We start from the raw sequence: 447,181 nt of genomic DNA, 5'->3' as shown, positions 1-447,181 counted from the left end.
CCCGCGCCATCACACGTATAGAGAACCGCACGCCGGGCTACCGCGACCTCGTCAGCGAACTGTACCAGCACACGGGGGACGCCGACGTCATCGGCGTCACCGGGTCGCCGGGCGCGGGGAAGTCGACGCTCGTCGACAAACTCGCGAAGCACTACCGCGACGAGGGTCTCACCGTCGGCGTCATCGCCATCGACCCCTCCTCGCCGTTCACCGGCGGCTCCGTCCTGGGTGACCGAATCCGGATGGCGAGCGTCTCGGGCGACATGGACGTGTTCTTCCGGTCGATGAGCGCTCGCGGCAGCCTCGGCGGCCTCTCGACGGCCACCGCGGACGCCGTCAAGGCCCTCGACGCGTTCGGCAAGGACAAGGTCATCGTCGAGACGGTCGGCGCGGGGCAGAACGAGATAGACATCGTGAAGACCGCCGACACGGTCGCCGTCCTCGTCCCGCCCGGCAGCGGCGACGACGTGCAGATGCTCAAAGCGGGCATCCTCGAAATCGGCGACGTGTTCGTCGTCAACAAGGCCGACCTGCCCGGCTCGGACCGCACCGTGATGGAACTCCGGGAGATGATCGACACCCGGAACGACTACACCGAGACCGCCGAGCACCACGGGGGCGACGCGGCGGCCGCGATGGAGCGCGTCACCCAGAGCGAGGCGGACGAGGAGGGCTGGGAGCCGGTCGTCCTGGAGACGGTCGCCGAGGAGGGAACCGGCGTCGAGGAACTCGTCGAGACGCTCGCGGACCACGCCCGATACCTGGAGGAGTCGGGGACCGGCGAGGAGCGGGCGCGCCAGCGCTACGCCGAGGAGATACGCACGCTCCTCCGCGAGGACGTCAACCAGCTCGTCGCGGGCGAACTCGCCGCCCGCGGCGGAATCGAGGAGTACGTCGAGCGCGTGCTGGCCCGCGAGACCGACCCGTACGCCGTCGCGGACGAACTCGTCACGCCCATCGAGGAGTGCGTCGACGCCGAACGCGACGGCTGAGGCGAGTACGGTCGAGGTGGCTTCGACTGAGAAGACTCGGCCGAGGCGACCTGGGTCGAGGCGACGTCGGAGCGAGCGAGACGGTCACGTGCGGCGAGGGAACTGACACCGCGTGGACAGGGATTAAGCGCCCGACCGTCCTACGGAGACCATGCGCATTCGTAAGCTTCTCGTCGGTGCGGTCGCCGGCCTCGGGGGGACAGCCGTCGCCAACCGACTGCTGTCGGACCGGGCGTCGACGCCGCACACGCCGCTGGGCCGAGCGACCCAGACGTACCGCTGGCGCGGGTTCGACGTCTCGTACACCGAGGCGGGCGACCCGGACGACCCGGACCTCGTCCTGTTCCACGGCGTCAACGCCGCCGCCTCGTCGGCCGAGTTCGTCCCGGTGTTCGACGCGCTGGCCGAGGAGTACCACGTCCTCGCACCCGACCTGCCGGGGTTCGGCCTCTCGGACCGGCCACCGCTGATGTACTCCGCGTCGCTGTACGAGACGTTCGTCGCCGACTTCCTGCGAGACACCAGCGAGGACGCCACCGTCGTCGGGTCGTCGCTTTCCTCGGCGTACGTCGCTCGTTCGGTGGCGGAGGGCGACCTCGACGTGCGCGAACTCGTCCTCGTCAGCCCCACGACGACGACGGTACCGGGGCGGCGCACGTGGCTCCGGTCGCTGCTGCGCGCACCGCTCGTCGGCGAGGGCCTGTTCAACCTGCTGGCGAGCAAGCGCTCGTTACAGTACTTCCAGGCCGACCACGGCTTCTACGACACCAGCCACGCCGACCCGGAGTGGACGGAGTACCGCTGGCAGTTGGCCCACCAGCCCGGCGCGCGGTTCGCGCCCGCGTCGTTCGTCGGCGGCTTCCTCGACTCGGACGCCGACCTGGAGGCGACGCTCGCCGACCTGGATATCCCCGTCACGCTCGTCTGGGGACGGAACGCCACCGACATGCTCCCGGTCGAACGCGGGCACGACCTGGCCGAGGCCGCGGACGCCCGACTCGTCGTGTTCGACGACGCTCTGCTCCTGCCTCACTACGAACACCCCGGCGAGTTCGTCGCCGTGGTCCGCGGCGAGGACGTGGACGACCTGGAGTACGTCGAGGCCTGAACGGCAGCGTCGAGGGTGAACAGCGTTCTCGGCTATCAGCAGTGAGTAACCGGTACTGATTAGCGGAGGGAATTTGCGTCAAGTGTATGGCACGTGATGTTGACGACTCGACACGGGTCGTAGAGTCTGAAATCGGTGAATCGATGGTTCGTGAATACGTGACCGTTCATGACTCCACGGTAGGAGACGACTGTGGCATCTACGAGCGGACATCGCTCAAGAAGTGCCACGTGGGCGATAGCGTTGACATCAACGCAGGCTGTTTCGTCGAAAACGCCGAGATCGGTGACGAAGTACAGGTCGGTCCAAACTGCAGTATCGTGGGGGTCACGCACGATCTCGGTGAAGACGGTATGGAACTCCGCGACGATGTGTTCGAGCGAATTATTCTCCACGACGGGGCGTTCGTCGGTGCAGGCGCTGTAATCGCTCCCGGTGTCGAAATCGGACCGAATGCAGTCGTGGCAGCTGGCTCCGTCGTCGACGAGGCGGCGGTACAGTTCGGGGAAGCGCAGGTCGTAACAGGTCGTCGTGGCGACGGTGAACCCGTCGAAGTCCACGGTGGGCAGCGACTCGCCCGCGACGAGCAGGTCGGACTCCGCGGAGTCGTAGCCGAACAGGTGGCGCTTGCGGTAGACGGCGCGGCGGTCGCCCGCCCGGTCGAGGAAGACGGAGGTGTTGGCGAGGCCCTCCTCGGCGGGGCCGCCGTCGGTCGTCGCGAGGTCCTCGACGATGCTCCCCGCGACGATGCCCACCTCGTGGTCGCGGGCGGCCTCCGCGAGGCGGGTGAGCGTCGGTCCGTCGAGGGACTCGGCGCTGCGGGCGTAGCTGTCGAACGCGAAGTAGCCGACGGTGAACAGTTCCGGGAGGACGACGAGGTCCGCGCCGCGGTCGCTCGCCCGGTCGACGGCGGCCACCGCGCGGTCGACGTTCTCCGTCACGTCGGTCGGTTCGACGTCGAGTTGCGCGAGGGCGAGTCGCATGGATACTCAGGCGGTCGCCAGGTCGCGGCGGAGCGCGTCCTCCAGGTTGTCGAGTTCGCCGTCGAGGTTGCGCTCGAAGTACTTCTCGACGCCGGGGAGCTTCCCGTCGACGGTGAAGCGGTTCGTGAGTCGCGTGCCGTCGCCGTGGGGCGTGAGTTCGTGTTCGCCGACGACGCGCATCACCTTCGAGCGCCCGACGAACCGGACGTACTCCGGCGGTCGGACGTCGGTCTCCTCCGTCTCGATGGACGCGGTCCGTTTGAGCAGCGGGATGGGGAGTTTCACGTGCCAGACGGCGGTCCCTTCCCCCGTCTCTTCGAACTCGTCGACGACGCTGATGGGTGCGGCGCGCTTGCGCGGGTCGGAGATGAACGCCCAGACCTCCTCGGGGGAGGCGTCGAGGTCGAACGTCCGTTCGACGCGTACGGTCATGGGGGTACTACGAACCGCAGCGGAAAATTACCGTGGGGTTCCGGTCAGGCACCGGGGGTTACTCGCCACGTGGTGGACTTGGCGCGACCCCACTTCTCGATGTCGACGTCGTCGGCGCTGTCGGCGAGTCGGGGCAGTCTGGCACCGACCTGCTTCGCGGTGAGACCGACTCCCTTCGCGATGCGTTTGGCGCGGAAGTACTGGTTACCGTTCGCGACGCTGTCGCGAAGGTACTCGAGGATCTGCTGGTCTTCCTCGCTCAACTCTGCCATAGCCATCGCTAGGCGATTGCGCGGATTAACGGTTACGGCCTGCGGTCGCTGGTCACCGGGGTTGCTCGGCGAGATGCAACGCGGCGATGAGGACGGTCCCGGCGACCATCGCGGCGGCGAACCCCATCCCCGCGAGCACCTGCATCTCGTCGAACGCGGCGACGAGCATCACGAGCGCGCCGCCGACGCCGAGCGCACCGAACAGCAGTCCGAGGCCGAGGCCCATATCGGACCCGACTGACGCTTCCATACGCATCGCTCGTGGAGCGACCGGATAAACCCCGCCGATTCGGGCGACGCTCGCCACCGGTCTCCGGACGAGTCGGTCGCTACGAGACCTCGCGCCGCTCGTCCGGATGGTTCCTCGTCGTGACCTGTTGAACACAAAGCATATCATCTACCTCCCGAGTGTCGGTGCATGGATAGGAATCTGGTCCTCGCTGCCGGCGTCGCGCTGGTGGTCCTCGTCTCGGCCGTCGGGATGGTGGCCGTCCCGGGCGTCCTCGCGGCCCCCCAGCAGGACCCCGAACCACCCAGCAGGCTCGCCGTGAGCGACCTCGCCATCGGCACCGGCGCGGTCACCGGCGAGACGGCGACCCTCCGCGTCGAGACCCGACTGAAACACCGCGGCGGCGCGGCCGACAACGTCACCCTCCGCGTCCGCGCCGTCGACGCCGCGTCCGGCCTCGTCGAGACCGAGCGCACCGTCGCGGTCGGCACGGTCGACGGCGACCGCGAACGGGCGGTCACCGCGAACATCACCGTCCCGCGCTCGGGCGACTACCGCGTCGAGTCCATCGTCTACCAGAACGAGCGCCGAATCGTCGAGACCCGCCGGTCGGTCTCGGGCGTCGGGTCGCTCCAGCCCGCGTTCGCCGAGAGCGACCTCCAGTTCCACCGGTTCGACGGGCCGATGCCCGCCGTCGAGTTCGAAATCGCCGCCAGCGACGACGACCGGACGACGCTCGCCGTCGACGCCCTCCTGACGAACACCGGCGACGACGTGGTCGGCGACGTCGAACTGCTGGTCAAGGCCCGGCAGGTCGACTCCGGCATCGTCGCCGACCGGTCGACCGTCGACGTCAGCGAGGTCCGCCCCGGCCGCACCGCCACCGCGTCGCTCGACCTGACGGTCCCGACGCAGTACAACTACTACCTCGACGCCGTGTTGCTGCGCGACGGCGTCGTGGTCGACACCGTCCGCGCCCCCGCAGCACTCGACCCCACGAAGACGATTCCCATGAACCAGACCACCACCGACACCGGCCTCCAGGTGAGCGACTTCGACTCCGACGAACCGACCGACGACCGCCCCGCCCGCACCCAATCCTACGAATCCGACGGTCAGGGTCCCGGCTTCGGCGTCGTCGTAGCGCTGGTCGCGGTGCTCGGCACGGCGCTGCTCGCCCGGAGGCGGTCGGCGTGAGCTCCGAGACGCGCGACGGCGAGGACGCCGTCGACCGACCCAACGCCGACTACGGCCCGAGCGCACGCACCCGGACCGCGCTCGACGCCGACCAGTTGCGGACGTACCTCCTCTATGGCGCGCTCGGTCTCTGCGTCCTGCTGGCGCTGGTGGCGACGGTGAACTTCTACGGCAGCGCCTCCCACGCCATCGACGTGTGGGTGAGCGAGCGCTACCAGCCGCTGTACCAGGCGGCGTTCAACCTCGGCGTCCTGCTCCTGGCGGCGGTCGGCATCTCGCTGGTCGTCCGTCGACTGTAGCCACGCTGACGACTCACTTTGCGACCGACGCCAGTCACACATCCTTTTGTGACGTGGCCGAGAAGGGCGGCCCATGAGTGACGACGACCCGACGGAGGAGACGCCGTCCGACGAATCGGCCGACGAAGAGCCAATCGTGAGCGGTGACGACGAGGCGGGCGACGACGCGGGCGAGGAGAAGTCGTTCCGCGAACGCGTCGAGGAGATCCGACAGCAGCGCGCCGAACAGCGCGAGGGCGAGGGCGGCCCCGACGACCGCTCGCCCGAGGAGCGTCTCGAAGAGGCGTTCGGCGGCGAGGAGGGTGGTCCCGGTGGGATGGGCGGTGGCGGCAACCCGTTCGCCCAGATGATGGGCGGTATGATGGGCGGCGGCGGCCCCGGCGGGATGGGCGGTGGCGGCATGGGCGGCGGCCCCGGTGGCATGGGCGGCGGTCCGCCCGGAATGGGCGGCGGCCCCGACCCCCGCGAACGCGGCGAGAACGACCGCGCCAACGAGGAACTCGTCCGCGAGGTCCGGAAGGTCCGCGACGAGGTCCACGACGTCCGCCGCGAACTCGAACGCATCGCCGACGCGCTCGAATCGCGTAACTGACGCGTCGTCGCGTTCTTTCAGTTTTCGCTCCAGTCGTCGTGAGCGACGGCGCTCGCGACCTCGTTCAGAAACTCCCGAGACTCGACTGGAGCGCGCGACCGTCCGCCTCCTCGTGCACCTCGTAGCCGAGCAGGTCCCGCAGGTCGACGGCGTACGTCGTGCCGCCGCGGTCGAGCAGGAGGATTCGGCCCTTCGTCGCGCGGACCGTCCCCGTCAGCAGCGTCTCGGCGACCGGTCGCGCGTCGAGGTCGACGCCGTAGTCGAAGTCGAAGCGCTCGACGACGCGGTGGTCGGCCAGCAGTGCCTCCCACGCCGTCTCGTCGACCTGTTCGTGGAGTCCGGCCACCTTCGTCGCCACGCGGACCTGGTCGCCGACGTCCCGGGCGATCTCGGCCTCCAGGTCGCGGGCGACGCGGCCGTCGCTGACGGTGTGGATGTGCGCGGCGCGGTCGGCCCCCTGCTCGCGGAGGCGCGTCTCCAGTCGCCACGAGCGAGTGACGCCGACCTTGAACACGTCGGGGGCGAACGCGGCGAGGTAGACGGCGTGTTCCTCCGTCGAGTCTGCGTTCGACTGGACCGACCAGGGGACGGTGTGCGTGGGACAGTAGGGTGCCGCCGGGTTCGCACAGAACTCGTGGCGCTCGGTTTCGTAGTCGATGCGGCCCGCACAGTGTCGTTCGCCGAGCGTGTACGCGAGGTCCGTACCGGGCGCGAGCACCTGCCGCGAGAGGTCGCCGTCGCTGGCGAGGCGGAGAGCGGGGTCGGAGCGGTCGTAGCCCACGACTTGCACGCCTCGACGTTCGGTTCCGGGGTGCAAAACGCTGTCTCGATGGCGGTGACCGTCCGGTGGTGGTCGTGCGATGGTGGTCGTGGACCGTGCGGTGGAGTGACACCGAACGTGCCAGTAACTCTAGAAGAAAAGATATTTAGCCTCATTAGCGATACGTGCACCTTGCAATGATGGTCCCCCTCCAACCGGAGACGCAGTACGTCGTGGGGATGACAGCGGCCGCGCTGGTCGCCTTCCTCGTCGGCGCACGCGTCTTCCTCCCCGACCTTCGCCCCGTGGCGTTCGTCCGGGAGTTCCTCCGAACTGACTGGCGGTACATCGGTCTCGCGTGGGTCGTGACGTTCTGCGTCAACGAACTCGCACACCGGTTCCACGCCGACCGAACGTTCACCAACTACGTCTACGAACTCGAAGGCCCGGCGGTCGCCACGTTCCAGTCGGTGACTGCTATCGTCCCCGAGTGGGCGGCGTACGCGCTGACGGCGTTCTTCACCGTCGCGTACCTCGTGGGCTTCCCGTTCATCGTGCTGTTCACGTACTTCAAGCTGAAGGCACACGACGAGGGACAGGCGCGTCGCTACGCGATGGCGTACATCGTCCTCGTGTTGCTGGCCGTGCCGTTCTTCCTGCTGTTCCCGGTCGGCATTCCGGGGCTGTACCTGCTGGAGGTGCGGCCGCTGATGCTGGACTTCAACCCCATCATCCGCGCCGGCGTGATGGCGACGGACACGCTGGTCAAGGCGTTCCCGAGCCTCCACACCGGGCTCTCGGTGCTCGCGGCGCTGTACGCGCGGAACGCGAGCGAGAAGTACTCGCGGCTGGTGAGCGCACTCGCGTTCATCATCGTGCTGTCGACGCTGTACCTCGGTATCCACTGGCTGACCGACGCGCTGGCCGCGGCCGTGCTCGCGGCGGGCGTCTACTGGTTCACCCAGCGCGTCGACCCCGACCGGTTCAACCCGGTGGCGCGCGGGAACTGACTGGACAGCCTCACCACTTCCTCTCGACCCGACTCACGACGACCACCAGCGTCGCCAGCGCCATCGCTCCGGCGAGCGTCGAGAGCGCGAGTCCCCACCCGGAGACGGTCACCGCCCCACCGACGACCAGCCCACAGAGCGCGGCGAACCCGATGTAGACGGTCCGGACGAGGCCGAACCCGTGACCAGACTCCTCCGCGTCGAGGTGGTCGAGGAACCGCGACTGCACCGCGGGGCTCCATCCCATCCCGACGCCGACGAGCCCCACGCCGAGGGTGACGACGGCCGTCCGGTCGCCCACGACGAGCAGACAGAACCCGGCGACGCCCGACAGCAGCGTCCCGACGACGACCGGGTCGCGACCGACCCGGTCCGAGAGCCACCCCGTCGGCACCTGGATGGCCGCCTGGACGGCGAAGTAGCCGGCGAACAGCGTCCCGGCGAGCGTCGGCGAGAGCCCGTGATACGTACGCAGGACGGCGGGGAGGTAGGAGAACGCGGCCGTGTCGGCGAACTGCGCGAGGGCGGCGACGGCCGTCGTCACCGCGATGGGTCGTCGCGAGAGCAGTTCCCGGAGCGTCCCGGCGTCGAGTCGTTCGCGGAGCGCGGTCGTCGACTCCGGAGGCACGCTCTGACCACGGGGTCGGACGAACAGCGCGAACCCGACGAACGCCGGGAGCGCGACGGCCGCCCCCGACGCGAGGGCGACCCGCCAGCCGTATCTCACGCCGACGAGCGCGACCAGCGGGCCGGTGAGGCCGACCACCTGCGCGCCGAGTCGGTGGACGCCGATGGCGCGGCCGGTGGCGTCGAACCGGTCTGCGAGGAGCGCCGTCGCCGGACTGTAGTACGCGCCGCCGACCGCACCGAGCAGTGCCATCGCGCCGACGAGCACGGCCCCCGAGGTGGCTCCCGCGAGGAGGAGGCTGGCGACGGCAGTCCCGAGGAGCGCCGCCAGCACGACCCGTCGTGCGCCGAACCGGTCACCGAGCGCGCCGCTGGGCAACTGGGCGAGCGCGTAGGTGACCGTGCTCGCGGTGAAGCCGACGCCGAGCGTGAGGTCGGAGACGCCGACGCCCGCCCGAACGTCCGGGTAGACGATTGTGAGGACGTACTCCGCGAACCGGACGCCGAAGTAGGCGACGACGCAGCAGGCGAGCACCGTCCGGCGGTGGGGCCACGAGCGGAGGGACACGTGATACCCGGACGATTCGACGCGTCGACAAGTGCGCTGTGGTCGGCTGCGGTGCCCTACTCACGTCCGAGTCCCCGACACCCCGGTGACCTCGCAATCAGCGAACGCTTTTGGCGAACTCGCGCGTCCCCCGTTCCATGACCTGCCCGTATCTGGAGTACCGCGACGCGGACGAGGAGCGGTCGTTCGACACCGACCGAGCGTACTGCACCGCCGTCGACGCGTTCGTCCAGCCGATGCGCGCCGACATCTGTAACGACCGCTGGAGCCTCGACCACGAGACGGACTGCGAGTTCTACCGTGCGGCGGAGGACCAGGAGTGAGCTACGACGACTACCTCGCGGGCGAGCCGGCCATCGTCACCGCCGCGCTCACCGGCGGCGTCCACGGCAAGGAGGCGAACCCGAACCTCCCCGAGACGCCCGCGGAGATCGGCGAGGCGGCCGCCGCCTGCCGGGAGGCCGGCGCGAGCGTCGTCCACGTCCACGCCCGCGCGGACAACGGCGAGCGAGCGTTCTCGACCGAGCGCTTCCAGGCCATCGACGACGAGATTCGCTCCCGCGCGCCGGACCTCGTCGTCCAGCACTCGACGGGGGCGACCGGCGCGTCCGACGAGGCGCGCCTCCAGCCCCTGCGCACGGACCCCGCCCCGGAGATGGCGAGCCTCGACATGGGGCCGCTCAACCGCTACCAGCACCTGACGAGCGAGAACACGCGCGCCACCATCGACAGACTGTACGACGAGATGCGCGAGCGGGGAATCAAGCCCGAACTCGAACTGTTCAACGGCGGGCAGGTGACCGAGACCTACGAGCTGCTGGAGCGCCGCGACCTCGACGACCCGGTGTACGCGACGCTCATCTTCGGGTCGGGGACGCTCACGCGGCCGACGCCCGAGAACCTCCTCGCCCTCGTCCACGACCTTCCCGACGGTGCGTCGTTCAACACGCTCGGGTTCGGCCCCCACCAGCTCCCGTTCGCGACGATGGGGCTGCTGTTCGGCGGCCACGTCCGCGTCGGCCTGGAGGACAACGTCTACTACCGCCGCGGCGAACTCGCCGAGAGCAACGCGCAACTCGTCGAGCGAGTGGTCTCCGTCGCCGAGACGCTCGGTCGACCCGTGGCGACCCCCGACGAGACCCGCGAGATACTGAACCTCGGGTAGCGGTTCGCTGCGGTGAACTCGTCCGCTCGTCACCATCCAGGTGACGCTCGTGCCACCCGCTAACCGCCGCGTCCACGGGAGGCTATACGCCGTCGGCTCGTAGCGCCCCCGTGAGCAGCGACCCCCCAGTCACCGCCGACCGCCCGGACAGCACCCTCCACGTCGAGGGGACCGACCACGTCACGCTCGTCGGGTCGACCGTCGAGGACACCGTCGCGTTCTACCGCGACACCCTCGGCATGCGCCTCGTGATGCGCCAGCCGAACCTCGACAGTACCGACGAGACTCACCTGTTCTTCGACGCGGGCGACGGCCGCCTCGTCACGTTCTTCTGCGACGAGGAGCGCGACTCCGTCGAACGGCAGGACCCCGACGTCGGCGCGGTCCACCACCTCGCGTTCCGCCTCGACCCCGAACAGTTCCGCGAGACCCGCGAGAACCTGCGGGAGACGGGGCGGCGCTTCTCGGAGTTCGACCGCGGCGCGTTCCACAGCCTCTACACCAGGGACCACAACGGCCTGACCATCGAACTCGTCGCCGACAAGTTCGCCATTCCGGACGACCGCCGCGCCGAGGTGCTCGCCCGCGCCCACGCAGCGCGCGTCGAAGCGGAAGCGGAGTACGTCCGCGGCGAGGACCTCCGGACCGCGCTGGAGGCGCTGGACCTCCCGGTCGAGGAGCACGACCTGCCCGACGCACCGACCGGGACGGACGTCTCCGAGGGGCGGGCCTGAATGGAGGGCGCACCCGAGGAGTTCGGGTCGGCGTACCGTCTGCTCGGCGGTGTCGTCGTCCCCCGACCAATCGCGTGGGTCGGAAGCTACGACGCCGAGGGCCGGGCGAACCTCGCGCCGTACTCGTTCTTCAACGTCGTCTCGCCCGACCCGCCGGTCGTCTACTTCGCCCCCGGCGGCACCGGCGAACACCGCAAGGACAGCGCGAACAACGCCATCGAGAGCGAGACGTTCACCGTCCACGTCGTCACCCGTGACTTCGCCGAAGCGATGAACGCGACGAGTGCGACGCTCGCGCCCGGCGAGGACGAGTTCGAGCACGCGCACCTCGAACGCGTCGACGCCACGCGCGTCGATGCACCACGAATCGCGGACGTGCCGGTCGTGCTGGAGTGCGAACTGTACGACACGCAGGAGATCGGCCGCCAGACGCTCGTGTTCGGCGAGGTGGTCCACGCCCACGTCGACGACGACCTGCTCACGGACGGGAAACCGGACGTCAGGAAACTCGACGCGGTCGGTCGCCTCGCGGGGAGCTACTACAGCACGACAGAGGACCGGTTCAGGCTCGAACGCCCGGACTGAGGGACGAACAGTACGTCAGTAGGGCCCCCCGACGTCACTCGGCGGGCGCGTCCGCCTCGGGTTCGGCGGGCGTCGTCTCCGGGTCCACGACGCTCTCGTCGAGCCAGTCGTTCGCCCAGCACTCTATCTCCTCGAACACGGGGCGGAGCGAACAGCCCTTCTCCGTCAGCGAGTAGTACGTCGCGACCGGCGCGTCCTCCTCCAGTCTGCGGTCGACGAAGCCCGTCTCCTGCAGGTCGCTGAGCACCCGCGAGAGCGTCCGCGAGGACGCTCCCGTCGAGCGCTTCAGTTCGTTGAACCGCTTCTCTCCCTCCTGCAGGTCGTGCAGGACGACCAGTCGCCACTGCGAGCCGATCTGCTCGATGGAGTCGATGACGACACAGGCCTCCTCGGTGTACTGCTCCCCTGACATCGATGTCACCTGGTGTCCCGTTCGTCCGCGAACGGTTAAAGTAGTTCGCCTCGTAACCAGGTTTATCGATGCAACTACGAAACCGGTCGACCGACGGGAGGGACGCCCGATGAGTTCGCTCGGTCCCGACGACCCGGTGGACGGACCACACCAGTCCCAGCCGCTCGTGACGGGCGGCGCGGACCCGGCGGAGGCCGAGGCCGCCGTCGTCGCCATCCACGGGCGCGGCGCGACGGCGCGGAGCATCCTCGACCTCGCTCGGCAGGTGAGCCAGGGGCGAGACGACGTGGCACTGCTCGCGCCGCAGGCCGCGCGGAACACCTGGTACCCGAACTCCTTCCTCGAACCCACCGAGTCGAACCAGCCCGGTCTCGACTCCGGGTTACAGGCTATCGCCGACGCCATCGCGACCGCAACGGACGCAGGCGTCCCCCCCGAGAAGGTGATGACGGTCGGCTTCTCGCAGGGGGCGTGCATCTCCAGCGAGTTCCTCGCGCGCAACGCGCAGCGTCGCGGCGGGCACGCCGCACTGTCGGGGGGCGTCGTCGGCCCGGACGACACGCCGCGGGACTACGACGGGTCGCTCGACGGCACGCCGGTCTTCCTCGGCTGTTCGGACCGGGACCCGCACATCCCGCTCGAACGGGTCCACGAGACGCGCGAGATATTCGAGGGGCTGGGCGGCGAGGTGGACGAGCGCATCTACGAGGCGATGGGCCACGGCGTCAACGAGGAGGAGCTACAGGTCGTGAGCGAGATGGTCGCCGACCTCTGACTGCGAACCACCGACTGCCGACCGTTTCGACGCGCGAACCAGAACCCGAAAGCCGGTCGAGCGGCTACGGTCGGTAGCAATGGGTGCAGGACACGGGTCGGGACTCGCGCTCTCGCTGGTCCTCGCGGGCGGCGGGTCGCTGCTGCTCGTCGGTCTCGCTGGCGTCGCGTACGTCCAGCGGCGCTCCCGGTCGTACCTGCTCGTCCTCCTCGCGCTCGCGACGCTGCTCGCTCGGACCGTCGCCGGACTGCTCATGCTCGACGGACTCCTCGCCGACGGCGTCCACCACACGCTCGAACACGTCCTCGACGTGGCGCTGGTCGGGTTCCTGCTGGTCGCCGTCTACTCCGTCCGGTCGGACCGCGCGCGAGCCACGGGTGAGCGCCGATGAGCGAGACGCGCGACCGGGTCGCCGCGCAGGTCCGCGAGACGCCGGGTATCCACTTCAACGGACTCGTCCGGGCGCTGGACCTCGCGCCGGGGCAGGTCCAGTACCACCTCGGCCGTCTGCGGTCGGCCGACTCCATCGCCGAACAGCGCCTCTACGGCCGGACGCACTACTACCCGCCGTCGTACGACGAGTGGGAGCGCCGGGCGCTGGCGCTGCTCTCCCGCGAGACGGCGTCGGACGTCGTCGCCGCCCTGCTGGACGAGGGTACCGCCCGCCCGAGCGCCGTCGCCGAGCGAGTCGGCATCGCCCGGAGCACGCTGGAGTGGCACCTCGACCGACTCGTCGAGCAGGACCTCGTCCGGAAGGAGCGCGACGCGCGCAACCGCGTCACGCTGGCACTCGCCCGCCCCGAGGAGACCGCCCGACTGCTCCGCCGGGCGACGCCGTCGCTCCCGGGCAGACTCGTCGACCGGTTCACCCGACTCATCGACCACCTGCTGGAGGAGTGAGTCGCTGTCCGGGACCCCCCGTCCGCTCGCCTTCCGACCACCCATCCGTCCCGGACCATCCGACCCCCCCATCGTTCACGAAGCCGTGTGTGGCCGCGACACACGTTCTCCGGTGCGGACACGAGCGTTCGACGGTCGGACCAGAACGCCCTTTCGTCGGACTCCCCGAGTACGTGTATGCGACGACGGAGGTTCCTCCGGGCGGGGCTGGGTCTCGCGGCTGCCGGCGCGACGACCGCTTCGGCCGGGTGTCTCGGCGTGTTCGAGACGCAGCCCGCCGGGATACCGCCGGTCCCCGAGAACCGTCCCGACGCCGTCTACGTCCCCAGCCACGAGGAGGGGATGGCGTCGGTCGGTATGGGGACGGCGGGCGACTACGAGTTCGGGCTGATGTACAGCTTCGCCCACCGGTTCTGGAACGTCAACGGTCGGGACGTGGAGAAGACCGGCGTCGAGTCGAGCGGCGACGACGCCGTCCACCTGATGGCGGTCGTCTGGGACCCGGAGACGAAGCTCGCACTGCCGGAGACCGGGATGGACGTCGACATCAGCAGGGACGGGGAGTTCGTCTCCCAGGAGACCATCTACCCGATGCTCAGCCAGGTGATGGGCTTCCACTACGGCGCGAACTTCACGCTGGAGGGCGACGGCACGTACGACGTGAACGTCAGCGTCGGCGGGATGTCGACGCGCCGGACGGGGTCGTTCGCCGAGAGGTTCGCCGACCCCGCGAGCACGACCATCGAGTTCGAGTACAGCAGCCAGCGCAAGGACGGCCTCTCGTTCGAGACCCGCGACGACGCGGGGGAGAAGGGGGCGCTCGAACCGAACTCGATGATGGACGCCGACTCCACCGCCCCCGCCGTCGAGGACCTGCCGGGTCGAGTGGTCGGGCAGGGGACGAGCAACGACGCGGTGCTCGTCACCACCGTCCTCGACGCGCCGCCGGAGGGCGTCGACGGTGACGGCCAGTACCTCGCCGTCTCTGCGCGGACGCCGTACAACCGGATGGTCGTCCCCGCGATGGGCCTCGACGGAGCGGTCACACGCGACGGCCAGTCGGTGTTCGAGGGCGAACTCGTCCGAACGTTCGACCCGGACCTCGGCTACCACTACGGCGCACCCGTCGAGAGCCTCCAGTCGGGCGACGACGTGACGCTCTCGGTGACGACGTGGCCACAGACCGCCCGCCACGAGGGCTACGAGACGGCGTTCGGCGGCCTGCTGGGCGACGGGATGCCCGACGTGACGTTCACCGCTAAGTGAGGCCGGTGGCCACGGTCCGAAACGAGTGGGGTCACGAGTTCGACCTACAGTCGTTCGCGGGCTGACGCGCTACTCGGCCGGTTCGTACAGCCGTCGAATCGCCGCCATCTCTGCCCCCTCGAAGCGCGCCTCGTAGACATCCGGCGTCGTCAACGCCTCGCGCCAGAACGTGCGGTCGAACCGGTCGTCGTAGTGGTGCAGCGTCGCCGTCAGCAGTTGGCCGTGCGTGCCGACGGCGACCGTCTCTCCCTCGTGTCGGTCCAGTATCCGCTCGACGGCGGCGACGCCACGGGCCTGCGCCTCGTCGCTGGACTCGCCACCCGGCCACGCGAACGACCAGTCGCTCCACACGGCGTCGACGGCGCTCTCGAACGTCTCGCCGACCGTCTCGACGGGGCCGTCGGCCAGCGCCCGTTCGCGGAACCCGTCGTCCGTTCGCACGTCGAGGTCACGACGCACGGCGAGCGGTTCGACCGTCTGCCGAGCGCGCTCGTACGGACTGGAGACGACGGCGTCGATACGCCGGTCGTCCAACTGGTCGGCGACTCGCTGGGCGGCGACCCGACCTGCCGTGGAGAGTGGCCGCTCGGCTTCGCGGTTCGGAACCCACGGCGAGTGCGCGTGACGGACGAACAGGAGGGTCGTCATCCGTGAGGGAACTTCCGCAGGGACGATACGTGGTCCGGTTCTCGTCGTCGTCTCGCCCGACTCGATCTCACGACCTCGTCGGTTCGACGTCGTACGCCGGGCCGACGCAGACCCGGAGCGCGAACGGTCTGGTGTGGAGGCGGAGTTCGTCGTGTCGCCGTGGCTCGCCGTCGAGGCTGAAGTCGATGGGGTCGCCGTCGGCCCCCCGGATGCTGAGCTGACTCGCCTGTGTGTGGAACACGTGGTCCGTCGTCCGGCCGAGTACCCGCTGGGCGAACGCCTCCGCGACGATGTCACCGGCGGGCATCCGCTCGATGACGACGACTTCGAGCAGGCCGTCTTCCAGTTCCGCCTGTCCGCCCTCCTCGACGAACCGCCGCGAGTTTCCGACGAGCGCCGCGAGCGCGTCGCCCGACCACGACACCGTCTCGCCGTCGGAGATGGCGGTGAGGTCGATGTGGAGGCCGTCGAAGGAGGCGGCCTGCTTCAGCCCGCTCGCGACGAACGCGAGCGACCCGAACCGCTCTTTCTGCTCGCTGCTCGTCGCGACGCTGGCGTCGGCCAGCAACCCCGCGATACAGGACATCACGAACGGTTCGCCGTCCGCGACGCCGATGTCCACCCGACGGCGTGCGCCCGTCTCGACCACCTCGAAGGCGTGCTCTGCGTCGCGGATGCCGATGTTCGTCGCGAAGATGTTCTCGGTTCCGACCGGCACGACGGCGACCGTCGTCGTGTCGAGCGCCTCCGCCTCCGCGAGGCCGACGACGACCTCGTGGAGCGTCCCGTCACCGCCGGCGACGGCGAGCAGGTGCACGTCGTTCGCGGCCGCGTCGCGGGCGAGTTCGGTCGCGTGGCCCTCACCCGTCGTCTCCTCGATTCGGTAGCCGCGTTCGGTCGCCAGCTCTCGCACCACCTCCGTGTGGTCTGCCGTCCCGCTCGTCGGGTTGAGGACGAGCCACCGCTCGCCGTCGGCCTGGGGCATCGCCCCGGCGACCGGTTCGTCCTCGATAGAAAACCCCTGCTGCTGCATGTACCCCTCCTAACCGGACGGGGCCTCAAAGGTACGTCGCCTGCCGAAGAGGGACGTCCCTTCGCCCTCGGCGAGTCGGTGGGTGACGAACGACGTCGAACGCTCGGTACGCCGAGCGGTTCTGCGGGCGTCGGCGCGGTTCGCTCACCGAGCGGTCGCGCGTACCCTCACGCGAGTGGCATGACCGTCGAGACGGCCAGCACCGTGAGGAGCCCCGCCACGGAGATGAGCGTCGTGAGCGCGGTCCAGGTCTTCAGCGTCTCTCCCAGGGTCAGCCCGCCGATCTCCTTCACGAGCCAGAACCCGGAGTCGTTGTACCACGAGCAGATGTTCCCGCCCGCTCCGATGGCCATCACGAGGTACGCCGGGTGGACAGCGAGCTGACCCGTCAGCGGGGCCATGATGCCCGCGGCGGTCAGCATCGCGGCGGTCGCCGACCCCTGGGCGATGCGGACGATGGCGGCGATGAGCCACGCCGTGACGATGAGCGGGATACCGAGCTCCTGTAACCCGCCGGCGATATAGTCGCCGATGCCCGACGCCGCGAGCAGCGCACCGAACGCACCACCGGCCGCGGTGATGGCGGCGATGTTGCCACCGCTCTTCAGCGCCTCGGTCAACTCGTCGTTCCACTCGCTACTGGTCAGCCCGGTGTACCGGTAGAACGTGTACGCGGCCGCGAGCGCCGCGATGGTCAGCGCCACGTTCTTGTCGCCGACGAAGTCGGTGTACGGTTGGGCGGTCGTCAGTATCTGCTCGACGGTCGCTTCCCCGAGGATGTCGGCGATGAATCCGAGCGCCGACGGAGCGTCGACGAACGTGTTGACGAACGTCGACGACGCGATGAGGACGACCGCGAGGAGGATGGGCAGCAGCGACTCGCCCATGCCCGGCAGCGCGCTCGTCGGTTTCTGGGCGACCGACTCCAGTTCCTCCGTCGTCGTCGACATCGTGTCCCGGAGCGGGATGTCGAGTCGGGCGTTGATCCACCGACCGTAGAGGAGACCGGAGACGAGCGCGGCCGGAATCGCCACGATGAGTCCGATCAGGATAGTGATACCGAGGTTGCTGCCGATCTCGTCGGCGACGGCGAGCGGCCCCGGCGTCGGCGGGACGAAGACGTGCGCGGCCGCAGCACCCGCCCCGACGACGACGATGAACAGCGTGTAGTCCCGGCCGAGTCGCGCCCGCGTCGAGCGCGCCAGCGGCGCCATCAGGTAGAACACGCTGTCGAAGAACACCGGCACCGCCAGCACGGTGCTACTGCTCAGCAGCGCGATGTCGGAGTTGTCCCTGCCCAGGAGGCTCTGGAACCCCCTGACGATCCGCTGGGCGGACCCGCTCTCGAGCATCGACTTGCCGATGACGGCCGCCATGAGGATCGGGATACCGATTCCCGCCATCCCGTTCCCGAACGCCGTGGCGACCTGGGTCGCCGCGTCGGCCGTCGTGAACTCCGGCAGGAACACCGAGTTGACGACGCCGACGAAGAACGCCGCGATGATGAGCCCTATGAACGCCGGGAGGTCGAGCCACACGAGCAGCGCGATGACTGCGAGCAACCCGACCACGAACGTGATCAGCGGACTGTACGACAGCTCCGTCAATTGAAGAACTGTAAACATTGTTCGGAGAGTGTCGCCAGAGCGAACTCGAAAAAGATACTAAAATTTTTCCGTATTTAATTGGTTGGATGTAAATGCATTCCGATACGAGTGCTAGAACGTCGGCATTCTCTCGGCTTCCGACTGACACCGGTTCGTCGGTCGCATTCCGACGACGGTCGGCGCTCACTCGGCATCGGGTATCGAGTCTGCCTTCTCCGCCTCCGGTGCTGGAACTGGAGAGTCGCTCGTCGACGGTCAACCTCGGAGTTTCCCCGAGAGTGGCCGTTCTCGAGCGTCTTGTCCCCGAGTCTTCTGACGCACGACCACTGATTTGCTATCGCGACATACGATTCACCGGCCGTAACGCTATCCCCCTCCGCACCCAACGACCGCCCATGCTCACAGGCGAGTTGGCGGTCGAGACGGACGGCACGGTCCGATTCGTCTTCGAGGTCGAGAACACAGGTGAGGACCCGGAAGAGGTGACGTTCCGCAACGGTGGCCACGCGGACTGCGCTGTCTACGACGGCGACGACGAGGTGTGGCGGTGGTCCGTCGGTCAGATGTTCACGCAGGCCATCGAACACGAGACGGTCGAACCCGGCGAGACGCTCCGCTACGGGTTCGAGTGGGAGCCACCGGAGCCGGGTGAGTACACCGCCCGCGCCGAGTTGCGACCGGAGGGCGACTGCACGGCCGAGACGACGTTCTCGGTCGAGTGAGCGGCCGCGCCGACGGAGCTGGGTTCCACCAGATCACACTCCCCCTTCCTCCACGTCGCTGGTAGGTCACGGTTCGACGGGTGGCACTCCTCTCTCGTCTCGACCAGTCAGTGCCCGGCGTCTCGCCGCTGGAGCGCAGTGGCCGCCGATTCGAAACCCCTTCACTGCGCGGCGCGAAGGTTCGTCATGGACGAACACGAGGTCGCGGTGCTCCGACTGGGCCACCGGCCGGGGCGAGACAACCGGATGACGACCCACGTCGGTCTCACCGCCCGGGCGCTGGGAGCCGACCGCGTGGTGCTGGCGGGCGACGCCACCCAGTCGCGAGCGACCATCGAGGACATCACCGACCGCTTCGGCGGGCCGTTCGCCGTCGAACAGACCGACGAACCGAAGCGCGTCGTCCGGGAGTTCCCCGGCCGCGTCGTCCACCTGACGATGTACGGGCTTCCCGTCCAGGAGGTAGCGGGAGAACTCCGAGACGCGCACGCGAACGAACCGCTGCTGGTGGTCGTCGGCGCGGAGAAGGTGTCGTTCGACGTCTACGAGGCCGCCGACTGGAACGTGGGCGTGACGAACCAGCCGCACTCGGAGGTAGCGGGGCTCGCCGTCCTCCTCGACAGACTGTTCGAGGGGCGGGAGCTCGACCGCTCCTGGGAGGGTGCCGACCGGCACGTCGTCCCGATGGCGACCGGGAAGAAGGTCGTCCCGGCCGATTCGGAGGAGTAACGCTTTCTACCGGTGGTTCTGTGGCTTCGAGCAGCGGTCTCTCGTCCTCGTGATACACTGCCATCTGCTATACCGATTCGTCGGTGTGCGGCGACCGTCCTCACCGACGAGTACGCCGCTGCGCTACAGTCTCGCCTCCAGAACGACGTGCTCGGCTCTCGTGCGGCGCTTCTCGACCGAACTGTAGTGGCGCAGGTGCTCGTGGAGGTCGAGTGCGCGGTGGTGGACGACGCTCAGTAGACCTTCTGGCGCGAGTACGTCGTGTGCGTCGGCGAACAACTCTGCGAGAACGCCGTCGCCGGCGTGCGTCGGCGGGTTACAGAGGACACGGTCGAACGCCCGGTCGGCGACACCGTCGAGACAGTCGGCGGTGACGACGGTGCCGTCGACCCCCGCTGCACGGAGGTTACCGGCGGCACAGGTCGTCGCGACCCGGTCGTCGTCGGTGAGCCAGAGGTCGCAGTCCGCGGTCCGCCCAGCGTAGAGACCGATCGCCCCGTACCCACAGCAGAGGTCGAGCACCCGGTCCCCGTCCTCGACGCTCGCCGCCTCGACGAGCAGTCGAGTTCCGTCGTCGAGCGACCCCACGGAGAACGTGCCGGGCACCGACACCAGCGGGAGTTCGACCCCGCTCACGGCCGGGCGGAGTCGTCGGGGAGTCACGTAGGACCGCGGCGGGACGGTGTCGGGGCGCTCCGCGCGGAGCAGTGCACACGCGCCGTCCGTTCGAACGCGTTCGACGCGTGCTCCGAGGTCCCTGAGGCAGTCGGCGTACCTCGGCAGGCCGGACTGGTCCGTCGCCGACAGATAGTAGACGCCGTGGGGGTGGAGTCTCGACAGGGCGTCGCGGAGTCGCTGCTTCGCGACCGGTATCGGTGTGGACGGCATCGGCGCGTGTGCGACGGCGTCGAACCGACGGTCGAGGCCTGCGAGGTCGGCGCGAACCTCGACCGTCGCCTCCGCGTCGTTCCGTCGCAGGTTCGTCTCGGAGAGGCGAGCGGCGCGGGCGCTCGTCTCGGTGAGGTGGACGGCGTCGGCCCGCCCGGACAGGACGGTGCCGACGACCCCGTAGTTCGCCTCGGGACAGAGGACGACGCCTGGGTCCGTCCCCCAGAGGTGGTCGAGCAGGAGGAGTTCGGTGGGTCGGAAGGACTCCTTCGACGGGACGCCGTCGGCCGTCTGGAACCGATAGGTCGCCGGACCGTCGGCGACGCGCGACTTCAGTGCGAGGCTGTAGGGCGCGCGGTTCATCGGCCCCCTCCTGCGTGGTCGCGGCCGAGGTGTTCGTGGTCGGGGGTATCGTGGTCGGTGGAGCTGTCGCTGTTCTGTGGACGACGGGTGTCGTCCGCGGGTCGTGTCGGACGTGGTTCGTGCATCGACGATGGGTCGGTGGCTCAGGTCGGTCGGAAACGAGACAGCCAGCACGCTCCGCGACCGTCGAGAACCACCGAGGACATCGGTCGACGCGACGCTACGCGGCGCGTGCGAACCGTGTACCGAACAGCGCGACGCTCCGACGTGAACCGTCACCGACCGCGCTCACGGTCGGGAATCGGAACGCCCACAGTCGGCGAGCCAGCCGAACCCACTCGCCACGAGCGTCACGCGACGAACGACGGGGTCGACTCGAAGCCGTTGTTCAACGTCTTTGGGGAGTCGGCCACCGACTACAAACCTGACGGTCGTCGGTTCACTCCCTCACTCCTGAAGATTCGCTTCGTCTCGTGAACGACAGCGTCGCCGGATTCCGGCGGGACCTTCGGTCCGCGCGGTTCGTCTTCCGTGCTCCCGTAGCGCTCGGGGGAACTCCGAAATCCCCCTTTCACCGCTCGCTGGCGCTCACCGTTCGACTCCCGAGGCCTCCGGTAGTCGGCCTCGCTACTCCTCGCGCCCGATGAGCGACCAGTGGTGGTGGACGCTGCCGTCGGGGTGGCGTTCCGTCGAGACGTGGTAGACGTACACGTCGCCGAAGTCGCCGGCCGCGTCACGCTGGCGCTTGTGGACCACGAGGTAGCCGTCGCGCTCCTCGACGCGGACGACCTCCTCGTCCGTCCGCGGCTCGACGGTCGGGAGCGGCTCGTGGCGGGCACGGAGCAGTTCCTGGGCGTAGACCACGGCCCCGCGCAGGTCGTGCCCGTCGAGGCTCTGGAGCGTGCTGGCGACCGCTTCGGGGAGGTCGTCGGGCGGTGTCGGGTCGTCCATGCAAGGTGTTGACGATGGACGACCCTAAACCGTCGGCTGGTCGTCACGGGTGTCGAGCCGGGTCGTCGACGGGTGGTGAGTGACTCCGTCCGGGTGTGACGCTACGCGCTGTTCCGGGCGGGTTCTGCCGCGAGAGCGCAACCTTTAGGCACGAGTCTAGCGCACAACTCCGTAATGGCTTTCGAGGAGCTACTGAACGACCCCGTCATCCAGAAGTATCTACACGAGCTGGTTGGACCGACGGGGATGCCCGTCGCCGCCGCCCCTCCCGACGGCGAGGTGACAGACGAGGAACTCGCCGAGGACCTCGGACTGGAACTCAACGACGTCCGGCGCGCGCTGTTCATCCTCTACGAGAACGACCTCGCGTCGTACCGCCGCGTCCGCGACGAGGACTCCGGGTGGCTGACGTACCTCTGGACGTTCGAGTACGACCAGGTCCCCGAGATTCTCGAAGAGGAGATGTACCACCTCCTGGAGGCGCTGGAGACCCGCAAGGACTACGAGGCGGACAACGAGTTCTACCTCTGTCCGGAGGAGTCCATCCGCTTCGAGTTCGGTGAGGCGATGGAGTTCACCTTCGAGTGTCCCTCCTGCGGTGCCGACCTGGAGTCGATGAGCAACGACCAGTTGATCCGGGCGATGGACGAGCGCATCGCGGCGCTCCGCGAGGAACTCAACGTCGAGTCGGCCGACGAGGCCCAGGCGTAGATGGTCGTCCTCGCGACGAAACTCTACGTCGAAGGCGACGCGCGCGAGCGTGCGGTCGACTCGCTGCGCTCGCTCGTCGCCAACGACCTGGCGGACCTGGACGTCGAGTGGACGCTCGGCGTCCGGGAGGACGGCTTCCCCTCGGTGACCGTCGAGGGTGACGACGAGGTGGTCGCCCGGAACCTGCTCCGCGAGGAGTGGGGTGCCATCACGCCGACCTTCGAGGCCGGCGAGGAGTACGTCGGCACCCTGGAGTCGTGGGACGACGAGGGGTTCGTACTCGACGCGGGCGAACGCGTCCGTATCCCCGCGAGCGAACTCGGCCTCGGGCAGGGGTCGCCCGCCCAGATTCGCAAACGGTTCGGCCTCGTCCAGCACGTCCCGCTCCGGTTCGTCTACGACGACGACGCGCCGCGACTCGCCGACAGCGAGCGGGACCGACTGTACGACTGGACCCGCGCCGACACCGGTCGGCTCAACGTCAACAGCGCGACCCGCGCGGAGGTGCGGGCGACGATGAACCGCGCCGGTCACGCACGGGACGTCGTCACCGTCGAGCGTCTCGGGTTGCTCGAACAGTCGGTCGTCTGCACGGAGGGGACGGACCCGCCCGGACTGCTCGCCAGCGTCGGGGAGTACCTCCCAGCCGAACTGCTCTGCGTGGTCCCATGAGGCGTGCGCTCGCGCTCTGTCTGCTCGTCCTGTTGACGGTGAGCGCGGGCTGTACCAGCCTCTTCGGCCCCGGCGAGGTGAGCGACGACCAGTTGAACGAGAACGCCACCTACGACGACGTCTGGCAGCAGGACGCCCAGGTCTACATCGACGTGCGGTCGAACGACTACCGCGCCGTCTACGACCTGGGCGAGAACCGCACGACGTTACAGGTGTTCGGCCGCAACGCGTTCGGCCTCGAACGGCCGCTCGACATCAGCGGCCTCCGGTATCGCTTCGACAACGGTACCGTCGTCAGCACCGACCAGCACGCCAACTTCACGGTCGACCAGGGGCGCGAGCAGTTGCGCATCACCGTCCCCGAGGCGAACGGCACGCTCGCGTTCACCGCGCCGAAGAGCGGCAAGTCGTTCGGCGTCCCGGCGTTCATCGAGGGCGTCTCCTACGAGGCGGCGCTGCCGCCGAAGACGGACGTGGCGGTGCCACTGCTCTCCAGCGTCGACCCGAGTCCCACGAGGACGACCGACGAGGACGGGCGCATCCACATCTACTGGGACTCCGTCTCCCGCGACGTCTCGGTGCGCTACTACCTCGACCGGGACCTGCTCATCTTCGGGGCGCTGGCGGGCATCCTCACCGTCGCGGGCATCGCCGGCGCGCTGTACTACCTCCGACAGATCCGCGAACTCGAACGTCGGCGCGAGGACGTCGCGCTCGACGTGAACCGCGAGGAGTGACGAGCCGTCTCGCACACGACGGCTGACACCTGTCCAACCCGGAACTCTTAGGCGCTGGACGGCCGGACCGGCCACATGGTCATCGTCGCCGAGGACGTCCGCAGGGAGTACGGCGACACCGTCGCGCTCGACGGCGTCTCGCTCTCCATCGACGACGGCGAGGTGTACGCGCTCATCGGGCCGAACGGCGCGGGGAAGACGACGCTCATCCGCGCGCTGACGGGCACCACCGACTACGAGGGGCGCGTCGAACTGTTCGGGACCGACCCGCAGACGGCCGACGCCGAGCGCCTCGGCCTGCTCCCGCAGTCGTTCTCGCCGCCGGAGCGACTCACCGCCCGCGAACTGGTCGACTACTACGGCGGCCTCTACGACCACGCCCGGCCGACCGACGAGGTGCTCGCCGACGTCGGGATGGCCGAGCACGCCGACACGTGGTACGAGAAGCTCTCGGGGGGCCAGCAGCGTCGCACCTGCGTCGCCGTCGCGCTGGTCAACGACCCGGACCTGCTGGTCCTCGACGAACCGACGACGGCCATCGACCCGGCGGGTCGCCGGTCGCTCTGGGACCTGCTCGACTCGCTCGTCGCGGGCGGGACGACGGTGCTCCTGACGACCCACTCGATGGCCGAGGCCGAACGCCTCGCCGACCGGGTCGGCCTGCTCGCCGACGGCGACCTCGTCGCCGAGGGGACGCCCCGCGAACTCGTCGAAGCGTACGGCGGCCAGTCGCGGCTGACCGTCGACACCGAGGGGGCGGTCGCCGACGCGGCCGCGAGCGCCGTCGAGGGAGCGGGCTACCGCGTCGCCACGACGGGTCGGGGTATCGTCGTCCGGGACGCGATGCCCGAGGACATCGCGCCCATCGTCGACGCCCTCGGAGCGGCCGACGTGTCGTACCACGCCCTGCGCTGGGAGCGTCCGGACCTCGAATCGGTCTACCTCGCGCTCACCGGGACGGGCGTGACGGAGACGGGTGAAGCGGTCGAACGCGAGGAGGCCGCGGCGTGACGTTCGTCAGTCGCGTCCGCGCCGAGACGACGGCGGCCGCGCTGGGGTTCCTCCGCCGTCGGACGGCCGTCTTCTTCACGTTCTTCTTCCCGGTCATCATCATCCTCATCTTCGGGGCGCTCGTCCAGACGAACCCGACCGGCGGCGGGCTGTTCTCCGAACCGCCCGTCTACTACCTGCCGGCCTACATCGGCGTCGTGGTGCTGTTCACGCCGCTCTCTCGCGTGGGCAGCGAGGTGGCCCGTCACCGCGACGACAACCGCTTCGAGAAGCTGGCGACGACGCCGCTGCGTCGCTGGGAGTGGCTGCTCGCCCAGACGGCCGTCAACGTGGCCATCATCGGCGCGGCGGCGCTCGTCATCTTCGCGCTGGTCGTGTTCGTCTCGGGCGCGCAAGTGGCCGTCGGGCCGGAACTGCTGGCGCTCGTCCCGTTCGTGGCGCTCGCGGTCACGCTGTTCTGCGGCGTGGGGGCCATCCTCGGCAGCGTCGCGGGGTCGCAGGACGGGGTCATCGCGGCGGCCAACGGCATCGCCATCCCGCTGCTGTTCCTCTCGGAGACGTTCGTGACGCCCGAGCAACTGCCAGACTGGTTCGTCCCCGTCCTCGACCTCTCGCCGCTGACGTACTTCTCGCGGGGGGTTCGCGAGGTCACGACGCCGCAGATGGCGGCGTACGCCGACGGCGGCATCCTCGTCCAGCACGGTCCCGCCGTCGCCCCGTGGCTGTTGAACCTCGTCGTGCTGACGGTGCTCGCCGTCGCCTTCTTCGCCGTCGGCGCGTTCGCGCTCCCGCGAACGGACTAGCTCGCGTTCCCGGAGACGGCCCAGAGAACTCTGTGTTACTGCTCGTCACCGACCGACGCCACGGACACCCTCAGCGAACCGGGACGTCCTGCCCGCTCGGCCGTCGCCCTCGCCCTCGCTGTCGGGGACGCCGCCCGCTACGGGCCTCCGGCATCGGCCGTTCGTCCAGTCGGACTCGCTCCTCGACGCGCTCGCCGTTCCGAATCAGTTCGAGCGTCACCTCGTCGCCGGGGCGGGTCTCGATGAGCAGGTGGCGCATCAGTTCCTCGTGGGCGTCGACGGGTTCGCCGTCGATGCTCACGACGACGTCGCCGCCCGCCGGCACGTCGTGGCCACGCACGCGGCGCGTTCCCCGACTGCCCCGGAGGACGCCTCGGGCCGGCCCGTCGTCCACGTCGACGACGAGGACGCCCCGCGGCCGGTCGAGGCGGTTGGCCTGCGCGACGCTCGGCGAGACGTCGAGCGTCCGCACCTTGAGGTACGGGTGGCGGTACTCACCGTCGCGGACGAGCGACGGCACGACGCGGGCGGCCACCTCCGCGCTCACGGCGAACCCGATGTTGTCGCCGCCGCGGGCGCGGTTGACGCCGACGACTCGTCCGTCGAGGTCGACCAGCGGCCCACCCGAGTTACCGGGGTTGATGGGGGCGTCCGTCTGGACCGTATCGGGGATGACGAACCCCGACCGCGTGACCATCGACCGCGACGCGCCGCTGACGACGCCGACCGACAGCGACCCTTCCAGACCCATCGGGTTGCCGAGGGCGGCGACGCGCGTCCCCGAAACGGGGTTCTCCGGCGCGAACGCGAGCGGTTCGGCGTCGTCGGGGAGGTCCGGGACGCGGACGACGGCGAGGTCGGTGTACGCGTCGCTGCCGACCACCTCGCCGACCCGCCACTGCCCGTCCGCGAATCGCACGTCGACCGCCGTCTCTCGGCCGACGACGTGCTGGTTCGTCACGACTACCGGGTCGCCGTCGGCCGTCTCGTGGACGAACCCGGACCCCGCACCGCCCGGTCTGCGCCCGTTGCCCGCGATGTAGATGGAGACGACCGAGGGGATGGTCGTCCGGTACAGCTCCTGATAGCGTGTCTCCTCGCTCATGGTGTGGCCGCCGCGACGCTTCGACGAGAATCGACCGCCCTCGGCGGACTAACCGGAGGTAAGCGAGAGCGAGTGATAACTGGCGTGCGAGTTGGTGTCACGCACGCACTGACGTGGGAGGCGACAGTTCGAGTGCCGAGACGCTACTCGTCGTCGCCACGGTTCGCGGCGAACGCCGGGACGGCCAGCAGGAGGAGCATCGCCTCGTGGCCCCGCGGCACCCACGAGTAGACGTGGTTGAGCATGACGTAGGTGACGACGCCGAGGAAGAGGCTCAGCGACCACGAGACGACGGCGATGCGGCCGACGCGCGCGTGGGCGGTGTCCCGGAGTTCGGCGGGTGTGTGGGTCAGTCCGAGGACGATGGCGTACAGCACCACGGGCACCGCGAGCACCGAGAGCAGGATGTGGATGGCGAGCATGGCGAGGTAGAGCGGTTCGACGATGCCCGCGTACTGCGAGAGGAACTGCCCGTCCTGGACGACGAACGACTTCTCGAACCCGCCGCCGACCTTCCAGAGGTAGAGGACGAGGAACAGGCAGATGAGCCCGAACGCGGTCAGCATCGCCGCGCGGTGCTTGCGGACGTCGCCGCGGCGGATGAACCGCCAGCCGACGAGGAGGGTGGTGAACGCGAGCGTGTTGACGACGGCGATGAGGTCCGAGAACAGGACGACCGTGTCCCGCGAGAGGTCGGGGAACAGCGGGATAACCCCGGCGAACGCGCCGAGGACGAGCGCGTAGCCGACGACGGAGAGCGCCGCGGTCACCGCACGCGGGTGCTCCTTGACGACGCTCCCGGAGGAGGCAGTTGCCATACTCGCAGTCGGGAGGCGAGGAGTATGGCCGCTTCGCTTCCGACCGAGTGCAGGGCGTCGAGGAATCGTGGACGCAGCGCGCTCGACGGCGACAACCGTGCGCCCGACCGCGATAACCGCGCGTCTGACGCACTGAATCGCCACCGTGTCGAACGTTGACTCGGGTTCTCGACCAGACAGCGTACTATCGGACAGTCCCCGCGCGCGAACTGGACATTCGAGTATAATACGGCGAATCGGTGTACGTCCTGACCCCGGCTAGCGATTCGACGTGAGATGAGAAACATCCACCCCTCGTGTCGTTGCGTCAGAGCGAACGAGTCGAAATACTATCTGGTCTGCATCCCGGAATAGACAATCAACTGACCATAATATCTAGATAGTCATTACTAGAGTAATAAAGCGAGTCGACTCTCTCTTACGACAGTTAGTCCGTGATTGCAGAACCGACGGTTGCCGGTTTTGGTGGTTGTCAACTATCCACAGGGTACTGTAACGAATCTGTCAATCGTGGCGGCGGGAGTTCCTGTTGGTTCAGAATAACTATCCGCCGAAATTCGAACCGTCTCGTCGCATGCAACCACCTGACGACGTGCGACGACGGACGATTGCAGTAACTTTCACGTTCCTCATGGTGCTCTCCACCGCGACGGCCGGACTCGCGTTCGGCGTCGCGGGCGTGTTCGCTCAGGAGGAGACGCCGGCGCTCTATCGAGTGAACGCCGGGTCCGGGACCGTCGCCGCCACCGACGGCGGCACCGACTGGACACCCCCGGGAAGTACGACAGGGGTGAGTCTCAGCGGGGGGACGACCTACTCGGCGAGCGCGTCGGTCTCTCTCGGTAGCTCCGTTCCGGCGGGGACACCGACCGACCTGTTCACCAGCGAGATATACGGCGACCAGCAGTGGACGTTCGACGACGGCATCCAGAGCGGGACGCCGTACGAGGTGCGCCTCTACTTCGCCGAGATATACCACGTCGACGGCCACGCCGACAACGACGACGGCGGCGACGGTCAGGTCGGCGACCGCGTCTTCGACGTGAGCGTCCAGGGCGAGACGGTCCTCGACGGCTACGACATCTACGCCGACATCGGTGCGGAGACCGCCGTGATGAAGTCGTTCACCGTGACGCCGACCGACGGGACGATAGCCGTCGGACTCACGACCGTCACGGACAACGCGAAGGTCTCGGCCATCGAGATCGTCCCGGCCGAGCCGGAGCCCGACACGCTCGGCGGCCCCTCGGCCGTCGACTTCGGGTCGGTGCTCACCGGCGACAGCGAGGCGAAGACCGTGACCGTCACCAACCTCGGTGGCAGCGGCGACCCGAGCATCGACGTCTCGGGCGTCTCGGTCACGGGACCCGACGCCGACGAGTTCGCGGCCGGCGGTCCCTCGCAGGGGTCGCTGGCCCCCGGCGAGTCCGCGACCATCCCGGTGACGTTCATTCCGGCCGACGCACAGGCCAAGAGCGCGACGCTCGAAGTGAGCCACTCCGGGAGCAACTCGCCGCTGACCGTCGCCCTCTCGGGTGAGGGCGCGAGTTCGGCGCAGGTCGGCTTCGGGAAGAGCGGCCTCCAGGGCTTCGGCCAGGGGTCGCTCACGGCGCTGGAGTTCGGCCCCGACGGTCGCCTCTACGTCGCCCAACAGGACGGCGACGTCTACGCGCTGGAGGTGACCCGCGACGGCGAGAACTCGTACGACGTGGTCTCTCAGGAGAGCGTCGACGCCATCAAGGACATCCCGAACCACGACGACAACGGGAACTACGTCTCCGGCGAGAACACGCGGCAGGTCACCGGCCTGACGGTCGGCGGCACCGCCGAGACGCCCGTCGTCTACGTCTCCTCGTCCGACCCGACCATCGACGTCGGGACGGACGACGACGACACGGACACGAACTCGGGGGCCATCTCCCGGCTCACGTTCGACTGGAACGGCGACGGGAGCCTGAACGGGGTCGACCACGAGGTGCTCGTCCTCGGCCTCCCCCGCTCCGAGGAGAACCACGCCACGAACGGGATGGACCTCAGCGACGACGGCACGACGCTGTTCGTCGCGCAGGGCGGCCACACGAACCAGGGTGCGCCCAGCAACAACTTCGGCCACACGTCCGAGTACGCGCTCTCGGCCGCGGTGCTCTCGGTCGACCTCCAGCAGATCGACCAGAACTACCAGCCGAAGAACCTGCAGGACTACGACAGCGCCTACCCGGACGTCGAGTTCCTGTACGCGATTCCGACCATCCAGACCGACGACGCCACCGACGGCGACGACCTGCCGTTCGGCGGCGACGACGGCGTCAACCAGGCGAAGTGGGTCGAGGACGGTCCCGTTCAGGTCCACTCCTCGGGCTACCGGAACCCGTACGACCTGGTCCTGACCGAGGACGACCGACTCTACACTATCGACAACGGCCCGAACGGTGGCTGGGGCGGCCAGCCCATCGGCGAGGGTTCGGGCGGGGTCTGTACGAACGAACCGAACGACCCCGGCTCCGGGGACGGTGACCAGCTCCACCTCGCCAGCGAGGGGAGCTACGGCGGTCACCCCGCTCCCATCCGGGGCAACCCGACCGGCGCGGACATCTACGACGCGGCGGGGAACCTCGTCTACGACATCACCGAGTCGAACAGCCCCGTTCCCGCCTCGAAGGTGAACCCCATCGAGTGCGACTACCAGGGCGCGAACGAGGACAACTCCCTCGGCGACGAGTTCGGCTGGACGGGCGGTATCGAGGAGTACACCGCCTCGAACTTCGGCGGCCAGATGCAGGGCGACCTGCTGGTCGTCGTGGGCTCCAGCTCCGTCACCCGCGTCGAACTGACCGCCGACGGCACCGGCGTCACCGAACAGAGCGGCAACTTCTTCAGCGACCTCAGCGCGCTCGGCATCGCCGCGCAGGGCGACGACGGCCCCTTCCCGGGGACCGTCTGGACCGCCCGCGGCGGCATCACGGTGTTCGAGCCGACCGACTACGAGGGTAGCGGCGGCGGTGGCAACCAGTGTACCGCGGCCGACGACGTGGCCCTCGACGAGGACGAGGACGGCTACGACAACGCCGACGAACTCGACGCGGGCACCGACCCGTGTTCGGCGGCCTCGACGCCCGCGGACTTCGACGGTGACGGCACCTCGAACGTCAACGACGCGGACGACGACGACGACGGCACGCCCGACACGGCCGACCCGTTCGCGCTCGACGCCGACGACGGCACCTCGACGTCCCTGCCGGTCACCATGGACCTCTCCGAGACCCAGCTGTTCGGTCCGAACGGCCAGGGCTGGACGGGCCTGATGACCAACGGGCAGGACGACTACCTGGACCTCTACGACCCCGACCAGATGACGGTCGGCGGCGCGGCGCAGGTCCTGACGGTCGAGAACGTCCCCTCGGGCGACGCGGTCAACGACCAGAACGCCCAGCAGTTCGCGTTCCAGCGCGGTGTCGACGCCCCCGACCAGCCGTTCACCGTCTCGACGACGGTCAACGGCTTCCCGGCCGACCCCCAGAACTACCAGGGGCTCGGTATCTACGTCGGGAACGGCGACCAGGACAACTACCTGAAGCTCATCCTCTCCGCGGAGGGCGGCGACGGTGGTATCCAGTTCGCCAAGGAGGTCGACGGCTCGTTCGGCGAGTACGACCAGCACGTCACCGACGGGAGCGTCACGGGGCCGAGCAGCAACACGGACCTCTCGCTGACCGTCTTCCCGAGCAACGAGACGGTGAAGGCGTACTACACGCCGCCCGGCGGCGAGAAGACGTACGTCGGCGAGACGACGGTGCCGTCGTCCTGGCTCGACAGCGCCGACGGCAGCGGTCTCGCGGTGGGCGTCGTCGCGACGTCCTACAACGCGGGGTCGACGTTCGACGCGACGTGGACCGACCTCGTCGTCGAGTACGTCACGCCGCCCGCCAACCAGCCGCCGGTGGCCGACGCCGGCGCGGACGTCACCGTCGAGGAGGGCCAGCAGGTCACCCTCGACGCGTCCGGCTCCAGCGACCCGAACGCGGACACGCTCGGGTTCACCTGGTCACAGCTCGACGGCCCCGACGCGGGCCTCGACTTCTTCGACTCGGAGTCGGTGTCGTTCACCGCTCCCGACGTCGACGGCGACCAGACGCTCACCTTCCAGGTCAGCGTCTCCGACGGCGAGTTCTCGGACACCGACACGGTGACCGTGACCGTCGAGGACGCCGACGGCGAACCCGCCGACGGCACGGTCGTCCACCGCGTGAACGTGGGCGGTCCCGAACTGGCCGCGACCGACGACGGGCCGGTCTGGAGTGCGGACACCAGCGGCAGTCCGTCGCCGTACCTCGTCGCCGGCGGGTCGATACCCGGCGGCCTCCCGTACGCGGTCGGCGGTGTCGACGCGTCGGTGTCCTCGGATACGCCGACCGCGGTGTTCGGGACCGAACGGTACGACCCCGACAGCGGCGACGAGATGCTCTGGAGCTTCTCGGCGCAGTCCGGGACGACCTACGAGGCCAGGCTGTACTTCCACGACGGCTACAGCGGGACGAGCGACCCCGGCGACCGGGTGTTCGACGTCTCGGTAGAGGGCCAGCAGGTCCTGACCGACTTCGACCCCATCGTCGCCTACGGCGACAACACCGGCGGCATGGAGTCGTTCACCGTCACGCCGACCGACGACAGCGTCGACGTGGAGCTGCTCCACGGTCTCGCCGAGAACCCGCAGATCAACGCCATCGAGATAGTGGCCGTCGGCGACGACGGCCCCGGACCGGTGGGCGAGTTCACCTCGCCGCCGACCGACACCGACGGCGACGGCGTCTACGAGGACGTCAACGGCGACGGCTCGTTCGACGTCGGCGACGTCCAGGCGTTCTTCCAGAACTACGAGGGTAGCACGGTCCAGGACAACGTCGACGCGTTCGACGTCAACGGCGACGGCTCGGTCAACGTCGGCGACGTCCAGGCCCTGTTCCAGGAGGCGACCAGTAGCTGAGCGACCGCAACCGGGAGCGGCCGATCACCGCTCTCGCAGTTCTCGCGGGTCGTCGGCGGCGACGGACGGACTCCAGAGGTCCGCCATCACCCGTCGCTCGCGGCGGCCACCTGCAGGAGAACGGTTCGCCGACTCGGGTCGGCGTGACAGCCAACACAGACACAACACAAAAATGACAAGAAACAGAGGGGCCGGAACGGCCCTCAGACCACTCGCGGCCATCGTCTTCGCGGCGATGCTCGTCGTCTCCGCGGGCGCGGCCGGGGTCGCCTTCGCGGCGACCAGCACCGAGGTCAGCGTCCTCGCGACCAGCCAGACGGTCGACGTCGGCCAGACGGCCACGTTCGAGGTCGTCGTCGAGAACACCGACGGCGACGTCGGGGCGGCGGAAGGGGAGGTGACGCTCACCGACTCCTCGGTCGCCCAGATAACCGACGTGAGCTACGCCGGTAGTCCGGCGAGCACGAACGTGGACGTCGCCTCGGACGGTGGCTCGGCCACCTTCGCGGCGTTCTACGGGTCGAACTCCCTCGCGGGTGACGGCCCGAGCGTCACGGTCCTGACCGTGACCGTCGAGGGGACCGCCGCCGGGCAGACCGGCGTCGACCTCGCCGAGTTCCTCGTCTTCGACGACGCGGGGTCGGGCTACGACGTCACGGCGACCAACGGCGCGACGCTGACCGTCGAGGGCAGCGACGATGCCACCAGCGCGACCGTCACCGCCAACGACGGCGAGGGCATCGCGGCGAGCACCTACGGCGGCGGCTCGTTCGCCATCACCAACGACGGCGAGACCGACGTCGAGTCGGTCACCATCGACCTCTCGGAGAGCGTCGTGCCCGACGTCGTGTTCGACCCCGACGGGACCGCCGGCGACGCGGTCGCCAAGGGGTTCAGCCCCGACGGCGGCGCGAGCGCGACCGGTCTCGTCGACGGCACGTTCTCGGCCCCCCACAACGGCGTGGACGGCGAGGACGGCTACGACGTGCTGACCATCGCGTTCGACGACTTCCAGCCCGGCGAGACGCTGACGTTCTCGGTCGACATCGACCCGACGAGCATCAAGGACGTCGACAGTTCGGGCGGGGCCGGGTCGGTCTCCGGCCTCGAACTCGCGGGCAGCACCGTCACCGTCACCTCGGCCGACGGGAGCGTCACGAACGACCTGTTCACCGACGGAAGCGCCGGCGGCGCCCAGGCGACCGCGAACGGCGACGTCGCCGCAGCGCCCACGCTCGGCGTTCAGGGCGTCACGCTGGGCGGGACCGACTTCCCGGCCCACGCGGCCGCGACGGTCGGCGACCAGAGCCAGACGCTCACCGTCGACGGACCGGCCGGCGAGAGCGTCACCCTGCTCCACGTCGTCGGGACGCCGGCACCCGCCGCCGGCTACGACGTCGACGACTACGAGGCGAACATGGCCGCGAGCGTCTCCACGCAGACGGTCGCGCTCGGCTCCGACGGGAGCGCGACGGTCGCGGTCTCCCTCTCGGAGGGCGACTACGACTACTTCCTCGCGGCGGTCGCGGGCGAGAACTCCGGTCGCACCTCCCAGACGGTGATTCTGGAGTACGACTCGGACGCTCCGTCGGGACCGTCCGACGGTGAGGTGGTGTTCGCGGTGAACGCCGGCGGGAACCAGTACACGGCCACCGACGGCACGGAGTACGCGGCGGACACGAACTTCGGCGGCGGGAGCACGTACAGCGTCTCCGGCGCGCCGGACGTCGCGAACACGGACGACGACGCGCTCTACCACACCGAGCGCTACGGCGACCCGTTCAGCTACGACGTGCCCGTCGAGAACGGCGTCTACGAGGTGACCCTGCAGTTCGCCGAGATCTACCAGGGCGTCTCGCCGAACGACGGCGACACGGACCAGATCGGCGACCGCGTGTTCAGCGCGAACGTCGAGGGCGGTGCGGTCGAACTGGTGGACTACGACATCTACGCGGACGTCGGTCCGCTCTCCGCGACCGAGCGGACGTACACCGTCGAGGTGACCGACGGCGAACTGAACGTCGAGTTCAGCGCCAGCGCGGACAACGCGAAGGTCAGCGCCATCGTCGTACGCTCCGTCGAGGACGGCAGCGGCGGCGGACCCGTCGCACCCAACGCGTCGGTGGCCGTCACCCCCGACTCGGGCGTCGACGCGACCACGTACACGGGTGGGTCGTTCCAGGTGACCAACACCGGCGAGTCGGCCATCGAGACGCTCACGCTCGACCTCGCGCCGACGATGCTGCCGGACATGGTGTTCGACCCGTACAACACCGCCGGCGACAACGTCGGGAAGGAGTTCAGCCTCGACGGCGGTGCGGTCACCGTCACGAACGTCGAGTACGCCGACTTCCACAACGGCGTCGACGACACGGCGGGCTACGACTCGCTGGTCGTCACGCTCGACGGGTTCGACCCCGGCGAGACGATGACGTTCTCGGTCGACAACGACCCGACCAGCATCAGCAGCACGCCGCTCGGCTCGCAGGCCGCCGGTCCGGTCTCCGGACTGGAGCTCTCGGGGGCGACCGTCACGGTCGCCAACGAGGCGGGCGCGACTACCGCCGACCTCGTCGGCGACGGGAGCGCCGGCGGGGCCGAGGCGTCCCTCGACGGTGACGTCGCCCCGGCGCCGACCATCGGCGTCGACGGCGTCTCCCTCGACGACTCGATACTCTCCGCGCGCCACGCCGGCGCGACGGTGAACGAACAGGCCCAGACCGTCACGGTCAGCGGTCCGGCGAACGCGCCGGTCACGCTCGTGCGCGTCGAGGGCGTCCTCGACCTGAGCGACGTCCCGACGCCGTACGACGTGGAGGACTACGAGGCCAACAAGGCGGTCGTCGTCGAGTACTACTCGACCACGACCGACGCGACCGGCCAGGCGACCGTCGCGGTCGACCTGACCAACTCCTCGGCCGACGGCGGCCTGAACTACTTCGTCGCGGCCGTCGAGGACGGCGACGGCGACCCCGGATTCGCCTCGAACTACGTCGTCCTCCGGTACGACCCGTCCAGCACGGGCGACGACGGTCCCGGACCGGTGGGCGAGTTCACCTCGCCGCCGACCGACCCCGACGGTGACGGCGTCTACGAGGACGTCAACGGCGACGGTTCGTTCACCGTCTCCGACGTGCAAGCGTTCTTCCAGAACTTCGAGGACGGCGTCGTCCAGGCCAACGAGGACGCCTTCGACGTCAACGGCGACGGCTCGGTGACCATCTCGGACGTGCAGGCGCTGTTCGTCGCACTCCAGGGAGGAAACTCGTGAGCCAGCGCCACAGCCACGGAGCGGCCGATCACCGCTCCGATGCGCGACCGGCGGCCGGACTCCAGAGGTCAACCTCTCCCCGCCACGTCGCCCCATCGACCCCGTTCGGCCGCCGAACGGACACGACTCGACCAGCAGCGCGAACGACCACGACAGAAGACGAATGAACCACGATACATCGACACTCAGGGCGGTCGCGGCCCTCGTACTCGCGACGATGCTCGTCGCCGCGGCGGGCGTCCCGGGCGTCGCCATGGGCGCGACGAGCACCGAAGTCAGCATCGCACCGAACAGCCAGACCGTCACCGTCGGCCAGACGACGACGTTCGACGTGGTCGTCGAGACCACCGACGGCGACGTCGGGGCGTCCGACGTCGACCTCGAACTGACGGATCCGTCAGTGGCGGAGATCACGGCCGTCAGCGTCGCCGGCAGCCCCGGCTTCGTGAACACCGACGTCGCCGCCGACGGGTCGTCGGCCGGCTTCCAGGCCGTCTACGGCAACAACCCCATCGCGGGGGCGAGTCCGACGATAGCGACCGTCACCGTCGAGGGTGTCGCCGAGGGGTCGACCGGCCTCAGCATCACCGACGCCGACCTCAGTGACCTGCCCGGCAACTCCTACGACGTGACCGGCACGAACGGCGCGACGCTGACCGTCGAACCGGTCGCGGTGGACCCGGCAGACTTCCAGGTCTCGAACCTGCAGGCACCGGGAAGCGCCGACGCGGGCGAGTCCATCTCCGTCTCGGCGACCGTCACGAACGACGGCGGCGAGAGCGGGACCCAGACCGTCGTCTACCAGTTCGACGGGCAGACGCTCGACTCCGAGCAGGTGACGCTCGACGCCGGGCAGTCCCAGGCCGTCACGTTCGACGTGACCGTCCCCGGCAGCGCCAGCGCGGGCAGCTACACCCACGGCGTGTACAGCGACGACGACAGCGCGACGGCCGCACTGAGCGTCGCCGCGTCCTCCGGCGGTGGCGGCGACGGGCCGGCGACGGCCGTGAGCCTCTCGCCGTCCGAGCAGACCGTCGGCGTCGGCGGCACGGCCACCTTCGACGTGGTCGTCGAGAACGCCGACGGCGGCGTCGGTGCCATCGACCTGGACGTGGCAATCGGCGACACCGCCACGGCGGAGATCGTCGGCATCGACTCGCCGGCGACCGGCTTCGAGGACGCGAGCGTGGCCGGCGACGGCTCCTCGGCGTCCATCGCCGCCGTCGGAATGGACACGGCCGACACCGGCGCGGTGACGGTGGCGACGGTGACCGTCGAAGGGGCGAGCGTCGACTCGACGACGCTCTCCGTCTCCTCGGCGGTCCTCGGGACCGAAGACGGCGTCGAGACCTACGACGTGACCGGCACGTCCGACGCGACGCTGTCCGTCGTCCCGGCGGAGTTCCTCGTCTCGAACCTCGACGGCCCCGACAGCGTCGTCCGCGGCGAGTCGCTCACCGTGACGGCCGACGTCACGAACGACGGGAGCCTGGAGACGACCAAGACCGTCTCGCTCCGCTTCGACCTGAACGGCGACGGGACGCTCGCGCCCGGCGAGACCGTCGCGTCCGCGCCCGTCACCCTCGGTGCCGGCGTGACCGACTCGGTCCCGCTCAGCGCCGCGATTCCCGACTCCCTCGCGCCAGGCGAGTACGACTACGGCGTGTTCACCGTCGACGACGAGGCGACCGGGACCGTCGCGGTCACTCTCGCGCTCATCGACGACAGCTACGCCGGACCGCCACAGGACCTCGACGGCGACGGCGTCTACGAGGACGTCAACGGTGACGGCGAACTGACCGCCAGCGACGTGCAGGCGCTGTTCGTCAACCGCGACTCCGGCGTCGTCACCGGCGACCCGCTCCTGTTCGACTACAACGGCGACGGCCAGTTCAACGTCGTCGACGTCCAGAACCTCTTCGCCCAGACCAGTGACTGAGACCACACCACAGCACAGCCGACGACCAGCACACAGCGATAGACGACACACCAACCGATGACACCGAAACACAGGACCCGACCGACGTACCGCACGCAGACACTGGCGATACTGGGAGTACTCCTGCTCCTCGTCGGGGCGATGACCCCCATCGCCCTCGCTCAGGAGGACGGAGTGACCGTCGCCGCGTCGCCCGCGAACCCGACGATAGCGAACGGCGAGAGCGTCACCTTCGACGTCGTCGTCGAGGGCGCGGACACCGTCGGAGCCATCGAGGGCGACGTCGCGCTGACGAACCCCTCGGTCGCCGAGATAACCGCCGTCTCGCTGGGCGGGTCGCCGGCACTGGAGAGTGCCCGCGTCGCGGCCGACGGTGACTCGGCCGCGTTCGAGGCCATCTACGGCAACGACCCGCTCACCGGGAGCAGCGTCGTCGTCGCGACGGTGACCGTCGTGGGCACCGCCGACGGCCAGACCGGCATCGACCTCTTCGACGTCGCCGCGGGCGACGCCGCGGGCGCGAGTCTCGCCGTCACCAGCGTGAGCGACTCGTCGCTCACCGTCGGGTCGTCGACGGACCAGCCCACGGAGGAGCCACCAGCGACCACGGACGAGCCGCCGGTGACCACCGACGAACCGACCGAACAGCCACCGGCGACGACCGACGAACCGCCGGCCACCACGGAAGAACCGCCAGCGACGACCGAACAGCCACCGGCGACCACGGAGCAACCGCCGACCACTACGGAGCAACCGCCAACGACCACGGAGGAGCCGCCAACGACCACGGAAGAACCCCCGGCGACGACCGACGAACCGCCGGCGACGACTGAGGAGCCACCGTCGACCACCGAGGAGCCGACGGAAGAACCCACCGAGCAGCCCACCGAACAGCCGACGGAGACACCCGATGACGGTACGGACGGCGACGATGGTGACGACGGCGAGTCGACCTACTTCCAGGTCGACTTCGTCGTCGGCGAACCGAAATCGCACGTCGGACCCGACGACGGGTTCTACAGCGACGAGCAGCGCCTCGTCCGGTACGCGCACGGCGTCGACGACCGGACGACCCGCAGCGGGTCGACACCGACGCTCGCCGACGACGCGGCGGCCTGCCTCGACGCGGGCTACGTCCAGGTCGAAGACGGCACGGCGACGATATCGTTCGCCGTCGACGACGGCTGTGAACTCACGCTGAGCCTCGTGAGCTACGAGAAGCCCGGCGCTGGCTTCGACCGGGGCGTCTCGCAGGAGATGGTCGACGCGTCCACCGGGACGTTCGGCCCCGGCGAGTACTCCCTCACCGTCGAGTTGCCCGACGGCGACGAGGTCGACGCGAGCGCGCCCGCGTAATCCGCAGAACCACGTGGTCGGGTCGGTCCCACCGGCCCCGCAGGCGTCACTTTTTCGACCGACTCGACGTCACACGACCGAGACGTCCGTACAGAGCAGTCGCAGTCCGACCGGTAGGTCCTAGTCGGTCCGGTCGCCCCGCTCCGGTCTCCTTAGACAGTTCGTTAGAGTCAATGTGCCACCCCGTGAAGCGGGGGTCATGAGCGCAGATACGGACCAGCGGACCATCCGCTGTCTGGTAGCGAAAGTCGGGCTGGACGGTCACGACCGGGGGGCACACGTCATCGCGCGGGCGTTCCGCGACGCCGGGTTCGAAGTCATCTACTCGGGGCTCCACCGGTCGCCCGACGAGGTCGTCCAGGCCGCCGTCCAGGAGGACGTCGACGTGCTGGGCATCTCCATCCTCTCGGGGGCGCACAACACGCTCGTCCCGAAGATTCTCGAGGGGCTCGAGGAGTACGACGCGCTGGACGACACGCTCGTCGTCGTCGGCGGCATCATCCCCGAAGACGACCGGCCCGAACTGAAGGAGGCGGGCGTCGGCGGTATCTTCGGCCCCGGCGCGTCGATGGAGGAGGCGGTCGAGTTCGTCCGCGAGAACGCTCCCCAGCGCGACTGATGGGCGACCTCATCGACGACCTGCTCGCGGGGAAGCACCGAGCGCTCGCCCGCGCCATCACACGTATAGAGAACCGCACGCCGGGCTACCGCGACCTCGTCAGCGAACTGTACCAGCACACGGGGGACGCCGACGTCATCGGCGTCACCGGGTCGCCGGGCGCGGGGAAGTCGACGCTCGTCGACAAACTCGCGAAGCACTACCGCGACGAGGGTCTCACCGTCGGCGTCATCGCCATCGACCCCTCCTCGCCGTTCACCGGCGGCTCCGTCCTGGGTGACCGAATCCGGATGGCGAGCGTCTCGGGCGACATGGACGTGTTCTTCCGGTCGATGAGCGCTCGCGGCAGCCTCGGCGGCCTCTCGACGGCCACCGCGGACGCCGTCAAGGCCCTCGACGCGTTCGGCAAGGACAAGGTCATCGTCGAGACGGTCGGCGCGGGGCAGAACGAGATAGACATCGTGAAGACCGCCGACACGGTCGCCGTCCTCGTCCCGCCCGGCAGCGGCGACGACGTGCAGATGCTCAAAGCGGGCATCCTCGAAATCGGCGACGTGTTCGTCGTCAACAAGGCCGACCTGCCCGGCTCGGACCGCACCGTGATGGAACTCCGGGAGATGATCGACACCCGGAACGACTACACCGAGACCGCCGAGCACCACGGGGGCGACGCGGCGGCCGCGATGGAGCGCGTCACCCAGAGCGAGGCGGACGAGGAGGGCTGGGAGCCGGTCGTCCTGGAGACGGTCGCCGAGGAGGGAACCGGCGTCGAGGAACTCGTCGAGACGCTCGCGGACCACGCCCGATACCTGGAGGAGTCGGGGACCGGCGAGGAGCGGGCGCGCCAGCGCTACGCCGAGGAGATACGCACGCTCCTCCGCGAGGACGTCAACCAGCTCGTCGCGGGCGAACTCGCCGCCCGCGGCGGAATCGAGGAGTACGTCGAGCGCGTGCTGGCCCGCGAGACCGACCCGTACGCCGTCGCGGACGAACTCGTCACGCCCATCGAGGAGTGCGTCGACGCCGAACGCGACGGCTGAGGCGAGTACGGTCGAGGTGGCTTCGACTGAGAAGACTCGGCCGAGGCGACCTGGGTCGAGGCGACGTCGGAGCGAGCGAGACGGTCACGTGCGGCGAGGGAACTGACACCGCGTGGACAGGGATTAAGCGCCCGACCGTCCTACGGAGACCATGCGCATTCGTAAGCTTCTCGTCGGTGCGGTCGCCGGCCTCGGGGGGACAGCCGTCGCCAACCGACTGCTGTCGGACCGGGCGTCGACGCCGCACACGCCGCTGGGCCGAGCGACCCAGACGTACCGCTGGCGCGGGTTCGACGTCTCGTACACCGAGGCGGGCGACCCGGACGACCCGGACCTCGTCCTGTTCCACGGCGTCAACGCCGCCGCCTCGTCGGCCGAGTTCGTCCCGGTGTTCGACGCGCTGGCCGAGGAGTACCACGTCCTCGCACCCGACCTGCCGGGGTTCGGCCTCTCGGACCGGCCACCGCTGATGTACTCCGCGTCGCTGTACGAGACGTTCGTCGCCGACTTCCTGCGAGACACCAGCGAGGACGCCACCGTCGTCGGGTCGTCGCTTTCCTCGGCGTACGTCGCTCGTTCGGTGGCGGAGGGCGACCTCGACGTGCGCGAACTCGTCCTCGTCAGCCCCACGACGACGACGGTACCGGGGCGGCGCACGTGGCTCCGGTCGCTGCTGCGCGCACCGCTCGTCGGCGAGGGCCTGTTCAACCTGCTGGCGAGCAAGCGCTCGTTACAGTACTTCCAGGCCGACCACGGCTTCTACGACACCAGCCACGCCGACCCGGAGTGGACGGAGTACCGCTGGCAGTTGGCCCACCAGCCCGGCGCGCGGTTCGCGCCCGCGTCGTTCGTCGGCGGCTTCCTCGACTCGGACGCCGACCTGGAGGCGACGCTCGCCGACCTGGATATCCCCGTCACGCTCGTCTGGGGACGGAACGCCACCGACATGCTCCCGGTCGAACGCGGGCACGACCTGGCCGAGGCCGCGGACGCCCGACTCGTCGTGTTCGACGACGCTCTGCTCCTGCCTCACTACGAACACCCCGGCGAGTTCGTCGCCGTGGTCCGCGGCGAGGACGTGGACGACCTGGAGTACGTCGAGGCCTGAACGGCAGCGTCGAGGGTGAACAGCGTTCTCGGCTATCAGCAGTGAGTAACCGGTACTGATTAGCGGAGGGAATTTGCGTCAAGTGTATGGCACGTGATGTTGACGACTCGACACGGGTCGTAGAGTCTGAAATCGGTGAATCGATGGTTCGTGAATACGTGACCGTTCATGACTCCACGGTAGGAGACGACTGTGGCATCTACGAGCGGACATCGCTCAAGAAGTGCCACGTGGGCGATAGCGTTGACATCAACGCAGGCTGTTTCGTCGAAAACGCCGAGATCGGTGACGAAGTACAGGTCGGTCCAAACTGCAGTATCGTGGGGGTCACGCACGATCTCGGTGAAGACGGTATGGAACTCCGCGACGATGTGTTCGAGCGAATTATTCTCCACGACGGGGCGTTCGTCGGTGCAGGCGCTGTAATCGCTCCCGGTGTCGAAATCGGACCGAATGCAGTCGTGGCAGCTGGCTCCGTCGTCTCCACGGACATCGACGAACGATGCATCGTCGTCGGGTCACCACCGGTCCAGGAAGTCACCCACCTTCGTGACTGGCTGTAAGTCGACTTCTATTCCTCCCCTCCGTCGGTCTCGACTCCCCTGCTGATTTACTCACGGCACAGGTCTATCGATAGGCTCAGAGCATGGGTCTATCAAAGGGCTGCACGGGTGGATGTCACTTCTCGAAGGGACCAAGGTCGTCAGTCGAGCGACTACCGAGACTGAGCGTATTAGACTCCGAGACACGCGCTCTGGCGATATACCCATAATCGTAGTTGGCCGGAGCAGGATTGAACAGGTGCGATTCCGGCTCTGCCCACGGAACCGAGTCGCTCAGCGTGCATTCGAGCACGTACGTCACCGGCTCGGTGAACGTGTTTGGGAACGCTCGTCGCTGGTCGGATTCTATCGTTTTTGTGACCACGAGCGTCCGCTGCTCGGGTGGGAATCGCGTCGGTACTTCTCCGGTGACGACGTGCTCCTCGCTGGTGATGGTAGAGTCTGTCCCGACGTCGACGACAGCCACCTCGATGGTGTAGGATCGGTCGCCGTCGTTGATGAACTGAAGCGTTCCTGCAGGGGGAGCGCCTCCGTCAATACCTCCCGTTGGGTCGTCGAGCAGTGACGAGCACCCAGCGAGGCTCGCTGTGGCACACACGCCAAGCGATGAGAGGAGAACGCGGCGATTCATACTACGACTCAGTCAACGATTAGTAAGTGTGTTCTGTGAAAGTGTTAGACTCGCGGCACGCGTCACTCGTCCGTTCGAGAGACGCAGAGCGTGGGTCTGTCAGAGTGAGGTGAGGAGGCCGATGCCGGTGTGCCGCCAGTGAGCAGGATGGCGGCATAGAAACCCCCGTGCCAACAACATCGTACAGCAGTCGGCCGAAGATGGGAGAGCGAGGGGGCTGGGACAGTCGGTTGGAGTCACGTACTGAAGTTCACCAGCTCCTGATTCAGTTTCTCTTTCTCCTCGTAGAAGAGTGCGTGGCTGCTCTCCTCGAAGCGGACGAGTTCCGTGTTCTCGATGCCCTCGTGGAGCTTCTCGGCCGTCAGCTCGAACGGGCAGGCCTCGTCGTGCACACCGTGACAGATGAGCGTCGGCACGGAGATGTCCGCGAGGTCGGACCGAAGGTCCATCTCGCCGACCGCTTCGATCGAATCAGCCATGGCCTGTGGTGAGGATTCCATGCTCATGTTCTGGAGCCACTCCTTCAACTCGGGACTCGGTGCGGAGTGAAACATCGAATCGGCAAAGTCACTGCTCACCTTCGCCCGGTCCTCGTAACAACCCTGTGCGAGGTCCACGAATGCGGTCTCGTCGACACCATCCGGAAAGTCGGGTTTCTTGGCCAGAACGGGGCTCGCAGCGCCAAGCAGCGCCAACTTCGCCACGTGCTCTTCGTCGTGGCGACTCATGTACCGGGTGACCACACCTCCACCCATCGAGAAGCCTGCGAGCGTGACATCCGCTACATCGAGCTCGTCGAGGACCGCTTTGAGGTCGTCGGCGAACAGGTCGAAGTCGTACTCACTCCATGGTTTGCTCGACTGGCCGTAGCCACGGAGGTCGATACCGATACACCGGACGCCCTCCCTCGGAAGCCGGATGTACTGATATTCGAACATCCGGTGGCTCAGTGGCCACCCATGAACGAACACGATGGGTGTTCCCGAGCCCCAGTCCTGAACGAACAGTTGTACTCCATCATCAACGTCTATTCGGGCCATAATGACAGCCAACCATCTGGTGCCTGTATGTATAAATACTTAGTCAAAATCCAAGCTATTCGCGTTATCATATTCTGCTGATGCGGATGAGTTTCTGGAAAGGGATGTAAAGTTGGACGTTCACAAACCCGACTACTACCTCGACCCTCGTTCGGTTTGATATACACGCGGCACAGGTCTATCGATAGACTCAGAGCGTGAGTCTTGCACCGAGCGGATGACTTTACAAGCCAGGTACACATCTAATATGTCTGCGTCTCCTTAGTGAATTGAAGGCCACGGGACAGCACTAAACGGGCTGTCAGAGGCACACGTCGGCTGTCACGTGGCTGGACCCGCTCACCCGGAGCGTGCCGGGAACCGCTTCCACCTTCGTTCTCGTCCCCATCCTCTTGCGAGCGGTGTGAGCGAGTCCACAATCGACTGACAGCGCAGGGATAATAAAAACTCGTGTAAGTTTCCAGTAATAGAAACGTCTGACAAATGTGTCGTTATTGATATCTCGTAGGCGCTCTCCCTCTGGCACCCTCGGTGTCGAGAGCAAGGGCCACGCGACAGCAGGTCGAGGTCGTCAGAGGCACACGGTCGCTGCCGCGTGGCCGGACTCACTCACCCGGAGCGTCCCGGGAACCGCTTCCACCGTCACTGTCGTCCCCATGCAGTTAGCAGCGGTGTGAGTAAGTCCACTATCCACTGGCGGATGGCTGCCATAAAGTATGTTGCTTGCCGTTGCTATCTGATACAAACGTCAGACACTCTGCCCATTCCGGATTCATTGTCGAACTGTCGGCTGAACGACTCGCGGCACGCGTCCCCCCTCGGGTCGTTCGACACACTCAGAGGGTGCCGCTTTTACTCGCACGTTGCTGCTCAGTACCTAGTCATCGTGTGGCGTCGATTCCTGCTCTGCTAGGAGGAATGCATTCGTCGTCAAGGCGACAATCGCTCGACGAAGTCGTTCGGTGACCGCTTGGTCGGATACACCCAACTGGGAGGCGAGTTCGACGAGGCTGATTTCCCGAGGAATGGCATAGTACCCTTGGTCAACGGCGCGAAGTAGCGTCTCTCGTTGGGTGGGTGTTAACCCGAGATCAGGAGGAACCTCCTGATTCGCAGCGCTTGATATTCTATCGAGGTGTACTGTCTGTTGGTACTTCTGAAGGAGGGTGAAGTCGAGGCCGAACTCTTCGCATATGTCTCGGAGTCGTGACAAGCCACCACTATCCGGAAACGCCACCCGATACTCCCACCCTGTGGCGGTGCCAATCACACTCTGAAGGTCGCCCCCAGATGTTGTGAGCGCCGAATAGAGGCTCTTGGCCCGTCCCTCCCCGACCTGCGTTGCCCGATACAGTCGCCGGTCGCTGAACGTCGTGAGACACTCGACGTCGGTCACCGTTGGGTCGTCGCTCATCGCGGTTTCAAATGCCGCGAAGTCGTCTGATTCGACCCAGAAGGTGAGTGTTCGCTCTCCAGAGTATTCGGTCTCCACTTGTTCGATGATGATTCGCGTGGAGGGGACATCTTGAAGCGCCTGACGTAGTGTCGGTTGTGTCACTGACGCGGTGACTATCAGCCGCATAATCTACCCATAGCTCGTAGAACGACGATATGGTCGGTCGTAAAAGGCTGACATTACTATGGAAGTTGTTCACGAAATTGACACTTTCTATCTAGTAACGTCTAATCCCGGTGACACACTCGCGGCACGAGTCTTTCGGCTGAGTCAGTGCGGTTCTGAACGAACTACCGTCGCGGCTTACCGCGGGTCCAGCGTCAGCATCCGGTCGCCGGTCGGCTTCGAGTGTCCCACGCCGACACCGACGGTCATCCCGACGGACACGCTGTCGATGGGGGCGTCGACGATACCGGTCAGTCGGACCTCGCCGAAGTCGACGACGGCGGTGACGTACGGCGCGTCGTCCGCGAACTGCGGCGTGGCGACGCGGACGACGGTGAACGTCTCTACGGTGCCCGATTCGGGGAGTGGCTTCTGGTCGAGGTCCTGCGACCCGCAGTGGGGGCAGACCCGCCGCGGCGGCAGCGACCCGTGGCCGTTCGGACACGAGAGGTAGTAGCCCGACCCGTCCTCGATGGCGTCGAGCAGGTCGTCGTAACCGTCCTCGCGCGGGGCCTCGGCCTCCTCACCGCTCATCGGTCGCTCACCTCCAGGACGTGGACCGTCGCGCTGGCGACGGTGCCGCCCGCGTTGTGCGCCAGTCCGACGCGCGGGTCGTCGAGGTCCGGCGAGCGCGGGTGTCTCCCTTCGAGGAGCTTCGTCAGCGAGGCGATCTGTGCGACGCCCGTCGCGCCGACGGGGTGACCCTTCGCCTTCAGGCCGCCCGAGACGTTCACCGGGAGAGGACCGTCGCGGGTCGTCTCGCCGTCGCGGGCGGCATCGATGCCCTCCCCGTACTCGTAGAACCCGAGCGCCTCGATGGCGAGCACCTCGGCGATGGTGAAGCAGTCGTGCACCTCCGCGAGTTCGACGTCGTCCGGACCGATTCCGGCGTCGTCGTAGGCCATCTCGGCCGCGCTCTCCGTCGCGGGCGAGCGAGCGAGCCACTCGCGGTCGTGGAGCGCGAGTTTGTCCCCGCCCTGCCCGCTGCCGGTGATGGAGACTGGCGCGTCGAGACCCTCGCGTTCGGCGTACTCGTCGCTGACGAGGACGGCCGCGCTCGCGCCATCGGAGATGGGACAGGAGTCGAACAGGCCGAGTGGGTCGGCGATACGCGGCGCGTCGAGCGCCTGTTCGACGGTGATGGCGTTGCGGTACTGGGCGTACTCGTTGGGCAAGGCGTTGTCGTGGTTCTTCACCGCGATATGTGCGAGGTCCTCGACGCCGCCGCCGTACTCGTCGAAGTACGCCTGCGCCATCAGGGCGTACGCGGCGGGGAAGGTCATCCCGGCCCGAATCTCGTAGAGGTCGTCCGCGGCGATGGAGAGGCCGTCGGTCGCCCCGGCGGTCCCCATGTTGGTCATGCGCTCCATCCCGCCGACGAGGACGACGTCGGCCTCGCCGTTGCGGACGGTCTTGACCGCCTCGCGGACGGCGACGCCCGAGGAGGCACAGGCCGTCTCGAAGCGCGTCGCGGGCGCGTTCACGCCCACGGCCTCGGCCATCAGCGGTCCCTGATGGCCCTGGTGTTCCGCCAGTTCCCCCATGAAGTTCCCGAAGAACAGGTGCTCGACGGTCGGCGGTGCGACGCCCGCGTCGTCGAGTGCGGCCAGGCCGGCCTCGGCGAAGAGGTCTCGGCCCGTGCGGTCGGGCGTCCGCCCGAACGGCGTCAGTCCGACGCCCGCGATACGTACCTCTGACATGTGTCCACGTAGTCGGTTGCGAGGTATATGTCTGCCGTGAGTGCCCGCGAGCGCGCACGACCGGCCGGTTTACGATGTTCTGCAGGAAACTGCAAAGTGTTAACAGACGACGTAGATGAACCGGTCGTGCGGGTACCGTCCGGAGCCGGACAGTTCTCCAGACGGTTCTCTCGCCTCCCGCGCGCGAACAACCACCTCGGCGTCGCCTGCTGGTCGCTCACCGGACTGTTCCTGCTGGTCCGGACGGGCGTGACTCGTCCGGGGCGAGCGACCGGTCAGACTCGCCCTACATCCCCATGTCGGCCGCCGCGTCGGGAACCGGCAGGTCGTCCACCGCGACGCCGAGCAGTTCCGCGGCGTGGTCGAGCGCCATGTCGAACCCGTAGTACCGCTCCAGTTCGTCGCCGTCCGGCGTCGGGCGCACTTTCAGCATAGCGTACCCCTCGACGTTCTGGGCGACGGCGGCGGTGCGACCCTCGAACTCGAACGACAGCACCCGCTCGCCGTCGGTCTCGCGGTAGCGAGCGGTGATGCCGTCGGACTCGGCGGTGTCGGCGTGGTCGGTCGTGTCGGATTCGTCGGACGCGTCGGCGTCGGTCATACCACCGGTTCGGGCGCCGTCCCGTCGTCTCTGTCGGTTCCGGCTCGCGGCCGACGGGAGTCGGGGCCGCGATGGACCTCGAACCACAACGGCCGAGTCCCCCGCGACACACCTCCGGGCATGCGCTGGCTGGAATCCGGCACCCGGCGGGACATGTGCGCGGCCCTCCTCGCTCTCGGCGAGGCGCGTGGTCCCGAACTGAAGCGACGGCTCGAACGCCACTACGACAGTCGCCTCGACTCGAAGCGGTTCTACGACCGGCTCTCGGCGCTCGAATCGTCGGGGCACGTCGAGCGCCGGGTCGACGGACTGGAGGACGTCTACTCGCTGAGCGAGGCTGGAAAGCGGGGGGTCCGAGAGCAACGGGCGTGGCTCGCCGAGTGCGTCGAGTCGAGCGACTCGGGCGACGAAAAACGGGAGTGAGGGGGGAACGAGCGGTCAGTCAGCGGTGGGGTCTGCGCCCTCGGTGAGGGCCGCCATCGCCTCCTCGTCCATCTCGTGAGGTTCGACGAGGTCGAACACGTTCCCGTAGCGGTCCGTGAACTGCGCCTCGACGCCCCACGGGTTGTCCTCGGGTTCGCCACCGAACTCGACGCCCGCCTCGGTCAGTCGCTCGTACTCCGCCCGGCAGTCGTCGGTGCCGAGAACGAACGCCACGTAGCCGGGGACCTGCGCGCCGACGCGCTCGCGCTGTTCGTCCGTCTCCGGTTCCATCAACGAGAACTGCGGGAGCTCCTGTTCGCCGGGCGAGACGGTCAGCCAGCGGCCCATCTCGCCCATATCGACATCGTCGCGCTTGACGAAGCCCAGTACGTCGGTGTAGTACGCGAGCGCCTCGTCGAGGTCCTCGACGAGCAGCGTCACGTGCGAAAGTTCGCCGATCATGGTGCAGTTTTCTGTTGATTGTTCGAGGACATGAATATGCGCCGAGAGGAGAGCGAAACTGAACGTGAACGGGAGTCCGGTGTCCGCCTCGGCGAATCCCGCCCGCGGATGGCCTCACCCCTCGGGTTCGACGACGTTGTAGACGTTCCCCCAGGGGTCCTCGAACGTGGCGTCGATACCCCACGGCACCTCGCGAATCTCGCCGTGGAACTCGACGCTGGCCTCCTGCAGGCGTTCGTAATCCGCGTAGAGGTCGCTCGATTCGAGGACGAGGAACACGTGGTCGGCGGCCTGCGAGCCGATACGCTCCCGTTTCCCGTCGCTGTCGGCCTCCACGAGGGTCAGTTCCGGTACCGACGCACCCGGCGGCGCGACGGTTACCCAGCGGCCCTCGTCGCCCATCGGACTGTCTACCCGGACCTCGAAACCCAGTACGTCGGCGTAGAAGGCAATCGCCTCGTCCTGGTCGTCGACGAACACGGTCACGTGGGTCACGTCGGTGAACATCGCTGACCGAACCTGCGGACGACCACGACTTGAACCTCCGCGAGAGGGCCAGTGAAAGTGAAAGAGAGCGAGTGCGCGGTGGAGCGCTCAGTTCAGCAACTGCGCGGCGATGGTGTTGCGGAGGACCTCGCTGGTCCCCTCGTATATCTCGTTGAGTTTCGCGTCGCGGTAGAACCGCTCGGCGGGGAAGTCCTTGGTGTAGCCGTACCCGCCGTGGATCTGGATCCCCTCGTTCGCCACCTCGCGGGACACTTCCGAGGCGTACAGTTTCGCCTGCGCGGCCTCCTTCACGAAGTCCTCGCCGCGTATCTTCTTGTCCGCGGCCTGGTGCATCAGGAGGCGGGCCGCGCTGGTCTTCGTGTCCATGTCCGCGAGTTTGTGCTGGATGCTCTGGAACTCGCTGATGGGCTGGTCGAACTGCTCGCGCTGCTGGGAGTACGCCAGCGCCTCGTCGAGGGCGGCCTGCGCGATGCCGACGCCGCGGGCGGCGATGGTGATACGCCCGCCGTTGAGCGTCTTCAGCGCGTGGACGAACCCGCGCCCCTCCTCGCCGAGTCGCCGGTCGGCGGGGATGCGCAGGTCGTCGAACCGGAGTTCCGCGGTCGGACAGCCCTTGTCGCCGAGTTTGTCCTCCGTCCCCTCGACGATGAAGCCGTCGTCCTCCTCGGGTCGCACGACGAACGAGGAGATGCCCTTGTTCCCGGCCTCTGGGTCGGTCTTCGCGAACAGCGTCACCGTGTCGGCGGCCGAGCCGTTCGATATCCACAGTTTGCCGCCGTTGACGACGTACTCGTCGCCCTCTCGTTCCGCCGTGGTGCCCATCGCGGGCACGTCGCTCCCGGCCTGTGCCTCCGAGAGCGCGAACGCGCCGATGTCCGTTCCTTCCGCCAGCGGTGTGAGGTACTCCTGTTTCTGCTCCTCGTCGCCGAACTCGTAGAGCATGTTGCCCGCCAGCGAGGTGTGAGCGGCGACGATGGTGCCGACGCCGCCCGACCCGCGGGATATCTCGGCGAGACCGAGCGCGTAGGAGTGGTAGTCGAGACCCGCGCCGCCGTACTCCTCGGGGAACGGCATCCCCATCAGGCCCAGGTCGCCCATCTCGCCGACGAGGTCGTGGGGGAACTCGTCGTCGTGGTCGATGTCCGCCGCGCGAGGGACGATCTCCTCGTCGACGAACTCCGTGACCATCTCCTCGATCTGCTTCTGCTCGGGCGAGAAGCTGAAGTCCATACCTCGCGTCCGGCCCATCCGGACTTCATTGTTGGCATCACTGCCGCTGGCGGGTGGTTGTAGCGGGCGCTCAGTCGAGCGACTTCCGGTAGACGAGGAGGTCGACGCCCCACTCGGGGAGCGGTCTCCTGTCGGTCAGTTCGTACCCGCTCGACTCGACCGCTCGGTTGCGCTCCGCGAGACGCTCGTTCGTGTCGAGGACGACGCTGTCGAAGCCACGGCCACGGGCCAGACTTTCGAGTTCCGCGAGGAGGTCGGCGACGACCTCGGTCTCCCGCCACTCCGGCAGGACGCGGACGCGCACCAGTCGCACGGTGTCGTCGGTCTCGGGGAGGAGCCCGCCCGTCGCGACGATGCCGTCGTCCGCTTCGACGACGAGGAAGTCGCCCGTCGGCAGGTACACCCGTTCGACGTCGTGGAGGTCCTCCACCCAGTCGGTCGAGAACACCGGCAACACCCCCGAGAGGTCCCGAACGTGGACGTCCCACACCTCGGCCGCGTCCGTCGGTCGGTAGCGCCTGACGGTCGGGTGAGACACGAGTTCGGATACGAGTCCCGACCTGTAACACGTTTGCGCTGCCCTGGAGACGCGGGCGACGGCTCAGAGCGACTTCTCGAAGTAGAGGACGTCACCGCCCCACTCCGGCCGATGGCTCCTGTCGACCTGCTCGTACCCCAGCGCGTCGACGAGTCGGTTCACGGTGTCGAAGTGCTCGCTCGTGTGGACGACCACCCGCTCGTAGCCGTGGAGGCGCGCCCGCCGTTCGAGTTCCGCGAGCAGTTCCCGGCCGACATCGCTCCCCTTCCAGGCGGGGAGCACCCGAACGCGTCGCAGCCAGGCCGTGTCGTCGGTCTCGGGGATGAACCCGCCCGTCGCGACGACGTCGCCGTCGTCCTCGGCGACCAGGAACGTTCCCCGACGGAGGTAGGTCCGCTCGACGTCGTGCAGGTCGGTCGCCCACGACGGCGAGAAGAACGGCATGGAGTCCTGCAGGTCCTGCACGTGCACCTCCCACACCGCTGCGGCGTCCGTCGGCCTGAACCCCCTCACCCTCCACGTCATCGACTGCGTTGTGAAGGGTAGGTCATAACACTGTTGCGCCAGCTAACCGACACGGCCCGAATCGGAGCGACGCCCGATGAACACCCGGTCGAACGGTACGTCCGGGTGAGGCTCCCGACGCTCCCTGTCGACCGGACCTCGCCGACTGCGACGATACGGTCGACGGGCGGCTCGTACCGTCGGCGGTCGAGTGAGGACATCGTGACTGCTCGTCGTCGTCCGCCCGCGGAGAAAGTCGTTCGGGGCTACGCCACCGGCTTCGAGGTCTTTGGGCGACCGTCGTCGCTACTCGTAGTCGTAGAAGCCGCGACCGGTCTTCTTCCCCAGGTCGCCTGCGTCGACCTTCCGCTTGAGCAGGTACGCGGGCTGGTAGCGGTCGCCCAGTTCCTCGTGGAGCGTCTCGGTCGCGTCCAGACAGATGTCGAGGCCGATGTGGTCGGCGAGTTCGAGCGGTCCCATCGGGACGTTCGTGCCGAGTTTCATCCCGCGGTCGATGTCCTCCTTCGTCGCGACGCCCTCGTCGAACGCGCGGACGCCCTCGTTGATCCACGGCATGAGGATGCGGTTCGAGACGAAGCCGGGCTTGTCGTCGGACTCCCAGGTCTCCTTACCGAGGGCCTCCGCGAGGCCGTGCGCCAGCGACGTCACCTCTTCGCTCGTGTGTTCGCCGGTGACGACTTCGACGCCCTTCATCACCGGAACGGGGTTCATGAAGTGCAGGCCGACGACGAGGTCCGGGCGCTCGGTGACGCTGGCGATGGTCGTGATGGAGAGCGTCGAGGTGTTCGTGGCGAGGACGACGTCCTCGGGCACCGCCTCGTCGAGGTCCGCGAAGATGTCCTGTTTGATGTCCATGTTCTCGACGGCCGCCTCGACGACGAAGTCGCAGTCCGCGAGGTCCGACAGTTCGGTCGTCCCCGTCAGTCGCTCGCGTGCGGCGTCGGCCTCCTCGCGCGTCAGCGTCTCCGAGTTCACCAGTCGGTCCAGCGAGTCCTCGATGTTCTCGAACCCGCGGTCGAGGAACTCCTGCTCGATGTCTCGAACGACCACGTCGTAGCCCTGCTGGGCGCACACCTGCGCGATGCCGCCGCCCATAGTGCCCGCGCCGACGACGCCGATACGGTCGATGGAGTCGAATCCACGCATACTCGTCGCTCTCCGTGCGGTGGGTAAAGCGTGCCGCTCCGTCGCGAGTACGCCTTTTTCATCGGCGCGGCGCGACCGACGAGACATGGAGACGCCGCTGTACGAATCACTGGACGGTCAGGTCGCACTCGTCACCGGGGCGACGAGGGGCATCGGAGCGGCGGTGGCCGCTGGACTCGTCGACCTGGGGGCGACCGTCTACGCCGGTGCCCGGAACGCGGACGACGTGACGGCAGTCGACCAGAGGCCGATACGACTCGACGTCACCGAGGACGCGACCGTCGAGGCTGCCGTCGACCGAGTCGACGACGAAGCGGGGCGACTCGACGTCCTCGTCAACAACGCCGGCGTCGCCCCGCCGAACGTTCCGCTCCACGAGACCACCACCGCCGACATCGACGCGACGCTCTCGGTGAACCTGCGCGGGCCGATGGTCGTCACGAGGGCGGCACTCCCCCTCCTGCTCGACGGCGTCGGCGGCCGAGTGGTCAACGTGTCGAGCGGCGACGGCGCGTTCGAGGACCCACAGGAGGGGTACCACGGCGTCGCCGGCCCCGGCTACCCGTCCTATCGGGTGTCGAAGGCGGGACTCAACGGGTTCACGCGCTACCTCGACGGCGAGTACGCGTCCGACGGACTCGTCGCGAACGCGGTCTGTCCGGGGGCGGTTCGGACGGACATGGGGAGCGACGACGCGCCGCGAACACCTGCCGAGGGAGCAGCGACGCCGCTCTGGTTGGCGAGGTTCACACCGGAGGGTCCGAGCGGGTCGTTCTGGCGTGACAGGGAACGGATTCCGTGGTAGTGGGTCAGAGCGTGAGAGACAGTGTGGCTCCCTCAGTGGAGCGACCGACCGCTGGGCGTCTCAGACCAGCGCCGACAGTTCGCCGAGCGACTCGATTCGGTGGGTCGGTTCGCAGTCGGGCGCGTCGTCGTCGCGGACGACGAGCGCCGAGTCGACGCCCGCGTTCGCGGCCGCCTCGACGTCGACCGCGGAGTCGCCGACGTAGAGTGCGTCGCGCGTGCCCAGGTCGTCGAGGGCCTCGTCGAGGTAGTGCGGGTCGGGTTTCATCCGGTGCAGGCCCTCGGGCGTGTACGGGTTGCCGTAGACGGCGTCGAAGCGCTCCTCGATGCCGAAGAAGCGGAGGATGAACCGAATGGTCTCGTGCTGGTTGTCGCTGACGAGGCCGAGCGGCGCGTCGAGGTTCCAGAGCGTGCTGGTGTCGTCGTACAGCGTCCGCAGACCGTCGCGGAGTTCGCGTTTCTGCTCGCGGACGGCGGCGGCGGCCGCCTCGTAGCAGAACGTGCTGGCGTCGATGCGGTGCTCCTGACAGAGCGAGCGGATGGCCTCGACGTTCCCGGCGACGAGCGCCCGGACCTGCTCGCCCGACGGCGCGGAGAGGTCGAAGCGCTGGAACGTCCGCTCGGCCGCCCGCCACATCGTCTCGCGGTTGGGGAGCTCCGTGAGCACCCCGTCGTTGTCGAGGACGACGGCGGCGTAGGTCACACGCGCACCTCGTCGTCGTTCCAAATCATGGACGGTCGGATGGGTTTCCCACATATGAATCTGTCCGAAATACCCTGAGCCTGTCAATACGTATCACGTGTCACGGCGCTGTCGGACCGGCGACGCGTTGCACCAACAGTAAAATACGCCGTCGGTGAACACCCACCCGTATGCTACCCATCGACGACTCGCCGCTCTGTCGGGACGGGAAGGCGCTCATCCTCGCGTACGACCACGGCCTCGAACACGGGCCGGTCGACTTCGGGGACCTCCCGGAGAGCGCGGACCCCGAACGCACGTTCGAGGCGGCGACCCACCCCGCCGTCACGTCCGTCGCCGTCCAGAAGGGCATCGCGGAGGCGTACTACCCGTCGTACGAGGACGACGTGAACCTCCTGTTGAAGCTCAACGGCACGTCGAACCTCTGGATGGGCGAACCCGATTCGGCAGTCAACTGCACGGTCGACTACGCCGCCGAACTCGGCGCGTCGTCGGTCGGCTTCACCGTCTACGGCGGGTCGAACAACGAGATCGAGATGGTCGAGGAGTTCCGCGACGCCCAGGAGGCCGCCCGCGACCACGACATGCCCGTCGTCATGTGGTCGTACCCGCGCGGTCAGGGCCTGAAGAACGATACGAGCGACACGACCATCGCGTACGCGGCCCGTCTCGCCCTCGAACTCGGTGCGGACATTGCCAAGGTGAAGTACCCTGGCAGCAAGGCGGGGATGGAGCAGGCGGTGCAGATGGCCGGTCCCACCAAGGTCGTCATGTCCGGCGGGTCGAAGACCAGCGACCGCGAGTTCCTCCAGTCGGTGAAAGCCGTGATGGACGCTGGCGGGAAGGGTCTCGCCGTCGGCCGGAACGTCTGGCAGCGCGAGGACCCGGAGGCGCTGCTCGACTCGCTGGAGAAGGTCATCTTCGAGGAGGCCTCTGTCGACGCGGCCCTCGAATGAGCACCGACCACGACCACGCGACGGCCGGTCACCCGGTCGTCGACGCGGTGTTCACCGAGGTGGCACGCATCGCCCCCGAGGTCCGCGAGAGCCTCCTCGGCCGCCGGACATACGAAGAGGGAGAGAACCCCTCGGGCGAGCAACAGCTGGAGGCGGACGTCTACGCCGACGAACTGTTCGAGGAGGCGCTGCTCGCACTCGACGGCGTCGGGAGCTACGCCAGCGAGGAGCGGGAGGGACTCGTCGAAGCGGACGACACCTCCGACGACGACTACCACTGCGCGCTCGACCCGCTCGACGGGTCGTCGAACGTCAAGCCGAACAACGTGATGGGGACCATCGTCGCCGTCTACGACGAACCGCTCCCCGCTGGCGGCGACGCGCTCGTCGCCGCCGGGTTCGTGCTGTACGGCCCGCTGACGACGATGGTCGCCACCTGCGACGGGCAGGTGTCGGAGTACACCGTCGTCGACGGTGAACGCCGGGTCAGTGACACTGACCTGTCGCTCCCGGACGACCCCGTCGTCTACGGGTTCGGCGGGCGCGTCCCCGAGTGGACCGACGACTTCGCGGGCTACGTCGGCCTCGTCGAGGACGAACTGAAACTCCGCTACGGCGGCGCGATGATCGGCGACGTGAGCCAAGTGCTCACCTACGGTGGTATCTTCGGCTACCCGATGCTCCGCCACCACCAGCAGGGGAAGCTTCGACTCCTCTTCGAGGGCCTCCCCGTCGCGGCCATCATCGAGGCGGCTGGCGGGCGCTCCAGCGACGGCGAGCGGTCACTGCTGGAGAAGACGCCCGCCGAACTCCACGAGCGGACGCCCGTCTTCGTCGGCAACGAGGAGTACGTCGAGCGACTGGAACTCGCGCTGGAGTAGTCGGCCGCTTCCCACAAGACAACGATTTTCACGTCGGTCCGCGCACCCAGAATCATGAAGGTGCGCATCGCCAGGGAGGCGAGCGAGGAGGAGGCCCGGGCCATCGCGGCCGCACTCGCGCGACACGCCGTCGAGGAGGTCGAGGTGTACGTCGGCGACGCCGACGAACCGGCCGTCGTCCACGACGCCCAGCACGTCGGCGACGCCGTCCCGAACGACGACATCGGGCCGACCGAGCGCGAGATCGCGCTGCTCGAAGAGATAGCCGCCATCGAGCAGGGCGGTCACGAGAAGTACAAGCAGCGCCTCGCAGACCAGGGCAAACTGTTCGTCCGCGACCGGATGGACCTCTGGTTCGGGGACGACGGACTCCTCTTCGAGGACGGCAAGTTCGCGGAGTTCGACGCCGAGGACCGCCTGCCCGCGGACGGGATGATCACGGGTGCGGCGGAGTTCGAGGGCCGAGACGTCCACTTCATGGCCAACGACTTCACCGTCAAGGCGGGGTCGATGGCCGCGAAGGGCGTCGAGAAGTTCCTCCGGATGCAACAGCGCGCGCTGAAGACCGGGAAGCCGGTGCTCTACCTGATGGACTCCTCCGGGGGTCGCATCGACCAGCAGACCGGCTTCTTCGCCAACCGCGAGGGCATCGGGAAGTACTACTACAACCACTCGATGCTCTCCGGACGCGTCCCGCAGATATGCGTCCTCTACGGTCCGTGTATCGCTGGCGCGGCGTACACGCCAGTGTTCGCCGACTTCACCGTCATGGTCGAGGGGATGAGCGCGATGGCCATCGCCTCGCCGCGGATGGTGAAGATGGTCACGGGCGAGGACATCGACATGCAGGACCTCGGCGGCCCGCAGATTCACGCCCGTCACTCCGGCAGCGCGGACCTCGTCGCCCGCGACGAGGAGCACGCCCGCGAACTGGTCAGCCAGCTCGTCACCTACCTCCCGGACAACGCCGACCAGGACCCGCCCCAGACCGAGGGGACGGCTCCCGCCGCCGCTCCGGCGGGTATCGACCGGGTAGTCCCCGAGGAGCCGAACAAGGGCTACGACATGCACGACCTCATCGAGCGGGTCGTCGACGCGGACTCGGTGCTCGAACTCCAGCCGAACTACGGCGGCGAGATAATCACCGCGTTCGCCCGCATCGACGGCCGACCCGTCGGTATCGTCGCCAACCAGCCCGCACAGCGCGCGGGCGCTATCTTCCCCGACGCCGCCGAGAAGGCCGCCGAGTTCATCTGGAAGTGCGACGCGTTCTCCATCCCGCTGCTCTACCTCTGTGACACGCCCGGCTTCATGGCCGGGTCGGACGTCGAGAAGGAGGGCATCCTGGAACAGGGCAAGAAGATGATCTACGCCACCTCCTCGGCGACGGTCCCCAAACAGTCCGTCGTCGTCCGGAAGGCGTACGGCGCGGGTATCTACGCGATGAGCGGCCCGGCCTACGACCCCGAGAGCGTCATCGGCCTGCCCGCTGGCGAGATCGGTATCATGGGTCCCGAGGCGGCCATCAACGCGGTGTACGCGAACAAGCTCAACGCCATCGACGACCCCGAGGAGCGCGCCGAGCGCGAGGCCGAACTCCGCGAGGAGTACCGCGAGGACATCGACATCCACCGGATGGCCAGCGAGGTCGTGGTGGACGAGATCGTCCCGCCCGCGTCGCTTCGAGAGGAACTCGCCAACCGGTTCGCGTTCTACGAGACCGTCGAGAAGGACCTCCCGAGCAAGAAACACGGGACGGTGCTGTAGCGGTCCGCTCGCTCGGCGACTCGGTGACTCGACGACCCGACGACCCGACGAACGATTCGCCTCCGCCGACGGGGCGATAGATACGCTTTTTCTGCCGTCGGACGCCCACTGGCTCGTGTCCTCACTCCGGCGTCTCGTGGGTCGGTTCTACGCCTACCGGGCGCTCTCCGCGAGCGGGTTCGTCATGCCCGTGCTCACGCTCTACCTCCTCGCACAGGACGTGAGCCTCGCGGGCGTCGGACTGGCCGGCGGGGCCTTCTTCGCGGGCACGCTCCTCGCGGAGATTCCGACGGGCTACGTCGGCGACCGCGTCGGGCGACGGAACAGCCTCCTGCTCGGGAGTCTGGTCGTCGCTACCGCTCACGCCGGGTTCGCGCTCTCGTCGTCACTGCCGGCGTTCGTCGCTAGCTGGGGACTCTGGGGCGTCGGCTCGACGTTCCGGACCGGGAGCGCCGACGCCTGGCTCTACGACTCGCTCGCGGAGGCCGACGCCACGGACGCCTTCACGCGCGTTCGCGGGCGCGGCTTCTCCGCGTATCTCGTCACCGCGGGCGTCACGGCGCTCGCCGGGGGCGTCCTCTACGAGGTGGGTCACTCGCTGCCGTTCGTCGCGGCGGCGGTGACGAGCCTCCTCTCCGGCCTCGTCGTGCTGACGCTCCCGGAGCCCGCCGTGACGGCCGAGAGCGACCGATTCACGCTCGCGGAAGCCCGCGACGCCCTCGGTACCATCGCCGGGTCGCGGTCGCTCCGCCGGTTCGTGCTGGTGGTCGCCGTCGTCCGCGCCGTCCCAGAGACCGCGGAGGTGTTCGTCCAGCCGGTCGCCACGGCCGCTGGACTCCGCCCCGCCGCGCTGGGGCCGCTCTACTGCGTCCTGATGCTGGTCGCCGCAGTCGGCTCGGCGGCCGCCGAGCGCACGGAACGACTGGGCGTCGCCCGGTGGTTCGCCGTCGGACCGCTGTTTCTCGCCGCGACGTTCGCGCTGGGGGCGGTCGTCCCGGCCGTCGCGCTCCCCGCGTTCGCCGTCTCGCGCGGCGTGGACGCGCTCACCTCGACGCTCGCCAGCTCGGAACTCAACGACCGCATCGTCTCGCGCGGCCGGGCGACGACGCTGAGCGCCGCGTCGCTGGTGTACTCGCTCGCGTTCATGACCGCGCGCTTCCTCGGCGGGAGCCTCGCCGACCGCACGACGCCGCTGGTCGCACTCACGCTGTTCGGGTTCGGGGCAGTCGCCGTCGTCGCCGTGGTGGGTGCGCTCGGCGACCCGTTTCGGACGGAGTCGGCCGAGACCGCGAGAGCCGATTGAACCCTACCTGCGTCGTCCACTCACTCGCGCAGCGCCTCGACGACCACCGCCCACGCCAGTCCCGCCAGCCCGACGTCTCGCGCCACCACGTCGCCGAACCGTCCCGACAGCACCCAGACGACGAGGAGGTACCCCACCGTCGCGGTCAGCGACACCGCCGCGACGAGGCTGGCGAACGCGGTGTAGCGGTCGGCGAGCAGCGCGAGTCCGAACCCGACTTCCAGCACCCCGTTGACGAGCACGAAGACGACCGGCGAGACGACGAGCCAGGGAGCGAGCCAGTCGACCACGTAGACGGCCCACGCCTCGGGGTCGAGCAGTTTGTGGACCCCGGCGAGGAGCACCATCGCGCCGAGTGCGAGGCGGGCGAGCGTCGCCGGGTCCGGCGACCGGCCCGCGAGTCGCCGTCCTCGTCGGTCGAGGTCGTGGAACGTACCCATCGCTCCCGATAAGGGTGCCGTACTGAAAGGTTCGTCCGCTGATAACGGTCGTTCGAGTGCTGGAGCGACCTGTCGACGCCACTCGCGTGTCACTCGTGCACGGTCACCAGAACTGCCGGTTATCCTCTCGCTTGCGGACACTCCTCGGAACAGTACGGTCTGTGTTCTCCTCGTAAGGCGCTGATAACAATGCGTGTCGGTGATGTCCGTCAGTGCAAGCCCGTCCGGGCATCTCGACCCATGTCACTTCAGACAGAGACCCCACCGACCACGCAGTCAGGGACGCTCCAGTTCGCCGCGCGACACGAGCGCGGACTCTGGGCGTTCGCCATCGCCGCACTCGTCGCCGACATCCTGCTCACCGCGTACGGCCTCGAACAGGGAGCGGTGGAACTCAACCCCGTCGCCCGGTGGGTCATCGCGGAGTACTACATCGTCGGCATGGTGGCGCTGAAACTCGTCGGCGTCGGCGTCGCCCTCGTCGGTCGACGCCTCGTCCCGGACGACTTCGGGGCGCTGGTCCCCGTCGCACTCGGGATGCCGTGGGCGCTCGCGGCCGGTCTCAACGTCCTGACCATCGCCTCGCTCTAGAACCCCCACCGTTTTACTCGTCGGGTGTCCTCGCGAGCGCTTCGCGCTCGCTGCGGGCACCACTCCTCGCAAAACCCTCTCCCAGCGAGTGAAGCTCCTGGGAGCCTGTGAGACGCGAAGCGTCTCACAATGGGACGAAAAAGGGCCGCTCGGCGCTTGCGCGCCTCACGGTGAACCGCGCTCGCTCCGCTCGCGCGGACGCTGGTGCTCGATTCGAACGCTCCCTCGGCTGCTACTCTTCGACGTTCTCCTTCTTGAGCGACAGCGCGGTCCGGTCGAACTCGCAGACGAGCAGTTCGTCGCCGTCGTCGTCCTCGCGATTGACCGCGAACGCCTCGACGTGCATCGTGACGACGCCGCGGTCGCCGTCGCTGGTCTCGCGCTTGTCGGTGACGGTGGACTGCGCGCGGATGGTGTCGCCGTGGAACACGGGATTCGGGTGGGAGACGTCGTCGTACGAGAGGTTGGCGACGATGGTGCCGTCGGTGGTCTCGGGGATGGAGACGCCGACGGCGAGGCTCATCGTGTAGAGCCCGTTGACGAGACGCTCGCCGAACTGCGTCTCCCCCGCGAACTGCTCGTCGAGGTGGAGCGGCTGCTGGTTCATCGTCATGTCGCAGAAGCGCTGGTTGTCGCTCTCGCTGACGGTGCGCCGTCGCTCGTGCTCGATGGTCTCGCCGACCTCGAACTCCTCGTAGTACAGCCCGGTCATGGGCGAGTCGTCGGTGGGTGGCGTGAAAAGTCCGCGCGTCCAGCGACGACCGGCCCGACCCCCGTGCCGGCTCAGCGTTCGAGACGACGCGCTCGCTCCGACTGGAGGTAACTATAACCAGCCCCCGCGAAAAGCGTCGTCTCGATGACGGCACGATTCACCGACGAGGACGAGGGCAAGCGTGTCGTCGACGACCAGGACAACGTCGTGGGCCGGGTCGTCGAGGTGGCTGGCGGGACCGCACACGTCGACCCCGACCCGGGGATGACGGACACGGTCCGGTCGAAACTCGGCCTGGGGGACGCCGACGGCGACACGTTCGCCATCGACGAGTCGTCGGTCGAGGCCATCACCGACGACGAGATACGCATCAGTCGCACCGTCTGAGTGCCGTGTTCGGGAGACGTCCGTGGAACGAGCGCCGGTCACCGAGCGCTACCGAGTCGCCTGACCAGCGCGTCGAGGTGACCCCACCCGACGACGGCGACGACCGTCTCGGCGTCGAGTGCGTCGAGTCGCTCCGCCATCCGTCGCTCGCGGGCGTCGGTCGTAATCTCGACGGCGGGCGGCCGTTCGGTTACCCCGCGGAACAGGCAACACCGGGAGACGTGCTCCGATTCGTGGTCTGCCTGCTCGTCGGGAGACGCGTCCTCACAGCCGTACGTCGTCGGGTCGTCGACCGTCGAGCGGTCGCGGAGTCCGGCCGCCGCGAGTCGGTGGTGAGCGATGCGCCGCGCGATGCCGACCGTCCGCTTCGCGAGACTCCACGCGGTTCTGCGGTCGTGACGCTCCCGAACGACCGTCGCGGCCATCGACCGGACGAACCGGGCGTCGAGCGGGTCGATACCGACCACGCGTGCGTCGGGGGCGGCGTCGACGGCCGCGCTCATCTCGCCGCCACGTCGCGAGTCGCCGTCACGCTCGGCGAACTGACGGTACAGCGGCAGCGACCCGTCGGGGAGTTCGAGTGCGAGGGCATCGGGCGTCGTCGCCGCGACGACGCGACGGACCCGAGCGACGCTGGCGGGGTGGTCGTGGACGACACCGACGAGGTGGAGGGTCGTCCCGCCCTCGCGGTCGATACGCCGGCAGAACGGCTCGTCGAGACGGGAATCGGCGTCTCGCTGGTCCGCTCCGTCGGCCGGGGACGCCCGCTGCTCTGCGTCGCCGGTCGGTACGGGCGGCGCTATCTCGGTCGACGGCGCAGGAGACGGGGCGAGCGGCGATGTCCGGTCGGTCGGGTCGCGGCGCTGTGACATGGGACTGTCCTCGTCTCGTGGTACGGCGACCCACACCTGCCTCCGTGGGCTACGATGGTGGCGCGACCGCGCGAGCGCGGCAACACATATAGGGGTTTGAAGCCGTCGACCGTCGAGGGGTTCGACATGGCTCGACGGAGCGTGCTGTTCTCACCCGGCGACAGACCGGAACTGATGCGGAAAGCCCCCGGCACGGGCGCCGACGTGGTCGTCTACGACCTCGAAGACGCCGTCGCACCGGGGAAGAAGGAGGAGGGTCGCGAGGCGGTCCACGGCGTGCTGACCGACCCCTCGTTCGACCCCGACTGCGAGGTGTGCGTCCGCGTCTCGACGGACGCGGCGAGCGCGGACCTGGCGGCAGTGCTCGACGACGAGGCGCGTCTGGACGCCGTGATGCTCCCGAAGGCGGAGTCCGCCGAGGACGTGGCGACGCTCGCGGCGATGCTGGAGGAACGCGACGCGTCGTTACCAGTGTTCGCGCTCTGCGAGACGGCCGCCGGGGTGCTCCACGCGGAGGCCATCGCCAGCGCCGACGCCACGACGGCGGTCGCCTTCGGCGCGGAGGACCTCTCGGCGGACATCGGCGCGAACCGAACCGAGGAGGGAACCGAGGTGCTGTACGCCCGCGAGCACGTCGTCCTCGCCGCCAGTGCGGCGGGCGTCGACGCCATCGACACGGTGTTCACCGACATCGACGACACCGACCGACTCGCCGAAGAGACCACCTTCGCCCGTGACCTCGGCTACGACGGGAAGATAGCCATCCACCCCGCGCAGGTCCCGGTGATAAACGAGGCGTTCACACCGAGCGAGGAGCAGGTCGCGTGGGCACGACGCGTCCTCGACGCCCGCGACGACCACGACGGCGAGGGCGTGTTCCGCGTCGACGGTGAGATGGTCGACGCCCCGCTCATCTCGCGTGCCGAGAACGTCCTCGACCGCGCGGGGGTGCGCTGAAGCGTCCGCTATCTGGCAGTAGGAACGTTCTGCACCCGAATATAAGGTCCTAGCACGGGTATTAATTCCGACATACTTAACCGCCGAGTGACCGACTCGAAAGCTATGTCTGGCGAGGCCAACCCGTTCGAGAGTCTGCAGGAACAGGTCGACGACGCGGCCGAGTTCCTCGACGTCCGGACGGATCTTCTGGAACGACTGAAGCACCCCGAGCGAATCCTCGAAACCAACCTCACCGTCGAGATGGACGACGGTGAACTACAGGTGTTCAAGGCGTTCCGTTCGCAGTTCAACGGCGACCGCGGTCCCTACAAGGGCGGCATCCGCTACCACCCCGGTGTCAGCCGCGACGAGGTGAAGGCGCTCTCGGGGTGGATGGTGTACAAGACGGCCGTCGTCGACATCCCCTACGGCGGCGGGAAGGGCGGCATCGTCGTCGACCCGCGCGACTACTCCGACGGCGAGATAGAGCGCCTCACCCGGGCGTTCGCCGACGAACTCCGGCCCCTCATCGGCGAGGACAAGGACATCCCCGCACCGGACGTCAACACCGGCCAGCGGGAGATGAACTGGATCAAGGACACGTACGAGACGCTGGAGAACACCACCGCACCGGGCGTCATCACCGGGAAGGCCCCCGACTCCGGCGGCTCCGCGGGTCGCGTCGAGGCGACGGGTCGGTCGGTGATGCTCACCGCCCGCGAGGCGTTCGACTACCTCGACAAGGACATCGAGGACGCCACCGTCGCGGTGCAGGGCTACGGGAACGCCGGCTCCATCGCCGCGCGACTCATCGAGGACGAACTCGGCGGCACCGTCGTCGCCGCCAGCGACTCCTCGGGGGCCATCTACAACGAGGACGGGTTCGCCGCCGCCGCCGCGAAGGACTACAAGGACGAGACGGGGAGCGTCACCGGGTTCTCGCAGGCCGCCGAGGAACTCACCAACGAGGAGCTGCTGACACTCGACGTCGACCTGCTCATCCCCGCGGCGCTCGAGAACGCCATCGACGCCGACCTGGCCGAGGACGTGCAGGCCGACGTCGTCGTCGAGGCGGCGAACGGCCCCATCACGCCCGACGCGGACGACATCCTCACCGAGCGTGACGTCGAGGTGCTGCCCGACATCCTCGCCAACGCGGGCGGCGTCACCGTCTCGTACTTCGAGTGGGTCCAGAACCGCCAGCGGTTCTACTGGACGGAGAAGCGCGTCAACGACGAACTCGAACGCGTCATCACCGAGGCGTTCGACGCGCTCACCGACGCCTACGAGGAGAAGGGCACGCCGAACTTCCGCACCGCCGCCTACGTCGTCGCCATCGAACGCGTCGTCCGCGCCTACCAGCAGAGCGGCACCTGGCCGTAATCTCCGGGTACCGCTTCTCCACCTACGGGCCTCGCTTCTCGAACCGCTTCGTCCCGACCACCAGCCACGCCGAGACGAGGAGCACCGCGCCCGTATAGACGCCGACCGTGAGCAGGTCCGGCGTCGTGAACAGCGTCAGGACGCCGAGCGCGGCCGTCAGCGCGGCGACGAGGAGCGTCCCGCGACCGACGAACCGCGTGAGTCCCGCCTCGTCTGTGACCCGTTCGGGGTCGTAGCCCGCGACGAGCGTCGGGTCGCCCCGGTAGACGACCCACCCGAACAGCGCCGTGACGGCCGCCGAGGACAGCAGGACGACCGGCAGGACCAGCGTCATGGTCGCCCTGACGAGCGGAGCGGTATGGCCGTTGTGGTCGTGAGGGCGCGTCTCCGGGGCGAGCCACCGGACAACGCAACTGCAAAGACCCGGCCCCCGGACCGTCGCGTATGAAAGCGACCGCACGTGCCCACCCGATTCAGGGGCTCGTGAAGTACCACGGGATGCGCGACCCGGAACTGCGACTCCCGTACCACGACTCCATCAGCGTCTGCACCGCACCCTCGAACACGACGACGACGGCCGAGTTTGACCCGTCGTTCGACGAGGACCGCGTCGTCATCGACGGCGAGAACGTGACGGGACGAGGCCGCGAACGCGTCGACCACGTCGTCGACCACGTCCGCGACCTGGCGGGCATCGACGACCGCGTCCGCTTCGAGAGCGAGTCGTCGTTCCCGACCAACATCGGCTTCGGCTCCTCCTCCTCGGGGTTCGCGGCCGCCGCCGTCGCGCTCTGTGAGGCCGCTGGCCTCGACCTGAGCCCCGAGGAACTGTCGACGGTCGCCCGACGCGGCTCCTCGTCGGCCGCCCGAGCGGTCACCGGCGGGGTCTCCATCCTCTACGACGGCCTGAACGACGAGGACTGCTACGCCGAGCGCATCGAGACGGACCTGGAGGAGGACCTCCGCATCGTCGCGTGTGAGGTCCCGGCGTTCAAACACACCGAGCAGGCCCACGAGGAGGCCGCCGACAGCCACATGTTCGAGGCCCGACTCGCGCACATCCACGACCAGATAGCGGAGATGCGCGACGCGCTCCACCGGGCGGACTTCGACGACGCGTTCGAACTCGCCGAACACGACTCGCTGTCGCTCGCGGCGACGACGATGACCGGCCCCTCCGCGTGGGTGTACTGGCAGCCCGAGACGCTCGAGATATTCAACGCGGTGCGCGACATGCGCGACGACGGCGTCCCGGTCTACTACTCGACTGACACCGGCGCGTCGGTGTACGTCAACACCACCGAGGAGTACGTCGACCGCGTGGAGTCCGAACTCTCCGAGTTGGTCCCGACGCGCGTCTGGGAGGTCGGTGGCCCGGCCCGCGTCCTCGACGAGAGCGAAGCGCTGTTCTGAACCGGCCGGCGGCGCTCACGCTCTCCGTTGCAGCCACGTCGTCGAGCGCATCTCCGGACCGGACTACTGCTCGCTCGGCCTGCTGAGGTTCCGCATCTCCCCGCCACACTCCGAGCACGCGACCGGTTGCTGGTCGGCCTCTTCTCGCTCCCCACAGTCGACACACTCGTAGATGTAGGGCGGGGCGTCCATTTCCGAGTCGCTATCTCTCGACATACATCGAGTGAGGCCGTGTGGCCGACTAAACGTGTTGCTTGTATAGCGACGAATGTTCGAGGGTCGGAAGTTCCTCGGCGGCCAGTGGGAGACGCCAGACGCCCGCTGGTGAACGAGTACCGAGTCAGGCGTGTTCGTAGCCGCACTCGCCACAGGTCATCTCGAACCGCCCGTCCTCTAACGCTAGGTCGTGGCCCGTCTCCTCGCCGCACTCCGGGCAGTAGACGATGGACTCGATGTCGTCCCAGTCGTGCATCGCACCGGGTGCGCCGAGAGCGAGGCCGACGACCTCTCCGTCACCCTCGTTGCTCCCCTGCTGGAACTCGCCGGGGGCGAATCGGATAGCCGCGTCGGGTCCGACCTCGACCTCGGTGGTCTCGTCGTCCACCTCGTCGCGGATCTCGAACGTCGCGGTCCCCTCCTGGATGTAGAACACCTCCTCCTGGTCGTGGTGGGTGTGCAGGCCCCCCGAGAACGACTCCCCCTCGTCGAGTTCGAAGTAGTTCATCGCGAAGTCTTCCGTCCCGAGCACCTTCGAGACGGGCTTGCGCACCTCGTGGACCTGCAGCGGGTTCGGCTCGTTGCGAATCTCGTCCAGCGCCACCTTCTTCATACGAGTCGTCATCACAGGGGACGAGTGTAAGGGTTCCTCATTCGGTAACGAGAGCGGGTCGGTTACCCGTCGGTGTGAGCAGGAGGCGTGGTTCGGTTCCGACTGACAGTCGAGCGCACTCGAGGACGGCTTCAGTTCACCGCGCCGTCGATGGCCTGCTCCAGGTCGTCACGCAGGTCGTCGACGCTCTCCAGGCCGACGCTGACCCGGATGAGGCCGTCGGTGAGCCCTGCTGCCTCGCGTTCCTCCTTCGGAATCGCGCCGTGGGTCATCGGCGCTGGCTGTTCGACGAGGCTCTCGACGCCGCCGAGGGACTCCGCGAGCGTGAACACCTCCGTGGAACTGACGAGGGCCGACGCCTCCTCCAGCGTGCCGTCGAGTTCGAACGAGAGCATCCCGCCGAAGTCGTCCATCTGCCGGGCCGCGACGTCGTGCTGTGGGTGCGACTCCAGACCGGGGTAGAACACCTCGTCGACGTCGGGGTGGCCGTCGAGCCACGAGGCGAGGTCGCGGGCGTTCTCGCAGTGGCGGTCCATCCGCACGGGGAGCGTCTTCGTGCCGCGGAGGACGAGGAAGCAGGCGAACGGGTCGGGCGTCGCCCCGACGGAGTTCTGGTAGAAGCCGATGCGCTCGTCGATGGTCCCGTCGTTCGTGACGAGCGCGCCGCCGACCACGTCCGAGTGGCCGCCGAGGTACTTCGTCAGCGAGTGGCTCACGATGTCGGCACCGTGTTCGAGCGGTCGCTGGAGGTACGGCGTGGCGAACGTGTTGTCGACCGCACAGAGCGCGTCGCCGTCGTGTGCGATATCGGCGATAGCCTCGATGTCGACGACGCGCATCAGCGGGTTCGTCGGCGTTTCCGTCCAGACGAGCGCCGTCTCGGGGCGTATCGCCTCGCTGACGGCGTCCGGGTCGGTCGTGTCGACGAACGAGAACTCGACGTCGTACTGGTCGTACACCTGCGTGAACAGGCGGTGCGTACCGCCGTAGACGTCGTCGCCCGTGACGACGTGGTCGCCCGCTTCGAGGAGGTTCATCACGGTGTTGATGGAGCCCATCCCGGAGGAGAACGCGCGGCCGTACTCGCCGCCCTCCAGCGCGGCGACGTTGGCTTCGAGCGCGGCCCGCGTCGGGTTGCCCGTCCGGGAGTACTCGTAGCCACGGTCCTCGCCGGGGGCGTCCTGCTCGAAGGTCGTGCTGGCGTAGATGGGCGTCATCACCGCACCGGTCCGCGGGTCCGGTTCCTGCCCGGCGTGGATGGCCTGCGTCTCGAACGCGAACTCCTGGTCCTCGGGAGCCTCGTGGTCGTCCATGCGGGTCGTCCGGCGTCCTGGGTGGAGTCTCTTGCCGTTCGACGACGGCAGGAAATACTTTAGGCGCGCCAAAAATTCGGAACTGGTTTGTACTATTAGGCCGCCCTAAACCACGATGAGAGAGAACGACGGTGACCGCGGACTGACACGGCGTGCGTACCTCGCGTCCGGCGGGGCGGTCGTCGCCAGCGGAGCGCTGGCCGGCTGTTCGACGGAGAGCGGCCCGGCTTCGGAGGGGAACGGGACGGACGACACCACCTCGGCTGCGGGTGAGTCTCAGACCAGCGAGTCCGGCGGGGCTGACGGTTCCGAGACGACGGACGGCGCGCGGAGCGAGACCGAGTCGTCGGCCGACGGCCCGTACACCGTGTCGATGGCACCGATGGGTGAGGTCGAGTTCGAGCGCGTCCCGACGAGCATCTTCACGCGACTGACCCACCACGCGGGGATGGCGTTCGCGCTGGGTCGCGGGAACGACGTGAACGCGATGCACGCGCCGGACTGGTACGACGCCATCTGGAACCTGTTCACGCCCCGTCTTCCGGGGGTCGAACTCGACTGGAGCGGCCTCTACTCCTCGTGGCAGGTCGACAAGGAGCACCTCTACGAACTCGACAGCGACGTCCACCTCGCCGACCCGGCGAGCGTCGACGCGCTGGAGAACTGGGACGAGTCCGACATCGACGAGATAGCCGAGAACGTGGGACCGTGGTTCGGCAACAGCCTCAGCGCTCGCCACCAGGACCCGCCCGAGGCGTGGGCGGACCGGTACGAGTACTACACGCTCTGGGAGCAGTTCGAGACGGTCGCCGAGGTGTTCCAGGAGCGGGAGCGCTACGAGGCGCTGGCGTCGATTCGCGACGACATGGTCGCGACCATCGAGGGGAACCTTCCGCCCGAGAGCGAGCGGCCGACGGTGACGATGGCGGGAACGAGCGACCTCGAGAGCATCTACGTCTACAAGGTGAACGTGCCGGGCTTCCTCGCGTCGCACACGCGGCCGTTCGGCCTCGTCGACGCGTTCGGCGACGACGTCGCCTCTGGGGCCGCGGTCGACATGGAGGCCATGGTGGCGGCCGACCCCGACGCCATCATCGTGATGGGCGGGATGCACCCGGAGCGACCGATGAGCGCGACGCGGCAGGCGATCGAGGACCACCCCGTCGGCGGCGACCTCTCCGCCGTGCAGAACGACCGGGTGTACGCGCAGGCCGCGCGCTACCAGGGACCGATTCTCAACCTGTTCCAGACCGAGATGACGGCGAAACAGCTCTTCCCCGAGCAGTTCGGGGAGTGGCCGCTGTACGACACGGGGCCGTATCCCGAGCTATCGAGCGAGGAACAGCTGTTCGACCACCAGCGCGTCGCGGACATCATCAACGGGGAGTTCTAGCCACAAGCGGAGCGACCGCCTGGTAGCGCACTTCTCCCGGTCACTCCTCGGGGAGCCACCCCGCGAACGCCGTCTCGGTCGGAATCGAGAGAGCGTCGAGGAACCGGGCGGTGAGGAGGTAGTGACTAGCGAGCAGCGTCAGACCGACGACCGTCTCGGTGTCCGTGACGGTCCGTGCAGCCTCGAACAGCGGTCCGGTGACGGTGCCCGCGGCGACCGCCTCCGCGTACCGTACGATGGCCTGCTCTCGCTCGGAGAACACCGAATCGTCGTCGCGGGCGAGGTGACGGAGCTCCTCGGTCGAGACGCCCGCTTCCCGACCGATGTCGACGTGCTGGTGCCACTCGTAGCGCGACCGCTGTGACCGGGCGACGGCGAGGATGGCGAGTTCCCGTTCGCGCGTCGAGAGGTCGCCGACGCTCCAGAGCGCCGCCCCGAACCGCATGTACGCCTGCATCGCTCGCGGGACGTGGCCCATCGCCCGGAACAGGTTCAACTCGCCGAGCACGTCGTCGTCGTAGAGGTAGCGGTACTCCTCGGGGACGTCGGTGGGGTCGAGCAGTGCGACGCGAGCGTCGTCGTCGGTGGTCGCCATACCGCCGCCTCGTCGCACGGTGGGATAAGCGCTGGCGCGGTAGCAATCAGTCGAGGAGACGAGTCGCGCGCTCAGCCCTGCCACTCCTCGAATGAGTCGTAGATGCCCTTCGAGAGGTAGCGCTCGGAGGAGTCTGGGAACACGGTCACGACGGAGTCGTAGGGGGCGTCGACCTCGCCGTCGCGAATCTGCTCGGCGACCTGTCGTGCGGCGACGCTCGCCGCGCCCGCCGACGAGGCGACCAGCTGACCCTCCTCGCGGGCGAGTCGCTTGAGTTCCTCCTGTGCCCGCTCGTCGGGGACGGTGACGAGTTCGTCGACCATCGCCGGGTCGAACAGTTCGTTCGTGGCGATGTCGCTCGTGCCGATGCCTTCGGTCTTGTACTCGCCGTGGGTCGGCCCGTCTGGATCGTCCTGGAAGAACCGCTCGTAGACGCTCCCTTCGGGTTCGACGGCCGCGACGTAGGTGTCGGGGTCGCGCTCGCGGAAGTACCGCGCGATGCCCATCAGCGTCCCGGCTGTGCCACAGCCGGCCACGACGGCTCCGACCTCGCCGTCGAGCGCCTCGTCTATCTCGGGGGCGGTTCGCTCGTAGTGCGTCTCGACGTTGAGCGGGTTCGAGAACTGCTGGGGGACGACGCCGTTGCGCTCGTCGGCGAGTTCACCGGCGCGCCGGATGGCTCCCTCCATCCCCTCCTCCGTCGGCGTGTTGACCACCTCGGCTCCGAGTGCGCGCATGAGTTGCTGCTTCTCCTCGCTGAACCGCTCGGGGACGACGAAGACCGCCTCGACGTCGAGCTGTCCGGCGGCGACGGCGAACCCGATACCGGTGTTTCCGGCGGTGGGTTCGACGACGGTGTCGCCCGGTTCGACGGTGCCGTCGTCGAGCATCCGTTCGAGCATGTACGTCCCGATGCGGTCCTTCACGCTCGCGCCGGGGTTGAACGACTCCAGTTTGGCGTAGACGGGCACCTCGTCGGGGGCGGCGTGGACGGCGACCAGCGGGGTCTCACCGACCGTCTCCAGCACCGACGACAGCGGCTCGCGGTGGGTGGTCATCTGGGCAAAACTTGCACCGATAGCCGTAATAAACCGGACGGTTTCGCCGGTCCGGTGGTCGGACCGCGTGCTCGGCGTACCTCAGACGTAGTCCTCGGGGTAACGGATGAACTCGTCGGCGTGGCCCACCGCCTCCTCCAGCGTCGCGGCCCACCGCTCGAACCGCGCGCTCGTCTCGTAGACCCGTTCCGGGCGGGCCTCGCGGCGGACGCCGACGACGTAGCTGTCCTCGTCGCGGACCGAGACGACGAACCGATCGTCGCCGGTCCGCCATCGCATCTCGACGTCGGAGTGCAGGTCGGCGAACCACGGCCGAGAGACGTCACTGACCATCTCACTGGCCAGCTCGTAGCTGAGTGCCATGGCTTTCGTTCTACTCCGACGACGATGTACGTTACCCCCGGTTCCCCGAGTTCGGCGGCGGTCACCGTCCTCGTCGACCGGTTCATCGGTCGTCGACCGCGTCCACCAGACGCCGTACCCGCGCCTCGTCGACTGGGTCGCCCGGTTCGTCGCCCGCCTTCAGCGCCGTCCCGACGATTGCGCCGTCGGCGACGGTGAGGATGCCCGGCGCGGTCTCCGGGGTGACGCCGCTCCCGACGAACGTCGGGACCCCGACCTCGCTCGCCGCGTCGGCGACTTTCGACAGCTGTCCGGCGTGAATCGCTCGCCCCGTTCCCGCCCCGGAGACGACGACGGCGTCCGCGAGGCCGCGTTCGGCCACGTCGCGGGTCGCCGCGACGACGTTCTCCTCGCCGAGCGGCGTGCTGTGTTTGACCGCCACGTCGGCGAGCAGAGCGACCTCGCAGTCGAGTCTGTCGCGCAGGCGCATCGTCTCGTGTGCCTTCCCCTCGACGATGCCCTGGTCGGTCACTCTCGCGCCGCTGTGGACGTTGACCCGGACGGCGGACGCGCCCGTCGCGGCGGCCACCGACAGCGCCGCCGCGGCGTCGTTCCGCAGGACGTTCACGCCGACCGGGAGCGGCGTCGCATCGCGGACCGCCCCGACGAGCGCGGTCATCTCGGCGACGACGTGTTTCGGGACGTCGTCGGGGTAGAACGGCGCGTCGCCGAAGTTCTCCACCATCACGGCGTCGACACCGCCCGCCGTCAGTGCCCGCGTGTCCGCCAGCGCACGGTCGCGGATAGCGGCCCGGTCGCCGCCGTAGCGCGGCGCACCCGGTAGCGGTGGCAGGTGGACCATCCCGACGACCGTCGCGTCGAGGAACGAGTCGCTCATACTCCGGTCGGCGCGTGGCCGGCAGAAGAGTACGTCGGTCGGTGAGAGTCGGACTGGTCGTCTACCGACTACTCACTCCCCGCCGCAACAGGAGCAGGTGCAGTTCGCCTCGCCACAGCAGTCACAGTTCGATTCGGTCGTGGTGGAGTCGTCGGACACCATATCCCATCGAACGCCCCGAACGACCGTGAATGGGGGTGAGCGTCCGCTCGAACGGTCAGTTTGGGTCAACAGTTCGCCCGGTGACACGTCGGTCGGTCACCGCCCGGCCGTACGGTTATGTCGGTGGCCCGCCGTCTCCCGGTATGACGATTCGCACGTTCGACGGGACCGAACCGACCGTCCACGAGAGCGCCCGCGTCGACCCCGCAGCCACCGTCATCGGGGACGTGACCATCGAGGCCGAGGCGAGCATCTGGCCCAACGCGGTGTTGCGCGGCGACTCGGGCCACATCCACGTCCACGACAGTGCGAACGTTCAGGACGGTGCGGTCGTCCACGAGGGCGCGACCGTCGGCCCGTCGGTGACGGTCGGCCACAACGCCATCGTCCACGCCTGCACCGTCGAGGAGAGCGCGCTGGTCGGCATGGGCGCTGTCGTCCTCGACGACTCGACCGTCGGCGAACGTGCGCTCGTCGCCGCGGGGAGCGTCGTCACCGAGGGGACAGACGTCCCCCCGGAGACGCTCGTCGCCGGGACGCCCGCCAGCGTCGTGAAGGAGGTCCCCGAGTCGCCGTGGACGGCCGCCGCGGACCACTACGTCGAACTGGCGAAGCGCTACGAGGAGACGAGCGAGGTCGTGGAGTAGGGACGCTGGCGGCCGATGGGCGCGTGCGAACGTCGGTGGTGGCTCGCTACGACTCGTCTCTGACCACTCGTATCGAGTCCACCTTCTCGCGGGGGAAGCGGAACGAGACCACCTCTTCGCTCTCCTTGTGGCTCTCCGAGTTCTCGTCGGTGTTCCGCACCTCGATGTGCCCCGCCGGGATGATGCGAACCCAGTCCCCGAAGCTCTCTATCTCGTCGACGACGAAGTCGTCGGTGCCCTCGGAGACGTTGATTCGGACGATGGTCTTCGTGTCTGTCTTGTCCACGAACCGGGGCAGTACGGCGTTATATTAAACGCACACATGAGCGACCATCGCTGCACGGGACCCGTTCGATTCGCGTGATTACTGCTCGCCAGCTCCTTCAGACTCGTTCGTAGCGTTCTATCGTCCGTGAGACCTCGCTCGCGTCGATGTGGTCGAGCCGTTGCACCTCCTTGCCCGCCTGGTCGAGATAGTAGCGGAGCGCCTGTGTGATCTCCGCAGGCTCCAGATGCCACCGGTCGTACTGGCGTTCGAGGTCCTGGCGACCGATGACGCTCACGACGTCGTAGACCGAGAGTAGCCGGTCTTTGATGAGTGGCTCGTTGTGTTCGAGGTCGAGGAGCGGATAATTCGTCACACCCTCATGGACGACCGTTGAGGTTAAGAATGGTTGGCTGGCCTACGAAACTCCGTCTTGGGTACCCGAGCAGCGGTCGACTGGACCGCCGGCAGCGAGTCCGAACCTCAGAGCCGCTCTCGGAGTTCGTCCATCCAGTGGGGGTCCTCGACGGTCGTCGAGCCGACGTCTCGGTAGGTGATGTCGAACGAGAGCTCCGACTCGTAGTCGCCGCCGTCCAGCGCCCGCACGATGTGGAGGCTGAGCGAACTGATCTGCCCCGACTCCGTCACGTGCATCGTCGAGGAGAACGTCTCGACGACGATCTCGTCGTCCCCCGCCAGCGGACTACCCGGGCGCACGCTCGCCTCCGAGTAGGTCACCGACCCGTTCTCGTGCGTCGTCACTGCATCGTACGAGGTACTGGAGACGACCGTCGCGAGTTCGTCGCTCGCGGCGGACTTCGAGGCGTTGAACGTCTCCCGCAGGACGTCGTAGGGCTCGTCGGACGAGTTCGTGTACACGAACGTCGCGTTCCGAGTGGCGTACTGTTCGGTCGTCTCTCCGGACCACTCTTCGGTGGTCAGCGCCCGCTGGTTGTGCACGTCGACGAGTCGCGTCGCGACCCGCTCTCCCCCCTGTTGGACCGAGCCGTCGACCACGACGGAGCTGTTCGCGCTGAGGACGACGGTGAACGTCCCCTGCTCGGTCAGTGACGCCAGGTGGTTCTCCAGCGCCGCGTCGACCTCCGCCGCACCGGATTCGTCGAAGCCGACCGGATACGCCCGAGCAGTCGTCTCCGTCCGAGCCGCAGTGCGTTCGTCGTCTCCGTCGCTCGTCTCCGTCTGGTCGGCGGCGAGTTCCTCCGCTCCGTCGGTGGTCTCCGTCTGAGTGGCGTCGGCCGAATCGCTCCCCGTGACGCTGGAACAACCGGCCGTCGTCACCAGCAGTACGAGTACGAGAACTGACGCTATCGTTCGTCTCATCTGTCCGATTCTTGTGAATATTCTGATTATATACCTTTCCATCCGAACCGTGTCGGTCGAGTATCGGAGATGGACACCCCAGAAGCGGGACGAACCCCTAAGTGACGAGGGACCAGAGCCGGCTTTCCATCACGGTTCGTCCGATTCGCAGCAGGACGAACGGTACCTTTGGATTCGAACTACGCCGAGACGTACTCGCTTCGCTGCGTGCGTCTCGTCTGATTCGAATCCAAAGGTACCGTTTCCACTGCTCACGTAGTTCGCAGGAAAACGGGCGCTGCGGGATTCGAACCACGGTCGCTCGCGATGCTCGCTCCCTGCTTCGAATCCCTCGACGGTGCGTTTGCGGTCGCTCACGTTCGTTCGCGACACGCAGAACGGGCGCTGAGGGATTCGAACTCCACTCGGACGTGCTCGCTTGGCTCCGCGCGTCCTCGCTATTCGAACCGCTCAGGTACCGTTTTCACTGCTCACGTCGTTCGTGGGAAAACGGGCGCTGAGGGATTCGAACCACGGTCGCTCACTGCGTTCGCTCTCTGCTTCGAATCCCTCGACGGTGCGTTTGCGGTCGCTCACGTTCGTTCGCGACACGCAGAACGGGCGCTGAGGGATTCGAACCCCCGACAAACTGGTCCGAAGCCAGTCACTCTGTCCAGGCTGAGCTAAGCGCCCTGTATCCGTATCGAGCGCCACGAGCGGTTTAACTCTATTCATCTTCCAGCACTCGGCGACAGAGACTACCACGCAACTCCCTCGCAAACACGGTTTCGCGTCCTTTATCGCCCGCCCCTCTCTGGAACGTCGTATGCGCGAGACGCTCCGGGGGCTGCTCGACCTCACCCGACCGGTCAACGCCGTGGCCGCGGGTGCGCTCACGCTCATCGGAGCCTTCATCGCCGGCGTCGAGGCCGGGGGCGTCTCCGAGTACCCGCTCGAAGCAGCGGCCGCGACGCTCGCCACGGTCTTCGCCGTCGGCGCGGGCAACGCCATCAACGACTACTTCGACCGGGACATCGACGCCATCAACGCCCCCGAGCGGGCCATCCCGCGCGGTGCCGTCTCCGCCCGTGGCGCGCTCTGGTTCAGCGTCGCGCTGTTCGTCGCCGCAATCGCGCTCGCCCTGACGCTCCCCCTGCTCGCCATCGCCATCGCGACGTTCAACCTCGTCGCGCTGGTCGTCTACACGGAGTGGTTCAAGGGACTGCCGGGCGTCGGCAACCTCGTCGTCGCCTACCTCGGCGGGAGCACGTTCCTCTTCGGCGGCGCGGCGGTCCACAGCGGCCAGGCGGGACTGACGACGGTGGGCGTCCTCGCCGCGCTGGCGGCGCTCTCGACGTTCACTCGCGAGGTGGTCAAGGACGTCGAGGACCTCGCAGGTGACCGCGAGGAGGGGTTGAACACGCTCCCCATCGCCATCGGCGAGCGGTCGGCGCTCGTCGTCGGCACCGTGGCGCTCGTCGTCGCCGTCCTCGCCAGTCCCGTGCCGTACGTTCGCGAGACGTTCGGCCTGGGCTACCTGCTGGTCGTCGTCCCGGCCGACCTCGTGATGCTCGGTGCGGCCGCGGAGAGCTACTCCGACCCGACAGCCGCCCAGGAGCACCTGAAGTACGGGATGTTCCTCGCGGCGGCCGCGTTCGTCGTCGGCAGGGTCGCCCCGCTCGGCCTCTGAACGGAGTGCTCGGGGTCGGACGCCCGCTCCCCAGCAGGTTCCGCTCGCCAGCACCGAGACCCGGAGCGCGCACACCCCCACGACGCTTTTCTCGCCAGCGGCGCTACGTAGGGTATGCCCATCCAGTCGAACGACGAACTCCGGGAGGTACTCGAGTCGACGACCACCATCGCCGTCGTCGGCTGTTCCGCCACGCCCGGCAAGGAGGCCCACGAGATCCCGAAGTACATGCAGGAGCGCGGGTACGAGGTGATTCCAGTGAACCCCTACGCCGACGAGGTGCTCGGCCGTGAGGCGTACGACTCGCTGGCCGACGTCGAGGAGGAGATAGACATGGTCGACGTGTTCCGGCCGAGCGACGAGGTGTCGGGCATCGTCGACGGGGTGCTCGAACGCGACGACGTCGACACCGTCTGGTGCCAGCTCGGCATCCGCGACGACGAGGCCGGCGAGCGCGTCGAGGAGTCGGGCCGCAACTTCGTCCAGGACCGGTGTCTGAAGGTCGAGCACGGCAAGCTCGTCGCCTGAGCGGCGGGGGACAGAAAGTGGGCGTCGCAGGGGAAGGCGCGATGCTCTGAGGAGCCGAACTCAGTCGCTCGGGTTCGTCGTCGTGTCGTCGCCGGCGTGCTGGTCGCTCGACGGCTGGTCGGTCGCATCGGTCCCGTCCGATGTGGTCGACGTGGACGTATCGGTCGTAGTCTCGCTCGTGGTGTCGTCTGTAGACTCGGCTCCGTTCGACGACTCTTCGGTCGTCGAGTCGACGTCCTCGGCCTCCTCGATGGCCGTCTCGGTGAGGACGCTGTCCACGTCGACGTCCTCCTCGGCGGCGATGGCTTCGAGCAGCGCGCGGTTCTCGGCGGTGCGGCGGTCGACCCGCTCGACCGTCTCTCGCATCGCCTGGATCTGGTCGCGGAGCTCGTTGAGCTTCGCGTAGACGTCCTCGGCCATGCTGGCGACCTTCTGGAGCTTCTGCGTGGTTCCTCCGAATCCCATGTACACGTCACGACGCTGGAGCCACGAGTGCGTTGCGTTCTGCACCCGACGAGGAGACGAGCGGCGATGGGGAGGCGTGGCGACGAGGAGAGCCACGACGCGAGAGCGGCGGCTTAATGCCCCGCCCGCTCACTCGTTCGAGACACATGGAGCGGACGCGCCTCGCCCCCACCGTCGGTATCGCCGCCTGCCTCGTCCTCCTCGTGGCGCTCGTCGTGCCGTACGTCCTCATCCAGACGCCGGGTATCGCGAGCACGTACTACGCCGCAGGACCCATCAACCCGCTGTTCGCTGGACTGTTCGCGATGGTCGCGCTGCTGGCGTTCGCGGCCGGGCGACAGGACCGGACGGACCCCGCCGTCGCCGCCGCCACCGCGCTCGTGTTCGGACTGTTCGGCGCGCTGTTCTGCCTGCTGTGGCTGGCGGGCGACCCCGGGTCGGTCATCCTCAACCTCGACCTCTCGCCGGGGTCGCAGGCGGGCGAGTCCGCGTTCGTCCAGAACCTCCAGTACCACCCGTACGTCGTCCTCGTCGTCTCGCTGGTCGTCCCGGCGAGCGCGGGGTGGTACGCCCACGAACTCGGATTCTTCTGAGACCGTGCTCCTGGCGGGACGGTTCGCTCGGACCCGAGTCGAGCGTGTCGCGACAGCGGACCGACGAGCGAGGACGAGCGGAACCGCCGGGCGTGAAACCGACCCACGGGAACCGGGCGACCGAAAGCGGTTTACGTGCAAGTGGACTACCCAGATGATGGACTAGGTCGGGCAGTTAGGCCCTGCCCCTTCCCGCGATATGGTCTTCAGCGGGAGCCGAAACACGGGTGCGTCCGGACCGACCGGTGCGGGCCCTGCAAGCCAACGTAGAAGCCTCGTCCTTCGGGGGCGGCGGTCCGGGTCGTGACGTCTGCAGGGACGTCTCGACCCGGTTAGTCGTGGACAGTTCGCCAGGCGCGGAAGCGAGCAGCGAATCCGCGAACATCCGTCGCTCGAAGGGTCGCGGGGTGGAGACGGTGCGCAGGATTCCCCGTATCGGAACGACCGGGCAACCCCGCCCGTCCGCCTTTCACTACACAGTACACCGCCTACTCGCGAGTCCGCGACACCGCTGCCGTTCGTGCGACGGTCCCGCGCCGCCCGGCAGAACCCTTATCGTACGGATTACACAACCGAACGCATGGACGAATCCCTCCACCGTCGGTCGCTCCTCGCCGGTCTCGGCGCTGGTGTCGCGACGGCACTCGCTGGCTGTGCCGCGCTCGGCGACGCGAGCGACTCGGGGCCGGAACCGTACCGTATCGGCGGCATCAGCATCATCAACCGAGACGATGCGGTCCACGCGCTCGGGCTCCGAATCGAGCGTGACGAGGAACTGGTTCTCGACGAGACGTTCGACCTACCAGCGAACAGCCCAGGGGACGTGACCGCTGTGACGGAGGTCGCTGCAGCGTCGTTCGACGGCTGTACCGCCGGGTCGTACGGAATCACCGCCGCACTCGACGACACGGACCGGAGACTGCTCGAAGCTCCTGACGAGTGCGAGGTACGAACGAACGCGTGGCGGACGCTCCTCGTCGAGGACGATGGAGCGCTACGGTGGGGGGTGACGACCGTGTCGGACGACGACGCGAACTGCAGGACTCCTACGCCGTCGGGTGGGTTAGAGTCGTAGCGGCGGCGGCGAGCCGAACGACCTCAGTCGCCGACTTCGTTCGCCACTGCCTGCCCGTTCGCGAGTTCGATGCCGCCCGAGAGGTCGACCTGCGGGAACGGGATGGAGATGCCCGCCTCGTCGAACCGCCCCTTCACGTTCGTCACGTAGTCGCCGCGGATGCGCATGAAGTCGGCGCGCGATGGGTTCGAGATCCAGATGCGCGACTGGAGGCCGACGGACGAGTCGGCGAGTTCCGTCAGTCGCACCGAGGGAGCCGGGTCGTCCATGATGTCCGGGTGGGCCTCGGCCTCCTCGACGATGATGTCGGTCGCCTGCTGGATGTCGTCGCTGTAGTCGATGCCGAAGGTGAACTTCAGCCGAAGCTTGTCCTTCGCGACGGGGTTCTTGATGACGCCGTCCGTGAGCTGACTGTTGGGGACGGTCAGCAGTTCGTTGTCGAACGTCCGGACGCGCGTGACGCGCAGCGAGATGTCCTCGACGATGCCCGAGTTACCGTCCCACTCTATCCAGTCGCCGATGCGGAACGGCTTGTCCGTGTAGATGAACACGCCCGCGACGAAGTTCTGGAGCACGTCCTGCATCGCCAGGCCGATGGCGAGCGTCGCCGCCGCGGCGATGGTGGCCAGCGAGGTGAGGAAGTTGCCGAACCCCGCCAGCCCGAACGCCACCGAGACGGCGACGAACAGCAGGCCGAGCGACGCGAGTCGGAGCAAGGGAGCCTTCGCGTGCTCGTCGAGGTCGCGGGAGTTCATCAGGCGGCGGACCAGCGGGAGCACGAACGCGCGCCCCACCGCCCACAGCAGGACGAACGAGAGGACGAAGACGATGGCTCCGCCGAGCGTCCCCGCCAGTTCCTGGGGGACGCCCATCTCCCGGAGGAACTGTGAGACGGCCTCCGACGCACCGGTCATCGTCTCCGCCGCGTCTCCCGTGTCACCCGCGTCGCTCCCCGACTGCAACAGGGGGAGCGACCTCATCGATGATAGACGGCGGTGTGCCCGCGGACGTCCACCACGTCCGCGTTCACCCGCTCCGCGAGGTCCTCGGCGAGGTCGTCGGTGGTCGTGCCGCCGCGCGACGCGCGCAGGAACTTCACCTTCACCACCGTTCGGTCACGGAGCTGGTCGTTCAGTTCCTCGGCCACCGACTCGATGCCGCTCTTGCCCACCCAGACGGTGACCTCCGCGTCGTGTGCGAGCGTCTTCAGGTCGTCTGCCATTGGCCGCGACTAGCGATGCGGCGCGGTTCAACGTTTCCACTCGGGGGCGTCAGCAGTTCGCCGTCGAACTCCACTCGGCGTGGTCAGCGGTTCGTCGTCGAACGTCCGACCGCGTGACGGTCACCCGCCCTCGCGGTACGGGTAGCGCTTGTGCGCTCCGCAGTCGCAGGAGACGACGACGTGGCCGTCCTGGGTCCGGACGCGGGCGTTCCGTCCGGGGCGGAGGTAGACGTCACAGCGGTCGCAGGTGAACCGCTTGAACGTGGTCGGGAGGCCACACCGGTTGCGCTCGGCGATACGGCGCGCGAGGCGGACGTACTCCCGCGAGCGCTCCTCGTCGCCCTCGGCGACGGCGCTCCGGGCGAGGGCGTGGAGTCGGTCGATGCGTTCCTCCGCGATGGTGGGCATGGGGACTTCGTTCGCGTGTGGGTTCCGGGCAGCGCCGTATAGCGGTTGTCGTTCTAGGATGTGGAGAGAGGGTGAGACGAGAGGCTACGAAGCTGTTCGCCAGAGTTGGAGCAGGAAACGGGAACACCTCGAAAGCCCTCACCGGGACGACTCGCGCGCCCCACACTGCGCTCCTCGCTCGCTGTCACTCGCTGTGGTGCTTGTGGGGCCGTGCTTCGTCCTCCCGGTTCGCCCTTTCAGTCCACCAGGAACCGGCCGCCCTGCCCTCCCCCGAGTCGAGCGGCCCTCACGCGGTTCGGGCACGCACTCCCGGCCACCGCAACCGCAACGGCTGGCCGCGCGCTCGTGCGCGGCCGACGGAGTCGGGTAGGCGCGGTGCGGACCTGATGGAATGGGAGGGCGAGCGTCCTCCACGAAGCATGACCCGATAAGCACCGCAGTGAGCGTCAGCGAGCGAGGAGCGCAGTCGTGGTCACGCGAGTGGAGCACGAGAGGGCTTTCGAGTTCGTAGTTGCTGGACCCATCCAGAGAGGACTTTCGAGATCGTAGTTGCTGGAACCACTCCAGAGAGGACGTTCGGAAACCACGTTCACATCGACACGTACGAACCACCGAAAATCACCACACAGCCAAATCCGGCAGTCCTAACACCCACACTCGACAGGATATCTTCAATGCGGGTCTGCAACTACCTCGAACTCGAAGGGCCGCTCCGACGCTCGGGGTGGGCCACCTCCGTCGCCGCCCAGCGGAAGGCGCTCGCCGACACCGACGTCGAACTCGTCACGTCGCCGTGGTACGGCGGCTCCCTCCCCAGCGCCGCCGGGCACGCGCTCTCCGGCGACGGCGCGTTCGTCGACTACGACGTCGCTCACACCAACGCCATCGGGCCGGGGTCGGTCGCTCTCGCGCGACACGCCAAGCGCCACGACCGGCCGCTGGTCTGTCACGCCCACATCACCCGCGAGGACTTCGCCGAGTCGTTCCGCGGCTCCGAGCAGGTCGGCCCGTTCCTCGAACGCTACCTGCGGTGGTTCTACTCGCAAGCAGACCTCGTGCTCTGCCCGAGCGAGTACACGAAGGGCGTCCTCGACGCCTACCCCGTCGACGCCCCCATCCGCCCCATCACGAACGGCGTCGACATCGAGTCGCTGGCGGGCTACGAAGAGTTCCGCGAGGAGTACCGAGAGAAGTACGACCTCGACGGGATGGTCGTGTTCGCCGTCGGCAACGTGTTCGAGCGCAAGGGCCTGACGACGTTCTGCGAGGTGGCCCAGGGGACGGAGTACGACTTCGCCTGGTTCGGCACCGTCGACGACGGTCCACAGGCCAGCGAGCCGGTGAGGCGCTGGACCGGGAACCCGCCGGAGAACGTCACGTTCACGGGCTGGATAGACGACAAACGCGGCGCGTTCGCGGCGGGCGACGTGTTCTGCTTCCCCGCGAAGGTCGAGAACCAGGGTATCGTCGTGCTGGAGGCGATGGCCTGCGGGAAGGCCGTCGTCCTCCGGGACATCCCGGTGTTCCGCGAGTTCTACACCGACGGCGAGGACTGCCTCCTCTGCGAGACGGCGGCGGAGTTCCGCGAGGCGCTGGACCGACTGGCGGAGGACCCCGACCTGCGCGAGCGGCTGGGGGAGAACGCCCGGGAGACCGCACGCGAGCACTCGCTCGAACGGGTCGGCGAGGGCCTCAAGGCGGCCTACGAGGACGTGCTGGCGGGACGAGTGTGAGCGAAACGCGCGAGCGAGCAACGACTCGTCGACACCACCGAGCGGACGGCGAAGTCACAACGGCTTAGGCGTCGGGCGCGACAGGATGGGAAAATGCGTCCCGACGTCGCCGTCTTCACCGACACGTACCTGCCGACGGTGAACGGCGTGACCTACACCATCCAGACGTGGCGCGACCGCTGGGTCCGCCGCGGCGGGTACATGGGCGTCGTCTACCCCGGCAGCGACCACGACCCGGACCCGTTCGAGTACCCCGTCGCGAGCCTCCCGTTCCCGTTCTACGACGGCTTCCGCATCGCCCCGCCGTGGATCCCGGAGGGCGTCGCCGACGTGGACCTCGTCCACTCCCACACCCCGTTCTGTCTCGGGCTGTCGGGCCTCGCGCACGCGCGCCGGAACGACCTGCCGTTCGTCGCCTCGTTCCACACGCCGACCTCCGAGTACGCCAACTACCTGTCGAACTCCTCGCTCGCGACGGTCATCTCCTCGGTCGCCGACCGCTACGAGAACGTCTACCTCCAGCAGGCCGACCGCATCGTGACGCCGTCGCCGAGCGCCCGCCGCCGCCTGCGCGACCGGGGCATCGAGGTCCCCGTCACCGTCGTCCCGAACGGCATCGACGTCGAGCGGTTCTCGCCGAGCGACGGCGAGGCGTTCCGCGAGCGCCACGGTCTCTCGGGGACGCTCGTCGGCTACATCGGTCGCCACGGCTACGAGAAGCGACTGGCGGACATCGTCGAGGCGTGCGAACGCGTCGACCGCGAGGTGACCGTCGTCATCGCGGGCGACGGCCCGGCCCGGTCGTCGCTGGAGGACCGCGCCGAGGAGTCGCCGCTCGACGTCCGGTTCCTCGGCTTCCTCGACCGCGACGAGATGCCCGCCTTCTACTCGGCGCTCGACGTCTTCGGCCACCCGAGTCCCGTCGAGACGGAGGGGCTGGTCGCCCTCGAAGCGAACGCGTGCGGGACGCCCGTCGTCGGCGTCGAGGCGGGCGGGCTCGCCGACACCGTCCGGGACGGCGAGACGGGCGTTCACTACCCGTTCGGCGACATGGACGCGTTCGCCGACGGCATCGAGCGAGCGCTCGACGACCGCGACCGCCTCCACGACGCCTGTCTCGCCCGCCGCGACGAGATGAGCGTCGAACACGCCGTCGACCGACTGGAGACGGTGTACACCGAGGTCATCGACGAGTATACCGCGGATGTCGAGACACCCAACTGATACGACAGCCGGCGGGAGGCTAGTATCGTGGAGAGAATGTCTTTTTAGCGATGCCACTAACGACGGTGCATGGGAGTTCGGCGGGCACTGTTCGGAACGAAGAAGCGAGTCGTCCTGACCGTCCTGCTGGTCCTCGTCACGAGCGTCGTGGGGGCGTACATGCTGGGCATCGTCGGCACGCCGGCGGTGACGGGCGTCGAGAACCGGTTCGGCGCGGTCGACGACAACGAGACCACCATCCACACGGACCTGGGGGTGTCGAACCCGAACCCCGTCGGCGTCCAGCTGGGCGGCGCGTCGGTGGCGTACACCGTCTGGATGAACGACGTCGAGATGGCCGAGGGCGGCCGTGACGGCCTCGACCTGCCGCGGGGCGACTCGACCATCGGGTTCACGACGCAGATGGACAACGAACGCATCCCGGCGTGGTGGGTGAGCCACATCCGCAACGACGAGCGGACCACCGTGAACATCGACGCCACGGCTCACTCCTCGACGCTCGGCCGCTCGTTCGACCTGCCCCAGGAGCGGACCATCCGGACGAACCTCATCGGGCAGTTCCGTTCGACGGAGGACCGCGAGGTGAACGCGAACCACCGCCTGATCTCTGACCCGGTCCTCGTCGTCCGGGAGACGGACGCCCGGTGGGGGAACGTCACCGAGCGCCGGACGCCCATCGACATGTCGATGACCGTCTACAACCCGAAGACCGTCCCCTACGTCGTCACCGAGATCGGCTACAACGTGACGATGAACGACGTGCGCGTCGGCAACGGGACGACCGACGAGGTGTACACCATCCCCGGCGGCACCGAGAAGACGCTCGACGCGACGACGGCCATCGAGAACGACCGCCTCGACGAGTGGTGGGTGAGCCACCTGCAGAACGACCAGCGCACGGACCTGCGCATCACGTTCCACGCGAAGGTCGAGTTGCCCAACGGCGACACCCTCCGAGTCCCGCTGGACGCGCTGACCTACACCCGCACCATCGAGACGGACATCTTCGGGACCAAGAACGCGAGTACGGCGGCCGGGAGCGCGGCGAACGGGTCCGGTAGCGACTCGACCGCGACGCCTGCCTCTGGAGCCACGACCACGGGGACGACGGCGACGGCGACGACAACCGACGACGGGGGACTGCTCGGTGACGGTTCCACCGACGCGACCGACACCGCGTCCACCCCCGAACCGACCGACCGCACCGCGACTGACTCGACTCCGACGACGACGGAGACGCTCCTCGGCGGGGGGTCCGGCACCGACGGCGACCCGACGACGACCGACGGTAGCGGTGGCAACGGTGGCACCGACGGCGGCGGCAACGGCACCGAGACGGACGACGGCGGGTTGCTCGGTGCGGTACGTGCGGCCGCATCTCACGGCATGCTTAACTCGCTCGTCACGTAGTGTACACTATGTCGCGGAGCCCTCACACTCCTGGTCGCGTTCTCCACCGGCAGTGACGACTCCTCCGTAACGGTCACCATCGACGGCGAGACGTACGTCCTCTCCCCGGTCGCCGCCCGCGAACTGGCCGACGGCATCGCCGACGCCCTGCGCGAGTCCCGCGCGTTCGTCCACACCCGCTCCGAACGACGGAGCGACGGGAGCGTCGTCGTCGCCCGGCGACGCGCCGAGTCGGCCGGCAACGAGGTGGTGTTCGACTCCTCCGACGACCTGCGGACGACGTTCGACGCGTTGCCCGACCGGTTCGCGGCGAGCGACGTCGGCCGCGTCTCGGGGTCGCGGCGGCATCTGCTGGTCCGGTTCTTCGCGGAGGCACCGGAGTTCGACTGCGTGCTGGTCTCGGAGAACCCGCTGTGTGCGGAGAAGGGCGTACCGGAGGAGTGAGGCCGCTGTACGAGCGCCGTCGTTCCTCCCGACGAACGCCCGGCGGGTCGGGGAGTGCCAGAGACCGAGTGGACTACGGGTGGTCCGGCAGTTCGGTGAACGTCTCCGAGTCACAGACCGAGCAGTGGTCGGGCGGCCGGTAGTGGTCCTCGCTCTCGCGGACGCCGACGTGGACGACGGAGCACTCGGCGCAGGCGAACAGCAGTGGTCGCTCCGGTACGTGTGACATAGGCACTCGATTGCTGTCAGAACAGTTAACGTTTCAGGCCGACAGCCGTCGGTGTCTGTCGAGGAGGACGGTCCGCTGCCGACGTCTTACTCGATGGTGACGTGTTCGCTCTCGTCGTTGAGCGCGAGGTTCGTCGCTATCTCGGCGTTCCGGACGGCGAACTGTGCGGTCTGAGCGAGACTGACGAGCACCTCTCGCACTTCGAGCAGGTCCTCGTTGGACATCTCGGGCAGGTCGTCGAGAATCTCGCGTTCGCGGTCGTTGATCTGGGCGAACAGGCGGCGGACCTCGATGGCGAGGTCGTAGTCGCGTTCGACCGCCGAGCGGACGCCCTTCTCCGTTATCTCGTTGACGCTGTCGGTGAACTCCCGTATCTTGCGCATCGTCGACTCGTCCACGTCGAGGGTGTGGCCCTCCGCCGAGAGCGCGATCTCGGCGATGTCCTCGGCGTTGTCGGCGGTGAGTTCGAGGTTCTTCGCGATGGAGCGGTAGCCGATGAGCGCGAACCCGTCGTCCAGTCCGAGCGCGCTCGTGAGGTTCGGGTTCTGGTAGGCAGTGAAGATGAGACGGAGCAGGAGGACGAATATCTTGTTCGCCTGTCGCTCGCGGTTGAGCGCCCGTTCGGCGAGATCCGGGTTGCTGTGGGCGAGCGCCCGGATGGCCTCGTTGCGCATCGTGCTGCCGGTCGATTCGAGGCGTTCGAGCAGGTTGTCGAGCGTGAAGTCCTCGGGGTCGACCGAGCACCGAATCGCGATGCTCTCGGGGCGTTCCTCGATGACGCCCAGCCCCATCAACTGCGTCTCGGCGTTGTAGACGGCGTTGATGGTCGCGCTGTCGAGCGTCTCCCCCTCGGCGGCCTCGATGTGGATGACGCGGCGGCCGAGGACGTACTGGGCGACGATGGCGCGTTCGATGGCGTCGGCGTCGAGGCTGGCGGCGTGGACCGTCGCCACCGACTCCTCCTGCTGGACGGACTCGGGCATCACCGTGAGCATCCCCTTCTCGCCGATGCGGATGGACACCTCGTCACCCTTCTCCACGTCGTACGCCTTCGCCCACTCCGCGGGCAGCGTCATCGCCAGCGTCGACGGACCCAGGCGCTGGACTTTCCGTGTTTCCATGGCTTGGGTAGCGTCACGATTGGCCTTAAGGATATCTCAAGACCGCGAGAATCCCCCATCAAATATCAGGGACAATCGTTCACACGCTCTCGGGGGCGGCGACTCACACCGTCTTCAGCAGGCGGTGCTCGAACCGCCCGACGCGGACCTTCTGCCAGCCCCGTAGCTTCTCGTCGAGGTCAGGGTCGCCGGTGTCGACGCGGAGTTCGCCGACGGTATCGAGTTTCGACGGCGAGGCGACGACGACGACCGAGCATCGACGAATCACGGCTGGGGAGAGTTGCTGGTTGCCACGCCCGAACACGAACCCCTGTCCGCCGATGGGCGAGACGACTATCACGTTCTCCTCGCCCAGTGCGTCGAGAATCTCGCGCTCGCTGCCGTCGCGCACGAGGAGTTCGCCGTCCTGGTCGGCCTCCCCGGCCCGCCAGACGTCGACGCCCAGCGGCGACCCCTCGACGCCGAGCTCGCGCTCGATAGCGCCGACCGTGCTCCCCGGTCCGAGGACGTAGGTGACGCCCGGTTCGACGTCCGCGGCGACGCCCGCCGCCAGCGCCTCGACGCTCCCGCCGCCGAGTTGCTTCGAGGACTGCACCTCGTTCGCGACGGGGACGCGGACGATGGCCCGGAGTTCGGACCGGACCTCGCCCTCCCGGTAGGCGGCCTCGTCGATGTCGTTGACCTCGCGCTCCTCGCTCCGGTCGAACGTCGCGGCGATACGCCCCGCCGACCGCGGCGTGACGCCGAACACGGAGGAGTATATCTTCACGCCCGCCGGAACGCCCAGTATCGGCGTCTCGCTCTCCGTCTCGGCGACGACCTCGGCCACGTCGACGGCGGTGCCGTCACCGCCGGCGAACAGGAGGAGGTCCACGCCCGCGTCGACCATCGCTCGAACGGCGGCGCGGGTGTCGTCGGCGCTCGTCTCTGGAGGGTCCCCGTTTCTACCTCCCTCTCGTTCCCCGGCTTCACCCGAGGGCGAGCCGAGCACCTCGTGGTCGAGTCCGGCCGCCTCGGCCGCCGACTCGCCCATCACGCCGCCCCACGTCAGCAGTTCGACGGACTCGCCCGACCCCTCGGCCGCGGTCCGGAGGGCGTCGAGCGCCTCGCGGGCGCGGTCGGGTGCGCGCGGCTCGGCACCGCGAGCGCGGGCCTCCCCGACCATCCCGTCCGTCCCCTTCAACCCGACACGCCCGCCCATCCCGGCGACGGGGTTGACGACGACTCCGATGCGTCTCACGCACGACGGTTCCGTCGGAACCCCCAAAGCGTCGCCGGTGTGTGGCGATGCCTCCGAGGTGTGTGAACCACGTCCGTGAACCGGATGCGTGAGATGGGGTACGGGCCACGGGGACGGGTATCAACGCTTATACGACCGCCAGCGGAACTCGACCACATGTACGTGCTGCTGCAGGAGAGCGTCGACACCGGTCTCATAGACGCCTCGGGCTGGGTGCTGGGTATCGGAGGACTGGTGTTACTCGTCGTCTGGTTCGTCTACCTCACCCGCTGAACCACCCTCCTCGACCGTCTCGGCGCGCTCGGCCAGCCACGCGGCCGCCCGCTCCACCTCGTCGCCGTCCTCGCCGCGGAGTCGGACGTGGACGCTCTCGCCGGGGTAGCTCCCGAGCGCCACGTCGAACCGTTCGCGTAGCTGCTCGAACCGCTCGACGAGCGCGCTCTCCGGTTCGGCGACGGTGACCGTCGCCACCTGGAGGGGCGTCCCCTCGAACTCCTCGCGGACCGTCTCGAACATCGCCTTCATCTCCGCCGGGACGCCCGGCAGGACGTACACCGACTCGACGACACAGCCGGGAGCGACGCCCACCTCGTTGTGCAGCGGGCGCGCTCCTTTCGGGAGGTCGGCCGTCCCCTCCGTCAGGTCCTCGCGGGTGTAGCCGCCTTCGGCCTCCAACCACTCTAGCACCGCCTCGCTCCGCTCCAGTGGGCGACCGAAGGCGGCGGCGACGCTCTCCATCGTCAGGTCGTCGTGGGTCGGGCCGAGACCACCGGTGACGACGACGGCGTCGTACTCCGCCCGGTACTCGTTGACGACGCGGGCGATGTCGCTCACCCGGTCGGGGAGCGTGACGACTCGCTCGACGGTCGCACCGCGAGCGGTCAGCTGCTCGCCGAGCCAGCTCGCGTTCGTGTTCACCGTCTCTCCCGCGAGCAGTTCGTCACCGACGGTCACCACCGCGACTCGCATGGCCTGGCCTTCGCGTGGCGCGACCAAAACGCCGTGGGTACCGGTCTGGAGTGGGGGAAGCTGTCGACGTGTCACACCTCACCGTCGCCACCATCGCGTGCGAACCGCTCTCACTCGCACCCAAGAGCTACTACCCATCGACAGTACATCCCGACAGAACCGCCATGGGTCAACGCCGCCGCGTCCGCGACGCCTACGACGACATCGCCGCCGACTACGACGACCAGCGCGGCGAGGACGGCGCGGGCGTCCTCCGGGTACTGCTCGACCGCCTCGGCCCGGACTCGCGGGTCCTCGACGCTGGCTGTGGCGGCGGCCGGGTCGGTCTCGACGGGCTCGACCCGCACCACCGCACGGTCGGACTGGACTTCTCGGGCGAGCAGCTCCGCGTCGCGGCCGAGGCGGGCCGGGGAGACGCCCTCGTCGCGGGCGACATGACGGGGCTCCCGTTCGCCGACGACGCGTTCGACGCGGTCGCGTCGCTATTCGCCGTCATCCACCTGCCGACCGACGACCACGGGACGGCCCTCTCGGAGTTCGCGCGGGTCCTCCGACCCGGCGGCTGGCTCCTGTTCAACACCGGCGACCACGAGTGGGAAGGCGCGAACGACGACTGGCTGGAGACGGGCACTCGGATGGAGTGGTCGTACCCCGACCCCGAGGAGACGCGGCGGCTGCTCGCCGACGCCGGATTCGAGGTCGAGTCTTTCTGGGACCCGGACGACGAACGCGGCGGTGACTTCCCGATGTTCCTCGCGCGACGCGCCGAGTGACCGCCGACAGCGGCTCGGCCGCTCACCTGCTCGGCCCCTCAGAACGTCTCGTCGCGCACCGCGCGGACGATGGCGTCCACGTCGAACTCGTCGCTCTCCTTCTCGAAGACAATGGTTCCGTCGACGCGTACCTCGAAGATGCCGTGGTCGCCGGTGACCAGCGCGACGCGGTCGAGCCGCTCTCCGAGGCTCGACAGCAGGGCGTGCTGAACGTTCTCGGCGCGTTCGAGGAAGCCACACGGGACGCAGTACTCGATTTCGACGGCTGTCATCGTCCGAGCCACGACCGGGCCCGTGAAACGTCTGCCGCCGTCGGTCGCCACACCAGGAGGACGACGGTGACGACGAAGATGGCAGTCGACAGGCCGTAGCTCTGGCCGTACGCGGCCGAGACGAGGAACGACGTTCCGCCGACGAACCCGCCGAGGACGCCCGCTATCACCGGGAGCGTACAGGAGACGCAGGAGAACAGTCCCAGCACCCCGGCCATCGCGCCGCCACCGCCACCAGCGGCGTCGAGGACGAGGCCGTAGACGAGGTACGCGAGGGCGGCGTAGCCGACCAGCTTGTACGGAATCAGCGCGAGCGTGAGCCACGACCCGGTGTAGAGGACGGCGGGCGACCACCCGGGCGGGAGCGACCAGAAGCGGACGTCGATACCCGTCGTGAACTGCGTCGGTCCGACGGCGTAGAGGCCGCCGACGTAGCCCAGCAGGAGGAGGTACCCCCCCGCGACGAGCGCGGCCATCGCCCGCTTGCTCGTGGGAGCCGACGGGACGCGCGCCCGCAGGACGCCCCAGACGGCGACGTTCACCCAGACGAACGGGTAGAGGTACAGCCCCGTCCGCTCGCCGGTCGGGGTGATGCCCGTCGTGTCGAAGTAGGCGGCGAGCAACAGCAGTTCCGCGGCGACGAGTATCGTCGCGCCTCGTACCGTGCTCCGTCGGGGCAGGAACCGTTCGAGGGTGGGTGCAGTACTCATGCGGACAGTCTGGGGTCGTAGGTCGCCGTCTCAGACGACGACGGCGTCGAGGACGACGGCGACGAGGAGCGCGCCGAGGTAGGCGTTCGAGGCGTGGAACGCGCGGAACGCCGCCGACTCGGTGCGTTCGCGGTGGAGCAGGACGACGGCCCAGAGGAACACCCCGCCGAAGACGACGGTGGCGGTGGCGTAGAGCCATCCCAGGCCTGTCAGCGCGGTCAGCAGCGTCGCTGCGACGAGCGTCGCCGCGAGGTACCAGACGATGTGTTTCCGCGTCACTGTCTCGCCGCGGACGACCGGCATCATCGGGAAGCCGCCGCGGGCGTAGTCGTCCTTGTAGGCTAGCGCGAGGTTGTAGAAGTGCGCCGGGGTCCAGAGGAAGATGACGGCGGCGAGCGCGAGCCCCGGCAGGGCGCCGTCCGTCGTGCCCGTGACGGCGACCCAGCCGATGAGCGCCGGGAGCGCGCCGGCCGCGCCGCCGATGACGGTGTTCTGGACGGTGTTCGGTTTCAGGATGAGCGTGTAGACGACGCTGTAGAACACGATGGCGACGAACCCGAGCGCGGCCGCCAGCGCGTTGACCTGCCAGAACAGCGCGACGCTCGCGACGGTGAGCACCGCCGCGAACGCGAGGGCGTTGCGGACGGGTACCTCGTGTTTCGCCAGGGGGCGGTCGCTCGTCCGTTCCATCTTCCGGTCGATGTCGCGTTCGAGGACGTGGTTGAACGTGCCGCTCGCGCCGATGGAGAGCACGCCGCCGAGCAGCGTGAGGACGATGGTGTCGACGCGCAGGTCCGGTCCCGCGGCGAGAGCCATCCCGGCGGAGGCGACGAGACAGAGCAGCCACATCAGCCGGGGCTTCATCAACTGGAAGTACGCCCAGACCACGCGCTTCACACGAGCGAGCGGCCCCGTCGGCTGGACCGACGCGGTCGGTGCGACTGGCCCGTCGTCCGCGTCGTGGTCTGGCGTCGGTTCCGTCGCGCGGTCCGTCTGCCCGGTCGGCGCGTCGGTCGGGTCGCCCGTCTCGGCTTCGAGTTGCCACGCGAGTGCGAGCGCGAGGGTGGTGAAGATGGCCGTCCCGGCGACGAGGTGCGTCCCGGTCAGCGTGCTGGGCGCGCCTTCGAGCGCGACGAACGCGCCGACGCCCGCCTGCAGCGGGTAGCCGACACCGGCGACGAGGAGGGCGACGCGGACGCGCGCGGTAGCGACCGACCAGCCGACGACCGTCGTCGCGAGACCGAGGAGGCCGACGACGACGGCGGCGATGCGGTGGCCGACCGCGACGGCGACCTGCGGGTCGGAGACCGGACCGGAGCAGGTCGGCCACGTCCCACACGCGGCGACGGCGTCGGCCAGCGAGGCGGTCGCACCGACCACTACCAGCAGGTAGACGCCGACGAGGGTCGCCGCGAGCAGGGTGGTGAACCGAGGACGAGTCACGGTTGGGGAAACGTCGGACGCGTCCGCACTTAGACCCCGCGCTTTCCGCCACCGGGTCGCAGTCAGCAGGTATTTACGTCGATGCGGCGAATCGGTTTTCATGAAACAGGCGCGGAGATTGCTGGGGGTTCTGACCGGGCTTTTCGCGCTGGTCATCCTCGCGGACCCGGTCGCCGCCCAGTCGTCAGTGAACGAGGAACTCATCTTCGGGCTCAACCGGAAACTGCTGTACGTCGCAGTGCCGATCACCGTGCTCGTCGAGGGCATCCTCATCTACACCGTCTATCGGTTCCGGGACAACGACGACCCGAAACCGACCCAGGAGAACCGCCGACTCGAGATCACGTGGACCGTCGCGACGGCCATCATCCTCCTGTTCGTCGGCCTCGCCTCCTACCAGGTGCTCGGGAGTCCGTTCATCGGTGGAGCGACGGCGACGGCGGGCGACGGCTCGCAGGCGAACCTGATGGAACTCTCCTACGACTACCCCGGTGCGAAGGGGCCGGCGGACCCCGACGAGGCGGTCCAGGTCGAGGTGGACGCGATGAAGTACCAGTGGCAGTTCAACCACCAGAACCCCGGTGGGCAGAACGTCGGTGAGACCGGAACCCTGGTGATACCGGAGGGGAGGACCGTCTACCTGCACGTCACGTCGCAGGACTGGCTCCACGCCGTCCACGTGCCCGGGCTGGGGCTCAAGCAGGACGCGTTCCCCGGACAGTACAACACCATCGTGACGAAGGCCACCGAACGTGGGTCCTACCAGCTCTACTGTGCGGAGTACTGTGGCGTCGGCCACTCCAACATGCTCGGTACGGTGGAGGTCGTCAGTCAGGAGGAGTACCAGCAGTACCTCCAGGAGAACAGCGGTTCGGGTGGCAACAGCTCGGGCGGTAACAGTTCGGGCAACGCGAGCGGTAACGCCTCCGGCAACGCCTCGCTCGTCGCCGCCTGAACGGTTCTCGTCGCTCCCTCTTCTCGTCGCTCCCTCTTCTCTGCGCGTTCTCGCTCGTCTTCACCAGCCGTCACTCACTCCCGACCAGCAGTCGCAGTCGGCTCCCCGTCTGCGGTCGCTCGCGACCCACCGAGCGTCGGCTCGGCGTCACGACGAGCGCGAAAACATTCACCGGCGCAACACTTTTATCCTTGTGTGTATTTCTCACGGTACGGTGGAACGCTAGCTCGGTCGGCTCGACGGACTTAGGTCGAGTCTTCTCGTCGACACAACCCGGCCGAGGGCGACACCACCCGTACACCCGTACCGCTTCACGCGGAGTCGGTGTCGCTGGCACCGGCACCCTCCGTCTGAACGTCGCGTGGCCGGTGCGTGCGTCGTCGCCCGCGACGCCCGCCCGCCCGTCGAGGGGTCCTTCGCGCCCACCCCTCGGCGGTGCCACGCAACGCGGTACACGGGTCCGTGACGGCGAGCGACTCTGGGGAGAACGAACGCCGGACGACGGGCGCATCGACCACTGACGACCGCTGACTGACGAGTCACGGCACTGTCCTGCGAACCGAACGAACTGACTCGACGGTCACCGCTCCGCGACAGACGGACGCTGCGTCGCCGCCTCCCGAGCGACCTCGGCGGAATCGCTGGCTTCACGCGAGGCGTCGGTGGCCGAATGCAGCGGCTGTCGGCCTATCGGTGAGGTGCTGCCGGTCTGTCGGTGGCGTCGCGTCGGCCCGTCGGTAGTGGGTGGCGAGTGTGAACGTCGCGACTGAGCGACGCCACACGACACGCTCGACGGTCCGGTCGTTCGGTCGGTCGTTCGGTCCGCCGACCACCCTCGTGGTCGCACGGTCCGTCGGAGACGTGTCTCGAATCACGGGTCGCTGTCGCTCGCAGCCGGAGAGAAGTGAGGAAGAGTGTCGCCCTACAGCGTGAGTTCCGCGCCGACGTACAGCACGACGACGAGGAAGATCCAGACAACGTCGACGAAGTGCCAGTACATCGAGACGGTCGAGACGGAGGTGTGACGGTCGTCGGAGTACTGACCGAACAGCGCCCGAACGAGGACGATGGTGATGAGCACCGCGCCGAGCGTGACGTGGAGGCCGTGCAGACCGGTCAGACCGTAGAACGCCGACCCGTAGATGCCCTCCGTGAGGGTGAAGTTCTCGTGGACGATAAACTCGTAGTACTCGTACACCTGCCCGCCGATGAAGACGACGCCGAGCACGAGCGTCGCGACGAGGAGGCCGATGAACCGCGAGCGGTTGTCGTTGAGCAGCGCCACGTGCGCGTAGTGGAGCGTGAACGAACTCGCGACCAGGAGCGCCGTGTTGATGAGCACGAGCGACCCCAGCAGGTGGGGGAGTTCCGCACCCGTCGGGGGCCAGGTGCCCGCGCGGATGAAGAAGTAGTAGACGAACCCGGCCCCGAACGTCGCCACCTCGGTCCCGAGGAACAGTATCATCGCCAACCTGAGACCGCTACTGCCGTGTTCTGTCGCCTCTCCCTCCCAGAAGCTCACGATGAACGCGTGGTAGAGCCAGCCGTACAACCCGACGAGGAAGACGACCGTCGCGGCGATGAACACGATCGGCCCGACCATCGAGCCGATCATGGGTTGGTCGCCGGTGCCGAGGAGGAACAGCGCAGCACCGATGTAGAACCCCGCTGCTCCGATGGCCGTGACGAACGGCCACCAGCTCGCCTCGCCGAAGCCGCGAGGCCAGTCCTCGACGGCGGGCAGGTGGTGACCGTGTCCGCCGTGGTCGTCCGATTCTTCAGTCGCCATAGGACTCGGTACCAAGCGGAGGGACAAAAGCCCTCCCAAAACGGTGGCGGCGCGAGACGAAAACGACTCCACGGGGCTGACCCTACCCGAACCCATGAACGGACCCGCCCCGCCGGGACGTCTCAGCCGCGCGGTCCGGACGCGCCGGGTCGCCCTCGCCGCCCTCGCCGCCCTCACCGCGCTGGTCGCCCTCGTCGGGACGGCCCTCGCCCACGGTGGCTCGCTCGGCGGGACGCGACAGAACCTCTCGGTCCCGCGGTGGCTCGTCCTCCTCACCGGCGGTGGTGCCGTCGGCGCGTCGTTCCTACTGGCGAGTTTCGTCACCGACCGCGACCTCATCCGGGCGATCCACGACGAGCGCCGGGGACTCGGCTCGCCGACGCGCGCGCTCGTCCTCGCCGGGCGTGTCGTCGGGGTGCTCGGGTTGCTCGCCGTCCTCGCCGTCGGCTACGTCGGCCCCCGCGACCCGCTGGCGAACCTCGGCGTGGTGCTGGTCTGGGCCGGCTGGTGGGCGGGCTACACGATGACGACGTACCTCGTCGGGAACACGTGGCCCGTCGTCAACCCGTGGCGCACGATAGCGAGCGTCCTGCCGTCGCTCGACCGGCCGTACCCCGAGCGACTGGGTGCGTGGCCGAGCGTCGGCTTCCTGCTCGTGTTCGTCTGGGTCGAGGTGGTCAGTCCGCTGGCCGACGACCCGACGCTGCTCGCGGACGTCGTCCTCGTCTACACCGTCGGCACGCTCGTCGGTGCGGTCGTGTTCGGCGCAGAGACGTGGTTCGAGACGGTCGACCCCATCTCGCGGGTGTTCGCGGCGTACGGGCAGGTCGCCCCGCTCTCCTCGGAGGCCGGTCGCATCCGCGCCCGGTGGCCGGGCGCGGCGCTCTCCGACGCCGACTGGCTCATCCACCGCGGCGACGTCGCGTTCGTCGTCGCACTGCTCTGGGTGACCACCTACGACGGGTTCGTCGCGACGCCCGCGTGGCGCACCCTCGCCACCCCGCTGTACGACGCGGGCGTCCCGGCACACCTGCTCTACCCGCTCGCGCTCGTCGTCGGGTTCGGCCTGTTCTACGGTGCCTACCGACTCGCCGCGCGCTACGGCAGGCGGTACGCGGACTCGTTGCTCACCACCGACGAACTCGCGCGACAGTTCGCACCGTCGCTGCTCGCCATCGCCGCCGGCTACCACGTCGCCCACTACCTCGGCTACTTCCTCTCGCTGTCGCCGTCGCTCGTCGGCGCGCTGACGAACCCGCTGTCCCCGCCACAGCCGCTGGTCGCCGTCCTCCCGACGTGGTTCGGCGGCGTGGGCCTGGCGTTCGTCCTGCTCGGACACGTGCTGGCCATCTGGGTCGCACACGCGACGGCGTTCGACCTGTTCCCGGGTCGCCTGCAGGCGATTCGAAGCCAGTACCCGCTCACGGCGGTGATGATAGCCTACACGATGACCAGCCTGCTCATCGTCTCCCAGCCGTCCATCGAGGTGCCGTTCCTGTGAGCGCCGACACGGCCGAGCCGTGGGAGACGGTGGTCACGGACACGGAGACGTTCGACTGCGAGTACTGCGGCCGACCGTTCGCCCGCGAGCAGTTCCTCGCGCTCCACTACGGCGTGGACCACCCCGAGTCGATTGACGACGAGCAGCGCGCCGCGTACGCGGCGGCGCTCGAGGAGGAGGACGCGGAACTGCGGAAGTTCCGGCTGAAGGCGCTGCTGGCGCTGGTGGTCGTCTACTTCGGGTTCCTGCTGCTCTGGGCCGTCGTCAACCTCGCGTTCTGAGCGACGCCCGGCCGACCCTCGGTCGTGGTCAGCCGTCGGTCGTGGGTCGGTCGTCGACAGTCAGCCCAGTTGCATGAAGACGATGTAGGGCACCACGAACAGGACGACGGTCATCGCCGCGAGGATGAGGCCGTAACTGAGCGCGGTGGCGACGGCGGTGAGCCACGTCGGGTGCTCGTAGGCGGCGAACCGCTCGGGAAGTTCCATGCGAACTCGTGTGCGCGTCGGTCGCAAAGGTCTATCGCTGTCGACGGTTCGATTCGTGTGGACGACGAGTACCGCCGACTCAGTTCACGATGTCGGCGATGCGTCGCGGTTCGCCGGTCGGGTTCGGGTCCTCCTCGACGATGTTCAGCACCTCGTGGTCGGTGACGTCGGGGTAGTCCTTTCCGATGGCGTCCTCGACGAGCGTCTTCTCCAGTCGGAACTCGGTCCCCTCGTAGACCACGTCGACGCCCGAGTCGTCGAACGACAGAACGGTCATGTCACCTCCTGAGCGCCCGGACGCCAAAGCTTCACCGCTCCAGTGACTTCGCTGCTCGCGCCGTCAGACGTGCGTCAGACGTTCGCCGTGAATTTATTACGGGGCAGGGTAACGGGTAGCCGTGCCGCTCCGTTCGGACCCGCTCGACCGACTCGCCATCCCCGACGGGACGACCGTCGAGGAACGCGACCTGGTGACGGCGGGAGACGTCGTCGTCGGGGGACAGTCCACCGTCGAGTTCGGGGTCCGCGGGCGAGGCGTCGTCGCTGGCGAACGCGTCACCTTCGGCGGCGACATCGAGGCCGAGGCCGACTGCCGTCTCGACATGTGGTGTGAGGTCGCCGGGAACGTCCTCGTCGGCGAGGACGCCTACATCGGCGAGCGAACCCACATCGGCGGGCAGTTGATGGTCTCGGGCGACCTCGACATCGGCGACGACGTCGACATCGACCGGGGCTTCGAGGCCAACGGCTGGATCGTCATCCGCAACCCGATGCCGACCATCACGTTCTTCTTCGTCTACCTCTCGCACCTCCTGCGCATCGGCGAGGAGGAGGCCGCCCAGGACGCCGCCAACGAACTGCTCCCCGACGACCCCGAAGAGGGGTCGGGCGAGGAGAGCGACGCCGGTGACGCCGAGAACGACGAGGATGGCGAGGCTACCGGCGACGTGGCGGACGATACAGACGACGCCGACGACGTGGTTCGACCGCTCGTCATCCCGCGGGGAGCGAGCGTCTCGGACGACGCGTGGCGGGTCTCGACGCCCGCCGTCGTCGGCGACGACTGTCGCATCCACGGCAACCTGCGCGCCGAGTCGCTCGAACTCGGCGAGGACAACAACGTGTTCGGCAGTCTCCGCGCGAAGGGGGACATCACCGTCGGCGAGGGGACGCGCATCCACGGCGACCTCACGACGCGTCGCGGGACGGTCCGCATCGCCCCCGGCGCGGAGGTGCTGGGCGACGTCGCCTGCGAGGACCTCTCGCTGCACGACGACGCCGCCGTCGACGGCGCGATTCGCGCCCGCGGCGAGATGTCCATCGTCCGCGAGTTCGCTCGCGAGATAGAGTGACGGGCTGGTTCTGCGACACGGCAGCTTCGAACTGCGTCCGAGGAGACCAACTGCTAGACTGAGAGCGTGCGTGTATCGGTGAGCCGTTCAGTTGGCGTCGCTGCCCGCCGACTCCTCGGCGTCGAGGATGGTCACCTGCTGACCACTGATGACGACCTCGTAGGACGAGATGGTCCATCGACCGTCGACACTCACGCCGCTGGCCCTAGCAGCACGAACGAGCGCGCTCAACCGACTCGCGAACGTGGCCCTATCGCCTACCGACGGACGTCGAGTCGTCGTATCTGCTGTCCCCACCCGCTGTTCCTCGACTGAACTCGCAGCGTCGTCGTCGTTCCCCGTCATGTCCTCTCACAACGCTGTTTCTCGCCGGGGTTCATGTACTCTTGGCATTGATCTCGAAGGGATCCTGACATTCTATCGCCACCCACGCCTCTCATCGGGGGTCGTCTGATTGCGTGAGTACTCACCGCCTGAAGTGGCATGCAATTACACACCATGCCGCGAACTTATGTACGTTCACCTTCCACTTCGAAGTGGACGATTGACTCACGGTTCCTGGCGACCGTGGCATTCCCCTTGGAGACCGACTCTGCTGTGAACTGCCCCTGAATCGCGGATTGCTCGTTCAGAGGCGTCCAATGTTCGACTCAACGAAGACCATCGACAGCGACGAGGCGTTCGCCGAGGCACTGACCCGACTGATAGACACCGCAGAATCGACCACCGTCGACGTCCGGGGTGGCTACGACATCGAAACGACCGACAGGAGACGGTACGACGTCGTGATAACCGACGTCGAGCCGACTCGAGACTGAGACACGCGCGGCTCTCGTTCGGCCAGGTCTATCGATTCGGCGCGTTAGCGTTGCACCGGATCGATGCACCGCTACCGATACACGGCTGAGATGCCGTTCTCGCCTCGATGAGTTGAGGGCTACGCGACAGCACGTCTGGGCTGTCAGAGGCACGCGATGGCTGTCGCGTAGCCGGACTCACTCGCCCGGCGCGTGCCGGGAACCGCTTCCACCTTCACTGTCGTCCCCACACAGTTCCGAGCGGTCTGGGTGAGCGAGTCCAACCGCAACCACTCCTGCGGTGGCTATATCCGCTGTTCATGGCATACCATGCCGGACCAGATATCAAATAGACGCTGTTGTTCTCGTGTTCCTGTATCCCAGCGTGAAAGGTTCGCGGTACGAGGTCATCGGGTCGGCACAGTACCGAGCGTGCTCTCGTAGTACGCGGTGCAGAGTGGCCGTTCGCCGGTACCATCGACAGCCAACGTGGCGCGCACAGAGTAGCGGACGGGGGACCAGCGATGCGGCGGCGAGCGATTACGTACTGTCGGAGGAGTCGTAGCCGAGCGAGGCGGCGACGTCGAGCAGTCCCGACCCGCTCTCGTTCTCGGCGAGGCCGACGTCCTCGGCGGTGTCCTTCAGTTGCGTGCGCGTTCCACTCGCGCTGGACCCGTCGGCGATGAGCTGTCCCGCCGCGCCGGCGACGTGCGGACAGGCCATCGAGGTGCCGGAGAACTCCGCGTAGCCGCCGGGGACGGTCGAGTTAATGTTGCTCCCCGGGGCCGCTATCTCGACTTCTGGACCGGTCGAGGAGAACTCCGAGAGGCCGTCGCTCTCGTTCGTCGACGAGACGGCCATCACGGTGTCGTAGGCCGCGGGGTAGCCGACGCAGTCCGAACACGGCCCGGAGTTGCCCGCCGCGGCGACGAGGAACACGCCCTCGTCGGCGGCGTACTGGCAGGCGTCCTTCACCGTCTGGGAGCCGGAGTCCGCGCCGAGGCTCATGCTGGCGACGTCCCAGCCGTTGTCGGCGACGGCTTCGATACCGGCCGCGATGTCCGAGAACGCGCCGGACCCCGCACAGTCGAGCACCTTGACCGCGTGGAGCGTCGCCTGCGTCGACACGCCGACGACGCCCTCCGAGTTGTTCACCGCGTTGGCGATGCCCGCGCAGTGCGTGCCGTGGTCGTTGTCGTCGTCCCACGCCTCGTTACAGGTGTTGTCGTTGCCGGAGAAGAAGCAGGTGAACCCGCCGTCGCCACAGCCGGTGACGGCGACGCCCTCGCCGAGGTTCGCCTGCAGGTCGGGGTGGTCCGAGTCGATGCCCGTGTCGACGATGGCGACGTCCGCGCCCTCGCCGGTCGACCCGTTGTCGTGGGCCACGTCCGCGTCCACCCGGTCGATGCCCCACGGCGTCGACTGAGCGATTGCGTGCATCTGTCCGTCCGGTTCGATGTACCGGACGTGCGGGTTGTTCAGGAGCCCGTTGATAGCCGCTTGCGCGAAGTTCCCCGCGACCGCCTTCCCCTGGCGGCCGAAGTGTAGCTCGCGCTTCACGCTGTTCGCCTGGTCACGGACGAACCCGAGGTTCTTCCCCTCCGTCACGCCGACCACGAAGTTCCCGCGGTCGGCCGCCTCGGCACTGGCCGTTCCGAGGAGTCCTGTCCCTGCCGCACCGGCACCGATGGTCTTGAGCACCGTCCGCCGTGTCGTGTGTTCTCTCGACATGGAACGTCCTGTTCCAACTCCCACACGTTAGTAAATCTAGGGTTCACAGCAAGATAATTAAATTAGTTCTATATCGAGAATAAGACGTGACGGCGTGCCAGTCGGTCCGCGTCGCGAAGAGGTCGGCGAGACGAACTGGTCGGGTTCCCGACCGAGTGACCGAAAGGCACAGGGGCCGCGGTAGCGGTGGTGGATGGTATATGCTCTCTGTCGCGCTGGCGGGCAAGCCCAACGCCGGCAAGTCCACGTTCTACCGGGCGGCGACGCTCGCGGACGTCGACGTGGGCAACTACCCGTTCACGACCATCGACCCGAACCGGGGGGTCAGCTACGTCCGGACGGACTGCCCCTGTCTCGCCCTCGACGAGCGCTGTGGCAACGAACACTGCCACGACGGGAAACGCTACGTCCCCATCGAGTTGCTCGACGTGGCGGGTCTCGTCCCCGGCGCACACGAGGGGCGCGGCCTGGGCAACCAGTTCCTCGACGCCCTGTCGAACGCCGACGTCATCCTCAACGTCGTCGACGCCTCCGGGGGGACGAACGCCGAGGGCGAACCGGTCGAGGTGGGGAGCTACGACCCCGTCGAGGACGTCGACTTCGTCGAGGAGGAGATGGACCTCTGGCTGGCGGGCATCGTCTCGCGCAACTGGGAGTCCGTCGAACGCCAGTCCCGTTCGCCGGAGTTCTCGCTGGAGGACGCGCTCACCGACCTGCTGACGGGCATCGGCGCGAGCGAGGGCGACGTCGCCGCCACCCTCCGGACGGTCGAGTACCCCGACGACCCCATCCAGTGGGACGACGCGGACCGCGAACGCCTCGCCCGCGACCTGCGCCAGCGCTCGAAGCCCATCATCGTCGTCGCCAACAAGGCCGACGTCGCACCCGCGGAGAACCTCGCCCGACTCCGGGAGGCCGCCGACGTCGTCGTCCCCGCCACCGCCGAGGGCGAACTGGCCCTCCGGCAGGCTGGCAAGTCCGGTCTCGTCGACTACGACCCCGGCGACGAGGACTTCGCCATCACGGGCGACCTCTCCGCCCAGCAGGAGCGCGGCCTCGAACAGATCCGCGAGGTGATGACAGAGTGGGGCGGCACGGGCGTTCAGACCGCCCTCGACACCGCCGTCTACGACTTCCTCGACCACTTCACCGCCTATCCCGTCCAGAACGAGTCGAAGTGGACCGACGGACAGGGCAACGTCCTCCCGGACGCCTTCCTCCTCCCGCGCGGGTCGACGCCGACGGACCTCGCGTTCGCCGTCCACACCGACATCGGTGACGGCTACCTCCACGCCGTCGACGCCCGCGAGAACCGTCGCATCGGCGAGGACCACGAACTGGAGGAGGGCGACGTGGTGAAGATCGTCTCGACGGCGTCGTAGCCGTCACGGCTCACACGGGCGGGTGACACTCGGGCCGGACGAACCCAATTCGGGTGAGCGTTGGGGGAGAGTTGGAAATACGCTTTTGACTGCTCTCGCGCTTTCTCCATACGTGTGCACCCGTTGCACACGGAGCCTCACCGATGTCGGAACTGACAGACGCCGAACGCTCGCTGCACGCCATGGTGGGAGACCTGCAGGCGTCCGAGAGAACCGGTAGCGACGACGCCGAGTCCCTCCACGACCGGACCGACCTCCCCGTAGCGGCGCTTCGGAGCCGTCGAGACAGCACGAGCGTCGGTGAGTCTTCCCGCTCCTCAGGCACACGAACACCTCCAGAACACCGCTGACGCTTCACCGGGGTCCCGGTTCGCTCCGAGCGTACTCGCCGATGTGGGGATGCGAGCACGCCTCCCGTGACCGCCGACTGCTCACTTTCCGACACACGACCCGACCGCTCAGCCGAGCGGCCGGAACCACACCGCGACGACGAGCGCCGCGAGGAACAGGTACGACCCGCGAATCAGTACGGCCGTCGTCGTCGCCGAGTCCATCCGTCGGGTCAGCGACGCCACCGCGGCGAACACGCCGACGGCGAGGACGCTGCTGGTCGGGAACACCGGCGTGAGGACGGCCAGCGCGGTGACGGCGAGCAGTCCCGTCGCCATCAGCGCGAAGGCGGCCGTTCGGGCTCGTTCCCGCCCGAGGACGACCGCGACGGTTCGCTTCGAGATGGAGCGGTCGTACTCGTAGTCCTTCGCGTCGTCGATGACCTTGATGCCCGAGAGGACGACGACGAACACGGCGGCGAACGCGACGACGGTCGCCGTCAGCGCCTCCGCCTGGACGTAGTAGCCCCCGAGGAGCGCGAACCCGATACCGGCGGGGTAGCCCGTCGTCGCCGTGACGGGGTTCGTGTCGAGCTGCGGAGCGTGGTGGTAGCCGATGAGCCACCCCGGCAGAGTGAGCGCGGCGGCGATCGGCCCCACGAGCGCGAAGACGGCCACCAGTCCCGTGAAGAACACCGTCGACGCACCCGCGATGGCGAGGCGACAGCCCCGAGCGGTCAGCGGGTGGTCGTCGTCCTCGCCGCGGACGTGGAAGTCCACGTAGCCGTCCTTGACGTGGGCGACGAACAGCGCACTGAACACGACGACGGCGTACAGGATCGCCACGCCGGGGTCGAACGAGCGAGCGAGCACGGCACCGAACGCGCTGGCGGCGACCGGCGGGAGCATGAACACCGGGTGGACCTGCGAGAGGAGTGCCCGGAGGTCGGCCGATGCACCGCTCCCGTGTCGTGCGATGCTCATACGACTGTCTGGTCGGGGGACACAATAAGCGTCAGTAGAGCTGCAGAACGTGGAGAGTGAGTCGTCGCCGAGAACTACCTCGCGGACGAGGTGTCCTCGTCTGCGAGGCCGAGTTCGAGTCGGAGGCCGAGACCGGGGAGCGGGAGGCTCGTCCGGCGGCCCTCGACCAGGGCGGCGACCCGCGGAGCGCCCCGACGGGCGAGCAGCACCGTCGGAACGAGGAGGGCCACGGTGAGGGAAGCGGCCAGCGGGTAGCTCAGGGCGAGCACGACCAGTGGCGGGAGCAGCGCGAAGACGGCCGTCGCCACCAGCGAGTGCGAGTGCGGGGGCGGTCTGTAGTCTGTGCGAGCCGGGGAGTGATGCTGTCGTGACATCTGTCGGTCGTGGTGGGCGTTCGACAGCGATACGAGGCTCGGCAGGACGGTGTGGTCGTGCCGAGAGCGGGTCGGGAGTCCCGGCACGGACGCGTGGAGGCGCAGTGCGGGACCAGTTACGGGATTTCGAAGTGATCCATCGTCGTCTACACCCAGGCCAGCGGGGTGCAAAAAGTTTCAGGGAGCTGTGAGGTCGGCTCCCACGGGTGAGAACGACACACTCGACACACGTCCGACGAGGTGAGCGACGAGTGCAAAGGGCTACGTCCCGCGGTACCAGTTCGACGAGTCGAGGACCGTCTCGGCGACGTGCGAGGCGAGGCGTCGGGCCGACCGCTCGGTCTCGTCGTGGAGTTCACCGGCTATCGGACCGGTCTCGCCGCCGAGGCGCTCGACCTGCGAGTCTCGGTCGACGCCCGGCGACCGCCTGCGGAAGGCGAGCACCTGCCTGCGCAGGCGCTGGAGGGCCGAGTCCGTGAGTCGGCTATCGACGGGAGCGAGGTCGTAGCGGACGACGAACCCGCGCTCGCCGACCCGCACGGCGACGACGGGGAGGCCACGTTCGGCACACCGGGTCCAGATGCGCTCTCGCTCCTCGTCTGTGGCGTACAGCGGGACGTTCGACGGGGCGAGTGAGTCCACAGTACCGACTAGCGGTCAGTGGGCTTGGGTTCGTCGCGTGTGTGCGCAGGGGCGGCGTCGAGTCGAGCCGAGGCGTTCGGTGCGCGGTCGCTATCGAACGCTCTCTGTCGCGTCGTGCATGATCTCCAGCGCCTCCTTCAGCGTCTCGACGTTGACCGCGTAGGAGATGCGGGCGTGGCCAGCACCGCCAGCGCCGAACGCGTCGCCGGGGACGACGACGACGCCGCGGTCGATGACCGCCTCGCACCAGCCGTCGGGGACGCGCGGCATCGCGTAGAACGCCCCGGCGGGGGTCGGCGTGTCGAGGCCCATGTCGTTGAGGCCGTCTCGGAGGACGTTCCGGCGCTCCTCGAACGCCTCGCGCATCTCGTCGACGACGCCCTGCGGTCCCGAGAGTGCGGCTTCGGCGGCGTACTGCGCCGGGGCGGAGGCGCAGGCCTGGACGTACTGGTGGACCCGGAGCATCCGCTCGATGCGGCGCTCGCTGGCGGTGACCCAGCCGAGTCGCCACCCGGTCATCGAGTACGTCTTCGAGCAGGCGTTGACGACGACGACGTTGTCCGTCTCGGCGAACGCCATCGGCGAGTGGTGTTCGCCCTCGAACACCAGTCGCTCGTACACCTCGTCGGTGAGACAGAGCACGTCGTGTTCGTCGGCGATGCGGGCGAATTCGCGCATGTCCGCTTCCGACTGGACCGCGCCGGTCGGGTTCGACGGCGAGTTGACGACGAAGACGGCCGTGTCGTCGGTGATGGCCTCCTCGACGGCCTCGGGGGCCATCGTCAGGTCCTCGCGAAGTTCGACCGGTTTCGGCGTGCCCCCCGCGATGCGCGTCAGCGCGTCGTAGGAGACGAAGCCGGGGTCCGGGAAGATGACCTCCTCTCCGGGGTCGACGTGGGCCTCCAGCGCGATGTGGAGCGCTTCGCTCCCGCCGGCGGTGGCGATGACGTCCCGCGGGTGGACGGAGAAGCCGTTGTCCCGGTCGTGTTTCGCGGCGATGGCCTCACGCAACTCGCGGGTCCCCTTGTTGGAGGTGTAGGCGTCGGCCGCCCCGGACTGGATGGCCTCGACGGCCGCGTCGCGGGCGTGTTCGGGCGTCGGGAAGTCGGGTTGGCCCAGCCCGAGGTTGATGGCGTCCTCGCCCGCCGCCTCGAACACCTTCCTGATGCCGCTGATGGAGACCTGTTCGACCCGTCCGGAGAATGCCGTCATACCAGTAGGCGAGTCGGCCCGCGACATAACGGTTGAGGACCGCGCCGGCGACGCGTAGTCGACGGCGGGTCCGACTGGTTACTCCACCTGCTCGCGCAGTTCGCCGACGTACAGTTCCATCGCGTCCATCGCCGCGTCCGCGTCCATGTAGCCCTGTTCGTACTCGTGGAACACGCCGTCCGCCTTCCGCAGGAACTCGCGCGCCGCGTCGTCGGATTCGCTCATGTCCCAGTGTTCGTCCGCCGAGGGCTTAATCTGGCGGTCCGACTGTCGGGTGGTAGCGAACAGGCGACACCTGCTCCGGTCCCCGGACGGGTGTGTCGCGCGGTGTGGGTCTCGGCCCCAGAACCGTCCGTGACGGGTCGTCAGTACATGGCGAGCGCTGGTCGCGTAATCACAGAAAAATGGTCGCACGATGGTGGGCAACTCCTCTTCAGTCGTCGTCGGACGACGTCTTGATGTCGGCAGAGAGACCCTGCGCCATCTGGATGTCCTTCGAGTTGTTGAGCGTCCAGGCGGTGCGCTCGGTGACGGCCTCGATGACCTCGCGGGCGCTCGGGTAGCCGTTCCCGGACTTCTTGACGCCGCCGAACGGCAGGTGGACCTCCGCGCCGATGCACGGCAGGTTGCCGTAGGCGAGACCGATCTCCGCCCGGTCGCGGAAGTAGTTGATCTGGCGGTAGTCCTCGCTGATGATGGCTCCGGCGAGGCCGTACGGCGTGTCGTTGTGGACGTCGACGGCGCGCTCGATGTCGCCGCTGTAGCTCATCAGGGCGACGTGCGGGCCGAACACCTCCTCGCGGATGGAGCGCTGCTCGCCCTCGTCGTCGTACTCGACCTCGTAGACGAACGGGCCGACCCAGTTGCCGTCCTCGTGGCCCTCGGGAATCTCGCTGTCGTCGAGGTCGGTGCGGTCGACGAGCACCTCGGTGGCCTCCTCGCGGGCGAGGTCGTTGTACTTCCGTATCTTCTCGACGTGCTCGGGTTCGATGGCCGGACCCATGAAGGTCCCCTCGTCGAGCGGGTCGCCGACGGAGACCTCCTTCGCCACCTCGACGAACCGTTCCTTGAACTCGTCGTAGACGTCCTCGTGGACGACGAGGCGCTCGGAGGAGACACAGCGCTGGCCGGTCGTCTTGAACGAGGACATGACGGCGGAGTGGACGGCGACGTCGAGGTCCGCCTTCTCCGTGACGACGATGCCGTTCTTCCCGCCCATCTCGCAGGCCGCCATCGTGCCGGGCTGTTCGGCGACCTTCTGGGCGACCTCGTGGCCGACCTCGGCGCTGCCGGTGAACAGCACGGCGTTGACGTCCTCGTGGTCGACGATGCGCGACCCTGCGTCACCGAACCCCTGGACCATGTTGAACACGCCTTCGGGGATGCCGCTCTCCTCGAACATCTCGGCGATGATCTGGCCGCACATCGGGGTCTGCTCGGCGGGCTTCCAGACGACCGTGTTGCCCTCGACCAGCGCGACGGCCATGTGCCAGAACGGGATGGCGACCGGGAAGTTCCACGGCGTGATACAGCCGACGACGCCCCGCGGCTTGCGGCGCATGTAGGCGTCCTTCGCGGGAATCTCGCTCGGGACCACGTCGCCCTTCGGGTGGCGGGCGTCGCCGGCGGCCCACTCGACCATGTGCCAGGCCTCGGTGACGTCGGCCTTCCCCTCCGAAATCTCCTTCCCGCACTCCTTGGTGACGATTTCGCCGAGTTCCTCGTGGCGCTCCTTCAGTTCGTGGTAGATGTCCCAGAGGTACTCCGCGCGGTCGATGTGCGACAGCGAGCGCCACTCCTCGAAGGCGTCGTTCGCCGACGCGACCGCGCGCTCGACGTCGCTCTCGGTGCCGCGTCGGAACGTCCCGATGGTCTCGCCGGTCGCGGGGTTGACGGAGTCGAACGTGTCGTCGCCGTCGCCCTCGTCGAACCCGCCGGCGATGTAGTGGTCGTGCGTCTCGGTGACCTGTTGGCTCATAACGGCCGGAGGTTTGCCCAGACGCAGTATAAAGCCCTGTCTTTCGAGGCAGAACTTCTCGGCGACGGTGACGGTCCGTCACCCCGACCACCGCCATCGCTTTGGGGTCGCCCCGAGACGACACCACATGGACGACTCATCCACCGACGCACCCGACGACCCCACCGACGACGGCGACGTGCTCAACGACATCGGGAACGACGACTTCGACGTCCCCGACTCCGTCGACGAGGCCGCCCTCGACCGGATGCGGGCCGTCGCGGACCTGCTCGACGAGGCGGTCACCATCCCCGGCACCGACGTGAAGGTCGGTCTCGACCCCATCGTGAGCGCGATTCCCGTCGTCGGCCCGGCGCTCTCGGCGGGCGTCTCGCTGTACATCGTCCTCGAAGCGGCGAACCTCGGCGTCCCGTTCACCACCGTCGTCCGGATGCTCGGGAACGTCACCGTCGACGTGGCGACGGGGTCGATTCCGGTCGTCGGGCCCATCTTCGACACGTTCTGGAAGACCAACGCGTGGAACGTCGACCTGGTCGAGGAGTTCCTCGAAGGGGAGCGCCGGAGCGACCGCGAGCGCCGGGCGTTCAGTCCGGGCCGAGCGGGTCGGCAGGGCAAGACCACCGACGACGAGGACGACTGTCCCATCCGCATCGAAGTCACGGACTGAGCGCCGTCGCACTGCCGTCGCGTCCGCGGGAGCGACGGTCGTGACCGCCCTCAGCCTTCGACGCCCTCGGCCGTCGCCTGCTTCTCTATCTCGCCTTTCACGCTCGCGGCGTCGAAGTCGTGGTCCGGGCGCATGTTGACGAAGTCGAGGAAGTCCTCGGCCGCCAGCAGGTCCGCCGTCGGGTAGTGTTCGCGCGCGGCGTCGAGGACGGTCCGCGGGCCGACGAGCGGTTCGAGGGCCGCGAGCGCACACGCGAGGTCGTACGCCCGCGCCTGCTCGATGGCTCCCTCGCGGACGCTCGTCGCGTCGATGAGGTAGAGGCGGTCGCGGGCGACGAGGACGTTCTCGGCCCGCAGGTCGCCGTGGGCGAGGCCGACGGCGTGCATCCGGGCCAGCGCCCGGAACAGGTCGGGAGCGAACCGGACGACCTCGCTCCGCGGCAGGTCGTCGAGCGTCACGAACTCCGGCAGGTACTCGACGACCAGCACGCCGAGTCCGTCGTGCTCGAACGCCTCGACCGGTTCGGGGACGTCGATGCCGATGTCGCGCATCCGGCGGGTCGCCTCCAGTTCCCGGTCGGCCATCTCGGCCGGGTCGGCGACGTGTTCGAAGAACCCCTCCTGCCCGCTGGAGAACGCGCCGAGGTTCCGGCCGGTCGTGAGGACGGCGTGGAGCAGCGAGTGCTGGGGCGAGATTATCTTCACGAACCAGCGGTCGTCGACGACGCAGGGCGTCGAGAGCCAGTTGTCGGCGTCGAGGAACTCGACGCGGAGGTGGTCCTGGTCGTAGCGGCGGGCCACTTCGAGCATCACGCCCTCGATCTGGTCCCACTCGACCTGTCCCCGCAGGAACCGCCGGAAGGCCATCGTCGTACACCACTTCACCCGTCGGTATGAGTGTGTTGCCCACGGCGCGCTGACGGTCCGGCCAGAAGGGTTACCAGTGCCCGACGACTTCCACCGGGCACCGAATGTACCCGGAGGATGGCGGTAACGGCAGTGTCGACGGAGCCCGCGAGAACGACGACGGCCGTGGTCGCGGCCGCCGGTGGTCGCGGCGGCGGGTGCTCGGCGCGACGGGAGCCCTCGCCGCCGGGGCGGCCGCCGGCTGCATCGCGACGAACGCCGAGGGACAGACCGGCGGCGACAGCGAGGGCGGGAGCGACCCGGCGCTGTTCGCCGACCGCGGGGAACTGGCGGCGGTCAAGCGCCGCGTCGACGCCGGCGACGAGCCGTGGGCGAGCGCCTACGAGTCGTTCATCGCGGACGCCGACGAGTCGCTCGACGCGACGCCGAAGAGCGTCACCGACGGCGACGGGAGCAACCTGTTCGAGTCGAGCGACCCCGACGACGACACCCGGGGCGACTACGTGCGGGCCATCGAGATGGGCGACCGCATCCGTGACCTCGGACTCGCCTACGAGTTCACGGGCGACGACGCGTACGCCGAGCGTGCGGTCGAGTTCGTCGACCACTGGTACTTCGGCGACACGCGCATGACGCCGGAGGAGACCGACACCATCGAACTGTACATCACGCTCCCGAAGATGTGGTACGGCGCGGAACTCGTCCGCGACCACCCGGCCTGGGACGACGTCGAGGGCTCCCAGGAGGGACTCGCCGACTGGATACGCACGTACTTCGAGACGGTCGGGACGGACGTCCCCGACTGGGTGCAGAACATCTTCGTCTGGCGCGAGACGGCCCACGCGGCCGGCGCGGCGTACCTCGGCGACGAGGAGGAGCTGACGGCCTGTTTCGACCGCCTCCGCGACGCCGCGTTCGTCCAGCTCGACGACGACGGGTTGCTGGAGGAGGAACTCGACCGCAGCGAGGGGCTGTCGTACTCGCTGTACGCGCTGAAGGCGTTCGTCACGGCCGCCGAACTCGGCCGCCACTACGGCGAGTCGTTCTACGACCACGAGCGGTTCGGCGGGAGCGCGTTGAAGCTCATGTTCGACGCCCACGCGCCGTTCTTCTTCGACCCCGAGTCGTTCGACGAGCGGTTCGGCGAGTCCGGCGGGTTCGCCGCGCGCGAGCGAGAGGAGGGCACCTCGGCGTACGAACTGGCGTACTCCTACTGGGGCGACGACCGGTATCTGGACGTCGTCGAGTCCGACGGCAGCGAGATTACGAACGAACCGACCTACGTCGAGCAGCACCAGGACGCCATCGACGCGAAGGGCCGGCCCGTCCGCGACGAGCGACTGCTCGGGTGGACGACGCTGACCCACGGCAACCGGTTCGACCTCGACCTCGACGAGGAGGGGGAGTCCGACGAGCGGTCCCGAGGGTCGGTCTCCGGTCGCGAGTGACGTCGTCGGTCGAGGGCCCGTCCCGCCGAATACGGACCGGTTAGCATCGTCGACCGACGGGCTGTCGGAGTGTTTATGACCGTCGCCCGGCCAATTTTGCCATGGACTTCGACCTACCGTCCGAACACCGGATGATTCGGGACACCGTCCGGGAGTTCTGCGACGAGGAGATCGAACCTATCGCCTGGGACATCGAGGAGGAGCGACGCTTCCCGGAGGAGGTGTTCGACGAACTCGCCGACCTCGACATGATGGGCGTCCCCATCTCCGAGGAGTACGGCGGCCTCGGCGGCGACCAGTTGATGTACGCGCTCGTCACCGAGGAACTCGGGCGAGTCTCCGGCTCTATCGGTCTCTCCTACGCCGCCCACACCAGCCTCGCCACGAAGCCAATCGAGCTGTTCGGCACCGAGGCCCAGAAGGAGCGGTGGCTCGAACCGCTCGCGACCGGCGAGTACGTCGGCGCGTGGGCGCTCACCGAACCGAGCTCCGGCTCGGACGCGAGCGACATGGACACGACCGCACGCAAGGAGGGCGACGAGTACGTCATCGACGGCACCAAGCAGTTCATCACGAACGCCTCCGTCGCCGGGTCCATCCTCGTCAAGGCGGTCACCGACTCCGAGGCGGGCTACGACGGCATCTCGACGTTCATCGTCGACCCGCGCGAGGACGACGGGTTCGAGGTCGTCACCGAGTGGGAGAAGATGGGGCTGAACGCCTCGCCCACGTGTGAAATCAAGTTCACGAACTGCCGCGTCCCCGAGGACCGACTGCTCGGCGAGGAGGGCGAGGGCTGGAAGCAGACGATGAAGACGCTCAACGGCGGACGCATCTCCATCGCGGCGCTCTCCGTGGGCCTCGGACAGGGCGCGTTCGAGGCGGCCCGCGACTACGCTACAGAGCGCGAACAGTTCGGGAAACCCATCTCGAAGTTCGACGCCGTCCGCGACATGGTCGTCGAGATGGACCGGAAGGTGGAGCGCTCGCGCCTGCTCACCCACAAGTCCGCGACGCAGTACGACGACGGCGAGGACGTCACCCACAGCTCAGCGCTGGCGAAGTACGACGCCAGCGAGACGGCCCGCGAGGTCGCGGAGGACGCGGTCCAGGTGCTCGGCGGCTACGGCTACACCACCGACTTCGCGCCCCAGCGCTTCTACCGCGACGCGAAGCTGATGGAGATCGGCGAGGGGACGAGCGAGATTCAGCGGATGATCATCGGCCGACAGCTCGGGCTGTAACGCCACCCTCGCAGTCTACGAACGTCCGACTCTCTCGGACATTTCTGTGGGATTTGACGGTAAGTGAGTTGCTACCACCGTCCTGTCACGCCTAACCGTGCTATAGGTTTATGTATGTCTTGGTGGTAGCGGGTCGCCGTACACGTTCGTCCTCTCATCATGAGCTCCACACGACTCCTCTCCGACGTATCCCTGCTCGACGACACGCTCGACCAGATCGACGTAGCGACGGTCTCCCTGGACGTCGACCCCGACGTTCGGTGCCTGCTCCAGAGCGTCGACCAGGTCCACAAGGTGAGCGTCCCGTTCCGGCGCGACGACGGGCGCGTCGAGGTGGTGACCGGCTACCGCGTCCAGCACAACGACGTCCTCGGCCCGTACAAGGGCGGCCTGCGGTACAGCCTCGACGTCGACGAGGACGAGTGCTCGGCGCTCGCCGTCCTGATGACGCTGAAGTGCTCGCTGCTGGACCTCCCGTTCGGCGGCGCGAAGGGCGGCGTCGCGGTCGACCCCGACGACCTGAGCGACGCCGAGCACGAACGGCTCACGCGCCGGTTCGCCGAGGAACTCCGGAAGGTCATCGGGCCGAACACGGACATCCCGGCTCCGGACATGGGCACGTCCGAGCGGACGATGGCGTGGTTCATGGACGCCTACTCGACGCAGGCCGGCGAGCCACGACCCGGCGTCGTCACCGGGAAGCCCCCCGCAGTCGGCGGGTCGCGTGGTCGCGCGGCGGCTCCCGGTCGGAGCGTCGCCATCGCGACGCGAGAGGCGTGTGACTACTACGACGTCGGCCTGGAGGGAGCCACCGTCGCCGTCCAGGGGTTCGGAGCCGTCGGACAGCACGCCGCCCGGACCCTCCACGAGTGGGGCGCTGACGTCGTCGCCGTCTCCGACGTCGACGGTGGCTGCTACGACCCGACCGGTCTCGACGTACCAGGGCTCTGCGAGGACGCCTCGTCCGGCCGCGTCAACACCGCCGGCCACCGCACGCGGATGCTCACGAACGACGAGTTGCTCGCGCTCGACGTCGACGTGCTGATTCCCGCCGCCGTCGGCGGGGTGCTGACCGAGGCGAACGCGCCGGACGTCAGAGCGTCGCTCGTCGTCGAGGGAGCGAACGGGCCGACGACGCCCGCCGCGGACCGCGTCCTCGCGGCGAACGGCGTCCCGGTCGTCCCCGACGTCTTCGCCAACGCGGGCGGCGTCACCGTCTCGTACTTCGAGTGGCTCCAGGACCGGTCGCGCCGTCGCTGGTCGCTCCCGGAGGTCCACGGGGAACTGGAGTCGAAACTGCTCGACGCGTGGGCGGAACTGGTCGCGGCGAGCGAGAGCCACGACGTCACCCTGCGCGAGGCGGCGCACGTCGTCGCCGTCGGCCGCATCGCCGACGCCATCGGCTACCGGGGCGTCTGACCGGGCAGGCGTCCCCTCTCCCCGCGGTCCGCACGTCTCAGTCGTCGAACTCGTCGACGAGCAGCCCCCAGTACAGCAGGTCGACGTGTTCCCCGCGTTCGAACGCCTCGTTGCGGTGGGTCCCCTCCTGGCTGAACCCGACCTTCTCCAGCACCCGGCCCGAGGCCTCGTTGAAGGCGAACGTGCGGGCGGCGACCTTGTTCAATCGTCGCTCGCGGAAGCCGTACCCACAGACGAGTTCGAGCGCCTCGGTGGCGTAGCCGTTCCCCCAGTGGTCGGGGTGGAAGAAGTAGCCCGTCTCGGCCAGCCCCCACCCCGGACGGAAGTCGTGGAGGCCGACGGTTCCGACGCGCTCGTCGTCCGCCCAGACGAGGAACTGTGCGTCGTCGTCGGCGCTCATCCGCTCGAACCACTCGCGTTCGGCGTGGCCGTTCGTGGGCGTGGAGGAACCGAGGTTCCGCCGGACGTCGGGGTGGTTCGTCGTCTCGCGGAGGAAGTCGAGGTCGTCCGCCTCGACGGTTCTGAGTTCGACGCGGTCGCCGCCGAGGAACGTCGCTCCGGACATGACGGAGACGAGCGCTGCCGGCGACTTAGGCGGGTCCATCCGACAGTTCGGGCTGTCGGGTCGGGCGACGGACGCGCTCGCCGCGCCCTGGCGTGGGCGGCAGTCGACCGCTCACTCGACAGTAGATTGATACGGCCGCGCGCTCCACGGGGAGGTATGTCAGGCCCTCCAGCCGACGCCGCGAACCGCGACGAGCCCGCGGCCGACCGAGTCGTCCGCGAACGCGCCGCCGAACACGACGGTCCCCTGCAGTACGACGACGTGCGCGACGCCGTCGAGGCCGAGCAGTGGGGTCGCCTCCTCGCCGACGGGACGCTCGTCCCCGACGGCGAGGGGTTCGTACTCGCCGACGAGGCAGCCGACCGGGGCTGGTCCAGCGCGGACAAGGCGGCGGGAATCGGCGCGCTCTGTCTCCTCGCGGGCTACCAGGTCGGCCCCCTGGGGTCGTTCGTCGGGTCGACGCTGAACGTCGCCCTCGGCCCCGTGCAGGCCGCCCTCCCGTTCGCGGTGGTCGTCCTCGGCCTCGCGGTCGCGACGGCCGGCGTATCCACGGCCGTCCGTCGTCGGATGGGCGGTGACGTCTCGCCACCGGACCGCGAGCGACTTCGCGACCTGGACGAGCGCCTCGACGCCGCCCGGGAACGTGGCGACGACGCCGTCGTCGAGCGACTCGAAGCGCGGAAGAAGGCGCTCGCCCGCGAGCAGTTCGCCGCGCTCAAGGCCCAGTTCCGGCCGCTCGTCTGGACGATGCTCGTCACGGTTCCCGTCTTCCTCTGGCTGTCGTGGCTGGTCGCGTCGCCCGCGGCGGCGGTGACGCCGGTCGCTCCGATGTACCCCCTCGTCGGGCGCGTCGTCTGGACGGCGCGAGTCCTCGGACCGATACAGGCGTGGATGGCGTGGTACTTCGTCTGCTCCGTCGTCGCCGGGACGACGCTCCGCCGGACGGTCGACCGCGTGGCGGCCTGAGCCGGACCGGCCCGAACCGAGCCGGCCCGAACCGAGTCGGCCGTCGACCTGGTTCGGTGCCCGCGCGAACGACAACACCGAAGTCCCGTCGCTCCCCCGTCTCGGTATGGGCGTCCCCCTCGACTCGCGGGAGGAACAGGCCGAAGCAGTCGTCGACCGGTTGCAGGAGGAGTACCCCGACTCGACCATCTCGCTCCGGTACTCGAACCGACTCGAACTGCTGATAGCGGTCGTCCTCTCCGCGCAGTGTACCGACGAACGCGTCAACGAGGTCACCGCGGACCTCTTCGAGACCTACCGAACGCCGGAGGACTACGCGAACGCGACCGAGGAGGAACTCGCCGACGCCATCTACGGCATCACGTTCCACAACAACAAGGGGAGCTACCTGCAGGGCATCGGCGAGCGCATCGTCGAGGACCACGACGGCGAGGTGCCGGACACCATGTCGGCGCTGACGGACCTCCCCGGTGTGGGGCGGAAGACGGCGAACGTCGTCCTCCAGCACGGCCACGACGTCGTCGAGGGAATCGTCGTCGACACGCACGTCCAGCGGCTCTCGCGGCGACTCGGCCTGACCGAGGAGGAGTCGCCCGAGCACATCGAGACGGACCTGCTGCCGGTCGTCCCCGAGGCGCACTGGCAGCAGTTCACCCACCTGCTCATCGACCACGGGCGAGCGGTCTGCGACGCTCGGAACCCGGACTGCTCGGCGTGCGTGCTGGCGGACATCTGCCCGTCGTCGAAGCTCGATTCGGAGGTAGACCTCGCCAGCGGCGAGCAGTGGTGAGTCGCTCGGTGACTGAGGACCGGTGACGGACGGACGGCGACTTTTCGACCCTCTGCTCAGAGAATATCGTACTGGAGGAGGAATCGTCCGATGCCGACGATGTAGGCGAGGAGCCAGAAGAGGACGTAGCCGAAGACGCCGACGCGGAGGCGTCGTCGCCAGAACCGCATGTTCTCGTCGCCGATCTCGTCGAGCAGCACTTCCTCGTCGTAGTCGTGGTAGAGGTCGTGTTCGTACTTCGCCCGGAAGATGCGGACGATTCCGGTCCCGCCGAACGCGAGCATCGCGTACGCCTGCAGGCCGAGGAAGGCGTGGACGACGGCGAGGCCGTCCCCGAACTGACTGGCCAGACGGGGCAGCATCCAGGTGACCAGCGGTACCGTCGTGAGCGCGAGTCCGGTGACGATGAACTTCAGGTGGTAGGTCAGCACGTCCCACGTCACCGCCTCGGCCTCTATCATTATCCACGCGCCGTAGAGCAGGAGGGGGAAGCTGAGCGAGACGGAGCACGCGACGAGCGTCGCGGTCTGGACCTCGCTGAGGCCGAACATACACGGGATTCGACTGGCGGGCGCTTCAGCGTGCCGGATTCCCCGTGTGGCTCGTCACGGTCCAGCCGACGGGGAGCACGCCGAGGGTGACGAACAGGGTCCGGAAACCCGCTGCGGGCGGCGTCGCAACGTCTTTAGGCCGGCCGACCCTACTCGCGCGTATGGCTGATGGGCCGTCTGCCGCCCGTTCCGACGACGAGAGCGACGCCGTCGACTCGACGGGCACCGCCGGTGACGGCGAGGCCGGACGCGAGGAGCGTCCCGCCGACAGCGCGGAGAACGCCGCAGACGACCCGCAACGCGACGAGGACGACCTCTCGGTGGAGGAACTCCGGGCGCAGGTCGAGGAGAAGTACGACTTCGACAACTTCGGCCCGCAGGACATGGAGCAGATGACCGCCCGCGAGTGGGACGCCGTCTTCGACCCGGAGTCGTGGATCACCGGGACGGAACTGCTCGACCGCCTCGAAGCCGACCTGAAGAACCGGGTGCTCGACCGGGACGTCTTCGCCCGTATCGAGCGGTTCGAGGACCCCGAGCGCCTCGTCGCGTACTCCGACGAGGGCTACGCGGTGGTCTACGGAGACGGCACCGTCGAGGGGATGGGAACCGTCCTCCGGGACGTGAAGCCCTCGGTAGCGCTCGCGTCGATGGAGGAGTACGAGGTGGCGGAGATGCCCGACGGCGAGGTGCTGCCCACGCCGCTGGAGGTGCCCGAGGGCGGCGGTGACCTGGGCCACCAGGTGCTGCAGGTCGTCGCGGCGGTACAGCTCCTGATGGGCGTCGGCCTCGTCTTCTCGCCGCTGGTCGTCGACCTGGGTCAGTCGTGGCTGGTCGCCCTCGTCGCCGGGCTGGGGTTCGTCGTCATCGGCGTCCTGCTGTTCTTCGTCGTCGCCAACGCGAGACTCTCCGACAAGTTCCGTGCGGAGGAGTACCGGAACCGCCTGCGGGCAATCGGTCTCGACTCCGACGAGCGCCCCGCGTTTCTCGACGAGCTGGAGGCCGAGGGCCGACTCGCGAACGCCGAAGACGATTCCACTGAAGACGCCGCTTGAGGCCGGTAGCGACCCTGTAGACGTGTTCGGTGGGTTTATACGAACCCGGACCGGAATTCAGATGTGCATGACTAGACGGGAATCTCTTCTGGTGGGCGGCGGCGCTGGGGCCGTCGCTGCCACCTGGTTCGCCGTCGCCCGGGCGGGTGACGACGCCGGTGGTATCGCCAGTGGCGGAGACGCCAGCGGCCGGGGCGATGGGGCCGGCCTCGTCGGCGACCGCCTGTCGAACGCGACGGACCAGACCGGTCCGACCCTCGCCGCGGGTGGTCTCCGATGAGTTCGAGCAGCAAGAGCTACGGGGACATCCACCGGTACGAACCGCCGCGCGAGTCGACCGCCGCGGCCATCGCCATCGTCCTGCTGACGCTCATCGAGATCGTCTTCGTCGGGATGTTCAGCTACGGACTGGCGACCGGGTGGGGGTTCGACGAGTTCGGGAACATGTTCCTCGGGAGCATCCTCGCGGTCATCTTCGTCGACCTCGCGTTCGTCCTCCTGCTGTACCGGAAGGAGTTCCTCCCCGACGTGATGATCGTCAAGAAGCGTCGGCGCAAGTGGGAGGACCTCTACATCCGCGAGGAGGACATGGAGGGTCGACAGATGGGCGGCAACGCGTGGGATAGCGTGAAACGAGCGGTCTACCCCTACTACAAACGATAACAATGGCAGACGACGACAAGTATCCGAGTCAGACCGGCCGCCGACGCTTCGTCAAGGGCGTCGTCGGTGCCGGAGCGCTCGCAGGCGTCGGGACTGGTGCGGCGGCGGCCCTCGGGTCCGCCACGAACCGCTCCGGGTCCGGCGGTGGTATCACGACGTTCAAAGGAATCGCCAACACCGATGGCCCCGCACCGCGCGGGATGCCCATCATCCCGGTCGACATCGCCGACGACGGCACTATCAGCGGTGTCTGGCCGGAGGTGAAGGAGGTCGAAGAGGGTGGTCAGACCATCGAGGTCGCCCAGATGGAGATGGGTGGGGTGACGTACTCCACGGAGTGGTTCCAGTACTGCGGCGTCCAGACCTACGCCGGCATCGAGCCGGGGGCCGACCAGGACAACACGTTCAAGGCGTCCGGGTCGCCGCCGCCCGCCTACGAGTGGCAGACCGAGGTGTACGAGGGCGGCGACCCGCTCAACATCGAGGACTTCTCGGACTACGAGTCCTACGCCAACAGCGTCGGTGCGGGCGGCCTCGGCAAGCCCGCGATGGCGACCTGGCGCTCCGACGGGACGGAGAACACCATCCCGGTGCAGGTGCTGCGTGCGCCACAGGTCGAGGAACTGGCCGCGAACGACCCGTTCATGGAGGCCGCGACGTCGCAGGGCGTGATGGCGTGGCTCGACAAGTGCACCCACTTCTGCTGTGTCCCCGCCTACAAGGGGTACGCGCAGTCGGCCAACTTCGGTGCCGAGAACTACGTCTACTGCCAGTGCCACCAGTCGGTGTACGACCCGTTCGAGATCGTCGAGAAGTCGTTCGTGGCGCTGCCCCGTCCGGAATAATCAAACCACTCCCACACTAGCAACACACAATGAGCCTGGAACGCAAGGACGACCACGACCACGGCGGCTGGATGAAAGGCCGCGACCTCTCGCCCGTCGAGCGGGGGTATCTCACGATGCTCATCTGGCTCGACAGGCGGCTTCGTATCGTCGACTACCTCGAGATTCTGGAGGACCTCTACTACAAGGCGAACCTCCAGATGCCGAAGAGCCACACCGAACAGTACAACCTCGACAACAAGTTCTGGTACTGGTACCCGCTGTACGCGCTCGGGTCGTTCAGTACCCTCGCGTACGTCGTCGCGGCGATAAGCGGGGCCTTACTGGGTTTCTACTACTCGCCGTCGACGGCAGCCGCCGGGTCGGAAGGGTCGGTGACGGTTGCCTACCAGTCCATCACCCTCATCATGACGGAGTTGAACTTCGGGTTCTTCCTCCGGTCGCTCCACAGATGGTCGGCGCAGGTGATGGTCGCCGCGGTGTTCCTGCACATGCTGCGGGTGTACTTCACCGGCGCGTACAAGGAACCGCGCGAACTGAACTGGATCCTCGGCATCGTCCTCATCTCGCTGACGATGGTGTTCGGGTACACGGGCTACCTGCTGCCGTGGGACCAGCTCGCGTTCTGGGCCGGGCAGATCGGCGTCGAGATGGCGCTCTCGATACCGCTGGCGGGCGAGTGGGTCGCCCAGTTGCTGTTCGGCGGGTTCTCGCTGAGCCAGTCGACGCTCCAGCGGATGTACATCATCCACGTCTTCCTGCTCCCGTTCATCGCGACGGCGCTCATCGCCGTCCACATCGGCATCGTCTGGATGCAGGGCATCGCCGAACCGCACTGATTCGGTCGCCCACTGCGTCCGGGCTACTCGGTGCTGCCGGTTCGTTTCACTCCCGTCTCGCGTCCACCACGTTCACTTCGGCCCACTGCTCTCGACTCACTACTCCGGAGTGTACGCTCCGCTCGCCCGAATCGTCGGTCCGGCCGTCATTCCGGTTCGACACCGAAGACGCGTTCGTGCCGCCACGACGGCGCGGTCCGGTCGGAACCCGACGAGAGCGGTCGACTCGTGGGGCGGCTAACACAACCTTGATACCCGGTCGGTGGCTAGCGTTTCGTAGTAATGGCGCCGAGTGACGAGACGGACGAGGAAGTCCGGGCGGACGGGACCGGTATCGTCCCACCGGACGACGAAACTCCGACGTGGAGCGACCGGAAGGCTCGCTCCCAGGGGTTGTCTCGTCTGACCTACGAGTACTTCGAACGTTCCCGTCGAGAGGACCAGGACCTTCGCACGGAGTCGAGCTACGTCGAGCGCGACGTCCTCGGCTTCCCCACGTGGCCCCACGAGATGATCCGGAATCTCGCCATCACCTCCTTCTTCACCGGGATGATGATCTTCCTCGCGGCGACGCTCCCGCCCCACATCGGGCCGCCCGCGAACCCGAGCCAGACGCCCGCAGTCATCCTGCCCGACTGGTATCTCTACTGGTCGTTCGGCCTGCTCAAGCTCGGCCCGCTCAACCCGGACCTCGCCATCCTCGGCGGGCAGAAGCTGATGGCCGACCGGACGTACGGTGTGCTGGCGAACCTCGTCGTCGTCGGCTTCATCTCCATCGTCCCGTTCCTCAACAAGGGGAGCGCTCGCCGTCCCGTCGAGCAGCCGTTCTGGGCGGCCGTCGGCGTCACGGGTGTCGTGTTCTCGTTCACCGTCGCGGCGCTGTCGGTGAAGAACCTCGCCCCGATGGACCCGCACCTGCTGTTCGACCTGACGTTCCTGCTCCCGCCGGTCGCGGGGTTCATCGCCTACGCCGCCCTCCGGACGATGCGCGAGGGCTACATGTTCGAACTCAACCGGCGGTACTACCGCCTGCGTCCGCCGAAGTGAAGTAACCGCGACTCCTCCCTCCTCCATGCCTTCCGACCCCGAACAGCCACGTCGAGACACCGACAGCGCCGACGGTGACTCGGCCGGCGGCCAGCCCACGCGAGCCGCCGATGGGGACGTCGTCGTCCCGGTCGACCTCTACAAGGTCGTCACGGTGTTCTCGACGCTCATCGCCGTCACGTTCGTCGTCCTCGGGTTCCTCTTCCTCGACGCGGCGACCGGCGCCGTTCGACGGGTCTCGCTGCTCGGCTGGGTGGTCGGCCTCGCCGTCTTCGCCGCCTGCTACCTCGGTTACATGAGCGTCCGCTCCGGCGCGCGGACCCTCGAACGACTGCTCGTCGGTGCGGTGCTGTTCTACCTCGTGGCTGCGGGCGTCCCGACGCTCGTTCCCGGCGTTCCCGTCCTGATTCGGGAGGCCCTCGCCGCGGCGTCGCTGTCGGACGTCCAGTTCCAGGCGCTGTTCGGCGTCGCGGGACTCGCACTCATCGGCGTCGGTGCGGGCGTCTACATCCTCGGGACGCGGTTCCGCACAGAGGGAATGGGAAACCCTAAAGACGACGCTGACCAACGGTCCGACAATGGCTGACGAGTTCATCAAGGGGTTCACGCTGTTCATCGTCTGCGGCCTCCTGTGGATGGTGCTGGCCGGGTGGTACAACACGGCGGGGTTCGAGGCGACCCAGCTGACGGCCGCTACGACCGGCTCCGGCTCGGTCTACGACCAGATCGGTTACATCCTCCGCGACGGCTTCATGTGGGCCGCTATCATCGGCCCGCTCACGTTCTGGCTGTTCATCCCGCTCGGTCGGGCGATGCGCGGCCGCGTCAACAACTGACCACACTCTCCTCACTCGTCTCGCTCGCTCGTCGAGCGACGGCTGTCGTCGCGGTGCGGTGACCGGGGTCGGCGCACGGGATCGAACCTCTGGCCGTCGACTTCTCCCACGTGGTCGGCCTCTGCATAGCTGTCTCTGCGTAGCTGGCGAGTGCTGCGTAGTAGCGGCAGTGAGTGCTACGTCGTGGTGACGGCGAGTGCGAGGTAGTGTTGGCGGCGAGTGCGGCGTAGAACCGGACCCGAGCAGTCGTCGGCACCGCGGCGCGAGGCCGTTCGTCCGTCGATGGCGCTCCGGGCTGAGGGTGTGGACGGCTCCGACAGAGCGTGCCGATGCGCCGGTGGCTCCGGGAGCGTGACGCGCAGAGAAACCGTGGAGGGCGGTGGTCGGCCGCGGTCGACTGGGTCGCGGCGCGCGCGGTCAGACGACCTGCGACCAGAACGGCTTGACGAACTGGAACAGCGTGAGGTAGCTGATGTACATGAGCACGAGCACCGACGCGGCGATGGCGGCGTTCGGTCGGTCGATACTGAACTCCTGGCGAATCTCGACCAGTCGCGACTCGAACTCGAACAGGTCCGTGATGACCATCCCGACGACGAGGATGGAGAGCACCGTCCCCGCGTGGAAGTGGACCGTCGCGTAGTAGAACGACAGCACCACGAGGAGGAAGTTCGTCGCGACGCGGAGACCGCTCCGCGAGACGGAGTCGATTCCACCGTCGCGTGCGTCACTGACGATGGAGCGGTACTCGAGCGCTCTGGCCACCATGTTGACGAGCACCAGCACGAGGATGAGGAGTGCGACGTACGGTCGGAGGACCGCGTCGACCACGCCGAACAGCGAAGCGAACCCTTCCATACTCTACACCCCGTGACACACCCATTAGAGCCTTTCCAAAATCAGCGCCACTCGGGACGGACGAAGCGCACGACGCCGTCCGGCCGGACGCGGACCGGTTCGCCCGGCGTCACCGCCCCGACGCGGTCGGTGTCGGCGAAGCAGTCGACGGGGGCGTCCTCGCGTTCGACGCGGAGCGTCGTCTCCGTGCTGGGGAGGACCCAGTGGTCGGCTCCGATGGCGAACGGGGCGATGGGGACGGCGACCAGCGAGTCGGCGTCGGCCGTGAGCACCGGGCCGCCCGCGGCGTGGGCGTAGCCGTGACTCCCCATCGCCGTCGCCAGTACCACCCCGTCGGCACGGAAGCGGTCTACCTCCTCGCCGCCGCTGTGGACCGAGTACTCCGAGATGCGGGCGGGGTCGGCGGTGACGAGCGTCACGTCGAACAGCGCCCGCGTCCGCTCCGCGCCGCACTCGACGGTGACGAGCGGCTGTGTCGTCGTCGAGAACTCGCCCGGCGTCAGCGCGCTAACGAGGTCGAGGGCGACCGAGCGTGGGACGGAGTGCGGTCCACCGACGTCGACGGCGAGGATGGGTGCGTCGGTGACGGGAGCGACGCGTGAGAGCGCCGCCTCGCCGACGGCGACGACCACGTCGGCGTCCGGGGTGTCGACGAGCGCGCCGGCGTCGTCGACGGCTGCCGAGAGCGACGGGACGTCGCTCCCGTCCGCGGACGAGCGACCGTCGGGGGTAGCCTCGTCGCCGACGACGGCGAAGCGAGCCTCGCCGCTCGGGCGGACCTCCGTCCCCTCGTCGTTCATGTCGTAGTCGTCGGGTGGGGTCGGCAAAAGCCTACGGTAAATCCCCGGTGATTCGCATCCCCTCGGCCTTGTCCTCGCGTTCCAGGGCGTCGACGATGTCGTCGCGCGACTGGCGAGCGACGGTGGTCTCAGCGTCGGCCAGTCGGACCGTCAGGTCGGTCAGCAGGATGGCCTGCTCGCGGAGGGTCCGCTGCTCCAGTTTGTCGAGCGTGTCGGCGCGCGTGTGGCCCCAGCCGCGGCCGCGCTCGCCGCTCTCGCTGGCGACGTGGTAGGCCGGGACCCCGCCCGCGACGACGTACGGCCAGTGGTCGCTGTGGGGTCCCTGCTGGGGGTTGGTCTCGATGGGGTGGTCGAAGTGCTCGGCGGTCTCTCCGAGCACCGTCTCCAGGTCGTCGAACCCGTGGGTGTGGGCGGTGAGCGTCCGTCCCTGGAGCACGCCGTCGCAGTTGACGATGGCCTTCACCGCGTCGAGGTCCGACTGCTCGGCGTCGTACTCCGACCCGACGAGACCGACCTCCTCGGCTCCGAACGCGACGAACCTGACCCTCGTATCGAGTTCGGATTCGCGCATCGCAAGCGCGTTCGCGAGTTCGACGACCATCGCCGTCCCCGCTCCGTTGTCCATCGCGCCCTCCGCGATGTCGTGAGCGTCGACGTGGCTGGTCACGAGCACCTCCTCCTCGGTGTCGGGGCCGAGGGTCGCGTGGACGTTCTGGCTCGTCGCCGTCTCGTACTCGCAGTCGACGCTCACCGTGACGGACTCGCCCTCGAACCGGCGGAGCAGTCGCGCGCCGAGTTCGCTGGAGACGCCGATGGCGGGGACCTCGCCGATGGGTGCGTCGGCCGTCCCGACGCTGCCGGTCGGCGCGAGACAGCCCTCGACGTGGTTCCGGAACACGAACGCCGCCGCCCCCGCCTGGGCCGCGCGGTAGTACTTCTCGCGACGGTGGATGAACCGCTCGTAGTGGTCCGGGACCGTCGAGGAGCAGACGACTATCCTCCCGTCGAGGTCCGCGTCGAAGTCCTCCGGCAGGCCGTAGCCGAGGTCGACGAGTTCGCCCGTCGCCTCGCCCGCGGGCGACCGCGGCAGCGCGAGACAGTCCCACGTCCGTTCGGGGGCGACCGTCTCGTCTCCCGCCGCGATACTGCTCGTCCCGCGCGTCCAGCCCTGAATCTCGAACTCGTCGAGGTGTGCGTCGCGTGCCCCCGCTGCGTCGAGGGCGTCGCGGGTGGCCTCGGCCGCCCGCCGCTCGCCGTCGCTCCCGGCCATCCGGTCGCCGATGTCGACGAGCGTCTCCAGGTGGTCCCACCCGCGCCGACTCGTGAACGTCGCGCCGATCCAGCTATCGTCGGTCATGGCCGGAGTCCGTCAGGACCGCACCTAACCGTTGTGTCCTGTGGTCGCTCGGCGCACACCTCGTCGAATGGCGAGACTTTTTGCTACGCGCCCGACAGTGTGGGACAGTATGCGGGACGTACTCGACGAGTGGCGACCTGTGGTCGACGAGGAGATAGCACGTCTCCTCCCTCCCGAGGTCGACGAGCCGTATCTCTCCGACTTCTTCGGCGACCCTACCTACGAGTACGACCCGGCGGCCATCCAGGAGGCGCTGGCCGACCCCATCTGGGACCTGCTCGAACGCGGCGGGAAGCGGTGGCGGGCGGTCCTGTTCCTCCTGTTCGTCGACGCCTTCGGCGAGGACCCCGAAGAACTCCTGCCGTACGCCTGCATCCCCGAGATTCTCCACAACGGTACCATCATCGTCGACGACGTTGAGGACGGCGCGGAGATGCGGCGCGGGGGCCGCGCGCTCCACCTCGACCACGGCGTCGACGTCGCACTCAACGCCGGGAACGCGATGTACTTCCTGCCGCTGAAGATCATCACGCGCAACCCCGGCGACCTCGACGCCGAGACGCGGCTGGCGGCCTACGAGATGCTGATGTACGAACTCAACCGGACGCATCTCGGCCAGGGGATGGACATCTGCTGGCACAACCACGAGCGCATCACCGTCGGCGAGACGCAGTACCTGGAGATGTGCGCGTGCAAGACCGGCTGTCTCGGGCGCATCGTCGCCCGTCTCGCCGCCATCGTCACGGGCCAGGACGAGGAGACCGAACTCGCCGTCGCCAACTACGCCGAGAAGATGAGCGTCGCCTTCCAGATAGCCGACGACGTGCTCGACATCGAGACCAGCATGGAGGCGGGCGGCGACTTCGGCAAGGCCGCGGGCAACGACATCCTGGAGGGGAAGAAGACGCTGGCGACCATCCACGCCGCCGAGCACGCCTCGGCCGAGCAGGTCGCCCGCATGGAGGAACTGCTGTGGGCCGACGACAACACGCCCGCCGAGATAGCGGAGGTCGTCGACATCCTCACCGAGACGGGGAGCGTCGACTACGCCCGTCGGCAGGCGCGGTCGCTCTCCGACAGCGCGCTCGACCACCTCTCGTCGGTCGACCTGCGACCGGAACCCGCCGACCAGTTGGCGAACTTCGCCCGGTTCGTCGTCGAGCGGGAGGTCTGAGTCGCCGGTTCGAGTCCGGAGACCCCCGCGGGCCGCCGGAGACGCACGACTCATAGGGGCGACGACCGACGACCGGGTATGGCTGCGACCGAGTTCGACTTCGACCTCCTGCGTGAACTGACCGAGGAGCGCGGCGTCCCCGGCTACGAGGACCGCGTCCGCGACATCGTTCGCCGCGAACTGACCGAGACGACCGACCGCGTCCGCACCGACGCGATGGGCAACGTCGTCGGGACGCTGGACGGCGACAGCGACTACTCGGTCGCCGTCGCCGCCCACATGGACGAGATCGGGTTCATGGTCCGCAACGTCCAGGAGGACGGCTTCCTCCAGCTCGACGCCCTCGGCGGCTGGGACCCCCGCGTGCTGCGCGCCCAGCGCGTCACCGTCCACACTGAGGGCGGCGACCTGACGGGCATCATCGGGTCGACGCCGCCCCACACCGGCGACGGCGAGGAGAGCGACCCCGAGGTCTCGGATATCTACGTCGACATGGGAATGGACGCGGACGCGGTGACCGAGCGCGTCAGCGTCGGCGACCTCGTGACGATGGACCAGACGACCGAGCGCGTCGGCGACCTCGTCACGGGGAAGTCGCTCGACGACCGCGTCTGCGTCCTCCAGCTGCTCGAAGCCGCCCGCCGAATCCAGGACCCCGCCGTCACTATCCACTTCTGTGCGACCGTCCAGGAGGAGATCGGTCTGCGCGGTGCGGAGGCGCTGGGCGTCGACGTCGACCCTGACCTCGCCATCGCGCTCGACGTCACCGTCGCCAACGACGTCCCCGACTACGAGGCGGGCGACGAGGTGACCGAACTCGGCGAGGGTGCTGCTATCAAACTGAAGGACTCCTCGGTCGTCACGAACCCGAAGGTCAACCGCCGGATGCGCGCGGTCGCCGACGAGGCCGACGTCCCGTACCAGCTAGAGGTCCTCCCCGCGGGCGGCACCGACACCGCCGGCTTCCAGAACTCCTTCGGCGCGAAACCCGTCGGGGCCATCTCCATCCCGACGCGCTACCTCCACACCGTCACCGAGAGCGCGCACGTCGACGACATCGCCGCCGCCATCGACCTGCTGACGGCGGTGCTGGAGAGCGAGACGGGCGAGGAAGACTACACGCTCTAGCACGTTTTTCTTCGTCGGGTGCGCTCGCTCACTCGCTTCGCTCGTTCGCTCGCACACCACTCCTCGAAAAACCTGCACTGAAAAAGTCGAGTTCGAGCGCGACGCGCTCGAACTCGGTGAACCGCGCTCGCATTGCTCGCGCGGACGCTGTGTTCGCTGCCTCTCGATGCGTCTCTACGACCCGCTGGCGTTCCCGGCCTGCAACTGCGACTGATTCACCTCGTAGACGGTGACGCCCTCGAACTGTTCGGCGACGGTCACCCCCGGAACGGTCTCGAAGGTGACGTCGTCGCCGTAGCGGTCACGCTCGGTCGGGCCGACGTAGACGTAGTCCACCTCGTACTCCGCGAGCAGTGCGGCGCGGCGTTCAGGGCCAGCCTGGAATATCGCGTCGGCGTCTGCGGCGCGGGCGCGGTAGGTCTCCTCCCCGCGGTAGCCGATCTCGTGCGCCCACCCGGCGACCGACATGTGGCCGGTGAGGCTGGATTCGGGGTTCGTCCAGCGGTAGAGGCCCCAGCCGGGGGCGGCGGCGATGGTGACCTGCCCCGGCTTCTCGTCGAGCCAGTCGATGGCGGCGGCCTCGTCTGCGTGGTAGTTCGCGACGAACTGCGTCGCGTCGAGCGTCGGGTCCTCTGGGACGTACAGCTCCTGTGAGTCGGCGTCGTAGTAGCCCGGTTCGGCGGTGAAGTGGTCGGTCATGGCGAGGCCGCCGTACAGCGACGTCGAGAGGACGACGAGGACCGCGAGCACCGTCCCCGGTCGAACGTGCTCGAACGAGGCGCGGTCCGCGCTGGCGAAGTCCGCGAGCGACGGGGCGGGCGTCGTCCGGGCGACGAGGGTCGCCAGTGCAGCGCCCGCCGCCGGTGCCCAGAGTACCCAGACCTGCATGTACGTCTTGAACACCGTGTTCATCCGGCCCGGCCCGGCCTCCTCCTGCAGGTACACCAGGTCGACGAGGACGACGACGCCCGTCGCCGCGAGGACGAGCACGGTGGCGAAACTCGTCTCCAGCCCGGAGCTGCGACGCGCGCGCAAGAGGAGCCACGCGGCGAGCGCGAGTGGGACGAACAGGCCCAGCACCGCCGCGCCCAGCAGCCAGGCGACGAGGCACACGCCCAGCCACGCGACGAGGAGCGCGGCGACGCGACCCGTCCCGAGGTCCAGCACCCCGCGTGCCCGGCCGACGAGGTACGGGACGAACACGAGGAGGAACGCGCCGTGGACGACGAGCAGGCCCCACAGCGAACTCCGGTTCTCGACGAGTTCGACCGACCGCCCGCTCGCCGCGCCCGACCAGAAGGAGATCGAGGCGACGACCGCGAGGAGGCCGAGGACGGCCGTGACGACGAGCGCACCGCCCGTCCACCGGAGTTCGGTCCGCGTCCACGCGGGGAGCGACCGGCGGACGCGCTGGAGTCGTCCCTGCGAGAGCGGCGACGGTTCGCGGCCGCCGAACCGCGCCGAGAGGAGCGTGAGCGGGTCGCTCGGGGCGAAGGCGACGGCGAGCCACGCCACGCCGAGGACCGTCGGGAACGACCACGTGTTGACGACGGCCAGCAGCGCCGCGTCGAGTGCGACGAGCGCCAGGAGGCCGCGTCGTCGCCACCGGTTCGCGTCGGGCGTCCGGTAGTAGGAGAGCGCGAGCGTCGCCCCGAGGAGCATGAACGGCGTGCTCATCATGTGGGCGTGCAGGTCGCCGTTGAGGAACGCGAACAGCGGGAACTCGTTGATGGTGCCGGGGATGACGCGGCTCGCGCCCCAGTAGGTGAACTCCGAGAGCGGCGCGGTGAGGCTACCGCCCCAGTTCTCGGGGGACGCACCGACGAGGCCCGCGAGCGAGGCGACGACGGAGTTCGGGAGCACGTCGAACAGCGCGCGGACCGGCGTGGCGAGGTTGCTGGCGACGGCGACGAAGAACGCACCGAACGCCGACGCGGTGGTCCGCGAGGCGGGCAGGTCGTCGGCGAGCGCGCCCGCCAGCCCGTACGCCGCGGTGACGAGCATGGCGTAGAACCCAGCGAGCGCGAGGTTGTAGGCGTAGCGCGGCGCGGTGAACGTCGCCTTCGTCAGCATCGCGGCGAGCATGTGCCCGCCGTAGTAGTACTGGACACGTTCGCCCGCGAACCACGGGTCGAGCGGCGGCAGGCGGTCGGCGCGGAGGAGCGCCTTCAGCAGCGAGAAGTCGAGGAACTTCTCGCCGGCGGTCGGGTGGACGGCCGGGTCGACGGCCCGGACGGCGACGAGGAAGAGGAACGCGAGCGCGAAGACGAGCGCCGTCTCGACTGCGACGCGGGTGTCGGGGCGAGCGCCCGAGCGGACCGCCAGCGCGGACGCACCGAGCAGGACGGCGAGGCCGGCGAGGATGGCGGGCCACCCGAAGGCGACGTAGCCGACGACCCAGCCGACGAACCCGACGAGGAGCAGCGCGGCCGGGATGGCGACGCCCGCGCCGCGGTCGGCCAGTGTCGGGCAGAGCGCGGCGACCAGCGGGAGGCCGACGGCGAAGAGGGCGAGGTACGCCGCGAGCCACAGGAGAACGAGGCCGACTTCCATGTTCCAGCGACGGGTGGGCGGGGCTAAACCTCTTGTGTACTCCTCGTAGCGGCGACGAGCCGTTCCAAACTGTTTTTACCCGCTGACCGATTCCGACTGCGTATGTCGTCCGTCGGTCTCGTCGTCCCCGCCTTCAGACCAACCGTCGAGCAGCTCTCGGCCTACGTCGAGGCGCTGGACGAGCGACTCTCGCCGGCGGCGATCCGTATCGAACTCGACGACCCCTCCGAGGCGACCCTCCACGCGCTCGACGCCCTCGACTCGCTGCCCGCGACGGTCAACGCCGTCCCGTACCGGCGCGGGAAGGGCGCGGCCATCACCAGCGGTTTCGAGCACCTCGACACCGACGTCCTCGCGTTCGCCGACGCCGACGGCGCGACCCCCGCAGCGAGCGTCGAGGCCGTCGTCGCGCCGTTGCTCGACGGCACGGCCGACATCGCGGTCGGGTCGCGGCGCCACCCCGACGCGACGGTCGTGAGCCACCAGACGCACGCTCGCCGACGGATGGGCGACGCGTTCGCGTGGCTGGCCCGCGGACTGCTCGACGTCGACCTCTACGACTTCCAGTGCGGTGCGAAGGCCATCACCGCCGAGGCGTGGGGCGAGGTTCGAAAACACCTCTACGAACCCGGATTCGCCTGGGACGTCGAGTTCATCGCGATGGGCGGCGCGCTCGGCTACCCGCTCGTCGAGGTGCCCGTGACGTGGCACGACCAGCCGAACTCGACGGTCGCACCGGTCCGCACGGCGACGGAGATGGCTCGTGCGCTGTTCGTCGCGCGCCACCGCGCGCTCCGACTGCAGGACCACCGCTTCCACCGGGCGTTCCCCGAGACCACGACGGCGCTCGTCGACCGGGACTCCAGATGAACCGCGACACGCTGTCGGCGCTGCTCTCGGGGGTCCGGTTCAGCAAGTTCGTCTCCGTCGGTGCCGTCGGTGCGGTCTTCGACCTCTCGGTGACGTTCCTCCTCACGCTCCAGTTCGGCGTCGCCGACGAGGTGGCGAAGGTGATCGGCGCGGAGGTAGCCATCGTCATCATGTTCTTCATCAACGAACACTGGACGTTCGCCACCGAGGGCGAGGACGGCGTCCTCCCGACGCTCGGCCGCCTGCTCAGGTCGAATCTGGTGCGGAGCGGCGGCGTCGCCGTCCAGTTCCTCGTCGTCTGGTCGCTCTCGCGGCTCCCCATCTCGATACCCGTCTTCGGCGTCGACCTCTGGACGTTCGTGCCGCCCCCGCTCGCCATCGGACTCTCGATGCTGCTCAACTACGTGCTGGAGAGCCTGGTCACGTGGCGGGTCACCGCGGAGGCCTGAACGACCGCTCGCTCTCCCGCGGTATCGCATGACGTGGCGGTCATCGAATCACAACCCTTACTAAGCAGCCTCGGGTATCAGAAGACAGCGGGATGGGATAGCCAGGAGATTCCGCCGGGCTCATAACCCGGAGATCGGTAGTTCAAATCTACCTCCCGCTATGTTCTGACGGCACACAACGTGAACGACGAGCGGAGCGAGTCGTGAGCCGTGTGCCGTCGAAATCGCCCGGAGTAGATTGGAAGCAGGGAGCGAGCGTCGCGAGCGACCGAGGTTCGAATCTACCTCCCGCTACTTCTACTGCGAACAACGACGAGGAGCGACGCGATGCGTCCTGTGGGCGAAGTCCCGCCGCCAACGGTTTGGCCCGACTTGTGGACTGTTCACCAACGCTGTCTGTGCTCGTTCGGGTACTGTCCCCGGAACGGCCACAATGCATACCTTGTATGGTGAAGTTCCGGACGGTCATGGGTGAGAGCGAGATTCTCGGCGGGGCCATCGCCGAACGACCGCGGGAGGTCAGCGAGCATCCCTTGCTCGCCGCCATCTACGACCGTCACGACGCGTTGATACAGCGCCACGCCCACCCCGACGGGCGGTCGCTCGAACTCGCGTTCGGTCGGCACTCTCACCCCGACGCGGACGTGGGGGTCGAGGTGTTCCACCAGAACTCAGTCGACGCGACGGGCGTCGAGGCGACGACGGCCGACGCGCGAGCGCTCCCGTTCGCCGACGACTCGTTCGACACAGTCATCGGCCGACGGTTCCTCCACCACGTTCCCGAGGGCGAGCGTGGGCGGATAATCGCCGAGGCTCGCCGCGTTCTCGCACCCGGCGGACGACTCATACTGCTGGAGGGGACACCGGGGCTCTACCGGCGGTTCGCGAAGCACCTCGCGTTCCGACTCGGCGCGCTCGGCGAGGACACGGACGAGTACGGCCACCTCTCGGTGGGGGAGATGCAGACGCTCCTCGACGAGAACGGGTTCGACACCGTCGAACTGCGTCGGCTCGGGTCGCCGCTGATGCCTCTCAGCATCTCGAAGCGGTCCTGGAGCGCCCGCGCCGCGCCGCTGTACGAGCGGACCCAGTTCGTCAGGTGGTGGTCGCTGGCGGTGGCGACGCCGACGCCGGAACCCGTGGCCGTGTCGCGCGTGGTGCCGGCAGAGGACGGCGAAGAGCGGCGTGAACCGCGGAAACAACGACACGTCTAAGTGACGGCGAGGCCGTTCTGAGAGTCGTGCGTACCGTCGCTGTCATCCCCGCGTACAACGAGGCCGCCACCATCGGGTCGGTCGTCGACGGCGCGATGGCCCACGTCGACCACGTGGTCGTCGTCGACGACGGGTCGAGCGACGACACCGCTCGCGTCGCGCGCGGCCACGGCGCGAGCGTGGTCGAACACGTCATCAACACCGGCGTCGGCGGGGCGGTCCGGACGGGTTACCGCTACGCCATCCGCAACGACTACGACTTCGTCGTCCAGATCGACGCCGACGGCCAACACGACCCCGCGTACATCCCGACCCTCCTCGAGGAGGCCGAGGACCACGACATGGTCATCGCCAGCCGATATCTCAACGACAGCCACGAGGAGTACTCGCAGGTCAGAAACACCGGCATCCGGTTCTTCACGGCGGTCGTGAACCGGCTGGGCGGTATCGACATCACCGACGTGACCAGCGGGTTCCGGGTGTACCGCGTCTCGAAGCTGGAGACCATCCTCCACCACTCCGACAGGCACTGGGCGGTCGAACAGACGCTCGACGCGGCGCGGTCGGGCCACCGCATCACCGAGGTGTCGGTGAAGATGCCCGTCCGCGACGAGGGCGACTCGCAGTTCACGTTCGACACGTTCGTCCTCTACCCGGCCCGGATGGCCGACGTCATCCTCCGCGTCCTCATCTTCCGATAATGGCAGAGTACACCCTCGTCAACCTGATGACGTTCGTCGTCGGTCTCGGCCTGCTGTTCAACGGCTACTACATCGTCCGCCGGGGCCGCGAGGACATCGCGCTGTTCGTCCTCTCGGCCATCGTCGGCCTCGGTCTGGTGTTCGTGGCGCTCGTCCCCAACGCGTTCCAGGGTATCGCCACCCTCCTCGGTCTGGAGTGGCAGGCCCGCGCGATTCTCGTCATCTCGAACCTCGTGCTGTTCGTCGTGGTCACCTACCTGTTCAACCGTATCGGGAAACTGTACGACCAGCAGTCCCGCCTCAACGAGGAGTTGAGCCTGCTGAAGAACGACCTCGAAGAGCAACGAGATGACTAGCGACCGGGCGACGACGGTGGACGACGACGGGACCCCCACGGCCGTCCTCTCGGTCGACTTCGAACTGTTCTCGCAGACGCCGGCGTACCGGAGCGCCGGGGGCACCGCCCCCGCAGACGAGGCGACCGCTGGCCTGGAGATGGGCCAGTTCCTCCGCGAGACGCTCGCGGACCACGACGCCGAGGCGACGTTCTTCACCGTCTCGTCGGTCGCCGAGGACCACCCCGACGAGGTCCGCGCCATCGCGGACGCGGGCCACGAGATAGCCTCCCACACCCACAGCCACCGGCTGCTGTCGGACCTGGACCCCGACGAACGTCGGGAGGAACTCGTCCACTCCCGAGACGTACTGGAGTCGGTCACCGGCGCGACGGTCGAGGGGTTCCGCGCGCCCGCGTTCGACGTACCCGAAGGGACGCTCGCGGCCCTCGCCGACGCGGGCTACCGCTACGACTCCAGCGTCGCCGCCTGCCGCAAGATTCCGGGCTGGTACGGCGGCGAGGACGACGCGGTTCGACCCTGCTCCGCGGTGGACGTGCAGGCAGACGCGCCCGACACGCTCGCCGAACTGCCAATCGCGGTGATGCCCGGCCTGCGCCTCCCCCTGACGGGGACGTGGCTCCGGTTCTTCGGCGTGCGCTACACCATCGCCGGGATGCACATGCTCGCGCGACGGGGCATCACGCCCGTGCTCTACGTCCACCCGTGGGAACTCGCGGACCTGCCCGACGTCGAGGGCGTCCCGAAGCGGGTGTACGTCCGCACCGGCGCGTGGATGCGCCGGGCCGTCGAGCGCATCCTGGCCGAACCGTTCGAGTTCGTCACCGCGCGGTCGGTCGTCGCCGACGCGGCGGGGACGCCACCGCTCGACGCACCCGCTCCCGGCGCGGGCGGGGCGGAGTAGCGTGGCCGATTCGTCCTCTCGCGCCCGCCGCGTACTGGGGTTCGTCCTCCGCTACGGCATCGGCCTGCTGGCAGTCGCGTGGCTGCTGGACCAGGTCGAGTTCGACCGCGTCGCGGCGGTCCTCGGCGACGTGCCACCCGCGTCCGTCGCGGCACTACTGGTCGTCACCGTCGTCGGCCTCCTCGGACGGTTCTACACGTGGCACGTCCTGATGAACCGCCTCGATAGCGCGACGTTCCGCGCCGCTGCCAGCACGGACCTCGTCGTGAACTTCGTCAACCAGATCCTCCCCTCGCGGCTGTCGGGGCGGGCGGCCGCACCCGTCGTCGTCCGCAGCGAGACCGGGATGGCCGGCGGGGACAGCGTCGCCGTCGCTGGCGTCCACACGGGACTGTACGCCGCCCTCTACGGGCTGGTCGCCACGCTCGGGGTCGTCCTCGGCGTCGGACAGTTCTCGCCGGGGCTGCTGCTCCTGCTCGCGCTGTCGACCCTGCTGTACTTCGTCGCGGGGGCGGCCGTGTTGCTCCTCGGGGCGAACCTGACGCTGGCCGACCGGTTCGTGGAGGGCTTCGCCCGACTGCTCGGGCGCGTGCCGCGCGTCGGCGGGCGACTCGCCGGACTCGTCCGGTCGCTCCCCGACTTCGCCGCGTCGTCGGCCGACTCGTTCCGGACGCTGACGACCGACCCGCGGAGCGTCGGTCTGTACACTGTCGGCTGGCTCGCGGCGATGGTCGCCGCGCCCGGCCTGCGCGTCTGGCTCCTGCTCGACGGGCTCGGGACCGGGTTCGAGCCGGCGCTCCTGTTGCCGTTCTACCTGCTCACCGCGTACAGCGTCACGCTGCTCCCGCTGACGCCGGGCGGCATCGGCGTCACGGAGGCGACGGCGACGGCGGTGTTCGTCGCCCTCGGCGTCCCCGCCGAGACCATCGTCCCGGTGGTGTTCATCGACCGGTTCGTGAGCGTCTACCTGCCGGCGCTCGCGGGCTGGTACCCGTCGCTCCGGCTCGACCTCTCGGGACTCGTCGCCGAGTAGAAGGGAAAGTATATCCGCCGACCTCGGGTTGGACGACACATGACGCGGACGTTCGTCGTCGGCCTCGACGGGGCGAGCTGGCGACTGCTCGACCCGTGGCTCGACGCAGGTGACCTCCCGAACCTCGCCGCCCTCCGAGAGTCCGGCGCGTGGGCGGCCCACCGGAGCTGCCTCCCGCCGGTGACGTTCCCGAACTGGAAGTGCTACTCCTCCGGGAAGGACCCCGGCGGCTTCGGCGTCTTCTGGTTCGAGCACGTCGACCTGGAGGCAGAGGAGATAACGGTCGCCAACGGCGGCGACTTCCAGACCGTGGAGCTGTGGGACTACCTCAACGACGGCGGCATGACGACCGGCGTCGTCAACATGCCGACGATGTACCCGCCACGCGACATCGACGGCCCCGTCGTCTGTGGCGGTCCCGACGCCGTCTCCGGGGAGTACCGCTCAATCGACTCGGGCTACACCTCGCCCGCGGACCTCGCCGCGTACCTCCAGCGCGAGTTCGACTACGAGGTCCACCCCGACCCGCTGCTCTCCTCGAACGAGGAGCGCGGGGCGGAGGTCGACGCCATCCTCGACGTGATGGACTCCCGGTTCGACGTGGCGCTGGACCTCTTCGAGCGCGACGAACTCGACTTCATGCACGTCACGCTGTTCTACCTCAACGTCCTGCACCACTTCTTCTGGGACGACGAACCCGTCTACCGCGCGTGGCAACTCGTCGACGAGCGACTGGGCGAACTCCGCGACCTGGAGGACACGACGCTCGTCCTGATGTCCGACCACGGCGCGGCCCCCACGACGACGGAGTTCTACGTCAACGAGTGGCTCGCCGAGAACGGCTACCAGGAGCGCACGCGGACCGTCGAGGACTACCTCAAACCGCTCGGGCTGACCCGCGAGAACGCCCTCGCCGTCGCCAAGCGCGCGGGCATCGTCGACACGCTCGCCCGCGTCGTTCCCGAGTCGCTCCAGCAACTCGTCCCCCAGCAGGCGGGGCTGAAGCGCGGCCGGAAGCTCGAAGCTATCGACCTCGACCGGACGAAGGCCGTCGCCAGCGGGCAGGGTCCGATCTACATCAACCCGCGCTTCGACGTGGAGGCGGTCCGGAAGGAGCTCATCGCGGACCTGCGCGAGGTGAGCGACGCCGAGGGACCGCTGTTCACGGCCGTCTACGCGGGTGACGAGGTGTACCACGGGCCGTTCGTCGACGACGGGCCGGAGGTGGTCGTCGACATGCGCCCCGGCGTCCACGTCAACGACGGCGTCGGCGGCGGGAACGTCACGACCGCCCCCGACCGCTGGGCCGCCGAGAACACGCCCCACGGCATCTTCGCCGCCGAGGGGCCGAACGTCGACTCGGTCGGCCAGCTCAACGACATCTCTATCCTCGACATCGCGCCGACCATCCTCGCCGGGATGGGCAGCGACGTGCCGACCGACATGCGCGGCAGCGTCCTGCCCATCTTCGACGAGGAGCCGGACTGGGCCGAGCGCGACCCCATCCGGTTCCAGCAGCGCGAGCGGGTCGGCGACGGCGACGAGGTGGCCGACCGGCTGAAACAGCTCGGGTACATGGAGTGATGCGGCCGCCGGTCCCCGACACCGCCGACGCCGAATCACGAGACTTTTGCCGCGGTTGGCTGAGTGAGTAGCTACATGCGGCGACTCTCCGCCCCGCTGACCCGGATTCGACAGCGGGTCCGCTCGGACCTCGACGAGGACCCGTACCTGAAGTACCTCCTCCTGCTCGCGTTCGTCCTCGGCGCGTTCTGGTTCTGGCACCTCGCGCCGAACTTCGCCACGCGCGACGAGATGGACCGTATCCTCGACCCGATGGTCGCGGTCGGCGTCACCCTCTCGGACCCGAGCATCGCGTCGCTGCAGGCCGGTATCGAGTGGGGGCGCGTCCCGTTCGGTGCGACGTTCTACCTCTTCGGGCTGGCGGTCCTGCCGGTCGTCGGTATCGCGGCCGTCACCGGCCAACTCGACATCTTCGACGCGTTCGTCTACCCGAACGGGACGTTCGGCACGTACGAGGCCTGGCACGCGACGCCCGAGTGGGTCTGGATGGTCGTCATCTCGCTGGTTCGCCTGTTCAACGTCCTGTTCGCGGTCGGCTGCGTCTACCTCACCTACCGCATCGCGACGACCATCCGCGACCGGGCGGCGGGCCGCCTCGCGGCCGTCCTGCTGACGTTCTCGTGGGGCTTCCTCACCATCGCCCACGAAGGCGGCGAGGACATGCCGGCGCTGTTCTTCGTCCTGCTCGCGCTCTACCTCCTGCTGGGCTACGTCCGGGATGGGACGGACTGGCGGTTCTACGGCGCGAGCGTCGCCGGTGGCGTGGCCATCGCGTTCAAACTCACCGCCGCACCCGTCATCGCCGTCATCGTCGCCGCCTTCCTCCTCCGGGCGCGGGAGGCCGACGACTGGCGGTCGGCGCTGTTCCGCCCCCGGATGGTCGTCGCCGGTGCGCTGTTCGGCTTCGGCACCATCGTGCTCGGGTTCCCGACGGTGCTGGCCGCGGGGTTCGACCCGTTCTTCGAGCGCTTCTTCGAGGGGTCGGCGTCGCGGGCCAACTGGGCGACCGGTCCCACTGCGCCCATCTGGTGGTGGTTCCTGCGGGGCTACTTCAGCGGCCTGAGCCTCCCGCTGTTCGGCGGGGCGGTCGCCGGCGTCGTCGCTGGCGTCTACCAGGTGTGGGACGAACCGGAGGAGTCGAGCGCCGTCGCACTCGTGCTGCTAGCACTCGGGACGTACGTCCTGCTGTTCTCCCAGTGGCACGACTTCCGGGTCCACCACCTGCTGCCGACGTTCCCGCTGTTGATGGTGCTCGTCGCGCTCATGCTCAACCGGCTACTGCGTGAGACACCACGCGTGGGCACCGCGCTCACCGTCTTCCTCCTCCTCACCAGCGGGACGTACGCCGTCACGGGCGACATCGGCTACGCGAGCATGCCGCGAGACGAGGCGGTCGACTGGTTCGACGCGAACGCCGACCGGAACGACACCGTCGAGCTGTACCGCGTCCACCTCCAGGACACCGCGACGCCCCACTGGATGGACGTCAAGCACCGCTGGACGGCCGAGAGCGAGACGGTCGCGTGTCCCCGGTTCATCGAACTGGGCTACCGCGACCTGCTGTACCTGAAAGACGGCACGTACTACCGCAACGGCGACGTCCAGAAGCGGTACGTGCGGGAACTGGTCAGCGAGGGCGGCGACTACCACATCGTCGCGGAGTTCGGTCCACGGCCGCCGAACTTCGTCCCGGAGCGGGCACGTCCGGGGAACCTCCTCGACCTCGTCCCGTACGGTATCGTCCCGCACACCGACCAGTACGCGGACGAGCAGGAACTCGAACCGAACCAGTACACGCTCATCCTCGAACGGAACCAGGGCGCGTCCTGTGACCCGAACAGACGCGCGCCGTTCTGAGCCGGGAGCAGCCTACTTCTGCACGAGAAACGGTGATTCGGTGAGCGAGCGGTTCAGGCCTGCGACGGCACGTCGAGTCCGAGCGCCTCGACGAGCGTCTCCGCGGCGGCCGACGACGACCCCGGCCCGCGTGCGGTGATCAGGTCGCCGTCCGTCCGCACGCTCGCGTCGGCGTCCAGTTCGGCGTCCCACTCTCCGCCTGCGGCCTTCACCTCGTCTTCGACCCAGTAGGGGAGTTTCCGGCCGTCGGGCATCCGGTCGTGCTCGTCGACGATGCCCTCCTCCCAGTCGTTCGGGAAGCCGGTGACCTGTCGCCCCTCGACCAGCAGGTCCCCGTCGGAGTCACGCGTGAACGCGAGGATGCCGACCGCGTGACAGACGACCAGCGCCGTCCCGTCGTCGCCCTCGACCGCGTCGCGCAGGAGCGTTCGGGCGTGCTTGTCCTGGTTGACGTCCCACTCGGTCCCGTGCCCGCCGGGGAAGACGACCGAATCGTAGCCGTCGGCCGAGACGGTCGCCAGCGGCTCCGGGTCGTCCAGCCGCTCGTCGCTCTCGATGACGTCCCGTACGTGTTCGGCGGTCTCCTCGCCGACGTTCTCCGGGTCCGTCGAGCGCTCGTCGACGACCGGTGGGTCCCCGCTCGGCGTCGCCACCGTCACGTCGACGCCCGCATCCGAGAGCGTCGTCAGCGGTTCGACACACTCCTCCGCCCAGTACCCCTCCTCGCTGACCACGAACAGCGCGTTCGTCATAGCGACTCCTCGTTCGGTCTCGCCGCAGAAAAACGCGGGCCTCCCCCTCGGCGTTGCTCCCTCTCGGAACGTCGACCAGTGAGCGTCGGTGACGACCGGCCGGTCGCCGTCGACGACTCGCTCGTCGGGCTACCCGTCGCCCTGTTCGTCGGTGATGACGACCTCGCCGTCGACGACGTCGACGTTGATGAGCGTCTTGACGGGGTACTCGTCCATCTCGTTCGAGCCGCCGTCCTTCTTGATGACGGCGACGATGTCCGCCACGTCCGCGCCCGTCTCGCCGAGGGCCTCGGTGATGGCCCGGAGCGTGCCACCCGTCGAGAGCACGTCGTCGAGCAGGAGGACGCGGTCGCCCTCGTAGACGTCGTTCATGTACATCTCGTTCTCGGAGTAGCCGGTCACCTGCGAGAGGTTCACCTCGCCGTCGAGGCCGTACTGGCGCTTGCGGATGACCACGAGCGGGATGTCGGTCATCAGCGAGACGGCCGTCGAGATGTGGATGCCCATCGCGGCGGGCGTGACGATCTTGTCGACGCCCTCCAGCTCCGCCTTCCTGATGATGCCGATGGTTATCTCGCGGAGGAGTTTCGGGTCGAGCATCGGAACGCCGTCGCTGATGGGGTGGACGAAGTAGTGGTAGTCTCCCTTCTCGATGATAGGGGCCTCACGCAGCGACCGAGCGAGCAGGTCCATGTCGCCCGTATTCGGCGTGATGGTATAACCCCGGTGGTCCGCACTGACCGTGCGGTAGCCTCCCACCCCGTGATGCGGGGGCCATCGCCGCCGGTCTGCCCCTGCTCAGGCGAGACTCATCGCCACGACGCCGACCAGCAGCAGGGTCGCCGTCACGCCGAACAGCATCGCGTAGGCGAGCGTCGCCGTGTTCGCTCTCGTGTCGGATAGCACACTTCGTCAGTCGACGTCGGGGGGCTTCGTTATACGCTGCTTCCCTCCTTCGGGCAGACGGTTGCAGGGGCTAAACGCGACGTTGAACGGTGCTAGGCGGTGATTAGCGCGGTCGCCTCGGGGCCGTTCGCCGGTCGTCTCGTTCTGTTGGGCCTCCCCCCGGTCACTGTTGCAACCGGACATCCTACCACTATCAGTCGAACTGTTGGCCGAATGGCCAGTTCACCACCGCGATAAAGCAGACGTTTGGATAATCGAAGAACTATCCGCGGGGATTTGAAAACTATTAAGCGCGCGTCGTCCCGCTGACTACGTGTGCAACCGGAACCGGCGGTTCTCCTCGCCGTGCTGGCGCTCCCGTTCGTCGGCGCGGCGGTGACCCCCCTCGTCTACCGGGTGCTCGGCGAGCGCACCGCCTACTTCGCGGCCGCAGTCGCGACGGCGTGTCTCGCCCTCGTACTCAGTCAGTACGGCACCCACGGCACGGTGAGCGTCGAGTGGATACCGCAACTCGGCGTCAACCTCGTGCTGTATCTGGACGGTCTGGCCTTCCTCGTCTCCCTGCTCGCCTCGGGTGTGGGCATCCTCGTGTTCACCTACTCGGGTGGCTACATGCACGGCGAGCCGGGACAGGCCAAGTACTACACCACGCTGCTGGTGTTCATGGGCGCGATGCTCGGGGTCGCGCTCGCGGCGGACCTCGTCGCGCTGTTCGTGTTCTGGGAACTGACGAGCGTCTCGTCGTTCGTCCTCATCGGTCACTACCAGCGCGAGAAATCGTCGCTGTACGCCTCGCGCAAGTCGATGCTCATCACCGTCAGCGGCGGCCTGTTCATGCTCGTCGGCTTCCTGTTCCTCCACGACGCGGCCGGGTCGTACGCGCTGTTCGACACCGCCGCCTCCCAGGGCATCATCTCGAACGCGGACGCGGTTCGGGGGACGCTAACCGAGGCGGGACTGCTCCTCCCGGTCGTCGTCCTCATCGGTATCGGCGCGGCGGCGAAGTCCGCCCAGGTCCCGTTCCACATCTGGCTTCCCAACGCGATGGAGGCACCCACGCCCGTCAGCGCGTTCCTCCACAGCGCGACGATGGTCAAGGCTGGGGTCTATCTCGTCGGGCGGTTCCGCCCGCTGTTCGTCCCACAGGGCGAGTCGGTGTACACCGCCGAGGTGTGGCTCCCGCTGTTCGTCGGCCTCGGCCTGCTGACGATGACCGTCGCTGCGATGCTCGCGGTGAGCGCGACGGACATCAAGGAACTGCTCGCGTACTCGACCGCCTCCCACCTGGGCCTCATCGTCGCCGGGTTCGGCTTCGCCGTCAGCTACGGCGGCGAGGCGGGCGCGTTCCACATCCTCAACCACGCGTCGTTCAAGGCGGCGCTGTTCCTCGTCGCGGGCATCGTCGCCCACGAGGCCGGGACCCGGAACATCGCTGACCTCTCCGGCCTGCGCGAAGACCTACCGGTGACGGCGGCCATCGCCACCGTCGCCTGTCTCTCGATGGCCGGTATCCCGCCGCTCAACGGCTTCTTCTCGAAGGAACTGCTGTTCGAGGCGTCGTGGGAGACCGCGGCGCACTTCGGCGGACTCTGGTACCTGCTGCCAGCAATCGCGGTGTTCGGGAGCATCTTCACGTTCCTCTACTCCATCAAGTTCCTCTCGCTGTTCTACGGCGACCGGCCCGAAGCGCTCGGGGAGGTCCACTCGCCGCCGCTGGCGATGCTCGCTCCGGCCGCCGTCCTCGGCCTCGCGGTGCTGGTCATCAGCGCCGTGCCGAACCTCGCCATCGAGGTCATCGCGGGCGACGCGTACGCCGCCGTCGCACCCGGCGAGGCCCACTCGTTCACGGTGCCGTGGCCGATACCGACGGAGGCGTCGCCGTACGCGCTGATGTCGCTCGTGACCATCCTCACGGGTGCGGCGCTCTACCCGTTCTACGACCGTTTCCACGACGCGTTCGCTCGTGCTCGGACGTTCCCGTACACCAGTCCGAACGCGTACTACGACGGCGGGCTCGCGGCGCTCGAACGGACGAGCGCGCTCGTCCCCGCGTTCATCCAGACCCGGATGTTCCGGACGTACGCCGCGTCGTCGCTGCTAGCGGTGTCCGCGCTCGCCCTCGCCGGCTACCTGGTCGCCGGCGTCGTGGTCCCGCTGCCGAGCGGCCTCGACAGTCTGACGCTGCTCGGCGTCGTCGGCGGTGCTCCGCTGTTCGTCGTCCTCATCGTGGCGCTGTTCGGGGCGGGAGCGGTCGGCATCGCCGACTCGCACGTCGCGGGGGTGCTGACGCTCTCCATCCTCGGGTTCATGGTCGCCATCTTCTACGTGCTGGCCTCGGCCCCGGACCTCGCGCTGACCCAACTGCTCATCGAGACGCTCGTGCTCGTCATCTTCCTGCTCGTCCTCGACAAACTGCCGACGTGGTACGGCGACCTGGAACTGCGCGAGGCCGTCCCCGACGCTATCGTCGCGGGCGTCGTCGGCGTCACGGTGACGCTGACGGTGCTCCTGACGACGAGCACGGTCCCGTCGCAGAACATCGCGTCGTACTTCGTCGAGAACGCGCCGGTCCCCGGAGAGCACGGGCCGGTACTCATCGACTCCGGCGGCGGGGGCAACATCGTCAACGTCATCCTCGTCGACTTCCGCGCGCTCGACACGCTGGGCGAGATAACGGTCGTCGCGATGGCCGCGCTCGCCGTGCTGACGCTCGTCGGCATGCGAAACGGAGGTGAGGACGTATGACGACGGACACGGACACGACGGTCATCGCCCGCACCGTCGTCCGGGTGGTCGTCCCCATCATCCTGCTGACCGCCGTCGCGCTCCTGTTGCAGGGGCACAACCTGCCGGGCGGCGGGTTCATCGCCGGCGTCCTCACCGTGACGGCGTTCGCGCTGGTCTACATCGTCTTCGGTCGGGCGTTCCTCCAGCGCGAACTGCTCCACACCGAGGACGACGAGTTCCTCGCCGGTGCGGTCGGCGAGTACGGCCGGACGTTCTCGTACGGTCTCGCGCTGGCCGCCTCGGCCGGCGTCGGCTCTATCGTCCTCGGTGAGCTACTCGCACAGGGACAGTACGAGTTCCTCACCCAGGCGGTCGTCTTCGTCTACGAGGTGCCCATCTACCACGAGATAGAGGTGCCGACGGCACTGTTCTTCGACCTCGGCGTCTACTTCGTCGTCGTGGGGGCGCTGCTGACTATCCTCGCGGTGGTGGGTGGCGAATGACTCCGCTCACGACACTCGCTGGCGAGCCAGCGCTGTCGATGCCCGCGACGCTTCCCGCCGCGACGCCGTCGACGCTCCCCGGACTCGTCGTCCCGTTACAGGGGTCGGAGGGAGCGCCGCCGACGCAGTTCGTCCTCGCGCTCGTGCTCGGCCTGCTGTTCGCCATCGGGACGTTCCTCGTCCTCCGGCGGGACGTGGTCCGGGTCGTCTGGGGGATCACCATCATCACCCAGGCGACGAACATCTACCTCGTCACGATGGGCGGCATCTCGGGGAGCGTCCCCATCCTCGCCCACGGGGCGTCGGCCGACCCCGCGACCGTGGCGAACCCGCTGGTCCAGGCGCTCGTCCTGACGGCCATCGTCATCGGCTTCGGGACGACCGCGTTCGCGCTGGTGTTGACCTATCGAGTCTACGAGGAGCACGGTACCATCGACCTCTCGGAACTCGGGGAGGTTCCGCCGGAGTCGGGCGTCTCGGCGATGACCGACTCGTCCGTGGACGGTCCGGAGGCCACCGGCGACGAGGAGGCTGTCACCGCGGACGGCGGCACCCCTGACTCGGGTCCGGGGACCGGACCGACCGCCGGGTCCTCGGGGGGTGACCGATGACCGACCTCGTCATCGCGCCGCTGTTGGTCGCGCTGTTCACCGCCGTCGCGACGCTGCCGTTGCGCTCGGCCAAACGCGTCCAGCAGGCGGTGAGCGTCTTCGGCGGCGCGCTGTACCTCGTCGCCGTCGCCGCCCTCGTCCGGGCGGTGCGGGCCGACGCCGACGGCTACCTCGTCTACCAGCTGTCGCACTGGGACGCGCCGTTCGGCATCGTGCTCGTCGCCGACGACCTCTCGGTCCTGCTGCTGAGCCTCGCCGCCGTCGTGTCGCTGGCGGCGCTCGTGTTCTCGGTGCGGGGCATCCCCGCCGTCGGGCAGCGGCTGTCGTACCACCCGCTCTACCACCTGATGCTCGTCGGTATCACGGGGTCGTTCCTCACCGGCGACGTGTTCAACCTGTTCGTCTGGTTCGAGGTGATGCTGATGTCGAGCTACGTGCTCGTCGTCTTCTACAGCGGCCCCGACGAGACGCGTTCGGCGCTCCACTACGCGTTCCTCAATCTGCTCGGCAGCGCCGTCATGCTGCTCGCCATCGGCGGCCTCTACGCGACGACGGGGACGCTCAACATGGCGGACATGGCCCAGTACCTCGCGTCGGCCCCGGCCAGGGACACGACCCCCGTCCTCGGCATCTCGGCGATGCTGTTCGCCGTGTTCGCGCTGAAAGCGGGTATCGTCCCGTTCCAGTTCTGGGTGCCCGACGCCTACCGCGCCGCTCCCGCGCCCGTCGCGGCGATGCTCGCTGGCGTCGTCAAGAAGGTGGGCGTCTACGCCATCGTCAGGCTCTACTTCACCGTCTTCTCGGTGGCCGCACTCCCGCCGGGTCTGTTCGGCGAGAACGCGACGTTCCTCGCGTTCTTCGGGCCCGTCATGCTCCTCATGGCGATCGGCTCCATCGTCGTCGGCGGGTTCGGCGCGGTCGGCCGCGAGGACCTCGACGGACTGCTGGCGTACTCCAGCATCGGTCAGGTCGGATTCATCGTCCTGCCGCTGGCCGTCGCGGCGTCGGCGGTGCCCGGCGCTGGTGCGGAGATACCCCGTGAAGGCATCGTCACGCTCGGCATCACCGCCGCGCTCGTCTACTCGGTCAACCACGGACTGGCGAAGAGCCTCCTGTTCCTCGTCAGCGGCGCGCTCTCGCGCACGCTCGGGACGGTCCGGTTCGACGCGCTCGGAGGGGTCTCGGAGCGCCATCCGGCGCTCGCTGGCTCCTTCTTCGTCGGAGCGCTCGCACTCATCGGCATCCCGCCGCTGTCGGGCTTCTTCGGGAAGTTCCTCGTGTTCGACGTCGGCGCACGGGCGGGGTCGTGGGTCGTGCTGGGTGTCGGCCTCGGCGGTGCCATCCTCACCATCGCGTACTTCACGCTCGCGTGGGCGCGGGGGTTCTGGGGCCCGCCGAGCGACGCGGTGGCGGGCGCGCGCGTCGACCGGTCGTTCGTGGCCGTCGTCGCCGCGCTCGCGCTCGCCATCGTCGTGCTGGGTGTCGGCTTCGGCCCGCTGTACGACCTCTCCCACGCCGCGGCACAGAGCGCGACCGAAACACAGGGGTACGTCGACGCCGTCCTCGGAGGTAGCCAATGAAGAAGTGGCCAGTCGTCGGCGGCCTGCTCGCTGTGCTGTGGCTGTTCGTCAACGGCTTCGACGCGACGGGGACGCCAGTCGAGATGCTGGAGGCGCTCGTCGGCGCGTTGCTCGTCGGCGTCGCCGTCGGGTTCCCCATCGCGTGGGCGACCCGCGACATCTACACCGACCAGACGAACCTCGCTCGGACGGTCCGCATCGTCCCGTCGGCGATAACGTACGTCCTGCTGTTCGTCCGGGAGCTACTGACGGCGAACGTCGACGTCGCCTACCGCGTCCTCTCTCCGTCGATGCCCATCGACCCCGGTGTCGTGGCGGTGCCGCTACGCGTGGAGAGCGACCTCGCGATCACCACCATCGCCAACTCAATCACGCTCACGCCCGGAACGCTCACGATGGACTACGACGAGGCGACGAACACGCTGTACGTCCACGCCATCACCGGCCGGACGAACTACGAGTCGGTCGTCGACCCGATACGCGCCTGGGAGGACCTGGCGCTCGTCATCTTCGACGAGGCACGCTCGCCAGACGACGCCCCCCCGACGGACCGCGGAGGTGAGGTCAGTGGTCAGTGAACCCGCGTCCGGGCTGCTCGGCGCGGTCGTTCTCGGCGGGCTCCTGCTCAGCAGTCTGGTGACGCTCGTCGCGGGCTACCGCGTCGTCCGGGGGCCGACGACCCCTGACCGTGTCGTCGCGCTGGACGTCATCGGGACGAACGTCGTCGCCATCGCGTTGCTGTTCGCGCTCGTCACCGGTGAGGCGCTGTTCGTCGACGTGAGCCTCGTGCTCGCCATCATCGGCTTCATCAGCACGGTCGCCGTCGCGCGGTACGTGACGGAGGGGGACATCATCGAATGACGCTCGCCAGTTTCACCACGGCCGGAAGCATCGTTCCGCTCGCTATCGGTCCTGTCAGGGCCACACTCGTCGCCCTGTTCGTCCTCGTCGGCGCGTTCTTCCTGCTGGTGGGGACGGTCGGCCTGCTCCGCCTACCGGACGTCTACAACCGGATGCACGCCACGTCGAAGGCGACGACGCTCGGCGCGGCGAGCATGTTCCTCGCCTGCGTCGCGTACTTCGGCGTCCTCGGCGTCGGACTGACGGCGCTCGTCGGTATCGTCTTCCTGTACCTGACGGCCCCGACCGGCGCGCACGTCATCTCGCGCTCGGCGCAGAAGATGGGCGTCGAGTTCGCCGGCGGGGCGACGTGGCCCGGCGGCGAGACGCGGCCGGACGAACCGGCCGACGCCGAACCGGAGTCGGACGACGACTGACCGGGGTCGGCGAGCTCTCGACACGACGACGCTTCTACCCGCCGAGTTCGTTCTGGAGTTCGTCGGCGACGCGCAGCCCCAGCCCCGCCTTGTCACCGCGGTACTCGGTGGCGGAGTCGGCGCGGACGAACAGGACACGGGTCTCGTCGGCTCCGAGCACGCTCGCGTCGTTGGCGACGACGAACGACAGTTCGGCGCGCTCCAGCGTCCCGCGGGCGACGCTCGCCAGGTCGTCGTCGTCGCCGCCGGTCTCCAGTTTGAAGCCGACGATAGGCAGGTCCGGATGGGCGTCGCGGACCGTGTCGATGAGCTTCGGCGTCGGTTCGAGGTCGAGCGTGCGCTCTTCACCGGAGCGGAGTTTCGTCTCGCTCGGTTCGACGGTGTAGTCGGAGATGGCGGCCGCGGAGACCAGCGCGTCCGCGCCACCGTCGACGGCGTCGAGGACCGCGGCGGTCATCTCGGCGGCGCTCTCGACCTGTCTGACCGACGCGTACGGTACCTCGGAACCGTCGTGGACGAGCGTCACGGCCGCGCCGCTGGCGTAACACGCTCGCGCGACCGCACGGCCGGTCCGACCGGACGCCCGGTTCGACAGCGTCCGCACCGGGTCGATGCGCTCGCTGGTCGCGCCGCTCGTGACGACGACGTGCCGTCCGGCGAGCGGTCGGTCGCCACACGCGCGGGCAGTCGTGAGAACGATGGCCTCCTCGGTGGCGATCTTCGCCTTCCCCTCCTCGATGCGCGGGTCGACGAACGACACGTCCCACTCGCGGACCCGGTCGATGGCGTCCGTGACGCCGGGGTGGTCGTACATCGGTTCGTGCATCGCCGGGGCGACGACGACCGGGACGCCCGCGCCGAGCGCCGTCGTCGCACAGGTCGTGACCGGCGTGTCGTCGATGGCGGCGGCGACCTTCCCGACGGTGTTAGCGGTGGCCGGCGCGAGGAGGAGGACGTCGGCCCACCCGTCACGGCCGCACAACTCGACGTGCTCGACGCGTCCCGTGAGTTCGGTCACGACGTCGTTGTCGGTCGCGTACTGGAGTGACCACGGGTGGACGATTCCCCGCGCGCTCTCGGTCATCACCGCTCGTACCGACGCACCCTGCCGTCGCAACTCGTGGGCCAGTTCGACGGTCTTCACCGCCGCGATGGAACCGGAGACCCCGAGGGCGACGTTCACTCCGTCCAGCATCGTCATACCGGACGTTCGCGGGCGAAGGGTAAAAACGGACAGCGATGTGGCTCCGTTCTGCTGGGACGAGTACCGCACGTCGTCGCGAGCAGCCGACGGCGATTCTCCTCGACCGTGGACGGCGCAGTCGGACTCCCTTCCGGGGTCGGGGTCGCGATGCCCCGCGAGACCGTCCACGGCGACTTCTCAGGCCATAGCTCGCGCTGGGCGCGGCTTCCGATTTGAACGCTCGGAACGGACGGGGAGGATGGTGGTGTCGCTACTCGTCGTCGACGAGGCTCGGGTGTCGAGTGGGGGCGTCGGCGTGTGGTTCGGAGAACCACTCGCGCATCGTCTCCATCGAGGCGCGTTCACGGCGTTCTCGCTCGGCGTCGTCGATCTCCTCACAACCGGGGGGCACCTCGCGGCCGCGACCCGTGAAGTAGCCCTCCGGGGCGACCCAGTCGTGGTAGAACGGCGTGTCGGCGTCGTCGAGGAGCGAGAGGGCGGTCTCCGCACCGTGGCCCGCCGCGACGACGGCCTGGTGGGGTCGCTCGGCGACCCGACCGGCCGCGTAGAGGCCGTCGACGGCCGTCCGACCGCTCGCCTCGCAGTCGAGGTACGTCTTCGACCCGCGTTTGACCACGCCGACGTCGAGTGACTCCAGAAATGCGACGTCGTTCTTCGTCGCCACGACGACGAACTCTGTTAGCAGTCGTTCGCCATCGGTGGCGACCTCGAATCGCTTCTGGCTATCTGGGTCCTCGCTGCTCCGCGGAGCGTCCGGGGACGCTCGAACGTCCGTGACTGTCCCCGCTCGAATCGCACAGCCAGCGTCTCGCGCCTGCCGTTCGGTCATGTCGAGGAGCGTCCTGGGGTTGACGCCCGCCGGGAAGCCGGGGAAGTTCTCGACGTGAGCGTTCCGCCGGAGGATTGACTCGCCCGCCCGTACGAGCAGCGTATCGAGGCCGGCGCGCGCGGTGAACAGGCCCGCCGTGAGGCCAGCGATGCCGCCTCCGACGACGAGTACGTCGTGAGCGTCGGTCGTCTCGGTCATGTGCTGTCTGTCGGGCGACCGGTAACAAACGGTCCGGTTCGTCGCCGGTCTGTCTGGTCGGTGTTCCGTCGGTTCGTCGTCGGTCGCTCCCCTGGCGGGGTGGGCGAACACTTACACCGGCACCCGGAGAATCGCGGATGTGGACACCGTCAAGGTCAGCACGCTGGTCTATCTGCCGCCCGAGGAGGTGTACGACTTCCTCACGGACTTCCCTGGCTACGCGAAGTACTCCGAGCATCTCACCGACGTCCGTCAGTCCGGTGACGGCGGCCCCGGAACCGAGTACGACATGACGTTCTCGTGGTGGAAACTCGACTACACCACCCGCTCGCGGGTGACGGACGTGTCGCCACCCGACCGCATCGACTGGGCCATCGTGAAGGACATCGACGCTCGCGGCGCGTGGATAGTCGACCACGTCCCGGAGAAGGCCCCCGAGGGGAGAGACGACGCCTGCCGGGTGAGTATCTACGTCGAGTTCAACCCCGACTCCGCGGACAAGAGCGCCATCAACCTCCCGGCGTTCGTCTCGCTCGGATGGGTCATCGACAAGGTGAAACCGAAGATCGAGGAGGAGGCCGAACGCATCGTCCGGCGAATCGTCCGGGACCTGGAGGGCGAGGACCGACCGGTCGACCTCGTCATCCACGACTCACCGGACTCGGTCTGAGTGCTCCCGACGGACCCGTAGCGTTCTCCCGACCGATACACGAGAACGGATGTCGCTGCCGTCTCTTCGACCCGTCGCCTGGCGGACTGCCAGCGTCAGATCGCGAGGTCGCCTTTCCCTTTCTTGACGGTGACGGCCGCGGCGTCGACCGCCTCGGTGTCGAGGTGCATCGGGATGTACTCGCGCGTCTCGTAGGTCTGCATCTCGTCTTCGGTGCCGACCGTACACCAGAGCTGGACCTCGTCGGGGCCGTGCCAGTCGCCCTGGCGCTTGACCGAGAAGCAGTAGAGTTCTTCGCCGTCGACCTCGATGACGGCGTCCTTCCGGATACCGGGGTCGCCGTGGATGATGAGGTTCTTCATGTGCCCCACTGCGCCCGATGGCCGGTTAAGCGCTTCGAGTTCTCGGACTGCCAGTTCGGAGGCGTGACGCCCTGGCTGTCACCGCCGGGCCTCTCTGCGACGGCCGGGTCCGACGGCCCTCGGTCGGCAGGCGGGACGGTCCGGTCCCGTCCCGTGAGAATCGGTGACGTGGCGGTGTGACCGCCCGAACGCAGACCAAACGGGTTTTAAGCCACCGGGAAGAATCGTCTCCCAACCAACCATGCAGATGCCACGCCGGTTCAACACGTACTGCCCGTACTGCCAGGCTCACCACGAGCACGAGGTGGAGAAGGTCCGGAACGGCCGCTCCTCCGGGATGAAGAAGGTCAACGACCGCCAGCGCCGACGCCGGGGCTCCGGCATCGGTAACGCCGGGAAGTTCTCGAAGGTGCCCGGTGGCGACAAGCCGACGAAGAAGACCGACCTCGTCTACCGCTGCAGCGACTGTGGCAAGGCCCACCTCCGCGAGGGATGGCGCGCCGGCCGACTGGAGTTCCAGGAGTAACCATGGCGGGAAGCTTCCACTCCGTCCGTTGCCCGGACTGCGAGAACGAACAGGTCGTCTTCGGCAAGGCCTCCACCGAGGTCGCGTGTGCCGTCTGCGGTCACGTCCTCGTTCGCCCCACCGGCGGCAACGCGGACATCGAGGGCGAGGTCCTCGAGACCGTCGAGAACCGCGCCTGAACTGCCGATTCTCTCGCGTTTCACCTGCCTCCGAGTGACGACGCTCTCGATTCTACCTGGTCCTCGCAAGCGACCAGCGGTGAACTACCCTACCCTACTCGCTCACGGCTGACGCCGTTCGCTCTGTGAGGGTCGGGCTTCCTGCTTCGATGACGCGCTTTGCAGATACAACAGTGTCCACAGGGAGCGCAGTCTCCACAGGCGTTGATTCGGAGTATCCCACTCCTACATCTTTGAGACCGCGAGAACGAATGTTCCACGCCGCGTTCGCGTCCCTGTCCGCCTCAAACCCGCAGGCGGGACAGGAGTGTTCACGGACCCACAACGGCTTGTCCGTCGAGACACCACAGGACGCACACTCCTTGGTCGTCCCTCTCGGGTTAACCGCGACGAAGTGCGCCCCCTCTCGCTTGCACTTGTATTCGAGCAACGAGAGGAACGTCCGCCATGCCGCAGACGCCGTGTTGCGGCTGTTCGACGGCGACTCCATCATCCCCTTCACGTTCAGGTCTTCGACCGCCACGAGGTCGTACTCCCGAGCGTAGTAGTTCGAGAGTTTATGGAGAAAGTCGCGGCGCTTCCGTCGGAGGTCGGCGTGACACTCCGCGACTCGACGCCGTTGTCTCTCCCAGTTATTCGACTCGTGTTGCTTCCGCGAGAGCTTCCGTTGCTCGCGCTCCAACCGTTCGCGGTCGTCGGAGAGGTCGAGCGATCCGACTGCCGTGCCGTCGGTGTCGTGGGCGTACTTGAGTATCCCGACGTCGATGCCGACGCACTTCTCAGGGTTCTCAGGCGGCTCGGGCGGTTCGCGGTCCATTTGGACGCCGAACGTGGCGAACCATTCGCCCGTCGGTTCCTTCTTGACCGAGACCTGCTTGAGCTTCGCGTCGTCAGGGATGGCGCGGTGAAGCCGAATCGGTATGTCTGCGAGTTTCGAGAGTGACAGGACAGTCTGACCGCCTTTCTTGTCGAGCTTGAAGCCAGACTGACTGTAGGTGAAACTGCGAAACTCCCGTGGCGGCTTCCACGTGAGTTGACCGACGCCGTGGCCGTCCTCTTTGAGTCCACCAAGAGACTTGACGTTCTGCTCGATTCGCATGACCGCTGTTTGCAGAACTGTCGAATACACGCCCGAGAGGCCATCCCACCACTCTTTCAGGGACGGGAGTTCGTCTCGGATGGACCGAACACGCTGATTGAGCGTGCCTGCGTCCTCAGGGATTTGGTCGAATCGGTAGAGCGCGTGATTGTACAGTTGCCGACAAATGTCTCGATGGCGGTCCAACTCCTCTCGGTGGGCGTCGGACGGCTTGAGACGGTACTTGTAGGCGTAGTACATTCTACTCGCGTTGGTCCTCGACGTACTGTTTCAGCACATCCAGCGACACTTGCCCTGTCGAGATGAGGCAGTACGAATCGTTCCAGAACGAGTCGCCCCACAGTTCGGTCTTCAGTTCGTCCGCGTACTTGTTGCGGATACGGCGGGCGGTCGCGCCCTTGACCGTGTTGATGAACTTCACGAGGTCTGTGGTTGGTTTCGCTCGGAACAGAATGTGTACGTGGTCGTCCTCACCGTCGAGGTTCGTCAGTTCGACACCGTAGTTGTCCGTGAACCCGCTGATGACCTCGTGAATGAATTGGGTTCGCTCCTCGGTTAGCACTCCGCGCCGATACTTCGTGGTGAGTATCAGGTGGTAGTGCAGGGAAAACATCGAGTGCGCTCCCGAATCGAGGTCGTACTCCATTGGGCTCGGTCAATACCATACTACCCTATTGCAAAAACGTTACGACAGCGTCGGCCTGTGGGCCTGCAACCGTAGAGTGTACGAGAACCGTGCGGCGTTGACGAGACGGGACGTGTCTCGTTCGCGCACAAGAGCTTCGCTCTTGTGGACGCTGTATCCCCTCCCTGCTCGCGCCTTCCCTTCGGTCGGCGCTCGCTGAGGAAGGGGGCTTAGCACCTCAATTCCGCTAAGGTCCCCCCTCGTCTCCGACGTGGCATGAGCAACGAGGTGGGCGACGGACGGATGGAGCCCGAACCGGCGTCGGACTGGCCCGAGGGGTCGCTGACCGAGAGCGAAGCCCGTGACCTGCAGTTCGACCGCGCGGCCGTCGTCGCGGTGTGGGTGCTGGACCAGGACGAGGCGACGCGGACGGCGCTCCTCGGCCCGGACCCACCCGACGACGCCGTCGTCGATATCGTCCTGGAGACCGACGAGGCGTTCGAGATGTACAGCTACACCCCCCACGACGGCACGACCCAGTGGGTGACCTACGGCGAGGAGCGCAAGGGAACCGAAAGCGGCGCGACGATGCGCGACACGCTCACCAGCTATCGACTGCTCGTCGGCGACAGCGACCTCCAGTAGCCCCGCCTCACCGTCGCGATCGCGCAGTTGATGCTCGCAGAACGCCTATCTCTCCTATTCACTGACGGCCCTCCTCGTCAGCGACCCTGCCCATGACCGACATCGTCACCACAGTCAGTAGTTGGCCCGGCGTCAGCGTCGCCCCCCACCGGTTCGGCGGCCGCGAGTTCACCGTCGGCGGCCGTGAGTTCGGCCACGACCACGGGACGCGACAGGTCGACCTGCCGCTCACGAAGCGCGTTCGAGACGTCCTCGTCGCCGAAGGGGCGACCGACTCCCATCACCTGTTTCCCGAGTCGGGGTGGGTGAGCTACTACCTCGACGGCGGCAGCGAGTCTGGCGCGCTGCGTCTCCTGCGCATCGCGTACCTCCACCACGTCGCCAGCCTGAAGCGCCGGGCGACGAAGCGCGGCGAGTCGCTCGGTCCACTCGACGCGGTGGATGTCGCGGCGGAACTCGACGCACTGGACCCGAGCGACGACCTGCGGGACGCGTTCGGGCCGGTGCCCGCGTAAGCTATCGCCCGGGCATCTCGGGTGTCACAGCGTCACACCCCTGAGGAGCGTTTATCACCTCCCCAGCGCCATCGCCGGTATGTCCCTTCAGTACCGGCCGGTCCCCGACGACGACGTCGACGAGTTCCGCCGCCTCCTCACCTACGCGTTCAGCCCGACCGACACCCACGAACCGCTCGACGAGGACGAGGAACTCCCGCCGCCAGCGCAACCCGGCGCTCGACGCGGAATCTACGACGGCGACGAACTGCTCTGTACGGGCACTCACCACTGGTTCACACTGGACGTCCGCGGGTCGAAACACGACGTGCCGGGGCTCTCGGCCGTCTCGACGCCGCCGTGGAACCGACGGCGCGGACTCGTCCGGCGACTCCTCCACGAGTCGCTGACGGAGTACCGCGACCGCGAGTCCTGGTTCTCGGTGCTCTGGCCGTTCGAGCACCCGTTCTACGCGTCGTTCGGCTGGGCGACGACGACCGACTACGGCGAGATCAGCGTCACCCCCGACGCCCTCGACTTCGTCGACGACGTCCACCCGGACGGGTCGTTCGTCGAACTCGACGCCGACCGGTGGGCGGACCTGGAGGCCGTCTACCGCGAGGCGAACGACCACACGCTCGCGATGTACCGGACCGAGGAGTGGTGGCGCAAGCGCGTCTTCCAGGGCTGGGAGGACGAACCGTACGTCGCTGGCGTCGAGCGCGAGGTCGAGGGCGAGGAGACGCTCGTCGGCTATCTCGTCTACCGGTTCGACGAGGACGGTGACGACCGGACGCTGACGGTCCAGGAGACGTGCGCCGTCGACCACGACGCCTACGTCGAACTGCTCCGGTTCTGCCGGTACCACGACTCCCAGGTCGGCACCGTCGAACTGTACGGTCGACCCGACACCGACCCGTTCGACCTCGTCACGGACCCGCGCGACGTGAGCATCGAACTCCGCCCCGGCCCGATGGTCCGCCTCGTCGACGTCGAACGCGCGCTGGGCGTCCTCGACTACCCGGACGACGCGACGGGGTCGGTCACGCTCGCGGTCGACGACGACCTCGCGACGTGGAACGACGACGCGTTCCGGCTCACCGTCGAGGACGGCCGTGCGACGTGCGAACCGGTGGGAGAGCTACCGGCCGACGAGGACGCCACGCTCGGCGTCGGCGCACTGTCGCAACTCGCCGTCGGCTACCGCTCGGCGGGACGACTCCGGGAGATTGGACGCCTCTCGGCCGACGACGGGACCGTCGAGGCGCTCGACGCGCTGTTCCCGACCGAGGAAGTGGTTCTCCGCGAGGGGTTCTGAGCGGCGCTACGTACGGCCCGTCGAGGACGAGTCGGTCAGTCGGTCGGAACGTGTCGGTCAGTTCCCGCCGAGCACCCGGAGGCCCGCGCCGACGACGAGGATGAGTGCACCGAGGATGAACGTCCCGGGAATCGGGAGCGCGAAGATGGCGACGCCGGCGAGCAAGACGAGTGTCGAAGTTCGCATGGGCGGAGCGACGACCGTCACCGGGGAAAAGGTCGTGCCTGCACCGTCCCGTAGTCCGGTGCCGGACGGTCAGTACTGCGACTGTCGGTAGATGAGGTTGCGCTGTATCTCGTTGGCACCCTCGTAGACGACCGGGATGCGGACGTCGCGGTACACCCGCGAGATGCGCCGCTCCTGCAGGATGGAGCGCCCGCCGTGCATCTGCATCGCGCGCTCTGCACAGAAGTTCGCCACTTCGGTCGACTTCGTCTTCGCGCTGGCGGCCCAGAACCCGGCGTTCTCGTTCTCGGCGACCTTCTCCGCGGCGCGCCAGTTGAGCGAGCGAGCGGCCTCGAACTCCATGCGCATGTCCGCGAGCATGTGCTGGATGGCCTGGAACTCGGAGATGTCGCGACCGAACGCGGTCCGGCCGTGGACGAAGTCCCACGCTTCTTCGAGGGCGGCGGCGGCCAGACCGAGACCGTGGCCCCCGACGACGATGCGGCCGTGGTTGAAGAACTCCGCGAGCATGTAGAAGCCCGCGCCCTCGACGCCGATGATGTTCTCCTCGGGGATGCGGCAGTCGTCGAAGACGATGTGGCCCTGCTTCGAGGCGCGCATGCCGATCTTCTCGGGGATGTGCTCGGCCTCGTAACCGGGGGCGTCCGTCGGGACGATGAACATCGAGAAGTTGCCGTAGCGGTCCTCGGAGTCGCCGGTCTTCGCGTAGACGGTGAGCCAGTCGGCTTCGACGGCGTTGCCGACCCAGTACTTCTCGCCGTTGAGCACCCACTCGCCGGCCTCGTCGTCCTTCTCGGCGCTCGTCTGCATCCCGGCGAGGTCGCTGCCGGTCTCGGGTTCCGAGACCGCGAGGCCCGTGATCTGCTCGTTCTCGGCGATGGGGCGGAGGAACTCCTCCTTCTGTTCCTCCGAGCCGTGCTCCTCGACGATTTCGGCGCCGAACGACGCGAGCATCAGCGTCAGCCCGATGCCGGCGTCGGCGCGGTACAGCTCCTCCGCGATGGCGAATATCTCGTAGAGGTCGAGGCCGCGTCCGCCCCACTCCTCGCCGATGTCCTGGGCGACCAGGCCGGCGTCCATCCCCGCCTCGAGCACCTCCCACGGGTACTCCCCCGAGTCGTGGTACTCCCCGGCGACCGGGGCGACGTGTTCCTCGGCGAACTCGCGCGCCTCGGCCTTGATGTCACGAGCGTGTTCCGGGACGACCGACTCGTCGAGTAACTCCATACTCGCCCCGACGAGCGCATCGGACAAGTACGTCCCGGAACTGCAAACCTCGAAAACGTTGTTTACTGTTGCGTTCCCGCGGGAACCGGCCGTTACGGACCGCCTCCGGATTCAGTCGTCCTGCTCGGGCGCGGCGTCGTCGGGTGCGGCGTCGTCCGGCGTCTGGCCCTCGAACGCCTCCATGTCGGTGTACTGGTCGCGCAGGTCCTTCTTCGAGAACTTGCCCGTCGCGGTCTTGGGCACCTCGTCGATGAACACGACGTCGTCGGGGAGCCACCACTTCGGGTACTCCTCGCGGAGCAGGTCCAGCACGCCGTCCGGGAGGGCGTCCCGGTCGGCCCCTTCGGTCGGCACGACGAACGCGACGGGACGCTCCTGCCACCGTTCGTGAGGGACGCCGATGACCGTCGCCTCCGCGACGTCGTCGTGGGCCATGATGGCGTTCTCCAGTTCGACGCTCGATATCCACTCGCCGCCGGACTTGATGACGTCCTTCGACCGGTCGACGATCTTCAGGTAGCCCTCTTCGTCGACGGTGACCACGTCACCTGTGCGAAGCCAGCCGTCCTCGAAGTCCTCCTCGTTCGCCTCGGGGCGCTTGAAGTACTCCGTCGTCACGGACGGGCCGCGGACGAGCAGTTCCCCGAACGCCTCGCCGTCCCAGGGTATCTCCTCGCCGTCGTCGTCGAGCACCCTGAACTCCAGGCCGGGGACGATGAGCCCCTGCTTCACGCGGTGGTTCAACTGCGTCTCGTAGTCGGCGTCCTCGAGGTCCGCCTTGACGTGCGAGACGCTCCCGATGGGGGCCATCTCGGTCATCCCCCACGCGTGGAGCACCTCGACGCCGCGCTCGTCGAACCACTGTATCATCGACTTCGGCGCAGCAGAGCCGCCGACGATGACGGTGTCGAGCGTCGAGAGGTCCACCTCGTTGTCCTTGCAGTAGTCCATGAGGCCGAGCCACACCGTCGGGACGCCCGCCGTGATGGTGACGCCCTCCTCCTCGATGAGGCCGGCGAGCGCCTCCGGCGTCGGCGAGGGGCCGGGGAACACCTGTTTCGAGCCACCCGCCGTCGCGGTGAACGGCATCCCCCAGGCGTTGACGTGGAACATCGGGACGACGGGCATCACCACGTCGTCGTCTGCCATCGGGATGCCCTGGGGCGAGAGCGTCTCCATCGTGTGCGCCCACAGCATCTTCTGGGTGTACTCGACGCCCTTCGGTCGGCCCGTCGTCCCCGAGGTGTAGCACATCCCCGCCGGCTGGTCCTCGTTCACGTCCGGCCAGTCGTACTCCGTCGAGTGGCCGTCGATGAACTCCTCGTACCCGACGGCGTCGAGGTCCGTCTCCGGGACCTCGCCCATCACGACGTACTGCTTCACCTGGTCGAACTCCGGCGACTGGACGGCCAGTTCGAGCGCCTCCAGCAGCGACGGGTCGACGAACAGCACCTCGTCCTCCGCGTTCCCGACGATGTACCGGATGTGCTCGGCCGGGAGCAGCGGGTTGATGGTGTGAAGCTGTGCCCCCATCGACGGCGCGGCGAAGTACGTCTCGAAGTGCAGGTGGTGGTTCCAGCAGAACGTCCCCACCCGGTCGCCCTCCTCGATACCGAGGTCGTCGAGCGCGTTCGCCAACTGGCGGACCCGGTCGCCGTACTCGGCGTAGTCGTACCGGACGATGCCGTCCGCCGTCCGGGAGACGATCTCTCGGTCGGGGTAGAGTCGCTCGGCGCGCCACAGGAACGGTCGAAGCGTGAGGTCGGTCCCTCCTGGCATAGGGGGACAGTCGCCGCCTCGCCACCTAACTGTTGGCACCGGTTCTCAACGACGGTAACTTACTGCAATCCCCTCGCCGACCGGAATCAACGCCGTCTCGAACGCGTCGTCCGCGCGGACCGTGTGGAGGTAGTCGGCGACGCCCTCGGTCGCCGCGTTCGTCTCCACGTCCTCGCCCGCGACGAGTTCGACCAGCGCGTCGAAGTCGATGGGACCGGCGGTCATCGCGTTGTCGGCGACGACGACGCCGCCCGGTGCGACCTTCTCCCGGACCGCCTCGAACGCCTCGGCGTAGCGCTCCTTCTCGCTGTCGACGAGCACCACGTCGAACGGGCCGTCGTAGCGCTCCAGCGTGTCGAACGCGTCGCCCTCCTCGACGACTGTCCGGTCGTCGTACCCCCCGCGGGCGAGGTAGTCGCGCGCTCGCTCGCAGTTCTCCGCGTCGAACTCACAGCAGACGATTTCGCCGTCCTCGGGAATCGCCCCGGCGAACCAGTACGCCGAGTAGCCGAACCCGGACCCGAACTCGAACACCAGCTCCGCGTCGACCATCGTCGCGAGCACCTGGAGCCACCCGCCGACGGCCGGCCCGACCGTCGGGAAGCCGGTCTTCTCGGCGTAGGCGTCCATCTCGGCGACCACGGCGTCGCCGCTCGGCCCGACGAGTCGGGCGAACCGTTCGACCTGTTCCGGTACGACGTCGGTCATAGGTGGGGGCTCGATTCGCGAGCGGAAAACCGTACCTCCCGCGGTGCGGCCGCGAGCCGAGCGCTGGAGTCTCCAGCGATAGCACGTTCGTGCATACTCTCTACAGAATTCGTCCTCGGCAGTGCACGTCGATGGATTTAACTCGTCGCTCCGGGAGCCTCCGGTAGCCAATGTCAGGGGCCGACTCTTCGGACGGCGAGCGTCCCAGCGGAGACGCGGACGAACGTGCCGGTGGGCACGCGGACGACTCGCTCGTCACGTACGGTATCGAGGACAAACCGCCGCTCCCGACCGCACTCCTCCTCGGCGGCCAGCACTACCTCACGATGGTCGGCGCGAACATCGCCGTCCCGCTCATCCTCGCGGGCGTCCTCGGCTTCGCGGACCGACCCGCCATCCTCGGGAAGTTCGTCGGGACGTTCTTCGTTGTCTCCGGGGTCGCCACGCTCGCCCAGACGACGCTCGGCAACCGCTACCCTATCGTCCAGGGCGCACCCTTCTCGCTGCTCACGCCCGCCATCGCCGTCGTCGGGGCGGCACCGGTCGTCGGTGGGCTCCCGGACTGGCAGTCGAAACTGCTCTTCCTGCAGGGGGCCATCGTCGCCGCGGCGCTGGCGGAGGTGGCCATCGGCTACCTCGGCGTCGTCGGTCGGCTCCGGCGGTACCTCTCGCCGCTCGTCGTCGCGCCCGTCATCGCGCTCATCGGCCTCTCGCTGTTCAGCGCGCCACAGATCGTCGACGTGAGCTCGACCGTCGAGGGGGCACAGCAGAACTGGTGGCTGCTCCTCCTCACGCTCGGTCTCATCGTCCTGTTCTCGCAGTACCTCGGCGACCGCCACCGCACGTTCGACCTGTTCCCCGTCCTGCTGGGCGTCCTCGGCGCGTGGGTCGTCGCGGGACTCCTCTCGGCGACCGGGTTCTACACCCCCAGCTCGCTCGGTTACGTGGACCTCGCGGCCGTCACCGAGGGCCAACTCGTCTACGCCATCCACCCGCTCCAGTACGGCGTGCCGCGCTTCGAGACGTCGTTCGCCATCGGGATGTTCGCGGGCGTCATCGCCTCCATCGTCGAGAGCTTCGCCGACTACCACGCCGTCGCCCGACTGTCGGGCGTCGGCGCGCCCAACGAACAGCGCATCAACAACGGCATCGGGATGGAGGGGCTGATGACCGCGTTCGCGGGGCTGATGGGCGCGTGTGGCTGTACCTCCTACTCGGAGAACGTCGGTGCCATCGGCATCACCGGCGTCGCCTCGCGGTTCGTCGTGCAGGTCGGCGCGGTGGTGATGCTCGTCGTCGGCTTCTTCGGGCCGTTCGGGCGACTCGTCGCCACCATCCCCGACCCCATCGTCGGGGGACTGTTCGTCGCCATGTTCGGGCAGATAGTCGCCGTCGGCCTCTCGAACCTGAAGTACGTCGACCTCGACTCCTCGCGGAACCTGTTCGTCCTCGGGACGGCCATCTTCGTCGGGCTCGCGATTCCGGAGTACATGGCCATCGCTGGCCGCGACGCGTTCGTCGCCGGACTGGCGGGCGTTCCGATGGTCGGCGACGTCCTGGCGACGTCCGCCGTCGGCGGGACGCTGTTCGTCGTCGGCTCGACCGGTATGGCCGTCGGTGGCATCGTCGCACTGTTCTTCGACAACACCATCCCCGGCACGCCCGAGGAGCGCGGCATCACGGCGTGGGAGGCGCTCGCCGAGGGCGAGGACGACTTCCGCTCACCGCTGGACCGACTGCGCGACCGGGGCGGCGACTCGACGACGCGGGCCGACTGAGGTCCCGCGACAGTCGCTCCCGAACGACTTTCCTCGCTCTCGACCGACCATCGGTCATGACCGTCCTGCTCACCGGCTACGAACCGTTCGGCGAGTTCGCGGAGAACCCCAGCGAACAGGTGACCCGCCGCCTCGACGGGACCGAGGTGGCCGGCGAGGAACTCGTCGGGAGCGTCCTGCCGGTCGAGTTCGATGGAGTGGGCGACCGTCTCGGCGAGCGAATCGACCGCCACGAGCCGTCGGTCGTCCTCTCCACCGGGCTCGCTGGCTGGGCGACGGCGATTCGCCTCGAACGGGTCGGCGTCAACGTCGCCGACGCCGCGGGCACGCCCGACAACGCCGAGGGGACCCACTGGACGAGCGCATCGACCCCTCGGGGGCGGACGCACACCTCTCGACGCTCCCGCTCGTTCGGACCGTCGAGCACCTCCACGAACGCGGTATCCCGGCCCGCGTCTCGAACACCGCGGGGACGCACCTCTGTAACGACGCGCTCTACTCGACGCTCGCGCACCTGCGGGCGACGGGCCGGGATATCCCCGCCGGGTTCGTCCACCTCCTGCCGACACCCGCCATCGCGGTCCGGACGGCCGAACACCCCGAACGCGGCGGGTCGGTCCCGGCGAGCATGGACCTCGACCTGCAGGCCGAGGCGGTCAGGCAGGTGGTCGCAGTCGCTCTGGAGACGGTGTAGCGTTCGGTCGGGCGACGAAATACGTTCCACAGAACAACCGGTTCGACGGCGCTGGCGGCCGTCACACCGCGTTCGTCGTCACTCCTCTCTCCACTTGATGGAACAGCCACGCGAGGGCATGAACTCCAGGTCGACGTCCTCGCCCGCGAGAATGCTGTCGATCGCCTGCCGGACGTAGAACTCGGTCGGTTCCTCGTCGGGGTTCATCGCGTCGTCGAGACGGCCGTGGTACGACAGCAGGAACCGCGGTTCGTCGGCGCTCCCCTCGTTGCGGAACAGGAACGGGTCGGGAGTGCAGACGGCACCGTACTCGCGGGCCACCTCTTGCGTCTCGTCGCGGAGGTAGGCGTCGTAGGCGATAGTGCCGTCCCGGACGAGTTCGGTCATCCGGTCGAACGAGTCGTCGGGGTACTCTTCGGCGTCGTTGGGGTTGATACCGACGACGGCCACCTCGTCGTACTCCGCGGCGAGGTCGTTGAGGAGGGCGAACTTCGCCTCCGCGTAGGGGCAGTGGTTGCAGGTGAACACCAGCAACAGCGCCTCGTACTCGCCGAAGTCGTCGAGCGAGTAGGTGGATCCGTCGGTCGCGGGGAGGTCGAACGACGGGGCAGGGTCGTCGCGCGCTAACGTCTGCTCCGATTCGGTAGCGACCATGGCCGACGGTTCGGGGCCGTCCCGGATGTGTGTTACCCCGTGTATCGCCAGCCGACGCGAGACTATCGCTGGCGGACGATCTACTCGAAAATAGCGACGGCAGAATTCAGCTGGCAGTCTCGGTCGCTCTCGACGCCCGCAGACGTCGATAGCGGTTCAGTCCGCGGCGAGGGGGGTGTCGCCGCCGTCGAGGTCGTCGCTCGGGTCCACGTCGCGTGGCTGGACACGGGCGGCCATCTCGTCGGCGGACATTCCGGCCTGTCCCGCGGCCTGTTCGAGCGTCAGCGTTCCGGCCTCGTAGAGTGCTGTGGCCGTCTCGACTGCGTGGCTTCGCATACCTCCACCATCCGACTAAAGACCTATAATAGTATCGTGAGATTAATTCTCATGGTATGGATATAAGGTCGGTTCTCCCGATTGTTCACACTTTATCATGACCTAGGGGTCGGTGACGAGGCGTGGGTGGAGATATCACGGGTTGAGAAGCCTTTTTCCTGCAGTCCTCCGCGTACCGAGTATGGAGCGTAGCGAACTGCTCGACCTGTTGCGCGACGACGCTCGCACCCCAGTCACCGACCTCGCCCGGATGCTCGACACCGACGAGGAGACCGTGCAGGCGGAACTCGACGCACTGGAGGCCGAGGGTGCGGTCCGGGGCTATCGCGCCGTCCTCGACCCCGACCGGGTCGACGACGAACGGGTCGAGGCCGTGGTCGAACTCGACGTGACGCTCGACCGCGAGACGGGGTACGAGGACATCGCGCGCCGTCTCGTGAAGTTCGACGAAGTGCGCGGCCTGCGCCTGGTCAGCGGCGACTACGACTTCGCGGTCGACGTCGAGTCGGACTCGATGCGCGCCGTCTCCCGGTTCGTCAGCGACCAGATAGCGCCCGTCCCCGAGGTGACCAAGACGGTGACCCACTTCGTGATGCAGACGTACAAGGAGGCCGGCATCCCGTTCGAGGACGGCGAGGACGACGACCGTCTCTCGGTCACCCCATGAGCGAGTTCAGCGTCTCCGAGCGCGTCGCCTCGGTCCCGCCGTCGGGTATCCGACGGTTCTTCGAACTCGCCGAGGAGCGCGACGACGTGGTGTCGCTGGGCGTCGGCGAACCCGACTTCACCGCACCGTGGCGCGCCCGACAGGCCGCCATCGACTCGCTCGAACGCGGCCGGACCTCCTACACCGCCAACCGCGGCAAGCGCGAACTCCGAGAGGAGATAGCCGACTACGTCGAGCGGTACGACCTGTCGTACGACGCCGACGAGGAGATCGTCGTCACCTCGGGGGCGAGCGAGGCCATCGACCTCGCGTTCCGGGCGCTCTGTGACCCCGGCGACGGCGTCGCGGTCGTCCAGCCGTCGTACGTCTCGTACGTGCCGGGGGTCACCTTCGCCGGTGCGGAGCCGATTCCGGTCCCGACGCGCGCCGAAGACGGGTTCGAACTCACCCTCGAGGTGCTCCGCGAGTCGGGCGCGGCGGACGCCGAGATGCTCGTCCTCTGCTACCCGAACAACCCGACGGGGGCGACGATGGACCGCGCGGGCCTCAAAGCCGTCGCCGAGTTCGCCCGCGAGAACGACCTGACGGTGCTCTCCGACGAGATCTACGCCGAACTCACTTACGAGGGCGAGCACGTCTCCATCGCCTCGCTGCCCGAGATGCGCGAACGGACCATCGTCTTCAACGGCTTCTCGAAGGCGTACGCGATGACGGGGCTCCGACTGGGCTACGCGTGCGGACCGGCGGACGCCATCGGCGCGATGAACCGGGTCCACCAGTACACGATGCTGTCGGCACCGACCACCGCACAGTTCGCGGCACTGACCGCCCTCCGGGAGTGCGGGGAGGAGGTGTCGTCGATGCGCGCGCAGTACGACCGTCGCCGACGGTTCGTCCTCGCGCGGTTCCGCGAGATGGGCATCGACTGTCCGGAGGCGACCGGTGCGTTCTACCTCTTCCCGGAAGCTCCCGGCGGCGACGCAGAGGCGTTCGCGGAAGCGCTCCTCGACGCGGAAGGCGTCGCGATGGTGCCGGGCGGCGCGTTCGGTGCCGGTGGCGCGGGCCACCTCCGTGTGTCGTACGCGACGGGGATGGACGACCTCCGGACCGCGATGGACCGACTCGAACGGTTCTTAGGTGACTAGGCTGCAGTTGAGCGGTTTAGCTCTCTCCTTCGGATAGTTATTACTCCGAGACGTTTTGATAAATAGACGCAAACCTTTTTGTGGGGCAAACGTATCGAAAATCATGGCTATCAAGGACGCCCTACCGGGCACCGGCGATGACGCACAGACAGAATCGTCGGATGAGGCGTCCGTCACGGATGAAGTCTCGGTGACTGTCGGCGAGTACTCATGGGAGGATTACAAACGGGAGTACTACTTCGACGACGAAGGGAACCCGCCACTAGATGATGGAGAGCGGGTCATCCCCTTCGACAAAGAGGAAGCCCTCGGTTTCAACCCTGAGGTCCTCGGGTCGATGCTGGCACACGGAGAGTCCGCGGCGGAACTCATGCTCAATCGTGAAAGCGAACGCTGTGTCCGAATCAATGAGGAACTCGACGAGGACGAGTTCTTCTCGACGGTTGAGGGACACACGACGGTCTCGAATCGCTATGACCTCGAAAAGTCCGTTCCTCAGGAGAAGAAATCACACTTCGAGGAGATCGATCGCTACTGGGTGAACAAACCCCATGCGTTCGTCGTCATCTTCCACTCGGACAAGGAGAACGAACAGAAGTACTATGCGATCGAACCGCACCTCACGGACATCGAAGAGGATCTGATGGAGTTCCTCTCGGGGAAACTCAAGACGGCGATCAAATACTCGTCAGACGAGGTCATCGTTCAGGGAAGCGAGGAATCGCGAGCGAGTGTTATCGAGCGTGAAACCAAGCGACTGCTTGACCGGTATGACCTGTTCGACGGTGATATCGCTGCCTTCGCGTCTGATGAACCCGCCAGCGAAGAGGAGGGGTTCGTCGCACAGCTTAAGGAAATATTCGGGTTCGAACAGGAGCACGTCGTCCACACTGGGGAACTCGGCGGCATCGCTGCTCGCCCGGAGCCGGCGCTCCTCGAAGAGGACTCGCCGACGCTCACCGAGTATCAGGTTGAGAAGTTACTGTACTACCTTCGCCGTGACTTCGTCGGCTTCGAGCGCATCGACCCCATCAAACACGACATCAACGTGGAGGACGTCTCGTGTGACGGGTATGAATCACCTGTCTTCGTCTACCACGCCGACCACGAGCAGATCATCTCGAACGTCTACCACGGGACGACGGAACTCGACGACTTCGTCGTCAAGATGGCCCAGCGCTCCGGGAAGGGCATCTCGAAACGCCAGCCACAGGTGGACTGTACGCTCCCTGACGGGTCACGTGCACAGTTGACCCTCGGCAAGGAGGTGTCCGACCACGGGACGAACTACACCATCCGGCAGTTCAAGGACGTCCCGTTCACGCCCATCGACCTCATCAACTGGAACACCTTCTCGCTCGAGGAAATGGCGTACCTCTGGCTCTGCATTGAGAACAACAAATCGCTCATCTTCGCGGGCGGGACGGCGTCGGGGAAAACCACCTCGCTCAACGCCGTCTCGCTGTTCATCCCCTCGAAGTCGAAAATCGTCTCTATCGAGGACACACGCGAGGTCGAGTTGCCACAGCGCAACTGGATCGCCAGCGTTACGCGCCCGTCGTTCTCCGACGACGGGAAGGGCGACGTCGATGAGTTCGACCTGCTCGAAGCCGCACTCCGACAGCGCCCCGAGTACATCGTCATGGGTGAGATCCGTGGGGAGGAGGGTCGCACGCTGTTCCAGGTCATGTCGACCGGGCACACGACGCTGACGACGTTCCACGCCGACTCCGTCGGGGAGGTCATCAAGCGATTCACGACCGAACCAATCAACGTCTCAAAGACGATGTTCACAGCGCTCGACCTCGTCTCCATCCAGACGTCGACCCGCGTCAACGGCAACAAGGTCCGCCGAAACAAGTCGCTCACCGAGATCAACCGCTACGACCCGGAGAACGACGAGATCAACGTCCAGGACGTCTACCAGTGGCAGGCCGAAACGGACGAGTACCTCAAGATGGGCCAGTCGAACACCATCGAGGAGATCAAGTTCGACCGCGGGTGGAACCAGGACAAACTGGAGGACGAACTCTTCAAGCGGAAAATCGTTCTCGCGTATCTCATCGAGGCCCGCTTAAACACCTACACGCAGGTGGCGGCGACGCTCCAGGCGTTCATCAACGACCCGAGTACCATCTTGAAACTCATCGCAAACGGCGATCTCGAAGAGAGTCTCGTCGACCTGCGTGAGATGGAGTCGGTCAGCATCGACATCGACCCCGACAAAGAGGAGATGGTCCCCCGACCCGACCCGACGCTGGAGGTACTCTCGGAAGCAGAGGAGATACTCACACAAGGCACCTCAATGCTCAAGGAGTACAGCGGCGAGGAGGTCACGCCAGATGAGTTCGCTGAGGCACTGGCGGGGGTGGACGAGAACGAAGGCTTCGGCGGATTCCGCACGATGGGTGATTCGGAATGAGCACTGAAGCTGCTGGCGGGCAGTTCAGCACAGACAGCATTAGCGATGCGTTCTACCCACTCTATCGATACCTGTTTGACGAGGACGGCGATTTCACCGCGTCAATCGAGACGAAACTCGCGCAGGCACGGATGCCACAGACAGTCGAGATGTACCTCTCGCGGGCGCTCGCTGTCGGTGTACTGTGTGGGCTCGTTCTCTGGATCGTTGGGACGCTTGGTGTCTACATGGTGTTTCAGCTGTTCGTCCAGGGGACGCCGACGCTACTCGGACTCCCGTTGGAGGGACAGGCACTCGCCTTCGTTCAGGCTATCAAGATACCGGCACTCATCCTCATCGGCGGGCTAGTGTTTGGTGCCATCGGGTTCAGTCTCGGATTCGGCACCCTGCTCAGCGTGCCGTACTTCAAGGCAGGCGAACGAAAACGCGAAATCAACGTTCTGCTCTCGGACGCGACGTCGTTCATGTATGCGCTCTCCGTGGGTGGGCTCAATCAACTCGAGATTCTCGAAGCCATCGCGATGGCCGACGACACCTACGGCGAGGTCTCCAAGGAGTTCCAGTCGATCATCCGCGAGACCCAGTATTTCGATACGGATTACCGGACTGCTATTCAGAACCAGTCTACACGCACGCCGAGCGACGAGTTCTCGCAGTTCCTCACCGACATGCTCTCGATTGTCAACTCTGGGGGAAACATGACGAAATTCCTCGAAGACCAGAAGGACAAGCAGATGCGGACCTCGAAGCAGGAACAGGAGACTGTCTTGGAAACACTCGAACTGTTCGGGGAGATGTTCATGACACTGTCGCTGTTCCCGCTCCTCTTGCTCATCATCCTCGTCATCATGTCGATGATGGGCCAGTCACAGGATACACTGCTATACGCGACAGTCTACGGTCTCATTCCCCTCGTTGGGGGTGGGTTCTTGGTCATGATCTCGACCGTAGTGCAGGACGAAGTCGGGGAAGGCTATCTCCACAAACAGCGTGGGGACTCTTCGACCTCTGAGAGCCTCTTCAGTCTCGGTCTCGTCGAGCAGTTCACGGGATCATACAGCGTCTTCCACCGTATCAAGGGTCGTGAGGGGACTTATGAGACCATCCAGATGCTCAAGCGCCCGCATCTCTTTTTCCGAGATCACCCACTCATGGTGTTGTGTATCACCATACCGATGACGCTCGTCTTTATGGCGTTCTCAGTACTCGGTGGGTGGGCACCTCTCTCACTCGAGGCGATGAAAGAAGCTCCGGTACGAGGAACTTTCTTCTGGCTCTACCTCCCGCTGTATATCAATGGCATCCCATTAACAGCGTTCTATGAGTGGAATATCCGACACCGGCGGAGTATCGTCGGGAAACTCTCAGAAAACCTCCGGAAGCTCTCCTCGGCCAACGATACCGGGATGACGCTACTCGAATCGATCAAGTCCGTTTCGCAGACATCCAGTGGGCGGCTCGCTGATGAGTTCGAGACGATGCACGCGAAGGTCAACTACGGAACGAGTCTGAAAGACGCGCTCTACGAATTCAACAACAAATATCATATGCCTCGCCTGGCACGAACGGTGAAGCTCATCGCGAAGGCACAGGAAGCATCGAGTCAGATCACAGCCGTTTTGACGACCGCCGCACAGGCGTCTGAGAACCAGGACGACATCGCTCGAGACCGAAAGTCCCGCACCCGGATGCAGGTCGTCATTATCATCATGACGTTCCTGACACTGCTAGCAGTCATGGCCATTCTCAAGGTAAAATTCCTTGGCGTGATGGCTGGTCTCGCCGAGTCATCGGCTGGAAGTGGTGGGTCCCAGGCAGCCGGTTCTGGTGGGGTTGGAGGCGGTGGTGGCTTCGCGAACAACGTCGACGTTCCGCTGTTGGACATGCTGTTCTTCCACGCGGTGACGTTTCAGGCGATCGTCTCGGGCATCGTCGCAGGGTACATCCGTGATGTGAGCATCCTCGCTGGGATGAAGTTCATCGTTATCCTGCCGACGTTCGCGTTAATCGTGTTCATGGTGATCTGAGATGCCTGGAAGAGGCCAAACAACATTGGATTTCGCAATTGGTGTAAGCGTGTTCTTGCTCGCCGTCGCGTTCGTCTTCTCGTTCGTACCGGGGATGGTCCAACCCTTCTCGAACAGTGGACAAGAAGAGATGGCTGCTTCCAACCGATTGGCCAGCCAGTTGGCGACTGATGCATTGACTGAGGGAGAACCGTACGTATTCGATCCTGTGTGTACAACGGAATTCTTTCGGCATACTCCGACAGGGTCCCCTGATTGCGACTTCGACCAATCTGTTGACCTATCGTCGGGGGGACGGATGTACGAGCGGCTGGATTCTGACCGCCGCCTCTCGATTCACGCCGCTCTGATAGGAGACGCGGATGGTGATGGTACAGAGAACTCTCTCTGCCTTTCGGATAGCGGATCGATTATCGAAACAGACGACGGCACGTGTACGGTTGAGTACGATACTGGCGATAGCGTTCCGTCCTCGGGATCAGTCGTCACGGCCTCTCGGCGAGTCAGCATTGATGGCATATTCGCGGAGCTAGTGGTGAAAATATGGTAGACCGTGGACAAGCACACACTCTCGAAGCTATCATGGCTGCCGTTCTGCTACTCGGTAGTCTCCTCTTCGCACTTCAAGTGACTGCCGTCACACCTCTCTCTGCGAGTACATCCAGCCAGCATATCGAGAATGAGGAGGAGTCGACGGCCGCTGGAGTTCTGGCGGCGGGCATCGAAGACGGGTCTCTTAGTCGCGGTCTACGCTACTGCACTCGTGCTAGTGGCGTTCCGAAGTACTACGGGACCGCCTCCCGGAAGTACTACGTTAGCGCTCCAATCGGGAGCAGCGGTTCGACCACTGGGTTTGGTGAGAAACTCGAACACGCGTTCTCGGATCGTTCTATCGCTTTCAACATCTACCTGACCTACAACGACGACGGTGACCGTGTTCGAGAGGAGTTCATCTACCAGGGAAATCCGAGTGACAACGCCGTTGTCGAAAAACGGACGATTACCCTAATGGAGGGAGAGGCGATCACCGATGACCCGGGTGACGGTTCACTCGTAGAGCTGCCCAGCGACACCGTCGATGTTGTGGAGTGCTACGGAGAGGACTCGACGACCGATGGTATCTACCGGGTTATCGATGTGGAGGTGGTCGTGTGGCGGCAGTGAGGGACCGTGCGCAACTGATACTCGTTGGTGGGTTGTCGTTAGCGCTCGTTCTCGTCGCCATCGCGCTCGTTCTCAACAGTGCTATCTATACCGAGAACCTCGCGAGTCGGACTAACGCCGATGCATCGAATGATGCTGTACTTTTCACGACCGACCTCAGACACAACGTTGAGAAGTCCATCCAGTACGCGAACCAAGAGTCGATGACAGAAAGCGATGTTGTGGCGATGATAAACACAATTGGGAACGAGATGGCGATGAGGGCCGGAAAGCAGGGGGCTGCTGTCGACTTCCATAATGCTGATCTCGCCAGTGTCGATAGTGGGTTGCAGTTCACACAGACGTCCGATACGACCTTCGAAAGTGATAACGGATCGGCTGACTACGTGATTGCGACCGACACGAAAGTTCGCGATTTGGAAATGGACCTCGACACTTCCACGCCGGGAACGTTCACCGTACAGTTGGTCGGGGATTCAAACAGTCTGAACCTCGTATTTCAGGTGACATCCTCTGAAATAACGGTCAATCAGGAAGACGACGGAGGGGCTGTACTTGATTCATGTACTGAGTCAATCGCTGACGGTCGAGCAAATGTGCGGGTGTCTCAAGGAACTATCGAGGGACACGATTGCACCGCACTTAACGTGTTCAGCGATTTGTCTTCGGAGTACGACATCAGCGTACGCAGCGGGGACCAAGTGAAGGGCAAGTACTCTTTCGTTATCGACGACGCGGCAGATTCGACTTCTAGCCTCTCAGGGTCGACGGCTATCTACGCGGTTACGGTCGAGTACTCCTACCAGACGAAATACCTCTATTATGAGACGCAGATTCGGGTGGCTCCGGGTGAGACTGATGCGTGAGGACCGTGGTTTGTCGACGGTCATCAGCTATGTCCTCACCTTGGGCGTCACTGGCATTCTCATCACTGGATTGTTGGTGGCCGGTGGCGACATTGTCGGCGGACAGCGACAGGCAACGATTGACTCGCAGATGCAGGTCGTGGGCCAACAGATAGTTTCGGACTTCGAAACGGCTGACCAACTCTCTCGTGATGGAACGCCATCGACAATCGTCCTCTCAAGGTCCTATCCTGATCGAATGACGGGGGCGACATACATGGTACATCTCGAGGACGTTTCAGGAACCACAAAGCAACGATTAGTCCTCACCACAGAGAATCCAGACGTGAGCGTCTCGGTGACCTTCGACACCTACCGTGACATTTCAATCTCAGGAGGGGGAGCGATTCGGGGAGGCGAACTCAGCATCACATTCGACGGCACCGAGTTGGTGGTCGACGATGCGTGAGGACCGTGGAGTGAGCGAGGTCGTTGGATTCATCCTCGTCTTTTCGCTCATCATGATGACCGTCAGCACCGTCTACGTCGTTGGCTTCGACGGTCTGGAAAACGCACGTGATGTCGAACGAGTCAACAACATGGATCGAGCGTTTGACGTGCTCGCGGACAATGTTGAGGACATCGATCAGGACGGTGCGCCAAGCAGAGCGACGGAATTGAAACTTGCAGACGGTCAGATTGGATTCTCTGACTCGACCAATATCACCGTCGATGTAGGAGGGGTTGAAAAGCTCAATGAGTCAACACGGCCATTGGTGTACACGTACGGAGGACAGCAAGTCATCTATGAGAACGGTGCAGTGCTCCGTTCCCAGTCGGATTCTGCATGGATGACTCGAAGCCCGACGATGACTTTCGGCAGTCCGACTGGCGACCGGTCGGTTGTATTCTCGGTGCTTGACCTCAACGCAGAAGGCGCGACGAGTATCGGAGGTAGTTCGAACGTACTCGTCCGAACTACGCGTTTTGAAGGTTCAGCAGGCCGACTCGCGACTGTTGGTTCTGATGCCGGTGGGAATATGGTGAAAATCAAGATTGTTACGTCGGACGCGCGTGCGGAGGTCTGGCGACGATACTTTGAATCGGTAATTCCCGACGACACGGCATGGAATAGGAACATCGCGACCCCTGATGCGGATACATCTGACGGACGAACGACAGTGGAGGTATCGTTCAGCGCGACGCAGTGGGTGCTTCGTGTCGTCAACATTGGCGGCGACTTCGAGTGAACGAGATGAAGCGGCTGCAGTGGACTGCTGTAATTCCCCTTCACACGCTTTCGTCGAGTTGGTACTCACCGTATCGATGACGTCTTGTTCTCTCTCAAATTCAGGCCGGCAATCATCGGTGTTGAGTGTCGTCGGAATTCTGGCTTTGCGCGGTACGAGTTCTGACTTCGTCAATTCGAGAATGAATTTCTGAGATGCTTCTCCAACAACTACCGATTGTAGTTAGTCTCAGAAGGGTATGTCTCTGTAGCTCCTGACCGTTCCTCGGATGTGTCTATGGGATAGTGCATGCCATATAGCGAGGTGAACAGGCCGAATAATATATCAAAAATGGCGCTATTTACAGATGAGCAAGGCGAGTATCCTGGGGGTGACCTTTGCCCGTGGTGGGCTTACTCTGCGGTTCAGGTCACCCTTTCACCTACTCTAACTCCACTTCTACATTGTTCTCGGAAACGTGGAGGAAGGTGATTACTGTGTCACCGTCATACTGGATGTCATCCCCTTCCGAAGTTCCAATGCCAACATTGTTCCCGCTGTTACCCGCGTTTGATTCGATTTGGAAATTCGGAGCGAAGTGATTAAGGTAGTGACGGATGACTACATCCAGGTTTTCTTTTTCCAAGTCCGAGCGGTTGTAGGTCTCCATCGGGTCGGTGTCAAAGTGGTCGAACGAAACTGAGTTTTTCGTTTGGCCGTTTGGATTGTTCTCTGCCAGATTCCCACTAAGATCGTCATATGTCATATCGATGCCACTGTCCATGAGGTTGATCTTCAGTTCGGGATTATTGGTAGTGACATTACAGGTAACCGGTATCGCGTCTTCTGCTTTCCACCCATGATAGGACACCCCGTCATCATCTGAGTAGTAAACCGAGATATCTGCGGCCTGTGAGTCAGAACATTCCCCATTGCTGAGACCGTTCACATTGACTTCGAACTGCCGTCCGTTTCTATCAATGTATAGTGACCAGTCAAGGCTTGATAGCTTCTGTGGTCTGCTCGCCTCTGGACGAACTGTTAGTGAAAGGTCACTCATGCTCCCAGGCGTCATCCCCTGAACCTGGAGTGGGTCTTCCTTGGTCGGAATGTTAAATTGCCCCTGTGGGCCCAGCGTGATGAGGTCGACGGTCACTTGCTGATTCGCGTCGTCAATGGTGACTACGTTGGTTTCCGTCCGTGCATCGAAGTATTCTGCCCATCCCCGGTAGTACGGACTTTCGATTGTAATCTGAATCTGTCCATTGCTTGCCGGGTTGAGATACTCAGCGGTGTCGTCCCCGTAGTGTTTCCCGGAGAGGGGATAGATCGGCTTCATCGACTGCTTCTTGAGCACCGCAGTCGGTGACCCAGCTGCACTATCGCTACCAAAGACGCGGATAACAGGGAGCGTGAGGGTCGAACCACGGTAGTGGAACTCGGGTGGCGATACCATCTGTGTGTTTCCGCCATCCGTTCGCCACACCCCACCGCCCTGATAGCTCAACGTCGTGTCGCCGTTCTCGTATACAACCGCGCCAAGAGGCTCCGAATAAATAACCTCGTCATCATCAGCGTCGTTGTAGTCGACGTGCGTAATGGTGATTTTGCCATTATTCGGGAGTACCTGATAGTTTCCCTCTGCTTGCCCCATTGACAGTCGCTGTGTTGTCTCTTCTCCGCCGAGGGCGACCTGTGCTGCGCGTGAGTCGAATTGAGCCATCGTTTGCTCAGCGCGTTCGAGCGTTGATTGGCGCTGAGTATCTTCAAGCGCGATCGACCCGAACGCGACGATACTGGTCGTTCCGATGAGGACGATTCCTAAGATGAGGATGACGCCAATCGTCGACGAAATTCCCCTATCACGACCTGTCCACAACACAGAGATATCCCCAAGACCCATTGTATTGTTATTGAGAACTACAGCGTAATAAACCGTTTGTCTGCACTGAGTGGTTCAGATACCAGCCAGACCGTGTCAGTATGCATTGACTAAGGGCATCTAATGAATCAATGGCCGTCTCAGGGAGCGGTTAAGTACAATGGGATTGCTACTCAGTGCCACGATGTCAAAGCAGACACTCAAAGACGTGAGCCACACACCACCAGAAGGAGAGCGAGTCGACCGAGTCTGGGAACGAGGAAACGAACGCGAGGAGTAACGGCGACTACCACGAACGATATCTTCAGGGCATCTGGAATTTGAGTCGTTAGGCTCGACAATGCCAACCGACGATTTCTTGAGGAGCCTGACGATGTTTTCTTCGACGACACTCCCCGCTTCATCACAAATGTCGATACCGTATTTCTCACCCGTCTGACTGACCAGTACGCCGTAGCACTCGCCAATGGCAACCGCATGCTTGACGAGAGGCCGAGTCACATCTCACCGAGAAGCAAGGAGGAAGCCCGCCCCTTCACGGTACTTCGGAATGCCACCATCTGAGCATTGCTCTAGTTCGATTTCCAGCGGTTCCGTCTCAATGGGTAGTTAGCCGTCTACGTGTCTTCGAAGGTGGAAACAAAGAACCTGTCAGGTCACGCCGAGTTGCTCCGAAACGAACGCTCACACACGTGTGATTAGTCGCGTACACCGCCACATCGGATTGACTATCGATACGGACCCCCCGCTTCGTGTCATCCCCTGGGTACACCGAACGTCAACAGAAAGAGCCATCTCTGGTTCGGCACGTCGATTGCCGGTACTGATAGACCGCGAGCGTGAGTCTATCACTACTGTCACCCTATGCTGACCCGTTCTGGGTGGTGTTCTCTGGGGGCCACTCTGTGACGTTCGCTGCCCAGTCCGGTCGCTCCGGCGGTGAGGGACCCGTTTTGATGATTCGATGCTCCAGATGGAACTCGTGGTCGTTTCCCTTATCCTGATGGAACGTGAATTCGTGGATGAGGCCACGCTCGTCCACGAGAACCCGTGCGTCGACTGTCCCTGACTTCTCAGTCGTTTCGTTGGCGACGAGCGTCGTGAACGTGTGGCCGTCACGCTCAACGACGGAATCGACGGTGTAGTTCGCGACCCCGAGAGACGCGAAGTAGAACCTCGCCTGCGTCGGTGCGTTCCGGTTTTGAGGCGGGAACGGGTCCGTCACCACGCCTGCCCGCTGGGCGAGGGTACTCCGTCCGATAACCGTCGACTCGTTACCCCACCGCTGAATGACCGTTGGCTGTCCCATGAGCGTGCCATTGCCGTCGTACTTCGAAGTGGCGGTGGTCGTGTTGAGTGGACGGCCACCGGCAGCCATAACGGTGTGGACCCGTCGAACGCTTTCCGTCGGACCGACACTCTGTCGAGTGAGTGTGGCGTTCAGGACGATTCCGACCTCACGCGCGGTCTCGTTGTGCTCGGCGGCGAGTGCCGAGGCGTTCTGGAGGCCCGACTCGTTCACGCCCGGTGGGAGGTCAGCCTCCTCGGGCGTCAAGGTGCTCTCGGTGCCGCCAAGACCACCCATACAGCCAGAGAGGAGCAACAGTGCTACCAGCGATAGGGGGACCAGTCGTCGCATTGTCTGCACGTCCTGCTGACACGCAATAAGTCTTCAGTCTGAGTGAATACACCTGTCCGTTACGAGAGAGGCTGTTATAAATGCGGCACGCGCCGCTCACTCGACCTGTTCGATACACGCAGAGCGTGAGTCGTTCAGCGGGGAAGTTCGATTCCGTACCAACGTGTCACGCCGACGCCCCACATGAACGCGACGACAACCCACCCGAGAGCTACGAGGCCATTTCCCCCGTCAACAGCGAGAAGGGCCAGTATCGCGAAGAGTCCGAGCAGCAGAGCGACGATTCTTCGGGTCGGTTCAGGCATATCCCATTCCACTGTATCGAGTGACAAGTAATCGTGGGGCGATTGGTAGACTCGCGGCATGTACCTAACAGCTGTATCAGGTGAGCAAAGGTGATCGTTAGGTGTTGCAGCGACTCCCCCAGGCAGTCGACGCTTTGGGAGAGGTACTGAGGCCTACTCGTCTCTCAGTAGCGACTCATCGCCATGCTTCTCCAGTAAGTCGCGCAGGTACTCACGTTGTTCGACCATCCGCGGCGTCGGGTCGGCTAACGTATTCGCGAACATGTCGTCGGGATCTGCCACCACGTCGGCGAGCGAATCGACTGCCGCGGCCACCCGCTCTTCGTTCTCCGTCTCGATTGTCTCGATATCTCCCTTGTCAAGTATGTCCTCGCGGCGGAGGTATGTTTCCAATCGATCAATTGGGTCGAGGCGCCGCCACTGCTCGACTTCCTCGTCGTCGCGATAGGTAGCGGGGTCGTCGGCAGTCGTGTGGGCACCGTAGCGGTACTCGACAGCCTCGATGAGCGTCGGTCGCGCCTCGCCCTCGCGGGGGTTGAGTGCCTTCTCGCGGGCCGCCCGTATCACCTCATACACCGCGAGTGGGTCCATCCCGTCGACCTGCACGCCTGCAAAGCCGTAGGCGACCGCTTTCTGTGCAAGCGTCTGCGAGCGGGTTTGTGCCTCACGAGGGATGGATATGGCCCAACCGTTGTTATGGCAGAGAAACACCGTCGGGGTGTCGTAGACTCCAGCGAAGTTGAGTCCCTCGTGGAAGTCGCCCTCCGACGTGGAACCGTCCCCGAAGTGCGCGACGAAGACCTCCTCGTCGTTGCCTCGGAGTTTCGCGCCCATCGCCATCCCCGTAACGTGGGGTAGGTGATCGCCGATGCAGATATTCAACGGGAAGATTCGCCCGTCTCCGAGCACAGAGTTCCCCGATTCGTGGCCCGTCCAGTAGTGGATATACTCTGGTAAGAATCCACGGACGAGGGGTGCAGCGTGCTCGCGGTACTGGAAGAAGACCCAGTCGTCCTCCGCGAGCGCATACATTGAGCCGAAGCCCGACCCCTCCTGTCCTGCCATCGGCGAGTAGGTGCCGACACGGCCCTGCCGCTGGAGGCTCACCATCCGGTCGTCGAAATGCCGTCCGAGTCGCATGTCCGCGTACAGCGAGACGAGTTCCTCCTCGGAGAGCGTCGGCTCGTACCCCGCAGTGAGAGTGCCGTCCGGAGCGAGGAGACAGATACGGTCGTCGTAGTCACGATCGATTAGGTCTCGGCGCTCGCGGACGTCCATAACCGCGAGTGTGTCGCCTGACTGTATAGCTCTACAGGTGCAGCTGAACCATCGATATCCAGTGGCGTTTGGCTGTTCTGTGTAGCACTCGCGGACGTAGCGCAGTTCGCAGCCACTCGACTGGACAGGCGCTCAGTGGGATTTCTCCCCCTCACTAGATAGGCGACTCGCCAAACTCAGTTTGTACAACGATGGTCCGATTGTCGGACACCGTCACGAGACACCCACAGTAACAGAAAGTAACGACCGCAGACGGCGCTTTTCCGGGGCGTTTTTGAGCGAACAGGTGGTCCAGTGCGTCCGAATCAACGACATTGGTGAGAGAATCCGGCAACGCACAGGGGGGGAACAGTCAGTAGCGTCAGCGACTGCACGAATAATCGCTGTAGAGGGTGGCTCATTACTACCAATCGTCCGAAGGTGGCCGATAGTAGGGTCCTCAAGGGCGTCAATATACTGGAAGGACAACACTTCCAGTGAATGGTCGTCATTTTCCCCCGCTTTGTGCCTGTCACAGAGAGTTAATGCCCTGTCCAGATCGCCGACGACTCGGCGGAACAGACAGCCGTGACAGCCAACAAAGAACATGTCACCCATTAATGTTATGACACCTTGTGGTCGAGTCTGGGCAACGGAGTCGTTCTGGATAAATAGACTCCATTCTGTGAGACTCACGCTCTGAAATATGGACGACCGTGTTGAGTTGGTCAGGGCCCTAATCGATTCGATGGACCAGTTCGACACACCGCACGATATCGCCGAAATCTCCAAGGTCGACCCGTCCTGTGCGGTCATAACACGACGAATCTATCAAGGACACGGTCGCGGCTAGCGAGGTGCATCAGGCTCCGGAGCGCAGCCGCGAACCTTCCGGATTTCCACCGTCACACTCTCCCTGTGGCTGCGGCAAAAATAGTTATATGTCCAGTTTTCGAGCCCGGTCCATGATGACACCTGGTCATTAGTGGAGTGACTCTCACGTCTAAACCGAGGCACTCTTCTGAACAATGAACATCCCCTGCCGTCTTGAGCCAAGCTTTCCACTTCCGCTGACGAGTAATAACTGTTCAACAACACCCACGGGTCTGGGAACGCATGAGCAGTGTATCTCCACAGGTGGGACAAATCCCCGGTAGACGGAGTTAGTTTGGCGTTTGTGGAACAGGGTGTCCATACGAGACACAGGATGGTCTTCGGGGATGCTTCTGGCCCCGACCGGTGACGTGTGCTCAAGTGGTAGTAGTTGCCGCTAGAGACGCTTCTGAGTCAGATTAGACCTCTATGTGGATTCGTCTCCGTTATTCTGTTCAGCAACCTCAACAAGAATCAACTCCGAGAATTCCACACATTGCTCCCGTCATGCTATTTTCACTCGCTGAGTGTCTTGCCTACCCGACGGCGCAAAGATAACACCCTTCGTGCGCATCGGCCGATATCGGGCTTGAATGGCGCTCTCTAGACGCCCTGGGGAAGCCAGACAGTTCTACCGTTCTATGGGATCACCTCTCCAGATGGGTGCTGAGGCGTTCCACAAATCCTTGCAGTATGGCGGTGTTCGACTGTGGACACTCGTCCTCCAGGGTGAGTCTCTGTACAATCTGACCCGCTGAGACTGCTGCACTCGCCACGTTGAGACAGCCCCCTCGGTATCTGTAGCCACCACGGCCTCCTAGGAGGCACCTCTCACCGTCTAGGAATCCACAAATGGCTATACGGGAGTACCTACCGGGGGAACAGACCATCTGTGGACATACGTATCGTCGGGGTGTTATGAACTGGTGACGTCCCGGTGCTCTCAGGAGGGAGACAACGTAGCCGCTAGTTTCACGGTACTGCCAGGAGTGTGGTCTATCGAGGAGAAACCTGCCGACTCGTCTTGGTGCTACTAGTCGTTCGCTGGAGATATGGATTTGAATAAAGGTCTCGGAAACTGATCGAACGTCTGATTCTGAACTGTGGAGAATTCAGTCTCTACTCGGGTATCACGGCGTGGAAACGTAGTGGATGATAGATATCGAGCGTATACCTCCGTTTGTAGGCGCGGGAGGAGGTCAATCAAATCCGTGAACGTGGTGGGTGCGACGCTCGCGGAGTTGCCCGCGTCGCAAAAACATGGACTTGCCGGGATTTGAACCCGGGGCCTCTCCCATGCCAAGGGAGTGATCTGCCGCTGATCTACAAGCCCGCCTGCATCACAATCTTCCCGAGGACCGTACTTAACCCCATCGAAGCACGGGGCCGCGTGCGTGGCCGTGACGCTCGCGGCCCGCGGCGAGTCGAGTAGCAACGTTTTTGCGCGCCACGCACCGATTGCCCGACGGGAACAGCACAGCCGCATATCCGACATCGCCGTCGACGCCCGATTCGGGCTCTCTTCGACGGCTTGGGAGTGTGGACGTGCACTGGGCCAGGCTGGCCCGTAGCGGTTCGTGCAGTTCCAATCTCAGCCAATGGCACGAATGCACACCCGCCGTCGCGGTTCGTCCGGTTCGGACCGCCCGACGGTAGACGAACCACCGGAGTGGAGCGACGTAGACGCCGACGCCATCGAGGAGCGCGTCGTCGACCTGGCCGAACAGGGGCACGACCCCAGCCAGATCGGCATGAAACTGCGCGACGAGGGCGTCCAGGGCACGCCCGTCCCCAACGTGAAGCTGGCGACGGGCAAGAAGGTCACCGAGATTCTCGAGGAGAACGACGCGACCGACGACCTCCCCGAGGACCTCCGTAACCTGTTCGAGCGGGCCGTCCGCCTGCGCGAACACATGGACGAGCACCCCGGCGACGCGCAGAACAAGCGCGCACTCCAGAACACGGAGTCGAAGGTCCGCCGCCTCGTCGAGTACTACCGCGGCGACGTCCTCGCCGAGGACTTCAAGTACACGTACAGCGTCGCACAGCGACTCCTCGAGGAGTAAGCCGTCATGTCCGCCACCGACCACCCCGAGCAGGCCTCGACCGCCAGTGACGTCGCCGCCCGATGTCGCGACGCCGAGTTCGTCAGACTCGTCGCCGCGCCCGACGGTGACGCCCTCGCGGCGACGGGCCTCCTCGCCAGCGCGCTCACCGAACGCGACGTCGCGTTCCAGACGAGCGTCACGCGGTGGTCGGTCGCCGACGCGGAGGCAGACCTCACGGTCGCCGTCGGGACGGCGGGCGGCGACGTGGCCATCACGGCCGGGTCGCTCGCTCCCGTCGCCTACGAGACGGCACGGGAACTCGACGCCGGTTCGGACGTGACCCTCGCACTCGCGGGGGCCGTGGCGGCGGGGGACGTCCCCGGCGACCACGCGTCGCTGCTCGACACCGCAGACCTCGACCGGTCGCCCGGTGTCGCGGCCCCGACCGACGACGTCGCGGACGCGATGGCGTACACGACGCTCGCGCACGCCTCGTTCTCGGGAGCCCCCGAGGACGCCGCACAGGCGCTGGCGGGCGTCGACCGCGAGGGTCGCACGCTCGCGTCCGTCCTCGCGCTCTCGGCCGTCGAGAGCGGCGGACGCTACGCTGCTGACGCCGTCGAGCGCGCACTCAACCCGTACGTCCTCAACGGTCCGTTCGCGACGCTCGCGGGCTACGCCGACGTGCTCGACGCCACTGCCCGGGGGCGGCCCGGAACCGGCGTCGCGCTCGCACTCGGCTACGACGTGGTCGACGCCGCGCTCGACGCGTGGCGCGACCACGCCCGCGCAGTCCATCGAACCGTCCGCGAGGCGACCCTCGCCCGGCACGACGGACTCGTCGTCGCCGAGGTGGCGCCCGACGAGTCCCACTCGGCGACGACGACCGAGCGGTCGCTCGGGACGGTCGCCCGACTCGTGCGCGACTTCCGCTCGCCGGAACCGGTCGTCCTCGCCCACCAGGGGGGGACGGCCGCCATCGCGGCGGCGGAGCGCGACGTGGCGACGCTCGCCGCCGAGGCTGCGGAGGCCGTCGGCGGCGAAGCACGCACCCGCCCCACGCACGGTGTGGGGACACTCGCGTGCGCGCACGTTCGCGTGGACGACCAAGAGATGGACGCCGTGGTGGCGGCGCTCCGGAGGGCGCTCTGATGCGCGACTCCGAGACCCCCACCGACGGCGACGAGACCGAGGCCGCCGACGCCGCGCCCGCGCTCGACCGGACCGCGACGGTCCGCGTCACGTTCGCGGACGGCGAGACGGCCCGACAGGTCGCCGCCGCGCTCGCCCCCGACGACACGTCGGAGATGGCGACGCGCGTCGACGGCCCGACGGTCGAGACGACCATCACGCGCGAGACGACCGGTGGCCTCCGGACGACGGCGGACGACTACGTCTCCAACCTGCAGGTAGCACAGCAGTTGACCGACACGACATCACCATGAGCGAACGTTCAGTATCACGACGACGACAGGAGAAACGCTGGTACACCGTACTCGCCCCGGAGCAGTTCGACCGGGCCGAACTCGGTGAGACCGTCGCCGACGAGACCGAGAAGGTCTACGGCCGAACCATCGAGACCACGCTCGGCGAGCTGAAAGGCGACGCCAGCGAGAACAGCACGAAACTCACCTTCCGCATCAACGACGTGGGCTCGGACGCCGCGTACACCGAGTTCGTCCAGCAGGAACTCACGCGGGACTACCTTCGCAGCCTCGTCCGACGGGGCTCCTCGAAGGTCGCGGCGTACGTCACGGTCCTCACGACCGACGACTACCGCGTTCAGGTCCAGCCCGTCGCGTTCACGACGAAGAAGGCGGACCGCAGCCAGGAACACGCCATCCGGAAGCTGATGATCGAACTGGTCGAGGAGGCCGCCGCCGAGCGGACCTTCGAGGACCTCGTCGACAGCGTCGTGGAGGGGCGACTCTCCTCGGCCATCTACGGCGAGGCGAAGACCATCTACCCGCTGCGCCGCGTTGAGGTGCAGAAGCTCCGCCTCGAAGCCCGGCCCGAAGAGGTCGCCGAGGAGGAGGAGACCAGCGTCGACGTCGACGACTCCGACGTCGAGGTCTGAGGCGACGCGGTCGACACCCGACACCCACCGACTTTTCCGACGACGACTGCCCGAGCGACTGCTCTCGGTGTCGATGCTCGACGAGCGACTGCGCTCGGGCCGGTCCCGGAGGAGTAGCGGATGGAGCGCGACTACTCGACGACGGTAACGGTGCCGTCCATCCCCTGTGGTTCGTGGGGGATGCAGACGTAGGCGTAGGTGCCGGGCACCTCGAACGTGTGCTCGTACGTCTCGCCCGGAGCGATGTTGCCGCCTGCCGACGAACCGGGGTTGTTCCGGTAGGCGTTCCGGGCCGCCTCCTCGCTCTCGAAGTCCCCCGAGGCGAAGTACGTCGCCCCGTCGGGAATCCCGTCGCCGTACGCGGTGACGGTGTGCCCCCGCGACCCGCTGTTGCCCCAGACGACCGTCTCGCCGACGGACACCTCGACGTCGGCTGGCTGGAACGAGTGGTGCTGCATGCCGACATCGTAGTCGCTGGCAGGGAGGCTGGAGCCGACACACCCGGCGAGGGCCCCTGCGCCGACCCCGGTGGCCGTCGCGAGGAACGTGCGCCGCTTCATACACGAACCTTGCCGAGCGCGACGTATAGCCTCCGTGGTTCGCGCGTCTAGGGGCCGTTCCGGTTCGGTTTCGGTTCGTCGGGCTACACATCGAACCGAAACGCCCTAACCCCCGCTCGCCCGAGTCCTGCCACATGCGCCCCCGGTTCGTCGGCCGCTTCGGTGTCGCGGACGGGATGACGGTGGTGAACGCCGCGGTCGGCTTCGCGGCGGCCGCCGCCGTCCTCGTCGACCCGGGGCTCTCCGCGCGACTCGTCCTCCTCGCCGCCGTCGCGGACGGGGCGGACGGCGTCCTCGCCCGCAGGTTCGGCGGGACCGCGTTCGGCGAACACCTCGACTCGCTGGCCGACGTCGCCTCGTTCTGCGTCGCACCGGCGCTGTTCCTCGTCGGCATCGCGCTCGAATCGTGGGGGCAGACGACCGGCACGCTCGTCGCCGTCGCCGTCGCCGCGCTGTTCGTCGCCATGGGCGTCGTCCGGCTCGGGCTCTACACCGTCCACGACCCGAAGGGCCCCGTCACGGTCGGCGTCCCGACGACGCTCGCCGCGACGGTGCTCGCGACGCTCTACCTCGCGGGACTCACCGATCCGACCGCACTTCTCGGCATCGCGGCCGCGTTCGCCTACCTGATGGTCGTCACCATCCCGTACCCGGACCTGCTCGTCCGGGACGCGCTGGCGATGGGGGCCGTGCAGGCGCTCGCCGTCCTCGCGCCGACGGCGTTCTCGCGACTGTTCCCCCGACTGCTGCTGTTCGCCGCGCTCGCGTACCTCATCCTCGCACCGGACCTCTACTGGCGGGACCCGGACGACGATACCGAGGACGGGGAGTACGCGGACGACGACTCGACGGCCGCCGGGACGGGCACGCCGACGGAGGCGACAGACGGCGGGCAGACCGCGACGCGTCGATAGTCCCACGGGTAGTCGCCCGTGGCGCTCGTCGTCTACCGGGGGTCGACGCCGGGATGGAAACGCCTTTGAGCGCGACTGCCGGAGTTCTCGCCATGAGCGACGGGGATGACGAGTCCGAGGAGACCCCCGACTCCACGGACGAGACGGCCGAAGAACAGTCGGAGCCGGTGGCTTCGCCCGAGGAACTCGACGAGCGTCTCGACGAGGTCGAGGCGGAACTCGAAGCCGCCGAGACCGAAGCGGACCTCGACGAGGTCGAGGCGGAACTCGACCGGGTCGAGAAGCGCGTCGAGACGCTTCCCGAACCGGAGGAGGACGCCGAGGAGGACCCGAAGGGCGACCTCGAAGACCGCATCGGTGCGGTCCGTGACGGCATCGAGGACCAGCGCGGTCCGTACGGCGAGGACGTCGCCGAGACGCTGGAGACGGCGGCGGGCACCGTCCGCGACACCCGCTGGACCGACACCGGCGAGAGCGAGGTGCGCGAGGCGGTCGAGACGCGCCTCGCGGAACTCGACGAGACGCTCGACGGTGGGGTCGCCGGGCCGACCAGCGACGACCTGGACGCCCACGCCGACGCGGTCGAGGACGCCGCCGAGGCGGTCCGGAACGCCGACCTCGACGCGGACGACGACGAGGAGACCATCGCGAGTCTGCTCGAATCTGCGGAGGGACTCCAGTCGGACCTCGACGACGCCCAGGAGTGGGACGACCTCACGGTCCGGGAACAGTTGGACTACAACGGCTTCTACGACGTGCTCACCGGGAGGAACCGCAAGGACTTCCCGCCGGAACTCAGCGTCGTCCGCATCGCCGAGCGCGAGAAGAATCCCGAACCCATCCTGACCGCACTCGACACCTTCGAGTCCGAGTTCATGCAGGAGAACTGCATGATGGCGCTCAAGCGTCTCGGGTCGCCCGAGGCGTACGACGAGATGAACGAGCGCGCCCAGCGCCGGAAGTTCCTCCCCATCGAGGTGCTCGGGAAGATCGGCGACCCGCGGGCGCTCGACACGCTCCTGGAGTTCATCGAGGGCGACGCCAACCCGCCGCTCCAGCGCGTCGTGCTCCGCGCCGTCGGCTCCATCGGTGACGAGGAGGCGACCCAGACCGTCGCCGACCGACTCGTCGCCGACGACCCCGAGATTCGCTCGGGCGCGGCCCGCGCGCTGGGTCAGATCGGCGACCCGCGCGCCATCGACCCCCTGACCGACCTGCTGAACGAGGACGACGACGACTCGGTCCGCACGAGCGCCGCGTGGGCGCTCAACCGCATCGGCACCGAGGAGGCGCTGGAGGCCGCCAGCGAACACGCCGACGACCGCTCGTACATCGTCCAGACCGAGGCCGAGAAGGCGCAGGCCGCGCTCTCCGACGACGACGGCGAACGCGCAGAGCCCACCGCGTAATCCGACTCCTCGTCCGAACCTTCTTATCCCAGCACCGGACCACCCCGGTGCGTGAACAGGGTCGTCGCGCTCCTGCTCGTCTGCTGTCTCACAGCGACGGTGCCCCCCGGCGCTGTCGCTCTCGGTGCCTCCCCGGGAGGCCAGTCGGCGCACCACCCATCGCCGACCGCCGACCGGCCCGCCATCGTCGGTCTCTACCCGAACCCCGTCGCGGACGGTGACGCAGGCGAGTTCGTCGTGCTCTCCGTCCCCGAGCGAGCGAACCTCTCGACGGTCCGCGTCTGCGACGACGAGGGCTGCCTCCGTCCCGAACGGGACGCGAGTGGTCGGGTCGTGGTGACCGCCTCCCCGGACCGGGTTCGTCCGCTCACGAACCGGCCGGTCGTCGCCGCGGACGGCGACCTCTCGCTCGCCAACGGTGGCGAACGTCTCGAACTCAGCCACGGTGACGAGTCGTTCTCGGCAGTGCGGTACGACGACGCCCCCGAAGCGGAGACGTACCGACGTGTGAGCGGTCGGCAGTCGTCAGGTTCCGGTCGGTGGGCCTGGACGCCGCTCGGTGCGAGCGACTACGCCGTCACCGGGATTGGACCGGCCGACGTGACCGCGTTCACGCTCCCCGACGCACCCGAGGTCGTGACCGACACGTTAGCCGGTGCGGAGGAGCGACTCCTGCTGGCTGGCTACACGCTGACGTCGTCTCGCGTCGCGGACGAACTGGTCGCCGCCCATCGCCGGGGCGTTCGAGTTCGGGTGCTGGTCGAGGGCGGTCCCGTCGGCGGTATCCCACGGGCCGAAGCGCGACTGCTCGACCGACTGGTCCGGCGCGGGATTCCGGTCCGTGTCGTCGACGGCCCGTACGCACGGTACGACTACCACCACTCGAAGTACGCCGTCGTCGACGACAGGGCGATGGTGCTGACGGAGAACTGGAAACCGGCCGGAACGGGCGGCCACTCCTCGCGCGGGTGGGGCGCGGTGGTCGGCGAACGACGCGTCGCCGACCGACTCGCCGCGACGTTCGATGAGGACTTCGCGTGGCGCGCGGCCCGGAACTGGACCGCGTTCCGGGACGGCCGTTCCTTTCAGTCGGCGACACCGGCCAACGGCACGTTCCCTAGTCGGTTCGCGCCCGCGTCGCTCACCGTCGACCGCGTCCGGTTGCTCGTCGCTCCCGACAACGCCGAGTCGGGCGTCCGCTCGCTGCTGGGGAACGCCACCGACTCGGTCGACGTGATACAGATGGGACTCGGCGGTCCCGACGGCCCGTTCGTCCGGGAACTACTGGCGACGGCCCGGCGCGGCGTCGAGGTCCGGGTCCTCCTCTCGGGTGCGTGGTACGTCCGCGAGGAGAACCGGGCGCTCGCCGACCGCCTGAACGCGCTGGCCGAGCGCGATGACCTCCCGCTGACGGTTCGCCTCGCGGACTCGAACGGCGCGTTCGAGAAGGTCCACGCGAAGGGCGCGGTGGTCGACGGGGAACACGTCGTCGTCGGGAGCCTCAACTGGAACCCCCACGCCGCCCGGGAGAACCGGGAGGTCGCGTTCGTCCTCTCGGGGGACTCGGTGGCTGACCACTACGCGGCGGTGTTCGCGGCCGACTGGCGCGGCGACGGTGGCGCTGCCGGGGGTGAGCGCGTCCCGGTCGGTGCGCTGGCGGCGCTCGTCGTCGGGGTGCTGGTCGCGCTGGCCGTCGCTCGGCGATTCGAGTTCGAGCGGTAGAACGTCGCGGGGTGGTCGTCAGTCGCGCAGCAGCGTCGAGCGCAGATCCTCGTCGATCTCGGCCTCGCTCATCTTGTCGACGAGCGCGTCGAGCACCTGCTCGCGCTTGCCCGAGACGAACTTGATGGAGCCGACGACGAGGTGGCCGCCGCCGGAGACGCCCGCGCCGGGGTGCTCGTCGGTGAGCTGCGTGACCATCTCCGGGATGTCCAGTCGCACGCCGTCGCTGCGGAGGACGGCGAAGTCCGGCCCGAAGCCGATGGTGATGACGGGGTCGCCGTCGTGCTCGCGGACCATGTGGTCGTGGATCGCACCGGTCGTCTTGCCGGGTGCGGGGTAGGTGAAGCGGTGGGCGTGGTTCTCGACGTCGACGCGGTAGAGGTTCGCGCCGTTGTCGAGCTGCTCGCTCTCGGTGTGGGGGAGCGTGACGTCGAGCTGGCGGTCGCGGTCCTGCTCGGCGTGGTCGGCGAGGAACTGGACGAGTTCCTCGTGGCGAGCGTCCTCGTCGCAGTCGACGTTCAGCACGTCGTTGACGAGGCCGCTACCGTCGTTGTAGCGCAGCCAGAACGCCGCGTAGTCGAGCGCCTCGCCGACGTCGTCCAGGTCGTCCTCGTCGTAGCCCTCCTCCGCGGCGAGTTCGACGTACTCGTCCATCACCTCGGCGCGCGAGCGGTCGCAGAGCCCGGCGACGGCGGGAACGTGGCGGACCTCGCTCGTCACGTCGGGGTCTATCATCCGCGCGAGTTCGACGCACATCATGCCCGTCGTGATGCGGTAGTCCTCGTCGTGGATGTACGGGTTGACGTGTTCGTCGAGGTACGGGTCGACCGCCTCGGGGTCGGGGTGGTGGTGGTCGAGGACGACGATGGGGACGTCGTACTCCGAGAGCGTCCGGTAGGCGGGCGTGTCCTCCTCGGTGGAGCCGTTGTCGAGCATGAGCAGGAGGGGCAGCTTCTGCCCGTGGCGCTCCTGGTCTTCCAGCGCGTAGTTCAGGTCGCGCGTGACGTCCTCCATCTCGTAGAACGGCGCCTTCGAGGGGAGCCGTCGGAGGTGGTGGCGCGTCTCGCCGGGGTCGACGTGAATCGACTCGACGTAGCGCGCGAGGGCGTACTGGAGCGGGACGGCCGCGCACATCCCGTCGCCGTCTGCGTGGTGGCGCATCCGGATGGGTCGGCCGTCGAGCACCGCGCGCTTCAGCGTGGCCGCGACGGATTCGAGGTCCTCGCGGATGGGTTCGAACGCCTCCCACTCGACGAGTGGGTCGGGCGTCGCGGGCCGTGCGGCCTCGTCGAGCGCTTCGTCGAGGTCCGCGGCCACCGACTCGTCGGTGACGGCGTCGACCGACTCGGCTTCGATCTGGAGCGTCCCGTCGCGTGACTCGATCTCGCCGGTGATCTCCACCAGGTCGCCGATCTCCACCTCGGGGTAGGCGCGGACGCCCGCCTCCTCGAACGCCGCGCAGGGCACGATACCGGTCGCGTCGCGGAGGTGGAAGATGGTGGGGCCGGCGGTCTGGCGAATCTGGACGACGCCACCGGTCAGCCGGACGGTGTCGCCGACCCGGTCGTCGAGTTCGTCGACGGTCGCTTCGTTGTCGGGGCCGACGGCCTCGGTGGTGTAGTCGGTCGGTTGAACCTCGCTGAAACTGAGGTCCCCGTTCTCGCGCACCTCGTCCAGGTGGACGATGAACGCGTCGCCGACGTCGTACTCACCGTCGAGGACGGACTCGTGGACCAGTCCGGAGACGTGGTCCGACAGGTCGACGAAGACGCCGTACGGGACGACGCCGTTGACCGTGGCGTGGTAGTTCGCGTCGACGGTGACGGCGTCTGCGGTACACTCGGGAGCGAGGTCGTAGACGGTCGTCGCGGGGGAAGAATCGCCGTCCACGTCGGACGACTCCGCGTGCGTAGGTGCCATTTACGGGGCTTCGGTTCCGGCCGGTTTTAAGCGTTGGCAAGCACGTCCGTCAGCGCCGAGGAGCGGACCGCGCGGGTCGGGGCGCGCGCCGGCCACTGCAGTTGGCGTGCCACCCGTTTCGGAACCCGTATATGAAAACCGCCCGTCGGGCCGAGTATGCGGCTGTTCCGGTCGAGCGGCGTCATCGGAATCGCGGAGTCGACGCTGGACTTCGCGCTGGAGGCGTCCGCGCAGACCCACCCCAACGAGTACATGGGGCTGTTGCGCGGGGAGGACGCCCGCTCGCTCGGTCTCGACGAGGACGGGACGGTCATCACCGACGTCCTGGTCATCCCCGGGACGACGTCCAACCCGGTCAGCGCGACCGTCAAGACGAACATGATTCCCAACGACATGCGGGCGCAGGGCTCCATCCACTCCCACCCGAACGGCGTCCTCCGCCCAAGCGACGCCGACCTGGCGACGTTCGGGAAGGGGACCGTCCACATCATCATCGGCGCGCCGTACGGCCCCGACGACTGGGAGGCGTTCGACCAGGAGGGCGAGGTCCGCGACCTGCGCGTGCTGGACATCGACATCCCCGACGCCGAGGACCGCTTCTTCGACTTCACACAGGACGACATCGACGCCGAACTCGACTACGACCTCTACGACGACGCCGAGGGCGACGAACGCGCCGACCGCGGAGGGGAGCGATGACGAGCACAGACGGGGACGACACCCAGCGGGTCGTCGCGCAGGGCACCTTCGACATCCTCCACCCCGGCCACGTCCACTACCTCCAAGAGGCCGCCGAACTGGGCGAACTCCACGTCATCGTCGCTCGGCGAGAGAACGTCACGCACAAGCCCAAACCCATCGTCCCCGACGAGCAGCGCCGACGGCTGGTGGCGTCGCTCGACCCGGTCGACGAGGCTCACCTCGGTGACCGCGAGGACATCTTCGTCCCCATCGAGCGCATCCAGCCGAACGTCATCGTCCTCGGTCACGACCAGGACCACGACGAGGACGCCATCGCGGATGCGCTCGCCGAGCGTGGCATCGACTGCGAGGTCATGCGAGCGTCGGCGCTGGAGGGCAACGAGGCGCTCTACTCGACCGGCGACATCATCGACCGCATCTGCGACGAGCGCTGCTGAGTAGTCGCCGAGTCGGCCTGGGTGGGCACCCTCTGCGAGCAGCCGTGTCGTACGTGCTACAGAACCGCCAGTCGGGAAATCACTAAGAGGCCACTGGCCAGACCGTCTGTCATGTCAGCGGAGTACCCGCTCGAAGAGCTGGCCAGCCTCCCGACGTTCTACCACCCGACCGTCTCTCCGGACGGGTCGCGTATCGCGTTCTACTACGACGAGAGCGGTCGGAACGAACTGTACGTGCAGGACCTCGCGACGGGCGAGCGCGAGCAGGTGTCCTCGGGCGAAGTCCCCCGGCAGGCACGCCACGGTATCGCGTGGGACGCCGACGGCGATGGCGTCCTCTTCCACGTGGACGACGACGGCGACGAGCAGAACGACGTCCACCGGTTCGACCTCGACTCGCGAGAGAACGAGGCCGTCGTGACGAACGACGGACAGAGCCACTTCATGGACGTGAGCGACGACGGTCGCTGGCTGTTCTACACCTCGACCGCCGAGGGACAGATGAACGTCCACCGCTACGACCGCGAGTCGGGGACCGACGAGCGCCTCACCGACTACGACCGCCCGGTGTTCACGGTCGAACTCTCGCCCGACGGGTCGCGCATCGCCTACGCGACCAACGAGTCCGACGACCTGGACAACCGGGACGTCTATCTCGCGGACGCCGACGGGTCGAACGCCCGGAACCTCCACGTCGGCGAGGACGGCGCGGAGGCGGTCCCCGTCGACTGGTGCGACGAGAGCTCGCTGCTCGTCTTCGACAACTCGCCGGACCTCGGTCGGAGCGGCGTCTACGACCTCGACACGGACAGCGTCGAGTGGTTCGCGAGCGAGTACGAGGAGCAACCGGTCGCCTCGCTCGCCGAGGACACCGCTGGCGACTTCCTCGCAATCCGTCACCGCGAGGCCGCCGTCGTGCCCGTGGTCTACGAGGACGGCGAGGCCAGAGAACTCGACGCGCCGCTGGGCGTCGCCTCGTTCCCCGGCGAGGAGTCGCTCGTCGGCGACGGGACGGTCCTCCTGAGTCAGACGACGCCGGACACGCGTACCGAACTGCTTCGCTACGACCTCGCCGACGACAGCTACGAGACGCTCGTCGACGCGGAGTACGGCGACATCGACCCCGACGCGTTCGCCGACTGCGAGTACGTCACCTACGATTCCGAGGACGGTCTGGAGATCGGCGCGCTCCACTACGATGCCCGCGACGGCCCCGCCGTCCCCGAGGACGCGACGGACGTGCCCGCCATCGTGATGGTCCACGGCGGACCGCACGCCGCGTCGCTCCGGCAGTTCACCGCCTACGCGCAGTTCCTCGTCTCGCGGGGCTACACCGTCTTCCAGCCGAACTACCGCGGCTCCATCGGCCGCGGCCGCGAGTTCAAGAACGCCGTCCACGGCGACTGGGGCGGGATGGAGCAGGTCGACATCCGCGAGGGGGCGGCGTGGCTCCGCCAGCAGGAGTACGTCGACGACGACCGCATCGCCGTCTACGGCGGCTCCTACGGCGGCTACTCGGCGTACTGTCAGTTAACGATGCACCCCGAGACGTGGACGACGGGCGTCGCCTGGGTCGGCATCACCGACCTCCAGGCGCTGTACGAGGAGTCGATGCCCCACTTCAAGACGACGCTCGAACAGCAACTGGGCGACCCCGAGGAGAACGCGGCGTTCTACCGCGAGCGCTCGCCCATCACCCACGTCGAGGAGATGACCGCGCCCATCCTGATGGTCCACGGCGTCAACGACCCGCGCTGTCCGGTGAGCCAGGCCCGCATCTTCCGCGACGCCCTCGAAGAGCGAGGCTGGGAGTCCCCCGAAGACTTCCGGTACGAGGAACTGGGCGAGGAGGGCCACGGCTCCTCGGACATCGACCAGAAGATTCGCGCGTATCGCATCATGGCGGAGTACCTCGAGGAGCGGATGCCGGCGAGGGCGATGGGCGAAGCGGACGACTGAGAGAGCGACGGAAAAGAGTCGACGTTTCTCGGCGTTACAGCAGGTCTTCGCTCGACAGTCGGTCGACGGCCTCGCGCAGGCGGTCCTCGCTCGCAGCGTAGGAGAGTCGCGCGTAGCCGCCAGCGCCGAACGCGCCGCCGGGCACCATCGCGACGTGGGCCTGCTCGATGGCGGTCTCACACCACTCCTGGTCGTCGTCGGCGACGGGGACCATCGCGTAGAACGCGCCGTCGCCGATGGGCACCTCGACGCCCTCCTCGGCGAACAGGTCGACGACGAGTTCGCGGCGCTCGGCGAACGCGTCGCGCATCTCGGCGACGAAGTCGTCGCACTCCTGCAGGGCGGTGACGCCCGCGTGCTGGACGAAGTTCGTCGCACACGTCACGGAGTGGCTCTGTATCTTCGAGGCCTGCTCGACGAACTCGTCGGGACCGGCGACGTAGCCGAGTCGCCACCCGGTCATCGAGTAGGCCTTCGAGAAGCCGTTGAGCGTGACGGTCCGGCCCTCCATCCCGTCGAGCGACCCGAGGCTGATGGCGTCGGCGTCGTACGTGATGCGGTCGTATATCTCGTCGGAGAGCACCGTCGCGTCGTGGTCGACCGCGAGGTCACGGACCGCTTCGAGGGCGGCCTCGGAGTACACCGCGCCGGTCGGGTTGTTCGGCGAGTTGACGACGACGAGCGCGGTGTCGTCGGTGACGGCCTCGCCCAGTTCGTCGAGCGCGGGTTCGAGCTGGAACTCGTGGGGCGTGAGGTCGACGCGCTTCAGGTCGCCGCCCGCGAGCTTCGCCATCGCCTCGTAGGAGACCCACGCGGGGTCCAGCAGCACGACCTCGTCGCCCTCGTCGACGAGCGCCTGGAACGTCTCGAAGAGGCCCTGCTTGCCGCCGGGCGTGACGATGACCTGGTCGCTGGAGTAGGGGAGACCGCGCTCGCCCAGCCTGTCGGCGACGGTCTCGCGGAGTTCCGGGACGCCCTTCGACGGCGCGTAGCCGGTGTGGCCGTCGTCGATGGCGGCCTTCCCGGCCTCGACGACCGCCTCGGGGGTATCGAAGTCGGGTTCGCCGACCGAGAGGTCGACGACGTCGACGCCGTCGGCTTCGAGCTGCGAGGCGAGGTTGCTGACGGCGACGGTGGCACTCGGTTCGACGCGTGTGACGCGGTCTGCGAACTCCATGGTCACAGCGCCTCCACGAGGTCGATTGCGCCGTCGACGGCCTTCGCGGCGTTACCGACGCGTTCGCGTGCCTCCGCGCCGCTCATGCCGGGGCCGGTGATGCCCAGCGTCACCGGCTTGTCGCGGTCGAGGCTCACGTCGGTGAGCTTCTGGGCCGCGGAGTTCGCGATGACCTGGTCGTGGTCGGTGTCGCCGGTGACGATGGCACCGACGGTCGCCACGGCGTCCACGTCGTCGCGTCGAGCGAGTCGGTCGGCGGCCAGCGGCGCGTCGTACGCGCCGGGGACGTGGACCGTCTCGACGACCTCTACGTCGCGCGCCGTCGCGGCTTCGAGCGCGCGCTCTTCCATCTCTTCGGTGACCGAGCGGTTGAACCGCGCGACCACCAGTCCGAGCCGTGTCATAGGCGTGCGGTTGCGAGGCCGGGCCATAGAAGTACCGCTGTCGGCATCGTTGACGACGCCTGTCGATGGTTTGACGATACATCAATTGGCTGTCTGGTGGAACGGATGCGGCACAAGCCTCGCTGTTCACCGCAGGGTACGCTGACATGGATAAATGAAATCCACACAACACTAACTGACCATAATGCCCATGTATTAGTGGTAGAATGCCCAACAGAACTGTATGGACGTGCGGACGAACCAAGTCGTCGCAAGCTTCCCGTCAGCGACGGCGAAGCGCGTGTACTGTGAGTTCGCCGCTGCGTCCGACGCCTGCTACAATTCGATAAATTACCAGCGCCAGCACGCTTACTTCACCGACGGTGAGAGCGTCTGGGACGCCCCCGTCAGAGACCTCCGTGACGAGTATGTCCCCGTCATCGGGAGCGGCACGTTCGACCAACTCGAACGCAAAAACGCCGGGATGTGGGAGTCGTTTTTCGAGCTACTCGACAACCACGGTCCTGAAGACCAGTCCGATGCCGAGAAACCGTCTGTCCCAGGATACTGGGGGAGCCGATCGGAGGGCTACCCGTTGCGAACCATCATTCGGAACGACCTATATGAGTTCGAGTGGACTACCGAGGGAGCGACCGTTCAGTTTACCATCGGGCAGGCACTCAAAGAGAAGTACGATTACGGCTACTTTGAGCGGTTGCGCCTTGACGTCCAAGGCATGCCGCGCTGGATTGGGAACGATGGCACACTGGAGCTGTGCTATGACGAAGACCACGAGACGGTTCGTGTCAACCACACCGTGCGGCAGCCAGTCCTTCGCACGAGTGGTCACTCACACACCCGAACGGGACATGCGAACCGCCTCGCTCACTCGTCAGACGCACAGTTCGCGGCCATCGACCTTGGCGCGAACAATACCATCACCGCCGTCACCAGTGCTGGTGAGGCAGTCGTCTGCAATGCTCGCCCTGAATTCGACCGCTTCCGCTCGCTCTCAGAACATATTGCCACACTCCAGTCACAGCTCCCTGAAAGTGTGTACTCGTCTACACAGATTCAGCGAACGTACGCGCGTCGGAGAGACCGACGCGATCACCACCGCAATGCAATAGTGCGACTCGTCGCTGAGTGGCTGAGTAAGGCTGGTACTGAATACATCGTAGTGGGCGACCTGACGGACGTGCTATCAACACATTGGTCGGCGCGGGTCAACGAGAAGACCCACGCATTCTGGAGTCACGGGCGACTGATCGACCGCCTCGAAGTTACATTCGAGGAAGTCGGGCTAGCATGGTCTGAGGAGTCAGAAGCCGGGTCATCCTCGACCTGTCCAGCATGTCGATCGGAAAATATCGAACGAGCCGGTGATGTGTTCGACTGTCTAGATTGTAGTTTCCGAGGGCATTCTGATGTGGCTGGTGCGACGAACCTTCTGATTGAGAATACAGATGTATCAACTTCAGATCTCGGGCTGATGGCGCAGCACGCTGACCACGACGCTGGACGCGCGTGGCGCGGAGACCTCACGGTCACGCACCTCAAGTGGGATGATCATGCGTGGACACCGACTCAATCGGTCGAGCGGGAACACACATATCGTTCGACCAACGAGGCGTCAGCGAACCCGCAAGTTCACCCAACACGATAGCTGGCTGCATCGTGCTTGTGGGAATCCTCGCGCTTCAGCGCGGGGAGGACGTCAAGAACCACAAGGTTCCTTAGGAGGCGACGGGAGTAGCGCACAATGGCAGTCGGACCTTCGCGCGACGCGTCGGCGGGCACCGACCGGCGCGCCGTCCTCGGCGTCTGTGCCCTCACGGTCGCCGCCCTCCTCGTGCGGTTCGTGGACCTCGGTGGTCGGGTCGCTCACTGGGACGAGGGCCGCGTCGGGTTCTGGATCCTCGACTACGTCGAGACGGGCCAGTACACCTACCGACCCATCATCCACGGCCCGTTCTTCCACCACGTCACGCCGTTCGTCTTCGACCTGCTCGGCACGACGGACGCCGCGATGCGGGTCGTCCCGGCGCTGCTGACCGGACTCCTCCCGCTGGTGGCGTTGCTCTTCCGCCAGCGCCTCGACGACGCGGAGGTCGTCTCCCTCGCGTTCTTCCTCGGGTTCACGCCGCTCGTGGTCTACTACGGGCGGTTCATGCGAGGCGACCCGGTGGTCGGGGCGTTCATGCTCGTCGCCTTCGCGCTGTTCGTCCGCTTCGTCGACACGCGCCTGTACCGCTACCTGTTCACGGGCGTCGCGTTCGCGGCGCTCGGGTTCACGGTCAAGGAGAACGCGCCCGTCTACGTCCTCTGCTGGCTCGGCGGGCTCGCGGTGTACGGCTACCTCCTGCTGTTCGCCGCCAGGCGGGCCGGCGAGCGACCGATTCGGTCCTGGCTCCGCGCCCGGCGCGACCACGTCGCCAGCTACGACTGGTCGTCCCCGCAACGACCGGACGGCGGCGAGGGAACGACCGGGTGGCGAGCGTCGATTCGCCAGCACCTCGACGCCCGGAACCCGGCCCTGCGTGCGCTGTACTCCCTCGGTATCGTCGCGCTCTGTTCCTTGCTGTTCCTCGCCATCGTCGTGCTCTTCTACGCGCCGCGCGGGAGCTCGGGGGTCACCATCGGCACGACGCTCGCGGACCCGCTCCAGTTCCCAGCGCTCGTCGAGGAGGCGACGCTCGGGTCGTTCGACGCGTTCTACGACCTCTGGGGGGACGGCGGTCAGTCCGAACACGCCTACCTGCCGTACCTCGAACACCTCGTCGGGACGCTGGGGGCGGGCGCACTCGTGCTCAGTGTCCTCGCCGTCGTCGGCTTCCTGTCGGACTCGGTCCGGGAGGGCGGCGCGCGCCCGCTCGTGGTCGTCTCGTTCCTCTGGGGGCTCGCGTCGGTGTTCGGCTACCCGGTCATCACCGACATCAAGGCCCCGTGGGCGGCCATCCACGTCGTCGTCCCGTGGACGATTCCCGCCGCCGTCGGCATGGGGACCATCGTCCGCTGGGGACGCGAGTCGCTGGCTCACGACGACCGTGTCGGCGTCGGTCTGGCGATAGCCGCCGTCCTGCTCCTGTGCGCGTTTCCGGTGTACGTCACGTACGACACGACGTTCGCCAATCCGCAGGCGGAGTCGAACGACCTCGTCCAGTACGCCCAGCCGGCGGCCGACGTCCACCCCGAGATGACGGCCATCGAGCGCCTCGCCGAGCGCAACGAGGGGACCGACGTGGTCCTCTACGGCGACTCGCTGGTGGAGGGCGACCCCATCTACCAGCGACCGACCTGTGCGGGAAACAAGGGGTGGTTCAACGCCCTGCCGCTCCCGTGGTACCTCGAACGTGCGGACGCGCAGACGGCGTGCGCCGAGGATCTCGACGCACTGGACAGCGTTGAATCCGGTGGCGAGGTGCCGGTGGTCGTCTCGACGCTGGAGCACCGCGCCGAACTGGAGCAGCGCTACCCCGACTACACGGTCACCGTCCGCGGAATGCGCCTCTGGGGGAGCGAGTGGGTGTTCCTCGTCGACACCTCGCGGTTCCCCGAGGGGGAGAACCCACTCGCCGGCGTCGAGTCGTCGTCCGTGTCGGGGGAGGACCCGAGCGGGGCGGTCAACGGCTCCGGCGCGAACGGCGGCCCGGTCGGAACGCCCCCGACGGACGGCGGTACGGCGTCGGGCACCACTTCTCCGACAGGCACCGCCACAGTGTCGGGCACCGCTACTTCGATAGACACCGCCGCCACGTCGGTGACCCAGACGCCGACGCTCACCGTACCTGGTACGACCACCGTCATGGCGAACGCCGAGCGGTCGCCTGCGTCGACACGAGTCGCCGCGTTCCACTACGGTTAACCTCCCGCCGTCGGGAGAGGCCGGCATGAAGCTCACGACACCAGGCCCGACCGTCGGCGTCGTCGGCGGCGGCCAGCTCGCACGGATGCTCGGGGAGGCCGCCGGTCCGCTCGGCGTGGGCGTGGTCGCGCTCGACCCGACGCCCGACCCACCGGCCGCTCCCGTCGTCGGCGACACCGTCGCGGCCGACTTCGACGACGAGGAGGCGGTGTTCTCGCTCGCCGACCGCGTCGACGTGCTGACCTACGAGATAGAGCTCGCCGACGCCGACCTGCTCGAACGCGTCCGCGAGGAGACGGGGACGCCCGTCCACCCGGACCCGGAGACGCTCGCGCGGACGCAGGACAAACTCCGGGAGAAACGGTGGCTCGACGACGCGGGCGTCCCGGTTCCCGAGTACCGCGCCGTCGCGGACGAGGCCGACCTGCGCGAGGCGGGCGAGGACCTCGGCTGGCCCGTGATGCTGAAAGCCCGCGAGGGCGGCTACGACGGCCGGGGCAACCTCCCCGTCGAGGGATCGGATGCCGCCGCGGACGCGCTCGACGAACTCGGGAGCGACGCGCTCGCGGAGGCGATGGTCCCGTTCGAGCGCGAACTGTCGGTCATCGGCGTCCGCGGGGCGGACGGCGAGACGGCGACGTACCCGGTCACCGAGACGGTCCACGAGGACGAGATTCTGCGCGAGAGCGTCCAGCCGGCGCGGACGAGCGATGCGGTCGCGGAGCGCGCCCGCGAGGTGGCGACCGACGTGCTGGACGCGATGGACGGCCGCGGCGTGTTCGGTATCGAACTGTTCCAGGTGGACGAGGAGATACTGGTCAACGAGATCGCGCCGCGCCCGCACAACTCCGGCCACTGGACCATCGAGGGTGCACACGCCTCGCAGTTCGAACAGCACGCCCGCTCGGTGCTGGGGTGGCCGCTCGGGTCGACCGAGCGTCGCGGTGCGAGCGTGACGACGAACCTGCTGGGCGACGTCGAGGAGCCAGGTCCCGCGGAGCTCTCGGGCGTCGAGTCGGTCCTCGACGCGCCCGACGCGCACCTCCACTGGTACGGCAAGCGCGAGGCGCGTCCGCTGCGGAAGATGGGACACGTCACCGTCGTCGGCGACGACGCCGACGCGGCCCTCGACCGCGCGCGCGACCTCCGCGACGCCGTCACGTTCCGCTGACTCTCCGGTACGTTCCGCTGATTCTACAGTTCTACTTCCGCTTCCTCCTCGCCGTCCGCTCTGGACCCCGGTCGACGCCTGCGTCAACCGCAACCACAAAGCGACCCGCCCACGCGCGTTCGGACATGACGACGGACTCGGTGCAGTCGCTCATCGACGACCTGCACGCCGAAGCGGAGCGCGACCGGCCGACCGAGGAGACGCCCGAGGTGGGCATCGTGATGGGGTCGGACTCGGACCTCGACGTGATGTACGGCGCGTACGAGGCGCTCACCGAACTCGGGTTCGCGGAGGTGACAGACGCCGACTCGCCGCCGGAGACACGGTTCACGTTCGAGACGTACGTCGTGAGCGCCCACCGGACGCCGGACCTGATGGACGCGTACGCGACGACGGCGCGCGACCGGGGGCTGGACGCTATCGTCGCCGGTGCGGGCGGGAAGGCGGCGGACCTGCCGAACATGGTCGCGTCGCTCGCGTACCCGCTCCCGGTCGTCGGCGTGCCAGTACAGGAGAAGTCCGTCGACTCGGTCATCGGGATGCCGACGGGCGCACCGCTGGTCGCGGTCGACGCGGGCAAGTCGTTCAACGCGGCGCTGTCGGTCGTGCAGATGCTCGCGCGTGCGCACCCCGAACTGGAGGCGGAACTGGAGGCGTACCACGACGCCCTGCGCGAGGGGGTCGGCGAGGTGTCGCGCGACCTCCACGAGTCCGGAACCGAGGCGTTCCGCGAACAGCGGTGATAGTGACGACTCGGGCCCGCCGCCGGTCGCCTCGCCGTGGGGTGGTCTCGGCGGGCGGGCGCGTCGGCGCGACCGGTCGTCGGCGGTGGCCCTCCGTGTACCGGCGCGTAGGGGCGACGATGGCCGCGAATCGTGACCGTCGGGGGCGGGCGAAACCCGACGCAAACCGCTTCACGCGGAAGAATCAAGCCTTATATGCGGCCCCATCCAAGCCGCCATACGATACCACTAATGAGTAACCCGTGGATAGCAGTCGGCGCGCTGGGGGTGGTCGCGGTCGGCATCCCGCTGGGGATGATCGCTCTGTCCGCACTCATCCGCCCCACCGTGCCGGAACAAGGGAAAACCGCCGTCTACGAGTCCGGTGAGGTCCCGACGGGGAACACGCGCATCCGGTTCAACATCCAGTACTACATGGTCGCGTTGCTGTTCGTCGTCTTCGACATCGAGACGGTCCTCATCTTCCCGTGGACGGTCATCTACCGCGACGCGGTGTCGCAGGTCGGCCTCGCAACGGCGCTGGTGCCGATGTTGATATTCATCGGCGTCCTCGTCGTCGGGCTCATCTGGGCGTGGCGCAACGGTGCGGTTCGCTGGGTGCGACCGGCCGGAGACGGACGGAGACAGACAGACAAACTATGAGTAGCGACAACACACCACAGACGACTCAGGAGGCCCGGAAGGGCGAGGGCGTCGACAGCCGGTTCAACTCGAAGCTCCGGGAGGCGTTCGGCTCGTCGCCGTTCATCCTCACCAAGTTCGACAAGTTCATGAACTGGGTCCGGGGCTCCTCGATGTTCATGCTGCAGTTCGGCATCGCCTGCTGCAGCATCGAGATGATGCACACGTACGCGGTCAAACACGACCTCGACCGCTTCGGTGCCGGGGTGCCACGGGCGTCGCCCCGACAGGCGGACGTCATCATCGTCCCGGGGACCATCGTCTCGAAGTTCGCCCCGCGGATGAAGCGCGTCTACGACCAGATGCCCGAGCCGAAGTTCGTCGTCGGGATGGGGTCGTGTACCATCTCCGGCGGTCCGTTCCACGAGGGCTACAACGTCGTCAAGGGCGCGGAGGAGGTCATCCCGGTCGACATCCACGTTCCGGGCTGTCCCCCCCGTCCCGAAGCGCTCGTCTACGGCGTCGCCAAACTGCAGGAGCGCGTCGCCAACGGTGAGACGGCTCCCGTGACGGTCAAGCCGTACGAACTCGAACAGTTCGGCGACCTGGAGGGCGACGAACTCGTCCGCCACCTCGCCGACGAGATAGACGAGGAGGACCTCGTCATGCGCTACAACTGGGCCGAGTCACCATGAGTACGCCAAGACATTCCTGCTCGCTCGCGTTCGCTCGCTGTGCGGGCTGTGACCCGTCTGCTCACATCTGCTCGCGGGCTGAAAGCCCGCTCGCACGGCCTGCGGGACGCGGAGCGTCCCGCACTGCTCGACACCGGAGGTGTCTCGCATGAGTCTGGAACGACCGGAACCGAGCACGCACGGACAGGTCGGTGTCACCGAACAGGGGCTCGACTACGAGGCCATCGCCGACCTGCTCGGTGACCTCGTCGTCGGTCGCGAGACCCACCTCAACGCGGAGGGGTTCGTCGTCCGGCCGGAACGCGTCGCGGAGGCGCTCGGTCGACTCAAACAGCAGGCCGGCTTCGACCACCTCTCGAGCGTGACGGCCCAGGAGTACGGCGACCGCTTCGAGAGCATCTATCACCTGAAGAAGTACGCCGACCCGACCCAGGAGGTCAGCGTCGTCGTCCCGACGAGTCGCGACGACCCGCGCAGTCAGTCCGGTAACAGCGTGTTCCGCACCGCCGACTGGCACGAGCGGGAGGCGTACGACCTGATGGGCATCCACTATGACGACCACCCGGACCTCCGACGCATCCTGCTCCCGGAGACGTGGCAGGGCCACCCGCTCCGGCAGGACTACGATCAGGAACAGCCACAGGTCGTCACCTTCCGGGAACACGCCAACCCGCTGAAGGAGGACCACCGCGAGGACGACTCGGACACGATGTTCGTCAACGTCGGTCCCCACCACCCCGCGACCCACGGCGTGCTCCACCTGAAGACGGTGCTCGACGGCGAGACGGTCGCCGACGTGGACCCAGACATCGGCTACCTCCACCGGTGCGAGGAGCAGATGTGCCAGCAGAGCACCTACCGCCACCAGATCATGCCCTACCCCGACCGCTGGGACTACATCTCGGCGGGCATCCTCAACGAGTGGGCGTACGCGCGCGCCGCGGAGGACCTCGCGGACCTCGACGTGCCGGAGTACGCCCAGGTCATCCGGACGATGAGCGCCGAGATGTGCCGTATCGCGGCGCACCTGCTCGCGCTGGGGACGTTCGCGCTGGACGTCTACGGCGACTTCACGGCCATCTTCATGTACGCGACGCGCGACCGCGAGATCGTCCAGAACCTGCTGGAGGACCTCACGGGCCAGCGCCTGATGTTCAACTACCTGCGCCTGGGCGGCGTCGCGTGGGACCTCCCCGAACCCCGCGAGGAGTACTTCGAGAAGGTCCGCGACTTCCTCGACGAACTCCCCGCGAAACTGGAGGAGTACCACAACCTCGTCACGGGCAACGAGATCTTCCAGCTCCGGTGTGTCAACACCGGCGTCCTCTCGCCCGAGATGGCCAAGAGCTACGGGACGACGGGACCGGTCGCCCGCGGGTCTGGTGTCGACTACGACCTGCGTCGCGACGACCCGTACGGCTACTACCCCGAACTCGACTGGGACGTCATCACCGAGGACGGCTGTGACAACTACTCGCGCGTCCTCGTGCGGATGAAGGAGGTCGAGGAGTCGGCGAAGATCATCGAACAGTGCGTCGACCTGCTCGAGGACTGGCCGGAGGACGAACGCGAGATTCAGTCGAACGTCCCGCGGACGCTCAAGCCCGACAACGACACCGAGGTCTACCGTGCTGTGGAGGCCGCGAAGGGCGAACTCGGTATCTACATTCGCTCGGACGGGACCGACACGCCGGCCCGGTTCAAGATTCGCTCGCCGTGTTTCTCGAACCTGCAGGCGCTCCCGGAGATGTCCAACGGCGAGTACATCCCGGACCTCATCGCGTCGCTCGGCAGCCTCGACATCGTGCTCGGTGAGGTCGACCGATGAGCTGGGAACTGCTCGTCCAGGCCAACAACTCGTCGAATGCGAGCGGGAACGCGACCAACGGGACGACGACCGCCGGCAACGCGACGAACGCCTCGGGCGCCGGCGGCCGGGTCCAGACGCTCCCCGACACGCTCGGGAACCTGTTCGGACTGGGACAGATGGGCGCGCTCGAGACGTTCCTCGTCTCCATCCTCGCCGCGGCGCTCGTCGGTACGTTCCTCCTCACGCTGGTCGCCGTCTCCGGCATCTGGGGGAAGCGGAAGATCACCGCCGCGTTCACCGACCGCATCGCGGTCAACCGCATCGGCCCGTTCGGACTGCTCATCATCGTCGCCGACGCGGTCCGACTGCTGTCGAAGGAGCTCATCATCCCGGACGGCGCGGACCGACCGGCGTACGACATCGCGCCCATCATCATGGTCGCGTCGGCGCTGCTCGGGTTCGCCGTCATCCCGATGGGGAGCGGCGTCCAGCTCGCAGACCCCGAGGCGGGGCTGGTGTACGTGTTCGCCGTCTCCTCCGTCGCGAGCGTCGGGCTTGTGACGGCGGGCTACGCGTCGAACAACAAGTTCTCGTTCCTCGGCGGCCTGCGCGCCGTCGCGCAGAACATCGCGTACGAGATTCCCCTCGTCCTGACGGCCGCGTCGGTCGTCATCTTCGCGGGGACGCTCCAGATGAGCGAGATCGTCGCCGCGCAGACCGAGACGCTCGTGACGCTCGGCGGTCTCGACATCCCGACCTGGTACGCGTTCGTCAACCCGTTCGCGTTCGTCCTGTTCATGGCGGCGAACCTGGCGGAGGTCGGGCGCAACCCGTTCGACGTGCCGGAGGCCCCGACCGAGATCGTCGCGGGGTGGCAGACGGAGTACTCCTCGGTCTACTTCGTGCTCTGTTACCTCTCGGAGTTCATCCACATCTTCCTCGGTGGGGCAATCGTCGCGACGCTGTTCCTCGGCGGACCGGCGGGACCGGTGTTGCCCGGCTTCGTCTGGTTCCTCATCAAGATGCTCGCGGTGTACATCTTCACGCAGTGGGCGCGGTCGGCCGTGCCCCGCGTGCGCATCGACCAGCTCATCGAGATCGGCTGGAAGGGGATGCTCGTGCTGAGTTTCGCCAACCTGCTGCTCACCGCGATCATCGTCGGGGTGATCGCCTGAACGCGGTCGCCGGGTCCCGCTCGAACCCCGGCGTTGAAACCATCCGACCTCGAACACACAACCAATGATTGGAATCCTCAAGGGCATGGCGACCACCATGAAACACGCGCTGGATGGCTCGACGTTCACCGTCGAGTATCCGGACACGGCACCCGAAGTGTCGCCGCGCTTCCGCGGCGTCCACAAGTTCAGCCAGGAGCGCTGCATCTGGTGTCGCCAGTGCGAGAACGTCTGCCCGAACGACACGATACAGATCGTCACGGACGACCAGCGGAACGGCGAGCAGTACAACCTCCACATCGGCCAGTGCATCTACTGCCGACTCTGCGAGGAGGTCTGTCCCGTCGACGCCATCCTGCTCACCCAGAACTTCGAGTTCACCGCGGACACGAAAGACGAGTTCGCGTACAACAAGGAGCAGTTGAAGAACGTCCCGTGGTACAAGGACATCGACCCGCTCGCGTCGCGCGAACCCGACCGCGGTGCGTGGATCGGCGAGGGCGAAGGCGAAGTCGACTACGAGTGAACTACCCCACCCTACCGCTCGCCTGACGGCTCACGCTTGAGAATGGGGCTTCCTGTTTCAACGACGCGCTTTGCAGACACAGGCGTATCCACAGGGAGCGCAGTCTCCACAGGCGTTGATTCGGAGCATCCCGCTCCTAACCGCTTCGTGATACCGCGAGAACGAATGTTCCACGCTGCGTTCGCGTCCCTGTCCGCTTCAAACCCACACGCCGGACATGAGTGTTCGCGTACCCACAACGGCTTGTCGGTCGAAACGCCGCAGGACGCGCACTCCTTGGTCGTTCCCCTCGGGTCAACTGTCACGAAGTGCGTCCCTTCGCGTTCACATTTGTATTCGAGCATCCGGAGGAACGTCCCCCACGCCGCGCCTGCCCGGTTTCGAGAGTTGCCCGGTAGTTCGACCAAGCCCTTCGCGTCGAGGTCTTCGACCGCCACGAGGTCGTACTCCCGAGCGTAGTGATTCGACAACTTATGAAGAAAGTCACGACGCTTTCGCTTGAGGTCGGCGTGGCGCTCGGCCACGGATTTGCGTTGTTTCTCCCAATTCGCGGACCCGTGTTCCTTCCGCGAGAGGTCGCGCTGTGCGCGTTCCAACCGCTCACGCTCGTCAGATAGGTCGAGTGACCCAACCGCTGTGCCGTCCGTGTCGTGAGCATACTTGCAAATGCCCACGTCGATGCCGACACACCGCTCAGGATTCTCGGGGTTCGCGGGTGGGTCGTCGGGCGTTTCGACGCCGAGGATGGCGTACCACTTCCCGGTGGGTTCGCGTTTGACCGTGACGGTCTTGATGTCGGCGTCGTCGGGCAAGTCGCGGTGAAAGGTGAGCGGGATGTCTCCAAGTTTCGAGAGCCACAGTCTGGTCCGACCGCTCGTGTTCTTGAGCTTGAAGCCGGATTGACTGTAGGTGAAACTGCGGTACTCGTCCGGTGCTTTCCACGTGAGTAGTCCGACCTTCCGACCGGCGTTTTTGGCGTCCGCCAACCGAGAGAGGTTGTCGTACAACCGCTGAACGACTTTCTGAAGCACCTTCGAGTGAACGTGTTTCAGGTCGCCCCACCACATCTTGAGGCTCGGCAGGAGCTTCTGCTCGGAGTACGCCGAGGTGTCGTCGGTGCGATTGAGTCGGTGGAGGAAGTGGTTGTAGACCTGCCTACAGGTATCGACTGTCCACGCTAACTATTCTTCGAGAGCGTCGGACGGTCGGAGTCGATACCTGTAGTTGTAGTTCATCCGGGGCTACTCGTATGCGCCGTATTTCTCGCGGGCGTTTCGGGCGTGGTTCGGCTTCTCGTCTTGGCACGAGGAACACACGTCGAGATAACTTTCAGGCTCTTGCCCGTGTTTTTCCTCGAATCGTTTGCTTGCAGCGTCTTGGTCTTTGAAGCACCCGATGAGGTCCACGGTAGCACGGTCGCTCGTCTCACCACAAATGTAGCAGGTGAGTGGCGAATCAACCGTCATGTTCGCCCTCTGGGTCTGACGTGCGGACGATTTTCACGTCTGCTCCACGCCATCGCTTCGGGACGTATACGTGAGCGCCGTTGCCAGTGGCTTTCACGTCTCCGTCCACGACTTCGTGGCCGCTAATTGTGAACTGTTCCATGTACGATGTAGATACAAAGTCCATACTATTGAAAACGGCGGTAGGCCTGTGGGCTGGTCGGTGGAGGGTGTATGAACAAGCGTGCGGCGCTGTATCCCCTCCCTACTCACTCGCTTCGCTCGCTCGTTGAGGAAGGGGCCTTAGCGCCTCAATTCAGGTAACAACCCACGTTTTTCTTCGTCCGGTATCCTCGCGAGTGCTCGCTGCGGGTACCGCGTGACGGCGTAGCCGTTCACGAGAACAGCGTTCCCGTGAGCGAACGAGACGCTCTGCGTCTCGTGGACGCCACGACTTGCGGTTGCGAGCCAACGGTCCGCGGCCCACTCCTCGAGAACCTGAACTGAAAACCGGCTGCCCAGTCGCTTCCGTCGCCGCCGGCGTGGCCGTCGGTTTCCATCGGCATCTCCGGTCCTGCGCGGCTCGTTCGCAGCCGGTGAACCGCGCTCGCTCGCTCGCGTTCGCTCGCGCGGACGCTTGCGGTCGATTCCTCTGGAGGTACCCCATCCTCCCGAACCGCTAGCTCCCAGCCCCCGAACGGGGGCGCAAGGACGCTCCGCTCGTTCGACGAGCGGAGCGACGAGGGCTACGTCGACGTGCCGCGCGCGAGGGCAGGTTCGGTGGCGGCGGACCACGTCGGGGACGTCGCGGACCGAAATCGGCGTCGAGCACGTCGCGCTCGGGTCCGGTCTCGGCGGCTGTGCGGTTCCCGCATCGGTCGGCGGCGTGACTGATGTACCAGGAGCACTCGACGAACTCCGACAGAACGGGTTCGAGAGGACCGCTACCGAGACCATCGCACACGACAACTGGCTCCGCGTTCCCGACGAAACGTGGCGAACTGAAGAGTGGGACGACGTTCTCCAGAGGTAAAAAGTGGCCCGAAAGCGGCGAATCGCGCACGTGCGCTCGCGGACGGGTCTCGAAACGTTGAAACCCGCCGCAAAACGATTGCCTCCAATGGCACCACTCGCAGAAACACTAGCATTCGCGCTGTTCGCTCTCGTCACAGTGGGCAGCAGCCTCGGCATGGTGCTAGTGCGCGACGTCTGGCACGCAGCGCTCCTGATGGGGGTGGCGCTGCTGTCGGTCGCCGTCCACTACGTCATGTTGCAGGCGGAGTTTCTGGCGGCGATGCAGGTCCTCGTCTACGTCGGCGGGGTCCTCATTCTCATCACGTTCGCCGTCATGTTGACCCGTGAGACCACGGAGCCGGAGGTCGAGTCGGACCCTGACTCCGACGAGGAGGTCGCCGCGTGACCTCCCGCCCGCGTCTCCACGACAACATCAGTTTCCTGCAGGGGCTGGCGGCGGTGGCACTGTTCGCCGTCCTCACGCTGGTGTTCCTCACCTCGTCGGGCTGGAGCGCTCCCGCTGGCTTCCCCGACGGGTCGGTCACCGCGAGCATCGGCTACGCGATGTTCGACCTGACCGACCAGGCGGCCATCGAGTCCGAACCGTTCCTCGTCGCGTTCGAGATCATCGACCTCGTCCTCGTCGCCGCACTCGTCGCCGCGGTCATGCTCGCGAAGCGCGAGGGTGGCGGTGGACTCTACGGTGCGGCCCGGAAGGCGATTCGCACCGACGGAGGAAGGGAGGACGACGACTGATGGTCCCCATCCAGTACTACATGGTGCTGTCGGCGGCGGTGTTCTGCATCGGCGTGTTCGGCATCATCACGAGACGGAACGCGCTGATGTTCCTGATGAGCGTCGAGCTGATGCTCAACGCCGCGAACATCAACCTGGTCGCGTTCTCGTATCAGACCGGTAACATCACGGGGCAGGTGTTCAGCCTGTTCACGATGGCGCTGGCCGCCGCGGAGGTGGCCGTCGGCATCGGTATCATCCTCGTGCTCTACCGCAACTTCTCCGACGTCGACGTCACGAAGGCGACGACGATGAGGTGGTAATCTATGGCAGAAGGCGCATTCGCATTCGCACCGGCCATCGCACTGCTCCCGTTCGGCTCCTTCGTCGTCGCGCTGTTCCTGGGCAAACTGATGCCCAAGCGCGGCGCGTTCGCTGGCATCATCGCGACCGTGGGGTCGCTGTTGCTGTCCATCTGGGTCGCGCTGACCGTCGCCAACGGTGAAACGTACAACGAAGCAATCTACACGTTCGTCGGCGCGGGCGAACAGCCGATTCAGTTCGGCCTGCTGCTCGACCCGCTGTCGGCGCTGATGCTGGTCATCGTCTCGCTCATCGCGACGCTGGTCCACGTCTTCTCGCTGGGCTACATGAACGACGAGGGCGAGACGGGCCTGCCGCGGTACTACGCCGAACTCGGCCTGTTCACCGCGAGCATGCTCGCGTTCGTCATGTCCTCGAACCTGCTGATGGCGTTCATGTTCTTCGAGCTGGTCGGGCTCTGCTCGTACCTGCTCATCGGCTTCTGGTTCCGCCGCGACGGCCCGCCGAGTGCCGCGAAGAAGGCGTTCCTCGTCACCCGCTTCGGTGACTACTTCTTCCTCATCGGCGTCGTCGCCGTCTTCGCGACGTTCGGTACCGCGCAGTTCGCCGGTCCCGAGAGCTTCCCCCACCTCGCGGAGGAGGCGCTCAACAACGCTGGCGAGGGAGCGACCCTCTTCTTCGGCCTCGGGCCGGAGGCGTGGTTCACTATCATCGGCCTGCTCGTCCTCGGCGGCGTGATGGGCAAGTCCGCGCAGTTCCCGTTCCACACGTGGCTGCCCGACGCGATGGAGGGTCCGACGCCCGTCTCCGCGCTCATCCACGCCGCGACGATGGTCGCCGCAGGCGTCTACCTCGTCGCTCGTATCTACGGGTTCTACGCGCTCCTCCCGACGGCGCTCGCGATCATCGCGCTCGTCGGCGGGTTCACCGCGCTGTTCGCCGCCTCGATGGGCGTCGTCAAGCGCGAGATCAAACAGGTGCTCGCGTACTCGACCATCTCCCAGTACGGCTACATCATGCTCGCGCTGGGCGGTGGCGGCTACGTGGCTGGCGTCTTCCACCTCACCACCCACGCCATCTTCAAGGCGCTCCTGTTCCTCGGTGCCGGGTCGGTCATCATCGCGATGCACCACAACGAGAACATGTGGGACATGGGTGGCCTGAAGGACAAGATGCCGGTCACCTACTACGCGTTCCTCTCCGGGTCGCTCGCGCTCGCGGGCATCGTCCCGTTCTCCGGCTTCTGGTCGAAGGACGAGGTGCTGTTCGAGACGCTCGTTCACGGCATCGGTACGGACGGGGGACTCGGCATCGTCCTCCTGCTCGCGTACGCGATGGGTATCGTCGCGGTGTTCTTCACCGGCTTCTACACCTTCCGGATGGTCCTGCTGACCTTCCACGGGGAACCCCGGACCGACACCGCACGGAACCCCCACGGCGTTCACTGGAACGTCAAGGGACCGCTGGCCATCCTCGGCGTCCTCGCCGCGGTGGTCGGGTTCATCAACCTCGTGCCGGTCCACGCGCTCGTTCCCGCCGTCCCGGAACTCCTCCACGACTGGCTCTACCACGGGCCGGAGGGGCTCAACGGCGAGCACTACCACGAACTCATCACCGCCTCGGAGTTCGGTGGTATGTCGGCCGGTGAACTGCCGGGCCTCGGCGAACTGGGGACGCTGTTCGCTTCGGCAGCCATCTCGCTGACCGTCGCACTCGCCGGTTCGGCGCTCGCGTTCACGCTCTACCGCGGTGACTCGCCGGTCGAACACACCGACCGGCTCGGCTCTGCCAAGACTGTGCTGTTCAACAACTACTACCAGGACGAGTATCAGGTGTGGCTCGCGCAGGGGCTGACGGCGAACGTCGCCCGTGCCGCCGACAAGTTCGACCAGGGCGTCGTCGACGGCGTGGTCAACGGCGTCTCCTCCGTCTCGCTGCTCGGGGGGAGTCGCGTCCGCCGCATCCAGACGGGTGTCGTCTCCAACTACGCGACGTTGCTGACGCTGGGGCTGGTCGCGCTCCTCGTCGCCTTCGGACTGCTCGGGGGGTGGTTCTAGATGCTGATCGAACTGCTCATCGGTGTCTGTCTGCTCGGAGCCGTCGTCACCTTCGTCACGCCGGACCGCGTAGCGGGGAAGGTCGCCGCGGTCATCAGCCTGCTGCCGCTCGCGGGTTCGATGTACATGTACGCGACGTTCGACGGCTCGGGGAACGCCCTGTTCGGCGGGACGACGGCGTTCGGCGAGAGCATGGCGTGGTTCCAGCTCGCGGGCTACGAACTGTCGTACCACACTGGCCTCGACGGCATCTCGCTGCCGCTGTTCGTCCTCTCGACGGTGCTCGTCCCGCTCTCCATCCTGAGCGCGTGGACGCCCATCCAGACCCGCCAGAGCCAGTTCTACGGCCTCGTCCTCCTGATGGAGGCGGCCCTGCTGGGCGTGTTCTCGGCGCTCGACTTCTTCGTCTGGTTCGTCTTCTGGGAAGCCGTCCTCATCCCGATGTACCTGCTCATCGGCGTCTGGGGCGGCCCACGCCGGAAGTACGCGGCGATCAAGTTCTTCGTCTACACGAACGTCGCGTCGCTGGTGATGTTCATCGGGTTCATCACGATGGTGTTCGCGCTGGGCGACTCGGTCAGTTCCTTCGGTCTACCCGAGGTGACGCAGGCGCTCGCGAGCGGGAGCCTCGGGAGCGTCGCGGGCATTCCGGGTGAGACCATCGCACTGATATCGTTCGTGCTGATGTTCTTCGGGTTCGCGGTGAAGGTGCCCATCGTCCCGCTGCACACGTGGCTGCCCGACGCCCACGTCGAAGCACCGACGCCCGTGTCGGTGCTGCTGGCGGGCGTCCTCCTGAAGATGGGGACGTACGCCCTGCTCCGGTTCAACTTCACGATGCTGCCGGGGGTCGCACAGGACCTCGCGGTGTTCATCGCCCTGCTCGGCGCGGCGAGCGTCATCTACGGCGCACTGCTCGCGCTCGCCCAGCAGGACCTGAAGCGCATCGTCGCGTACTCGTCGGTGTCGTCGATGGGCTACGTCATCCTCGGTCTCGTCGCCTACACCCAGTACGGTCTAGGCGGCGCGACGTTCCAGATGGTCGCCCACGGCCTCATCTCGGGGCTGATGTTCATGTGCGTCGGCGTCGTCTACAACACGACCCACACGCGCATGGTCGGCGACATGTCGGGGCTGGCCTCGCGGATGCCCTACACGGTCGGCGCGCTCATCTCGGGTGCGTTCGCCTACATGGGTCTGCCGCTGATGGCCGGGTTCGCGGGCGAGTTCTTCATCTTCCGTGGCTCGTTCGCCTCGACGGTCATCCCCGGCAACGGGATGGCGCTGTTCACCGGCGTCGCGATGTTCGGCATCGTCGTCGTCGCCGGCTACCTGCTGTTCGCGATGCAGCGGACGCTGTTCGGGGAGTTCTTCTCCGCGACGGAGTACGAGGTCCGCGAGGCGGCCGTCCACGACGTAGCGCCGCTGTTCGTGCTCGTCCTGCTCGTCCTCGCGCTCGGCACCGCGCCCGACATCTTCTTCCGGATGATCTGGGACGCGACCCAGCCGATCCTCGACAACGTCGGAAGCGGTGGTGAGGCGGCCGTCAGGTCCCTCGGCACCGTCCTCGGAGGTGGTCTCTGATGTTCCAGGCACAACTGCTCCAGCTATCCGGAACGGCGGCGCTCGCTCCGACCATCATCCTCGCAGTGACGGCGCTCGCCCTCCTGGTCGTCGACAGCATCGAGCCGGAGACGTCGTCCTCGGCGCTCCTCTCCGGACTCGCGACGGCCGGGTCCATCGCGGCGCTCGTCGCCGCGGGGGCCATCCTCGTCACGACCGGCGGCGACGCCCAGGAGCTGTTCCAGGGCCAGCTCGTCGTCGACGGGATGAGCCTGTTCTTCACGTTCATCTTCACGGGCGTGACGGCGCTCGTCACGCTGGCGAGCTACGACTACCTGAAGGAGTTCCGCTACAAGGCGGAGTTCTACACGCTCGTCCTGCTCGCGGCGACGGGGATGACCGTGATGGCGAGTTCGAACTCGCTGGCGACGGCGTTCATCAGCCTCGAACTCGCCTCGCTCCCGTCGTACGCGCTCGTCGCGTTCCTCAAGAACAACCGCGGCAGCGTCGAGGCGGGCCTGAAGTACTTCCTCATCGGCGCGCTCTCGTCGGCGGTGTTCGCCTACGGCATCTCGCTGGTGTACGGCGTCACCGGGTCGATGCAGTTCGGCGAGGTCGCCTCCGAGATCGGGTCCACCGGCGAGGGCCTCGTCGGCGTCCTCGGCGTCGGCGTCCTGATGATCATCGGCGGGTTCGCGTTCAAGACGGCGAGCGTGCCGTTCCACTGGTGGGCCCCCGAGGCGTACGAGGGTGCGCCCGCACCGGTCAGCGCGTTCCTCTCGTCGGCGTCGAAGGCCGCCGGGTTCGTCATCGCATTCCGCGTGTTCACCGTCGCGTTCCCCCGGAGTGAACTCCTCGCGATCGGCGTCGACTGGGTACTCGCGTTCCAGGTGCTCGCGCTCGTGACGATGACGCTCGGTAACTTCGCCGCCGCGACCCAGGAGAACGTCAAGCGGATGATGGCGTACTCCTCCATCGGTCACGCGGGCTACGTGCTCATCGCCCTCGGGGCGCTGACGAGCAACGCCGACCAGGGCCTCGTCCTCGGGGCCGGCATGCTCCACCTCGTGGTCTACGGCTTCATGAACACCGGCGCGTTCCTGTTCATCGCGCTCGCGGAGTACTGGGGCGTCGGCCGGACGTTCGAGGACTACAACGGACTCGCGAAGCAGGCCCCGCTGGCCTGCGTCGCGATGACGGTGTTCCTGTTCAGCCTCGCTGGCCTGCCCATCGGCGGCGGGTTCCTCTCGAAGTTCTTCCTCATCCTCGCGGCGCTGGACGGTGCGACCATCGGGACGTATATCCTTGCGTTCGCGCTCGTCGTGAACAGCGCGCTGTCGCTGTTCTACTACTCGCGCGTCGTCAAGGCGATGTGGATCGAGGACCCGGTCACCGACCTCGAGGTCGGTGGCTACCCGACCGGCCTGTACGCCGCCATCGTCGTGGCCGCCATCGTGACGGTCCTCCTGCTGCCGGGACTCGGGCTGTTCTCGGACGTGGCCACCGACGCCGCTGCGGCGATGGTCCAGTAACCCGACCGTCCGATAGGGCGACTCTCTCGACTGTCTTCTCGATTTCCGAACCACGCGACCGTAGGCGGTGAAGCTTTCCCCCCGGAGAGCGTTCGACGCGACATGAACACCCGGCTCGTCCTGGGCTGTGGGTCTCTCGGGCACGCTCTCATCGAGAGGCTGCGCAAGACGCCCGGCGACATCCACGTCATCACGGGCGACGAGGGCCGTGTCGACTCGCTCCGCGGCGAGAACGTCCCCGCGGAACTCGGTGCCTACGACGACCCGGACGTCGTCGAGGAGGTGAAGACGGAGGACGTCCCGACCGTCTCCAGCGTCGTCGTCGCCGGAGACGACCCCCAGCGAAACGAGCAGGCGGTCGAGACGGCTCGGGACCTCTACCCACGGGCGACGGTCGTCGCGTACGTGGGCCGCGACAGCACCGACGAGCAGCGTGCGACCCTCGCCGCCCTCGCCGACCGCGTCGTCGACCCGGCCGACATCGTCCCCCAGCGCATCCTCCAGGCCGCCGGTCGCGGCGGGCTCCGGCTCAGACAGCTCCACCGTATCGTCCGCGACCTGGACGGGCCGCTCGCGGTCGTGATGCACGACAACCCCGACCCGGACGCCATCGCCAGCGCCTGCGCACTCGCCCAGATCGCCGAGAACGCGGGCTGTCCGGCCGAGCCGTGCTACTACGGCGAGATATCTCACCAGGAGAACCTCGCGCTCGTCAACCTGCTGGAGTACGACCTCACCAACCTCGACTCGGACGAGGACCTCTCGCGGTTCGCCGGGTTCGCGCTCGTCGACCACTCGCGCCCGGGCGTCAACGACCAGTTGCCGTCCGACACGCCCGTCGACATCGTCGTCGACCACCACCCGCCACGCGAACCCATCGAGGCGCGGTTCGTCAACCTGCGGAGCGACATCGGCGCGACGAGCACGCTGCTCACCGACTACCTCCGCCGCCTCGACGTCGAACCGTCCCGACCGGTCGCGACCGGTCTCCTGTACGGCATCCGCATCGACACGAAGGACTTCCGCCGCGAGGTGAGCGTCGACGACTACACCGCGGCGTCGTTCCTGCTGCCGTACGCCGACACGGCGACGCTCGAACGCGTCGAGTCGCCCTCCATCAGCGTCGACACGCTGGAGACCGTCGGTCGGGCCATCAAGAACCGGGACGTCCGGGGCGAGGTGCTCACGTCGTGCGTCGGCCGACTCCACGCCCGCGACGCGCTGGCGCAGTCCGCCGACCGACTGCTCGACCTGCGGGACGTGACGACGACGCTCGTCTACGGCTTCAAGGACGGCACCATCTACATGTCCGCCCGGACGCGAGGGACGGACCTCGACGTCGGCGAGACGCTCCGCGAGGCGTTCTCACAGATCGGCGAGGCTGGCGGCCACGCCGACATGGCGGGGGCACAGATTCCGCTGGGACTCCTCGGGACGGTCGAAGAGGACGCCGACGCGGACCTCTCGTCGGTCATCCAGGACGTCGTCACCGACCGGTTCTTCGAGACGCTCCGCTCGCGACCGAACTGGGACTTCGTCGACCTCTACGACAGCGGCGTCGAGGAGTTACCCGTCGGTGCGGACGAGGAGTAGCGAGGCCTGAGCGAAGCGAAGGCCTCGGAAAATCCGAGCGGCGACCGCGGGGAGCCGTGAGGAGTAGCGAGACGCGGACGGCGTGAGCGTCTCGGAGAACCCGAGCGGGAAGTGAAACGACCCGCGAGGAGTAGTGAGATTCGGAGTGAACGAGCGGAAGCGAGTGAACGAGAATCTCGGGAACCCGAACGGCGAGTGTAACGAGCCGTGGTGGAGTAGCGAGGCCTGAGCGAGACGACCCGTTCGACCGGGAGGCTTTTGCTCGGAGTCGCCCTTGCACAGTCAATGGGCGAGCAGAAGCTTCGCGTCAAGGACTACATGACTCGGGACGTCGTCACCGTCGACGTCGACGAGACGGTCGCGGACGTGAAACGCCGCATCGCCGAGAGCGACGAACACAGCGGGTTCCCGGTCTGTGACGGCCGACGCGTCCACGGGTTCATCGCGGCCAGGGACCTCCTGCTCGCCGAGGACGACGAACCGATGTTCAAGGTGATGAACGACGACCTCATCGTCGCCCACCCGGACATGGCCATCAACGACACCGCGCGCGTCATCCTCCGGTCGGGTATCCAGAAGCTCCCGGTCGTCGACGACGCGGGCAACCTCGTCGGCATCATCTCGAACGCCGACGTGGTGCGCTCCCAGATCGAGCGCGCGACGCCCGGCAAGGTGGACAAACTGATGCAGACGCTCCGGAACATCCACTCCGTCGGGATGCACCAGGAGCGCCGGACGGTCGCGCTCGACGAACTCCGCCCGACGCAGTCGAAGGTGTACACAGACGAACTGGAGGGGCGGAAGTACGAACTGGAGAACGGCCTCGCGGAACCGCTCGTCGTCATCGACAACGGCGGCCGAGACCTGTTGCTCGCCGACGGCCACCACCGTGTGAAGGCGGCCCACCGCCAGGAGATACCCGAGATGGACGCCTACGTCATCGTCCTCGACCGGCCGGTCGAACTCGGGATGGCCGAGACGGCCCAGAAGGCGAATCTCCACAGCATCGACGATATCCAGGAGGTCGACTACGCCCACCACCCGCTGGTGGAGACGACCAAGCGACTCCAGCGGGACTGACCGGCGGACTGTTGCGGAGTTCTTCGAGGACTCGCAGTGGCGCTCGCTGCTCGTGTCGACTCTGGAGTAGGAACCTGTTTCTGGAAACGCCTTTCCCCCTCCCCACGCCACTCTCTCTATGAGCGACGCGGTGACGGTCCCCGACCGCAACGACGACGCTGCGACCGACGACCCGCCCCCGGCAGTGTCGGTGCGAGGGCTGACGAAGACGTACGGCGACGGCGACGAGACGGTCCGGGCCGTCGACGACCTCTCGTTCGATGTCGAACCGGGCACCGTCGTCGGCGTCCTCGGACCGAACGGGGCCGGGAAGACCACGACACTCAAATCGATGCTCGGACTCGTCGTCCCGACCAGCGGGTCGGTGTCCATCGCAGGGGTCGACGTCCACGGCGACCCGACGGCGGCGTACGCGCACGTCGGCGCGATGCTGGAGGGGGCGCGCAACGTCTACTGGCGACTCACCGTCCGGGAGAACCTGGAGTTCTTCGCCAGCCTCGGCGGGCGGCGACCGGCTGACGTCAGGGAGCGTCACGACGAACTGCTCGACCAGTTGCACCTCGGGGAGAAGGCCGACACGCCGGTCAACGACCTCTCGCGGGGGATGAAGCAGAAGGTCTCTCTCGCGTGCACGCTCGCGCGCGACGTGGACGTGGCGTTCCTCGACGAACCGACGCTGGGGCTCGACGTCGAGAGCGCGGTCGAACTCCGGCGAGAGCTCCGCCGGCTCGCCGAGGAGGACTCGATGACGGTCGTGCTGTCGAGTCACGACATGGACGTGGTCCAGGCGGTGTGTGACCGGGTCGTCGTGATGGTCGACGGGCGCGTCGCGGCCGACGACACCGTCGAGAACCTCGTCGAGGCGTTCGGGACGCAGGCGTACCGACTGACGGTCTCGGGCCTCCCGTCGGACGCCCGCGACCGACTGGACGAGCGCTACGACGTGGCCGACTGGACGACGGTCGGCGGGCAGGTCCGCTTCGAGGTGACGCTGCCCGACGGCACGGCCATGTACGACCTGATGGACGACCTGCGGGCGGCGGGGGCGACCCCTGACCGCGTCGAACCGACGGCGCTGGACCTCGAAGGCGCGTTCCTCGAACTCGTCGGCGGGGAACGATGAGCGCGCCGACGGAGACGGACGGTCGGTCGACACCGGCTAGCGAGCGCTCGACGGACGACACGGCTCCCACCGCGAGCGACGAGCGCGCGGGCCTGTGGACGCTCGTCCGGGCCGTGGCGTACAAGAAGTACCTGCTGTTGCGGCGCTACCCGGTCAACACGGTGTCGCAACTCGTCACGCTCTACCTGTTCTTCGCGGTGCTGTTCTTCGGCGGGCAGGCGCTCGCCGGAGCGGCTATCACCGACTCCATCGAGGGCCTCATCGTCGGCTACATGCTCTGGAGCATGTCAATCGCCGCCTACGGCGGTCTCTCGTGGGCCGTGATGCGCGAGGCACAGTGGGGGACGCTCGAACAGCTGTACATGTCGCCGTACGGGTTCGGGACGGTGATGGCGGTGCGGACGTTCGTCAACGTCGTCGAGGCGCTGACGTGGGGGGTGCTCATCCTGGCGTCGATGCTCCTGACGACCGGCGAGACGCTCTCGCTCGACCCGCTGACGGTCGTGCCACTCGTCGCGTTGACGCTCGCGCCGGTCGTCGGCATCGGGTTCGTCTTCGGCGGGCTGGCGCTCGTCTACAAGCGCATCGAGAGCATGTTCCAGCTCGTTCAGTTCGTGCTCATCGGGCTCATCGCCGCGCCGGTGTCCGTCTCGCCGGTCGTCCCGTACCTCCCGCTGGCGCAGGGCAGTCACCTGCTCCAGCGCGCGATGGCCGACGGCGTCCACCTCTGGCAGTTCTCGGCCACGGACCTCGCCATCCTCGTCGGGACCGGCGTCGGCTACCTCGTGGTCGGCTACCTCGCCTTCCTGCGGGCGAGTACCGTCGCTCGTCGTCGGGGCGTGCTGGGTCACTACTGACTCGCCGCCGTCCTGCCGGTGAGGTTCGGTGCCGAGTCCTGCCGCGCTACGTGCGAACCTTCTTGCTCCGCGGCATCGAACGCCGATTATGTTCGACGAGGACGACCTTCGCGCGATTCGCGAGGGCCGAGAAGAGTGGGCTGAGGAGACGCTCGACCCGGTACTCGACGCTTACGGCGAGCGCAAAGAGCGGTTCGCCACCGTCTCGAACCACGAGGTCGACCGGCTGTACACTCCGGAGGACGTCGCCGAACAGGACTACGACGAGGACCTGGGCTTCCCCGGCGAGGAGCCGTACACGCGCGGCCCCTACCCGACGATGTACCGCGGTCGGACGTGGACGATGCGCCAGTTCGCCGGGTTCGGGACGGCCGAGGAGACCAACGAGCGGTTCCACTACCTCATCGACGAGGGCCAGACCGGACTCTCGACGGCGTTCGACATGCCCAGCCTGATGGGTCTGGACTCGGACGACCCGATGAGCCTCGGCGAGGTCGGCAAGGAGGGAGTCGCCGTCGACACGCTCGCGGACATGGAGGTGCTGTTCGACGGCATCGACATCGGCGAGGTGTCGACGAGCTTCACCATCAACCCGAGCGCGAACGTCATCTACGCGATGTACGTCGCCCTGGCCGACCAGCAGGGCGTTCCCCGCGACGAGATTCGGGGCACCCTCCAGAACGACATGCTCAAGGAGTTCATCGCGCAGAAAGAGTGGGTCGTGCCCCCGGAGCCATCCGTCGACGTCGTCACGGACACCATCGAGTTCGCCGTCGAGGAGACGCCGCGCATCCACCCGGTGTCCATCTCGGGCTACCACATCCGTGAGGCCGGGTCGACCGCGGCCCAGGAGCTCGCGTTCACGCTCGCCGATGGCTTCGCCTATGCGGAAGCGGCGCTCGACCGCGGGCTGGACATCGACGAGGTCGCGCCACTCTTTTCGTTTTTCTTCAACTCGCACAACTCCGTGCTGGAGGAGGTGGCGAAGTTCCGCGCCGCGCGGCGCATCTACTCGCGCGTGATGGACGAGCGGTTCGACGCCGAGAAGCCCGAGTCGAAGCGTCTGAAGTTCCACACCCAGACGGCTGGACAGTCGCTGACGGCTCAGCAACCGCTCAACAACGTCATCCGCGTCACGTTGCAGGCGGCCGCCGCCGTCATGGGCGGCACCCAGAGTCTCCACACCAATAGCTACGACGAGGCGCTGGCGCTGCCCAGCGAGGAGGCGGTCCGCATCGCTCTGCGGACCCAGCAGATCATCGCGGAGGAGTCCGGCCTCGCGGACACCGTCGACCCGATGGGCGGGAGCTACGCCGTCGAGGCGCTCACCGACGAGATGGAAGCCGAAGTGATGGCGTACCTCGAGGAGATCGAGGAGATGGGCGACGGCTCCATCCTGGAGGGCATCTTCACGGGCATCCAGGAGGGCTACTTCCACCGGGAGATTCAGGATTCGGCGTTCGAGTACCAGCGCCGCGTCGACGAGGGCAAGGAGACGGTCGTCGGGGTCAACAAGTACACGAGCGACGGCGAGGCCGACGACACCGACCTGCTCCACGTCTCGGACGAGGTGCGCGAGGTCCAGCTCGAACGACTCGAACGGGTCAAGGAAGAACGCGACGACGACGAGGTCGAAGCGACGCTCGACGCCCTCCGAGAGGCGATTCGCGACGACGAGAACACGATGCCGTACGTCGTCGACGCCGTGAAGGCGTACGCGACGATGGGCGAGGTGATGCAGGTGTTCGAGGCCGAACACGGCAGCTACACCGAGACCGTCGGACTGGCCTGAGTTCTCGGTTCTCCGAACACACTCGCGGCTCGACGACCATGAGTCGTACGCCCCTCTCCACTTTTTGCTGGTCGGGTTAACGCTATTAGGCAGGGCAGAAACAGTGGTAACGGTGACAGTAGTTTATGAACGATTCGGACGGAAGTGAGGAACAACTCGAGGCACGGCTACGCGAACAGGAGTACTTCCGGCCGCCGTCGGAGTTCGTCGGTCAGGCGAACGTCTCCGACCCGGACGTGTACGACCGGTTCGACGAGTTCCCCGAGGGGTTCGAGGAGTACGCCAACCTGCTGGACTGGGACGAGGACTGGGACCAGGTGCTCGACGCCTCGAACCCCCCGTTCTACGGCTGGTTCACCGGGGGGACGCTGAACGCGTCCTACAACTGCGTCGACCGACACCTCGACGAGCGGAAGAACCAGACGGCGCTGCTCTGGGAGGGTGAGGACGGCGAACAGCGCAACATCACCTACCAGGACCTCTACCGCCAGGTCAACGAGATGGCGGCGGCGCTGCAGTCGATGGGCGTCGAGGAGGACGACGTCGTCACGCTCCACCTGCCGATGGTACCCGCGTTGCCCGTCACGATGCTCGCGTGTGCCCGTCTCGGCGCACCGCACTCGGTGGTGTTCGCTGGCTTCTCCGCGAGCGCACTCGCCGAGCGCGTCAACAGCGCCGAGTCCGACTACGTCGTCACTATCGACGGCTACTACCGTCGCGGCGAGTTCCTCGACCACGTCGAGAAGGCCGACCAGGCGGTCGAGGAGACCGAGCGCGACCCCGAGGTACTCGTCTGGTCGCGTCACGACGAGCCCCACGATTCGGTGTCGGTGAGCGACGACTACACGATGGTCGCCGACCTGCTGGAGGACCACCGCCGCGAGCCCGTCGACCCGGTCGCACGCGACGCGGAGGACCCGCTGTTCCTGATGTACACCTCCGGGACGACCGGTGAACCGAAGGGCTGTCAGCACCGGACCGGCGGCTACCTCTCGTACGCCGCGGGCACCTCGAAGTACGTCCTCGACATCAAGCCCGAGGACACCTACTGGTGTGCGGCCGACATCGGGTGGATCACCGGCCACAGCTACATCGTCTACGGCCCGCTGGCGCTCGGGACGACGAGCGTGATGTACGAGGGCGCACCGGACCACCCGCACAAGAGTCGCACCTGGGAGATAGCGGAGAAGTACGACGTCGACATCTTCCACACTTCACCGACGGCCGTTCGGCAGTTCATGAAGTGGGGCCCCGAGTACATCGAGGGCTACGACTTCGACTTCCGCCACATGACGACCGTCGGCGAGCCCATCCAGCCCGAGGCGTGGCTCTGGTACTACCAGCACATCGGCGACGAGGACGCGGTCATCGTCGACACCTGGTGGCAGACCGAGACGGGCGGGCACCTCATCACGAACCTGCCCGCGCTGAACGACATGAAGCCAGGCAGTGCGGGGCTCCCCGCACCGGGCATCGAGCCGGCGCTGCTCGACGACGACGGCGAGGAGATCGAGCCGGCGACCGGGCAGGCCGGGAACCTCATCATCAAGAAGCCGTGGCCCGGGATGCTCCAGACGGTGTACGGTAACGACGAACGGTTCATCTCGGAGTACTGGGAGGACTTCTCGGACACCGACAGCGACGACATGGCCGACTGGAACTACAAGGCCGGTGACGGCGCTGTCCACGAACGCGACGGCTACTTCCGGATCCTCGGTCGCCTCGACGACGTGATGAACGTCGCCGGCCACCGCCTCGGGACGATGGAGCTCGAATCGGCCGTCGCGGAGGTCGAGGACGTCGCCGAAGCCGCGGTCGTCTCCCGGGACCACTCGGAGAAAGGGGAGGTGCCGGACGTCTACGTCATCCTCCGGGAGGGCGTCGAGGAGTCCGAAGCCGTCCGCGACCGCATCGTCGGTGCGGTCGAGGACGAGATCGGGAAGTTCGCCCGACCGGCGAACATCGTGTTCGTCGACGACCTGCCGAAGACCCGCTCCGGGAAGATCATGCGTCGCCTGTTGGAGAACATCTCGAACGACAAGGACCTCGGCGACACGACGACGCTGCGCGACCCGTCGGTCCCCGAACGTATCCGAGACCAGTTGCAGGCGGACTGAAACGCCACTCCGGTTTCTTCTCAGACTTATTTTCACGAGTTGCGATACGTCTGTTTAGGGGTTAGAAGGCCTGATAGACCGGTTTCCATCGACCGACGAGCGTCTTCGGACGAAGCCGGAATCTTTCACCGGTTATCAATGTACTGGTTAGAACCAAAATTGCCTGACGGGGTCGGAAACTCGGTTAACGTTTAACCTCAGTAATCATCATAACAGTTAATGCTGTTCAGTACAGCTATCAGATAGCATGGCACCCGGTAACAACAGCCCGACGCGCCGTGACGTGCTGAAAGGCGCAGGTGCGGCAGGTACAGCAGGCCTCGTGGGTCTGGCAGGATGCACTACCGAAGACACCGGCGGCGGTGGCGGCGGTGGTGGCGGTGGCGACGGCAACGGTTCCAACAACGGCTCCGGCGGTGGCGGTGGGGACGACTACCCCTCGCTGGGGAACTACCCCATCGAAGGTGACGCCGCGACGTTCGGCTTCAACGTTCCGACGACCGGTCCGTACTCCTCGGAAGGGGAAGACGAGCTGCGCGCGTACAACCTCGCGATGAAACACCTCAACGAAGGTGGTGGCTGGGTCGACTCCCAGTTCGACGACCTCTCGGGCGACGGCGTGCTCGGGTACGAGATCGACTCCGTCGAGGGGGACACCGCGACCGACGCGGATCAGGCGACCCAGTCGGCCAACCGGATGGTCGACCGTGACGGCGTCATCATGTTCTCCGGCGGGTCGTCGAGTGCGACCGCCATCGCTCAGCAACAGGTGGCACAGGACAACAAGGTGCTGTTCATGTGCTGTCTCACCCACTCCAACGACACGACCGGTAACGAGTGTCGTCGGTACGGGTTCCGCGAGATGTTCAACGCCTACGCGACCGGGCAGGCACTGGCCCCCGTCGTGAGGGACGAGTACGGTGAAGGGCTCAAGTTCTACCAGCTCTACGCCGACTACTCCTGGGGACAGACCCAGCAGGAGTCGATGAACAAGTTCCTCCCCGAGATCGCCAACTGGGAGCAGGTCGACAGCGTCCCGACGCCGCTCGGGACGGACGACTACTCGTCGTTCCTCTCGGAGGCGGCGAGTTCGGACGCTGACGTCCTCATCCTGAACCACTACGGCCTGGACGGGGCGACCTCGCTCCAGCAGGCGGTGAACGCGGGGCTGAAAGACGAGATGACGCTGCTCGTTCCACTGTACAACCGCCCGATGGCGGACTCGGCCGGTGACGCCATCTCCGGCGTGTTCGGAACCGTCGCCTGGGACTCCCAGATCGACAACACGCCGTCCCAGGAGTTCCTGCAGGCGTTCCAGGACGAGTACGACCGGGTGCCGTCCGGTCCGGCGCAGCTCGCGTACGCACAGACGCTGCAGTACGCGGCGGCCGTCGAACGGGCCGGAACGTTTTACCCACCCGAGGTTATCAAGCAACTGGAGGATTACGAATACGAAAACATCGGGATGGGTGCGGAGACGATGCGCAAGTGCGACCACCAGGCGATCCGCGACGTGCCGGTCGTCCGTGGGCTCCCCGGCAGCGAGCAGTCCTCGGGCAACTACTTCGAGATCGTCAACATCACCAGCCGAGACGACCTCTGGTACGGCTGCGACGAGGGTCCGGCCGCGGAGTGCGACCTCGGTCCGTACGGCGACGAGTAGGCGTATCGTCTACCTACTACATCATATTCGACGTTCATGGATCACGATAACTTACACTCGCAAGACAATCGCTGGGGGGACGCACTGTGACACTGTCGGTCGTCGCCCTCCAGACCAGTACACAGATCGCTCGTCTGCTCATCAACGGGCTCCAGGCGGGAGCCATCTACATCCTGCTCGCCGTCGGTCTCTCGATCATCCTCGGTACGCTGAAGTTCGTCAACTTCGCACACGGCGCGCTATACCTCATCGGCGCATACCTGGGACTGATCGTCGCGGGTACGCCCACCTTCAGTGGGAAACTCGCGGAGTGGGGGTTCGCCAGTCCGGGACTCGGCCTCGGCTACCTCGCAGCACTGGTCGTCGTCCCGCTGGTCGTCTTCGTCATCGGCGTGGTGATGGAGCGCTTCATCGCGAAACCGTTCTACGACCGACCGGACACCGACCAGATACTGCTGACGTACGGAATCGCGCTCATCCTCGCGGAGACGTTTCGCGTGCTGTTCGGTGGGCAGAGTCGTAGCATCGCACAGCCACCGTGGGCGCGGGGGTCGGCGACCGGCATCCCGGTACTCGGCGACGCACTGCAGGCACTCGGGGTGAACGCCGTCTCGACGTGGCGTATCGTCGTCATCCTGCTCACGGCCATCCTCGTCGGCATCGTCTTCGTGCTCATCGAGTACACCGACTTCGGACTGACCGTGCGTGCGGGGACCGTCGACCCGGAGATGGTCGAACTGCTCGGCGTGAAACTCTCGCGACCGTACCTCGTCGTGTTCGGCATCGGTGCGGCGCTGGCCGGCGTCGCGGGCCTCGTCGGCGGACCGCTCGTGCAGTTCAACCCCGACTACGGCGGAACCATCCTGGTGCCCGCGTTCCTGACCGTCGTCGTCGGAGGAGTCGGGTCGATACGAGGCGCCGTCCTCGGTGGACTGGCGTTCGGGTTGATACAGGCCGGACTCGTCCAGTTCGGCTTCTCGCAGTGGTCGCAGGTCGGTATCTACGCGCTCGCGGCCGTCGTCCTGCTGGTGCGGCCACAGGGCCTGCTCGGTGAGGAGGTGGCAGTATGAGCGACGACCCACAGCCGGTCGGCAACGACACGAGTTCCGTCTCCGACGAGCGAAGCCAGGTCGCAGGCGGCGACCTCATCGAGCGCTGGCGGTCGGTCCGTCAGCGCGAGTCGTTCGTCATCGTCGCGACGGCCATCGCCGTGCTCCTGTTCCCGTACCTCTTCGTCGAGGGACGCGCGCCGGTCATCAGTACCGCGTTACAGGGGTACCAGTCGCTGGCCGAACTCATCCTCATCTGGGGGATCTTCGTCATCGGCTTCGACCTCCTGCACGGCTACACCGGCCTGCTGTCGTTCGGCCACGCCGCCTTCTGGGGCGGCGGGGCGTACGCGGCCGGTATCTTCGCCATCCACGTCTCGGGGTCGCCCATCGCGATGATACTCGTGGGGACGACCTTCGCCGTGCTGCTGGCGTGGGTGCTCGGCTTCCTCTCCCTGCGCCGGGGTGGCATCTACTTCGCCATCCTCACGCTGGCGTTCGGGCAGATGCTGTTCTACATCGCGCTCCAGCCGCTCTCGGACTGGACCAGCGGGGAGAACGGACTCGGCATCGGTGGGACGACCATCGAACCGCTGCTCGGGTTCATCCCGCTCGGTGAGGGGATTCCGGTCATCACGATGTTCGTCGACACGTGGATGTACACGCTCATCGGCATCGCGATGATCATCACCGTCGCGTTCGCGTACCGCGTGCTCAACTCGCCGTACGGGATGGTGTTCCGCGCTATCCGCGAGAACGAGCAGCGCGCCGAGTTCGTCGGACTGAACGTCTGGCGCTATAAGCTGATGGCGTTCGTCCTGTCGGGTGCCATCTCGGGGCTCGCCGGGTCGCTGTTCGCCATCCAGCAGGCGCGCGTCCCGGTCGAGTCGCTGTTCTGGACGTCCAGCGGCGAGGTCGTCATCATGAGCGTCATCGGCGGCGTCGGGTCGCTGTTCGGCGGCCCCATCGGCGCGGCGCTCTACCTCTACATCGCCAACATCGTCCAGGGGATGCGCGAGGTCGTGCTGTTCGTCCAGATCGACAAGGTCATCCCCGGTGCGCAGGCGGTCGTCCTGCCCGAGTGGATGAGTCCCGCACCGTACTGGCACCTCATCCTCGGACTGCTGTTCGTCGCCGTGGTCGTGTTCATCCCACGGGGCGGCGTCTGGGGCGGCCTCAAGTCCATCGGTAGCCGTATCGGCAACCGCTTCGGAGGTGGTCGGTGATGGCGACGAGCGACACCGACAGCGAGACGACCGACAGCGAGACGACACGGTCCGACACCGACGTCGTCGACGGGCCACTGCTCCAGACCGAGGGGCTCGTCAAGCGGTTCGGTGGTCTGACCGCCACCGACGACGTGGACATCAGCATCGAGCAGGGCGAACGGGTCAGCCTCATCGGCCCCAACGGGGCCGGGAAGTCGACCATCATCAACCTCATCACCCGTCGGCTGGACCCGACCGCGGGCGACATCCGGTTCAAAGGCCAGTCGATTCTCGGCCTGTCGCCCAACGAGGTCGTCCAGCGAGGGATGAGCAAGTCCTTCCAGACGGCCTCGATCTTCCCAACGCTCACCGTCCGGCAGAACGCACGTATCGCGGCGCTGGCGGCCGAACACGGCTCGTTCCGGTTCAACTTCCTGCGCCACCGGAACCGCTACCCGGAGGTCGAGGAGGTCGCACGCGAGACGCTGGACTCCGTCGGACTGTGGGACCAGCGCGAGAACGCCGCCGAGGACCTGCCGTACGGTGACAAACGTCGCCTCGAGATCGGCATCGCGCTGGCGGCGGACCCCGACATGCTCCTGATGGACGAACCGACCGCTGGCATGTCGCCCGAGGAGACCCACTCGACGGTCGACCTCATCGAAGAGGTCAAAGAGGAGCGTGGACTGACGTTCCTGCTCGTCGAACACGACATGGAGATCGTGTTCCGCGTCTCCGACCGTATCATCGTCCTCAATCGAGGGAGCGTCATCGCCGAGGGACCGCCCGAGGAGATACGCGAGAACCCCGACGTGCAGGACGCGTACCTCGGAGGTGTCGAGCAGTGAGCCACCCGGAGGACGGCTCTGCGACCGACGCCACGGATCAGCAGTCCGCGGACGCCACCGGACACGCGACCGGTGGCGAGCGGTTGCTGGAGGTCGACAGCGTCGACGCCTACTACGGCGAGAGTCACATCTTGCGTGACCTCTCGCTGCACGTCGAGGAGGGCGAGATATGTGCACTGCTCGGCCGGAACGGCGCGGGAAAGACGACGACGCTCCGTTCCATCGCCAGCACCGAGGAACCCGACGTCCGCTCGGGGACCATCCGGTTCCACGGCCAGGAGATTACGCACATGGCGACCGAGGACGTCGCCGTCCGGGGCATCTCGCTGGTGCCCGAGGAGCGACGGGTCTTCCCCGACCTCACCGTCGAGGAGAACATCCACATCGCCGAGGTCGTCAGGAACCGTTCGAACGTCCTCGGACGGAACGTCTCGTTCGGCCGCGACCAGATGGCCAACGAGGACATCTACGAGGTGTTCCCGCGCCTGCGCGAGCGCCTCTCCCAGAAGGGCGGGACGCTCTCGGGCGGCGAACAGCAGATGCTCGCCATCGCCCGTGCGCTCAAGCAGAACCCCGACCTGCTGATGCTCGACGAACCGTACGAGGGGCTCGCCCCCCAGATCATCGAGGGGGTCGAGGCCGCCATCGAGCGCATCCGCGAGGACGGAACGACCGTCCTGCTGGTCGAGCAGAACGCCATCGCGGCGATGAACATCGCCGACCGGTGTTACGTCGTCGACCAGGGGTCGGTCGTGTTCGACGGGACCGCAGACGAACTTCGGGAGGACGAAGACACCCGGCAGCGGTACCTCGGCGTATGAGCGGGGACGACGCCACGGCGGAATCGACGCCCGCCGCGGACTCCGAGCGACTGCTCGATGCGCTCGTCGACGGCGGCGTCCTCGTCGAGCGACCCGACGGACGGCTGGCGACGAGCGAGTCGTTCGAGTCGACGCACGACATCTACCACGACTCGTACGCGACGTCGACGGACGAGGACTTCCAGCGGGCGGTGAGCGACGTGTTCGACCTCCCGCCCGAGGCGGCCGCCGAGCGAATCGAAGAGGAGGGCGTCACCCGCGAGATGCTCGTCACGTACCTCGCCGTCCAGTCCGAACTCGACGGGTCGTACTCGACGGGCGAACTCGCCCGGATGGCGACGATGGTCGGCGACATCGCCCCCGAGAGTCCGATTCCGCCCGCCGTCGACTCCCTCGACGACGAGACGTACGAGGCGTTCGTCTCGACGAACGACCGCGCGGCCATCACGGTGTGGCGGCGTCACTGCGCGCCGTGCAAGGCGGTCAAACGCGACCTCGACGACGTCCTCGCGGCTATCCCCGACGAGGTTGCGGTCGGCGGTGTCGACGGCGAATCGGTGACGGCGTTCCGCAGTGCGTACGACGTGAACGCCGCGCCGTCGCTCCTGCTGTTCGAGGACGGGGAGCACGTCGAGACGCTTCAGGGGCGGTTCACCGCGGACCAGGTCGCAGAAGCGTACGAGAGCCTCGGCGGCTGAACAACTCCGCGAGCGCTCTCATTTTCGTTCCAGTCAACCGCTCGAAGCGACGCGTCGGCCTGTCGGCGAGCCCGCCTGTTGCGTGTCGGTGCTACCGACTGACGGCGTCGTCGTCGTAGCGCTTCGAGACGAAGACGATGGCACCGATGAGGACACCGAACAGCACCGCGAGCGTCACCGACCCGTACAGCGCCATCCCGAGCGCGTTCGACGGGAGCTGAATGACGCCGAACAGTTCCGGGTCGAGTTGCTCGGGGTTCGGCCGGAACCACGCGATGAGTGCACCCATCAGTCCGGCGATGGCGACGACGACCACGTACAGCGTGAGGACGAACCAGCGACCTCGTAGCTGTCTGACGGAACTGCTCACATTCTCCCTACGGACGGCCACACGATTACGCTTTTGACTCGCCCGCTCCAACCCGTTCCATGGAGGAGAAGGAACTGCTGTTGTTCGTCCTCGTCGCCGTCGTGGTCTTGATGTTCGTGACGGGTATCGTCCTCGTCCTCAACACCATCGTCTGAGCACGCGCCGCGTTCGTCGGGTCGTATCGCTTCCGCTCAGACGACAACCGCTCGTTACTTGACGAACGACCGAAACCTCGAAAACAGGTCAGAACAGCGGGTCGCTACTCGTCGGTGTCCGCGTCTCCGACGTCGGACTCGGACTTCTGGGAGGTGACGTCGGCGTCCGCGTCGACGCCACCGTCGGTCGCGACCTCCTCGTCCTCCTCGCCACCGTCCGTGACGGCGGTCTGGAGGCGACGGTGGTGCCACTCGAACTCGCGGCCGTACAGCGACGTCTCGCGCAGGTCCCACGGGTCGCCGTCGACGACCGGCCCCTCGTACCACGACTGGACGAAGTTGACGATCCAGATGATCTGGCCGAACGCGATGATGAACGCGCCGAGGGTGGCCGCTTGGTGGAGCAGCGTCACCGTCTCCAGCGGTGCGATGGCGGCGTCGAAGGAGTACGTCGCGTAGCGGCGGGGCATCTCGTTGTACCCCAGCAGGAGCATGGCGAAGAACGTCAGGTTCGTCCCGACCATCGAGGTCCAGAAGTGCCACTTGGCGAGGCTCCGCTGGTACATCCGTCCGGTGAAGATGGGGTACCAGTAGTAGAGACCCGCGAACCCGGCGAACGCGATGGCTCCCATGACGATGTAGTGGAAGTGACCCACGACGTAGTACGTGTCGTGGAGCACGAGGTCGATGGGGATGGCGGCGAGGAAGACGCCCGTCACGCCACCGATGATGAAGTTACTGATGAACCCGATACAGAACAGCATCGGCGCGGTGAGGCGCAGGTTCCCGTTCCACATCGTCGTGATCCAGTTGAACGTCTTCACGGCCGATGGTATGGCGATGGCCATCGAGACGGCCATGAACGAGGCCCGGATGCGCGGGTCGATGCCCGTCGAGAACATGTGGTGGGCCCAGACCCCGAACGAGAGGACGCCGATGGCGAGCGTCGAGTAGACGACGAACTTGAACCCGAACAGCTTCCGGCCCGCGAAGCGCGGGAGGACGTAGCTGACGATCCCCATCGGCGGGAGCACGAGGATGTACACCTCGGGATGGCCGAAGAACCAGAACAGGTGTTGCCAGAGGATCGGCGACCCTCCGTCGACGGCGAAGAACGCCGTCCCGAAGTTCCGGTCGAGCAGGAGCATGATGAGCGCGCTCCCGAGCAGCGGGAACGCGAACAGGATGAGCCCCGACTGCGTGAGGATGGTCCACGAGAAGATGTCGAGGTTCGCCCAGTTGACCTCCTCCCCGCGTTCGGTGAAGATGGTGACGATGAAGTTGATCGACCCGAGCGTCGCGGAGACGCCGGTCAGGTGGAGGCCGAGAATCATGAGGTCCGCCCCGAAGCCGACCTGTTCGACCGACAGGGGCGTGTACATCGTCCACGACGTCTGCGCCGGTGCCAGTCCGGGGACCAGAAAGCCGGCCCAGATGAGCAGCGCACCCGGCGGGAGGAGCCAGAAGGCGATGGCGTTGATGCGCGGGAACGCCATGTCGTCGGCGCCGATGAGCAGCGGGACGAAGTAGTTCGAGAACGCGGCGATGATGGGTGTCCCGAAGAGGAACAGCATCGTGATGCCGTGACTCGTCAGCAGGCCGTTGTACGTCGCGGCGCTGAGGAAGAGCCCGTCCGGCGTCAGCAGTTCGGTCCGCATCAGGAGCACTGCGAGACCCGCCCAGACGAACGCCACGATGGCGTAGAGGCCGTACAGCATCCCGATGTCCTTGTGGTCGACCGTCGTCAGCCAGCGCGTCAGTCCCTCGGGCTTGTGGCGAACGCCGTGGCCGGACTCTCCGTAGCCACCACCGGCGACGGGGGTGTACGTCCGCCAGTCCTCGGCGCGTGTCACGACGAGGAAGACGGCGACGAGGAACACCCCCATCAGGACCGTCAGTGCCAACTGGCCCGACGTGCCGATACCCGCTCCCTGCGCTGGCGTGACAGAGAGCAACGTTCCTGAAAGTTCCATAGCACACATCCGAACCGGGGGATTAGAAAGGTTGTGTTCGCGTTCCGACCACCTGCCGGCGGCGGAATTCTCCGTTCGTCGAGTCGGCGGCCGATAGGCTCTCAGAGACGATTTCGAACCCGCCAAGTGGCGAGCGCTATCCGGTTCGATTCGTTGCAGAAACGGGGGTCGACAGTCGCCGTCGAGACGGTGTCGCCGGACGTTACTTGCCGTCGTTCGACTCGGTCCCGGTGATGGGAGTCTCGGTCGAACCGTCGTCCTCGCCGTCGGTCAGTTCGCTGGTGTCGTCGCTCGACCCGTCGACGGCGTTCTCGTTCGTTATCTCACGTTCGCGGGCCTCGATCTCGGCTTCCGACTCCGCGATGGCCTTCCCCGAGTAGTAGGTGAGGATGGCGAGGCCGACGAACGGGACGATGAGCAGGCCCATCTGGATGACCGTCGGGACCAGACTGATGCCGAACGGCGTAATCACCGCGAACACGACCACGAAGAACAGGATGATGAACAGCGGGATGATGTTGACCGACAGGTCCAACATCGTCTCCCGGTCGAACACGTCCGGTGCCATGTCCTCCGATTCGCAGAGCGCAGTAAATAGGTTGTTGATTCCCTACGCGGCTTCGATGCCTCGCCGACCGGTGGCCCGACCGACGACGCCGCCGACGAGGCAGACGAGGCCGGCGAGCACCACCGAGAGTCCACGCTGGACGATACCGTTCGCGTCCGGTGTCGTGGCGGCCGCGACGGCGTCCACGAGTGCCCCGACGGAGGGCGTCACCTGCGTCACGACCAGTATCGCGCCGAGGACGACGAGCACTGCGCCGAGCGTACCGAGGAGGCTCCACGGTCGGGAGACGTAGCCAGCGTCCTGAACGATACCAGCGACGCTCCCGGCGAACAGCAGCAGACCGCCGACCGAGATGGGGATGAGGTTGAGCACGATGCCGACCTCCGAGAGTGTGAGACCGAGGGCGACGAACATCGGCCACGGACTCGACAGTCGGACCTCGTCGCTCACACCGGGCTGTTCGTCCATATCGAAGCAAGGTGACGGCCACTCAAAGGTACATCGGATGTGTGCTGGAGGGGTTCGGAACTCGGTTTCGCAGTGCTGTCGATGTGGGTGCGGTGCGGTGGCCGGGAGCACGTGCTCGAACGAAGTGAGAGCAGTGCGACTCGGGGAAGGGCAGGTGTGGTCGGTAATGTCCAGTCACCGCGAGCGAACGAGCGACGCGAGTGAGCGGCACTTCAGCGCGTGTCGCGCGACCAGCGCGACTCGCGCAATGCGGGCCTGGTGGTCCTCGAAAGTCAGAGATTTTCGGGTCCTTTTACGCGAAAGTACGGGACACTTCGTCGTCGTCCTCCTCGCCCTGCTGAATCTTCTCCCAGGCGTTCTCGAAGTCCTGCATCTCCACGGTCGTCCGGTCGTCGCGGATGGCGAACATCCCGGCCTCGGTGCAGACGGCCTTGATGTCGGCACCGCTCGCCTCGCCGGTCGCCTCGGCGAGTGCGGCGAAGTCGACGCTGTCGGCGACCTTCATCGAGCGCGTGTGAATCTGGAAGATGCGCTCGCGGCCCTCGGCGCTCGGGACGGGCACCTCGATGAGGCGGTCGAACCGGCCGGGGCGGAGGATGGCGCGGTCGAGCATGTCGAAGCGGTTCGTCGCCGCGATGATGGAGATCTGCCCGCGGTCGTCGAAGCCGTCCATCTCGGCGAGCAGCTGCATCATCGTCCGCTGGACCTCGGCGTCGCCCGACGTCTTCGAGTCGGTGCGCTTCGAGGCGATGGCGTCGATCTCGTCGATGAAGATGACGGCCGGCTCGTGCTGGCGCGCGAGTTCGAACAGGTCCCGGACCAGCTTCGCGCCCTCGCCGATGAACTTGTGGACGAGTTCGGAGCCGGCCATCTTGATGAACGTCGCGTCGGTCTGGTTCGCGACGGCCTTCGCGAGCATCGTCTTCCCCGTCCCCGGCGGGCCGTAGAGGAGCACGCCGCTCGGCGGCTCGATGCCGACCTCGTCGAACATCTCGGGGCTGGTCAGCGGCATCTCGACGGTCTCGCGGACCTCGTCGATCTGTTCGTCGATGCCGCCGATGTCGGCGTAGCTCACCTCGGGCTTGCGCTCGACCTGCATCACGCGGGCGCGGACGTCCGTCTCGTTGTCCAGACGTTTGACGATAGAGAGGGAGTTGTTGACCGCGACGCGCGCGTCGGGTTCGAGGTCCTCGCGCATCTCCGGCGTCACGTCGGTCAGCGCCTCCTGATTGTTGCCGTGCTGTTTGATGATGACGCCCTCGTCGTTGATCTCCTGGACGGTGGCGACGAACAGCGGCGACTGCTTGAGCTTCTTGTTCTCGTGGGTCAGTCGCTCCAGCTTCTGCTGGAACTTGTTGTTCTCGGCGTTCGCGTCGAGGAGCTTGTCCCGCATCTCCTCGTTCTGACGTTCGAGTACCTCGAGCCGTTCCTGGAGGGAATCGATTTTGTCGTTCTGTGACGCGTCGTCGTCGTACGGCATATCGACGTCGTCAACAGTGTCGCTCATTGGTCCACTCTATCACGTGCATTCATAAGAGGTTTCGGTTCAGCACGGAACCGCTCCCCGTCGTTGTCGGCACCTGCGCGTCGTTCGGTTAGGACTCGTCTTATTCTCTCTGGTAATTTTGAAACAGGAACTATTATCACAAGGCATCCAGTTGTGGTGTGTATGAGCACCTGTGAGCAGGCGGGACCCTGCGAGCGCGAGGCGGCACTCAGGGAACTGCCTCCGAGCGCGAAACTGGTCGTCAAAGTGCTGGAGTACGACGGCCCGCACACGCAACGACAGCTAGCAGAGGAGACGCTCCTCCCGACGAGGACGGTCCGCTACGCCATCGGCCGACTGGAGGACATCGGCGTCGTGGACGCCCGCGTGTCGTTCACCGACGCTCGAAAGCGAGTCTACTCGCTCGCGGAGGAACAGGCGACCCCGACCGGCGACTGACGCGAACCTTCTTCAGGAAACCCGCGCCAGCGTCGCCGTGACGAACTCGACGGCAGTGAAACAGGCGCTCGCTCGACTGGCGGCCGGTCCCCCCGACGACGAGTCGGTCGTCGAGCGGGCGGTGCGCGTCCGTACCGACCTGGAAGCGGCAGCGCGGTTCGTGGACTCGGGTGGCGTCGAGCGACTCCGCGCGGCCGTCGACCGTCGCGGCGAGGGCCACGATGCGCTCGCCGCGTTCGAACGGTACCGGCGAGCGTGCGAGTTCGGGTGAGGGCGACCCGACCCCGACCAGTTCCACTCCGGTCACGCAACGGATTTACCGGCGGGACCGAAAGACACGCCAGACTGATATGACGCGGGTCATCCACACCGGGGACACCCACATCGGGTACCAGCAGTACCACCGACCCGAGCGTCGCGAGGACTTCCTCGACGCGTTCCGCCGGGTCCTCGACGACGCCGCCGCGGACGACGTCGACGCCGTCGTCCACGCTGGCGACCTCTTCCACGACCGACGCCCGAGCCTCCAGGACATCCTCGGGACGCTCGATGCCCTCCGGACGCTCGCCGCCGCCGACGTCCCCTTCCTCGCCGTCGTCGGCAACCACGAGGCGAAGCGAGACGCGCAGTGGCTCGACCTGTTCGAGTCGCTCGGCCTCGCCGTCCGCCTCGACGCCTCTCCGCACGTCGTCGGGAACACGGCGTTCTACGGGCTGGACTTCGTCCCGCGCTCCCAGCGCGACGCGCTGGAGTACGAGTTCGAGGACCACGACGCCGACCACGCCGCCCTCGTCACTCACGGCCTGTTCCAGCCGTTCGACTTCGGCGAGTGGGACGCCCGCGACATCGTCGAGGGCTCCCCCGTCGAGTTCGGTGCGCTCCTCCTCGGAGACAACCACAAGGCCGACCGCGCGCAGGTCGCCGACACGTGGGTCACCTACTGCGGGTCGACCGAGCGCGCGAGCGCCGACGAGCGGGAGGACCGCGGCTACAACATCGTCGAGTTCGACGGCGACGTCGGCATCTCCCGGCGTGGCATCGAGACCCGCGAGTTCGTCTTCGTCGACGTGGAACTCGGCGACGGCGAGGGCGTCGAGCGCGTCCGCGAGCAGGCCGGGCAGTACGACGTCGAGGACTGCGTCGTCATCGTCACCGTCGAGGGCGACGGCGAGCGCATCGCCCCGGCCGACGTCGAGTCGTTCCTCGCCGAGCGTGGTGCGCTGGTCGCCCGCGTCACCGACCGCCGCGAGTTCGAGACGACCAGCGAGTACGACGTCTCGTTCGCCGACCCGGACGAGGCGGTCCGGGAGCGCGTGCGCGAACTGGGGCTGAGCCGCGCCGCCCGCGACATCGACGAGACCATCCGCGCGAGCAAGGTGGCCGACTCGAACGTCACCGCCGAGGTGGAGTCGCGCGTTCGCGACGTCGTCGACGACGCCGAGGCGTTCGCCCGTGCCGAACCGGACATCGAGACCGACGCCGGGGACACGTCCGACTCCGAGGAGCCGTCCGCCGCCGAGGACCCGCCCGACCCAGAGGATACGTCCGACTCCGATTCGCCGGACGACGAGCGCGACTCCGAGGAGGCGACCGACAGTTCCCCGACAGACACTCCCCCGACCGATACTCCGCCCGAGGAGGCGGTGGCGAACGCCGACGGGGAGGACCAGTCGACGTGGGGTGACTTCTGATGCGCTTCGAGCGGGTCCGACTGGAGAACTTCAAGTGCTACGCCGACGCCGACCTGCACCTCGACGACGGCGTGACCGTCATGTACGGGCTGAACGGGAGCGGGAAGTCCTCGCTGCTCGAAGCCTGCTTCTTCGCGCTCTACGGTGCGAAGGCGCTCGACACGACGCTCGACGAGGTGGTCACCATCGGCGCGGAGGAGACGACGGTCGAACTCTGGTTCGCGCACGGTGGCGAGCGCTACCACGTCGAGCGCCGAATCCGCTACACCGGCGACCGTGCCCAGACCGCGACCTGTCTGCTGGAGACGCCCGACGGCCCCGTCGAGGGCGCACGCGACGTCCGTGGGTACGTCGAGGACCTGCTCCGGATGGACGCGGGCGCGTTCGTCAACTGCGCGTACGTCCGGCAGGGCGAGGTGAACAAGCTCATCAACGCCTCGCCGAGCCAGCGCCAGAACATGATCGACGACCTCCTCCAGCTCGGGACGCTGGAGGAGTACCGCGAACGAGCCAGCGACGCGCGGGTCGGCGTCGGTCGAGTCCGAGACACGAAACGCGGTGCGCTGGACGACGTCGAGGCACAGATATCCGAGAAGGAGGCGAAGAACCTCCACGGTCGGCGGACGACGCTGCTCGACGAGCGGACCGAGACCGACGCGGAGATAGAGCGCCTCGAGACGAAACGCGAGCAGGCGATAACGACGCGCGACACGCTCGAAGAGCGCCTCGACGCCGTCGAGGAGCGCCGCGAGGAACTGGAGGGGGTCGAGGAGACCATCGAGGAGCTCCAGTCGGCCATCGCCGAGACAGAGCGCGAACGCGAGACGGCCAAGGACAGACTCTCGGAGCTCAGGACGACCGTCTCCGAACTGGAGGAGGAACGCGACGAGGTGCTCGCGGAGACCGACATCGACGCGCCGGAGGCCGACGCCGTCGACGAACGCGACGAGGAACTGGCGGACCGTGAAGACGACCTCCGTTCGTCGCTCGAAGAGCACCGACTCACCGCACAGGAAGCGTCGAACACCGCCGAGACGCTCCGCGAGACCGTCGAGGACCTCGAATCCCGCGCCTCGGACGCTCGCGAGGAGGCGACGGAACTCGAAGAGGAAGTGGCGGAGACGACCGAGACGCTCGACGAGCGCCGCGAGCAGGTCGCCGACCTCGAACGGGACGCCGAGCGGAAGCGCGAGGCGTTCGAGGAGGCCCCCTGCGCGTTCGGCGAGGCCGAGACGTTCCGCGAACGCGTCGCCGAGGAGCGGTCGACGCTCCGCGAGCGGAAGGCGGCGCTGGAGAGCGACCTGAAGAACGCGAACGCCGCCGTCGAGGAGGCCGAGGAACTCCTCGCCGAGGGGAAGTGTCCCGAGTGCGGCCAGCCGGTCGACGGGAGTCCGCACGTCGAGAGCATCGAAGAGCGCCGCGAGCAGGTGAGCACGCTGGAGTCGGAACTGACGGAGGTGACCGAGTCACTGGAGGCAGCCGACGACCGGTACGAGCGAGCCGAGGAACTCGTCGAGCGGGAGGCCGCCGTCGAGGAGGCCGTCTCGGACCGCGAGAACCTCGAACAGCTCATCGAGGAGCGCGAAGCGACGGTCGAGCGGGAGCGCGAGCGCGTGGAAGAACTCCGCGAGGAGGCCGACCGACTGGAGACCGAAGCCGAAGCGAAGCGCGACGGGGCCGAGGCTGCCGACGAACGAGCCGTCGACGCGCGGGAGGCCATCGGCGAGTTGAACGGCGACCTCGCGGAGGTGCGCGAGCGCCGGACCCGGCTCGACCGGCTCTCGGACCTCGTCGACGACATCGACGACGCCGAGGAGGAACGAGAGCGCCTCCGCGACCGGCGCGAGGAACTCGCGGACGTGAACGACGAGCGCCGAGAGCACCTGCGCGAGCGGCGCGAACGCCGCGACGAACTCCGCGAGTCGTTCGACGAAGACCAGATCGAAGGCGACCGGGAGAACCTGCGCGGTGCTCGGGAGTTCATCGAGTACGTCGAGCCGAAACTGGCGGACCTGCGCGAGGAACGCGACGAACTCCAGAGCGACGTGGGTGCCATCGAGAACGAACTCGACGCGCTCGACGACCTCCGGGAGCGCCGCGAGGAACTCGCTGCGACCGTCGAGCGCCTCGACGCGCTGTACGAGGAGACCGAGGAGCTACAGTCGATGTACGCCGACCTCCGCGCCGAGTTGCGTCAGCGCAACGTCGTCAAACTCGAGTCGCTACTGAACGAGACGTTCGACCTCGTCTACCAGAACGACTCCTACGCGCGCATCGAACTCGACGGCGACTACGAACTCACCGTCTACCAGAAGGACGGCGAACCCCTCGACCCCGAGCAGTTGTCCGGCGGCGAGCGCGCGCTGTTCAACCTCTCGCTGCGCTGTGCCATCTACCGCCTGCTCGCGGAGGGTATCGAGGGGGCCGCGCCGATGCCGCCGCTCATCCTCGACGAACCGACGGTGTTCCTCGACGCGGGTCACGTCTCGAAACTCGTGGAACTGATCGGGTCGATGCGCGACGTGGGCGTCGAGCAGATCGTCGTCGTCAGCCACGACGAGGAACTGGCGGGCGCGGCCGACGACCTCGTCCACGTCGAGAAGAACCCCACGTCGAACCGGTCGACGGTCGACCGCGAGCGGGAACTGGCGACGCTGCTGGCGGACTGAGTTCGTTCCTCAGCCCTCGTCGCCCGTGCGTGACTGCGCCGTGCGCTCCGACCGCAGGACGGCAAGCGCCTCGCGGGCGTCGTCGGTCACGTCGTAGCCGCGTTCGCCGCCCACGTCCGCCTCGACGACCAGTCCGGCCGCGCGGAACTCGCCGACGAGTCCGAGCACGTCGCTCTCACAGAGGTCGTACTCCATCAGCGCCCGCGCCGGGACCGGTCCGCGACGGTCGAGTTCGAGGAGGAGGCCCAGCGAGCGGTCGTCGCGGCAGGCCGAGAGGACGCGTCTGACCGTGTCCGGGACGGCCGCCGCCGCGAGTCCGAGTGCGTCGGTGTCCTCCTCGTCGGCGGTGAGGTCGTCGTTCGGGAGGTACCGCTCCTCGCCGGTCGTCGGGTCGCGGACGAGCGACGACTCGCTCGACCGTTTGAGCAGGAGGTAGCGTCGGCCGTCGTCGTCGTGAACCGTCCGCATGAGCACGGGTAAAGTCGGGCGCTCGTTAGGACTGTCGGTCCCGCTGGAAGCCGGCGTAGTATCGGTACCCGAACAGGGCGGCGACCACGCCGACGAGGATGGCCATGCCGCCCGTCTGGAGGTCGCCGAGAAAGTAGACGATCATCGCGCCGACGCTGATGCCGAACAGCGCGACGTTCGCCATGACGACCGTCGCCCAGAACGCCTGCGCGACGTCCTCGTCGACGTTACTGTCGGAGAACTCGGGGGCCGTCGGTGCCTCCGGAACCTCGACGGAGGGGGCGAGGCTGTCCGGGTCGAACTCCTCGGGCTCGTCCGGCCACGGGTCGTCGTCGTCCTCCAACATCGATGAACGATAGTCCCTTGGGGAGGGACGGGAAAAAGGGTCGCTATGTCCGTTACGCCGCGTCGTCCAGTCGGACCGTCACGGCGGACTCGATCCATGCGAGCGGGTTCTCCCCGTCGAACAGGACCCAGCCACCGTCGGCCTCGTAGGACTCGGTGGCAGCGATGGCGTTCTCGGCGGTCTCGATAGACCGGGCCGACTCTGCGTTCGACTCCGACGTCACATCTCCGTCGACCATGGTCACTCCCCTTGCTAAGTCATGTCATGGTATATGCGTTGTGCCCCGAGCAACAGTCGCCACTTCCGCTACCGAGCCCTCGACACCGGCGCGAGCGTCGGTCCCTCGTTGCCGACGACCGCGGGGGTTTTTACTGGAGGCCTCGAATCTCGCACAACATGAAACAGAGTGGGCTCGCCGACTTCTCGGCGGGAGGCGACACGGCCAGGCCCGAGGAGGAGGCCGAGGCCATCGCGGGCGACGGGGGCGGTCTCGCGCCGGAGGTCGTCGACACCTCCGACTACCGCTACCCCGACCCCGACGGGACCGTCGAACTCGCGGTCACGCAGGTCGACTACACCATCGAGGGCGCGGGTCGCGAGGAACACCCGGTCCTCCACGTGTTCGGTCGGACGAGCGAGAACGAGACCGAACACGTCCGCGTCCGGGAGTTCCCACCGTACTTCTACACGCCGCTGGCGGACCTCGAACGCGCGGGCGACGGAGACGGTGCCGAAGCGGACGGCGACGAACCGCTGCTGTCGACGCAGTTCACCGACGACCGCCTGATGGAAGAGCGCATCACGGGCGTCGAGACGGCGGGCGACCTCGACCCCGAACTGTCGGGCGACGACGCTCGGGAGGTCGTCACCTACGAGTCCATCCGCGGGGAGACGCTCGTGAAGGTCACCGGACAGACGCCGCGAGACGTCGGGCAACTGCGCGACCGGTTCGACCACTACGAGGCGGACATCCTGTTCCCCAACCGCCTGCTCATCGACAAGGACATCACGAGCGGCGTCCGCGTCCCCGCTCGCAGGAACGACGACGGCGTCATCGACGTCCCCCACCAGGAGCTCCGGGCGGTCGACGTCGAGGCCGACCTCCGGGTGAACACGTTCGACATCGAGGTCGACGACCGGAACGGCTTCCCCGAGGACGGCGAGGAGCGCATCATCTGTCTCACGAGCCACGACAGCTACCGCGACGAGTACGTCGTCTGGCTGTACGAAGCGCCCGACGGCGAGTCCGGGCCGGATTCGCTCCCCGACTACGACCCGCTTCGGGAGGGTCCCGAGGTGGACGTCCGCCGGTTCGACGCCGAGGAGGCGCTGCTGAACGCGTTTCTCGACTACGTCGACGAGACGGACCCCGACGTGCTGACGGGGTGGAACTTCACCGACTTCGACGCCCCGTACCTGCTCGACCGCATCGACGTGCTCTCGGACGGGCCGGACGCGCCCGACGACCTCGACTCGAACCGCCTCTCCCGCGTGAACGAGGTGTGGCGCTCGGACTGGCAGGGGCCGAACGTCAAGGGCCGCGTCGCGTTCGACCTGCTGTACGCCTACAAGCGCATCAAGATCAGCGAACTCGACAGCTACCGACTCGACGCCGTCGGCGAGGCGGAGTTGGGCGTCGGGAAGGAGCGCTACGCGGGCGACATCGGCGACCTGTGGGAACAGGACCCCGGGCGACTGCTGGAGTACAACCTGCGTGACGTGGAGCTGTGCGTCGAACTCGACCGGAAACAGAACATCGTCCCGTTCTGGGAGGAGGTCGCCACGTTCGTCGGCGCGAAACTGGAGGACGCGACGACGCCCGGCGACGCGGTGGACATGTACATCCTCCACAAGGTCCACGGCGAGTTCGCGCTGCCCTCGAAGGGCGCGGTGGAGTCGGAGGACTACGAAGGTGGCGCGGTGTTCGACCCCATCACGGGCGTCAAGGAGATGGTCTCCGTCCTCGACCTGAAGTCGCTGTACCCGATGTGCATGGTGACCATCAACGCCTCGCCGGAGACGAAGGTCGACCCCGAGACGTTCGACGGGGACACGTTCGTCGCGCCCAACGGGATGCACTTCCGGAAGGAACCGGACGGCATCATCCGGGAGATGGTCACCGAACTGCTCGCAGAGCGTGACGAGAAGAAGCGCCTGCGCGACGAGAACGAAGCTGGCAGCGACGCCTACGAGACCTACGACCGCCAGCAGGGGGCGGTGAAGGTCATCATGAACTCGCTGTACGGCGTCCTGGGGTGGGACCGGTTCCGCCTCTACGACAAGGACATGGGCGCGGCGGTGACGGCGACGGGTCGCAAGGTCATCGAGTTCACGGAGGAGACGGTGGGAGAGATGGACTACGAGGTGGCCTACGGCGACACCGACTCGGTGATGATTGAACTCGGCGAGGGCGTCTCGAAGGAGGAAGCCATCGAGCGGTCGTTCGACCTCGAAGAGCGCATCAACGCCTCCTACGACGACCTCGCGGCGGAGATGAACGCCCAGGACCACCGGTTCCAGATCGAGTTCGAGAAACTCTACAGGAGATTCTTCCAGGCGGGTAAGAAGAAACGCTACGCGGGTCACATCGTCTGGAAGGAGGGCAAGGACGTCGACGACATCGACATCACCGGCTTCGAGTACAAGCGGTCGGACATCGCGCCCATCACGAAAGAAGTCCAGCAGCGGGTGCTGGAGATGATCGTCAAGGAGGGCGACATCGAGGGCGTGAAGGACTACGTCCACGACACCATCCAGCGGTTCGAGACGGGCGACATCAGCGTCGAGGAGGTGGGTATCCCCGGCGGTATCGGGAAGCGCCTCGACGACTACGACACCGACACCGCCCACGTCCGCGGCGCGAAGTACGCGAACCTCCTGCTGGGGACCAACTTCGCCCGCGGGTCGAAGCCCAAGCGCCTCTACCTCGCGCGGGTCCACAACGACTTCTACGACCGAGTCGAGACCGAGCAGGACCTCTCGACCCAGGCGAACGAACTCTACCGCGAGTTCCGCAGGGAGGAGGACGTCATCTGCATCGAGTACGCCGACCAGTTACCCGCGGAGTTCGAGGTGGACTGGGACAAGATGCTCGACAAGACGCTCGAAGGACCCATCGAACGCATCCTCGAAGCCATCGGGGTGTCGTGGGACGAGGTGAAGTCGGGACAGACGCAGATGGGACTCGGAAGTTTCGGCTGACGCAGAGTCGTCGGCTTCGGAGGCGTCGACCCCCGACACCCTTTCTCATACGGAAAGATTCGTTTCCGTTCTCGGAACTCGAACCGGGCGAATACGAAACCATTATCCCCCGCACGCACCGACCCTGATACCGACAAGAGGACTCCTCATCATGGCACGGTTACAAATCAAGGACCTCCACGCAGAGGTCGCAGAGGACGGCGGGGAACAGATTCTGAAGGGTGTGAATCTCGAGATCGAGGCGGGCGAGATTCACGCGCTCATGGGACCGAACGGGTCGGGCAAGTCCACGACGGCGAAGGTCATCGCGGGCCACCCGGCCTACGAGGTGACGCAGGGCGAGGTGCTCATCCACCTCGAAGCCGACGACTTCGGCGAGGACTTCGACATCCCGGAGGACAAGCGCACGTGGAACCTGCTGGACCTCGAACCGAACGAACGCGCCGCGCTCGGCGTGTTCCTCGCGTTCCAGTACCCGGCGGAGATAGAGGGCGTCACGATGGTGAACTTCCTCCGGACGGCGCTCAACGCGAAGCTCGAAGAGCGCGAGGAGCTGTTCGAGGCGGACGACGAGAGCGACGAGAGCGAGGAAGAGGACACGGGCTACGACACCTCGCCGATGGAAGGCCCAGCCGACGACGGCGACGTCGGCGTCGCCGAGTTCCAGCAGCTCCTCGCCGAGAAGATGGAGCAGCTGGACATGGACGAGCGGTTCGCCCAGCGGTACCTCAACGCCGGCTTCTCCGGCGGCGAGAAGAAGCAGAACGAGGTGCTGCAGGCGGCCATCCTCGAACCCGAGATCGCGGTGCTCGACGAGATCGACTCCGGCCTCGACATCGACCGCCTGCAGGACGTCGCGACGGGCATCAACGCCCTGCGTGACGAGACCGGCACCGGCATCCTGCAGATCACGCACTACCAGCGCATCCTCGACTACGTCGAACCCGACCACGTCCACATCATGCTCGACGGGAAGGTCGTCAAGAGTGGCGGCTCCGAACTCGCCGAGCAGCTGGAGGACAGGGGGTACGACTGGGTGCGAGAGGAAGTGTACGAGACAGCCTGAAACGTCTAGAGACCGAACCCCAATACACCATGAGTTCAGACGACCACCTCAAAGAGACAGACACGGAAGCCCGCTTCGAGTTCAAGAAAGAGCAGAAGTCGGCGTTCCAGTCCGAGAAGGGCCTGACGGAGGAGACCATCCGGCTCATCTCGGAGGACAAGGACGAACCGGAGTGGATGCTGGAGCGGCGCCTCCGCGCGCTGCGACAGTTCCAGGAGATGCCCATGCCGACCGACTGGCCGGGCCAGCCCGACCTGAGCGAGGTCGACGTGGACGAGATCGTCCCGTACATCCGCCCGGACATCGACACGCGCGGCGGCGAGGAGTCCTGGGAGGACCTCCCCGAGGAGATCCGCGACACGTTCGAGAAGCTCGGTATCCCCGAGGCCGAACGCAACGCGCTCTCGGGCGTCGGCGCACAGTACGAGTCCGAGATCGTCTACCAGAACATGCAGGAGCGCTGGCAGGAGAAGGGCGTCATCTTCTGTGACATGGACAAGGCGGTCCAGGAGCACGAAGAGCTCGTCAAGGAGTACTTCATGACGAAGTGCGTCCCGCCCAGCGACAACAAGTTCGCCGCGCTCCACGGCGCGGTGTGGTCCGGCGGGTCGTTCGTCTACGTACCCGAGGACGTCACCGTCGAGATGCCCGTGCAGGCGTACTTCCGGATGAACTCCGAGGGGATGGGCCAGTTCGAGCACACGCTCATCATCGCCGAGGAGAACTCCGAGATGCACTACATCGAGGGCTGTTCGGCCCCGAAGTACGGGCGCTTCAACCTCCACAGCGGGGGCGTCGAAGTGTTCGTGAAGGAGGGTGCCCACGTCCAGTACTCGACCGTCCAGAACTGGTCGAAGAACACGTACAACCTCAACACGAAGCGCGCCATCTGCGAGAAGGACGCGACGATGGAGTGGGTGTCGGGCAGCATGGGCTCGAAGGCCACGATGCTCTACCCGTGTACCATCCTCAAGGGTCCCGGCGCGACGGACAACCACATCACCATCGCGTTCGCGGGCGAGGACCAGAACATCGACACCGGCGCGAAGGTGTACCACAACGCGCCGAACACGAAGTCGACCATCGAGTCGAAGTCCATCAGCAAGGACGGCGGTCGCACGAACTACCGCGGCCTCGTCCACATCGCCGACGGTGCGGAGCACTCCTCGACGAGCGTGGAGTGTGACGCGCTGATGTTCGACAACGAGTCGACCTCCGACACGATGCCGTACATGGAGATCGAGGAGTCGAAGGTCGACGTGGCCCACGAGGCCACCGTCGGGAAGATCGGCGACGAGGACGTCTTCTACCTCCAGTCGCGCGGACTGGACGACGACGACGCCAAGCAGATGATCGTCGCCGGGTTCATCGAACCCATCACGGAGGAGCTGCCCATCGAGTACGCGGTCGAACTCAACCGCCTCATCGAACTGGAGATGGAGGGTTCGCTCGGATAGATGAGCACGCAGGTACACGCGAACCTGACGGAAGCGCAGGTTCGAGAGATATCGGAGTCGCTCGACGAGCCCGACTGGCTCCTCCAGACGCGTCTCGACGCGCTGGACGCGCTCGACGACATCGACTTCCCGGCGGTCATCCAGACGCCGGGACGCAAGTGGACGAACCTCGCGGAACTCGACTTCGAGTCGTTCGTCGACCCGCTGAACGCCGCCGAGGAGAAGGACCAGGTCGGTCCCGACGAGGTCGAGGTGCTGTCGTTCGCGGAGGCGCTCGACGAACACGAGGAACTCGTCGAGGAGCACTTCGGGAGCGTCGTCGACCCGCAGACGAACTACCTGACGGCGATGTCGACGGCCCTGTTCACCACGGGGACGGTCATCCACGTCCCCGAGGGCGTGAACGCCGAGGACGTCACCATCCGGACGACGATGAACAGTCGGTCGCTGTTCAACTACACGCTCGTCGTCGCCGAGGAGTCCTCGTCGGTGACCATCTTCGAACGCCAGGAGACCGGCGGCGCGGCCGTCGACCCCGAGCGTCGACGCGCGAGCGACGACGGCGAGGGCCGGGCGGGGAACCGCTACTACTCCGGACTCGTCGAGGTAGCTGGCGGTGAGAACGCCTACGTCCAGTACGGCTCGCTGCAGGACCTCGACCGCACGACGTACAACTACCAGCTCAAGGAGGCGACCGTCGACACGTACGGCACGGTCAACTTCATCGACTGCAACGTGGGCTCGCGGCTGACGAAGTCGTCCGTCGAGACGCACCTCGACGGCGACAGCTCCGAGGCGAAGATCATCGGGGCGTTCTACGGCCACGAGGACCAGCACTTCGACGTCGACGCGCGCGTCTGGCACAACGCCGAGCACACGACGGCGGACCTCGTCACGCGCGGCGTCATCGACGATCGGGCGCGCTCGGTGTACGAGGGCGTCCAGAACGTCGGTCGCGAAGCCTGGGACACGTCGTCGTACCAGCGCGAGAACACCCTGATGCTGAGCGACGAGAGCGAGGCCGACGCCTCCCCGAAGCTCATCATCAACAACCACGACACCGAGGCGAGCCACTCCGCGACGGTCGGGCAGGTCGACGAGGAGGACCTGTTCTACATGACCTCGCGCGGCATCCCGCCGCAGCTCGCGAAGAACATGCTCGTCGAAGGGTTCTACGTCCCAGTCCTCGAAGAGATCGAGGTCGAGGAACTGCGCGAGGACCTCCAGGAGCGTATCCGCGACCGTCTCGCGTCGCGCTTCGACTGAGCAGCCACCGCGGCGATACCCGTTTTTCTTCGACCTGCCGCCCGAGCGACGCGACCCACTCGTCCCGCCGATGTGCCTCACCAGCGCCGGGCGACGCGACCACTCGAATCGAAGACAGCGTTATCCCCTCGCTCGTCGTCTTCGGCGACGATGACCACATCGACTCGCGGCGACCGCCTCGACGCCGGGTCGGCGACCCTCGCGTACGACGATGTGGGAGGCGGCGACACCGTCGTGTTCGTCCACAGCGGCATCACCGACCGCCGGATGTGGGACCCGCAGGTCGAGGCGCTCGCCGACCGCTACCGGACGGTTCGCTACGACCTGCAGGGATGGGGGGAGTCACGAGCGACGGGCGAGGGGACCCACCGGGAGGAACTGCTCGCACTGCTCGACGCTCTCGACCTGGACGACGTCCACCTCGTCGGCTGTTCGTTCGGCGCGGGCGTGGCGCTCGACGCGACGCTCGAACGACCCGAGCGGGTGCGCTCGCTGACGCTCGTCGGTCCCACGGTCGGCGGCCACGACTACGAGGAGCCGACCGACTCGCCGGTCTGGGACGGCGTCGCCGAGCGGTACGAGGCGTCCGTCGAGGCGTTCGAGGCGGGGAAGTTTCGGGCCGCGGCGGAACACGAGGTGGCGCTGTGGCTGGTCGGCCCGGAACGGGAGCAGGCGGTCGTCCCCGACCCCGTCCGGGAGTGGGTGACGGAGATGGACGAGGCGGCACTGCGCCGGGAGGCGGCCGGTCGACGCGAGGACGCGAGCGACCTCGACCCGCCGGCCGTCGAGCGACTGCCCGACCTCGCGGTCCCGCTGCTCGTGGTCGTCGGCGAGTACGACCTGCCGAGCGTCCACGACGCCGTCGAGCGGCTCGTCGGGGAGGTCCCTCGGGTCCGCCTGGAGGTCGTCGACGCGACTGCCCACCTGCCGAGCGTCGAGCGTCCGGCGGCGGTAACGGCGCTCCTCGCCGCCTTCTGGGGCGGACTGCCCGAGGGAACGACTTAACTGTCAGCCCGCGCCATCTCGACGCATGAGAGAACCGTTCGCCGGACGCACCCGTCCGTGTGACCGATGAGCGTCACGCGGCAGGTCCGTTCGGACCACCAGCTCGCCCGCCTCCTGCAGATCGGGATGGTGCTCGAAGAGGTGGTCGAGGCCCGAGCGCACAAGCACGCCCAGACGATGGACGACGCGGAACTCGACGCCGACGTGCGGGCGTTGCTCGAACACGCCGCCGAGGAGTCCGCGGCCCACCGCGGCCGACTGGAGGCGCTCGTCGCGGAACTGGACGCCGAGAGCGTGCCGTTCGACCAGATAGAGGGGCTCGTCGAGGCGCAGTACGGCCAGACGAAGCCCGACGATTTCGACGGCGTCCTCTACGACCAGCTCTGCAACGAGGAGACGGCGTACAAGTTCTACGACGACGTGCTGGAGGCCATCGAGGCCTCGGACGCCCAGTTCAGCGTCGACCGCGAGCGACTCGTCGAGACGCTCACACGCATCCGCGAGGAGGAGGCGGAGGGCGTCGAGGAGGTCACCAGACTGATGGAGACCCGCGAATGAGCGACAGCCAGCGGCCGAGACGAAGCGCGACGGACGACCGACGAACGCCCCCACGGAGGCAGCCATGAACACTGCAGACCAGTATCTGAAGGCCATCTACCTCATCCAGGAGCAGGAGAACGGACCCGCGGCGACCGGTCGGCTCGCGGACGCACTCGACGTGAGCCCCGCCAGCGCCAACGAGATGATCGGGAAACTCGAGGGTCGCGGCCTCGCGGACCACGAGAAGTACAAGGGCGTCTCGCTGACCGACGAGGGCATCGTCCGCGCCCGCGACGCGCTGCGGACGTACTGCATCATCGAGCGGTTCCTCGTCGAGGTGCTCGACGTCGAGGAGTTCCGGATGGAGGCCCACCAGCTAGAGAGCGTCATCGACGACACCGTCGCGGAGCGACTCGACACTATCATCGACCGCGAGGGTGAGTGTCCCGACTGCTTCAACCCGGAGGCCGACGTCTGTACGCTGCTCGAAGCGGAGTACCCGCTCGCCGACTCCGAAGCCGCCGACTGACCGATTCGCTCCGCAGCGACTCGTCGTCGACGGTCGTTCCGTTCCGGTTCGTCCTGTTTTCGCTCGGAGGTCACTGTTCATGTTCGCTGACGCCGTACCCTGGGGTATGGGTACTGTCGCCACGCTCGCCATACCGGCCGAGGAGTTCGCGCTCTGGGAGACGCTCGACGCGGTCCCGGACGCGTCGTTCGAGTGCGAGCGCATCGTCGAGTCCGGCGAGAACGTGATGCCGTTGCTGTGGGCGCGTGCGCCGGACGGTGACGCGCTCGAACGTGCGCTACTGGCCGATTCGAGCGCGAACGACGTCTCGCTGCTGAGTGCGTTCGACGACGAGTGGCTCTACCGGATGGAGTGGGTCGACCACATCCAGCTCATCACCCACATGCTGACGAACAGCCACGCGACGATTCTGAGCGCCGTCACCGAGGACAGTCGATGGGTCGTTCGCATCCTGTTTCCCGACCACGACTCGCTCGCGACGGCGAACGAGTTCTGCCACGACCACGGGCTGACGTTCGACCTGCTCTCCATCGTGAAGATGGAAGGTGACCCGTCGGCACGGTACGGACTCACCGGCGCACAGTACGACGCCATCGTCACCGCTCACGAACACGGCTACTTCGCGGTCCCGCGTCGCTGTTCGCTCAAGGAGATCGCTCGCGAGGAGGGTATCTCACACCAGGCGTTCTCCGAACGGCTCCGCCGGGGGCTCGAAGCGCTCGTCGAGGAGACGCTCGTCGTCGGTCAGTCGTCCGAGGTGGCACCCACGGCCCGGCGCTGAGGGTCTGCGACCAGGACGGTCGCCGGGCGTGGACCCGACCGGAATGTTCGTTCGGGAAAGGAACGGCGTGCAGACGCATACGGAGCTCCGTCTGTCCCACCGGGAGGACAGTAAGACCTGCTTACAGGCTCCGTTCGAGCAATCACGGCCGGAAGTCGGACCCTTCGACATCGGTAAACTGTGTTAGCCACCGCGAACGAGGACGGTGCGCTGTGCAATCCTGAACGAGAGCCGATTACAGATACGGATAGCGAACTTTGACGCTGATGAGTTTAGGGTTCGGAAACGCCTCGGTCGTAACGACCGCTCGGTCCGATGCGACACGGGTTCGCCGGGACCCGGTCGGTTTCCACTATCGGGGTCCATCGGCGGGTGGTCGGCGGTGCTCCCTCGGTCCGTTGGCGTCAGCTACTGCTTCGTCGTTCCTGTCGTTTATCAAGTAATGCACCCTTAGCAATGGAGGTAGACGAAAAGAGGGAGAACAATATGAATTACAGGAGCGTTTCGGACCTGGGCGCGTCCGCGCGACAGTTGGCACAGTCCTTACCGGGTGATATCGACCTGGTGGTCGGGATTCCGAGGAGCGGACTCCTCGCGGCGAACCTCCTCTGTCTCCATCTCGACCGGCCGATGACGGACGTCGACGGTCTCTGCGAGGAGCGACTGCTCCAGACCGGCCACCGCTACGACGGGAGCGTGTCGTCGTTCGAGGACATCGACCGCGTACTCGTCCTCGACGACTCGGTCAAGTCCGGGACACAGATGACGGAGACGAAGGCGCGACTGGCCGAGGAGAACTTCTCGTTCGAACTGGAGTACGCCGCGATTTACATCTCGAAGCGCGGCCACAACTTCGTCGACCACTGGGCGGAGGTCGTCGATACGCCGCGCGTGTTCGAGTGGAACCTGATGCACCACCCGATGTTGAAACACTCGTGTATCGACATCGACGGCGTGCTCTGTCGCGACCCGACCGCCGACGAGAACGACGACGGACCGAAGTACCGGGAGTTCATCACCACGGTCGAGCCACAGATCGTCCCCACCGAGCGGGTGGGCTGGCTGGTGACGAACCGGCTGGAGAAGTACCGCCCCGAGACCGAACAGTGGCTCGCAGAACACGGTATCGAGTACGAAGAGCTCGTGATGTGCCAGGCGTCGAGCATGGAGGAGCGCCAGCGACGGGCCGACCACGCCCGGTTCAAGGCCCGTATCTACGACGAGACCGACGCGGAACTGTTCATCGAGAGCGACCCGCACCAGGCGAACGAGATAACGAAGTACGCCAGGAAACCCGTCTTCTGCTACGAGGCCAACGAGATGTTCCGGCCGGGCATGGTCGCCGAGGCGTACACGAAGAGCAACGACTACCTCTCGCGCCTCGCCACCGAACCCGTCACGTTCGTCACGCGGGCGAGTATGTACGTCGCCTCCTGGAGTTACAACACGGTCACGATGGCGGCCCACAAGTACCGAAACCGGTAGGCGAGGTGGTCGGAAAGCGGAGAAATTCCCGCTTCCAGACCGGTTCGCTGCCGAACGACAATCCGTAGCGAGGCTCAGTGTATGGGGGGAAGACCTACAAGTGGCAGGACGAATGGTCAGGTAGCGATTCACACCATGCCATCGATCGTACCACTGTTCCCGGGCATCCCCGGGGGCATCGAAGTGTTCGTCGTCCTGCTCATCATCGTCCTGCTGTTCGGAGCGAACAAGCTCCCGAAACTCGCCCGCTCCTCGGGACAGGCGATGGGCGAGTTCAAGAAGGGACGTGAGGAGATGGAGAACGAACTCCAGGAGATGAAAGGCGACGCAATGGGGACCAACGAGGAGGAGGCGGACACGGAGGAGTCGACCTCCGCTGACACCGCGACCGAGACGAACCAGAACCGCGACACCGACACCGAGACGGCGTAACCCCTTTCTCTCCCGGTTTCTCCGAACCCGAGCGACCGCCCTCCAGCGCCCGATACCACACGCTCCCGCGACTGTCCGCGAGCGACCCGTCCGGCGCGAGCAGTCGCGTGTCGACACGAGCCGACGCGCCGCTCACGTCCGACGGACTCGTTCTCGTCCGTCGTTGACAGGAACACCTTTCCCGGGCCCACGTGTGTTGTGTGGTCATGGTACTCGGACTCCTCCGCAGACACCCCTTCGTCGCGACAGGGCTGGTACTCGGGAGCGCCGTCGCACTGGGCCGGTCGCGCGAGTCGCGTCTCGACCCCGCTGGCTGGACTCCGCCCACGGCTCCAGCCATGAGCGGAGCGCTGGCGGCCAACGACGAACTCGCGGGGCTCGACCCCGTCGTCAGCGTCGGCGGCCCCGAGGACGTCGCGTTCGACGACGACGGACGCCTCTACACGGGCGCGGTCGACGGCCGGGTCTACCGGACGGCCGACCCCGTCGACGACTCGACGACGGACGCCACCGTCGAGGTGTTCGCCCACATCGACGGGCGGCCACTCGGACTGACGTTCGAGGGCGACGGTGACGACCTGCTCGTCGCCGGGGAGGACGCGGGCCTGCTCTCGGTCGCCCCCCACGGCGAGGCGACGGCGCTCGCGACGAGTGCGGGCGGTCAGGAGATCGCGTACGCCGACGACGTCCACGTCGCCGAGGACGGGACGGTGTACTTCACCGACGCGACTGTCCACGAGCGGTTCGAGGACGAACTGTGGGAGCTCCGGGACACGGGCCGACTGCTCGCCTACCACCCCGACACGGGGGAGACGACCGTCGAACTCGACGGACTGGGGTTCGCCAACGGCGTGGTGCCGGGACCGGCGGGCGACTCCCTGCTCGTCACGGAGACGTCCCGGTATCGCGTCACGCGCTACTGGGTGGACGGCGAGCGAGCGGGCGAGGCAGAACCGTTCGCCGAGAACCTCGTCGGTTTCCCGGACAACATCGACGTTGCCGACGACGGGACGTACTGGGTCGCCATCCCGAGTCTCCGCGCGGACGTCCTCGACACGCTCCACCAGTACCCGTGGGTGGTTCGACAGCTCGGGAAGCTCCCCGCCTCGGCGACGGAGATCGACGTCGAGCCGTACGGCCTCGTCCTCCGACTCGACGAGGACGGTGACGTCGTCGAGAGCCTCCACGACCCCGGAGGCGACACGTTCGGCGTCACGTCCGCGACAACACACGACGGAGCGCTCTACCTCGGCTCGCTGTTCGGGTCGAGCGTTCGACGCTACCCGCTGGAGTGAGCGAAGAGACGGCCGAGTGAGGTCCCCCGAGGAGAGCGACGGTCGAGCGGTGGAGACGCCGGACGAGTATATTAGCGCTCGCCGAGCGACAGCGGTTCGACGCGGCCGTCGGCGTAGCGCATTCGGGCGGTCCCGACCGCTTCCGCGACGACCGCTTCGAGTGACTCCGTATCGTCGGACTCGTCCAGTTCCTCGGCAGGAGCGCCGGCGGCGTACCGTCCGGCGAGCGCCGTCGACACCTCCCACTCCAGCGCGCCCTCGCGCCTGTGGGGGGCCTCGGTCGGGTCGTACGCCCGGACCACGAGGCCGTCGACGGCCTCGGGCCAGTCCCGTTCGTCGAGGGCCGCCGCGAACGCCCCGACGACCGGTGCTGCGGTCTCCCGCAAGACCTCCTCCGGGTCGTCCGCGTGGCCGACGTAGCCGAGGAACGCGGTCCGCTCGTCCGCGGCGTCGAACTGTTCGACCTGCAGATTCACCTCGTCGAGCAGTCGGCCGGTCCGCTCGGCGATGGCCGTCACTCGCTCCTCACTCATCGGTCGTCACCGGGTCTCGCCAGTCACCTGTCGGCGTCGATGCTCCCGTCCCGGAGCGGCGTCTGTCGTCTGCGACGGTCATGGGCGGACTGTGGCGGCGGGACAAATCAACCTGACCGTCCGAGTCGCCCCGCGTCCTGCAGTCGTTCACGAACTGCGCAACGCTTTTTCGCGCGAAGCGTCTCAGTCGGTACAGGAATGCCCGACTCGATGAACGAGATGCTCCGGCAGGACATGGAGTGCGAGGGGTTGCTGGAGTGTTTCCACGGTCTCAAGGACCTCGACCGGAACGTGTTCGGCGTGCTCGTGGACGCGTCGGAGCCGCTGACCGTCGACGAGGTCGCAGACAACGTCGACCGGGAGCGGACGACCGCCTACCGCTCCATCCAGCGCCTCCTCGACGCCGGGTTCGTCCAGCGCGAGCAGGTGAACTACGAGGACGGCGGCTACTACCACGTGTTCGAACCGGTCGCCGCCGACGAGGTGGCCGACGACATGCAGCGACTGCTCAACGACTGGTACGCCAAGATGGGCCAGCTCATCCAGGAGTTCAGGACGAAGTACGACGACCCGCCGTCGACGGCCACCGCCGAGAAGTGAGCGCGTCCCTCCTCTCTCTTCTCGCTCCCCTCCACTGATTCCACTGCCGACAGAACGCGATAGCACGGTAGAGACCGATAGCGGAACCACCGGCCGGACTCGTCATCCTTACCCCACCTAGCCACCGACCGGCGTGCAGTGGTAACCGAGTCGGAGGTCGGTCGTGCGTCGAGCGGGTGGCGGTCGGTCGCGACGGTCGCCGGGTGGCAGACCGCCGCGAGCCTCTGTTACTACACCATCTTCGCCGCGACCGGGGTCATCCGGGACGCGTTCTCGCTCTCCGAGTCGCTCGTCGGCGTCTTCCTCACCGCCGCCCTGCTGGGGTACACCGTCGGCCTCTTCCCGAGCGGAGCGGCGGTCGACGGATTCGGCGAGAAACGGACGATGGTCCTCGGCCTCGTCGCGCTCGCCGTCGCGTCGATTTGCGTCTCGCTCGCCCCGTCGTACGGCCTCCTGCTCGGTGCTGGCGCGGTGCTGGGTGCTGCTTACTCGACGGCGATGCCCGCCTCGAACCGCGCCATCGTCGCCAGTTCGCCGCCCGGTCGGCAGGGCCTCGCGATGGGGCTGAAGCAGGTCGGCGTCACCGTCGGGAGCGGTGCGGCGTCGCTCGTCGTCACCGGTGTCGCCGCCGTCGCGGCGTGGCAAGTCGGGTTCTGGGTCGTCGCCGCCCTCGCGGGCGGGTACGCGCTCGGGTTCGTCGCCCTCTACGACGGGTCGGCCGGAACCGGCGAGTTCAGCCTGCCGGACGTATCGGGACTCCGGGCGAACCGCGCCTACGTCCTCCTCGTCGCCGCGGGGCTGTTCCTCGGGGCGTCCGTCTTCTCCATGCTCGGTTACACCGTCCTCTACGTGCAGGACGCGGTGGGTGCGAGCGCCGCCGTCGGCGGCGTCGTCCTCGCGGTGACCCAGGTCACCGGCAGCGTCGGCCGTATCGGTGCCGGGCCCCTCGCCGACCGACTGGGCGGGGCGAAGGGCGCGGCGACCGTCGCGCTGGGACAGATGGCCGTCGCCACGGCGCTGCTCGCCGTCCTCGCCACCGGCGACCGGTCGCTGCCGGTCGTTGTCGCCGTCTTCGTCTGTCTCGGCCTCTCGATGCACGGCGCGACGGGCGTGTTCTACGCCTGTCTCTCGGCGCTCGTCGCCGACGACGACATCGGCGGGGCGACGGCCGGCGGACAGACGGCCATCAACACTGGCGGGCTCGTCGCCCCGCCGCTGTTCGGCCTGCTGGTCGAGACGAGCGGCTACGGACTCGCCTGGGGGCTGCTCGGCGGGACGACGCTGGCGGCGACGGGCCTGCTCCTGGCGGTCAGACTGCGGACGTGAACTGGCCCGCCGACCGATTCCGCTCGGGCGTGACTCGACACGGTAATCCCCCGGCGTGGCGAACCACCGTCCGAGATGGACGACCCGGTCAGAGTGACGGTCGAGACGGACGACGAGGAGCGGTCGATGCGCTGTTACGACGACGAGGGGTCGGTCGGCGTCGACGGAGCCACGTTCCGGTTCGACGTCACCGGCCTGCGAGGTGGCCCGCGTGAGGACGGGGAGGTGAACGACGACACGACGAGTGCAGACGAGGAGAGGAGCGACGACACGGCGGGTGCGGACGAGGAGGCGAGTGCGGGACGGGCGCGCACCGGAACCGGTTCCGACACGGCGACCGACCCGCTCCACCTCGCGCCGCTGGCGGACGTCCCCGAGCGCACGACGCTCCGCTTCGAGGCGCTCGCGGGCCGACGCGGTGTCGAGGGCATCGCACAGCGGCAGGGTGACGCCGTCATCGCGTGGGAGAACTCCTGTCCCCACGAACCCGACGTCCGCCTCGACAAGGGGATGGGCGCGTTCGTCGCCAGTGGCCAGTTGGTCTGTGACAACCACGGTGCGCGCTTCAACTGTGACGACGGCTTCTGCACGCACGGTCCGTGTCGCGGGCAGTCGCTGCGCCCTATCGACGTCGAGGTCCGGGGTGACGAGGTGTTCCTGACCGACGACCGGTTCGAGTCGTGTCGTCGCCCCGGACGGTAGGTAGGCCGCGTTGTTCTCAGAAGGAGTACATTTTCCAAAGTCATATATGGCTGACTCGTGATGGTCCACTCCCCGTAGAAGGGGAACGTGTCAAAGGCAGCAGTTCGCTCGACTCCCGGTAGCCCCGCCCAGGGAGTCAGTTCTCTCGGTTTCTCGCCGAACCCACGCCGGGCCCTCGCCGGACTCCAGCGCCGAGTAGCGGTCGCTCTCTGGGGTTCGTCGGGTCGACCCGACCCGACCTGACCCCGCCCGTCGAGTGACCGACCGGCCGACGACCGACGCTCACGACCCGCATCCCACAATCGGTTCCGGTACCCGGGAATTCAGTACCGACGAGGCCCCGGTTCGGGTATGGACGAGATGCCGCGGTTCGGTCTCGGGACGTACCAGAACGAGGACCACGAGCAGTGCGCCGAGAGCGTCCGGACGGCGCTCGACGTGGGCTACCGTAACGTCGACACCGCCCAGATGTACGACAACGAGGCGGCGGTCGGCGACGGCATCGCTCAGGCGGACGTGGACCGCTCGGAGCTCTTCCTCGCCTCGAAACTCGACACGGACAACTGCGCGCACGACGACGTGCTGGAGACGACCGAGGAGAGCACCGAGCGACTTGACGTGGACACCATCGACCTCATGTACGTCCACTGGCCGATGGACACGTACGACCCCGAGGGGACGCTCTCGGCGCTCGACGAACTCCGCGAGGAGGGCGCCATCGAACACGTCGGCCTGTCGAACTTCACTCCCGACCAGCTCGACGAGGCGAACGACCACCTCGACGCCCCGATCTTCGCCCATCAGGTCGAGATGCATCCCCTGCTCCAGCAGGAGGAACTGCAGGAGTACGCCGTCGAGGACGACCACCTGCTCGTCGCCTACTGTCCCATCGCCCGCGGGAAGGTCGACGAGGTCGAGGAGATGCAGGAGGTCGCGGAGAAACACGACGCGACGCCGGTGCAGGTGAGCATCGCGTGGCTCCTGGCCAAGGAGAACGTCGTGGCCATCCCCAAGGCGACCGGCGAGGAGCACATCCGCGAGAACTACGAGGCGCAGGACCTCGACCTGGACGACGAGGATATCGAGCGCATCGACGGCATCGAGCGCGAGGAGCGACTCGTCGACTTCGACGAGGCGCCCTGGAACCAGGACTGAGGGCCGTTTCACTTGCCGTCGACCGTTCTCACGACCCGGCTCTCAGTCGTCGCTCGTCGGACGGCGCGGCTCCTTCGCCAGCCAGCCGAGTCCCGGGAGGCCGTCGGTGACCCAGAGCGCGATGGTGGACAGCGCCAGCGCCATCCCGACCAGCGTAAACCCGGACGGACTGAAGTTCACGAAGTGTTCGATGAAGTTCGAGTCCATCTGGTAGGGCGGCGGTGGCCGGAGCGGCCACAGGAGGAAGGTGAGGAACGCCGTGTCGAACTGTAACAGCGGCAGGAGCGCGTCACCGAGGAGGTGCGAGTAGTAGCCCACGACGAACGCCCAGGCGGGCACGCGCTGGTCGTACCGGCGGGCGAGCGCGAGCACCACGACGGCGACGAGCGTCGTCGTGATGAGCGAGTGCGCCAGCGAGCGCCCCGACGGGAGGAGGTGGAGCGACCACGCCAGCGGTTTGTCGACGAGGTCTGGGAACTGCGTCCCGATACCGAGCGCGATGGCCGTGACGTCACTCGGCGGCCACGGGCGACCGCGTCCCCGGCGGAGTATCGCGTAGACGAGATAGCCCAGCGCGGCGTGTCCCCATGGCCACATCACCGGCAGTACAGCCACCGCCCGGAAAGAGCCATCGGCTTCCGTGAAGACTGTCACGCGGGAACGGACGTCCCTCCTGACGGTGGTTCGACGGTTCGCGTCCGGCGCGTTCCTCACTCCACCTCGACGGTCGCCTCGTCGAACGCCCCCCGGAACTCGGCGTCGGTGAGCCGTCGCGGGTGGTCCGGGTAGGCGGGAAGCACCCAGTCCGCCCCGACCGCCTCGCGGTACTCCCGGTAGGCGTCGTAGGTGGTCCCGTCGATGGTCACCCGCTCAGTGCCTCGCGACCCGCCGAACACCGCCCAGTCGGTCTCCTTCTCGTGGTTGAACCACAGCGCCATCCCGACGCCTCGCTCTCGGAAGTACGCGAACACGTCGCGTATCCACTCGCCCTTCTTCGCCGGGTCGTGCCCGCTCTCGACCTCCGACGAACAGCCGTACTCCGAGACGAGGACGGGCTTGTCGCTGACGCCGGCGAGTTCGTCGAGCGTCCGGCCGTACACCCGCTCCGGTGACTTCCAGCCACCCCAGTTCGACCAGTTGTAGCCGTGGACGCCACACCAGTCGACGTAGTCGTCGCCGGGGTAGAACGCCGAGAGCGGCGACGAGGTGCGACCGGTGTGGTTGACGGCCCAGACCCACTGGACGTGGCGCTCGGTGAGGTCGCGGGCCATGACGACGTCGTGGACGTGCCGGTACATCGCCGCGTAGTCCGCCGCGGTCGTCCCGCCAGCGGAGTCGTCCCACGGGACCCAGTCGCCGTTCATCTCCGGGGCGAAGTTGAGGTAGAGTCGGCGTTCCGGTCCGTCGTGAGGGCGGAGCCACCGTTCGAGCACGTCAGCCCAGCGGTCGAGCAGTCGGTCGTGGTCCCCAGCGGCGATGTCCTGTGGAATCGTCTCCGGCGTCCCCTCGCGTCCGTCGACGTACGGTTGCCAGATGACGTGCGGGACGTTCCCGTGTTCCCAGATGGAGGTCAACACGGACTCGGCGAAACCGAGCAGGTCCTCGCGGGACGCCCCCACGTCGACGTACACCGCGACGACCGCGTTCTGTCCCCCCTGCCAGCGTTCGAGGGCCGACAGCGCCGAGACGTTCAGCGTCTGTGGACTCGTTCCGAGCAGGAGGTCACCGTCCCGTGGTTCGAACGACCGTGGCGGTGTCTCCGTCGGTTGCCTCTCCTCGGTCGTCGACTGTTCCGTCGCCTCCGTCGCCTCCGTCGCCGACGGCGTCGTGGACGGACCCGTCGTGTTCCCTCCCTCGTCCTCGTCTCGCGGCCGCGACAGCGCGTCGCCGAGGTGGGCACCGCCCACCAGCACGCCGAGCACGCCGCCCCCGAGACTGAGGAACGTCCGCCTATCCATACTGTTCGGTCCGACGTGTAGGGGGATTGTTATGGCCGAGATAGCCCGGAGTATTCGACCGATAACCGTCCACAGGGCTCGTTATTCCGAGGATATCCGCAGAGCAGGGTGGAGTAACCTCGGGCTGATTACCATACATCATCAGGCGAGAAATAAAAACTGAGCGTAACAAAGCCGCTGACTATCGAGACTCTCACTAGATGTGGGGATTCCATCAGCGTGCAGTCGACCGTCTCCCGACGGTTCCCGGTGTCGTCACCGAACAGCAGCCGTCGAAGCGGACGCGCTCGGTCGCCACCGGGCGTGCCGGACCTCGCCGTGGGGAGAACGGCGGGCGCCTCCGCGGGGGTGACGGATGACCGGTGAACGAGTGCGTGAGTACGCCAGGCCGGGCGTCGTATCGGGAGTAGCTCTGGTGCTGAGCTCGGCTCTCGTCGGCGGGTACCTCCTCCCGTCGTGGCTACTGCTGAGCTGTGGTGCGATCACGCTCGTCGTCGGCGCGGTGCTGCTCGCCTCCCGGCGGTGGGGCCCGACGTTCGACCGCGTGTTCGGCCTCCGCGTACCGCTGTGGCTCTGTGGGGCGGGCGGCATCGTGGTCGTCCTCTCGACGGTGCTGCACGACGCGCACGCGTTGACGGTCGACAGCGCGTTCTGGGTCGTCGTCGTCGGCGTCTCGGCGTCGACGGTGCTGACGACGCTCGCCTTCCAGCGAGCGGCCGCCTCGGGCACGGGTCCGCGGCTCCCGCTGTGGGTCGGCGTCGTGAGTATCGCCGCCGTCGGCGTGGTCGCGTGGCTGACGAGTTCGACCGGAGCGGTGTTCGCCGCCGTCTTCTTCGCCTCGTTCGCGACGTTCTTCCTCTACCTCTGGTTCGTCGTGCCCCTCGCCGTCTACCAGCACCGGTCTGAGCAGGCGACGCTCGGCCCGACCGAGTCGCTGCCAACCGTCTCGGTCCTCGTCCCGGCCTACAACGAGGAGGGGTACGTGGGACGCTGTATCGACCACCTGCTGGACTCCGACTACCCGGCGGAGAAGTTCGAGGTGCTGGTCGTCGACGACGGGAGCACCGACGGGACGTTCGAGGAGGCACGCGCCTACGCGGGCGGCCAGGTCACCGTCCACAGCACGGTCAACGAGGGGAAGCACGCGGCGCTGAACTACGGCCTCGAACGCACCGACGGCGACATCGTCGTCGTGGTGGACGCCGACAGCTTCGTCCAGGAGGACGCGCTCTCGTCGGCCGTCGCGACGTTCCAGGACGAGGAGGTCGGGGGGGTCGCGAGCGACGTTCGGGTCGTCAACCGCCGGAACGGCGTCAGCCGCATCCAGACGCTGGAGTACATCCTCGGCATCAACACGTTCCGTCGCGCGTTCGACTTCTTCGGAGCCATCCCGGTCGTTCCGGGCTGTCTCGGCGCGTTCCGTCGCGAGGCCCTCGTCGAGGCTGGCGGGTACGACGGGGACACGCTCACCGAGGACTTCGACCTCACCATCAAGGTGTTGCGGGCTGGCTGGACGGTCAAACACACGACGGCGAAGGTGTGGACCGAAGCGCCGTACTCGTGGCGCGACCTCTACCGCCAGCGCCTCCGCTGGAACCGCGGCAACCTGGAGGTGCTCTGGAAACACCGCGACGTGTTCGTCTCTGACGACACTCGCTACCTCCACCGGTTCGTCTTCCCGTTCTACGTGTTGACGATGCTGCTCGCCCCGCTCGTCGGCGTCCTGATGCTCGTCGCGGTCACGGTCGGCCTGCTGAGCGGGAACGGGAGCGAGATCGCCGGGATGCTCGCGTTCTTCGCGTTCGTCGGCAGCCTGGTGACGGTGCTGGCGCTCCGCCTCGAAGGCGAGAGCCTCCGCCTCGTCCCGTACGCCCTCCCGCTGGTCGTCGCCTACCCGCTGTTCCAGGCGGTGGTCATCGCGATGAGCGCCGTCTACACGCTCTCTGACACCGACCGGGACTGGGCGAGCGTGAAGCGCATGGCACAGGACCAGACCGCCGACCGCGCCTGAGTCCCGTACCCGACGACGCTGGCCCGATTCGCACCGTCGCTGACTCCGCCGCTTCTCACCGTTCAGTCCTCGCGCTACTCGTCTCCGCCCGCGCCGGTCGCGGTTTCACCCTCCACCGCTTCTCCGTCGGTCTCGTCACGCTGGCCCTCCTCGTTCTCGTTCGGGTGGTCGTTCGAGCGGACGTCCCCCGCGAGGAACGCTCGCAACGCGTCGGTGAAGAAGTCGGGTGCGTCGAGGTTCGACACGTGGCCCGCCTCCGGAACTACTCGAACGCGGACGTCCGGGAGTTCCTCGCCCAGTCGCTCGGCGTGCTGCCGGACGGTCGCCGTCTCGTTCTCGCCGTACAGGACTAGCGTCGGTACGGTGATGGCACGGAGGTCGACGACGGCCTCGTCGAACGACGCGACGGCGCGGACGACCTTCGCGAACTCGTCGGCCGTCATCGTCGGTCCCTCGTCACGGAGTCGCCGGACGTTCTCGTAGTCGCCGCTGACGCCCCGCTGGAACCGTTCCTGGAGCCACACCATCGCCCGCTCGACGCGCTCGTAGCCCAGCAGCCGGACCGGCGGGACGGTGGCCCGCAACGCGACGGACCGCTGGAGCCAGTCGCCACGGGAGAGCACCTCGGGCGTGAACGTGTCCGCGAGGACGAGGCCCGATAGCGCCTCGGGGTATCGCGTCGCGTACGCCTGGGCGATACAGCCGCCCATCGAGAGCCCACAGACGACGGGTCGGTCGAGTCCCAGCCCGTCGACGAGCGCCGCCAGGTCGTCGGCGAACAGGTCGATGGAGTACGAGTTTCGAGGGGAGCCACCGGTCCGACCGTGTCCCCGGACGTCGTACGCGACGGTCGTGTACTCGTCGCTCAGCGCGTCGAGTTGCGGTGCCCACTGACGGGCGTCGACGATCGCCCCGTGGACGAAGACGACGGCGGGGCCGCTCCCCCGTCGCTCGTAGTACGTCTCGACGCCATTCGTCCGTATCGTCGCCATCCGAAGGAGTAGGTCTCCGACGGGGATAACCCTCTTCGGTAGTGTTGTGTGGTGTCTCCGGGGGTCGCGGGGTCTTCGGTGGACCAGCGGAGCGAGGTGGCGCATCAGCCGCTCCCGGACCCGGAGCCGCGGGCGAGCGCGTCCGCTCACGGCTTCGGGTCGGGGTCGATTCGGGGTCGAGAAGAGAGACTGGCTATCGCAGCGAGGGTCGACCGCGGCTGCTCACTCGTACACTTCCCAGCCGTCGTCGGTCTGTCGGGCCGTCCCGTCGGCGACGTGCTGGCCGAGTTCGCCGACCGTCATGAAGCGGACGTCGCCGTAGCCCTTCACGTACTGGAGGAACTCGCGGAGCTGTTCGAGGCGCTCGGGCGTGTCGAAGTCCTGGTAGTGGAGCATCTGCACGTAGAGCCCCTCGTCCTCGATGGCCCAGTCGAAGCGCTGTTCGAGCGTCGCGGGGTCGTGGAACTCCCCGGTCGTCCAGTTGGCGACGAACCCGCCGTCGTTGGGGACGTGGACGAGGCCGCCCTGCTGGAACACCTCCGAGGTGCCGTAGTAGTCGGCGGTGAACCAGCCTGCGCCGGAGACGGTGGTGTAACCTTCCGCGCTGAGGGCGTCGACCGTCGCCTCGTCGTAGGAGTCCATCGGCGGGACGAACGTCGTCGGCCGCTCGCCGACGCAGTCGGTCAGCGTCCGCGTGCCGTCCTCGACGAACTCGCGCTGCGTCGTCGGGTCGAGGCCGCCGAACTCGCTCCCGCCGTGGAAGTCGGTACGTTTCTCGTGCGTGTAGCCGTGGAGCGAGAACTCGAAGATGTCGGGGTTCTCGCGCGCTCGCTCGCGGAGGTACGTGCAGACGTCGCTCTCGGTGATGCTGTGTTCGCCGTTCACCTGCGGGATGACCCCGAGGGTGACGGGGACGCCCTCGTCGACGAACGTCTGGTCGACGGCGCGCATCGTCTCGCTCCGGTAGTACGGCTGGATGTCGTCGTTCCGGAAGACGACGATACCGTCGTACTCGGTCCAGGTCTTCGGCTCCTCGGCGGTCGTCGCGGGCGACTCGGTCGCCGCGCCGCCGTCGGTCCCGTCGCCCGCGGCCCCGCCGCCGGACCGAGACCCGTCGGTCGTCGGTGCGGTGGTCGTCACGTCACCGACCACCCCGCCACCGGTCGGGCCGCTGGCGTCGCCCACGCCCCCGCCGTCGGCCCCACCGGGCATCACCAGGACGCCGGTGGCGAACCCGGCGAGCGCGAGGACGAGGACGCTGCCGACCAGCGTCCACGCAACCGCCCGACTCGTCGACCAGTTCCCCCAGCTGGGGCTGGTGTCGTCGCTCCCCCCACGAGATGACCGCTCGCGTTGCATACGGTATGGATGAATCTACTGACAGATTGTTAATCTCTCTTTTTAGATAGTCACGGTAGAGAGGTACATCGTTTCCTGCTCGGCGGCGGCCCGTGGAGCAATCGTCCCCCGTAGCGTCGTGGAGTCGGCGTCGGTAGCGGAGCGGTTACCCGTACCGGGGTCGGAGACGGCGCTCTCCGGCGGGCTGAACCGACGGTTATCGACTCGCTTCTCGGCCGAACGGGCCACGGCGGGAGTCGAGACGTGGCCATCCGACCTCAGCGGACGCTCCCGCCGCCCAGCACGTTCCGCGTTCGCGGCAGGACGCCCAGCAGGGGGAGCGGGTCGGAGAGCGACAGGAACTCCTCGCGGGTCGTGAAGAAGGAAGCAAGGAAGGGGAAGAGCGCCGAGTAGCGCCCCTCCCGGAAGTTCTCCCGGAGCCAGAGCAGGTCCGTGTAGAACAGCTTTCGCTGGCGGACGTCGGTGCGATAGCCGACGTCTGGCGGTATCTCGGGCGTCTCGCCGCGGAGTTGCTGGAGGTGGTACCACGGCACGTCGACGCCGCTGTTGATGGTCAGCGCGAGCGACCCCCAGTACCGTCCGTTCACTTCGAGGAGGTAGAAGTCCCCGTCGGCCGTCTTCATCCACTCGACGTGGAGCGGTCCCGTCCAGCCGAGCATCTCGACGACGCGCTCCGTGTAGCGTCGCATCCGCGGTTCCCAGGTCCCGCGCCGGACCGCGCCGATGCCGCCGGAGGGCGGGTAGACGCGGTACTTCTCGTGCTGGAAGTGGGTGAGGAGGTCGCCGTCGTGGGCCAGTCCGACCGTCGCCATCGTCTCCACGCCGTCGACGTACTCCTGAACGAGCGGCGGGTGGGCCTCGAACGCCTCGCTGTCGCCGACGAGGTGGCGGTACCGCTCGACAAGGTCCTCGTCGACCCCGACGTAGTTCGACCCCGAGAGCCGACTGGAGTGTCCCCGGTCGCCCGTGTGGGTCGTCGTCCGTCGGGGTTTGACGACGACCGCCGTCGTTCGCTCCTCGGCGACTCGGTCGACGTCGTCGACCGAGTCGGGTGCCCACGTCGCCGGTGTCGGCACGTCGACGTCCTCGGCGGCCTCGAACAGTCGGCCCTTGTCGTTCGCGTCGAGGTGCGTCTCCCAGTCTTCGACGCCGATGGGCGTCCCCGTCTCCGACAGTCGTGCCTTGTGACGGGCCAGCACCGTCGTCACGAGGTCGGTCACTGCGAACACGCCGTCGTAGTCGTGGCGCTGGAGGTGGTCGTACAGGTCGTCGACGAACGCGGCCTGGTCCGCGCGTTCGTTCGGGTGGACGTACGACGCGTCGGTGAACTTCGAGAGCATCCCCGGGAGGTATCGCGTGTTCCCTCCCGCAGTGACGCTCACACCCTTCTTGGCGAGCGTCCTGCTCAGCGCGAGCGAGTTCTGTGCCTGACTGTCCAGCACGAGTACGGAGGACTGTGGCGGTGTTCCCATCTGGCGAAGGGGTTGCCCCCACCGCTGGAAAAAGGCGACCGGTGGTTGCACCCCGCAGTCGTCAGTTTCGCCGTCCGAAACGCCGTCGTACACCGGTCCCGGTCGGTGACGCTCCCGCGACGCTCACCGTCGGGCGACGACGTGGTAGACGCCCGCCCGATTGTAGTCCGGCGGACCGAACCGGGTGAGGGCGAACCCGCTGTCTTCGAGGAACGACTCGACCGCGTCGGCCGACGTTTCGTACCGCGCGGACTTCTCGACGTGGAGTTCGGCGTAGATGCGTTCGACGCCGTCGAGGACGTTCCCCAGCCCCCGGAGCACGTCGAGTTCCGCGCCCTGTACGTCCAGCTTTAGCACGTCGGGCGGTGGCGTTCCCGACCCGACGAGCGTGTCGCCGCGGCGGCCGGGAACACTGACGCTCGTCCTGTCGGTCGCTCCCGTCCTGGTCGGCTCACTCGGTGCGAGGTAGTGGTGGCCGCTCCCCGGTTCGACGGGGCCGCGCCGGAGCGTGACCGTCCCGTCGCGGTCGGTCAGCGCGGCGGCTTCGACCGTCCAGCGCGTCTCGGGTGCGTTCGCGTCGAGGTTCGCGACCAGTCGCGCCCGGTTCGTCGGTTCCGGCTCGAACGCGACGACGTGGCCGTTCGCGAGGCGGTCGGCCGCGAGGCAAGCGTACGTCCCCACGCAGGCACCCACGTCCCAGACGGTCTCCGTGCCGTCGAGGCCCGCGACGAACGCCTCGACGACCTCCCGTTCGCCCAGCAGCGTCGCCGCCCGGAGGTACTCGGTCTTCGTCGTCGTCCTGAAGGTGGCCGTCGCGTCGCCGACGCTGGTGTGGTGCCGCCAGCGCCCGGCGGCCAGTTTCGCCTGCCAGTAGAGCCACGACACCACGGCGTCGACGCCGAGGCGGCGACTCGCGTGCCAGAGGCGTTCGGTCGCCTGCATCAGTCGGACTCGCTCGACGCCCGCCCCTGCGACCCGCCGTTCGTCACCGACCCGAGTCGGCCAGCGAGGCTGTAGGCGGACTTCGCGAGCGCCATGCCCGGCCCGCTGGACTCGACCCGGTAGTAGGGTACCAGTCGCCCGCCGAACTTCGACTTGTACTCGCAGAGCCGCGCCGTGTTCGCGCCGAAGAGGTCGTACTGCTCGACCGTGTCGTGGTCGACGAGGTCCTGCAGTATCTCCCAGTGGAGGAGGCTGTTCGTCGTCGCGCCGTCGTAGGTGTGGCGGACGCCGCCCTGCCAGAAGTACGCGGTGTCGTCGCCGTAGAGGGCGACGATTCCGCCCAGGTACTCGTCGTCCGGACCGCGGGCGACGTAGACCTGCGCCCGGTCGCGGAGTTCGACGACCAGGTCCCTGACGAACCGCCACGGCAGGGAGTACTCCCGCCCCTGTTCGGCGTACCGCTCGACGCAGTCCTCGTAGACGCAGCGCGCGCCGTTGACGCCCTCGGTCTGGACGGTGATGGGCTTCTCCGCGGCGTCGTCTATCTCGCGTCGCAGGCTCCGACTGAACCCGCTTCGCACCTCGTCGGTCGTGACTCCGTCGAGGTCGAGGCGGTAGGTGAACTGCGTCGCCACGTCGAACCCGTGCCACCGGAACGGTCGCGGGTCGGCGTGTTCGGGGAGGCAGACGACGCGCAGCAGCGAGAACGGGGCGTCGTCGTCGAGTCCGTCGACGACCGCCTCTGTGAACGTCCGGTTGAGTCGCTCGCGCTTGCGCTGTTTGGGACTCGCCGGGAGCAGCATCGGTCCCTGGTGCGGGATGCCGAGGCCGGGCGGCGGGGACACCGCGACCGACCCGACTGGGTGCTCGCGCCGGTAGACGGGGAGCATCCCCACCAGCCGGTCTCCCTTGTGGCCGACGAACAGTCGCAGGTCACCGTCTACGTGGCGGTCGACGACGCGGAGCGTCTCGGGCCGGTGGAAGACGCTGACGCCCCCGTCCGGGACCTCCTCCTCCCACTCGTCGACCGAGATGGTGCTGACGTCCATAGCTGTCAACAGAGTGTCCCAACGGTCGCATTGTAGTGGTGAGGCTACAGCCAGAAATCGGGGGCTACGGTCGGCAGCGCGTCGAGAAACTGGTCCGACACCGTTTCACGACTGCAGGGACGGGGAGGGGCCGTCCTCGGTCGTCGTCAGTCGCTCCAGCGTCTCCGCATCCTCCTGCAGGTACTCGTACAGGTCCCCCGGCGGACCGACCCACGCGCCCATCTCCAGGGCGCGTTCGACCAGTGCGCGGTAGAGTCGGCCGTAGTACGGGAACGCCGTCTCGCTGAAACAGCGCTGGTGCCAGTCGACGGTCATCACCGCGCCGTTGTCGCGGGCCTCCGCCAGCAGGCGTTCGCACTCCCGCCAGGCGCGTTCGGGGTTGTTCGAGACGTCCGGCAGCGCGATGTCCATCAGCGTCAGCGGGAAGACGAGGAAGTCGTCGAACGGTCGACGGACGCCGTAGCCGTGGTCGAACCCGTACGACTGGCTGGCACCGAGCGTCGTGTCGTAGCCGAGGCCGACGTCGGCGTGACGGTGCCACGTCTCCGGGACGTCGAGGTTGAGGTAGTGCTGGCGACCGCCCCGTATCTCGTGGTCGACGACCGACTCCACGACCCCCTTCTCGTAGCGCAGGCGGTCGGTGTCCCGGTAGGAGTCGTACGAGCCGTGGAGCCCGACCTCCCAGCCGCCGGCGTCGAGCTGGCGGACGGTGTCGGCGACGGCAGGTGATTGAACGTCGTAGCGCCCGCGGTAGAGCAGCCAGTTGCGCGGCTTCACCCACTCGCGGGGCGGGAGCTCCGCGAACAGGTCCTTCTCGACGAGGACGTTGAACGACGACCGGACGCCGAGCGACGCTTCGAGGTCCACGATGGTGTCGAACTGCCAGTAGCTCTCGCGTTGCGGGTGGAGGGTGCGGAGCCGGGACGGGTCGCGATTCCGGAGGGCGTAGTAGAGGCCGCGGTAGCCCTCGGTGAGCCGGTCGACGTCGTGGGTGAGACAGAGCGCGAACGTGTAGTCGTCCAGGTCGTCGAGACCGCTCGGCTCGCCCAGATTCTGCTCGCCGTCACCTCGGTTCGGGGCGTCCGTCACGACCGACACCCCTCGTCGACGACCAGACTCACCATGTGTTCGGTCACGTCGACCTTCTCGGCGAGCAGTCTCGTCCGTCGGCGCTGCCACCTCGCTCGCGTCTCCGGGTCGTCGAGGAACCGATCGACCGTGTCGAGTGCGTCGTCCTCGTCGGCCGTCGAGTAGAGCAGGCCGTACCGGTTCTGGAGTTCGCGGAAGTTGCTCATGTCGTCGGCGCTCCCGGCGTACGAACTCGCCCGCACCGCTGGCGTGCCGAGCAGGGCGGCCTCGGTGGCGACGGTCCCCGAGTCGCCGACGTAGAGGTCCGCCCCCGCGAGGAGGTGGTGGAGGGCGTCGGGCGGGACGGGGAGACGGTGCCGACGGAACGCCGGCGGCAGCGGCGACTCGCTGGTGACGTACACCTCACCGTGTTCGCGGAGGCGGCCGACGAGCGTCCGCTTGGCCTCCGGCGAGAGGCCGTGGTGGGCGACGTCGTGGTGGGCCCCCCACGAGACGAACCGGACGACGGAGTACGGTTCGTTCGGGTCGACCCCGTAGGCCTCCAGGTCCACCTCGTCCGGGTCGAACCGGTTGGGGTGGAGGTACGCGAGTTCGTGGTAGCCGTCGTAGCGGACCTGCTTCTCGCCGAGCGAGCGGCCGAACCCCGACGGCGTGCAGACGACGTCCGCGAACGGGTGGGTGAGCCATCCGGCGACACGCGACGCCTCGCTATCGTTGTAGACGACGCTCCGGCAGTCGAGCACCGAGGAGACGTGCGCCACCGCCGGGTTCAGGACGCCGACGACCACGTCGGGGTCGAACCGGCGCGCGACGCCGAGCAGGCGGCGTTCTCGCGTCAGCCACTCGCGGGCGATGCCGAGCGCGCCGTCCCCCATCGTCGAGAGCGGTCGGTGGTCGATGCCGTAGGCGTGGAGCAGTTCCTGCGTGCACTCCTTGTCCCGCGAGGTGACGAGCGTCCGGTGGCCTCGCGCCTCGAGTGCGTCGATAGCGTGACGGAACAGGTGGACGTGCGCCGGGTGCCCCACGTCGAACAGGACCCGAACCGGGTCGGTCCCCCGTCGGCGACCTGCCTCTCGTCTGTGTGCGGTCGTGGACGCGGACGCCCGTCGCCGGTCCGGCGACGGCGCATCGTCCATGGTCGCCGGGCCGCGCCGTGCCCGGAACGACTCACGCATTGATGGTCACCTCCAGGTTCCGGTTCGCCCGCTTGTCGAGTTCCATCGCCAGACCGACCAGCACGAGGCCGACGACGCTCAACAGCAGCGACGTGGCCTGCCACGGGACGGTTGCGAGGACGAACAGGAGGCTCTGGAGCACCAGTAGTCCACCCAGTCCGTAGCAGACGACGAGCGGGTGGAACTGGTCCTGGACGTACTTGACGCGCAGGCGCCAGACGAAGTTGCGGAACAGCATCCACGAGACGCGAACGATGTACTGCGGGTAGGTGATGCTGCTCTCCTCGTCGCCGTACACCGCGGGCACCGGGACGTCGGCGACTCGCATCCCGTGGACGTTCAGCTTCACGAGCAGGTCGTTGCAGTAGCCGTAATACTCGTACATCGAGTCGACGTCGACCGTCTCCAGCGCGGGCAGCGAGATGGCGGTGTAGCCGTTCTGCGGGTCCGAGAGCCGCCAGTAGCCGCTCGTGATACGGGTGAGCCCCGACAGCAGCTGGTTGCCGAACAGACGCCAGCGCGACATCCCCTCGCTGTGACCCGACGAGTAGAGCCGGTTCGCCTTCGTGTACTCGGCGTAGCCGCTGACGATGGGGTTGACGAGGTCCGTCAGGTAGTCCGGGTCCATCTGACCGTCGCCGCCCATCACGACGGTGACGTCCATCCGGTCTGCGAGCGCGCGTTTGTAGCCCGTCTTGATGGCCCCGCCGACCCCGCGGTTCTCCTCGTGACGAATCGGGACGACGCGCCCGACGTCCGGCGGCGTCGACTCGTCGGTCCGACCGACCGTTATCGCCTCCGGGTCGGCGTAGTCGGTGACGACCGACCAGGTGTCGTCGGTCGAGCGGTCGTCGACGACGTAGATCCGGTCGACGAACGGCGGCATCGTCTCGACGACGCCCCCGACGAACTGCTCCTCGTTGTACGCCGGGACGACGACGCCGATGGACTTCTCGTACAGCGTCATCGCCCCTCGCCGTCCCGAAGCGGAACCCGACGGACGGTGGCGGGGTGGAGCTGTGGCTCGATTCGGTCCTCGAACGCGGTGTGAGTTGGATTCGGCATCATGAGTGTCGGAGTGGTTCGACCCCCGACCACGCCCTCGGCGGCGCATCGGTCGGTCGACCGGGACGGCTGTGTCGGCCGTCGATATGACGGTTCGGTGGTAAGTAATGTGGAGCGTGCATCGGCTCCGCGCTGGTCGGTCGACTGCCACAGTCGGACCCGCTCGACTGCCGTGGGAGAGCGTGTCCGGGGTGTTGCGGGTGACCGGAGTCGGTCGGTCCGTTTCCGGCACTTCGAGGGTCGAGAGGCCTGGCCCCGCTGGTGAAATCCGACCGTACTCCGCGTCACTGCTCGATTTACTACGTACTCCGTCGCCCACCCACGACGTGTTTCGGCTGACGGGTTCGAGGGCAACCGGTCCGAACGGCCGCGAGAAGGCCGAACTGGGCGAGTCGCATCGACGGTGCCGACGGTAGTCTCGTCACACGCACGCGCTCCCCGTCCGGACGTAGCGGTCGCGGTGAAGGGTCGCCCCCACGGACAGTCCGGGCTTCCGAGTAAATGTCGGGAACCTGTCAACACGTGGCTAACAAAGCCCCGTCCGACCGCTCGTCGGGACAGCTACGAGGCGATTCAGACATGCACGAAACGATGACTGGACCAGAGAGACGTAGTCGGTGTCGAATCCCGGTTGCCGCGAGGGCCGGCGCATGAGCGATGGACGACGCGAGGGGGAGGAGGGCGTGCCGTCGCGGGCCTTCGTCCTCGGCCTCGACGGCGTGCCGTGGTACCTCGTCGAACGGTGGACCGACGCGGGAGAGCTTCCGAACTTCCAGCGTCTCGTCGACGAGGGGGCGTCGGGAGCGCTGGAGAGTTCGAAACCGGCGAACACGCCCGTCGCGTGGCCGTCCATCGCCACCGGAACCTCGCCGGACAGTCACGGACTCTACGAGTTCTACAAACTCCGGTCGAACCACTCGAAGCGAGCGTACAACCGGACCGACCTCGTGGGGCCGGCGCTCTGGGACGTCCTCTCGCCGGCCGTCGTCGGGAACGTCCCGATGACGTACCCGCCGGGGGACGTCGACGGGACGATGGTCTCCGGGATGATGACGCCGAGCGTCGACGAGACGTTCACGCACCCGCCCGAGTTCCGGGAGACGCTCCTCGACCGCATCGAGGACTACCGCATCGAACTGAACTGGACCGAGTACGCCGACGCGGACGAGCGACTCCGCGAGGACCTCGACTCGCTCGTCCGGACGCGCCGCGAACTGATGCGACTGCTGATGGAGCGGGAGGACTGGCGACTCTTCTTCTTCGTCTACACCGAACCCGACCGCCTCCAGCACCGCGTCTGGGACGACGAGGCGTTGCTGGAGCACTACCGCTACCTCGACGACGTCCTGGGCGAGGTGATGGCGTACTGCGAGGAGCGCGACAGCACCCTGTTCGTCGTCTCCGACCACGGCTTCGGCCCGGTGTCGAAGACGGTGTTCGTCAATCGGGTGCTGGCCGACGCGGGCCTCCTCACGAAACGGTCCCAATCCAGCAGTCAGTCGCTGCTCTCGTCGTTCGGCATCACGCGCGAACGGGTGCTCGACACCGCGTCGTCGACCGGACTCGACGTCCACGCACTGGCGAAGAGACTCCCGCGCGGCGTGGTCGACTCGGTGGCGAAGCAGATGCCGGGGAGCCACGGCCTCTACGACGTCGACTACGGCGAGACGAAGGCGTTCCTCCACGGCCTCGGGAGCGTCTACGTCAACGACACCCGCCGGTTCGACGACGGCATCGTCCCGCCCGCGGAGGTGGAGGCGGTGAAGGAGTCGGTGAAGACGCTCCTCGCCGACCTCACCGCACCGGGGTCCGACGACCCGGTGCTCGACGTCTACGACGGCGCGGAGGTGTTCCCCGACGACCCGGACTCCCCGGACCTCACCGTCCAGCCCCGCGGCGAGTACACGGTGAGCACGCGCCTCGCCGACGGCGTGTTCGGCGACTCGACGAAGGTGGTCGCGAACCACCGCCCCGAGGGTCTGTTCATGGCCTGGGGACCGCACGTCGAGGCCGGGAGCACGCCGCGGGACGCGTCGGTGGTCGACGTCGCTCCCACCCTGTTGCACAGCGTCGGCGAGGCGATTCCCGAGCGGACCGACGGCCGCGTCCTCTCGGAGCTGTTCGCCCCCGAGACCCCACCGGCCGAGCGGTCACCGCGCGTCCGCGACGAGACCGACCGGCAAGCCGTCGCCGCGGGGGACGACGCGGACGACGCGCACGAGACCGACTCCGACGAGTTCGACGACGTCGAGGAGCGCCTCCGCGGCCTCGGCTACGTCGACTGACGCCACCACCTAGTTATGACGACACACGCTACTTCCATCCGACACGGACTGACGAACTGGACGACCGACCGCGACACGGCGCTGCTGGCGAAACTCGCCCTTGCCCTGGGCTTCTTCGTCCTCGCCGGTGGCATCCTGGCGGCGTATCGCCACCCCGCCGAAGGCTCCGAACTCTCCATCTACGCGGCGACGCCGCTCGCGTTCTGGGCGGCGCTGGCGTTCTCGTTACTCGTCGCGCTGGTCCTCTCGTTGCTCCCAACCGTTCCGTCGTGGATACGGGCGACTGCGCTCGGACTCGGCGTGGTGAGCGGGGCGGCGCTCGTCGGCCTCCCGCTCGTCCGGGGGTACTACTTCTTCGGCGCGGGCGACTCGCTCACCCACCTCGGCTGGGTGAAGGACATGGTCGCGGGCCGACTCGACCCGCTCGGGTTCATGTACCCCGCGACCCACCTGCTCGCGGTGTTCCTCGGCGAGGCCGCCGGCATCTCGGCCCGGCGGGCCATCCTGCTGATGGTGTTCGCCTACGCGCTGGTGCCGTTCGTCTTCGTCCCCCTCTGCATGCGCCAGTTCACCGACCTGCGCTGGGCTGTCCCGGTCGGCCTGTTCAGCGCGCTGCTGTTACTCCCCATCAACAACGTCAGCGTCCACCTGATGGCCCACCCGACGACGCAGGCCATCCTGTTCGCCCCGTTCGTCCTGTACCTGCTGTTCCGGTACCTCCGGCTCCCCGTCGCCGACCGACCGCTGTGGGGGCGGGCGAGCGCGTGGGGGGTGCCGCTGGTGCTCGCCACCACCTCGTTCCTGTTCGTCCACCCGCAGCAGGCCGTCAGCCTGCTGCTGGTGTTCCTCACCGTCGCGTTCGTCACGGCCGTCCTCCGGCGGGTCGACCACGAGCGCGGGTTCCACGTCAACCCGCCGTACGCACAGACGCTCCTGTTCGGGGCGCTCGTGCTGTTCTGGCTGCCGCGCCACGTCCGGGCGACGGGCGCGGTGGAGGCCGTCGTCGGGCAGGTCCTGTCCGGAGAGGGCGACGCCGGCGGCACCGTCACCCACCAGAGCACCTCGCTCGCGCAGGTCGGCGGCAGCATCGAGGAGCTGTTCCTGAAGCTGTTCCTCGTGACGTTCGTCTACGTCGTGCTGGCCGCCGCCCTCGCGCTCGTCAGCTTCCGCGGCTGGCGCTCGACCGACAGCGCCGGCGAGTCGTTCGTCCAGTACCTCACGCTCGCGGGCGTCCCGCTCGGCGCGCTGTTCCTCCTCTACTTCCTCTCGGGGGTGACCCGACAGCACTACCGCCAGATCGGGTTCATCGTCATGCTCGTCACCATCCTCGGGGCCGTCGCCATCGTGCGCGGCGCGTCGTACCTCTCGAACCGCTACTCGACGCGCACCGTCACCGCCGGTCTGGGCGTCGGTCTGGCTGTGGCGCTCGTCCTGTCGGCCGCCGTGCTCTACCCCTCGCCGTACATGTTCCAGCCGACCGAGGGGGTGAGCGAGGCCGAACTCGAGGGCTACGCGTACTCGTTCGACCACGGTGCCGACCACCCGTACCTCGGCGTTCGCGGCGGCCCCGACCGGGCCATCGACGCGCTGTACGGCACCGTCGGGCGGACGACGGGCGAGTCCCCGACGGTCGGCGAGGGGGTGACGCCGGACGTCTTCAACAGCGGTGCGTACGCGGCCTACTACCAGGAGGACCAGTACCTGGTCGTGACGACGGGCGACGTCCAGCGTGAACGCGACCTCTGGGGGGGACTGCGGTACACCGTCGACGGGTTCGAACGACTGGAGGAGCACCCCGGCGTGAACCGCGTCTACTCGAACGGCGACCTCGCGACGTACCTCGTCAGGGACCGGCCCGTCTCCGAGGCGTCCGACCGGGCGGAACGCCACCACCGGTCGGCAGGCGGTCGCTCCGTCGGCGTGCCGAGGGCCGCGATGCCATGACGAACGCGTCCCGGCGACGCCTGCTGCGTGCCGGGGGCGTCGCCGCCGTCTCCACCCTCGCCGGGTGTTCCGGGCTGTTCGACTCGACGCGAGAACGTGACCGCATCCGGGACGTCGACGTGACCGCGAACGTCTCCCAGCGCGTCGACGTCGAGGCCGTCCGAGAAGAGCGGGACGTGACCGCGATAGACGGCATCGTCCGCGACGCCGAGGACGGGACACTGCTGTACTTTCCCCCCGGTGAGTACGTCGTCGAGGGGTCGATTCTCCTGGAGGACGTCTCGGACCTCGCGCTCGTCGGGAACGACGCGACGCTGATTCCTGCCGACCCCGTCGAGGAGGACGAGGAGTACCTGCTCTCGCTCATCGGGAGCCAGCTACACGTCGAAGGGTTCACCGTCGACATCAGGGGCGACGGGTACGGCGGCCGCGTCCAGATACTCGGCGACGACGAGTTCGTCTGTCGGGACGTCGAGGTGGTCGGCGTCAACGCCGCGACGGGGCTGTTCGTCTTCGAGATGCGCAACCCCGAGGGCAGCGGCGTCGTCGAGCGACTGACCGCGAGGGACGGCAGTCCGGAGTCCGGCGGGATGCTCGTCGCGAAACGACACGCCGGGGAGCTGATCGTCCGGGACTGCCGGTTCGAGGGGTTCAAGGGGAACGGTCTGTACGGCTCGCCACCCAGCGTCCCCGGCGGCGGAGACGGCGTCGTCAAGGTCGAGGGCGGCGAGTTCCGGAACAACAACATCGCCAACGTCCGCCTCGGGAGCACCGGGAGCTACGTCCGGAACGCGACGGTGGTCGTCGACGACGACATCCCGCCCACCTCGGACGGCGTCGTCAACTCTCGGGGCGTCTGGCTCCACGGCGGCGGCGACATGCTCGTCGAGGACTGCACGATTCTCCTGGCTCCGCCGGCCAACGGCGACGGGGCTATCGTCCTGGGCGGCCACACCGGAGCGGCGACCGTCCGGGGGACCGACGTCAGGGTCGACGCGGACCTGCGAGCCATCGACGTCTCGCTCTCCGACGGGGTGGACGGCGACGCGACGTTCCGCTGCGAGGAGTGTGTCGTCGCCGGCGACGCGTCCGGTGACGTCGCCATCAGCGTCACGGACCGCGACGGCTCCCGGTTCAGCGGCGTGACCGTCACGCAGCGCGGCGAGGACCGGGACGGGTTCCTCTTCCGGCGGTCGAGGGACAACGCCGTCCGTGACGTGGACGTCGACGTCACCGGACAGCGGTTCGTGCTGGAAGAGGACTCGACGGTTCGGGGCGTCGGTTCGTCCGAGTGACCGCACCGACGGAGGGACCGTTCAGTTACCGTTCGAGACGGACACCCAGACGTACAGCGACTGGTCCGCGTTCGCCTGCTTCGGGTTCGACGGGGCCTCGCCGTCGTAGAGGAGGTAGGTCAGTCGCAGGTCGTCGCCGGTCATACTCGGCGTCACGCTGTGCTGACGCACCCACGGCCCGTCGTCGACGGTGTGTCGATAGCGGTCGAGTTCGGCGCGCTCGGTGACGCCACCGTTATCGTCCACTCGTTCGAGGACCACGACCACCTCGTAGCTCGTCTCGCCCGGGTCGGTGTCGGCGACCCGGAAGGTGAGTGCCTGGCTCTCCCCCGCGACGAACTCGGCGGGGTAGTCGTCGGCGACGAACTCCCCCTGCCCGTTCTCGGAGAGCAGTGAGAAGTCGGTGTAGCCGGCCCCGCTCTGGGGAGCCGTGATGGCGAGCGCGGAGACGACGACGACGGCGACGACGCCGAGCACGACGGCCACGTTGGAGAGCGTGTCCGCACGGGTCGTGCCGCGCAGCCCCCCGCCCACCTGCCGGAGCGTGTACTGCAGGGAGACGAGGTAGCGCCGCTCCTCGGGCATCTGGAGGCGTCGGATGGTCCCGAGCAGGAGCGGGAGCACGACGAGCAGCGTCGTCGCGTTGCCGACGGTCTGGGGGTCGTACCCCAGCGACAGCACCGAGAGGCCCATCCCCGCGAGGGGGACGACCGCGAGGCTCAGTCCGAACGAGAGGAGGAGTCGCTCGCCGAGCGCCGGGGCGTCGGGTAGTCGACCCTCGAACGTCGGCGATATCCACAGGCGGTCCTCGTGACCGTGTCGGGGGTGCGTGGGGAACAGCACCGTCGTCAGGGCGTACCCCGGAAGGAACAGCAACGCGACGAGGGTGACGGCGACGCGCAGTGGCCCACCGAGGCCGAACAGTCCGGTCGGTTCGACCGAGCGAATCGCCGCCTGCAGGACGACGAGGAAGAGGAGGATGGCGACCACGTCGACGAACTGGTCGACGGTCGAGAGGGCGACGTTCGTTCGGACGCTACGTTCGTTCTGTGTTTGTTTGTCTGCCACTGAAATCAACCCGTTCGGTCGAGTCCTCGACCGGATTACATGTTGTAATGCGTCGTGTTCAGACGGGGGACACCCAGTAGCCCAGCGTTTGCTAAGCTACGTGTCACGGAGTCGTGTCGAGATAGTCGCTCTCGCCCGGTTCGTACTGACCGGTCCGAAACGGGACGAATCGCGACCGCTGTACCTGTCGAACCTGTGCCATATCGGGAGGTGACACGACCGCCCACCAGAGTGTGTTAATTCGTCTCATACTCCCGTCTTCTAACTATGATAGAATTCGAACACTACAGCAGTGGACGTCCACCTAGCCGTTCTCGTCGGACGGATTCGCTGACAGGAGAACCACAGTACGGCGCGGGTGAATGACCTGTATGTTTTAACTACTCCTCTATTTCTAGAAATTATCCACTTTTTTAAGCTCAGCATAAACATTCGGAACCCATTTACCAGTGCCACCGTGTTGGAGAGATAGACAGACAGAATGGTGAGTAAACGACAGAAATGTGATGGTTCGGACTGGGACCTCATCAGCTACGTGATTAGTTCACGATATCGGATCGCAGTGCTGGGTCGCCTCGACGAGGGGCCACTCACGCCGACGCGGATAGCGGACCGGTCGGACTTCCGACTGGCGCACATCTCGCGTGCGATACAGCAACTGAGACGACGGCACCTCGTCGAACTGCTCGTCTCGGAGGAACAGCGGAAGGGTCGCGTCTACGGTATCACCGACAGAGGGACCCTGACGTGGTCGACGATTCAGTCGGAGAACCTCTGCTAGCGACCCGCTCCCCCTCGGTCTCACACCTGTCTGACCGACGATACCGTCGCCCGCCGTGACACTCCCCTCGGCGGACCGCTGTAGGCCGCTCCCCACGGCTCCTCGTGGGGGCCGCTGATCTGCCGGGAGTACGCGCGTCGGGTCCCGTTCGACTGACTGTAGGATAGACCGGACATTACAAAGCATCGTCCCTCTGTCAGGACGGACGACGATGAAGGTTCTGAGTCTCGTCACGACCGAGCGGGCGTCGTTCTACCAGAAGCAGGTGGAACTGCTCCGGCAGTCCGGTATCGAAGTCACCACGATCAGCCCACCGAACCCGACGGACGGCGGCACACGCTCGGTGACCGACTACCTGGGGCTGTACCCCGAACTGCTCCGGCGTTCGTTCGGGTCGTACGACCTCGTCCACGCGAACTACGGGCTGACCGCACCGCTCGCCCTCGCCCAGCCGAAGCTGCCGGTCGTCCTCTCGCTGTGGGGGTCCGACCTGCTGGGCAAGTACGGTTCAGTGAGTCGCTTCTGTGCCCGCTACTGCGACGCCGTCGTCGTGATGAGCGAGGAGATGGCCGACGCCCTCGACCAGGACTGCTTCGTGATTCCCCACGGCGTCGACCTGGACCAGTTCGCGCCACAGTCACAGCGCGAGGCGCAGGAGGTGGTCGGGTGGGACCCGAGAGCGTACCACGTGCTGTTCCCGTACAACCCGGACCGTCCGGTGAAGGACTACCCGCGGGCGGAGCGGGTCGTGGCCGCCGTCGACGACCGCTTCGAGCGGCCCGTCGTCCTCCACGCCGTCACCGGCGTCGACCACGAGGAGGTGCCGACGTACATGAACGCCGCCGACTCGCTGCTCGTCACCTCGACGAGCGAGGGCTCGCCCAACACCATCAAGGAGGCGCTGGCGTGCAACGTCCCCATCGTCTCGACGGACGTCGGCGACGTCGCCGAGCGACTGCGCGGCGTCACTCCTTCGGCGGTCTGTCGGACGGACGACGAACTGACGGACGAACTCGCGGCAGTTCTCGAGGCCGATACCAGGTCGAACGGTCGGGGTGCGGTCGAGGAGCTGAGCGCACAGCACGCCACCGACCAGCTCCGTTCTATCTTCGAGTCGACGGTCTCCGACCGGGCCACGCCCCAGGCCAACCCCTACACCGCGTAGCTGCCGTCCTCGACGCGGCGTCTTTCTGACGACGCTGTCTCCGCGGACGACGTCGACCACCCGCCGGAGCGGGTCAGCGACGCGTCGGTCACGGCGCTCAGGACAGGAGGGAGGTGTCGTCGGACTCCGACGGGATGTACCGACGGATGAGCGGAACGCGCAGGCCGACGTAGCGCTCGACGTACCTGACGACGACGCGGTCCTCTGACTGGAGGCCACCGGCCAGTGCCGCCACGACGATGGACGCGATGCCCACGGCGGCGAGGAACGGCACCAGCGTGAGCAGCGAGAGCGACACCCAGGGGTCGACTGCGAGTGCGACCGGCGGTCCGACCAGCGTGAGCGAGGCGAACGTCCGCACCGACCACCGCGAGAAGGGGTGGATACGGAACTGCCGCCAGAGGATGACGTTCGCCGCGACGTTCATCGCCGTATACGACGCCGCGGAGGCGACCGACGCGCCGACGAACCCGTACTGCGGGATGAGCACCAGGTTGGCGACGACGTTGATGGCGTACGCGACGCCGTTGATGAGCATGAGGTAGCCGGTGTCGCCGAGCGCCGAGATGGTCCGCAGGTTCTGGCCGAACAGCGCGTTCGAGAAGTAGCCGACCGTGAGGATGGTCAGCGCCGGTCCGGCGTCGCGGTAGCGCTCGCCGAAGAAGATGGCGAGCACGTCGCCCGAGTAGACGGCGAACGTCAGGAACGCCGGGAACGTGAGGAAGAAGGCCCACTTCGTCGTCACGGCGTAGATGGCCTCGACCTCCGAGCGCTCGTCCTGCGCGTCGAGGCGGGAGGCGACCGGGAGGTAGAGGAAGTTGAACGCGCCGAGCAGCGTGCCGAGACCGATGGCGATGGGGTAGGCGGCGTTGTACAGCGCCACCTCGCTGGAGGGGCGGAAGTAGCCGAGCATGACGGTGTCCGTCTGGGACAGCAGGATGGCGAGGAACCCCGAGACGACCAGCGGGAGCGAGAACCGGAGCAGTTCGCGCGGGCGGGTGACGAACGACCCCCGCAGCGGGAGCAGGCGGTTCAACAGCAGGTGGGAGACGACGAACGCCAGGCCGGCGGCGACGAGGTACGCGTACCCCGCCGCCACGGTCCCGTACCCCGCCCAGAGGAAGCCGACGAGCAGGGCGATACGCGAGAGCGGGTGGAGGACGTCCTGCACCACCGTGCGGTAGCGCGTGTTCTCGAACCCCTGCAACCCGCCGATGCCGACCCGGAGGCCGACGGTCAGCGGGATGCTGAGGAAGAACAGCTGGAGGAGCCAGACGGAGTCGGTCCCCCCGAGGTACTGCGTGAGCGTCCCCGCCGCCGCGAACAGCGCCCCGGCGACGACGACGGCGGCTCCGAGCGTGACGACGAAGCCGGTCACCCAGACGCCCCGTTTGGCGGGCGTGTCGTCGTACCGCGACATGAACCGGGGGATACCCTGGCTGAACCCCAGGACGGAGAGCGTCGTCGCCATGGTGAGGATAGCGAGGCCGATGCTCACCTCCCCGTAGGCGTCGAGCGAGAGCGACCGCCCGATGATGATGCGTTCGACCATCTTGGCGATGGCTCCGAGCACCGTCCCGACGACGACGAGCGAGGCGCTGGAGAGCAGCGACGACAGTTCGGCGTCCCGGTCGCTCATCGCTCCCTCCGAACTGGACGATTCCGGCTCATTCACACCCACACGCGGCGCGGTTCTCGACGGGGCGACTCTCGACGGAGCTGTTCTCGACCGGTCGTGTTCGCACGGGTCCGACCATCGTCAGTCCCGCGGCGAGACGGCCGAACGCTTCGCTTCCCGCTCCGATTCGAGGTCGCTCCGCAGGGCGAGCACCGTGAGGAGTTCGAGCAACTGGGTGCGCCGGTAGGCCGCGGGCTTCGTCGTCACCTCGATGCACGCCCGTCGCGACAGCGGCGTGACGTCGCTCTGCAGGAGGTGCGCGTGGATCATCGAGAGCACCTCCAGATTGCGGTCGGCGTCGATCTTCTCGCGGTCGAGCAGCGACTCGCGGAGCGCGGGGTACCGCGACAGCAGATCGAACGCGGTCTGTTTCAGGCGGTACTCGACGCTCGTAATGGGCGCGCCGAAGTTCGGGTACTCGAGGTCGACGAGGTCGGGGGCGAACCGTTCGATGAACGCCCGGTAGAGGCGGCGGCCGCCCTTCTGTCCGTCCGGACAACCCATCGCGTACGCGAAGACGGGCCGCGAGTAGAACGGCGAGACGCTCCAGAAGAAGTACCGGTTGCGGTCCTCGCCGTGGTTGAGGTAGTTGATGCCCCGCTCGTAGACGAGGAAGTGGACGTACTGCTGGGCGGTCGTCGACTCCGGGTAGGCGTCGAGTCGCTCCTCGATGGAGTCGCGCAGGTCGCTGGCGGAGACGTTCGCGATGTCCGCCGCCCTGTCGAGCGAGAACTGCGCGTTCGAGTCGACGACGTACTCCACGAGCGCCTCGCGACTGCCGAGGGTCTTCGCGGGCGTCAGGTCGACGAGAATCTTGTCGCCGCCGTCGCCCGTCACGTACTGCATCGCGCCGTGGTCCTCGCGCAACTGGTCGAAGAAGTCGAGGATGAACGCCATCCCGAGGTAGTTCATCCCCTGCTTCGCCTCGACGAGGCGTTCTCGATGGCGGTCGGTGGCGCTCGTCGAGTAGCGGGTCCAGGGGACGTCGAGTCGCTCGGCGATGGCCCGCGCGACGCGCGCGTCGTCGCTCTCGCCCTCGTCGGAGTTGTCGAACGTCGCCGTGACGTACGGCAGGTCGAGGGCGGTGAACGCCCCGCCGACCGCCCGGGAGTCGAGGCCGCCGCTCAACGAGAGGACGTCCGTCGCGTCGTCGCTCGCACGCCGTTCACAGGCGGCGAGGAACCGGTCGGCGAGTTCGGTCGCGTTCTCCTCGACGCTCCGATCGGCGTGTGCCGTCTCCTCGAAGTCGTACTCGTAGAGGCGTTCGACCCGGACGTCGCCGTCGGCGAGCGTGAGGAGGCTCCCGGCGGGGAGGCAGGTGACGCCGTCGAACACGGTCCGCTGGCCGAGGCAGTAGCCGAACAGGAGCTGCTGGGCGACGGCCAGGGAGTCGAGTTCCAGCGCCGCCCCGCGTCGGGCGGCGACCTCGCGGACGAACTTCAGTTCCCGGGAGACGACGACGGTGTCGCCCAGCGTCGCGTAGTACGTCGGCAGCCGGGCGAACGTGTCGTTGAGGAGGTAGACGGCGTCGCGCGCCTCGTCGTGGACGGTGACGAGGAAGTCGCCGTCTCTGTCGAGCACCCAGTCGGTGACGGCGTCGCGGTCGCCGTCGAGGAGGGCGTCGACCAGTGACCGAAGCGCCCGCTCGGGCGCTTCGACGTCGTACAGTCGTCCCTCCAGGACGACCCGCGCGTCGTCGAACTCGTACCCCGTCGTCGGGTAGGTGGGGTAGCCGGTCGTCGCCAGCAACGTTCCGTCGCGTGACCACCGTCGTCGCGTCTCGTACTCCGCGGAGAAGTGGAGGCTCTCGAAGAGCGACTCCGTCTCCGCCGGGACCGCTCCGCGGAGCAGGCTAGTTCCGGGCATTCAGCGGGGGGACGATTCGTCGTCGAATTGTAATTACGGGGCTACGCGACTCCCGTGGTTCGTTTACGTGGTCCACCGGTCAGGAACGGGGTTCGCGGAGCGACTGCCGACCGCGGAGCGATGGATCGTCCCGGCTCCCGCGCCACCGCAGAATCGGTGTCTCACGGCGAACGATGGGGCTGTAGGCCGACCGTTCTTCGCCGTCCCGACTCGACGTTCATCGTTCGATATGCTGAAATGATTGAATAATTCCATTAATCGCCCGACACGTTCGAATCTGGTAACCAAATGGCCAGCAGTTGATGACAAAATAGCAATAACTCTGATTTTATTGGCAGCTTCCGTTCTGCTATGTCACGACGAGCGGAAAGTGATGGAAGAGACAAGCAAACGACACTACCTCGGCGCGGCTATCTGAAGACGGTCGGCGCCGCCGTGGCGTCGCTGGGGGCACTCGAGACGATGACGGACACCGCGAGCGCGGCGGAGTACGAGACGGTCACCCTGTCGAGCGGCGAAGAGCGCTCGTACTCGGTCGGCAGTGGCGAGACGCTGGAGAACCTGCTCGTCGACGCGAGCGCGTCCGGCGCGGACGTCCACTTCAGCGCGAGCGGCGACGACTGGACCATCCGCAACGTCGGCGTGAAGGGGTCGTTCGACGTGGGGTCCGACTCCGGGGGGTACTCGAACGTGCTCTCCGCGGAGGGGAACGGTCTCGTGGAGAACTTCTACCTCGGGGACGGGCACGACGACGGCGTCCGGAAGGGTGCCATCGGCTCGTCGGCGGGCCACAGCGGCCACGTCACGTTCCGGAACTGCCACGTCGCCCGCTGGACGGGCAACGCCGTCTACGCCGCCGGCGCGGGCCGCCTCAGCGGACCGGGCAAGACGGACGGCGGCGGCGGTAGCTACACGTTCGACACGTGCCACTTCGAGAACAACAACATCGCGCACCTGCGCATCGCCTCCGGCGGGACGGAGGTGCTCGGGTGCACCTTCGTCAACAGCGGCGACGTGCCGCCCCACCCGTCGACGTCGAGCGGCGACAGCGGCGTCGTCAACTCCCGTGGCATCTACACGGGCTACGGCGACCCCTCCCAGACCATCACGGTCCGGGACTGCGACATCGACATCACCGACTCGAACACGAACGGCGCGGCCAGCGCGCTCGTCTCGGGCACCCACGGCACGTACGGCGACCTCACCGTACTCGACGTCGCGGACTCGCAGGTCCGGGGCGACGTGCGCGGAGACAACGTCCAGATCGGGAGCAACGTCGGGAGTAGCCCCGACTCGTCCGTCCCCGGTCCGGTCCCCACGTCGGCGGAGGAGGCCGCCGGTGCGACCGCCGGCGACGACAGCGGCGGGTCGGGTGGCTCGGGCGGCAGCGGTGGCGAGACCGGCGGCAGCGACGGCAACGACGGCAACGACGGCGACTCCAGCGGTTCCGGAGACGACCGCGGCAGCGACTCGGGACGTTCCGGCGAAGCGAGCGGCGAGGACCCCGAGGACGACGACGACGGCGGTGCCGGGAGCGAGGCCGTCGAGACGCTCTCCATCGCGGGCGACTCCGGGCACGCGGAGTACGCGTTCAGCGTCGGTGGCTCGCTCGAACGGACGACCGCCAACGACGCGACCATCGACTCCGACGACGACGTCTCGGAGACGACCGCCGAGGGGACGGTCAACGGTGGCGTCGACAGCTACGAGTTCACCGGCGACCTCACGGCGTTCTCGCTCGACGACGAGGCGACCGTGACGCGCAACGGCGAGTCGCTCGACCCGTCGAGCTACCCCGACGACGCGCAGTCGTCGGAGTCCGACTCCGGGGCGGACGAGTCGGACGACGAGCAGAGCGACGAGAGCGACGACGGCGAGGAGGATGCATCCGACGACGCAGACCTGGAGGACGACGACGCGTCCACCGAGTCGCACGTCCTCAGCGTCCACGGCGACGAGTGGTGGCAGCCGGCGAACTACTCCTTCACCGTGAGCGGCGACCTCTCGAAGAGCGCCGCCAACAGTGCGACGAAGGACAGCGAGGACTCCATCGACGGCTCCACCGCGCGCGGACTCGTCGCGGGCGGCGTCGACAGCTACGAGTTCACCGGTGAGGTGACGTCGATAGACGTCTCCCGCGGCGCGAGCGTCACGCTCGACGGCGACGAGGTCGACCCCTCCGAACTCGCCGACTGAGGTTCCTCGGCGTCTCGTCCCTGCACTCCACGTAGTTCCGACAACGGATTCCCCGCCGACTCTCCCTCCTTCGGTCTCCCTCTCGCTCCCCGACCGACCGCACGTGCCGTGGCTCCTGTAGGAGGGTCGTTACGAACTCCCGTCGGGGCGAGGGAGGGCCATGACACGGAGCGCGACGGCCGGGAGCGTCGACGACGAGTTCACGGTCGGGGTGTACCACCCCGCTGCCGGCGTCCGGAGTTCGGGTGGGGTCGTCGTGTTCGTCCAGGAGTCGGTGCCGGAACTCGCGGCGCTCCGGCCGACGACGCTCGTCACTCGTGACGGCGACCCGGCGCGCGCGCTCGCGACATCCGACGCGGACCTGGTGACCGTCCCCCGCGAGACGTCACGGAGCCGGGCGGGAGCCGCCACCGTCGACCTCTCCGAGCGGGTCGCCTCCTGGTCCGTCGCGGAGTCGGTCGCGTTCTTCCTCGACGCGTGGGGAGACGGGACGCTCGAACGCGTCGAGGAGGAGGTCGACGTCCTCCTCACCCACGACGCCATCGACACGCTCCTGCTGACCAACCGCCTCGACGTGCCGGTCGTCCGGGTCTACCACTCGTTCGACGGGGCGGGCGCGGGCGGGAACCTCGTCGGTCGACTGTCGAGACCGGCCGCGACCGTCGCCAACTCGAGGGTCAACGCGCGGACGCTCGCGAGCGAACTCGGCGTCGAGGTCGACGGCGTCGCGTACCCCGGCGTCGACGTCGAGACGTTCTCGCCGTCGGTCGCGCCCGCGTTCGAGCGCGACGAGGTGGTCGTCCTGTTCGTCGGCCTGCTCACCGAGGCTAAAGGGGTGTTCGACCTGGTGCGCGCGTTCGCCTCGCTGTCGACGGCGGCCGAACTCGTGCTGGTCGGTCGGGGGAACGAGGAGCGGGTCGCCGAGGCAGCGCGCGCGCTCGGTATCGAGGACAGCGTGACGTTCGCGGGGGAGGTGTCGCACGCCGACCTGCCCGGGTACTACCGCGCGGCGGACGTCCTCTGCCTGCCGACGCACAACGAGACGTTCGGCATGGTGAACCTCGAAGCGATGGCCTGCGGCACGCCGGTGGTCACGAGCGACCTGCCGGGTGTCCGGCAGTACGCCACCGACGGCGAGTCGGCGCTGCTCGTCCCGCCGGGAGACGTCGAGCGACTCGCGGCTCGGCTCGACACCGTCGTCTCGTCCCCCGAACTGCGGCGGGAACTGGGTCAGGCGGGCCGGGCCGTCGCCGAGTCGTTCACCTGGCGAGCGACGGCGGAACGCCTGCTCGCCGCCTGTGCCGACGTCGCGTCCGCGCACGAGACTGCCGTGCAGTGACGCATCGGTACCCTCGCGTGGTCGCCGAACTCGTACCGGTAGCTCTGCTGTAGTGCTGTGTTCGCAGGTGGAGCGATGTCAGTCGTGGGTCTACCGGTCTCGTTACGTACTCGGCGACTCAGTGCGGTCGTTCGGTGGTCCAGACCGCACCTGCCGACAGTAACACGGCCGCGGTGACCGCCGTCAGCGCGCCCAGCGAGGAGACGGCGAGCCCGCCGGTGAACTCCATCAGGTAGCCCGCGACGAGGCCCAGCGAGCACATCGAGAGCGCGAGCGGGGGACCGTACGACCGACCGGACCGCGCGTCGGTCGCGCCGAGGTACTGTTCGACCGTCTCGCCGCCCCGGAGGGAGATGATGCCGCGACTTCGGTCCCACTCGACGAGCCCGATCTCCTCCAGATACGGCAGGTGGTTCTGGTGGAGCGCGACGTAGATGCGCCGCTCCTGTTTCCGTTCGAGGTCCGCGACCGGCACCCCGAACTCCGCGGACGCGACGGACTCGACGAGCGTCCCGAGGTCGGTCGGTTCGTCGGCGTCGACGAGATACCGGAGTACCGAGAGTCGCCGCGCGTTGCTGAGCGTGGTGAACATCTCGTGTTCGGTCACGCCCGCCGCGTGTTCCTCCCCGTCGGTCCCGCCGTCGCGTGTGGATAGTCGTGAACGCAACATCGGGAGATATGTCACGCAAGTGGGTATTAGTTACTCGTCTATTTTCCGACTGAAACGGGGCCCTATACACGTCGGCATCTGGACGAGAAACCGGCTCAAGAGTCCCATATCGCTCCATCTGCTGGAAACAATGTTGTGTGTCTGACAGGTACGGAATTACAATCCTGACGGTTTGCCATCATGCATCCGAACATCTCCGCGAGTCTGGGGATGAGACCAACCATGAGTGAGAACCGACACGACGATGCGGCCGCGGAGCAGTCGAGCCACGACGACCGGGCGGAAGCGAACTGGCTCGGATCCTGTGATGACCACCTGACGAAACGCGTCATCGGCCGCGGGTGTACGATAGCAGCATCGGCGACCGTCGGCCATCCGTACGACGGCTGGACGGACCCCGCCCGACTCGGGGACGGCGCGACCGTCCGGAGCGGGAGCGTGATTTACACCGACGTGGCGGCCGGTGACGACTTCACGACCGGTCACAACGCGCTCGTCCGGGAGGAGACAGACATCGGCGACGGCGTGCTCGTCGGGACGAACGCGGTCGTCGACGGCGACTCGACGGTCGGCTCGAACGTCAGCCTCCAGACGGGCGTCTACATCCCGCGGAACTCCACGCTCGGCGACCGGGTGTTCGTCGGTCCCGGTGCGGTGTTCACGAACGACCCGTACCCCATCAGGGAGGAGGTCGAACTCGTCGGGCCGACGCTGGAAGACGACGTCTCCATCGGCGCCAACGCGACCGTCCTGCCGGGTATCACCGTCGGGGAGGGAGCGTTCGTCGCCGCCGGTGCCGTCGTCACCCGCGACGTGCCGCCCGGGTCGCTCGTCGTCGGTGCCCCCGGCGAGGTCCGCCCACTCCCCGACGGGTTCGGAACGGAGAACAGGCTCGGATGATCGACATCGCAGACCCGTCGGTCGGGCCGGAGGAGGTCGCCCGCGTCAGGGACGTCCTGGAGTCGGGCCGCCTCGCCGACGGCCCCGAGGTCCGGACGTTCGAGGAGGAGTTCAGCGAGTTCTGTGGCGTCGAACACGGCGTCGCCACGTCGAACGGGACGACCGCGCTCCACACCGCCCTCCACGCGCTCGGCATCGGGCCGGGCGACTACGTCCTGACGACGCCGTTCTCGTTCGTCGCCAGCGCCAACGCGATTCGGCTGGTCGGTGCGACGCCGGTGTTCGCCGACGTCGACCCGGAGACGTACAACCTCGACCCGACGGCCGTCGAACACCGGCTGGAGACGGGACCATCCGTCGACGCCATCCTCACGGTCCACCTCTACGGCCTGCCGAGCGACGTGGGGCCGCTCCGCCGACTCGCCGACGAGTACGACGTCCCCCTCGTCGAGGACGCCGCACAGGCGCACGGCGCACGCTACGACGGCGACCCCGTCGGGTCGTTCGGCGACGTCGCCTGTTTCTCGTTCTACCCGACGAAGAACATGACCACGGGCGAGGGCGGCATGGTCGTCACCGACCGCCAGACCGTGGCGGACCGAGCCGCCCGGTACGTCAACCACGGCCGGTCGTCCGAGGGGTACGAGCACGTCGAGGTCGGCCACAACTTCCGGATGACGAGTCTCGCGGCCGCTATCGGCCGCGTCCAGCTCGACCGCCTCCCGACGCTGGTGGACATCCGCCGGGCGAACGCGGCGCGCCTCGACGAGGCGCTCGCCGATAGCTCGATCCTCACGCCGTCCACCCCGCCGGGGTTCGACCACGCCTACCACCAGTACACGGTCCGGTCGGACGACCGGACAGGCCTCGCCGACCACCTCGCGGAGGCGGGCGTCGACTCGGCGGTGTACTACCCGACGCCCATCCACGAGCAGCCAGCGTACCACCACGTCGACCACAGCGCTCCCATCACGGAGCACCTCGCGGACCACGTCCTCTCGCTCCCGGTCCACCCCGGACTGTCGGACGCGGACGTCGACCGCATCGCGACCGCAGTACTCGACTACGAGACCCACCAACAATGACCGAGACCACTCGAACCGGCGTCATCGGCGTCGGTTACATGGGGTGGAACCACGCCCGACAGTACAGTGAACTGCCGAACGTCGACCTCGTCGGCGTCGCGGACCGCGACCAGAAGCGCGCCGTCCAGACCGCACGCGAGTTCGACACGGAGGCCCGGTCCGTCGAGGGCCTGCTCGACAGCGTCGACGCCGTCTCGATAGCCGTCCCGACCCAGCACCACGCCGACCTCATCGACGACTGCTTCGACGCCGGCGTCCACGTCCTCGTCGAGAAACCGTTCGTCGACGACCTCGACCGCGGCCGGGCGCTCGTCGAACGGAGCGAGGCGACGGGGCTGACGCTGCAGGTCGGTCACGTCGAGCGGTTCAACCCCGCCGTCCAGACGCTCGCCGACATCGCCTCGCACCTCGACGTCATCGCGTTCAGCACGCGCCGGGTCGGGCCGGGTGTCGACCGACAGCTCACCGACAGCGTCGCGCTCGACCTGATGATCCACGACATCGACATCGTGCTCTCAATGGTCGACGCGCCGCTCGACGACCTGACGAGCGTCTCGACGGCCAACGGACAGCACGCGACCGCTGCGCTGCGGTTCGAGGACGGCGTCGTCGCCGACATGACCGCCAGCCGCGTCACCCAGCGCGAGGAGCGGACCATCGAGGTGGTCACGGAGTCGGGCTGTCTGCTCGCCGACTGCATCGACCAGTCCGTCGAGGTCCACCGGACCTCCTCGGGCCTGCAGGAGAGCATGAACGGCCACCGTCTCTACCAGTGCGACGGCGTCGTCGAGCGGCCCAGCGTCCAGCAGGCCGACCCACTCCGACGCGAACTGGAGTCGTTCGTCGAGACCGTCGCGGCCGGAACTCTACCGCTCGTCGACGGGACCGACGGTCTCCGGGCGGTCGAACTCGCCCAGCGCGTCGAGCGGGCGGCGCTGGTCGAAGCGCTCGCCGAGGAGGTGTCGGGATGAGGTCCAGTGAGGTGGTCGGCCTCTACGGGACCGACGCTCCCGCGGACCGACAGCGTCGAGCGCTGACGAGCGGTCGCGTCCCGGTCGCCGTCTACGGTCTCGGGAAGATGGGACTCCCGCTCGCCGCCGTCTACGCCGAACTGACCGGGAACGTGACGGGCGTCGACATCGACGAACAGGTCGTCGAGACCGTCAACGCCGGCGGGACGCACGTCACGGGCGAACCCGGCCTCGCCGACCTCGTCTCGGTGGTGACCGCCGACGGCAGTCTCCAGGCGGTCAACGACCCGTCCGAGGCCGCCGAGGCCGCGAGACTCCACGTCGCCATCGTCCCGACGACGCTGACCGAAGAGCGGCGCCCGGACCTCGCGGCGCTCGAAGCCGTCGTCGAGAGCGTGGCTCACGGGCTCTCGCCGGGGGACCTCTTCGTCGTCGAGTCGACGGTCCCGCCGGGGACGTGCCGGGACCTCGTCGAACCGACGCTCGCGGCGGCGAGCGGACTCGACCCCGACGAGTTCGGGGTCGCGTTCTGCCCCGAGCGCACTGCCAGCGGGCGCGCCTTGCGCGACATCCGGGGGTCGTACCCCAAGGTCGTCGGCGGCGTCGACGAGGAGAGTACGCGTGCGGCGGCGCTCGTCTACGACGAGCTCGTCGACAACGAGGTCATCCGCGTCAGCGACACGACGACCGCGGAGTGCGTGAAGGTGTTCGAGGGCCTCTACCGCGACGTGAACATCGCGCTCGCGAACGAACTGGCGCTGGTGCGCGACGACCTGGACGTCGACGTGGTCGAGGCCATCAGCGTCGCCAACACCCAGCCGTACTGCGACATCCACACGCCGGGGGCGGGCGTCGGCGGGCACTGCATCCCCTACTACCCGTACTTCGTCTTCGACCGCGTGAGCGGGGAGATGCCGCTCTCACGGGCGGCGCGGGACGTCAACGACTCGATGCCGAGGTTCCTCGCCGAGACGGTCGTGGACGGCCTCCAGGCCCGTGGAACGGCCATCGAGGACGCGACGGTCGCGGTGCTCGGTCTCGCCTACCGGCCGGGAGTCGCGGAGACGCGCGCTTCCCCGGCGATACCCCTCGTCGAGGACCTCAGTTCGCGTGGTGCGCGCATCCTCGTCGTCGACCCGGTGCTCGACGGGGCGAGCGCGGACTACCCGTTGACGCCCATCGAGGAACTCGAACGGACCGACCTCGACGCGGCCGTCCTCGTCACGAACCACCCCGAGTTCGGGGACCTCGACTGGGAGTCGTACGACTCGCTGGTGTGTGTCGACGGTCGCGACGCCCTGGTGGACCTGCCGGACCGCCACGACTGCTACGTCGTCGGCCGCGGTCCGAACTGAGCCACTCGCGAAGTGAGTGACTGGCGAACTGAACCACTGGCCAGTGGGTAACTGGCGCGGCGAGCATCTGACGCGGTGAAGAACGGTGTGGGTGGGTTCGGTCTCCCGGTTCGCTCCGATTACGCTCCTTCGAATGCGTGGTACGACTGGTAGAGCGCGACGGTGAGGAAGCCGACGGCGAGCACCAAGAGGAGTCCGTCGGCGAACAGTGCCGACCGGACGTTTCCGAGGTACCCCGCCGTCGCCCCGGCGACACCGACGAGGCCGAGGCCGAGGTACCACCGGCTCCAGTGGTGGTCGTCGGGGTCGTCGTGCAGGTACGGCCTGAACGCGTCGAGGTGCTCGTCGGCGGTGGCGTACTTGCGAGCGTCGTTGTAGTCGACGGCCCCGACCTCGTCCAGTTTCGGCAGGTGTGACTGGTAGAGCGAGACGTAGACGCGCTTGCGCTGGGCGGACGTCACCGCGCCGGTCGGGATGTCGTTCTCGTGAGCCGCGATGTGGACGGCGAGTTCCGCCAGCGAGACGCGTCGCTGCTCCTCGAGGAGGAACTTCAGGACGTGCCGACGCCTGCTGTTCTTCAGGATGGAGAAGACGGCCGACTGCGGTGGCGGGGCCGTCTCCGACGCCCCGTCGTCGCTCACGACCTTCGCGGTGGACAACGCCGTCGCCGTCCGGGACCCCACGCGGGGGAGCTCCCGTTCGGCGTCGACGTCGGAGACCTCACTCATCGTCTCCCCCGACGAGTTGTCCCACGTGACCCCGTTCGCCCTCGTTGTCGACGTGACTGTACAGTGGTGTCGTCCGCTCCGACGAGTGTCCGATCATGCCGTGCTCTCTAGTGAAATCGGAGTGACATAAGTATCTGCAACTTACGGGGCGGGAAGGCTCGGCAAGGGTGACGATACAGCCGGAATGACGCTTCCAGCGTTCGGAATCGACGCCTCCGAAACTCGACCGATAGCGGAAACGTCGATTCGACGGTGTGACGACTCTCCGAGGTGTTATCGTAACTACACGATTCTCCGTTCCGGATAGTTGACTCTCGACGCGCGGCGACTGTTCGGGTTAATAGCCGATATTCCGTGACGCTCCCTCCGAAACGGTCCGGTACGCGGAGGGGTTCCACACGGTGACCGTCGCCGCCGCGACGACAGTCGGCGACGCCGGGTGATCAGTGTCGTTCCGCCGACGCGGCCGCCCCGTCCAGCGTCGGTTCGACGGTGGAGAGGCGCATCGCGTTGCCGGTGACGCCGACGGTCATGCCCGCGTCGCCGAACAGCACCGCCGCCCAGATCGGCAGACCGAATGGGACGGCGACGGCGAGGGCGGCCTTCGCGGCGAGGCTCGTCCAGACGTTCTGCCGGATGACGCCGTTCGCCCGGTGCGAGAGGTCATAGAGGTACGGCAGCCGCGAGAGGTCGTCGGCCATCAGCGCGATGTCCGCCGTCTCCAGGGCGGTGTCGGTACCCGCCGCACCCATCGCGACGCCGACGTCTGCGGTGGCGAGCGCGGGCGCGTCGTTGATGCCGTCGCCGACCATCGCGACCGTGCCGTACTCCGCCTGGAGCGCCTCGACGGCGCTCACCTTGTCCTCGGGGAGGAGTTCGGCGCGCACGTCGTCGACGCCGACCTGCTCGCCGATGGCGTTCGCGGTGCGCTGGTTGTCGCCGGTGAGCATGACGACGTGCTCGACGCCCAGGTCGTGGAGGCGGTCGACCATCGCGGCCGCGTCGGGTCGCACCTCGTCGGCGACGGCGATGACGCCCTCCAGTTCGTCTTCGGTCTCACCGGACTCCGTCCGGTTTCCAGCCGGGCTCCGTCCGGAGCGGCCGACCAGCACGACGGTCTTGCCCTCCGACTGGAGGCGCGGGACCGTGTGTTCCAGCAGGTCGAGGCAGTCGTTGCGCTCGCAGAGCTGCTGGGTGGTGGCCGTCACCTGCCCGCCGTCGGTCGTCGCGTGGACGTGCGAGAGGTCGAACCCCAGGTCCTCGAACAGGCCCGGCTTGCCCGCGAAGTGGGGCGTCCCGTCGAGGTCCGCGCGCACGCCCTTCCCCGTGAGGCTCTCGAAGCCCTCGACCTCGCGGTCGGCGACGCCGCGGTCGGTCGCCTGTGCGACGATGGCCTCGCCGATGGGGTGTTCCGAGCGCGTCTCCAGTCCCCGCGCACAGCGCAGCACGTCCTCCTCGCTGTTGTCGTTGAGCGGGACGACGTCGGTGACGGCGAGTTCGCCCTTCGTCAGCGTCCCGGTCTTGTCGAGGGCGATGGCGTCGACCTCGCCCATCGCCTCCAGGTGGTCGCCGCCCTTGATGAGCACGCCGTTCTTCGCGGCGCTGGTGATGCCCGAGACGACCGAGACGGGCGTCGAGATGACGAACGCGCAGGGACACGCGAGGACGACGAGCGTCAGGCCGCGGACGAACCACGTCGTCCAGTCCGCGCCCCACGCCAGCGGGGGGACGACCATCGCCGCGATGGCGACGCTCACGACGACGGGGGTGTAGTAGTCGGCGAACCGCTCGACGAACTGCTCGCGGTCAGTCCGGTTCGACTGGGCGTCCTCGACCATCGAGACGACCCGCGAGATGGTGTTGTCGCCCGCCGTGGACGTCACCTCGACCTCGAGGTAGCCGCCCTCGTTGACGGTGCCCGCGTACACCTCGTCGCCGACCGTCTTGTCCACCGGGACCGACTCGCCCGTGATGGGGGCCTGGTTGACCGCGCTGTCGCCGTCGACCACCTCGCCGTCCATCGGTATCTTCTCGCCGGGGCGGACCACGACCACCTCGCCCACCGCGACGTCCTCGACGGGGACGGTCTGCTCCTCCCCCTCTCGGCGGACGGTCGCCTCGTCGGGCGAGAGGTCCATCAGCTCGCGCAGCGAGTCTCTCGTCCTGTCCATCGAGTAGCGTTCGAGGAGTTCGGCGACGCTGAACAGGAACGCGAGCGTCGCCGCCTCGAAGTACAGCGACTCGCCGAACCCGACGCTGGCGACCAGCGCGCCGAGTATCGCCCCGCTCATCAGCAGGTCGATGTCGAGGTTCAGGTTCCGCGCGGAGTAGTAGCCGTTGCGCAGGATGCCCTGTCCGCCGAACGCGACGGCCGCCAGGAACAGCACGTCGGCGAGGAGTAGTTCACTGCCGAGGAGCCGCGCCACCTCGACGTTCGACCCGCCCAGCACGAACTCGAAGAGGAGGCCGAAGGCGACGAACGCGCCGCTGACCCAGGTCAGCACCGCGCGTCGACTCCGCCAGACGCTCCCTCCGTCGGGGACCTCGTGACTGTGACCGTGCCCCTCCTCGTCGTCCTCGTCGGCGTTCGTGACCGCGTAGCCCGCGCTCTCGATGGCGTCGACGACCTGCCGCCGCGAGACGCTCCCCTCGTCGAACGTGACGCGGACCGTCCCGTTCGTCGGTCGCGTCTCGTAGGCGCTCACGCCCTCGACGTTCACGAGAGCGTTCTCGACCTTCCCCGCACAGGACGCGCAGTCCATGTCGGGAACGCCGAACTGCTCGGTGCGAGGGCCGCTGGTCGACGCGACGCCGTAGCCCGCCTTCTCGACTCGCTCGCCGATGGCGTCCGCGTCGGTCTGCGACTCGTCGTAGCCGACCAGCAGCCGACCGCTCGTCACCTGCGGGTCCACCGACTCGATACCGTCGAGTCGCCGGACGCTCGACTCGACCTTCGTCGCGCAGGAGGCGCAGTCCATCTCGGGGACCGAAAGTTCCACCGACGCGCTCGCGTCGGCGGGCGTAGTCCGGTCGCGTCGCTCGTCGGCCGTAGCGGCCGGGCCGGACGCGTCGACGCGGGTGTCTTCGTCGTCGTGGCCGTCGTCGTCCGACCCAGCACACGGGCCGTCGCAGGCCGTCCCGCCGGCCTCGCCACGCTCGTCGCTCATAGTCGAACGTAGTCGACTGCCGCTTATTAATTCGGCTGTTATCGAGCCCGGCTCTCTGCATGGTTCTTAACAACCTATCGCGACTGTGTTGTTAAATCGCGGGCGGCCCCCTGCCGGACGGCGGTCTCGCCCCGAACCGTTATTACGTCGATGAACCGACTGTCAACGCATGGAACGGACGAGCCACGAGCAGGACCGCGAGCGCGAGTCGGTCTCGACGCTGGGGGCGACGGTCGACGTCCTGCTAGCTGCCTTCGGTCTGTGGCTGGTCTGCTGGCCGCTAGCGGGCGTAGCGAACGCCGTCGCCGGGACGCCGCTGACCGAGTCGCAGGTGTCGCTGCTGGTGGGGTGCGTCGCACTCGGTGGTTCGTACCCGTTCGTCGCGGGCGACTGGTCGCTCGGCCGCCTGGGCGATTTCGTGTTCGCCCTCGCGGCGTCGGCGCTCGCCCTCGGGGTGCTGGGGCTCTTCGCCGTGCTCCTCTCGGGAATCGAACTGTCGGGGAGCGACCCGGTCCCGCAGTTCGTGACCGTCGCCTGCGCGTACGTCGTCGCGGCCGTCGTCGTCTACTGGCGCGACTGAGTTCGCGCGATTCCCGCCGAGACGACGGCGACCGCCGCCGGAGCGTCAGTCGGCGTGCGCCTCCGGTTCGGCCTCCGACTCCTCGACGGCCGTCTTGTAGTTGCTGTAGCGCGAGTCGGTGTAGTCGTCGAACTCGCCGCGTTCGAACGCCCTGCCGATCTCCTCGCAGGCGCTCTGGATGGTGTGTTCGGTCTCGTAGCCGAGCACGTCGCGTATCTTCGAGAAGTCGACCCGGTAGCTCCGGTCGTCCTCCTTGCTGTGGTCGACGTCGAGCGTCGCGCCGGGGACGCCGTCGGCGACGATGCGCCCCACCTCTTCGATGCGGTAGTTCTGCTCGTTCGACCCGACGTTGAACACCTCGTGTTCGACCGCCTCGATGGGCGCTTCGAGACAGTCGACGTACGCGCGGGCAGCGTCCGCGACGTGGACGTTGGGGCGGTACTGGTCGCCGCCGAAGACGGGGACGACGCCCTCCGTGCGCGCTTTCGCGTTCAGGATGTTCACCACGAGGTCGAAGCGCATCCGCGGCGAGAGGCCGTACACCGTCGCCATGCGGAGGACCGTCGGCGCGAAGTTTCCGTTCATCTCCAGCAGTGCGCGTTCGGACTCGATCTTCGTCCGGGCGTACAGCGACACCGGATTGAGCGGGTCCTCCTCGGTGAGCAGGTCGTCGTGTTCGCTCCGGCCGTAGACGCTACACGTCGAGGCGAACAGGAACCGGTTTATCTGGTGGTACTTGCAGACGTCCGCGACCAGTTTCACGGCGTGGAGGTTCAGCGCGAGCGTCCGCGAGGGGTCGAGGCTGGAGGCCGGGTCGCCGACCAGTCCACCGAGGTGGACCACCGCGTCGACGCCCTCGATGGCGGTCATCACCGTCTCGATGGAGCGCATGTCGCCCTCGACGAGCGTGAACCGCTCGTGGTCCCGGTACGCGGCGATGCTCTCGTCGCCGAACAGCAACGGGTCGAGCACCCGCACCGTGTAGCCCCGTTCGAGCAGTTGGCCACAGAGCACGGACCCGACGTACCCGGCACCGCCGATGACGAGCACCGTGTCGACGCTCCCGTTCGAGGGGCGCGTCGGGCCGACGCCCTCCCCGCCCTCCGTGAGGAAGCGCACGTCCGTCACCCCCCCGTCCGCGTCCACGACGGGGACGACCAGGCGGCGGTGTTCCGGGGCAGCGCGTTCGAGCCGTTCGGGACTGAACCGGCGAGCGACGTCGCCTGGGTCCCACGAGTCACGGACGGCCACGGGGTCGTCGTTCGTCACCTGCTCGACGGGTGCGTCGAGGCTCACGCCGTCGAGGATGCCCCGGCGGATGTCCCCGTCCGTGACCGTCCCGACGAGTCGGTCGCCGTCGTCGACGACCACGAGCAGTCCGAGTCCCGACCGGTCGATGCTGCACATCGCCTCCTCCAGCGACGTGCCTCGGTGGACGAGCACGTCGCGTCGAGCCGTTCCCTCCATCGTCAGGCCACCCGCCGTTGCTCGGTGACCGCGGCGTCCACGGCGGCGACGATGCGGTCGGTCTCCGCTTCGGTCAGCCCCGGGAACATCGGGAGCGTGAGGACGCGACTCGACACGTCCTCGGTCACCCGCAAGGGCGTCCGCGGGTCGTCGTGCTCGCGGAGGTAGTACTCCGTCCGGTGGACCGGCGGGTCCCAGTACACCTTCGACGCGATGTCGCGCTCGGCCAGTCGGGAGACGACCGCCTCGCGGTCGACGCCGCGCGGGAGTTCGACGGTGTACAGCTGGTAGACGTGGCGACCGGTCGGCGACGAGTGGGGACGGACGCCCTCGACGCCCTCGAACCCGCGGTTCAGTCGTGTAGCGGCCTCACGACGGCGGGCGACGAGCTCCTCGATACGGTCCAGCTGGGAGCAGCCGATGGCCGCCACCACGTCCGCCATCCGCAGGTTCGCCCCGAGCGAGACGTACCGGCCGGTCCGCGCGGAGTCGAAGTAGCGATCGGACGCGCGTCCGTGCGACCGGTAGAGTCGAGCGCGTCGCGCCACCTCCTCGTCGTCGGTGACGACGGCCCCGCCCTCACCGGTCGTCGCCACCTTGTTCTGACAGAAGCTCAGCGCGGCGGAGTCGCCGACGGTTCCGAGGAGGTCGCCGTCCGCGTCCGCGCCGAGCGCCTCTGCGGCGTCCTCGACGAGCAGGAGGTCCTCCTCGTCGGCCAGCGCGGCGAGTTCCTCGATGCGGCACGCCCCGCCGTAGGGGTGGACCGGCAGGACGGCGGCGGTGTCGGGGCCGACGCAGTCGCGCACGGAGGAAGGGTCGAGACCGTAGGTGTCGGGTTCGATATCCGCGAAGACGGGCGTCGCACCGGTCAGTCGAACCGCGTTCGCGGTGGCGATGAACGTGAACGAGGGGACGACCACCTCGTCGCCCGGACCGACGTCGTGGGCGACGAGGGCCGTCACGAGCGCACTGGTCCCCGAGTTCACCGCGACGGCGTGGTCGACGCCGAGGTAGTCGGTGATACGCTCTTCGAACGCCTCGACGAAGGGGCCGTTCGCCCAGTGGCTCCCCCGGCGAATCGAGGCCGTCGCGTTCGCTACGTCCTCCTCGTCGGTGTCGATCCGGAACAGTGGAATGGTCTCACCCATCTTCTATCACGTGCCTCTGTCCGTCGGCAATCGAACGTTTAGTTATGGCCAGATGATACATTTCCGCCGGGAACAGGGCCGTTGAAATGAGAATTTATCACCTCCGTTTCACGAAACGATAGCCGGTCGGCCCCCGATAACGTCGCCGGTACTTATCCCCACAGAGACGCGTACGAGTACGGTAAAGCGATGAGAGCAGTGATGTACCACTACGTCAGGCCGGTCGCGGACCGTCCGCCGAACGGCTACTATCGACTCGAACTATCAGATTTCAGACGTCAACTCGACCGCCTGGAGCGAGCGTTCGACGTCCTCGACCGTACCCGACTCCTCGCGGTCCTCCGGGGCGACGCCCCACCGCCGGACGACGGCCTCGTCCTGACGTTCGACGACGGCCTCCTCGATCACCACGAGTGGGTGTTCCCGGAACTCCGGCGACGGGGGCTGTGCGGCGTCTTCTTCGTCTCGACCGGGCCGCTCGACGGCCAGGTCCTCCCCGTCCACCGGGTCCACTCACTGCTCGGGTCGCACCCGACGGACCGGGTCCGCGAGGCGCTGCTGGCGACGATGGACGAGCGGGGCGTCGCCGCCGACGGAGGTGGTTCTACGGACACGTACCGGTCCGACGCTGTGCGTGACGTGGAGGACGACCCTGCCGCCCACGCGGCCGCGGTCAAGCGGCTGGTCAACTTCGAACTGCCCCCCGAATCGGTTCCCGGACTGCTCGACGCGGTCGAGTCGCGTCTCGGCGCGACGACGCCGAGCGCGGACGCGTACTACCTCTCCGAGACGGGACTGCGGGACCTCGACGACGCCGGGATGGTCGTCGGCGCGCACACCGTCACGCACCCGGTCCTCTCACGGCTCTCGGTCGCCGCCCAGCGCCGGGAGATACGCGACTCGTTCGACCGACTGGAGGAGGTGGTCGGACCGCTCGACGTGCGCCCGTTCGCGTACCCCTACGGCGGTCCGGAGACGTTCACGGACGCGACGGAGGAACTGCTCGCAGACGCCGACTGCGACGTGGCGTTCACGACCGTCTCGGGGGCTTTCGACGGTGACGACGTACGGGACCGGCCGTTCGCGCTTCCCCGCCAGGACTGCAACGAGTTCCCCCACGGCGACGCGTCGTTCGACGTGTCGGTCTCGGGCGAGTGACGCTTACACCGCCGCTAACCGGCTCTCAGACGCTTTCCTCGGACTTCCGACCGGTGTACGCCATCCCCCGGTGACGCTCTCGACGCCCGACCGCTCTCCGCTCTCGTCGTAGCAGTTCCTAACCTTACGTCGCGCGCTGGTGGTGAGGAGCGATGGAGAGACGCCACGGGAAACCAGTCGACCCGAGACAGTTCAAGCAACGGGACCTCGCAGACCTGGAGCGCGGCGTGGACGCCAACCGCGAGCGCGCCGCGGCGTTCCGCGAACGGGAGAGCGTCGCCGCCGACGCGTGTCCGGTCTGCGACGCCGACGAGCGCACCGTCGTCCGGACGATGTTCGGCTACGACTACGCGCAGTGCGCCGACTGTACGCACGTCTACCTGACGGAGCGACCGACCGAAGCGGCGCTCCTCGACTACTTCGAGGAGAACGAGGACCTCGCGGACCTCTACACCGACGAGCGCCAGCGAGCGTACCGGCGCGAGCACATCACCGAACCGAAGTTCGACTTCGTGCTCGACCACGTCGACCGCACGGACGGCCGCTGGCTCGACGTGGGCTGTGGGATGGGCGAGTCAGTCGACTACCTCCGAGAGCGTGGCTGGGACGCCGAGGGCCTGGAACCGAGTGAGGACTGCGTGCGCGCCGCCCGAGAGACGCTCGGCATCGACCTCCACCAGCAGTCGCTCGACGCCTACGCCGCCGACCAGCCAGCGGGCTCGTTCGACGTCGCCTCGCTGTTCGGCATCCTCGTGCTGACGCCGGACCCGGTCAGCCAACTGCGGCACGTCCGCCACCTCCTGCGGGACGACGGGTTCGTCGCGGTCGGCGACGGTCACTACGACTCCGTCTCGTCGCTCGTGCATCGAGCGTTCCCCGACCGGGCGCTCCGACACTCCATCCCGCCCGTCGGTCTCCACCAGTTCACCGGCGAGTCCATCGAGCGCATGTTCGAGGCCGCAGGGTTCGAGGGCGTCGCTACCTGGCACTTCGGCCTCGACGTCTACGAGTTCCTCACCCACCTCCGCCTCGAACTCGACGGGTTCGGCGACACCGACCTGTACGACTACCTCATGGACCACCTGAACGAGTTCCAGGGAGTCGTCGACGAGGACGAGCGAAGCGACTACGTGGTCGTCGTGGCGCGGTGTGACTGAGATGCCGTCGCGCTCCGAATCCCGCGAGTCGCGCGACTCGGACGCCGACGAGAGGGGCCTGTTCGACCTGACCGGTCGGACCGTGGTCGTCGCGGGCGGCGCGGGACTCATCGGGACGGCGCTCTCTGCGGGCATCGCCGAGCAGGGTGCCACCGTCGTCGTCGCCGACGCGGCCCCGGAACGCGGTCGGGCGGTCGCCGAGGACGTGGACGGGGCGTTCGTCGAGACGGACGTGACCGACGAGGCGTCGGTCGAGTCGCTGTTCGAGACCGTCGTCGCGGAGCACGGCGGTCTCGACGGTCTGGTCAACTGCTCGTACCCGCGCAACGCGAACTACGGGCGGCGCTACGAGGACGTGACGTACGCCGACTGGCGCGAGAACGTCGACCTGCACCTGAACAGCTACTTCCTCGTCACGCACCGCGCGTCGCTCGTCATGCGCGAGGCGGGCGGCGGGAGCGTCGTCAACTTCGGCTCGACGTACGGCGTGCAGGCTCCCGACTTCTCCGTCTACGAGGGCACCGAGATGACGAGTCCCGTCGAGTACGCGGCCATCAAGGGCGGCGTCCGCAACCTCACCCGGTACGTGGCGTCGTACCTCGGACGGGACGGCGTCCGGGTCAACACCGTCAGCCCCGGCGGCGTCTTCGACGAACAACACCCCACGTTCGTCGAGGAGTACGAGCGCCGGACCCCGCTCGGTCGGATGGCCCGCCCCGAGGACCTCGTCGGAGCGGTCGTCTACCTCCTGTCGGACGCCTCGGCGTACGTCACCGGCCACGACCTCCGGGTCGACGGCGGATGGACCATCTGCTGAGGGACGGGGCGACCCAGTTCGCCACGCCTTCGGAGAGATAAACCGCCGTCAGACGGTCTGTAAGGGCTGAGCTACAGCTATTTCGCGACTGCTACTTATGCGCCCCGCGTCGCAACACTCGCTCGATTCAGATGATTGACAACCGACGGGTCGTCGCCGTCGTCCCGGCACGCGGGGGGAGCACGACGGTCCCGAACAAGAACCTGCGACGACTGGGGGACAGACCGCTCGTCGCGTGGCCCATCGACGCGGCCGAGGCGACGCCCGAGATAGACCGGACGGTCGTCACGACCGACGATCCGAGCATCGCGGCCGTCGCCCGCGACCACGGCGCGGAGGTCGTCGAGCGTCCCGCGGACCTGGCGACCGACGACGCGCTCGTCGCCGACGCGCTCAGGCACGTCCTCGGCGAGTTGCGAGACGAGGGCGAGACGGCCGACGTCGTCGTGATGCTCGAACCGACCTGCCCGCTGCGCACGCCGGGCGACGTCCAGCAGTGTCTCGACCGCCTCGTCAGTAGCGACTGCGACTCTGTGGCGACGTTCACCGAGGCGGGACTCAACCCCCACCGGGCGTGGCGGTTCGACGACGACGGCGACCCCACCCCGTTCCTCACCGGCGCGGACCCGTGGCAGCCCCGACAGTCGCTCCCAGAGTCGTACGAACTGACCGGCGCGGTGTACGCGTTCGAGAGGGACGCCCTGCCGAAGGCGGGCAGTTCGCTGCTGTTCGAGCGCCCCGGCGCGGTCCTGCTGCCGCGGGAGCGGAGCGTCGACCTCGACACCGAACTGGACTTCGCCGTCGCCGAGGCACTGCTCGCGGAGGGCGTCCATGAGTGAGCCGCCGACCGTCTGGGACCTGTTCGACCTGACGGGTCGGACGGCGGTCGTCACCGGCGGTCCCGGACAGCTCGGGTCGCAGCTCTGTGACGCGCTGGCGGAGGCGGGCGCGAACGTCGTCGTCACTTCGCGCACGTACGAGGACTGCGAGGCGAAGGCGCGCGAACTCTCCTCGCAGTACGGCGAGGCGCTCCCCGTGGCCGCCGACGTGACCGACGAGGACTCCGTCGAGGAACTGGTCGAGACCACCGTGGACGTCTTCGGTGGCATCGACATCCTCGTCAACAACGCGTACCACGCGACTGGTTACGGGCGGTCGTTCGAGGAGTTGACGAAGGAGGAGTGGGCCGAGACGCTCGAAGGCACGCTCACGCAGGCGTTCGTCACGACGCAGGCCGCGCTGCCGGAAATCCGGGAGAGCGACGCGCCGAGCATCGTCAACGTCGGGAGCCACTACGGCGTCGTCCCGCCGGACCAGCGCGTCTACGGCGACACGGGCATCAACAATCCGCCCACCTACGGGGCCGCGAAGGCGGGCCTCATCCAGTTCACGCGCTGGCTGGCGTCGTACCTCCACCAGGAGCGCATCCGGGTGAACGCCATCAGCCCCGGCGGGTTCTACAGCGAGGCGATGGAGGACGTCGAGGGGTACACCGAGACGTTCGTCCCGAACTACGAGGAGCGAACCATGCTCGGGCGGATGGGCGACGACACCGACCTGAAGGGCCTGATCGTCTACCTCGCCTCGGACGCGAGCAAGTGGATGACCGGGCAGAACGTCGTCCTCGACGGCGGGTGGACGGTATGGTGAGCGTCGTCCGCGACGACGGTATCCGGGTCGAGGCGGAGTCGAGTGCCGCCGACCTCTCGCTCGGCGTCGTCGGCACGACGCCCGGCAACGGCCACCCCTACTCGTTCGCGTCCATCGTCAACGGCTACTCCGACGCGGGGTTCGCGGAGTCGGAGTGGGACGGCATCCACGACTACCTGCGCGAGAAGTCGCCCGCAGAGTTCGGCTTCGAGGGCGTACACGTCACCCACGCGTGGACCCAGGACCGCGCCGAGACCGACCGCCTCTGTGCCGCGGCGCGCGTTCCGACCCCCGTCGACTCGCTGGAGGAACTCCACGGCGAGGTGGACGCCCTCCTGCTCCTGCGCGACGATTACGAGCGTCACGCCGAGATGGCCCTGCCGTTCCTGGAGGACGGGACGCCCGTCTTCGTGGACAAGCCGCTCGCGCTCGACGCCGGAGAACTCGACCGGTTCCGCCCGCACCTCGAATCGGGACGGCTCGTCTCCTGTTCGGGGATGCGGTTCGCGCGCGAACTCGACGACCCGCGGGCCACCCTAGCCGAGAGCGGCGAGGTGCGCGTCGCGCGCGGAACGGTCGTCAACGACTGGGAGCACTACGGCGTCCACATGCTGGACGCCGTCTTCGGCGTCCTCGACCAGCGGCCGGTTCGCGTCTCGCCGTTCGACGTGCCCCACGACGCCTTCGCGGTCGAACTCGACGGCGGGACGCTCGTCGAGGTGGACGCGCTGGGCGACGGCCCGTTCGTCTTCGACGTGGGGTTCTACGGCGACGGCGGTCACTCGACGCACGAACTCCGGGACAACTTCACCGCGTTCCGCCGGACGCTCTGGGCGTTCCTCCACACCGTCCACACCGGCGACCCGGTGGTCGACCCCGAGGACACGCTCGACGTGATGCGCACCCTGATAGCGGGCCGCCGCGCCCGCGAGACGGGCGAACCGGTCGCCCTCGCGGACCTCGGGATATGAGCGACGACGTCCTCACCGCGGACGCCACGTCGGTCGAACGGGCCGGCCGCCGGACGGTCGTCTTCCTCGGCGCGAACAACGTCGGGCTGGAGGTGTACGACTGGCTCTGTGACCGCGACTCGGTGGACGTGCTGGCGATGCTGACCGAGGCCGACCAGCTGTCGCTCGTCGAGCGCCTCGACCCGGAGTTCGTCGTCGCCTGCGGGTTCACCCACGTCGTCCCGCCGGAGGTACTGGCGGTTCCCGACCGTGGCTGTCTCAACCTCCACCCCGGACTGCTCCCGTACGCGCGCGGCTACAACCCGAACGTCTGGAGCATCGTCGAGGGCCTGCCAGCCGGGGTGACCCTGCACTACATGGACGACGGCGTCGACACTGGCCCCATCGTCGCCACCCGCGAGGTGGAGACGCGGTTCGACGACACCGGAAAGGACCTCTACGAGCGCCTCGAACGCGCCGCGTACGACCTGTTCGTCGAGACGTGGCCGAGCGTCGAGGAGGGGGCCGTCGAGGTCCGCGAGCAGGACGACGCGCTCGCGACGACGCACGTCAAACGCGAGTTCGTCGACCTCTGCGAACTCGACCCCGACGAGGAACTGCCGGTCCGCGACCTGCTCGACCGCCTGCGCGCCCTGACCTTCCCGCCGTTCGACAACGCCCACGTCGACGTCGACGGCGAGACGTACTACGTCGAGGTCTCGCTCACCCACGAGGACGATGCTGACTCGGAGGACCTCGGGCGACTCTCGTCGTACTGAGCGGGTGCGTTCGTCTCCAATCTCCGTCCCTGCTTCTCACTCCGCGAGGTAGTCACGCGCGTTCACGAACCGGTCGTCGAGCGACGCCCACTCGAAGTCGAGGAGCGCACTCGCAGGTATCTCCTCACCGTCGACGCCGACGCGCGTCAGGTCGAGACGCCCCTCCCACGTACCGACCCGGAGCGCGTCGCCTTCGACGGACAGCAGTTCGCCCGGTTCGCAGAACGCGCGCGCCCCGCTCGGCGGGTTCGCGGCCCAGAACCGCACCTCGTGACCGTTCAGCGACGAGAACGCGCCGGGGTACGGGTGGGTCTGCCCGCGAATCCAGTCGTACACCTCGCGCGGTGGGCGTGTCCAGTCGACCAGGCCGTGCCGTGGAACGCGCTTCGGCCACCAGGTGGCCGCGTCGTCGTCCTGTGGGTCGCGGGGCACCTCGCCCGCCTCGAAGCGCGGGTAGTACTCCCGAATCAGTTCCCGGCCCGCCGCGACGACCTTCCCGTACAGCGAAGCGGCGTCGTCCTCGACCGCGATGTCGATGGGCACCTGTCCGACGAGGTCCCCCGCGTCCGCTTCGGCGACGAGGTGGAAACAGGAGAGGGCGGTCTCGTCGAGACCCGTGACGAGGCTCCAGGCGATGGGTGCGCGTCCCCGACCGCGCGGGAGCGGTGCCGGGTGCATGCCGAGCGCCGCCACGGTCGCCAGGTCGAACACCGCCGGGTCGACGAGGCGCGACCACCCGACGACGAACAGCAGGTCCGGGTCGTACCCCGCGATGCGCTCGCGGACCGACTCGGCGTTCACGTCGTCCGTCTCGTGGAGCGGGACGTCGTGGGCCGTCGCGAACGCCGAAAGGTCGGTCTGGTCGCTGATTCTCGGCTGCTGTGGGCGTGTGAAGATACCGCGAACGTCCGCACCGAGGGCGACCAGTTCCTCCAGACACGCCAGACCGAGGTCGTTGTGGGTGACGAAGACGACGCGCATGCCTCACGATGGACGACGAGGCACATTGCAAATGGCTGCCGACGACGGTCTACCGACCCGGCGAAACGGGCACCTACTCGTGACGCTCACGTTCGCTTCGACAAGTATTATTGACACGTTTTGCGAGTCGGACGACCGATGCGCTCTCTCCCCTCGCGGGCCGACGTGGTGGACGGCGTCGAACGTCGGGCGGGCCGAGTCCTCGGGCGTGCGCTCCCCGTCGTCGAACCGCTCTGGCGGGTCGCCGTCGACGGAACGCTCGTCGTCGGCGAGCAGGAGACGCCGACGTGGGTGACGGAGCCAGCCACCGCGACCATCGTCCGGCACGTCAGGGACGACTCGCGGTACTACTCGGTGCTCGACCGTGACGGGCCGCCGCGCGTGCGGGTCGAGTCGCGGACGCCGTTCGAGCGCGTCGACTGCTCGCTCCTGAACGGGAAACTCGCCCGCGACGTGCGGGTCGTCGGACAGTTCGAGACGAGCGACGGCACCGAGACCCACGTCCAGCGGTTCGCCGACCTCGACCGGGAGCGGTTCGACGGCGAGGCGGAGATTCCGGTCTCGTTCCGGCTGGACTCACCCGCGACGGCTGGCCTGCTGACCGTCGAGTCGACGACCCGACGGAACCGATTCGCGACGGTCGCCACCCGCGCGTACGACCGCCTCTCGGAGCGCGACTTCGAACCGCGTCGGTCGGTCTCCCTGACCCACCCCTCGCTCGGTACCGACGCGGACGGCCCGCTCGTCCTCCTCGTGTCGGTGGACACGCTCCGGTTCGACGCGCGCGAGCAGTGCGGGGCGCTCCTCGACGCACTGGGCGACGACGCGTTCGTTCCGGACGAACCGCGGACGCAGGGGTTCTGGACCGCGCCCGCTCACGGTTCGCTGTTCACCGGCGTCCATCCGGGCGACCACGGCTACGTCGGCTGGCTGGACGAGAACCGCGACTCGCAGATACACCCGGACCTCGTCACCCTCCCGGAGTTCCTCGCGGACCACCACTACCGCTGCTCGGCGGCCGTTAGTCACACGCGCGTGCTCCCCGAGTCCGGGTTCGGCCGGGGGTTCCACCGCTTCCGGTTCGACGACATGTCCGACTGGGTGGGGCGTCCCGTCGACGCCGCGACCACCGTCGACCGGGTGCTCGACTGGATGGCGACGGACCGACGGGCGGGACAGGACCGCGCGTTCTACTTCGTCCACCTGTTCGACCCGCACTTCCCGTACCTGCCGCCGCTGGACCGCTACGACGTCGGCGACGTGGAGTTCGGGGCCATCGAGGCGTACCACCGGACCATCGCAGAGGTGGCCGACGACCCCGACCGGGGGTACCTCGAACAGCTACGGTCCGACCTCCCGGTCAGCCAGGAGACGGTCAAAATCCTCCAGGGCTACTACGCGCAGGCGGTCGACTACACTGCCGAGCAGGTGACCCGTCTCGTCGAGGGACTGAAGCGCCTCGACCGGTTCGACGACGCGCTCGTCATCGTCACGGGCGACCACGGCGAGGAGTTCGGCGAGCGAGGGTTCTACCTCCACACGAGTCTCGGCGACGCGAACGTCCGACCGTTCCTCGCGGTCAAGCCCCCCGCGGACTCGTCGTTGTCGCCGCAGGACCCCGTCGACCACCTCGACGTGCTCCCCACTGTGGCGCGCGAACTCGGCGTCGACCCCCCAGCGCAGTGCCAGGGGCGGGCGTGGCACGACGACCCGCCCTCCGGGCCGCGCGTCACCGAGCGCATCTCCCCCGACTGCTACAACGTCGCCGTCGAGGACGAGAGGCTGAAGGCAATCTTCACCTTCGAGGGCGACTTCCCGAGGCGACCGACCGCCGAGCAGGTCGACGCCGGCCCCGTCGCGGAGGAGTACTACCGACTCGCCGAGGTCAGACAGCACCCTCACGAGGTCCAGCAAGTGAGCCCGTCGGACGCGTACCGCGCCGAACTGCTCGCCGTCGCTCGCGAGTTCGCCCGCTCGACGCCCGTCGTGGACCGTTGGGAGGAAGAGCGAGGTGCCTCCCCGACGCCGTCTCAGGAGACGGCGGCCCGACTCCGGCGACTGGGCTACCGGTGAGAAGTGGCAGTCCCGGAGAGCGACCACGCAGTCGTCAGTACGTCAGACGCTTGCGGAGCAGTCGCCCGTCCAGGTCGACCGTCGCCAGTCGCTCGGCGATGGCCGCCCCCGCGCCGCCGTGGTCGTAAGGGTTCTCGCAGTCGGCGACCCGCTGGCGGAAGCCGTCGTCGGTGAGACAGCGCTCGACCGCCTCGCGAATCGCCGCGCGGTCGTGTGGGACCCGGAGCGTGTGGTCGGCGCGCTCGCGGCCCTCCTGACGCGGGCCGACGTCGACCACCGGCAGGTCGAGCGACGCGGCCTCGATGACACCGCTGGAGGAGTTGCCGACCAGCACGTCGGCGGCCGCCATCAGCCCGAGATACGCCTCGCGCGGGAGGCTCCGGAACGCCTTGAGGTGTTCACGGGACTCTATTTCGGCGTTCATCCGACGCCCGCCCGCGTCGGCGTTCGGGTAGACGACGACCGGGTCGACGTCGTCGAGATTCCCCACCGCGTCGAGCGTCGCGGCCAGCTGCTCGCCCGCCTGTTCGGGTGCGGACGTGAGCGGGTGCTGGACGACGAGCGCCAGCGACCGGTCGTCGGGCAGGTCGTACCGGTCGCGGACGGTCGTCGAGTCGTCGTACTCCCCCGCGAGGACGGCGTCCAGACCGGGTGCGCCGACGGTCGTGATTCGCCACGGCTCTTCGCCGAGTCGGCGGATGCGCTCGGCCGAGCGGTCGGTGACGGGGAAGTGGAGGTGGGCGAACTTCGTCAGCGCGTGGCGGATGCTGTCGTCGACGATGGCTCCCGCCATCGAGTCGCCGCCGTGGACGTGCGCGACGGGGACGTTCGCGTGGGCGGCGGCGACGCCCGCGGCGAACGCCTCGCCCCGGTCGCCGAGCACGAGGACGACGTCCGGGTCGAGGCTCGACAGCGCGTCGGCCATCCCCGCGACGCAGACGCCGAGGGACTTCGCCATCGCCGTCCCCGTGTCGCCGTCGACGAGCGAGTGGACCTCGCGGGCGATAGCGAACCCGTCGGCCCGGATGTCGTCGACGGTGTGGCCGTACTGCGGCGAGAGGTGCATCCCCGTCGCGACCACGTCGAGCGTCAGGTCGTCGCGGTCCTCGATGGCCCGCATCGACGACGAGAGCAGCCCGTACTCCGCGCGCGTCCCGGTGACGACGACGACGCGTCTCGACTCGCCCGACTCGCTCGATTCGCTCGACTCGCTCACGGCGTCTCGCGCACCTCCCTGACGAGACAGAACGCCTCCGCAGCGGCGACGCCCGCGGCCGCACCGCGCGTCCTCGCGCGAGCGCGGAGGCTCTCCTCGGACCGCGGGTGCGGGAACGCCCGCGTCTCGGACTCGTACTCCGCGAAGGCGGCCACCTTTGCGTCGAGGTGGTCGGTGACGTCGACGAACAGCGTCGGTTCGAACTGGTCGGCCCCGCCACCGACCCAGTCCGTCGAGGAGGGCGTCTCGTAGGCGAGGACCCGTTCGACGCCGCTGCCCGGTCTGGTGGCGACGACCGTCGAGTCGTAGACGGCGCGGTGGTCGCGGTTCACCTCCTGTCTGGCGTGCGTGTAGACGACCGTGGGTTCGACGCGCTCGACGACGGACTCGACGACGGCGTTCACCTCGACGTGGGGCACGTCGTCGAGGCGCATGTCCGGTAGATCGCCGAAGTGGACCTCTCCGACCCCGAGGCGGTCCGCGCAGGCCCGCGCCTCCTCGCGTTTCTGCTCGACCATCGACGGGTCGTCGTACTGCGCGGTCGAGCCCTCCGTGACGACGAGGACGTGCACCTCGTCGCCCTGCGCGGCGTGTGCCGCGAGCGTCCCGCCCGCCCCGAGCACCTCGTCGTCCGGGTGTGCACCGATACAGAGGACGGTGTCGTCTCCGCTCTGTTTCGCTCCTCCTGTGTGGGTATCGCTGTCCATGGCTGTCAGTCTCCTACCTGCGTCGCGTAGAGGCGCGCGTACGTCCCCTCCTGCGTGACGAGCTGTTCGTGAGAGCCGGACTCGACCACGCGCCCGTCCTCGACGGTGTAGATGCAGTCTGCGTTCCGAACCGTCGAGAGGCGGTGGGCGATGGCGACGACGGTGTGGTCGCCATCCATGCGCTCGATGGCGCGCTGGACCTCGCGTTCGAGGTCGGAGTCGAGGTTGCTCGTCGCCTCGTCGAGGACGAGGATGTCGGCATCCTTCAGCAGCGCACGGGCCAGCGCGACGCGCTGGCGCTGCCCCCCCGACAGCTGGACGCCGTTCTCGCCGATCTGCGTGTCGTAGCCTGCCGGCAGGTCAGTGAGGAACTCGTCGACCTTCGCGACGGTGCTGACCCGGTCCAGGTCGGCGTCGGTCGCGTCGCGTCGGCCCAGCGTGAGGTTGTACCGGAGGGTCGCGTCGAACATGAACGGGTCCTGCCGGACGACGGCGATGCGCGAGCGCCACGCGTCCACGTCGAACTCCTCGATGGGCGTCCCGTCGAGCCGTATCTCGCCGCCGTCGGGGTCGTAGAGACGGGTCAACAGGGAGACGACCGTCGACTTTCCCGACCCGGACTGGCCGACGAGCGCGACGAACTCGCCGCTACATACCTCCAGCGAGAGGCCGTCCAGCACCGTCTCGTCGTCGAGGTAGGAGAACTCGATGTCGTCGAAGACGACCGACCGGAACTGCTGGGGCGGCGTGACGGTGCCGCCGGTCGGTTCCGCGTTGGCCGCGAGTTCCTCGATGAACGTCTCGGTGCGGGCGACGTGTGGCAGTTCGCTCTCGATGGTGTAGATGCGGCGGTTCAGCGTGCTCACGCGCGGTGCCAGTCGGAACATCACGAAGAGGAAGACGGCCAGTCCGGCGAAGGTCAGCGAGGAGAACCGCAGGGCGAGGAAGACGAGGACGAACACCGTCAGCGCCACCAGCAACTGGTGGATGTTCCCGACGAACGAGTCGTTGCGGTAGTACGTCACGTTCGCCTCGGCGAACGCGTCGACCGCCTCGTGGTACTCCTCGCGCATCTCTCGCTCGACGCCGAACAGCTTCACGGGGCGGATGCCCTGCGTCCCGCTCTGGATGGTGGTCTGGATGCGTTCGTTCGCGTCGGCCACCCGGTCGCCGACGCTGAACCCCGGTTCGACGACGTTCCGGACGAGGTACGTCAACCCCCCGATGGTGACGATGGCGACGAGGGTGAGCCACGGCGAGATGTAGAACGCGAAGCCGAGGTAGATGAGGCTGAGCAGCAGTTGCTCGAAGACGAACACCAGGTCGCGGATGGCGTACCCCGCGTACTTCGTCTGCGTGATGGCCGCGTTGAGCACCTCGTCGGATCCGCGCCGGTCGAAGAAGCCGACCCGTGCCCCGAGTGCGTGTTCGAACGTGCGCGTCTGAACGTCGCGGATGTAGTTGGTCTGGAGGTAGCCCTGCGACCAGTCGACGGCGAAACTCGACAGGTACCGCAGCGTCATCGCCACGCTGACGCCGAGGATCATGTACTCCAGCGTGAACGGGACGCCGAGGAAGCGGTACGCATCGAAGAACAGGCCCACGACGCCACCGGATTCGGCCGACGGCGTCGACCCCTGTGCGACGTCGATGATGGGGACCAGCAGGCTCACGCCGACGCCCTCCAGCAGCGCCGTCGCACTGCCGAACAGCACGATGAGGCCCGTCAGGAACGGGTTGTACGCGGCGATGAGCCGCACCGAACGCACTCGCGGGCCGTCGAACAGGTTCAGAGGTCTCACTTCTTCTCAGCGAATACACATGTCAGTAGGTTAAATGCATTGGCCCACCAGTCGACCGACTGCAACGTGATACTCTGCTCGCCGACGGTGGAGATATCGTGACATCATCAGAAATCTGTCAGTACCCGGGTCGGTCGAGGACGTCGTCGATGGCTCGCCGAACGGCCGACAACGGGTTCGGTTCGAAGAACCGGGTCGTGTCGGCGGCGGGGTCGGCGCTCCCGAGGACGGTCCCCAGGTCGTCACCCGGTTCGACGACCGTCGCCAGTCCGTCGAGGCCCGGTGGGGACGGCATCCAGGGGAGGTCGACGAGGTAGGTCTCGACGCCGAACCGGACGCCCTCGTAGAGCGCCGTCGAGTAGACGCCGACCTGCGCGCGCGACTCGGCGAACAGGCGGTGGAGCGGCCGCCCGCTCTCGTCGACCACTTCGACGCCCGAGTCGACGAGCCACGGGTACTCCTCGCGCCAGCGGTCGGACTCGCCGGGGTGGAGTTTGTAGGCGACCGACCAGTCGTGGTCCGGACGCTCGTGGAGCGACACGGCCTGCTTCGAGAGCGTGTGACCCACCTCGCCGGTGGAGACGAACACGACCTGGTCGCGTCGCTCGACCGACGCGTACCGCTCGACGCTCGCTTCGAGGTGCGGGTAGCCGACGGCGTAGACGTGGTCGTCGGGGACGGGCAGGTCGGCCTGGTCGGTCCAGAACTCGCCGAACGTGAACAGGTAGTCGGGGAACGTCTCCTTCGTGCGCCAGTCGGGGAACGAGTAGCCCGCCTGGTACCGGTCGATGACGCCGTGCTGGAGTTCGACGACGGTGATGCCGAGTTCGTGACACACCTCGACGAACGGCTCTCGGCCCGCGTAGCTGACGACGACGACGACCAGTTCCGGGTCGACGCTGGCGAGCAGTCGGCGGTAGAGCGGGCGGACGGCCCGCCGGTACGCGAGGCGACGCTGGGCGAGGTCGGCGACCCGGACGTCGGCGTCGAACTCCTCTCCGAGGTACCGTTCCACGTCGTCGAACGCGTCGAACGAGGGTCGGCCGAGCGTCGCGCCGACGAGTTCGCCCGCCTGCCCGAGTATCTCGACGGCGTCGACGTAGCGCAGTCGCTCCGTCTTCGCTGGCGTGTAGTGCCGGTTCAGATGCGGCGGTTCGACGTGGAGGGCGTCGAGCGACAGCCCGTCTGTGATGGGGTCGCAGTAGACGTCCCACCAGTAGCCGTCGTCGAGGCGTTTCCGGCGCGGGTGCCCCCAGAACAGCACGTCGTGGCGACCGCCGAGAAACGGGTTGCGGCGGACGAGGTTCCTCGCCGCCAGCGAGGCGAGTTCGAGGTAGACTCGGCCGCTCCGCTGGACGTTCGTGTGTGGCTGTCCCCACTCCCCCTGCGCCGCGACGACCTGCCGGAACACCTCGAACCGGACGAGTTCCCAGACGCGGACGCCGTCACGAACCACGTCGAAGGGACACAGGTCGTCCTCGAGGGCGAGGAACGCCTCGTAGGTGTCGTCGAACGTCGTCGGTCGCGACACCGAGGTCGTCAGCCGCGCTCACCCCCGTCCCACTCCCCGACGGCGGCATCGGTGATGGCGGCCCCCGCGTCGAGTGCGACGCTGGCCGTCGCCCCGAGGACGGCGTCGTACGTGCGTGGCGGGAGTCCGTCGGCCGGACGCGTGACGGAGACGTTGTCGGCGGTGAACCGCTCGCCAGCAGCGACGTCCGTGGCGGCGTGGAGGCTCTTGCGGACGACCGGCCGGTTCTCGCGCTCTGTCCCGGTCGGTCGCTTCTCGGGACTCCCGAGGGCCGTCTCGGCGTCGCGGACGAGCGACACCGCGGCCGCGAGTTCGTCGGGTTCGAGCGAGGCGCGGTGGTCGGGGCCGGGGAGCGTCCGGTCGAGCGTGAAGTGCTTCTCGACGACCGTCGCCCCCGCCGCGACGGCCAGCGCGGGCACCTCGACTCGGGTGGTGTGGTCGGAGTAGCCCACCGGCGTCGGGAGTTCGTCGGCCATCGTCACCATCGCCCGGAGGTTCACCTCGTCCAGCGCGGCGGGGTAGGCGGTCGTACAGTGGAGGAACGTCACGGGTACGTCGGGGTTCGCGTTCCGGATGGCGGCCAGTGCGTCGTGGACCTCTCCCATCGTCCCCATCCCCGTCGAGACGACCATCGGCCGCCCGAACCGTGCGACGTGCCGCAGGAGCGGATGGTTGTCGAGTTCCCCCGACCCGAGTTTCACCCGTGGGACGTCCAGGTCGTCCAGCAGCGTCGCGCTCTCGACGTCGAACGGCGTCGAGAGGAACTCTATGCCCTGGTCCCGACAGTACGACTGCAGTCGCTCGTGGGCCGACCGCGGGAGTTCGAGCGAGCGGAGCATCTCGTACTGGGACTGCTCGCCGGTCGTCTCCTCCTGGTACGGTGCCTTGGGGGCGTCGGGGGTGGCCAGTCTGTCCGCGACGAACGTCTGGAACTTCACGGCGTCCGCGCCCGCCGCGACGGCGGCGTCGACGAGTCGCTCCGCCTGACTCACGTCGCCGTCGTGGTTGACCCCCGCCTCGGCGACGACATAACACGTCATCTCACTATCACTCTGAGCGTCGGCGCATTAGTAGATTCGGCCGTATCGGACCCGATGGGGCAGAAAATCAGGAATCGAGTACGTTCGGTCTCCGACCGGCTCGCTTCGTCGACGGTCACGCACCGGGCGCGTTCTCCGAGACGGAACCGACGTACTGTGGCCCTGTCCCCGTGGTTTTTGGTGTCGGAACGCTAACGGTAGGCATGGACTACACGTGGCAGTACTACGACCTGGTGTTGCTGGGCGTGTTTCTCAGCATGGCCAGCGGGGCCGTCGTCGGCGCGCTCACGGCCATCGCCACGACCACCGCAGTCACCGCCGCCGGACTGCTGGCCGTCGTCATCATCGGCCACGGCCTGTTCGTCAACGGCCCGGTCGACAGTCGGGAGGACCTCGCCGAACCGGTCGAGGCGTTGAACTGAGCAGTCCGTCCGTCGGGCCGACCGCGTAGCGTCGTCGCTCTACCGCTCGGACGACTCCGAACCGGGCTCTCGTATCACTCGACGACACAGCGGCGACGCTCGGATACTCGCGGGTCACTGCCCGCGAGCGTCCGCACCGTGACGTCTGGCGACCACCTCGGCGAGATGTTTCGCCATCCCGACGACGACGGGTCCGATGAACAGTCCCAGGAACCCGAACACGGCGAGGCCACCGAACAGGCCGACGACGACGAGGCCGGTGTTGAGATGCGCGCTGTGCTGGACGACGAACGGTCTGATGAGGTTGTCCGACCCGCTGATGATGAACGTCCCCGCGACGAACAGCACGACTGCGTCGATGGTCCGGCCGACGACGAGGAGGTAGATGCTCGCCGGAATCCAGACGACGGACGCCCCGATGACGGGGAGCAAGGAGAGCAGGAACGTCACCAGCGTCCAGAAGACGGAGTTGCTGAAGTTCAGCGCGGCGAACGCGACGCCCGTCAGCGCCGCCTGCACCGCGGCGACGACGACGGTGCCGACCAGCGACGCCCACAGCAGTCGGTCACAGCGTTCGAGCAGGTCGTCCATCTCGTCGCGTTCGAGCGGCGACACCGTCCGCGTCCAGGCGACGAGGCGGTCGCCGTCGCGCAGCAGGTAGTAGAACAGGAACACGAAGACGACGAGGCCGATGAGGAACTGCGCCGTCGCCCCGACGACGGTGAAGACGTTCCCGACGAGTCCGCGCGACCCGTTCTGCATCGAGGCCACCAGCATGTCGACGACGTCCATCGTGTCGGCGCCGACTCCCAGCCTCGCCAGCAGTGCGTCGCCCGCGTCGATGACCATCGACTCGGTGACGCCCTGGAGGATGGACGTCGCCTGCTGGACCGCGATGCCGACGATGAACACGACGGGCGCGACGACGGCGACGGTCGCGAGGACGACGGTGAGCGCCGCGCCGAGCGTCCGGCCGAGATACCGCGACAGGCGGCTGGAGATCGGGTAGAGGACGTAGCCCAGCAACCCCGCGAGGAGGGCGTACTGGAGGTACGGGAGGAACAGCCAGACGGTCACGACACCGAACACCGCCAGTAGGCCCCAGAGGAACACCGTCGACGCCGTGGGTCGGGGGAGACGGCTCATCCTCGCCACCGCGACGGAACCCGCCCGGCGGCCGCCTCGGCGGTGGCCCATCCCCCGACACTGGCCCGACTCCACCGACGACCTGGCGCGCGCATACTCTACCGTACACCGTCGATACAAAAAGCGCTTCTCCGACAGTCAGTTCGAGACTCCGACTGGTCCGACGCGCCGAATACTGCGTTCTACGCGTCCTCGCGGCCGAATACGACGGCCGTCGGCTGTGGTTCCGCGCTCGGACCGTTCGACGACCGTGACTGTCGGTGCCGGCAGCGCTATCGTTGTAGCCGCGTCGCGTCGCTCGCTCAACGTCTGTACCGGAGTCGCCCTTGGGGACGGGACGGTAGGGACGTGTATGGACACACAAGACCGACCCACCGTCGACGCCGTCACCGCACGCGAACAGGACCTGCTGACCGCCATCGAGAACGTGGCCGCCCGCGACGCGCTCACCGAGGACGACCGTCACCAGTTGAGTTTCCGCGCCGAGATACTCTGCGAGGAACTCCGCGCGTGCATCGAGGGCGTCGAGGAGTAACGCACCGAACGGAGACGGGGCGTCCTCTCTCCCCGAAGACCACCGGTAGGCCCTCCTTTCGGCCGTCGAGCGTCGGGACGTGGCTACCGGTGACCCCTCACGACTGCCTCCTCTGGGTCCGAGAGCTACGGCGACGGGAGTTCCGACGCTCCGGACGCGGTGAGTACGACCGGTGGCGTTCGGTCGACTGGCCTCCGAGGACGCGGCGAGAGCGAGGCGGCGGTCGACCGGTAATCCGACGTTAGACTGTTTCATAGCCCCGGCAGCCACCGGATAACTATGCCCCAATTACCCGTAGCGATGAGTGACGTGGGGGTTCGGGGTGTCACCGCTCATCCACGTCGTACCTGTCATGTCGGCGTCCAACCGGGGTCGGTCAGACCTCGAGGACGCCGTTCCCCTTACTACACCGCCGAGTCGCATCGTGGTCAGTCCGAGACTCGGTCGGTCGACCACGAACCGAGCACGCTCGGCCGGGTGCCGTCGGCCGGTAGGTGGGAGTTTCGTTCCGGCAGGTCCCCGGTTACAAGATACGTCGAGACCGTAGCGTGGTGACGATGCCAGGTACGAGCAACGGTGGGTTCCGCGCACGGTGTCGGGAGTGTGGATTCCGGTCGTCCTGCTGGACGACGTCGTTCATCGCCCACGTCGAGGCCGCGGGCCACAGGGACAGCGTCGGCCACGAGACGTACGTCGCGGAGGCGAGTCGGCCGGTCGCCGAGCGCTGAACTCCGTCTCGGCGCCGACCGGTCCCGTGAAGGACCAAACCGGGTTTTGATGCTCCGGCGTCGTTATCCCCGGAGACACCTATCGAGAGACGATGACGAACCGACGGACGGTCCTGAAGTGCTGTGCCCTCGCGACGACCCTCTCACTCGCCGGCTGTCTCGGCGACGCCGACTCGGGGACGGGAGAGGAGTCGACGACACCAGCGCCGACGGACACCTCGACACCCGAACCGACAGGGAACGCGACGACCGACGCCCTCCCCGGTGGGAACGACAGTGGCGGCCCCGGCGACGGGGACAACGACAGCGGCGACGCGGGCGGGACGCGTCTCCGCGGAACGGGCGGTCCGGGCGTCACCATCGTCCGCACCGACGAGCAGGACGGACCGGTCGAGCACGCGGTCGAACTCGTCCGGGAGGCGGCGACGGAGGAAGCTCCGCCCGGCCTCCGCGTCTCCGTCACCAACACCGGTGAGGACCCGCTCGCCGTCGGAGAGAGTCGCGCCGTCGTCTTCGCGTACCGGCACGACACCGAGAAGCACCTGCTGTTGCTCCCCTCGGACGCGGACCGGGAGTATCCCGCCGAGGCCGGGTGCTGGCGACTCACCGACGGTATCGCCGTCACACAGGAGTACCGGACGACCACGCTCGCCCCCGGGGAGACCACCACACAGGCGCTCGACCTCTACGGGGCCGTCGGGGAGGACGCGTGTCTCCCGGTCGGTGAGTACCGCTTCGAGACGTCCTACCAGGTCCGACCAGCCACCGAGGGGGCGGCCACCTCCGCGACCACCGAGGACCCGACGACGTACTCCTGGGGGTTCACGGTCCTGCTGGAGTAAGCGTCCACGAATCGACCCCGTGACACTCGTCCTGGCGGCCGACTCCGTTCTCCCAGCGAGCGGTCACTCGTCCTCGGGGACGAACCGGAGGAGCGGCGCCACGTCCTCGGCGGCCGACCCGAGTTCGACGTGGTTCGACTCGCGGTCGTAGTCGACGACGTCCACCTCGTCCAGTTTCGGGAGGTGGTTGTGGTCCAGGGACTCGGCGATAGTGCGCAACACGCGGTCCTCGACGTCGTCGGGAGCCTTCTCACGTCGACCCGCCGCGAGGATGTTCACGAGTTCGTCACGGGTGAGCGTCTCGTCGTCCGCTTCGAGCAGTGCGTAGACGACGTTCCGGCGGCGAGGCCGGGACATGAGGTCGAGCGCCTCGTCCGCCGAGAGATCGTCCGGGTCCCACGACTCCGGTACGTCGATTCCCATACGTCTGCCACCGGACGCCAGCCTATTATTACGTGGCACCTATACGGCCCGTACCCGACGGGAGACGGTGAGCGTCCGCGACGCGGTGGTCTCTCGGAACGGACGCTGTCGGTACGATTATCACGAACTGGAACGCGTGTTATCTATGCACGAACCGGACTACGACGTCGCCGGGAAGACGGCAATCGTGACGGGAGCGAGCCAGGGAATCGGGAAGGCAATCGCGGAGACGCTCGCGGCCAGCGGTGCGAACGTCGCCATCTGCTCGCGCGCGCAAGAGCGCGTCGACCCGGTGGCGGAGGCGATAGAGGAGGACGCCGCCGGGAGCGCCCTCGCCGTCGAGTGTAACGTTCGCGAGCGAGCGCAGGTCGAGGCGTTCGTCGAGGCGACGGTCGAGGAGTTCGGTGGCGTGGACGTGCTGGTCAACAACGCTGGCGGCGAGTTCGTCGCCCCGTTCGAGGACATCTCGCCGAACGGGTGGAACGCCATCCTCGACCTCAACCTCACGGGGACCGTCCACTGCACGCAGGTAGCGGGCGAGGTGATGCGCGAGGACGACGGCGGCCACGTCGTCAACCTCTCCAGCGTCAACGGCCAGCACGCTGCGCCCGGCGAGAGCCACTACGGCGCGGCGAAGGCGGCCATCATCCGACTCACCGAGACGCTCGCCGTCGAGTGGGCCGACGACGGTATCCGCGTCAACTGCGTCGCGCCGGGGCTCATCCAGACGCCCGGCGTCGCCGAGACGCTGGGTATCGACAGCGAGGAGATGCCCCCACGCGAGCAGGCCGACCGGCGTATCGGTCACACCGAGGAGATAGCCGACGTGGTCCAGTTCCTCGTCAGTCCCGCCGCCTCGTTCATGACGGGCGAGACGGTGACCGTGAAGGGCGTCCCGAAGCCGGGGAACTCGATGAGCGACGGACTCGGGCTGGAGTAGCGTACGGGAGAACGTGCTGGCCGCGTTTGTCGTCTGTAGTCGGTCGTCTCGCCGGGTCAGATCCCCATCGCTTCGATCTGCTCCTGGTAGCGGTTGCGGATGGTGACCTCGGTCACCTGCGCGACGCCAGCCACTTCGCGCTGGGTCTTCTTCTCGTTGCAGAGCAGGGAAGCGGCGTAGATGGCGGCGGCGGCGTAGCCCGTCGGGGACTTGCCCGACAGCAGGCCCTTCTCGGTGGTGACGTTGATGATCTCGTTGGCCTTCGACTGGACCTCCTCGGAGAGTTGCAGTTCAGAACAGAATCGGGGGACGTACTTCTTGGGGTCGACGGGCTCCATCTCCAGGGAGAGTTCCTGGGAGATGTAGCGATAGGTGCGGCCGATCTCCTTGCGCTCGACCCGCGAGACCTCCGAGATCTCCTCGAGCGAGCGCGGGATGCCCTCCTTGCGACAGGCGGCGTACAGCGCACTGGTGGCGACGCCCTCGATGGAGCGCCCGCGGATGAGGTCCTCGCTCAGTGCGCGGCGGTAGATGACCGACGCCACCTCGCGGACGGACTTCGGGACGCCGAGTGCGCTGGCCATGCGGTCGATCTCGCTGAGCGCGAACTGGAGGTTGCGTTCGCCGGCGTCCTTCGTGCGGATGCGCTCCTGCCACTTGCGCAGGCGGTGCATCTGACTGCGCTTCTCGGAGGACAGCGACCGACCGTAGGCGTCCTTGTTCTTCCAGTCGATCTGGGTGGTGAGTCCCTTGTCGTGCATCGTCTGCGTCGTGGGCGCACCCACGCGCGACTTGTTCTGACGCTCCGAGTGGTTGAACGCCCGCCACTCCGGACCGGGGTCGATGTTCGTCTCCTCGACGATGAGACCGCACTCGTCGCAGACGAGTTCGCGGCCGTCGTCGGACTTGACGAGTTGACCGGACTCACACTCGTCGCACACCCGCTCCCCTTCGGTGCCCTCAGCCTGCTCCTCGGCCTCCGATTCGGGCTCACGCTCGCGCTGACGAGTGGGATATTCCATTTCATATCGTTATGAACATTTGAAGGGCTTAAGCCCTCGCCACGATAAATTGTCATTAACAGTGACTTTTCGTCGCCCGTGGCACCGCCCGCGATGGCCAGATACCGGGTCAGGACGGCCTGTACACTGGCATCGTCGGTGGAAGAGACGTGCCGAGCGTTCGCCGCCCGTGGTAATAAAACACAATCGTACCCGGCGGCGTGACTGCCCCAAAGACTGAACTATGTCCGATTCGTACCTGTCCGCATGGCAGTGACCAGTCGCCTCCACGAGCTCCGTGCGGAGGGAAAACATGAACTTGCGGACACCCTCGCGGCCGAGGCGTTGCGTAACGAGACGCCGTCCGTGACGGTGAAGACCGACCACGTCCGCGTCGAGACGCCGACGTTCGTCGGTGAACACGCCCTCGCCACGGGGTTCGACGCGACGGACGAGGCGACCGTCCGCGACACGCTCGCGCGCGAGGGACGGTACAGCCTCGTCGGCGACGACAGCGGACACACCTTCACCACCGGTTGCCTCTACGACGCCGTCGTAGACCAGTTGCTCGACGCACCGGCGGCGACCGACCGGGCGACCGAAGCAGCCGAGCGTGGGGACGACGCGCAGACCATCGCACCCGACGGCGACGGGACGGGCGACGTCGACCCGGTCACACCGGTCGAGACGACGCGCGGACCCGCGTCCGTCATCCGGCAGGCGGTGGCCGCGGTCCAGAACCAGTTCCGTAGCTGACTCTCCCTCTCCGACGACCGACTGGACCGGCTGGTATCAGCGACTCCTCTCGCCGACGCCCCCGAGTTCACCGAGAGAGCGCGGGATTCACCGAGACTCGCCGACTACCGCCCCAGGGGCAGTGTCCCCGGAGCGCACGACGACTCGCTCACCGAATTTATATTCGAAAAACAGAAACTCTCAATATGGAGTATTTGCGAGAGGTAGAGGCAGGGGTCGCGGTGCGGTTCCCCTGCTCGGGTGGTCCCTCTCCGGTCCCCTCTGGAACAGGGACCCCCCGACTCTCGACGACCGACGCACGATACCGACGGGACATCACGACGCTCGCTGCGGTACACTCCGACGGTGTCCGTGGAGTCGCGCGGGCACTCGCCTTCTACGCTGCACGCGCTGGGTACGTCCTGGAGGGTGTGACAGCACAGGGGCCGTCCCGAGAGGCAGAACCGCACGACGCAGCCACTTTCTTTGATTCGATAGTGTATAGCGCGATAACTTTGCCTATCTGATTAGGTGTAGCGCATAACCCCGATGGCGGTGTTACTTCGGCCAAGAGACAACCGATGTCAACTCATAGCACGACTTCCCCGTTCGCGGACGAACCGAACCTGCAGACAGAAGAGACGCTGGGGCGGTTGTTCGCCGACCCGCGCCGCCGCACGCTCCTCCGCGTCCTCGCGTCGTGCGAGGGGCGCGTCGAACTGGACCGGCTGACCGAGCGCGTCGTCGACGCGGAGGGTAGTGCCGACCACGACGACCCGTCGGACCAGTTCGACCGGACGCTCGTCTCGCTGTACCACTGTCACCTCCCCGTGCTGGCGGACGCCGACCTCGTCACCATCGACGACGACGACGGTGTGTTCGTCACCCCGGACCCGGCCGCACTCGACCAGCTACTCTGACGACGCCTCTTCTGCCGGTCGGAGAGAGTGGAGCGACGCAACCGGGTTCGATCGGGAGCCCCCGCGTTCGACGCCTACAGCATCAGGGTCGCCGGTCGACCGGTAGCCGGGGCACTCGCGGGTGAGACGGACCGAGCGACGATGCGAGTAGAGGTGGAAGAGAACAGACCGCGCTCCGACCGAGACTCAGCGCAGCATCGCCTTCACGAGCGGGTAGGCGAACAGCACGGCGAAGACGATGAACGCTAGCCACGCCAGTCCGCTGACGAGGCCGAGCAGCCCGCCGACGAGGCCACCGACGATGGGTATCAGTTCGATGATGCCGCCAGCGAACGAGAATACGAGCGCGATGGCCAGAGCGACGAGCGCGTACTTGCCGTGGCGCATCACGCGGTCGGTCTTGTCGCTCGTCCGTCCCGGCCGGTCCATCCCGGTCATGGAGTCGAGACGGTCTGCCGTCCGGTCACGGATGCCCTCGTCGCTGCTCCGGGTCCGTTCGCTGGTTCGTTCGCTCATACTACAGGTGTGTCCTCTGTGCGTGTAAGGCTACCGTCGCTCGCGGGGTCGGCCGTCGGAATCGCTACCGTCCGTCCCCGATGTGACGTCGGGCCTCGTTGACGAAGGTCGGGGCCACGATACCGAGACCGAACAGCGCGACGAACTCCAGTTCGCTGCTGTCGCCGAACTCGCCCGCGAGGTACCACGCCGTCAGGCCGACGGCCATGAACACGAGCGTAATCTTCGTCTCCGTCGAGAGGAGCGGATCACGTGCCATACTGCGGTCGAGGGAGCAGGCCGTGATAAATCGGTAGCGGCGTTCTCACCCTGTGACGAGAGGGGTCCGGGTCGGCGTCGCGTCGCCTGGGAGTCGCTCCGATACCGTCTTGTCGCCGCCGCCGATGATCTCTCGAATGCCCTTCCCCAACCACCCCGGCAAACACCTCGGAGAGGCGTTCGTCACGCCGGACGCCCACAACGAGTACCACCGACGGCAGACCGAGGACGCCGAGGCGGTCGACCCACCGGCGGCCGTCGTCCTCTGTTACAGTCGGCGACTGATGGCGTACCTCACCGAGACGTACGACGGCGCACACGTCGACCACTACTACGGCGACCTCTACGTGTTCGACGAGAACGACGGCCGCGTCGGCGTCCTCGGAGGGTTCGGCATCGGTGCGCCGACGACGGCCATGCTGATGGACGAACTCGTCGCCGACGGCGTCGAGACGTTCCTCTCCGTCGGTATGGCGGGCAGCCTCGACGAAACCATCGAGCTGGGCGAGTTCGTGGTCTGCGACCGGGCCATCCGGGACGAGGGCACCTCCCACCACTACGTCGAGTCGGCGCGGTTCGCACACGCCAGCGAGTCGCTCACCGAGGCGACCGAACGCCTGCTGACCGACCGCGCCGCGTCGTACCACGTCGGCCCCTCGTGGACCATCGACGCCATCTACCGCGAGACGGTCGCGGAGGTCGAGCGCTACGCCGAGGAGGGCGTCCTGACCGTGGAGATGGAGGCGGCGGCGGTGTTCGCTGTCGCCGAGGCACGGAGCGTCGAGGTGGGGTCGATGTTCGTCGTCAGCGACTACCTCGGGACCGGGGACTGGGAGCCGAAGTTCCACGAGGTGGAGTCCGACCTGCAGCGACTCGGCGACACCGCGACGGACCTGCTCGCGTCCTACGTCGGCTGAGGGCGAGCGGTGAGGCGAACGTCTTTCTCCGGACGCGCCGGATGTCGTCGCATGGAGCGAGTCACGGTCGACGACGTAGCTTCGGACGCCGCGGAAGCGGGTGTCGACCGCCACCGACTGGCCGAACGCCTCGGGGCGACCGGACTCGCACTCACCCGCTACCGCGTCGCCCCCGGCGAGTCACTCCCCGCGGGCCTGCACGCCCACGCCGACCAGGAGGAGGTGTTCTACGTGCTCGACGGGACGGTCGCCTTCGAGACGCTCCCGGCGGTGTCCGACGAGAACGACGCATCCGACGGGAACGGCGCTTCTGACGGGAACGACGCTTCCGACGACGACGCAGAGGAGGACGGTCACGTCGTCGAGGCGGGCGGGGCGATTCGCTTCGCGCCCGGCGAGTTCCAGTCCGGACGGAACGCTGGAACGTCGCCTCTCGACGTCCTCGCGGTGGGCGCGCCGCGTGACAGCATCGACCTGCGGTTCCCCACGACGTGTCCCGACTGTGGTCGTGGCGAGATGCGACTGGTGACCGACGACGGAGGGCCACAGTTCGTCTGTCCAGCCTGTGAGACGACGCGGACGCCCACGGCGTGCCCCGACTGCGGCGGCGACGACCTGCGGTTCCGGCGCGGCGAAGAGGTACGCACCGTCGTTCGCTGTTCGGACTGTGAGACCGCCTTCGAGACGCCGCCGGTCGAGGGCGAGTGGTAGCGCGAGAGGAATCAGTGACCTAGCAATTAATCGTCTCCGCGGCGGTCGGTTCGCTACCGTGTTCGTGTTCACGCAGCAGTGGGCGGACCGCCGGGGGGCTGGGTGACCGGTCGCTCGCTCGCCGACCTCGAATCGACGGTCGGGGAGACGAGACGCACCGTCGAAGGTTTCGTCGTCGAGGCGGGGAAGGTCGAGGAGTTCGCTCGCGCGGTCGGCGACGACGACCCGCTCTACCGCTCGTCGGACGTCGCCGTGGAACGGGGCTTCCCGGCGATTCCAGCCCCGCTCACGTTCCCGCGGGTGAGTTCCTTCCCGCGCTACCGTACCGACCGGTTCGACCTGGGGTTCGACCCGAAGTTCGTCCTCCACGGCGAGCAGCGCTACGAGTACGACCGACCGCTGCTCGTCGGCGACGACCTCCACGGCGACACCACGCTGACCGACGTCTACCAGCGCGACGGGCGGCGCGGCGGGACGATGACGTTCGCGGAGTTCGCCACCGAGTACCGGACGGGAGACGGCGAGCACGTCCTGACGGAGCGCGCGACGGCCATCGAGACGGAGGGCGCAGCAGCCGAGGGTGACGCGTCCGACGACACCGTCGAGACCGACGACGACCCCGACGAGACCACCGAGCGCCAGTTCAGCGGCCATCCAACGGACGGGGACGGGTTCGCGAACCCCAGTCCGCCGTCGGGAACGGACGGCGGGGCGACCGCCGACGACCTGGTGGGCCTCCCGGTACACGCCGGACTGGGGGGTGAGCCGACCGTCCCCGAGCCGAGTGCGCCCGGTTCGCTCGCGGCGGGGGACGTCGGTCCCGAGGTGCGCGTCGGTCCGTTCGCGCGCCAGCACTTCGTCCGCTACGCGGGGGCCAGCGGCGACTTCAACCCCGTCCACTACGACGAACCGTACGCGACCGGTGCGGGCCACCCCAGCGTGTTCGGCCAGGGGATGCTGACGGCGGGTGTGGCCGCGCAGGCCGTCGCCGACTCCGTGGGACTCGGTCGGGTCCGGTCGTTCGGCGTCCGCTTCCAGTCTCGGGTCTGGCCGGGGGACACCGTCACCGCGCGGGCGACCGTAGCGGAGGGCGTCGACGCGGACGGTAGAGACGCCACCGCCGACGGACTGGTGCTCGACGTGGCGGTCGATACCGACGACGGCGAGACGGTGCTGACGGGGACGGCGACCGTCGCGCACGACTCGTGAGTGTCGTCACGCTTGCACCCCGGTGCCGTCGATGCACTCGACACCTACTAGCACGATTTATCAAGAGGGCGACCGACGGTCGAACCATGCCCACGAGCGGTTGGCGACTTAGCTGCACTCACTGCGCCTTCGAGAGTGCGACGTCCGGCCGCGACCTCGCCGAGTCGATGGCGTCGACTCACGAGTCGGCGACCGGCCACTCCGTCAGCATCTGCCAGCAGTCGAGCACCTGAGCCTCCGACACACATTCCCTCACGCGACACCGTCGTCGAGCGACTGCGTCGGACACCATCGTTCCATCACCGCTCCCTGGCTCACCCGTCGCACCCCTCGGGGTCGTCGTGGTGGTCCCTCAGCGCGTCGAGTCGGTCGTCAGTTCGACCCGGCGCGCGCCTCGTCGATGGCCGAGCGGAAGGCGCGGGCGCGGTCGGTGATGGCACCGTAGTCGCCCGCCGCGACGGCGTCGCTGTCCACGAGCGACCCGCCGACGCCGACGCCGACGGCACCGGCCTCGATGAACGCGTCGACGTTGTCCAGCGTGACCCCGCCCGTCGGGACGAACGGGATGTGACCGAGCGGCCCGCGGAGAGCGCTGAGGTGGCCCGGACCGCCGGTCGCGGCGGGGAACAGTTTCACCACGTCAGCGCCGGCCTCGTACGCCCGGACGGCCTCGGTCGGGGTGAACACGCCCGGGGCGACGGGCGCGCCGTAGCGGTTGGCGACCGTCACGACCTCGGTGTCGAGACTCGGCGTGACGACGAACTCCGCCCCCGCGAGGAGGGCGCTGCGTGCGGTCGCCGCGTCGAGGACGGTCCCGACGCCCAGCGAGACGTCGTCGTCGAGCGTCGAGGCGACGTCACGGAGCATCTCCATCGCGCCGTCGGAGTCGGCGGTGAGTTCGACCGCCCGGACGCCGCCTTCGACCAGTGCGTCGACGACTCGGACGACCCCGTCGGGGTCCGCCCCGCGGACGACGGCGACGAGACCAGTCTCTTCGATGCGGGCGAGCGACGGTGCCTGGAGCGAACTGCCAGCGTCGGGTGTCATGGCGAGAACTCACCCGTAGACGAGTAAAAAGTTGTGACCCCCTGCGTGACAGTTCCTCAGCGTGTGATGTCGCTCGTGTCGCTCGCGACGACGCGGTCGACCTCCTCGGGCGTGACCGTCGCGACGTCGCCGCCGACAGTGCGCTTCAGCGCCGCAGTCGCCGCGCCGTACTCCAGCGCCTCCTCGACGCTCGCGCCGTCGAGCCACCGGGCGAGGTAGCCGCCGACGAACGCGTCGCCAGTCCCGATGGGGTCGAACGTGTCCGCGGGGAACGCACCCTGGTCGATGACGTCACCGTCGTGGACGGCGACGGCTCCCTCAGCACCGCGGGTGACGACGACGGTCTCGCAGTCGTGTGCGGCCGCGAGGTCGGCCGCGACGGTGGAGGCCTCGCCGTCGTAGTCGAGGACTGCACTCGCGTCTCGTTCGGCGACGACGAACGTGTCGACCGCGTCGAGCAGCGGTTCGCAGGTCTCGCGGGCCTCGTCGTGGGTCCAGAGCTTTCCGCGGTAGTTGAGGTCGAACACGGTGTGCGTGTCGGCGGCGACGGCCCGGTCGAGGAGCGTCCGGGTCGTGTCGGCCAGCGTCTCGGAGAGCGCGGGCGTGATGCCGCTGACGTGGAACGCCCGCGCCGACTCGACGTGGTCGGTCGCCAGGTCCTCCGGCGTCGCGGTGCGGATGGCTGCGCCCGCCCGGTCGTAGACGACGTTCGTCCCGCGCGGTTCGCCAGCGGGTTCGAGGTAGTAGACGCCGACGCGTCCCTCGTCGCTTCGGGCGACGACGGGCGTGACGCCGTGGGTTCGCAGCGACGCCTCGACGTGGCGGGCGAGCGCCGAGTCGGGGAGCTTCGACAGCCACGCCGCCGACCCGCCGAGTCGGCTGACCGTGACCGCGACGTTGCTCTCCGCGCCCGCCGCCCGCATCTCGGTCTCGTGAGCGGTCTCCAGGCGCTCGCCGGGCGCGACGGAGTGGCGGATCATCGTCTCGCCGAACGTGACCACGTCGAAGGTGTCGCCGGTCATTGGCGTAGCGTTAGCCGATGCGATGTTAGGCGCTTCGCATCGACGGGCAGGCGTGGTTCGAACGAACTGCCCGAACCCACCTCAGCGTCGGAGTGGGTCTGGTCTGGAGACGGCGAGCGACCCGTCGACGCTCTCCACCTCGCTCGTCGGCCAGTGGCCCGCTCCGAGCGTCAGCGTCTCGACGCCGTCCGTCGTCACGAGGTGCGTTCCCTCGCTCTTCGTCCCCTGCACGGTCGGATTCCAGGCGTAGGCCATCGGCAGTTCGACCGTCGCGTCGTGGTCGGGCGTCGCTATCCACTCGCGACCCGCGAACCCCGCCGCGCCGCCCTGGTGGTGCTGTCGCCACTCGTCCTCGAAGCCCACCTCGGCGTACGCCTCCCGGATGGCGTCGAACACGTCGCCAGCGGTCCTGCCACCACCGTCACTCCCGACGCTCTCGTCCGCACTCCCGACGCGCCTGGTCGCCGCGAGCGCCGACGCCTCGACCCGCCGCGCCGCGTCGTAGCGCTCGTCGAACCACTCCGGCGGGTCGAACGCGACGGTCCGGGTGACGCTGGCGTGCAACCCGCCGCGCTCGGTCGTCACCGACGCGATGGCGTAGTCGCCGAGTTCGGCGTCGGTCGGCGTGAGGTGCCGATACCGCTGGGCGCGCTCTGCCCCCCCGACGAGCGCCACGGGTGTCTCGCAGTCGCGTTCGCCGAGTTCGGCCCGGAGCGCGACGGCCGCCTCGCGTTCGGTCGTCCCCGGCGTCACCTCCCGACAGACGGACTCGACGGCCTCGGCCGCGTCGCGCCCGAGCGAGCGGTAGTCCTCGATATCTCCCTGGGAGAGCGGCTGACGGAGCGCACTCGCGTCGACGGACTCGGCCCCGGCTACGTCGAAGTCCGCGGCGAACGGCTCCGAAGTCCGGTCGGCCACCTCCTCGGCGAGCGACGAGGCGTGCCACTCGAACGACTCGACGGCGACGTCGTCGCCGACCTCCTCGTCGCGGAGGCGCGGCGCTTCGATGTCGTCCGTGACGACGCGGAGACGGTCGCCGTCGTAGCCCGCGGCGGCGACGCCCGTATCGCCCGAGCGGTCGACGACGTTGTCGCCGCCGGTGAGCCACGCGAAACTGTTCGGGCGGGCGAACCAGACGGCGGCGAGGTCGTTCGCGTCGAGGAACGTGTCGAGACGGGCGCGGCGTGACATACGGAGTGGCCTGCGCCCGTGTCGGTAATCGTTGGGGTCGCGGTCGGACCGAACGGTAACGCTATTGTGCGCGACCCCGCAATCTCCGCCCGCAGTCCCACGCAGTCCCGCGGTGGTGAGTCGTCCGTGACGGACGACGAGGTACGCGGGACGAGCGAAGCGAAGTCCCGTGGTGTAGTGGCCAATCATAATGGCCTTTGGAGCCATTGACGGCGGTTCGAATCCGCCCGGGACTACTCAACGTTCTTACATAATCCCGAGTGCTGACAGTGCGGCCCAGGGGGTGGTGGCGTGAGCCCGATGCGCGTTTCCTGCCAGGCCGAAGACTGCTCGGTGTTCGACGTCTCGCCCAGCGAGCTTTACTCGATCACCATCGAGCAGCCAGTCCGGTATCACGACCGGGAGGATATCACCCCGGAGTTCACGCTCCTGCTGTGCGAGGAGCACGTCCACGACGTCCTGGACATGGGACCGGTCCGTCACAAGACCAACGAGCGCGACGAGGGGTACGCTGCGACGACTCGGACCGGCCCGGGTGCGGATGATGTCGCTGGGGGTAACCGACAGTGAGCCTCGAGCGCGGCATCTGCGCCGATTTCTGTCCGTGCTGCGGTGCGACCGTCCCGGCGAGCGCTGACACCTGCCCGCGGTGCCGGAAGGTGATCAGTCGATGACGACCACGTGTTCCGCCTGCGGTGAGGAGAGCGAGAAGATCTATCGCTGCACGGAGTGCGGCAAGGATCTGGCTGGCGATGAGAAGCAATCTGCAGGGAGGGACGAGCGATGAACGTCCCCGACCGCCCCGACTGGTCGGTTCATCGGGTTTGTCAGCGAGGGCATCGCGGTTGCTACATCCCGCCAAGCGGCGGGTGGCACTGTCCCGTCCCCACCTGCGACCCGTTCCGCGTTATCGACCTCGTCACTGCGACGCTCGTCTGGGAGGGTGAGGTGCCAGACGGGGTGGTCGCCTGATGGCGTTCCGCATTACCTGCCCAACGTGCGGCTTCGAAGGCGAGACGCACAATCGCGAGGTCGCTGAGTCGCTGCGAGAGATGCACCTCGGCCGTGCACCCGACCACCCGGTCGAGATCGAGCCGACGCGGACGACGGTCGAACCGGTGAGCGACGAATGAGCACTGACCAGCCACACCGCGCTGACCAAGGGTCGATGACGCGGGAGGAAGCGGTCGAGCGCATCGAAAAGCTCGACGACAAGCTATTCGACCTCGCCGAGCACGTCTACAACGGCACCGACGAACGCGTCGAGGAGCTCGAAGCAGAGAACGAACAGCTTCGAGAGCGCGTCGGTGAACTCGAAGAACTGGTCGGTACGCTCCAGGAGAAGCTGCGCGATGAGACCTCACGTCGTGGAAAGGAAGACGGTCGGATGTCCCGTCGGCTCACCGCCGTCGAGGACGAGCTCGGGATGGACTCCGAGGAAGTGCTCACCATCGCTGCTGGCGGCGAGGGCGGCGGGATGACGCCGCTGGGCCGTGTGATCAAGCTCGGACCAGAGGGCGCTCTCGAGCGGCCAACGGCGAAGCACTACCGTGCCAGGGCGATCGCCGAGCGCTGGTCGGACTGGGGGACCGTTCACGGGACGAAGTACGGCCGCAAGCGTGTGCTCGCCTCGAAGCGTGACGACCTGAAGACCCGCCTCGAGGACGCGAACGACGAGAGCATCGCGTGGAACCAGGTGTACCGCGCGATGGAGTGGGTCGCGGAGAACTCCGGCGGCGTCATCACGCTTCGAGAAGGAAACGACGAAGAAGGCCGCTACGTGCTCGAACAGACCGAGCCAGGAGGTGACTCGGCCTGATGCTCTCACTTACAACTGTCGTAAGTGGCCAAGAGGGTGAAGCTGTAAGTCGCCACACCTCGCAGCCGCCGAAACCGCCCCCGTTCCACAACCGCGGTTGAGTTGCGGTAGTGTGTGGTTGTGTTGTGTGGTATGGTTAGCAGCGGGTAAATTAGCAGTAAGCGGCGTCTGGCGGCGTCTGGCGGCTATCTCTCACAGACCCACCGCCGGACCCGCTTACGACAACTGTAAGCGACAACATGAACGACTCCGACTCTCCGACACTCCCTCCGGCGCTCGCCGACGAACGCCCCAGCGTCAAGCTCGTCTACCGGGAGCTCGCCGATGACGGCCCCCTCACGCGCGGGGAGATCGACGAGCGCTGTTACTTCCAGGGTGGCTCGACCGGTGGCGATGCGCTGGCGCGACTGACCGAGCTCGGCGTCATCGAGATGCGCCACAACTTCGAGGACCTCCGTCGCCCGCTGTACGTGGTCTGTAATGGTGACGGATGAGCCGTATATCAGTTCGAAGCTCCGCTTTAAGTTGTCCTCGGCGTACGTTCGCGCAAGACGACCACTCTGTCGTCGTGTCTCGCTTCGGCCACCTGACGCCGGTCGGCGTGTGATGGTGCCCGTCCAGCACTGCCTCTCTCCTCGTTCACATGATTCAAGAACAAGCGTTCGACCCGCAGAGCGGCGCGCCTCTCACCGAGGAGCGTCACTACCCTGGCTCGTACCGTATCGGCGTTCGAACGCCCATCCCACACCCGCTGTCGAACTGGACCAGCTCACGGGAAGGCGCGCTCACGAACGGCGAACTCCGGTCAGCCCAGCAGGGGCTGTTGGGGTACTTCCGACGTATCCACCGGTTGGTCCGCGAGCCGGACCCGGCGCTCGACCGGGCGGCCGCACTCGCACTGAAGCGACTGAAAGCTGGCCCGAACACGATCGACGCGCTCACCTGGTATGCGCTCGCCGAATACCTCGCGCGACAGGGATACTGGGTGGCGTGGATGCTCGATCACGTCAACGCCCGGTGTCCACACTGTGCGTCGCGAGTCAAGTTCCGCCCAGCCGTCGACCGCCTCGAGGCTGTCTGTGCCTCCGCACCGATGGATCACGGCGCTGTCGACGAGGCCATCCGCGAGCGTGTCGCCGAGATGTACGAAGCAGCGTTCGATGACACCATCGAGGAGTTCCGGGTGCTGTGAGCGATGAGTACCGCGCCTGGAACACGGACCTCAGCAGTGCATCCGCTTCGTGCCTCCCGAGCGCCGTGTCACGTGCTCGGTGAAGTGTTTCGGCCGAACGTCGACCAGGCCGAGTCGGGGCTGTTCGTCCGCGTCGTGTTCGATGACGGCGGGACGTTCCGAGTCGACCTCGAGGACGTCGATGACTATGAATGAACCTCCAAGCCGTCGCAAAAGTCGGCATCGCGGTCATGTTGTCGGTAACGATCGTCGTTCTCTCACTGTACGCCGCTGCGACGCCGAGTTACTCCGTGTCGAGCCAGCTGCTCTGGCCGGTCGTCGCCCTCATCGGAGCGCTTCTGGGGGTCAACGAACTCGCACAACGGTAGCGCCATGACGACCGCTCTCGAACTCGCCCGGCAGCTCAATATGTTCGTCGGAGCGATCTGGATCGTCGTGGCCATCTGCATTCAGGTCAACCCGTGGCGACACTGGCGGCCCAGCGTCTGGGTCGCCTTCTACGCGCTGGGTGTTGCCCAGATGGCATCCTCGTCGGTCGTCCTGTTTTCGGCGGGAGGCTTCGCTCCGCTCGTAACGGCGATTGGCGCGGTCATGTTCGCCGTCATCGGCGGTGTCGGTGTAACGTGGCTCGTCTTCGGCTCCGAACCAGTCGCAGAGTATCACGGCCAGGGTGACTGACCAATGACACGCAAACCACTCCACGGCGACGACTACGTCTTCGAATCACCTCCTGATTGGCTTCCGGACCCGCTTCGGAAAGTGGCCAGTGACCTCACCTACGACGAAGCGCACGCCCTCGAACTGGGCGCAGTGGCTGGCCTCGTCTTCGGCGTCGCCATCGCCACCGGCTACACGGACGTCGCCGTCCCGCTGCTCGTCCTGTCGGTGGCCGCAGTACTGGGCCTGAAGCGAGCGCCGAACAACCGCCTCGTCGCCCAGCGGGTCACGCGCAACGAACCGTGGTACTACGGGCTGGCGCTCGCCGCCGGGCTCATTATCGCCATCCTCGCCACGCCGCTCGTTCTGTAACCATGACCACCGTGCGCGATGACAGCCCCGTCATTGCTCGCCCCGACGACACCGCAGGGCGCATCCGCGAGTACATTCGCACCCACCCGGACATCAGGAAGCAGGAGTACGCCACCGCAGATGACGCCCTCCAAGGCTCGTGTTACGTCGCCGCCGAAGCGTACTTCCACGCTCGGGGTGGTGTCGGCTCCGGACTCGACATCTACTGCCTGTCATGGGGCGACGTCGACGCCACGTACAGCGGGACGCACTGGTTTCTCGGTATGGGCGACACTGTCATCGATCTCTCGCTGCCGACGGCCGCCGACGGTCAGCACATCCCGTGGGCGACTGCTCACCGGCGAGCGTTCATCACCGGCTACGAACCCTCTCGGCGTGCAGAGACCCTCCTCGGGGCAGTGACCGACTGACCGCGAAAACAAACTCAATCCTATGGAGGTGTCATGACCAACGACGAGCCAGTCGAGGGGAAGTGCAACTCGACGAACACCCAGGACGGCGGGTACTGCGGCCAGACTGCCGGGATGGGGACCGATCACCTCGGCGAGGGTCTCTGCAAGCACCACGGCGGGAACGCCGGTGCTCCGGAGGGCAATGATAACGCGGTCGGCAACTCAGGCGGCGGCGCTCCCGAGGAGAATACGAACGCCGCCACGCACGGCCTGTACGTCGACACCAACGCGACCTACCAGCAGATCCTCTCCGACGACGAGCAGCAGCTCGTCGACGACATCTTCACCGACTACTTAGAGGAGTACGAGGATCGCCACGGCGAGGCGACGACCGGGACGGAGGCGGAACTGTTCCGCATCGCCGTCTCGTACGGCAAGCACGTCCACGCCGACAACTGGGCGGTCGACAAACCCGAGAGCCTGGAAAGCGGGAACGCGACGGTCGACAAGGAGACACGCATCGCCGAGAGCGGCGAGGAGTACTACAAGTACAAGGAGACGGTCGTCGCGAAGGGCCAGTCGAGGCTCTCGAAGGATCGGCGAGCGTGGCTGAAGGACCTCGGCCTCCTGGACGATCCGCAGTCCCAGACCGCCGACGCCATCGGTTCGCTAAAAGACGCGTGGAAAGCCTCCGCGCAGGGTGACAGCCAGTGAGTACCAACACCGACCTTCCTGATCACGTCGCCGAGCGCCTACCGGGCAACTTCACCGGTCGGGAACGCTACTGGCGAGCGGCCGAGGAGTGGTTCGGCATCACGCTCTCACCTGAGCAGCGGGAGATTCTCGAGCACGTCGCGGACAACCAGTACACGCACCTGGAGGGGGGCAACGGCTTCGGGAAGACGTTCGCAATCGTCGCGCTCGCCCTGGCGTTCCACAAACGTCACTATCCGTCGAGTGTCGTCGTGACGTCGGGAACGTACGGCAAGCTCAAGCGGACGTTCTGTGCGGATGCGGAGGCGCTCCACCAGTCCTCGCCGCTGTTCGGCGAGTGGAAGTGGTCGCCGAACCCGCACATCGACATCGACGGCGAGCCGACCTGGCAGTTCGAGGTCCACTCTCCGGGCGACCCCGGTGAACTGGAGGGCGTCCACAACGACCACGTCCTGGTCATCGTCGACGAGGCGGACAAGGACGACGTCACGCACAAGACGCTCGACTCAATGGACTCGCTGATCTCCGACAGTAACGACCGGATGGTCATCATCTCGAACCCGCCAGAGGACGAGACGAATGTCGTCGCGAACTTGGACGAGATCGGTATCCCGGCTCGGAAGCTCCAGTACTCGACGTTCGACTCACACAACGTCCAGGTCGAGCGCGGTGCTCGCGAGGGCGACGTCGTCCCGGGTCTGACCGGACTTGAGAAACTGAAGACGAAGTGGGAAGCACTGAACGGATTGGCCTGGCCGGGCTACGATGAGGCTCGGGCTATGTCGACGCGGACGTCGCCGCAGTTCCGTGAAGACCTCGACTCGCGGTGGTATCGCCGGTTCGCCGGCATCATGCCGCCCGCAGGCGCTGCGGAGAACCGCCCGTTCGACCTCGACCTCGTCAACGCAGCGTACGTCGATGCCGACGACCTGGACACGAGCAAGCCGCGACGGGGGACCGGCATCGACGTCGCTCGGTCGGGCGACCGAACCGTCCAGATCGACGAGCGCGGCGGCGTGCTCGTCGTCGCGTACTCTCAGCCCGGCACCGACCACACGGTCCAGTTCAACGCGATGTGGGGCCTCCTCGACGAGGAGCCCGACGCGCCGATCGCCGTCGACGCAATCGGGGAGGGCTCGGGCAAGGCCGACGACACCAACGCCCGGTACCCCGAGGTCGACCTGTTCAAGAACGGGGCCGAGGCGGCCCAGGCTGACGAGTACAAAGACCGCTGGACCGAGGGGCTGTGCGAGCTCGGCGACTGGATGGAGCGCGGCGGGCAGTTCTCCGACACGCGTCTCCGGAAGGAACTCCAGATTGCGGCGCGCACCCTGACGCTCGAGGAGCGCTACTACAGCTCTCGGGAGGACCAGGTGTACGTCGCCGATCCGAAGTCGAAGGTCGAAGAGCGCCTGGGCCACTCGCCGGATCACCTCGACGCTGCTATCGAGGCCGTGCTGATGGCGGAGGATCTCATTCCAGATGATGACGACAACCAAGGAACTGCTGGGGCCTTCGGCACGCCAGCAACAGGGAGGTCGAATCGATGGCGATAGAACACTCTGAAGACGGCGACGGCCCGACGCGGGACGACTTCGGCGGCCTCCGGAATCGGGCGGTCCTCGCCGCTGCCCTCGGCATCGCGTACGGTGGGAAGCGGGACTACTACGATAACTTCGCGTGGGACCGCTCCCCAGACATCGAGGACTACTACGCCTCGTTCCTCCGGAACCCCCACGCGAACGCTGTCATCTCGATCCCTGCCGAGACGGCATGGCGTAACCCCCCAGAGTACGTCGACGAGAAGAACACCGAGGCTGGCACGGACACCGACTTCGAGTCGGACATGTCCGACGTCGTCAGCTCGACGCGGCTCTGGCACTACTGCAAGCGGGCGCATCTCCTCTCGCGCATCGGCCAGTTCGGCCTGCTGATGATCGGGTGGGCCGACGGCGAGGACCAGCAGTTCGTCGACCCAGTGGACCAGTCGGCGGTCGCTCAGAACGACCCCGGCGATGCTATCGAGTGGCTTCGACCGCTATCGCAGATCTCGGTCACCGATATCCGGTGGGCCGATGCCAACAGCGGCCGGTGGGGTCAGCCCGAGTACTACCGTATCGATTTCTCGGATGAGAACGACGCCGGGACGGAGGATATCTTCGGAGCTGGACAACGCGAGCAGTGGGTCCACCACAGCCGCGTCATCCACATCGCGGGCGGGCTCCTCGACGACGAAGTCCGAGGCACGCCAGCGCTCGAACCGGTCTACAACACGGTCACCGACCTGCAGAAACTCGAGGGGAGTGCGGCCGAGGCGGCGTACTCGATCGCACGTCCTGGGCTCCACATTAACGTCGACAAGGACGCGAACCTGAACGACGACGCAGAGGACCAGATCGATGCGGAGACGGACGCGTACGTCAACGAGTTCCAGCCGATGATGCGGACTCAGGGTGTAGAGGTCAACCGGATCGCGGGCGAGCAGATCGACCCCGAGAAGGTTAAGCAGGCGCTCATCGAGTCGCTGAGCGAAGCCACGAAGATTCCGCAGAAGATTCTCAAGGGCAATGAAAGCGGCGAGGTCGCGGGTGCCCAGGACCTCCGAGAGTTCTACGGTGCGGTCGCCGAGCTCATCGAACAGGTCTGTGACCCGCAGATCGTCCGGGAGCTGGCCGACCGGCTCGTCAAATACCAGGTCGTCACCGGGCCGGCTGGTGGCGACTACTCGATCGACCGCGAGCCGCTGGCCGAGCAGGACGAGCAGGAGCAATCCGAGATCCAGGAAAACCGGTCGACCGTCATCAAGAACATCGCCCAGTACGCTCCCGGGCTCGACACCAAGGCCATCGTGGAGTTCATCGAGGAGGGCGAGTTCCCCGAGATGGACGAGAGCCAGCAGCCCGCGCCGATGAACCCTGCTGAGGATGCAGGCGCTCCGCCACCGAACGCGACACCGCCTGCGCTCGCCGACGGCGGCGAAGAGCAGGACGGCACGGGCGACGATGGCTGAGAGCGGACCGACGAGAACGAAGACGCTTCGTGGAGAGTATCGCGTTCGGGTGGCCAAGCCGTTTCGCCGGCTGAAGGGTGCGGTCCGGACGACGGTCATCGACAACGACGCGCTGCGCATCGGCTCTGACGTCGACGCGCTCGTTGCTGCAGCGGCGGGGGGTAGGGCGGCCGACACATCGAGCGGTGGCACAGCGACGATCACCGCAGCTGCTGACGACATCCAGCCGGCGAGTGGCTTCACGTTCGACACGGATGCCGAGGCCCAGGACGAGTTCATCATCTGGCTGGAACGGCAGGCCAATCGGGGGATTCTGGAGGTGACGAGTCGCCAGCGGGTTCGAAATGGCGAGCACTTCACGGCTCGCTACGTCCGGAGCGCCTATTCGCGCGGCGTCCAGTATGCCGACGCGAGACTGCACGAGGAGGGTGTTGAGACGCCAGAGGCCAGCCTTCAGGCGACATTCAACCAGCCTGTTCACGCAGCCACGCTCGAACAGCTCTACACGCGGTCGTACGACGAACTGGCAACAGTCTCGTCTGACATGCAGACGGCGGTCAGGCGGGAACTGGGGACCGGGCTCTCGCAAGGCTGGAATCCCCGAAAGACAGCGCGGAATCTCAATGACCGCATCGACAAAATCGGGATCACCGACGCTGAGCGCCTGGCGCGAACGGAGACGCTTCACAGCCACAATAGCGCTGCTGGACGTCGGTATGGTGAGATGGGCGTTGAGAAGGTCAACGTCCTGACCCACACTCCCTGCTCCATCTGTACGGCACTGGAGGCGCAGAACCCGTGGCCAGTTGAGGCGACACCGATCGTTCCTGACCAGTCCCACCCGAACTGCGTCTGTACGATCGCCCCGGTCGTCACCTGAGAGGTCCATCAACTCATGACAGATTCAGACACCATAGAGACGTACGTCCGCGACCATCCGGAGGTCCGCGAAACGATCGCTGCTGCCGACCCGGAGAACGGCCCGTGGCCCATCCATGGCGTCGCCGTCGCAGATGGCGACATTCTCCACAATAATCGGGGTGAGCGCATCCTGATGACGGCGGAGAACCTCGCCGACGCGCAGTACTCCCAGGCCGCCTCGAAGCTCACCAAGGACCACCCCGACTACGAGGGGTCGCCGCCGGTCGACGACACCGTCGGCAACAACTCGATGCACTACTCCTCGGAGGGGCAGGCCATCGTCTACGACGCGACCACCCACGACGAGGACATCGCGGCAGGCGTGAACGGCGAGACGTACGGCGTCTCGATTCACGCTAACTTCGACAAGGGGCCACGCGACCCGGAGACGGGCGCGTACATCGCCGAGAACATCGTCCTGCACGACCTGAGCGTCGTGAGTCTGGGCGACTCACCGAGCAACACCGCGCAGTTCGGTGGCCGCTCGGATCTCGCGGCGTGGGCTAACGAGGGCGGCCTCGAGGCTGCCGTCGCCGAGGGGGCACTGAACGACGCCGACGATGACGACGACGTGGAAGGGCTCGTCCGCCGCCTCGCCACCCGAATCGGTCTTATCGATTCGAACGACACGCGTGGCCGCATCTGGTTCGACGACCAGACGAGCGACGGCGAGACGGTGACGGTCAAGAGCAGCGGCTTTGACGACGCCCCCTGGGCCGTCTCGCTTCACCGGTCGGGTGAGGAGTTCCCCGACGTCGGCGACGGCCTCGGGCCGACACTCGGAAGTAGTGACCCGCAGGACGCGGGTGACTACCAGTCTGATCTCGCGGTCAGCCTCAGTGACTCCCTTTCAGGGGACGAGCGGCTCTTCGCGATGCTCCGATACGTCGCTGAGGGCGAGGTGTCTGAGCCGATTACATCGAGTGACGGAGCCCACTTCGTCGAATCGGCGTTCGTCGGTGTGGCTCCCGACGGTGTCGAAGTCGAAGCAGAACAGGGCGACAGTCGAGCCGGCGAATCCGGGCGCGACGCGGATGCGGACGGTGATTCAATGACAAACAGAGACGACGACATCGAGTTCATCACCGCCAACTCACACTTCAGCGAGGAGATGCTGGCGGAGATGGACGACGAGGAAGTGGAACAGACGCGTGACCTCGTGGACGACGAGGACGGTGATACGACCGGTAGTGCAGACGACACCGGAACCGGACAGGACGGCGACGACACGCCGACCCAGATCGGCGACATGTCCCCCGAGGAACTCGGGACGGCGCTGCGAGAGCAGGGCTTCGTCACCGAAGACGACGTCGGCGACATCGCTGAGGCGGCCAACGAGCACGCCTCCGACGCCGAGAAGGCCGACGAGATCATCGCTGCCTCGGATGAGTACAGCGAGGACGACAAAGAGGAGCTCGTCGCTTCGCCGTTCCTCGACCGTATCCACACCAAGGCGACCACGCCCGGTGCGGCACCCATCCCCGGTGTCGGCGGTGGACGCGACACGGCCGAAGCGGCAGTCGGCGGGAGTGACGACGAGTACGACGCTGACGACTTCTCGACGGGGGTAGCAGAATGAGCTACGACACGCCGAACTCGGTCGTGGCGGAGATCTTCGACAACGAACCCAAGGAGCGAGAAGGGTTTGCAACGGCCGAACTCCGCCCCGGCATGGGCGTCACCTTCGACACATCGGGCGACGCGAACGACGTCTCGCCCGCGGGTGTGAACTCGCGGACCACGTACGTGGTCCGCGTTCCGCCACAGACCATGAGCGCCGCGTCGCTAAACTCGATGGACACCAGCCCCATCGACGCGACCATCGACGCAGACGACCACCTCTACACGTTCGGGTTCCTCCGCTTCCAGCAGGCCCGGTGCCGTGTCGCCTCCTCGTCGACGGCGGCTGCCGGTGATGACGTGGGGTGGAACAGCAACGGTGAGATATCGGACGTCCAGACGGACGGCTCGACAGCCCTGACGACGTTCGTCGGGCAGGTCCGAGAGCTCATCTCGGACGCAGATCTCGACAACGACATCGCGGTGGTGGAGTTCTACTGATGAGTTCTAACGCACACACCGTCACGCACGACGACTTCCAGGAAGACGCATCGGACGAACACATCACGGCGTTCTTCAACCCGATGAAGGCGTACCGTGAGCGGGCGCTCAAGCAGATCCGCGCTCAGTCGGGCTGGTCGCCCGACGTGTGGAACAGCCTCGACGCGGCGGCGGGCATCCCCACCGACGCGGATGGCGAGGAGATCGAAGCCGCCTCGCCGATGCCCTACCGGATGGGCATCGACTACGAGATGGAGGGCCTCGACGAGCAGTTCCGCCGGTCGACGGTGATGGACGTGCTCTCGGGGTCGGGCTTCGGCGTCTCCTCGGACCTATCGAGCTACGTCTACGTCCGGACGCTGAAGTCCGGCCGGATGGACGCCGACACGGCGATGGACATCCGTGGCGAGACCACACAGGATCTGGATCGTAACGGCATCGACGGCGTCGCCCAGCCGCTGAACTTCGTCACGTACGAGCTCGGCGGTCGGGAGATGGAGGTCAAGCGCGCCTACGGTGAGGACCCTGAGGCGCGCCCGGCTCGCGAGGCCCGACGGGCGCTCAACCGCCGCGAGCACGAAGTTCTCTACAACGGGTGGGGGGGCACGTTCTCCATCGACGGCCTCGACTTCACCGTCGGCGGCCTCGACAGCACGAACACGGACAAGGTGCTCCAGGCTCCGAACAGTTCGGGCTGGAGCACCGCCGACAACGTCCTCTCGGACGTCGACGCGCTGCACACCACCATCGAGCAGCAGAGCGACGTCGTCGACACGAAGGACGTCCCGCTGGTCTCGCAGGTCGGCGCGCTGGTGATGGTGCCCTACAAACTGTGGGGCAGCGTCATGCGGCAGAACTACGAGACGAGCGCGACCGACGAGCCGCTCATCGAGCGCCTCAACCGCAAGTACCCCTACCTCAACTGGGTGCCTGCGCCGCGTCTCGACGGCGACACGGCGATCATGCTGCTCAACGACCCGCGGTACTTCGGTGTCGTGAACGCCCAGGGCGTCACGAACACGGCGTGGGACATCGACGGCGGCGCGGCCCGGAAGTTCCGCCTCGTCTCCTCGCGCATCCCGTGGGTCCGCGCCCAGCCTGACGGCATCAACGGGATCGTCCGGATGACCGGCATCTCGACGGGGGTCTGAGATGGTCCGCGTTGAGGTGACCGCCGAGTTCTTCGACGCTGGCGAGAGTCTCTACCACCGGACCGGCGACGAAATCGAGGTCTCGGAGGACTTCGCCGCCAACCATCCGCATCTCGTCGACCGTGTCGACGGCGACGATGGAGCGGACAGCGAGAGCAACGACTCGGACAGCGAAAACGTCGGCGAGGCGTTCCAGCCCGAGGAGTTCCTCGACCGGAATCTCCACGAGGACGACGGCAGCGGCGTCGTCCCCGACATCAAGGACGGCATGGTCGATGAGTTCCTTGACGAGATCGAGGAGGCGGCGACCCGCGACGGCACGAAAGAGGCCGTCGAAGAGCGCCGCGCTGAACTAGAGGAGTAGCGGTGGTCGATCCCCAGCATTTCGATGGGCGCACCGTCCAGGAAGTCGAACACACAGAGGCTGGCCTCGTCCGGCTCTGGTTTGACGATGGTTCGTACTTCGAAGGTGACCCACCGTACGCCTCCTGGGGGGCGCCAGAGAGCGGGGATGAGTGACTGATGGCGATTACTGTTGATGAGGATGACATCCGAAGCGCGCTGGATGCTGATGCTTCCGAGTACCCCGACCCCGACCTCGCCTTCGAGAAGTCGCTCGCTGAGAGCATCGTCAACGACGACCTCGAGCCCCACACCGACACCGACCGGAGTGACCGGTTGAAACTGGTGGGCGCGCTCATCGCGGCGGCGTACGTCGACGATGACGGTGATGTCACGCAACTCCAGCAGGGGGACCGCTCGGTCAGCTTCGACAGCGATTCGGCCCTCTCTCACTGGCGGAAGGCGCTCCAACTCGACCCGACGGGCCGACTATCGCAGCTCGAACAGCAGACAATTCGGTTCGGGACGCCAAACGTCCGGGGATGTGACTGACGATGCAGGCGGACGTGAACCTCACCGGTGTCGCCAGTCTCGTCGGCACGCTCGATGCACTCGACGCCCGCTGGACGACCGAGGTCACGTACGTCGTCGGGACGAACGTCGAGTACGCAGTTCACGTCGAGTTCGGCACCAGCCAGATGGCGGCCCAGCCGTACCTCCGGCCGGCCGCCGAGCGGACGAACCGCCAGCTCGACCAGATCGCCGCGCAGGCAGACAGCGTCGAGGAGTTCGTCCGGCTAGCCGCCCTCGAGGTCGAGGCGATCAGTAAGGACGTGGTTCCCGTCGATACAGGGAACCTCCAGTCAAGCATCACTGCCCAACGCATCTCCTAATGGCCCGTACCAACACCGGCGAGCGCCTTGCCGCCCTCGATGACGCCTTCGAAGACTGGTTCGAGACGGCACTAACCGTCCGAAACTACGTTGACGGTGGTGACAGTGCGGCAGGCGACGCTGAGTACGGCGATACGAGCAAGACGCTCGAGGAGACCATCCAGACCCACGGCCAGGTCGAGCAGCCCCAGGAGCCGGTCAAGACGTCGACGGCGAGCGGGCAGTCGACGACCGTCGACGCCGAGATCCTGTTGCCCGATGAGGTCGACGTCTACGACGGCCGTGAGGGCCACCCTTACCCCTCGGAGATCGAGACGCCAGCGGGCGTGATCTACCACGTCACGCACGTCTTCGACGAACTGAACGGCCGACTCCGTGTCTACGGCATCGACAGCGAGGAGGGTGAATAGATGCCCGACCCGAACGTCGTCATCCGCAACCTCCTGGTCGACAACTGGGACGTCTCGGCCACCTCGATTACGAGCGCGCCGGTGTGTCACACTGGGTGGTACGACCGTGATGGCGACATGCCGTGTCTCACGGTCACCAACACCGACGAAGGGCCGTATCAGAGTGGAGCGACTGGCTTCACCGGCCTGGATGGCCAGACCGGCAAGGGGATGCAGCGCCTCTCAGGGTATGCACTGGTCAACTGCGTCGCCGGGACGCGAGATGACTGTCAGGGCCTCACCAGCGGCGGTGGGGACATCAACCCGAAGAAGCTGCGCAACGAGCTGTACGAGCAGGCGAGTCAGATCCTGCTCGACGAGTCGCCTCCTGAGTTCTACACGCTCGGGCCAGGCGACGCCCGCGACCTCGTCGACACTGACGAGGGTCCGGCGGTGTTCCGGACGGAGGTGCGCGCGATGTGGCTTCGCGACCGCACTCCCACGCAGTAACACCGACCCAGCCCCGGTATCGACCCATTGGGGCTGACTTTTCGTATCGCGCTGGCCGATCGACCGGCGAGCGCTTCGCGCTGAAACATGCGAGTTCACTTCACCAGACGCGACTCCGCCGACGAGTGCCCCACCCGGCGCGTCGCCATCACAGTCGATGGCGAGCGCCAGGAGGTCACTGTCTTCTCGACCGGCACCAGCGAGCCGGTCTCGAGAGCGGTCGGCGAGGCGCTCATCGACAGCGAGACGCACGCCGTCGAGCCGTACGAACCGGCTGCCGATGGCGAACTGACACCTGCAGTTACTCCTCTGAGCGAGGACACCCGAAATGGTTGACAACATCAACGGCCTGGAGGTAGAGATCACCGCCGACGCAGACGAGGCGGTCGAAGAAATCGAGCGAGTCACCGAAGCGCTGGAGCGACTCAGTGCAGCGGCCGAGGACGCGAACAGAGCTCTCGAACGCCTCGGCGGCGGCACGCTGCACCTCGAAACGCAGCGCCAGGGCGACCGAGAGCGCACCACAATCGAGGCCGCCACCGAGACAGCGGAGGAACTCCGCTCGGACAACTTCGACACGCAGTAGAGGTATCCATCAATGGCACCACTCAACGTTGAAAGCGGTTCGCGGCGCACCGAGTATCACTGGGTCGCCGAGACCGTCGACGCGAACGGAGACGCACAGACCCCGACCGACCCCGACTGGAAGCTCTACTCCAGTGTCGTCACGGGCTACGAGCCCGAGAGCGAGGCGACGCACGACGAGCGGACGCCCATCGGCGACGTCGACCCGATCGACAAGAAGCGCCAGCAGGAGACCCACGAGGTGACGGTCACGTACGACCTCGAGCGGTTCCCAGTCGACGGGTCGGGCAACACGCTCGATCCGCTGGCCGACGGCTGGCTTCGCGACATCGACAACAACCTCCGAGCGACCCACTCGCTGCTGGAGATCGTCAAGAACAGCTCCATCATCGCGAGCAACACCGTTCACGCGAAGTACTTCGCCGACGGCCGAGACAATTCCCACCCGTCCGGCGACGCTCCCGAGGCGACGGCGCTCGCGACGCGGATGGTCGACTACGCCTTCGGCGGTCGCCCCTCCGAGCCCGCGCTGTCGCTCTCTGCAGGTGACAGTGCAGTGGCGTCAGTCGAACTCGCCTACATGTTCGATAAGAGGAGAAAATACCAGCTCGACCAGCCCAGCGAGTCGACGTATCTCGCCATCCGGTCGACCGACGCCTCGGACACGGGCGCGACGATCACGATCGAGGCTGTCGACGGCCAGACGGTCGAGGACATCACGCTCGACGGGTCGGACGCGACCACGGCGGTCGTCACGACGTCGCAGTACGATTCGCTGGGGGCGGTCGCACCTGCTGAGGAACTCACCGGCACGCTCGAGGTGTACGTCGATGAGTCGACCGACCAGACCGGCGAGCCCGGGCAGCTGCTGACAGTCGTCGCCGGCAAGGACGACTACGACGTTATCGAGGGCGACGAGGGGGTCCCGCCGCTCGGGAGTGGCTCGCTCGGCGACGGCTCGACGCTCGGCGAAGCACAGACCGTCCTCGGGACGGATATCCAGTGGTTCGGCAGTCAGATCGCCGAGACAATCGTCGAGGCGACGACCACGGTCACGAACAACATCGAAGAGGAGGCCACTACGGAAGGCCTCGCCCAGAGCAAGCACGCCGACGGTCGCGACATTACCACCGAAGCGACGGTGTTCGGCGAGACGCAGTCGACTGACAAGTCCGGCGACCACTTCCAGGGCAACGAGGGTGAGTTCGTCATCCCGCTCACTGGGGGTGACATAGCGTACCCTCGGGCGTACTGCTCCAGTGGTGGCTCCGTGACCAAGGAGTCCGGCCAGGCGTTCGCGACGGTCGAGACCACCTTCACCGCACTCGAACCAACCGACGACAGCGACATCATCGACTTCCGACCCGCCTAACCCATGTCTGACAGCGATATCTCCAACGTTCCGATGACCGACGACACGACCAAGACCGACGACCCGACCCGCACGCCAGACCACGTCAACGGCTCCGGTGGCGAGAACGACCTCGTCTCCCTCGAGCAGACGACGATCCAGCGCGACGAGGATGGCGAGATCGTCCCTCGGCGTGAGTACGTCGAAGAACTCGGCGGTGACGCCATCGCGAAGCCGATGACTGGCGCACTGCGTGAGCGCTACATCGAAAACAAACTCAACGAGGGCGAGGACGTCACCGACCGCGACCTCGCGAACATCTTCAACCGGTGTGTCGTCGCCCCTGACCTCACCAACCACCCGGAGTGCCCGGACGACCAGGTAACCGAGGAGTTCGTCAAAAACGGCATGACGGGGGCGATGCAGGACGCGTACTTCATCCTCGTCCTGAGAGCCAGCGGCGAAGAGGCACTCGCCGACCAGATCAGAGCGACCAGTCGTGGCGAACTGCCGACGCAGGTTCTCCAGGTAATCCGAGAGAATCCCGAGGCCCTCGAGCAGTTCATGGACGAGAACGACAGTGAATGAGTCGCCGTAGCACTCCTCGAACGAGTCTCGACCAGTTCACGCCACACGAGCAGAAGTGTTTCGTCGAGTACTTTCTCCACCACTGTGGGTATACGTACGACCCTCAGGGTCTCGTTGGCCGAGTGACCCGCCAGGAGAAAGAGAAGCTGTTCATCGGGTTCTCCGTCTACTACGAACTCTTCGAGATCGAGCACTCCAAGCAGCAGGGCAGTGAGCCCAAGCCAGGCCAGGCGATGACGCCTGAGGCCGAGACTCGAATTGACGACCTGATGGCCCAGTCCAACGCTGCATAGTCGGTTGACCGCACGCGACACCCCCTGATTCTGAGATGGCAATCACCGCCGAACGCCTCCAAGTAGAGATATCTTCATCCGGCGCTGGCGAGGTCACCGGCGCGTTTGCCTCCGTCAAGCAAGCCGCGCTGAACCTCCGCAAAGCGGTCGGTGTGATGGGTGCAGGCGTCGCTGCGGCGTCGGGTATCCTCGCCGGGGTCGGCGTCAACGCCGCCCGGAAGTTCCAGGACGCGATGGTGGAGGTCGAGAAGGTCACCTCCGCCGAGACGGCCGCGAAGATGTCTGAGGAGGTCAAGCGGATGGCGAACACCATCCCGCTGGCGCAGTCCCAACTCGCCGACCTCGTCGCCCAGGCGGGCCGGTTCGGCGTCGCCGAAGACGAGATGGTCGGCTTCACGCAGACGGTCGCGAAGATGTCGACCGCGACCGACCTCGCTGCCTCCGAGGCGGGTGAGGCGTTCGCGAAGTTGGCGACCATCACCGACACCCCGATCTCCAAGATGGAGAACCTGGGGTCGACGATCAACGGCCTCTCGAACAACTTCGCGACGTCCAGTTCCGAGATCGTGACGTCGATGATGGAGTCGGCGTCGTCGATGTCGAATCTCGGCGCGTCGCAGGTCGAGATTGCTGGTCTCTCTGCTGCACTCAACGAGGTGACGAACAACGCCTCGAAAGCAGGGCGCGGGCTCCGGCGAGTCGCCCAGGAGATGCTCGACCCGCGGAAGGTGAGCGACCTCGCTCGCGGGTTGGGCGTCTCCGTTGACGAATTCAAGCGGATGCGGTCGAACGCTCCCGTCAAGACGATCAAGCGGCTCGCCTCGACGATGCAGTCCGGAGGGAAGCAGGCTGACACCCTCCGGAAGACCTTCACCTCGTTCTCGCGGGTGGCGCTGTCGAACCTCGCGAAGAACCTCGACGGCGTCAACAGCGCCATCGAGCTCTCGGGCCAGCAGTTCGAGAAGGCAACGTCACTGCAGCGAGAGTTCGAAGCGCAGTCGAAGACGTTCAACAACCAGCTGCAGCTATTGCAGAACCAGCTGCGGAACATCGCCATCGAAATCGGCGAGGCGCTGTTGCCGCCGCTGACGGACTTCATCCAGCGAATTTCGACGGTCGTTGGAGGTATCAGCGACTGGGTGTCGTCGCTCTCTGACGCTCAGATACGCATCGGGCTGCTGAGCAGTCAGGTCGGTGGTCTCCTCACCGCCTTCACTGCCCTCCGGCCGTACCTGCCCATCATCTCCTCCGGTCTGGCTGGCATCGCCGCCCCGGCGGCTGTTCTCATCGGCACCATCGGGACGCTCGCCGCCGTCTTCTCCGGGAAGTTCCCCGAAGCCGCCTCTGCGGCTGGCGACGCCATCTGGTCGATCCGGCAACGGCTCATCGAGGCCGGTGAGTGGATTGCGACGACTGGCGTCAAGCGGTTCAAGACAGCCATCCGAACCCTGGCGAGCCGCGCCCTCGAGGCGTTCACGTTTACCCGAGAGAAGATCCTCCCAGCGGTCCGGACTGCACTCTCGGGGACCTGGCAGTGGGTTCGAACGAAGGGCGTCGCTCTCGCGACGCAAGCGCTGAATACGCTCGTTCGCCAGGCGACGGCTGCGTTCACGTTCACGCGCGAAGAGATTCTCCCGACCGTCAAAACAGCGCTCAGTGGCGCCTGGACCTGGGTTCGGACGGAGGGTGTCACACTCGCGAAGACCGCGCTGTCGTTCCTCGGTCAGCAAGCGATTAACGCCTTCTCGTTCACGAAGGCGGAGATCCTCCCACCGGTCCGGCGTGCAGTCAACGGTGCGTGGACCTGGGTCCGTACCGAAGGCGTGAGTGCTGCCAAGCAGGCACTCGTCTTCCTCGGTCAACAGGCGCTCAACGCGTTTTCGTTCACGAAATCGGAAATCCTCCCGAAGGTCCGGACGGCAATCCGGGGGGCTTGGAACTGGGTTCGAACTGAAGGCGTAACGATAGCGAAAGGGGCGCTGACCTTCCTCGGCAACGCGGCGGTCGAAGCGTTCAAATTCGGGAAGAAGCACCTCCAGCCCCGCATTCGGGAGGGGATCAACGCCGTCAACACTTGGCTGCGTGAGAACGGTGTCTCGACGCTGAAGGCGGCAGTCGCGTTCCTCTCAACGCAGGCGGTCAACGCGTTCGAATTTACGAAGCAGAACATCGTCCCGAAGGTCCGAACGGCGCTCACTGGCGCTGGCCAGTGGCTTCGGAACAATGGCGTTCCCATCCTCAAATCTGGGCTACAAAAGCTCGTCACGCTGTCGATGGTGGGTTTCGCCACCCTCCACGACGAGATCATCCCTGCGATCCGCGGTGCAATCAATGATGGCGTTGACTGGCTGTTATCTGACGGACTCAAGCTGTTCAAGGCTGCATTCCGTGGAATCGGTCGCAATATCGGCCCGGCGCTGTTGGCAATTCAGGATGCGGTCCTGACCACGTTCCGAGAGGGAATCCCGATGGTTCGGGAGTGGCTCCGAAACAACGGGACGGACGTCATCAAGCAGGGGTTCAAGGCCATCGGGACGGGTATCCGTCTAACCATCCTGAAGATGCTCGCTATTCCGGGCATCGTCGGCCAGGCACTCGTCAGTACCATCAACGGGATGCGGGAGTGGTTGCGGAACGGCGGGAAGGAGAAACTGAAACAGGGCTTCATCGACATCGCGACCGGGATTGCCGACTACCTCAAAAACGACGCGATCGGCGACCTGGTCGGCGCGGTGCAGTTCATCGTCGACGGGATCATCGCCGTCATAGAGGGACTGTACGAGGGGCTCATCGGCAATAGCCTCTTCCCGGAGATGATCCGTGATATCGCCTCGTACCTTCGGGATACGGGGAAGTCGCTCGTCACTAGCGCGTTCCGAACCATCACTGACGCGGTCACTTCGTTTTTGACTGGCGAGTGGATTCCCGGGACGATAGACGCGTTCAAGGGGATGATCCAGGACACGGTCGACTGGCTCGGGAGCACTGGGGAGAGCATTATGTCAAGTGCGTTTGACGGGCTCGCCCAGGCCGCCGTCGACGCCTACAACGCGGTGATGCCTGACCAGATCTCCATCCCATCGGTGACCATCCCGCGGGTGAGCATCGACATCCCGAAGATCTCGGTCGCCGGGCAGACGATCTACGGCGGTGGCTCGTACGGCGTCGGTCCGTTCGGTCCGATCGGCGGGCAGTCCTGGGACATCCCACAGCTCGCCGAGGGTGGTGTCGTCACCGGGCTGACGTCAGCGCTCCTCGGCGAGGGTGGCGATGACGAGGCCGTCATCCCACTCAACTCGCGGGGGATGGGGCGACTCACATCCGCGCTGGAGCGGGCGAACGTCTCGACAGGCTCCAGTGGCAGCGGCGGCCTGACGATCCGGAAGGTGATCGTCAACGCTAACGGCGAGCGTGAGGGTCGCCGCGCCGCTCGCGGCTTCACGGATGAACTGCGTGCAGACAACTTCGACCAAGGTTAATCATGCCAGACACATCGTACCACGGCTGGACGAAGCCCACTGTCGACGCGAGCGAAGACGAGTGGGGAGAGATTCTGAACGCCCTGCTCGACGAGGCCGACCTCGACGTCATCAAGAAAGGCCCGACCAGTGGGACGCCCCCGATGCCCACCGAGGACCCCGGCACGGAAGGGCGGTGGTATCTCGGAACCGATACGACCGACCCGACGGACGCCCAGACGTCGCTCCCGTTCCTGTTCTACGACGACGGGAATGCGTGGGTCACGATCTGGGATGGCGACGCGAAGACGCTCGGCGGGAACGAGGCCGATACGTTCCTGTCGACCGGCGAGACGATCAACGCCGACCAGCTGCAGGGCAACACGCCCTCTGACTTCGCGAGCGCCTCACACTCCCACTCGTCGGACGACCTCCCCGACGCCACTGCCTACAAAGACGAGTCGTCGAACTTCACCGCCGGGCTGCTATCCGGGAATCGCGATGTCGTGGTCTCAGATGGCTCCGAGCGGGTGATCCGTTCAGGAACCAGCGCACCGAGCGACGCGACCGGCAGTGATGGCGATATCTTCATCGTCCATGACTGACTGGGGTGTCAAGGACAGCGGCACACAGAAGAGCGCCACTGAGACGTACGTCCGCGTCAACGGCACACAGAAGAGCGCCTCGGAAGTTCTCGAGAAGGTCAACGGCTCGTGGCAGACGGTCTGGCAGTCGGTCAAGCGGATCACCTCCTTCGAGGAGGGAGACGAGGAGACTGACAGCCCGTCGTCGTGGAGCTACACCACAACGACCGCGAACGACTTCGAGATATCGACGGCCTCAGCTGATGTCCTCGATGGAGCCCGGGCCCTCGTCCATCCGAACGGCGCGGACTTCGAGGGCATCTACAGTTTGCCCGGCGACGGGCTGGAGTGGTACCCTGGTTACCAGACCCGCCATCGGCTGCACTTCAAGGTCGGGGCGACCAGCAGTGCCTGGAACTGGCGGTATCTCCGCGATTCGTCGGGTGACAACACGCTGCAGATCCGGACCGAGTGTGGCGGTGATGCCGTCCGCCTCTCGGAGGTGGTGGGTGGGGCGTCGCCTTCCCAGATCGGCCGTATCGAGGACGGTAACAACGCGTCGTTTTCGTTCGCGTCCGACCAGTGGTACGCCCTCGACCCGTGGACAGCGTCGGGCCACACCGCCGGTATCGAGCTGTTCGAGCACGACCCACAGGCAGGGACGTACACGAGTCTCGGCTCGGACACTGGCGCGTTCGATAGTTCGCTGGACGGTAACGCCGGCGTCGAGCTGTTCTGTGATAACGGCTCACCACGCTACGTCTTCGACGACTTCCGCAGCGCCGAGGCCTAACCTATGTCGACGAACAACCACCTCCGCAGCCCAATCCTTCGGGTTCAGCGCGCGAGACTGGGCGTGTTCAAGCCCGGTAACGACTCGGAGGCGTTCAGCGACGCCGACATCACTGTCGCTGACGCCGACCTGGAGCAAGTCAACATCACCGAGCGAATCCAGGCGCGCAAGGACAGTGCGAAGCTCCTCATCGGCAACGACGAGGGGCAGTACACGGACGAGATAACCCCTGGCGACCGCCTCGTCTTCACGGCCGAGACACCGGCCAACCAGCAGCGACCGTACAACACCGGCGTCTATAACGAGGGGTCGTACGGCAACAGCCAATCACTGTGGACGGGTGTCGCTCGGTCGATGACACTCGAGCGCTCGAGCGTCCAGGACGCGACGCTCTCGGTCGAGAGCCAGGACTGGGCCTTTGGCATCTGCTCGTTCCGGCGGGTCTACGACGCCTTCGAGAACGTCCCCATCTGCGTCCCGGAAAGCGACCCCAACGCGGATATCGCCATCGTCAACACGCTCTTGCGGCGGAAGGCGCCGGAGGTAGACCGGTCGCTACTGGCCGACGTCGGGACGACGACCGACCAGTTCTCGAACGGCCAGAACCTGCTCGACCTACTGGGCGACCTCGCCGCGAAGGCTGATGCGGTCATGTTCGCCCGCGGGCAGGCACTGGGGTTCGTCCCGCTGAGCGATCTCACCCCAGTCAGCGCCATCGGACCGACCGACTCGACGACCCACAAGGTCCGCATCAACGATGACGAGCTGGCGAACGTGATCCGCGTCGACGGTGGGCGAAACTTCGCGGTTGACGACGCCCAGGAGACGGTCGACTCCTACCAGACGGTGACGGAGTCCAATCGCATGCTGCATCGCATCTCGACGCGAAAGTCGAGCGTCGCCCGTCTCGAGCTCTGGACGCGCGCGGACCGGTCGGGCGATGCCGATGGCGTGGTCGTCCGGCTGCAGAAAGACGACGGCGGCTCGCCAGTCGCAATCGATGACACGGAGTCGGACATCACCGACCCGAAGCAACAGAGCGCGGAGTTCCTCGACGATGACGGGTGGACGACGTTCCGAATGAGCGAGCACACGCTCCCCGAACCGAATCCGTGGCTCATCATCGAGTCGGATGGCGAGACCGGCCAGGAGATCGGCGTCAATGTCTCGGGCACGCCGGCCTACCGAGCGTACTTCCCGTACCCCATCTCGATTCGCGTCGACGAGCCTGGCAGCGAGGGCGAGTACGCCACTCGCGAGGACCGCATCAAGGACGACGGCCTGCAGACGTTCCAGGCGGCCCGTGACATCGGCGAGGCTGACCTCCGGCATCGTGACGAGCCGCGTCGCGAGTTGCAGTTCGGAGCCCGGTCGGTCGCCGCTCACACGCTGCGCCCGGGCGAGGTATTCGACGCACAGTTCAGCCGCGAAGGCGCGGTCGGCGACCACATCGTCAAGCAGCGTGACGTCAGCTACTCCGGGTCGACGCTGACGACGGATCTGACCGCCCAGGAGACGCGGACGCTGTAACTGCGGACGCTACTCACCACCACCATACCCATGCGCGATATCAGCAACAGAGAGGCCTCACGGATGCTCCGGGGGCTACGTGACCGGCTGCGGCGTAGTGAGAACGAAGACGACCCGGACAGCGACGTCGGGTACATCGCGACGCCGCCACCCGACACCGAAGGATCGAGCGACAGCGTCACGGCCTCGACGGCGAACGCTGGCTCCGGGCAGTGGGACAGCGCTGACTGGGACCTCAGCGAGTGGGGTGCCTGATGACCGTCCACACGACAGCTGTCGAGACGAACGTTCGCGTCGCCACTCACGACCTCGACACGATCGCCGCGCACGTCCCCGACTTCGAGGACCTCGACGACCGCGCCCGTCTGGCGGCGCTGCGAACCGTCCCCGCCGAGCACGTCGGCCGGTCGCGCAACACCACCTGCGTCGGCCTCCACCAGTGGGCCGTCGATGGCCTCGCGGGGAACAGCGTCCCCGCTATTTCGGAAGTAGCTGTCGGCACCGGGACGTCGAGCGCGGAGGCGAACACGCAGCTGGGCACCGAGGTTGCCCGGAGCGTCGTCGCCTCGCTCGAGCCAGATAGCCCGTCGATCTACATCACCGCGTTCTTCGGGTCGGCGGAGGCGAACGGCTACGACATCACCGAGGCGGGCGCGTTCGCCGGTGACACGCTGCTCAACCACGCGACGTTTAGCGCGAAGCCGAAGGATAGCCAGAACACGCTCACCGTCGAGTGTACCCTCACTTTCTCGGCGGTCTAACTCATGACAGATCTCGTCAACCCAAGCCCGAACCGAGCGATTAGTGCGTCGATCACCGCGGCCACCATCCAGCGGGCGGCCCATGCCCCGAACGGCGGCTGGATCGTCCCCGATGATGACTCGGTGATCGAAGCGTCGCCACTGAACGCGTTCGCTCCCGAGCAGTCGAGTGGCGACCTCACCGTCCAGATCGATAGCGGTGAGGCAATCGTCGGGGGTGTCTACCTCGGCCGGGACACGACGACGGACGTGACGCTCGATGCATCTGAGGGACTCCAGTCTGTCTTCGTCGGTGCCGATCTCTCCCAGCCGGACGCGGTTATCGTCGGGCTGGCCGACGACTTCGCCAGCGGTGACCCACGGATCCCAATCGCAGCCTACGAGACGGACTCCTCGAGCGTCACCGATGCGACCGACACTCGGATTGTAGGCCGTCAGGTCGATGTTCAGAACCGACGGTATGAGGGTAACGGCGCTGGATCCGTCACCAACGCCGACTCGGCGGCGGCGCTCGCGAACCGGTCGGCGACGACGCTCGTCCGAGACAATCGCACCGCGACACTCCCGGTCGGGAAGATCCCCAGCGACGACCGGTCAAGAGCGTTCGAGTACGTCCCCGGCGACCTCGACCTGAAGCTGCTCGGGACGTCACTCATCGCCCCCAGCGGGACCGTCCCGACCGACGTCTACCTGCAGGTGCTCGACGAGTCGGAGACGGTCAGCTACCAGACGACGAGCCGCCGGACAAGCGGGACACTCGACCAGCCGCTGTTGACACTCGGCGGCGAGCAGGCACCAGTCACGTTCCGAATCCAAAACGACTCCTCGAACAGCCAGCGCGTCGGCGCGATGCTGACGTACATCCTCGAATAATGCCTGACTTCGACTTCGCCGTCCAGGACGGCGCGTTCCTCGTCCAGGACGGTGCGTACACCGGCGACCTCGTCATCGAAACGTTCGATTCGATCATCGGTGGCGAGGACAACTACGATGGCTCGGCTGGGCCGTGGCGCGGATCTGAATCCATCATCTGGACGTCCTCGGATTCCTTTCGGGGGGCCTCGTGTGGTTATCGCGACGTCGACCGCATTATCCGAAAGTGGTCGTATCCCGGCGACGGCCACGAGAGCTATCCCGAGCTCGGTGGCGGGAGCTCGCCCGGTTCGACGATATCGATGGCAGTCCGCCCGCTGGATAACTACGCGGCGGTCTCGTTCGCCCACGCTCCCGGCCACGAGACGGATGGCTACCACTGCTATCGATTGTTGCTCGACCTCGACGAGTACTACGACCGCTTCGCGTTCGAGAAGTTCCGCGGCGGCGGTGACACCCCGACGATCGTCGAGTCCGCGCCCGGCGTCCCGGACGGTGCGTGGTACGTCATCGCCGTGATCCTCGACGCTGATGGCTACGGCCGGCACGTCGGGCAGCTCTGGAGTGTCGACATCGACGGCCCCGGAACGGGCGAGCGCGCCGAGCTCGAGTCGACGATCATCATGGACGACACGGAGTATCGCGGTCGCGGGATGGGCATGATTCAGGCGGGCGAGGCCTACTTGGACACGTACATGCTCGGCCTGCCGTAGAGAGCTGACGGAACTCTAATACGACTCTGTTACCAACACGCGAACGCTATAAGATGGCCTGTTCAAGGCTCTGCTCGCTGATTGAGCATCTCGCAGTGTCAGACAACAATCTTATAATCACGCACGGTATATCTTGAGTTGACCCTACCCGTTGGTAACGGGCGTCCGTCATGGGTCAATCAGGTTAGCTATCGTCAGTGCGGTGATGGTACGCCGCATGCAACGGTAGACTGACTGCACACTTGCTTTCGACAATAAGGCCCCTGAGCCGGTAGTGAACCGACTAGGGGTTATTCGTGTCGTACCATGCTCGCAGAGACAGGAGGATGACAAGGCCTCCGAATGCCAGGGTGACCGCGTAGGCCACCGGGCTGCCGAGTGCGAGCAGAGGGACGAGCACGAGCGGTACGCCGCAGAGGACGCCCATAGCGGGCGCCGCGATGTTAGATAGACCGAACTGCATTGACTTGCTTCGCTCACCGCCATCCGCAACGGGTCACTCGCGGCTGGTAGAGCCGCTATCGCTGTACAGCACTGCGTTCGTCATAAGTACGGTGACTGACATGGTGGCCTGATATCAAACGGAGTCACACAGTGTTATGCGGAGTAATTGTGGTGTGACATACGGCCGATGACCCGACAGCGGCGAGGAAACTAATTCAGCGGTTCATTACTCAAACCAATGTGGATACAAATCACGCGTACTGGCCAGAATGGTTTGCCCATAACGAGAAGACTCAAGCTCGCTGGCATGTCCTCTGTTGTGACGTTCAGCACGACCGGGAAGGCACAGGTCACCGACGAGGTGGGCGACTACCTCGTCGACAACGTCGAGGAGATCGTCGAGAGTGACTCGTCGAATCCGGGCGACCCGATCTATCCGGACCAGACCCAGAACGACACGATCACCGTCGACCCTCCGGACGGTGACATAGTCGCTGGGGACGTCCAGGCGGAGACGGGGAACATCGATGAGCTGACCGGCGAATCGTTCGACATAGAGCGAGGGTCGTTCGCTGACAACCCCGACAGTATCAAGATTCGGGAGAATGGTGGGACCTTTTACGCCACTGGACGGGACGCAGAGTTGGCGAGCGGCAGTGACATCGGCACGGTCATCAACACTGCACTAACTGCACTTGACCAAACGGACGGGTACACGCGGGCGGCCAACATTCGTATCCCGAAAGGGCTTCACTATACGTCGTCAACTCTCGGCCTCTACATCGGACAGCAGCTCATCGGCGAAAACACGAGTTACGCCGAAATCCGCCAAGCCGACGGTGCGAACCTGACCAACGTCGTGGAATACATCCACGACAGCAACGAGACAAGTGTCAAACCCTATTTCGGCGGCCTATTCGACATTAAAATCGACGGCAATAAAGCAAACAACACGTCGGGAATTGGGTTCTATAGCGAAGACATCGGGACCAACAGCGAGGCCAAAGACTTCCACATTGAGCGCGCGTTCGTGGATAAGTGCCCCGAGGAGGGCTTTCGATTCGACTTCCACTGGGGGTATCACGTCGACCACTGGCTGGCCGAACGCAACGGTGGCGCGGGTATGTACCTCGGTGTGGGAGCACAGTTTTATATTGGTGACGGCTTCTCCGCCTACAATATTGGCGAAGGAGTGTACGTCGGTGGCGCGCGCAATGGCCGGATTCGGCAGGTTAATGCCAGAGAGAACGGTGCCGACGGCTTTCGCCTTGCATCGCCTCGGGATATTCGCCTGTTAGGGTGCGTGTCGAATGGCAACGACGTCCACGGTTATTTTGTCGGGACAGACGACCGCGCACGGCTCAATGGTTGCACAGCAGTCAATAATGGGCAGAACACAACATCTGCCGCAGGGTTCCAAGTGACTGGGAACAACGTCAAACTCGTCGAATGTGACGCTATCGACACCCAAGGGACAGCTACGCAGAATTATGGATTCAGAATCTATGGAGCCAACACGACGCTAATCGGGGGTTCTGCCTCTGGGAACGGGACTGACATTCAGGTCGAATCAGGTGCGACAGACACCGAACTATGGGGCGTCAGGTATGGGTCGCTCACCGACAACGGCACGCGAACCCGGTGGAACGGTGTCATTGGTGGCGGGCCGCTCGGCGGGACTGACATCGGCTCGCTGACTGGTGCGAGTGCGGGAGACGAAGCCCTCGCCGATGGGACGACTGCGACGACGCCTTACACGCAGTGGACTTTCAATGGCGCTGAGTGGGTGCTCGCTGACGGGTCATCGACAATCACACCCGCTTGATGAGCACTTGCGGGGGGACGATACCCCTCCACTTATTCCACAACGCTAATTTTAGAGGACCATAACTTCCAACCAATGGCTCATCAGACGACGAAGGCTGTGATCTCACTCTCATCCTTTGCCTTCGCTGTCATGATGATTGGAATCCACGAAACAGGCCGATTCTTTCCCTGGGTGCATGGGTTCGCACTTGCGTTCGCCATTGCACTGGTGGTTGGGGGAGAACAAGGATTGTCGCCACGCGCAGCCGCCGGAGCTGGAGCTATTGGTGCTGTCGCAATCAGATCTGTAATCTACCTCTGGCCAGCCTCAATGATTGGCATGGATCCAGATGTGTACGCATTAGGGGTTAACCAAGTCATGCGGACTGGGACTCTTGAACCAATCGCTCAATCCCTCCCGAAGTACGCCATTCTTTCAGAATTCCACATGTTTAACGCTGCAGTAAGTCTCGTAGCAGGGTTCAATGGGGGAGACGTCCTTCTGCCAACAGTAATTATTAGTGGGCTTCTTTTGCCACTTACTGCTGTTGCAATTGCATTCCGGTGGTATTCTGGCCCGTATCAATCATTGGTAGTCGGAGTATGCGTTATCATCGCTGGCATTTCGGCCTTGAGCGTTTCATTCGGGTATCTGCCTATTGTCCAGAGCATTGCGGTTCTCACTTGGTGTCCGACGATTATCTTCCTCACAAGGTGGGTGGTAAACGAAAACCGACGGGATTTCATAGGATTCCTTCTCGGGTTGACAGTAGCGCTGGCTGCACACAAAATATCGATATTTATACCCTTCCTGATATCCTCTTTGGCTCTGGTTCTCTACATCACTCAGTCACTACTATGGCGTCCTAACCCAAATTTACAGTGGCGCCAAATTCATCCGCAAAGAGCGCTCTTACTGACAATTGCATTCGCACTTGCGCTAGTCATCCAGTGGGGATTCATCACTAATTTCTTGAAATCGGTGATAATCAGCAAAGCCATCCCATTGTTGACAGGTGGTGTCTCAGTAGTCCCTAAAGACTCACCCGCGTTAGCCGCAGAAGTCTCAAATCCTGGCATCGCTGGGATAATCATTAGACGAGCTCATTATCTGGTTCTTCTTCCCACGGTGTCTATTGCAGGAGTCTGGCTCTGGTACGGGCGCAGGGACTGGTATACCTCCTTCTTAGTCAGTGCGGCGGCTGTCCCAATAATACTGGCAGGCATCTCAATCGCGGGGGTCTCTGTGGTAGCTCCCCGACGCGTCTTATTTTACGGGCTGGTGGTGTTTGCGCCAATTCTTGGAATCGCGATTGCCAAACTAAGGGACCATGTTCCCCATCAAGGCCCAGCACTTGTGGCTATAATCGTCCTAATGCTATTGATTCCTCAGTTGGGAGCTTCGCTCGCCCCTGACTTTCCTGGCCAATCAAGACAGTATCTCACTTCGGGCGAAGTCACTGGGAAAAATGCATTCATGCAGTACAGCCACGAGCCTGTTGCAATGGATTATTACTATGCGATTGAGACGGTAGAGTTCGATTCGTCGGCAGCCATCGTTCTCAAGGTCCCGAACAGCGAATCAGGAGTAATTCCTCTTAACGACTTGTTGTTGAATGCGACATTAGTTGAGAGCTCAACCCAAGCGGTTCTACTACGAAACAACGTAGAGATAATTCGGTTCCATCGTGGCAACTACCGACTTCACTGGAATCCTGTCGACCAAATGACCGTATCCCCTCGATTTAATCGGACTTACGACAATGGTCAAACAGTAGGGTTCACGGCATGACAAATAACCGCCTCTTTTTCGTATACACTGTCTTGCTAGCTCAATGTGCGGTTCTTATAGCTCTGACCGCGCTAAATTCTCTTTCTTTACCGCTTTATTTTATTCTTGCAACAATCGAGTATGACGTTTTGACAGTTTGGAATCCGTTTGACTTGCCCCGAACCGCGATCAAGCGTGCTGAAAGAGTGGCCATTTTGCTCTCAGTCTTGGCTGGAATAGTAGGCGTTTGGGTTGTTTTCCAATCCATTCTTTGACCGAACGGACCGTCCCATTACGTCTACGTGAGCGAATCTACAATGCAGACTTTGCATCGTCCTCTTGCGAAGCATACTATAACGTGTCCTTGACAAACTCAGTTACTCCCCACCCGCCGAGGATTGAGAGGGGGACTGTAGGGTAATAGCCGTAGTGGTACCATGGACGGACGAACAGAAGAGTAATGAAACAGATTGCTAGACTAATCTCAAAGAGCCGGCGTTTCGACAATGCACCTTTTAGATAACCATAGAGAACGCCGAACATTGCTGCGACACCGGGAAGAATGAGAAATTGCTGGCGTCTAATTGCCTTCTCCGCCCACACTGCAGGCATATTCCAAACTGAAATCTGAGTCCCAAAACTCGACGTCCCGGCAGTATAGCTACCGGTGACAATTAGGCTTTGCACTACAGATGCGTACATCGAATCTAGACTCCAAACCAATCCGATGGCTAAGAATGAAACCGCCGCTACAGCCATACCGGTGATAGAAAATACCACAGCTCCCCGAATCGTCCGTAACCGAAACCACATGATAGCAGGGATGGCAAGGATGGACTGTTGCGCTAAAAGACAAGAGATCCCGACTCCGAGCCCTAGGTGAACTGGTTTGCGAAATCGAAGTGAAATGAGGAGGACTGCGATACTGATGGTTTTGTTGTTCAACATCGGATAACTTACCATAGTATTGAGGATTGCCCCGGTCCCAATCCCTGCAGCAATTACACCCGCAACTTCTCGGCGTTCTCGGGAGAGCCAACCATATATTTCTACCACAATTGTGGCGTTTGCAAGTCCGACAATGACCATCATAAATGGGACGTACCCCACCACCGACGCAATAATGGTCAGGAATATGAATAGAGGTGGTTTGTTATCCGGGAAATCCGCGTACGGCTCCGCTCCTGATAGTACCGCTTGCCCCATCGGTATCCAAGCATCAGCTGCATCAGTTGCCAAGTCTAGGAACCCAACTGAATACAGGACAAATCGTCCGGTAGTTGTTAAGATAATAAGGAATACCATGCCAAATACCGCCTTCCGTCCTGGAGTGTCTATTAAATCAGAAATGTAAGTGTATCGTGGGAATTGTCCCATGTAGGGTGATTGAATGTTCGTAGTGGCTTATGGCCATCGGCATACGATAGCGGTGCACCTCGATTACAAATAGCGTTCCACTATGTGTAGCTCAGCCTGTCGATTCAGCGAATCGAAATATAAATATTCGGTCACTCAATAATCCGCATGATGAAGTCGACCGGTGAGCTGATCTCCGAGCATTTCAAACGATGTGCTGACTGTAACTCTCTGATTCAAAATGGGGCTCCCCACAAATGCTCTGAGTCAAGAGGTATCGGTACGGGTCCTCGCCCGACATCTGCTGAACGAAACGTCGCAGCGAAGAAGGATGACCGAGCAAGAGAGGACACTGTCTTGATTGGGAAGTTGACGCCTCCTCGAATGGGGTACGCCTACCACGAGACCGACGATGAAGGCAACGCTATCTGTGGATTACCGCACAAGTCTGAGGAGGATTATCAATCAGTAACTCGTGGCGAGGCAATTGCTGACGATATACACCGTTCTCCGTGTTTGAGTTGCCGGAGAATACTTAGCTGACATGTTCGCGGCGGGCGTCTATCATGGCACCTGTTCAAACAGTTGCCAATCAGGAAAGTTAATATTTACAGACACACTGCGTGGTGTATGGGTGGCCGAGGAAAATACTACGCCCTTATTGCGGTCTTTTGGATTGCGATTAGACTCTCGAAAATCGGGAAGAGAGTGAAGAGAGCAGTCCACAGAATCATCGCACTGGGGGAGTTCATAAAAAGCGAGTGCAGAGTGTACATGGCTGCTGCGGCCAAATTACCGACGGCCATAGTAAATGGCCTTGAGTGGTCGCTGGCAGTTACGGTTCAGGTGCTGTTTGGAATAATTGGGATGTACATCCCAGCGTTGATTATCACCACGGCACCATCGGATATGCCGATGCTTCTGGAGTTGGTGGCGGTGTCCTCACTGATAGCCGTTATAGCATACTTCACAGGGGTCCTGCTGGTCATCCAAATCCGAATGCTCTTGTGGGCGCGTGGGGCCATCATCGGATTCCTTCGACGCCAGACGCCAGCGCGGATTCCAGACTTTGAAAGAAGTGAGAACAATGCCGATCACGTCGAACTGTGGAAAAGATGGTCTTGGCGAGGAATTCTGGCCACGTTCCTCTGGATGGGGATACTAGTCGCTGGGAGTGAGATCTTCGGCCTCCCTATAGAAGATTGGCTAACGCAAACGGATTACTCGCCAGGGGTTCAGTTGGTGTATATCGTCTTCCCCTTGCTCAAAATTCTAACAGTGGTGATGGGACATGCTCATTTAGAAGGCGAGTATTGGATGATGATTTCAGTACTAGTGGTAGTACCAGCTATTCCGTTTTCCCTCGCGGTGGCCAACTCTATCCATTGGGAGCGCGAGAAGATGAGAGAGAACATCGAGCAGGCAACACTTCGCCCGTTTAACCAAGAAGCACGTCGAGTCACCGTAGCGGTCCTAACGATGGTCTCTCTCTCAGCCCTCATCGGTATTGGTATATTGGGCATCTGAGCCGGCCAACACGCGGTTTCATTGGATTTCTCGGGCGAGCAACTGAGCGGCCCGTAGCTGCAGCTACCTACACTACCTATGGAGACTATCACCAAGACCATCGACGGCGAGTCGTACGACTTCGAAATCAGAGAGACCGTCCACGTCAGCCCTGGCGACGGCCCGATTGATATCACGGCCCTCATGACCGACCACACGCGCGTCGTCTTCGAGCCCGGCGAGTACACCGCCACAGTCCGACAGTTCGGCGACACCGCAGCGCCGAGAGACTGCATCGTTGAGGTGGCTGGCGGGGGGACCGCGACGTTCACGGCCGACAACTGGCACGCGAAGAACCCCAAGCGCAAGTGGCTCATCTGCCTCGATGGAGCTGAGCGCGTCGCTATCAGCGGGCTTCAGCCCGATAACGGCGAGTCGTTCGCCGAGGGAGACATCGGCCTCCGCCTCGACGTCCACGACGGCCTCCTCCTGGAGGACATCGAGCACGTCGGGTTCTCCGGCGCGGAGCCGGTCTGTGAGTGGTCGCTGTGGCCACACATCCTCGACGAGGACGGCGTCGGCGAGATACGGCGCTACCGGAAGGAGGGCCCGTCGGTGTTCCAGGGGCATAGCGCCTCGGATGGCGCGGGCGGCATCTTCGAGGCTCACCAGGGCCACCTTCACTTTCAGGACGCGGTCATCAAGAACCAGGGTGGGGACGGCGGGCTCTACGCCGGGAAACACGATGGCAGTCTCTCGTTCGACGGTGGCGAGCTGCACACCAACGACATGGCGACGATGAGGTCGGCCGCCGGCGAGGGCTGTGAGTTCCGAAACGTCCGCGTCGTCATCGACTGGAACAGTGCCGACGGCCGCAACCTCCTGGAGCTCCCCGACGATCCGGTCTACGATGGGCCGGACGAGGGCAACTCCACGAGCGAGGAGAACAAGAGCCCCTCGGGGACGAACGGCGTCTATCTCAGCAGTGCTGAGTACGGCAAGACGGGCGGCGGCTTTTACAACTGTGAGTTCGTCTACGAGTCGACGTTCGACCCTGGCGTCGGCTTTCTCGCGATCAACGCCTCGGACGGTGCTGTCGACATCCACGACTGCACGTTCAAAATGGAGGCCGACGGGATGCCCGCCATCTGGGCGCGGTCGCCCGAAGAGCAGCGCTTCCCGAGTCACAAGCCCCCCGAGAAGCCCTGGGGACTCGATATCCGCAACGTCACGATCGAGGGGAGTGGCGACTGTGGTGGGAAGCCGGTCGTCGACCTGGACGCACGCCACGGGAGCATCATCGACGAGCTCGAGATCAACATGCCGAACGCCGACGTCGGCGTCGACATCGAGGGGTGTGCGGACGTCGAGATTGGGACGACCGACATCAGTGTCGGCGGACAGGCCATCCGCGGCGAGTACGGCGAGCTCGTCACCGACGGCGGGAGCAACGGCACGTCGACGCAGCGCCTCACCCTCGAGGCGAGCGCGCCGCTCCGCTATCACGTTCGCGGGACGGCAGTCACACCGACCGACGAGACGCTGGCGGGGACCGACGTCCAGGACGACGGCACTGACGACGGTGCGTTCGGGACGCTCCGGACGGACGAGGTCGCCGCCTTCGACGTCGAGGCGTTCTCGGTGATTCGCGTCGAGCCTACTGACGCCGCGACGCTGACGCTCGCCGGCGAGGTCATCCCGTCTGAGGAATACGGCGACATGCAGACGCCCGCGTGGGAGGTCGACGGCGGGCCGGCCGTCCCGATTCCAGAAGATACCGACTCGGGTGGTGACGCGGGAAACGGGGATTCCTCGGATGGCTCTGGCGATGGCTCCGGGGACTCCTCGGGCGATGACTCCACAGGTGGGACCGACACGGGCTCGCCGACGCCCTCGAGGCCGGCGGGGTGGGGATCGATCACCGAGTTCGGTGCTGCGCCGAACGCCGACCCGTCGACGAACACGTCCGCACTAATCGAGGCGATCACGACGTGCTCGGTCGTGTTCGTCCCCCGGGGGACGTTCGTCTGTGACCGGACCGTCATCGTCGACGCCGGCGAGGTCGACGTCTACGGGCCCGGTAGGCTCGTCGCCTCCGACAGCGTCGGCGAGTTCGAACACCTGCTCCGCTTCCGCGGTGGCCGGTGTATCACTCTGGACGGCGTGGGTCTCGATGGCACTGCCGAGAACGACACTGCTCGCGGTGGGGTGCGCTTCGACAACGTGACCGCAGCGGCGGTTCGCAACTGCGAGGTCCACGGCTGGGGCGATTATGACGGCCAGACCGACCAGCCCCACGCAGTCAACTTCGTGGGGTGCCAGGGCGTCTGGGCGACCGACAACTACGTGCACGACGTCGGCGGGAAGGGCATCAACGCCTACGCGCGAAACTCCGACCCTATCGACGGCGTGGTCTTCCGCGGTAACTACGTCCGACACACCGGCGAGGAGGCGCTGTTCTGCGGGTCGGAGGTCAACACGTGGACGCGGCCGGCGCAGTTCCTCATCGAGGGCAACCACGTTCGCGATAGCCGCTCGCAGTACCTCGTCCGGGTGGCTGGGGATGGCGGTGAGAACATCACGGTGATGCGCGGGAACATGGCGATGAACGCCGCGACGGCCGCCTACAACTACAAGACGCCCAACGTCCAGCACTCGACGGCGCTCATCGCGAACAACACCTACCTCGGCGGGGGCCGGGCGGGCATCTCTGTCCAGTCGACCGGCGATGGTCACCTGGCGGCACACACGTTCCAGAACACCATCCTCGGCGATAATGGGGGCATCCTCTACGAGTCGGGCTGCCGGCCATCGCTGTCGGCGCTGAACGTCACGCCCGACCTCCAGGTCGGTGAGGCCGACGAGGTGGTCGCCCCGATCTGGATGACGCCCGGCGGCGAGCTGCGGGGCTCGCTCGCGAACGGCGGACAGAGTGGTGTCGGGAATCTCGAGCAACGCCTCACCGACCTCGAGGCACACGTCGAGAACAGTCAGTCGCTCCGGTCGCGACTGGCGGCGCTGCTGGGTCGGTAACTGTCAGGGATTTCTGTCGAAACGCGGTGTGTCCACTCTGGGGATTGGTATCGTGTTCCAGATGAACCGGAGGGGTTAGAACAGACGGGTAGTGGCGACGCTACGGGTTGGTTGGATTGTTGGGCAATATAAGCGAACAGTTGGGGCAGCTATCAGCGATTCCAGTCGCGCTCGTGACGCTCTCGCTGCGCCGTGAGGATGTCACGCTCCTCGCCGACGGCACTCGCGATATCGAGGCGGATCTCCTGGTCCGACCGACCCCAGCGCCCCATCTACGCCTCCTCCGCGTGCTCCTCGAGGAGCTGTTCGCCACGCTTCTCGAAGGCGGTCTCCAGGGCCATCGCCGCGACGCCGAACTCCTCGGCGATCTCCTCCCCCGTGGTCGGCGAGCGTTCGTACAGGTCGGCGTGGTACCGCAGGAACGCCGCGGCGGCGAACGTCTCGTCGCTGGCGAGGTGGTCCGCGCCGCGGTCGGTGACGTCGAAGTACTCGTGGGCCGCTTCGTAGCCCGCGGCGTACGCCTCGCGACGGTTCATTTCGACACCAGCCCCGAGAGCCGCGTCTCGTTGGTGACGCCGTCGTACGTGAGCGTCCCCGTGTTCCCGCAGTGCTCGCACTCGTAACGTTCGAACACACCGGTGTCCGCCGTTCCCGACCCGCTGACGATTCGGAGCGACCACGTCCCACCACACTGCTCGCAGGCGAGCGTCACGCTTCGACCTCCTCGGGGGCCGCCGCCAGACAGGCCGGACAGACGGGTCGGTCGCCCTTCCCGACGAGCATCCGGCGGCCACAACCGCCCTGACACGTCTTCCCGTACAGTGTCGCCATCAGTTCTCACCCTCGCTCGCGGCGGGTTCGATGACGGTCAGCCGACCGAGGCGGGTCATACACTGGTCGGTGGCACTGTGCACCTCGCGCAGCCCGGCGTGGACGATAATCGTCCGGCCGTCGTCGGTGGCGACGTCGAGTGAGTACTGGCCCTTCCAGGCCGTCGAGCTGGCGTGGATGGCGACGATCTCGCCCTCGACGTCCTGGAGCGTGCCGGTCCGGCGCGAGCGGTACTCGACGCGGGCGCGGACGCCCTGGGTGGCCGCCTCCTTGGCGACCCCCAGCGAGGGGATGCGAAGCGATGCAACGGGGTTTTCATCCGAGTGGATTGTAGCGTTCATTGCTCTGGTTGGCAGAGCACAGGTCGCGTGTTCCTACCACGCGGCCACTTCCTCTCGTGGCACCCTGCGTCTCTACTACAGAGTATATCGGCTATCCTCTTAATACTTTTGCTAATAGCAAATTCAATGGAGTGACTATTAGATTAGCTTTCTCACAAGCTATTAGTAAGGTCAAGACCGTAGTCATTAGCGTGTCGCGAGCAGAACCACCGGACACCATGAATCCGGATGACCTCGACGAGTTAGACCGCGCCATTCTCGACGTCCTGACGGAAGGCCGCGCGGATGGCGAGCCGTGGGGGATTGCGACCCCAGCGGTCGTTCTCGCGGCGCTCGAAGAGCAGGGCTACGACAGCCCACCAGTACGGCAGACGATCAACAACCGAATGAAGAACATGAGCCTCGCTGGCCACCTGAGCAATCGGTTCGGGAAAGGCGAGTACATGCTCGTGGATGACCCCAGAGATGACACAATCACAGACTGACGGCGACGCCGACCGCAAGCAACTGAGTGCGTTTCTCATCGTCGATTGGAACGATGAGACGATTCGCACCCGCCAGACCGACCCCGGTACCTCACTCAGCCCGTACGAGCTGAGCCTCCCGGTAGAGATCGAGGTTGTCGTCCCGCGGACCGAGACGCCAACCATCCAGAAGCGCATCGAGGTGCCGGCCGTGGAGGTCCAGGAGGCGCGCGCCGTCGAGCAGGAGGGATACACCGATGAGTGAGACGTGCCCTGCGTGTCTCGACCCAGCTGACGACGTCGGTCGCCTTGAAGACAGCGGCGACCGCATCTACATCCACGGAAGATTCTACTGTTTGGTGTAGACTCTACGAAGAGAAGCTGGAGCCGCACGTATGGCCATATCATTCCCACAGAAAACTTAATATCTGCAATCCCAATATATGTGTATGGCACAGGACAGTCGCGGTCAGATTGATTCCCAAACGGCAGTCTACGCGTTCTTTGCTATAATGGCCTCTGCGTTCGTCGTCACAGTGACGTTGGACTTCATGATCGCCCTGATGAGTGGGGCACTGTAAAACGTCGTTAGCACTTTCCTCTCTCCCTCTGTACCCCGTATATGAGCCCTGCCGACCGTGCAGTTCGGATTACGGAATACCAGACCTCGCCAAAGCAACGCGACAGTGTCGCCGAATCCGTGATCGTAAGGATTCTTTGCCGACAGCACACTGACCCCGCTGGTGCACGCGACGCAATCGCGACCGCCGTAGCTGATGGAGACTTGGTTGAAACGGAGGGGGATCGGTACGCCGTCGCCAATACGGCGTGACCGGTTGGGGAGGGGTGTGCCAGAGGGGTCGTCGGTACCGCACCTGAACACACTCCCCCACCCGTAGTGGGCTTTCAGGTGGAACAAATGGCCGTTTCATCGACTCGACACCAACAGCAGCGTTGATATAGTCCACTGGACGGCTGCCCATATCCATCGCTGCAGCCCAAGATTTTCTGGGGGTAGCTCGCATTCCAGCAGTGTCGGAACGGACCCGGAAACCGCCGGAAGTGCTTGGACTCGTCCGTTCGTAGCCTTTCGGAGCCGAATTCAGTTCTTCGGAATAATCGGAACGAACCCTCCAGCGCTTATCTCCGGGTTGGGTGTCTCTGCGGTCGAGTCATGAACCGACTACACGTCTACCGCGCGGCGGAGGGGAAGGGGATTGCAATCATGCCGAACGCGAGCTATCACGAGGCGCAGATGCGCTTCACTACAGAAGCGTGGGCGGGGCCAGAATCGACGTACAATACCTCGTTCGAGATCGAGGACTGGCGCGTCGATGTCAACCCACGCCAGCTGCCCACCGACGACCCGAGCCGCCAACTGAGTGAGTTCTGACGATGGGAAAGACGAATTCGACCTACCGAGATATGCTGCAGCGGATGGAGCGCGACTGGACCGACTACCGGCGAGCGCTGCGCCGACGACAGCAACCCGTGTTCGACGACCTCTGGAGGAAGGCCCGAACGCACGCCGACGCTGGGGGGATGCTGAACCATTCTAACCCGATGACATCGGCCATGCTGTCGATGCTGCTCGAACAGCAGCGGGAGATCAACGAGCTCAGAGACCGGGTCGACGAGGACACCGACACGGGCTCATCTATCGACAACTCTTGACAGAGGAGCCCTGTAAGTTCATTCGATCAGGAAGCCACTCCGCGTATCAGATACCTGATTACTACTTTCAGTTTCAGCACGTGCATGATATTTATAGTCGTGTGAAAGTCATGTTTTCGTATGAAGCCCTCCACCCGACGCCGGTTCCTCCGGTCGACCGCGGCGACAGCAGCCGCTGCAAGTGGCCTGGGACTGGTTAGCGGCCAAACGACTGGTAGAGCACGTGACGCGGCATTCGATATTCGCCAGATGGTCGAGTCGATGGACGAATTCACTGACCCGAAGGCGCGAAAACAGCACGCGTGGGAGTTCGCCTGTGCGATTCGAGATGCAGAGGATTCAGCAAACGATGAATTGCGACAATGTACTACCGAGGACCTCAGCAACCTCGCTTCAGGGGCATCAGCAACTCAGACGGACCTCCGTAGTGTTGGCCGCTTGCTGGAGGCGCTGCACGAGCACGATATTGCCACCTATGTGGATGAGAGCTTCATCTACGGAGCGAGCAAGAAGGCGGACGTCGTCATGCGGTGGGTCCCACTTCTCGGTCAATTCAACGGCGTTCTCGATACCGCCAGGAAGTTCGCAGATGCACCTGAGGGGCACCGTGATACGGAATATGGCGAGTTCATCCTGACAGTCGCGTGTTTCTGTCTCGAGGTCGGTCTGTTCGCAGTCGGCGCACCCTATAAACTCGCGTGGAAGGGGACTCACAAGATCTTCTTCGCTCGGAGTGGGACGCTTTTCCGACTCGGACGCTATGGTGGCGACCGATTTGTCGCGTTTATGATGAGCGAGGTCCACTACGAGATTCGAGAAGCCCTCTTCGAGGATGTCATCACGAAGGACAAAGCGCAGTGGGTTGTCGACGAGGTCAACGCTCAGCACGACATACCCGAATTCACAGAGCTCCGGTCGGATGCGACTCGGTTCATCGATGATGCGGAGGAGTTCACACCTGACCAGCTCAAAGACCTCAAATTCGCTCAGCCCCTTTTCGAGGAGACTGTCGAGACAGGCTCTTGGTTCTCAGAGTACGTGCCAGATATCTCAGATATATTCGGTGGAGGCGGGACGTCTGGTGATGATTTGACTATAGAGTACGATCCACAGTGGTATTCCGAAGAGGGAGGCAGCTCTGGAGGGTGGTTCGGGTACTGAAATAGTCGGTCTAACTGGGAACTACCTTCTCGGTGGTTCCGTTTGTATCGTCGCCACCCGTAAACCCCGCGAGTCGGTCAAGATGAATGTAACTCCCACTCAGGACGATGAATAGCTGTAGCGCACCTCGTCCCCTGCGATATTCCCTACCCCTTGGGTGGTGAGTTCGTACGTCCACGTCTCCCCAGCAGGGAGGCTCTGAGTGCTATCATCCAGTGTACTAAGAATCTCTTTCTGGGCACCATCTAGATAGAGGAAGGCTGTTGCTGTCAAATCGGACAGCTCGCCCTCTGTGTCGTTTCTGACCTCCCCCGATATCGTGAGTTTGTTGTCTTGGTTCTCAGACGATGATTCGACCTCAGTGAGCCCCTCTGTGGTGAAGTTCGGTGGCGTCTCCTCGTAGTCGTACTCAAGCTCGTAATCTTCTGCAGCCTCCGCATCCTCGCCGATGAGGATGACGAACGAATACCACGTCTTCCCTGCAGGCAGTGCCGCGATCGTGTGTGTTTCGGTCGTTAGCTCGTCCCCGTTGCCGTCGAAAAACGTCGCCGATACCGTGAGTTCCCCTGTAGACGTGGAACCGCTGTTCGTTACAGGAGCACCGCCAACCGCGGAAGCGATATCTCCCTCAGTGTTAACGCTGATTTCTTCTTTGTCTCCGATATCGAGGCTGGCGGCTCCGCTTTCCGTTTCCGGAGCCTCCTCGGTGGTAGTTTCGGTCTCTGATTGAATCGTCTCGGTCTCCGTCACCTGCTCGGTAGCGATGTCGTTTTCCGTGCCGCTGGACGCCTGCGTGGTCGAGTCGGCCGTGTCAGCGCCACCGTCAGTCGTCCCTCCACTACCACCACCACCAGAACAGCCCGCGAGCACGGTCGTTGTGAGGGCTCCCGTCAGCGCGAGGTAGCGTCGTCGATTCATGACACTCCTACAACTCAAACCGTGAAAAGTACGAGGCATGCGTCGGTCAGTACGGCGAATCGGTAATAACGACCTCAAAGTCGTCGATGTCACCCAAGCGGTCGCCATAGCCAAGCCAGGAGGCCTCGAACGACCAGGTCCGATCCGCAGGCACCTCCAGAACGTTATCGCGGCCAGTGCCGACAACCGCGCCATCGGCGTTGTAGAACTTCGCGATGGCCTGAATGTAGCCGACTTCCTCGCCGCGATTGTTCTGCACGCCACCGTTGACGACGGCGTCATTATCTCCAACCTTCAGCTCTGTCTCACCCAGGGCGAGCCCTTCCGGAGAGAAGTTTGGTGATTGCGTCTGGAACTCCCCGCCCAGTGAGTAGTCTTCGATCTTCTCACCGTCGGACATGAGTGCGTACACCCGCGCGTTCCACGTCTCGCCGGCACCGAGCGTCCGGAGGTATTGAGTACTGTTGTCGAGATAGTTCCCGTCGCCGTCGAACCATTCTGCCTTGAGTTCGATGAGCCCCGATGGCACGTCCGCTGTATTCTCGATTTCAGCTGCTACGTACACGTCCGTACTGTACTCGCCTTCATCGACGACGAGTTCCTCACTGATGACTTCCAGAGCTGCTTCGCCAGTCGGTGTCGCCGTCTCTGGTTCCGTTTCAGTCTCCGTCGCCCGTTCCGTTGCGACGTCGTTCTCGGTGCCGCTGGTCGGCGCTGGGGTCTCCGTATCGGTCGAGGCGGGGTCGGCCGTCTTTCCTCCATCTACAGTACTCGTCTCGCCGCTTTCTGAGCAGCCTGCAAGCGCGGTCGTAGTGAGGGCTCCAGTCAGCGCTAGGTAGCGTCGTCGATTCATGACTGTCCGTCAACGAGTCAACTGATAAGCGTGTCGACGTCGATGATGGTTCAGTTCACAGACGCGTTGAGCTTCTTTTTCGCCCGACGGTTTGCGAAGTAGCCAATCACGCCCGCGACAATTGCGAGAAGCAAGAACACGAAGCCCCAGATGACAAGCCCAAGAACCGATCCGATGGCCGTCCCCGCCGCCTCCGCGCCCTCTTGCCCCTCTGTGCTGAACAGGACTGGCAGGTAAAACATAATGGGCGTGAGAATCATCTCGATGGCCATGATATACAGTCCAGTCCCGACAGCGGCAGATTTGAGCGGTTTCTGATAGAGGTAGTACGCACCGCCGACGAGGCCGATGAGAAACACGACTGGGGCTATCCCGAAGAGGTTGGCTGTCGCCCACGCGCCTAATCCACCGATCAGCAGGGCCATGATCCCGGCGGTAATGGCCAGTCCCCAATTGACACCTGTGTCTTCCTCCGCGACCGCTGCGTCAGCAGTCGCCGTGTCTGGTGTTGACATGATATACTCGCTCGGGACTCGCCGCTTATATGTGTAATTCAATAAGTCAGAACTATTGTCTTCTAAACCCCATCCGGTATGATTCGGAACCAGAATCGGAAAGGTCCCATACTTGTTGTTCAGAGGGGCAGTGCTGCTGCTCTGACAGTCTGAGTGTAATATCGGAACTCCCGGAAACGACCCTGCAAGCGGTATTACACTCTGGGTCGAGGGTCCGGTGGGGGGAAATGGAACGGAATCAGTCACTCATCATCAGCTGGCTTCAGCGTGCTCGCGTCGAGATCTTCGTCGAGCCACGCTCGTCCGTCGCCAGAGATCATGTAGACCCCACGAGCGACACGGTTGACCAGCCCGTATTTCGACAACATGCGGGCGCGCTCGCCAGCGTAGTTGTTGGTGATCCCAATGTGCTCACCCATCGTCTTGGGCGTCAGTGCGCCATGTTCGCGGAGTGCTTCGAGGATCTGGTCGTCGGCCGGCCGACTCATCCAGTCCGCGTCCATGCGCATTTCACGCCCATTTCCATCTGTGGCAAGCATAGGTACTTCGGTACAGTGACTAAACGGTGTGCGCCACTAAATCACTTGTGTTGGGCACTGCCCTATTCGTGGGAAGCACGGATGAATCTGTGGCAAACAACGATACAACTAAGTGCCAAGAACTCTCATACTCCTCTGAGTCGTTAGGTTCCGCCACGGCGTCCCGTAAAAAGGGCCCGAACCAGGGGGCCGTACCTCGGTGCTGACACACCGGGGAGCGACTCGTTCCCGACAGACGGGATGATCGCTCATGCCAACAAACGCACCCCGGTATCAAAAGTATGCGCTGAACACGCGTACACAAGCCTACATTTATCACTGGGCTGACTGGTTAAACGCGGTGCTACGCATGGGCGAATCATTCCTCCGGGAAAATTCAGCTACCCATGCAACAGAATACGTCCCGTGGAGAAGAATCCACGGATAGGACGGACGAAGACGACAGTACCGAGTTCAAGGAAACGCTGGCCGACCTCACCGGCTTCCAGCTCCACGCGCTGTGGGTTGCCGGTCGGCTCAACGCCGAGCAGCCCGCCGTCAGTGGGCAGGATATCAGCCGCGAGCTGGGCGAGCGGTTCGACGACAAGCCGACGCACGGCCGACTCTACCCGAATCTCGACACGCTGGTCAACTACGGCCTGATCGACCGCCGCCCCGAGCAGATCAACCGCCGGACGAACGCCTACGAGGTGACCGAGAAGGGGCGTGCGTTCCTCGCGTTCTACGACGAGCAGATCCACGAGGACGCGCGCACGATGGGCCTGGAGGTGCGTCGGTAATGCGGTCGGACACGCTGCACGACGACGACCCGTTCGATGAGGACCCCAAAGAGCAGTTCCAGAAGGTCTCGAAGGCGGCCATCGGCGTCCTCATCTCGGGGTCGCTCGCCGCCATCGTCGGGGGCATCCTCGTCTGGATGGCGGCCTCTCCAGCGATCGGCCTGTGGGCGGTGCCGGTCGCCATCATCGTCGCCATCGGCGCGTTCTACGTCGTCGCCGCGATTACTGGTATCGCCGCTGCCTCACGGGGGCTGTTCTGACGATGAGCGCCGAAACGACCGATCACGACCGCGGCCGGTCGGAGAATGATCGGTGGACGTTCCGCCTCGACGGCGACCTCGCCGACCAGTTCGACGAGGCCGTCGAACAGAGTACGTACGTCAATCGCTCAGAAGCGATTCGCAACCAGATCCGACAGTTCGTCGCCGAGGAGGGGGGTGCGTGATGCCTGGACTGACAGTCCCCGAGGAGTTCGACGACTGGCCGTTCGACGCACGGAACTTCGTGCTTGCCCAGGCCAACACGGCGCTGGAGCTGCGCCAGGAGATCTGCAGTCTGAGCGGAATCGCGTTCGACGAAGAACGCGAGAGCGACCGTGCGACCCAGTTCTCCAAAGAGGAGATGGCGATGCTCGTCATGGCGCTCGGCGGGCCCGACCGGAACGGAGCGGAGGCCAGCCGATGAGCGCCGACCGTGAGTCGGGGGACGCAGAGATCTCCCCACAGTCCCAGCCGCTCGCTGCAGAGGTCGGCGAGGCCATCGCCGACGCCATGCTCGAGACGGGCTCGGTCTGTCTGGACTGCTCGCTGGCCGTCCACGCCGGCAGGGCGTGGCACGACCTCGATACGCAGGCGCGCGCTCGCATCCGGAACTTCGCGGCCCAGCACGCCTCGATGCAGAACCACCGCGTCGCGACGCTCGGGCTCTCGCTGATGGACCCCGAGAGCGCGGTGCTGTTTCTCGAAGATGGCGAGCCCCAGCTGCTGCACGACGCCACGGAGGGCGACGATGTCTGAGCGCAACCCGACTGGCCTTCCGAAACAGGCCGACGTGATCGAACCCGGAGACGTCGTGCTCGACCTCGCTCAGGGGCGACCGATGCAGGTCATCGAGCGCGCCGCCGACTCTGTCGAGGAGTGGGTGGACGCGAACGACTACGACCTGCTGGGCAACTACGGCAACGCTCGCCTCGGTGCATCCGTGGACGACGCTGTCTACACGTGTGTCTACGTCAGCAACCTGAAGAGCGAGCCGTCGAACCGGTATGACTTCCCGGCTGCGCGACTCGGCCGCGTGGAAGTCGAAGCGGCACACCCTGACGGCGAGCGCATCCAGGAGGTCATTCGCCGCCAGCTTCTGACGACGATGTACGAGATAGCACTCAAGGCCGACGCCGCAGAGAGCGGCCGGCCGGACTCGTTCGTTCAGGCGCTCAACTTCTGCATCGACGGCGTCTTCGGTGACGTTAGAGACGACGCTCGGGAGATTGCCGAGGCGGAAACGCTACTGGAGGCCCACGATGACTGACCGTCTCAGCGACGTCGGAGCGTCGCTGGTCGCGGTCGGGCTGCTGTGGGCGCTGGGGGTCACCGTCGCCAGCCAGCTCGCGACCGTCCCGTTCGCGTTCCCGATCGGTATCGTCGGCGCGCTGCTCGCGTCGGTCGGGCTCATCGCCATCGCGCTGGGTGATGTCGATGACTGATACGGACACCAACACGCTCGCGAAGTTCTGTCCCCAGTGCGGGACAGACATCGCCGCGTCCCGGACCATCGCCGTCGACGACGACCTGCCGATGATCGGTGTCTGGGGCAACGGCGAAGGCTGCATTGCCGTCGAGACCGGCGAGGTCCGGCTGTACGTCCACGTGGACGGTGATGCGTCGTGAGTAAGGCTGCTGATGCCGACTCAACCGACGTGGACGAGCGGGTCGTCCGTCGACTTAAGGCAGACGACCAGCCGACGGCCGTCCGGGTGCTGCGGGCGGTCCGCGGCCAGCCGGTCGCGGCGAGCGGTCGGGACTACCAACAGACGCTCTACCGCTGCCCGGACCTCGTCGCCCGCTTCGAGAATGATGGGGCGACGGTGTTCATCCGTCGGCAGGCCGCCCGCTCTGCGTTCCAGCAGGCGACTGTCCGCGATGACCACGTCACGGTCACCGACCTCGGCGTCGTCGGCGCGGGAATGTTGCTCTCAAGCGAGGCAGAGGTGCTCCCGCTCGAGGACGTCGACGTCTTCGAGAATCCTGATGTTGACTACCGCGGCCAGGGCTTCGACGGAGGGGCGCCATGAGCTACGAGAAGCGGACCTGTCCGTACTGCGGTGACCAGGTAACGCTGCTCCCGTCGCGTCTCAGCCGGAGCTGTGACTCGATCCCGGACCCTGAGGTGAGCAACCCATGAGACGGACTGTTATCGCGCTCTGGATGGACGACCCAGAGACCACGACCATCGAATCGGCGAGTGGGCAGAATACCACCCTACAAGTCGAGGACGTCCAGGAGACGCTCGATGGCCTTCGGGTCTACTCGGGCGAGGCTGCCCACATCGGTCAGGAGAGCGTTGACCAGCCACTCATCCACGGGGATGGCTCGATCGAGATGACGACCCAGTCCGTCGAGACCCGGACTCGCGCCGAGTGGTTCGCCGTCCCCGATGCCCCGACGCCGTTTGCAGCCATCAACACCAGTGATGGCGACTTCGTCCGGTCGATGCTCAGCAGGCAGACCGGCGCGTACCTCAGAGACGCCGAGTACTACCTGACCGGCCTCGTCGACGAGCTCGAGGACCGCCACGACCCAACGTGGTGGCAGGTCGGCTGGAGTGACGAAGACGACCCCGGCGAGTCGGGCATGTTCTACCCGAACACGTACGACGACAGCGACCAGGCCGCCGAACAGTTCGCCGACCGTGGACTGCGTCGGAACCTCAACCAGGTCGGCTTCAGCTACTTCGGCGAGGAGATCGTCCGCGGGACGGTCGCCGGGTCGGGCTACCTCGAGCTCTACAGTCCGAGCGACTGGGGGGTCCCCGAGATGGCTCGCTACCTCATGACGACTGCCATCCCGCACGCGTACGTCCCCGAGACTGACACCGGCGGCGAGGCCGTCCAGCGGACTCTCGGCGGCGGGACGACCGACGACGTCTCCTGCGACCAGTGTGGTCGTGAGACCGACGTCGAGGAGATCGGCGACCAGGAGCTGTGTATCGTGTGCCGCGACCAGCGCGACGAGTCGGCGACCGGAGGGACAGCATGAGCATGGCTCGCCCGAATCAGTACCGCGAGCAGGACGGCCACGTCATGGCCCATCCACACATCCAGTGGATGTGGGACCAGCGCGCTCGGCGGGAGTGGGACGGCTACAACGTCCGCGCCGCCTGGCGACAGGCCGAGCCGGTCGTGACGCCCAACACTTCGGGCGCGGCGTACGCTCGCCTGCACGTCGAGGCGGCGATGATCCTCGTCGCGAAGTGGGGCTTTCTGACGACCGCAATCGACTTCCACGAGTGCTCGCGGGGTGTCCAGGCGCAGATCGTCGACCAGCTCGACGTCACGCTCGTCGACCTCGGGGTGGATGACGATGAGTGAGGACGTTAGACCTTCGCAGGGTGTCGAACAGAAGCCGAAGATTGTCCGCGACGGATTCGAGACGGTTCCGAACGCTCTACGAACCGACAACCTCGCCGTTCGTTGTACCGCCCCCGAACACCTCGGTGACGACGCCGAGTGTAGTGGTTGGTGCGAAAGCTTCGACATAGACCCGTCTGACGTGCGAGTCGACGGGTATGGCTATCTCCACTTCGCTGACCACGTGCCGACGGAGTGCCCCGAGTGCGGCGGTGGGCTGCTGGCGTATAACGGCGTGCAGGTGAACTTCTATGTCTGAACGACCCTCCACGAAGGTCGAACAGGACGCCACCGCGCCGGAGTTCGACGGGCACGTTGACGACGCCCTGTTCCGACTCAAGAACTCGCGTGACGTGATGTACGTCGACCCGAACGGGTACAGCGGCCGTCAGGCGACGATTGGCGTTACCTACATCCACCACGAGGCTGGCCGCTTTACGGCCATCACCGAGAACCTGTTCGGTTCCAGGCGAGGGATCGTCCCGGAGCGGAAGGTCGCCTCGTTCGTCCGCAAACACGGCTGTGCGTTCGTTGCTCCGGCGGAGGTGCCCGACTATGTCCGATAGGTCCACCGAGAGCGTCGCGCGGCGACTCGGAGTGCTGGGAAGGCAGCTGGATAGTGACGAATCCGTGCAAATCGGATTTCACAATACGAAGTCGCGGGTGCACCATGACTGACAAGAAACACCCCTCAGAGATGACGAACCAGGAACTGCTCGAAGAGATCGCCTCGTACGACGAGGAGAAGTACCCGCTGGCTCGGCGTGCACGTCGTGCACTCGAGGCCGGTCAGTCCTCCGAGGAGGCTGGTTCGCCATGAGCGGTGCCCTCCATGACCTCACGCCGGAACGCCGCACTGCTGTCGAACCGCTCACGAAACTCTGCAAAACTCTCGACCGGCCGCTCCTCGTCCGCGTTGCTGGCGGATTCGAACGTGTCGTCCTCGATGTCGTCGACCTCCAGGGCGACCTCGTCAGTCAGCGCGTGGGCACACGACGGACAGAACGTCTCCGATCCACGGAGGGGGTCTTTACACGACGGGCACTGGCTGAGTCGGTGCCGGGGCGTGGCGCTGTCGTCATCCTCGCCGATATCGTAGTGGTTGAAGACGACATCGTTCAGCTCCTCGTCGGTGACGCGACTGTACGTCTCGAACTCGCGGGAGTCTTTCCCCCAGCCGACGCGGTGTTTGATGACCTGCTCGCTCTGCTGGTCGCGAATCCATCGCGAGATCGCACTGCCGCGAAACAGATGGGCGTGGACACGCTCGCCGCTCAGGCCAGCTCGTTCGGCGATGTCGGTGATGCGGCTCGCGGCGTACTGCTGGGTGAGTGCGCCGTCTTCGCTGTCGTCGTAGTGACTCGTCTTGTGGATGAGCGCCGCGCTCGGGATGTCCGGGCGAGGATGCTCGGCGAGCCAGTTCGCGACGTAAGCTCGCGACCACGTCAGCGCCTTCGGGCCGTCGTCGCCCTTGACGTTCGCCTCTTCGTTGATGGTGAGCGTCGACCGGCGCTGCTCGAAGTTGACGTGGCACATCTGAAAACTCAGAATCGCCCCGATGCGCAGCCCAGTGTCGTCGAGCAGGGCGAGCATCGCGCGGTCGCGGGCGTTCGAACACGCGTCCAGCAGGGCGTCGACGTCCTCGGGTGTGAGTTCCTCGTCGGGGTCGTGCTTTCGCTCGGGCGACGGGCCGACGGTGACGTCATCTGCCCAGTCGACGTCTCGCCACTGGCAGAACTTCCGCAGCGCCTTCATGTAGTTACGGATGGTGCCTTCCGAGAGGCCGTGGTGGTCTTCGAGGCGGAGTTTGAACGCGTTGACGTCCTCGACGCTCTCGAATCCCGTCACCGGTCCGCCAGCACGCTCGGCGGCGAGGCGCATCCGGTTGAGGTGGCCGACGACGGTGCCCAGCGAGTCGACGTCAGAGTCGTTCGTCCGGAGGTGGACGACCCAGCGCCCGATGGCGTCACGATCCGCGTCGTCGATATCGGCGGCCTCGAGCTTCTCCATCTGGTTGTCGTACTTCCGTTGGTATCCTTGGACGTCGTCGGCGTCGACCATGACGAACAGATTGTAGGCCGTCGGGATTATCAAGACTCTGCCCGTAATCCGCCCGGGACTATCCTGCGAGCGATAGCGAGCAGTGACAGTCACAACGCGGATTCGACACCCAGAGCACGAGCGGAGCGAGGCGGCTCTGCCGCCTCGGAATGCGCGAACGGCGGAGCCGTGAGCGGAGCGAATTCGCGTGGTTCGAATCCACCTACCATCGTGCCGCAGGAAGAGTGCTGCGAGAAGCAGTGTGCGTACCGACCTGGCCTACATGTACGCCGCGTCCCAGCGCGTCGCCTTGCTGACGTTGCCACACTCGTTGCACTCGATGCGGCCCATCGTGTCGACGGCGACGTCCATGCTCTCGCAGTTCGAGCAGTAGTACCCCCACCGGTCGCTCCGGTTCGTGTCGGTGTAGACGGCGAGGAACGGGGCGAGCGTGGCCCGGCTGGAGTCGTTGTGGTCGATGTACAGTTCCCGGCCCTCGTCGGTCGTGACGGGTTCGAGCTCCTCGGGGTCGTCCTCGACGTAGATGTTCTCGACGTAGTCCGAGCCGTCGATGTCTACCTTGTCGCCGCCGACCTTCACGAAGCCGAGGTGCTCGTAGAAGTCGTTGCCGGCGGTGTTGTCCCGGAGGACGCGTCCGCGCATCCGACTCGCGCCCATCTCCGAGAGTCGCTCGCGCGTCGCCTCGAACAGGCGGCGGGCGTAGCCGTCCCCGCGGTAGTCCGGGTCGACGTGGAGCCAGTTCAGGTCGCCGTCGCCGTCCTGTTCGACCAGTGCGGCCTCGCTGAAGCCGAGGACGTCACCGTCGTCGTCCTCGGCGACGAGCACGACGAGGTCCTCGTCGTCGAGCTTCGTCTCGAGGCTCTCGTCGTCGTACCACTGGGCGACGGCCCCCTCGATGGTCTGCGGACTGAGCGTGTACGAGGCCTCCATCGAGCGGTGGGCTACCTCCCGTATCGCGTCGGCGTCGGCTGATTCCGCACCACGAATCTTCATACCCCCGCCACTCGGGGGGGACAGATAAAGGTACCCGCGAGAAGGCTCCGTCCGTTCGCGAGACCGTCAGAATCGGCGCTCTCGGCGTGAGTATCACTCGTGAGTGAGACTCACTCCAGTTCGAACGTGACGCGCTCCTTCCCGCTCCCCTGGGTCGTCCGCCCCGTCACGTGTACCGACCCGACGTCACGCGTGTTCGAGACGTGTGTGCCAGCACAGGCAGTCCGGTCGAACGGTGCGTCGTCGCCGTCGTCGCTGTCGCTGCTATCCTCCGCGTCCTCGGACCCCTGCGCCCCGGCGACTTCGACGATGCGCAGGTCGGTGATGCTCGACGGGAGGAGATCGATGCGGGTCCGTTCGGGGTCGAGGGTGGCCTCGGCCTCCGCCCGGTCCATCGTGTACCACGTGACGGGCCGTGCGTCGTCGACCAAATCGTTCAGCCGCGTCTCGATACGGTCGAGGTCGTCGTCGGTGAACCGGTCGTAGGCCGCGTCGAGGCGGGCGTACTCGCTCGAAAGCTGGTTGCCGACCGTCTCGGCGTCGAACTCGTCGAGGAGGACCGCCGAGAGGAGGTGCTGGGCCGTGTGGTAGCGCATGTGCGCCCAGCGACGCTCCCAGTCCAGTTCCCCGACGACCCTCGCGCCCTCGGGTGGAACGTCCGCTCCACCGTCGACCGGTTCGAGTTCGTGGTAGACGGTGTCGCGTTTCTGGACATCGACGACGCGCCACTCTCGGTCGGTGTCGTCGCCATCGTCCGCGAACGTCAGCGTCCCGTGGTCTGACGGTTGCCCACCGCCCTCGGGGTAGAACAGCGTCGCGTCGAGGACGACCCGGTCGTCGAGCGTCCGCTCGACGGTCGCCTCGAATCGGCGTGCGTTCGAATCCGTCAGATAGCGCTGGTCCGTCACGGCGAACCGTCAGACCTGCGGAGTATTTTAGCTGTCGTAAGCCTCAAGAGCGGAACTGTTGTAATTACGCCCAATATGAACGAGTTCACCCTCCGGAGGTGGTAGCGTGGGGGTCGAAATCCGCGAATCTCCCGTCTCTGACGAAGAGTTCGACCGTATGAAGACGTTCGTCCACGACTACCTCTCCGCGAGCGTCCAGAGCGAGGACACCGGCGGCCGAATGCGCTGGTACCCGTGGCACTCCGCGGACTACCGGTACAACCACATCCTCAACGTCGTCGACCTCGCGACGGGCATCGCCGAACGCGAGGGGGCGAACGTGGACGTCGTCCGCGTCGCGGCGCTGTTCCACGACATCTCGAAACTCGAGGCCGACCAGGACGTCCACGCCGAGGAGGGCGCGCGGGTCGCCCGCGAGTTCCTCCAGAGCCACAGCGACTACCCCGAGTCCTTCGTCGAGGAGGTGTGTGAGTCCATCGTCGACCACTCCTACCAGGGGCCGCTGTCGGACCTCTCGCTCGAGACGCAGTGTCTCATCGAGGCCGACCTGCTCGACAAGGTGGGCGCGAACGGGACGACGCTGATGCTCCTGCGGATGGGCTACGAGGCCCGGACGCACATGGACGCCAGCGAGATGGTCTCGCGCGTCCTCGAACGCGGCGAGGACGCCGTCGAGCGCATCGAGTCCGACACCGCCGAGAGCATCGCCCACCAGCGACTCAAGCGCGTCCGCTGGTTTCAGGAGTGGCTGGAGGGCGAAGTCGCCGAGATGGAGACGGCCGCGGACCCGCTCGACGAACTGCGCTGAGTCGGTCCAGCGGCCCCACCGCTCGGCGACGACTCACCCGAGCAGCGTCGTCAGCGCGTCGTAGAGGAAGAACAGGCCGAACCCCGCGAGGACGAGTGCGCTGAGCGCCGCGACGACCGGCGTCAGGCGCTCGACGCGCCGTTCGGCCGCCACGAGCGCGGCCGGGAAGCCGGTTACCCAGCACGCGATACCGCCGAACATCCCGACGAGCAGCGCGGGACTCCCCGTCTCGACGACGAGCAGTCCCGCCAGCGACGCCGACACCTCCGCGAGCACGTCGAGCGTCCCCGGTTCGAGCAGGCCGACGCCGACGGTCAACCAGAAGAGTACCTGGTAGGGGTTCGTGATGGCGAGCGCGAACGCCTTCCTGAACCCCTTGCCGTCGGTCCCCTCGCTCCGGAAGCCCGACCGGAACTCGGTCGCGGCACCGTACGCGAAGTAGAGCATCAGCGCGCCGCCGACGGCGACCATCGCGGCGTGGACGGTCGGGTAGCGCTCGACGACGCTCACCACCCCCAGCAGCGCGCCGACCATGAACACGAGGTCCGCGACCATCGCGCCGAGTCCAGCCCGGAACCCAGACGACCAGCCGTTGACGACGCTCTCCTCGGCGATGACGGCGTTCATCGGGCCGGGCGGGGCGGCGAGCGCGAGGCCGAACACCCCGCCTGCGAGCGCTGTCGTGAGCAGTGCCATCTACGCGGAACCTCGCGCCCGTCGGGAAAAACGCGTTCGGAAGGCGACGGTTCGTCGTGGGGCCCAGTCCGCCGAGCGTTCAAGTACCAGCACGAGTCCACCGTCGCCGTGCGCTGACCGCCGTCACGAGCGCTTCGGCGAGGCATCGTCCTCGACCCGCGACCGACATCTCGCGGCGTGCGACACACCGCTCGTGTCCGGATCCCCCGATCCGCACTGAGTGTCGCCTGCTCACCCTCGATGTCCTCAGATGCCCTGACCCATCAGGTGGCTGCGGAGCAGGTCGGCGTCCTTGCTTCCTGCAGAGGTGTTGACCAGCACCAGCGTCGCGTCCTCGTCGAACTCGTCGGCCCGCGCCCACGCGGCGCTCGCGGCTGCCGCCGCCGAGACGCCCATCTCGACTCCTTCGTGGCTCGCTACCGTCGCCGCACTGGACAGGATGTCGTCGTCGTCGGTCGCCACCGCACCGCCGTCGCTCTCGCGGAGCGCCGTCTGGACCAACCGACCACCGGGCGGGTCGGGGTCCTCCAGTCCGCCGCAGACGGTGTCCGGCACCTCCCACGGTTCGTGGGTCGCCTCGCCGGCCTCGAACGCCTCGGTGACGGGCGCACAACCGCTGGACTCGCAGGCGTACAGCGGGGGCACCTCGTCGACCAGGCCGAGGTCCCGGAACTCCCGAGCGCCTTTGTGGAACCCGACCAGCCCGTCGGTCCCCTCCTGCGGGTAGAAGACCGCGTCGGGGACCTCCCAGTCCAGTCCCTCCAGCACTTCGTAGGCGAGCGTCTTCGCCCCCTCGTGACGGTACGGCGTCGCGAACGCCGCCAGCGAGTACCACGACTCGTCGGCGAGCGTCTCCGCGAACGCGGAGCGAGCGTCGGGGAGCCGCCCCTCGACGACGCGCATGTCGCCGCCGTGGACGTTGATCATCGCCTTGTTGACGAACGTCGACCGCGAGGGGACGAACGAGTGACTGGCGAGACCGGCGCGTGCGGCGTACGCCGCCATCGACTGCCCGGCGTCGCCCGTGGTCGCCAGCGCGACGTCCTCGGCGTCGTGCTGGGCGGCCGCCGCGACGGCCATCGCCAGTCCGCGGTCTTTCACCGTGCCGGTCGGGTTCTGCCCCTCGTCCTTGATGAAGACCCGTCCCACACCGAGTTCCTCGGCGAGTCGCGGTGCCTCGACGAGCGGTGTCGCCCCCTCGCCCAGCCACGCCCGTTGCTCGGCCGGGAAGGGGAGCAGGTCGTTGTACTTCGCCGGACCTGCCGGTCGGGAGTCGAGCTGTTCGCGCGAGAGCTGTATCGACTCGTAGTCGTACGTCGCGTCCAGCGGCTTCCCGTCGGGATGGTGGCTGGTCGTCGCCTCGAACCGCTCGCCCGTCTCCGGGCAGACCAGTCCCTCGAACGCCGAAGTCGTCTCCATGGCTACCGGTTTCGTCGGACGCGACAAAGCCGTGTCCGTCTGCCGCCGTGGTGGGCTTTTTCTCCCCGCCGCGAGTGGCTCGGTGTATGTCACGGGTAGCCGTCGTCGGCGGTGGACTGGCGGGACTGGTCGCGGCCCGCCGCCTCGCCGAGTCCGGTCACGACGTCGAGTTGTTGGAGCGTGAGCGGACTGTCGGTGGTCGGGTCCGGACGGTCCACGAGGACGGGTTCACCTTCGACCGCGGGTTCCAGGTGCTGTTCACTGAATACCCGGCGGTCCAGCGCGAACTCGACCTCCGTGCGCTCTCGTTGCGCCGGTTCGTCCCCGGCGCGGTGCTCGCCCGTCCCGGCCACCGGTCGGTGCTGTCAGACCCGCGCCGGGACTTCGGGGCCATCTCGGAGACGCTGTTCAACCGCGAGGTGAGCTGGGGTGACAAGGTCCGAACGCTCAGACTCCAGCGTGACCTCGCAGACCGGGACCCAGACGCCATCCTCGACGGTCGCGACCAGTCCATCGAGTCGTACCTCGCCGACCGGGGATTCTCGCGGCGGTACGTCGAGAACTTCGCCGCACCGTTCTACGGCGGTATCACCCTCGACCGGTCGCTGTCGTCGTCGAGCCTCGTCTTCGAGTACACGTTCAAGATGCTGGCGGAGGGCGACATCGCCGTCCCGGCCGACGGGATGGGCGCTATCGGCGACCAGTTAGCCGACCGCGCGACCGCAGCGGGAGCGACCGTCAGGACCGGCGTCACCGTCGACTCGCTGGAGACGACGACCGACGGCGTCCGCCTCACGACCGACGCCGGGGACGTGAGCGCGGACGCGGCGGTGGTCGCGACCGACCCGCGGACGACCGCCGAGTTGACCGGCGTCGGGACGCCCACCGAACCGCGCTCCTGTGTCACGCAGTACTTCTCGCTGCCGCGGCACGTCGACCTGGAGACGGGGAAGCGCCTGATACTCAACACGGCCGACGAGCGTCCGAACGAGGTCGCTCCGCTGTCCACGGTCGCCCCGGAGTACGCGCCCGACGGCGAGCAACTGCTCTCGGCGACGTTCCTGGGGACCCCCGACGAGGACGACGAGACGCTCGCCACCGAGGTTCGCGACGCACTGGGTTCGTGGTTCCCCTCGCGTCGGTTCTCCGAACTCGACCTCCTCCGGACCGACCGGGTCGAGTTCGCGCAGTTCGCCCAGCCACCGGGGTTCCGGGCGTCGCTCCCGGACGCCGACGCACCCGACGGTCCGGTCGTCCTCGCGGGAGACTACACGCAGTGGTCGTCGCTCAACGGCGCACTCGACAGCGGTCGCGTCGCCGTCGACGCCGTCGAGAGTCACCTGGAGACCCAGTAGAATCGGGTGTCCGATGCAGTCCGGAGTGTTCTCCCGCGGTGGCGGAACGAACCGCTCCGGTGCCGTCGCGTGAGCGGCCTGTCGGACTGCCTCGCGGCCCCGGTACCGGTACCGGACCGAGTCAGGAAACCAGGTCTGGCCGCGGAATGTGCTTCTAATATGAATGTGTTTCGTGGTAACATTCATATGTCCGGGAACCAATGTGTGGTCGCTCAGGTAGAAGTAGGTGACTGTCAACATGCAATCGAAAACCGAGTCGCTGGCCCATCGGGGTCACCGCTACGAACCAGTCGAGGGGGAGCGCTGTAGCGTCGCCGTCGTAAACGCAGTGGCCGAGGCCATCGACAGCGACCCGCTGGAACTCCCCCAGGTGTTGGGAGACGTAATCGACGCCGACGCACTCGACGCTCTCGTCGAGGTCCGGCGGGCAGATTCGACCGTCCGACTCGCAGTCTCGTTCGAGTTCTGTGGCTGTACCGTCGAGGTCGCGCCCGACGGCGTGGTGCTCGTCAGAGCCGACTCGGTGGAGTGACGACCCGGCGCGCATCCTCAGGCACGTTCGACCGACTTCTGGTCACCAGTTCGTTGCTGACCGACGCCGGTCCACTACAGCAACCGCCGAAACTCGCCGAGGGGCGGGAACGTCCGCGTCTCGTCGCCGCCCTCGTCGCGGACGACCGGCCGGAACGAGTCGACGTCGGCCACCAGCGGCGAGCGTTCGAGCGTGCCGTGACCGTAGCGGCCGTTGACGGCGACGCCGCTGGCGAGTCGCGTGAACGCCGGGAGGACGAGGACGTCCGCACCGTCGTACACCCCCTCGCCGAGGAGGTAGCAGGGCCAGTCGTCGCCCTCGATGGTTATCTTCGGGTGGTCGTGGCCGACGACGTACCGCGGCGCGTCGAGAGTGGGGGCCGCGTGACCGTGGCAGACGACCGTCCCGTCGTCGAGGCGATGCTCGTCGGGGGCCGGGCCGTTCCACACCGCGTCGAGCATCGTGTCGTGGTTCCCCGGCGTGACGACGAGTTCTGCTCCCGCCTCGACGACGACCCGGTGGAGGGCGTCGAGACTGGCGGGGACGTCGTCGGGGACCGACGAGAACGAGTGGAGGACGTCGCCCGCGAACACGACCTCGTCGGGCGCGAACCGGTCGACGAGCGTCTCCAGTCGAGAGACGAGGTCCCCGCGTTCGCCGAGTGCGAACTCGACGTTGCTTCGCGCGTCCTTGCCGAGGTGGAGGTCCGCGAGGACCAGCGTCCCGTCGAGTGCGACGGCGCGGTCGGCGAACGCGGGGGGCGCGAGCGTCACGCGGTCTGTTCGCGGGCCGAGGCGTACGCCTCCTGTAACTGTCTGAACGCCTCGGGGTCGCCGCCCTGGTCCGGATGCGCCGTCTTCACCCGCTGTCGGTACGCCCGCCGGACCTGCTCCTCGCTGGCGTTCGCCGACAGACCGAGTCGGGCGAACGCCGCGGGGTTCGGTTCGGTGAACGGTCCCTCGGTCGCCTGTTCGTCCACGTCGTCCTCGAAGTCCACCGTGGGCGTCTCGAACGGGAGTCGACCCGCCAGTCCACGACCTGGCAGTTCGTGTTCGACGAGGATGGGGTACGTCCGCCCGGTGCGGGCCTCGTCGATGTCGAGGAACGCTCTGGCGTCGAACGTGATGGCGACGTCGCGTTTCGGCAGGAAGAAGTCGACGGTGTGGCCCTCGACGAAGTGGCTCTCGGCGAACGGTTCGTCGATGCGCGAGAGGTACTCACGAATCTCGGTGCGGCGACGCGACTCGGTGTCCTCGCCCACGCCCGACCGTATCGGTGGGTCGGGATAGAGGTGTCTCCCGAGGACGAACGTCCCGGCAACGATGGCGCTCAGTCCGACACCGATGAGGACGCCGAGGACCAGCCAGTTCGGCAACACCACCAGCACCGTGTTCACACCGTCCCTTGGGCGACCGGGGTGAAGAATCTCTCGGGAGCGGCCGGTGTGACCGGTGCAGGAACGGCCTCAGCCGATGTACCGCAGGTCGTCGTCGCTGGGTGCCTGCCCCTCCTCCATCTCCTGTATCTTCTTGACGACCTCCTCCATCTCCTCGGCGCGCTCTTCGAGCGAGTCGTAGCCCACGTCGAAGTCGATGATGGTCTGGAGCACCTCCAGCACGGCCCGAGCGCTCTTCGGGTCGACGAGGTAGCCAGAGGTCTCGCCCATCAGGCAGGCGGCGGGCAGGTCGCGGCGCTCGCCGAGGCCAAGCAGGAGGCCGGAGACGCCGACGATGCCGCCCGCGGGTTCGTCCTCGCGGAACTCGACGTGCGGGTCGAGTTCGTCGAGCAGGTCGTCGTCGGAGGCGGCCGCGATGACGTCGTACTCGTCGATGAGTTCGCCGGTCGGGACGCCGCCGAGCGCGAACGCGCGTTCGACGCCGTGCTCCTCGGCGACGTCGAGGATGGTGTCGGTGAGGCGGTAGTGGCCGACGGTGTCCTGCGCCTGGTGGTCGCCCGTGAGGACGAGCATGTTCGTCTCGGGGACCGCGTGGAACTCCAGGCTGGCGAGCTGTGACCGCCCGTCCTCGACGGTCACCTGCGGCGGGAAGTGTTCGGAGTAGAGACGGGTGACGAGCGTCGCGTCGAACTCCTCGAGGATGTGTTCGGCGGCGAGTTTGCCGACGTGACCGACGCCCGGCAACCCCTCGACGAGCACGGGCGACTCCAGGGAGACCTCGTCGAGTCGCTCGATGTCGAATTCGTCCATACCGTTCAGTCGCGCTCGCGCCGCTTAAGTGCGCGTCGGTACTCCCCGTAGCGGTCCGTGGGGTCGTACGGGGCCGGTGCGCTGTTGACCGCCTCCGCGCCGCAGTCGGGACAGGTGTCGCCGAGCGTGTAGACGGGTCGGTCGTGGCGCTCGCGCCAGTCGGCACAGACGTGGATGTCGGATTTCATCGGTGGGAGATGGGGCTGGTGTCGTCGGTCCGTTGCTGTCGTCGGTCGAATACTGTCGCCAGTCGGATACCAGGTCGCGGCGTGCGCGAGGTCCTACTCGTCTTCGGTCTGCCGCTCGCGGTGGAACTCGGCGCTGCCGCCGTGGTCGGCGATGGAGATGCGAGCGCGCTCGACGCTCGCCTCCAGCGCGTCCTCGGCGGTCTTGTAGTTCGGTGCCTGCACTTTGACGCGGTACTCGGGCGCGCCGATGTACGTCACCTCCAGTTCTATCTCGTCGGGTACCTCGCCGTTGCCCTCGGCGGCCTCCAGCGCGGCGCGGACGTCGTCGACACCCTCCGGGTTCGCCGAGCGCAACTGGAGGTAGCCGGTGACGTTGACGTACGGGACGGAGACGTTCTCGCGTGCGGTCTCGACGATGGCCGACACGTCGTCTTCGGAGAGGTCCGTCGATTCGAGCGCCTCCGCGCCGTGGATGGCGGCCTGCTCGAACCCGTCGTACAGCCCGCCGAACTCGCCGTACAGTTCGTTGGCGACGGAGCCGTACCGCTCGTCGTCCATCTCCTCGCCGAACGCGAGACTCATCCACTTGTCCGCCTTGCGCTCGTTCTTCCACTCCTGAATCTTGTCCGAGCGCTGGTGGTCGTTGACGTCCTTGATGGAGAGGTCGATCTGCTGGCTCGACTCGTTGACCTCGAGCACCTTGCAGACGACCGTCTCGTCGACCGAGACGTGGTCGCGAACGTTCTTGATCCACCCGCTGGCGACCTCGCTGACGTGGACGAGGCCGCGTCGGTCCTGGTACTCCTCCAGGTCGACGAACACGCCGAAGTCCTCTATCTCGTCGACCTTGCCGACGACCAGTTCGCCCGGTTCCGGCCATCCACTGAATTTCATGTACCGTGGGTAGCTTGCTCGCGTGGTTAAACCCTCCGTCATGAACGGTCGGGAGGAGTCGTCGTTGGACGGGTTCGGTCGGTCGTCGACGCTTCTGCGACTGCGAACACCTCGAAAGCCCCGAGGCGCAGGACTCGCGCGGCTCGCTGCGTTCGCTGTGGAGCTTGCACCGTCTCGGACGGCGAGAGGACGGGGGCGTTCGAGGTGGTAACAGCAGTGTTTCACTCTCGTCCTCCAACGACACCCAGCCAGCACGGCCAGTTATCCCCATCCGACGACTAGATACGCCGTATGCCCGACATCGACCTGACGCTGCTCGACCGGGGCCGAGTCCACGCCGACATGAACTTCGTCGTCGACGGCTACGCGGTCGCCACCGCGAGCGACCGCGACCCGGAGCACGACTACGCGGAGTTCGTCGTCTGGAACATGGTCGTCGACACGCCCGAGATGACAATCCTCTGGGACACGGGCTCGCACCCCGAGGCGGGTGACGGCTACTGGCCGACGCCACTGTACGAGGCGTTCGCGCACGTCGACGCGGCCGAACACACCCTGGAGGGCGACCTCGACGACGCCGGCTACTCGCTGTCGGATATCGACGCCGTCGTGATGAGCCACCTCCACCTCGACCACGCGGGCGGGCTGAAGGAGTTCGCGGGGACTGGGACGCCGATCTACGTCCACCGCGAGGAGTTGCCGTTCGCGTACTACTCCGCGAAGACCGAGGAGGGCTCCATCGCGTACTTCGCGCCGGATTTCGACCACGACCTGAACTGGCAGGTCGTCCACGGCGACCGCTCGACGCTCGTTCCCGGCGTCGAACTGCTCCATCTGCCTGGACACACGCCGGGACTCATGGGGGCGCTGATTCGACGCGACGCGGGGAACGTCCTCGTGGTCGGTGACGAGGCCTACGTCGACGCGAACTACGAGGACGGCCAGTCGATGGGTGCGGGTCTGCTCTGGTCGAACCGGGACTGGCGCTCGTCGCTCTCGTACGCCCGCGACCTGGAACGACGACACGACGCCACGGTGGTTCTCGGCCACGACCTGGATCGATTCAACCGAGTTCGAGAAGAAATATAAGAATTTCTAGCAGTCGGTACAGTAATAACGTCTCGGTACTGGGAAATTCACATGCCAGAAGAGACACCTATCGGAGCGAAACGCGCGAGTCGGAGCATCGGCCGCATCCCGTTCGGGTCGCCGACGCTCGACGGTCGGTTCAAGGGGATTCCGGCGGGGAGCAGCGTGTTGCTCGTGGGTGCGCCCGACGCCGGTACGGACGCGTACGCGCACACCCACGCCGCCTCGCTGATGACCGCGCGGTACTACCCCGGCCTGTACGACGGCCGCATCCTCTACCCCGACATCCTCCCGGACGAAGTTCACTACGTCACCCTCGACCGGAGCCGCAACCACTTACTCCACCAGATGGACGCCGTGCTGGGGGCGCGTCGGTTCAACACGTTGACCGAGCACCTGCACGTGAAGGACTTCTCGGACCGGTTCCTCGACCTCGCGCCGATTCCGACCACGCTCCGGCAGGCGGGGCGGAAGGAGGAGCGCTCCGGCGACCGGGACGGGTCGGACACGTTCGACGAGTTCCTCGCCGACATCAGTGACTACCTCGTCTCGGTCGGTGACGGGAACATGATCGTCTTCGACTCGCTGACGGCGCTTCACGGTGCGACGGCGTACGACCTCTCGATGGCGGACGTCCGGGGGTTCCTCTCGGGACTCCGCAGCGCGGCCGAGTCGTGGGACGGACTCGTCTCGATGCTCCACCACGCGCGACCCGACACGGTTCGGGCGGACGAGATCGTCAACACCGCGCTCCACGGCTGTCTCTACTTCTACACGAACGACAGCGGGACGAACGCTCAGAAGACGATGCGTATCGGCGAGTTCGGTGGCGCGCTCAGCGGTCGCAGACAGGTCGTCTACGACACCAAGGTCACCGACACCGGGTTCAGCATCAGCAGCAACCGTCGGGTGTAGCCGTCGAGTGGAAGCGCTGGGGCGACGGCGGCCCGACCTACCGCTCGACGCTGTCGTCGGGTTCGACCATCCCGTACGTCGACGTGAGGTGGTCGATTATCCAGTCGACGGTGTCGGGACCGTACGTCCAGAACCCGTAGAACTGCCGCGGCTCTCGCTCCTCGGCGAGGAGTGCACACTTGTTGGAGTCGACGCCAGCGCCGTCGTAGACGACGAACCAGGAGTTGGCGATCTCGTCGGTCCGCTCGACGTGGACGGTGAACCCCTCGTGGTCGGGAACGGCGTCGTCCGGATAGCCGTAGGCGTGCACGTCCAGGTTCGGTCTGGTCGCCAGTTGCTCGTAGACGTCGAGCTGTGACTCGATGATGGAGACGTTCTGGAACCCGGCGTGCAGCTGGCCCGCGCCGACGCGCCACGCACGGTCCTCTATCTCCCGCGAGGCCGACACCATCTGCCGGGCGTCGTAGGAGGTGAACATGGTCTCGTCGAGGTGGTCGAGGATGGCCTTCCGTCCCTCCGCCTCGAAGTGCGGTTCGGTGTCGAGCGACGGGTCGAGGACCTCGTCCAGATTCGCCGCCGTGAGGAACTCGTCGCCCTTGCTCAGCACGACGTAGTCCTGTGGTCCCTCCAGTGAGTTCCCCTCCGTCACGACGAGGTTCCGGTCCGCGAAGTGCTCGCGGAGCGTGTCGGCGGCGTCGCTCTCCGAGTTGAACACCGTCAGCGTCATCTCGTGGGCTTCGACACCGGAGATCAGTTCACTGAGGGACATCTCCGTGTGTCGCACCACGCCACGACCGGATATAGACCTTTACCCGACGTGCGCTGGTGGCAATAGTTGGGCGAACCGATACTCTCCCTCACACGTCGCGGACGACCCGCGCGCCCGCGACCGACCGCCGGAACGGTATGAACTATTGTTTACATTCGGCCTGCCAGATGGCGGGTTTCGGGCCGGAGAGCGTTAGCGTCCGAAACCCTCATCATCAATGTGTGCTAACATATGATAAACGCTTTAGTCGGGAGCGACCGTTTTTGAACTAGGGCCTTCGGGCCACGACCTACTATGACTGAAAACGAACTGGTCTGGCGAATCGCCGGTGGCTCCGGTGACGGAATCGATTCGACCAGCCAGAACTTCGCCAAGGCGCTGATGCGTTCGGGTCTCGACGTGTTCACGCATCGTCACTATCCGTCGCGAATCCGCGGCGGTCACACCTACGTCGAGATTCGGGCCGCGCCCGACGAGGTAACGTCCCGAGGGGACGGGTACAACTGTCTCCTGGCACTGGGGGACTCGTTCGCGCGCAACCCCAAGGACGAAGCCTACTACGGCAACGAGGAGGTGAAACCGCTGACGGAGAACCTCGACGAACTCCGCGAGGGCGGCGTCATCGTCTACGACGAGGGACTCCTCGACGACGAGGACGTCGCGGACCTCGACGAGCGAGCGGAGGAGGAGGGGTGGCACGTCTACCCCGTCGACCTCCGCGGTCTCGCACGCGAACACGGGCGCGAGGTCATGCGCAACACGGCCGGTGTGGGCGTCACCTGCGCGCTCATCGGCATGGAACTCGACCCCATCGAGGAACTGATGGACGAGCGCATGGGTGGTGAGATCCTCGAACAGAACATCGACATCCTCAACATGGCGTACGAGCAGACCCAGGAGAAGGAGTTCACCCACGACCTCCAGGTTCCGACGGGGAGCCACGACGAAGACCAGGTGCTCGTCTCCGGGTCGACCTGCATCGCCTACGGTGCGCTCGACGAGGGCTGTCGGTTCATCGCGGGCTACCCGATGACGCCGTGGACGGACGTCTTCACCATCATGACCCAGAACCTGCCGGACGTGGGCGGTATCTCCGAGCAGGTCGAGGACGAGATAGCGGCCGCGGCGCTGGCGATGGGGGCGTCCCACGCCGGCGCGAAGGCGATGTCCGGGTCGTCCGGCGGCGGGTTCGCGCTGATGTCCGAACCGCTCGGCCTCGCCGAGATGAACGAGACGCCCATCGTGCTCGTCGAGTCGATGCGCGCCGGGCCGTCGACCGGGATGCCGACGAAACCCGAGCAGGCCGACCTCGAACACGTCCTGTACACGAGCCAGGGCGACTCCAACCGTGTGGTCTTCGCACCCGGCACGCCGTCGGAGGCGTACGACCAGACGCGCAAGGCGTTCGAGATCGCGTACGACTACCAGATCCCGAGCATCGTCATCTACGACCAGAAGCTCTCGGGCGAACTCGTCAACGTCGACGAGTCGTTCTTCGACCGCGAGCCGAACCCGTCGCTGGGCGCGACGCTCACCGAAGACGAGATCGAGGAGGCCGCCCACCACGCCTCCGGGAAGTTCCAGCGGTTCCAGCACGACCCCGAGAACGGCGTCAGCCCCCGGACGATTCCGGGTCAGAAGGGCGGGCGCTTCCTCGCGTCGGGCAACGAGCACACGCCCGAGGGACACATCAGCGAGGACCCCGCGAACCGCGTCGCGCAGATGGACCGCCGCGAGCGGAAACTGAACGCGATTCGCGCGGACCTCGACGGTCGCGACCAGTCGAACCAGACCGCCCACGGCGACGAGGACGCCACGTACGGCATCCTCACGTGGGGCAGTTCGCAGGGCACCGTCGAGGAGGCGGTCGACCGCCTGAACGACGACGGCCACAGCGTGAAGTCGCTGGGCGTCTCCGACATGATGCCCTACCCCGAGGACGAGGTCGAGGCGTTCCTCGAATCGGTCGACGAGTGTCTCGTGGTCGAGATGAACGCGTCAGCACAGTTCCGCGGGCTCACACAGAAGGAACTCGGCCGGTACGGCGAGAAGATGTCGAGCCTGCTGAAGTACAACGGCAACCCGTTCGAACCCCACGAGATCGTCGAGGGGTTCGAGGCGAGCATCAACGGCGGGGACCTGCCTGGTGAGACTACCAAGTACGTCCCCGCGGCAGGTGACTAATCATGAGCGCATTCTCAGCAATCGGCGAGGAACGAGACGTCGACCAGAACGAGTACACCCCCGGCATCGAACCGCAGGCGACGTGGTGCCCGGGCTGTGGCGACTTCGGCGTCCTGAAGGCGCTGAAGGGCGCGATGGCCGACCTCGGCAAGGACCCCGAGGAGATTCTGCTGGTGACCGGCATCGGCTGCTCGGGGAAGCTGTCGAGCTACTTCGAGTCCTACGGCTACCACTCCATCCACGGTCGTTCGCTGCCCGTCGCCCGGGCGGCGAAACTCGCGAACCCCGAACTCGAAGTCGTCGCCGCGGGCGGCGACGGTGACGGGTACGGCATCGGCGGGAACCACTTCATGCACACCGCCCGCGAGAACCACGACATGACGTACATCGTGTTCAACAACGAGATCTTCGGCCTCACGAAGGGACAGACGTCCCCGACGAGTCCGAAGGGTCACGAGTCCAAGACCCAGCCCCACGGCTCGGCGAAGGACCCGATTCGGCCGCTCTCGCTGGCGCTCACCTCGGGCGCGTCGTTCGTCGCCCGCACCGCCGCGGTGAACCCGAACCAGGCCAAGGAGATCATCAAGGAGGCCATCGACCACGACGGCTTCTCGCACATCGACTTCCTGACGCAGTGCCCGACGTGGAACAAGGACGCGCGCCAGTACGTCCCGTACACGGACATCCAGCAGTCCGAGGACCACGACTTCGACATCACCGACCGCCGCGAGGCGAGCGAGGCGATGTACGAGGCCGAATCCGCCCTCTACGAGGGGGAGGTGCTGACGGGTCGGTTCTACAAGGAGGGGAACCGCCACTCGTACGGTCAGGAGAAGCGCGAGCTCGGCGAGATGCCCGAGACGCCGCTGGCGGAGCGGTACTTCGACGACGACTACGAGTGGGAGCGGTCGTACGACCTGCTCGCCCGGCACAAGTAACGCGTCGCCCCGACCCACGATTTTTCCGACCTGCGTCGACCACCAGTCCGTCGACCGGTAGCCCGCGCCGACGGTCACGCCGCCGAGGGGTTTTCGGGTTCGGAAGGTATTTTTTCACGGACGCAAAAAGCCCTTTCATGAGCACGGACTCCACCGAGGACCGCATCCTCTCCGTCCTGGAGGAGGACGCGCAGGCCTCCTACGCCGATATCGCCACTCGGGCCGGGGTGTCGAAACCGACGGTGCGGAAGTACATCGACAAACTGGAGTCGGAGGGCGTCATCGTCGGCTACTCCGCGGACATCGACCCGAAGAAACTCACGAGCAAGTCCATCGCGATGGTCGGCATCGACGTCGCCAGCGAGCGGTACGTCGAGGCGACTCGCGACCTGCGAGAACTCGACGAGGTGGAGTCGCTCTACTCCTCTTCCGGCGACCACATGCTGATGGCCGAGGTGCGGGGCACCGACGGGAACGCCGTCGGCGACGTCATCTCCGAACGCATCCTCACCATCGACGGCGTCACCGCCGCCCACCCCTCCTTCCTGCAAGAGCGCCTGAAGTAAGCTGCTACCCCACCTCGACAGCCTCGCCCGTTCCCGCTTCTCTCTGCCGTTTTCGTGTCCGTTTTACGCCGTTCGGTCCAACGCGAGGCCGTGCCTACCTACCGCCGCAGGACCCGCGTCCGCGCACCGTTCGAGGAGGTCTGGGAGTTCCACTCCGGCACCGACGGGCTGGAGGCGCTGACGCCCGCGTTCATGCACCTCAGCGTCGACACCGTCCTCGGACCGGACGACGAGCGCGACCCCGACGTGCTGGAGGCGGGGAGCCGCGCCTACATGTCGCTCCGGCCGTTCGGCGTCGGTCCGCGCCAGCGCTGGGTGTCGGTCATCACCGAGCGCGAAGTGGGCGACGGCGCGGCGTACTTCCGCGACGAGATGCACGAGGGACCGTTCCCCTCCTGGGAGCACACCCACTCGTTCTACGCGGACGGCGACGAGACCGTCGTCGAGGATTCGGTGGAGTACGAACTGCCGGTCGTCGGGTCGGTCGGTCCGCTCGGCGACCTCGGGTTCGAACCGATGTTCCGCTACCGACACCGGAAGACGCGGGAGCTGCTGGAGAAGTAGGGCTCCGTGGCGGTGACGGACCGTGAGCGGCCTCGCCCACGCAGCGGTGACTCAGTCCTGAATCTCGATGCTCGTCTCGTCGTCCTCGTCGTCGGACGCCGAGGTGTCCTCGCTCTCGACGGACTCGCCGCTCGCGTCCTCGCCCTCCGTCTCGCCGCCGAACAGGGACTCCTCGGCCGCCTCGACGGTGGCGTCGTCGAGGAACCGCTCCAGCAGTTCGACGTTCTTCCGGTTGGCCTTGAACACCGCGTCGAACAGGTCGCCCAGGATGGGAATCGACCCGACGCCGAAGTCGACCGCGATGTTGAACCCCATCCGGAGGAGCGTCGACTTCGGCGCGCCCAGGCGGGCGGCCTCCAGGACGATGTACGACGACGCGGCGGCGGCGACGGCGTCACCGGCCACGGGGAGCAGGCCGAGTATCGAGTCGAGGCCGACGCGCTGGTCGGTCCCCGGAACGGGAACCGCTTCGTCGAGTGCGGCCGCGACGGTCCGGCAGCGTTCGAGCGTCTCCTGCTCGTCTACGAGTGCCATGGGCCACGTACCGTCCCACCACTGATAACGTCGCGGCCGGCAGAGCGCAACCAGTAAGCCACCGCTGGCCGCACGTGGAGTCGTGTCGACCACGCGTGCCGAGTCGCCCGCCGTCTCGCCGACCCTGGCGCTCGGCGTCGCCGTCCTCGCCGTCTCGACCAGCGCCATCCTCGTGGACCTCTCGAACGCCCCGAGTCTCGTCAAGGCGTTCTACCGGGTACTGTTCACGCTCGCGCTGGTCGCGCCAGGTGCCCTCCTCAACCACCGCGACGCGTTCACTCGACTCTCGGCCAGGGACGCGCTGGGGGCGACGCTGGCCGGGACGGCGCTCGCGATCCACTTCGGGACGTGGTTCGAGAGCCTCCGGTGGACCAGCGTCGCCGCCAGCGTGACGCTCGTCCAGGCCCAGCCGCTGTTCGTCGCGCTCGGGGCGTTCTTCCTGCTCGACGAGCGCTTCTCGCGCCGGATGGGGGTCGGCATCGCCGTCGCCCTCGGTGGGATGGTCGTCATGTCCGCCGGCGAGTTGCTCTCGGGAGCGGCCGTCGCCGGGTCGCGGCCGCTGTACGGCGACGCGCTCGCACTCGTCGGCGCGGTGATGGCGGCCGCGTACGTCCTCGCCGGCCGGTCGCTTCGCCAGCGCGTCCCGCTGCTCCCGTACGTCACCGTCGTCTACGCGGTCTGTACGGTCGTGTTGCTCGCGTTCGTCGTCGGCGCGGGCCACCCGCTCGGTGGCTACCCGGACCGCGAGTGGCTCCTGTTCGCGGCGATGGCGCTCGGTCCGGGGCTGTTCGGCCACACCGTCCTGAACTGGGCGCTCGGCCACGTCGAGTCGTCGGTGGTGAGCGTCTCGCTGCTCGGGGAACCCGTCGGGAGCACGCTCCTGGCGGTCGTCGTCCTGACGGAGTTCCCGACGCTCGCGACGCTCGTCGGCGGTGGAATCGTGCTCGCAGGAATCTACGTGACGGCCAGCGACCGGCAGCCGTCGGCGACCGTCGACTGACGTCGTAGCGGAGAACGGGTCGACGTCGCGTCGTATCGGTTCCGACGTGTCGGCGGCTACCCGACGATGATGTCGTCGAAGCCGCTCTCGCCGGGGTCGGAGTCGGACGTGTCCTCCTCGCTCGCGGTGTCCGTCTCTTCGGTCGCGTCCGCGTCGTCTCCCTCCTCGTCCTTCTCGGGAAGGAGTTCCTCGACCCGTTCGACCGCCGCCGCCACTTCGGCCTGTGACGCCGACGTTCCCGCCGGGGAGGTGGTTTCCTGCGACTGCTCGTGTTCGGCAGCACGGGTGACTTCGGCGGCGCGCTGGAGCCGTTCCGGGAGGTCGGCGAGGGCACGTTCCCCCGCCTGCTCGACGTCGCAGTCCGTCACTGCCTCCAGTCGTCGGAGTCGTTCCTGCACCTCGACGTACTCGTCCAGCAGGTCCTGTAACTCCCGCTGGAGGTCTTCTATCTGTGCTTCGAGCGCCTCGACGCGACCCATTTCGTGTGCACTCATTCCTCGTGTCTTATAAGTCTATGTCAGACGCACGTCTCGACTCCGACAGGGCCCACCGCTCGCCCCTGCGCCGTCGGCCCGTCGCCGTGTTTATACGACGACCCGTCGAAGCGCGCGCCATGGCAACACTTGCCGCTCTCGACGGGTCGGAACCGCGCGCCATCGACACCCACGCCCACCAGCCGACCGCCGAGTTCCTGGAGGACGCCGGCGGCGAGATGATGCAGGACGCCGCGACGAAGTTCGGCACCAGCATCGACACCTGGGACTACGACGCGATGCGCGAGGAGTACCACGAGGCCGGTATCGCGAAGACGGTGATGCTCGGGTGGGACGCCGAGACGAACACCGGGAACCCGCCGGTCCCGAACGACTACGTGGCCGAGGTGCGCGACGAGTATCCCGACTTCATGATCGGGTTCGGGAGCGTCGACCCGCTGAAAGACGACTGCGTGCAGGAGGCGATTCGCTGCGTGGAGGACCTCGACCTCTCGGGGTTCAAGTTCCAGCAGATAGCACAGGGGTTCGACCCGAGCGACCCGCGACACGACCACCTCTGGAACACCATCGAGGACCTCGGTGTCCCGGTCGTCTTCCACGGCGGTAGTTCGACGCTCGGCGCGGGCAAGCCGGGCGGCCGCGGCCTGAAGATAAGGTACGGCGACCCGATGCTCGTCGACGACGTGGCCGCCGAGCACCCCGGGATGGATATCCTGCTCGCACACCCGGCGTTCCCGTGGGAGAAGGAGCAACTCGCCATCTGCCAGCAGAAGGGCAACGTCTACATGGACCTCTCGGGGTGGCTGCCGAAGTACATCGACGACCAGGTGCTCCAGTACGCCGGGAGCGTCCTGCAGGACAAGGTGATGTTCGGCACCGACTACCCGATGATCCGCCCGGGGCGCTGGCTCGACCAACTGGCCGAGTACACCGACTTCTCCGAGGACGTCCAGCGCAAGATACTCTGGGAGAACGCCGAGGAGTTCCTCGGGTTGTAGGTCGGCCCCGCAGTCGTTCGAGTGGGCCCGACTCCTCACGACAGCTGTCCAAGCCGATAGACGCAGAGCATGGGTCGGTCCGCTGTTGGAGCGCTGTGCGCTCCTACCGACGTTCTCTTCGCACTCCCCGAACCGCTCGACTCATCGAGTTCGCTCGGGAAGCGGACACCGGGTGACGCTCTCCTCGTTCGTATCGGGGAGTAGGTACTGTTTCCACTCGCGCTTTCGTGGATCGCTGTAATCCCCCGAGTCGGGATGTCTCTCGATGCCGTCGTACGTGCTCAGCCGCTCACGGATGACGGCTCGTGCGCGCTGCCCATCGTCCGACATCCCCGAGAGCCCATCGAAGACGGCCGTCGGCTGAACGGTTATCTCGAGACCGTGGGGGGTGTGTCTGCTCCGCCGTCGCTCGTAGAACGGAGCCCGGGCGACGAGGAACATCGGTTCACCCGCGAAGCAGTACCGCCACTTCGGGTGGTCCGGGTCGGTCGGCACCGTCTGTGGCCACGGACTCGGGTCGTTCTCGCCGAGGTACGTGAGTACGTCCCAGAACTGACGCTTGTACGTCTCGGCGGGTTGTTCGTCCGCTGGTGGTTCGAACAGGACGACGAGCGACGACAGCCCACCGACCGTCTCGTAGCCCGTGAGATACGTGGCGAGCGCCTCGGCCAGTCGGTCGCGGGCGTCGGTGTCGTCGGGTGCACCGGGGAACGTGTACCGGAACGCTCCCTCCTCTTCGGCTTCGACGGCGAAGTAACACGGGTACGGAGCGTCCTCGTCGGTCATCGTCTCGTGAAAGCTCCGATAGCGAGTCGCTCGCCAATCGGAGACGGTTCCTCGTTCGATCGCGTCCGTGAGCGCGGTCTTCGTCCACAACACCTCCGTCTCCCGTGAATCCATCTGCTAGCGAAGCCGTGTGGTGTGACACTGGGAGTTCGGCCTGCGCGTGCCTGCGTGCTCCGAGTGGTCGTTATCGGCTCTGTACCGACGCCTCGTGAACCGCCGTCTCCGGGGGAAGGGCGAGATCGATCGGTCCGAGGTCGGACCCGCTCGCGACACCCTTGGCCGAACACGCTGCGACGGCGACGATCGCGTCCATGGACGCTTCGAACGTCACGGAATCGCCGGGGGCCGCCGGGCTCTCTCGCACGTCGAAGTACGTCTGGTCCGTGACGGTCGACTTCTGGAAGACGTTCATCGTATCCGGAACCGGTTCGTCGAGACCCGCGGCAGCGAGCGCGAGCGATAAGTTCTCGCGACAGCCGCCGGGTTCGTTCTGTACGCCTTCTTAGTGCGGACGATCGGTAAGCATCCACTCGGTGCAGGGACCGAAGAGTATGTCGTGGACGCCACAGTCGTCGGCCACGATCCCGAGGATCGGGTCGCCGGCGCTCGTGTACAACGTATCACCGGTCGTAATTCTGAGCTTCCCGTTGAGGTCGCGCGTGTACGATTGTGAGAACCGTTCGGTAGGATCCGTCTTCGAGAACGCTACGAGATCGGCGACCTGGCGGCCCTCGGGGGTTGAAACGCTAAAGCGCTCGTTCGAAGCGACGCTGAACGCAACTGCGCTCCGTTCTGCAATCCGGTAGTCCATATCGACACCCCACTCCCGCCGATGTGAACATAGCTGCCGCTTTCGATTCCCCCTCGACTCCGGTCGACGCGAGTGGACGACTCACCCTGGACCGCCGAGAGTACCAGCCCCGGTATCTGGGGGCCAAGTCGGTAGGACTGGGCCGTTTCGGGCACTCCCGTGGCGTCTCGCGATCCAGCGGCCAATCCGAGCGACGGACGGCGTTCGCTCCGAATCGAACCATCGGAGTCGCCGTCCTTCGCGACGGACTCGCGGCGATGACAGTCTCCGGGATACCTCCCCGAACGCGGATTCGGTAGTCGGGAGCCACTGTCTGCGCTCTGCCGTAGCCGGTGCGTTGACGGCGGTGGGCTTCGACGACCCCGTATGACACTGGACGCGTTCTCGCTGGAGGGGTCGGTCGCCATCGTCACCGGAGCCAGTCGGGGAATCGGCGAGGCGACGGCCGTCGCGATGGCCGAGGCGGGCGCGGACGTCGCCGCCGTCGCCAGAAGTACCGACGACCTGGACGACACCGTCGAGCGCATCGAGGCGGCCGGGGCGAGCGGCCTCGCACTCTCGGTGGACGTGACCGAGACGGAGGCCGTCGCGGACGCCGTCGAGACGACGGCCGACGACCTCGGGTCGCCGGACGTCCTCGTGAACAACGCGGGGACGAACCCGTACTTCGGCGACACGCGGGAACTCGACGTCGAGACGTTCGAGCACATCGCCGACGTGAACACGACGGGCGCGTTCCGCTGTACGCGCGCGTTCGCCCGACACGTCACCGACCGCGACGGCTCCGGCGTCGTCGTCAACGTCGCCAGCGTGGGCGGCGTCGTGGGCCTGCCGTACCAGGCACCGTACACCGCGTCGAAGCACGCGATGGTCGGTCTGACGAAGAGCCTCGCCGTCGAGTGGGCCCCCGACATCCGGGTCAACGCGCTCGCGCCGGGCTACGTCAAGACCGAGTTCACGAAGGGCGTGCGGGAGAACGAGAGCATCCGCGAGGACCTGCTCGACGACATCCCCACCGACCGGTTCGCGGACCCGGAGGAGATAGCGGCCCCGGCCGTCTACCTCGCCAGCGACGCGGCGGGCTACGCCACCGGCGAGGTGCACGTCGTCGACGGCGGGATGGTCGCGCGCTGATTCGGGTCGCCAGCCGTTCCCCGAGCGTCCCACCGCCCGCGACGACAACTGTCAAGTCGCTCGTGACTGTCCGTCCTGCATGGACGGCGCGACACGTGTAGCGAGCGTCGAGGAGGTCCCTGACGTCGGCTCGTACCTGTTCACCGTGCGGGAGGCGGACGGCGACGCCGAGGAGGTCATCCTCGTCCGCGCGGAGGGCTGTGAGACGACGACCGGCGACGCGGTGGACGAGGAGTGGGCGGTGCTCGCCTGGAAGAACTTCTGTCAGCACGAGACCGACCAGCGACTCGACCGTGGCCGTGGCGCGGCGATGCGCGACGGCGAGGTCATCTGCCCGAAACACGGGTCGTTCTTCGACGCCTGCTCGGGCCACTGCGACAACGGGAAGGCGGCGGGGTCGACGCTGGTACCGGTCTCCGTGACCGTGAACCGGGGCGTGGTGTACCTCACCGACGACGACTGCACGTACCTCCACGAAGGCGGTATCGAGCCGGGGGACGATGGCGACGATGCGGACGGCGACGATGACGACGACATACCCGGGTCGACGTCGCACCTCTCGTTCTGACGAGTCGCCCCCAGCCCTCGCTCACTCGTCGCCGTCACCGTCGTCGTCGCTCCCAGTGTGCCGGTGTTCCCACTCTGCGACCACGTCGCCGATGGTCTCGTCGTCCCCGATGGGACCGACCTTCTCGTCGAACCCCGCTCTGGTGAGCAGGTCCCGGACCTGCGTCGAGGCGCGCGCCAGTCGCAGTTCGACGTCTCGGCTCGCGAGGCCGTCGTGGAGGTCGTCGAGCATCTCGGCCGCACCGAGGTCGATGGTCGGCGACGTCGAGCAGTCCAGGACGACCACCGACACCGATGCCTCGGCGTCGTCGACCCGCCGGAGCAGGTCCTCGCGGACCGAGTCGGCGTTCGCGTAGAACAGTTCCGCGTCGACACGCGCGACGAGGACGTCCGGCACCCGCGTCGTCCCGGGGTGGCCGCGGCGGTCCACGAAGTGCGTCGTCCCCGGCACTTTCGCGAGTTCCTCCGTCTGCGGTGCGCTGATGCGCGCGACGACGACAAGCAGTGACGCGACGACGCCGAGGAACACGCCCCACAGCAGCCCCATCGTCAGGACGCCGACCAGCACGACCACGGCGACTGCGAACTCGCTCCTGCTCACGGCGTAGAGCCGTCGCAGCTCCGGCACGTCGACGAGGCTCTTGACGGCGACGATGACGACGGCCGCGAGCACCGTCTCGGGGAGCGTCGTGAACACGCCGGTCAGGAACAGCAGGACGACGACGAGCAGGAGGGCGACGACCACGTTGACGAGTTGCGTCCGACCGCCGACGGCGTCGTTCAGCGCCGACCGCGACATGCTCCCACCGACGGCGAACCCGCCGCCCAGTCCGGCCGCGACGTTCGCCGCGCCGTCGGCGAGCAGTTCCTGGTTCGCGTCGGCGTGGTAGTCGTGGCGACGCGCGAACGTCTCGACGGCGCCGATGCCCTGGACGTACGACAGCATGAACAGGGCGACGGCGACCGGGAACAGCGCCACGACGGCCGAGAGCGACACGACTGGGACCGTCGGCACGGGCAGTCCGCTCGGAATCGAACCGACGACGCCAACGCCGAGCGCCTGGAGGTTCGTCACCCGCATCACGACGATGGCGAGGACGACGACGACCAGCGCGTTCGGCGCTCTCGGGAACCAGTGCTCTCCAGCGAGGTAGAGCGCGATGGCCGAGAGACCCACTATCGCCGTCGCTGCGTCGAGCGCACCCAGATGCGTGCCGACGTACCAGAGTCGCTCGTAGAACTCCCCCGACGCGCCCTCGATGCCGAGCAGCGGGCCGAACTGGGTCGACATGATGTACAGCGCCGCACCCGCCGAGAACCCGGTCAGCACCGACCCCGAGACGAAGTGGACGAGGAAGCCGAGACGCAACAGCCACGCGAGGACCGCGACGAGGCCCACGAGAACCGTCGTCAGCGCGACGAGCGACGCGTACTCGCTCGCACCACCGGTCGCGACGGCTCCGACCCCACCCGCCAGCAGGATGGCGAGCGCCGACGTCGGCCCGACGATGACCTGCCGAGACGTGCCGAACAGCGTGTAGGCGACGACGGCCAGCAGCGCCGCGTAGAGGCCCGTCTGCGGCGGAAGTCCGGCGAGCGTCGCGTACGCCATCCCCTCCGGGATGACCGACGCCGTGACAGTGAGGCCAGCGACCAGGTCGAGACGGAGCCACGACCGGTCGTAGTCGGGTAGCCACTGCGCGACGGGGAACACCGTCCGCGTGCCGCCGAACCGCTCTTCGAAGCGTCTGGTCGCCACGTCACTCCTCCAGTTACCGGTTCCAGTTGGCGTGACAGGACGATAAACGCGAGTTGCGGCGAGGGAGACGGTCCGCCGAATGGACTGCTGTGACGTGTTTGGCTCACCGTTCGCTGTCGCTCACGGGTTGGTTTCTGAGAAATGCTCCGACGGGGATTCGAACTCGCTGAGACGGTCGCTCGCGTTGCGCCTCGTCTGCTCGAATCCCGTCTCCGTATCTTGCGACCAGACACGCTCGCCGTCGCTCGCGGTCTGGTCGTGGAAAAGTGCTCCGACGGGGATTCGAACCCCGGTCATCACCGTGAGAGGGTGATATGATTGGCCGGACTACACCATCAGAGCACGCTTCGTCTGCACGCTAACGTATCCGAGAACGACGTATAACGATTGCGTTTCGTGGTGCGTTTGTCACTCGTCGTCGAACGTCGGTCGGCTCGCGTTCGGTTCGTCACCGGTCCGCGAGATGATGTTCTCGCGACCCACGCGGAGCTTGTGAATCTCGCCCTCCTCCTCCATCTCCGAGAGGAGCATGCTCACCTTCGACTTCGACCAGCCGGTCCGCTCGACGATGTTCACCTGCTTCATCCGCCCCCCGTTCTCCGCCAGCAGCGAGTGGACCCGGTCGTCGTCGCTCATCAGCTCCTCGTCCGTGATGGCCGGTTCGGGCGGTTCCGACGTCTCCTCCCCGGTCTGCTCGGTCGGTGGTGTGTCACTCCCACCATCGCTGGCTCCGGCGCGACCGTCGCCGCCTCCGTCACCGCCGTCACTCGCGCCGGTAGCGTCCCCGTCGTCGAACTCGTCGTCGAGGTAGCCGTGGCGGAACGCCAGCCCACCGAGCGCGACGAGGACGATCGCACCGAACGCGAACGGCCAGACCGGGAGGTCGGACCCGCCGCCGCTCCCTGCGGCGTCGGTGGTGAGTCCCGACCCGTCACCCCCGCCCGCGTCCTGATTCGGGCCACTGCCGTTACCCTCGGAGAGGTCCGGCGTCGCCGACCCGTTGCCCGTCGCGGGACCGAACACGACTCGCGGCTGCTGGTCGAGGAACTGTGCGCCGCCGGTCCGTCCCTGCCAGACGAGCGCGTTGTCGGTCGCCTGTCTCGGGTCGGGGTCGACCGACGTGGGCGCGAGTCCCTCGTCCCACGTGACGATGAGGGTCTGGTTCGGCGCCAGCGTGAGGCCGCCCTCGAACACGTCGCCGACGGTCACCCGGTCGCCCGACTGCGCGGCGAAGCCGTTCCACCGGAACGACATCTCGACGACCCCCAGGTCGTTGACACCGGTGCGGACGTACGCCTCCTTCGAGAACCCCGTCGCGTTCATCTCGCGACCCGTCTCGTTGGCACCGGCTCCGACGAGCGCCTCGGCGCGGGCGACGAAGTTCCGGTACGACCGGGTCTCCTCGCCGTTGAACTCCTCGGCGTACGCCTCGAACTGCTCGCGTTCCGACTCGCTCGACAGCACGCGCTTGTAGCTGAACGTCCAGCGCGCGGAGCCGTTCTCCGAGACGTGGATGGTGAACTCCTCGCGCTCGAACTCCTGTTGTGTGGCGTTCGCGGGTGTCGTGCCCGCGACGGCCGTCAACGGCTGGAGCGCCAGCAAGAGGGCGAGCACGCAGACCATCAGCACCCGTTGCATCTGCCGTCCGGTAGCCCGCGAGGTATAAAATCCGCACGGACAGCGCTCGTTATGTTACCTCTATTCACATGTGTAGGGGGCGATAACTTCGCTAGGGGTCTCGGAACGACGCGACGGTCGGCCGCTACGACCGGTCGTCGCCGTGCTCGTCGGGCGTCTCGTCGGCTGTATCGTCCGGTTCGTCCTCGGTAGTGGGTCGACGCGAGCGACTGCCCGAGGTCCGCTCGTCGTCGGTGCGGACGACGTCGACCCACTCCCCGGTCGGTCGGTCGCCCTCGGCCGTCGGAGGCCCGTCGGACGACGCAGTGGACGACTCCGCTCCGTCGCTTTTCCCCGCCCGGCCGTCCGTCGCCCCGTCCTCGTCGGTCCGGACCACGTCGACGCTCTCCGTCGCCCCGACGTCCTGGCCGCGTTCCCACATCGCGACGGCCTCGTGGAGCAGTTCGGCGGGGTGGTCGGGTCGCTCGTCGTACGACTCCAGTTGCGACCGGCAGGACGCGCCGGGGGCGACGACTCGCTCGCCGACCGACGCCTCCACCTGTCCGACCAGTACGTCGCCGATGGCCCGGCTCATCGAGTAGTGTTCGGCCTCGTACCCGAAACTGCCCGCCATCCCGCAGCAGCCCGAGTCGATGGGGTCCACGTCGTAGCCCGCCCGCCGGAGGACGCCGACGGCGTGGTGGTCCTTCAGCGTGGACTTCTGGTGACAGTGGCCGTGGTAGGTCAGCGACCCCGTTCCGGAGAGGGGAAGGCGTTCGTCGATGCGGTGGACATCGAGGAACTCGGAGAACCCGTAGACGTTCTCCGAGAGGTGTTCGACGTCCGGCCCGGACAGCAGGTCGAGGTAGTCGTGTTGCAGCATCACGGCGTCGGAGGGTTCGAGGACGACGATGTCCCAGCCGTCCCGGACCCGCGGTGCAAGGTCGTCGACGACGGCCTGCGCTCGTTCGCGGGCGACGCCGAGCATCCCCTTGGAGTGGGCGGCCCGGCCGCTCGGCCCCACGTCGGGGACCTGCACGTGGACGCCAGCGGCTTCGAGCACCTCGACGGCCGCCTTCCCGGCCGCCGGGCGGTTGTAGTTGGTGTACGTGTCCGGGAACAGCAACACCTTGCGGTCGGCCGCCTCGGGAGCGATGTCGGGCGTCCGGCGCGAACACCAGTCCTCGAACGTCTCGCTGGCGAACGACGGGAGTTTCCGCTCGCTGGCGATGCCGAGCAGCGACTCCTGCAGTCGGCCCGCGCCGGGGAGGCCCGTGAGGGCGTTGGCCAGCGGCGCGAACGCGGACCCGAGGCGGTTCACCGCGTCCACGTTGGCGAAGAGGCGGTCGCGGAGGCTGGAACCGTGGCGTTTGCGGTGTTCGTACTCCACCTCGGCCTTCAGCTTCGCCATGTCGACGCCGCTCGGACAGTCCTTCGAACAGCCCTTGCAGCCGATACAGAGGTCCATCACCTCCTCGACGAACTCGTCGTCCGTCGGGTCCTCCGGGAGCGTCCCGGACATCGCGTTGCGGAGCGCGTTGGCCCGCCCGCGCGTCGACAGCGCCTCCTCGTCCATCGCGCGGTAGGTCGGGCACATCACACCGCCGGTCGTCTCCTGCGAGCCGCGACAGCCGCCACAGCCGTGACAGAGTTCGACCATCCCCTGCATCCCGTTCTCGTTCTCCCAGTTCAGCGTCGGCTCGAACCCGGCGTCGAACTCGTAGTCGGGGTCGTAGCGCAGGTGGCGGCGCATGTCGTGGTCGCCGCAGACGTTGCCGGGGTTGAGCAGCCACTCCGGGTCGAAGGCGGTCTTCAACTCGCCGAACGCCTTCCAGAGGCGGTCGCCGTACAGTCGCCGGTTCCACTGGGTTCGGGCGCGCCCGTCGCCGTGTTCGCCCGACACCGACCCACCGTACTCGACGACGAGGTCCGTCACCGCGTCGGCGATGGCGTGGAACGACTCCAGGCCGTTCTCGGTCTTCGTGCTGACGAGCGGCCGGATGTGCAGGACGCCCGGTCCGGCGTGGGCGTAGTACGACGCGAACGTCCCCTCCTCCTCCAGCACCGCCTCGAACTCCTCGACGAACGCCGGGAGGTGTTCGGCCGGAACCGCGGTGTCCTCGATGAACGAGGCGTGTTTCTCGTCGGTCGTCCGCGACAGCAGGATGGGGAGGCCGGACTTCCGCATCTTCCAGAACTGCGCGCGGTCGTCGTCGTCGTGGGCCTCCAGCGCGTGACTCGCGTAGCGGTCCTTCGTCGTCCGCTCGCTCGCGCCCTCGGTCGGCGTCGCCACCGTCTCCACGTCGCCCACCCGGTCGGCGACGAGGTCCGCGACGAACTGCTGGCCCTCCTCGTCGCTGTCGGCGTAGAACTCCACGAGCAGTACCGACCCGGTACCCTCCGGGAGCAGTCCGACCACGTCCGCGAACTCGGGGGTGTCGCGGGCGAGGTCCAGCAACACGTCGTCCATCACCTCGACGGCCGCCGGGTCGTGGTCGAGGATGGGTTCGACGTCCTCCAGCGCGTCCAGCAGCGTGTCGTAGGTCAACAGCGCGACGGCCTTCGTCTCGGGGACGAGTTCCAGCGAGACGGTCACCTCGGTGACGACGGCGAGCGTCCCCTCGCTCCCGGCGAGCAGGCGCGCGAGGTTGACGACGCCGTCCTCGCGCCCCTCCTCGACCAGCACGTCGAGGTTGTACCCCGAGACGTTCCGCTTCAGGTCGGGGTAGCGCCGGTCTACCTCCTCGGCCTCCTCGTCGAGGATGCGGACGACCTCCGCGTAGATGCGCGGGAGCAGGGAACTCTCGGGACCGTCGCCCCACGCGTCGCTCTCGGGGTCGGCCTTCTCGCGCAGTTCGTCGACGGCTATCTCGCCGAACCGGGTGACGTGTCCGTCGGCGAGGACGACCTCGCAGGACTCGACGTAGGCGTCGGTCTTGCCGTACACCAGCGAGTGCGCGCCCGTCGAGTTGTTGCCGACCGCGCCGCCGATGGCGGACTTGTCGGCCCACGCGGGGTCGGGGGCGAACTTCAGGTCGTGGTCGGCGAGGTCCCGGTTCAGTTCGCCCAGGATGGTCCCCGCCTGCGCGGTCGCTCGCCGTCGTCCGGGGCTGACGTCCGTCACGCTGTCCATGTGGCGCGTGAAGTCGAGGACGACCGCCTGGTTGACCGTCTGCCCGGCGAGACTCGTCCCGCCCCCGCGGGGGAGTACCGGAATCGTCCGCTTCGCACAGTAGCGCATCACCGCCGCCACGTCCTCGGTGTCCGTCGGGTAGACGACGCCGACCGGGAGCATCTCGTAGGCGCTGGCGTCGGTGGCGTACAGCGTTCTGGAGTACTCGTCGAACCGGACCTCGCCGTCGACGAGCGATTCGAGGTCGTCGACGAGCCCCGGGCGGGCGACGTCGCCCATCTCGTAGTCGTACGTCGACCGCGGATCCGCCGCCGGGTCCTGCGGTCGCTCCCCGAGTGCCATACGGTCCCCTCCCCGTCCGAGGATAAAAAACCGCGTACCGTCGGGGGATTGTGTCGCGGGGGACGCGTCCGGTCGGTGGTCGCGTCGCGGGTCGCCCTCGGATGACCGTCTACAAAAGACGACCCGCCTCAGTCGTCTGCGGGGGCAGTCTCCGCCGTCGAGAGGTCGGCTGGGTCGACCACGGCGTACCGGACGACGGCGTCGAAGTGGTCGAGCGGAAGGCGGTCGCCCGACGCGATGCCGCGACCCTCCTCCCGGCCGAACTGCTGGCGCACGAACTCGCGGGCGACGAGCGCCCGCCGCCCGTCGCCTGCCTCGAGGTCCTCGGCGGCCATGGCGAGCAGTTCGGCGGCCGAGAACACGTCGTAGACGTAGTTCGCCAGCTCCTTGGCCTGCAGCTGGGCGTAGTCGCGGTCCTCGGTGGCGAGCGTCCCCATCGCCGTCTGGAGGTCGGTCAGTTCCGCGCGGACCGTCTCGACGGTGTCGGCCAGTTCGGGGTGGTCGGCGGCCGCGTCGAGTCGCTCCTCGACGGCCGGGACGAACACCTCGTGGCTGGCCTGCTTCGCGAGGACGCGCAGCAGGTCCAGCGAGAGGATGTTCGAGGTGCCCTCCCAGATGGGGAGCACCTGCGCGTCTCGAAGCATCCGCTCGGTGGTGAAGCCGCTGACGTAGCCGTTCCCGCCCAGCACTTCACAGGCGTAGGAGGCCGTCTCGACCGACTCGCGGGCGGTCCGGAGTTTGGCGACCGGGACGAGCATCCGCATCAGGCGGAACGCTTCGGACTGGTGCGCCTCCTCGACGGTGTCCGCGGCCAGCACCGCCTCGCGGTAGTCGTCGAGCAGGCGCGAGGCGGCGAACACGAACGCCGTCGCGGCCTCGTAGTCCACGCTCATCTCCACGAGGTCGCGGCGCATCAGCGGGTACTGGTCGATGGTCTGGCCGAACGCCTCGCGGTCGGCGGCGTACACCTTCGACTCCAGCAGGCAGCGACCCATGATGCCCACCGACGCCGCAGCGTTCGACAGGCGCTCGAAGTTGAGCATCTCGGTCATGTACTCGAAGCCGCGTTCGGGTTCGCCGACGAGGTAGCCCGTGGCGCCGCGCAGTTCGACCTCCCCCGTCGGCACCGACAGCGTCCCGAGTTTGTCCTTCAGGCGGCGGTACAACTGGTCGTTGAGGCGCGCGTCGTCGCCCTCGCCGCGTGGGGTGCCCCCGTCGTCGAGCGTGTGCGGGACGACGAACAGCGAGAGTCCTTTCGTCCCCTCGGGGGCGTCCTCGCGGCGGGCGAGCGCCAGCGTCCCCTCGGCGTCGATGTTCGAGCAGAACCACTTCTCGCCGGTGAGTTCGTAGACGCCCTCCTCGTTCGTGGCCACGGCGGTGGTCTCGTTCGCCCCGACGTCGCTCCCGCCCTGCTTCTCCGTGAGGAACATCGCGCCCTCGACGTACTCATCGGGGTCGTCGCTCGTCAGCGCGTCGAGGTAGCGTTCGGTCCGTGGGTCGTCCCGCCCGAACCGGTCGAGGACGATGGCCGCGCCGACGGTCATCGACGCGGGGCAGACGAAACCGGGGTCGGCGTACGAGAGGATGGCTTCGCCCGCGATAGCGTGGGTCAGACCGAGCGGTTCGTCCCGCCCCTCCGGGGCGTGGAACACGTCGTGTGCGAGGCCGAACTCGCAGTACGTCGCCAGTTCCGTGTCGGCGAGCGCGGGGTGGTACTCGACGTGGTTCAGCACCTCGCCCATGTCGTCGTAGGTGTCGAGTTCCGGCGGGTGGCGCTCGACTGCCTCGCTGTTGTCCGCGATGCGCGTCCCTGTCTGCTCGCCCAGCCAGTCCAGCCGCTCGGCCGCCCAGTCGTAGTCCGCCTCCGGGTACGCCCGCTCCGCGACTCGCTGGAGGGTCCGGTCGAGCGCCCAGTAGTTGCAGTCTCGCCCGGCGTCGAGCGCGCCGTAGTCGATGGGGTCCCGTGACATGCTGGCACGCTTGGGGACACGTCAACAAAAAACGATGCAGAACCGACCACGACTGACGAGTGGTTTACTCGCCGCCACGGTCGGCTGCGGCGGTTCGCTGCGCTCGGTCGTCGCTCTCGGCTCAGTCCTCGGTCTCGACCGTCGCTGCTTCGGGTGCGTTCGAGCGCACGCTGTGGATGCCGTTGCGCGCGTCGCTCTCGTTGACGTACCCCTCGCCGGAGTCCGCGATGATGTTCCCGTTCCGATGGACGAGTCGCCAGCGGTACTTGCCTGCCGCGTCCTCGTACAGCTCGAATGTCGCGTGGGACATACTTCTACTGACGCCGTTTTCGAATAAAACACCCCGTCAGCGTGCGGGCGGATAGACTGTTCGCTGCTAGCATCGCGGCCACAGTCGGGTTTAAGCGCTCAGAGCGCCTCCTATCGGATAGTACCGTATCGATACGTCGCCAGCCACCGCGCCAGTCGCGGAGGGAGTGAGACGGTCGGTCCGGGCGGAGACTCCATGCATCCCGTATCCTCGACGACCAGCGACAACAGCGATTCCGCCGACCCGACGCCCCACCGCGCGGCCATCCGCGCCGAGGACGTCTCGGTGACCTACGCCTCCGGCACAGAGGCCGTGAAGGGCGTCTCCCTCACCGTCCCCGAGGGGGAGTTCTTCGGCTTCCTCGGTCCGAACGGCGCGGGCAAGACCACGACCATCAAGGCGTTCGTCACGCTCCTCGACCCGACCGGCGGGTCGGTGACCGTCAACGGCTTCGACGTGCGCCGCGACCGGCGGGCGCTCCGCTCGTCCATCGGCTACATGGCCCAGGAGACGAGCGTCGACCTCGAACTCACGGCCCGCGAGAACGTCCGGTTCGCCTGCGAGGCGTACGGCGTCCCGCGCAGCGAGCGCGCCGCGCGCATCGACGAACTCCTCGAACTCGTGGACCTCGCCGACGTCGCCGACGAGCAGGCCAAGACCTACTCCGGCGGGATGAAGAAGCGCCTCGACGTGGCGACGGCGCTCGTCCACCGCCCGCCGCTCGTCTTCCTCGACGAACCGACCACCGGGCTGGACCCCACGGCCCGGAACCGCCTCTGGGACTACTTCCGGCGCATCAACGAGGAGGGGACGACGGTGTTCCTCACCACGCAGTACCTCGAAGAGGCCGACCAGCTCTGCGACCGCATCGCCGTCATCGACGACGGCCGCATCGTCGCGCTCGGGACGCCCGAGGAGCTGAAAGCGCGCGTCGGCGGCGACGTGCTCGACGTCGACCTCGTCGACCCGAGCGACGCGACGCTCGCCCGCGCCGAAGGCGTCGTCCACGACTCCGGGCTGCTCGACGGCGAGGGGTCCGTCTCCCGGACCGAGTCGGGGCTGAGCGTCACCGCCCAGCGCGCCCGCCGGGTCGGGACCGACCTGCTGGTCGCCCTGCGCGACGCCGGTATCGTCGTCGAGGGGTTCAACGTCCGCTCGCCGACGCTCGACGACGTGTTCCTCGCCATCACCGGCGCGCCAGCCCGTTCCGACGACGAGGACGAGGACCGTGAGACACCGGACGACGTGGCCGCCTCGGAGGTGGCGCGATGAGTAGCGGTGCGAGCACCCGAACCGCGAGCGTCGAGGACCCTCAGGTCCACGAGACGCTGGCGTCGTCCGCCGACGTCGCTCAGCCCCCGTCGTACCTCGCCGAGGTGTGGGTGAACTTCAAGCGCTGGAACCTCAAGGCGCTCCGGAACCCGTTCATCGTCGTCGGGAGCGTCGTCCAGCCCGTCGTCTTCCTCCTGCTGTTCTCGGAGGTGTTCGGCGGCGTCGTCGGCGCGGCAATCGGCGACGCGGCGGGCGTCGGCTACCTGACGTTCCTCGTCCCGGCCATCGTCATCCAGGTCGCCCTCATCGCCGCCTCCTCGTCCGGTATCGGCCTCGTCAACGACGTCGAGAACGGGATGTTCGAGAAGGTGCTGGTCACGCCGATGCGCCGTTCGGCGGTGTTCGTCGGCAAGACGCTCTCGGAGATGGTCCGCGTCGCGGTGCAGGGCGTGCTCATCATCGTCCTCGGCGTCGTCCTCGGGGCGACCGTCGAGACGGGCGTGCTCGGCGCGCTGGCGATGGTCGGCGTCGCCGTCCTGTTCAGCCTCTGGTTCACGGCGTTCTCGAACGTCCTCGCGCTGGTGACGCGCGACCAGGAGTCGACCATCATCGGGGCGAACCTGCTCGTCTTCCCCCTCCTGTTCGTCTCCTCGGCGTTCCTGCCGGTCGAGTCGCTGCCGGGGTGGATGCAGGTCGTCGCCCGCCTCAACCCCATCACCTACGGCGTCGACGCGACCCGCACGCTGATGCTGGAGGGCTGGAACTGGAGCGCGCTCGCCCCCGACCTCGCGGTGCTCGTCGCACTCGACGTCGTCCTCGGCGCGCTGGCGGTGTACATGCTGACCCGCGCCTCTTCGGCGCGAGTCTGAACTCCCGACAGGTCGTCTCTCCGTCCCTCTTCCTCGACGCTCCTCACTTCTCCGCGACGCGCTCGTACGTGACGAACGCGAACCCGTCGCGTACGTCTCGGTCGACCTCGGTGAACGCCTCCCGGTTCCACTCGGGGAAGCGCGTGTCGCCCTCGTACTCGTCGTCGAGTTCGGTCAGCACGAGTCGGTCGGCGTGGGGCAGGATCTGCTCGTACACCGTCTCGCCACCGACGACGTACACCGTCTCGACGCCACGCTCACCAGCGTCGGCGGCAGCGACCGCCACAGCTTCCTCGACGCTCCCGACCTGCGCGACGTTCTCGGCGTCCGCGTCGACGCCCTGCGACGTGAGAACCACGTTCGTCCGGTCGGGCAGCGGACCGCCCAGGTCCGCGACGATGGACTCGTAGGTCAGGCGACCCATCACGACCGGGTGGCCCGCCGTCGTCTCCTTGAAGTGCGCCATGTCCTCGGGCAGGTGCCATGGCATCCCGCCGTCGCGCCCGATGACGCCGTTGGCGGCGACGGCAGCGACGAGCGTGATGGTGACCCGCTCGTCCGTCGCGGGTGCCGATTCGTCCGCCACGGTCACTCTGCCACGGCGAACCGGATACCGTCGGCCGGGTCGTAGTCGTGCAACCGGATGTCCTCGAACGTCAACTCGTCGAGCGGCACGTCCGCCACCTCGACGCGTGGGCGTTCGCGTGGCTCGCGCGAGAGTTGCGTCAGCAGTCCGGGGACGTGGTCGTAGCGCTCGCGGTCCTCGGCCTCGGCCGGTGCGGTCTCCTCGACCCACTCGCGGACCCGCTCGTACTCGCTGCGGTTCTCGACTGCCCGGAGGCGCGACTGCAACTCGTCGAGGTTGTCGTCGTACCACGCGCCGCGGTCGCCCTCGCCGCAGTAGACGTGGGCGTCGACGACGCTGTGGCTGAACTCGCCGACCTCGAACCCGGTCTGCTGGGCGACGGCGTGCGTGAGGAGGGCGTACGCGGCGACGTTGAACGGGACGCCGAGGGCCACGTCGCCCGAGCGCTGGGTGAGGTGGCAGTTCAGTCGGTCGCCCTGGACGTTGAAGACGAACGTGTAGTGACACGGCGGGAGCGTCGAGACGGCCGCGTTGGCGGGGTGCCACGCGTTGACGACCATCCGCCGGGAGTTGGGGTTCTCGCGGAGCGTGTCGAGGACGTACTGCAACTGGTCGAACGTCCGGCCGCCCTCGTCCTCCTGCGTCCAGCGGTGGGCGTCGTCGGGCCAGGACTCGCCGTCGAGACCGGAGTCGGGGACCGGGTAGCGCCGCCAGAACCGGCCGTAGGCGGTGTCGAGTCGCCCGTCGTCGTCGGCCCACGCGTTCCAGATGCCCGTCTCCTCGCGGAGGGTGCGGATGTGCTCCTCCCCCGAGAGGTACCAGAGCAGTTCGTGGACCAGCGAGTTCCAGCGGAAGTCCGAGAGCCGTTTCGTCGTCAGCAGGGGGAACCCCTCCTGAAGGTCGACGCGGTAGTGCTGGCCGAACGCGGAGACGGTGTCCACGCCCGTCCGATTGGGTTTGTACCCCCCGGTTTCGAGGACGCGACGGACGAGGTCGAGGTAGGCGTGCATCGGTCGTTGTCGACGGTCAGGTTGCCTTCACATAATGATTGTCGGCCTGCGCTCGTCCGTCGCGTGACGTTGCATCAGCGGGCGACACGTTGATATTCGAAACTGTCCACCGTCTCATATGGCGTACAAGACCGCTGGAATCGGGGAGACGCGGTCGGTCATCGAGGACGAAGGCGGGGAGATGTGGCCGCTGCGCGAACTGCTCGGCTGCGAGCGGTTGAGCGTCTCCGTCGTCGAACTCGCGCCCGGCCGCCGCGGAACCGAGTACGACCACGCTGGCTGTGACTGCGAGTCGGTGTATCTCGCGGTGCAGGGGGCGGTGGACGTCGACTGCCTGCTCCCGTCGGGTGCGGTCGAGTCGCTCACGCTGGAGGAGTACGAGGCGGTCAGCATCCCGCCCGAACAGTCGCGGCAACTCGTCAACCGGAGCGACGGGACGGTCCGGGTCGTCGTCGCGAGTACGGTCTGAGCAGTTCGCTGGCCGAACGCTCATCCCGCTCGGGTGTCTCCACCACGACCAGATGGCACTGCCCACCGACCAGGGGTTCCCGACCTTCTATCGCGCGTACGTCAGCACCGCGATTCACACGGCGACGACGGTGGCGCTGACCGCGCTCGGTCTCCTGACGTTCGTCCACTGGGGGTTCGCGATCCTCGCGATACTGACCTACGTCCTCCCGCCGCTGTACCTCTACCTCACCCGCGACTCGACCGCGGGCGACGCGGCCGCGGGAGACCCGACTCCGGAACGAGCGACCTCGGACACCGCGACCGCTGGTGCCGAGGGAGCGACCAGTGCTGGTGACGGACCCAGCGGTGCGGAGGAGGCTGGGACGACGGACCGCGGCGAGTCGGCGGCCCGCGAGACACCAGTCTCCGACACCGTCGGTGAGGGCCCGCCCAGAGGTGGTACGGCCGTCACCGCCGAACCAGACGGGAGTCGGGGAGGAGCGGACGCCGACGCGGATACCGACACGAACGGTGACGCTGACAGCGATACGGACACCGACTCGGACAGCGACACCGATTCGGATTCTGACGGTGACTGCGACTCGGACACCGATTCGGACTCGGACGGTGACTCGGATTCGGACAGTGATTCTGACGGTGATAGCGGCACGGACTCGGACGGCGACTCGGACGCAGACGGCGACTCGGACGCAGACGGCGACTCGGACGCAGACGGCGACTCGGACGCAGACGGCGACTCGGACGCAGACGGCGATACCGACAGCGACACCGACGACGGGGCCGGCTCAGAGGAGCGCTGGGGGCCGGTCTCCGTCTCGACCGACCGGGCGCTTCGGAGCGTCGCGGTCACGGCGGACGGTGCGTACGCCGTCGGCGACGAGGGCGTGGTCGTCGCGGATCGCGGCGACGACTGGGAACGACTGCTCAACGACGGCCCCGGAACGGCGGGGAACGCGCTCCACGGGGTCGGCTCGACCGACGACGACGCGGCGGTGTGGGTCGCGGGCGACAGCGGCGCGGTCGGCCGCTACGACGTGGAGGCGGGGCGGTTCACCGACCACTCCGCGCCGAACGACCTGACGGACAACCTGACCGCCGTCGCGGCGACGGGACCGGCGGGCGGGGAGACGGTCGTGCTCGCCAACGGCTCCGGTGCGGTGCTCCGTGGCCGGTACGACGAGGGTCGGGTCGCGTGGGGCGACCCGGTCAAACCCGGGAGCGGGTCGAGCGTGGCCGCGCTCGCGTTCGGTCCGGAGGCGGGCTACTGCTGTGACACGAACGGGTCGGTGTTCGTCACTCGCGACGCGGGCGAGTCGTGGTCCGACCTCGGCGTGGAGGACGCCGACTGTTCGTTCACCGCGCTCGCACCGCTCGCCGCCGACCGCGTCCTCGTCGGCGCGAGCGACGGCCGCCTGTTCGAGTACGACGGTGCCGTGTGGACGCCGCGACGGGTCCTCGACGGGTCGCTCGACGGGATAGCGGTCGTCGGCGGTGACGCTGCCGACGGTGAGACGGAGTACGGCGTCGCCTGCGGGCCGGGTGGAACGCTCGCGGAACGGAGCGGGACGGGCGACTGGGAGGAGTGCCTCGTGGCGACCGACGCCGACCTCACGGCGGTCGCGGTCGATTCGAGTCGGGCGGTCGCCGTCGGTACGGGCGGGACGGTGCTGGAGCGTGAGCGCTGAGGCGAGTTCCTGCCGACGCTCCACGCGTCTCGTCCGGGCGATACCACCGTCTCGCGTAGTTTCTTGACAGCGCCCGGTGAATCCGCGGTATGTACCTGGCCGACCACACGTGGGAGGAGTTGGGCGACTACTTCGACCGGGAGTCGCTGGCCATCGTCCCCGTCGGCAGCACCGAACAGCACGGCCCGCACCTGCCGGAGGCGACCGACCACCTCATCGCCGAGGCGTACGCCCGCGAGGCGGCCGAGCGAACGGGCTACCTCTGCACGCCGACGGTGAAGATCGGCGTCAGCCCCCACCACCGCCAGTTCCACGGAACGATGTGGGTCGACGCGCCCGCGTTCCGCGACTACATGACCTCGCTGGCGCGCAACCTCACCTACCACGGCGTCGACCGCATCGTGTTCGTCAACGCCCACGGGGGGAACGTCCAGCACCTCCGGGAGGTCGGACGGCGACTCCACGACGCTGGCGACGCCTACGCTCTGGAGTGGATGTGGGACGAGTCGATCCCGGACCTCGTGAACGACAGCTTCGAGCGCAACGGTCCCCACGGCGGGCCGAAGGAGACGGCGATGATACAGTACCTCCGCCCGGACCTCGTCCGAGAGGACCGTCTCGAAGCCGCCCGCGACGACGGCTGGGCGGACTTCGACGCGGAGGCCGAGCAGGCCCGCCGGAACGGGTCGCGGACGTTCTACGACTCCGTCGAGAACTCCGCGAACGGCGTGTTCGGCGACCAGACGGACGCGACCGCCGAGAAGGGAGAGGAGCTGTTCGAGGCCGCGACAGACCAGCTGGTGGAACTCTGCGAGTGGCTCGCCGAGCGCGACCGGTCGGCGCTCCTCCCGGCCGACCACGTGTAGTCGGCTCCGTCAACGCCCACGTGCATCAAGCCGAACGGCTATGGGTCGGGGGCGAGCACTCATCCGGTGAGACCCGTATGGGCACGATGACCGAGATACGACTTCCGGTGAACGAGTTCGCGCTCCACGAGACGTTCCGTGCGGTCCCCTCGACGAACGTCGAGATACAACGCGTGGTCGCGCACAGCGCGGACCACCTCGTGCCGTTCCTCTGGGTGACGGCCGACGACTTCGACGCCCTCCACGAGTCGTTCGAGGACGACGCCTCCGTCGACTCGCTGTCGCGACTCTCGGAGTTCGACGGCGAGCGACTCTACCGCATGTCGTGGGGGTCGAAGGTCGCGGTCGTCGCCCACGCCCTGGCCGAGCAGGACGCGACGGTGCTCTCGGCCGTCGGCACCGACGACGAGTGGTCGATGCGACTGTTCTTCCCCGGCCGGGACGCCCTCCAGCGCACCCACGAGTTCGCCGACGACGAGGGGCTGTCGATGACCGTCGACGCCATCTACGAGACGAGCGACTCGAACCGTGACCGGTTCGGGTTGACCGGACCGCAACACGAGACGCTCGTCACCGCCTTCGAACAGGGCTACTACGACTTCCCGCACGGCGTGACGACCGAGGAGCTGGGGTCGTCGTTCGACGTCTCCGCGCAGGCCGCCGCCGACCGTCTCCGACGAGGGCACGGGAACCTCGTCGAGGAGGCGCTCGTGGCCGGTGACCTCGCCGACGTCGAGTCGGAGTGAGATACATCTCGCTCTCACCACGGCTCCCGAGCGACACGCTCTAACCGGCCTCGGTCCAACGACCGCCCGTGATATCCAACCTCGCACAGGGCGTCCAGGGGTTCACCAGCAACGCCTTCCTCGTCAGCGGCGAGCGGACCGTCCTCGTCGACCCGGGCAACGAGTTCGACGTCGTCGAGCGCGTCCGGGACCGGGTCGACGGCCTCGACGCCGTCGTCCTCACCCACACGCATCCCGACCACGTCGGCAACCTCGACGCGGTGAAGGAGGCGTTCGGGGTCGACGCGTGGGGGTTCGACACCGACCAGCCGGGGGTCGACCACGCCATCGCGGACGGCGACACCGTCGTCCTCGGCGACCACGAGTACGTCGCGCTCCACACGCCGGGCCACAAGGACGACCACCTCTGCTTCCACTCGCCCGACGCGGGCGTCCTGTTCGGCGGCGACCTCGTGTTCGCTGGCGGCGGGTTCGGTCGCACCGATCTCGCCGAGGGTGACCGGTCGCGACTCGTCGAGAGCATCGACTACGTGCTGGACCACGTGGCAGAGGGCGACGACCTGTACGTCGGTCACGGGCCGAGCGTCGACGGCGAGGCCCGAGCGCACGTCGAACTCGCGGCGCAGTCCGCACGGATGGGCTGACCGCCGTCGGAACCAGGCTTTCGTCCGTCGGGACTGGAAAGAGAAGGCATCCGAACGGGACTATCACCGAAACTGATTAGTCGGTCCTGTCGAAAATTCACCGTAGACACGGTTCCCGACCGGAACCCTCCCGACCATGGCACTCTCAGAGATTCTCCTGGCGCAGAAGGTAAAGATCGCACTCGCCGGCCTGCTCGTCCTCACGGGCGCCGGTGCGGGTGCGGTGTACACCGGTACGGTCGACGTCGACGGCGTCCTCGGCGACGACGCCGACCTCGTCGACAACGTTCCCGAGAACGCGACGATGGTGATGCGCTTCGACAGCGCGGTCGTCGACGACGACAGCACCAAACAGCTGGCGAACGCGGCACTGGAGACGCAGGCGAACGCGTCGGAGCGGTACGACGGGCCGGAAAGCTACGAGGAGGCGATGGAGGCCGTCGAGAACGACTCCGCTTCCGGCGACCTGAGCGCAGACGGGTTCCACGAAGCGGTCGTGTTCGGTAACACGAACTCGACCGGCGTCGCTTCGACTGGCGACCAGTACAACGGTGTCATCGTCAGTTCGGACTGGTCGACCGACGAGTTCGTCAACGCCACCGAATCCGAGTACCGCCCGTACGAGGAGACGACCGTGAACGGCTACACCGTCTACAAACCGAATGAGTCCGCCGCGTTCGGAACCGACCAGCACATCGGCGTCATCGACGACGGCGTCTACGTCGTCGGGTCGCCCGGTGCCGTCAACGACACGCTCGCGGTCGCCGCTGGTGACGGGTCGTCGTTCGGCGGCGAACTCCGCGAACAGTACGACGCCACCCACGACGGCTTCCTCCAGTTCGCGATGGAGATCCCCCAGCAGCAGATCCCCGACGCTGCCTACGAGAACACCGGTTCGGGGCTCGAAATGAACGTCTTCTCCGACGTTCGGTACGTCTCCGGGTCGTACTACTCCGAGGGCGACAGCGTCGGACTGACGGTCGGCATGAACGCTGGCGGCTCCGAGAACGCGAAGGACGTGCAGGACGTGACCGAGGGCGGCGTCGCAGTGCTGAGAGGAGGTATCGAGAACGAGACGGCGAAGGAGGCGCTCCGGGACGTGACGGTCGAACGCGACGGGTCGCGGGTCTCGCTCACCTTCGAGCAACCGGTCGACGAGGTGGCCGACCTGGTCCGCCTCTACTACCGGATGCTGGCGATGCCCATGACCGGCACCGCTGGCTCGACGTACTGAGTCGACCAATCGACACACTCAACTTTCCGTTCTCCCGACCTGTCGTAACCCGCTCGTCAGAACCATGCGCCGCCTCCGCTCCTTGCTCCGGAAGGAACTCCGCTGGAGCAGACACAACCTCGCCACGCTCTGTCTGCTGCTGCTCATCCTCCCCGGCGGGTTCGTCTACACGACGACCGCGTTCGACCAGGTCATCCCGCGTGACTCGCCGGTCGCCGTCGTCCCCGCCGACGACTCGGTGTCTGAGGACGACCTGGACATCGCCACCGCGGCGGTGACGCTGTTCTCGGACCCGCGACGCTACGAGGACACCGAGGCGGGACTCGACGCGCTGAGACGCGAACAGGTGTACGCCGTCCTCGAAGTACCGCCCGACCTGACCGACGAGGGAGTCACGGCGAACTTCACGTTCTACGTCGACGGCTCCATCGTCCCGTACCACGAGGCGTCGGAGGCAATCGTCAGCGTCCTCGACTACCCGCTCCAGCGGACGCTCCCCGCCGACGTGACCGTCGAACGCGAGGTGGTCGGCCCCGAACACAGCCTCTCGGAGTACCTCGTCCCCGTCGGACTCCTGCTCGTCGTGTTGCTGTTCGCGTTCGCCTACGTCCCGTACAACCTCGCCAACGAGCGACAGGTCCTCGACAGGCTGGAGGTCGAGGCGTCGCTGGAGGCGGTCGTCGCCAGCAAGGTGCTGTTCTTCGGAGCGCTGCTGTTCGTCCCGATGGCCGTCGTCCACCTGATGAGCGGCTGGCTCGGCTACGCGAACACCGGGGTCGCTCCCGCCGCCATCCTCGCGTACCTGCTGACGTTCCTCGGACTCGTCGCGCTCAGCACGGCCATCATGCTCCTGTTCCGGTTCGACGTCGTCGGCCGGTTCGTCAACATCGTCGTGCTGTTCGGTCTGCTGGCGTTCTCGAACACCATCTACCCGGCCGGGTTCTTCTCCCCGATTCGGCGGGAGATCGCCCGCGCGAGTCCGCTGCACTACGCGACCATCGTCGCTCGCTCCTCGATGCTCAAGGGGATGACCGTCACCGACTTCCTCGACTGGTTCGCCGGACTGGCGCTGGTCACGCTCGGTGCGTTCGTCCTGCTCGAACTGAGCATCGTCCGCTATCGGAGGGTCAGATGACGGACACGAGCGACGCGGACACGACCGAGCCGCTACTCACCTTCGACGAGGTAGAGAAACGATACGGCGACACCGCGGCACTCGACGGCGTCTCGCTGTCCGTCGACACCGGTACCGTCCACTGTCTCGTCGGCCCGAACGGCTCCGGGAAGTCCACGCTCGTCCGGGTCGCACTCGGTCTCACCCGTCCCTCGGGTGGGTCCGTGGAGTGCCACGGCTCGACCGTCGGCTGCGGGTTCCAGACGCCGACGTTCTACCCCGACCTCACCGTCGGCGAGAACCTGGACGTGTTCGGCGACATCACCGGGGCCGACCCCGGACCGTGGTTCGAAGACGTGCTGGCCCGACTGCGACTCGACCGCGAGCGCGACCGACTCGCGGGCGACCTCTCCGGCGGGTTCGCCAAGAAACTCGACGTGGCGCTGGCGCTCCAGAAGGAGCCGCGACTGCTCGTCCTCGACGAACCGATGTCCGACGTCGACGACGTCTCGCGGGCGGAGCTCGTCGCGCTCCTCGACGACTACGTCACCGACGAGCGGGCGGCGCTCGTCTCGACGCACAGACTCGACGAGTTCGGACCCGTGCTCGACCACCTGACCGTGGTGGAGTCGGGGCGCGTGGTGGTCGACGAACGGGCCGAGACGCTCGCGTCGTCGGCGCTCGACCCCGACTCGCTCCAGCGGTCCTACGTCGACCTGGTCGCCGGGAACGGCGGGGGAGACGGCTCGGACGACGGGAGCGACGCTGGTGCGGTCGACGTCGGCAGCAGTGACACCGTCGAGTGAACGGTCCGCTGGCCCCGCGACTCAGTTCTCGCTCGGTTCGTCTCCGGCGTCGTCTCCGCTCTCCCCGGCGGTCGGGCCGCCGTAGCGTCCGAACCACGACTCCAGTTCCTCCAGTCGGTGGATGGCCCGGTCCGGGTCGGTGATGGCGTGGTGCTCGCCCTGGTAGACGACCAGTTTCGCGTCTACTCCTTGCTTGCGGACGCTCACGTACAGTTGCTCGGCCTGGGTCGGCGGACAGCGCCAGTCGTTCTCGCCGGCCGTGACGAGCAGCGGCGTCCGCACGTTCCCCACGTCGGCTATCGAGGAGGCGTCGCGGTAGCCCTGGGGGTTCTCCCACGGGAGGCCGAAGTCGGCCTCCAGCCAGTTCTGGCTGTCGTCGGTCCCGAACGAGGAGGCGAGGTCGTAGACGCCGTGCTCGGCCGCCGCGGCGGCGAACCGGTCGGTACGCGTCACGAGGTAGGCGGTGTTGACGCCGCCCTGGGAGAACCCCGTGCAGAACAGACGTTCGGGGTCGGCCCACCCCGCATCGATCATCCAGTCGACGCCCGCCTGGAGGTCCTGCACCTCCAGCGTGTTCCAGCGCCCCTTCAGCTGCTCGGAGAACGAACGTCCGTAGGAGGTGGACCCGCGGTAGTTGACGCGGAAGACGACGTACCCCCGCGTCGTCCAGAACAGGGCGTCGAAGTCCCACCCAGGTGCGTCGTAGCTCATCGGTCCGCCGTGGATGTCGAGCAGGAACGGCCGCGGGTCGGGGTCGTTCGGGTCGAAGTCGGCCGGGTAGTAGGCGATACCCTCGACGGACTGGCCGTCGGAGTCGAACTCGACGCGGCGAGCGTTCAGCGGGCCGTACTCGTCGACCAGCGGGTCGGTCGCCGCGGTCAGTCGCGTTCGTTCCTCGTGCCCGTCGTTCTCCCCTGCGCTCTCGTCGAGCGCCGCGACGGGCATCGTGTAGAGTTCGGTCCCCGATTCGGGGTCGCTCAGCGTGACCGCGAGCGTCCCCTCGGCGTGGTCGAACGCCCGGAGCGTCTCGGCGCGTGACTGCGACTCGTAGACACGTTCGGGGTCCCCGTCGAGGTGGAACCGCGCGAACCGTGACCAGCCGCCGTCGCCGAGCAGACAGACGAGGGACTCGTCGTCCAGCCAGCGCGGGGCCGCCCAGCCGAGCGTCCGGTCGAGGCCCGCCGAGACGTCTCGTTCCTCGCCCGTCTCGGGGTCGAGTACGCGGAGTTCCTCCGGTCGGTACCAGTTCTCGGGGTCCCGAGCGCGGACCGCGAGACGGCTCCCGTCGGGACTCCACGTCGGCGACCGACGGGTCGCCTCACCGCTCGTGACGCACTCGACGCTCCCGTCGTCGGGGTCGGCGAGGAACACGTCGGTCGCGTACGTGTCGTCGGGAGCCGCGCCGTCGTAGCCGAGGAACGCGATACCCGCCCGTCCCCACGCTGGCTGACGACCCGTCGTGGCCTCCCCCGCACTCGGTCGGAGGCCGGTCTCGTCCAGGCGTTCGGTGTCGCGGGTCTCTACGTCCACGACGAACAGGTACGTCCGCACGGTGTCGAGCCAGCCCGAGCCGTCGCGTTTGTGCTGGAGGCGTTCGGTCTCGATGGGGCCGCCCTCGTCGCGCTGGTCGAGGGCCGCCTGCTCGTCGTCCGTCGGGTCGCGCGCCGCGATGACGAGGCGGTCGCCCGACGGCGACCAGTCGAACTCGCCGACGCCGTGCTCGCGGGTGGTCACCTGCCTGGCGTCCCCGCCCCACTCCAGGTCGAACGTCCACACCTGCGACCGACGGTCGCCGCTCGCCCGGTCGTCACTCCCAGAATCGTCGTCGGCCTCGTCCTCGTCGGCGGACTGACCCTCCTCGCCTGTCTCGTCGCCCTCGTCCGCGTCAGTCTCGCCGTCGTCTCTCGCTTTCTCGCCGTCGTCAGCGTCCGAGGCGTCGCGGCCGACCCGGAGCGCCAGGTCCCGGTCGCGGGTCATCAGCACGGCCAGCGTCGAGCCGTCGGGCGAGAACGTGGGGGAGGAGGCGTCCGAGGACCGCGTGAGCCGGTGGGGTTCCCGCGAGCCGTCGGTCGGGGCGACGAACACCGACGAGCGCCGCTCGTCCTCGTCGGGGTCGAACTCCCGGGCGACGAACGCGACGCGGTCGCCGTCGGGGGAGAGCGTGGGGGACTCGACCAGCGTCCGGTCGTAGTAGGCCGCCGTGGGGACTGGGTCCATGTCTGGGGCTGTCGGGCCGCCGTGAAGGCTGTTGTGCCGAACTACGCCCCGTCTCCGCTCGAACCGTCGGCCTCGGCGACGCCCACGAGCGCGTCGTAGGCGTCGGCGTACGCCTCCGCGACGGCGTCGGGGTCGTCCCGGTGCTCGCCGGGGAGCGGGCGGAGGCGGTGGCGCGACCACGGCTCGACGAACTCCAGGACGCGCTCGACGCGCTCTTCGAGGCGGCCCTCGCGGGCGCTCCCCGAAGCGACCTCGCAGGCCTTCGCGTAGCGCTCCCCTTCGTAGATGCGGAGGCGGGCGGGTTCGACGACGGCGACGGCGTCCGGGACGGCCCCGTCCAGCGGTCGGGCGATGTCGGCGTACGACTCGACGACGACGCGTTCCTCGGCAGCGACGCGCGCGGCGACTGCGTCGAACGCCGCGCGGTGGCGGTCGGCCATCACCGCGTTGAACTCGTCGAGCGACTCGACGACGGTGGCGTCGGCCAGCGGGAGCGTCTCGGTCAGCAGCGGGGGCAGGTCGACGGTGCCGTTGACGACGAACTCGTCGCGGCCGTCGAGCGTGACGCGGTCACAGAGGAAGGCGCGGTCGGTCCGACCCAGGAGCCCCTTGCCGGTGCCCGGCGCGGGCGTCCAGAGCCGGTGGACGGGGTTGCGTTGCTCGGGAGGGTCCTCGCCAAGTCCGGCGAGCGTCCTGACGTCCTTGCCGTAGAGACGGCCGTCGGCGACGGCGTGGCGGACGTCGTCGTGGTCGAACCAGTAGTCGTTGCCGGCCCGCGGTTTGTAGGCTGGGGCGTCGAGGTGCGCGGCGAGTCCCGAGGCGAACGTGGTCTTTCCCGCGTCGACGCGGGCGCTCCCGGCGACGAGCAGGCGCATCTACGCGAGTCCGTAGTGGCCGGGTTCGTCGTCGGCGTCCGGTTCGGCGAAGACGAACGCGTCGGCGTTGACCATCATCCACGGGATGGCCCAGTCGAGCAGGACGGTCTCGGTCTCGGCGTCGAGTTCGCGCCCGGGGTCGAGCCCCTGGAGCATGCGGGCCACCTCGTAGATGGTGTACATCGACTCGTCGTCGAGCACCTCGTCGGGGTCGCGGAAGACGAGCGGTCGAATCGTCTCGAAGTCGGACTTTGGTCGGGGCATACCTCGTGGTTCGGGCCTCGGGCCGTAAGTCTCGCGGAACGGAGCGCTGTGGGGAGTCGCGCCGAGTCCGCTGGTGCGGAGAAGACAGCCGTCGCTGACCGGCCGAGCGCGAAAGAAAACGGAAGGTTCGGGACGTTACTCGTACGTCGAGGCGACCTGGTCGTACTTCTCGGCGACGTCGTCCCAGTCGACCACGTCGAAGAAGGCGTCGATGAAGTCGCCGCGGGCCGGGCCGTAGTCGTAGTAGTACGAGTGCTCCCAGACGTCCAGCGCGAGGATGGGGTGTGCGCCCCAGAGCGCGCCCTGGTCGTGCTTGTCGACGACGAGGTTGCGAAGCTGCTTCGCGACCGGGTCGTAGACGAGGAGCGCCCAGCCACCGGCGGCCGACGCTGCGGCCTCGAACTCGCCCTTCCAGCCCTCGTAGGAGCCGAAGTCCTCCTCGATACGGTCGGCGAGGTCACCGTCGGGTTCGCCGCCGCCGTTCGGGGACATGTTCTCCCAGAACGTCGTGTGGAGATAGTGTCCACAGCCGTTGTGGGTGACGTTGCGGATGGCTCCACCCGAGGAGCCGAAGTCACCGGACGAACGGTTCTCCGCGAGCGTCTCCTCGGCGCTGTCGAGGCCGTTTACGTAGCCCTGGTGGTGCGTGTCGTGATGCCACGTGAGCACCTGCTCGGACAGGGACGGTTCGAGCGCGTCGTAGTCGTACGGGAGAGACGGCAGTTCCGGGTTTGAACGTTCAGACATATCTTGACACCTCGGTGGGAGAATCGCTCGGTACGATGTTAAAGATTGAGGAGGCGAATCGTATCGCCGCTACTCGATTTAAGTTGGAAACCCTGAACGAAATCGTGACGAACTACTCCCGTCAGTCGTCGTCCGGGTCCTCACGGGTCGCTAGCGCTCGCCGTTCGGACTCTGCGTGGTTCTCCTTCCCCCGCTCGCACTCGTTCGGTCCGGAACACGCTACTCCTCCCCCCGAGCCCGTTTGAACATCGCCAGCGCCTCCTCCCGGCGGTCGCCGTGGTCGCAGATGGGCGCGGGGTACTCCGGCGCGAGGTCGGCGCGTTCGTCGTCGTCCAGTTCGTGCCACTCGTGGATTCGCTCGGGGTCGACGTCGCGGAGTTCGGGGACGTACCGCTTGACGTACTCGGCGTCCGGGTCGTACCGTTCCTGCTGGCTCCACGGGTTGAAGATGCGGAAGTACGGCTGCGCGTCGGTGCCCGTCGAGGCGGCCCACTGCCAGCCGCCGTTGTCGTTGGCCGTGTCGTGGTCCGCGAGGAGGGCGCGGAAGTGGTCGTAGCCGTGTCGCCAGTCGAGCATGAGGTCCTTCGTGAGGAAGGAGGCGACGAGCATCCGGACGCGGTTGTGCATCCACGCCTCCTCGCGCAGCTGGCGCATCCCGGCGTCGACGATGGGGAAGCCCGTCTCGCCGTCGCGCCACGCCTGGAGTTCGTCGTCGTCTTCGCGCCAGTCGATGCCCTCCTGGTAGTCGTCGAAGTTCTCCGTCACCACCTCCGGGTTGAAGTAGAGCACGTGGGTGTAGAACTCCCGCCAGGCGAGCTGTGACTGGAACTCCTCGACGGACTCCCGGGCCTCGTCGTCGGGGGCGTCGGCCATCGCGCCCTCGGTCGCCGCGTACACCTCGCGGACGCCGACGGTCCCCCAGTTGAGATGCGTCGAGAGCAGCGACGTGGTCACCTCGGTCGGGTCGTCGCGGCGATCGGCGTACTCGTAGATTGGCGACTCGCAGAACGCGTCGAGACGGTCGCGTGCGGCCTCGTGCCCGCCCGGTTCGACGTCAGCGTCGGTCTCGTCGAACCCGAGGTCGCCGGACGTCGGCACCTCCTCGTACTCCCCCGCGTCGGCGACGAGGTCACCCGACTCCGGCGCGTCGTAGGGCGGTTCCTTCTCACGGTCGCGCCACTTCTTCCAGAAGTAGGTGTAGACGGAGTAGTGCTCGCCGTCGTTGGTCGTGATAGAGCCGGGTTCGTGGTGGAGGGCGTCGTGGAACGCCGCGTGGCCGTAGCCCGCGTCCGAGAGGGCGGCCTTCACGGCCTCGTCGCGTTCCTGCGCGAGGCCGGAGTAGCCGTGGTTCCAGAACACGCCGGTCGCGTCGTGTTCCGCACAGAGGTCGGGGAGGACGGCGCTGGGGTCGCCGCGGAGCAGGCAGAGGTCGCCGTCGTGGTCGCGGTACCACTCGCGGAGCGCCGCTAGCGCGTCGAGCATGAACGCGACGCGCGAGGGCGACCCGTGAGCGAGCACCTCGTCGTCGAAGACGAACACTGGTAACACGTCGTCCTCGTCGGTGGCCTTCGCGAGGCCGAGGTTGTCGGTGGCACGCAGGTCCGAGCGGTGCCAGTGGACGAGCATAGAACGCTAGACGGCGGGCCGGACCGTAACCCTCCGGGTGGCGGCGACCGAGGTGACCACTGGTCGGTTGGTGCAAAACTTGCATGAATTTTGTTAACCTTTATTTTGGTACGGCGTAACACATAGCTGGAATGGAATCAGACGACGGAAGTCGATCCAAGGGACCGGTACGGCGACGAGCATTTCTGAAAGCGACCGGGGCAGGCGTCGCGGGCGTATCGCTCGCTGGCTGTGTCAGCACGGGGGGCGATGGGGGAGAAACGACTGACGGCAGCGGCACCGACGGTGGTGGCGGCGGAAATTCGAGCGGTGGCGGCGGGACCACGACCGGGACCGCGAGCGGTGGCAACCTCCCCGATTCGGTCAAGGTCGGTGTGCTCGCGCCCGAGCCGTCGAGCAACCCCATCGGGGCCAGCATCGCCAACGGTGCGAAACTGGCCGCGAAGCAGTTGAACGAGGAGGGCTCGGGTCCGGAGTTCGAGGTGGTCGTCAAGGACACCAAGGAGAAACCCGACACCGGGCGGACGAAGTACCAGGAACTCACCCTCAGCGAGGAGGTGGACGTGACGACGGGCATCTTCACCAGCGAGGTGCTGCTGGCGGTGCTCGGCGACATCGCCGAACAGCAGACCGTCCACCTCACGTCGGGTGCGGCGACGCCCGAGGCGAGCGCACGGGTCAACGAGGACTACGAGAACTACAAGTACCACTTCCGCACCGGGCCGCTCAACGCCTACCAGCTCGGGGTCAACATGACCGACTTCCTGGGGGCCAAGCAGTCGGACCTCGGCTGGGAGTCGGTCGCGGTGCTCGTCGAGGACTACGAGTGGACGAAACCCGTCTCGAAGGCGCTCGACGAGAACATGGGCGACACCGGCGTCGAGATAACGACCCAGAAGCGCTACGCGTCCGGCACGACCAACTTCGCGCCCATCTACGACCAGGTGGAGAGTTCGGGGGCCGACGCGGCGTTCATCGCGATGGCCCACACCGGCACGCCGGCTGTCGCGCAGTGGGCGAAGGAGCAACGCCCCTTCCACTTCGGAGGCATCCACGTGCCGATGCAACTGCCGTCGTACTACGAGGCGACGAGCGGCGCGTGTAACTACGGGGTGACGCAGAACTCCGCGACGCCAAAGAGCGAGGTGACCGAGAAGACCGTCCCGTTCTCCAACGCGTACAACGAGGAGTACGACAGCTACCCGGTCTACACGGGCTACATCACGTTCGACGCGGTCAAGCAGTACGCGGAGGTCATCCAGCAGGCCGGGACCGTCGAGGCCGACGACGTCGTCTCCGGCCTCGAGCAGTCGTCGTACACCGGCACCGTCGGAACGGTGGAGTACTACCCGAAGGACAACGAGTTCGCCCACGACGTCGTCTACGAGGAGGACCTGGTCAACCCGGTGTACCAGCAGTGGCAGGACGGCAGCCAGGAGGTCATCTACCCCGACAACCTCACGACGGCCGACTACCAGGCCCCCTCGTGGTTGTAGATGGTCGGCGTCGACCTCGTCGCTCCACTGCAGGCCTCGCCGTCGACGGTGCTCGTCCAGATCGTCATCCTCAGTTCGCTGTACGCGCTCGTGGCGCTGGGGTTCACGCTCATCTTCGGCGTCGGCGGGGTGTTGAACCTCGCTCACGGCGCGAGCATCACCATCGGCGCGTTCGTCGCGTACGTCGTCACCGCACAGCAGGGGTTCGGCGGGTTCGTCGGACTCGCGGCGGCGTTCGTCGTCACCGGCCTCGTGAGCGGCGTCTACTACCTGGCGCTCATCAAGCGCATCGAGGACGAGCCCATCATGGTGATGATAATCACGCTCGTCACCTCGGTCGCCGTCGAGGAGGTCATCCGGTTCGTCTACGGCTCGCAGGCGAAGGTGCTGACGCTCGTCGGCGGTCGCATCAGCCTCGCCGGGTCGACGGTGACGTACACCCAGCTCGTGGCGTTCGGGCTCTCGGCGCTGCTCATCGCCGCCCTGTTCGCGTTCGTCAACTACACGCCACAGGGCAAGGCGCTGCTCGCGACGAGCATGACGAAGAAGGGGGCGGCGCTGGTCGGCATCGAGGCCGACCGCATCAACCTGCTCGTCTGGGTCGGGGCCGGCGCGCTCGCGGGCGTCGCGGGCGTCTTCCTCGGCGCGACGCAGGGCGCGTTCTTCGCGATGGGTCGCGGGCCGCTCGTCCTCTCGTTCAGCATCGTCGTGCTCGGCGGTATCGGCTCCATCCGTGGCAGCGTCCTCGGTGCGTTCGTCGTGGGCGCGCTGGAGGTGCTGACGGTCCAGTACGTCGATTCGAGCCTCACGGGACTGACCCCGTTGCTGGTGCTCGTCGTCGTGTTGCTGCTCAGACCGGAGGGACTGTTCGGCCGCGAACTGGTGGAAGCATGACGCTGCACGACCCAGCGCGCTCCATCGCACGTCGACCACCGACCGACACCGGGGCGAACGCATGAGTGAGGACACCGCATCCGGACGCGTGACGGACGAGAGCGGGCGGTCGCTCCCGTCGATACCGGTGCGATACGTCGTCGGGGTAGTCGGCCTGCTCCTGCTCGCGGTGCTGCCGCTGATGGCGAGCATGGAGCTCGGCATCGGCATCCCCGGCGTGTTCGTCTTCACCGTCGACCAGCTGTTCCTGCTCGACCTGGCGCTCGCGCTCTACTTCGGGATGTTCGCGATGAGCTGGGACACCGTCTCGGGGTACACCGGCCAGATATCGTTCGGTCACGGCCTGTTCTTCGCCGTCGGCGGCTACACGTCGGCGCTGTTGAACCTCGGCTACGGGCTGGACCCCCTCGTGTCGGTGCCCCTCGGGATGGTGCTCGCGGCCGTCGCGGGCGTCGTCATCGGTGTGCCGGCGCTCCGTCTGCGCGGGCCGTACCTCTCGCTGGTGACGCTCGTCGCACCGCTCATCCTGCTCAACCTGTTCATCTTCCGGAGCGACGTGTTCGGGGGTGAACTCGGCATCTCGCCCGGCCCCGACAACTTCCTCGGGTTCGGCGTCGCCGACGCGGAGATGGTGTACTACGTCGCCCTCGGCCTGTTCGTGTTCATCATGGCGGTGTTGCTCCTCGTGACTCGCTCCGACGCGGGCCGGGTGTTCACCGCCGTCCGCGAGGACGAGGACGCAGTGGCGAGCGTCGGCCTCAACCCGGCGAAGTTCAAGATTTTCGCGTTCGTCCTCAGCGCCGCCATCGGCGGGCTGGCGGGGGCGATGTACGTCCACACGCCGCGAGGCGGCGCGACGTACTCCGAACTGTTCTCGACGACGGTCAACGTCGAGGTCATCATCGCCGCCGTCCTCGGCGGGATGGGTACCATCGTCGGGGCCGCCATCGGCGGCATCTTCGTCGGTATCGTCCCGGAGTTGTTGAACGAGGTCGAGCTGGCGATTCCCGAGATCCTCGCACTCCCGTTCGGGCCGAACGTCGGGCTCAAAGTCCCCGTCGTCGGCGGGACGCCGATCAGCGAGATCGACTTCCTCATCTTCGCCGTCCTCACGCTGTTCCTGCTGTACATCCTGCCCGGCGGTATCCTCCGGGCGGTCATCCGCGGCGGGCGGCGTGCCCGTGGCTGGCGACGCGGCGACGACGTTGCGACCGACGGCGGTCGGCCAGAGCGCGTCCTCACCCGCGTCGTCCGTCGCTGGAACGACGAGTTGCGAGGTGACGACGATGAGTAGCGAGTCGAACCGGACGACCGACGACGAGGGGACCCCGACCGTCTCCGACGCGGCAGCGACGCCGGGAGCGGAGTCGTACGGTCCCGACGACGGCGTCCTCGTCGTCGACAACCTCCGGAAGGAGTTCGGGGGACTCGTCGCCGTCGAGGACTTCTCGTTCGCCGTCGAGGAGCAGGAGATCCTCGGCTTCATCGGGCCGAACGGGGCCGGGAAGTCGACGACGTTCAACTGCGTCACCGGCTTCTACGAACCCACTGCGGGGACCGTCTGGTATCAGGGCGAGGATGTCACCGGCAAGCCGTCGTACGAGATGGTCAACCGGGGCCTCGCCCGCACGTTCCAGCACTTCCGGCCGCTCCACGACCGGAGCGTCGTGGCCAACGTCGCACTGGCGCTGGTGCCGGACAAACTGTTCTCGTTCGGCGGCCTGCGCGGCGGGACGAGAGAACGAGCGGCGGAGCTCTGCGAGCGCGTCGGTCTGGGCGACGACCTGCACCGACTGCCCGACGAACTGCCACACGCGGGCCTCCTGCGACTGGAACTCGCCCGCGCGCTGGCGACGGACCCGACGCTGCTGCTCGTCGACGAACCGTTCGCCGGGCTGGCGGGCAACGAGGTCGAACGCATCTCGACGCTCATCCGGGAGTTACGCGACGAGGGCCTGACGCTCGTGGTCGTCGACCACAACATGCGCGGGTTGCTCTCGCTCATCGACCGTGCGGTGGTCATCAACTTCGGGTCGAAACTCGCGGAGGGGACGCCCGAGGAGATTCGGAACGACGAGGAGGTCCAGCGGGCCTACCTCGGAGGTGACCTATGAGGGAGTGGTTCGGCGTCGCGGGGGGCGGCCTCGCGAGCGCACCGGACGACGCCTCGAACCGGGAGGACACCGCGCCGGCCGACGCGTCCGACGCGCCCGCGTCGGCCGCCGACGAGCAGCTCCTCGCCGTCGAGGACTGCAGCGTCTCCTACGGGAAGGTGTCGGCGCTGCGCAGCATCGACGTGCGCGTCGCCGAGGGCGAGTTCGTCGCCGTCATCGGTCCGAACGGGGCGGGAAAGTCGACGCTCTGCAACACCGTCTCGGGCTTCCGGGAGTACTCCGGCAGCGTCCGATACCACGGCGACGAGGTTCGCGGGCAGTCACCGCGTGACCTCGTCGAGGGTGGACTGGTCCACTGCACGGAGTCCCGCGACCTGTTCGGCCACATGTCCGTCGAGGACAACCTGACGCTCGGCGCGTACCGGGCGAACACCAACGTCTCGGAGCGGCTGCGGTTCGTCTACGACCTGTTCCCGGCGCTCGAAGACCGGACGGGCCAGCACGCCCGGACGATGAGCGGCGGCGAACAGCAGATGCTCGCCATCGGGCGGGCGCTGATGGGCGACCCCGACCTGCTCGTCCTCGACGAACCGACGCTGGGTCTCGCGCCGGTCATCCTCGACGACATCAGCGGGGGTATCGAGCAGATACGCGAGGAGGGCGTCACCATCCTCCTCGCCGAGCAGAACGTGACGTTCGCGCTCCGCCACGCCGACCGCATCGTCCTGCTGGAGAACGGCGAGGTGGTCAGACGCGGCACGCCCGACGAACTCCGCGAGGACGACTACATCCGCGAGTCGTACCTCGGCGGGTAGCGCGGCCGGCACACCCATCGATTCTTTGGCTCGGTCCGTTCAGAACGACCAGCTACTCGCTCGCGTCGCGAATCGCGGTCCAGACCGTCTCCTCGGTCAGCGGCATGTCGACGTGCTCGACGCCCAGCGGCGAGAGGGCGTCGACCACCGCGTTCACGACGGCGGGCGGCGCGGCGATGGTCCCGGCCTCTCCGATACCCTTCACGCCCAGCCGATTGGTGGGACTCGGGGTCTCCGTCGCGTCCGTCTCCACGTCGGGTAGCTGGGTCGTCTTCGGGACCCCGTACCTTGAGAGCGAGTCGGTCAGGAGCGCCCCGTCCTCGCCGTAGACGGCCGCCTCGTAGCGCGCCTGGCCGACGCCCTGGGCGACGCCGCCGTGGACCTGCCCCTCGACGATGGTCGGGTTGACGCGCGGGCCGCAGTCGTCGACCGCGACGTAGCGCTCTATCTCGACCTCGCCGCTCTCGGGGTCGACGGCCACGCGGGCGACGTGCGTCCCGAACGTGTAGGCGGTGCCCTCGGGTTCGTAGAACGTGGTCTCGTCGAGGCCCCGGTCGACGCCGTCGGGGAGGCCGCTGCCGTAGGCCGCGGACGCAACCTCCGAGAACGGAATCGTCCGACTCGGGTCGCCCGTGACGTGGAACTCCCCCGCGTCGTACGCCACGTCGTCGGGCGGGGCCTCGAACTGGTGGGCCGCGATGCGGCGCGCCTTCTCCCGGACCGCCCGCGCGCTCTCGGCGACGGCGTTGCCGCCCGTGACGGTGCTCCGACTGCCAAACGTCCCCGTCCCGGTCGGGACGCTGTCGGTGTCGCCCTCGCTGACCTCGATGGACTCCTCGTCGACGCCGAGTTCGTCGGCCACTATCTGTGCGTACGTCGTCTCGTGGCCCTGTCCGTGGGAGTGCGTCCCGGCGTACACCGCGACGCTCCCGTCCGGATGGACTCTGACGACGCCACTCTCGAAGCCGCCGCCCGTCGACTCGACGTAGTTGGCGACGCCGACGCCGCGGTAGCGCCCGTCGTCGTCGTCCCGTTGGCGGGACTCCTCCCGATTCTCCGAGTAGTCCACCGCGTCGAGCGCCCGGTCCATCGCTCGCTCGTAGTCGCCGCTGTCGTAGGTCGCGCCGACGGGCGTCTCGTAGGGGAACGCGTCTGCCCCGACCAGGTTTCGTCGCCGGAGTTCCACAGGGTCCAGGTCCAGTTCGCGCGCCGCGGCGTCGAACAGTCGCTCGACGACGTAGATGGACTCGGGGCGGCCCGCCCCGCGGTAGGTGTGGACCGGTGCGGTCGTCGTGAAGACGCTCCGGGCCTCGCAGTGGATGGCCGGGATGCGGTACTCTCCGGAGAGCAGGCGACCGTAACCCACCTGGATGGCGGCCGAACTGCCGAGCGCGTAGCCACCGAGGCCGACGTTCGTCTCGGCGCGCAGGCCGCGGACGGTGCCGCCGTCGTCGACGGCGAGTTCGGCGTGGGTGACGTGGTCCCGGCCGTGCGCCCCGGCGCGGTAGTTCTCCGAGCGGGTGGCGGTCCACCGGACCGGCCGACCGAGTTCGCGGGCCGCCCACGCCGTCATCGCCTCGCCGGGGTAGTGGTGGCCCTTGTGGCCGAACCCGCCGCCGACGTCCGGCGCGACGACGCGAATCCGGCCCTCGCGCACCCCGAGCGTCCGCGAGAGGTCCCGCCGGTGGCCGTGGGCGCTCTGGCTCGTCAGTTCGACGGTCAACCGCTCCTCGGCCTCGTCGTAGCGGGCGAGCGCCGCCCGCGGTTCCATCGCGTTCGCGACGAGCCGATTGTTCCGCAGGTCGAGAGCGACCGCGTGGTCGGCCGTCTCGAACGCCCGGTCGGTCGCCTCGCGGTCGCCGAGTTCGCCCGTCGCGGCGACGTTGTCGGGGGCCGCCTCGTACAGCGTGGGGGCGTCCTCGGCGGTCGCCTCGGCCGGGTCGGTGGTCGCGTCGAAGGTATTGTATGTGACGTCGACCGCTGCCACGGCGTCGCTCGCGACGTAGCGGTCCTCGGCGACGACGGCGGCTATCGGCTGGCCCTGATACCGGACGCGGTCACGGGCGAGGACGGGATGACCCGGCGCGTCTACGTCGAGACCGCTCGACCCGAGGACCATCGGCGCGTCGGAGGCGTCGAGGTCGTCCCAGGTGTACGCGGCGACGACGCCGTCGAGGTCGGTGGCCCCGCTCGTATCGACGCCGTCGAGTCGAGCGTGCGCGTGGTCGCTCCGGACGAACGCGAGGTGGACCGCCCCCGGCGCGGTCAGGTCGTCGGTGTACGCTGCGTCACCGGTGAGCAGCGCCGCGTCCTCTCGGCGCGTCGTCCGCCGCCCGACGGACGGCTCGTCGGGCGATTCGTTCGTCATGCGTCCCGTTCTCGTGGTGGGTGGTAAACAGTTGTCCCGAGCAGGGGCGAGGGAGTCGTCGCCTGGGGGGATGTCGTCAGGAGAGAGAAGTCGTCACTGCCCCCCGACGGCCGTCGCTGTCGAGCGACCGAACGCGCACGGCGTCTTCCGGATGGGGAACGCCTAACACCCGTCCGCGGGTGGGTGCGTCTACATGGCAAATCTCGTCGCCGACGTCGCCGAGACCGCTGCAGACCGCCCCGACGCGACCGCCATCGGCTTCCGCGGTCGGACGTGGAGCTACGCGGAGTTCTGGAGCGAGACCGGCCGACTGGCGCAGGCGCTCGCCGACCGCGGCGTCGGCGCGGACGACCGGGTCGCGCTCTACCTCCCGAACCTTCCGCAGTACGTGACCGGCTTCCACGCGACGCTCCGCGCGGGCGGCGTCGTCGTTCCGATGAACCCGCAGTACAAGACCCGCGAGATCGGCCACCTGCTCGACGACAGCGGGGCGACGGTGGTCCTCACGCTCGCCGACCTCGCGCCGATGGTCACCGAGGTCGAGGCGGAGACGGACGTCGAACACGTCGTCGCGGTCGGCGGCGACGACGCCGACCTGCCCGAGGGGGCGACGTCGTACCGCGAGTTCCTCGCGAGTGCGGACGACGAACTCGACGTGGTCGACCGCGCGGACGACGACGTGGCCTGCCAGCCGTACACCTCCGGGACGACGGGCCAGCCGAAGGGCGTGATGCTCACCCACCGTAACCTCGCCTCGAACGCTCGCTCGACGGGGTCGCTGATGCCGGGCGGGTTCGACCCCGACGACAAGATGCTCGGGGTCCTCCCGCTGTTCCACATCTACGGGATGACCGTGACGATGCTCGGGACGCTGTTCAACGGCGCGGCGTACTACCCCATGTCCGAGTGGGACGCCCAGGAGGCCGTGGACCTCATCGAGAGCGAGGACATCACCATCGTCCACGGCGTGCCCGCGATGTACAACGACCTCGTCAACCAGCCCAACGCCGAGGAGTTCGACCTCTCGTCCGTCCGGTTCGCCAACTCCGGTGGCTCCAGTCTCCCCATCGAAGTGATGCGCCGGTTCGAGGACCTGTACGACGTGGACCTGTTCGAGGGGTACGGTCTCACCGAGACCAGCCCCGTCACGCACGCCAACCGCCCGGACGAGCGCCGTGCAGGGTCCATCGGCAGGGCCATCCCCGGCGTCGAGTCGATGGTCGTGAACGACGAGTTCGAGGAACTCCCGCCGGTCGAGCGCGGCCCCGTCGAGGAGGGCACGGACCTCGACGCGGTGACGGGCGAGCTCGTCGTCGCCGGACCGAACGTGATGCGCGGCTACTACGGCCTGCCCGAGGCCAACGAAGAAGCGTTCACCGAGCGAGACGGGACGCGCTGGTTCCACACCGGCGACATCGCCTACCGCGACGAGGACGGCTACTACTTCGTCGTCGACCGGGAGAAACACATGATCAACACCGCGGGCTACAACGTCTACCCGCGTGAGGTGGAGGAGCTACTGTTCGAACACGACGACGTCGCCGACGCCGCCGTCGTCGGTATCCCCGACGAGCGCCGTGGCGAGACGGTGAAGGCGTTCGTCGTTCCGGCTCCCGATGCGGACGTTACGCCCGACGAGATTCGTGAGTACTGCCTGGAGCGGCTGGCCGAGTACAAACACCCGCGGGAGGTGGAGTTCGTGGACGTGCTGCCGAGGACGACGACGGGGAAGGTGCAGAAGTTCGAGTTGCGTGGTTCGAACGAGTGAGCGAAGCGAGCGAGTGAGAACCACGTGAAGACGAGCGGGGAACGGAGTGACCCGCGAGGTGCGAGACGCGAACGAGCGCAGCGAGTGAGGGTCTCGGTACAGCGAACGGCGACCGAAGGGAGCCGTGAGCTACGGGACGCGAAGTGACCGAGCGAAGCGAGCGGCGAGTGTCCCGGAGAGGCCAGCGGTAGCGAGCGAACGAGAACCTCGTCGGGACGAGCGGGGAGTGAAACGACCCGCGAACTGCGTGGTTCTCACTCGTTCCCTTCGGTCACTCACTCGAACCACGGTCTGACGACGGCGAGCGTAGGGATAGCGAACCGTCCCCGGTACTACTCGTCGGGTTTCGGCACGTAGACGAGCGGGTTGTGTCGCCACGCCGGATAGCGGTGCTCGTCGCCGACGACCGACCAGACGCTCTGCGGTCGGCGGCCGAGCGTCGCTTCGATGCGGTCGTACGACAGCAGGTTCTCGCCCTCGACGAGCAATCGGAACCGCTCGGCGTAGCGGTCGGGGTCGAACGGCGAGTCCCCGCCGAGGTGCTCCTCGGGAGCCTCAGCGACGCTCCGGAACCGCGCCCGAGCGAGCCGGTTGTGGTAGGTGAAGACGAGCACCCCGCCGGGTTCGACCGCGTCGTAGAGGTTCCCGAGCGCACGCTCGACGTCGGCGACGTAGACGAGCGTGTAGAACGCGGAGACGACGGCGAACTGCCGGTCGGGGTCGAACTCGGGGAGGACGGCCCGCTCGAACGTGAGGCTCTCGTGCCCCTCGCAGTCGGCTCGCTCGCGATTCGATTCGAGGACCGGTGTCGCCGCGTCGTAGCCGACGACCGTCGACTCGGGGTATCGGGCTGCGACGTCGAACACCGTCGCACCGGCCCCACAGCCGACGTCGGCGTACGAGTCGGGGCCGCCTCGCTCGGCCAGGAATTCGGAGAACGGGTCGACGAGTAGCTGTGCGCTCGGGCTCGCGGCCTCCCTGTCGGCCTCGTCGGGGTCGGTCCAGTACTGGTCCCAGTCGATGGTGTCGGAGTACGCCGTCGTGGCGTCGGTGTCGTCTGTCATGGTAGCGTAGTCACTGCTCGGCTGGCGGTTCGTGTCCGCGTCGCGTCGGCCGGGAGACGGCGTCGTTCCCGGTGTCGGAGATAGCAGTCGCTGACGGCTTAGTTTTGTCGGCAAAATTTACTTTTCCCCTTACTGACTACTTCGCACGTCGGCGACTTATCTGTTTCCCCGAAGCGTCGCCGTCCGTGGGTCGTTCTTCGACAGTGGGCGAGTCCGAGAGAGTTCGGCGGGCGTGTGGTGTGCGAACTTATTTGCCACCCGGCCGGGTGGTGAGGCCATGAGCGAGGACGCGGTCCTACTCGACGTCGAGGACGAGGTAGCGACACTCACGCTGAATCGGCCGGACATGCGTAACGCCATCACTCACGAGGTGTCCAACGAACTGCTCGACCGGCTGGAAGAGGTCGAGCAGTCCGACGCCCGTGCGCTCGTCCTCACGGGGTCGGGCGGGAGTTTCTCGGCGGGGGGCGACATCAACGCGATGTCCGAACGGATGGCGGGGCAGGTGTCGCTCGCCGAGTCCGTCCGCCACATCCACCAGGACACGAGCCGCGCCATCGAGCGCGTCGCGAAGTTCCACCTGCCGACCGTCGCGAAGATCGACGGCGTGGCGTTCGGCGCGGGCGCGAACCTCGCGCTGGCGTGTGACATACAGCTCGCCAGCGCCGAGGCGCGGATGAGCTTCGGGTTCCGGCAGGTCGGCCTCGCCGTCGACACCGGGACGTCGTACTTCCTCCCGCGCATCGTCGGGCTGAACAAGGCCAAGGAACTCGTGTTCACGGGCGAGTTGCTCGACGCCGAAGACGCCCACGACCTCGGCCTGTTCAACCACGTCTACGCCGACGACTTCGAGGGGCAGGTCGCGGAGTTCGTCGAGCAGATCGCCCAGGGGCCGACCGTGGCGCTGGAGACGTCGAAGCGCGCGCTCAACCAGGGCCTCGAACAGTCGCTCGACCAGGCGATGACCCGCGAGGCGGCCCACCAGGCCGCCGTCTTCGAGACCCACGACCACGAGGAGGGCGCGGAGGCGTTCATGGGCAAGCGCGACCCCGACTTCCAGGGCGAGTAGCGGAGACGAGGAAGCCGGACGAGCAGTCGCCGACGCCCCGACCGAACGGGCGGTCGTGTACGGAGGGCTCACAACCCCATCCCCGCTTTTCACGGTCGGCCGCGAATCGCGGACGATGAGCCAGCAGCACGCCGCCGACCGACTCACCGTCTACTCGGACTACGTCTGTCCGTTCTGCTACCTGGGTCGGCAGTCCCTCGACCAGTATCAGGACGAACGCGACGATACCCTGAAGATCGACTGGCAGCCGTTCGACCTGCGCTCACAGAAGCGCCGTCCGGACGGTACCATCGACTTCTCGGTCGACGACGGCAAGGACGACGACTACTACGAGCAGGCGAAGCAGAACGTCCGGCGACTCGCCGAGGAGTACGACGTGGAGATGGACCTCGACATCGCAACGGACATCGACTCGCTCCCCGCGCAGGTCGTCTCGTACCACCTCAAGGACACCCACGACTACGAGACGTGGCTGGCGTTCGACGAGGCGGTGTTCGCCGCACTCTGGACCGATGGGCGGGATATCGGCGACCACGACCTGCTCGTCGAACTCGCGGCCGATGCGGGCGTCGACGAGAGCGAGGTTCGCTCGGCGCTGGACGACGAGGCACTTCGACAGGAGGTCCACGAGCAGTTCACCGAAGCACAGCGACACGGTGTCACGGGCGTGCCGACGTTCGCCTACGACGGCTACGCCGCCCGCGGTGCGGTACCGCCGGAGCAGTTGCGACGACTGGTCGAAGGCGAGTAGATAGCTCCGTCTGGCGGCCGTGTGGGCGTCAGGTGTGCATTGGCGTCTCGCCGTTCAGTGGTCCCAGGAGCACGTCGTACACCTGGAGCCTGAACGGTCGGACGGGCGTGTCTATTCGCTCGACCGCCGTGGTGCCGTAGTCCTCGAACGTCGTCGTCCGGACGACGCTGCGGCCGTCCTCCCGGACGAGGACCGTCTCGATAGCGACGAGGCGACCCGTGGAACGGTCGATGGTCACCGTCCTGTTTCCGGGGTAGTCGTACGCCTCCCCGGTTCTGGACGCTGGACTCGAATACCGGACGGTGACGGTGTCGGCGGTAGTGTCGACGACTCGTGCCGGTGCGTCCGTCACCGCGGTGATACCGTACACGCTGCTGGGCCGTGGGACGCCCTCGTTCGGCCGCATCTCGCTCGGGGCTGGGTTCGTTCCGTTCCCGTCCCAGTACCAGATGGCGTCCTCGGTGACGAGGGTCGAGGAGGACCCGAAGACGCCGCTCGTGACGATGCGCACGACGTCCCGTTCCAGGTCGTGTTCGAAGACGAACGTGACGGGTCGCTCCCTGTCTCGGCTGCCGTTCGGACCGTACGAGACGGTCGTGGCCGTGGCGGTGTACGAGTGACTCCGCGTTCGCGCCTGTGCCTGTGCGACCTGTTCTGCGGCGGGTGCGTCGACTCCCGCGTAGGCGGGCCCGTCGCCGACGGTCGGCGACGTGGGGTCGGTGTACTGGACGACGCCCACCGCAGTACAGGCGAGCACGAGGACCGCCACGACTGCACCGAGTTCTCGGAGGCTGGCTACGGTGTCGACGCGTCGACGCAACCCACCGGCACTGGACCCGCGTGGGAGGGAGAGTACCGGTCGAGGCGCGACCAGCGCACCGAGGACCGCGCCGAGCGGCGCGACGACCAGTCCGACGAGCACCGTCACGACGGTGAGGAGGAGTAGAGCCATCAGGCTCTCGACGAGCGTCCCCGTGAACGCGCTCCCGGCGAGCATCGGGACGGCGAGCACCGGTCCGGCGACCAGCGCGCTCGTGAGGACGGCTAGCGCACCGACGACCGCACCGCGTCACCACGAGGGGGCGGTGTCGATGGTGCAGACCCAGACGACGGTGCCACAGAGCGCGGCGACGAGGCCACCGACGAGGTAGCCGTACACGTCGGGGTAGTTGTAGAGGACGCTCGGTGGGTGCCCGTAGCTCGCACCGAGCAGTCCGAACCCGACGGGGAGGGTGAACTGACGGGGACGCATCGTATCGGCTTACACGAACACTCTTTTCAACGTATCGGTGGGACGGGAATAGAAACCCGATTCCCACGCTCCGGCGCTATCCACCGAGGTCGTACCGTCGCACCTCGTCGAACGCCGGGAACCGCTCGCCGAGGTCCACGCAGACCAGAGACAGGGAGTCGACGGTGACCGGCCCAACGTCGAGCGACCGGTCCCGTTCGAGGGCGTCGACGAGGTCCGACACCGCCTCGTCGCGGAACTGCGCGAGCGCCGCGTGCGGGACGAACCGACGGTCCCGATCGTGGACGGGGACGGCGTCGAGCGCACAGACCCGGTCGTTGAGCGCTGCGAACCGACCGCAGTCGTCGACCTCAGCGTAGACGACGGTCGGGAACAGGTTGAGTCGGGGAAATCGGACCTCGAACGGGTCTCCCCCCGACAGGGCAGCGCCGATGTCGGCGGCGAGCGCGTCCACCTCGTCGGTTGCGAACTCGCCGGGTCCGTTCGGGTCGTCGGTCAGGAACCCCACTGGGGTGACGGTGACGTGCAGATACCGTGACGGAGCGACGGCGAGACAGTCGAACGCCGAGAGCCGGTCGAGCGTCGACTCGAACCGCTCGCTGCCGTCGGCGGGCAGGTCGAACGACAGGACGAGGTGACCGTCGTCGCGCCGTTCGGCCACGTCGGCGTCGGTCGTCGGTTCGACCGGGAGCGAACGACGCCGTTCCCAGAACTCGGCCGGGTCAGTGGCGAGGTCTGTCATCGGTCGACCAGTCCCTTCATACACCGTTCCCTACTCGCGCAATCTTCATACTCGTTGATGACAGCTATCAACTATCATGCGACGCGACCCAGAGCGAACCCTGCAACTCGACCGAAGCGAGCGAGCGTTCCGGTACTATCGCAACGCCGTCGAGCGACACTGGGACCCGGCGACCATCGACCTCACGAACGACGCGGACGGCCTCGTCGCGATGGCGCGAGAGGACGAGGAGTACTTCGACCAGTTCCGCGCGGCGGTGGCGAAGTTCGGTGCGGGCGAGCAGGCGGTGACCGAGGACCTCGCGCCGCTGGCCGTCGTGCTCGACGACCCAGAGTCGGAGATGTTCGTGACGACCCAGCTGTACGAGGAGGCCAAGCACACCGACTTCTTCGACCGGTACTGGCGCGAGGTGGTTCACGGCGTCGAGGACGAACTCGGCCTCGACCGCTCTTCGCCGACGGAGAACCGCTGGTTCAACGACGAGTACGACGAACTGTTCGACCGCAACGACGCGGCCATGCAGCGCCTGCTCACCGACGACACGCCCGAGAACCGAGCGAAGGCGTTCTGCCACTACCACCTGACCGTGGAGGGCATCCTCGCCCAGACGGGCTACTACGGCCTCCAGCGCGCGTACGGTCCGGAGAACGAGACCCTCCCGCACCTCCCCGGACTCGTCGAGGGGCTGGACTACATCCGTCGCGACGAGGGCCGCCACGTCGGGTTCGGGATGGCGATGCTGAAGGGACTCGTCGCCGACGGCGTCGACCCGCAACTGCTCCACGAGACGGTCGGCGAGCTGCTGCCGCTGGTCGACAGCATCACGACCGACGGCGCGGAGGACGACGGCGACGCGCCGGGAGCCAGCCCCGACGAACTCCGGTCGTACGCCTCCGGGAAGCACACCCAGCGGATGAAACAGATAACCGTCGCCTCGGAGTCCATCCCGAGCGTCGACCAGTTGACGAGTCTGGAGGGCGACTGAGCGGGCGGACGGACGTCCTCGGGACCGTGGCACGAGGGGTTCCGCGGTGAAAGGCTACTTGTCGCCGCCACCCCATGTGTCTCTATGGCATCCCAGTTCCGCCTGAGCGCAGAACAGGAGGCGATTCGCGACGCGGTCCGCGAGTTCGGCGAGAACGAGATTCAACCCGTCGCGCGCGAACACGACGAGAGCGGCGAGTACCCCGAGGAACTCCGCAAGGAGGCGGCGAAGTACGACCTCGTCGCACCGGGCATCCCCGAGGAGTACGGCGGGGCGGGGATGGACCTGCTCGAATCCTGCGTCGTCACGGAGGAGCTGTGGCGCGCGGACCCCGGCATCGGGTCGGCGGTCGGGTCGGCCGGCTTCGGCTCCTCGATGATCCGCAGGTTCGGCGACGAGTGGATGAAAGAGGAGTGGCTGCCCGCCATCGCGGCCGGCGACGCCGTCTCCTGTTCGTGCATCTCGGAACCCGCCCACGGCTCGAACGTCGCGGGCATCGAGACGACCGCCGAGAAGGACGGCGACGAGTACGTCATCGACGGCAACAAGATGTGGATCACCAACGGCACCGTCGCCGACGTCGGCGTCGTGATGGCGAAGACGAGCCCCGACGAGGGTCGGAAGGGCATCTCGGCCATCCTCGTTCCGACCGACGCTGACGGGTTCAAGCCGACGAAGATAGACAACAAACTCGGTATCCGGGCGTCGGACCTCGCCGAAATCGTCCTCGACGACGTGCGCGTCCCGCAGGAGAACCTCATCGGCGAGGAGGACCGCGGCTTCTACCAGCTGATGAACTTCTTCGCGGGCGGTCGGGCGAGCGTCGCCTCGCAGGCCGTCGGGGCCGCGCAGGGAGCGCTCGACGCCGCCGTCGACTACGCCGGCGAGCGCGAGCAGTTCGACCAGAAGATCGGCGAGTTCCAGGCCATCCGCCACAAACTCGCGGACATGGCGACGACCGTGGAGGCCGCCCGCTCGATGACCTACCGCGCGGCGGGGTACGCCGAGGCGGGCGACCGCGACCTGGCGATGAAGTACGCCAGCATGGCGAAGCTGTTCGCCTCCGAGAACGCCGTCGAGGTCGCGGACGACGCGCTACAGGTGTTCGGCGGGGCGGGCTACGTCACCGACCACCCGGCCGAGCGCTACTACCGCGACGCTCGTATCACGAAGATCTACGAGGGGACGAGCGAGATTCAGAAGAACATCATCGCCGACCGCATCCTCTGACCGTGAGCGAGACCGCCCCGGACCACGAGACCTGGAGCGACGCGCAGTCGGAGACCACAGTCACCGTCGACGGTCACGAGGTGACGATGGCGTACCGCGACAGCGCCGACGTCGACGACGCGTCGGCCGGCGCGGGCGACGACGCCGTCGTCTTCCTCCACGGCATCCCGACGTGGTCGTTCCTCTGGCGACGCGTCGTGCCACCGCTCGAATCCTCGGTGCGTGCGGTCGTCCCCGACCTCGTCGGCTACGGCAACAGTGCCCGTCACGACGGGTTCGACCGGTCGATACGCGCACAGGAGCAGGCGGTCCTCGACCTGCTCGACGGCCTCGACCTGGAGACGGTGACGGTCGTCGCCCACGACATCGGCGGCGGCGTCGCACTCCGACTCGCCGCACACCACCCCGACCGGGTCGACCGCCTGGTGCTCTCGAACGCGGTCTGTTACGACTCGTGGCCCGTGGAGTTCGTCTCGGACCTCGGACTGCCCTCGACCGCGTCGATGGACCGGGAGGAACTGGCGTCGACGCTCGACGGTGCGTTCGCCGGCGGCACCGTCGACGAGGCCGACCCGTCGTTCGTCGAGGGGATGAAAGCGCCGTGGCTGGCCGAGGGCGGCGCGCAGGCCCTCGCCCGTGCTGCGGTCGCGACGAACACCAACCACACGACGGAGATAGACTACGACGCCATCACCGCGGACGTGCGCTGTCTGTGGGGTACCGACGACGCCATGCAGCCGCTGTCGTACGGTGAACGTCTCGCCGAGGACACCGGCGGCGACGTCGTCGAACTCGACGACGCCTACCACTGGGTGGTCGAGGACCGTCCCGACGCCTACCGCGAAGCGCTCGAAACGTTCATTATGAACTGACGGCTCGTTCCGAACGGTTGTCTACTGTTCCGGAGAGCGATGCTCTGTTCGTAACGCTGACCGAAACACAAAGGTGGGATGCGCGACCAGTCCGGTGTATGAGCCATCCAGAAGACGCACCGGAGTGGGAGTTCAAGGAACGGGACACGTACATCCTGAAGGAGCTCTCCGGCGACCCGCAGCTCTCCTCGCGCGAACTCGCGCGCATCCTGGAGTCCGACTACGACATCGACGTGAGCCACGTCACCGTCAGCGAGTCCATCCGCGGGATGCGCGAGGCGGGCGTGTTCCGAGAGGCCATCGTCCCCCACGAGGAGTACTTCATCTTCGGGATGTTCGAGTTCAAACTCAACCCCGAACACTTCGCCGACACGTACCGCGAGGCCATCGAGACCATCCGCGACTCGCCGAACACGCTGTTCATGTTCGTCTCCGACGGCGAGTACCAGTGGAAGTCCATCATGATGTTCCCCGACCGGTTCTCGGAGTCGAAGTGGATCCACGACTTCTACAAGGAGCACGGAAACTCGGTCCACAACATCCGGAACAGCGTGGTCCACAACCTGCTGAAGTTCCGGACGGACCCCGAGATGTTCGAGACGCTCCGGAAGGAACGAGAGGAGTAACCCCGCCGCGCCGCCCGACCACGTTCTTCTGACGACGACGTCCACCTCGACCGTCGAGTGACCCAGCACGCTACCGCTCGTCAGTCGGGCTTTTGGGGCTTCGCGTCGAACCGTCGGCTATGGAACCAGTCTCTCGCGGCCCGGACAACAGGACCCGATTCTGGACCGTCGCCAAGATGGCCGGTCTGGGGTTCCTCGGAATCATCGTGGGCCTGCTGACCGCAGTGGTGCTCGTCCTCCTGCTCTCGCTGGCAGGCGTCAGCGTCGCGGACCGACCGTTCCTGAACATCGTCATCTCGCTCGTCGCCATCCAGGGCGTCGGCCTCTCTATCGTCGGTCTCGCCTACCTCACGTTCACGGGCCGGGGCCTGTCGTTCCTCCGCGCTCGCGTCCCCTCGTTGCGGGACATCGCCTGGGTCGTCGGTGGCGTCGTCGCCATCTTCGTCCTGCTGTTCGTCGTCGGCATCGCCATCACCGTCATCAACCAGATGACCGGCGTCGAACCGGCACAAAACAGCGTCACGGAACTCGCGAGTCAGGACCCGTCGGTCCTCCTGTTGCTGATTCCGGCGGCGTTCCTCGTCATCGGTCCCGCCGAGGAACTGCTGTTCCGGGGCATCGTCCAGGGTCGCCTCCGGGAGGTGTTCGGCCCGGTCGGTGCCATCGCCACCGCCAGCGTCATCTTCGGCCTCGGCCACGCGACGGCGCTCACCGGCGGGAGCGGCGGCCTCGCGGCGTTCGCCATCCCGCTGGCCGCGCTCTCGTTGCTCTCCGTCGTCTTCGGCGTCGCCTACGAACGCACGGAGAACCTCGTCGTGCCGATACTCATCCACGGCGCGTACGACGCGGTGCTGTTCGGCCTCATCTACGTCGTCCTCACGGCGGGCGGCGACCTCGGCGCTGCGGCGAACAACTCCTCGACGCTGCTCGCGGCGCTCGGCTGACCCTTTCGCGCCCGTGTGAGGCACCCGCCAAGCAGCACCTGACTTTATCGGCGTCCCACCCCTCCGTTCGTCCATGGTATCCGTCATCGTCGTCGGGGGCGGCCCCGCCGGTCTGAGCGCCGCGCTGTTCACCGCGAAGAACGGACTGGAGACGCGCGTCTTCGACACGGACAAGACGTGGATGCACAAGGCCCACCTGTTCAACTACCTCGGCGTCGGCTCCGTCGGCGGGAGCGAGTTCATGGCGACCGCCCGCCAGCAGGTCGACGACTTCGGGGCCGAACGTCACCAGGACGAGGAGGTGACCGGCGTGGAGGAGAGCGACGACGGCTTCACCGTCACCACCGCCGACGGCGAGTACGACGCGGAGTACGTCGTCCTCGCGACGGGCGCGAACCGCGACCTCGCGGAGGAACTCGGTTGCGAGACGACCGACGACGGCGTCGTCGACGTCGACGTGACGATGGAGACGAGCGTCGAGGACTGCTACGCGACCGGCGGGATGGTCCGCGCCGAGGAGTGGCAGGCGGTCATCTCCGCGGGCGACGGGGCGGCCGCCGCGCTCAACGTCCTGACGAAGGAGAAGGGCGACCACTACCACGACTTCGACACGCCCGACACCGCAGACGCACTGTTCGGCGACCTCCGGGACGACGCCGCCTGAGGAGTCGAACTGCTTATCAGGGACAACTCCCGCCGAGTCGTACGGTCCTCGAATCGGTTCTCGGTCCGTCTCTCGGCTTCCTCGTCGGGTTCGTCGTCGTGCTGGGCGCGGCGTACGCAGGCACCCTCCGCGCACTGGAGGTGTACTACGACCCGCGAGAGGACAGCACCTTCCTCTCGGACGACCACGACCCATCGAGGAGGCGCTGACGCGCTCCCCTTCGAGTCCGACGACTGGCCCCAGGGAGGCGGGAAGCAGGTGGCTTTTTCAGGCGATACGGCCACGCGACGGTATGAACGTCCCCGACGAGTGGACGACCGGGACGGTCCACACCAACGGCGTCGACCTCCAGTACTACCGGACCGGCGAGGGACCGCCGCTGGTGATGGCACACGGCTTCTACGACAACGGTCGGTGCTGGGCACCGCTGATGGCCGACCTCGCGGACGACTACGATGTCGTGACCTACGACGCCCGGGGGCACGGCCAGTCGGACGCGCCGGAGACCGGCTACGGTATCGACGACCGGGTCGCGGACCTCGTCGGACTGCTCGACGCCCTCGCCTTCGACGACCCGGTGCTCGCGGGTCACTCGATGGGCGGTGCGACGGTCGCGTGGGCGGCCGCCGACTACCCGGACCTCCCGCGAGCGCTGGTGCTCGAAGACCCGGCGGGCATGTACGGCGCGCCGGAGATGGGTCCCGACGACCGCGCCGCGTTCGTCGAGGAGGCGCTGGCCGACCGCGACGAGCGCACCGTCGAAGAGGAGATAGCGCGCGAGTACGCCGACGTCGACCCCGAGTGGGCGCGACGGTACGCCGTCGCCGACACCGAGTGCTCGCCGGCCATCGCGGAGATCGCCCGAGAGGGCTACCCCGAACCGCTGGAAGACCGGTTCGGCGACGTCGAGTGCCCGACGCTGCTGCTGAAGTCGGACGGCGACGTGGGGCGACGCGTCGAGGACGTCGAGGCCGCTGCGCGACTGCCGAACGGGCGACTCGTCCACGTGGCGGGTGCTGGCCACTACGTGTTCCAGACCGAGTACGACGCCGCGATGACCGAACTGGCGGCGTTCCTGGAGTGGCTGGAGGCCGACGACACGGGTCCCCGGCTCTCCGGGTCCACGCCTCAGACCACGAGCGACCGCAACTGACAGGAGAGCACGACCTCGTCGTCCTGGTTCACGACCTCCGCCTCGTACGTCAGGACGCCGTTGCCCTCGGGGTGGTCTTTCGGCTCCTTCTCGGCGAGTTCCAGTTCGACGTGGACGGTGTCGCCGACGAAGGTCGGCGCGCGGAACCGGAGTCGGTCGACGCCGTAGAACGCGACGACGGCCTCCCGTTCCTCGGGGGTCCGGGACTGCCAGAGCAGGCCCGTCATCACCGAGAACACGAGCGCGCCGTGGGCGATGCGCTCGCCGAACCCGGAGTCGGCCATCCGCTCCTCGTCCGTGTGGAGGTGGTTGAAGTCGCCGCTGACGCCCGCGAAGTTGACCACGTCCGCGCCGGTGATGGTCCGGCCCTGCGTCGTCGTCACCTCGCCCTCCGTGGCGCGTGCGAAGACCCTCTCCGTCGGGTCCTCGCTCTCCTCTCTGACTCCGTCCTCGCTCTCCTCTCTGACTCCGTCCTCGCTCTCCTCTCTGACTCCGTCCTCGCTCTCCTCTCTGACTCCGTCCTCGCTCTCCTCTCTGACTCCGTCCTCG

Annotated in this window: 464 protein-coding genes, 5 tRNA genes, 1 other RNA gene and 7 pseudogenes (1 of these 477 cut by a window edge); 297 read left to right on the top strand and 180 right to left on the bottom strand. The window is 67.0% G+C overall.

Features of this window, described 5'->3' with window-relative positions:
- The 3 genes and pseudogenes from meaB (MX571_RS18140) to MX571_RS22805 all read left to right on the top strand — a co-directional run.
- Positions 1-992: the 3' portion of a methylmalonyl Co-A mutase-associated GTPase MeaB gene (gene meaB / locus MX571_RS18140; protein WP_247419362.1), read on the top strand. It extends 49 nt beyond the left edge of the window; only the last 992 of its 1,041 coding nucleotides appear in the window; its start codon lies off the left edge, out of view; its stop codon occupies positions 990-992.
- 151 nt (positions 993-1,143) lie between these two features.
- The gene (locus tag MX571_RS18135) at positions 1,144-2,100 is read left to right on the top strand and encodes an alpha/beta fold hydrolase (protein WP_247419359.1); all 957 of its coding nucleotides are present in this window, start codon (positions 1,144-1,146) and stop codon (positions 2,098-2,100) included.
- An 86-nt stretch (positions 2,101-2,186) separates the two neighbouring features.
- Positions 2,187-2,546 (top strand): annotated as a pseudogene (locus tag MX571_RS22805) (acyltransferase); the annotation flags it as partial.
- Positions 2,547-2,567: 21 nt separating this feature from the next.
- Here MX571_RS22805 and MX571_RS18125 read toward each other — a convergent pair.
- The 4 genes and pseudogenes from MX571_RS18125 to MX571_RS18110 all read right to left on the bottom strand — a co-directional run.
- A pseudogene (locus MX571_RS18125) lies at positions 2,568-3,083 on the bottom strand (nitrilase-related carbon-nitrogen hydrolase); the annotation flags it as partial.
- 6 nt (positions 3,084-3,089) lie between these two features.
- Entirely contained in the window at positions 3,090-3,515 is a 426-nt protein-coding gene (locus MX571_RS18120) for an SRPBCC family protein (protein ID WP_247419453.1), read from the bottom strand.
- Positions 3,516-3,559: 44 nt separating this feature from the next.
- Positions 3,560-3,787: a DUF7123 family protein gene (locus MX571_RS18115; protein WP_247419450.1), complete on the bottom strand. Its 228-nt coding sequence runs from the start codon at positions 3,785-3,787 to the stop codon at positions 3,560-3,562.
- A gap of 52 nt (positions 3,788-3,839) precedes the next feature.
- Positions 3,840-4,037 (bottom strand): DUF7525 family protein, encoded by a 198-nt coding sequence (locus MX571_RS18110; protein WP_247419448.1) that lies wholly within the window; start codon positions 4,035-4,037, stop codon positions 3,840-3,842.
- Positions 4,038-4,205: 168 nt separating this feature from the next.
- Here MX571_RS18110 and MX571_RS18105 point away from each other — a divergent pair, with 168 nt between their 5' ends.
- From MX571_RS18105 to MX571_RS18095, 3 genes are all read left to right on the top strand, one after another.
- Positions 4,206-5,213 (top strand): DUF7490 domain-containing protein, encoded by a 1,008-nt coding sequence (locus MX571_RS18105; RefSeq protein ID WP_247419445.1) that lies wholly within the window; start codon positions 4,206-4,208, stop codon positions 5,211-5,213.
- Complete coding sequence (locus MX571_RS18100; protein ID WP_247419442.1) at positions 5,210-5,512, top strand: DUF8060 family membrane protein; 303 nt, start codon at positions 5,210-5,212, stop codon at positions 5,510-5,512. Before MX571_RS18105 ends, MX571_RS18100 begins: the two co-directional genes overlap by 4 nt.
- A 73-nt stretch (positions 5,513-5,585) precedes the next feature.
- The gene (locus tag MX571_RS18095; RefSeq protein WP_247419441.1) at positions 5,586-6,104 is read left to right on the top strand and encodes a hypothetical protein; all 519 of its coding nucleotides are present in this window, start codon (positions 5,586-5,588) and stop codon (positions 6,102-6,104) included.
- 64 nt (positions 6,105-6,168) lie between these two features.
- On the opposite strand, the gene MX571_RS18090 is transcribed toward MX571_RS18095, so the two are convergent.
- A complete protein-coding gene (locus MX571_RS18090) occupies positions 6,169-6,894 on the bottom strand; it encodes a DUF2797 domain-containing protein (RefSeq protein WP_247419440.1) in 726 nt (241 codons plus the stop codon).
- Between the two features lie 167 nt (positions 6,895-7,061).
- On the opposite strand from MX571_RS18090, the gene MX571_RS18085 reads away from it, so the two are divergent.
- On the top strand, positions 7,062-7,874 hold the full coding sequence (locus MX571_RS18085; protein WP_247419439.1) for a phosphatase PAP2 family protein: 813 nt from the start codon (positions 7,062-7,064) through the stop codon (positions 7,872-7,874).
- Between the two features lie 10 nt (positions 7,875-7,884).
- Here the strand turns inward: MX571_RS18085 and MX571_RS18080 are convergent, their stop codons facing one another.
- Positions 7,885-9,069, bottom strand: coding sequence for an MFS transporter (locus MX571_RS18080; protein WP_247419437.1), 1,185 nt, complete (start codon positions 9,067-9,069; stop codon positions 7,885-7,887).
- A 137-nt stretch (positions 9,070-9,206) separates the two neighbouring features.
- Between MX571_RS18080 and MX571_RS18075 the strand changes: the two genes are divergently transcribed.
- The 4 genes from MX571_RS18075 (at position 9,207) to MX571_RS18060 (ending at position 11,553) form a co-directional block, all read left to right on the top strand.
- Complete coding sequence (locus tag MX571_RS18075) at positions 9,207-9,392, top strand: hypothetical protein (protein ID WP_247419436.1); 186 nt, start codon at positions 9,207-9,209, stop codon at positions 9,390-9,392.
- Entirely contained in the window at positions 9,389-10,234 is an 846-nt protein-coding gene (locus MX571_RS18070) for a beta-keto acid cleavage family enzyme (RefSeq protein ID WP_247419435.1), read from the top strand. Before MX571_RS18075 ends, MX571_RS18070 begins: the two co-directional genes overlap by 4 nt.
- Positions 10,235-10,344: 110 nt before the next feature.
- Positions 10,345-10,968 carry a VOC family protein gene (locus MX571_RS18065; RefSeq protein ID WP_247419434.1) on the top strand — a complete coding sequence of 208 codons (624 nt, stop codon included), beginning with the start codon at positions 10,345-10,347 and terminating at the stop codon, positions 10,966-10,968.
- The gene (locus tag MX571_RS18060; protein WP_247419432.1) at positions 10,969-11,553 is read left to right on the top strand and encodes a flavin reductase family protein; all 585 of its coding nucleotides are present in this window, start codon (positions 10,969-10,971) and stop codon (positions 11,551-11,553) included.
- A 34-nt stretch (positions 11,554-11,587) separates the two neighbouring features.
- On the opposite strand, the gene MX571_RS18055 is transcribed toward MX571_RS18060, so the two are convergent.
- The gene (locus MX571_RS18055; RefSeq protein WP_247419429.1) at positions 11,588-11,965 is read right to left on the bottom strand and encodes a winged helix-turn-helix transcriptional regulator; all 378 of its coding nucleotides are present in this window, start codon (positions 11,963-11,965) and stop codon (positions 11,588-11,590) included.
- A gap of 109 nt (positions 11,966-12,074) precedes the next feature.
- Here MX571_RS18055 and MX571_RS18050 point away from each other — a divergent pair, with 109 nt between their 5' ends.
- From MX571_RS18050 to MX571_RS18035, 4 genes are all read left to right on the top strand, one after another.
- Positions 12,075-12,740: an alpha/beta hydrolase gene (locus MX571_RS18050; RefSeq protein WP_282594685.1), complete on the top strand. Its 666-nt coding sequence runs from the start codon at positions 12,075-12,077 to the stop codon at positions 12,738-12,740.
- A gap of 79 nt (positions 12,741-12,819) precedes the next feature.
- Positions 12,820-13,131, top strand: coding sequence for a DUF7471 family protein (locus tag MX571_RS18045; RefSeq protein ID WP_247419426.1), 312 nt, complete (start codon positions 12,820-12,822; stop codon positions 13,129-13,131).
- The gene (locus MX571_RS18040) at positions 13,128-13,640 is read left to right on the top strand and encodes a winged helix-turn-helix transcriptional regulator (protein ID WP_247419424.1); all 513 of its coding nucleotides are present in this window, start codon (positions 13,128-13,130) and stop codon (positions 13,638-13,640) included. The genes MX571_RS18045 and MX571_RS18040 overlap by 4 nt, the downstream gene beginning before the upstream one ends.
- A gap of 177 nt (positions 13,641-13,817) precedes the next feature.
- Positions 13,818-14,906: a DUF7350 domain-containing protein gene (locus tag MX571_RS18035; RefSeq protein WP_247419410.1), complete on the top strand. Its 1,089-nt coding sequence runs from the start codon at positions 13,818-13,820 to the stop codon at positions 14,904-14,906.
- Positions 14,907-14,975: 69 nt separating this feature from the next.
- Here the strand turns inward: MX571_RS18035 and MX571_RS18030 are convergent, their stop codons facing one another.
- The 3 genes from MX571_RS18030 to MX571_RS18020 form a co-directional block, all read right to left on the bottom strand.
- Entirely contained in the window at positions 14,976-15,554 is a 579-nt protein-coding gene (locus tag MX571_RS18030; RefSeq protein WP_247419407.1) for a histidine phosphatase family protein, read from the bottom strand.
- A 67-nt stretch (positions 15,555-15,621) separates the two neighbouring features.
- Positions 15,622-16,587 carry a diacylglycerol/lipid kinase family protein gene (locus tag MX571_RS18025; RefSeq protein WP_247419405.1) on the bottom strand — a complete coding sequence of 322 codons (966 nt, stop codon included), beginning with the start codon at positions 16,585-16,587 and terminating at the stop codon, positions 15,622-15,624.
- Between the two features lie 167 nt (positions 16,588-16,754).
- Positions 16,755-18,212, bottom strand: coding sequence for a GntP family permease (locus MX571_RS18020; protein ID WP_247419403.1), 1,458 nt, complete (start codon positions 18,210-18,212; stop codon positions 16,755-16,757).
- Between the two features lie 377 nt (positions 18,213-18,589).
- Between MX571_RS18020 and MX571_RS18015 the strand changes: the two genes are divergently transcribed.
- Together MX571_RS18015 and MX571_RS18010 are read left to right on the top strand one after the other, a co-directional pair.
- Positions 18,590-18,916 (top strand): BsuPI-related putative proteinase inhibitor, encoded by a 327-nt coding sequence (locus MX571_RS18015; protein WP_247419398.1) that lies wholly within the window; start codon positions 18,590-18,592, stop codon positions 18,914-18,916.
- Positions 18,917-19,102: 186 nt separating this feature from the next.
- The gene (locus MX571_RS18010) at positions 19,103-19,645 is read left to right on the top strand and encodes a tRNA (cytidine(56)-2'-O)-methyltransferase (protein ID WP_247419396.1); all 543 of its coding nucleotides are present in this window, start codon (positions 19,103-19,105) and stop codon (positions 19,643-19,645) included.
- A 123-nt stretch (positions 19,646-19,768) separates the two neighbouring features.
- Here the strand turns inward: MX571_RS18010 and MX571_RS18005 are convergent, their stop codons facing one another.
- A complete protein-coding gene (locus MX571_RS18005) occupies positions 19,769-20,896 on the bottom strand; it encodes a methyltransferase (RefSeq protein ID WP_247419394.1) in 1,128 nt (375 codons plus the stop codon).
- A 627-nt stretch (positions 20,897-21,523) separates the two neighbouring features.
- On the bottom strand, positions 21,524-21,847 hold the full coding sequence (locus MX571_RS18000) for a hypothetical protein (RefSeq protein WP_247419393.1): 324 nt from the start codon (positions 21,845-21,847) through the stop codon (positions 21,524-21,526).
- Between the two features lie 174 nt (positions 21,848-22,021).
- Here MX571_RS18000 and MX571_RS17995 point away from each other — a divergent pair, with 174 nt between their 5' ends.
- From MX571_RS17995 to MX571_RS17975, 5 genes are all read left to right on the top strand, one after another.
- Positions 22,022-22,558 carry a transcription factor gene (locus MX571_RS17995; RefSeq protein ID WP_247419390.1) on the top strand — a complete coding sequence of 179 codons (537 nt, stop codon included), beginning with the start codon at positions 22,022-22,024 and terminating at the stop codon, positions 22,556-22,558.
- Positions 22,559-23,230, top strand: coding sequence for a DUF2110 family protein (locus MX571_RS17990; RefSeq protein ID WP_247419387.1), 672 nt, complete (start codon positions 22,559-22,561; stop codon positions 23,228-23,230).
- Positions 23,227-23,967, top strand: coding sequence for a DUF5803 family protein (locus tag MX571_RS17985; protein WP_247419385.1), 741 nt, complete (start codon positions 23,227-23,229; stop codon positions 23,965-23,967). Before MX571_RS17990 ends, MX571_RS17985 begins: the two co-directional genes overlap by 4 nt.
- A gap of 75 nt (positions 23,968-24,042) precedes the next feature.
- Positions 24,043-24,978: an ABC transporter ATP-binding protein gene (locus MX571_RS17980; protein ID WP_247419383.1), complete on the top strand. Its 936-nt coding sequence runs from the start codon at positions 24,043-24,045 to the stop codon at positions 24,976-24,978.
- Entirely contained in the window at positions 24,975-25,781 is an 807-nt protein-coding gene (locus MX571_RS17975) for an ABC transporter permease (RefSeq protein ID WP_247419381.1), read from the top strand. Before MX571_RS17980 ends, MX571_RS17975 begins: the two co-directional genes overlap by 4 nt.
- Positions 25,782-25,851: 70 nt before the next feature.
- Here MX571_RS17975 and MX571_RS17970 read toward each other — a convergent pair whose 3' ends face one another.
- Both MX571_RS17970 and MX571_RS17965 read right to left on the bottom strand, forming a co-directional pair.
- On the bottom strand, positions 25,852-26,886 hold the full coding sequence (locus MX571_RS17970; protein ID WP_247419379.1) for a S1C family serine protease: 1,035 nt from the start codon (positions 26,884-26,886) through the stop codon (positions 25,852-25,854).
- Between the two features lie 143 nt (positions 26,887-27,029).
- Positions 27,030-27,704: a DUF420 domain-containing protein gene (locus tag MX571_RS17965; protein WP_247419377.1), complete on the bottom strand. Its 675-nt coding sequence runs from the start codon at positions 27,702-27,704 to the stop codon at positions 27,030-27,032.
- Between the two features lie 574 nt (positions 27,705-28,278).
- On the opposite strand from MX571_RS17965, the gene MX571_RS17960 reads away from it, so the two are divergent.
- The 8 genes from MX571_RS17960 to MX571_RS17925 all read left to right on the top strand — a co-directional run bounded on the left by MX571_RS17960 (position 28,279) and on the right by MX571_RS17925 (position 42,581).
- The gene (locus MX571_RS17960) at positions 28,279-32,685 is read left to right on the top strand and encodes a malectin domain-containing carbohydrate-binding protein (protein WP_247419375.1); all 4,407 of its coding nucleotides are present in this window, start codon (positions 28,279-28,281) and stop codon (positions 32,683-32,685) included.
- A 172-nt stretch (positions 32,686-32,857) separates the two neighbouring features.
- Positions 32,858-35,956, top strand: a complete 3,099-nt coding sequence (locus tag MX571_RS17955) for a malectin domain-containing carbohydrate-binding protein (protein ID WP_247419373.1) — start codon at positions 32,858-32,860, stop codon at positions 35,954-35,956.
- Between the two features lie 163 nt (positions 35,957-36,119).
- Entirely contained in the window at positions 36,120-37,895 is a 1,776-nt protein-coding gene (locus MX571_RS17950) for a CARDB domain-containing protein (RefSeq protein WP_247419371.1), read from the top strand.
- Between the two features lie 57 nt (positions 37,896-37,952).
- Entirely contained in the window at positions 37,953-39,251 is a 1,299-nt protein-coding gene (locus tag MX571_RS17945; protein ID WP_247419368.1) for a hypothetical protein, read from the top strand.
- A 199-nt stretch (positions 39,252-39,450) separates the two neighbouring features.
- The gene (locus tag MX571_RS17940; RefSeq protein WP_247419365.1) at positions 39,451-39,870 is read left to right on the top strand and encodes a cobalamin B12-binding domain-containing protein; all 420 of its coding nucleotides are present in this window, start codon (positions 39,451-39,453) and stop codon (positions 39,868-39,870) included.
- Positions 39,870-40,910, top strand: a complete 1,041-nt coding sequence (gene meaB, locus MX571_RS17935) for a methylmalonyl Co-A mutase-associated GTPase MeaB (protein ID WP_247419362.1) — start codon at positions 39,870-39,872, stop codon at positions 40,908-40,910. The genes MX571_RS17940 and meaB (MX571_RS17935) overlap by 1 nt, the downstream gene beginning before the upstream one ends.
- Positions 40,911-41,061: 151 nt before the next feature.
- Entirely contained in the window at positions 41,062-42,018 is a 957-nt protein-coding gene (locus tag MX571_RS17930) for an alpha/beta fold hydrolase (RefSeq protein WP_247419359.1), read from the top strand.
- A gap of 86 nt (positions 42,019-42,104) precedes the next feature.
- The gene (locus MX571_RS17925; RefSeq protein WP_247419354.1) at positions 42,105-42,581 is read left to right on the top strand and encodes an acyltransferase; all 477 of its coding nucleotides are present in this window, start codon (positions 42,105-42,107) and stop codon (positions 42,579-42,581) included.
- A gap of 115 nt (positions 42,582-42,696) precedes the next feature.
- Here MX571_RS17925 and MX571_RS17920 read toward each other — a convergent pair whose 3' ends face one another.
- The 6 genes from MX571_RS17920 to MX571_RS17895 all read right to left on the bottom strand — a co-directional run bounded on the left by MX571_RS17920 (position 42,697) and on the right by MX571_RS17895 (position 48,174).
- Complete coding sequence (locus MX571_RS17920) at positions 42,697-43,212, bottom strand: hypothetical protein (protein WP_247419352.1); 516 nt, start codon at positions 43,210-43,212, stop codon at positions 42,697-42,699.
- 236 nt (positions 43,213-43,448) lie between these two features.
- Positions 43,449-44,252 carry an alpha/beta fold hydrolase gene (locus tag MX571_RS17915; RefSeq protein WP_247419350.1) on the bottom strand — a complete coding sequence of 268 codons (804 nt, stop codon included), beginning with the start codon at positions 44,250-44,252 and terminating at the stop codon, positions 43,449-43,451.
- Between the two features lie 877 nt (positions 44,253-45,129).
- Positions 45,130-45,834 (bottom strand): helix-turn-helix domain-containing protein, encoded by a 705-nt coding sequence (locus MX571_RS17910; RefSeq protein WP_247419348.1) that lies wholly within the window; start codon positions 45,832-45,834, stop codon positions 45,130-45,132.
- A 177-nt stretch (positions 45,835-46,011) separates the two neighbouring features.
- Complete coding sequence (locus MX571_RS17905) at positions 46,012-46,407, bottom strand: Zn-ribbon domain-containing OB-fold protein (RefSeq protein ID WP_247419346.1); 396 nt, start codon at positions 46,405-46,407, stop codon at positions 46,012-46,014.
- Positions 46,404-47,573 carry a thiolase domain-containing protein gene (locus MX571_RS17900; protein WP_247419344.1) on the bottom strand — a complete coding sequence of 390 codons (1,170 nt, stop codon included), beginning with the start codon at positions 47,571-47,573 and terminating at the stop codon, positions 46,404-46,406. The genes MX571_RS17905 and MX571_RS17900 overlap by 4 nt, the downstream gene beginning before the upstream one ends.
- Positions 47,574-47,859: 286 nt before the next feature.
- Positions 47,860-48,174 carry a DUF7111 family protein gene (locus tag MX571_RS17895; protein WP_247419341.1) on the bottom strand — a complete coding sequence of 105 codons (315 nt, stop codon included), beginning with the start codon at positions 48,172-48,174 and terminating at the stop codon, positions 47,860-47,862.
- A gap of 120 nt (positions 48,175-48,294) precedes the next feature.
- Here MX571_RS17895 and MX571_RS17890 point away from each other — a divergent pair, with 120 nt between their 5' ends.
- Positions 48,295-48,597, top strand: coding sequence for a PadR family transcriptional regulator (locus MX571_RS17890; RefSeq protein ID WP_247419329.1), 303 nt, complete (start codon positions 48,295-48,297; stop codon positions 48,595-48,597).
- A 15-nt stretch (positions 48,598-48,612) separates the two neighbouring features.
- Here the strand turns inward: MX571_RS17890 and MX571_RS17885 are convergent, their stop codons facing one another.
- From MX571_RS17885 to MX571_RS17860, 6 genes are all read right to left on the bottom strand, one after another.
- Positions 48,613-49,059, bottom strand: coding sequence for a VOC family protein (locus MX571_RS17885; protein WP_247419326.1), 447 nt, complete (start codon positions 49,057-49,059; stop codon positions 48,613-48,615).
- Between the two features lie 114 nt (positions 49,060-49,173).
- Positions 49,174-49,566: a VOC family protein gene (locus MX571_RS17880; protein WP_247419324.1), complete on the bottom strand. Its 393-nt coding sequence runs from the start codon at positions 49,564-49,566 to the stop codon at positions 49,174-49,176.
- Positions 49,567-49,653: 87 nt separating this feature from the next.
- Complete coding sequence (locus MX571_RS17875) at positions 49,654-50,796, bottom strand: acyl-CoA dehydrogenase (protein ID WP_247419321.1); 1,143 nt, start codon at positions 50,794-50,796, stop codon at positions 49,654-49,656.
- 70 nt (positions 50,797-50,866) lie between these two features.
- Positions 50,867-51,334, bottom strand: a complete 468-nt coding sequence (locus MX571_RS17870) for a GNAT family N-acetyltransferase (RefSeq protein WP_247419319.1) — start codon at positions 51,332-51,334, stop codon at positions 50,867-50,869.
- A gap of 63 nt (positions 51,335-51,397) precedes the next feature.
- Complete coding sequence (locus tag MX571_RS17865) at positions 51,398-51,859, bottom strand: GNAT family N-acetyltransferase (protein ID WP_247419316.1); 462 nt, start codon at positions 51,857-51,859, stop codon at positions 51,398-51,400.
- A gap of 285 nt (positions 51,860-52,144) precedes the next feature.
- Positions 52,145-53,005 carry a 3-hydroxyacyl-CoA dehydrogenase family protein gene (locus MX571_RS17860; RefSeq protein ID WP_247419313.1) on the bottom strand — a complete coding sequence of 287 codons (861 nt, stop codon included), beginning with the start codon at positions 53,003-53,005 and terminating at the stop codon, positions 52,145-52,147.
- 85 nt (positions 53,006-53,090) lie between these two features.
- On the opposite strand from MX571_RS17860, the gene MX571_RS17855 reads away from it, so the two are divergent.
- Positions 53,091-53,810, top strand: coding sequence for an SDR family NAD(P)-dependent oxidoreductase (locus MX571_RS17855; protein WP_247419310.1), 720 nt, complete (start codon positions 53,091-53,093; stop codon positions 53,808-53,810).
- Positions 53,811-53,870: 60 nt separating this feature from the next.
- On the opposite strand, the gene MX571_RS17850 is transcribed toward MX571_RS17855, so the two are convergent.
- A complete protein-coding gene (locus MX571_RS17850; RefSeq protein WP_247419307.1) occupies positions 53,871-54,512 on the bottom strand; it encodes an HAD family hydrolase in 642 nt (213 codons plus the stop codon).
- Positions 54,513-54,682: 170 nt separating this feature from the next.
- On the opposite strand from MX571_RS17850, the gene MX571_RS17845 reads away from it, so the two are divergent.
- The 4 genes from MX571_RS17845 to MX571_RS17830 all read left to right on the top strand — a co-directional run bounded on the left by MX571_RS17845 (position 54,683) and on the right by MX571_RS17830 (position 59,419).
- Entirely contained in the window at positions 54,683-55,468 is a 786-nt protein-coding gene (locus MX571_RS17845) for a class I fructose-bisphosphate aldolase (protein WP_247419297.1), read from the top strand.
- A complete protein-coding gene (locus tag MX571_RS17840; RefSeq protein WP_247419294.1) occupies positions 55,465-56,349 on the top strand; it encodes a class 1 fructose-bisphosphatase in 885 nt (294 codons plus the stop codon). Before MX571_RS17845 ends, MX571_RS17840 begins: the two co-directional genes overlap by 4 nt.
- Positions 56,350-56,403: 54 nt before the next feature.
- Complete coding sequence (locus tag MX571_RS17835) at positions 56,404-58,116, top strand: acyl-CoA carboxylase subunit beta (protein ID WP_247419278.1); 1,713 nt, start codon at positions 56,404-56,406, stop codon at positions 58,114-58,116.
- Between the two features lie 115 nt (positions 58,117-58,231).
- Positions 58,232-59,419: an MFS transporter gene (locus MX571_RS17830; RefSeq protein WP_247419276.1), complete on the top strand. Its 1,188-nt coding sequence runs from the start codon at positions 58,232-58,234 to the stop codon at positions 59,417-59,419.
- A 20-nt stretch (positions 59,420-59,439) separates the two neighbouring features.
- Here the strand turns inward: MX571_RS17830 and MX571_RS17825 are convergent, their stop codons facing one another.
- Positions 59,440-59,859, bottom strand: coding sequence for a DoxX family membrane protein (locus tag MX571_RS17825; protein WP_247419275.1), 420 nt, complete (start codon positions 59,857-59,859; stop codon positions 59,440-59,442).
- Between the two features lie 240 nt (positions 59,860-60,099).
- Between MX571_RS17825 and MX571_RS17820 the strand changes: the two genes are divergently transcribed.
- Positions 60,100-60,450: a DUF5658 family protein gene (locus MX571_RS17820; protein ID WP_247419274.1), complete on the top strand. Its 351-nt coding sequence runs from the start codon at positions 60,100-60,102 to the stop codon at positions 60,448-60,450.
- Between the two features lie 232 nt (positions 60,451-60,682).
- Here the strand turns inward: MX571_RS17820 and MX571_RS17815 are convergent, their stop codons facing one another.
- Entirely contained in the window at positions 60,683-61,162 is a 480-nt protein-coding gene (locus tag MX571_RS17815) for a MaoC family dehydratase (protein WP_247419273.1), read from the bottom strand.
- Between the two features lie 144 nt (positions 61,163-61,306).
- Between MX571_RS17815 and MX571_RS17810 the strand changes: the two genes are divergently transcribed.
- Complete coding sequence (locus MX571_RS17810; RefSeq protein ID WP_247419271.1) at positions 61,307-61,549, top strand: DUF8593 domain-containing protein; 243 nt, start codon at positions 61,307-61,309, stop codon at positions 61,547-61,549.
- A 38-nt stretch (positions 61,550-61,587) separates the two neighbouring features.
- Here MX571_RS17810 and MX571_RS17805 read toward each other — a convergent pair whose 3' ends face one another.
- Positions 61,588-62,421: a hypothetical protein gene (locus MX571_RS17805; protein ID WP_247419269.1), complete on the bottom strand. Its 834-nt coding sequence runs from the start codon at positions 62,419-62,421 to the stop codon at positions 61,588-61,590.
- A 126-nt stretch (positions 62,422-62,547) separates the two neighbouring features.
- Between MX571_RS17805 and MX571_RS17800 the strand changes: the two genes are divergently transcribed.
- Positions 62,548-63,378: an HpcH/HpaI aldolase/citrate lyase family protein gene (locus MX571_RS17800; protein ID WP_247420226.1), complete on the top strand. Its 831-nt coding sequence runs from the start codon at positions 62,548-62,550 to the stop codon at positions 63,376-63,378.
- Positions 63,379-63,483: 105 nt separating this feature from the next.
- Entirely contained in the window at positions 63,484-64,743 is a 1,260-nt protein-coding gene (locus tag MX571_RS17795; RefSeq protein WP_247419267.1) for a Glu/Leu/Phe/Val family dehydrogenase, read from the top strand.
- 22 nt (positions 64,744-64,765) lie between these two features.
- Here the strand turns inward: MX571_RS17795 and MX571_RS17790 are convergent, their stop codons facing one another.
- Positions 64,766-65,077: a DUF3784 domain-containing protein gene (locus MX571_RS17790; protein ID WP_247419265.1), complete on the bottom strand. Its 312-nt coding sequence runs from the start codon at positions 65,075-65,077 to the stop codon at positions 64,766-64,768.
- A 110-nt stretch (positions 65,078-65,187) separates the two neighbouring features.
- On the opposite strand from MX571_RS17790, the gene mvaD reads away from it, so the two are divergent.
- Positions 65,188-66,156 (top strand): phosphomevalonate decarboxylase MvaD, encoded by a 969-nt coding sequence (mvaD, locus tag MX571_RS17785; RefSeq protein ID WP_247419263.1) that lies wholly within the window; start codon positions 65,188-65,190, stop codon positions 66,154-66,156.
- A gap of 63 nt (positions 66,157-66,219) precedes the next feature.
- Here mvaD and MX571_RS17780 read toward each other — a convergent pair whose 3' ends face one another.
- The 3 genes from MX571_RS17780 to MX571_RS17770 all read right to left on the bottom strand — a co-directional run bounded on the left by MX571_RS17780 (position 66,220) and on the right by MX571_RS17770 (position 68,298).
- Entirely contained in the window at positions 66,220-66,372 is a 153-nt protein-coding gene (locus tag MX571_RS17780; protein ID WP_247419260.1) for a rubrerythrin-like domain-containing protein, read from the bottom strand.
- A gap of 124 nt (positions 66,373-66,496) precedes the next feature.
- Positions 66,497-66,985, bottom strand: coding sequence for a cupin domain-containing protein (locus tag MX571_RS17775; RefSeq protein ID WP_247419258.1), 489 nt, complete (start codon positions 66,983-66,985; stop codon positions 66,497-66,499).
- A 131-nt stretch (positions 66,986-67,116) separates the two neighbouring features.
- Positions 67,117-68,298 carry a cystathionine gamma-synthase gene (locus tag MX571_RS17770; protein ID WP_247419256.1) on the bottom strand — a complete coding sequence of 394 codons (1,182 nt, stop codon included), beginning with the start codon at positions 68,296-68,298 and terminating at the stop codon, positions 67,117-67,119.
- A 115-nt stretch (positions 68,299-68,413) separates the two neighbouring features.
- Here MX571_RS17770 and MX571_RS17765 point away from each other — a divergent pair, with 115 nt between their 5' ends.
- The gene (locus MX571_RS17765) at positions 68,414-69,691 is read left to right on the top strand and encodes an ABC transporter substrate-binding protein (RefSeq protein WP_247419254.1); all 1,278 of its coding nucleotides are present in this window, start codon (positions 68,414-68,416) and stop codon (positions 69,689-69,691) included.
- 40 nt (positions 69,692-69,731) lie between these two features.
- Here the strand turns inward: MX571_RS17765 and MX571_RS17760 are convergent, their stop codons facing one another.
- From MX571_RS17760 to MX571_RS17745, 4 genes are all read right to left on the bottom strand, one after another.
- Complete coding sequence (locus tag MX571_RS17760) at positions 69,732-70,286, bottom strand: carboxymuconolactone decarboxylase family protein (protein ID WP_247419252.1); 555 nt, start codon at positions 70,284-70,286, stop codon at positions 69,732-69,734.
- Between the two features lie 71 nt (positions 70,287-70,357).
- A complete protein-coding gene (locus MX571_RS17755; protein WP_247419250.1) occupies positions 70,358-71,344 on the bottom strand; it encodes a PLP-dependent cysteine synthase family protein in 987 nt (328 codons plus the stop codon).
- 81 nt (positions 71,345-71,425) lie between these two features.
- Positions 71,426-71,707, bottom strand: coding sequence for a hypothetical protein (locus tag MX571_RS17750; RefSeq protein WP_247419249.1), 282 nt, complete (start codon positions 71,705-71,707; stop codon positions 71,426-71,428).
- A gap of 82 nt (positions 71,708-71,789) precedes the next feature.
- On the bottom strand, positions 71,790-72,584 hold the full coding sequence (locus MX571_RS17745; RefSeq protein ID WP_247419248.1) for a BtpA/SgcQ family protein: 795 nt from the start codon (positions 72,582-72,584) through the stop codon (positions 71,790-71,792).
- Between the two features lie 305 nt (positions 72,585-72,889).
- Between MX571_RS17745 and MX571_RS17740 the strand changes: the two genes are divergently transcribed.
- Positions 72,890-73,393 carry a gamma carbonic anhydrase family protein gene (locus MX571_RS17740; RefSeq protein ID WP_247419247.1) on the top strand — a complete coding sequence of 168 codons (504 nt, stop codon included), beginning with the start codon at positions 72,890-72,892 and terminating at the stop codon, positions 73,391-73,393.
- A gap of 46 nt (positions 73,394-73,439) precedes the next feature.
- Here MX571_RS17740 and MX571_RS17735 read toward each other — a convergent pair whose 3' ends face one another.
- From MX571_RS17735 to MX571_RS17720, 4 genes are all read right to left on the bottom strand, one after another.
- Positions 73,440-73,679: a hypothetical protein gene (locus tag MX571_RS17735; protein WP_247419245.1), complete on the bottom strand. Its 240-nt coding sequence runs from the start codon at positions 73,677-73,679 to the stop codon at positions 73,440-73,442.
- A 97-nt stretch (positions 73,680-73,776) separates the two neighbouring features.
- Positions 73,777-74,034: a hypothetical protein gene (locus MX571_RS17730; protein ID WP_247419244.1), complete on the bottom strand. Its 258-nt coding sequence runs from the start codon at positions 74,032-74,034 to the stop codon at positions 73,777-73,779.
- A gap of 107 nt (positions 74,035-74,141) precedes the next feature.
- A complete protein-coding gene (locus MX571_RS17725; protein WP_247419242.1) occupies positions 74,142-74,999 on the bottom strand; it encodes a DUF7537 family lipoprotein in 858 nt (285 codons plus the stop codon).
- Positions 75,000-75,596: 597 nt separating this feature from the next.
- A tRNA-Arg gene (locus MX571_RS17720) sits at positions 75,597-75,671 on the bottom strand.
- A 133-nt stretch (positions 75,672-75,804) separates the two neighbouring features.
- Here MX571_RS17720 and MX571_RS17715 point away from each other — a divergent pair.
- A complete protein-coding gene (locus tag MX571_RS17715; RefSeq protein WP_247419240.1) occupies positions 75,805-76,668 on the top strand; it encodes a geranylgeranylglycerol-phosphate geranylgeranyltransferase in 864 nt (287 codons plus the stop codon).
- 114 nt (positions 76,669-76,782) lie between these two features.
- Complete coding sequence (locus tag MX571_RS17710) at positions 76,783-77,196, top strand: CoA-binding protein (RefSeq protein ID WP_247419238.1); 414 nt, start codon at positions 76,783-76,785, stop codon at positions 77,194-77,196.
- Positions 77,197-77,256: 60 nt separating this feature from the next.
- Here the strand turns inward: MX571_RS17710 and MX571_RS17705 are convergent, their stop codons facing one another.
- Positions 77,257-77,661 (bottom strand): DUF5798 family protein, encoded by a 405-nt coding sequence (locus MX571_RS17705; RefSeq protein ID WP_247419237.1) that lies wholly within the window; start codon positions 77,659-77,661, stop codon positions 77,257-77,259.
- Positions 77,662-77,807: 146 nt separating this feature from the next.
- Between MX571_RS17705 and MX571_RS17700 the strand changes: the two genes are divergently transcribed.
- The 3 genes from MX571_RS17700 (at position 77,808) to MX571_RS17690 (ending at position 79,329) form a co-directional block, all read left to right on the top strand.
- Positions 77,808-78,254, top strand: coding sequence for a DUF7548 family protein (locus MX571_RS17700; RefSeq protein ID WP_247419235.1), 447 nt, complete (start codon positions 77,808-77,810; stop codon positions 78,252-78,254).
- A 155-nt stretch (positions 78,255-78,409) separates the two neighbouring features.
- Positions 78,410-78,722: signal recognition particle sRNA (ffs, locus tag MX571_RS17695), an RNA gene on the top strand.
- A 112-nt stretch (positions 78,723-78,834) separates the two neighbouring features.
- Positions 78,835-79,329, top strand: coding sequence for a hypothetical protein (locus MX571_RS17690; protein ID WP_247419234.1), 495 nt, complete (start codon positions 78,835-78,837; stop codon positions 79,327-79,329).
- A gap of 23 nt (positions 79,330-79,352) precedes the next feature.
- Here the strand turns inward: MX571_RS17690 and MX571_RS17685 are convergent, their stop codons facing one another.
- The 3 genes from MX571_RS17685 to MX571_RS17675 form a co-directional block, all read right to left on the bottom strand.
- Positions 79,353-80,243 carry a mechanosensitive ion channel family protein gene (locus MX571_RS17685; protein ID WP_379751927.1) on the bottom strand — a complete coding sequence of 297 codons (891 nt, stop codon included), beginning with the start codon at positions 80,241-80,243 and terminating at the stop codon, positions 79,353-79,355.
- 62 nt (positions 80,244-80,305) lie between these two features.
- Complete coding sequence (locus MX571_RS17680) at positions 80,306-80,551, bottom strand: YhbY family RNA-binding protein (RefSeq protein WP_247419231.1); 246 nt, start codon at positions 80,549-80,551, stop codon at positions 80,306-80,308.
- A 120-nt stretch (positions 80,552-80,671) separates the two neighbouring features.
- Complete coding sequence (locus MX571_RS17675; protein ID WP_247419229.1) at positions 80,672-80,959, bottom strand: ribonuclease P protein component 4; 288 nt, start codon at positions 80,957-80,959, stop codon at positions 80,672-80,674.
- A 674-nt stretch (positions 80,960-81,633) separates the two neighbouring features.
- Between MX571_RS17675 and MX571_RS17670 the strand changes: the two genes are divergently transcribed.
- The 3 genes from MX571_RS17670 to MX571_RS17660 all read left to right on the top strand — a co-directional run bounded on the left by MX571_RS17670 (position 81,634) and on the right by MX571_RS17660 (position 85,326).
- Positions 81,634-82,692 (top strand): glycosyltransferase family 4 protein, encoded by a 1,059-nt coding sequence (locus MX571_RS17670; RefSeq protein WP_247419228.1) that lies wholly within the window; start codon positions 81,634-81,636, stop codon positions 82,690-82,692.
- A 93-nt stretch (positions 82,693-82,785) separates the two neighbouring features.
- Positions 82,786-83,916, top strand: a complete 1,131-nt coding sequence (locus MX571_RS17665) for a glycosyltransferase (RefSeq protein ID WP_247419219.1) — start codon at positions 82,786-82,788, stop codon at positions 83,914-83,916.
- Between the two features lie 69 nt (positions 83,917-83,985).
- On the top strand, positions 83,986-85,326 hold the full coding sequence (locus MX571_RS17660; protein WP_247419217.1) for an LEA/WHy family protein: 1,341 nt from the start codon (positions 83,986-83,988) through the stop codon (positions 85,324-85,326).
- A gap of 6 nt (positions 85,327-85,332) precedes the next feature.
- Here MX571_RS17660 and MX571_RS17655 read toward each other — a convergent pair whose 3' ends face one another.
- Positions 85,333-85,500 (bottom strand): hypothetical protein, encoded by a 168-nt coding sequence (locus tag MX571_RS17655; RefSeq protein WP_247419215.1) that lies wholly within the window; start codon positions 85,498-85,500, stop codon positions 85,333-85,335.
- On the opposite strand from MX571_RS17655, the gene MX571_RS22935 reads away from it, so the two are divergent.
- Complete coding sequence (locus MX571_RS22935) at positions 85,450-85,770, top strand: DUF7528 family protein (RefSeq protein WP_438267250.1); 321 nt, start codon at positions 85,450-85,452, stop codon at positions 85,768-85,770. The genes MX571_RS17655 and MX571_RS22935 overlap by 51 nt on opposite strands.
- Positions 85,771-85,843: 73 nt before the next feature.
- On the opposite strand, the gene MX571_RS17645 is transcribed toward MX571_RS22935, so the two are convergent.
- From MX571_RS17645 to MX571_RS17630, 4 genes are all read right to left on the bottom strand, one after another.
- Positions 85,844-85,999: a hypothetical protein gene (locus MX571_RS17645; protein ID WP_247419196.1), complete on the bottom strand. Its 156-nt coding sequence runs from the start codon at positions 85,997-85,999 to the stop codon at positions 85,844-85,846.
- Positions 86,000-86,085: 86 nt separating this feature from the next.
- Entirely contained in the window at positions 86,086-87,120 is a 1,035-nt protein-coding gene (locus tag MX571_RS17640) for a phosphate uptake regulator PhoU (protein ID WP_247419194.1), read from the bottom strand.
- A gap of 103 nt (positions 87,121-87,223) precedes the next feature.
- Positions 87,224-88,360 carry an ATP-NAD kinase family protein gene (locus MX571_RS17635; protein WP_247419177.1) on the bottom strand — a complete coding sequence of 379 codons (1,137 nt, stop codon included), beginning with the start codon at positions 88,358-88,360 and terminating at the stop codon, positions 87,224-87,226.
- Between the two features lie 237 nt (positions 88,361-88,597).
- The gene (locus MX571_RS17630) at positions 88,598-89,329 is read right to left on the bottom strand and encodes a competence/damage-inducible protein A (protein WP_247419175.1); all 732 of its coding nucleotides are present in this window, start codon (positions 89,327-89,329) and stop codon (positions 88,598-88,600) included.
- Between the two features lie 164 nt (positions 89,330-89,493).
- On the opposite strand from MX571_RS17630, the gene MX571_RS17625 reads away from it, so the two are divergent.
- Positions 89,494-90,102: a class I SAM-dependent methyltransferase gene (locus MX571_RS17625; protein ID WP_247419173.1), complete on the top strand. Its 609-nt coding sequence runs from the start codon at positions 89,494-89,496 to the stop codon at positions 90,100-90,102.
- 38 nt (positions 90,103-90,140) lie between these two features.
- Here MX571_RS17625 and MX571_RS17620 read toward each other — a convergent pair whose 3' ends face one another.
- Genes MX571_RS17620 through MX571_RS17610 form a run of 3 tightly spaced genes read right to left on the bottom strand, consistent with a single transcriptional unit; the run spans position 90,141 to position 92,527 of the window.
- A complete protein-coding gene (locus MX571_RS17620) occupies positions 90,141-90,374 on the bottom strand; it encodes an Rdx family protein (protein ID WP_247419171.1) in 234 nt (77 codons plus the stop codon).
- The gene (locus MX571_RS17615; protein WP_247419169.1) at positions 90,371-91,084 is read right to left on the bottom strand and encodes a DUF7546 family protein; all 714 of its coding nucleotides are present in this window, start codon (positions 91,082-91,084) and stop codon (positions 90,371-90,373) included. Before MX571_RS17615 ends, MX571_RS17620 begins: the two co-directional genes overlap by 4 nt.
- A gap of 30 nt (positions 91,085-91,114) precedes the next feature.
- Positions 91,115-92,527 carry a heme o synthase gene (locus MX571_RS17610; protein ID WP_247419166.1) on the bottom strand — a complete coding sequence of 471 codons (1,413 nt, stop codon included), beginning with the start codon at positions 92,525-92,527 and terminating at the stop codon, positions 91,115-91,117.
- 100 nt (positions 92,528-92,627) lie between these two features.
- On the opposite strand from MX571_RS17610, the gene coxB reads away from it, so the two are divergent.
- Positions 92,628-93,482 carry a cytochrome c oxidase subunit II gene (gene coxB, locus MX571_RS17605; protein ID WP_247419164.1) on the top strand — a complete coding sequence of 285 codons (855 nt, stop codon included), beginning with the start codon at positions 92,628-92,630 and terminating at the stop codon, positions 93,480-93,482.
- 922 nt (positions 93,483-94,404) lie between these two features.
- Here coxB and MX571_RS17600 read toward each other — a convergent pair.
- A complete protein-coding gene (locus tag MX571_RS17600; RefSeq protein ID WP_247419162.1) occupies positions 94,405-95,271 on the bottom strand; it encodes a cytochrome c oxidase subunit 3 in 867 nt (288 codons plus the stop codon).
- Between the two features lie 94 nt (positions 95,272-95,365).
- On the opposite strand from MX571_RS17600, the gene MX571_RS17595 reads away from it, so the two are divergent.
- Both MX571_RS17595 and MX571_RS17590 read left to right on the top strand, forming a co-directional pair.
- Positions 95,366-96,772: a hypothetical protein gene (locus MX571_RS17595; protein ID WP_247419160.1), complete on the top strand. Its 1,407-nt coding sequence runs from the start codon at positions 95,366-95,368 to the stop codon at positions 96,770-96,772.
- Positions 96,769-97,053, top strand: coding sequence for a DUF7410 domain-containing protein (locus MX571_RS17590; protein ID WP_247419158.1), 285 nt, complete (start codon positions 96,769-96,771; stop codon positions 97,051-97,053). The genes MX571_RS17595 and MX571_RS17590 overlap by 4 nt, the downstream gene beginning before the upstream one ends.
- 60 nt (positions 97,054-97,113) lie before the next feature.
- On the opposite strand, the gene MX571_RS17585 is transcribed toward MX571_RS17590, so the two are convergent.
- Positions 97,114-97,260 (bottom strand): hypothetical protein, encoded by a 147-nt coding sequence (locus MX571_RS17585; protein WP_247419156.1) that lies wholly within the window; start codon positions 97,258-97,260, stop codon positions 97,114-97,116.
- A gap of 79 nt (positions 97,261-97,339) precedes the next feature.
- Positions 97,340-97,537, bottom strand: coding sequence for a DUF5800 family protein (locus tag MX571_RS17580; protein WP_247419155.1), 198 nt, complete (start codon positions 97,535-97,537; stop codon positions 97,340-97,342).
- A 121-nt stretch (positions 97,538-97,658) separates the two neighbouring features.
- On the opposite strand from MX571_RS17580, the gene MX571_RS17575 reads away from it, so the two are divergent.
- Positions 97,659-98,612, top strand: coding sequence for a polymer-forming cytoskeletal protein (locus MX571_RS17575; RefSeq protein WP_368409066.1), 954 nt, complete (start codon positions 97,659-97,661; stop codon positions 98,610-98,612).
- Positions 98,613-99,253: 641 nt separating this feature from the next.
- Positions 99,254-99,430, top strand: a complete 177-nt coding sequence (locus MX571_RS17570) for a hypothetical protein (RefSeq protein ID WP_247419153.1) — start codon at positions 99,254-99,256, stop codon at positions 99,428-99,430.
- A 519-nt stretch (positions 99,431-99,949) separates the two neighbouring features.
- On the opposite strand, the gene MX571_RS17565 is transcribed toward MX571_RS17570, so the two are convergent.
- The gene (locus tag MX571_RS17565; protein WP_247419150.1) at positions 99,950-101,140 is read right to left on the bottom strand and encodes a S8 family peptidase; all 1,191 of its coding nucleotides are present in this window, start codon (positions 101,138-101,140) and stop codon (positions 99,950-99,952) included.
- A 200-nt stretch (positions 101,141-101,340) separates the two neighbouring features.
- Between MX571_RS17565 and MX571_RS17560 the strand changes: the two genes are divergently transcribed.
- Complete coding sequence (locus MX571_RS17560; RefSeq protein ID WP_247419148.1) at positions 101,341-102,522, top strand: redox-regulated ATPase YchF; 1,182 nt, start codon at positions 101,341-101,343, stop codon at positions 102,520-102,522.
- A 143-nt stretch (positions 102,523-102,665) separates the two neighbouring features.
- Positions 102,666-102,872: a hypothetical protein gene (locus MX571_RS17555; protein ID WP_247419146.1), complete on the top strand. Its 207-nt coding sequence runs from the start codon at positions 102,666-102,668 to the stop codon at positions 102,870-102,872.
- A 108-nt stretch (positions 102,873-102,980) separates the two neighbouring features.
- Here MX571_RS17555 and MX571_RS17550 read toward each other — a convergent pair whose 3' ends face one another.
- The 6 genes from MX571_RS17550 to MX571_RS17525 all read right to left on the bottom strand — a co-directional run bounded on the left by MX571_RS17550 (position 102,981) and on the right by MX571_RS17525 (position 108,041).
- Positions 102,981-103,835, bottom strand: a complete 855-nt coding sequence (locus MX571_RS17550; RefSeq protein ID WP_247419144.1) for a UbiA family prenyltransferase — start codon at positions 103,833-103,835, stop codon at positions 102,981-102,983.
- A gap of 74 nt (positions 103,836-103,909) precedes the next feature.
- Positions 103,910-104,143: a hypothetical protein gene (locus tag MX571_RS17545; protein WP_247419142.1), complete on the bottom strand. Its 234-nt coding sequence runs from the start codon at positions 104,141-104,143 to the stop codon at positions 103,910-103,912.
- Between the two features lie 327 nt (positions 104,144-104,470).
- Positions 104,471-104,851, bottom strand: coding sequence for a hypothetical protein (locus MX571_RS17540; protein ID WP_247419140.1), 381 nt, complete (start codon positions 104,849-104,851; stop codon positions 104,471-104,473).
- 90 nt (positions 104,852-104,941) lie between these two features.
- On the bottom strand, positions 104,942-106,063 hold the full coding sequence (locus MX571_RS17535; RefSeq protein WP_247419138.1) for a pyridoxal phosphate-dependent aminotransferase: 1,122 nt from the start codon (positions 106,061-106,063) through the stop codon (positions 104,942-104,944).
- A 78-nt stretch (positions 106,064-106,141) separates the two neighbouring features.
- The gene (locus tag MX571_RS17530; protein WP_247419136.1) at positions 106,142-106,288 is read right to left on the bottom strand and encodes a hypothetical protein; all 147 of its coding nucleotides are present in this window, start codon (positions 106,286-106,288) and stop codon (positions 106,142-106,144) included.
- 208 nt (positions 106,289-106,496) lie between these two features.
- Positions 106,497-108,041, bottom strand: coding sequence for an aldehyde dehydrogenase family protein (locus tag MX571_RS17525; protein ID WP_247419133.1), 1,545 nt, complete (start codon positions 108,039-108,041; stop codon positions 106,497-106,499).
- Between the two features lie 127 nt (positions 108,042-108,168).
- On the opposite strand from MX571_RS17525, the gene MX571_RS17520 reads away from it, so the two are divergent.
- Complete coding sequence (locus tag MX571_RS17520) at positions 108,169-108,708, top strand: DUF4112 domain-containing protein (RefSeq protein ID WP_247419131.1); 540 nt, start codon at positions 108,169-108,171, stop codon at positions 108,706-108,708.
- Between the two features lie 50 nt (positions 108,709-108,758).
- Here the strand turns inward: MX571_RS17520 and MX571_RS17515 are convergent, their stop codons facing one another.
- Entirely contained in the window at positions 108,759-109,574 is an 816-nt protein-coding gene (locus tag MX571_RS17515) for an RIO1 family regulatory kinase/ATPase domain-containing protein (protein ID WP_247419129.1), read from the bottom strand.
- A gap of 104 nt (positions 109,575-109,678) precedes the next feature.
- On the opposite strand from MX571_RS17515, the gene MX571_RS17510 reads away from it, so the two are divergent.
- The 3 genes from MX571_RS17510 (at position 109,679) to gdhB (ending at position 113,685) form a co-directional block, all read left to right on the top strand.
- Complete coding sequence (locus tag MX571_RS17510) at positions 109,679-111,022, top strand: alginate lyase family protein (RefSeq protein ID WP_247419127.1); 1,344 nt, start codon at positions 109,679-109,681, stop codon at positions 111,020-111,022.
- 101 nt (positions 111,023-111,123) lie between these two features.
- Positions 111,124-112,266, top strand: a complete 1,143-nt coding sequence (locus MX571_RS17505) for an acyl-CoA dehydrogenase family protein (protein WP_247419126.1) — start codon at positions 111,124-111,126, stop codon at positions 112,264-112,266.
- Between the two features lie 159 nt (positions 112,267-112,425).
- Positions 112,426-113,685: a glutamate dehydrogenase GdhB gene (gene gdhB, locus MX571_RS17500; protein ID WP_282594682.1), complete on the top strand. Its 1,260-nt coding sequence runs from the start codon at positions 112,426-112,428 to the stop codon at positions 113,683-113,685.
- A 37-nt stretch (positions 113,686-113,722) separates the two neighbouring features.
- On the opposite strand, the gene MX571_RS17495 is transcribed toward gdhB, so the two are convergent.
- A complete protein-coding gene (locus MX571_RS17495; protein WP_247419124.1) occupies positions 113,723-114,250 on the bottom strand; it encodes a GNAT family N-acetyltransferase in 528 nt (175 codons plus the stop codon).
- 156 nt (positions 114,251-114,406) lie between these two features.
- On the opposite strand from MX571_RS17495, the gene MX571_RS17490 reads away from it, so the two are divergent.
- The gene (locus MX571_RS17490; RefSeq protein ID WP_247419122.1) at positions 114,407-115,216 is read left to right on the top strand and encodes a DUF106 domain-containing protein; all 810 of its coding nucleotides are present in this window, start codon (positions 114,407-114,409) and stop codon (positions 115,214-115,216) included.
- Positions 115,217-115,322: 106 nt separating this feature from the next.
- Positions 115,323-116,006, top strand: a complete 684-nt coding sequence (gene nth / locus MX571_RS17485; RefSeq protein WP_247419112.1) for an endonuclease III — start codon at positions 115,323-115,325, stop codon at positions 116,004-116,006.
- A 56-nt stretch (positions 116,007-116,062) separates the two neighbouring features.
- Here the strand turns inward: nth and MX571_RS17480 are convergent, their stop codons facing one another.
- Positions 116,063-116,557: a DUF7321 family protein gene (locus tag MX571_RS17480; protein ID WP_247419108.1), complete on the bottom strand. Its 495-nt coding sequence runs from the start codon at positions 116,555-116,557 to the stop codon at positions 116,063-116,065.
- Between the two features lie 161 nt (positions 116,558-116,718).
- Between MX571_RS17480 and MX571_RS17475 the strand changes: the two genes are divergently transcribed.
- The 8 genes from MX571_RS17475 to MX571_RS17440 all read left to right on the top strand — a co-directional run bounded on the left by MX571_RS17475 (position 116,719) and on the right by MX571_RS17440 (position 121,842).
- Positions 116,719-117,612, top strand: a complete 894-nt coding sequence (locus tag MX571_RS17475; protein WP_247419107.1) for a DUF7319 domain-containing protein — start codon at positions 116,719-116,721, stop codon at positions 117,610-117,612.
- A 67-nt stretch (positions 117,613-117,679) separates the two neighbouring features.
- Complete coding sequence (locus MX571_RS17470; protein ID WP_247419106.1) at positions 117,680-117,892, top strand: hypothetical protein; 213 nt, start codon at positions 117,680-117,682, stop codon at positions 117,890-117,892.
- Positions 117,889-118,275 carry a DUF7318 family protein gene (locus tag MX571_RS17465; RefSeq protein ID WP_247419105.1) on the top strand — a complete coding sequence of 129 codons (387 nt, stop codon included), beginning with the start codon at positions 117,889-117,891 and terminating at the stop codon, positions 118,273-118,275. The genes MX571_RS17470 and MX571_RS17465 overlap by 4 nt, the downstream gene beginning before the upstream one ends.
- 2 nt (positions 118,276-118,277) lie before the next feature.
- Positions 118,278-119,120, top strand: a complete 843-nt coding sequence (locus MX571_RS17460; RefSeq protein WP_247419104.1) for a Rieske (2Fe-2S) protein — start codon at positions 118,278-118,280, stop codon at positions 119,118-119,120.
- 29 nt (positions 119,121-119,149) lie between these two features.
- The gene (locus tag MX571_RS17455) at positions 119,150-119,959 is read left to right on the top strand and encodes a cytochrome b (protein WP_247419103.1); all 810 of its coding nucleotides are present in this window, start codon (positions 119,150-119,152) and stop codon (positions 119,957-119,959) included.
- A 282-nt stretch (positions 119,960-120,241) separates the two neighbouring features.
- On the top strand, positions 120,242-121,006 hold the full coding sequence (locus tag MX571_RS17450; protein ID WP_247419102.1) for a cytochrome b family protein: 765 nt from the start codon (positions 120,242-120,244) through the stop codon (positions 121,004-121,006).
- Positions 121,007-121,031: 25 nt separating this feature from the next.
- On the top strand, positions 121,032-121,592 hold the full coding sequence (locus MX571_RS22930) for a DUF7315 family membrane protein (protein ID WP_247419101.1): 561 nt from the start codon (positions 121,032-121,034) through the stop codon (positions 121,590-121,592).
- Positions 121,585-121,842, top strand: a complete 258-nt coding sequence (locus tag MX571_RS17440; RefSeq protein WP_247419100.1) for a DUF7314 family protein — start codon at positions 121,585-121,587, stop codon at positions 121,840-121,842. Before MX571_RS22930 ends, MX571_RS17440 begins: the two co-directional genes overlap by 8 nt.
- 417 nt (positions 121,843-122,259) lie before the next feature.
- Here the strand turns inward: MX571_RS17440 and MX571_RS17435 are convergent, their stop codons facing one another.
- The 3 genes from MX571_RS17435 to MX571_RS17425 are packed head-to-tail and all read right to left on the bottom strand — an operon-like array spanning position 122,260 to position 124,857.
- The gene (locus tag MX571_RS17435) at positions 122,260-122,700 is read right to left on the bottom strand and encodes a DUF7313 family protein (RefSeq protein WP_247419098.1); all 441 of its coding nucleotides are present in this window, start codon (positions 122,698-122,700) and stop codon (positions 122,260-122,262) included.
- 41 nt (positions 122,701-122,741) lie between these two features.
- Positions 122,742-123,500, bottom strand: a complete 759-nt coding sequence (locus MX571_RS17430) for an NAD(+)/NADH kinase (RefSeq protein WP_247419097.1) — start codon at positions 123,498-123,500, stop codon at positions 122,742-122,744.
- Between the two features lie 31 nt (positions 123,501-123,531).
- Positions 123,532-124,857: a M28 family peptidase gene (locus MX571_RS17425; RefSeq protein WP_247419096.1), complete on the bottom strand. Its 1,326-nt coding sequence runs from the start codon at positions 124,855-124,857 to the stop codon at positions 123,532-123,534.
- Between the two features lie 109 nt (positions 124,858-124,966).
- Here MX571_RS17425 and MX571_RS17420 point away from each other — a divergent pair, with 109 nt between their 5' ends.
- Together MX571_RS17420 and MX571_RS17415 are read left to right on the top strand one after the other, a co-directional pair.
- Complete coding sequence (locus MX571_RS17420; RefSeq protein ID WP_247419095.1) at positions 124,967-126,031, top strand: polyprenyl synthetase family protein; 1,065 nt, start codon at positions 124,967-124,969, stop codon at positions 126,029-126,031.
- 78 nt (positions 126,032-126,109) lie between these two features.
- Positions 126,110-127,159: a M42 family metallopeptidase gene (locus tag MX571_RS17415; protein WP_247419094.1), complete on the top strand. Its 1,050-nt coding sequence runs from the start codon at positions 126,110-126,112 to the stop codon at positions 127,157-127,159.
- 174 nt (positions 127,160-127,333) lie between these two features.
- Here MX571_RS17415 and MX571_RS17410 read toward each other — a convergent pair whose 3' ends face one another.
- Entirely contained in the window at positions 127,334-129,712 is a 2,379-nt protein-coding gene (locus MX571_RS17410; protein WP_247419093.1) for a DUF2298 domain-containing protein, read from the bottom strand.
- 102 nt (positions 129,713-129,814) lie between these two features.
- Between MX571_RS17410 and MX571_RS17405 the strand changes: the two genes are divergently transcribed.
- The 10 genes from MX571_RS17405 (at position 129,815) to MX571_RS17360 (ending at position 138,680) form a co-directional block, all read left to right on the top strand.
- Positions 129,815-130,582, top strand: coding sequence for a glycosyltransferase (locus MX571_RS17405; protein WP_247419092.1), 768 nt, complete (start codon positions 129,815-129,817; stop codon positions 130,580-130,582).
- Positions 130,579-131,031 (top strand): GtrA family protein, encoded by a 453-nt coding sequence (locus MX571_RS17400; protein ID WP_247419090.1) that lies wholly within the window; start codon positions 130,579-130,581, stop codon positions 131,029-131,031. Before MX571_RS17405 ends, MX571_RS17400 begins: the two co-directional genes overlap by 4 nt.
- Before the next feature lie 86 nt (positions 131,032-131,117).
- Positions 131,118-131,192 (top strand) — tRNA-Met (locus MX571_RS17395).
- 285 nt (positions 131,193-131,477) lie between these two features.
- Entirely contained in the window at positions 131,478-132,245 is a 768-nt protein-coding gene (locus MX571_RS17390; RefSeq protein ID WP_247419084.1) for a class I SAM-dependent methyltransferase, read from the top strand.
- 26 nt (positions 132,246-132,271) lie between these two features.
- The gene (locus MX571_RS17385; protein ID WP_247419083.1) at positions 132,272-132,946 is read left to right on the top strand and encodes a glycosyltransferase family 2 protein; all 675 of its coding nucleotides are present in this window, start codon (positions 132,272-132,274) and stop codon (positions 132,944-132,946) included.
- The gene (locus MX571_RS17380; protein ID WP_247419082.1) at positions 132,946-133,302 is read left to right on the top strand and encodes a DUF2304 domain-containing protein; all 357 of its coding nucleotides are present in this window, start codon (positions 132,946-132,948) and stop codon (positions 133,300-133,302) included. Before MX571_RS17385 ends, MX571_RS17380 begins: the two co-directional genes overlap by 1 nt.
- Entirely contained in the window at positions 133,295-134,206 is a 912-nt protein-coding gene (locus MX571_RS17375; protein WP_247419081.1) for a polysaccharide deacetylase family protein, read from the top strand. Before MX571_RS17380 ends, MX571_RS17375 begins: the two co-directional genes overlap by 8 nt.
- Position 134,207: 1 nt before the next feature.
- Positions 134,208-135,239 (top strand): lysylphosphatidylglycerol synthase transmembrane domain-containing protein, encoded by a 1,032-nt coding sequence (locus tag MX571_RS17370; protein ID WP_247419074.1) that lies wholly within the window; start codon positions 134,208-134,210, stop codon positions 135,237-135,239.
- A 39-nt stretch (positions 135,240-135,278) separates the two neighbouring features.
- Positions 135,279-136,823, top strand: a complete 1,545-nt coding sequence (locus tag MX571_RS17365; protein WP_247419072.1) for an alkaline phosphatase family protein — start codon at positions 135,279-135,281, stop codon at positions 136,821-136,823.
- A gap of 75 nt (positions 136,824-136,898) precedes the next feature.
- Entirely contained in the window at positions 136,899-138,680 is a 1,782-nt protein-coding gene (locus tag MX571_RS17360; protein ID WP_247419070.1) for an ArnT family glycosyltransferase, read from the top strand.
- Between the two features lie 53 nt (positions 138,681-138,733).
- On the opposite strand, the gene MX571_RS17355 is transcribed toward MX571_RS17360, so the two are convergent.
- Together MX571_RS17355 and hpt are read right to left on the bottom strand one after the other, a co-directional pair.
- A complete protein-coding gene (locus MX571_RS17355; protein WP_247419068.1) occupies positions 138,734-139,432 on the bottom strand; it encodes a type 1 glutamine amidotransferase domain-containing protein in 699 nt (232 codons plus the stop codon).
- A 129-nt stretch (positions 139,433-139,561) separates the two neighbouring features.
- A complete protein-coding gene (gene hpt, locus MX571_RS17350; protein WP_247419065.1) occupies positions 139,562-140,125 on the bottom strand; it encodes a hypoxanthine/guanine phosphoribosyltransferase in 564 nt (187 codons plus the stop codon).
- 528 nt (positions 140,126-140,653) lie between these two features.
- On the opposite strand from hpt, the gene mbhE reads away from it, so the two are divergent.
- From mbhE to mnhG, 7 genes and pseudogenes are all read left to right on the top strand, one after another.
- On the top strand, positions 140,654-143,083 hold the full coding sequence (gene mbhE / locus MX571_RS17345; RefSeq protein ID WP_247419056.1) for a hydrogen gas-evolving membrane-bound hydrogenase subunit E: 2,430 nt from the start codon (positions 140,654-140,656) through the stop codon (positions 143,081-143,083).
- Positions 143,080-143,568 carry an MnhB domain-containing protein gene (locus tag MX571_RS17340; protein WP_247419055.1) on the top strand — a complete coding sequence of 163 codons (489 nt, stop codon included), beginning with the start codon at positions 143,080-143,082 and terminating at the stop codon, positions 143,566-143,568. Before mbhE ends, MX571_RS17340 begins: the two co-directional genes overlap by 4 nt.
- 143 nt (positions 143,569-143,711) lie before the next feature.
- Positions 143,712-144,023 (top strand): annotated as a pseudogene (locus tag MX571_RS17335) (sodium:proton antiporter); the annotation flags it as partial.
- Between the two features lie 152 nt (positions 144,024-144,175).
- Positions 144,176-145,759, top strand: coding sequence for a complex I subunit 5 family protein (locus MX571_RS17330; RefSeq protein WP_247419054.1), 1,584 nt, complete (start codon positions 144,176-144,178; stop codon positions 145,757-145,759).
- On the top strand, positions 145,756-146,337 hold the full coding sequence (locus MX571_RS17325; RefSeq protein WP_247419053.1) for a Na+/H+ antiporter subunit E: 582 nt from the start codon (positions 145,756-145,758) through the stop codon (positions 146,335-146,337). Before MX571_RS17330 ends, MX571_RS17325 begins: the two co-directional genes overlap by 4 nt.
- Entirely contained in the window at positions 146,327-146,620 is a 294-nt protein-coding gene (locus tag MX571_RS17320; RefSeq protein ID WP_247419052.1) for an MrpF/PhaF family protein, read from the top strand. Before MX571_RS17325 ends, MX571_RS17320 begins: the two co-directional genes overlap by 11 nt.
- On the top strand, positions 146,617-147,036 hold the full coding sequence (mnhG, locus tag MX571_RS17315) for a monovalent cation/H(+) antiporter subunit G (RefSeq protein ID WP_282594681.1): 420 nt from the start codon (positions 146,617-146,619) through the stop codon (positions 147,034-147,036). The genes MX571_RS17320 and mnhG overlap by 4 nt, the downstream gene beginning before the upstream one ends.
- A gap of 34 nt (positions 147,037-147,070) precedes the next feature.
- Here mnhG and coaBC read toward each other — a convergent pair whose 3' ends face one another.
- Together coaBC and MX571_RS17305 are read right to left on the bottom strand one after the other, a co-directional pair.
- Complete coding sequence (coaBC, locus tag MX571_RS17310; RefSeq protein ID WP_247420218.1) at positions 147,071-148,231, bottom strand: bifunctional phosphopantothenoylcysteine decarboxylase/phosphopantothenate--cysteine ligase CoaBC; 1,161 nt, start codon at positions 148,229-148,231, stop codon at positions 147,071-147,073.
- A gap of 259 nt (positions 148,232-148,490) precedes the next feature.
- Positions 148,491-149,267, bottom strand: coding sequence for an NAD(P)/FAD-dependent oxidoreductase (locus MX571_RS17305; protein ID WP_247419051.1), 777 nt, complete (start codon positions 149,265-149,267; stop codon positions 148,491-148,493).
- A 139-nt stretch (positions 149,268-149,406) separates the two neighbouring features.
- Here MX571_RS17305 and MX571_RS17300 point away from each other — a divergent pair, with 139 nt between their 5' ends.
- On the top strand, positions 149,407-149,937 hold the full coding sequence (locus MX571_RS17300) for a type II toxin-antitoxin system RatA family toxin (RefSeq protein ID WP_247419050.1): 531 nt from the start codon (positions 149,407-149,409) through the stop codon (positions 149,935-149,937).
- 95 nt (positions 149,938-150,032) lie between these two features.
- Here MX571_RS17300 and MX571_RS17295 read toward each other — a convergent pair whose 3' ends face one another.
- A complete protein-coding gene (locus tag MX571_RS17295) occupies positions 150,033-150,299 on the bottom strand; it encodes an HAH_0734 family protein (RefSeq protein ID WP_247419049.1) in 267 nt (88 codons plus the stop codon).
- A 241-nt stretch (positions 150,300-150,540) separates the two neighbouring features.
- Here MX571_RS17295 and MX571_RS17290 point away from each other — a divergent pair, with 241 nt between their 5' ends.
- Together MX571_RS17290 and MX571_RS17285 are read left to right on the top strand one after the other, a co-directional pair.
- Positions 150,541-150,825, top strand: coding sequence for a 50S ribosomal protein L44e (locus MX571_RS17290; RefSeq protein ID WP_247419048.1), 285 nt, complete (start codon positions 150,541-150,543; stop codon positions 150,823-150,825).
- A gap of 2 nt (positions 150,826-150,827) precedes the next feature.
- On the top strand, positions 150,828-151,004 hold the full coding sequence (locus MX571_RS17285) for a 30S ribosomal protein S27e (protein WP_247419047.1): 177 nt from the start codon (positions 150,828-150,830) through the stop codon (positions 151,002-151,004).
- A 94-nt stretch (positions 151,005-151,098) separates the two neighbouring features.
- Here the strand turns inward: MX571_RS17285 and MX571_RS17280 are convergent, their stop codons facing one another.
- Positions 151,099-152,343, bottom strand: coding sequence for an RNA-guided endonuclease InsQ/TnpB family protein (locus MX571_RS17280; RefSeq protein WP_247419045.1), 1,245 nt, complete (start codon positions 152,341-152,343; stop codon positions 151,099-151,101).
- Between the two features lies 1 nt (position 152,344).
- Positions 152,345-152,749, bottom strand: coding sequence for an IS200/IS605-like element ISHmu6 family transposase (gene tnpA, locus MX571_RS17275; protein ID WP_247419044.1), 405 nt, complete (start codon positions 152,747-152,749; stop codon positions 152,345-152,347).
- A 255-nt stretch (positions 152,750-153,004) separates the two neighbouring features.
- Here tnpA and MX571_RS17270 point away from each other — a divergent pair, with 255 nt between their 5' ends.
- From MX571_RS17270 to MX571_RS17260, 3 genes are all read left to right on the top strand, one after another.
- Complete coding sequence (locus MX571_RS17270) at positions 153,005-153,373, top strand: hypothetical protein (protein ID WP_247419043.1); 369 nt, start codon at positions 153,005-153,007, stop codon at positions 153,371-153,373.
- Between the two features lie 92 nt (positions 153,374-153,465).
- Positions 153,466-153,888 (top strand): luciferase domain-containing protein, encoded by a 423-nt coding sequence (locus MX571_RS17265; protein WP_247419042.1) that lies wholly within the window; start codon positions 153,466-153,468, stop codon positions 153,886-153,888.
- A 79-nt stretch (positions 153,889-153,967) separates the two neighbouring features.
- Positions 153,968-155,185, top strand: coding sequence for a GNAT family N-acetyltransferase (locus MX571_RS17260; RefSeq protein WP_247419041.1), 1,218 nt, complete (start codon positions 153,968-153,970; stop codon positions 155,183-155,185).
- Between the two features lie 57 nt (positions 155,186-155,242).
- Here MX571_RS17260 and MX571_RS22530 read toward each other — a convergent pair whose 3' ends face one another.
- The 4 genes from MX571_RS22530 to MX571_RS17245 all read right to left on the bottom strand — a co-directional run bounded on the left by MX571_RS22530 (position 155,243) and on the right by MX571_RS17245 (position 159,085).
- On the bottom strand, positions 155,243-155,371 hold the full coding sequence (locus MX571_RS22530; RefSeq protein ID WP_282594680.1) for a hypothetical protein: 129 nt from the start codon (positions 155,369-155,371) through the stop codon (positions 155,243-155,245).
- A gap of 69 nt (positions 155,372-155,440) precedes the next feature.
- Complete coding sequence (locus tag MX571_RS17255; protein WP_247419040.1) at positions 155,441-156,598, bottom strand: acyl-CoA dehydrogenase family protein; 1,158 nt, start codon at positions 156,596-156,598, stop codon at positions 155,441-155,443.
- A 111-nt stretch (positions 156,599-156,709) separates the two neighbouring features.
- Positions 156,710-158,377, bottom strand: a complete 1,668-nt coding sequence (locus MX571_RS17250) for a long-chain fatty acid--CoA ligase (protein ID WP_247419038.1) — start codon at positions 158,375-158,377, stop codon at positions 156,710-156,712.
- A 45-nt stretch (positions 158,378-158,422) separates the two neighbouring features.
- Positions 158,423-159,085, bottom strand: a complete 663-nt coding sequence (locus MX571_RS17245; RefSeq protein WP_247419036.1) for an O-methyltransferase — start codon at positions 159,083-159,085, stop codon at positions 158,423-158,425.
- Positions 159,086-159,255: 170 nt separating this feature from the next.
- On the opposite strand from MX571_RS17245, the gene MX571_RS17240 reads away from it, so the two are divergent.
- Complete coding sequence (locus tag MX571_RS17240; RefSeq protein ID WP_247419034.1) at positions 159,256-160,863, top strand: uracil-xanthine permease family protein; 1,608 nt, start codon at positions 159,256-159,258, stop codon at positions 160,861-160,863.
- A gap of 56 nt (positions 160,864-160,919) precedes the next feature.
- Positions 160,920-161,557 (top strand): annotated as a pseudogene (locus tag MX571_RS22795) (pyroglutamyl-peptidase I).
- Positions 161,558-161,635: 78 nt separating this feature from the next.
- On the opposite strand, the gene MX571_RS17225 reads toward MX571_RS22795, so the two are convergent.
- Together MX571_RS17225 and MX571_RS17220 are read right to left on the bottom strand one after the other, a co-directional pair.
- On the bottom strand, positions 161,636-162,211 hold the full coding sequence (locus MX571_RS17225; RefSeq protein WP_247419032.1) for a thioredoxin family protein: 576 nt from the start codon (positions 162,209-162,211) through the stop codon (positions 161,636-161,638).
- Positions 162,212-162,367: 156 nt separating this feature from the next.
- Positions 162,368-162,547: a DUF7317 family protein gene (locus MX571_RS17220; RefSeq protein ID WP_247419030.1), complete on the bottom strand. Its 180-nt coding sequence runs from the start codon at positions 162,545-162,547 to the stop codon at positions 162,368-162,370.
- Between the two features lie 181 nt (positions 162,548-162,728).
- Here MX571_RS17220 and MX571_RS17215 point away from each other — a divergent pair, with 181 nt between their 5' ends.
- From MX571_RS17215 to MX571_RS17180, 9 genes are all read left to right on the top strand, one after another.
- Positions 162,729-163,214, top strand: coding sequence for an Lrp/AsnC family transcriptional regulator (locus tag MX571_RS17215; RefSeq protein ID WP_247419028.1), 486 nt, complete (start codon positions 162,729-162,731; stop codon positions 163,212-163,214).
- Positions 163,211-164,359, top strand: coding sequence for a pyridoxal phosphate-dependent aminotransferase (locus MX571_RS17210; RefSeq protein WP_247419026.1), 1,149 nt, complete (start codon positions 163,211-163,213; stop codon positions 164,357-164,359). Before MX571_RS17215 ends, MX571_RS17210 begins: the two co-directional genes overlap by 4 nt.
- Before the next feature lie 103 nt (positions 164,360-164,462).
- A complete protein-coding gene (locus MX571_RS17205; RefSeq protein ID WP_247419015.1) occupies positions 164,463-166,781 on the top strand; it encodes a type II/IV secretion system ATPase subunit in 2,319 nt (772 codons plus the stop codon).
- Positions 166,778-168,808 carry a type II secretion system F family protein gene (locus tag MX571_RS17200; RefSeq protein ID WP_247419013.1) on the top strand — a complete coding sequence of 677 codons (2,031 nt, stop codon included), beginning with the start codon at positions 166,778-166,780 and terminating at the stop codon, positions 168,806-168,808. Before MX571_RS17205 ends, MX571_RS17200 begins: the two co-directional genes overlap by 4 nt.
- A 1-nt stretch (position 168,809) precedes the next feature.
- Positions 168,810-169,358: a DUF7287 family protein gene (locus MX571_RS22925; RefSeq protein ID WP_438267245.1), complete on the top strand. Its 549-nt coding sequence runs from the start codon at positions 168,810-168,812 to the stop codon at positions 169,356-169,358.
- Entirely contained in the window at positions 169,352-169,972 is a 621-nt protein-coding gene (locus MX571_RS17195; protein WP_247419011.1) for a DUF7288 family protein, read from the top strand. The genes MX571_RS22925 and MX571_RS17195 overlap by 7 nt, the downstream gene beginning before the upstream one ends.
- A complete protein-coding gene (locus MX571_RS17190; protein ID WP_247419010.1) occupies positions 169,960-170,838 on the top strand; it encodes a DUF7261 family protein in 879 nt (292 codons plus the stop codon). The genes MX571_RS17195 and MX571_RS17190 overlap by 13 nt, the downstream gene beginning before the upstream one ends.
- On the top strand, positions 170,831-171,286 hold the full coding sequence (locus tag MX571_RS17185; RefSeq protein WP_247419008.1) for a DUF7266 family protein: 456 nt from the start codon (positions 170,831-170,833) through the stop codon (positions 171,284-171,286). The genes MX571_RS17190 and MX571_RS17185 overlap by 8 nt, the downstream gene beginning before the upstream one ends.
- Positions 171,279-172,067 carry a DUF7289 family protein gene (locus MX571_RS17180; RefSeq protein ID WP_247419006.1) on the top strand — a complete coding sequence of 263 codons (789 nt, stop codon included), beginning with the start codon at positions 171,279-171,281 and terminating at the stop codon, positions 172,065-172,067. Before MX571_RS17185 ends, MX571_RS17180 begins: the two co-directional genes overlap by 8 nt.
- Before the next feature lie 421 nt (positions 172,068-172,488).
- On the opposite strand, the gene MX571_RS17175 is transcribed toward MX571_RS17180, so the two are convergent.
- On the bottom strand, positions 172,489-173,949 hold the full coding sequence (locus MX571_RS17175; RefSeq protein WP_247419004.1) for a DUF7289 family protein: 1,461 nt from the start codon (positions 173,947-173,949) through the stop codon (positions 172,489-172,491).
- Positions 173,950-174,088: 139 nt separating this feature from the next.
- On the opposite strand from MX571_RS17175, the gene MX571_RS22990 reads away from it, so the two are divergent.
- A complete protein-coding gene (locus MX571_RS22990) occupies positions 174,089-174,208 on the top strand; it encodes a DUF7989 family protein (protein ID WP_465261042.1) in 120 nt (39 codons plus the stop codon).
- Positions 174,209-174,790: 582 nt separating this feature from the next.
- On the opposite strand, the gene MX571_RS17170 is transcribed toward MX571_RS22990, so the two are convergent.
- The 4 genes from MX571_RS17170 to MX571_RS17160 form a co-directional block, all read right to left on the bottom strand.
- Complete coding sequence (locus tag MX571_RS17170) at positions 174,791-175,567, bottom strand: hypothetical protein (protein ID WP_247418999.1); 777 nt, start codon at positions 175,565-175,567, stop codon at positions 174,791-174,793.
- Positions 175,568-176,025: 458 nt separating this feature from the next.
- Entirely contained in the window at positions 176,026-177,150 is a 1,125-nt protein-coding gene (locus MX571_RS17165) for a thiamine pyrophosphate-dependent dehydrogenase E1 component subunit alpha (protein WP_247418996.1), read from the bottom strand.
- Between the two features lie 154 nt (positions 177,151-177,304).
- Positions 177,305-177,484, bottom strand: a complete 180-nt coding sequence (locus MX571_RS22790; RefSeq protein WP_368409064.1) for a HalOD1 output domain-containing protein — start codon at positions 177,482-177,484, stop codon at positions 177,305-177,307.
- A 1,779-nt stretch (positions 177,485-179,263) separates the two neighbouring features.
- Positions 179,264-179,335, bottom strand: a tRNA-Ala gene (locus MX571_RS17160).
- A gap of 265 nt (positions 179,336-179,600) precedes the next feature.
- Between MX571_RS17160 and MX571_RS17155 the strand changes: the two genes are divergently transcribed.
- Genes MX571_RS17155 through MX571_RS17140 form a run of 4 tightly spaced genes read left to right on the top strand, consistent with a single transcriptional unit; the run spans position 179,601 to position 182,127 of the window.
- Entirely contained in the window at positions 179,601-180,068 is a 468-nt protein-coding gene (locus tag MX571_RS17155; RefSeq protein ID WP_247418994.1) for a 30S ribosomal protein S15, read from the top strand.
- A 6-nt stretch (positions 180,069-180,074) separates the two neighbouring features.
- Complete coding sequence (locus MX571_RS17150; RefSeq protein WP_247418992.1) at positions 180,075-181,202, top strand: hypothetical protein; 1,128 nt, start codon at positions 180,075-180,077, stop codon at positions 181,200-181,202.
- Entirely contained in the window at positions 181,202-181,495 is a 294-nt protein-coding gene (locus MX571_RS17145; RefSeq protein WP_368409063.1) for a KEOPS complex subunit Pcc1, read from the top strand. The genes MX571_RS17150 and MX571_RS17145 overlap by 1 nt, the downstream gene beginning before the upstream one ends.
- Positions 181,492-182,127, top strand: coding sequence for a 30S ribosomal protein S3ae (locus MX571_RS17140; protein ID WP_247418990.1), 636 nt, complete (start codon positions 181,492-181,494; stop codon positions 182,125-182,127). The genes MX571_RS17145 and MX571_RS17140 overlap by 4 nt, the downstream gene beginning before the upstream one ends.
- 131 nt (positions 182,128-182,258) lie before the next feature.
- On the opposite strand, the gene MX571_RS17135 is transcribed toward MX571_RS17140, so the two are convergent.
- Entirely contained in the window at positions 182,259-182,687 is a 429-nt protein-coding gene (locus MX571_RS17135; RefSeq protein ID WP_247418988.1) for a plastocyanin/azurin family copper-binding protein, read from the bottom strand.
- 134 nt (positions 182,688-182,821) lie between these two features.
- On the opposite strand from MX571_RS17135, the gene MX571_RS17130 reads away from it, so the two are divergent.
- The 3 genes from MX571_RS17130 (at position 182,822) to MX571_RS17120 (ending at position 186,732) form a co-directional block, all read left to right on the top strand.
- Positions 182,822-183,601 carry a protein sorting system archaetidylserine synthase gene (locus MX571_RS17130; RefSeq protein ID WP_247418986.1) on the top strand — a complete coding sequence of 260 codons (780 nt, stop codon included), beginning with the start codon at positions 182,822-182,824 and terminating at the stop codon, positions 183,599-183,601.
- Between the two features lie 92 nt (positions 183,602-183,693).
- Positions 183,694-185,010 carry a HEAT repeat domain-containing protein gene (locus tag MX571_RS17125; RefSeq protein ID WP_247418981.1) on the top strand — a complete coding sequence of 439 codons (1,317 nt, stop codon included), beginning with the start codon at positions 183,694-183,696 and terminating at the stop codon, positions 185,008-185,010.
- A gap of 51 nt (positions 185,011-185,061) precedes the next feature.
- Positions 185,062-186,732: a phospholipase D-like domain-containing protein gene (locus MX571_RS17120; RefSeq protein ID WP_247418976.1), complete on the top strand. Its 1,671-nt coding sequence runs from the start codon at positions 185,062-185,064 to the stop codon at positions 186,730-186,732.
- Positions 186,733-186,750: 18 nt separating this feature from the next.
- Here MX571_RS17120 and han read toward each other — a convergent pair whose 3' ends face one another.
- Positions 186,751-188,652: a Hef-associated nuclease gene (gene han / locus MX571_RS17115; RefSeq protein WP_247418975.1), complete on the bottom strand. Its 1,902-nt coding sequence runs from the start codon at positions 188,650-188,652 to the stop codon at positions 186,751-186,753.
- A 156-nt stretch (positions 188,653-188,808) separates the two neighbouring features.
- Here han and MX571_RS17110 point away from each other — a divergent pair, with 156 nt between their 5' ends.
- The 3 genes from MX571_RS17110 (at position 188,809) to MX571_RS17100 (ending at position 191,750) form a co-directional block, all read left to right on the top strand.
- The gene (locus tag MX571_RS17110; protein ID WP_247418974.1) at positions 188,809-189,351 is read left to right on the top strand and encodes a Mov34/MPN/PAD-1 family protein; all 543 of its coding nucleotides are present in this window, start codon (positions 188,809-188,811) and stop codon (positions 189,349-189,351) included.
- The gene (locus tag MX571_RS17105) at positions 189,348-189,791 is read left to right on the top strand and encodes an FAD synthase family protein (protein WP_247418973.1); all 444 of its coding nucleotides are present in this window, start codon (positions 189,348-189,350) and stop codon (positions 189,789-189,791) included. Before MX571_RS17110 ends, MX571_RS17105 begins: the two co-directional genes overlap by 4 nt.
- A gap of 111 nt (positions 189,792-189,902) precedes the next feature.
- Positions 189,903-191,750, top strand: a complete 1,848-nt coding sequence (locus MX571_RS17100) for a S9 family peptidase (RefSeq protein ID WP_247418971.1) — start codon at positions 189,903-189,905, stop codon at positions 191,748-191,750.
- Positions 191,751-191,784: 34 nt separating this feature from the next.
- On the opposite strand, the gene MX571_RS17095 is transcribed toward MX571_RS17100, so the two are convergent.
- Positions 191,785-192,927 (bottom strand): pyridoxal phosphate-dependent aminotransferase, encoded by a 1,143-nt coding sequence (locus MX571_RS17095; RefSeq protein WP_247418970.1) that lies wholly within the window; start codon positions 192,925-192,927, stop codon positions 191,785-191,787.
- A gap of 2 nt (positions 192,928-192,929) precedes the next feature.
- Positions 192,930-193,331: a 6,7-dimethyl-8-ribityllumazine synthase gene (ribH, locus tag MX571_RS17090; RefSeq protein WP_247418969.1), complete on the bottom strand. Its 402-nt coding sequence runs from the start codon at positions 193,329-193,331 to the stop codon at positions 192,930-192,932.
- Between the two features lie 223 nt (positions 193,332-193,554).
- On the opposite strand from ribH, the gene MX571_RS17085 reads away from it, so the two are divergent.
- From MX571_RS17085 to MX571_RS17045, 9 genes are all read left to right on the top strand, one after another.
- The gene (locus tag MX571_RS17085) at positions 193,555-194,976 is read left to right on the top strand and encodes a transposase (RefSeq protein WP_247418968.1); all 1,422 of its coding nucleotides are present in this window, start codon (positions 193,555-193,557) and stop codon (positions 194,974-194,976) included.
- Positions 194,977-195,072: 96 nt separating this feature from the next.
- Positions 195,073-197,175 carry a flippase activity-associated protein Agl23 gene (locus MX571_RS17080; protein WP_247418967.1) on the top strand — a complete coding sequence of 701 codons (2,103 nt, stop codon included), beginning with the start codon at positions 195,073-195,075 and terminating at the stop codon, positions 197,173-197,175.
- Positions 197,176-197,200: 25 nt separating this feature from the next.
- Entirely contained in the window at positions 197,201-198,346 is a 1,146-nt protein-coding gene (locus tag MX571_RS17075) for a 5-(carboxyamino)imidazole ribonucleotide synthase (protein ID WP_247418966.1), read from the top strand.
- A 125-nt stretch (positions 198,347-198,471) separates the two neighbouring features.
- On the top strand, positions 198,472-199,089 hold the full coding sequence (gene purE / locus MX571_RS17070; RefSeq protein WP_247418965.1) for a 5-(carboxyamino)imidazole ribonucleotide mutase: 618 nt from the start codon (positions 198,472-198,474) through the stop codon (positions 199,087-199,089).
- A gap of 231 nt (positions 199,090-199,320) precedes the next feature.
- On the top strand, positions 199,321-199,731 hold the full coding sequence (locus MX571_RS17065; protein ID WP_247418964.1) for an NADH-quinone oxidoreductase subunit A: 411 nt from the start codon (positions 199,321-199,323) through the stop codon (positions 199,729-199,731).
- Positions 199,728-200,405: an NADH-quinone oxidoreductase subunit B gene (locus tag MX571_RS17060; protein ID WP_247418962.1), complete on the top strand. Its 678-nt coding sequence runs from the start codon at positions 199,728-199,730 to the stop codon at positions 200,403-200,405. The genes MX571_RS17065 and MX571_RS17060 overlap by 4 nt, the downstream gene beginning before the upstream one ends.
- Positions 200,406-200,553: 148 nt before the next feature.
- Positions 200,554-202,233 (top strand): NADH-quinone oxidoreductase subunit D, encoded by a 1,680-nt coding sequence (locus tag MX571_RS17055; protein WP_247418960.1) that lies wholly within the window; start codon positions 200,554-200,556, stop codon positions 202,231-202,233.
- 158 nt (positions 202,234-202,391) lie between these two features.
- Positions 202,392-203,390 carry a complex I subunit 1/NuoH family protein gene (locus tag MX571_RS17050; protein WP_368409076.1) on the top strand — a complete coding sequence of 333 codons (999 nt, stop codon included), beginning with the start codon at positions 202,392-202,394 and terminating at the stop codon, positions 203,388-203,390.
- Between the two features lie 64 nt (positions 203,391-203,454).
- Positions 203,455-203,916, top strand: coding sequence for a NuoI/complex I 23 kDa subunit family protein (locus tag MX571_RS17045; RefSeq protein ID WP_247418956.1), 462 nt, complete (start codon positions 203,455-203,457; stop codon positions 203,914-203,916).
- Positions 203,917-203,927: 11 nt separating this feature from the next.
- On the opposite strand, the pseudogene MX571_RS17040 reads toward MX571_RS17045, so the two are convergent.
- The 3 genes and pseudogenes from MX571_RS17040 to MX571_RS17030 all read right to left on the bottom strand — a co-directional run bounded on the left by MX571_RS17040 (position 203,928) and on the right by MX571_RS17030 (position 205,524).
- Positions 203,928-205,151: pseudogene (locus MX571_RS17040) on the bottom strand (RNA-guided endonuclease InsQ/TnpB family protein).
- A gap of 6 nt (positions 205,152-205,157) precedes the next feature.
- Complete coding sequence (locus tag MX571_RS17035) at positions 205,158-205,322, bottom strand: hypothetical protein (protein ID WP_247418954.1); 165 nt, start codon at positions 205,320-205,322, stop codon at positions 205,158-205,160.
- Positions 205,323-205,371: 49 nt separating this feature from the next.
- On the bottom strand, positions 205,372-205,524 hold the full coding sequence (locus tag MX571_RS17030) for a DUF2080 family transposase-associated protein (RefSeq protein WP_247418952.1): 153 nt from the start codon (positions 205,522-205,524) through the stop codon (positions 205,372-205,374).
- Positions 205,525-206,481: 957 nt separating this feature from the next.
- On the opposite strand from MX571_RS17030, the gene MX571_RS17025 reads away from it, so the two are divergent.
- From MX571_RS17025 to MX571_RS16940, 18 genes are all read left to right on the top strand, one after another.
- The gene (locus MX571_RS17025; RefSeq protein WP_247418950.1) at positions 206,482-206,781 is read left to right on the top strand and encodes an NADH-quinone oxidoreductase subunit J; all 300 of its coding nucleotides are present in this window, start codon (positions 206,482-206,484) and stop codon (positions 206,779-206,781) included.
- Positions 206,778-207,131, top strand: a complete 354-nt coding sequence (locus MX571_RS17020; RefSeq protein ID WP_247418949.1) for a hypothetical protein — start codon at positions 206,778-206,780, stop codon at positions 207,129-207,131. Before MX571_RS17025 ends, MX571_RS17020 begins: the two co-directional genes overlap by 4 nt.
- Positions 207,131-207,433, top strand: coding sequence for an NADH-quinone oxidoreductase subunit NuoK (gene nuoK, locus MX571_RS17015; protein WP_247418947.1), 303 nt, complete (start codon positions 207,131-207,133; stop codon positions 207,431-207,433). The genes MX571_RS17020 and nuoK overlap by 1 nt, the downstream gene beginning before the upstream one ends.
- Positions 207,434-207,436: 3 nt before the next feature.
- On the top strand, positions 207,437-209,491 hold the full coding sequence (gene nuoL, locus MX571_RS17010; RefSeq protein ID WP_247418945.1) for an NADH-quinone oxidoreductase subunit L: 2,055 nt from the start codon (positions 207,437-207,439) through the stop codon (positions 209,489-209,491).
- The gene (locus tag MX571_RS17005; protein WP_247418930.1) at positions 209,492-211,075 is read left to right on the top strand and encodes a complex I subunit 4 family protein; all 1,584 of its coding nucleotides are present in this window, start codon (positions 209,492-209,494) and stop codon (positions 211,073-211,075) included. It begins immediately after the preceding gene.
- Positions 211,075-212,586 (top strand): NADH-quinone oxidoreductase subunit N, encoded by a 1,512-nt coding sequence (locus tag MX571_RS17000; protein ID WP_247418929.1) that lies wholly within the window; start codon positions 211,075-211,077, stop codon positions 212,584-212,586. The genes MX571_RS17005 and MX571_RS17000 overlap by 1 nt, the downstream gene beginning before the upstream one ends.
- 102 nt (positions 212,587-212,688) lie before the next feature.
- A complete protein-coding gene (locus MX571_RS16995) occupies positions 212,689-214,179 on the top strand; it encodes a DHH family phosphoesterase (RefSeq protein ID WP_247418928.1) in 1,491 nt (496 codons plus the stop codon).
- 285 nt (positions 214,180-214,464) lie between these two features.
- Positions 214,465-215,259, top strand: a complete 795-nt coding sequence (locus tag MX571_RS16990) for a CBS domain-containing protein (protein ID WP_247418927.1) — start codon at positions 214,465-214,467, stop codon at positions 215,257-215,259.
- A 118-nt stretch (positions 215,260-215,377) separates the two neighbouring features.
- Positions 215,378-216,382, top strand: coding sequence for an ABC transporter ATP-binding protein (locus tag MX571_RS16985; protein ID WP_247418917.1), 1,005 nt, complete (start codon positions 215,378-215,380; stop codon positions 216,380-216,382).
- Positions 216,379-217,239 (top strand): ABC transporter permease, encoded by an 861-nt coding sequence (locus tag MX571_RS16980; protein WP_247418914.1) that lies wholly within the window; start codon positions 216,379-216,381, stop codon positions 217,237-217,239. The genes MX571_RS16985 and MX571_RS16980 overlap by 4 nt, the downstream gene beginning before the upstream one ends.
- Positions 217,240-217,327: 88 nt before the next feature.
- Positions 217,328-219,031 carry an acyl-CoA mutase large subunit family protein gene (locus tag MX571_RS16975; protein WP_247418911.1) on the top strand — a complete coding sequence of 568 codons (1,704 nt, stop codon included), beginning with the start codon at positions 217,328-217,330 and terminating at the stop codon, positions 219,029-219,031.
- Positions 219,032-219,156: 125 nt separating this feature from the next.
- A complete protein-coding gene (gene acs, locus MX571_RS16970) occupies positions 219,157-221,148 on the top strand; it encodes an acetate--CoA ligase (protein WP_247418910.1) in 1,992 nt (663 codons plus the stop codon).
- Positions 221,149-221,395: 247 nt separating this feature from the next.
- Positions 221,396-222,811 carry a substrate-binding protein gene (locus MX571_RS16965; RefSeq protein WP_247418908.1) on the top strand — a complete coding sequence of 472 codons (1,416 nt, stop codon included), beginning with the start codon at positions 221,396-221,398 and terminating at the stop codon, positions 222,809-222,811.
- 86 nt (positions 222,812-222,897) lie between these two features.
- Positions 222,898-223,881 (top strand): branched-chain amino acid ABC transporter permease, encoded by a 984-nt coding sequence (locus tag MX571_RS16960; RefSeq protein ID WP_247418907.1) that lies wholly within the window; start codon positions 222,898-222,900, stop codon positions 223,879-223,881.
- A complete protein-coding gene (locus tag MX571_RS16955; protein ID WP_247418905.1) occupies positions 223,878-225,086 on the top strand; it encodes a branched-chain amino acid ABC transporter permease in 1,209 nt (402 codons plus the stop codon). The genes MX571_RS16960 and MX571_RS16955 overlap by 4 nt, the downstream gene beginning before the upstream one ends.
- Entirely contained in the window at positions 225,086-225,916 is an 831-nt protein-coding gene (locus tag MX571_RS16950; RefSeq protein WP_247418902.1) for an ABC transporter ATP-binding protein, read from the top strand. The genes MX571_RS16955 and MX571_RS16950 overlap by 1 nt, the downstream gene beginning before the upstream one ends.
- Positions 225,917-225,999: 83 nt before the next feature.
- Positions 226,000-226,737: an ABC transporter ATP-binding protein gene (locus MX571_RS16945; RefSeq protein WP_247420214.1), complete on the top strand. Its 738-nt coding sequence runs from the start codon at positions 226,000-226,002 to the stop codon at positions 226,735-226,737.
- Positions 226,734-227,435: a thioredoxin family protein gene (locus MX571_RS16940; protein ID WP_247418900.1), complete on the top strand. Its 702-nt coding sequence runs from the start codon at positions 226,734-226,736 to the stop codon at positions 227,433-227,435. The genes MX571_RS16945 and MX571_RS16940 overlap by 4 nt, the downstream gene beginning before the upstream one ends.
- Before the next feature lie 91 nt (positions 227,436-227,526).
- On the opposite strand, the gene MX571_RS16935 is transcribed toward MX571_RS16940, so the two are convergent.
- The 5 genes from MX571_RS16935 to pan1 all read right to left on the bottom strand — a co-directional run bounded on the left by MX571_RS16935 (position 227,527) and on the right by pan1 (position 232,476).
- A complete protein-coding gene (locus MX571_RS16935; protein WP_247418899.1) occupies positions 227,527-227,805 on the bottom strand; it encodes a DUF7520 family protein in 279 nt (92 codons plus the stop codon).
- Positions 227,806-228,064: 259 nt separating this feature from the next.
- The gene (ctaD, locus tag MX571_RS16930; protein WP_247420210.1) at positions 228,065-229,846 is read right to left on the bottom strand and encodes a cytochrome c oxidase subunit I; all 1,782 of its coding nucleotides are present in this window, start codon (positions 229,844-229,846) and stop codon (positions 228,065-228,067) included.
- Between the two features lie 289 nt (positions 229,847-230,135).
- A complete protein-coding gene (locus MX571_RS16925; protein WP_247418897.1) occupies positions 230,136-230,501 on the bottom strand; it encodes a DUF6684 family protein in 366 nt (121 codons plus the stop codon).
- A gap of 42 nt (positions 230,502-230,543) precedes the next feature.
- Positions 230,544-230,969 carry a DUF7541 family protein gene (locus MX571_RS16920; RefSeq protein WP_247418895.1) on the bottom strand — a complete coding sequence of 142 codons (426 nt, stop codon included), beginning with the start codon at positions 230,967-230,969 and terminating at the stop codon, positions 230,544-230,546.
- A gap of 292 nt (positions 230,970-231,261) precedes the next feature.
- Positions 231,262-232,476: a proteasome-activating nucleotidase Pan1 gene (gene pan1 / locus MX571_RS16915; protein ID WP_247418894.1), complete on the bottom strand. Its 1,215-nt coding sequence runs from the start codon at positions 232,474-232,476 to the stop codon at positions 231,262-231,264.
- A gap of 162 nt (positions 232,477-232,638) precedes the next feature.
- On the opposite strand from pan1, the gene MX571_RS16910 reads away from it, so the two are divergent.
- The 4 genes from MX571_RS16910 to rad50 all read left to right on the top strand — a co-directional run bounded on the left by MX571_RS16910 (position 232,639) and on the right by rad50 (position 237,274).
- Positions 232,639-232,914: a winged helix-turn-helix domain-containing protein gene (locus tag MX571_RS16910; protein ID WP_247418893.1), complete on the top strand. Its 276-nt coding sequence runs from the start codon at positions 232,639-232,641 to the stop codon at positions 232,912-232,914.
- A 37-nt stretch (positions 232,915-232,951) separates the two neighbouring features.
- The gene (locus tag MX571_RS16905) at positions 232,952-233,185 is read left to right on the top strand and encodes a DUF7966 family protein (RefSeq protein ID WP_247418892.1); all 234 of its coding nucleotides are present in this window, start codon (positions 232,952-232,954) and stop codon (positions 233,183-233,185) included.
- A 79-nt stretch (positions 233,186-233,264) separates the two neighbouring features.
- On the top strand, positions 233,265-234,605 hold the full coding sequence (mre11, locus tag MX571_RS16900; protein WP_247418891.1) for a DNA double-strand break repair protein Mre11: 1,341 nt from the start codon (positions 233,265-233,267) through the stop codon (positions 234,603-234,605).
- Positions 234,605-237,274, top strand: a complete 2,670-nt coding sequence (rad50, locus tag MX571_RS16895) for a DNA double-strand break repair ATPase Rad50 (protein WP_247418890.1) — start codon at positions 234,605-234,607, stop codon at positions 237,272-237,274. The genes mre11 and rad50 overlap by 1 nt, the downstream gene beginning before the upstream one ends.
- Positions 237,275-237,283: 9 nt before the next feature.
- On the opposite strand, the gene MX571_RS16890 is transcribed toward rad50, so the two are convergent.
- From MX571_RS16890 to MX571_RS16880, 3 genes are read right to left on the bottom strand one after another with little or no spacing between them, the layout of a single operon-like run.
- Entirely contained in the window at positions 237,284-237,742 is a 459-nt protein-coding gene (locus MX571_RS16890; RefSeq protein WP_247418889.1) for a DUF7346 family protein, read from the bottom strand.
- Positions 237,743-237,767: 25 nt separating this feature from the next.
- Entirely contained in the window at positions 237,768-238,088 is a 321-nt protein-coding gene (locus tag MX571_RS16885) for a DUF7322 domain-containing protein (RefSeq protein ID WP_247418888.1), read from the bottom strand.
- Positions 238,089-238,140: 52 nt separating this feature from the next.
- A complete protein-coding gene (locus MX571_RS16880; RefSeq protein ID WP_247418885.1) occupies positions 238,141-238,326 on the bottom strand; it encodes a DUF7331 family protein in 186 nt (61 codons plus the stop codon).
- 158 nt (positions 238,327-238,484) lie between these two features.
- Between MX571_RS16880 and MX571_RS16875 the strand changes: the two genes are divergently transcribed.
- The 11 genes from MX571_RS16875 to MX571_RS16825 all read left to right on the top strand — a co-directional run bounded on the left by MX571_RS16875 (position 238,485) and on the right by MX571_RS16825 (position 251,145).
- A complete protein-coding gene (locus MX571_RS16875; protein WP_247418882.1) occupies positions 238,485-241,289 on the top strand; it encodes a DNA-directed DNA polymerase in 2,805 nt (934 codons plus the stop codon).
- Positions 241,290-241,440: 151 nt separating this feature from the next.
- Positions 241,441-242,355, top strand: coding sequence for an ABC transporter ATP-binding protein (locus MX571_RS16870; RefSeq protein WP_247418880.1), 915 nt, complete (start codon positions 241,441-241,443; stop codon positions 242,353-242,355).
- A gap of 29 nt (positions 242,356-242,384) precedes the next feature.
- On the top strand, positions 242,385-243,812 hold the full coding sequence (sufB, locus tag MX571_RS16865) for a Fe-S cluster assembly protein SufB (protein WP_247418878.1): 1,428 nt from the start codon (positions 242,385-242,387) through the stop codon (positions 243,810-243,812).
- The gene (gene sufD / locus MX571_RS16860) at positions 243,813-245,078 is read left to right on the top strand and encodes a Fe-S cluster assembly protein SufD (RefSeq protein ID WP_247418876.1); all 1,266 of its coding nucleotides are present in this window, start codon (positions 243,813-243,815) and stop codon (positions 245,076-245,078) included. It abuts the gene before it with no gap.
- Between the two features lie 150 nt (positions 245,079-245,228).
- Positions 245,229-246,083 (top strand): alpha/beta fold hydrolase, encoded by an 855-nt coding sequence (locus MX571_RS16855; protein WP_247418873.1) that lies wholly within the window; start codon positions 245,229-245,231, stop codon positions 246,081-246,083.
- 66 nt (positions 246,084-246,149) lie between these two features.
- Positions 246,150-246,641, top strand: a complete 492-nt coding sequence (locus tag MX571_RS16850) for a ferritin-like domain-containing protein (RefSeq protein ID WP_247418871.1) — start codon at positions 246,150-246,152, stop codon at positions 246,639-246,641.
- Between the two features lie 64 nt (positions 246,642-246,705).
- The gene (locus tag MX571_RS16845) at positions 246,706-247,152 is read left to right on the top strand and encodes a metal-dependent transcriptional regulator (protein WP_247418869.1); all 447 of its coding nucleotides are present in this window, start codon (positions 246,706-246,708) and stop codon (positions 247,150-247,152) included.
- Between the two features lie 106 nt (positions 247,153-247,258).
- Positions 247,259-247,933 carry a helix-turn-helix domain-containing protein gene (locus MX571_RS16840; RefSeq protein WP_247418866.1) on the top strand — a complete coding sequence of 225 codons (675 nt, stop codon included), beginning with the start codon at positions 247,259-247,261 and terminating at the stop codon, positions 247,931-247,933.
- A gap of 486 nt (positions 247,934-248,419) precedes the next feature.
- A complete protein-coding gene (locus MX571_RS16835) occupies positions 248,420-249,418 on the top strand; it encodes a phosphoribosyltransferase family protein (protein ID WP_247418865.1) in 999 nt (332 codons plus the stop codon).
- 135 nt (positions 249,419-249,553) lie between these two features.
- Entirely contained in the window at positions 249,554-249,850 is a 297-nt protein-coding gene (locus MX571_RS16830; RefSeq protein ID WP_247418864.1) for a twin-arginine translocase TatA/TatE family subunit, read from the top strand.
- A 206-nt stretch (positions 249,851-250,056) separates the two neighbouring features.
- Positions 250,057-251,145 (top strand): SMP-30/gluconolactonase/LRE family protein, encoded by a 1,089-nt coding sequence (locus MX571_RS16825; RefSeq protein WP_247418863.1) that lies wholly within the window; start codon positions 250,057-250,059, stop codon positions 251,143-251,145.
- A gap of 71 nt (positions 251,146-251,216) precedes the next feature.
- Here MX571_RS16825 and MX571_RS16820 read toward each other — a convergent pair whose 3' ends face one another.
- Positions 251,217-251,678, bottom strand: coding sequence for a hypothetical protein (locus MX571_RS16820; RefSeq protein ID WP_247418862.1), 462 nt, complete (start codon positions 251,676-251,678; stop codon positions 251,217-251,219).
- Positions 251,679-251,876: 198 nt separating this feature from the next.
- Between MX571_RS16820 and MX571_RS16815 the strand changes: the two genes are divergently transcribed.
- The 4 genes from MX571_RS16815 to MX571_RS16800 all read left to right on the top strand — a co-directional run bounded on the left by MX571_RS16815 (position 251,877) and on the right by MX571_RS16800 (position 255,461).
- Entirely contained in the window at positions 251,877-252,278 is a 402-nt protein-coding gene (locus tag MX571_RS16815; RefSeq protein WP_247418861.1) for a helix-turn-helix domain-containing protein, read from the top strand.
- Between the two features lie 138 nt (positions 252,279-252,416).
- A complete protein-coding gene (locus MX571_RS16810) occupies positions 252,417-253,604 on the top strand; it encodes an MFS transporter (RefSeq protein WP_247418859.1) in 1,188 nt (395 codons plus the stop codon).
- Positions 253,605-253,679: 75 nt separating this feature from the next.
- Complete coding sequence (locus MX571_RS16805) at positions 253,680-254,306, top strand: Rieske (2Fe-2S) protein (RefSeq protein ID WP_247418857.1); 627 nt, start codon at positions 253,680-253,682, stop codon at positions 254,304-254,306.
- A 351-nt stretch (positions 254,307-254,657) separates the two neighbouring features.
- Entirely contained in the window at positions 254,658-255,461 is an 804-nt protein-coding gene (locus MX571_RS16800) for an aldo/keto reductase (RefSeq protein ID WP_247418855.1), read from the top strand.
- A gap of 42 nt (positions 255,462-255,503) precedes the next feature.
- On the opposite strand, the gene MX571_RS16795 is transcribed toward MX571_RS16800, so the two are convergent.
- Together MX571_RS16795 and MX571_RS16790 are read right to left on the bottom strand one after the other, a co-directional pair.
- Complete coding sequence (locus MX571_RS16795; protein ID WP_247418853.1) at positions 255,504-256,058, bottom strand: metal-dependent hydrolase; 555 nt, start codon at positions 256,056-256,058, stop codon at positions 255,504-255,506.
- Positions 256,059-256,171: 113 nt separating this feature from the next.
- Positions 256,172-257,419, bottom strand: a complete 1,248-nt coding sequence (locus MX571_RS16790) for a glycoside hydrolase family 26 protein (RefSeq protein ID WP_247418852.1) — start codon at positions 257,417-257,419, stop codon at positions 256,172-256,174.
- Between the two features lie 415 nt (positions 257,420-257,834).
- Between MX571_RS16790 and MX571_RS16785 the strand changes: the two genes are divergently transcribed.
- Positions 257,835-259,430 carry a glycosyltransferase family 2 protein gene (locus MX571_RS16785; RefSeq protein WP_247418851.1) on the top strand — a complete coding sequence of 532 codons (1,596 nt, stop codon included), beginning with the start codon at positions 257,835-257,837 and terminating at the stop codon, positions 259,428-259,430.
- A gap of 74 nt (positions 259,431-259,504) precedes the next feature.
- Here MX571_RS16785 and MX571_RS16780 read toward each other — a convergent pair whose 3' ends face one another.
- From MX571_RS16780 to MX571_RS16745, 8 genes are all read right to left on the bottom strand, one after another.
- A complete protein-coding gene (locus MX571_RS16780; protein ID WP_247418849.1) occupies positions 259,505-260,422 on the bottom strand; it encodes an alpha/beta fold hydrolase in 918 nt (305 codons plus the stop codon).
- Positions 260,423-260,644: 222 nt separating this feature from the next.
- Positions 260,645-261,781 (bottom strand): DUF2334 domain-containing protein, encoded by a 1,137-nt coding sequence (locus MX571_RS16775; protein ID WP_247418847.1) that lies wholly within the window; start codon positions 261,779-261,781, stop codon positions 260,645-260,647.
- A 257-nt stretch (positions 261,782-262,038) separates the two neighbouring features.
- Positions 262,039-263,253, bottom strand: coding sequence for a carboxylate--amine ligase (locus MX571_RS16770; protein WP_247418845.1), 1,215 nt, complete (start codon positions 263,251-263,253; stop codon positions 262,039-262,041).
- A gap of 123 nt (positions 263,254-263,376) precedes the next feature.
- A complete protein-coding gene (locus tag MX571_RS16765; protein ID WP_247418843.1) occupies positions 263,377-264,195 on the bottom strand; it encodes an FkbM family methyltransferase in 819 nt (272 codons plus the stop codon).
- Complete coding sequence (locus MX571_RS16760; RefSeq protein ID WP_247418841.1) at positions 264,195-265,244, bottom strand: GNAT family N-acetyltransferase; 1,050 nt, start codon at positions 265,242-265,244, stop codon at positions 264,195-264,197. The genes MX571_RS16765 and MX571_RS16760 overlap by 1 nt, the downstream gene beginning before the upstream one ends.
- A 105-nt stretch (positions 265,245-265,349) precedes the next feature.
- Entirely contained in the window at positions 265,350-266,333 is a 984-nt protein-coding gene (locus MX571_RS16755; protein WP_247418832.1) for a polysaccharide deacetylase family protein, read from the bottom strand.
- Entirely contained in the window at positions 266,330-267,508 is a 1,179-nt protein-coding gene (locus MX571_RS16750; protein ID WP_247418830.1) for a DUF354 domain-containing protein, read from the bottom strand. Before MX571_RS16750 ends, MX571_RS16755 begins: the two co-directional genes overlap by 4 nt.
- Positions 267,501-268,475, bottom strand: a complete 975-nt coding sequence (locus MX571_RS16745) for a glycosyltransferase family 2 protein (protein WP_379750436.1) — start codon at positions 268,473-268,475, stop codon at positions 267,501-267,503. Before MX571_RS16745 ends, MX571_RS16750 begins: the two co-directional genes overlap by 8 nt.
- Positions 268,476-269,223: 748 nt before the next feature.
- Between MX571_RS16745 and MX571_RS16740 the strand changes: the two genes are divergently transcribed.
- From MX571_RS16740 to MX571_RS16730, 3 genes are read left to right on the top strand one after another with little or no spacing between them, the layout of a single operon-like run.
- Positions 269,224-270,858 (top strand): alkaline phosphatase family protein, encoded by a 1,635-nt coding sequence (locus MX571_RS16740; protein ID WP_247418828.1) that lies wholly within the window; start codon positions 269,224-269,226, stop codon positions 270,856-270,858.
- 15 nt (positions 270,859-270,873) lie between these two features.
- Positions 270,874-272,802, top strand: coding sequence for a hypothetical protein (locus MX571_RS16735; RefSeq protein ID WP_247418826.1), 1,929 nt, complete (start codon positions 270,874-270,876; stop codon positions 272,800-272,802).
- Positions 272,799-274,097 (top strand): hypothetical protein, encoded by a 1,299-nt coding sequence (locus MX571_RS16730; RefSeq protein WP_247418824.1) that lies wholly within the window; start codon positions 272,799-272,801, stop codon positions 274,095-274,097. Before MX571_RS16735 ends, MX571_RS16730 begins: the two co-directional genes overlap by 4 nt.
- Positions 274,098-274,118: 21 nt before the next feature.
- Here the strand turns inward: MX571_RS16730 and MX571_RS16725 are convergent, their stop codons facing one another.
- The gene (locus MX571_RS16725) at positions 274,119-275,165 is read right to left on the bottom strand and encodes a DUF1616 domain-containing protein (protein ID WP_247418823.1); all 1,047 of its coding nucleotides are present in this window, start codon (positions 275,163-275,165) and stop codon (positions 274,119-274,121) included.
- Between the two features lie 481 nt (positions 275,166-275,646).
- Between MX571_RS16725 and MX571_RS16720 the strand changes: the two genes are divergently transcribed.
- On the top strand, positions 275,647-275,946 hold the full coding sequence (locus MX571_RS16720; RefSeq protein ID WP_247418821.1) for a winged helix-turn-helix domain-containing protein: 300 nt from the start codon (positions 275,647-275,649) through the stop codon (positions 275,944-275,946).
- Between the two features lie 211 nt (positions 275,947-276,157).
- Complete coding sequence (locus MX571_RS16715; protein WP_247418820.1) at positions 276,158-277,111, top strand: glycosyltransferase; 954 nt, start codon at positions 276,158-276,160, stop codon at positions 277,109-277,111.
- Between the two features lie 97 nt (positions 277,112-277,208).
- Here the strand turns inward: MX571_RS16715 and MX571_RS16710 are convergent, their stop codons facing one another.
- Both MX571_RS16710 and MX571_RS16705 read right to left on the bottom strand, forming a co-directional pair.
- Entirely contained in the window at positions 277,209-278,750 is a 1,542-nt protein-coding gene (locus tag MX571_RS16710; RefSeq protein ID WP_247418819.1) for a flippase, read from the bottom strand.
- A gap of 120 nt (positions 278,751-278,870) precedes the next feature.
- Positions 278,871-280,655, bottom strand: a complete 1,785-nt coding sequence (locus MX571_RS16705) for an asparagine synthase-related protein (RefSeq protein ID WP_247418818.1) — start codon at positions 280,653-280,655, stop codon at positions 278,871-278,873.
- 462 nt (positions 280,656-281,117) lie between these two features.
- Between MX571_RS16705 and MX571_RS16700 the strand changes: the two genes are divergently transcribed.
- The gene (locus MX571_RS16700) at positions 281,118-282,851 is read left to right on the top strand and encodes a hypothetical protein (protein ID WP_247418817.1); all 1,734 of its coding nucleotides are present in this window, start codon (positions 281,118-281,120) and stop codon (positions 282,849-282,851) included.
- Between the two features lie 160 nt (positions 282,852-283,011).
- Positions 283,012-284,190 (top strand): glycosyltransferase family 4 protein, encoded by a 1,179-nt coding sequence (locus MX571_RS16695; RefSeq protein ID WP_247418816.1) that lies wholly within the window; start codon positions 283,012-283,014, stop codon positions 284,188-284,190.
- Positions 284,191-284,308: 118 nt separating this feature from the next.
- On the opposite strand, the gene MX571_RS16690 is transcribed toward MX571_RS16695, so the two are convergent.
- Positions 284,309-284,860 (bottom strand): DUF7344 domain-containing protein, encoded by a 552-nt coding sequence (locus MX571_RS16690; RefSeq protein ID WP_247418815.1) that lies wholly within the window; start codon positions 284,858-284,860, stop codon positions 284,309-284,311.
- A 315-nt stretch (positions 284,861-285,175) separates the two neighbouring features.
- Between MX571_RS16690 and MX571_RS16685 the strand changes: the two genes are divergently transcribed.
- From MX571_RS16685 to MX571_RS16670, 4 genes are read left to right on the top strand one after another with little or no spacing between them, the layout of a single operon-like run.
- On the top strand, positions 285,176-285,760 hold the full coding sequence (locus tag MX571_RS16685; protein WP_247420205.1) for an acyltransferase: 585 nt from the start codon (positions 285,176-285,178) through the stop codon (positions 285,758-285,760).
- The gene (locus MX571_RS16680) at positions 285,757-286,845 is read left to right on the top strand and encodes a DegT/DnrJ/EryC1/StrS family aminotransferase (protein ID WP_247418814.1); all 1,089 of its coding nucleotides are present in this window, start codon (positions 285,757-285,759) and stop codon (positions 286,843-286,845) included. The genes MX571_RS16685 and MX571_RS16680 overlap by 4 nt, the downstream gene beginning before the upstream one ends.
- Positions 286,842-287,816 (top strand): Gfo/Idh/MocA family protein, encoded by a 975-nt coding sequence (locus MX571_RS16675; protein WP_247418813.1) that lies wholly within the window; start codon positions 286,842-286,844, stop codon positions 287,814-287,816. Before MX571_RS16680 ends, MX571_RS16675 begins: the two co-directional genes overlap by 4 nt.
- Entirely contained in the window at positions 287,813-289,171 is a 1,359-nt protein-coding gene (locus MX571_RS16670) for a nucleotide sugar dehydrogenase (protein WP_247418812.1), read from the top strand. Before MX571_RS16675 ends, MX571_RS16670 begins: the two co-directional genes overlap by 4 nt.
- 119 nt (positions 289,172-289,290) lie before the next feature.
- Here MX571_RS16670 and MX571_RS16665 read toward each other — a convergent pair whose 3' ends face one another.
- Entirely contained in the window at positions 289,291-289,899 is a 609-nt protein-coding gene (locus MX571_RS16665) for a DUF7344 domain-containing protein (protein ID WP_247418810.1), read from the bottom strand.
- Between the two features lie 443 nt (positions 289,900-290,342).
- Positions 290,343-293,066, bottom strand: coding sequence for a heavy metal translocating P-type ATPase (locus MX571_RS16660; RefSeq protein ID WP_282594678.1), 2,724 nt, complete (start codon positions 293,064-293,066; stop codon positions 290,343-290,345).
- 169 nt (positions 293,067-293,235) lie between these two features.
- Here MX571_RS16660 and MX571_RS16655 point away from each other — a divergent pair, with 169 nt between their 5' ends.
- A complete protein-coding gene (locus MX571_RS16655; RefSeq protein ID WP_247418808.1) occupies positions 293,236-293,646 on the top strand; it encodes a hypothetical protein in 411 nt (136 codons plus the stop codon).
- Between the two features lie 45 nt (positions 293,647-293,691).
- Here MX571_RS16655 and MX571_RS16650 read toward each other — a convergent pair whose 3' ends face one another.
- Both MX571_RS16650 and MX571_RS16645 read right to left on the bottom strand, forming a co-directional pair.
- The gene (locus MX571_RS16650; RefSeq protein WP_247418807.1) at positions 293,692-295,113 is read right to left on the bottom strand and encodes an NAD-dependent epimerase/dehydratase family protein; all 1,422 of its coding nucleotides are present in this window, start codon (positions 295,111-295,113) and stop codon (positions 293,692-293,694) included.
- A 2-nt stretch (positions 295,114-295,115) separates the two neighbouring features.
- On the bottom strand, positions 295,116-296,261 hold the full coding sequence (locus MX571_RS16645) for a DegT/DnrJ/EryC1/StrS family aminotransferase (protein ID WP_247418805.1): 1,146 nt from the start codon (positions 296,259-296,261) through the stop codon (positions 295,116-295,118).
- 189 nt (positions 296,262-296,450) lie between these two features.
- Between MX571_RS16645 and MX571_RS16640 the strand changes: the two genes are divergently transcribed.
- The 7 genes from MX571_RS16640 (at position 296,451) to MX571_RS16610 (ending at position 302,772) form a co-directional block, all read left to right on the top strand.
- Positions 296,451-297,419: a polysaccharide deacetylase family protein gene (locus MX571_RS16640; RefSeq protein ID WP_247418801.1), complete on the top strand. Its 969-nt coding sequence runs from the start codon at positions 296,451-296,453 to the stop codon at positions 297,417-297,419.
- Positions 297,420-297,571: 152 nt separating this feature from the next.
- Entirely contained in the window at positions 297,572-298,576 is a 1,005-nt protein-coding gene (locus MX571_RS16635) for a class I SAM-dependent methyltransferase (RefSeq protein ID WP_247418799.1), read from the top strand.
- A gap of 1 nt (position 298,577) precedes the next feature.
- Positions 298,578-299,393 (top strand): oxidoreductase, encoded by an 816-nt coding sequence (locus MX571_RS16630; RefSeq protein ID WP_247418798.1) that lies wholly within the window; start codon positions 298,578-298,580, stop codon positions 299,391-299,393.
- 131 nt (positions 299,394-299,524) lie between these two features.
- Positions 299,525-300,232, top strand: a complete 708-nt coding sequence (locus MX571_RS16625; RefSeq protein ID WP_247418797.1) for an acylneuraminate cytidylyltransferase family protein — start codon at positions 299,525-299,527, stop codon at positions 300,230-300,232.
- Positions 300,225-301,043: an SDR family oxidoreductase gene (locus MX571_RS16620; RefSeq protein WP_247418796.1), complete on the top strand. Its 819-nt coding sequence runs from the start codon at positions 300,225-300,227 to the stop codon at positions 301,041-301,043. Before MX571_RS16625 ends, MX571_RS16620 begins: the two co-directional genes overlap by 8 nt.
- A complete protein-coding gene (locus tag MX571_RS16615; protein WP_247418793.1) occupies positions 301,037-302,014 on the top strand; it encodes a Gfo/Idh/MocA family protein in 978 nt (325 codons plus the stop codon). The genes MX571_RS16620 and MX571_RS16615 overlap by 7 nt, the downstream gene beginning before the upstream one ends.
- Positions 302,011-302,772, top strand: a complete 762-nt coding sequence (locus MX571_RS16610) for a methionyl-tRNA formyltransferase (RefSeq protein WP_247418792.1) — start codon at positions 302,011-302,013, stop codon at positions 302,770-302,772. Before MX571_RS16615 ends, MX571_RS16610 begins: the two co-directional genes overlap by 4 nt.
- A gap of 36 nt (positions 302,773-302,808) precedes the next feature.
- Here the strand turns inward: MX571_RS16610 and MX571_RS16605 are convergent, their stop codons facing one another.
- Positions 302,809-303,753, bottom strand: a complete 945-nt coding sequence (locus MX571_RS16605) for a methionyl-tRNA formyltransferase (protein ID WP_247418791.1) — start codon at positions 303,751-303,753, stop codon at positions 302,809-302,811.
- Positions 303,754-303,891: 138 nt separating this feature from the next.
- Between MX571_RS16605 and MX571_RS16600 the strand changes: the two genes are divergently transcribed.
- The gene (locus tag MX571_RS16600; protein WP_247418790.1) at positions 303,892-305,826 is read left to right on the top strand and encodes a sulfatase; all 1,935 of its coding nucleotides are present in this window, start codon (positions 303,892-303,894) and stop codon (positions 305,824-305,826) included.
- Between the two features lie 34 nt (positions 305,827-305,860).
- On the opposite strand, the gene neuC is transcribed toward MX571_RS16600, so the two are convergent.
- The 5 genes from neuC to neuB form a co-directional block, all read right to left on the bottom strand.
- Entirely contained in the window at positions 305,861-307,042 is a 1,182-nt protein-coding gene (gene neuC / locus MX571_RS16595; protein WP_247418789.1) for a UDP-N-acetylglucosamine 2-epimerase, read from the bottom strand.
- Positions 307,039-307,749: a PIG-L deacetylase family protein gene (locus MX571_RS16590; RefSeq protein WP_247418785.1), complete on the bottom strand. Its 711-nt coding sequence runs from the start codon at positions 307,747-307,749 to the stop codon at positions 307,039-307,041. The genes neuC and MX571_RS16590 overlap by 4 nt, the downstream gene beginning before the upstream one ends.
- 5 nt (positions 307,750-307,754) lie before the next feature.
- Positions 307,755-309,509, bottom strand: coding sequence for an ABC transporter ATP-binding protein (locus tag MX571_RS16585; RefSeq protein ID WP_247418784.1), 1,755 nt, complete (start codon positions 309,507-309,509; stop codon positions 307,755-307,757).
- A gap of 160 nt (positions 309,510-309,669) precedes the next feature.
- A complete protein-coding gene (locus MX571_RS16580) occupies positions 309,670-311,082 on the bottom strand; it encodes a hypothetical protein (RefSeq protein WP_247418783.1) in 1,413 nt (470 codons plus the stop codon).
- An 8-nt stretch (positions 311,083-311,090) separates the two neighbouring features.
- Positions 311,091-312,122: an N-acetylneuraminate synthase gene (gene neuB, locus MX571_RS16575; RefSeq protein WP_247418782.1), complete on the bottom strand. Its 1,032-nt coding sequence runs from the start codon at positions 312,120-312,122 to the stop codon at positions 311,091-311,093.
- Between the two features lie 203 nt (positions 312,123-312,325).
- Here neuB and MX571_RS16570 point away from each other — a divergent pair, with 203 nt between their 5' ends.
- Positions 312,326-312,544, top strand: a complete 219-nt coding sequence (locus tag MX571_RS16570; protein WP_247418781.1) for a DUF8015 family protein — start codon at positions 312,326-312,328, stop codon at positions 312,542-312,544.
- A 114-nt stretch (positions 312,545-312,658) separates the two neighbouring features.
- Here the strand turns inward: MX571_RS16570 and MX571_RS16565 are convergent, their stop codons facing one another.
- On the bottom strand, positions 312,659-313,690 hold the full coding sequence (locus tag MX571_RS16565) for an AI-2E family transporter (protein ID WP_247418780.1): 1,032 nt from the start codon (positions 313,688-313,690) through the stop codon (positions 312,659-312,661).
- Between the two features lie 352 nt (positions 313,691-314,042).
- Here MX571_RS16565 and MX571_RS16560 point away from each other — a divergent pair, with 352 nt between their 5' ends.
- From MX571_RS16560 to MX571_RS16550, 3 genes are all read left to right on the top strand, one after another.
- The gene (locus MX571_RS16560) at positions 314,043-314,225 is read left to right on the top strand and encodes a hypothetical protein (RefSeq protein ID WP_247418779.1); all 183 of its coding nucleotides are present in this window, start codon (positions 314,043-314,045) and stop codon (positions 314,223-314,225) included.
- A gap of 557 nt (positions 314,226-314,782) precedes the next feature.
- Positions 314,783-314,953: a hypothetical protein gene (locus MX571_RS16555; RefSeq protein ID WP_247418778.1), complete on the top strand. Its 171-nt coding sequence runs from the start codon at positions 314,783-314,785 to the stop codon at positions 314,951-314,953.
- A gap of 92 nt (positions 314,954-315,045) precedes the next feature.
- Complete coding sequence (locus MX571_RS16550) at positions 315,046-315,795, top strand: hypothetical protein (RefSeq protein WP_247418777.1); 750 nt, start codon at positions 315,046-315,048, stop codon at positions 315,793-315,795.
- Positions 315,796-315,858: 63 nt separating this feature from the next.
- Here the strand turns inward: MX571_RS16550 and MX571_RS16545 are convergent, their stop codons facing one another.
- Complete coding sequence (locus MX571_RS16545) at positions 315,859-316,218, bottom strand: DUF7344 domain-containing protein (RefSeq protein WP_247418776.1); 360 nt, start codon at positions 316,216-316,218, stop codon at positions 315,859-315,861.
- Positions 316,219-316,363: 145 nt separating this feature from the next.
- Here MX571_RS16545 and MX571_RS16540 point away from each other — a divergent pair, with 145 nt between their 5' ends.
- The gene (locus MX571_RS16540; protein WP_247418775.1) at positions 316,364-317,158 is read left to right on the top strand and encodes an SDR family NAD(P)-dependent oxidoreductase; all 795 of its coding nucleotides are present in this window, start codon (positions 316,364-316,366) and stop codon (positions 317,156-317,158) included.
- 56 nt (positions 317,159-317,214) lie between these two features.
- Here MX571_RS16540 and MX571_RS16535 read toward each other — a convergent pair whose 3' ends face one another.
- On the bottom strand, positions 317,215-318,180 hold the full coding sequence (locus MX571_RS16535) for a transcription initiation factor IIB (protein ID WP_247418774.1): 966 nt from the start codon (positions 318,178-318,180) through the stop codon (positions 317,215-317,217).
- A gap of 246 nt (positions 318,181-318,426) precedes the next feature.
- Here MX571_RS16535 and MX571_RS16530 point away from each other — a divergent pair, with 246 nt between their 5' ends.
- Together MX571_RS16530 and MX571_RS16525 are read left to right on the top strand one after the other, a co-directional pair.
- Positions 318,427-318,915: a hypothetical protein gene (locus MX571_RS16530; protein ID WP_247418773.1), complete on the top strand. Its 489-nt coding sequence runs from the start codon at positions 318,427-318,429 to the stop codon at positions 318,913-318,915.
- A 560-nt stretch (positions 318,916-319,475) separates the two neighbouring features.
- Positions 319,476-319,814, top strand: coding sequence for a DUF7344 domain-containing protein (locus MX571_RS16525; RefSeq protein WP_247418772.1), 339 nt, complete (start codon positions 319,476-319,478; stop codon positions 319,812-319,814).
- 186 nt (positions 319,815-320,000) lie between these two features.
- Here the strand turns inward: MX571_RS16525 and MX571_RS16520 are convergent, their stop codons facing one another.
- Both MX571_RS16520 and MX571_RS16515 read right to left on the bottom strand, forming a co-directional pair.
- The gene (locus MX571_RS16520) at positions 320,001-320,330 is read right to left on the bottom strand and encodes a hypothetical protein (protein ID WP_247418771.1); all 330 of its coding nucleotides are present in this window, start codon (positions 320,328-320,330) and stop codon (positions 320,001-320,003) included.
- A gap of 64 nt (positions 320,331-320,394) precedes the next feature.
- Positions 320,395-320,589, bottom strand: a complete 195-nt coding sequence (locus tag MX571_RS16515) for a DUF7987 family protein (protein ID WP_247418769.1) — start codon at positions 320,587-320,589, stop codon at positions 320,395-320,397.
- Positions 320,590-320,725: 136 nt separating this feature from the next.
- Here MX571_RS16515 and MX571_RS16510 point away from each other — a divergent pair, with 136 nt between their 5' ends.
- From MX571_RS16510 to MX571_RS16495, 4 genes are all read left to right on the top strand, one after another.
- On the top strand, positions 320,726-321,505 hold the full coding sequence (locus MX571_RS16510) for a nucleoside phosphorylase (RefSeq protein ID WP_247418767.1): 780 nt from the start codon (positions 320,726-320,728) through the stop codon (positions 321,503-321,505).
- A 51-nt stretch (positions 321,506-321,556) separates the two neighbouring features.
- Positions 321,557-322,216, top strand: a complete 660-nt coding sequence (locus MX571_RS16505) for a cupin domain-containing protein (protein ID WP_247418765.1) — start codon at positions 321,557-321,559, stop codon at positions 322,214-322,216.
- 78 nt (positions 322,217-322,294) lie between these two features.
- On the top strand, positions 322,295-323,425 hold the full coding sequence (locus tag MX571_RS22780; protein WP_247418763.1) for an FAS1-like dehydratase domain-containing protein: 1,131 nt from the start codon (positions 322,295-322,297) through the stop codon (positions 323,423-323,425).
- An 86-nt stretch (positions 323,426-323,511) separates the two neighbouring features.
- Positions 323,512-323,658, top strand: coding sequence for a hypothetical protein (locus MX571_RS16495; protein ID WP_247418761.1), 147 nt, complete (start codon positions 323,512-323,514; stop codon positions 323,656-323,658).
- A 139-nt stretch (positions 323,659-323,797) separates the two neighbouring features.
- Here the strand turns inward: MX571_RS16495 and MX571_RS16490 are convergent, their stop codons facing one another.
- The 3 genes from MX571_RS16490 to MX571_RS16480 form a co-directional block, all read right to left on the bottom strand.
- Positions 323,798-324,472, bottom strand: coding sequence for a bifunctional 4-hydroxy-2-oxoglutarate aldolase/2-dehydro-3-deoxy-phosphogluconate aldolase (locus tag MX571_RS16490; RefSeq protein WP_247418759.1), 675 nt, complete (start codon positions 324,470-324,472; stop codon positions 323,798-323,800).
- A gap of 56 nt (positions 324,473-324,528) precedes the next feature.
- Positions 324,529-325,494 (bottom strand): bifunctional 2-dehydro-3-deoxygluconokinase/2-dehydro-3-deoxygalactonokinase, encoded by a 966-nt coding sequence (kdgK1, locus tag MX571_RS16485; protein WP_247418757.1) that lies wholly within the window; start codon positions 325,492-325,494, stop codon positions 324,529-324,531.
- Between the two features lie 81 nt (positions 325,495-325,575).
- The gene (locus MX571_RS16480; RefSeq protein WP_247418754.1) at positions 325,576-326,685 is read right to left on the bottom strand and encodes a M24 family metallopeptidase; all 1,110 of its coding nucleotides are present in this window, start codon (positions 326,683-326,685) and stop codon (positions 325,576-325,578) included.
- A 163-nt stretch (positions 326,686-326,848) separates the two neighbouring features.
- Here MX571_RS16480 and MX571_RS16475 point away from each other — a divergent pair.
- The 38 genes from MX571_RS16475 (at position 326,849) to MX571_RS16290 (ending at position 356,679) form a co-directional block, all read left to right on the top strand.
- Positions 326,849-326,921: transfer RNA gene (locus MX571_RS16475), tRNA-Gln, on the top strand.
- Between the two features lie 55 nt (positions 326,922-326,976).
- Positions 326,977-327,255, top strand: coding sequence for a hypothetical protein (locus MX571_RS16470; protein WP_247418752.1), 279 nt, complete (start codon positions 326,977-326,979; stop codon positions 327,253-327,255).
- 401 nt (positions 327,256-327,656) lie between these two features.
- Positions 327,657-327,818, top strand: coding sequence for a hypothetical protein (locus tag MX571_RS16465; protein ID WP_247418751.1), 162 nt, complete (start codon positions 327,657-327,659; stop codon positions 327,816-327,818).
- Positions 327,815-328,504: a hypothetical protein gene (locus MX571_RS16460; protein WP_247418749.1), complete on the top strand. Its 690-nt coding sequence runs from the start codon at positions 327,815-327,817 to the stop codon at positions 328,502-328,504. The genes MX571_RS16465 and MX571_RS16460 overlap by 4 nt, the downstream gene beginning before the upstream one ends.
- Before the next feature lie 239 nt (positions 328,505-328,743).
- Positions 328,744-328,998 (top strand): ArsR family transcriptional regulator, encoded by a 255-nt coding sequence (locus MX571_RS16455; protein WP_247418747.1) that lies wholly within the window; start codon positions 328,744-328,746, stop codon positions 328,996-328,998.
- A 149-nt stretch (positions 328,999-329,147) separates the two neighbouring features.
- Complete coding sequence (locus tag MX571_RS16450; RefSeq protein WP_247418745.1) at positions 329,148-329,696, top strand: hypothetical protein; 549 nt, start codon at positions 329,148-329,150, stop codon at positions 329,694-329,696.
- A 36-nt stretch (positions 329,697-329,732) separates the two neighbouring features.
- Complete coding sequence (locus tag MX571_RS16445) at positions 329,733-329,891, top strand: hypothetical protein (protein WP_247418743.1); 159 nt, start codon at positions 329,733-329,735, stop codon at positions 329,889-329,891.
- Entirely contained in the window at positions 329,888-330,064 is a 177-nt protein-coding gene (locus tag MX571_RS16440; protein WP_247418742.1) for a hypothetical protein, read from the top strand. The genes MX571_RS16445 and MX571_RS16440 overlap by 4 nt, the downstream gene beginning before the upstream one ends.
- Before the next feature lie 4 nt (positions 330,065-330,068).
- Positions 330,069-330,374 carry a hypothetical protein gene (locus MX571_RS16435; RefSeq protein WP_247418741.1) on the top strand — a complete coding sequence of 102 codons (306 nt, stop codon included), beginning with the start codon at positions 330,069-330,071 and terminating at the stop codon, positions 330,372-330,374.
- A 3-nt stretch (positions 330,375-330,377) separates the two neighbouring features.
- Entirely contained in the window at positions 330,378-330,725 is a 348-nt protein-coding gene (locus MX571_RS16430; RefSeq protein ID WP_247418740.1) for a hypothetical protein, read from the top strand.
- Between the two features lie 2 nt (positions 330,726-330,727).
- Entirely contained in the window at positions 330,728-331,135 is a 408-nt protein-coding gene (locus tag MX571_RS16425) for a hypothetical protein (RefSeq protein WP_247418739.1), read from the top strand.
- A gap of 33 nt (positions 331,136-331,168) precedes the next feature.
- On the top strand, positions 331,169-331,831 hold the full coding sequence (locus tag MX571_RS16420) for a hypothetical protein (protein WP_247418738.1): 663 nt from the start codon (positions 331,169-331,171) through the stop codon (positions 331,829-331,831).
- Positions 331,828-333,387, top strand: coding sequence for a DEAD/DEAH box helicase family protein (locus MX571_RS16415; protein WP_247418737.1), 1,560 nt, complete (start codon positions 331,828-331,830; stop codon positions 333,385-333,387). The genes MX571_RS16420 and MX571_RS16415 overlap by 4 nt, the downstream gene beginning before the upstream one ends.
- Entirely contained in the window at positions 333,378-334,841 is a 1,464-nt protein-coding gene (locus MX571_RS16410) for an anti-CBASS protein Acb1 family protein (RefSeq protein WP_247418736.1), read from the top strand. The genes MX571_RS16415 and MX571_RS16410 overlap by 10 nt, the downstream gene beginning before the upstream one ends.
- A complete protein-coding gene (locus tag MX571_RS16405; RefSeq protein ID WP_247418735.1) occupies positions 334,834-335,721 on the top strand; it encodes a structural protein in 888 nt (295 codons plus the stop codon). Before MX571_RS16410 ends, MX571_RS16405 begins: the two co-directional genes overlap by 8 nt.
- Positions 335,722-335,736: 15 nt before the next feature.
- Complete coding sequence (locus tag MX571_RS16400; protein ID WP_247418734.1) at positions 335,737-337,341, top strand: DUF7282 domain-containing protein; 1,605 nt, start codon at positions 335,737-335,739, stop codon at positions 337,339-337,341.
- Positions 337,338-337,823 carry a hypothetical protein gene (locus tag MX571_RS16395; protein ID WP_247418732.1) on the top strand — a complete coding sequence of 162 codons (486 nt, stop codon included), beginning with the start codon at positions 337,338-337,340 and terminating at the stop codon, positions 337,821-337,823. The genes MX571_RS16400 and MX571_RS16395 overlap by 4 nt, the downstream gene beginning before the upstream one ends.
- Positions 337,823-338,974, top strand: coding sequence for a hypothetical protein (locus tag MX571_RS16390; protein ID WP_247418729.1), 1,152 nt, complete (start codon positions 337,823-337,825; stop codon positions 338,972-338,974). Before MX571_RS16395 ends, MX571_RS16390 begins: the two co-directional genes overlap by 1 nt.
- A 1-nt stretch (position 338,975) precedes the next feature.
- Positions 338,976-339,338, top strand: a complete 363-nt coding sequence (locus MX571_RS16385) for a hypothetical protein (protein ID WP_247418727.1) — start codon at positions 338,976-338,978, stop codon at positions 339,336-339,338.
- Between the two features lie 158 nt (positions 339,339-339,496).
- Positions 339,497-339,868 (top strand): hypothetical protein, encoded by a 372-nt coding sequence (locus MX571_RS16380; protein WP_247418726.1) that lies wholly within the window; start codon positions 339,497-339,499, stop codon positions 339,866-339,868.
- A 2-nt stretch (positions 339,869-339,870) separates the two neighbouring features.
- Positions 339,871-340,209: an HK97-gp10 family putative phage morphogenesis protein gene (locus tag MX571_RS16375; RefSeq protein ID WP_247418725.1), complete on the top strand. Its 339-nt coding sequence runs from the start codon at positions 339,871-339,873 to the stop codon at positions 340,207-340,209.
- On the top strand, positions 340,209-340,619 hold the full coding sequence (locus MX571_RS16370; protein WP_247418722.1) for a hypothetical protein: 411 nt from the start codon (positions 340,209-340,211) through the stop codon (positions 340,617-340,619). The genes MX571_RS16375 and MX571_RS16370 overlap by 1 nt, the downstream gene beginning before the upstream one ends.
- Entirely contained in the window at positions 340,620-341,108 is a 489-nt protein-coding gene (locus MX571_RS16365; RefSeq protein ID WP_247418720.1) for a hypothetical protein, read from the top strand. It begins immediately after the preceding gene.
- A gap of 87 nt (positions 341,109-341,195) precedes the next feature.
- Complete coding sequence (locus tag MX571_RS16360) at positions 341,196-341,444, top strand: hypothetical protein (RefSeq protein ID WP_247418717.1); 249 nt, start codon at positions 341,196-341,198, stop codon at positions 341,442-341,444.
- Positions 341,437-341,694 carry a hypothetical protein gene (locus MX571_RS16355; protein ID WP_247418715.1) on the top strand — a complete coding sequence of 86 codons (258 nt, stop codon included), beginning with the start codon at positions 341,437-341,439 and terminating at the stop codon, positions 341,692-341,694. The genes MX571_RS16360 and MX571_RS16355 overlap by 8 nt, the downstream gene beginning before the upstream one ends.
- A gap of 12 nt (positions 341,695-341,706) precedes the next feature.
- Positions 341,707-343,065, top strand: coding sequence for a hypothetical protein (locus MX571_RS16350; RefSeq protein WP_247418713.1), 1,359 nt, complete (start codon positions 341,707-341,709; stop codon positions 343,063-343,065).
- Between the two features lie 3 nt (positions 343,066-343,068).
- Positions 343,069-343,632 (top strand): hypothetical protein, encoded by a 564-nt coding sequence (locus tag MX571_RS16345; RefSeq protein WP_247418711.1) that lies wholly within the window; start codon positions 343,069-343,071, stop codon positions 343,630-343,632.
- Positions 343,629-343,925, top strand: coding sequence for a hypothetical protein (locus tag MX571_RS16340; protein ID WP_247418710.1), 297 nt, complete (start codon positions 343,629-343,631; stop codon positions 343,923-343,925). Before MX571_RS16345 ends, MX571_RS16340 begins: the two co-directional genes overlap by 4 nt.
- Before the next feature lie 35 nt (positions 343,926-343,960).
- Positions 343,961-347,404, top strand: coding sequence for a phage tail tape measure protein (locus MX571_RS16335; protein WP_247418704.1), 3,444 nt, complete (start codon positions 343,961-343,963; stop codon positions 347,402-347,404).
- Positions 347,405-347,406: 2 nt separating this feature from the next.
- Positions 347,407-347,988 (top strand): hypothetical protein, encoded by a 582-nt coding sequence (locus tag MX571_RS16330; RefSeq protein ID WP_247418702.1) that lies wholly within the window; start codon positions 347,407-347,409, stop codon positions 347,986-347,988.
- Positions 347,981-348,760, top strand: coding sequence for a hypothetical protein (locus tag MX571_RS16325; RefSeq protein ID WP_247418700.1), 780 nt, complete (start codon positions 347,981-347,983; stop codon positions 348,758-348,760). Before MX571_RS16330 ends, MX571_RS16325 begins: the two co-directional genes overlap by 8 nt.
- A gap of 3 nt (positions 348,761-348,763) precedes the next feature.
- Entirely contained in the window at positions 348,764-350,290 is a 1,527-nt protein-coding gene (locus MX571_RS16320) for a hypothetical protein (RefSeq protein ID WP_247418698.1), read from the top strand.
- Between the two features lie 30 nt (positions 350,291-350,320).
- Positions 350,321-350,545, top strand: a complete 225-nt coding sequence (locus MX571_RS16315; protein ID WP_247418697.1) for a hypothetical protein — start codon at positions 350,321-350,323, stop codon at positions 350,543-350,545.
- Positions 350,545-351,051: a hypothetical protein gene (locus MX571_RS16310; RefSeq protein ID WP_247418696.1), complete on the top strand. Its 507-nt coding sequence runs from the start codon at positions 350,545-350,547 to the stop codon at positions 351,049-351,051. Before MX571_RS16315 ends, MX571_RS16310 begins: the two co-directional genes overlap by 1 nt.
- Positions 351,052-351,054: 3 nt before the next feature.
- Positions 351,055-351,924 carry a hypothetical protein gene (locus MX571_RS16305; protein ID WP_247418695.1) on the top strand — a complete coding sequence of 290 codons (870 nt, stop codon included), beginning with the start codon at positions 351,055-351,057 and terminating at the stop codon, positions 351,922-351,924.
- Positions 351,924-352,637: a hypothetical protein gene (locus tag MX571_RS16300; RefSeq protein WP_247418694.1), complete on the top strand. Its 714-nt coding sequence runs from the start codon at positions 351,924-351,926 to the stop codon at positions 352,635-352,637. The genes MX571_RS16305 and MX571_RS16300 overlap by 1 nt, the downstream gene beginning before the upstream one ends.
- A 751-nt stretch (positions 352,638-353,388) precedes the next feature.
- Entirely contained in the window at positions 353,389-354,906 is a 1,518-nt protein-coding gene (locus tag MX571_RS16295) for a right-handed parallel beta-helix repeat-containing protein (protein WP_247418693.1), read from the top strand.
- A 75-nt stretch (positions 354,907-354,981) separates the two neighbouring features.
- On the top strand, positions 354,982-356,679 hold the full coding sequence (locus tag MX571_RS16290; protein WP_247418691.1) for a hypothetical protein: 1,698 nt from the start codon (positions 354,982-354,984) through the stop codon (positions 356,677-356,679).
- A 330-nt stretch (positions 356,680-357,009) separates the two neighbouring features.
- Here the strand turns inward: MX571_RS16290 and MX571_RS16285 are convergent, their stop codons facing one another.
- Positions 357,010-358,035: a hypothetical protein gene (locus MX571_RS16285; RefSeq protein ID WP_247418690.1), complete on the bottom strand. Its 1,026-nt coding sequence runs from the start codon at positions 358,033-358,035 to the stop codon at positions 357,010-357,012.
- Between the two features lie 609 nt (positions 358,036-358,644).
- On the opposite strand from MX571_RS16285, the gene MX571_RS16280 reads away from it, so the two are divergent.
- Complete coding sequence (locus MX571_RS16280) at positions 358,645-359,541, top strand: hypothetical protein (RefSeq protein WP_247418689.1); 897 nt, start codon at positions 358,645-358,647, stop codon at positions 359,539-359,541.
- Between the two features lie 78 nt (positions 359,542-359,619).
- A complete protein-coding gene (locus MX571_RS16275; RefSeq protein WP_247418687.1) occupies positions 359,620-362,553 on the top strand; it encodes a hypothetical protein in 2,934 nt (977 codons plus the stop codon).
- Between the two features lie 272 nt (positions 362,554-362,825).
- On the opposite strand, the gene MX571_RS16270 is transcribed toward MX571_RS16275, so the two are convergent.
- Genes MX571_RS16270 through MX571_RS16260 form a run of 4 tightly spaced genes read right to left on the bottom strand, consistent with a single transcriptional unit; the run spans position 362,826 to position 363,725 of the window.
- On the bottom strand, positions 362,826-363,089 hold the full coding sequence (locus tag MX571_RS16270) for a hypothetical protein (RefSeq protein ID WP_247418686.1): 264 nt from the start codon (positions 363,087-363,089) through the stop codon (positions 362,826-362,828).
- Entirely contained in the window at positions 363,086-363,265 is a 180-nt protein-coding gene (locus MX571_RS16265) for a hypothetical protein (RefSeq protein ID WP_247418685.1), read from the bottom strand. The genes MX571_RS16270 and MX571_RS16265 overlap by 4 nt, the downstream gene beginning before the upstream one ends.
- A complete protein-coding gene (locus MX571_RS22515; protein ID WP_282594677.1) occupies positions 363,262-363,384 on the bottom strand; it encodes a hypothetical protein in 123 nt (40 codons plus the stop codon). Before MX571_RS22515 ends, MX571_RS16265 begins: the two co-directional genes overlap by 4 nt.
- The gene (locus MX571_RS16260; RefSeq protein ID WP_247418684.1) at positions 363,384-363,725 is read right to left on the bottom strand and encodes a hypothetical protein; all 342 of its coding nucleotides are present in this window, start codon (positions 363,723-363,725) and stop codon (positions 363,384-363,386) included. The genes MX571_RS22515 and MX571_RS16260 overlap by 1 nt, the downstream gene beginning before the upstream one ends.
- Before the next feature lie 218 nt (positions 363,726-363,943).
- Here MX571_RS16260 and MX571_RS16255 point away from each other — a divergent pair, with 218 nt between their 5' ends.
- The 6 genes from MX571_RS16255 to MX571_RS16235 all read left to right on the top strand — a co-directional run bounded on the left by MX571_RS16255 (position 363,944) and on the right by MX571_RS16235 (position 367,024).
- Entirely contained in the window at positions 363,944-364,210 is a 267-nt protein-coding gene (locus MX571_RS16255; protein ID WP_247418683.1) for an ArsR family transcriptional regulator, read from the top strand.
- The gene (locus MX571_RS16250) at positions 364,191-364,454 is read left to right on the top strand and encodes a hypothetical protein (protein ID WP_247418682.1); all 264 of its coding nucleotides are present in this window, start codon (positions 364,191-364,193) and stop codon (positions 364,452-364,454) included. Before MX571_RS16255 ends, MX571_RS16250 begins: the two co-directional genes overlap by 20 nt.
- 184 nt (positions 364,455-364,638) lie before the next feature.
- Complete coding sequence (locus MX571_RS22510; protein ID WP_282594676.1) at positions 364,639-364,770, top strand: hypothetical protein; 132 nt, start codon at positions 364,639-364,641, stop codon at positions 364,768-364,770.
- A gap of 593 nt (positions 364,771-365,363) precedes the next feature.
- Positions 365,364-365,582, top strand: a complete 219-nt coding sequence (locus MX571_RS16245; protein WP_247418681.1) for a hypothetical protein — start codon at positions 365,364-365,366, stop codon at positions 365,580-365,582.
- 2 nt (positions 365,583-365,584) lie between these two features.
- Entirely contained in the window at positions 365,585-365,863 is a 279-nt protein-coding gene (locus MX571_RS16240; RefSeq protein ID WP_465261041.1) for a DUF8156 family protein, read from the top strand.
- A gap of 120 nt (positions 365,864-365,983) precedes the next feature.
- Complete coding sequence (locus tag MX571_RS16235; RefSeq protein ID WP_247418678.1) at positions 365,984-367,024, top strand: hypothetical protein; 1,041 nt, start codon at positions 365,984-365,986, stop codon at positions 367,022-367,024.
- A gap of 99 nt (positions 367,025-367,123) precedes the next feature.
- On the opposite strand, the gene MX571_RS16230 is transcribed toward MX571_RS16235, so the two are convergent.
- From MX571_RS16230 to MX571_RS16215, 4 genes are all read right to left on the bottom strand, one after another.
- Positions 367,124-367,942: an FxLYD domain-containing protein gene (locus MX571_RS16230; RefSeq protein ID WP_247418676.1), complete on the bottom strand. Its 819-nt coding sequence runs from the start codon at positions 367,940-367,942 to the stop codon at positions 367,124-367,126.
- Between the two features lie 46 nt (positions 367,943-367,988).
- Positions 367,989-368,795: an FxLYD domain-containing protein gene (locus tag MX571_RS16225; RefSeq protein WP_247418675.1), complete on the bottom strand. Its 807-nt coding sequence runs from the start codon at positions 368,793-368,795 to the stop codon at positions 367,989-367,991.
- 50 nt (positions 368,796-368,845) lie between these two features.
- Complete coding sequence (locus MX571_RS16220; RefSeq protein WP_247418672.1) at positions 368,846-369,310, bottom strand: hypothetical protein; 465 nt, start codon at positions 369,308-369,310, stop codon at positions 368,846-368,848.
- Between the two features lie 242 nt (positions 369,311-369,552).
- Positions 369,553-369,813, bottom strand: a complete 261-nt coding sequence (locus MX571_RS16215) for a winged helix-turn-helix domain-containing protein (protein WP_247418671.1) — start codon at positions 369,811-369,813, stop codon at positions 369,553-369,555.
- Positions 369,814-370,235: 422 nt separating this feature from the next.
- Here MX571_RS16215 and MX571_RS16210 point away from each other — a divergent pair, with 422 nt between their 5' ends.
- From MX571_RS16210 to MX571_RS16145, 14 genes are all read left to right on the top strand, one after another.
- Positions 370,236-370,628, top strand: coding sequence for a PadR family transcriptional regulator (locus tag MX571_RS16210; protein ID WP_247418670.1), 393 nt, complete (start codon positions 370,236-370,238; stop codon positions 370,626-370,628).
- On the top strand, positions 370,628-370,888 hold the full coding sequence (locus tag MX571_RS16205; RefSeq protein WP_247418669.1) for a hypothetical protein: 261 nt from the start codon (positions 370,628-370,630) through the stop codon (positions 370,886-370,888). Before MX571_RS16210 ends, MX571_RS16205 begins: the two co-directional genes overlap by 1 nt.
- Before the next feature lie 2 nt (positions 370,889-370,890).
- Positions 370,891-371,073: a ribbon-helix-helix domain-containing protein gene (locus MX571_RS16200; protein ID WP_247418668.1), complete on the top strand. Its 183-nt coding sequence runs from the start codon at positions 370,891-370,893 to the stop codon at positions 371,071-371,073.
- Positions 371,073-371,312, top strand: a complete 240-nt coding sequence (locus MX571_RS16195) for a hypothetical protein (protein WP_247418667.1) — start codon at positions 371,073-371,075, stop codon at positions 371,310-371,312. The genes MX571_RS16200 and MX571_RS16195 overlap by 1 nt, the downstream gene beginning before the upstream one ends.
- A complete protein-coding gene (locus tag MX571_RS16190) occupies positions 371,309-371,644 on the top strand; it encodes a hypothetical protein (RefSeq protein WP_247418666.1) in 336 nt (111 codons plus the stop codon). Before MX571_RS16195 ends, MX571_RS16190 begins: the two co-directional genes overlap by 4 nt.
- A complete protein-coding gene (locus MX571_RS16185; protein ID WP_247418665.1) occupies positions 371,637-372,155 on the top strand; it encodes a hypothetical protein in 519 nt (172 codons plus the stop codon). The genes MX571_RS16190 and MX571_RS16185 overlap by 8 nt, the downstream gene beginning before the upstream one ends.
- Positions 372,148-372,330: a hypothetical protein gene (locus tag MX571_RS16180; RefSeq protein WP_247418664.1), complete on the top strand. Its 183-nt coding sequence runs from the start codon at positions 372,148-372,150 to the stop codon at positions 372,328-372,330. The genes MX571_RS16185 and MX571_RS16180 overlap by 8 nt, the downstream gene beginning before the upstream one ends.
- Entirely contained in the window at positions 372,323-372,514 is a 192-nt protein-coding gene (locus MX571_RS16175) for a hypothetical protein (RefSeq protein ID WP_247418662.1), read from the top strand. The genes MX571_RS16180 and MX571_RS16175 overlap by 8 nt, the downstream gene beginning before the upstream one ends.
- Positions 372,511-372,918: a hypothetical protein gene (locus MX571_RS16170; RefSeq protein ID WP_247418661.1), complete on the top strand. Its 408-nt coding sequence runs from the start codon at positions 372,511-372,513 to the stop codon at positions 372,916-372,918. Before MX571_RS16175 ends, MX571_RS16170 begins: the two co-directional genes overlap by 4 nt.
- A 106-nt stretch (positions 372,919-373,024) precedes the next feature.
- Positions 373,025-373,882: a hypothetical protein gene (locus MX571_RS16165; RefSeq protein WP_247418659.1), complete on the top strand. Its 858-nt coding sequence runs from the start codon at positions 373,025-373,027 to the stop codon at positions 373,880-373,882.
- Positions 373,879-374,214, top strand: a complete 336-nt coding sequence (locus tag MX571_RS16160; protein ID WP_247418658.1) for a hypothetical protein — start codon at positions 373,879-373,881, stop codon at positions 374,212-374,214. Before MX571_RS16165 ends, MX571_RS16160 begins: the two co-directional genes overlap by 4 nt.
- Positions 374,207-374,512: a hypothetical protein gene (locus MX571_RS16155; protein ID WP_247418656.1), complete on the top strand. Its 306-nt coding sequence runs from the start codon at positions 374,207-374,209 to the stop codon at positions 374,510-374,512. The genes MX571_RS16160 and MX571_RS16155 overlap by 8 nt, the downstream gene beginning before the upstream one ends.
- Entirely contained in the window at positions 374,505-374,819 is a 315-nt protein-coding gene (locus MX571_RS16150; protein ID WP_247418654.1) for a hypothetical protein, read from the top strand. The genes MX571_RS16155 and MX571_RS16150 overlap by 8 nt, the downstream gene beginning before the upstream one ends.
- Before the next feature lie 104 nt (positions 374,820-374,923).
- The gene (locus tag MX571_RS16145) at positions 374,924-375,073 is read left to right on the top strand and encodes a hypothetical protein (RefSeq protein WP_247418652.1); all 150 of its coding nucleotides are present in this window, start codon (positions 374,924-374,926) and stop codon (positions 375,071-375,073) included.
- On the opposite strand, the gene MX571_RS16140 is transcribed toward MX571_RS16145, so the two are convergent.
- The 3 genes from MX571_RS16140 to MX571_RS16130 form a co-directional block, all read right to left on the bottom strand.
- Positions 375,043-376,347, bottom strand: coding sequence for a tyrosine-type recombinase/integrase (locus tag MX571_RS16140; RefSeq protein ID WP_247418650.1), 1,305 nt, complete (start codon positions 376,345-376,347; stop codon positions 375,043-375,045). The genes MX571_RS16145 and MX571_RS16140 overlap by 31 nt on opposite strands.
- A gap of 225 nt (positions 376,348-376,572) precedes the next feature.
- Positions 376,573-377,307, bottom strand: coding sequence for a GNAT family N-acetyltransferase (locus MX571_RS16135; protein ID WP_247418648.1), 735 nt, complete (start codon positions 377,305-377,307; stop codon positions 376,573-376,575).
- A 110-nt stretch (positions 377,308-377,417) separates the two neighbouring features.
- Positions 377,418-378,215, bottom strand: a complete 798-nt coding sequence (locus tag MX571_RS16130) for an alanyl-tRNA editing protein (protein WP_247418646.1) — start codon at positions 378,213-378,215, stop codon at positions 377,418-377,420.
- Positions 378,216-378,321: 106 nt separating this feature from the next.
- Between MX571_RS16130 and MX571_RS16125 the strand changes: the two genes are divergently transcribed.
- The gene (locus tag MX571_RS16125; RefSeq protein ID WP_247418644.1) at positions 378,322-379,023 is read left to right on the top strand and encodes an HD domain-containing protein; all 702 of its coding nucleotides are present in this window, start codon (positions 378,322-378,324) and stop codon (positions 379,021-379,023) included.
- A gap of 33 nt (positions 379,024-379,056) precedes the next feature.
- Here the strand turns inward: MX571_RS16125 and MX571_RS16120 are convergent, their stop codons facing one another.
- Positions 379,057-379,686: a LysE family translocator gene (locus MX571_RS16120; RefSeq protein ID WP_379751923.1), complete on the bottom strand. Its 630-nt coding sequence runs from the start codon at positions 379,684-379,686 to the stop codon at positions 379,057-379,059.
- A 279-nt stretch (positions 379,687-379,965) separates the two neighbouring features.
- Positions 379,966-381,138: a threonine synthase gene (locus tag MX571_RS16115; RefSeq protein WP_247418640.1), complete on the bottom strand. Its 1,173-nt coding sequence runs from the start codon at positions 381,136-381,138 to the stop codon at positions 379,966-379,968.
- Positions 381,139-381,224: 86 nt separating this feature from the next.
- Between MX571_RS16115 and MX571_RS16110 the strand changes: the two genes are divergently transcribed.
- Positions 381,225-382,493, top strand: coding sequence for an NAD(P)/FAD-dependent oxidoreductase (locus MX571_RS16110; RefSeq protein ID WP_247418639.1), 1,269 nt, complete (start codon positions 381,225-381,227; stop codon positions 382,491-382,493).
- 238 nt (positions 382,494-382,731) lie between these two features.
- Positions 382,732-383,025 (top strand): HalOD1 output domain-containing protein, encoded by a 294-nt coding sequence (locus MX571_RS16105; RefSeq protein ID WP_247418635.1) that lies wholly within the window; start codon positions 382,732-382,734, stop codon positions 383,023-383,025.
- 74 nt (positions 383,026-383,099) lie between these two features.
- Here the strand turns inward: MX571_RS16105 and MX571_RS16100 are convergent, their stop codons facing one another.
- The 5 genes from MX571_RS16100 to MX571_RS16080 form a co-directional block, all read right to left on the bottom strand.
- A complete protein-coding gene (locus MX571_RS16100) occupies positions 383,100-383,798 on the bottom strand; it encodes a metallophosphoesterase (protein WP_247418633.1) in 699 nt (232 codons plus the stop codon).
- The gene (locus MX571_RS16095) at positions 383,795-384,421 is read right to left on the bottom strand and encodes a J domain-containing protein (protein WP_247418632.1); all 627 of its coding nucleotides are present in this window, start codon (positions 384,419-384,421) and stop codon (positions 383,795-383,797) included. Before MX571_RS16095 ends, MX571_RS16100 begins: the two co-directional genes overlap by 4 nt.
- A 69-nt stretch (positions 384,422-384,490) precedes the next feature.
- Positions 384,491-385,231 carry a proteasome assembly chaperone family protein gene (locus MX571_RS16090; RefSeq protein ID WP_247418628.1) on the bottom strand — a complete coding sequence of 247 codons (741 nt, stop codon included), beginning with the start codon at positions 385,229-385,231 and terminating at the stop codon, positions 384,491-384,493.
- 5 nt (positions 385,232-385,236) lie between these two features.
- On the bottom strand, positions 385,237-385,419 hold the full coding sequence (locus MX571_RS16085; RefSeq protein WP_247418627.1) for an RNA-protein complex protein Nop10: 183 nt from the start codon (positions 385,417-385,419) through the stop codon (positions 385,237-385,239).
- A gap of 93 nt (positions 385,420-385,512) precedes the next feature.
- On the bottom strand, positions 385,513-386,313 hold the full coding sequence (locus tag MX571_RS16080) for a translation initiation factor IF-2 subunit alpha (protein ID WP_247418626.1): 801 nt from the start codon (positions 386,311-386,313) through the stop codon (positions 385,513-385,515).
- A gap of 291 nt (positions 386,314-386,604) precedes the next feature.
- Between MX571_RS16080 and MX571_RS16075 the strand changes: the two genes are divergently transcribed.
- A complete protein-coding gene (locus MX571_RS16075; protein WP_247418624.1) occupies positions 386,605-387,402 on the top strand; it encodes an N-acyl homoserine lactonase family protein in 798 nt (265 codons plus the stop codon).
- Between the two features lie 51 nt (positions 387,403-387,453).
- Positions 387,454-388,317 (top strand): RAD55 family ATPase, encoded by an 864-nt coding sequence (locus MX571_RS16070; protein ID WP_247418623.1) that lies wholly within the window; start codon positions 387,454-387,456, stop codon positions 388,315-388,317.
- Positions 388,318-388,354: 37 nt separating this feature from the next.
- Here the strand turns inward: MX571_RS16070 and MX571_RS16065 are convergent, their stop codons facing one another.
- Positions 388,355-389,086 (bottom strand): DICT sensory domain-containing protein, encoded by a 732-nt coding sequence (locus MX571_RS16065; protein WP_247418621.1) that lies wholly within the window; start codon positions 389,084-389,086, stop codon positions 388,355-388,357.
- 294 nt (positions 389,087-389,380) lie between these two features.
- Here MX571_RS16065 and MX571_RS16060 point away from each other — a divergent pair, with 294 nt between their 5' ends.
- The 4 genes from MX571_RS16060 (at position 389,381) to MX571_RS16045 (ending at position 393,338) form a co-directional block, all read left to right on the top strand.
- A complete protein-coding gene (locus MX571_RS16060; protein WP_247418620.1) occupies positions 389,381-391,270 on the top strand; it encodes a 2-oxoacid:acceptor oxidoreductase subunit alpha in 1,890 nt (629 codons plus the stop codon).
- Between the two features lie 2 nt (positions 391,271-391,272).
- Positions 391,273-392,208, top strand: a complete 936-nt coding sequence (locus MX571_RS16055; RefSeq protein WP_247418619.1) for a thiamine pyrophosphate-dependent enzyme — start codon at positions 391,273-391,275, stop codon at positions 392,206-392,208.
- Between the two features lie 137 nt (positions 392,209-392,345).
- A complete protein-coding gene (lrpA1, locus tag MX571_RS16050; protein ID WP_247418618.1) occupies positions 392,346-392,774 on the top strand; it encodes an HTH-type transcriptional regulator LrpA1 in 429 nt (142 codons plus the stop codon).
- Between the two features lie 90 nt (positions 392,775-392,864).
- On the top strand, positions 392,865-393,338 hold the full coding sequence (locus tag MX571_RS16045; RefSeq protein WP_247418617.1) for an SRPBCC family protein: 474 nt from the start codon (positions 392,865-392,867) through the stop codon (positions 393,336-393,338).
- 51 nt (positions 393,339-393,389) lie between these two features.
- Here MX571_RS16045 and MX571_RS16040 read toward each other — a convergent pair whose 3' ends face one another.
- Complete coding sequence (locus MX571_RS16040; protein ID WP_247418616.1) at positions 393,390-393,872, bottom strand: DUF4112 domain-containing protein; 483 nt, start codon at positions 393,870-393,872, stop codon at positions 393,390-393,392.
- A gap of 82 nt (positions 393,873-393,954) precedes the next feature.
- Between MX571_RS16040 and MX571_RS16035 the strand changes: the two genes are divergently transcribed.
- Positions 393,955-394,872, top strand: a complete 918-nt coding sequence (locus MX571_RS16035; RefSeq protein WP_247418615.1) for a DMT family transporter — start codon at positions 393,955-393,957, stop codon at positions 394,870-394,872.
- 56 nt (positions 394,873-394,928) lie between these two features.
- On the opposite strand, the gene MX571_RS16030 is transcribed toward MX571_RS16035, so the two are convergent.
- Entirely contained in the window at positions 394,929-395,366 is a 438-nt protein-coding gene (locus MX571_RS16030; protein WP_247418614.1) for a DUF7518 family protein, read from the bottom strand.
- Between the two features lie 119 nt (positions 395,367-395,485).
- Here MX571_RS16030 and MX571_RS16025 point away from each other — a divergent pair, with 119 nt between their 5' ends.
- The gene (locus MX571_RS16025) at positions 395,486-396,364 is read left to right on the top strand and encodes an amidohydrolase family protein (protein WP_247418613.1); all 879 of its coding nucleotides are present in this window, start codon (positions 395,486-395,488) and stop codon (positions 396,362-396,364) included.
- A gap of 141 nt (positions 396,365-396,505) precedes the next feature.
- Here the strand turns inward: MX571_RS16025 and MX571_RS16020 are convergent, their stop codons facing one another.
- On the bottom strand, positions 396,506-397,150 hold the full coding sequence (locus MX571_RS16020; protein ID WP_247418610.1) for a YqcI/YcgG family protein: 645 nt from the start codon (positions 397,148-397,150) through the stop codon (positions 396,506-396,508).
- A 184-nt stretch (positions 397,151-397,334) separates the two neighbouring features.
- A pseudogene (locus MX571_RS16015) lies at positions 397,335-397,961 on the bottom strand (DUF1989 domain-containing protein).
- A 366-nt stretch (positions 397,962-398,327) separates the two neighbouring features.
- Between MX571_RS16015 and MX571_RS16010 the strand changes: the two are divergent.
- Together MX571_RS16010 and MX571_RS16005 are read left to right on the top strand one after the other, a co-directional pair.
- The gene (locus tag MX571_RS16010; RefSeq protein WP_247418607.1) at positions 398,328-399,095 is read left to right on the top strand and encodes an SDR family NAD(P)-dependent oxidoreductase; all 768 of its coding nucleotides are present in this window, start codon (positions 398,328-398,330) and stop codon (positions 399,093-399,095) included.
- 79 nt (positions 399,096-399,174) lie between these two features.
- Entirely contained in the window at positions 399,175-399,663 is a 489-nt protein-coding gene (locus MX571_RS16005) for a Rieske (2Fe-2S) protein (RefSeq protein ID WP_247418605.1), read from the top strand.
- A 21-nt stretch (positions 399,664-399,684) separates the two neighbouring features.
- Here the strand turns inward: MX571_RS16005 and MX571_RS16000 are convergent, their stop codons facing one another.
- The 6 genes and pseudogenes from MX571_RS16000 to MX571_RS15975 form a co-directional block, all read right to left on the bottom strand.
- Positions 399,685-401,421, bottom strand: a complete 1,737-nt coding sequence (locus tag MX571_RS16000; RefSeq protein WP_247418601.1) for a SulP family inorganic anion transporter — start codon at positions 401,419-401,421, stop codon at positions 399,685-399,687.
- A 267-nt stretch (positions 401,422-401,688) separates the two neighbouring features.
- Positions 401,689-401,763, bottom strand: a tRNA-Glu gene (locus MX571_RS15995).
- 66 nt (positions 401,764-401,829) lie between these two features.
- Positions 401,830-403,059 (bottom strand): DUF7345 domain-containing protein, encoded by a 1,230-nt coding sequence (locus MX571_RS15990; protein ID WP_247418600.1) that lies wholly within the window; start codon positions 403,057-403,059, stop codon positions 401,830-401,832.
- A gap of 418 nt (positions 403,060-403,477) precedes the next feature.
- Positions 403,478-406,513: pseudogene (locus MX571_RS15985) on the bottom strand (FAD-binding and (Fe-S)-binding domain-containing protein); the annotation flags it as partial.
- 128 nt (positions 406,514-406,641) lie between these two features.
- Complete coding sequence (locus MX571_RS15980) at positions 406,642-408,483, bottom strand: acyl-CoA dehydrogenase family protein (RefSeq protein WP_247418598.1); 1,842 nt, start codon at positions 408,481-408,483, stop codon at positions 406,642-406,644.
- 121 nt (positions 408,484-408,604) lie between these two features.
- A complete protein-coding gene (locus MX571_RS15975; protein ID WP_247418596.1) occupies positions 408,605-408,793 on the bottom strand; it encodes an HVO_2922 family protein in 189 nt (62 codons plus the stop codon).
- Between the two features lie 195 nt (positions 408,794-408,988).
- On the opposite strand from MX571_RS15975, the gene MX571_RS15970 reads away from it, so the two are divergent.
- Together MX571_RS15970 and MX571_RS15965 are read left to right on the top strand one after the other, a co-directional pair.
- Positions 408,989-410,065: an ABC transporter ATP-binding protein gene (locus MX571_RS15970; RefSeq protein WP_247418594.1), complete on the top strand. Its 1,077-nt coding sequence runs from the start codon at positions 408,989-408,991 to the stop codon at positions 410,063-410,065.
- The gene (locus tag MX571_RS15965; RefSeq protein WP_247418586.1) at positions 410,062-410,934 is read left to right on the top strand and encodes an ABC transporter permease; all 873 of its coding nucleotides are present in this window, start codon (positions 410,062-410,064) and stop codon (positions 410,932-410,934) included. The genes MX571_RS15970 and MX571_RS15965 overlap by 4 nt, the downstream gene beginning before the upstream one ends.
- A gap of 43 nt (positions 410,935-410,977) precedes the next feature.
- Here the strand turns inward: MX571_RS15965 and MX571_RS15960 are convergent, their stop codons facing one another.
- The gene (locus MX571_RS15960) at positions 410,978-411,520 is read right to left on the bottom strand and encodes a dihydrofolate reductase (RefSeq protein ID WP_368409061.1); all 543 of its coding nucleotides are present in this window, start codon (positions 411,518-411,520) and stop codon (positions 410,978-410,980) included.
- A 2-nt stretch (positions 411,521-411,522) separates the two neighbouring features.
- The gene (gene thyA, locus MX571_RS15955) at positions 411,523-412,530 is read right to left on the bottom strand and encodes a thymidylate synthase (protein ID WP_247418585.1); all 1,008 of its coding nucleotides are present in this window, start codon (positions 412,528-412,530) and stop codon (positions 411,523-411,525) included.
- A 118-nt stretch (positions 412,531-412,648) separates the two neighbouring features.
- Here thyA and MX571_RS15950 point away from each other — a divergent pair, with 118 nt between their 5' ends.
- The 8 genes from MX571_RS15950 to MX571_RS15915 all read left to right on the top strand — a co-directional run bounded on the left by MX571_RS15950 (position 412,649) and on the right by MX571_RS15915 (position 420,096).
- Positions 412,649-412,999 carry a cupin domain-containing protein gene (locus MX571_RS15950; protein WP_247418584.1) on the top strand — a complete coding sequence of 117 codons (351 nt, stop codon included), beginning with the start codon at positions 412,649-412,651 and terminating at the stop codon, positions 412,997-412,999.
- A 52-nt stretch (positions 413,000-413,051) separates the two neighbouring features.
- On the top strand, positions 413,052-414,686 hold the full coding sequence (locus MX571_RS15945; RefSeq protein WP_247418583.1) for a hypothetical protein: 1,635 nt from the start codon (positions 413,052-413,054) through the stop codon (positions 414,684-414,686).
- A gap of 89 nt (positions 414,687-414,775) precedes the next feature.
- Complete coding sequence (locus tag MX571_RS15940; protein WP_247418582.1) at positions 414,776-415,552, top strand: creatininase family protein; 777 nt, start codon at positions 414,776-414,778, stop codon at positions 415,550-415,552.
- A gap of 77 nt (positions 415,553-415,629) precedes the next feature.
- On the top strand, positions 415,630-416,298 hold the full coding sequence (locus MX571_RS15935) for a helix-turn-helix domain-containing protein (RefSeq protein ID WP_247418581.1): 669 nt from the start codon (positions 415,630-415,632) through the stop codon (positions 416,296-416,298).
- Positions 416,299-416,366: 68 nt separating this feature from the next.
- Positions 416,367-416,942: an MBL fold metallo-hydrolase gene (locus MX571_RS15930; protein WP_247418579.1), complete on the top strand. Its 576-nt coding sequence runs from the start codon at positions 416,367-416,369 to the stop codon at positions 416,940-416,942.
- Between the two features lie 136 nt (positions 416,943-417,078).
- Positions 417,079-418,176, top strand: a complete 1,098-nt coding sequence (locus MX571_RS15925) for a hypothetical protein (protein ID WP_247418577.1) — start codon at positions 417,079-417,081, stop codon at positions 418,174-418,176.
- A gap of 64 nt (positions 418,177-418,240) precedes the next feature.
- On the top strand, positions 418,241-419,311 hold the full coding sequence (locus MX571_RS15920; RefSeq protein ID WP_247418576.1) for an ABC transporter permease: 1,071 nt from the start codon (positions 418,241-418,243) through the stop codon (positions 419,309-419,311).
- Complete coding sequence (locus tag MX571_RS15915) at positions 419,308-420,096, top strand: ABC transporter ATP-binding protein (protein WP_247418574.1); 789 nt, start codon at positions 419,308-419,310, stop codon at positions 420,094-420,096. Before MX571_RS15920 ends, MX571_RS15915 begins: the two co-directional genes overlap by 4 nt.
- A 21-nt stretch (positions 420,097-420,117) precedes the next feature.
- On the opposite strand, the gene MX571_RS15910 is transcribed toward MX571_RS15915, so the two are convergent.
- The 5 genes from MX571_RS15910 to MX571_RS15890 form a co-directional block, all read right to left on the bottom strand.
- Positions 420,118-422,313: a S9 family peptidase gene (locus MX571_RS15910; RefSeq protein WP_247418573.1), complete on the bottom strand. Its 2,196-nt coding sequence runs from the start codon at positions 422,311-422,313 to the stop codon at positions 420,118-420,120.
- Positions 422,314-422,354: 41 nt separating this feature from the next.
- Entirely contained in the window at positions 422,355-423,188 is an 834-nt protein-coding gene (locus tag MX571_RS15905) for an ATPase (RefSeq protein WP_247418571.1), read from the bottom strand.
- A complete protein-coding gene (locus tag MX571_RS15900; protein ID WP_247418569.1) occupies positions 423,189-423,452 on the bottom strand; it encodes a DUF5827 family protein in 264 nt (87 codons plus the stop codon).
- A 135-nt stretch (positions 423,453-423,587) separates the two neighbouring features.
- A complete protein-coding gene (sod, locus tag MX571_RS15895; RefSeq protein ID WP_247418567.1) occupies positions 423,588-424,199 on the bottom strand; it encodes a superoxide dismutase [Mn] in 612 nt (203 codons plus the stop codon).
- A 219-nt stretch (positions 424,200-424,418) separates the two neighbouring features.
- Positions 424,419-425,825, bottom strand: coding sequence for a cryptochrome/photolyase family protein (locus MX571_RS15890; RefSeq protein WP_247418566.1), 1,407 nt, complete (start codon positions 425,823-425,825; stop codon positions 424,419-424,421).
- Between the two features lie 131 nt (positions 425,826-425,956).
- On the opposite strand from MX571_RS15890, the gene MX571_RS15885 reads away from it, so the two are divergent.
- From MX571_RS15885 to MX571_RS15865, 5 genes are all read left to right on the top strand, one after another.
- Positions 425,957-427,321 carry an ABC transporter substrate-binding protein gene (locus MX571_RS15885; RefSeq protein WP_247418565.1) on the top strand — a complete coding sequence of 455 codons (1,365 nt, stop codon included), beginning with the start codon at positions 425,957-425,959 and terminating at the stop codon, positions 427,319-427,321.
- On the top strand, positions 427,322-428,215 hold the full coding sequence (locus MX571_RS15880) for a branched-chain amino acid ABC transporter permease (protein WP_247418564.1): 894 nt from the start codon (positions 427,322-427,324) through the stop codon (positions 428,213-428,215).
- Between the two features lie 61 nt (positions 428,216-428,276).
- Positions 428,277-429,509 carry a branched-chain amino acid ABC transporter permease gene (locus tag MX571_RS15875; RefSeq protein ID WP_247418563.1) on the top strand — a complete coding sequence of 411 codons (1,233 nt, stop codon included), beginning with the start codon at positions 428,277-428,279 and terminating at the stop codon, positions 429,507-429,509.
- Positions 429,502-430,329 carry an ABC transporter ATP-binding protein gene (locus MX571_RS15870; protein WP_247418562.1) on the top strand — a complete coding sequence of 276 codons (828 nt, stop codon included), beginning with the start codon at positions 429,502-429,504 and terminating at the stop codon, positions 430,327-430,329. The genes MX571_RS15875 and MX571_RS15870 overlap by 8 nt, the downstream gene beginning before the upstream one ends.
- Complete coding sequence (locus MX571_RS15865) at positions 430,326-431,144, top strand: ABC transporter ATP-binding protein (RefSeq protein ID WP_247418561.1); 819 nt, start codon at positions 430,326-430,328, stop codon at positions 431,142-431,144. Before MX571_RS15870 ends, MX571_RS15865 begins: the two co-directional genes overlap by 4 nt.
- Positions 431,145-431,196: 52 nt before the next feature.
- Here MX571_RS15865 and MX571_RS15860 read toward each other — a convergent pair whose 3' ends face one another.
- The gene (locus MX571_RS15860; protein WP_247418560.1) at positions 431,197-433,512 is read right to left on the bottom strand and encodes a xanthine dehydrogenase family protein molybdopterin-binding subunit; all 2,316 of its coding nucleotides are present in this window, start codon (positions 433,510-433,512) and stop codon (positions 431,197-431,199) included.
- Between the two features lie 193 nt (positions 433,513-433,705).
- Here MX571_RS15860 and MX571_RS15855 point away from each other — a divergent pair, with 193 nt between their 5' ends.
- Complete coding sequence (locus MX571_RS15855) at positions 433,706-435,280, top strand: long-chain-fatty-acid--CoA ligase (protein WP_247418559.1); 1,575 nt, start codon at positions 433,706-433,708, stop codon at positions 435,278-435,280.
- Positions 435,281-435,612: 332 nt separating this feature from the next.
- On the opposite strand, the gene MX571_RS15850 is transcribed toward MX571_RS15855, so the two are convergent.
- Positions 435,613-436,344, bottom strand: coding sequence for a class I SAM-dependent methyltransferase (locus tag MX571_RS15850; protein WP_247418556.1), 732 nt, complete (start codon positions 436,342-436,344; stop codon positions 435,613-435,615).
- A gap of 277 nt (positions 436,345-436,621) precedes the next feature.
- Here MX571_RS15850 and MX571_RS15845 point away from each other — a divergent pair, with 277 nt between their 5' ends.
- Together MX571_RS15845 and MX571_RS15840 are read left to right on the top strand one after the other, a co-directional pair.
- Positions 436,622-437,413: an enoyl-CoA hydratase/isomerase family protein gene (locus MX571_RS15845; protein ID WP_247418555.1), complete on the top strand. Its 792-nt coding sequence runs from the start codon at positions 436,622-436,624 to the stop codon at positions 437,411-437,413.
- Between the two features lie 115 nt (positions 437,414-437,528).
- On the top strand, positions 437,529-438,164 hold the full coding sequence (locus tag MX571_RS15840; RefSeq protein ID WP_247418554.1) for a DsbA family oxidoreductase: 636 nt from the start codon (positions 437,529-437,531) through the stop codon (positions 438,162-438,164).
- A 28-nt stretch (positions 438,165-438,192) separates the two neighbouring features.
- Here the strand turns inward: MX571_RS15840 and MX571_RS15835 are convergent, their stop codons facing one another.
- The 3 genes from MX571_RS15835 to MX571_RS15825 all read right to left on the bottom strand — a co-directional run bounded on the left by MX571_RS15835 (position 438,193) and on the right by MX571_RS15825 (position 440,158).
- Positions 438,193-439,176 (bottom strand): hypothetical protein, encoded by a 984-nt coding sequence (locus MX571_RS15835; protein ID WP_247418553.1) that lies wholly within the window; start codon positions 439,174-439,176, stop codon positions 438,193-438,195.
- Between the two features lie 57 nt (positions 439,177-439,233).
- Positions 439,234-439,416, bottom strand: coding sequence for a hypothetical protein (locus tag MX571_RS15830; protein ID WP_247418551.1), 183 nt, complete (start codon positions 439,414-439,416; stop codon positions 439,234-439,236).
- Between the two features lie 76 nt (positions 439,417-439,492).
- Positions 439,493-440,158: a 2'-5' RNA ligase family protein gene (locus MX571_RS15825; RefSeq protein WP_247418549.1), complete on the bottom strand. Its 666-nt coding sequence runs from the start codon at positions 440,156-440,158 to the stop codon at positions 439,493-439,495.
- Between the two features lie 76 nt (positions 440,159-440,234).
- Here MX571_RS15825 and MX571_RS15820 point away from each other — a divergent pair, with 76 nt between their 5' ends.
- The 7 genes from MX571_RS15820 to MX571_RS15790 all read left to right on the top strand — a co-directional run bounded on the left by MX571_RS15820 (position 440,235) and on the right by MX571_RS15790 (position 446,632).
- Entirely contained in the window at positions 440,235-441,143 is a 909-nt protein-coding gene (locus tag MX571_RS15820) for a ribonucleotide-diphosphate reductase subunit beta (protein WP_247418547.1), read from the top strand.
- An 84-nt stretch (positions 441,144-441,227) separates the two neighbouring features.
- The gene (locus MX571_RS15815; protein WP_247418544.1) at positions 441,228-442,373 is read left to right on the top strand and encodes an acyl-CoA dehydrogenase family protein; all 1,146 of its coding nucleotides are present in this window, start codon (positions 441,228-441,230) and stop codon (positions 442,371-442,373) included.
- Between the two features lie 2 nt (positions 442,374-442,375).
- The gene (locus tag MX571_RS15810; protein ID WP_247418543.1) at positions 442,376-443,245 is read left to right on the top strand and encodes an alpha/beta fold hydrolase; all 870 of its coding nucleotides are present in this window, start codon (positions 442,376-442,378) and stop codon (positions 443,243-443,245) included.
- A gap of 98 nt (positions 443,246-443,343) precedes the next feature.
- The gene (locus MX571_RS15805; RefSeq protein WP_247418542.1) at positions 443,344-443,871 is read left to right on the top strand and encodes an Lrp/AsnC family transcriptional regulator; all 528 of its coding nucleotides are present in this window, start codon (positions 443,344-443,346) and stop codon (positions 443,869-443,871) included.
- Positions 443,872-443,990: 119 nt separating this feature from the next.
- The gene (locus MX571_RS15800) at positions 443,991-444,815 is read left to right on the top strand and encodes a CPBP family intramembrane glutamic endopeptidase (RefSeq protein WP_247418541.1); all 825 of its coding nucleotides are present in this window, start codon (positions 443,991-443,993) and stop codon (positions 444,813-444,815) included.
- Positions 444,816-444,888: 73 nt separating this feature from the next.
- A complete protein-coding gene (locus MX571_RS15795) occupies positions 444,889-445,479 on the top strand; it encodes an NAD(P)/FAD-dependent oxidoreductase (protein WP_247418539.1) in 591 nt (196 codons plus the stop codon).
- A gap of 292 nt (positions 445,480-445,771) precedes the next feature.
- The gene (locus MX571_RS15790) at positions 445,772-446,632 is read left to right on the top strand and encodes an alpha/beta fold hydrolase (RefSeq protein WP_247418537.1); all 861 of its coding nucleotides are present in this window, start codon (positions 445,772-445,774) and stop codon (positions 446,630-446,632) included.
- On the opposite strand, the gene MX571_RS15785 is transcribed toward MX571_RS15790, so the two are convergent.
- Complete coding sequence (locus tag MX571_RS15785) at positions 446,608-447,015, bottom strand: MaoC/PaaZ C-terminal domain-containing protein (RefSeq protein ID WP_247420196.1); 408 nt, start codon at positions 447,013-447,015, stop codon at positions 446,608-446,610. The two genes, MX571_RS15790 and MX571_RS15785, sit on opposite strands and share 25 nt — an antisense overlap.
- Positions 447,016-447,181 lie beyond the last annotated feature (166 nt).

It is taken from the genome of Halomarina salina (genome assembly GCF_023074835.1).
Classification (GTDB): domain Archaea; phylum Halobacteriota; class Halobacteria; order Halobacteriales; family Haloarculaceae; genus Halomarina; species Halomarina salina.
Note: the sequence above shows the minus strand (reverse complement) of the source record. Positions and strands in the feature narration are given on the sequence as shown.

Excerpts from the sequence above, each read along its gene's own strand:
- purE (WP_247418965.1), top strand. The coding sequence starts at position 198,472 with ATGACGACGGACTCGGTGCAGTCGCTCATCGACGACCTGCACGCCGAA.
- MX571_RS16555 (WP_247418778.1), top strand. The coding sequence starts at position 314,783 with ATGCCAGGTACGAGCAACGGTGGGTTCCGCGCACGGTGTCGGGAGTGT.
- MX571_RS15980 (WP_247418598.1), bottom strand. The coding sequence starts at position 408,483 with ATGTCACGGGACCCCATCGACTACGGCGCGCTCGACGCCGGGCGAGAC.
- MX571_RS17520 (WP_247419131.1), top strand. The coding sequence starts at position 108,169 with ATGGACGACTCATCCACCGACGCACCCGACGACCCCACCGACGACGGC.
- coxB (WP_247419164.1), top strand. The coding sequence starts at position 92,628 with ATGAAACAGGCGCGGAGATTGCTGGGGGTTCTGACCGGGCTTTTCGCG.
- MX571_RS17905 (WP_247419346.1), bottom strand. The coding sequence starts at position 46,407 with ATGAGCGGTGAGGAGGCCGAGGCCCCGCGCGAGGACGGTTACGACGAC.
- MX571_RS16190 (WP_247418666.1), top strand. The coding sequence starts at position 371,309 with ATGAGCGCCGACCGTGAGTCGGGGGACGCAGAGATCTCCCCACAGTCC.
- MX571_RS16870 (WP_247418880.1), top strand. The coding sequence starts at position 241,441 with ATGGCACGGTTACAAATCAAGGACCTCCACGCAGAGGTCGCAGAGGAC.
- MX571_RS17855 (WP_247419310.1), top strand. The coding sequence starts at position 53,091 with ATGGAGACGCCGCTGTACGAATCACTGGACGGTCAGGTCGCACTCGTC.
- MX571_RS17145 (WP_368409063.1), top strand. The coding sequence starts at position 181,202 with ATGCGCGACTCCGAGACCCCCACCGACGGCGACGAGACCGAGGCCGCC.
- MX571_RS15820 (WP_247418547.1), top strand. The coding sequence starts at position 440,235 with ATGCGACGCGACCCAGAGCGAACCCTGCAACTCGACCGAAGCGAGCGA.
- MX571_RS16020 (WP_247418610.1), bottom strand. The coding sequence starts at position 397,150 with ATGACCGACGAGGACGCTCCGTACCCGTGTTACTTCGCCGTCGAAGCC.
- MX571_RS16760 (WP_247418841.1), bottom strand. The coding sequence starts at position 265,244 with ATGGACGTCAGCACCATCTCGGTCGACGAGTGGGAGGAGGAGGTCCCG.
- MX571_RS17600 (WP_247419162.1), bottom strand. The coding sequence starts at position 95,271 with ATGGCGACTGAAGAATCGGACGACCACGGCGGACACGGTCACCACCTG.
- MX571_RS16950 (WP_247418902.1), top strand. The coding sequence starts at position 225,086 with ATGGCGACGAGCGACACCGACAGCGAGACGACCGACAGCGAGACGACA.
- MX571_RS17360 (WP_247419070.1), top strand. The coding sequence starts at position 136,899 with ATGCGGCGACTCTCCGCCCCGCTGACCCGGATTCGACAGCGGGTCCGC.
- MX571_RS16030 (WP_247418614.1), bottom strand. The coding sequence starts at position 395,366 with ATGAGTGCACACGAAATGGGTCGCGTCGAGGCGCTCGAAGCACAGATA.
- MX571_RS22990 (WP_465261042.1), top strand. The coding sequence starts at position 174,089 with ATGGGATTGCTACTCAGTGCCACGATGTCAAAGCAGACACTCAAAGAC.
- MX571_RS17665 (WP_247419219.1), top strand. The coding sequence starts at position 82,786 with ATGCGTCCCGACGTCGCCGTCTTCACCGACACGTACCTGCCGACGGTG.
- MX571_RS17775 (WP_247419258.1), bottom strand. The coding sequence starts at position 66,985 with ATGAAGAAGGTGGCGCTGGACGAGATTCGCAACGAGCCGAACCCGCTG.
- MX571_RS17515 (WP_247419129.1), bottom strand. The coding sequence starts at position 109,574 with ATGGCCTTCCGGCGGTTCCTGCGGGGACAGGTCGAGTGGGACCAGATC.
- MX571_RS17255 (WP_247419040.1), bottom strand. The coding sequence starts at position 156,598 with ATGGAGTTACTCGACGAGTCGGTCGTCCCGGAACACGCTCGTGACATC.
- MX571_RS16115 (WP_247418640.1), bottom strand. The coding sequence starts at position 381,138 with ATGGAGACGACTTCGGCGTTCGAGGGACTGGTCTGCCCGGAGACGGGC.
- MX571_RS17460 (WP_247419104.1), top strand. The coding sequence starts at position 118,278 with ATGGCAGACGACGACAAGTATCCGAGTCAGACCGGCCGCCGACGCTTC.
- ctaD (WP_247420210.1), bottom strand. The coding sequence starts at position 229,846 with ATGGGGGTGTTCCTCGTCGCCGTCTTCCTCGTCGTGACACGCGCCGAG.
- MX571_RS17135 (WP_247418988.1), bottom strand. The coding sequence starts at position 182,687 with ATGAAGCGGCGCACGTTCCTCGCGACGGCCACCGGGGTCGGCGCAGGG.
- MX571_RS17915 (WP_247419350.1), bottom strand. The coding sequence starts at position 44,252 with ATGGCCCGAATAGACGTTGATGATGGAGTACAACTGTTCGTTCAGGAC.
- MX571_RS18035 (WP_247419410.1), top strand. The coding sequence starts at position 13,818 with ATGCGACGACGGAGGTTCCTCCGGGCGGGGCTGGGTCTCGCGGCTGCC.
- MX571_RS17970 (WP_247419379.1), bottom strand. The coding sequence starts at position 26,886 with ATGAGCGAGGAGACACGCTATCAGGAGCTGTACCGGACGACCATCCCC.
- MX571_RS18060 (WP_247419432.1), top strand. The coding sequence starts at position 10,969 with ATGGAGGGCGCACCCGAGGAGTTCGGGTCGGCGTACCGTCTGCTCGGC.
- MX571_RS17095 (WP_247418970.1), bottom strand. The coding sequence starts at position 192,927 with ATGGAGTTCGCAGACCGCGTCACACGCGTCGAACCGAGTGCCACCGTC.
- MX571_RS16385 (WP_247418727.1), top strand. The coding sequence starts at position 338,976 with ATGGTCCGCGTTGAGGTGACCGCCGAGTTCTTCGACGCTGGCGAGAGT.
- MX571_RS22515 (WP_282594677.1), bottom strand. The coding sequence starts at position 363,384 with ATGGCGACACTGTACGGGAAGACGTGTCAGGGCGGTTGTGGCCGCCGG.
- MX571_RS16765 (WP_247418843.1), bottom strand. The coding sequence starts at position 264,195 with ATGCAGGCGACCGAACGCCTCTGGCACGCGAGTCGCCGCCTCGGCGTC.
- MX571_RS18005 (WP_247419394.1), bottom strand. The coding sequence starts at position 20,896 with ATGAACCGCGCGCCCTACAGCCTCGCACTGAAGTCGCGCGTCGCCGAC.
- MX571_RS15905 (WP_247418571.1), bottom strand. The coding sequence starts at position 423,188 with ATGCGCCTGCTCGTCGCCGGGAGCGCCCGCGTCGACGCGGGAAAGACC.
- MX571_RS17920 (WP_247419352.1), bottom strand. The coding sequence starts at position 43,212 with ATGAATCGCCGCGTTCTCCTCTCATCGCTTGGCGTGTGTGCCACAGCG.
- MX571_RS17615 (WP_247419169.1), bottom strand. The coding sequence starts at position 91,084 with ATGAGTACTGCACCCACCCTCGAACGGTTCCTGCCCCGACGGAGCACG.
- MX571_RS16940 (WP_247418900.1), top strand. The coding sequence starts at position 226,734 with ATGAGCGGGGACGACGCCACGGCGGAATCGACGCCCGCCGCGGACTCC.
- MX571_RS18085 (WP_247419439.1), top strand. The coding sequence starts at position 7,062 with ATGATGGTCCCCCTCCAACCGGAGACGCAGTACGTCGTGGGGATGACA.
- MX571_RS17330 (WP_247419054.1), top strand. The coding sequence starts at position 144,176 with ATGACCGACCTCGTCATCGCGCCGCTGTTGGTCGCGCTGTTCACCGCC.
- MX571_RS17755 (WP_247419250.1), bottom strand. The coding sequence starts at position 71,344 with ATGACCACCCACCGCGAGCCGCTGTCGTCGGTGCTGGAGACGGTCGGT.
- MX571_RS16980 (WP_247418914.1), top strand. The coding sequence starts at position 216,379 with ATGAGCGCGCCGACGGAGACGGACGGTCGGTCGACACCGGCTAGCGAG.
- MX571_RS16775 (WP_247418847.1), bottom strand. The coding sequence starts at position 261,781 with ATGCAACGCGAGCGGTCATCTCGTGGGGGGAGCGACGACACCAGCCCC.
- MX571_RS16330 (WP_247418702.1), top strand. The coding sequence starts at position 347,407 with ATGCCAGACACATCGTACCACGGCTGGACGAAGCCCACTGTCGACGCG.
- MX571_RS17365 (WP_247419072.1), top strand. The coding sequence starts at position 135,279 with ATGACGCGGACGTTCGTCGTCGGCCTCGACGGGGCGAGCTGGCGACTG.
- MX571_RS17155 (WP_247418994.1), top strand. The coding sequence starts at position 179,601 with ATGGCACGAATGCACACCCGCCGTCGCGGTTCGTCCGGTTCGGACCGC.
- MX571_RS16705 (WP_247418818.1), bottom strand. The coding sequence starts at position 280,655 with ATGCCCGGAACTAGCCTGCTCCGCGGAGCGGTCCCGGCGGAGACGGAG.
- MX571_RS17280 (WP_247419045.1), bottom strand. The coding sequence starts at position 152,343 with ATGTACTACGCCTACAAGTACCGTCTCAAGCCGTCCGACGCCCACCGA.
- MX571_RS17425 (WP_247419096.1), bottom strand. The coding sequence starts at position 124,857 with ATGACCGACGATAGCTGGATCGGCGCGACGTTCACGAGTCGGCGCGGG.
- MX571_RS17820 (WP_247419274.1), top strand. The coding sequence starts at position 60,100 with ATGTCACTTCAGACAGAGACCCCACCGACCACGCAGTCAGGGACGCTC.
- MX571_RS16695 (WP_247418816.1), top strand. The coding sequence starts at position 283,012 with ATGACACGGAGCGCGACGGCCGGGAGCGTCGACGACGAGTTCACGGTC.
- MX571_RS17680 (WP_247419231.1), bottom strand. The coding sequence starts at position 80,551 with ATGGCAGACGACCTGAAGACGCTCGCACACGACGCGGAGGTCACCGTC.
- MX571_RS16570 (WP_247418781.1), top strand. The coding sequence starts at position 312,326 with ATGGACTACACGTGGCAGTACTACGACCTGGTGTTGCTGGGCGTGTTT.
- MX571_RS16370 (WP_247418722.1), top strand. The coding sequence starts at position 340,209 with ATGGCCCGTACCAACACCGGCGAGCGCCTTGCCGCCCTCGATGACGCC.
- MX571_RS17560 (WP_247419148.1), top strand. The coding sequence starts at position 101,341 with ATGCTCTCTGTCGCGCTGGCGGGCAAGCCCAACGCCGGCAAGTCCACG.
- MX571_RS17880 (WP_247419324.1), bottom strand. The coding sequence starts at position 49,566 with ATGTTCACCGACGTGACCCACGTGACCGTGTTCGTCGACGACCAGGAC.
- MX571_RS17595 (WP_247419160.1), top strand. The coding sequence starts at position 95,366 with ATGAACGGACCCGCCCCGCCGGGACGTCTCAGCCGCGCGGTCCGGACG.
- MX571_RS16465 (WP_247418751.1), top strand. The coding sequence starts at position 327,657 with ATGGCGTTCCGCATTACCTGCCCAACGTGCGGCTTCGAAGGCGAGACG.
- MX571_RS16380 (WP_247418726.1), top strand. The coding sequence starts at position 339,497 with ATGGCGATTACTGTTGATGAGGATGACATCCGAAGCGCGCTGGATGCT.
- MX571_RS17105 (WP_247418973.1), top strand. The coding sequence starts at position 189,348 with ATGACGAGCACAGACGGGGACGACACCCAGCGGGTCGTCGCGCAGGGC.
- MX571_RS16805 (WP_247418857.1), top strand. The coding sequence starts at position 253,680 with ATGGACGACCCGGTCAGAGTGACGGTCGAGACGGACGACGAGGAGCGG.
- MX571_RS17980 (WP_247419383.1), top strand. The coding sequence starts at position 24,043 with ATGGTCATCGTCGCCGAGGACGTCCGCAGGGAGTACGGCGACACCGTC.
- MX571_RS16665 (WP_247418810.1), bottom strand. The coding sequence starts at position 289,899 with ATGAGTGAGGTCTCCGACGTCGACGCCGAACGGGAGCTCCCCCGCGTG.
- nth (WP_247419112.1), top strand. The coding sequence starts at position 115,323 with ATGGGCGTCCCCCTCGACTCGCGGGAGGAACAGGCCGAAGCAGTCGTC.
- MX571_RS16060 (WP_247418620.1), top strand. The coding sequence starts at position 389,381 with ATGACTGAAAACGAACTGGTCTGGCGAATCGCCGGTGGCTCCGGTGAC.
- MX571_RS16310 (WP_247418696.1), top strand. The coding sequence starts at position 350,545 with ATGACCGTCCACACGACAGCTGTCGAGACGAACGTTCGCGTCGCCACT.
- MX571_RS16090 (WP_247418628.1), bottom strand. The coding sequence starts at position 385,231 with ATGGACGAATTCGACATCGAGCGACTCGACGAGGTCTCCCTGGAGTCG.
- MX571_RS17670 (WP_247419228.1), top strand. The coding sequence starts at position 81,634 with ATGCGGGTCTGCAACTACCTCGAACTCGAAGGGCCGCTCCGACGCTCG.
- MX571_RS17955 (WP_247419373.1), top strand. The coding sequence starts at position 32,858 with ATGACAAGAAACAGAGGGGCCGGAACGGCCCTCAGACCACTCGCGGCC.
- MX571_RS17725 (WP_247419242.1), bottom strand. The coding sequence starts at position 74,999 with ATGAGACGAACGATAGCGTCAGTTCTCGTACTCGTACTGCTGGTGACG.
- MX571_RS16080 (WP_247418626.1), bottom strand. The coding sequence starts at position 386,313 with ATGAAATTCAGTGGATGGCCGGAACCGGGCGAACTGGTCGTCGGCAAG.
- MX571_RS16835 (WP_247418865.1), top strand. The coding sequence starts at position 248,420 with ATGAATTACAGGAGCGTTTCGGACCTGGGCGCGTCCGCGCGACAGTTG.
- MX571_RS17790 (WP_247419265.1), bottom strand. The coding sequence starts at position 65,077 with ATGACGCTGGTCCTGCCGGTCGTCCTGCTGTCCTCGGCGGCCGTCACG.
- MX571_RS17685 (WP_379751927.1), bottom strand. The coding sequence starts at position 80,243 with ATGACCGGTGCGTCGGAGGCCGTCTCACAGTTCCTCCGGGAGATGGGC.
- MX571_RS17435 (WP_247419098.1), bottom strand. The coding sequence starts at position 122,700 with ATGGAAGGGTTCGCTTCGCTGTTCGGCGTGGTCGACGCGGTCCTCCGA.
- mvaD (WP_247419263.1), top strand. The coding sequence starts at position 65,188 with ATGAAAGCGACCGCACGTGCCCACCCGATTCAGGGGCTCGTGAAGTAC.
- MX571_RS16220 (WP_247418672.1), bottom strand. The coding sequence starts at position 369,310 with ATGTCAACACCAGACACGGCGACTGCTGACGCAGCGGTCGCGGAGGAA.
- MX571_RS17835 (WP_247419278.1), top strand. The coding sequence starts at position 56,404 with ATGAAGGTGCGCATCGCCAGGGAGGCGAGCGAGGAGGAGGCCCGGGCC.
- MX571_RS16795 (WP_247418853.1), bottom strand. The coding sequence starts at position 256,058 with ATGTGGCCATGGGGACACGCCGCGCTGGGCTATCTCGTCTACGCGATA.
- MX571_RS16645 (WP_247418805.1), bottom strand. The coding sequence starts at position 296,261 with ATGGGTGAGACCATTCCACTGTTCCGGATCGACACCGACGAGGAGGAC.
- MX571_RS16890 (WP_247418889.1), bottom strand. The coding sequence starts at position 237,742 with ATGCGGACGGTTCACGACGACGACGGCCGACGCTACCTCCTGCTCAAA.
- MX571_RS16735 (WP_247418826.1), top strand. The coding sequence starts at position 270,874 with ATGACGACACACGCTACTTCCATCCGACACGGACTGACGAACTGGACG.
- sufB (WP_247418878.1), top strand. The coding sequence starts at position 242,385 with ATGAGTTCAGACGACCACCTCAAAGAGACAGACACGGAAGCCCGCTTC.
- MX571_RS17675 (WP_247419229.1), bottom strand. The coding sequence starts at position 80,959 with ATGCCCACCATCGCGGAGGAACGCATCGACCGACTCCACGCCCTCGCC.
- MX571_RS15915 (WP_247418574.1), top strand. The coding sequence starts at position 419,308 with ATGACGGACACGAGCGACGCGGACACGACCGAGCCGCTACTCACCTTC.
- MX571_RS16880 (WP_247418885.1), bottom strand. The coding sequence starts at position 238,326 with ATGGTCGACGGAGATGTGACGTCGGAGTCGAACGCAGAGTCGGCCCGG.
- MX571_RS17985 (WP_247419385.1), top strand. The coding sequence starts at position 23,227 with ATGAGGCGTGCGCTCGCGCTCTGTCTGCTCGTCCTGTTGACGGTGAGC.
- MX571_RS15910 (WP_247418573.1), bottom strand. The coding sequence starts at position 422,313 with ATGGACCCAGTCCCCACGGCGGCCTACTACGACCGGACGCTGGTCGAG.
- MX571_RS15900 (WP_247418569.1), bottom strand. The coding sequence starts at position 423,452 with ATGCCCCGACCAAAGTCCGACTTCGAGACGATTCGACCGCTCGTCTTC.
- MX571_RS17470 (WP_247419106.1), top strand. The coding sequence starts at position 117,680 with ATGACTAGACGGGAATCTCTTCTGGTGGGCGGCGGCGCTGGGGCCGTC.
- MX571_RS15935 (WP_247418581.1), top strand. The coding sequence starts at position 415,630 with ATGGGCACGATGACCGAGATACGACTTCCGGTGAACGAGTTCGCGCTC.
- MX571_RS17185 (WP_247419008.1), top strand. The coding sequence starts at position 170,831 with ATGCGTGAGGACCGTGGTTTGTCGACGGTCATCAGCTATGTCCTCACC.
- MX571_RS16365 (WP_247418720.1), top strand. The coding sequence starts at position 340,620 with ATGCCCGACCCGAACGTCGTCATCCGCAACCTCCTGGTCGACAACTGG.
- MX571_RS17710 (WP_247419238.1), top strand. The coding sequence starts at position 76,783 with ATGCCCATCCAGTCGAACGACGAACTCCGGGAGGTACTCGAGTCGACG.
- MX571_RS17195 (WP_247419011.1), top strand. The coding sequence starts at position 169,352 with ATGGTAGACCGTGGACAAGCACACACTCTCGAAGCTATCATGGCTGCC.
- MX571_RS16605 (WP_247418791.1), bottom strand. The coding sequence starts at position 303,753 with ATGCGCGTCGTCTTCGTCACCCACAACGACCTCGGTCTGGCGTGTCTG.
- MX571_RS16070 (WP_247418623.1), top strand. The coding sequence starts at position 387,454 with ATGCCAGAAGAGACACCTATCGGAGCGAAACGCGCGAGTCGGAGCATC.
- MX571_RS16295 (WP_247418693.1), top strand. The coding sequence starts at position 353,389 with ATGTCCTCTGTTGTGACGTTCAGCACGACCGGGAAGGCACAGGTCACC.
- MX571_RS17065 (WP_247418964.1), top strand. The coding sequence starts at position 199,321 with ATGAGTAACCCGTGGATAGCAGTCGGCGCGCTGGGGGTGGTCGCGGTC.
- MX571_RS17420 (WP_247419095.1), top strand. The coding sequence starts at position 124,967 with ATGCGGGACGTACTCGACGAGTGGCGACCTGTGGTCGACGAGGAGATA.
- MX571_RS17930 (WP_247419359.1), top strand. The coding sequence starts at position 41,062 with ATGCGCATTCGTAAGCTTCTCGTCGGTGCGGTCGCCGGCCTCGGGGGG.
- MX571_RS17285 (WP_247419047.1), top strand. The coding sequence starts at position 150,828 with ATGGCGGGAAGCTTCCACTCCGTCCGTTGCCCGGACTGCGAGAACGAA.
- MX571_RS17410 (WP_247419093.1), bottom strand. The coding sequence starts at position 129,712 with ATGGAAGTCGGCCTCGTTCTCCTGTGGCTCGCGGCGTACCTCGCCCTC.
- MX571_RS17895 (WP_247419341.1), bottom strand. The coding sequence starts at position 48,174 with ATGACCGACGCCGACGCGTCCGACGAATCCGACACGACCGACCACGCC.
- MX571_RS17450 (WP_247419102.1), top strand. The coding sequence starts at position 120,242 with ATGGCGCCGAGTGACGAGACGGACGAGGAAGTCCGGGCGGACGGGACC.
- gdhB (WP_282594682.1), top strand. The coding sequence starts at position 112,426 with ATGAGCTCCACACGACTCCTCTCCGACGTATCCCTGCTCGACGACACG.
- MX571_RS17210 (WP_247419026.1), top strand. The coding sequence starts at position 163,211 with ATGAGCGAGTTCAGCGTCTCCGAGCGCGTCGCCTCGGTCCCGCCGTCG.
- MX571_RS15885 (WP_247418565.1), top strand. The coding sequence starts at position 425,957 with ATGGAATCAGACGACGGAAGTCGATCCAAGGGACCGGTACGGCGACGA.
- MX571_RS16495 (WP_247418761.1), top strand. The coding sequence starts at position 323,512 with ATGCCCACGAGCGGTTGGCGACTTAGCTGCACTCACTGCGCCTTCGAG.
- MX571_RS17170 (WP_247418999.1), bottom strand. The coding sequence starts at position 175,567 with ATGCGACGACTGGTCCCCCTATCGCTGGTAGCACTGTTGCTCCTCTCT.
- MX571_RS16830 (WP_247418864.1), top strand. The coding sequence starts at position 249,554 with ATGCCATCGATCGTACCACTGTTCCCGGGCATCCCCGGGGGCATCGAA.
- MX571_RS16590 (WP_247418785.1), bottom strand. The coding sequence starts at position 307,749 with ATGGACAGCGATACCCACACAGGAGGAGCGAAACAGAGCGGAGACGAC.
- neuB (WP_247418782.1), bottom strand. The coding sequence starts at position 312,122 with ATGACGTGTTATGTCGTCGCCGAGGCGGGGGTCAACCACGACGGCGAC.
- MX571_RS17000 (WP_247418929.1), top strand. The coding sequence starts at position 211,075 with ATGTTCCAGGCACAACTGCTCCAGCTATCCGGAACGGCGGCGCTCGCT.
- MX571_RS17550 (WP_247419144.1), bottom strand. The coding sequence starts at position 103,835 with ATGAGCATCGCACGACACGGGAGCGGTGCATCGGCCGACCTCCGGGCA.
- MX571_RS18045 (WP_247419426.1), top strand. The coding sequence starts at position 12,820 with ATGGGTGCAGGACACGGGTCGGGACTCGCGCTCTCGCTGGTCCTCGCG.
- MX571_RS16855 (WP_247418873.1), top strand. The coding sequence starts at position 245,229 with ATGACCACATCGACTCGCGGCGACCGCCTCGACGCCGGGTCGGCGACC.
- MX571_RS16255 (WP_247418683.1), top strand. The coding sequence starts at position 363,944 with ATGAATCCGGATGACCTCGACGAGTTAGACCGCGCCATTCTCGACGTC.
- MX571_RS16625 (WP_247418797.1), top strand. The coding sequence starts at position 299,525 with ATGATTGACAACCGACGGGTCGTCGCCGTCGTCCCGGCACGCGGGGGG.
- MX571_RS16550 (WP_247418777.1), top strand. The coding sequence starts at position 315,046 with ATGACGAACCGACGGACGGTCCTGAAGTGCTGTGCCCTCGCGACGACC.
- MX571_RS16055 (WP_247418619.1), top strand. The coding sequence starts at position 391,273 with ATGAGCGCATTCTCAGCAATCGGCGAGGAACGAGACGTCGACCAGAAC.
- MX571_RS16620 (WP_247418796.1), top strand. The coding sequence starts at position 300,225 with ATGAGTGAGCCGCCGACCGTCTGGGACCTGTTCGACCTGACGGGTCGG.
- MX571_RS17960 (WP_247419375.1), top strand. The coding sequence starts at position 28,279 with ATGCAACCACCTGACGACGTGCGACGACGGACGATTGCAGTAACTTTC.
- MX571_RS16260 (WP_247418684.1), bottom strand. The coding sequence starts at position 363,725 with ATGAACGCTACAATCCACTCGGATGAAAACCCCGTTGCATCGCTTCGC.
- MX571_RS16700 (WP_247418817.1), top strand. The coding sequence starts at position 281,118 with ATGACGGACACCGCGAGCGCGGCGGAGTACGAGACGGTCACCCTGTCG.
- MX571_RS16245 (WP_247418681.1), top strand. The coding sequence starts at position 365,364 with ATGAACCGACTACACGTCTACCGCGCGGCGGAGGGGAAGGGGATTGCA.
- MX571_RS16740 (WP_247418828.1), top strand. The coding sequence starts at position 269,224 with ATGAGCGATGGACGACGCGAGGGGGAGGAGGGCGTGCCGTCGCGGGCC.
- MX571_RS15875 (WP_247418563.1), top strand. The coding sequence starts at position 428,277 with ATGAGTGAGGACACCGCATCCGGACGCGTGACGGACGAGAGCGGGCGG.
- MX571_RS17845 (WP_247419297.1), top strand. The coding sequence starts at position 54,683 with ATGCTACCCATCGACGACTCGCCGCTCTGTCGGGACGGGAAGGCGCTC.
- MX571_RS16175 (WP_247418662.1), top strand. The coding sequence starts at position 372,323 with ATGACTGATACGGACACCAACACGCTCGCGAAGTTCTGTCCCCAGTGC.
- MX571_RS18050 (WP_282594685.1), top strand. The coding sequence starts at position 12,075 with ATGAGTTCGCTCGGTCCCGACGACCCGGTGGACGGACCACACCAGTCC.
- MX571_RS17810 (WP_247419271.1), top strand. The coding sequence starts at position 61,307 with ATGACGGCACGATTCACCGACGAGGACGAGGGCAAGCGTGTCGTCGAC.
- MX571_RS16815 (WP_247418861.1), top strand. The coding sequence starts at position 251,877 with ATGCCCGACTCGATGAACGAGATGCTCCGGCAGGACATGGAGTGCGAG.
- MX571_RS16010 (WP_247418607.1), top strand. The coding sequence starts at position 398,328 with ATGACACTGGACGCGTTCTCGCTGGAGGGGTCGGTCGCCATCGTCACC.
- MX571_RS16910 (WP_247418893.1), top strand. The coding sequence starts at position 232,639 with ATGAGCACCTGTGAGCAGGCGGGACCCTGCGAGCGCGAGGCGGCACTC.
- MX571_RS15815 (WP_247418544.1), top strand. The coding sequence starts at position 441,228 with ATGGCATCCCAGTTCCGCCTGAGCGCAGAACAGGAGGCGATTCGCGAC.
- MX571_RS17625 (WP_247419173.1), top strand. The coding sequence starts at position 89,494 with ATGGGTCAACGCCGCCGCGTCCGCGACGCCTACGACGACATCGCCGCC.
- MX571_RS16505 (WP_247418765.1), top strand. The coding sequence starts at position 321,557 with ATGGAGCGAGTCACGGTCGACGACGTAGCTTCGGACGCCGCGGAAGCG.
- MX571_RS16745 (WP_379750436.1), bottom strand. The coding sequence starts at position 268,475 with ATGACGCTGTACGAGAAGTCCATCGGCGTCGTCGTCCCGGCGTACAAC.
- MX571_RS15865 (WP_247418561.1), top strand. The coding sequence starts at position 430,326 with ATGAGGGAGTGGTTCGGCGTCGCGGGGGGCGGCCTCGCGAGCGCACCG.
- MX571_RS17200 (WP_247419013.1), top strand. The coding sequence starts at position 166,778 with ATGAGCACTGAAGCTGCTGGCGGGCAGTTCAGCACAGACAGCATTAGC.
- MX571_RS15800 (WP_247418541.1), top strand. The coding sequence starts at position 443,991 with ATGGAACCAGTCTCTCGCGGCCCGGACAACAGGACCCGATTCTGGACC.
- mnhG (WP_282594681.1), top strand. The coding sequence starts at position 146,617 with ATGACGCTCGCCAGTTTCACCACGGCCGGAAGCATCGTTCCGCTCGCT.
- MX571_RS17945 (WP_247419368.1), top strand. The coding sequence starts at position 37,953 with ATGACACCGAAACACAGGACCCGACCGACGTACCGCACGCAGACACTG.
- MX571_RS16845 (WP_247418869.1), top strand. The coding sequence starts at position 246,706 with ATGAACACTGCAGACCAGTATCTGAAGGCCATCTACCTCATCCAGGAG.
- MX571_RS16535 (WP_247418774.1), bottom strand. The coding sequence starts at position 318,180 with ATGGAATATCCCACTCGTCAGCGCGAGCGTGAGCCCGAATCGGAGGCC.
- MX571_RS16540 (WP_247418775.1), top strand. The coding sequence starts at position 316,364 with ATGCACGAACCGGACTACGACGTCGCCGGGAAGACGGCAATCGTGACG.
- MX571_RS17475 (WP_247419107.1), top strand. The coding sequence starts at position 116,719 with ATGGCTGATGGGCCGTCTGCCGCCCGTTCCGACGACGAGAGCGACGCC.
- MX571_RS15925 (WP_247418577.1), top strand. The coding sequence starts at position 417,079 with ATGGCACTCTCAGAGATTCTCCTGGCGCAGAAGGTAAAGATCGCACTC.
- MX571_RS17885 (WP_247419326.1), bottom strand. The coding sequence starts at position 49,059 with ATGATCGGCGAACTTTCGCACGTGACGCTGCTCGTCGAGGACCTCGAC.
- MX571_RS15950 (WP_247418584.1), top strand. The coding sequence starts at position 412,649 with ATGGCGTACAAGACCGCTGGAATCGGGGAGACGCGGTCGGTCATCGAG.
- acs (WP_247418910.1), top strand. The coding sequence starts at position 219,157 with ATGAACGATTCGGACGGAAGTGAGGAACAACTCGAGGCACGGCTACGC.
- MX571_RS16435 (WP_247418741.1), top strand. The coding sequence starts at position 330,069 with ATGACGACCGCTCTCGAACTCGCCCGGCAGCTCAATATGTTCGTCGGA.
- nuoK (WP_247418947.1), top strand. The coding sequence starts at position 207,131 with ATGGTCCCCATCCAGTACTACATGGTGCTGTCGGCGGCGGTGTTCTGC.
- MX571_RS16345 (WP_247418711.1), top strand. The coding sequence starts at position 343,069 with ATGTCTGACAGCGATATCTCCAACGTTCCGATGACCGACGACACGACC.
- MX571_RS16270 (WP_247418686.1), bottom strand. The coding sequence starts at position 363,089 with ATGAACCGTCGCGAGGCGTACGCCGCGGGCTACGAAGCGGCCCACGAG.
- MX571_RS15970 (WP_247418594.1), top strand. The coding sequence starts at position 408,989 with ATGCATCCCGTATCCTCGACGACCAGCGACAACAGCGATTCCGCCGAC.
- MX571_RS17875 (WP_247419321.1), bottom strand. The coding sequence starts at position 50,796 with ATGGACTTCAGCTTCTCGCCCGAGCAGAAGCAGATCGAGGAGATGGTC.
- MX571_RS16250 (WP_247418682.1), top strand. The coding sequence starts at position 364,191 with ATGACACAATCACAGACTGACGGCGACGCCGACCGCAAGCAACTGAGT.
- MX571_RS17740 (WP_247419247.1), top strand. The coding sequence starts at position 72,890 with ATGACGATTCGCACGTTCGACGGGACCGAACCGACCGTCCACGAGAGC.
- MX571_RS16360 (WP_247418717.1), top strand. The coding sequence starts at position 341,196 with ATGCGAGTTCACTTCACCAGACGCGACTCCGCCGACGAGTGCCCCACC.
- MX571_RS16670 (WP_247418812.1), top strand. The coding sequence starts at position 287,813 with ATGAGGTCCAGTGAGGTGGTCGGCCTCTACGGGACCGACGCTCCCGCG.
- MX571_RS16040 (WP_247418616.1), bottom strand. The coding sequence starts at position 393,872 with ATGGCACTCGTAGACGAGCAGGAGACGCTCGAACGCTGCCGGACCGTC.
- MX571_RS17965 (WP_247419377.1), bottom strand. The coding sequence starts at position 27,704 with ATGGCAACTGCCTCCTCCGGGAGCGTCGTCAAGGAGCACCCGCGTGCG.
- MX571_RS16395 (WP_247418732.1), top strand. The coding sequence starts at position 337,338 with ATGAGCTACGACACGCCGAACTCGGTCGTGGCGGAGATCTTCGACAAC.
- MX571_RS16290 (WP_247418691.1), top strand. The coding sequence starts at position 354,982 with ATGGCTCATCAGACGACGAAGGCTGTGATCTCACTCTCATCCTTTGCC.
- MX571_RS17825 (WP_247419275.1), bottom strand. The coding sequence starts at position 59,859 with ATGGGTACGTTCCACGACCTCGACCGACGAGGACGGCGACTCGCGGGC.
- MX571_RS17150 (WP_247418992.1), top strand. The coding sequence starts at position 180,075 with ATGTCCGCCACCGACCACCCCGAGCAGGCCTCGACCGCCAGTGACGTC.
- MX571_RS17375 (WP_247419081.1), top strand. The coding sequence starts at position 133,295 with ATGACTAGCGACCGGGCGACGACGGTGGACGACGACGGGACCCCCACG.
- MX571_RS16420 (WP_247418738.1), top strand. The coding sequence starts at position 331,169 with ATGACCAACGACGAGCCAGTCGAGGGGAAGTGCAACTCGACGAACACC.
- MX571_RS17355 (WP_247419068.1), bottom strand. The coding sequence starts at position 139,432 with ATGACGAACGCGCTGTTCGTGGTCAGCGAGGAGGGGTACTGGGCGGAG.
- MX571_RS16730 (WP_247418824.1), top strand. The coding sequence starts at position 272,799 with ATGACGAACGCGTCCCGGCGACGCCTGCTGCGTGCCGGGGGCGTCGCC.
- MX571_RS16885 (WP_247418888.1), bottom strand. The coding sequence starts at position 238,088 with ATGTTGGAGGACGACGACGACCCGTGGCCGGACGAGCCCGAGGAGTTC.
- MX571_RS17440 (WP_247419100.1), top strand. The coding sequence starts at position 121,585 with ATGGCTGACGAGTTCATCAAGGGGTTCACGCTGTTCATCGTCTGCGGC.
- MX571_RS16650 (WP_247418807.1), bottom strand. The coding sequence starts at position 295,113 with ATGGAGGGAACGGCTCGACGCGACGTGCTCGTCCACCGAGGCACGTCG.
- MX571_RS15825 (WP_247418549.1), bottom strand. The coding sequence starts at position 440,158 with ATGACAGACCTCGCCACTGACCCGGCCGAGTTCTGGGAACGGCGTCGT.
- MX571_RS16600 (WP_247418790.1), top strand. The coding sequence starts at position 303,892 with ATGCGCTCTCTCCCCTCGCGGGCCGACGTGGTGGACGGCGTCGAACGT.
- MX571_RS17570 (WP_247419153.1), top strand. The coding sequence starts at position 99,254 with ATGTTCGACTCAACGAAGACCATCGACAGCGACGAGGCGTTCGCCGAG.
- MX571_RS16425 (WP_247418739.1), top strand. The coding sequence starts at position 330,728 with ATGACCACCGTGCGCGATGACAGCCCCGTCATTGCTCGCCCCGACGAC.
- MX571_RS17205 (WP_247419015.1), top strand. The coding sequence starts at position 164,463 with ATGGCTATCAAGGACGCCCTACCGGGCACCGGCGATGACGCACAGACA.
- MX571_RS22930 (WP_247419101.1), top strand. The coding sequence starts at position 121,032 with ATGCCTTCCGACCCCGAACAGCCACGTCGAGACACCGACAGCGCCGAC.
- MX571_RS17555 (WP_247419146.1), top strand. The coding sequence starts at position 102,666 with ATGTCGGAACTGACAGACGCCGAACGCTCGCTGCACGCCATGGTGGGA.
- MX571_RS16210 (WP_247418670.1), top strand. The coding sequence starts at position 370,236 with ATGCAACAGAATACGTCCCGTGGAGAAGAATCCACGGATAGGACGGAC.
- MX571_RS16490 (WP_247418759.1), bottom strand. The coding sequence starts at position 324,472 with ATGACACCCGACGCTGGCAGTTCGCTCCAGGCACCGTCGCTCGCCCGC.
- MX571_RS16630 (WP_247418798.1), top strand. The coding sequence starts at position 298,578 with ATGCCGTCGCGCTCCGAATCCCGCGAGTCGCGCGACTCGGACGCCGAC.
- MX571_RS17565 (WP_247419150.1), bottom strand. The coding sequence starts at position 101,140 with ATGTCGAGAGAACACACGACACGGCGGACGGTGCTCAAGACCATCGGT.
- MX571_RS17085 (WP_247418968.1), top strand. The coding sequence starts at position 193,555 with ATGGACGTGCGGACGAACCAAGTCGTCGCAAGCTTCCCGTCAGCGACG.
- MX571_RS16480 (WP_247418754.1), bottom strand. The coding sequence starts at position 326,685 with ATGTCACGCCGCGCCCGTCTCGACACGTTCCTCGACGCGAACGACCTC.
- MX571_RS17800 (WP_247420226.1), top strand. The coding sequence starts at position 62,548 with ATGGCTCGACGGAGCGTGCTGTTCTCACCCGGCGACAGACCGGAACTG.
- MX571_RS16875 (WP_247418882.1), top strand. The coding sequence starts at position 238,485 with ATGAAACAGAGTGGGCTCGCCGACTTCTCGGCGGGAGGCGACACGGCC.
- MX571_RS18120 (WP_247419453.1), bottom strand. The coding sequence starts at position 3,515 with ATGACCGTACGCGTCGAACGGACGTTCGACCTCGACGCCTCCCCCGAG.
- MX571_RS17405 (WP_247419092.1), top strand. The coding sequence starts at position 129,815 with ATGTCGTCCGTCGGTCTCGTCGTCCCCGCCTTCAGACCAACCGTCGAG.
- MX571_RS16340 (WP_247418710.1), top strand. The coding sequence starts at position 343,629 with ATGAGTCGCCGTAGCACTCCTCGAACGAGTCTCGACCAGTTCACGCCA.
- MX571_RS18015 (WP_247419398.1), top strand. The coding sequence starts at position 18,590 with ATGCTCACAGGCGAGTTGGCGGTCGAGACGGACGGCACGGTCCGATTC.
- MX571_RS17995 (WP_247419390.1), top strand. The coding sequence starts at position 22,022 with ATGGCTTTCGAGGAGCTACTGAACGACCCCGTCATCCAGAAGTATCTA.
- MX571_RS17900 (WP_247419344.1), bottom strand. The coding sequence starts at position 47,573 with ATGTCAGAGGTACGTATCGCGGGCGTCGGACTGACGCCGTTCGGGCGG.
- MX571_RS16110 (WP_247418639.1), top strand. The coding sequence starts at position 381,225 with ATGTCACGGGTAGCCGTCGTCGGCGGTGGACTGGCGGGACTGGTCGCG.
- MX571_RS17030 (WP_247418952.1), bottom strand. The coding sequence starts at position 205,524 with ATGGAACAGTTCACAATTAGCGGCCACGAAGTCGTGGACGGAGACGTG.
- MX571_RS17660 (WP_247419217.1), top strand. The coding sequence starts at position 83,986 with ATGGGAGTTCGGCGGGCACTGTTCGGAACGAAGAAGCGAGTCGTCCTG.
- MX571_RS17045 (WP_247418956.1), top strand. The coding sequence starts at position 203,455 with ATGATTGGAATCCTCAAGGGCATGGCGACCACCATGAAACACGCGCTG.
- MX571_RS18025 (WP_247419405.1), bottom strand. The coding sequence starts at position 16,587 with ATGCAGCAGCAGGGGTTTTCTATCGAGGACGAACCGGTCGCCGGGGCG.
- MX571_RS16545 (WP_247418776.1), bottom strand. The coding sequence starts at position 316,218 with ATGGGAATCGACGTACCGGAGTCGTGGGACCCGGACGATCTCTCGGCG.
- MX571_RS15795 (WP_247418539.1), top strand. The coding sequence starts at position 444,889 with ATGGTATCCGTCATCGTCGTCGGGGGCGGCCCCGCCGGTCTGAGCGCC.
- MX571_RS18135 (WP_247419359.1), top strand. The coding sequence starts at position 1,144 with ATGCGCATTCGTAAGCTTCTCGTCGGTGCGGTCGCCGGCCTCGGGGGG.
- MX571_RS17075 (WP_247418966.1), top strand. The coding sequence starts at position 197,201 with ATGAAGCTCACGACACCAGGCCCGACCGTCGGCGTCGTCGGCGGCGGC.
- MX571_RS17925 (WP_247419354.1), top strand. The coding sequence starts at position 42,105 with ATGGCACGTGATGTTGACGACTCGACACGGGTCGTAGAGTCTGAAATC.
- MX571_RS17715 (WP_247419240.1), top strand. The coding sequence starts at position 75,805 with ATGCGCGAGACGCTCCGGGGGCTGCTCGACCTCACCCGACCGGTCAAC.
- MX571_RS17690 (WP_247419234.1), top strand. The coding sequence starts at position 78,835 with ATGGACGAATCCCTCCACCGTCGGTCGCTCCTCGCCGGTCTCGGCGCT.
- MX571_RS16325 (WP_247418700.1), top strand. The coding sequence starts at position 347,981 with ATGACTGACTGGGGTGTCAAGGACAGCGGCACACAGAAGAGCGCCACT.
- MX571_RS15840 (WP_247418554.1), top strand. The coding sequence starts at position 437,529 with ATGAGCCAGCAGCACGCCGCCGACCGACTCACCGTCTACTCGGACTAC.
- MX571_RS16920 (WP_247418895.1), bottom strand. The coding sequence starts at position 230,969 with ATGGACGAACAGCCCGGTGTGAGCGACGAGGTCCGACTGTCGAGTCCG.
- kdgK1 (WP_247418757.1), bottom strand. The coding sequence starts at position 325,494 with ATGACCGGCGACACCTTCGACGTGGTCACGTTCGGCGAGACGATGATC.
- MX571_RS17490 (WP_247419122.1), top strand. The coding sequence starts at position 114,407 with ATGTCAGGCCCTCCAGCCGACGCCGCGAACCGCGACGAGCCCGCGGCC.
- MX571_RS16280 (WP_247418689.1), top strand. The coding sequence starts at position 358,645 with ATGGGTGGCCGAGGAAAATACTACGCCCTTATTGCGGTCTTTTGGATT.
- MX571_RS18075 (WP_247419436.1), top strand. The coding sequence starts at position 9,207 with ATGACCTGCCCGTATCTGGAGTACCGCGACGCGGACGAGGAGCGGTCG.
- MX571_RS17025 (WP_247418950.1), top strand. The coding sequence starts at position 206,482 with ATGGCACCACTCGCAGAAACACTAGCATTCGCGCTGTTCGCTCTCGTC.
- MX571_RS17630 (WP_247419175.1), bottom strand. The coding sequence starts at position 89,329 with ATGCGAGTCGCGGTGGTGACCGTCGGTGACGAACTGCTCGCGGGAGAG.
- MX571_RS16165 (WP_247418659.1), top strand. The coding sequence starts at position 373,025 with ATGAGACGGACTGTTATCGCGCTCTGGATGGACGACCCAGAGACCACG.
- MX571_RS16300 (WP_247418694.1), top strand. The coding sequence starts at position 351,924 with ATGCCTGACTTCGACTTCGCCGTCCAGGACGGCGCGTTCCTCGTCCAG.
- MX571_RS15830 (WP_247418551.1), bottom strand. The coding sequence starts at position 439,416 with ATGCGTCCCCGTCAGTTCACCCTCCCCGTCGGGTTCGGACTGCTCGGT.
- MX571_RS16085 (WP_247418627.1), bottom strand. The coding sequence starts at position 385,419 with ATGAAATCCGACATCCACGTCTGTGCCGACTGGCGCGAGCGCCACGAC.
- MX571_RS17950 (WP_247419371.1), top strand. The coding sequence starts at position 36,120 with ATGAACCACGATACATCGACACTCAGGGCGGTCGCGGCCCTCGTACTC.
- MX571_RS17225 (WP_247419032.1), bottom strand. The coding sequence starts at position 162,211 with ATGGTCGCTACCGAATCGGAGCAGACGTTAGCGCGCGACGACCCTGCC.
- MX571_RS17750 (WP_247419249.1), bottom strand. The coding sequence starts at position 71,707 with ATGGCACTCAGCTACGAGCTGGCCAGTGAGATGGTCAGTGACGTCTCT.
- MX571_RS17760 (WP_247419252.1), bottom strand. The coding sequence starts at position 70,286 with ATGGCGACCACCGACGACGACGCTCGCGTCGCACTGCTCGACCCCACC.
- MX571_RS18110 (WP_247419448.1), bottom strand. The coding sequence starts at position 4,037 with ATGGAAGCGTCAGTCGGGTCCGATATGGGCCTCGGCCTCGGACTGCTG.
- MX571_RS17390 (WP_247419084.1), top strand. The coding sequence starts at position 131,478 with ATGGTGAAGTTCCGGACGGTCATGGGTGAGAGCGAGATTCTCGGCGGG.
- MX571_RS16180 (WP_247418664.1), top strand. The coding sequence starts at position 372,148 with ATGACTGACCGTCTCAGCGACGTCGGAGCGTCGCTGGTCGCGGTCGGG.
- MX571_RS17585 (WP_247419156.1), bottom strand. The coding sequence starts at position 97,260 with ATGGAACTTCCCGAGCGGTTCGCCGCCTACGAGCACCCGACGTGGCTC.
- MX571_RS16515 (WP_247418769.1), bottom strand. The coding sequence starts at position 320,589 with ATGGCACGTGATCCGCTCCTCTCGACGGAGACGAAGATTACGCTCGTG.
- MX571_RS16430 (WP_247418740.1), top strand. The coding sequence starts at position 330,378 with ATGACACGCAAACCACTCCACGGCGACGACTACGTCTTCGAATCACCT.
- MX571_RS16285 (WP_247418690.1), bottom strand. The coding sequence starts at position 358,035 with ATGGGACAATTCCCACGATACACTTACATTTCTGATTTAATAGACACT.
- MX571_RS17325 (WP_247419053.1), top strand. The coding sequence starts at position 145,756 with ATGAAGAAGTGGCCAGTCGTCGGCGGCCTGCTCGCTGTGCTGTGGCTG.
- MX571_RS18105 (WP_247419445.1), top strand. The coding sequence starts at position 4,206 with ATGGATAGGAATCTGGTCCTCGCTGCCGGCGTCGCGCTGGTGGTCCTC.
- MX571_RS17175 (WP_247419004.1), bottom strand. The coding sequence starts at position 173,949 with ATGGGTCTTGGGGATATCTCTGTGTTGTGGACAGGTCGTGATAGGGGA.
- MX571_RS16195 (WP_247418667.1), top strand. The coding sequence starts at position 371,073 with ATGCCTGGACTGACAGTCCCCGAGGAGTTCGACGACTGGCCGTTCGAC.
- MX571_RS18010 (WP_247419396.1), top strand. The coding sequence starts at position 19,103 with ATGGACGAACACGAGGTCGCGGTGCTCCGACTGGGCCACCGGCCGGGG.
- MX571_RS17815 (WP_247419273.1), bottom strand. The coding sequence starts at position 61,162 with ATGACCGGGCTGTACTACGAGGAGTTCGAGGTCGGCGAGACCATCGAG.
- MX571_RS16350 (WP_247418713.1), top strand. The coding sequence starts at position 341,707 with ATGGCACCACTCAACGTTGAAAGCGGTTCGCGGCGCACCGAGTATCAC.
- MX571_RS16750 (WP_247418830.1), bottom strand. The coding sequence starts at position 267,508 with ATGCGTGAGTCGTTCCGGGCACGGCGCGGCCCGGCGACCATGGACGAT.
- MX571_RS17270 (WP_247419043.1), top strand. The coding sequence starts at position 153,005 with ATGAGCAACGAGGTGGGCGACGGACGGATGGAGCCCGAACCGGCGTCG.
- MX571_RS18020 (WP_247419403.1), bottom strand. The coding sequence starts at position 18,212 with ATGTTTACAGTTCTTCAATTGACGGAGCTGTCGTACAGTCCGCTGATC.
- MX571_RS15845 (WP_247418555.1), top strand. The coding sequence starts at position 436,622 with ATGAGCGAGGACGCGGTCCTACTCGACGTCGAGGACGAGGTAGCGACA.
- MX571_RS16770 (WP_247418845.1), bottom strand. The coding sequence starts at position 263,253 with ATGGGAACACCGCCACAGTCCTCCGTACTCGTGCTGGACAGTCAGGCA.
- MX571_RS17215 (WP_247419028.1), top strand. The coding sequence starts at position 162,729 with ATGGAGCGTAGCGAACTGCTCGACCTGTTGCGCGACGACGCTCGCACC.
- MX571_RS16315 (WP_247418697.1), top strand. The coding sequence starts at position 350,321 with ATGCGCGATATCAGCAACAGAGAGGCCTCACGGATGCTCCGGGGGCTA.
- MX571_RS17780 (WP_247419260.1), bottom strand. The coding sequence starts at position 66,372 with ATGTCGAGAGATAGCGACTCGGAAATGGACGCCCCGCCCTACATCTAC.
- ribH (WP_247418969.1), bottom strand. The coding sequence starts at position 193,331 with ATGACACGGCTCGGACTGGTGGTCGCGCGGTTCAACCGCTCGGTCACC.
- MX571_RS17865 (WP_247419316.1), bottom strand. The coding sequence starts at position 51,859 with ATGACGTGGAGGGTGAGGGGGTTCAGGCCGACGGACGCCGCAGCGGTG.
- MX571_RS17240 (WP_247419034.1), top strand. The coding sequence starts at position 159,256 with ATGTCAGGGGCCGACTCTTCGGACGGCGAGCGTCCCAGCGGAGACGCG.
- MX571_RS16135 (WP_247418648.1), bottom strand. The coding sequence starts at position 377,307 with ATGAAGATTCGTGGTGCGGAATCAGCCGACGCCGACGCGATACGGGAG.
- MX571_RS17990 (WP_247419387.1), top strand. The coding sequence starts at position 22,559 with ATGGTCGTCCTCGCGACGAAACTCTACGTCGAAGGCGACGCGCGCGAG.
- MX571_RS16105 (WP_247418635.1), top strand. The coding sequence starts at position 382,732 with ATGCAATCGAAAACCGAGTCGCTGGCCCATCGGGGTCACCGCTACGAA.
- MX571_RS15940 (WP_247418582.1), top strand. The coding sequence starts at position 414,776 with ATGTACCTGGCCGACCACACGTGGGAGGAGTTGGGCGACTACTTCGAC.
- MX571_RS15990 (WP_247418600.1), bottom strand. The coding sequence starts at position 403,059 with ATGCAACGGGTGCTGATGGTCTGCGTGCTCGCCCTCTTGCTGGCGCTC.
- MX571_RS17295 (WP_247419049.1), bottom strand. The coding sequence starts at position 150,299 with ATGAAGAACCTCATCATCCACGGCGACCCCGGTATCCGGAAGGACGCC.
- MX571_RS17430 (WP_247419097.1), bottom strand. The coding sequence starts at position 123,500 with ATGAACGACGAGGGGACGGAGGTCCGCCCGAGCGGCGAGGCTCGCTTC.
- MX571_RS16450 (WP_247418745.1), top strand. The coding sequence starts at position 329,148 with ATGATTCAAGAACAAGCGTTCGACCCGCAGAGCGGCGCGCCTCTCACC.
- MX571_RS17910 (WP_247419348.1), bottom strand. The coding sequence starts at position 45,834 with ATGCGGCTGATAGTCACCGCGTCAGTGACACAACCGACACTACGTCAG.
- nuoL (WP_247418945.1), top strand. The coding sequence starts at position 207,437 with ATGGCAGAAGGCGCATTCGCATTCGCACCGGCCATCGCACTGCTCCCG.
- MX571_RS17305 (WP_247419051.1), bottom strand. The coding sequence starts at position 149,267 with ATGACCGAGACGACCGACGCTCACGACGTACTCGTCGTCGGAGGCGGC.
- MX571_RS16675 (WP_247418813.1), top strand. The coding sequence starts at position 286,842 with ATGACCGAGACCACTCGAACCGGCGTCATCGGCGTCGGTTACATGGGG.
- MX571_RS16335 (WP_247418704.1), top strand. The coding sequence starts at position 343,961 with ATGGCAATCACCGCCGAACGCCTCCAAGTAGAGATATCTTCATCCGGC.
- MX571_RS16955 (WP_247418905.1), top strand. The coding sequence starts at position 223,878 with ATGAGCGACGACCCACAGCCGGTCGGCAACGACACGAGTTCCGTCTCC.
- MX571_RS16615 (WP_247418793.1), top strand. The coding sequence starts at position 301,037 with ATGGTGAGCGTCGTCCGCGACGACGGTATCCGGGTCGAGGCGGAGTCG.
- MX571_RS16780 (WP_247418849.1), bottom strand. The coding sequence starts at position 260,422 with ATGGCGACGATACGGACGAATGGCGTCGAGACGTACTACGAGCGACGG.
- lrpA1 (WP_247418618.1), top strand. The coding sequence starts at position 392,346 with ATGAGCACGGACTCCACCGAGGACCGCATCCTCTCCGTCCTGGAGGAG.
- MX571_RS16965 (WP_247418908.1), top strand. The coding sequence starts at position 221,396 with ATGGCACCCGGTAACAACAGCCCGACGCGCCGTGACGTGCTGAAAGGC.
- MX571_RS16275 (WP_247418687.1), top strand. The coding sequence starts at position 359,620 with ATGGAGACTATCACCAAGACCATCGACGGCGAGTCGTACGACTTCGAA.
- MX571_RS16215 (WP_247418671.1), bottom strand. The coding sequence starts at position 369,813 with ATGGACGCGGACTGGATGAGTCGGCCGGCCGACGACCAGATCCTCGAA.
- pan1 (WP_247418894.1), bottom strand. The coding sequence starts at position 232,476 with ATGAGCGACACTGTTGACGACGTCGATATGCCGTACGACGACGACGCG.
- MX571_RS17640 (WP_247419194.1), bottom strand. The coding sequence starts at position 87,120 with ATGGAAACACGGAAAGTCCAGCGCCTGGGTCCGTCGACGCTGGCGATG.
- MX571_RS17245 (WP_247419036.1), bottom strand. The coding sequence starts at position 159,085 with ATGACCGACGTCGTACCGGAACAGGTCGAACGGTTCGCCCGACTCGTC.
- MX571_RS16660 (WP_282594678.1), bottom strand. The coding sequence starts at position 293,066 with ATGAGCGACGAGCGTGGCGAGGCCGGCGGGACGGCCTGCGACGGCCCG.
- MX571_RS15945 (WP_247418583.1), top strand. The coding sequence starts at position 413,052 with ATGGCACTGCCCACCGACCAGGGGTTCCCGACCTTCTATCGCGCGTAC.
- MX571_RS17005 (WP_247418930.1), top strand. The coding sequence starts at position 209,492 with ATGCTGATCGAACTGCTCATCGGTGTCTGTCTGCTCGGAGCCGTCGTC.
- MX571_RS17290 (WP_247419048.1), top strand. The coding sequence starts at position 150,541 with ATGCAGATGCCACGCCGGTTCAACACGTACTGCCCGTACTGCCAGGCT.
- MX571_RS17050 (WP_368409076.1), top strand. The coding sequence starts at position 202,392 with ATGGGCGCGCTCGAGACGTTCCTCGTCTCCATCCTCGCCGCGGCGCTC.
- MX571_RS16305 (WP_247418695.1), top strand. The coding sequence starts at position 351,055 with ATGACAGATCTCGTCAACCCAAGCCCGAACCGAGCGATTAGTGCGTCG.
- MX571_RS17110 (WP_247418974.1), top strand. The coding sequence starts at position 188,809 with ATGCGGCTGTTCCGGTCGAGCGGCGTCATCGGAATCGCGGAGTCGACG.
- MX571_RS16025 (WP_247418613.1), top strand. The coding sequence starts at position 395,486 with ATGGCAACACTTGCCGCTCTCGACGGGTCGGAACCGCGCGCCATCGAC.
- MX571_RS18095 (WP_247419441.1), top strand. The coding sequence starts at position 5,586 with ATGAGTGACGACGACCCGACGGAGGAGACGCCGTCCGACGAATCGGCC.
- MX571_RS17455 (WP_247419103.1), top strand. The coding sequence starts at position 119,150 with ATGAGCCTGGAACGCAAGGACGACCACGACCACGGCGGCTGGATGAAA.
- MX571_RS16560 (WP_247418779.1), top strand. The coding sequence starts at position 314,043 with ATGGACACACAAGACCGACCCACCGTCGACGCCGTCACCGCACGCGAA.
- MX571_RS17465 (WP_247419105.1), top strand. The coding sequence starts at position 117,889 with ATGAGTTCGAGCAGCAAGAGCTACGGGGACATCCACCGGTACGAACCG.
- MX571_RS16720 (WP_247418821.1), top strand. The coding sequence starts at position 275,647 with ATGGTGAGTAAACGACAGAAATGTGATGGTTCGGACTGGGACCTCATC.
- MX571_RS16640 (WP_247418801.1), top strand. The coding sequence starts at position 296,451 with ATGAGAGCAGTGATGTACCACTACGTCAGGCCGGTCGCGGACCGTCCG.
- MX571_RS16525 (WP_247418772.1), top strand. The coding sequence starts at position 319,476 with ATGTCAACTCATAGCACGACTTCCCCGTTCGCGGACGAACCGAACCTG.
- MX571_RS16840 (WP_247418866.1), top strand. The coding sequence starts at position 247,259 with ATGGGTACTGTCGCCACGCTCGCCATACCGGCCGAGGAGTTCGCGCTC.
- MX571_RS17510 (WP_247419127.1), top strand. The coding sequence starts at position 109,679 with ATGTACCCGGAGGATGGCGGTAACGGCAGTGTCGACGGAGCCCGCGAG.
- MX571_RS17705 (WP_247419237.1), bottom strand. The coding sequence starts at position 77,661 with ATGGGATTCGGAGGAACCACGCAGAAGCTCCAGAAGGTCGCCAGCATG.
- MX571_RS17495 (WP_247419124.1), bottom strand. The coding sequence starts at position 114,250 with ATGTCCGGAGCGACGTTCCTCGGCGGCGACCGCGTCGAACTCAGAACC.
- MX571_RS16185 (WP_247418665.1), top strand. The coding sequence starts at position 371,637 with ATGTCTGAGCGCAACCCGACTGGCCTTCCGAAACAGGCCGACGTGATC.
- meaB (WP_247419362.1), top strand. The coding sequence starts at position 39,870 with ATGGGCGACCTCATCGACGACCTGCTCGCGGGGAAGCACCGAGCGCTC.
- MX571_RS17080 (WP_247418967.1), top strand. The coding sequence starts at position 195,073 with ATGGCAGTCGGACCTTCGCGCGACGCGTCGGCGGGCACCGACCGGCGC.
- MX571_RS17525 (WP_247419133.1), bottom strand. The coding sequence starts at position 108,041 with ATGAGCCAACAGGTCACCGAGACGCACGACCACTACATCGCCGGCGGG.
- MX571_RS17580 (WP_247419155.1), bottom strand. The coding sequence starts at position 97,537 with ATGACCGTTCTGTCGTTCGACGACTCGGGCGTCGACGTGGTCTACGAG.
- MX571_RS16990 (WP_247418927.1), top strand. The coding sequence starts at position 214,465 with ATGGGCGAGCAGAAGCTTCGCGTCAAGGACTACATGACTCGGGACGTC.
- rad50 (WP_247418890.1), top strand. The coding sequence starts at position 234,605 with ATGCGCTTCGAGCGGGTCCGACTGGAGAACTTCAAGTGCTACGCCGAC.
- MX571_RS17770 (WP_247419256.1), bottom strand. The coding sequence starts at position 68,298 with ATGGACGACCACGAGGCTCCCGAGGACCAGGAGTTCGCGTTCGAGACG.
- MX571_RS17765 (WP_247419254.1), top strand. The coding sequence starts at position 68,414 with ATGAGAGAGAACGACGGTGACCGCGGACTGACACGGCGTGCGTACCTC.
- MX571_RS15860 (WP_247418560.1), bottom strand. The coding sequence starts at position 433,512 with ATGACGAACGAATCGCCCGACGAGCCGTCCGTCGGGCGGCGGACGACG.
- MX571_RS16635 (WP_247418799.1), top strand. The coding sequence starts at position 297,572 with ATGGAGAGACGCCACGGGAAACCAGTCGACCCGAGACAGTTCAAGCAA.
- MX571_RS17890 (WP_247419329.1), top strand. The coding sequence starts at position 48,295 with ATGCGCTGGCTGGAATCCGGCACCCGGCGGGACATGTGCGCGGCCCTC.
- MX571_RS17530 (WP_247419136.1), bottom strand. The coding sequence starts at position 106,288 with ATGAGCGAATCCGACGACGCGGCGCGCGAGTTCCTGCGGAAGGCGGAC.
- MX571_RS15890 (WP_247418566.1), bottom strand. The coding sequence starts at position 425,825 with ATGCTCGTCCACTGGCACCGCTCGGACCTGCGTGCCACCGACAACCTC.
- MX571_RS17180 (WP_247419006.1), top strand. The coding sequence starts at position 171,279 with ATGCGTGAGGACCGTGGAGTGAGCGAGGTCGTTGGATTCATCCTCGTC.
- MX571_RS16235 (WP_247418678.1), top strand. The coding sequence starts at position 365,984 with ATGAAGCCCTCCACCCGACGCCGGTTCCTCCGGTCGACCGCGGCGACA.
- MX571_RS16240 (WP_465261041.1), top strand. The coding sequence starts at position 365,585 with ATGGGAAAGACGAATTCGACCTACCGAGATATGCTGCAGCGGATGGAG.
- MX571_RS18040 (WP_247419424.1), top strand. The coding sequence starts at position 13,128 with ATGAGCGAGACGCGCGACCGGGTCGCCGCGCAGGTCCGCGAGACGCCG.
- MX571_RS16205 (WP_247418669.1), top strand. The coding sequence starts at position 370,628 with ATGCGGTCGGACACGCTGCACGACGACGACCCGTTCGATGAGGACCCC.
- MX571_RS16825 (WP_247418863.1), top strand. The coding sequence starts at position 250,057 with ATGGTACTCGGACTCCTCCGCAGACACCCCTTCGTCGCGACAGGGCTG.
- MX571_RS16995 (WP_247418928.1), top strand. The coding sequence starts at position 212,689 with ATGAACACCCGGCTCGTCCTGGGCTGTGGGTCTCTCGGGCACGCTCTC.
- MX571_RS17140 (WP_247418990.1), top strand. The coding sequence starts at position 181,492 with ATGAGCGAACGTTCAGTATCACGACGACGACAGGAGAAACGCTGGTAC.
- MX571_RS16975 (WP_247418911.1), top strand. The coding sequence starts at position 217,328 with ATGTTCGACGAGGACGACCTTCGCGCGATTCGCGAGGGCCGAGAAGAG.
- MX571_RS18030 (WP_247419407.1), bottom strand. The coding sequence starts at position 15,554 with ATGACGACCCTCCTGTTCGTCCGTCACGCGCACTCGCCGTGGGTTCCG.
- MX571_RS16820 (WP_247418862.1), bottom strand. The coding sequence starts at position 251,678 with ATGAGTGAGGAGCGAGTGACGGCCATCGCCGAGCGGACCGGCCGACTG.
- MX571_RS17745 (WP_247419248.1), bottom strand. The coding sequence starts at position 72,584 with ATGAGCGACTCGTTCCTCGACGCGACGGTCGTCGGGATGGTCCACCTG.
- sod (WP_247418567.1), bottom strand. The coding sequence starts at position 424,199 with ATGTCTGAACGTTCAAACCCGGAACTGCCGTCTCTCCCGTACGACTAC.
- MX571_RS16510 (WP_247418767.1), top strand. The coding sequence starts at position 320,726 with ATGCCCTTCCCCAACCACCCCGGCAAACACCTCGGAGAGGCGTTCGTC.
- MX571_RS17055 (WP_247418960.1), top strand. The coding sequence starts at position 200,554 with ATGAGTCTGGAACGACCGGAACCGAGCACGCACGGACAGGTCGGTGTC.
- MX571_RS17795 (WP_247419267.1), top strand. The coding sequence starts at position 63,484 with ATGTCTGGCGAGGCCAACCCGTTCGAGAGTCTGCAGGAACAGGTCGAC.
- MX571_RS17130 (WP_247418986.1), top strand. The coding sequence starts at position 182,822 with ATGCGCCCCCGGTTCGTCGGCCGCTTCGGTGTCGCGGACGGGATGACG.
- MX571_RS16410 (WP_247418736.1), top strand. The coding sequence starts at position 333,378 with ATGGCGATAGAACACTCTGAAGACGGCGACGGCCCGACGCGGGACGAC.
- MX571_RS15920 (WP_247418576.1), top strand. The coding sequence starts at position 418,241 with ATGCGCCGCCTCCGCTCCTTGCTCCGGAAGGAACTCCGCTGGAGCAGA.
- MX571_RS17340 (WP_247419055.1), top strand. The coding sequence starts at position 143,080 with ATGACGACGGACACGGACACGACGGTCATCGCCCGCACCGTCGTCCGG.
- sufD (WP_247418876.1), top strand. The coding sequence starts at position 243,813 with ATGAGCACGCAGGTACACGCGAACCTGACGGAAGCGCAGGTTCGAGAG.
- MX571_RS17620 (WP_247419171.1), bottom strand. The coding sequence starts at position 90,374 with ATGACAGCCGTCGAAATCGAGTACTGCGTCCCGTGTGGCTTCCTCGAA.
- MX571_RS17860 (WP_247419313.1), bottom strand. The coding sequence starts at position 53,005 with ATGCGTGGATTCGACTCCATCGACCGTATCGGCGTCGTCGGCGCGGGC.
- MX571_RS15805 (WP_247418542.1), top strand. The coding sequence starts at position 443,344 with ATGAGCCATCCAGAAGACGCACCGGAGTGGGAGTTCAAGGAACGGGAC.
- MX571_RS16460 (WP_247418749.1), top strand. The coding sequence starts at position 327,815 with ATGAGCACTGACCAGCCACACCGCGCTGACCAAGGGTCGATGACGCGG.
- MX571_RS16400 (WP_247418734.1), top strand. The coding sequence starts at position 335,737 with ATGACAGATTCAGACACCATAGAGACGTACGTCCGCGACCATCCGGAG.
- MX571_RS16530 (WP_247418773.1), top strand. The coding sequence starts at position 318,427 with ATGGCAGTGACCAGTCGCCTCCACGAGCTCCGTGCGGAGGGAAAACAT.
- MX571_RS15850 (WP_247418556.1), bottom strand. The coding sequence starts at position 436,344 with ATGACAGACGACACCGACGCCACGACGGCGTACTCCGACACCATCGAC.
- MX571_RS17260 (WP_247419041.1), top strand. The coding sequence starts at position 153,968 with ATGTCCCTTCAGTACCGGCCGGTCCCCGACGACGACGTCGACGAGTTC.
- MX571_RS22530 (WP_282594680.1), bottom strand. The coding sequence starts at position 155,371 with ATGCGAACTTCGACACTCGTCTTGCTCGCCGGCGTCGCCATCTTCGCG.
- MX571_RS16160 (WP_247418658.1), top strand. The coding sequence starts at position 373,879 with ATGAGCATGGCTCGCCCGAATCAGTACCGCGAGCAGGACGGCCACGTC.
- MX571_RS17940 (WP_247419365.1), top strand. The coding sequence starts at position 39,451 with ATGAGCGCAGATACGGACCAGCGGACCATCCGCTGTCTGGTAGCGAAA.
- MX571_RS16200 (WP_247418668.1), top strand. The coding sequence starts at position 370,891 with ATGAGCGCCGAAACGACCGATCACGACCGCGGCCGGTCGGAGAATGAT.
- MX571_RS16790 (WP_247418852.1), bottom strand. The coding sequence starts at position 257,419 with ATGGATAGGCGGACGTTCCTCAGTCTCGGGGGCGGCGTGCTCGGCGTG.
- MX571_RS17250 (WP_247419038.1), bottom strand. The coding sequence starts at position 158,377 with ATGCCAGGAGGGACCGACCTCACGCTTCGACCGTTCCTGTGGCGCGCC.
- MX571_RS16145 (WP_247418652.1), top strand. The coding sequence starts at position 374,924 with ATGACTGACAAGAAACACCCCTCAGAGATGACGAACCAGGAACTGCTC.
- MX571_RS16230 (WP_247418676.1), bottom strand. The coding sequence starts at position 367,942 with ATGAATCGACGACGCTACCTCGCGCTGACGGGAGCCCTCACAACGACC.
- coaBC (WP_247420218.1), bottom strand. The coding sequence starts at position 148,231 with ATGCTGGACGGAGTGAACGTCGCCCTCGGGGTCTCCGGTTCCATCGCG.
- hpt (WP_247419065.1), bottom strand. The coding sequence starts at position 140,125 with ATGGACCTGCTCGCTCGGTCGCTGCGTGAGGCCCCTATCATCGAGAAG.
- MX571_RS17700 (WP_247419235.1), top strand. The coding sequence starts at position 77,808 with ATGGAGCGGACGCGCCTCGCCCCCACCGTCGGTATCGCCGCCTGCCTC.
- MX571_RS16565 (WP_247418780.1), bottom strand. The coding sequence starts at position 313,690 with ATGAGCCGTCTCCCCCGACCCACGGCGTCGACGGTGTTCCTCTGGGGC.
- MX571_RS16925 (WP_247418897.1), bottom strand. The coding sequence starts at position 230,501 with ATGGCACCGGACGTGTTCGACCGGGAGACGATGTTGGACCTGTCGGTC.
- MX571_RS16715 (WP_247418820.1), top strand. The coding sequence starts at position 276,158 with ATGAAGGTTCTGAGTCTCGTCACGACCGAGCGGGCGTCGTTCTACCAG.
- MX571_RS16610 (WP_247418792.1), top strand. The coding sequence starts at position 302,011 with ATGAGCGACGACGTCCTCACCGCGGACGCCACGTCGGTCGAACGGGCC.
- MX571_RS15975 (WP_247418596.1), bottom strand. The coding sequence starts at position 408,793 with ATGTCCCACGCGACATTCGAGCTGTACGAGGACGCGGCAGGCAAGTAC.
- MX571_RS17380 (WP_247419082.1), top strand. The coding sequence starts at position 132,946 with ATGGCAGAGTACACCCTCGTCAACCTGATGACGTTCGTCGTCGGTCTC.
- MX571_RS16520 (WP_247418771.1), bottom strand. The coding sequence starts at position 320,330 with ATGAGCGAACGAACCAGCGAACGGACCCGGAGCAGCGACGAGGGCATC.
- MX571_RS18055 (WP_247419429.1), bottom strand. The coding sequence starts at position 11,965 with ATGTCAGGGGAGCAGTACACCGAGGAGGCCTGTGTCGTCATCGACTCC.
- han (WP_247418975.1), bottom strand. The coding sequence starts at position 188,652 with ATGGCACCTACGCACGCGGAGTCGTCCGACGTGGACGGCGATTCTTCC.
- MX571_RS17400 (WP_247419090.1), top strand. The coding sequence starts at position 130,579 with ATGAACCGCGACACGCTGTCGGCGCTGCTCTCGGGGGTCCGGTTCAGC.
- MX571_RS16320 (WP_247418698.1), top strand. The coding sequence starts at position 348,764 with ATGTCGACGAACAACCACCTCCGCAGCCCAATCCTTCGGGTTCAGCGC.
- MX571_RS22510 (WP_282594676.1), top strand. The coding sequence starts at position 364,639 with ATGGCACAGGACAGTCGCGGTCAGATTGATTCCCAAACGGCAGTCTAC.
- MX571_RS22925 (WP_438267245.1), top strand. The coding sequence starts at position 168,810 with ATGCCTGGAAGAGGCCAAACAACATTGGATTTCGCAATTGGTGTAAGC.
- MX571_RS16065 (WP_247418621.1), bottom strand. The coding sequence starts at position 389,086 with ATGTCCCTCAGTGAACTGATCTCCGGTGTCGAAGCCCACGAGATGACG.
- MX571_RS16075 (WP_247418624.1), top strand. The coding sequence starts at position 386,605 with ATGCCCGACATCGACCTGACGCTGCTCGACCGGGGCCGAGTCCACGCC.
- MX571_RS16005 (WP_247418605.1), top strand. The coding sequence starts at position 399,175 with ATGGACGGCGCGACACGTGTAGCGAGCGTCGAGGAGGTCCCTGACGTC.
- mre11 (WP_247418891.1), top strand. The coding sequence starts at position 233,265 with ATGACGCGGGTCATCCACACCGGGGACACCCACATCGGGTACCAGCAG.
- MX571_RS17125 (WP_247418981.1), top strand. The coding sequence starts at position 183,694 with ATGAGCGACGGGGATGACGAGTCCGAGGAGACCCCCGACTCCACGGAC.
- MX571_RS16155 (WP_247418656.1), top strand. The coding sequence starts at position 374,207 with ATGAGTGAGGACGTTAGACCTTCGCAGGGTGTCGAACAGAAGCCGAAG.
- MX571_RS16150 (WP_247418654.1), top strand. The coding sequence starts at position 374,505 with ATGTCTGAACGACCCTCCACGAAGGTCGAACAGGACGCCACCGCGCCG.
- MX571_RS15880 (WP_247418564.1), top strand. The coding sequence starts at position 427,322 with ATGGTCGGCGTCGACCTCGTCGCTCCACTGCAGGCCTCGCCGTCGACG.
- MX571_RS16375 (WP_247418725.1), top strand. The coding sequence starts at position 339,871 with ATGCAGGCGGACGTGAACCTCACCGGTGTCGCCAGTCTCGTCGGCACG.
- MX571_RS16985 (WP_247418917.1), top strand. The coding sequence starts at position 215,378 with ATGAGCGACGCGGTGACGGTCCCCGACCGCAACGACGACGCTGCGACC.
- MX571_RS15965 (WP_247418586.1), top strand. The coding sequence starts at position 410,062 with ATGAGTAGCGGTGCGAGCACCCGAACCGCGAGCGTCGAGGACCCTCAG.
- MX571_RS18115 (WP_247419450.1), bottom strand. The coding sequence starts at position 3,787 with ATGGCAGAGTTGAGCGAGGAAGACCAGCAGATCCTCGAGTACCTTCGC.
- MX571_RS16655 (WP_247418808.1), top strand. The coding sequence starts at position 293,236 with ATGGAACGGACGAGCCACGAGCAGGACCGCGAGCGCGAGTCGGTCTCG.
- MX571_RS16680 (WP_247418814.1), top strand. The coding sequence starts at position 285,757 with ATGATCGACATCGCAGACCCGTCGGTCGGGCCGGAGGAGGTCGCCCGC.
- MX571_RS17415 (WP_247419094.1), top strand. The coding sequence starts at position 126,110 with ATGGCTGCGACCGAGTTCGACTTCGACCTCCTGCGTGAACTGACCGAG.
- MX571_RS15855 (WP_247418559.1), top strand. The coding sequence starts at position 433,706 with ATGGCAAATCTCGTCGCCGACGTCGCCGAGACCGCTGCAGACCGCCCC.
- MX571_RS17100 (WP_247418971.1), top strand. The coding sequence starts at position 189,903 with ATGTCAGCGGAGTACCCGCTCGAAGAGCTGGCCAGCCTCCCGACGTTC.
- tnpA (WP_247419044.1), bottom strand. The coding sequence starts at position 152,749 with ATGGAGTACGACCTCGATTCGGGAGCGCACTCGATGTTTTCCCTGCAC.
- MX571_RS17505 (WP_247419126.1), top strand. The coding sequence starts at position 111,124 with ATGGACTTCGACCTACCGTCCGAACACCGGATGATTCGGGACACCGTC.
- MX571_RS16355 (WP_247418715.1), top strand. The coding sequence starts at position 341,437 with ATGGTTGACAACATCAACGGCCTGGAGGTAGAGATCACCGCCGACGCA.
- MX571_RS17535 (WP_247419138.1), bottom strand. The coding sequence starts at position 106,063 with ATGACGGCATTCTCCGGACGGGTCGAACAGGTCTCCATCAGCGGCATC.
- MX571_RS16390 (WP_247418729.1), top strand. The coding sequence starts at position 337,823 with ATGAGTTCTAACGCACACACCGTCACGCACGACGACTTCCAGGAAGAC.
- MX571_RS16405 (WP_247418735.1), top strand. The coding sequence starts at position 334,834 with ATGGCTGAGAGCGGACCGACGAGAACGAAGACGCTTCGTGGAGAGTAT.
- MX571_RS17480 (WP_247419108.1), bottom strand. The coding sequence starts at position 116,557 with ATGTTCGGCCTCAGCGAGGTCCAGACCGCGACGCTCGTCGCGTGCTCC.
- MX571_RS16850 (WP_247418871.1), top strand. The coding sequence starts at position 246,150 with ATGAGCGTCACGCGGCAGGTCCGTTCGGACCACCAGCTCGCCCGCCTC.
- MX571_RS17265 (WP_247419042.1), top strand. The coding sequence starts at position 153,466 with ATGACCGACATCGTCACCACAGTCAGTAGTTGGCCCGGCGTCAGCGTC.
- MX571_RS17645 (WP_247419196.1), bottom strand. The coding sequence starts at position 85,999 with ATGTCACACGTACCGGAGCGACCACTGCTGTTCGCCTGCGCCGAGTGC.
- thyA (WP_247418585.1), bottom strand. The coding sequence starts at position 412,530 with ATGCACGCCTACCTCGACCTCGTCCGTCGCGTCCTCGAAACCGGGGGG.
- MX571_RS16440 (WP_247418742.1), top strand. The coding sequence starts at position 329,888 with ATGAACCTCCAAGCCGTCGCAAAAGTCGGCATCGCGGTCATGTTGTCG.
- MX571_RS17805 (WP_247419269.1), bottom strand. The coding sequence starts at position 62,421 with ATGTCACAGCGCCGCGACCCGACCGACCGGACATCGCCGCTCGCCCCG.
- MX571_RS16455 (WP_247418747.1), top strand. The coding sequence starts at position 328,744 with ATGAACGACTCCGACTCTCCGACACTCCCTCCGGCGCTCGCCGACGAA.
- MX571_RS16800 (WP_247418855.1), top strand. The coding sequence starts at position 254,658 with ATGGACGAGATGCCGCGGTTCGGTCTCGGGACGTACCAGAACGAGGAC.
- MX571_RS18000 (WP_247419393.1), bottom strand. The coding sequence starts at position 21,847 with ATGGACGACCCGACACCGCCCGACGACCTCCCCGAAGCGGTCGCCAGC.
- MX571_RS17165 (WP_247418996.1), bottom strand. The coding sequence starts at position 177,150 with ATGGACGTCCGCGAGCGCCGAGACCTAATCGATCGTGACTACGACGAC.
- MX571_RS15790 (WP_247418537.1), top strand. The coding sequence starts at position 445,772 with ATGAACGTCCCCGACGAGTGGACGACCGGGACGGTCCACACCAACGGC.
- MX571_RS16710 (WP_247418819.1), bottom strand. The coding sequence starts at position 278,750 with ATGAGCGACCGGGACGCCGAACTGTCGTCGCTGCTCTCCAGCGCCTCG.
- MX571_RS17060 (WP_247418962.1), top strand. The coding sequence starts at position 199,728 with ATGAGTAGCGACAACACACCACAGACGACTCAGGAGGCCCGGAAGGGC.
- MX571_RS16225 (WP_247418675.1), bottom strand. The coding sequence starts at position 368,795 with ATGAATCGACGACGCTACCTAGCGCTGACTGGAGCCCTCACTACGACC.
- MX571_RS15870 (WP_247418562.1), top strand. The coding sequence starts at position 429,502 with ATGAGTAGCGAGTCGAACCGGACGACCGACGACGAGGGGACCCCGACC.
- MX571_RS16690 (WP_247418815.1), bottom strand. The coding sequence starts at position 284,860 with ATGTTGCGTTCACGACTATCCACACGCGACGGCGGGACCGACGGGGAG.
- MX571_RS17220 (WP_247419030.1), bottom strand. The coding sequence starts at position 162,547 with ATGCGAAGCCACGCAGTCGAGACGGCCACAGCACTCTACGAGGCCGGA.
- MX571_RS17840 (WP_247419294.1), top strand. The coding sequence starts at position 55,465 with ATGAGCACCGACCACGACCACGCGACGGCCGGTCACCCGGTCGTCGAC.